The sequence below is a fragment of the Paenibacillus sp. FSL M7-1414 genome (genome assembly GCF_038003195.1).
GTDB lineage: Bacteria > Bacillota > Bacilli > Paenibacillales > Paenibacillaceae > Paenibacillus > Paenibacillus amylolyticus.
Genome location: NZ_JBBOOS010000001.1, coordinates 346,030 through 807,402 on the forward strand (window position 1 = coordinate 346,030; position 461,373 = coordinate 807,402).

The following is a 461,373-nucleotide window of genomic DNA, read 5'->3' on the forward strand; positions in this document are numbered from 1 at the left end:
TGGGTGGAAGACCCTGAAGGCCGCCGTTATATGGATATGTTAAGTGCATACTCTGCATTGAATCATGGTCATAGACATCCTGTGATCATACAGGCGCTCAAGGATCAGGCAGATCAGGTTACGCTGACATCACGGGCATTTCACAGCAGCTCAGCTTCTCTTTTTTATCAGAAACTCTCACAATTCACGGGGAAATCGAAGATTCTCGCCATGAATACAGGAGCGGAAGCGGTGGAGACTGCGGTGAAGGCGGTACGTAGATGGGCTTATCGTTGCAAAGGTGTACCGGAAAATCAAGCCGAGATTATCGTATGCTCTGGTAACTTTCATGGAAGAACTCTGACGGTTACCTCTTTTTCTTCTTCAGCGGAGTATAAAAAAGATTTTGGGCCGTTCACACCTGGATTCCGGATTATTCCCTATGGAGATATTGAAGCGCTGAAGCAGGCCATTACACCAAATACGGCTGGCTTTCTTGTAGAGCCTATTCAGGGCGAAGCTGGAATCGTTATCCCGCCTGATGGATATTTGGCAGAAGCTTTTGCTCTGTGTAAGAGCCAGCAGGTGTTGACTGTATCTGATGAGATCCAGACCGGATTTGGCAGAACAGGTCGCCGTTTTGCCTCCGACTGGGAAGGGGTTGAACCAGACATCTGGATTATGGGCAAAGCGCTGGGGGGAGGAGTCATGCCCATCTCAGCTATCGCTGCTGATGCGGAGATACTTGATTTGTTTGAGCCGGGGTCTCATGGTTCTACGTTTGGGGGTAACCCACTCGCTTGCGCCGTGGCTATAGCAGCTCTGGATGTTCTTGAAGATGAGAAGCTTGCTGAGCGATCGGAGCGTCTGGGGAACTATTTTATGAAAAGACTTCGAGATATTCGCAGTTCAGCCATACGGGATATTCGGGGGAAAGGTTTATTTATTGGTGTTGAACTGCATGAACCAGCCCGCCCTTATTGTGAGCGGTTGATGTCTACTGGACTGCTGTGTAAAGAAACCCATGAGACAACCATTCGATTTGCCCCACCACTGACGATTAAAGAGTCCGAGATTGACTGGGCACTGGAGAGAATTGAGCAGGTGTTGATCACCAATGAGGGAGCTGACCTACATGAAAAATGATGATGATGTCCATGGTGGAATAAAAGATACTTCTATTAATACAAGTCAAACATCTGTGCGGCGTAATATTGCTATCATTAAGGTTCCTTTTGGACTTGGTGGAGCAAGAGGTGGAGCAGAGTTGGGGCCTGATGAATTGATTACAGCTGGACTGAAGCGGGAGATTGCGAGTCTGGGGTTAGTGCTTTCCAAAGAAGTGCGGGTAGATTGTCCTTCTGAACCTGCTGTCCCTATTGAGCGAAATCGTGTAAAACACTTAAATGAGGTACGTCAGGTCAGTGAGAAGGTGTGTAGTGAAGTATCAGGTGCAGTAGAGGAGGGGGCTTTTCCACTTGTGCTTGGGGGAGATCATAGTGTAGCGATTGGTACTTTTGCCGGGCTAACAGCACATTATTCGAATTTGGGTGTGATCTGGTTTGATGCGCATGCAGACTTGAATACGGAAGAACGCAGCTTGTCCGGTAATATGCATGGGATGAGTGTGGCTGCATCCTTGGGGCATACTGCATTCAATCTGTCGCACATTGCTGGAGCAGGCGCGTTTATTGATCCGTCCAACTTGGTCTATATTGGTCTGCGTGATCTGGATGAGTATGAGAAAGAGCAGATTAAGGGACTGGGAATCCGAGCATTTACGATGCATGATATTGACCGTATGGGAATAAAGCAAGTTATTGAGGAAGCAATAGCTACAGCGGGAAAAGGGACAGATGGTATTCATGTCAGCTTCGACATGGATTGTCTGGATCCGCGGGAAGCTCCGGGTGTGGGAACCCCAGTACCTGGTGGTCTGAATTACCGAGAGGCACATTATGCATTGGAGATACTTGCTTCCACAAATCAAGTTACGTCGATGGAACTGGTTGAGGTGAATCCGTTGTTTGATCACAATAGACATACGGCACGACTTGGTGTGGAACTGATCGCTTCGTTACTTGGTAAGCGCATATTGTAATCACTGAGAAGTGAAGTGGAGTATGTAGGCTGAGCCTAAGGAATATACTTTCTTATCTATTATAGAAGGAAAGAAAACTGAGATCTCCGAAAACTAGGGCTAGTCACAATCAATTGTTCACTGCAACCGCAGTGGAAGTGGCTTCCCTGGTTATGTTTAATGGATATGTGTATTAGAAGCGCCGTAATAAGGATGCTGAGAGTTATTTCTATAATACAGGAGCGTCAGATTACATATTGTGCTGATGATGTGGGTTGATTATCATTTTTGAAAAAAGACTTGCAATTGAAATCTGTACATGGTATATTCTATTTCCGGCCAAAAAAACACGAGATACACGGTGCGGCAAGCGAATGAAATAAGCTTCGAAAGAAACTTAAAAAAAGAGCTTGCAAAGTTGGTTCGGACATGATATTATATAAGAGTTGCTGAAGAGAACAGCATTCGGTAACAAAGCAAGTTTGATCTTTGAAAACTGAACAACGAGTGAGTAAACATTCTGCTTGCAGAATGAACGCGAAAGTTTGAAACAAGCCTTGGCTTGAATTGACTGGAGCACAATTGAGATTTTTAATCTCGTCAGATTCAAAATGAGCTTATCGCTCTTTTCAATACTTTATTGGAGAGTTTGATCCTGGCTCAGGACGAACGCTGGCGGCATGCCTAATACATGCAAGTCGAGCGGACTTGAAGAGAAGCTTGCTTCTCGGATGGTTAGCGGCGGACGGGTGAGTAACACGTAGGCAACCTGCCCTCAAGTTTGGGACAACTACCGGAAACGGTAGCTAATACCGAATAATTGTTTTCTTCGCCTGAAGGAAACTGGAAAGACGGAGCAATCTGTCACTTGGGGATGGGCCTGCGGCGCATTAGCTAGTTGGTGAGGTAACGGCTCACCAAGGCGACGATGCGTAGCCGACCTGAGAGGGTGATCGGCCACACTGGGACTGAGACACGGCCCAGACTCCTACGGGAGGCAGCAGTAGGGAATCTTCCGCAATGGGCGAAAGCCTGACGGAGCAATGCCGCGTGAGTGATGAAGGTTTTCGGATCGTAAAGCTCTGTTGCCAGGGAAGAACGCTTGGGAGAGTAACTGCTCTCAAGGTGACGGTACCTGAGAAGAAAGCCCCGGCTAACTACGTGCCAGCAGCCGCGGTAATACGTAGGGGGCAAGCGTTGTCCGGAATTATTGGGCGTAAAGCGCGCGCAGGCGGTCATTTAAGTCTGGTGTTTAATCCCGGGGCTCAACCCCGGATCGCACTGGAAACTGGGTGACTTGAGTGCAGAAGAGGAGAGTGGAATTCCACGTGTAGCGGTGAAATGCGTAGATATGTGGAGGAACACCAGTGGCGAAGGCGACTCTCTGGGCTGTAACTGACGCTGAGGCGCGAAAGCGTGGGGAGCAAACAGGATTAGATACCCTGGTAGTCCACGCCGTAAACGATGAGTGCTAGGTGTTAGGGGTTTCGATACCCTTGGTGCCGAAGTTAACACATTAAGCACTCCGCCTGGGGAGTACGGTCGCAAGACTGAAACTCAAAGGAATTGACGGGGACCCGCACAAGCAGTGGAGTATGTGGTTTAATTCGAAGCAACGCGAAGAACCTTACCAGGTCTTGACATCCCTCTGATCGATGCAGAGATGTATCTTTCCTTCGGGACAGAGGAGACAGGTGGTGCATGGTTGTCGTCAGCTCGTGTCGTGAGATGTTGGGTTAAGTCCCGCAACGAGCGCAACCCTTATATTTAGTTGCCAGCACTTCGGGTGGGCACTCTAGATAGACTGCCGGTGACAAACCGGAGGAAGGTGGGGATGACGTCAAATCATCATGCCCCTTATGACCTGGGCTACACACGTACTACAATGGCCGGTACAACGGGCTGCGAAATCGCGAGATGGAGCCAATCCCAACAAAGCCGGTCTCAGTTCGGATTGCAGGCTGCAACTCGCCTGCATGAAGTCGGAATTGCTAGTAATCGCGGATCAGCATGCCGCGGTGAATACGTTCCCGGGTCTTGTACACACCGCCCGTCACACCACGAGAGTTTATAACACCCGAAGTCGGTGGGGTAACCGCAAGGAGCCAGCCGCCGAAGGTGGGATAGATGATTGGGGTGAAGTCGTAACAAGGTAGCCGTATCGGAAGGTGCGGCTGGATCACCTCCTTTCTATGGAGAATCGTTTCCTGCAACGGAAACATTCAAATATGCAGCTTAGCTGCAAAACACTCACTCGTTGTTCGGTTTTGAGAGCTCAAACTCTCAAACAGCTTGCTTTTGCATGGAGCTTGTTCTTTGAAAACTAGATATCGAAACGAAACAAACGCGAATTAGAACATTCCTTTAAGCTGATCTTGTGTAAACAAGTGAAGTGTTTTTATAAGGTAGATTGCACGTACGATGGTATCGAATGGGAGCGACTTTTGGCTTTGCGCAAGCAAAACAAGGGAAGCGAGCAGTCGAAACCGGAGCACGAGGTTAAGCTACTAAGAGCACACGGAGGATGCCTAGGCGCTAGGAGCCGATGAAGGACGTGGCGAACAACGAAACTGCCTCGGGGAGCTGTAAGCAAGCTTTGATCCGGGGGTGTCCGAATGGGGAAACCCAGCTGGGGTAATTTCCAGTTACTCACAACTGAATACATAGGTTGTGTAGAGGCATACCAGGGGAACTGAAACATCTAAGTACCCTGAGGAAGAGAAAACAATAGTGATTCCGTCAGTAGCGGCGAGCGAACGCGGAGAAGCCCAAACCAGAGAGCTTGCTCTTTGGGGTTGTGGGACGTCTCACATGGAGTTACAAAGGAACCGGTTAAGCGAAGAGGTCTGGAAAGGCCCGCCAAAGAAGGTAAAAGCCCTGTAGTTGAAAGTCTGTTCCCTCCGAGACGGATCCCGAGTAGTGCGGGGCACGTGAAACCCCGTATGAATCCGGCAGGACCATCTGCCAAGGCTAAATACTTCCTAGCGACCGATAGTGAAGCAGTACCGTGAGGGAAAGGTGAAAAGCACCCCGGAAGGGGAGTGAAATAGAACCTGAAACCGTGTGCTTACAAAAAGTCAGAGCCCGTTTTAGGGGTGATGGCGTGCCTTTTGTAGAATGAACCGGCGAGTTACGTTCCCGTGCAAGGTTAAGGTGAAGAGCCGGAGCCGCAGCGAAAGCGAGTCTGAATAGGGCGACTTAGTACGTGGACGTAGACCCGAAACCGGGTGATCTACCCCTGTCCAGGGTGAAGGTGCGGTAACACGCACTGGAGGCCCGAACCCACGCATGTTGAAAAATGCGGGGATGAGGTGGGGGTAGCGGAGAAATTCCAATCGAACTCGGAGATAGCTGGTTCTCCCCGAAATAGCTTTAGGGCTAGCCTCGGAAAACAGAGTCGTGGAGGTAGAGCACTGATTGGGTGCGGGGCCCGCAAGGGTTACCAAGCTCAGTCAAACTCCGAATGCCATAGACTTACTTCCGGGAGTCAGACAGTGAGTGCTAAGATCCATTGTCAAAAGGGAAACAGCCCAGACCATCAGCTAAGGTCCCCAAGTGTGTGTTAAGTGGGAAAGGATGTGGAGTTGCACAGACAACCAGGATGTTGGCTTAGAAGCAGCCACCATTGAAAGAGTGCGTAATAGCTCACTGGTCGAGTGACTCTGCGCCGAAAATGTAACGGGGCTAAACACACCACCGAAGCTATGGCTTGATGCTTTGCATCAGGGGTAGGGGAGCGTTGTATAAGGGTTGAAGGTGTACCGTAAGGAGCGCTGGACATTATACAAGTGAGAATGCCGGTATGAGTAACGAAAAGATCAGTGAGAATCTGATCCGCCGAAAGCCTAAGGGTTCCTGAGGAAGGCTCGTCCGCTCAGGGTAAGTCGGGACCTAAGGCGAGGCCGAAAGGCGTAGTCGAAGGACAACAGGTCGAAATTCCTGTACCACCGTAAGCCGTTATGAGCAATGGGGGGACGCAGTAGGGTAGTGACGCGGACTGATGGATGTCCGTCTAAGCAGTAAGGCTGATGTGTAGGCAAATCCGCACATTGTAAGGCTGAGCTGTGATGGGGAGCGAAAATTATAGTAGCGAAGGTCATGATCTCACACTGCCAAGAAAAGCCTCTAGCCAGGTGATGGTGCCCGTACCGCAAACCGACACAGGTAGGCGAGAAGAGTATTCTAAGGCGCGCGGAAGAACTCTCGTTAAGGAACTCGGCAAAATGACCCCGTAACTTCGGGAGAAGGGGTGCCCCGGTAGTGTGAATAGCACGAGGGGGCCGCAGTGAAAAGGCCCAAGCGACTGTTTAGCAAAAACACAGGTCTGTGCGAAGCCGTAAGGCGAAGTATACGGGCTGACGCCTGCCCGGTGCTGGAAGGTTAAGGGGAGTGGTTAGGGAGCAATCCCGAAGCTGTGAACCGAAGCCCCAGTAAACGGCGGCCGTAACTATAACGGTCCTAAGGTAGCGAAATTCCTTGTCAGGTAAATTCTGACCCGCACGAATGGCGTAACGACTTGGGCGCTGTCTCAACGAGAGATCCGGTGAAATTTTAATACCTGTGAAGATGCAGGTTACCCGCGACAAGACGGAAAGACCCCATGGAGCTTTACTGCAGCTTGATATTGAATTTGGGTACGATCTGTACAGGATAGGTGGGAGCCTTTGAAGCATGAGCGCCAGCTTGTGTGGAGGCAACGTTGGGATACCACCCTGATCGTATCTAGGTTCTAACCTGGTACCGTAATCCGGTGCGGGGACAGTGTCAGGTGGGCAGTTTGACTGGGGCGGTCGCCTCCTAAAGAGTAACGGAGGCGCCCAAAGGTTCCCTCAGAATGGTTGGAAATCATTCGAAGAGTGCAAAGGCATAAGGGAGCTTGACTGCGAGACCTACAAGTCGAGCAGGGACGAAAGTCGGGCTTAGTGATCCGGTGGTACCGCATGGAAGGGCCATCGCTCAACGGATAAAAGCTACCCTGGGGATAACAGGCTTATCTCCCCCAAGAGTCCACATCGACGGGGAGGTTTGGCACCTCGATGTCGGCTCATCGCATCCTGGGGCTGAAGTAGGTCCCAAGGGTTGGGCTGTTCGCCCATTAAAGCGGTACGCGAGCTGGGTTCAGAACGTCGTGAGACAGTTCGGTCCCTATCTGTCGTGGGCGTAGGAAATTTGAGAGGAGCTGTCCTTAGTACGAGAGGACCGGGATGGACGTACCGCTGGTGTACCAGTTGTTCCGCCAGGAGCACCGCTGGGTAGCTATGTACGGACGGGATAAACGCTGAAAGCATCTAAGCGTGAAGCCCCCCTCAAGATGAGATTTCCCAGTATGTAAGACCCCTTGAAGACGACGAGGTAGATAGGCTGGGGGTGGAAGTGCAGCAATGCATGGAGCTGACCAGTACTAATCGGTCGAGGGCTTATCCAATAGCAAGTGATAATTCGCATGTTTCGTTTCGAATCTAGTTTTCAGAGAACGATCTCTGAAATGTAAGCTATGCTATGCGTTTGGTGGCGATGGCGGAGGGGTTCCACACGTACCCATCCCGAACACGACCGTTAAGCCCTCTAGCGCCGATGGTACTTGGACCGCAGGGTCCTGGGAGAGTAGGACGCCGCCAAGCGAAACCCCATTGGGGTATTTTTTTTCGAAAATTGATAAGGGCCCTTAGCTCAGTTGGTTAGAGCGCACCTCTGATAAGGGTGAGGCCGGTGGTTCGAGTCCACCAGGGCCCATAGCAAGACCACAACAAGAAATACACCAGAGTATGGGGCCATAGCTCAGCTGGGAGAGCGCCTGCCTTGCAAGCAGGAGGTCAGCGGTTCGATCCCGCTTGGCTCCACCATTCCCTGATAGCTCAGTTGGTAGAGCACTCGACTGTTAATCGAGTTGTCACAGGTTCGAGCCCTGTTCGGGGAGCCATATGGAGAGGTGTCCGAGCTGGCCGAAGGAGCACGATTGGAAATCGTGTAGGCGTCACAAGCGTCTCGAGGGTTCGAATCCCTCTCTCTCCGCCAGATATTTTTAGCAAGGCCCGTTGGTCAAGGGGTTAAGACACCTCCCTTTCACGGAGGTAACAGGGGTTCGAATCCCCTACGGGTCATATTATGGAGGCTTAGCTCAGCTGGGAGAGCATCTGCCTTACAAGCAGAGGGTCGGGGGTTCGATCCCCTCAGCCTCCACCATATAACTTTATAATGACGCGGGGTGGAGCAGCCCGGTAGCTCGTCGGGCTCATAACCCGAAGGCCGCAGGTTCAAATCCTGCCCCCGCAATTAACTTTCCTTGAGAAAGTGATCTGGAACCGTGGTGTAGTTGGCCTAACATGCCTGCCTGTCACGCAGGAGATCGCGGGTTCGAATCCCGTCGGTTCCGCCATTTTTTAATTAAATATACACCGTGCCGGTGTAGCTCAACTGGTAGAGCAACTGACTTGTAATCAGTAGGTTGGGGGTTCAAGTCCTCTCGCCGGCACCATTTTTAGTATTTACATCTGAATTTGTGATAGAATGTATATTACAAGTAAAATTGTTAATACTAAGATACTCTTAGTGGATGAATGGCTTACTCTATGGCGGTCGTGGCGAAGTGGTTAACGCACCGGTTTGTGGATCCGGCATTCGGGGGTTCAATTCCCCTCGATCGCCCCATGATTTTTTAATGGGGATTAGCCAAGCGGTAAGGCAACGGACTTTGACTCCGTCATGCATAGGTTCAAATCCTATATCCCCAGCCATTTCATTACGAGTCATTAGCTCAGTTGGTAGAGCACCTGACTTTTAATCAGGGTGTCGAAGGTTCGAGCCCTTCATGACTCACCATTATATTTTGCGGTCGTGGCGGAATTGGCAGACGCGCACGGTTCAGGTCCGTGTGGGCTAACCCCCGTGGAGGTTCGAGTCCTCTCGACCGCACCATATGTTTTGCGGAAGTGGCTCAGCGGTAGAGCATCGCCTTGCCAAGGCGAGGGTCGCGGGTTCGATTCCCGTCTTCCGCTCCAATATTTGCGCCCTTAGCTCAGCTGGATAGAGCGTTTGACTACGAATCAAAAGGCCGGGAGTTCGAATCTCTCAGGGCGCGCCATTATTCTCATAAGTATCGGGATGTAGCTCAGCTTGGTAGAGCACCTGGTTTGGGACCAGGGGGTCGCATGTTCAAATCGTGTCATCCCGATTTTTTTTATTTGCGGGTGTAGTTCAATGGTAGAACTTTAGCCTTCCAAGCTAATAGCGTGGGTTCGATTCCCATCACCCGCTTCCGAGTAACATATAGAAGAGCCTTTGCTTATAGCAAAGGCTTTTTTTGTGTTAAAAAGAATAAGTGTAATCTATTTAAAATAGGGGCAATCGTCATTTGATTAAGGATGGAATCTTTGTTTAAATAAATATAACAATTCGTATCTGATTAACCGTATTTATTTATAAAGGAGGACAAACAGTAATGAAAAGAGCTCTGGTCATTGGTGGAAACGGAACATTAGGTAAAGCCGTTGTTGCGAAACTGAGAGATTATTCCGTTAAGGTTATTACAGCAGGTAGACAATCCGGGGATGTTCAGGTGGATATGACGTCGACAGAGAGTATTACAACCCTCTTCGAAACGGTGAGAAATATTGATTACGTCATTGTGGCGGCGGGCCAGACCCATTATGCGAAACTCGAAGAACTGACACCTGAGAACAATATGATTAGTGTGCAGGGTAAACTGCTTGGACAGGTCAATATCGTATTGATTGGACAGCACTATATTAACGACAAGGGGAGTTTCACGCTGGTCAGTGGCATTATACAAGACCACCCTATTGAGCAAGGTGCATCAAGTGCTATGGTCAATGGAGCTATTGATTCGTTTGCCAAAGCGGCAGCGTTTGAGTTACCAAGAGGCATTCGTTTGAATTCGGTTAGTCCTAATCTGTTTGTAGAGTCGGCGGAAAAATATAAGGATTTCTTTATTGGATTTAATCCTGTACCTGTAGAGAAAGTGGCTAATACGTTTATCCAGAGTGCACTTGGGATTGAAACAGCCCAAAATTTCAAAATATATTAAAAGCCGGAAAGTTATATATGATTTTGATGATTACCTATCCCTAATTAATTGCAGGAAGAGAAGGGTGTACATGAAGTGCATTTAAATGTTAAGCATGTAGAATGATTTTTCATGAAACAGGACTGAATGAGACCATTTGGAATATTAAATATAAAGGAGATCCACCGAAAATCCGGTGAATCTCCTTTTGTTTGTTGTGGATGAAACAGAGGTATATTGACTATTATGGAGCAGGTAGTCCAAGAACTTCGAGCATTTCATTACGTTTGAGCGATTCGGCAATGGGGCCGTCAATGAGCCATTTCTTAGCATTGAGGACATAGACATGACCATTTTGAACAGCGGGTAGGCTTTTCCATACTTGGAGTTGCTGGATTTCATTGAGTTCATCTTTTGTTTTTTGCAACGCTTCAGCTGACCCATCTGAGCTAATAGACACGATAAACAGATAGTCTGCTTTGATTTCAGGCAAAAGCTCAACCGAGATACTGGCATTCATCCGTTCCGGATTCTCTGCCTCGAGTTTGGTAACGAGAGCGTCGGGAGTGAATCCAATCTCATAACCCGCTCCTACATAACTGGAAGCTGGAAATGGCGTGGATGGAATGGAAGAGAAGAACAAACGCATATCCTTCTCTTCCAGGCGCAGGAATGCAGCTGTAGGTTTGGTCTTGGTGATATCGGCTGCGAGCTTCTGAGCTTCAGTTACTTGGTCTTTATTTTTTTGTAAAAGCTGTTCAGCCCGCTCTTCAATATCTAGCGCAGTAGCTACCTGCACGATAGATTCCTGCCAATTACGGCGATCATAAGTGATCGTAGGCGCGATCTTCTCGAGTTGTTCGAGAATTTTGGCATCCAAACTGGCATTGGCAATAATGAGGTCCGGATTGGCGCTAATTACAGCTTCAAAATTGACACTTTCATTAATGGGTTCGACAGCCACGCCTTGGGCTTCAAGTTGCTCATTCAGATAATCTTGCCGGCCAATAGGTGTAGCAAGTACCAGTGGTACCTCCAAGGAGAGGAGAATATCCTCCATATTAATGGACACAATCCGTTCAGGATGTGCCGGGATTTCTTTGCTGCCACTGGCGCTCTCCACGGTCTTAGTAGCTGATTCAGTGGATGAGTCGCCATCTGTACCCGCAGCTGATTTTACGCCATCTGCAGATGGCTGCGAAGTGCTTGCAGGTGTCTGCCCACACGCAACAAGTAACATGGCGAGTATGAACAGTATCCCCGTTATTTTGACATAATGCTGTTTGTACATCATAATCCCCCTGTGTTTCTAATGATATTGATTCTCAGTACACTATATATTGTAGCGGTCTCATGTTGGGGGAGACATAGCCTTCTGTGCTATCCGGTCATGGATTAATGTGCTGAGTTCCACCAAAAAGTTTCAGGGTTTCATCGATGATCTGATCATGAGCATATGGTGAATAATCCAACCACGGCATTTCATCTAGCAGATATACATGTTGGTTCTGCACAGGCATCAAATCTTGCCATAGTTGAGTATGTTGTAGTTTATGCCAACGTTGCTGGGATTCTGAGTCCTGATCCACAATCAGTAACATGCGATCTCCAACCATCTGAGGCAACTCCTGTTCATCCAATGCACGATAGACTTGCCCTGGAAGCAGATCGTGTGAAGGCGACACGCCCAGGTCGTTATATAGAACAGCGCCCCCATTGCGTCGCCCGTAGATTAACAGGTGACCCATCATGATATGAATGATGGAGATCGTATCCTTACCGATTAAATGAGTAAGCTGCTCTTTGGCATGGATTACCTTGTCATCATACTGCTCCAACCACTGCTGAGCATCTTGTTGCTGTCCCACAATGGAGGCAACTTGTACGAAGTGTTCCCGCCAGCTCAATCCTTTCCATGGGATAACGATGGTAGGAGCAATTCGCTGCAGCGTTCTTTTTAACGTATGGGCTTCGTACTCATTACAGAGTATGAGGTCCGGGCTCGCTTGCATCAACAACTCAACGTTGGTTTGCCAGATATGAGGATTCATTCGTTTGCTACGCCCCAGATGATAAGGGATATTGGAGAAAAAAAGATTCCTGTGTTGATCCCGTCGGTTATCGATCAATGCCGCATGGGGGATGATCTGTAATGCCAGCAGATGGCCAGTGGTTCCGAAGGAGAGAGCGGCAATTTTACTGCGTTTCTGTCGTTGATAGGTAGAGGGAGACACGCCAACATATTTTTTGAATTTGCGACTAAAGTAAAACTCGTCCTGAAAACCAACCTGTGAGGCGATACGTTTGATGGTTTGGCCGGGGACGAGCAGCATCTCTTTGGCCCGGTCCATGCGGATGTTATTCACGTATTCCATGGGACTGATGCCAGTGCTATTTTTGAATACCCGCGAATAGTGCCACACACTCATGCCTGCCACTCCGGCAAGAACTTCACGAGAAAGATGCTCAGCATATCCAAGCTCAATAAGTTCAAGCGTTTGATCCAAAGCAGAGGTGTGTTCGGAATCTCCTATTGCACTTTCTTTGGGGGGAGCATACACATGGGTTAACAATTCATGCATCAAAGTCTGAATGCGAAATGGACGATTTTCTTGAGGTACAGAGATACACTCATGGAGCTGGGAGGCAATTCTGGTACATTCCTGAAAAAGTTCATGCGGTAATTCATCAGCGTAAGATGAACGAAGTAACCCTTTTTGGTATACCTCCATTACAGTAGAGCCGGAAGTAGCTTTATTGATATTCGAGAGAGGCTTCAACATATCAAAATATATCGCGATGCCTTGTAAAGGATGAAACTCATCCGGTGTATATTCTATCGCTGTTCCTGGCAGGATTAGATACATCTTACCGATGGTGGCATGATTTTGCCTATGCCCAATACGGATATCGGCTTCACCGCCAGTACAGATGAGCAGAAGATGTGAGTCCGTTAATACGAATGGGGAAAGAAAAGACGCTTGATCGAGAACTTCGGATGTCTTGAATCTTGCATATAGGTCACGGGTATGGTCACCGTTAGATATCAGTGGAAAGACTTGCAAAGTCACCAGAATCCCTCCTTAACTTACGATAGTAACATTACATATGATGTATTTGAGAATAATTATCAATTATCGCATATTGTCATACAAATAAGTAGTCCATATGATAATATGAAAATGAAATAGCGAATTCTGATCATTGAACCGCGTAACTTTCCACTATAACTTGAATTGAAATAGGTTACCGAGTTGGAAAATAGCCAATACATAGTTCCCATCATCTAAACCGTTGAGCGAATAATTAGTGAAAATCTCAACTGATGTTAATCATAGAATTACTTAAATAACAGATCATTAAATTCACTACGCAAAAAAAAGACAAGCCCTTTCCTACGATATCCGCAGGAAGAGGAACTTGTCTTTTTAATTAGAGCTTGCGATTAATATCTTTCCAGAATCGTCTGTGTTTTCAAGCCATCAGCCGGAATCAGCCAGTTGTTGTTCTCCAGCAACTGCAGTAGTTGGGTACGCAGCCCGGATACGGCTACAGTATCATCGGTTTTGAAAGAAACCTCTACGATATTCTCAATACCTGTACCTGCTGCGTCACGGATCGGCCATACTTCGAGCGTAAGCTCTTGACCATTCCATGTACCTTCATAACGTTGGAATGTGATTGGACCATATGCACGGGATTGAGTCAGTTGTTGTTTACCCCAGTTGGAGGCAGACCAGTTTTTCAATTTGCCCGGAAGCTTGTCCAGTAACATGTTCAAGGCTTCTTGCTGCGAAGGAAGTTGGACTCCTGTCGCTTTGGTATCGACTTTTTTGGTATTGGAGAAGCTCAGGGTTTGTTTGCCATATCCCCAATCAATTTCAGCCTCGTAGTTATCATCTGATTTGTCGAATCCCTCTTGGTTAGCCAGAGTCAGCGCTGCGTTGATGTCGCCATTGATTACAGGGTAGCGTTTTTTATAAGTCAATTCGTAGTTATTCTTGTCATCCTTTTTGCGAAAACGAACGTTCCATCCTTGTTGATCCAATCCGAGAGCATTGGTGTCGAAGTACTCCACGTTAATGTTTCTTGGCGTGGAACTCAGGCCGAGTGTCTGGATCACTTCACTGCGTGGTGTCCCATCTGTATTCAATACAAGTTCCGGCTTGGCCAGAAACTTTACTTCATAAGCAGGAACGGCATTGGCAGCAGCTGAAGCCTGGGGTGCTCCCAGAAATGTCATTCCACTTCCCAATGTTACGATGCTCAGCATCAATGAGGCGGTTACCTTTTTCCACTTTTTCAAAACCAATCACTCTCCTAATCTGGATTAACGTACAGACTCACTTTATCGCCTGAATATATGAAAGCGATTAAAGGGAAGCGCACATTGCGTTAACCCTGTATAGATTTGATGAATGGCAAACGATAGTTTATAGCGGATCAAGGCAATCAGCCATGGAAAATAGGAGAGCCGTGACTCACCTCTCGTAGCACTTCTTTGAAGCGGTTTACCTGAACGGAAGGGTGGCGGTCCTTGTTATGTACCGTATAAATATGGCGCGGCGCTTGTTCTCCGGGAATGGGAAGAACCTGAATGAGCCCGTGCTGTTCCTCCCACTGTACTGCCATCCGAGACATGAATGAGACATGCCCCCCGATTAACACGAGCTGTTTGATCGCTTCCAGGGAATCCATCTCCACGGTACTCCGCAAACGAATATCATGTTGCGCAAGCCATTGATTGGTTAGCCGCCGTGTACTGGATTCATTGCCATGTAAGGCAAAAGGAATCTGCGCGATATGATCTGGTGTTAATGCATCCTTCTGGGCCAACCCATGCTGTGGGGAACAGATCAATACTAAGTCGTCTTCACACAGCGTCTCAGCTTGCAGGGCGGGTCCAACAAATGGCTCGGAAGAGATCACCCCCAGATCAATCTGATGCCGAATCAGCATCTCGCGAATAACAGGTGAGGGTTTGACGGATAAGACAATACGAATGCCCGGGAATTCCTGAGAAAAGGTGTTGAGTATGGTGGGCAGCAAATATGTAGCCGGTACATAGCTTGCTCCAATGTGCAGGGTGCCGCGATAGAGACTGTCATATTCCTTCACTACCCGCCTTGCCTCTTGGGTCAGAGCATTGATTTTGACAGAATAGTGGAGCAAAGCCTGTCCGGCTTCGGTTAAAAAGGTCTTTCCACTGCGCGATTCGAATAATCGCACGCCCATCTCTTCCTCCAATGACTTCATATGAAATGTAACGGTGGGTTGCTTGATCCCCAGTAACTCGGCCACGCTTGTCATGTGATGATGCTTGTCGATCAGTTCAACAATTTGCAATTTGATCAGATTCAATGTCCCGACACTCCTCTCACTTCTACTAGCCCCAATATATAAGATGATCTAATGTTTTTCATAAAGACGGAGAGTACAGAACCAATCTGAAGAAGCGAAGCGTTCGCCTTTATCCCCGGATTTCTCCCTTCATAAAGGGAATATAAGAAATCTGGGGATAACAGCGATCGGAAGATGGTGCTGTAATCGAAGCGACAACATGAAAATTAATTTAGTTCACCTACTATAGATTTAATCTATGAACATCAACAGAATTCATCTAAAAAGTTAATTCCAATTTTACATACAAGAGATACAACTCGCGAAAGCGGACGTTAGACTGAGAACAGTGCAAGAGATCAAGTAACAGAAGACAGGCAGGGATGCTTATGAAATTAGAGATGACAGGAATTCAAAAATCATTTAATCAAACACCCGCGCTGCTGCCGACAGATCTAACGCTTGAACATGGAAAGTTCACGACCCTGCTCGGCCCATCCGGCTGTGGCAAAACAACACTGCTCCGCATGTTGGCCGGGCTGGAACAGCCGGACGCGGGGGAGATTCGTGCAGATGGTCAGTGTATCTACTCTGCGGCGAAGCGGATTGATATACCAACACACAAGCGTAATCTGGGCATGGTGTTTCAGGATTTTGCATTATGGCCGCATATGACCGTATACGAAAATGTAGCGTTTGGCCTGAAGGCCGGAAAACAGAAATCTGATCTGCGGCAAAAGGTGAACGAAGCGCTTGGCATGGTTCGCCTGCAAGGCATGGAAGACCGATATCCTCATCAGCTGTCTGGTGGACAGCAGCAACGGGTTGCTTTTGCCAGAGCCGTAGCGGTTAGACCTGGTGTGATCCTGTTCGATGAGCCACTGAGTGCACTGGATGCTGTACTCCGGGAAGAGATGCGGATTGAGATGATGTCACTGGTTCGGGACATGGGATTGACTGCGCTGTACGTCACACATGATCAGATTGAAGCGATGTCGATGTCGGATGAGATTGTGGTGATGCAGAAGGGGCGGATATTGCAAAAGGGAAGCCCGGAAACGATCTACTCGGCGCCAAGTGATCCGTATGTCGCTTCGTTTATCGGAAAGTCCAACTGGCTCACGCCTAATCAATCGATGGTGCGTCCAGAGCATGTCACCTGGAACAAAACAGGTCATGACGATCTGTGTTATCCGGGGACGGTACTTAGTGTCAGCTATGTAGGTGAACGATATGAAGTACGAGTGCAGATGGAAGGGCTGGGCATATGGACAGCCTATATGAACCAAAGGGCGCGCGTAGGGGAGCGAGTGCAACTCTATGTAACCCCTGAGCGGATATGCCGAATGGACGGTTATGACCACCCGAGTGTGAAGCAGAACGAAGCGATCGCAGTGGCATATTAAATTGTTGAACGAGCACGCAGTTGGAAGCAGAAGTACACATTTTATAAGAAACCAGGGGAGATGGACGAATATGTTGGGTATGAACACACGAAAAAAGAGCGCAATGCTGTTATTGACAGCGGTAATGAGTATCAGTTTGTTCGGATGTAGTACAGGGAACTCGACCACAGGCAACGCAGCACAACCCGCAGGTGAAGGAAACACAGCAGCAGCGGCAGAAACAACGAAACCGGCTGGTGGCAAGTTGGTCTTGTACAGTGCTGGCCCACAGAAGCTGGCAGATAACATCGTGAGCGGATTTACAGACAAAACAGGGATCGAAGTTGAGATGTTTCAGGGAACGACAGGAAAAATTCTGGCTCGTATGGAAGCTGAGAAATCCAATCCGGTTGCAGACGTTGTGATCCTGGCCTCTTTACCTTCAGCACAGGCTCTGAAAGCCGATGGACTGACTATGCCATACCCTGAAGCAGCCAATGCAGACAAGTTGAACAAGGACTGGTCGGATGCAGAGGGCAACTATTTTAGCAGCAGTGCTTCCGCACTGGGCATTGTGTATAACACCAAACTGGTATCTACACCACCAACAAGTTGGGCAGAGCTGGCTACGCCTGCGTGGAAAGATGCAGTAAACATTCCCGACCCTACATTATCAGGTTCAGCACTCGACTTCATCACAGGTTACCTGAGTGCGAATGGTGAAAAAGGATGGGATCTGTTGAGCGCCTATAAAGCCAATGGTGTAGCGATGGCAGGCGCCAATCAGGAAGCACTTGATCCAGTCATTACGGGTGCCAAAAGCATCGTAGCAGCAGGTGTGGACTACATGGCGTATTCCTCCAAGGCAAAAGGCGAACCACTGGATATCGTATATCCTGAGGAAGGCACGGTAATCAGCCCAAGACCGGCAGCGATTCTGAAATCCAGCCCAAATGTAGAGAACGCCAAAGCGTTCATTGACTACCTGTTGTCCGATGAAGCACAGAAGCTTGTTGCAGATGCTTATCTGATTCCGGGCCGCGAAGACATTGAAGCGACTAACCGTACCAATGTGAAGGATATTCCACAGCTTAAAGTGGATTGGAACTGGATGAGCGAACATGGCGAAGAGACAGCAGCACGTTTTTCCGAGACTTTTAAGTAAGAAGAACAAGGATAGAGACAATTAGGCAAAAGGAATACCTGCTGTCTGTGGAAAGTCATGTGAGGTGAACGTAGTGAAACCTGTTGGAATAGACAACAACCGAATTTTTCGGAGAGTGGGCGTGATTCTGGCCCTCTTTCTGCTGACCATAAGCATTGGCGTACCGCTCTTGCTGATCTTCTGGCAAAGTGTGTATCCGGACGGGCAGTGGGATTGGATGACTCCAATTCGCACGATTACAGGTCATCATCTATCAGGTGTATTGCTGAATTCCGTCTGGCTTGGTATCTGCGTTGTAGCGGTAACTACGCTGCTGGCGCTACCGCTGGCTTGGATGATGGCGAAGACCCGAATGGGCGAGCATCGCTGGGTCGATGTAATCCTGATGATTCCGTTCATGACCCCGCCGTATATCGGTTCGATGGGCTGGATTCTGTTTATGCAAAAAGGGGGATATCTGCAGCAATGGGTGCCCTCATCTGCGGGCTGGAGTGAGCTGTTCTTCAGCTTCTGGGGCATGGTGCTCATCATGAGCTTGCACTTGTTCCCATTCCTGTATCTGCTGCTTCGAGATGCATTGATCCGCATCGGTGGCAATCTCGAAGAAGCGGGAGCTGTGCACGGTGCACATGCAGGGTACCGTTTCAGACGTATTATTTTACCCTTATTGTTGTCATCTTACGGCATGGGGATCATGCTGGTCTTTGTCAAAACGATTGCGGAATTCGGAACACCAGCGACCTTTGGGCGCAAGATTGGCTATTATGTCATGACCTCCGAAATTCATAAGTACATCTCCAGTTGGCCGATTGACTTCGGCAAGGCGACTTCACTGGCATCGGTGCTGCTGTCCGTCTGTCTGGTGATGTGGTATATGCAGTCTGCCATGAGCCGGAAGTTCACGTATCGTCTGGTTGGTGGCAAAGGGCAACGTTCGAAGCGATATTCTCTTCGTGGCGGAGCAGGATGGTTGTGTGGGGCGTATCTTGCAATCCTGTTGATCCTGTCGATAGGTATCCCATATTTCTCCATCATCGCCGCTTCGACCATGAAGTTACGGGGATCAGGAATTGCTTTTGATAATCTCACCTTGGATCATTACAAGGAGCTGTTATCTTGGGGATCAGTGAGTATGAAGGCCATCGGGAACAGTCTGGGATTATCCCTCGCGGCTTCAACGGTCGCTGTTATTATCGGAACTGGATTTGCGCTGGCGATCGGCAGATCATCTTCATTCATGCAGCGTGTGATTGACTTGTTCAGTCTGTTGCCTAATACGGTGCCGGGTATCGTGATGGTCGTGGGTCTGATTCTCTTCTGGAACTCACCCTGGATGCCAGTCACGTTGTATAACACCTATGGCATGGTTGTGCTAACGTACGTTGTGCTCTTCTTGCCTTACACCGTACAGTATGTAAAATCGAGCTTTACCCAGATTGACGGAACGTTGTTCCAGGCTGGGCAAGTCTTTGGCGGGAAGCCGCTGTATATTCTGCGGCGTATCCTGATCCCGCTGATCCTACCCGGCATGCTGGCCGGATGGATGATGACCTTTACGATTGCTACCCGGGAGTTGGTAGGTTCGTTATTGATTCTTCCGCCGTCGATGCAGACGTCCGCCACGTATATTTTTGCCCAGTTTGAACAAGGTCAGGTATCCCTCGGCATGGCGATGGCCGTCGTGACAGTAGGTATGACGGTGTTCATGCTGCTTGGAATCGAAATGCTGAATTCAAAGAGAAAGTGGAATGCATCATGATCAAACTGAACGTATGGGGCGGGGCAGGGGAACATGGACGTTCCGCCTATCTCCTGAGCGGCAGCAATGTTCGCCTTTTGCTGGATTGTGGTGTGAAAAAAGAAGGTACGGGCGAGTATCCGCTGATTGACCCGAAGATCGTCCCGCAACTGGATGCGGTCCTGTTGTCCCACGCCCATGAGGACCATTCGGTCGCCATCCCATTGCTGTATAAGATGGGCTACCAGGGTGAAGTGTGGACAACAAGAGAGACGAGGGCGCAGCTGCGTACGTATTTTGCCAACTGGCGTAGGTTCGTAGAGCGTGTAGGCGAAGAACTTCCTTATGATGAAGCAGATGAGCAAGCTATTCGTTATCGGTATCTGGAGGATGAGGTTGTATCCCAAACCTGGTTCGAACCCATTCCTGAAGTAAAAGTGATGTGGGGACGCAGTGGACATCTGGCTGGATCGGTGTGGTTTGGGGTTGAAATGGAAGGTAAGCGGATTTTTTATTCCGGGGACTACACGTCAGAATCGCTGCTTTTACAGGAGGATTGTCCAGCGGTGGCGTTCTGGCAGACAAGCATGCTTCGTGAGAATCCGGTGTTCGATGCTCCGAGCAGCGAGCGGTGGAGTACGGAGGAACTAATCGCTATAAACAGTGGGCAAAAGGCTGGAGAATTCATAACGTCACAAAATCAGACATCTGTTGCATCAGAAGCGTCGTCAAGAACACTCGTATCCACGGAGATACCCATGAAGCAGAGAAATTTCACATCCAACGGAGCAGATGGAGCAGTCAGAGCAGGCAGAGCAAACGTAGCAGACGCTGCGCCAATATCTTCCGTCGGGCTGGTAGATCTGGCGATCGTTGATGCGGCCTACGGTACGGACCAAGATGCACAGGCTGACAAACTGGAACAGCTGGAACAAGCCATTCGCCAGACGATTGCTCAAGGTGGAAAGGTGCTCTTACCTATGCCTGTCGTAGGGCGTGGACAGGAGATCATACTGTGGGCACAGCAACAATTCCCAGCTATCCCAATCGTAGTGGAACAAGGGCTGGTGGAAGGGATGAAGCAGCTTATGCATGTTCCGTATTGGTTGAGGGAGAAGGGAGAGCATGTCATCGGAAGTTCGTTGAAAGACAAAATTGATGGCTTTCTGATCGGACGAGGATGGGAGCTGCCTACAACCACCCAAGAGCGGGAACAACTGTTGGAACATCATGCTGCTTCGCTATGGTTTATTCCGGACGGTATGATGCAGTCCTCGCTTGCCCGTTGGTACTATAGTCAATTATCGGACAAGGAGGAGAATCTGATTCTGCTCACCGGGCATGTTGCTCATGGTACATTTGCTGATAAGTTGCTACGGGTTCCTGACAAGTATGGAGTGTGTGATGTGCGGAAAATACGTTATAAAGTACATCAGGGCTGGAAGGATGTTGAACGGATGCTGCATCAGGTTCCAGCAAGGCATACGGTCCTTGTGCATGCTGACCGGGCAGAGACGGACAGATTAAAAGAAGTATTGCTCAGAAATAGCCCGTCACCGAGAACAGTGATACATTCACTGTCTGCTGGTGACGAGCTATATGTGTGAATTGTGCATGAAACGAAGTGTTGCGTTCTTATCTGAGAGCGTCCCTGGGGACGTTCTTTTTCCATTGTTGTCTGATTAGTTAGGGTTCGCGATGAATGGGGTGCTCCAGTTCGGCATGACCCATCAAACTATCAACGGCTTCACCATCCACCAGTATATCCAGACTCTTCACTTCATCAAATTGAAACATCGTTGTTGTTAAAGCTTCCAATGCGAGCAATTCTCCACTGGTACCGAGGTTCGCTTCAGCGGGGATATGAACATCCAAAGTCACCGTACCCTCAGCATATTGGATAGAGAGCAATTCCACCTGCTCCCAGAGGGAAACAAGCTCTGAATCGGTGTTCGTTTGCAACGCTGCAAATGTTTTTTCATATTTTTCGGAATCATCCTTGTATTCAATTTCCTGTTCTGTTTTCTCCAGCTCAAGGACCTGAGAATCTGCCAAATATACATCGACAACTTGTGTATTCATTTTGCCCAGATCCACCTCCGTTTCGGATGGGTTTGGTGCCTGCACCTGTCCTCCCTGAACAGCAGGTTCATTCGAACCGGATTGGCTCACTGGCTTCTGGGCACATCCAACTCCGATAAGGATCAAGCATGTTAATATAAGTGCACAACCTAGCTTCTTATTCAAAGAAACACTTCCTTTATCTGATTTATTTGATGATTTATAGGCCCAAATACTCCTTGATTCCATCGGCTATCGCTTGAGCGGCTTTCATCTGAACAACTTCGGACGACATCAGTTCTTCATCGATTACATTACTCAAGAATCCTACTTCCAAAAGCACTGCAGGCATGGTCGTGTCTCGGATTACTTCCAAGTTGCCATTCTTCACACCACGATCTCTGAGACCCATGGCTTTCACCAAACGTTGATGAATGATAGTGGCTAATTCCTTGCTATTACTGCGTTGATAATAATATGTCTCTGTACCTGTGGCTTGGGGGGCGGACTTCACGCTATTGCCATGGATAGATACAAATACATCCGCATTTAATTGATTGGCGAGTTGAACACGCTCAGGGCGGGTCGGATAGGTATCACCTTCACGAGTCATCACCAATTCGATATTAGGTTCATTGAGCAGCAGGGCTTGTACTTTGTGAGCTAATGCCAGATTGTATTCCTTTTCGGGTTTGTTCGTGATGCTGATCGTCCCTGGATCACTGCCACCGTGTCCTGGATCGATGACCACAACCTTGCGTCCTGAGTCACCTACTGGAGTGACTGGAGCAGGTGAGACATTGTCACCCGCAACATTCAGATCAATAATCAGTTTGTCGGCAATCACATTGTGGCTGTACTGGACATTCTTCACATTATTCAATTCTACGACAATGCGAACTTGTGCCGGTTCTCGTTTGAACAGTGAATATCTCACTTCTGTCACATTGGGATAACCGCTCACATCCAACTTGCCATTGAGTCCTTGATCCAGCGGCTGGGAGATATCACCAAAGGTGGCTCCGGGCAAGTCCACAACCAGACGATCAGGGTACTTGAGGGTCGTTACTATCGGCTGAACGGCCCCATCGGTGGATAACACGAGCTGATTATTGGCAAATTGGATATCGGTAACCTGAGCGGTAGAGCTTGAATCCCCTTTTCCAGGACTATTTCCTGGTTCAATAGCAGGTTCCTTACTAGTGTTCGTTAAGTATACGATCTTGTCTTGATTGTTCCATCTCACCTTAAGCCCCATCTGTTCACTGACAAATCGAATGGGAACCACCAGCGTTTTATTCAAAATCTGCGGTGCTGTGTTCAAAGTGACTTGTTTGTCAGCAACCATGGCTTGCTTTTGATCGACGGTTAGGGAAATCGTCTGTTGATCTTGCTGAATTTTTACAGTGCGTGCTTGTTGGTTCCAATCGACTTTGAATTTCAAATTTTCGGCAACGACACGAATCGGGATCATCACGTTTTTATTGATAATCGTCACCTGTACATCACTTGGGAGGACTAATTCCTCTCCATCCATAAAGATTTTCGACGTGCTTGCAGCGGCATTTCCCTGATTAGGGAGCAAAACGAGTAAGAATAGACTCAAAAACAGTAGTAAAATGGTTTTCTTCATTATGCACCTCGACTAGTATTAGATCATTTTCTTAATTCCAAAATATCCCTTCATATTATAAACGGTAAAAATGTAAAAATGTTTCTCTTCTGATATCTAATTATCAATTGATGGAAGAAAACATGATGTGTGATCGCAAATGGGGTGAATATCTCTCTTTTTATTTTCAATGTTGTAATTAAATTTCATATAATGTTTGACTTGTGAAATTTAATATCATATACTGGGTGAAATTATGGCAGGATGGCGTGTTCATCGGGTCTTGCAGGAGGTTGGAAGTGGATGGATACAGGCAGCTATCCGATGTGGGAGAAGTATCGTTTGAAGCAGGAGCATCTGGTCATCGGACTAATGTCAGGAACGTCACTTGATGGAACTGACGCGGCACTGGTGCGTATTCAAACCGATATGAGCGGGGCATTACAGCAGATCGAGCTGGTTGATTTTGTCTGTGTGCCGTATTCGAATGGATTGAGAGACGTACTGATCCGGTTATGTTCACCGGGGACGGCGCGTGTCGACGAGCTGACAGCCGCGCATTTTGGTGTATCGGAGTGGTATGCGCATAGCGTTACGGAACTGATGAAGTCTGCCGGTATTTCAACACAGCAGGTGGATGTGATTAGCATGCATGGACAGACGGTATGGCATGCTCCTGTAGCATGTTCATTTCCAGGGCCAACGGGAGCAAGTATTGATGTGGTATCGACATTGCAGATCGGTGAATGTGCTGTCGTTCGAGAACGGACAGGACTGCCAGTGATTGGCAACCTGCGGGCAAGGGATATGGCCGCTGGTGGGGAAGGTGCCCCGCTTACGCCTTATGCGGATGCTCTGATGTTCCGCAGCCCGACGGAAGGACGGCTGGTGCAGAATATCGGTGGCATTGGCAATGTGACGGTGCTTCCCTCCGAGTCTTCTACCAAAGGTATTTCGGCATTTGATACAGGACCAGGGAATATGGTGATGGACGCCATTGTGCGGCAGGCAACGGATGGGCGGCAGCATTATGATCCGAATGGAAGTATTGCCGCACAGGGGAAGGTCGATCAGGGTCTGGTAGACCTGTGTTTGGAGGATGAGTATTTCAAAAGACTTCCACCGAAAAGTACCGGGCGAGAAGTATATGGAGCCGCGTATGCAGTGAGACTGATGGAGATGGCCGCAAAGCGTTCCTTATCCCTTGAAGATACGCTGGCTACTGCCACCTGTCTGACCGCGGAAACCATCGTGCGTGCAGTGAAGGATTTTATCCTGCCCAAGGTGCAAATATCGGCCATGGTCGCGTGCGGTGGTGGCACTTCCAATGCCACGTTAATGGAGATGATCCGTCAGAGACTACCGAAGGATATCCGTTTGGAGCGAACGGCAGATTATGGTATACCCGATGATGCTCGGGAAGCCATTGGATTTGCTCTACTTGGCCATGAGGCACTCATGGGAAGAACCAATACACTCCCGGCAGTAACCGGCGCGAAACACGCCGTAATCTCAGGCAATCTCACACTTTAGTGAGGTATGACTTTAATTGGAGTTCAGTTATGGAAGGGCGAGGAATTCGATTAGACGCGAGTGGAATTATAAGATAAAATGCTTGTACATGAATGTAGTACGGAAAGGAGGAGCGAATGGAAGGCATGAAAGGTGGACTTGTACGTTTACGCGCATTAATGGATGACTTGACCCCGTCCGAACGGAAGATCGGAGCTTATATTCTCGATCACCCGCAAGAAACTGTTCAATCCTCGGTGGCCCAGTTGTCTGAACGGAGTGGAGGCAGCCCAGCTGCCATTATCCGTCTCTGCAAATCACTGGGTGTAACGGGTTTTCAGGAGCTGAAGCTGAAGATCGCCGGAGATTTGCAGACGAGTGAGCCATATCAATATACGGAGATTCGTCCCCAGGACTCCATGGAGAGCATTATTCAGCATGTGTCCGCAAACAATATTCAGTCGGTGAAGGATACGGTTCATATTCTGGACCCACGTCTGGTGGAAAAAGCTGTGGACGTGCTTCATCAGGCAAACCGGATCTTTTTCTATGGAGTAGGGGCCTCCAACCTGATTGCGCTGGATGCACATTACAAGTTCATGCGAATCAATCGCACAAGCTTTTCGTTCGCCGATCCGCATATGCAGATTTCGTCTGCAACGACGCTTCGTGAGGATGATGCGGTGGTATGTATCTCGTATTCAGGGGAGACGTCGAACGTAATCTCCTGTCTCAAGCATGCTCACGATGGCGGCGCAGCGACAATCAGCATTACCAAGTGGGGCAGCAATACACTCAGTAGTATGGCAGATGTACCCCTGATGATTACTTCCACCGAAAGTGATATTCGAAGCGGAGCAACTTCGTCACGGATTGCACAGCTGAACGTGATCGACATTTTGTATCTGGCGATTGCCAGTCGGGATTACAACCAGTCGGTGGAGTATTTGGAGAAGAGCCGACAGGCTATTCTGGAGCACAAGTGAAGTAGAACCATATGAATCCCTTTCTGATTATGCAGGAGGGGATTTTTTTACGAATTATATCCGCTTTTAGTATAAAAAAATAAAAATAGAGCCCGGACTAATGTCGGGCTCCTCTCTTTCAACCTCTAATAATCCCCCTTGTACGGCTCAGGAAGGCCCCGCAATGGCGCTGCGGACAAATCCGTCAGCCAGATCAAGCCTGTGCTGGGCTTCTGTTACGTCCACGCCTGCCATCAGCATGACGATTGCCGTTTTTACATGACCGTCTGCACCGGTAAAAGCCTCTTCAATATCCGCTTCATTTGCTCCGGTTGCCAGATGGATCATGCGTTTGGCACGATGGACAAGCTTCTCATTCGAAGGGTTCAGATCAACCATGAAATTACGGTAAACCTTGCCCAGACGAATCATGGCGGTAGTGGTGAGCATATTCAGAATCATTTTCTGGGCGCTGCCTGCCTTCATACGTGTTGAACCCATGACAACCTCTGGGCCGACAACAGCCTCAATGCTCACATCAGCCAACAGGGTCATCGGCGTGCCTGCATTATTACTCAGGCTGATCACCGTAGCCCCGATCTCCTTGGCGTGCCTCATCGCACCCAGCACATACGGCGTTCGTCCACTGGCTGCAATGCCAACCACGACATCGTTTTTGTCTAAGCCATGTTCATCAAGGTCGGCAGCTCCCAACTCCTCACTATCTTCAGCACCTTCAACCGGGTCCTTCACTGCCCGGAATCCCCCTGCAATAATACCCTGCACCATGGATGGCGGGGTTCCGTAGGTAGGCGGGCATTCCGAAGCGTCAAGTATTCCTAATCGTCCACTGGTACCTGCGCCTACATAAAAAAGCCTGCCGCCAGACTGAAAGGCCTCCAAGATCCGATCTGCAGCCTGAGCAATGACCGGAATTAGGGGCTGAATGAGCTCCGCAATCCGTTGATCTTCCTTATTAATGAGTTCCATAATTTCTGCCGAAGGCAATTCATCTATATGATCCGTTAGTGGATTGGGTTGTTCTGTTAGTAGTGAATTCAGCATGTGATTCATCCGTATGGCCTCCTTCTCTCTTTTAAAATGATTCTTTCAGGGAACGGCGTTTTCTTGCCAGTTGTGCTGCACCAACCGCTGGAGCGGGGGCATCTTCACGATATACAAAGTCCAACTCTTCATAATATTCAGATAGTTTGTGAATAAATGTATTTCGGAAAAGTACAACGTATCGAAACAGTGATCCGGACAGGACAACCGGAGTGGTTGCAAATTCGGGATGACGGGCAATCAGCGCCTTGGCGGTATCCGCCAATTGTGAGGCTTCGTCAATGATCAGTGCCTGGGCGGCCTCATCTCCGAGTTCAGCTGCTTCCATAGCTAAGCGGGCGATGGATGCGGTCTCGGTTTTGCCCCAATCCGTCTGATACACTCGCGTCTTTAACTCCGATATATCCCGAAGGTTCAGATTCTTTAGAAGAAGCGGGGTTAAACAGGTTGGAGGAAGAACACCGTCATAACTCTGCATAACCACTTGGAGTGCACGTTGCCCAATACGATAGCCACTCCCCTCATCTCCGAGCAGATGACCCCAGCCTCCTGCACGGTATCGCGCGCCTTCCCGCGTAAATCCGTACACGATGGAACCTGTTCCAGAGATACACAATACACCGTGCGTATGTCCGAGAGAGGCCATCAGAGCAATCTCTCCTTCGGATACAACCCAGAGTGGACAACCTTCTGATGCCTGTTGATTACGACTCTTCATATAGTTATTTACTGCTTCGGCTATAAGTTGCCGTTCTTGGATCGTATCTACACCTGACATACCAAGGCATATACCCTCACAATTTGTCGATAAATCACTTATTAGATTAAATAGCTGTTCCAGCACTCGTTGCAGTTCGGAAATGGCCTGTTCATTTGATACGCTGTGAGGATTCGTGGGACCGCCGCTGAGTCGGGCAAGAATTTCACCAGATTCAGAAATGATTGCTGCGTCAGTATTGGTACCGCCTCCATCTACGCCTACATATACTCGCAAAGTGGCTCACCTCGCTTGCTTGGGTTTTCTTTTTACATAGTATAGTTGCATGAAAAGAAAAAGTAAAATTAAATTTTATAATAAAAAATAATGTTGAATTTTTATTTTACAACTCATATAATGAATTCAATCTACAATTTTGGAAGGAATTAATACTGTTAATGTCAATTAAGTTGACGTTAATATTGCATTTAAGAGATTTAGCTTGCGACTGGCAGGCCCAATCTACAGGGGAGGTGCTTTTCCTTACTGCCGCGTGTATAGGTGGACGGCGTTTGAAGGCTGAACGATCACAAAGGGGTAGCATGGTTAGGCAATGAAAGAATTGGATGATGACATGCAAAGGAGATGAAGGGATGAAAAAGAAGGGTCTGGTATGGGCAATGTTGTTGATGATGGTTTTGGTTACTGCCTGTGGGAATAGCGGAGGTGCTGCTTCGGATGACCCGAATGCCGATGATACGGTAACGGTATGGACCTATCCTGTACATGGCACATATGAAGATGAACTGAAGGATCTAATCTCTGATTTCAATAAAGAACACCCGAACATTACCGTGAAGACGGAAATGCTTTCTTGGGCGGAAGGGCCCAAAAAATTCGATGTCGCTCTGAACGCAGGTAACCCACCGGATCTTTACTTTCATAGCGTAGACGGCACATATGTGAATACGGGATTGGCACTTGAGCTGGACAGCTACCTGACACCTGAGATCAAGGACGACTACCTGCCGGGCACGCTGGATTTAGGCCAGATTCAGGGGAAACAGTATGGACTGCCGTTGTATCAATTCCAATGGGCTTGGGGTGGGAACAAACGCATTCTGGAGGAAGCAGGAATTGATTGGAAGTCCATTCAGCAAAATGGCTGGACCTGGTCCGAATTCAACGATGCTGCTGCCAAGCTGACCAAAACGCTGGATGGCGGGGCCAAGCAATATGCACTGGTTACCGACGGAACCTCGCTTGACTTCATTGAAATGCTGTCCCGGAATAACGGGATGATCGATGTTCTTGATAAAGACGGCACGTTCCAATGGAATGATGGTCGCATTCTGGATACCCTCTCTTTTATCAAAAACCTGATGGATCAAGGGTATATGCCGAAGGAAACGGCGGCTCTTGCTCCAGCAAAACGGACGGATATGTTCTACGCGGGGGAAACGGCGATTATCTCCAAAGCGATTCCTTATTATGATGTGATGATTCAGAATCGCAACAAGGACATCGATGATGGCAAGGTGCAGGGAGAGAAGATTGATTTTGTCCTGTTGCCTGTACCACATAATGATGATCAACCTGCGGCCACAACGCTGGGCGGCGAAGGGTATGTAGCCTTCAAACAGAAAAAGGACAAGGGCGAACAGCATGCCAAAAATACGTTCCTGGTGATGGAGGCGCTTAGTGGTGCCAAAGCAGGGAACTCGGCCAATGAACTGGCGCTTCCATTCGTAAGACAGTCCCAGGTGGATCTGTTTAAAGGAAAAGAGCTTGGTCAACCGGATAATCTGGCTGCTGCAAAAGTCATGGCAGAGAATATCGCGATGCCGGTTGTACTTGAACTGGATATCGACAAAGCATCTCAGCAAAAACAATTCAAGGAACAGGTGGTGAAGCCTAATATTCAGGCGCTGTTCTCGGGTGAGAAAACACCGGAGCAGATCGCAGAAGACTTCAAGAGCAAAGGCCAGCAGATGTTTGGACAGTAACTCAGACAATCAAACATAACGTAAAACCACACTGATTAGGAGAGGAGGATTCGCCATGCAGACCGCCCTTGCGCCAAAACCGTCAGTGCCTCGGACTTCCCGGGTTGCCCGGTTTTGGCGAGACTACGGGTGGGCGTATTTGTTTATTTTGGCGCCTGTCCTGCTGTTTCTCATTTTCACACTGTATCCTGTTCTGACGGCTCTTGTGATGAGCTTCCAGAAATACAACATTATGAACTCAACGTGGGTTGGATTGGATAACTACGAGCGTTTAGTGAAGGATGAGACGTTCTGGAAGTCGATTAAAAATACAGTGATCTTCACCGTGGGCACAGTCCCGGTCAATATTCTCATTACATTTGTACTGTCTTATTTCATCTATCAAATGAAAACTAAATGGCAGACTTTTTTCAAAGCTACCATGTATCTGCCTGCGGTAGCCTCCGGGGTAACCATCTCCATTGTATGGCTGGCAATCTTTGATCCTACCGATTCGGGGCTGCTCAACCGTTTTCTCGGCTTGTTTGGCCTTGATCCGGTGATCTGGTTGGGCCAGTCGGGAACGTCACTTTTTTCCCTCATTCTGATGAACTGGCTTGGATCGCACGGAGCGGGCATTATTCTGTATCTGGCAGCCATGGGTGGTATTCCGAAATCGCTGTACGAAGCGGCGGATATTGATCATGCCAGCGGCTGGACCCAGTTCAGCAAGATTACATGGCCGCTGCTCAAACCAACGACGCTGTATCTGCTCGTCACGGGTGTCATTACATCCTTCCAGGTGTTTATCTCGGTTTATCTCATGACACAGGGTGGACCAAACTTTGCGACAACAACAATCGCTTATCTGATCTATGAAACGGCATTTAAATTCTATGAGTTCGGATTGGCTTCGGCTCAGTCGTTTGTACTGGCGATTATCATCATTGTCATCTCCGTCATACAGTTCAAATATTTCTCCAGCGATATTGAGTATTAGAGGTAGTTCAAAACACGGACTATTAGAGCACGTTGCATTAAGCATCCGGGGGTGAATGAAATCCATGAAATCAACACAGAAAAAGATTCTGCTCGTTGTTGCATCCATTCTGCTGGTAGTCTGGGCGCTGGTGACGGTCATTCCGATGTATTGGATGCTCGTTGGTTCGGTGCAGGATAGCGCGATGTCGGCTTCGTTTAAACCACAGATGATTCCGGAGCAGTTGTCGTTATCACCATATGAGCGCTTTTTTGCCAAAACTGATGCCTGGCGCTGGCTGTACAATTCGCTGCTCATCTCGATCATTCTGACCGTCACAAATGTATTCTTCGCCTCCCTGGCGGGATATGCGTTTGCCAAACTGAAGTTTCCGGGTAGTCAGGCGGTATTCTGGACTTTGCTTGGGACCATGATGATCCCGGCGCAGGTGACACTAATTCCTTTGTACATTCTGATGGTTAACGTGTTTGACTTAGGGGATACGTATACGGCCATTATTCTGCCTGCTGCCGTTAGCGTAGGGAACATATTCCTAATGAAACAGTTCATGTCCACGTTGCCCACATCGCTGATTCATGCGGCACGTATCGATGCATGTAGTGAATTCGGTATCTTCTGGAAAGTCATTCTGCCGATGGCAAAGCCGGGAATTGCGGTGCTGGCGATATTCACGTTTGTAGCTTCGTGGAATGAATTCTTCTGGCCGTTCCTCATTACCAATTCCAACGAGATGCGTACTATTCAGGTGGGGCTGGCCTCGTTTGTATTTGCCGAATCAACGGATTTCGGCGCAATGATGGCTGGGGCTACAATAGGTGCGCTGCCCATGATCATTCTGTTTTTCTCACTGCAACGTTATTTCCTACAAGGCATTACGATCGGTGCAGTCAAAGGTTAATTCCAATATATGTTCAACTAAACATTTACACTATAACGGAGAGGACAGAAATAACCTGAAGAAGCGAAAGCGTTCGCCTTTATCACCGGATTTCCCCTTTTATAAAGGAATCAAAGAAATCTGGGGATAACAGCGATCGGAAGGTTGTTCTGTCATCGGAGTGCAAGTGTAAATATTCGTTAGTTGAACTTATATAGTTCAGGACAAGCGACAACGTAAAGGGGGATCTACCTATGGCACGCGTGGAGTTTCGCCAAGTGCGCAAAGAATTCAAAGACGATCATAAAGGAACGTTCACGGCTGTGGCCGGCTCGGACTTTGTTATAGAAGATAAGGAATTCGTAGTGTTTGTGGGTCCTTCGGGCTGTGGCAAGACAACGTCACTGCGGATGATTGCCGGACTTGAAAAGCAAACAAGCGGTGATATTGTGATCGGTGACCGGCTAGTTAACGATCTGCATCCGAAGGATCGCGATATCGCGATGGTGTTTCAGGATTATGCACTCTATCCGCATATGACCATCCGTGAGAATCTTTCCTTTGGCCTGAAAAACCTGAAAAAGCCAAAGTCCTATATTGATGAACAGGTGCAGAATGCGGCCTCCATTCTGGGACTGGAAGCGATGCTGGAGCGCAAACCACGCGAGCTGTCTGGTGGTCAGCGCCAGCGTGTTGCGGTGGGACGGGCGATCGTCCGTGATCCGCAGGTGTTTTTATTCGATGAACCACTGTCCAATCTGGATGCCAAGTTGCGGGTACAGATGCGGGTGGAGTTGGGTGAGCTGCATAAACGTCTCGGTGCCACGATTGTGTACGTGACGCATGATCAGGTAGAAGCCATGACACTTGGGGAACGCATCGTGGTCATGAATCATGGAGACATTCAGCAGGTGGCTTCACCAAAAGAACTGTATGCGAGTCCGCGGAATATGTTTGTTGCCGGATTTATCGGTTCTCCGGCGATGAACTTCATTGATGCCCGGATTGAAGGCACGCAGGTTGTCGTGGACGGTGCATCATTCACCTTGCCAGAAGATGTACTCGCTCGTCTTCAGAGTCATCAAGGCAAGCCGGTGATTATGGGTCTGCGTCCAGAGCATATTTTTGGTGATGATGTCGCTCCGAATATCCCAACAGACCATATGCTGCAGGCACGAGTTCAGGTTGTAGAACATCTGGGCTCCGAGAATTTGGTGTATTTCCATTCCGGTACCCGTACTGTTACGGCCAAGGTTCACCCAGAAACACATGCTTATGTAGGTATGGACAAAAATTTTGTGCTGGACCTGCGTAAGGCGCACTTTTTCGATCCAGAGACGGAGCTTGCGATAGGACGTGAGTAAGAGACGATGCCTGGTGAAGAAGGAACGGTGAGAAAGGGGAGAATAAAAATGCGTAAGCTGAGTGAAGTATTGATTAAGTCGGGCGCGGAAATCTATCGGGATATTATTTCGGTGGCCTTGTACAGTGTCGTTAGTTCCATCGTATTGGTTCCCATTCTGATGTTTGCTCCGCTGCCGATCGCTATACTGCTTCTGGCTTTGATGTATATGCCCATCCTGTTCGGTGTTTGTTATGCCGTACATCACAGATTGGAACGTAAGGAACGGCGCAATGGACTTAAGGATATCTGGGTCGGAACATTGAAGGGAATAATCCCGGGAGGCTCGGTGGGTGTGCTTTTCGCAGTGCTTGGCTTCATTCTATGGTCAACCTGGTGGTATTACGGTGGACAGGGTGGAATTACAGGTACAGCAGTGGGTGTATTCCAGACGTTCTTTGTTCTCATGGCGCTGATGTCACAGTTCTATACCTGGCAGCTTTTTTTACAAAAAAACATGGGCATCGTTCAGGCGATGGGGGAAAGTGTAAAGCTGTTCTTCCGTCACCCTGGGTACACGATGGGCGCTTGTTTTCAGGCCATGTGCCTGACGGCTCTGCTGATGCTGACTGTCGTTGGTTTCGGAGCGCTGTTTGGAGGTATGTTTGCCATCTATCAGCATAAGGTTGCTCTTAATGTGTTGGAGCCTGAAGAAGAGCCTGTCGTAACAGGTGGTAATGATCACCAGCATACAGGCTGGGTCAGCCAGGGGAATGTGTGATGGGTCAGTTGAATGGGACCGAGCAGATCCCGGCTGTAAAAGCGGGAGTTGATCTTCTGTCCAGAGGGTTATCGCATCCATGGATAACGGGTAATCGAATCGGTCTAATTACAAACCCGACTGGTATTACAGCGGATTTTGTATCGACAATAGATGTGTGCGCCGGACTGGCTAATACCGAGCTTACAGCGCTCTATGCCTGTGAGCACGGACTGTCTGGAGAGCTTCAGGCGGGTGTCAGATTCGGAGACATGTTTCATCCACGTCTGGACATTCCGGTGTTCAGCCTGTATGGAGATTACAAGAAACCTACACCTGCAATGCTGGCTGGAGTGGATACGGTGCTGTTCGACATTCAGGATGTGGGCATCCGTTATTACACGTATGCCTCAACCTTGTTCCATATGATGGATGCCTGTGCTGGAGCAGGCAAACGTATACTGATTCTGGACCGTCCCAATCCGCTCGGTGGAAACGTTGTGGAAGGCGGTGTGTTGAACGCGGGGTATGAATCACTCGTGGGCGCTTGGCGTGTACCTGTACGTACCGGATTGACGGTAGGTGAACTCGCCCTGATGGTCAACAGCGAGATGGATGTACCTTGCGAATTGGACGTGGTTGCCATGGAAGGATGGCAGCGCTCCATGGAGTTTGCGGATTGTGGGCTTCCCTGGATGTTACCCTCTCCCAATATGCCCACGCTGGATAGTGTGCGGGTATATGCGGGTACATGCCTGCTCGAAGGCACTAATGTATCGGAGGGCAGGGGCACGACCCGCCCATTCGAGTGGATTGGGGCACCCTGGGTTGACGGTGAACGTTTGGCGGAACGATTTCGGGAATACAAGCTGGAAGGTGTGCATGTGCATCCAGTGTACATGTCCCCAACATTCTCCAAACATGCAGGTGAGCTGTGTGGTGGTGTAAGGATTTTTGTAACGGACAGCAGGAAATTCCGAGCGGTAGAGACAGGGCTAGTGCTTTTGCATGAACTGGTGTCACTCTATCCGGAGCAATTCTGCTGGCTGGAGCCACCAGAGCCGGGTTCAAGGTACTTTATCGACCTGCTGGCAGGGGGGAAGGAAGTCAGGGAAACGATCTATGACCGGGCGGGCTTCGTTCGTTTAATCGAAGAGTGGAATGTACAAGCAGCGGAATGGAAGGAGCGGCGAAAGCCGTTTTTGTTATATGAATGAATGGATGTTTGTTATCGGGGGGAGGCATGAAATGAGTGGGCCAAAAGAGTTATACCATTCGAGGCTGAAACAGATGACCTTGCGTGAGAAAGTCGGGCAAATGCTGCTTTGTGGCTTTCATGGAACCGAAGCTGCTGGCGATGTGGAACCCTTTCTCCGAAAGTATCCCATCGGTGGCGTGATCTATTTTGCGCGCAACGTTGAGTCGCCAGAGCAGGTAGAGCGGTTATCGTTAGGGCTACAACAGATTGCCAAAAGCAGCGGTAATGTGCCGCTCTGGATATCCATTGATCAGGAGGGCGGCATGGTTGCACGAATTACCGAAGGAATCGCCTTGATGCCTGGACCAATGGCCATTGCCGCTGCCGGTTCCATTGACGATGCATATCAGGCGGCATATATCAGTGGGTTGGAGCTGAAGTCCATGGGCATTAACATGAACTTTGCTCCGGTATTGGATGTGAACAATAACGCGGCCAATCCGGTCATCGGTGTACGATCATTTGGCGAATCTCCACAATCGGTTGCAGAATATGGGGCCAGAACCATTGCGGGAATACAGGACGCTGGAATTGCAGCGACAGCCAAGCACTTCCCGGGGCATGGGGATACGGATACCGATTCTCATCTGGACCTCCCGATCATCACTCATGATCGTGAACGGGTAGAGCGCCTGGAGTTGATTCCATTCCGAGCCGCTATCGCCGAAGGTGTCGATGCCATGATGTCGGCGCATATTTATTTTCCTGTACTGGAGCCAGAGCGTCTGCCCGTAACGCTATCGAAAACCGTATTAAGCGGTCTGCTTCGCCAGGAACTGGGTTATGAGGGCATGATCGTGACAGATTGCATGGAGATGGATGCTATTGCCGTTAACTATGGCACTGTCGATGCAGCCGTAATGGCGGTAGAGGCCGGGGCAGATCTGGTGTTAATTAGCCATACGGCTAAGCTTCAGGCAGAGGCATTTGAAGCTTTGTTAGCAGCTGTGAGGAGCGGGCGGATTAGCGAGAGACGTGTTGATGAGTCGGTGAATCGCTTGCTGATGTACAAGGCGAAGCGTGGTTTACTGGAGAGTGAAACGGGCGGTGCAGGTGATGAGGAAGTGAATATTGCAGTATCGAACGCATCATTGCCAAAGGTATCAAACGCTCCTGCTCTATCCAGTGGGTCGGAGCGCAACAGTTCATTACACCAAGAGGTTGCCCGCCGTATTAGCGAGAACAGTATCACACTGGTGCGCGATCAGCTGAATATGTTGCCTTTGAAGCCGGAACGCACGCTGGTCATAACGGTTGCCACGTCCGTGACGACAATTGCCGACGAACAGTTGACTCAGACGTTCACCTTGGGTTCAGCCTTATCCATTTATGGTCTGGATGTTGTCGATCTGACGGTCACGCCCGAGGAAGTTGCCATTCGTTCCGCCCGTCTGCTTCAGGCAGCGGAAGCAGATGACATTCGGCAGATTGTGGTGGGAACCTACAATGCGGGAAGTCCCTCCGGCGATCCACAGTGCAGGCTGATTGGTTGGATACAGCAATTGGGCAAACCGCTGGCTGTTGTGGCATTGCGAAGCCCCTATGATCTGCTGGCGCTCCCGGATGCCGAGGTCTATGTAGCGGCTTACGAGAGCCGGCCACTTGCCATGGATAGCGTCGCTCAGGCGCTGATGGGGCGCATTCCTTTTGCGGGGAAACTTCCTGTAACATTAAAGCAAACAGATGATGAAGAGCGGATGTCTCCTAGGCATTAATAAGAATATGAGTAAATCTACCTTTTGCAGGATGAAGAAGAGATGGATTGTGGGTTGAGCGAAACGGAAGTGTGAGTCGTTAAAATGAGAACATATACAACACAAAGAGACGATCCTTTAAAGGACCGTCTCTTTGCTCATTATAAGCTATTAATTATAGATTATTGCAATTGCAGTGCTTTGGCTGTATGTGCCTCAACTTCATCCAAAAGTGAAGTCATGTCCATACCTGCGTGGTTGCCAAGCAGGATAATGGTGATATCATCGGACAGATTACGTGAAAAGGCTGTGGCAAACCCGCCACCACTACCGTTGTGGAAGACGGTACGGTTTGCGCCATTCTCTTTGAGAATCCAGGCGTAGCCATAGTTTTTATCAGAATAAGGCTCATACATCTGTTCAATCGTATCCTGGCTTAGAATCTTGTCCGTATACAGCGCACGATCCCATTTCAGCATATCGTCCACCGTGGAATAGATGGTTCCTGATCCGGATTGAGACACATAGTAAGGCGCAGTTACCCATGCGTTATCTTCTTGAACAAAACCACTAATCGTGTGCACTTTACGGGAGGCCTCTCCCGAATTTTTCATACCAAGTGGTTTCAGTATCGTTTGTTGCACGTAGTCGGCATAACTCATGCCAGAGACCTGTTCAACGACGTATGCAAGTAAAACATACCCGCTGTTGCTGTACAGATAGGCACTTCCTGGTTCAAACTTCAGCGTTTTGTGGCGAATCTCCTCTACAGTCTCTTCCATAGAAGTTCCTTCACCCCGACCAAATGCAGATGGCAGACCTGAAGTCTGGGATAACAGCATATGCAGCGTGATCTGATCTCCCTTTGGTATACCAGAGATATACTTGGAGATTGGATCTTGCACATTAATCTTACCATCCTCCACGAGACTCAGAATGGACGCGGCCGTGAAGGATTTGCTCAGCGATGCGATTCGGGTCTTTTGATCCGGTCGATTCAGCGTCTGTTCATCGGCAAGTCCGTAGCCTTGCTTTAGAAGTACTTCACCATCGCGGGCGATCAGAGCCATACCTGGATAGTTGATCTCGCGCAGATATGTATCCACGCTGGCAACCTCGCTGTTCAGCAGGCTGACTTGATCAGTGACCATACTTACACTCATCTGCCCCGTGGCTGTGCGTTGGACCTTGATGTCTGCCTTGATTGCATTAGCCATGGCCCGGACAGGTACCATCAACGTACCGTTAACGGTACGTGAATTCACACCTGTAGCCAGATCGACCTGGTTTACCCTAATGGAGTTGCTGCCAGCCTGAAGGATCAGCTTGTCTCTGCCAACGGTAATGGTAGCCGTCTTGGTGCGATTATCCCATTTCAACGTGCCTTTAACCGATGTGACCACATCCCGCAGTGGAACAAACGTTGAGCCTTTGATTATAAGTGGTGCGTTCTTCCAGGATTGTTGCTCACCATTCACTTCAATGTGAACTGCTTGCGTCGCCTGCGCTGCGGATACCGTAATACCAGCTTGTCCCAGAATCGGGCCTGCACACAGGATAAGCGCTAACAGAATGCGGAATATGGATGAATATACCGTGGAAATACGTTGTCTTTCATTTGACTTGCGTAAGATTTGAATCCTCTCCTTCCAATCGTTTCATGAATAGCCAGCTTATGAGCATTGTAAACGATCTCGCTAAGGGGGTCAAAACGAATAGAAGGATTAGGTGAATCCATCTAAACTGACCGAAAAGATTAAATTTGTACTAATTTAGTATCTATACATAATATTTTTACAGCAATTGTCCGATAAAAGGATGGGTGAAGATTATGATGGGGGATAGTTATATGAAGAAAAGGATTCGAAATTGGTTTACTTTAACCGTAAAAAAACGCCTGATCGCTGCATTGCTCCTGTTCCTGATTGTACCGAGCATTACTGTTGGTTGGTTGTCTTATCAAAAAGCTGCTGACCAGGTTAAAATGGAAATTATTCGTTCCGCACAAGCCAAAACAGAAATGCTTAGTCTGCAGATAAATCAAATGCTGGATATGGAGAAGGATAACGCAGCGCAGATGGCTGCGGGTATTACTTCAAACGATATTATTACTAAATCCCCTGCACTGCAAAGGCAGATGGATCGGATGTCTCAGAATCATAAGGAACTGGGTGTACTTACCGCAGGTTCCGAAGATGGCAGCTGGATGAAGTCCCCTGAATCCGAGGAACAGAATTATGATCCTCGAGAACGTTCATGGTATAAGATGGGCATGTCCCAGGATGAACCGGTAATCTCGGATACGTTCCAGTCGGCTTCGACGGGCGAATGGGTTGTGACCGCAGCGGTCAAGCTGGCTGACGGCAAAGGGGTATTCGGTGCCAATGTCAGTCTCAATCATCTGAAAGAATCCGTTGATCAGATACGTATTGGTAAAGAAGGCAAACTGTACATGCTGGATAACGGGGGCAAATTCCTGTTCCACTACAATATCGAATCCGGTACACAGTCGGATGAAAGCTACATTAATGAGATGTATACGAAGGAAAGTGGAACGGTGAAGTATACATATGATGGTCACGAAGTAGAAGCTGTGTATTTCACCAATCCGGTGACAGGTTGGAAAATTGTTGGCGAGATGGTTCCTTCCGAAGCAAGTGAAGCCGTAATGCCTATTTTGATCCGTGCAATTACAATTGTCGCATCTGCATTGGTTATCGGGTTGATTCTGCTTATATTCATTATCCGCAGCATTCACCGGCCATTGCTGCAATTAACGCAGGCAGCATCCAAAGTAAGCGCTGGGGATCTCACCGTTCGGGTAGGTTTGCAGCGCAAGGATGAGTTCGGACAGCTCGGGGAAAGCTTCGACACGATGACGACTTCACTTCGTAATGTGCTTGGAGAGGTACATGATACGTCCAGCCAGCTGGCAGCATCTTCTGAAGAACTGATGGCAAGTTCCGAACAGACATCCAAAGCCACAGAACAGGTGGCCGAACTGATGCAGGATGCAGCTGCGGGAACGACTTTGCAGAACAATAGTCTTGCTGCTACAGGTCAACTCGTGGGCGAAATGTCCATTGGAGTCAAAGAGATCTCATCAAGTGCTGAAGACACCGCTCGTATCGCTCTGGATGCATCCACGAAGTCGGAAGCGGGTATGTTTACAGTAGAAGAAGCGGTTACCCATATTCAGCAGGTGAATGATGAGAGCAAAGCCATGTCTGTGGTCATTGAGGATTTGCGCGCGAAAAATGAAGAGATTCTTGTGATCGTGGCCGAGATTACGGCCATTGCCAAGCAGACGAACATTCTCGCTTTGAATGCATCTATTGAAGCTTCAAGAGCTGGCGAGCAAGGGCGCGGATTCGCGGTTGTAGCCAACGAAGTGAAGACACTGGCTCACAGTTCAGGCGCTTCAGCTGAGCGGATTAATGAGCTTATGCATGAGATGCAGGAGAAAACCAATGCGGTGCAATCGACTTTTGCCCGTACAGGAGAAGGTATGGTGAAGAGTTCGCAGATGGTTACAGAAGCGGGCGAAGCATTCAATAACATTCGTACTGCAGTACAGTTGGTGGCTGCACAAGCTGGAGAAGTATCCGCGGCTTCCCGTCAGATTGATGGCGGCATGAGTCATATCAACAAGGCAGTAAGTGATACAATGGTTCTGTCGGACAGAATTGCCTCTGGAACGGAAGATGGATCAGCGGCGGCTCAAGAGCAGTTGGCTACAATGGAAGAGGTTGCAGCTTCTTCGGCAGCATTGTCACGTATGGCTGAAGATCTGCAAAGCATGATTGAACGGTTTAAGTTGTAACAGGGATTGAAATGAGACTGCAGGGTTGCGACCCTGCGGTCTTTTTTCTGTTGAACAAGGGGCATCCGTTATGTCTTTAAACACAGCATTCTTTTCCGTTATATTGACATATAATAAACAAAAATATATTATATCTATAAATAAACAAACATAATTATAAAATATTTGATTAATATACGGTTGGAATGACCATAACAATGATAAAAAGGAGCTTTTACATGAAATCATCGGAATCCTGGTTGCAAACAGCTTCATTGGAAGAGATCAAGCGTGGTTATATGGAGGACGGTCCCGCCTATATATGTGTCTGCTGCGGATACAGGACGGAAGCGGGGATTATCTATCCTGAAGATGGAGTGCTCTATGAGGCAGCCCGTTATATGCGAGTGCACATTGAGAATGTTCATGGATCGGTATTTGAATATTTGCTGGAGCTGGATAAAAGCGTAACCGGATTGTCTGATGTCCAGCGGGGCTTGTTGTCACAATTCTATGAAGGCAAGAAGGATGCTGAAGTACAGAAGACCCTTGGCATCGGGAGTGCTTCCACGATCCGGAATCATCGGTTTGTATTGAAGGAGAAGGAACGGCAGGCCAAAATATTCCTGGCATTAATGGAACTTCTCAAAAGTAAGGATACACAGGCTCCAGCCGAATGGGTGTCTCCGGTGACAAGGCATGAACATACGATCCATCCGAACTCATTTGATATTACAGAACAGGATCTGGAGAAGGTGTTAAACAAGTATTTTCCAGAGGGTACTGGCGGTCGGCTGACGACGTTTCATATGCAGCAAAAGCATAAATATATTGTGCTCATCGAAATTGCCAAACGATTCGAGACAGAGCGCAAATATTCCGAGAAACAGGTCAATGAGCTGCTGAAGGAAGTTCATGATGATTACGTGGAAATACGGAGGTATCTCGTCGACTATGGTTTGCTGGAACGTGAGCCAGACGGCAGTCAGTATTGGCTGGGAAGCCACACAGATCAACAGAGCGCCAAAGTTGGAAAACAGGAGCGCAAAGAAAAGGGGGAGCAGGAGAAGATGAATCGTCGCAAAGAATTGCAGGAACAGGCCAAAGAAGTTAAAACGGAAGCGGGCGTCTACCAGATTCGGAATGAACGTAACGGTAAAGTTTATATCGACAGCACACTGAACCTGAAAACCATTAACGGACAACGGTTTATGTTACAGATGGGTAGCCATCTGAATCGAAGATTGCAGGCTGAATGGAATGAATATGGAGAGAATGCTTTTGTGATCGAGGTGCTGGAGACATTGAAACAAGATGATAACCCGTATTACGATCCCAAAGATGCACTCGCCAAATGTCTGAACCGCTGGTTTGAACAGTTAGAGCCCTACGGAGATCAAGGGTACCACGGAGATAAAAAGCATTCTGCTGAATAGGAAAGTCATTTCCTTTCTGAAATGCCTGACCTTTTATAACCCAAAAGCCCCTTTGCCAATATGATGGCAAAGGGGCTTTTGGTATTACAGACTACTTGTTATATAAGTTGAACTAATCTTTTACACGATAACGGAGAGGACAGAAAAAACCTGAAAAAGCGAAGCGTTCGCCTGCAAGCTTTCTGAAAGAAAGCTACATCGGAAGCATACGCTATCCCCGGATTTTCCCCTTTGGAAAAGGGAATCAAAAAATCTGGGGATAACAGCGATTGGAAGGTTATTCTGTCATCGTAGTGTTAGTGTAAACAATCTTTAGTTCAACGACTACAGCTTGAATTGTTCAACCAGCTTCTGCAGCTTGTGAGCCAGATGGGCAAGGGAATCAGCAGAGGATGATATCTCCTGCATGGAAGCCACTTGCTCCTCCGTAGCAGCAGAGATGTTCTCCGTTCCATCGGCATTGGTTTCCGATATGGCGTGGATCTGATCAATGGATTGCACCACTTCGGCTGTACTTGCAGACATCTGTTGTGAGGCGGCTGCAATGTTCTCAAGCTGATGATTGACGACCCCAACAGCCTCACTAATCTGGGCAAAAGCTTCATCTGCAAACTGCACGGCACGAATGCCGTTGCTCACATCCTGTTGCCCGATCTGTACATTCTGGTTGGCCATTGAAATCTCCTGTTGAATTGCTCCAACCATCTCTACAATCTTCTGGCCGGACAGGCTCGATTGTTCCGCCAGCTTGCGGACTTCGCTGGCAACAACGGAGAAGCCACGTCCATGCTCACCTGCACGTGCTGCTTCAATAGAAGCATTGAGAGCAAGCAAATTGGTCTGTGCAGCGATATCTGTAATGACAGATACCATCTCACCAATGGATGTGGAATGCTGTTCAAGTCGTCCAGCAGTATCTGCCATACCTTGCACAAAGCGACTGACGGAACTCATCTCGGATACGGCCGTCTGCATGGTTGCATTCCCTTTATCCGCGAGCTCACTTGCTTGCATGGCAGCTTCGGATACTTGCTGTGTGCTGTTCGTTACCTGTCCCACACCTCCAGCAAGTTCATTCATCTGTAGTGCCGTATGTTTCAGGTTGCTTGTTTGTTTCTCAAGTCCAGCTGCGGATTCTTCCGTGATCAGGGCGACTTGCTCTGTTGCTTTGGTTGTCTCCGATGAGTTGACTGCCAATTGTGTGGATGAGGCGGTTAACTCGTCAGCTGTGTGTCGCACGTCCTGAATAACGGTTCGCAAGGATTCGCTCATCTTATTGAAGCTGGTGCTCAGCTTGCCGAATTCATCCTGTCCCAATACAGCAACCTCGATGGTCAGATTACCATTACTAATTTCGTCAGATGCCTTCACCAAGCGGTTCAGTGGTTTGGTGATTGATTGCACAATCCAGAAAATAATGATGGAGCTTACCGCAATTGCAATCGCGACAACAATAAGTGTGGTATATAGGATCGGACGGACAGAAGCCGTCACTTCCCCACTGTCAATGACACCAACCACGGTCCAGCCCGTCGTTTCATTGGTGGAGAAAAAGGCGTGTTCCTGGTTTCCATTTAGTGTATAGGTCAGACTTCCGTTTTTCTGTGCAAAAATATCTTTATAGGGTGCCATGGTTCCTTCGGTCCCCGGTTTTTCGGTAGGATGTACAATGATTTTATTGGCATTATCAATGATATAGATATAACCCTTCTCGCCAATCTTCGTGGAGTTAACCGTCTTCGAGAGGGCTTCAAGCGACAGGCTGACAGAGACGACACCATGGCCATCCGCTGAGGTCTGAGCTACTGAAGCAACAACATTGCCGGTATTGCTTGATAAGTAGGGGGTGATTACGGTAGGGACATCTTTGTTCTGCGTAGCAGCCTGATACCACGGGCGTTCGCGCGGGTCATAACCTTCTTTGTTCACCGCAGTTACAGGGGAGTTAATATACACGCCCTGATCGGTACCGATGGAGGCAAGTTCCACGTCATCATGCGTTTCCTTGTAAGCGTCGAGCAAGGTACGGATGGTATCTGTTTCGTCACCCTGATTGGGTCCGACATTGCCTGCATCCAGCTGACTTGCCAGGAAATCAACATTTTTGCGTGTTGCACCAATGATCTGGTCAATAGTTTGGTTGAGCACAGTAACACTGCTGATCGCGTTCTCATACATTTTCTCTTCAACCTTGGCATCAGCTGTTTGGAACGAGATAATGCCCAGACTAATGGTTGGAATGAGCAATACAATGGCAAATGACAAAATCAGTTTCTCTCTCATCTGCATTGTTCTTTTGACCCCTTGTTTACGAATTTTTTTCATACACATTCCCCCTCTGTGTAACCCATCCCCATGTCTAGTGGACAAGCCCATCTGGTAAAAGATATTTCATTCCATCCTTTCCAGAAGTTTCTGGTGCTATCGTATGACAAATTTCGCGTTTATTCAACATAATTTATGAGTTTCGCGAAAATATTTTTCGATTTTGTAGGTATTTAGGATTACATCTGTTCTATAAAAGTAATCTGTCTCTCCCTTAGTGCACATCTTGTGGTATATTTCTGAATTAATGTGAAGTGAATTCTGCAAAATCTGAAATCCATAGGGCATGTAACTGGTCATGTTGAATACACAAAGAAGTTGTTTTCATGAAGAATGGACCTGGATGGATCTACATCCATATATATCGGTTTATGGGGACCGAAATTGGAGAGGGGTTGTACGGCAGTTGGACCAAAGTACACTACAGATATCTGGACGGGAAAACATGGAAGAGGTCCGGGATCAAGCTACATTCATGCAAGGGGTCAAAGATTGTATCCCAACCCTGCTTGGTTATTTGAGTATTGGCTTTGCGGCGGGTGTCATTGAAATGACCGCAGGTCTGAGTCTGGCGGAAACGGCACTGCTCAGCCTGATTTTATATGCAGGATCGGCTCAGTTCATTGCAGCAGGCATGCTCGCATCGAATGGGTCAGCAGTAGCCATTATGTTCACCATATTTTTTGTGAATCTTCGCCATTTGCTGCTCAGTGCGGCTGTATCACCGTATTTTCGGCATCTGACCCCGCTTAAAAATATGTGGATTGGTTCACTGCTTACCGATGAGTCTTTCGGCGTTGCGATGACACGTGCAATTGGCAGAGAAAGGCTCAGTGAACGCTGGATGCACGGTCTGAATATTACCGCATATCTGAACTGGTTCGTGGCTAATATGGCGGGAGCGTACTTTGGACGCTGGATCACTAACCCGGAACGACTGGGTCTGGATTATGCCCTGCCAGCGATGTTTATTGGACTGGTTGTACTCCAGTTGGTGCATCGCAAAAACAAAAAAATACACATTAATGTGGCTATTATCGCCGTGGTCTGTGTAATCTTCGCCAGCATGGCTTCACTTGGCAGCATGAGTGTCATTGTGGCTGCGGTCATTGCGGCAACGATGGGAGTGTTCATGGAACGATGGAAGTAAGATGGGATGTATTCTGGATTATTATGGGTTCGGCGCTATTAACATTTATCCCGCGTGTACTGCCACTGATGCTGTTCAGCAAGATACAGATTCCGATGTGGTTGTTACGCTGGCTGGAGTATGTACCCGTAGCAGTCATGGCAGCGCTGATTGGTCAGGAACTATTCATGTCGGGCAACCAGTTGGTGCCGATTACGCAAAATGCAGCTCTGTGGGCATCCCTGCCTACGATTGCAGTAGCCATCTGGACACGCAGTTTGCTGGGAACCGTAATGGTCGGTATTGTGGCTATGATGATACTGCGATATTGGATCGGATAGTTGAACTAAGGAATATTTACACTAACCACTTCGATGACAGAACAACCTTCCGATCACTGTTATCCCCAGATTTTTTAATTTACTTTTTTAAAGGTGAAAATTTTGGGATAAGCGTATGCTTCCGATGCAGCTTTCTTTCAGAAAGCTTTTAGGCGAACGCTCCGCTTCTTCAGGTTCTTTCTGTCCTCTACGTTCTCGTGTAAATGGCTAGTTCAACTTATATAGGTTGTATTGTAATATCCGGTAATTCCTTCGCCTGATCGGTTAATACTGTTCTATAGAGGACAGATAGCCTATCTGAGCGAAGGGAGCTGGATTCATGAGTGAACTGAAGCGCAAGCTGTTAATTACGGGAGCTGCCGGAGTCATTGGTCGCAGTCTGCTGGAGGGGTTGAGAGCTAAGGGTGCGTATGACATCGTTGCGGCTGATCTGCGTGAAGACGAGGAAGCTGGCATTGTAGCCATGGATGTGACCGATGGGGAACGCCTGAAGGAACTGATGCAGGGGGTTCACACCGTTCTGCACATTGCCTGGGCCAAGGATGAGGAAGATTTTCTGGGCAAAGTTCTGCCAATCAACGTAACCGGAGCCTACCATGTGTATGAAGCTGCACGATTAAACGGTGTTCAGCGGGTGATCTTTGCAAGTTCCAACCATGCGACAGGCTTCTATCCTACAGGTGAAGATATTGAAGTGGATGACCCGTACCGGCCGGACAGCTTCTATGGACTTAGCAAATGTTATATTGAACTGCTGGGACGTTATTACGTCGACAAATATGACCTGTCCTCATTCAACATTCGAATTGGAAACTTCTCGGGTGATACATATCCGCACTCGGAGCGATCGGCTCATATTTGGATATCACCAAGGGACATGGTCCAGCTCGCCGAGTGTTGTATTGAGGCGGATTCGGATATAAAGTATCTGAATCTGTACGGGACTTCAGCGAATACAGACAATTACTATGATATTGGCTATCTGGCGCAGAAGATTGGATACCGCCCACAGGATGATGCGGCCGAGTTGTGGGAAGAGGCAAAGCTTAGAGGCGTACTCGACAAACAGGATGAGACAGCCTATCAGGGCGGAGGCCATGTGGAGAAAGAACCAAAAGATTTATAAGATTGGGTATCTATATAAGATGAATGAATCAATTACACGATAACGGAGAGGACAGAAAAAACCTGAAAAAGCGAAGCGTTCGCCTTTATCCTCGGATTTTCACCTTTATAAAAGGGAATCAAAAAAATTTGGGGATAACAGCGATTGGAAGGTTGTTCTGTCATCGTAGTGTCAGTGTAAATATATGTAGTCCAACTTATATAGTGATGAAAACGCTATTTTCTATTGTGGCCGAAAGGGATAAAATGGAGACTGAGGTGTTCAGTGTTTCCATTTTGCACAAGAGGAAGGAACGATTTCAATCATGAGTACAAGTCCATCCGTTATATTGTTTCAGGGAGACTCGATTACAGATGGGGGAAGATCACGTAATGATGATCCAAATCATTTTCTCGGACACGGGTATGCGTATCTGATCTCCAGCAAACTGGGTATGGAACTGGCGGGCAAGCAAAAGACCTTCTATAACAGAGGCATCAGCGGGGATCGGGCATCGGACCTGTACGCACGCTGGAATGAGGATACCATTAGTCTAAAACCGGACCTGATCAGCATCCTGATTGGGGTTAATGATGCCTGGCGCACGATGAATGGTGAACCTAGCGGGGTAACGGATCGTTTCGGACGGGCGTATCGCCATTTGCTCGAAGAAACTCGGGAAGTAATGCCGGATACGGGGCTGATTTTGATGGAGCCGTTTATTCTGAGAACCGGAGCGACTGCGGAGAAATGGGAAGCCTGGGAAGAGTATGTCGGTCAATATCAGAAACTGGCCCAAGGTCTTGCTGAAGAATTTGGAGCTGTGTGGGTACCATTGCAGCAGACGTTTAATGACGCTCTGAAACAGGCGGATGCAGCGTACTGGTTGTGGGATGGCGTACACCCAACCGCAGCAGGTCATGAGCTGATTGCACGCCAATGGTTGTCTGTTGTACAGAATTCTTCGCTTGCGATTGTGTGATAACAACAGCGGACAGCTAGGATATGGGCAACAGCATTATAGGTATTCAGGATTAATTGAGGATGAGGATATAAGATAGTTAAGAATATGAGATAACCATAAAAAGCCTGTGGTGACAGGCCGAATTCAACGGAGGACCTGACGAAGGTTCTTCGTTTTTTTTGGTTAGGAAGGAGAAGGGAGTACCGTCGTGGAAAGGGTTCTAATGGATAATTCTTCAAAAATGCTATCATATCCGGTAAAATGAAATCGATTACATTATAATATGGGCATGACAATCCATTAACGAAGAGTGGTGAATCCAGTGGAAGATTCCATTCACGAAGTCGAAAATGAAAATATAAACCAACGTGGTACTGAGAGCAGAGCATTGAGTTCCTTAAGTGCCGACAGACTCTTGGAGAAGTTATCCCGGCCTGAATTGGCTACGTTATACACAGACTTGAAGGCTTACGGTGAACGTGCCTTGAATGAACCCATGCCTTCCTTGTCGTTCCGTCTATATCGACAGTTCAGCGATACGGGTGAGCGGAAAGCCTATGAAGAGGCTTATTTCGATCGAAGGGGCAGACTTGCTGCTGTGGCGATGCTCGCCTTGGACACGGCTAGGACGGATGCCCTTCAAGCGCTGGAAGAAATGTTGTGGGACGTGTGTGGTGAGTATACGTGGTGTTTACCCGCGCATCTGGGTACGGGAGAGGTCAATCAGGTGGATGGGAACATCGATCTGTTCGCCGCAGAGACAGTACATATGCTGGCCGAGATTGTGACCATTCACGCCGAGCGGCTGGATCGCCTTGTCATAGAGCGGATCAGGTCTGAAGCAGAGCGGCGAATCTTCATCCCGCTTTACCAGGAGCAACGGAAGTTCCATTGGCAGACAGCGGATCACAACTGGTCGGCGGTCTGTGGTGGCTGCTGTGGCATGGCCGCATTGTTGCTGATCGAGGATGAGTCCACACTACAGGAATCGATCTCCCATACGGTCAGCTGTATGAACGCATTCTTGAGCGGATATGGCGAGGATGGCGGCTGTGCCGAAGGCATTGGATATTGGGTATATGGATTTGGTTATTTCACCTATTATGCCGAGATGCTTCGTGAGTACAGTGAGGGCGAACTAGATCTGCTGACGGGTTCCAAAATAACAGCCATCGCAGCCTTCCCGTTGCGAGTTCATCTGTCGGGCGGCACATATGTGAATTATTCGGACAGTGTCGAGCAGGAAGAGATCCCTTCTGGATTGCTTTCCCTGCTCGCGTCCCGGGTTGGGTTGCAGATAGATCTTCCGTTTCATATTCCACTGCTTACCGATGATCCCTGTCATCGCTGGGCTCATCTGTTGCGGAACGTGATGTGGAGCGATCCAGCAGTGTACGGTGATGAAGGTGCCTCTGGGCAGGCTGAACGAGGATTTATTTTTCAAAATCTGTGCTGGATGATTGCAAAAGGATCGTTCGATTCTCCGGATACAAAACATGCGAACGGCGCACCCCTTCAGGTGGCTATTTCCATTAAAGGTGGGCATAACGATGAACCTCACAACCATAATGATCTGGGGCAGTTCATTATCCATTGCGGTGGTGAGAATATTTTGTGTGATCCAGGAGCAGGGTTGTATACCCAAGCGTATTTTGCGCCAGGCAGAGAGCAACTGTTCCACATCTCGTCATCCGGGCATAACGTTCCGCTCATTGAAGGCCAGGAGCAAAGTTCGGGCCGACAAGCGCAAGCCCATGTGTTAGAGGCAAAGCTGGCAGAGGGTGGCGGTGAGCTGAATACAACATTGGATCTGACATCCGCATACTCTGGTGCTGCTTCATTGGCTCGGTATACGCGCCAATTTCATTGGGAGATGGCTGCTGACGGTAGTGGGAATGGAGCGGAATTGCGTCTCATTGACCGTTTTCAATGGAAGAGCAGGATGGTGTCTTCGGCAGAACGATTCTCTTCGGTGGACGATTCAGATTCACATGCAGAGTGCTCAAGTGTTGTGGAACGATGGATGAGTAGAGTACAGCCTGAAGTGGTGAAGAGCGGTAATCTTGGCTGGCAAGGTGTACATGGAACGGTCCATATGACGTATGATGCGAACCAGTGGAAAATTCTTACGGAGAAACTGGACACAGTTGATCATGATAATGTTCCAGTCACATTCTATCGGACGTCACTATCATGGACAGGTGCAATTGATGAGACGGATGTTCGGACAGAACGCCCTAATCCGCTTGAAACGGTATGTGAGGTACGCTTCATCATTGAACCGAAAATGGGAGAAACCGAGGTGAGCATGCGTGAGTAAATATACATCTGCGTCCACGTATCCATGGAAAGACGAACTCGAACATTACCGTACATTGGCAGAACAAGCGGGCCCCCCTCCGGCAGACGGCTGGAATAGGGAGCGCAAGTTGGCACTTGTTGAAAGTGTTGTTCGCGCTTACACACCATATCAGGACAGCCAGGGGGCAATTATCGACCCGTTCTCGGGTGTGGAGAGATATTATTCTACACCGGCCTATGCGATGGCTGCGGCAGTTCTGGTTGATGCAGGGCGTACAGATTTGCTCCAATCGGCAGCAATAGCCCTGTCACAGAGCATTGATACCGTGGTCAATGGTAGCGCACCAGACAATCACCCTGATTTTTTTCCGGTGCTCATGATGAGAGCCTATATGTTGTTGAAATCACACCTGCCTGAACATGCACAGATCTGGGCTGAGGCACTCAAGACAATCAGTCCTGAACAAGATTATGTATTTACGATGAGCAAGATGAACAATCCCAATCGCATGATTAACTGGAACGCCATTATGATCTCTGGCGAATATCTGCGGTGGCATGAACAGCTGGCGAATGAGGGTACTGCGTGGATGGATCGATATCTGGAAGCCTATCATCTACCCCGGTTTACGGCCCTTGGCTTGTATCAGGATGGACCGCTGGACCGTCCAAATTGTCCATTTTCCTATGATATTGCCACCCGTTATCACCTTGGGGTGATGCTTGAAGCTGGTTACGAGGGAACCACTGCCGATACGTTACGTGAGCAACTGCGCCATGGTGCCTTCAGCTCGTTACTGACGCTCTCGCCGCTAGGTGAGATTCCACCGCGTGGTCGCAGCTCCCAGCATCAGTGGAATGAAGCGGCGGCCGCTTATGTATGCTCCACACATGCAACGCAGGCTCTGAAGGCGGGAGATCGGGTGATGGCGGGTGCTTTTGCACGTGCGGCTAATCGGTGTTTTGCTGCTGTTGAGCGCTGGAAGATGGAAGATGGACGTTTGAAAATCGTACGCAATGAATACGCGCCAGAAGATCGGCACGGGTACGAGATATATACCAACCACACCTGTTACAACCTGTGGACGGCAGCAGCGCTTGCTCACGCTTGTCTCAGTGATCCGGGAGACGATGTGAGCGAAGTATACCTTCCTTCCGAGTTAGGCAGCAGGGTTTTGCAGACCGATGGGTGGTTTGAAACTGTGATTGCTTCCATACCTGGTCAGCAACTGGTATTACACACGGCGATGAATGATCCGTATACGATTCCTGGTTTGGTACGGATTCAACAGACGGGGTTACCTGGTCTGATTGGTCCGTCGGCTGCCAGCCATGTGCAGGCCGGGTTCACGGAATTTGCCGAAGGGGCGGTTCGTCCGCTCAGTTACTGTCCTGCCTGGAAGACACCAGATGGGGTATGGCACAGTCTTGCAGAGGGGATTCCATCCGGTGGTGCATATGATCGGGATGTTGGATTAGACCCTGCTCAGGGAGGTGGTTCCATTGTGTATGAGAAGGTGGACCCTGATACACGGAACCAAGTGGAGCAGCATCTGGAGGAAAGAGCGGCAGAAGATGGCGTGAACGCCTTGGAGAATGCTTTTGCCGTGACATGGGTCGGTCCATTACCCGGAATTGAAACATTGCGTACTCATTATGTACAACAGGCGGATGTGCTGACTATAACGTATGAATTCGAAGGAGAGATCGCGGCAGCAGGGGCACTCATTCCGTTGATGTTCCATGATGGTCGTGAACAGGCGGTAATTACCCATACGGATCATAGCGTACGAACGAAGTATCGGGGGGCGTATGTAGAATCCACTGCGCTGGATCAGGGAGCCATAATTCATCTGGAGGAACAGGCCGTGGCCTCCCGTAATGGTTTACTGAAGGAAGCCCGGATTGAAGTGAACGGAGCACGTAGGTTGTCATTTGCGATCCGATTGGGCGAGGTTAACTGAAGGTGTTCAGGTTGAGGATCATTAGATCTCCAAACATCTCAAAACAGCTCGAAGCATAGTTAAAAGTGTTATTCGTGGATGATTAGTGATATTTAACTGATAGCTATTGGACGCTATAGATAAGTTGAGGATGAGCTGGAGCATCAAGCATAGATGTCTGGTATTGAATCGAGGAGGGATTATGTTCATGAACACATCAACGTCGGTAAAATGGCTCGAGGAAGCGTGGCAACAGGGCGCTGCCAAGACAATTCGGAATGCAAAGCGGATCAAGGATACATTTCCACACATTGCCCCGCAGGGGACGTATGACCGGAATGATCCGGAATGGTGGACAGCAGGTTTCTGGCCTGGATTGTTATGGCTGGTCTATGGGGATGCGCCGGAAAGTGAAGCGGTCGCTCCGTTACATCGCATTGCCGAAAGCTGTGAGCGGCAACTGGAAGGTTGTCTGCGTGATCCCGAATCGGTGGATCACGATCTGGGGTTCATCTGGCTGCTTAGTGGCGTAGCCAACTACCGCCAGACGGGTAGCATGGATGGACGGCGGCGCGGAATGCTTGCCGCCAACCTGCTCGCTGCCCGGTTCCACGTGCGCGGTGAGTTCATCCGCGCCTGGAACTTCAGCTCGTCAGCAATGGATACGCGCGGCGTAGCCATCATTGACAGCATGATGAACCTGCCGCTGCTCTACTGGGCATCCGAGCAGAGCGGCGACCCTCGCTTCCGCTGGCTGGCGGAAGCGCATGCGGACACCGTGGCGCGCGAATTCATCCGCGCTGACGGGTCCATCTGCCACGTGGTGGAGTTCGATCCACACACGGGGCAGAAGCTGCGAGAGCATGGCGGACAGGGCCATGCTCCAGGTTCCGCTTGGGCGCGGGGCACCGCCTGGGCGTTGCACGGGTTTGCGCTGTCTTTCCGGTATACGGGCGAAGCCCGATATCTGGAGACAGCGGAGCGTGCGGCCGATTTCTTCCTCGCCATGCTTGGCGAAGAGATCGTGCCGGTGTGGGATTTCCGCGCACCTGCGGAGCATCAGGTGGCGTGGGACTCGTCCGCTGCGGCGATTGCCGCGAGCGGGTTGCTTGAGCTGGCGAAGCTGTCGCCACGCGGGGAAACCTATGCTGCCGCGGGAGAACGTATCGTCCGCGGCTTGCATGAGCACTATAGCTCCGGCGACTCGGCAGCGGAAGAAGGTCTAATCATGCAGGGAACGGTGCATTACCCGGAAGGGCGAGGGCTGAATGTGCCGATTATATACGGCGATTATTTCTATATGGAAGCGCTGGCGAAGCTGCGTGGACATGCGGGGTTATTTTAAAAGAAGAATTGAGAACTACGGGCTGGAAGAACTGAAGGGGAGAACGGATTAGTAAGGTATTAGTGTTGTGAGCCTTCGAATTATTTCATTAGATTCAAATAGTTAACCAGTTATATATTCAGTATTTAGTTGTCAGTAGCATCAGTAGCAAACCATCATCACCTGTCCACGTGAGGCTGTCTCCAGTATTAGGAACGATATCCCTTCTATTGGAGACGGAGTATACCTAAGCTTGAGCTTTGAATAGACAAATCAAGGTGAGTGGACAGGTGGATGGTGTACATAATCGAAAGAAGACAAAAGAAGTATCTGGCCTATGAATATCTCATTCTTACGGGTCCAGTTGGGGTGCAGAATTAGCTATGCTTTACTGAAAAAAATCGATTTTCACTTCGAAGGTGTACGTCTCAGGATGACAAAGTCGGCAGAAGATTGATCTGGATAGCGCTGCGGAATAATCTCATGAACTTTGAAATCAGGGTAGTCGAAGAGATACTCAAACAGATTACGGTCCTGGATTGTATCAATCCCTGGGTTGCCGTTTTCTTTCAAACGGGTGTAAAGCACCACCCATGCTGTTGAGGAGTGCAGAATATCATAGAGGGTATTACGAAAATCCGTTTCATCCGTGATGTGATATAACACATCGAGACAGACCGTCAGATCGGCTTGCAGGAAACCACGGTTAATCCATAGGCCTGGTGTATACAGCATGAAACTCTTGGACGAATCCTTGGCAAATTGGGAAGCACAACGCTTTACGGAAGAAGCCGCTACATCCACGCCCAGGTAGTCCTCATAATTCATGTATTGCAACTGGTTGCCATCCCCACATCCAAACTCAATGACACGATGAATCCCTTCACGTTGAATCAGTCCGTTCACGACCTCGGCCTTGAATTCAGCCAAAACCCCGTATGAACCCCTCCCAGAAGTTTCACCCGAACGATATGTTTCCTCCCAATACCCGATGTAATCAAAAGGCTGATGCATTATGTTTCCTCCAATCCTGTTAAAAGAAGTTCAAGACTGCCAATATACATAGGTATGCGCAATATTCGCAGGTATGATCGGTTGAAACAGGAATAGAAGATAAATTAATTTCCATAGAATTCCCTGAAAATTTCCTGAAAGTCTAAACATCTGGAAAGGACTTGCCGACATAAAACATAAGGAAAAAAATGATGATAATCGGGGGGAAATGATGTTAAAGCCAAGATTGACCAAGTACATGGTGATGATGCTGGTGTTGATGCTGAGTATTTCCAACGTAGGCTTGGCCGCTGCGGCAGATAAAGAACTGTCCAAAATTGTGGTTTCCAAGAATGAGATGTCGCTCGAAGTTGGTGATTCTGGGTCTGTTACGGTGACAGGGGTATATTCAGATAATACCTCGGCTAATGTAACGATTAGTACAACCTGGAGTAGCGAAGATACTTCGATAGCAACTGTATATAATGGTGCAATCACGGCCAAAAAAGAAGGTAAAGCGACGATTACCGCAGCTTACCAGGGCCAGAGTCAGACCGTTCAAGTGAAAGTAACGAAGAAGGTCAAAGCTCTTTCGAAAAACGTGCAAAGTCTGGATTTGCGCACGGGAGATACAAAAGAAGTTATTTTGACAGCAACGTATAGTGACAATGAAACAAATAATGAAGCAGCAAGTACTGCAGAATGGTCTACCAGTGATGAGAAGGTTGCTACCGTTGTGAATGGTAAAGTAACTGGACAAAGCGCGGGTACAGCTGTGATCACAGCCAAAGTTGGCAGCCAAAGCGTGACGGTGGATGTTAACGTTGAAGTGGTTAAACGTGTAGATGTAGATAAACAGCAAGTTAACTTGCTGTTGAACAAAAGTGAAAGTGTGAAAGTGACGGCTACGTATCCAGATGGTACAACCAAAGATGTAACCGATCTGGCGGAGTGGACATCCAGCAATGAGAAGGTCGCAGACGTTCTCAAAGGCGAAATTACAGGATACTCGGCAGGTTCTGCCAAGATCACAGCCAAATACGGTACGAAATCTGTATCCGTTGACGTGGATGTGGATCTGACCAGCAAGCTGAGTGTGGAGAAACAAAGTATTTTCTTCCGTTTGGGTGGGGACAAGAATACAGCCAATATCGTATTAACGGCTTCTTATCCAACCAGCAGCGATGTGAATGTAACGGATCAGGCGACATGGACATCCAGCAACGAGAAAGTTGCAACGGTATTCAAGGGGCAGATTACAGCCATTAGCGCAGGTTCAACAACGATCAAAGCAACCTATAGTGGAAAAACTGTAGAAATTGCTGTAGATGTAGATACGGCAAGATATCTGGATATCAAAGATGTAAATGACAAGCTCGCCATGAGTGTTACCGGTGATAACAAGTCTAAGACATTGGTAGCCAATGCCGAATATATTGATGCCAGTACAGAAAATGTAACTTCCAAAGCAACATGGACTTCAAGCAATCCAGATGTCGTATATGTATCAAACGGCGATCTAATTGCATACAAATCCGGTACGGCTACGATCACTGTAGCTTATGGCGGTAAAACGGTTAAATTCACAGTGAATGTAGACGTAGCAGACAAGTATGAGATGGACAAGAAAAAAGCATCGGTAGCCGTTGGTGGAACGACTTCTGCCAAAGTACTGGCGTTGTATGGTGAAACATCCAAAGATATATCTGAAGATGCAACTTGGAGCAGCAGCAGCGACAAAATCGCTGAGGTAGATAGCAAAGGGGTTATCACAGGTGTTGCTACAGGTAAAGTAACCATTACCGCGAAGATTGAAGGCAAAACACTGACTCTGCCTGTTGAAGTAGGTATGGCTAGTGGACTGGAAGCAGATGTGAACTTCGTTGTTCTGTCTGCCAAAGAAACTCAGACGATTCTTCTAACAGGTACGGATGAGGACGGCAACACGTTGGATGTTACATCCGAAGCAACCTGGAAATCCAGCAATGCACGTGTAGCAGATGTGAAAAAAGGCGTGATCACAGGTAACAGCAGTGGTAAAGCCAACATCACAGCAGAATACGGCTCCAAAAAAGTGACGATCCAAGTTGAAGTGGATGTCATCACACGTATTGAAGCTTCCGAGCCGGTTCTTTCCCTGAAATCAGGCGATACAGCTGATCTGACGGTAACTGCCTTCTTGAGCGACGGTAGCGAGCGTGATGTTTCTGACAAAGCTGAATGGAAAACGAACAGCTACAAAGTAGCTCAAGTGACCAAAGGTAAAGTCAAAGCTACAGGTTCAGGTAAAGCCAAAATCACAGCAAAATACGGCAGCAAGTCTGTAACGATTGCTCTAGATGTGGATACACTGAAATATTTGCAGACGGATAAAGTAACGTTGACCCTGAAACCTGGTGAAAAGGTAACCGTGGCTGCAACTGCAACGTATGCCGATGGCAGTGAAGCTGATGTATCCAAACCGGCTCTCTGGAAATCTTCCCGTATTGCAACAGCATCGGTGAAAGATGGAATCATTCAGGCGAACGGCAAAGGTAAAGCAACGATTACAGTAACATTTGCAGGTGTGAAAACCAAAGTAACGGTAGTGGTTGAAGCGAAGTAATTGCTTTTCCAAATGTGAGTGTGAAACGCGCAAATAAAACGGTGATGCCAGCTAATAGCTGGCATCACCGTTTTTTGTTTATAAACTAGGCATGTCTTCAAGCGCTAACGAATCTGAAACGTCTTATTCAGGGGTCTGGAGCGTTTGCAGAAATCTAAGGAATCTGAGACACGTTATATCGGAAAGTACAGTCTTTTATAGTGCTTTTGTCAGGTTATTTTGGTATATAACGTGTCTGAGATTCCTTACAATTTATAAAGAGGACCTAAAGACCAAATAAGACGTCCTGAGTTCCTTAGAAAATGAAAATAATCTAGCCATTCGCCAACGTCCAGAACCCTTGCATACACCACCCTATTACAGATGTATAACCAAGTGATTCTGTGACGTTCCCTGTATGTTCTACTACTACATCGTGTGAGACAGTACCAGCGCACCATAGGCAAAAGCGATCACGATCAGAATGGCCGGATGCAGCTTGGTTTTGGTCATGACCCAGAGCGAGATGCCTGCAATGATCAACGTCTGCCAGATGCCGATGGAATCGGTGGATAGCTGACCGAATTCCCATGTGAGCAGAATCATGAGTACGGCGATAACAGGCTGTACGAGGAGAGTCATACCTTTGACTTTTGGTGAAGTGCGATGTTTGTTCAACAGACGAAGTAATATAATTAGTGCGGTTGCGGAAGGCACGATTGTGGCAAAACTTGCGATAAATGCCCCAAACCAGCCTGCTACGTGGTACCCGACAAATGCAGCAATTTTGGTTGCAATCGGGCCGGGAAGGGCGTTACCAATCGCCAGTACATCACCGAATTGCTCGGTGGTCATCCATTGGTAGTGGTTCACAATCTCTTCCTGCATAAGCGGGATGGAAGCTGGACCGCCCCCATATCCCAAGATGTTTGCTACGAAAAATCCCCAAAATAATTCCCACCAGGTCTGGAGCATCCTTAGGACACCCCCTTATCGGACTCGCCTTTGGACTTGAAGCGCTGAACCAAATCCAGATGGAAGACACCATATCCAAGGAAAACTGCGATCACAATCCCTGGATGGATATCCAGTAGCTGCAATAGTACAAAGGCAATTACGCCGAATAGGGCGGCAAAAACTTTACCAAGTCCCTTCCAGGCTTTCATGGCAAATTCATAAGCCATCATGCCTAGCATGACAAAAATGACCGGCCGCACGGCGGCTACCATGCCTGCTACCACTTTCGACTCGCGTAGCGCGTACATGGAACCGAGCAGCGCGATAATGGCAATGCTTGTCGGTAAAATGTGAGCGAGTACGGACACGATCGCGCCCAGCACACCTTTGGTTTTATAACCGAGATATGCGGCCATTTTGGTCGCGATGGGACCCGGCAAGGCGTTGGCGATAGCCAAAATCTCGCCGAACTCCTCATCACTGACCCATTTGTAACGCGTAACGGCTTCGTAACGGATTAACGGGATCACCGAAGGGCCGCCGCCATATCCGAGAATTCCGGTTCGTACCATTCCGATGACGAGACCGTTGTAATCTTTCCAACCCATGCTGATTTCCTCCTAGAGTCTCATGCCCATCCGGCTTTTATAACGTTTCAACAATAGCTGTGATTCCACTTTGACGATACCCGGCATCTTATAGAGCTTCTCCAGCAAAAACTGCTCCATCTCTTCCATATCCGCAAAAATACCGTGCATGTGCAGTGTACTCGGGCCTGTCATATGATAAAGGCTGGTGACGGCTGGCTCTTCATCCAGTTTCTCAGCGACTTCATCCAGGAAGGGCGGTTCAACATCGACATTAAAAAAGGCCGAGACCTGAAGCCCAACTTTGCCAGGGTTGATTACAACGGTAAAGCGTTCGATGATTCCTTTTTCGGATAACGCATTAATGCGGGCCTGAACAGCTACACGTGACAACCCGATCTGTGTACCCAGATCCGTATAGGATATTCGGCTGTTTTGGTGAAGCGCGGCGATGATTTTGCGATCCATCTCGTCCAGATTGTACATTTGTGGAATTTCTCCTCCTTTGGAGGAGCGTTTCTCTGACATGTTGACCATCCTTTTCTCTCGCTATATGAAATGAACAATGAAATTTTACTAATCATACAATGTGTATGTGGCATTCATAGTTTAATGACGAATCGTAACTGGAGTCAATCTATTTATCATGATTATTGAATTTAACCGATTTTGAGCCTTCATTTTGTCATTTCGACCAATCGGAAATAAAAAGACCACTCGCACAGTCCAATAGCGAGCAGCCGTTAAATAATAGATAAGCTGGAGTAAAGCACAAAGTGTGATACGAAGCATGTACGGTTATCCCTGTGCTGTCTTGGGCAGTAAAAGGGTAACGGTGGTCCCTTCGCCAGGCTCGGAAGAAACTCTCAACGTTCCTCCTGCACCACGGGCACGCTCTTCCATACTGAACAATCCAACGCCATTGCCTGCGGTTGCTTCGCTGAATCCAGCACCTTGGTCTTCAATAATAACCATCGTCATGTTCTCAGCGTCTTCTATAGTAACACGTGCCTCGGCAACATCGGCATACTTCGCGACATTGGTTAAGGCTTCCTGAATAATCCGATAGATAGCTATCTCCCGGTTCATCTCCAGTCGTTTGCGCAAATTACATTCCAGATCAACTTCGATCCCGTAGTGACGGGTGTAATTCTCGATATACGTACGAATCGCCGGAACAACACCCAGGTCATCCAGAACGGATGGTCTCAGCTCCCATGCCATACCGCGTACATCTTCCATGATACCCGTGACCTGTTTACGAAGTGCTTCAACCCCGGGGTGAGGCTGGTCTGCCAGCAGGCGATCCATCTGAATCACCAGAGAGAAGAGACTCTGTCCAATCCCGTCATGCAGTTCACGCGAGATCCGGCGTCGTTCCTCTTCCTGAATATTCATCACTTGGGACATCATCTTTTGCAATTCGGCTTCGACGGATTTCAGCTTGGTGACCTCGCTGCGTACAGCCAGGTATTGATAGGGCTCCCCGTCGTTATCAAGGAAAGGCACGATGGTGGTGTTGACCCAATAATGACTGCCATCTCTGGCACGATTGAGAATTTCCCCGTTCCATACCTTACCTGAGGATATCGTGTCCCACAGGTTTTTCATAAAGCTTTTGCCATGGTATCCGGAATTAATGATTCGATGATCCTTACCGATCAGTTCCTCGCGCTCATACTGCGAGATTTCACAGAATTTATCATTCACATACTGGATTTTACCCTTGCGGTCTGTCAGGGCTACAATAGAGGATTCATCCAAGGCAAATTTCAGATCACTCAGTTGATGCAGGGAACCCTTCAACCTGCTGCGAAATTCATTATCCGTAATGTGATTATCGATTTCGTTCAGCAGGAGGCGTACGGGCTGGTCTGCGAGTCCACTTAGTCTGTTCTTGCGTGCACTACTCAAAGTTCAGCAACCCCTTTTTCATGGCAAACTTCACCAGTTCCGGTCGTGTGCGCAGGCCAAGCTTCTCCATCAGATTGCTTTTGTGGGATTCGACCGTTTTGACACTGATGATCAGATGTTCGGCGATTTCTTTGTTGGCATATCCTTTGGCAATCCAGGACAAAATCTCTTTCTCCCGCTCGGATAACGTGTCATACGGTCCGGCGTTTTCCTGTTTGGCTTTGTCCAGGTATTCACTCATCAGCCGCTTGGTTGCACTTGGGTACAGATAGGCGCTACCCTCTGCTACGGAACGAATCGCAGCAAGCAATTCTTCATGCGGCGCACTTTTGAGTATATATCCGGATGCTCCCGCATGGATGGCGCGGAACAGATATTCTTCATCGTCATGCATGGTTAGTATCAAAATGGAGACATCTGGCATCAATTTCTTCAATTCAGCCGTAGCGGTCAGACCGTCTTTTCCTGGTGGCATGCTGAAATCCATCAAGACGACATCTGGCATCAACTCTTGAGCCTTGGCAATGGCTTCATCGCCATCTGCGGCATCTCCAACGATATGTATATCATTCTTTCCTTCAAGTAAGGCGATCAGCCCGGAACGCACGACAACATGGTCGTCTACAACTAATAGTTGAATCACATGATTTCCCCCTGTCCGCTTCCTTAGTTCTATCTATATCATAACAAAAAAAGAAGCCATTCAGAGCTTTAATCTCCGAATAGCTTCTCTCACGCTCTAGTTCAAACTTTATCCAAACACCTTCGGCTGAAGATGTAGAGCGACTTGCTCCGTCTGCCGGATCATATCCGGGGAGAAGGTGCAAGGCAATCTGCTGCCAACGAGCAGCACGGCGCCAGGCACGCTTCCTTCCTGGAACACAGGTACCGCTATGGCACATACCAGCCGCTCAGCAAGCATTAACGGGCAACGACCGGGTGTATGCTCCCCGGTGGATTGTGCATCAGATCGGGCTGTGCGTCCAGTCCGAAGGGCTGTGCCCACCAGATCTTGTCCGGGGCGCATTTCCATGCGTTTCACCCGTTCATTACTAGCCCCAGAGGTATACTTCCAGCGTAGCATCGTCCCGTTCAGACAGGCAAGTCCACAGAAGTCGCTGGATGTGTTCAGGCGCAGGCCGTCGATCATCTCCTGAATGCCAGATGGCAGTTCATCATGCATGAGAGGACACTTCCTTTTTCGAAATTATAACGTACGTAACCTGTAATTATTATCATTAACCTTTGAACAGGATCATCTTAAAGTAAGGGTATTACAATGTTAATTCTATTGTAGACCCTTTCCCGTACGTTGTAATTCAGGGAAAACCCCTATTTCCGTTCTATAATCTACTGAACTTAGGCAGTGGAGGGCTCCTGAGTCAGGTGCACCAAGGGATTGAAGAAATGCGAAGGATGAGGCATATCGGTGAAATGTGACTTTTCTCACAGCAAACTCAGGGAGTTTCTCGTTAATGATCAGGTAATCCCCCGATAACCCTCGCGCTACTTTCACGGTATGATAGATACATAAGGAATCACCGAGGGGGACGAAGGTTATGGGTACAGTATTTGTAGAAAGAACAACCCAGAGAGCAGAGCAGAAACAAACGGAGGCGGGCAAAATGACACGAGAAACAGGCGGAATCCTTTCGTTTGTTACATCTGAGCAATGGGGCCTGATTGAAGCAAAAATGCAGCCCAAACGGGTGAAGTCGGGGTATAGTCTCTTTCTCGAAGGCGATGAAGCCGGATATCTGTACTACATTCGTTCGGGACGAGTGAAAATGACCAAGTCGACGGAGGATGGCAAGGAAATTATTTTATCCATTCAGCAAAGCGGCGATCTCATCGGTGAATTCGGCGGCATCGGAGGATTGAATCATAGCTACAGTGCAGAGATGGCGGAAAAAGGGGAACTGGCCATTATCTCGCTTAGCGATCTGGAAAGTATACTCAGCAAACATGGCGACCTTGCCTTGAAATTCTTGCAATGGATGGCACTGTCGCAGCGGATCACCCAGTCGAGATTCCGTGATTTGCTGCTCTATGGCAAGGCGGGTGCGCTCGCTTCGACACTGATCCGTGCCAGCAATTCGTATGGCAGGGTTACACCGGATGGCATTGTGCTGGACATGAAGCTGAACCATACCGATCTTGCCGAGATGATTGGAGCGACCCGGGAGAGTGTAACAAGGATGCTGGGGGCATGGAAGGAACAAGGTACGCTGGATATGATGGACGGCAAACTGATGATTCGAGACCTGGCAGCCCTGCGCTGTATGTGCGGATGTCCGACGTTCCCGAGCTGTCCGGTAGAGCTGTGCCGACTGTAACATAGATTGTTCCGGTGTTCCGAGTTGAGGGAAGCACAACGGTTGCATCCCTGAGGGACAAATTTGATTTGGATTGCAAATGAGGCTTCAAGGCTTCACCTCCATTGGCGATTGGGATCGTTACGGAGTAAAAGAAAAAAAGCTGGCGTCCCATATATGGGAGTCAGCTTTTTGTGTTTCTTTGAAATTGTTCATGTTCATATTCCGTTGCAAGAATCGAATAGATCACAGAGTCATGAAAGGAACCTTTGTAGAACCAGTGCTCACGTAATAGCCCTTCTCGCTGCATGCCAATCTTCTTCATGACATTCTCCGAAGCTGTATTATGCGGACGACATTTGGCGTAAATCCGGTGAACGTCCAGTTCGTTGAAACCGAAACCTAGTAAAGCGCGGGCTGCTTCGGCGGCGTAACCTTTCCCTTGGTAAGCGGGGTTAAGGACATAACCGATCTCTGCATTGGTTTTCTCCATCACGTGAATACCCACTCCGCCGAGGAGAGTTCCATCACTTTTCAAACATATCGCCAGTTCAAAGCCCTCTCTTGGATGTGCCTGCTGTGTGTCCAACACAAACTGCACGTATGCTCGTGTATCTTCTTCCGTATTCGGGCCCCATGCCGTATGCTGAGTAACTTCTGTCATGGATGTATAGCTATGTATACTTTTCCAGTCTGTCTCCCGAATCTCCCGGATGATCAGTCTGTCAGTCTCCAATTGCAACGTTGTTCACTCCTTCACTTTTGAATAACTTTACTGTACATTGTACAACAAAAATAACCCATAACAGATTCAACGAATGAATCGGTCATGAGCCATAATGTAGATCTATGATGTATGTGGCATGCTATTGTGGTTGTTTACATTGAACTGCGGGATAAGTATACGCCAGCTTACGGATAATTTCCTTTTGCCATCTCGTATCACCCAGAGTGGTTGCCAGGTTCAGAAGATCCAAATAATCGTCAAGCTGCAGATCAGCCTTTTGCAGAGTTGTATTCATTCGATGTTCGTTCCCCTTTATCTATAAAATCGTAAAATCATATGCAGTAGAAAGTTACAAAGAGACAAGTTCAAGAATGATAATCATTATCATGTTTATATATTCATTATGCAATGAACGCTGGCAAAATGCAATCCCAAGTCCGCATCGAATTCAACTTTTTTCTGAAAATAGGCTCATCCACAGCACATAGGGAATGTATACACCGAGATATGCAGACGGATACAGGAACCAGCCATTCAACAGGAAATGGTGAATCTCGGTGGTGAATGTGGTCATATGAGCATTCGTCGCATACACATCACCAGCAATGACGGTTGCCGCACTATAGAAACAGAGTAGCGCAAGAATATGAAACAATCGTCTAACCATCCGGGAACGAAGAGCAACATAAGCCATAATCAGCGGAACAATCAACAAGAGTATTAAAAATACCAACTTCATCATCGTTTTACTCCTTCGGTAAATGGAATTCTAATGATAATCAGTATGGGCCAATAGACTCAACTTCTAAACTTTTTCATAAACTTTACAAAAAGAAAGAGGAATTCAGCATATGAACAATTAAATTAAAGGAGGATAACCCATTATCAGGTAATTTGGAGGAGGAGAAAGGGAATATGAAGAAGGCGTTATGGCAGCACTGGATCGGGGCATTCCTGGTCTTTATCATGATGGCAACCGCACTGCTGGGGCCGGGTTCGCAAAGTCCGGTACAAGCTGCAGCACCACTTACGGTATCTCAGGCCATCGCTGCCCAGAGCGGTGGAGGCACAGCAACGGTTGAAGGAATCATTGTTGGACATGCTACCGGGTCGCTTACCGCGAAGTTTACATCTCCCTATGCCAATGATTTTAATGTTCTGATTGCAGATTCAGCGTCAGAGCGGACCAACGCCAGATTATTGGATGTACAGATTCCCTCATCTTTCCGTTCGCAATATGGATTGGCGTCCAACCCCAGTCTTGTAGGCAAAAAGATCATCGTAACCGGAACCTTGGGTGCCTACAACAGCTATGCAGGAGTCAAAAACCCAACGTCCATCACACTTTCCTCCGGAACAACCAATCCTGATCCAGAACCAAACCCGGGCACAACACTGCCGGACGGTACCGGCAAGAAAGTATTGTTTGATAATACCCACGCCCAGACAGCAGGTGCTGCCGACTGGATTATTGACGGGGCATTTTCGGATTTTGCCAATGGTTTGCGAAACGCAGGCTTTGCCGTGGATCAGCTGGAACGCAGCATCCCGTATACATTCGGTGAGCAAGCTATCACCTATAATAAATTGAAAGATTACGACGTCTTTGTCATCGGCGAAGCCAACGTGCCGTTCAAAGCGACTGAGCAGGCAGCGCTGGTGCAGTACGTACAGAACGGAGGAAGTATCTTCTTCATCTCCGACCACTATAATGCAGACCGCAACAAAAACCGCTGGGATTCTTCCGAAGTATTCAATGGCTATCGCCGCGGTGCCTTCCTGAATCCGGCCAAAGGCATGTCTTCGGCTGAAGCCGAATCACCAGCCATGCAGAGTGTGACGAGTTCAGACTGGCTCGCGACGAACTTTGGTGTCCGTTTCCGCTACAATGCCCTTGGAGATGTGAACGCATCGGATATCGTTGCACCTGCACAATCCTTCGGCATTACGACTGGTGTAAATTCTGTAGCCATGCATGCGGGATCGACCATTGCGATTATAGACCCGAACAAAGCCAAAGGTTTGGTGTATGTACCAAGTGGTGTGTCCAAGTGGGGCAATGCCGTGGATCAGGGCGTATACAATGGTGGTGGACGAGCTGAAGGAGCCTATGCTGCCATTGCAAAGGTTGGTGCAGGCAAAGCCGCATTTATCGGTGACTCTTCACCTGTGGAAGACGCGACTCCGAAATATTTGCGTGAAGAGACCGGTGCTACCAAGAAGACCTATGATGGATTCAAAGAAGTGGATGATGCAACTTTCCTTGTGAATACTGTGAAATGGCTCGCGGTCAAAGAGAGCTACACCAGTCTGGCACAAGTGCCAGGACTGACATTGGATACGGCAACAAGCCTGCTTCCTATCGAAGCTCCGGCTGCGTCAACCGAGCCGCAACTTGAGCCATGGGCTGCACCCGCGGCAGGGTACAAATGGTATGATCCGACTACATTTAAGACAGGTTCATACGGCAAAGCGCAATAAGTGAAGTAGACATCAACTCAACATGCGAATAGGGTCTGACCGTGGAGTTTGCGGACAGGCTCTTTTTTTTGCTTGTTATATCAGTGACATTCACGAACATGATTAGCTCATACCACCCTGCCATTGCATAAATATCTGCTACGGAGGGGAAGGTATGGGTACTAATGATGCGGCGTGAAGCCCAACCCAACCAGAGGAGGCGGCGAATGATGACTCACCAAGCAGACTGTGACAGTTCCTCGATGAGACAGAAGCTCAAGGCAGATCTGCATCGTGTGGCGGATCGAATGAACACGACGTTATCCCGTTTTGACAATGACAGTGTCTGTCTGTTGGGGCAGTTTGCAGAGATTCGAGCGGAAATTAAGCAGATCGAGGTGCTCGCCTCTTCGTTTTATCTGGATTGTTATCTGTCACCCTTTACCGAGAAGTTTGCCGAATTAACATCGAGCGTACAGCATCTATCTGACCGGAGATATGGGGCGTTGATTGTGATTGAACGGGAGATTCCGTTGGAGTCGATCATTCACTCAGGCGTGACTGTGGATGCAAGACTTACCCATGCGCTGCTTGAATCGCTGTTTATTCCCGGTGCACCTCTGCATGACGGGGCTGTGTTGATACGTGGCAATCAGATTGTATCCGCTGGTAATGTGCTGCCGTTGTCGCAAGCGGAAGTGCATGAACGGAAAATAGGCACTCGTCATCGAGCAGCACTGGGGCTCAGTGAATTGACGGATGCGGTTGTGTTGGTTGTCTCCGAAGAGACGGGGCAGGCTTCATTTGCTGTGGATGGCGATTTGCATCCAATTAATGTGGTTGAAACGCTTCCTTAAATATGAACGATCAAGAGGCCTACTTGGGGCGATTAAGTTGATGCTGTTGAGGGAAGTATACCTTTCTCCTGTAAGGAGAGAGGTTTTTCTATTGATAGACGATAAAATTATAATCTGAAATTCGACAGCTTTGCTCCCGCCATATGAGAAACATCGATCGATGCTTCTCTGACATTGCGATGTGATTTTGCACAAACTGGGTATTCATGGGTACAATAGAGGATGGTCAATGAATAGAGAACAATGCGATTGGATCGCAAAAATGGTTGGAGGAGACGGTTAGCACATGAGTTGGTTTGAAGCAATGGAGCATCACGATTATGAGGAACTGGTTCTGTGCCAGGATCGAAATTCAGGGTTAAAAGCAATTATCGCCATACACGACACAACACTCGGCCCTGCGCTGGGAGGTACGCGGATGTGGACTTACGCTTCAGAAGAAGCCGCCATTGAAGATGCCCTGCGCCTTGCCCGTGGTATGACATATAAGAATGCGGTATCTGGCCTGAATCTGGGCGGTGGCAAAACCGTTATCATCGGAGATCCGCGGCGCGACAAAAACGAAGCGATGTTTCGGGCGTTTGGACGATATATTCAAGGGTTGAACGGACGTTATATCACGGCCGAAGATGTGGGAACAACGGAAGAGGACATGAACCTGATCTATCAGGAAACCGATTATGTGACAGGCATCTCGGCGAGTTATGGTTCATCGGGTAATCCATCGCCTGCAACTGCTTGGGGTGTATATCGGGGGATCAAGGCAGCAGCCAAAGAAGCATTTGGTACCGATCTGCTGGAGGGTAAAACGATAGCGGTCCAAGGTGTCGGCAATGTGGCGATGCATCTGTGCAAATATCTGTATGAGGAAGGTGCACATCTGATCGTTACGGATATCCATAAGGACTCGGTGAAACAGGCTGTGGACCGCTTCGGCGCGACAGCAGTTGATCCCGCAGACATCACTAGTGTGGAATGTGATATCTATGCACCATGTGCACTGGGCGGCACGATTAATGACGATACGCTCAAAACGCTCAAGGCAAAGGTTGTAGCGGGCTGTGCCAATAATCAGCTGCTGGAGACCCGTCATGGGGATCAGCTGTATGATATGGGCATCGTATATGCGCCTGACTATGTTATCAATGCAGGTGGCGTAATTAACATTGCGGATGAGTTGAACGGTTATAATGCGGATCGGGCGTGGAGCAAGATCGGAGAGATCTATTCCACTCTGGAGAAAATATTCGAAAGCTCACGTACCGAGGGCATCGCAACCTATGTTGCCGCAGATCGTTTGGCTGAGCGACGGATTGAACAGATGAAGAATACGCGCAGTACATTCTTGCAGAATGGTCACCACGCATTGAGTTCCCGAAGATTGCGCAAGTAAACTTAATAGAATCATAATCAAATTTAAAAGGGTCTGTTAGATAACGGCAACATCCATTCCCAAGATGGATAGTCGATCTGACAGGCCATTTTTTTATGTTGCTATCAGAATTTCAAAAAAAAGAAAAACAGTGGCAATATCTCCCTAATTGATCAATTTTACTATGGATTTTTCCGATAATGTATGTACATCGTTCAGATGCAGATGGTTCAGGGAAGTGGGGAGAAGGAAATGGGGAAAAGAAAAGGTGTAGGACATAAGCTCAAAAATATGTCGCTTAAAATCAAGCTGCCTTTCATGATCAGTGTATTGGTTGTGTTGGTTCTGCTTGGTGCAACAACCACAAGTTATATGATTTCATCTGATGTTGTGGTCAAGAAAAGCAAGGATGAAATGAATGTGATGGCTGACCGCCTTGGGGAAGGGCTTTGGACAGCTATGCAACTTCAACAACAATTGAGTCATGCGATATCCGTACATAGTACTTTTAAAGAACTCTTAAAGTTGCGTGATACGAACGAAATGCCAGATGATACCTTTTTCACAGATGAGAATCCATATTTCAACAGAGCAAATACGATTCTCACTGACAGTATATCCGATACGGAAGGCTCCAAGCCGGACCTGTTCGTATTTGACAAGGAAGGAACGATGGTGGCGGGGACCATGCCAGAAGTCATTGGTCAGTCACGGGGAGATCGGGAATATTTTAAGGAATCCATACAGGGGAAATCCTTCATCAGTGACGCGGTCGTCTCTAAGACTAGCAAGAAGCTCATTATTGTATTCTCGGAGCCTATCACCGATGAACAGGGGAATATACTAGGTGTGTTCGCCATGTCGGTGGACAGCAGCTTTTTCCTGGGGCAACTGGGAGACATTAAAATCAATGCCGAAGGCAGAGTTGAAGTGCTGAGCCGTAGCGGCATCATCATGTATGATTCACTGGACCCTTCCATTGTGGGACAAACGCTGGAAACGGACAAGGAAGCGATGGGAATCATCGAGGCCAGAGCCACTGAGAAAGTGAAAATCACTTCGATGGATCGAGATAACATCTATTATCGTATTAATCAGATTCCTGGTGCAGATCTATCTGTGGTCATCATTGACGATTATGACGATATCAAGCGCCCTATAGATGATATCCAACGTCAGATGGTTATCGTGACATTGATCGGAGTTGTTCTGGCTATTGGTGTGGGATTGCTGATTTCTCGCAGTATTACAAGACCTATCATTCGTCTGATTGGGCTGTTCCAACAGCTTGCTCAAGGCAATCTGACCGTTAAGGCCAATGGCAGATATAACAGTGAATTCAAGGATCTGGCGGAGAGCTTCAATGGCATGGTGGAGCAGAACAGAAACCTGATTACCGATATGAATAGTTCGATCCATGTTCTTCAAGCCAGCACTCAGGAATTGGAGGAGACATCCAGACAGACGGCAAGATCCATTGATGAGACGTCGGCGACGTCCATGGGCATCGCGAAGGCAATGGAGGCCCAATCCGAAGATACCGAGCAGATTGCAGGCAAATTCAACAGCTTTGGCGATAAAGTGGCTGCCATGAACAGCAGTGCACAGGATGTGAAGGCAAGAGCAGATGAGATCGAATCTGTATTCCACAATGGGAATGAAGTCGTGAATGAACTGATGCGTATCAACGAGGTGAACGAACGGGAAGTGGAGAAAATCTCGGAGATTACCGTCAAACTTCAAACGAGTTCGGGCAGTATTAGTCAGATCACGGAAGCCATCAGCCAGATTGCGAAGCAGACCAATCTGCTTGCATTGAATGCTTCCATTGAAGCATCACGGGCAGGTGAGCATGGCAGAGGATTTGCAGTTGTAGCTGAGGAGATCCGCAACCTGGCAGAGCAGAGTTCCCGCCAGTCCAAGGAAATCTCCAGCATTATCGAGCAGAATCTGGCCGATGTCGCCGAGAACAACCAAAGTGTTGCCGAAATTCACACCATCTCATCCAGACAGGATGAGCTTGTCTTGCAGACTCGTCAGGCATTTGATGTGATTTTGGAGAAGGTAACGGTCATTAATCAACAGATCGCTACGATGGCAGGACAGATGCAGGAGATGTTACAGAACAAGGATGACGTACTGGAGTCAGCCCATAGTTTGTCGGCTTCAGGAGAGCAGGTATCCGCTTCGGTTGAAGAGGTAACAGCAACCATGATGGAGCAATCTTCAACAGTACAGCAGTTGGCCAACATGGTGGATACGATCGATCAATTGACGCAAAAGCTGGCCGAATCGGCTGCGCGATTCAAGGTGGAGTAAGGGTTAATTGAATAGGTATAAAGGGAAGGAAGGCAAAAGGCACTCTGTATGAGTGCCTTTTGCTTTGTTTATTTAGGGTCTCGATCAATGTGCTCTAGTCCATTTAGTAATCAAGAAGATCAGCGGTTGAAAGAGGGGTACTAAGTTATCTATATCAAAACGTGATGCACTTCTGGTTCAGCAGCTTCATGAATTGATCCAGCGCACTACTGACATACCGATCCTCACCGCGGACAAAGGTTGTCGTGGTATGGGTAAAACGATCTGCCAGATCAAATACGGAGAAATCATCCGGTTTCTTGTGAATAACGTTGCACGGCATAATGGTAAAAGCAATTCCAGACTCCACACAGCTGAGCAGGTTTTCCATCGTACTCACTTCGATGATATTACGTGCGGACAGTCCCTCTTCCTGCAAAAATTCTTCGGTCATTTCACGATAAGGACAGCCCTCGGGGAAAACAACCCATGATACTTGGCACAGACTTTCAGGTGGTGTACCCATCTTCTTGGAGATGATATGAACCGTGTCCTGCATCTCATATTCCACCTTCAGACCCTCCTTCACACAAGCCCCGCTGATAAAAGCACCATCAATCTCATCGTCCTGTATTTTCTTGCGCAGTACTTTGGGTGAAGTGGCGTTGACGAGTGAGATGGACACCTTCGGGTAGGTTATCTGATATTCATTCAGAATCTCCATAAAGCGGCTGGATGCCGCCGTTTCCACAATGCCGATTTTCAGCGTGCCGGAAGGCTCACCGGGATCGGTCATATCCTGCTTCAGATCGTACAAAAGGTTGTGAATCTGTGTGGCGTACTGGACGAACTGTTCTCCTTTGGAGGTCAGTACAACACCTTTGGGAAATCGGTTGAACAACTGGATTTGATATTCCTGCTCCAGTTTTTTGATACGTGTAGTGACATTGGATTGTGCGTAATTCAGTTCTTTGGCGGCCTGTGAGATTTTGCCTGAACGTGCCACCGCGAGAACAATATCGATATCGGAAAGTTCCATGCTGTCCCCTCCTGAACGTGGATTAACTTCAATTAATTCGGCAAATGGTGATGTTAGGTATCTCTCTGAGAGATACAACTATATATTTCAATCATTTTACGATATATCGGAGCCGCCGTACAATATCCTTAATGACAAAGAGAGTAGGGATATGACATGGATAACACGAATACACGTTCAACATTATTAAGCCCGGTAACGATTCATCAGTGGCAATTAAGGAACCGAATTGTGATGGCACCGTTGACCCGGGGATTTGCTGATGATCGGGAGGGGACCGTGACGGATGAGATGGTGGCGTATTATGAGCAGCGTGCGCGAGATGGCGTGGGACTGATCATTACCGAGGGTATTAACCCGAATCTGGCAGGCAAAGGCACTTACGGCATCCCCGGCTTATATACAGATGAACAGACGACTTCTTGGAAAAGGGTAACGGATGCTGTTCACAGACATGGAGGCACCATTATTGCTCAACTGTGGCATGTCGGCAGATTGTCTCATTCCGATCTGATCGGAACCACTCCAGTGGCACCTTCCAGCCTTGCGGCAGAGGGAAGAGTGCATAAGCTGCATAAACCGTATCAGGTTCCTCAAGCGATGAGTGCACAGGATATAGCGGATACAATTCAGCATTTTCAGACGGCCGCCCGCAATGCGGTTCTGGCAGGGTTCGACGGGATCGAGCTGCATGCTGCGCATGGGTATCTGATCGACCAGTTTATCAATGAGAAGACCAACCACAGAACAGACAAATACGGAGGAGACACAGCGGGCAGATTGCGGTTCTTGCGGGATATTATTGTGGCTGTGAAAAAAGAGATCAGTGTAGATCGAATATCGGTACGATTCTCCGAGAAAAAGGATGATGATGCATCCTATGCATGGGCAGATAAAGCTGGAATGATCGATGCATATCTGAACTTGTTCCGCGAGACGGGAATTACAATCTTGCATCCCTCAACAGATCAATATACAAAAGCGTGGGAAGAGGAGCAGTCCTTTCACGAGCGGATTCGAAGTCAGTGGGATGGAATCATCATTGGTGTGGGGGATTTGGATGTTCAAACCGCAGAGCACGCGATTGGTGAGGGAAGCATAGATCTGGCAGCGTTCGGCAGACCGTTTATCGCCAATCCAGATCTGGTACAGAGACTGCATGCGGGTCAGCAATTGATTGAGTATGATGCGAATGCACATTTGCCTGTTTTGGTGTGAAAATAAAGTGGAAAAAAGGGCAGAATAGGCTGCCCTGAGGTTCAGATACTCTTTGAGTGATCCAGCGGTTTCATTTCGTTTCTTCTTGTTGAGCTTTTTTCGATATACCAGAGAATGATCATAGACAACGCATAGAACAGACTGACAGCCAGAATAATGATCCATACACTTTCCATGTCCATGCTTTTGATGAAAATGCCTGTCAAATATGGGCTAAGTGTATAACCCAGGCAACCTACGAATAACAGCAAGCCATTAAACCGGCCCTGATGTGTATCGGGTACACGCGAAGCAATATACAGATTGATATTGGTCTGCACGAGAATCTCTCCAATGGTCCACAGCACCGTGGATAAGGCGACGATGGAAAAATGGGGGAAGGTTCCGAGCAGGTTCAAGGCTCCAAATCCGATTCCATAGAAGAGTGCGCCTGTAGCTATGGAGTTTAGGGCAGTTAATTTGCGTGTAGCGGACAGGATCACGGTGGTAAGAATAATGACGCTAATGGCATTGATGGTCATGACAGAGCCGTAATATGCTGCCCCGTTCTCGCCAAATGAATGATTCATCTGGAGTGGGAGGCTGAATGAGTATTGCATATAGATAAAATAGTTAAGAAATGACACAACGATGAAAAAGGCAACGAGTGGATTTTTCAGCAGTAGTCTGAATAACGGCGAAGGCGGTTGGCTCAATCGTTGTTGTTCTTGTTGTCCAGCATGTTCGCTGTTTGTTGATGCCAATTCCTTGCGCGTGCCGATCTTAACCTGGTTGATGATGATAAAGGTAGATATCAGAAACACGGTGCCGATACTTATAAAGACAATGTTGACGTGATCCTTGATAAAAAAACCGGCGATCAGTGGTCCGATGGCTATACCCAGATTGGCCCCCAGATACATGAGGGAAAAGGCGGACTTTCGCTCTTTCTCCTCCGTACACAGTTGAATAATCAGTGCATTATAAGCAGGCCGGGTAATACTGATGAAAAACATGACTGCAATCAGAAGATAACCAACGGTAATGGTGCCTGACCAAAAAGAGCAGCTTATAATCATGATGGCAGACAACAGTTGCCCGATGACAATAATTGTTTTTTTGCCCATAAGATCGCTTAAATAGCCGCCGAGAAGTACACCGGGTCCGCTAATCAGGGCTGCCATGGACACAAAGATCCCTGCACTGACCACATTCATGCCCATCTGTAACGTAAGCACCAAGGTAATCAGGGAGAATACAAAATCTCCCGTGCTGTTAATCGTTCTGGCTAAACAGAGATAATAGATATCGCGGCTCAGACCCGCGTAGGTTTTGAATAAAGACAATAATTCCAGCCCTCCCCAAGATAACCGTCACTCCAGACCAAAAACAGTGAGGATGATCCGTACATCTTATACGGTTTCAGCAACCGTCACTTCAATCTTGAAGCGATCGTACATATCCAGCAGGGTTTGACGCAATTCCTCGAACGAATCACCCTCCACGATAGCATAGCCTGATCGGGTCATGGTATCGTTGACGTCCCCGGCCCGCTGCCCCACTTGATAGGATACATTGAACTCAATGATGCCAGGGATATCGGCATAATCCTCTATCCCGGATATGTGTTGAATTACCCCTGCGCGTGAAGGGAAGCAGATCATGCCTGTGAATTTATGGCGCGTCTCCTGTTGCTTAAATTCATATATTCCAACTTCCAGATCAGTGACGGCTTCGAAGAAATCAACGCCATGGGTGTTCTTGATACAAGGAGGCATAACATGTGATCCCCCGATTCTTGCACCAATTTCTCCAAACACCACTTCTCCTTCCGGAGTCAGAAAAAGTTCGGCATGTGTTACGGATTGATTGATACCCAAGGCAACAATGACCTGTTCATTGAGTTCTTTGATGTGATGGATAAAATCACCTTCCGTGCCTTCAGGGAACGTAATACTGGCTGGAGGTTTCTGCTTCGTCGCAATATCCAGGCAGTTATACAGGTATTGGGAAACAGATGCAAATACAACTTTGCCCTTAGACACAATGGAATCACAATGAAATTCCGTACCGTGGATGAATTCCTCCAGCAAATCCCGTTGCTGTGCTTGTCTTGTATGGTGAAGATAATGTACCAGTTCATCCATGCTGGACAATTTGAACGTATTGATACTTCCATATCCGCTGAGTGGCTTCACAATAATCGGGAAGCCGTGTACAGCAGTGAAACGAATATAGTCCTGTTCATGTAGAGCAATTGCAATTTTGGATGTCCGAATTCCACGTTGATGCAGCATTTGTTTCATGATCCATTTGTTGCGAACAGCCTCAGCCTGATTGCGCTGCATACCGGGGATCCCAAGCTCGGAACGGAGCTGACCACCGATCTCAATCGCATTCTCACCCGGCGTTAACAAAGCCGAGATGGAATGGGATTCTCGGATCTGCATCATATGCTCCCGGATGGCATCTACGGACTCCAGATGATCGACATATCTAATTTCATCAAAGAAGTCCCTGAGGACCTCATCATGATGCAAATTATGCCGTTCAATAATCAGAATTTTCTTATGATCCGCCAATTTCTGCAAAGGTTTAACGAAGTTTAATCCAGTTGGAAGCCTGAAATCAGATATGTATACAATGGTTTTCATACGTTCTCGTATATCCCCTTTCAACAAAATACTAAAAATAGTAAAAATTCATTTCATAACATTATAGCTCAATATTTTCCATTTTGAATACACCTTTTAGTTAAAAATATGAACCAAAATACATATTTATGTTGCGTTAAAGTGTTAATTGACAATAGAAAATTTTTGGTATACGATCTTTAGCGGATTAGAAATAAAAAGGAGGAAATAGAAATAAATGGAGATCGTTAAAGAGAAATATGCCATACTGGGAACGCTGGGAGACGATGAAGGATTCCTGACTTGTAGCATGCATATCGCGAAAAAGCTAGGCAACTCGGAACGTATCAAGCCATACCCTGAATTTGAAGCGGCTGCGGAAGACTTGAGATCAGGGATCATATCCTGCTTACTGGTCCCCGGGGCGTATCCCAAGCTCAACAGCTTTATCATGGATTCTGAACTAGCGGTGTCTGAGAGCTTTGTGGAGAAAATTCCTGCGCTGGTTCTATCCGGCTTCCATGCGGTATGTCCCGATCAGATCGATATTATCTATCATCATCCAGCAACCACATACTTGTTATCTGAACTTGATACAACCTATAGAGAGAACAGCACCGTATCGTCCAACCCTGAAGCTTGCAGGAAGGTCATGCACAACACGGAGAAGTCCATTGCGCTCACGAATCAGCTATGCGCTGATCATTACGGGCTTGTGACCTACAAAGTATTGCGTGAGGGAATCAATATGCCATGGGTATGTTTTACTCAAAATACACAGAGGGTGAATACAGTCATATGAAAAGAATTGCTATTATACTGGATAAAAATTTGGAACCTGGCGCCGCCGCCAATGTGGCTGCCCTGTTAATGGGACAAGCAGCCCTGAATGAGCCGGGGTTATATTCTGATCAACCTGTGCTGGATCATAGCGGCGTTCAGCATGCGGGCATCCGATATAGCACTGTTATTCTGAAGGCCGGGGAGAATCAACTGATCAATCTGGCCAAACTCTGCTCAGATGACAGCGGGGGACTGAGCCATGTTGTTTTTTCACAGACAGGCCAGTCGCTCAACAATGCCTTTGAACAATATGCAGTTGAGATTGCTTCGATGGAATTGGAAGCTACCAAAGTGGTAGGTGTCATCGTGTGGGGCGAGGATGATCAAGTTAGGGCAGCGACCAAAAAATTCAGTGTCATGAAATAAGGGAAAAGGGCAGAAGCGGATCTTTAGAGATCACTCTGCCCTTCTTTATATATGAAAGAATTGTTATAGAGGTTGTTCTCGGTACTGAAAACCGACCTTTTTGAACACGCACTTATAGATGTTTGCTGACAACGGCAGCTTTCTTTTCCGTAAAGTAATACACCAAAGCGAGCAGCGGCATAATCAGGCCAATCAGCGTTGTGAGACTCCAACCTCCGTTAGCATAAGACCAGCTTCCAAGAGATGAACCAATCGCACCGCCGACAAAAAAGATCGACATGAATATGCCATTCACACGTCCTCTCGCTTCACTTCCTAAGGAGTAGATAATGCGTTGACCCAGCACCAGATTTCCCGAGACAGCCATATCCAGTGTGATCGCGACGATCACAAGCAGTATCAGTGCTAACGTGGAGTGACTCTGGAACGCATAAGCAAGACCAAACGAAGCAGCAGCGATCACCATGGCAGCACCTGTCAGAATACGTGTTAGTCCGCGATCAGCCAGTCTCCCGGCAATGGGAGCGGCAATAGCACCACCGACACCAGCCAGTGCGAACCAGGCAATCCCTTGCTGTGACATATCAAAATCGTTAGCGAGCCTGAGCGGAACCGTAGTCCAGAACAAGCTGAAAGCACCAAACAGACTGGCCTGATAGAACGCCCGGCGGCGCAGCAGCGGCATCGTTCTGAACAGTGTGCCCAAGGACACGATTAATTGCCCGTATTTCAAGGTGGGTTCAGGCTGGCGAGCAGGAAGAGCGCGTGATAGGAGCAACATGAGAAGTGTTATGACAATGGCGGAGAATACAAAGACCGTCTGCCATCCGAAGAGGCTGGTGATAAAGCTTGCGACAGGACGAGCCAGCATGATGCCCAGCAGCAGACCACTCATTACATTGCCAACAACCCGTCCGCGCTGTTCCTCGGAAGTAAGATATGTCGCATAGGGCACCAGAATTTGAGCGACCACAGAACCTATACCAATGAACAGAGAGGCAGTCAGAAATACAACAGCAGTGGGCGAGAAAGCCGCAGCAATCAGGGCAACAACCAGTACGATTAGGAAAAGAACGACCAAGCGTCGATTCTCGGTAATGTCACTGAGCGGCACGATAAACAGCAAACCAATGACATAACCAATCTGAGTCAACGTTACGATCAATCCGGCAGCGGCAGAAGACAGACCCGTTGTCATGCTGATCGGACCGATAACGGTCTGAGCGTAATACAGGTTTGCCACGATCAATCCACAAGCGGATGCCAGCAAAAAAATAATCCAGGTGGGTACAGGTGCCTTCTTCACTTGTTGTCTCATATCCATCATAATCATCCTCCACAGTTCTAAATTGGTATTCCCAATAAACAGGTGATATTTAAAACGTTAATTACTAAACGTATCGTTCACTAATTACAAATATATAATAAACTAAACGTACAGTATTGTAAATAGGCTCTACATATTTTAATGAAAATATAAATGAGGATGAAAAGGTGAGCGTAGGATGGAATTGTGTGTACTCATGGCAGTTTAGTATAATGAACGTATCGTTTTCATGAAAAATACTGATGATTAAATATATTTTATACATCCAGGAGGGTTCAAGATGACTGCCAAAAGAGGACGTCCACGTAACATGGAAACCCAGAATGCCATTCTTACAGCATCGTATGATTTGTTGTTGGAGCACGGATTCGGGGCGGTTACAATCGAGAAGATTGCTGAACGTGCACAGGTGAGCAAAGCCACTATCTACAAATGGTGGCCGAATAAAGGCGCTGTCATCATGGACGGGTATATGTCTGCGGCAACGGCAAGATTGCCAGTGCCGGATACAGGGTCGGTATTGGAGGATATACGCATACATGCGAGTAACCTGGTTCGTTTTTTGACCAGTCGGGAAGGAAAAGTGATTACACAGATTATTGGGGAAGGGCAGTCGGATGCAGGGCTCGCCGAAGAATACCGTACAAGGTACATCCAACCACGTCGGCGTGAAGCTCGGGGAATTCTGGAGAAGGGTGTAGAGCGCGGCGAATTAAAGAGTGGGACGGACATTGGATTATACATTGATCTGATCTATGGGCCGGTGTTCTATCGTATGTTAGTGACGGGGGAAGCGATGGATGATGCGTTTGTAGATCTGATGCTTCGTTCATTGTTGGAAGGCATTCAGTCCAAGTAGATATAGGGATAGTCGCGATACAAGTGGGAGGAAGAGGGAAGAGGGCGATTCGTAGGAATCACCCTGGAAGGAGCCCATGTATATTGTACGTGGGAGATTGTTAGACCTGGAATATAGGTGAGATGGCTGTGGGCCATGAATTTGTAACATTAGAGGAAAGGAAGGATGAGTGCTGGGTTAACACCGGGGGTTCATTCCATACCGAACTGGGCAGTTCGCGGCGTAATACAGGGACAACTTCCTTGGCAAAACGCTCCACTTGCTCCAGTTGCTCGCTATGCGTCAGTCCATCTACGCTGATACTCAGCACCTGATGTCCGTAAGCGGCATGATAGTCCAGAATTTTCCCAATGATCTGCTCCGGACTGCCGATTAACGCAGGACCTCGTGCAATGTTATCCTCCAGATCGGTGAAGGGGGACTGGTTATGCTGTGCGGCGGCAGTGGCATGGAACGCTTCATAATATGGCTTATAGCGGCGAATGGCTTCTTCGCCCGTATCCGCAAGATAGAGGCTGCCGGCACCAGAGCCAATCACTGCTTGCTGCGGATCATGACCATAATAATCGAGGCGTTCCCGATAATGATCAATTAACGCTTTGTATTTGGCTTGCGGGTGAAAAGAGTTCGACGTGAAGAGCGGCTCGCCATATTTGGCAGCGAGTTCGGTCGAGACCGTGCTCGACGCGCTACCATGCCAGATTGGGATGGATTGCTGAAGCGGCCTTGGCCACGTGGTCACCCCCTCAAGCGGAGGGCGATACGTTCCCTGCCAGGTTACATTCTCTTCAGACCACAGCCGTCTTAGCAGATGATAGCGTTCATCGAGTGAGTCCCATTGTTCCTCTTCGCTTATGCCAAACAGCGGATAGTGCCGAGGGTCATTGCCTTTCCCGATGATCATCTCCAGCCGTCCGCCCGATAATTGATCCAACGTGGCATAATCCTCGGCAACCCGGACTGGATCAAGTATACTAAGAACAGTAACGGTGGTTAGTAACCGAATGCGTGTGGTTGCTGCGGCTATTGCCGTTAATACGACAGGTGGCGAGGAAGATAGAAACGGCGCACCGTGTCGTTCACCGATTCCATAGGCATCGAAACCCAGTCGTTCAGCCAGCTTTGCTTGCTCTAATATATTGTGGAATTTCTGCTGAGTTGTCAGAGCTTCCCCGGTTACGGCATTAGGCAGATTCATCATGAGACTAAACAAGGCAAATTTCATCTGACCTTCTCCTCGAACTGAATTGATAGAATCTGTGTCGTATAATCCTATTGAAATAGTAGGATATGTAAGTTGGATTAAATGTATCACGTTCTCACGGATTCTTCTAATGGATTTTTTCTATAAGCAGGAACAGCGAGGCCTCCTTGCATAAATGTGAAGGGAATTGCCACGATTTTTATTGACCGCTGTAAAATTTAGGATTAAAATTGTGCTTATCATATAAATTCAAAATTATGGATTTTCATTGTGGAGGTGGGATACATGGAACCTACAACTACGATACGCTCATATATTGAGGACTACATCAGGAAACAGGGGTACACCCTGCAGTATTTTGCCGATATATCGGGAGTTAACGCTGGAACGCTTAGCGCAATTATTAAGGGGACTCGGCCCATCGCTATGGCGCAACTGGATCTGATTACCCAAGGCATGAAGCTGGAAGAGGGGTATTTCTACGAGATTTATGGGGCTGAATGTTTCGTGGAATCGGCACCTCATTGGAGGAGACTGGAACCATTCCTGCAACGCTGTGCTGAATTGGACAAGCTGGAATGTATTCATAAGGTTATCCAGGAAGTGACGGATGACCGCTCGTATATCTCGGAATTGTTCGAGATGGCGGAAGGCATGCTTGAACGTGGACAGACGAAGGCTGCACGGATGTTGTACGAATGTGTGGCGGAGTGTGAGAAATACCAACATTCGGAACGTCTGGCTCTGTGCCAGTATCGCATCTTCACCCTCTCGCTTGGTCAGAATCAACATGATAACCTGCGGGCCGCTGTGCACTTTGAGCCATATATTAATCGGCTGGATGAGGAACGACAACTGGATGCGATAAAAGACCTGGCGAATACATACTTGGCTCTAAGATACTGGGACAAGTTATTTTCCCTTTCGGATGAGTTGGATCAGAAAACTAAAATTTTACAATTATATACAAAGAAAAAAATTGATAAAAGTGAACGGTTAACCGCATACCCCTTATTTGTATATAGAGCATACTCAAATCTACTTAAATCTGCTGCTTGTGAGGGGCTGGGAAAATATGAAGAAGCACTTTACTATACAGGGGTTTATACAGATGTAGTGAATATTCATAATTCTAATGAAGAAGATCGAATGTATATATCTAAGTTTAAGATTTGGGCAGAAGCGAACACATATGTCTATAAATTAATGATGGGTGATCTGAGTATTTTGCCAGCATACGTTGATTTTATCGAAATAAACGAATCAGAAGTGCTCCCTGCTATGACAAATATTTTGGAAGTGGCTAATAAATTCAACCAAGATATCAATGAAATACTTCATAAATTCAGTGTCCAAATCTATTCGGAAATTGATAAATTAAAAGGTTACACCGATCAGGTCAGGTCGGATATCTATATCACATTTTTACTTGGACAAAGTGTTTATCACCTTAATCGTGGTCAGTACCTTGAGGGTATGAATCAACTTTTATATTGTTTGAACGAAGCAGTTAAAATTAATAACCAAAAAGAGACTATACATTGTGCAGCGTTATATGAGAGATATAGACACATATCTACTCCAGATCATGCACAACAGTATAAAAAGATAATGATGGAGGTAGAGCGTAATTATGATAAAAAAGAAAATCGTTTATTTCATCTTGCTTAGTTTGTTAGTCGTTAATGTCAGCCAGTTGGGTTTATTTGATCATGGAATTTCTTTTGAAACATCCCTTACGACTACACATGGTGGTGGTAATTTATAGTCTTTAAGGGGAATTATCAGGTTTAAAAATGGTTTATTTCCGAGATTGGAAGTAAGCCTTTTTGTATTGATAACGTAGTTGAAAATTCTATTATACATAACGAAAAGAGGATTTATCATTGCAGATTGATATTCAGAAGCTTTACGACAAATATATAACGTTGGACCTTCCTAATCCATTCACTTTAGAGCAAATTCATGATCGACTAACCAAGAAATACTACGCTGAGAAGGTGGATTTAGAAGAGTTCTCCGACTTACGCAACGACCCATACACCGGATTTGATCAGGCGGTTGCAGCTTATGTATTTAAGGATGAGAGGGGAACCAAGCAATTAATTAGCTTGAACAAGGATGAAGATATCCATGAGCCACTGGAATTTGCATGGATAATCAGATCCACTGTGCGAGGATTTTCTCTTCTATTAACTCTTGAGATCGATGTATTTTATGGGATGGAAGAGAGTGAGATGACTCTTGGCAATCAATGTTTTGAGGAATATCTGATCCTGCTCTATTTAACAGGTTACATTGAGTTTGAGAATGACTCCTTCATTAATCCATTACGTGCTCGTTATCGAGAGGGCTACAGACTTCGTTATTTTGGTATGCAGAACGGTGATGAAAATTACCTATACAAATAGATTACTTTTCGATAAATTTATTAACTTCTCGTGAGAGAAAGGTGCGAGAGATACTTAGGGTAAAATGGATAATATGTCCATAACGCACTTTAACGGTAAAGGATTCGCGTATTCTCGAATACGATATGTAGACATGTTATAATTTTCTTTGCCCACATCTTGTAGAAAAGAAGAGACGTCAACTCTCTATGCAAATTGCTTGATGTTGAAAGTATCTCTATGTAAATAAATATTTTATTCTGCAAAGGAATAAAATATGAATTTTTTGGCAATGTATCCTAAAATGTTATACAAAGAGGGGGTGCATGCTGTGAGTGAACCGATACAGATCACAGATAAAATCGAACGGAACAGGCAAGAGTTGAGTCGTTTGGCGGAGAATCATGGCATGCAGGACAACAAAGTCCTCCGACAGTCCATGGTACTGGACGAGCTGATTAATGAATATAATCGATTCAAATATAAAAGCCATCTCAGGAACAGACAACCGATTGCATAATGCAGTCGGTATTTTTGTCTAATTAGTGTTCTATAGAAATAGCGTAGTCGACTGTAGCGATACAGTCGGCTTTTTGGCGTTCACCCTGAAACCTATGCGGATAACTTGAAATTCCGTACCAATTCCAGGATTGGCAGGATAGCGGATGATCATTAAAACTGGATATGATGACCCCAGTTATATCCAGATTGATCTGTGAAGGGGGCTCATACAATGATCGGGAGAGGGAGGGATGAACGGAAATGATGGACAAGGTACGCATTTTTTTCGGAAAAAACGTAAACCTGCGCACCAAGTTGCTCCTGTTGTTCCTGGCGCTGACGTTGCTGCCGCTAAGTTTGCAGGGAGTGATGAACTACAAGCATTTCTCGCAGACGATGGATCGCAAGACCGAGCAGTTCACCATTGATATGGTTCGCCAGATTAACGCCAATCTGAATCGTCTGCTGAAGGACTTTGAGCGGTTGTCGCTCTTGCCGCTTTACGATCAGATGGTGCTTGGCATTCTAGGGAAATACAACGCTCCAATGGGGTCGGGTACATGGGCGAGGTCTGAGGATTATCTGAAAATGAAGCTCTACACATCTGGTCAAGCTTATGACCGACCGGAGATTCGGGGAATTCATCTGATCAGCAACAGCGGCATTTTGTTCTCCAATCTCGATTCACTGGCGGTCAAGCCGGTATGGGACAGCAGGCAGGATGACTGGTTTGCAGAGCTTGAAGACTCGGAAGGGACATGGCGCCTACTTCCTCCGCATGAACCCGGCTATTACACGGGTGGTCAGCAAGAATCGTATATATCGGTGGGCAGAGTGCTTCGAGATCCGGGTACGCTCCAGCGACTGGGTTACATTCTGATTGATATCCGGCTGGAGGCCTTCGGTCAACTGTTATCCAATCTGAATTATGAGCAAGATGCAAGCCTGATGATTGTAGACAGCAAGCAGCGTCTGCTGTTCGAACGGACCTCAACCGGAGGAATGTCTGCGTACGACCAGTTGCTAATGCAGGGACAGCTTCAAAGCTATGCAGGAAACCAAAAAGTTATTCTGGATGGGCAGCCCTATCTCTATGTACAACACCATTCCAGCTATTCTGGGCTTTCGGTGATCAGTCTTACACCTATTGCTGTGATTCAAAAGGAGTCGGGTGAGATGCTCACCTTTACAATATGGTTCGCAGTGTTATGTATGGCGGGTATAGCAATTCTGGCGGTTCTGTTATCTTATCGTATCACCCGGCCACTGATTCGACTGAAGCACCACATGATTCGGGTGGAGCAGGGAGATTTTAGCCAGCGTGTAGCACACTTCAGCAGTGATGAATTCGGACAGATTAGCCGGGGCTTTAACCGAATGATGGAAGAGATTCATCGGCTGTTCAATGAGGTGTTTCTGCTGGGCATTCAAGAGCGGGAGGCAGAGTTGTCAGCGTTGCAAAGCCAGATGAATCCCCATTTTATATATAACACGCTGGAGTCCATTAACATGATGGCCATTCGCCAGAAGCATGCTGAGGTATCGGACATGGTGACGGCGCTTGGCAAGCTGCTGCGCTATACGATTGATAAGGTGGACCGGATGGTTCCACTTGGAGAAGAACTTGCTTTTGTACAATCCTATGTACGCATTCAGCAGGTACGTTACGACGGCAAGTTAGAGATTATCTATGATATCGAAGAAGGGATAGCCGAGTATTTGATTCCCAAGCTGGTATTGCAACCGCTGGTGGAAAATGCAGTCTACCATGGCATTGAAGGGCAGGAAAATGGAGGAGTAATCTGGGTATCTGCCTTGAAATTCGACCATGAGCTGCTGATTAGCGTGCGAGACAACGGTAAGGGTATGACTCAGGCAAAGATTGACGAGTTAAATGAATCCATATCAAAACAGCCTTCCAATGAGGCATTACGTTGCCATGCCGGGGACAGTCTGGGGCTTAACAATATCGCTCAGAGGCTTCGCCTCATGTATGGAGAAGGCGGCAGCCTAAGCATTGATGGGAGTCCCGGGCAGGGCCTGGTGGTCACGATATCCATTCAACTTCTACCGAAAGGGGATTGAAGCGCATGTATAAAGTATTGCTTGTAGAGGATGAGACGGTCATCCGTCAGGGACTGAGGGAACTGATCGTACAAGTGTCTTCTCAGTTTCAGGTAACGGGCGAAGCATCGAGCGGTACCGAGGCGCTGGATTTTCTGAGATGTGAGGTGCCGGACGTGTTAATCACGGATATCCGCATGCGTGAAATGGACGGTTTAACTTTGGTAAGCAAAGCCAGAGACATGTACCCTGAATTGTTAATGCTCATCATTAGCGGTTACGGTGAATTTGAATATGCACGCAAAGCGATGGAGTTCGGGGTGTTGAACTACCTGTTGAAGCCAATCGATCGTTATGAACTGGCATTATGCATACAAAAGATTCAATTGCTGCTGGATCGCAGATACGGTATTACAACTCTTTCTATCCCTGAGCCATCTGGCAAAACAGAACACGCTGGTGGAGATACACGGAAGATTATCCGAGATGTGAAGGAGCACATCAAGCAACATCCCGATGGAGATCTGCGACTTCAGACGATAGCCGATCTTGTTAACTTGAACCCTACTTATTTAAGCCAATTGTTCAAGAACGAAATAGGCATCAATTATTCCGAATACATCACGGAGGCACGTATGGAGCGGGCCAAGTGGTTGCTGATCAACACGGGTCTCAAAATCTATGATGTGGCACGGTTATCCGGGCATCAGAGCCCCAAACACTTCATGCTGGTGTTCAAGCAGCAGGTGGGATGGACCGCAGGAGAATATCGAGACCGATTCAGTATCTCTTGAAAAACCATACCATTTCTGTAGTTGACGTGATTTCAGGGGGAACGATGCTTTCGTTATACTTTGGTTGCACATGTATACCACGACGTCCATAAGGGGGATTTCCATGAAAAAAGCAGGACTGATACTGGTGTTTATATTCATGATGATGGCTTCAATCGCGTGCACAAGCTCCAATTCCGGCAGTGAATCTGGCAGTTCAAGCGGAGAGAATGGAGAGGTCGAGCTGAAGTTCATGATGTGGGGCAATCAGGCGCATATGGATGTGTACAACAAGTTGATTGATGACTTCACAAAGGAAAATCCAGGCATCAAAGTAACGATGGAATCCGTACCTTTCGCAGAATACCAGCAAAAAATTTCGGTGCTTGCCGCCGGAGGCTCTCTTCCCGATCTCGCCTGGGTATCGGAGCGAATGGTGCCGCAATTCAAGTCCAACCACATTCTGGCCGATGTATCGGAGTTCAAGGATGATGCACAGTTTAAGCTGGATGATTATATTCCAAGTACATTGGATTTGTTCCGTGATGGCGATCAACTGCTGGGATTACCTTTTTCTACACCTCCGGTGGTGATGTTTTATAATAAATCGCTGTTCGACCAAGCCGGCCTGACTGATCCAAACTCACTTGCCACCCAAGGAAAATGGACATGGGAACAGTTCGAAGAGTCCGCCAAAGCCATTACCAGCAAGGATGCGACTAACCGAATCTATGGCGCCAACTTTTTTCGCGACTGGAAGACCTGGGCGGTGCTTTCCTCCTACTCCTGGTCCAATGGAAGCAGTCCATTCGACGAAGGCATGACAACGTTCACCTGGAACGATGCCTATGGCGTACAGACCTTTGAATTACTGGCACGCATGATGTTCACCGATGAATCACATCCGAAGGCGGGCGAACAGGTCAGCTTTGATGCGGGTAATGTGGGCATGTTCTTTGATAATTACAGCTATGTTTCCAAAGCAAGAGAAATTACGGATTTTGAATGGAGCATCGCTCCTATGCCTTCCGGTTCTCAAGGCAGTGTGCCGATGCTGGGGCAGGCCGGATATGCCATGTTCAACGACAGCAAACATCCAGAGGAAACGAAGAAGCTGTTGAAGTATTTTGCCAGTGAGCAGGGGATTCAGGCGACAGCCACCTACTTTGTACCTCCGCGTACCTCTGTTCTGAACTCAGATGCATTCATTCTTCAGCCGAATAACCCGAGCAAAGAGCATATCGGGCAGGCGGTCATTGATGAAATGCCAAAAGCGCGCTTAATCCCCGGTCATATCCGTTGGCAGGATATCGACAATGCGGTATTGCAGGGATTTGACCGACTGTTTGCAAAGACAGCGACAGCTAAGGATAACCTGAAACAAATGCAGGAAGAGATCCAAAGCGTGTTGCAACCCTAAATCATTCGATCGGAACCGGAGGTGAGAACGATGGGCAAATTCAAAGAATTACTTGAACGGAAAGCGCTGTCGCTGGTGGTCAGCCTGCCTGAGAATGATATCGCTTTGGCTCGGGCAGCCATGGAAGAGGGTGCTGATGCACTGAAGGTGCATTATAATGTCGGTCATCGCGCCAGCGGGAATCATTTTGGTCCATTGGACATGTACGCCGAGGTGTTTCGGGCGATCCGCAGTGAGTTTGGTGGTCCGGTAGGGGTCGTACCTTCTGGCAGTATTGATGGAGCAAGGCGAGAGGATGTGGAGAGGCTTTCCGGGCTGGGTTTTGATTTCTATTCCATCTATGCACATCACTTGCCATCTTTCATGCTGAGTGACTTGGGGCTGGACCCAACGTTTGCGATCAATGAGGAATATGATGCTTCCCTCGTAACATCGGCAGCTCACTTCGGCTTCACCGCTCTGGAGGCATCCATTGTGCCTGGAAAAGAATATGGTACACCGCTAAGCTTCGCGGATGTACTCAAGTATCGCCGTCTGGTCTTGCAGGCCCAGGTACCGGTATTGGTCCCTTCCCAGCGAAAGCTGGTGCCGGAGGATGTTCGGGTGCTGCACGATACCGGGGTAAAGGCGATCATGCTTGGGGCGGTCGTGACAGGCAATACGGAGGAACAGCTGCGAAGGGCTGTGAACGGGTTCCGCAATGCGGTGGACAGTCTGAACCGTCCGGACTATATAAGTTGAACTAAAGAATATTTACACTTGCCACTCCGATACCAGAACAACCTTCCGATCGCTGTTATCCCCAGATTTTTTTGAATCCCATATATAAAGGGGAAATCCGGGGATAAAGGCGACCACTTCGCTTCTTCAGGTTTTTTCTGTCCTCTACGTTCTTGTGTAAATGTATAGTTCACCTTATATAGAATCGTCGCAGAGTTCAGCTTCGGAGGAAATTTGATTAAAAGGGGGAGGCCTGATTGACCCATTCACGCAAGCGCAAAAGAGGGGGGCCGCTCGCCAGAGAGGCCCAGATCGCGGGGTGGCTGTTTGTATCGCCGATGGTGCTTGGGTTTACCCTGCTGCTGTTATTTCCCATGGGTCTCGCGTTATACATGAGCCTGACCGATTGGCCGCTGCTGGGGGACCATCATTTTATTGGATTGGAGAATTACCGGAATATTATGACAGACGCGATGTTCTGGAAAGTGCTTGCCAATACGGTTTATTTCACAGCGGGGCTGGTGCCGCTTAATATTGTGCTCGCCTTGCTACTTGCGTTGCTGCTATCCAGAAATCTGCGGGGCATCGGAATTTTCCGAACCGCCATCTTTGTTCCGGTCATGACCTCGTTGATCGTATGGGCCATCGTGTGGAAGCTGATGTATGCGACAGAGTCTGGATTGATTAATCAGCTTCTGTTGATGCTGGGCATCAAGGGTCCGGCTTGGCTTTACAATCAGGATCTGGCAATGCCAGCGGTTATCGTGACAAGTGTGATGAAAAATGTAGGTCTGAACATGGTGCTGTTCATAGCAGCCATTCAGCAGGTACCGCGTTCGCTGTACGAAGCGGCAACATTAGACGGGGCGGGCAAGAGGGGAACTTTCTTTCACGTCACACTGCCCATGATCACGCCAACCGTGTTTTTGACCGTAGTCATGACTGTGATTGGTTCACTCAAAGTATTCGGGCAGATCTATGTGATGACACAGGGCGGGCCGAGCAACAGCACCAAGGTATTGGTTTATTATATCTGGGAAAAAGCATTCAAACTATTTCAGTTTGGCTACGCTTCTGCTCTCGCATATGTGCTGTTCTTTATCGTGCTAATTCTGACGCTGCTGCAATGGCAGCTCCGAAAGAGGTGGGTATTCAATGAAGGCGATGCCTAGTCCTTCGGGGCGGAAGATAGGAAGTACTCTGGGGACGTATTTGTTGCTGACTCTGATTTCGCTCATTATGATTGTGCCATTTATCTGGATGATATCGACATCATTCAAGGAACCCCAGAGCATATTCACCTATCCACCGCAGTGGATACCGGAAACATTCCGATTTCAGAACTATATCGATGTCTTTCAATTGATTCCGTTTCACCGTTTTTATTGGAACAGTATCTACATTTCTGCTTTGGTTGTGCTAGGAACTGTATTCTTTGCCTCCCTCGCAGGGTATGCATTTGCCAAAATTCCGTTCAAAGGACGTAATGTGGTATTTCTCATCCTGCTAAGTGCGATGATGATTCCCCATGAGGTCACGGCGATTCCGATGTTTCTATTCATGCGACAACTGGGGTGGATTGATACCCATCTTCCGTTGATTTTACTGCCGATCTTTGGGGCGGGTGGTGTGTTTGGCATCTTTGTGATGCGGCAGTTCTTCATTACGGTGCCAACGGAGCTGGAGGAAGCAGCGATGATGGACGGCTGCAACCGATTCCGGATATATGCGCAAATTATGCTGCCGATTGCCAAGCCGGGTATGGCTACGCTGACGATCTTCACGTTTGTGACCATCTGGAATGAGTTTTTTGATCCGTTGATCTTCATTAACTCGCGTGATCTAATGACGCTGCCGCTTGGATTATCCCTGTTCACAGATGAAGTGGGTACAGCCTGGCAATATCTGATGAGTGCCACCGTCATGGCAACCTTGCCACTGTTAATTGTTTTTTTCCTGGCACAACGGCGCTTCATTGAGGGGGTTGCCATGACAGGGCTGAAAGAGTGAGCAGTGCAACATGTGCAATAGAACGGAAGGAGGGACAACATTTGCGTGAACAGAAGAGCATGAAAAAAGAAGAAGCAGATGTCGTTATTGTGGGAGGGGGCCCTGCGGGTATAGCGGCAGCCATTGCGGCTGGACGGCAGGGTATACGAACAGTGCTGGTGGAGCGATATGGATTCGTGGGCGGGATGTCAACTGCCGCTATGGTCTATCCCTGGATGACTTTCCATACGGAGCGTGGTGAGCAGGTCATTAAAGGCATTGCGCAGGAGATTGTGGATCGTTTGCAGGCACGTGGTGGCTCTCCGGGGCATCTGCGCGATACAGTTGGATTTGTGCATACCGTTACGCCGTACCATCCAGCCATCTTTCAGGTGGTTGCGGCAGAGATGTTACAGGAGGCTGGTGTCCGGCTGCTGTTACACAGCTTTGTGGACGAGGTGGTCGTTGTAGGTGAACGGGTGGAAGCGGTGCGAGTGACCAACAAGTCTGGAAGAATGGAATTCCAGGCGAATGTATTTGTGGATTCAAGCGGGGATGCGGATCTGGCTTATCTTGCGGGTGCTTCTGTGGCAAAGGGACGAGACGGCGACCATCAGTCACAGCCGATGACCATGAAATTCCGCATGCGTGGTGTGGATCTTGGACGAGTGAAACAATACATGCTGGAGCACCCGGAGGATTTCTATGTGAAAACTCCTTTTGCTGAACTGGACAGCATTCCGTTAACCGGGGTGAGTGGATTCTATTCCCAGTGGAAAAAAGCAGGTGTGCCGATTAATCGCGACCAGGTATTGTTTTTTACCGGACCGGCAGAGGATGAAGTGCTGATTAATTGTACCCGAGTGCAGGGACTTGATGCGACGGATGCCGAGGATCTAACCTCTGCGGAACAGGAAGGCCGGAAGCAGGTGCTGATGATCGCTGAGTTTTTGCAGCGTGATGTGCCTGGATTCAAACGGGCTTCGATCTCGGCAGTAGCAACGCAGATTGGTATCCGTGAATCCAGGCGAATCATAGGTCATTACGCTTTGACCCAGGTGGATGTGGTTGCAGGACAAAAATTTGAAGATGTGATTGCCAGAAGTGGTTATCCGATTGATATTCATGACCCTTCGGGTCAAGGCGTTGTGGCTGCCTTTATAGAGGGAGATGGAGCATATGATATTCCGTATCGCTGTCTGATCTCTCGAAATATCCGCAATCTGCTGGCGGCAGGACGCTGCATCTCCACCACACATGAGGCGCATGCAACGACAAGGTTGACTCCAAGCTGTATGGCTACCGGGGAGGCCGCGGGAACAGCGGCTGCACTCACAGTGAAGATGAAGCTGGACCCGGTGGAACTGCCGATCGCGCTGTTACAGGCGGAATTACGTCGCAACGGAGCAGCGATCTAGCGGATGAGCTGATTGTGGACGAATTGGGCGAATCGGGTGAATCATTAATAGTGGGAGTGGGTGTTTATTTAATTCGCGGTGGTGGCGTAAGTTTTAACGAACCTGAGGCGTCTAATTTCGGGATATAAGCTGAAATGAAAAATGTAACGAATCTCAGTGAAGTTATTTTACACAAAACCCTGCAATAGGGGGTAAAAGTGGGGTGAATCGGAAGAATAGAGCGTCTACGATTCGTTAGATTAGAAACTATCCCCAAAATAGCTAAATAAGCTTCCCTCAGTTCGTTAGAAATTGGTGGGAAGCTTGTGAATTGATGAGCATAACTGTAGCCCCAAAGACTCCAAATCCACTGCATAGGTGGGTTTAGAGTCTTTGGGGCGCCTTCATGCCTTATTCTCTCCGATTATCAATTCATCCGTGCCTCAAGTCGCCTTGCGACAATGGACAGCGCGTAGTTGATGACAAAATACAATACGGCTGCGAGCAGCAGGGCCGGGATAATGTAATCAAAACTTTGACCGCCAAGGATCTGCACGTTGTGCATCAGCTCCGGCAGAGAGATGATGATCGCCAGTGAAGTATCCTTCAGGAGTGAGATGAACTGGCTGACCATCGGCGGGGACATGCGGCGTAGCGCCTGTGGCATGATGATGCCACCGAGAGTCTGCATGTAACTCAGGCCCGAGGAGCGGGCAGCTTCCACCTGACCGCGCTCAACAGACTTCAGACCGCTACGGACGATCTCAGCGATCATCGCGCCTTCAAACAGACTCAGTCCAACAACTGTGGACCAGAAGACGGCCATTTTAATCCCGAGCTGTGGAAGTACCATGTGGATGAAGAAAATGATGAGCAACAGCGGCAGATTTCGGATCGTGTCCACGATCACTGCCACGATCTGTGACAGAACAGGGATACGGGTAAACCGGATCGTACCCAGCACAGTGCCGAGCACAAAGCTGAATATAATGGATAGCCCTGCTACCTGCAGGGTAATCAGGAATCCTTGAAGCAGGAAACGAAGGTTGGGCCACGCATAGGCCCCGCTAAAGTCCATATTTTATTAGCCTCCTTCTGTATGCAGGAATGGAATATCGAAGATCAATAGATGGGGCATGGACAAGCCGATATATTTCCCTAAAAATCTACGCCAGGTACAAGTCGATCTGTTACATGGTGACCTGACCTGCCGGTTTGTTCTTTTTCGGTTTGCCTTTGGTGCTGCGCGCTTCTGCATCGCTCTGTCCAAACCTGCGCTCCATATAATGCACCAGGAAGCTGAGTGGTAGTGTCAGCACCAGATAGAACAGCGCAACAATGGTGTACACACTTAGCGGCTGGAATGTATCCGAGTTAACCAAGTCGGCAAAATACATAAGATCCATACCAGCGACAACGGCAAGAATGGATGAGTTTTTGACCAAATTGATGAACTGGTTGCCGATGGACGGCAGTACAATCTTGATGGCCTGGGGCAGAATGATCAGGTTCATGGCCTGTACATAGGACAAACCTGAAGACCTTGCTGCTTCCAGTTGTCCACGCGGCACGGTCTGAATGCCCGCTCGGATTGCTTCGGCAATGAAAGCGGCGGTGTAGATGGTCAGACCCAGAGTACCGGAGACAAATCCATCCAGCGAGATGCCTAGTGCAGGCAGTCCAAGATAGAAGAAAAACACAACCAGCAACAATGGGATGTTTCGGATAAATTCCACAAAAGCCGTGCCGATCCAGTTCAGGGGTTTCACAGGGGATATCCGAAAGATAGCCAGGATCGCGCCAAGGATAAAGCTGCCAATGAGAGCCATAATGCTCACTTGAATCGTATTCAGGAACCCTTCCAGAAAACGATCCGAGTGTCGCATCAGTACGCTGAAATCCAATGTGCCCATATAGGCGAAGCCTCCGTTCTCCAGATGTAGAAACGGCGATTACGTCTGCTCATGCTTCGCATCCAGCAGACGAATTCGCCGCTTACCTATCTTAATTCGGGTTACTCGGGCTTGGAGCCGAGCCATTTCTCATGTAATGTGTCATATTCCCCGCTGTCTTTCATGCTTTTGAGCAGCGTGTTGACTTCCTCCACGAAGGCAGTGTCGCCTTTGCGAATGGCCATACCATAAGGTTCGCTTGTGAAATTGCCACCAACCAATTGGAAGCTGTTATCCGTCTGTTGCATACCGATGAGGATGATGTTATCTGTGGTCAGCGCTTCGCCTTTACCTGCTTTGAGAGCAGTGAATGCATCCTGATAGTTATCGAATTCAAGCACCTCAGCATCCGGGGCTTTCTCGCGAATGTTCTGAGCGGATGTGGAGCCTTTCACCGCGAGTACTTTCACCCCGCTGAGGCTTTCCAGGCCGGTAATCGCACTGTCGTTTTTCACCAGCAGGGATTGGCCTGCCTCGAAATAAACATCACTGAAATCTACCTGTTCCTTACGCTCATCCGTAATTGTCATCGTGGCGATGATGATGTCGATGTCTCCATTTTGCAGCATCGGAATACGTGTCTTGGAAGTGACCTCTTTCAGTTCGATCTTGGTCTCATCTCCAAGGATTTGTTTGGCGAGTGCTTTGGCGATATCAATATCGAATCCTTCAACGTTGCCACTTGCAGGATCTTTCAAGCCAAACAGCTTCGTATCGTATTTCACACCGGCAATGAGCTTGCCGCGTTCCTTAATCCGCTCAATCGTGCCTTTCGCCTCGGCGTCAACACCGCCGCTCGTCGAAGGTGTATCTGTACCTGTACTACAACCTGACAATACAAGGGAGAGAATGAGGACAAGCATAAATGATGGCCATTTCAATAATTTCTTCATGAATAAAGACCCCTTTCAAAATGGAATAGTGGATTATTCTCAATGATGAATCAGACGGCTCAGGAATTGCTGTGCTCGTTCTTCTCTGGGGTTGTCAAAAAATTCAGTAGCGTTGGCCTCTTCTACAATTCGGCCTTCGTCCATGAAGATGACCCGGTCCGCAACTTCACGGGCGAATCCCATCTCATGGGTAACGACGACCATGGTCATGCCATTATGGGCAAGGGAACGCATAACATCGAGGACTTCCCCGATCATCTCGGGATCGAGAGCAGAGGTAGGTTCGTCAAAAAGCATGATTTTGGGCTCCATGGCGAGTCCTCTGGCGATGGCTACCCTTTGTTGCTGTCCACCGGACAACTGGGAGGGATAACTGTCTGCTTTGTCGGCAATGCCCACTCGGGTCAGATACTTCATTGCTGTTGCGGCTGCTTGTTCTTTGGGTTGTTTGCGCACCTTCATGGGTGCAAGGGTAATGTTATCGATGACTTTTTTGTGAGGATAAAGATTGAAGTGTTGAAATACCATGCCGATGTCACGGCGGAAGAGGTTAATGTCCACCTTTTTCTGATGTAGAGGAATCCCACTGACGACAAGTTCACCTTCGGTAATGGTCTCCAGGCGGTTAATACAGCGGAGTAACGTGCTTTTGCCGGAGCCGGAAGGTCCGATAATGACGACGACTTCTCCTTCTTCAATGTGAAGATGGATATCCTTGAGGACATGAAAATGACCGAAATGTTTCTGGACACCCCTAAATTCAATCAAGAGTACACCCCATCCTTTCTGCAACGTCTGTGTGTAAAAGGAATAATAAGGAATAAATTGAAACTAGTTATTTAATCATACATAGTCATCCTGCTTATGGCAATTAGTTTGTGATAAAACATGACATAAGTAATGGGTTCCCTAGGGCTATAGCCAGAAAATATGTTATATATCTGTCATGTTATTAAACTCCTTGTGACGAATCCTGACAGAAAAATGAATCTATTCTCCTAGTTGCTTTCCAACCTTTGGAATAGTTGTATAGAGTATACTGAAAGTGATGTTTGATTTATGACTCTGATTAACAAAACAAATAGCATCAAGTTCCACGTGTACATGGCAAGAAAGCTCAACCCTACACGTCATGCCATTGATATGATGGAGCGAGAGAGCGTCCGTTTGAACGTAAGTAAGGAAAGTAAAAGCGATGTATTGACCCTATAACAATTCCATTACATGTAGAGAGGATGATTCTGCACGATGAATACATATCACTCCCCAATGTCGACAGGAGCAAGTGCCCAGTCCGATGTTCGAGCTTATGAAGCCAATTTGCCTGTCATTCCTGTACAGGATTTTCAGCTTACAGACTATGGAGCTGTTGGAGACGGCGTAACAGATAATACGGAGATGTTCCGACTTGCCATCGCTTCATGTGCTGAAGCAGGAGGTGGGAGAATCGTAATTCCTGCCGGGGTATGGCTCACAGGTCCGATTGTAATGCGCAGCCGGATCGAACTACATGTGGAAGAAGGGGCACTGGTTACGTTTAGCCGAGATTTTGATCAATACCCATTAATTGCATCAAGCTTCGAAGGCTGGCAGGTGGTACGTTGCCAATCCCCGATCGATGGTGATCAACTGGAGGATATTGCGATTACTGGTGAGGGGATATGGGATGGGGGCGGGGAGGCATGGCGTCCGGTGAAACGCTCCAAAATGACCACTTCACAATGGAACCAATTGGTCGCTTCCGGTGGTGTTGTAGAGCAATCCGGCGGAGATGAAGAAATCTGGTGGCCTACCGCAGCTGCACTTGAGGGTGGCACCATCGCGAATCGATTGCATCAGGAGCAGGTGCGTGATGTCGCTGCCTATGAAGAAGTCAGAGACTTTTTACGTCCCAACATGGTCAGTTTACGGAGATGCAAACGGGTACTGCTGGACGGTCCAACGTTTCAGAACTCGCCTGCATGGAATCTGCACCCCTGGGCATCTGAGCATGTCACCATTCGTAACGTGAGTGTGCGGAATCCGTGGTTTTCTCAGAATGGAGATGGGCTGGACGTTGAATCCTGCCGTCATGTGGTGGTGGAGAATAGTGTATTCGATGTCGGTGATGATGCGATCTGTCTGAAATCAGGCAAGGATGCCGAAGGCCGTGAACTGGGTCTTCCATCGGAGTACATCACCATTCGGGATTGCACGGTGTATCACGGTCATGGCGGGTTTGTAATTGGCAGTGAAATGTCCGGTGGAGTGCGGCATGTGCGTGTGTCGGATTGTACGTTTATCGGAACGGACATTGGACTTCGCTTCAAAAGCGCACGTGGGCGCGGCGGAGTGGTTGAGGACATTCAGATTGAGCGCATATATATGAAAGATATCATTATGGAAGCGATCTCGTTTTCCTTTTTCTATGCAAATCAGGAAGGGTCTGCCCGGGGCAGTGATCTATCTCAGGAGATTAGCGAAGAGACGCCAGTGTTCCGAGATATTCGAATATCGGATGTGATCTGTGCGGGTGCCGACACTGCGTTGCTTGTGAGTGGATTGCCGGAACAGCCTTTGGATGGGGTGATCATCCAGCGTTACAACGTGCAAGCTCGCAGTGGTATCCAATGTGCTCATGCGAAACATCTGCATATCGCTGAATTGCAAGCGCAGATCACCGAAGGTCCATTGGTTCATTTGCACCAGTGCAAAGGGGCGGAGCTAGAGAGCATTCAGGGAAAAGGTGCGGATGGCCGACTTCTGATGGTGACCGGACACGAGTCCGCAGGCATTGTATGTCGTGAAGGCGATGCAGACACAGACGGTCGTCAGATATCTGTGGGTCCCGAGGTGCGAAGTGGCGTGATCATTCGTAGATAAAAAGTATGTAATAGGGTTATACAATTTGGTCCAATTCAGCCGTAGTGGTGCAGCCATGATCCAGTAATCGTGATGCCTTTTGATATAAGGAATGCGTAATCTCTGGAGCGAGGCTACCCACTCGGCTTTTATATGAAGTTATCTGATGATCTACCGGTGTTCCTTACGATAGCGCAGCGGTGTTGTACCGGTAACCTGTTTGAATGTTTTGTTAAAATGAGCCGTATGCTCAAATCCTACCTTCTCAGCGATCATCTGGACACGCTCTTGTGTGGACAGCAATCTTCGTTGTGCCTCCCGGACACGAACAACACGCAAATATTCGCTAAACCGAAACCCCGTAAATCGGCTGAACATTCGGCTCAGATAGGATGGACTGATATAAAAACGATTGGCTGCACCCTCCAATGTAAGTGGTTCGGTATAGTTTTTATTCACATAAGTGACAATTTCACTGATTTTGTCCTGCATCGGATGCAAGGGACCGGGGCATGACTGCCGGATGTCCTCCTCTACCCGATGGATACGGATCAAAAGTTGGGCAAGCAGACTTCTTACGGCGATCTCATAGTGAGGGCGTCGCTCTTTGCATTCTTGCAGCATCTGCCACAATATACGCTCCATCTCGGGCTGTTCCGCTTCAGGCAGGCGAAGGAGTCTTGAACAATTAAAAGGCAGCAGACCACATATGCCAAGTTCCATCCCCGTTGCAAAAGCAGGAGAAAAACCGATTAATATCCGTTCGAAGCCGGGAATACTTCCTTTGGAGGTGGTATGTACATCGTGTGGATTAATCAGAATAAAATCACCCTTGCGGGCGGACAGAATCTGACCATTCATGGAATACACTCGTTCACCTTCAAGTAAGTAATACAGTTCGTAGAATGGATGAGCGTGAGGTTGCGGCATACCATTCCCATCATGTCTGCGCATATGTTCAATGGTAAATGAATGTTCACCGATTCGGTATTTGGGTCCAATCCGGTCCTCTATGAGACTCATGGTACAGCTCCCCTCTGCTTCACGGATTAACAACGATATCCATATCATAACGGAACATCCATCTTTTTGTAAACGCTATCATTGGAAATGAAATATTTCTTTAATCCTATCGTTAAATACCGAGAGAATGAATTCGGCATGGCACTTATGTGCTGTCAAGGTGACAAAACTTGAATGATGTTTTAGAGTAGGGGGAGAGAGGCGAAACTCTGGTTAAGGAGTGCCTTCAATATGATTTGGAAGGAAGGAAACAGGTTATGACGACACATGAATTATCGCCATTGGTTGCTGCGCTCAATATGCAACCTCACGTTGAAGGCGGTTGGTATAAGGAAGAATGGAAGGCGTCTTATCAGATTCCACAGTCCGTTCTGCCGGATACATACTCCGGTCCACGATTCTCGGCAAGTTCCACGTATTTCCTGCTGCACGCACATGAAATCTCCGAGTGGCATACGGTTCTGTCCGATGAACTTTGGCTGTGGCACAGCGGCAGTCCAGTTGAACTGAAGCTGGGTGGCAATGGGGAGAACCCGGAGAACGAGGAAGTTCTTGTTCTGGGGATGGATATTGCTGCGGGGCAATCACCACAGGTGCTCGTTCCTGCCGGCGTATGGCAGACAGCGCGTCCGCTGGGCGATGAGCCTGTACTGGTAACTTGCGTAGTAGCGCCAGGTTTCCACTTTGATGATTTCAAGCTGGTATCCAAAAGCGAATAGGTTTTAATATGTGAAAATCCCGATCCGAGATGCTCAGGGCATCCGAATCGGGATTTTTTTGGATCGAGCGTATTAAATATGCTGAGGTCTATGCCCAGTTCAGGGATGTAGGATTCCCTTTTGGATCAGCATCACTTTTGGCAATAACTAATCACTTCGGATTCTCGTTACTCATCCAGCTGTCCACATAAAACTTCTCATGATAATCCGGTTGCTGAGCTAGTTCTTTGAGCTTCTGTTCAGCTTCTTCAGCGGTAAGATATTCTCCAATAACTGCTGTAAACTCACCAGTGGACGTTTTGAGGAAAGAGATGTCCTCATCCGGATAGGACTCTTTAATTATACCCATCGATTCTCCAAAAGGCATTGATTCTGTGCGGAGAGAGTATACCTTCCGAGGTGTGACCGGTTTGCCGTCGGAAGTCAATTTCACTTCCAGGTATCCAGGGTTCTTGAATTCCGTTACGGCATACTGTACCCCTTCTTTTAAAACAACTACGAATCCGACGGAAGAGTCGTCTAAAATCATGGAACCATAAACATCTTTCACTAAAGGCTGGGTCATGAAGTCGGCTTTGACATTCTTTATATCCATGTAACGTGCACCGCTAAAAGTGAAGAGGATACGATTCGGTGCTTCTTTGTGTACCACATTATAATGGGGTGCATCATTAGTCTGAGCATGCTCGTCGGTGCTAAAATTGATTTTTAGCGTATTTTCGGTTGCTTCCGATCCCACAGTTACTCCATCTGTAACTTTGCCTCCATCGCCAAATTGCAACACCTGAACAATAGAGCCGACCACAGGTATTTTGGACATGGCGTTTGCTACGGAAGGGATGTTCACCACGAAGAGAAAAGCAGCACATGCCGCTATGACTGAGGCATAACGAATCATTCGAGATGAATTCTTGCGAGCAGTGGCTCTTTTCTGTGCATGATGAATAACGTCAGTAAGTTGAGCAGGGATTTCAATATTTTCGTAACGATCTTTACCTGTCATAGATCTCCAACCTCTCCTTCAATTAAATCCATTTTTAATTTGTTGATAATCCGATAGAATTTTGACTTAACGGTATTCTCCGACAGGGAGAGCACTTCAGCGATCTCCCGGAAACGCATATTACCAAAGAATTTTAATATAATATAGGCTCTTTCCTCGGGGATAAGCCGGTCCAGTGCGTCATATAGATCCATTTTTTCTTCTAGGGATGCCCCTCGCTCTGGAGATACAAACTCCTGCACATGATCCTCCATATAGGTCACTCGCTGGTTGCGTCGAATATGATCTATCGCTGTGTTAATCACAATTCGTGACATCCAGGAATCAAAATAAGTCATGGACTCCATCTTTCCATAAGCGATGTACCCTTTATAGACCGCTTCGGATACGATATCCAGCGCTTCTTGTTCATTTTTAACATAGCAGTATGCCAGTCGATATAATTTATTTTGAATCTCTGTTATTTTTTCGCTGAACTGTTCTTCTTTTGTCTTTCTATGGTTCAGTCTAATCACTCCTGATCCCCCCTGATCAACCTAAATATTCAAGTCACCGCTCGTTCCAGGCCTGGATTCTATAGAAGTGCTTGAGTTCGCTTGACACTCGTTAGACTGGTGAGGAGAAGAAATAGTTCTAAACGGTCAAAAAATTTTTTTCTTTCGGCCCTGAATAGGATAACGAGCCTCGCCTCAATTCTTAACATAGAATAATTTGCCTATAACATCACATGCCAAAACACCCGCTCTTCTAAGATCGAAGGCGGGTGTAATCGAATTTATTTGCTTATATTAGAAGTTAAAGTTGTCTGGATCAGAACCAAATCGTTTATTCTCGTTCAGACTGTTAATCTGCTCTATTTCTTCCGAAGTTAACTCAAAATCATAGAGATCAGCATTCGCGTGAATACGCTCAGGCGTAACGGATTTCGGTATGGTCACGATGCCGTTCTGCAGATCCCAGCGCAGAATTACTTGTGCGGGGGACTTGCTGTATTTGGCGGCGATATCCTTCAGCAACGGATGATCCATCAGATGACCTTGTCCGAGTGGAGACCAGGCTTCGATCTGAATCTGATGTTTGTTGCAGTACTCACGAAGCTCTGACTGAATCAATAGTGGGTGAAGCTCCACCTGATTAACTGCTGGTTTGATCGTGGCATCGATCATCAAGTCTTCCAGATGGTGAATCTGGAAGTTGCTCACACCGATCGCGCGGATGCGTCCTTCTTTATGGAGTTTCTCCAGCGCTCGCCATGTGTCTTTGTACTTGCCCTTAACCGGCCAGTGGATAAGATAGAGATCCAGGTACTCCAGTTCGAGTCGTTCCATGCTTGCCTCGAAGGCTGCCAGCGTGGATTCATATCCCTGATCACTATTCCATACTTTAGTGGTAATGAACAGATCCTCACGAGCTACTCCAGATTCACGAATACCCTGAGCGACACCTGTTTCGTTGTTATACGCTTTGGCTGTGTCGATGCTGCGATAACCAGCTTGAATGGCTGTTTTGACAGCATGAACGACTTCGTCTCCGTCTTTAACTTTGAATACCCCAAAACCCAGCCATGGCATTTTGACTCCGTTATAGAGTGTGGTTGTGTCCTGCACGTGTTTCATGGTCCGAAATTCCTCCTCTTATTGATTCATTGTTCCACTATGTAATTACCCTGCTGTTCAGCAGCCAATCGATATCGAAGGGCCGTCTTGAATGATTATACTAAAATCTTCCTGGTCTTGGTAAAGGGAGTGATCCATTTTACGAAGTAAACGCCGCTATTATCCTTTTTCTTCAACCAGAGGTTTGGTTTTGACGCTTGTGGGTGATAAGATGAAGTATACGAAATATGGAAGCCAAGACTTTGTAATTGGAGAGTTTACATAAGAACAGACGAAGTACGGAATCGGGTATAGACCAGACCGTACGATTAACGATAAAGGAGCAAGAATACAATGGCTAAACCTAAACAAACCAAAAAAGCAGCTGCCTGGTCTCTCGTGGTCATGGGAGCAGGATTTGCTGCATCCTTGCCGTTCCAGGGCGTTCCTGTGGGCAAGTTGCTGGTAGGATCATTTGAAGCGGGACTCGTGGGTGGACTTGCGGACTGGTTCGCCGTTACCGCATTATTCCGTCACCCGCTCGGCATTCCAATTCCACACACGGCATTGCTGCCGAAAAATCGCGATAAAATGACGGAAGGTCTGGTCTCCGCAGTAGAGAATAACTTGCTCAACAAAGACAGCATTACCGAGAAAATTGCAGATTTCAAAGCAGCAGAGACGGTACTTGATACGTTGACACGTGAGCTTCACAGTGACGGGATCAAGACGATGATTGATACGCTCTGCAAGCGAATTCTGGCTGGTCTGCCGTTAGAGCAGATTGCTCCGCTCGTGGCACGTGAGATCAAGTCACAAGCGGGCGCCTTTGATCTGGGTCCGATTCTGGAACGGGCTGCCCACCAGATGACAGAGCGGGGTTACGACGCCAAAGCGCTGGACTATGGACTGAAGCAAGCCGAGGAGTGGCTGGTTAAACCCGAGACGATCATGTTTTTGGGTGAAAGCGGCATGAAAGCCATCAGCGGCATTCAGATGAACGGATTGATGCAGTTTGCGATGAATGCGTTCCTGGGTTATATGAACGAGGAGCGTTTGGGTGGCATTTTGCAAGGATATCTCTTCGATCGGGTAGAGGATATGAAACGTGAAGGCAGCGCTCTAAGGTACAAGGTGCTTGATATGGTACGTACCCAGACGGTGCGTTTGGCAATGAGTGAGGCTATGCAAGATGGAATCAACAGCTGGAAGAACAATATGTTGGAGGGCTGGAACGCAGAGGAAACGGTGCTGAACAAACTCACCGACCTGAGAGACAAGGCGCTCGCCGCGATGGAAGATGGACAGTATGTAGATACGTATGCACTGCCTGCCATTGAGCGGGTATTGGTTGATCTGCGGGCAGATGACGAGTTGATGACAGGCATGAATGCCAAGATCGTAAATGGCGTCACAACACTGCTGGAGAAAAATCATTCTAAAATCGGTAAACTGGTACGCGAAAATGTGGACAAAATGGACAATGCCACTTTGGTTTCGATGATTGAGGATAAGGTTGGACAGGATCTGCAATGGATTCGGATCAACGGAGCCGTTACCGGATTTGTTATCGGGATTGCGCTGACTGCGCTGCAGATGGCATTGGCATAACAGTAAATCATGCAAAAGGAGGGCCGCTCTTTCGAGGAGCAGGCTCTTTTTGTCGTGGATGGGAAAATTATGATGTACTTGATGCAAGAATTAGGAAAGTGGGTAATGTACACCAAAGTGTCCTATTTGAATCATATAGGAAGAAAGTTACATGAAAACGATCCTGTTAGCCGATATGGCTCATGTTGATTTTGTACTATGATGCAGGTAACAGATGAATAGGGTGTACTTCACATATAGTGAATGCCTCGATTCTACCATGAGGGGGGATCCGTATTAAACGTGCAGGATGGTTGAAGGGTTTATTCACACTAATGATGGTGTTTACTATATTTTTGGGAGGTTGTCAGAACATGAACGCAAGTGAGAAGGAAGCTTTATACCAAGAAGCTGAAGCAACCGTAATTCAGCACTTCAAGCAGAAGTTTGAACTGGATGTTGTGATTACAAGCAAAGAGTTGTTGCCGGAAATGGCAGTGTCCCAGATTGGGCTGAAAGGGCATGTGAAAGATCATGAAGATCAAAGCTTTGGCATTTCGTACGACTACAAAAAGAAGGTAACCAAGAACTTGGTCATTAGTCCTGAGATTGAGGAAGTGATGATAGCCAAGGGACATAATCCATACGACAAATAAAGGGAGGTGTAGTTATTGAGTAACGGGTCCAATATTGATGATGAAACGTATAAAACGATGTCTGATCTAGCCTACCAGGATCAAAAGGCTGGAGACAAATTAACGGAACTTCCCGGATGGGAGGTCCTTGAGGGGACGGAAAGCAATAAATTTTCCGGTTTTGATGCTGTAACATTTTATAATCCCGAGACCAAGGAAGCTGTCATTGCTTATCGTGGTACAGAAGGAAGTGCGTCCTTGGATCGCTCTGTACCTGACTTTGTCATGGATGGCCGCATTGGGGGCGGAGAGTTGATTCGTAAGGGTCAGCAGGAGGCCGGGAATTTTGTTAATAATCTTACGCCGGATTGGCTCGACAAAGGTGTCGAAGGTGTCAAAGACTTCACGGGCATATCCAAAGTGGAGGATTGGGCTGGTGACAGGGTAAGAGACGTGGAGAACTGGACGGGTGATCGCGTAAAGGATATTGAAAAAACTGTTTCCCCTACAGGCTGGGCCAATCAGATGTATCAATCCGAAGACTACGCAAATCACATGCAGAACAAGCATAAGGATCTGAATTTCTCGATGACCGGACATTCCTTGGGCGGGGGAAATGCACAATATGCGTCTGCTTATACAGGAATTCCAGCCGTGACGTTTAGTGCACCATCTGTAATGGGTAATCTGACGCCAGAAATGCGGCGCCGGGCTGAATCAGGTGCATTTGACGGGCAGGTTGTGAACTATGCAAATCCCAGTGATCTGGTAGCCAGCGGAACGCTGGGAGGATATGACCGGCATGTGGGATCGACCTATTACATCAACTCCGATTATGACTCGGCGAATGATGGCGTGAGTATTATCGATAAAGCCAAGAACTCATTTGGCGGGGAGAACTATCACAGTCTGGATCAATATGATTTCAAAAATGGTTACATATCCAATGACCTGTACGATCCGATTACTGGAGAGAGAATCCGCTATTCACCACGCCTTATGGATCACATGGGACCGTTCAGCAAGAACTTCGGTCCGTTACGTTCCAAGTCCGGCGGCGGTGGAGGTATGGCTTCGGCTGCTGCGGCTTCAGGTCTGATTCAGGTAACGCCGGAAGAACTGAAAAGTGTCGCTTCACGGTGGAAGCAAAATGCACAACAGTGCAATGCGGAGCTGAATCAGGTGCGAACCCGCATGGCCCAATATCTGCATACGAGCCGCAGTCGCAGGCTGGAGCCCATTGTCACCCAACTGGACGCGTCGATTCAAGAACTTAGCACATGGCATATGAAACATACCAGCCAGTTCCTGAACTTTATTGATGAGAAGGCGGATGCCTTCCGGCAGGCGGACGAGAGTCCGGTTCATTTTAATTAGGAACCAGGTTGGTTAATGTCGATATCACGTACATGGGGGAGGGGAACGCAAGTGGGTGGACAATTACTGGTGGAATTAAATGATCTTCGAATTGCGGAAAAAGAACTGACACAGCTGCTTGCTCGTCTGCAAGCCGATGAACAGGAAGCGAGGGCGCTATACAGTCGCCTGAACGATTGGAAAGGCCAGTCCGCAGATCATACAAGACAGCAGATTGAAGAGTTTTTTGCGGGCCTGTCCAGACGTATTCAATCCATTGAACAGCAGAAGAAAAGCTTGCTGCAATATATTGAGATCATGATCCAGACGGATCAGGAACGCTAAAGAGTGGTAAGGCTGATGCCATATTGCGGATGGCAATCAGCGTGGATAAGAGTGTGACCGTGGAGCGGCATGATTAGTTCTAAACCACGGATTGTAAAGAACATGGGTAGCCAATCAAAATGATGATAGCTAAAAAGCCTACGGCACACCGGGTTTGATCCCGTATGCCATAGGCTTTTTGTTATCTGAATTTTTCTCAGGTTTTCGTAAAACTGTAAGTTAGTTCTTAACGTTTTTTGCGACGTGTAGCCAACGCAATCCCCAAGAAGGACAAGATCAGGGCCAGAATGGATACGATCAATGTTGCTTGTTGAAGCTTCAGCGTACCCGGGTCTGTATCCGTGTTGTTTGGTTCACCTGTAACGGTGTCATTGAGTGCATCGCCCAGCGTGGTGTCATCGTTTGCTTTGCTATCGTCGGTAGCTGCATTATCTCCAGTGGCGCCTTCTGTACCTGCACTATCATGTCCATCGTTGGCATGACCTCCACCTGCCGCAGCATTACCAGCAGCAGCCGGATCTTCGCTAATCGTTGTGATACTGTGCGGGTTGGCATCACTTGGTTGGCCTGTCCATTCTACGATGCTGCCATCACTGTAGTATTGGAATGCATCCCAAGCTACTTCAGCTTCCGCCTTAGGGTTCTGTGCAACGAAGTTGAACTGCTGGAATTGTCCTGCTAGAATGCCTTCATTATCGCCGTCAATCTCCCACGTAATTGATGTTACTTCATTGGAATCGTTCTTCTCTGTGGTGATTTTCCAGCCTGCCAGTGGTTGATATTGCTTGAATGCAACACCTTCCGGAACTTTCATGGTGATTTTGGTTGTAGGCAGTTCTTTCTCGGATGGAATCTTAATGGTGTACGTCTGCCATGCACTTGTCTGTGCAACGGATGGGCTAACGGTAACGTGAGCGCTCGCGAATCCGGCGAATAACATGAATGCTGCGGTACCTGTTGCGATAGTGGATGTTAGTTTGGAAATCCATGATGTTTTCTTCAAAATAAATAACCCCTCTCAGTTCTTATCATATATGATGCGGCCCATTTTCTTAAATGAGTGTCTACGTTCTGCAAAGGCGCCGTTTCGGTTACGAATGGTCTTTCGATCACCGTTATTCTCGGATTTTTTAGGCAACTATATAAATTTAACTAAATACGGTTTACACATACACTCCGATGACAGAATAACCTTCCAATCGCTGTTATCCCCAGATTTTTTGATTCCCTTTTCTCAAAGGGAAAAATCCGGTGATAAAGGCGAACGCTACGCTTTTTCAGGTTTTTTCTGCCCTCTCCGTTTCAGTGTAAATAATAGTTCAATTTAAATAGTAATAAGTTGAAATCCGGGAATAAAGGCGAGTGCTTCGCTTCTCCAGAATCAATTTCGTTCCCTTCACTACATTTGCAGTTTGTAGAAACACTCATTTTAGATTGGGTCACTTTTCAATTTGATCTTTGTGTAACTATGGCTTGGTGGTGTTGATCTCAAATTCGGCATCCAGTGCATCCAACGTCTTGGTCAGGAGATGTACCTTGATATTCCAACGTCCAGGCATGGAGATGTAATCTTCAGCCTTGTACACACCGGTGTCGTTTTTCGGAATGGTAATCTCATAGATCCCCATATCCATGTCCAGATGTGTGAGTGACAGTGTGATCTGTTCCAGATCGTTAACGATACTTCCATCTGCCCGTTTCACATCAACTTCGAATTGGTTCTCTCCCGTTATATTGGGACTCACCTGAAGTGTGATCGCCGAGCCGTCTTCTGTAGTCTTTGTCTCCTGATACGGTCCGACCGCAGCGGGTTGTCCTGGAGACAGGTGTGTCAGTACGGCAGCCAGAGCGAGAATGACAGCACCGGTGGCAAGTTCGGCTTTCAGGCTGCCGGATAATCTGCTTCCCGCTGCTGCTCTTGCCAATCTGGCATGACGCCAGGCGAAGACAAGCATTACAATAAGCAGGACGATCTTGCCGATCAGGACAAGGCCATAAGCTGTAGTGAACAAGGAAGTCAGCACAGGTGCTGGTAGAATAATCAGACTGCTGTATATCCCTGTAGCAACCAGAGCGGCTACGGCGCCAATCCCCCAGGCGGTAAATCTGCGAATAGCAACCCAGTAGACTTCTCCTCGCACCTTCGATGGCAGCTTATCCGCCAGTGGAGGCAGACATATCGCCATGGCGGTTAGTGCACCAATCCAGAAAGCGGCACCAATCAGATGCACGAAGTCCATGGCAATCGCGAGCGCACGTTGATCCGCCGCAGCCGGATGTCCCGTCATGGCATGCGTGAACAGCCATCCAAGCACGAGCACAAGTGAGCCATAGGAAGACCAGATGCGAGCACGGATGGATCGATCGCGATCATATCCGGAGAGAATCGTGACGGCCAGCAGCATTACAATGAGTATTTGTAACATCCAGATCTGACCAAAGGATGTCAGCTTGAGCGCACTTCCGATCAGTGCCCAGCTTAGTTCGTTCAGAGCCACACCAGATTCATATAACGTATTCAGTGGCAGGCTGATCAGAGCGGCAAAGGAAGCAGCAGCGTAGCTGATCCATAACAATCTGTAGCTACCCGGAACGTCCATAGGTTCTCTTGTCATGGATGTCGGTGCGATTCGCAGCAGCAAGAATGCAAGTGTCCCCAGAATGACAGACAATCCGAGATACTGAATCCAGTCTGTCAGGGATACAATCCATTTCAGCGGCCCGCCTGTTGAACCGGAACCGGATGTAAGATCACTCAGTCCGGCAGGAGAACCGGATGGTTCACCGATATGGAAAACATACGCCCCTTGAATTGGATGTCCATCGGCAGATACAGCTTTCCAGTTAACGGCATAAGTCCCGTTCCCGAGTCCAGCCTGCAGGCCAGTCTCCAGAATATGAGGGCGATCCACATCGATCTTTACATTTCCATCGTCTGCCTGATTGCCGTCAGGTCCGGTAATTTTGATATCATAAAAGGCCGTCTGCAAGGATTCGTTGAACTCCAGCGTCAGCCGCTCCGGAGCAGCTACGAGGATCTCATTTTCTCCTGGCGAAGCCTTAACAATATAAGCATGGGCAGATGCCCACTGTGGCATAACAAGGCAACATACGAGCAACAGACAGGTGACCAATGCCCAGTGCCGTTTGCCCCATTTCAGGGTAAAGCGTGTAAAAATCAAAAAATCATCACCCTCAGGTTATAGATTTGTAGTCATTCATGGTCCTTTAAACACAATCTAACCCATTATAACTTTGTCCAAAATGACTGCGTATGACTACATTGGGCTATAAAAAAACGATTTGGTCTACATAATTGTGACAAAAGCATGAATGCTATGTCATTTCTCACCTATGTCGGACGCATCATTGACTCCGAATTAACAATGTTTATTTGCGAAGTTTACGTCCTGCAAGCCCGCTCTCTAGTGCGTAGCGGGTGAGTTGTACCCGGTTTTCAAGCTGGAGCTTCTGCAAAATGTTTTTGAGATGATTCTTCACCGTCTGGTCTGAAATACCGAGTTGATCGGCAATCTCCCGATTGGTATATCCCGCGGATACCCATTGCAGAATCTCAAGTTCCCGCGCCGTTAGCGGGTTATCTTGCACATCTTCACTGCGTGGTGCGGGAAACTCCTGCAAAATCCGATAGGCCAGTTCCTTACTGAGCGGTGCGTCATCACTGACGATGGCGCGCAGGTATTCAAGCCAGGTGGAAGGCGTTAGATTTTTGAGCAAATAGCCTTGAGCGCCTTGTTTCAATGCTTCGAACAGAAACGTCACATCATCCGATACCGTGACCATAACAACAATAACATAAGGGAATCGCAGCTTGATCTGACGGGTGGCTTCCAGCCCATCCATGCCCGGCATCTGCACGTCCATCAGGATCAGGTCGGGCATCCATTGTCCGGTGAGCTCCAGCGCTTCCTGTCCATTCGAAGCTGTACCAATCACTTCAAACAGGCTGTCCTCGGATAAAATGCTACAGATCGCTTCACGCGCATGCGCATGATCATCAACAACCAATACACGTACATGTTCCATATTAAGCATGCTCCTTTCCTATCGTCATTCGTGTATGCCCCGGTCTTGAATCGAGGGTGAAAGACCAACCCATCTCGGCAGCACGCTCCTTCGTAATTCGCAGTCCGTACCGATCCTTCAGATGAAGAGGATCTCCACTTAGTCCATTCCCATTATCCTGAATATAAATGAACCAGGCAATTGGGTTACCTTCCGCATGAACCTGAACGCGGGTAGCCTGCGCATGTTTGCGTACATTCAGTAGTCCCTCCCGGATACAGGCGAGCAGTTCCACTTGTTCCTTGGCAGAGAATGTTACACCCCTGAGGTCCCAATGAATCTGTGCACTAGGTACCGTTTCCTTGACGAGCACTTCGACCTGCGCATGCAGTGAAATAATTTCTGATGTTACCGTAGAGGAAGGAACAAAACGCAACTGGGCAATAGCTTGCCTTACATATGTATTGACTTCATGCACGGTTTTTTGAATCTCCTGGATCTCATGCTCATGTCCGCTTCCTGCTAGACTACGGCCTGCTTTATCGGTTTTCACGGAGAGCAGAAAAAGGGACTGAGATATGCCGTCGTGAAGTTCTCTTGCCAATTGGTCACGAGCTTCCAGCGCTGCTTTTGCTGCACGTTCCTGCTCCAGAGCAGCCCTGGCACCTTCAAGCATGTGGAACAATCGGCTGAGCAGTGTCACGCTGACGAGGTAAACGATGACGGGTGTTAACCAGTTTCCAGCATCCATCGAAAGGTACGGCATCAGAAACTGATGGCGAATGTATTCCCAGATGCCAACCGTGAATGTAGGGATCAGCAGAATCATCCATTTAATTTGTTTATAGGACATGAATGCAGAACTCCTTTGATCTAGGATTAGCTTAATTAGGTACTTTATTTATACAGGGATGGGATCATTATAACGCAAGCTTGTCCAAGACCCTAGTCTGTGTCTTTGGAGAAAGCTGGGGAGGATCAGGGAGTATTTAGAAGGATATCTAAGAACGACAAGGGGGGAAATGTTGTCACGCTAGGTGAGGGTTGGTGTGTCCAGCTGAGGAAGGCTGAGTCCGTTTTCCCTATCGGAGAAGGTCCTCTATACTTAATATAGAACGTGAATTCATTACAAAACATGTTAAGGAGTGACGCAACAACATGAGTCAAGAAGTATTGGAACGTCGCAGTGAATTGCTCAAAAAGAACATTCATCAGATGCTTGTTCAAGACAATCAGCACGGTATCAGTCGCCAAGACAACATGTTTTTGCAGCAGATGATTAAAGAGCTGCATCAGACCTCACATGAGCTGAATACCAAATCTTAATGTAGAATCTGCACGAGAATGAAGTTGTCTGGTGTACGATTCATTCCATGAAAATGAAAATGGCGCTATCTCCGATCAGACCGGGGATAGCGCTTTTACTTTTTCTGGGCTTATAGAAGCAGTTCTGTTTATTTTACTGCAACTGTTGCTGAGCGGTTCTTTTCTCAATATATTGAATGAACAACTCGGCAAGCTCCGGATCAAACTGTGAACCCGAACATGAGCGCAGCTCCCGAATCGCTTCTTCCATGTTCTTGGTTTCCTGATACGGCCGCTCTGTCGTCATGGCATCAAAGGAGTCAATCACGGTCAGCATCCGGCAGAGCCGGGGAATCTCGTTACCCTTCAGGCCGTAAGGATAGCCTTTGCCATCATAACGTTCGTGGTGAAGTTCAATATACGGAATCAGATCGGCGAAGCGATCGTTCGTGATCACCATTTTTTTGCCCCAGGTGACATGTCCTTTGATCGTTTCCCATTCTTCTGCGGTGAGCTTGTCCTTTTTGTTCAGAATAGACCAAGGAATCTCCAGTTTTCCGATGTCATGAATCAGTGCTCCCAGCACGAAGCGACGTTTTTCCGCATTATCCAGTGCGAGCAATTCACTGATATCCAGTGCATATTTGTAGACCCGTTTGGAATGTTTAAACGTATCCATATCTTTGTATCTGAACAGATTGAGCTGCTGCTCGATGTCACGAACGTCCTGTACCAGATCAATCTCGTGTTCCATGCCATCATTGCTGCCGTGGCGGTGCACGTTGTTCTTGCCCTGTTTCTTCGCATAATATAGTGCTTTATCCGCCTGATCCACAAGCTGGGATTTGTTATACATATCCACCTGATAGGGTGCGACGCCAGCAGAGAAGGAGAGACAACCGTGTGGAAACACTTCAACGCCTTCAAACGGCGTGTCGTTCAGTTGTTTACGCAGCTTGTTCATGAACCTGTAGGATTCGTCCAACTCCATGCCTGGCATGAGCAAAGTGAACTCTTCTCCTCCATAACGAAAGGCGGTAACAGGTGTGCCTTCCGTCTTTCGCATTAGAAAATCCCCCAGCAGGGCTAGCAGACTGTCACCTTGAAGGTGGCCAAACCGATCGTTATACTTTTTGAAATCATCGATATCAATAAGTCCCAGACAGAGCGGGGTTCCCTGCGTTCGAGCGTTAGTCAGTTCGCTTTCTAACATGCTTTCGAAATAGCTATGGTTGAACAGACCCGTACGTTGATCCGTGTTGGCCTTTTCCTCAATCGTCTGATACATCACGAACAACTGCCTGAATGCATGGGAGAGCAGAATGCTAAGACTTAGATACAACAACAGGCCAAGTACGCCATTGTGCACAACCAGAATTGTCAGGACCAGCGCCAGAATCAGCGTACACAGATAAACCAGCAGGGATTCGGTAACGAATGCCCGCTTCATCTGCTGTAATGCATCCTTTGTTGAGAAATGAAAGAATAAGCCAAGTGTGATTGTGTTGATGATGAAGTAGGCTGCGAGCGCTGCAAAATAAGGAATCAGGTTATAGCCGTCCAGAGTTCCCGATTGCCCGCCAGTCCACTCAAACACGGCAGCTGCTCCCGTAATCATGAGACTGTAGATGCTGAAATTAACAATGTGTTTCCACCAGGTTAGCTTGCGCTCTTTGATTAACAGGATGATGGAGACAGGAAGCAGTACGGATAAACTGAAAGCTCCGCCAAACATGAATATACAGGCAAGGTATACCGATGAATCCATGGATTGCTGATTGCCTTTGGGTGGAATCTGGAACGTGAAATAATCCAGAATTAACGCCGCACCCAGCATGGTGTAGACCATAACCCAATCCGCCGTGGTTAGATGAAGGTAAGACCACTTGTTCATGTATAGAAAAACACCGATCCCGGTACAACTAAGCAAAATAACATACATACTGCTTCGATCTGCCTTATGGATAAGGTTACGAATAAAGTTCATAAAAAATCTCCTGCTTGAGTTTAGTCTAATCTTGATGTGTATATAGTTGGTGTTCTTCTATAGGGATATACTATATAGATGTATAACATACCAAGTTGCCTGCCAAAAATCCAGACAGAAAAAACAGGCCGCTGGCAGCCTGTTTGTCTTGTTGGGTGGTATGGATACTAGCCGCCCAGCTTGTATCCCGAAGTTAACGCTACAACGACAGAAGCCACGATGATTGCGTTGATGACAATGCGGGAATATTTCACACCTTCAAATTTTTTCATGGAGAAGACCTCCCTTCCTTGGAGTCTACCTGTTTTCTTCAAGCCTGATGAGTTTTAGCAGGTTGCACAGCCTTTTTGTCCCGATTCACCATCATGTATTGAATAAAAAGGAATATACCAATATTCATGACCACATCACCGATGCTGATGACCTGAGTCCGTGGGTAAGGGCTGGAGAGTGGGATGATATCACCGAGAAAAGGCAGATTTGTAGATGCATCCATCATAAAATGCTTTGATACGGCGCCGCCTTCCCGGAGCATGTCTACATAGTAGGGTCCCAGTACAGCGGAGGCTTCCACAGAAACAGGCATGCGCCCACCGTTTACAGCCATAACGGCAAAATTGAGAAATACCCCAATCCAGATGAGCATGAAACCGGTATGGTGTCTGTTGAGCCACAGGAAAGCGAGCCCTGTAATGTAGACGGCAGCAAAGAGATATCCATTAATGGATGCCACCCATTCGAATCGTTCCTGGAGATAGAAAATAAAGAACTGGATTAGCAGCAATACAGGGAAAATCCAGCCACTTCGCAGCTTGAGTGCTGCAAACTGGTTGAGCCCATGCCGCAACCCGCCCCGAAAAAATCCAACGATCAAGCCTAGTAGAATACCGTCATATACCATGGAGTAACTCCTGTTCGTGCGGAGATATGCAATATGATTGCGTGTTTGTGTACATATAGGATTCGACCTTATATTGGTAATTCCTGCATGAGAAAAATGATTTTGTAGAAGAAATTTGCAAAATGCTGAACAAAAAACCGCCTTTACGAATCTAGGGGTCGAAACCCCTGTAAAATTCGGTAAGGACGGCTGCTTATGGTGCCAAAATACGAGCTTTAATTCGGTTGAAGACGGAATTTATTTTATTCAGATCCACCGTTCAGATAGTTGAAGAAAGGCTGGTCCACCCAGAAGTCATACGTCGTAATGTCCGCATCAGGTGCCAGTTTCAGGAAACCTTCCCGAATGGATTTGGCATTTTCTTTCAGAGAGAAGGACTGAGCATAGTAATTGCCAAGCGCGATCTTATTATTGGAAATGACAGGGTAGTTCGCCAATGCGGTTGGTGAATAATACAGCGGTTGCCACCAGGAGCTGAGAATCAGTGGAGATGTACTGTCACTATTCTTTTTGGCATATTTCAGCACAATGTCGTTGAAGCGGACTTTATCTGACACATTGTTGAACTCGAACTGAATATCATATTCCTTCGCAGAAGCAATATAGTTACCGTTATCGATCTGTGTCACTTTATAATCAGGCGTTTCCTTCGGCTCGCCCCATTCCTTCAAATAAATGAAGGCAGATGTCTTGGGTTGGAATTGCACATCAGCATCAATACCTTCGCTACGCAGCAAACCAACCAACTGTACAGCATGTTGAATATTATCGTGGCCGTAGGTAAGTGTCAGTTCATCGATAAAGTTGGAATCAAATCGGCTATCCTTCAGATTGTAACCTGTTACGAGATCATCTCGCAGGGCCTGATCCACAATTTTTCTCAGCTCAGGTGATTCGATCAGATCCGCTGTGCGATATGCAGCATACAGTTTGGAATAGATGTCCGCATCGCCGGAACGCCCAATCTCATGTTTGTATTTCCCTTGACTGACCAATACGCGTCCAAGCAAAGTATCAGCGAAATCTTTACTTGCTACGCCACCCTTAAGGAGAGCGGGGTATAGGCTTTCAGGAATCAGGCCTGTATCGATCGCCGCAGCCAGTTCCTGTGCGGCTTGTCCCTGAACACGGTTCGGGCTAATGCCAACTTTGGCAAGCGCTTTGGCTGTTTTCTCTGCAGGATAAGTATAAGCCAGTTCCTTGAATCCGGCTGCTTTCACCGCGATGAAGACCGCTGCATAAGTGCTCAGTTGATCCTTAGCACGTACTTCTGTACCCGTAAGAACCCCATTATTGTATAAGGATACGGCAGCATCATATGAAGAATCACCAGAAGACAGATCGGTAAAGACAGGAGCTTTGGCTTCACTGTCACTTGCTTGAGTTGCTTCCGTGATGGCTGCAATGGCTTGAATGAAATCACCTTTGGTAATCTGTTGCGGCAATTGAATGTTGTATTTCGCTTGCAAGAATTGAGCAAAATCCGCTGCGCTTTCCGTATAGGCAACTGGCGCCTGAGCTACCGGTCCTTTGACACTTTGTGAGGTGGCGGGTTTAGCCGGAGTTGCAGATGCTGCAGAAGCGGAAGCGGGCAAGCTAAGGCTGCCGAGTGTTACCGGAGCGGCGAGTAGGGCCGCCAACGTGATCTGGGTGATTTTTTTCAAATGAATAGCCTCCTTAAAATGGGTTGGAAAATAATCAGCTTTGGGTTATAATTCTGACAATTCCTATCAGAATAGAATAATTGGATTGACTTTAGCACGGAGACGCGCTGGATGTCAACGAAAAAAAGCTTGATACAGAACGGTTTCCAAAGCTTGGTAGAAAGCGAATTGTCAATTATATTCTATTTGAGTGTATACGCTCAAAGATTTATTGACAAGGATCGACAGTATCCGCTAGGATAAGAAAAAAGAATGTTGAAAAGGGGTATTTTCAAAATGAAAAGAGGTTTATCGTTCGTCTTATCGATCATCATGTTGGCTATTTTGTTGGCAGCTTGTGGGAATTCGGCTTCCAAAGACGAACAATCCGCCCAAGGCAGTGATTCGGAGAAATCTCTTCGGATGGCCCTCGTACTTCCCGAAAAAATAGGGGTTAACCCTTTCTTTGTACAGATGGATGAAGGTTTCAAAAAAGCAGGCGAAGAATTCAAAGTAGATACCAAGACGATTGAATCGACAGACCCGGCAGCATTTGAACAAAATCTGCGTGCTGCGGTTGCCGAGAATTATGATCTGATTATTACAGCAACTTTCCAGGCAGAAGATGCATTGAAGAAAGTTGCAGCAGAGAATCCGGACAAGTCCTTTGCGATTGTAGATACAACCGTTGATCTTCCAAACGTTCGTAGCGTTGGTTTCCGTGAATATGAAGGGGCGTACCTGCTCGGTGCAGCTGCTGGATTGTCCACCAAAACAGACAAAGTCGGCATGATCGCAGCAATGGATGTACCATTGATCAAGAAATATACGGAAGGTTTCAAAGCTGGATTGGAATCCGTGAATCCGGATGCAGAATTCCTCGTGAACTATGTAGGTGGATTTAACGACCCAGCCAAAGCAAAAGAATTGGCGTTGGTACAATTCGGCAAAGGCGCTGACTTCATCGCTGGCGCATCCGCTGTAGGTGATCTTGGTGTGTTCGAAGCAGCAAAAGAAAAAGGCTTCTATACTTCCGGTCAGGATACGGACCGTACTGTTGAAGACCCGGAACATATCGTATTGTCTCAATTGAAGTCAACCGATACGGTTGCTTATGAGACTGTGAAAGATTTTGTAGAAGGAAACTTCAAAGCAGGTGCAGTAAACTACGGTTTGAAAGAAGACGGTGTAGGCCTGACTTACGTTACACGTGACAGCGAATCTCCATTGAATGCTTTTGTCGGACAAGAAGTGATCGACAAGGTTAAAGCAATCAAGGATGATATCGTATCCGGCAAAATCGTAGTCAAAGATCCATTGCAACAATAGTTTCGAATGTTCTTTTCAATGAATGAGTGATGGAAATGATCAGCCGGCTGCCCGATCAGGCAGCCGGTTTTGCTGCTATTAAATGACCGAGACCGAGGGGAGCGAACGCAAGATATGCTGTTGGAGATGGAGCAGATTACGAAGAAATACGGCGGCTTCACCGCTAACCGGGACATCCGTTTTAATTTGCGTGAGGGAGAGATTCATGCCCTTGTCGGTGAGAACGGGGCTGGTAAAACAACCTTGATGCGTATGCTGTACGGTATGGAACAGCCCACGTCAGGCACAATCAAAGTCCGCGGACGTGAGGTGAGCTTTGCCACGCCGTCCCAGGCGATGGCAAGTGGCATCGGTATGGTGCATCAGCATTTCATGCTGTTCCCTTCCTTTACGGTGGCGGAGAACATCGTGATTGGACGTGAACCGGCTAAGGCAGGCGCATTTGATCGCAAAAAGGCAGCAGCCCAGGTAAATGAGTTGGGCAGACAATATGGCATGCCAGTTGACCCATGGAAAAAAGTGTCCGAGTGCCCGCTTGGCATGCAGCAGCGTGTTGAAATTCTCAAGGTGCTGCATCAGGGCGCAGACATCATTATATTGGACGAACCTTCAGCGGTACTGACACCGCTTGAAGTGAAGGAACTGCTGGCGAATATGAAATCTCTCGCCAAGTTGGGCAAAACCTTTGTACTGATCACGCACAAGCTGCAAGAAGTCATGGATGTAGCCGATCGGATCACGGTGCTTCGGGATGGTCAGGTGACAGGCACGTTGGAAGCCAAAGATACACATGTGGAGGAATTGTCTCGTCTGATGGTTGGTCGTGAACTTGTGCGTATGGACAAGCAGGCATCGGTTCCAGCGGAAGCCGTGCTTCAGGTGGAAGGGGTTAATCTGTCCGGAGCGAAGGATCGTTCGGCGCTCAAGGACATCCACATGGAGGTACGAAAAGGTGAGGTCGTGGGTATAGCAGGCATCTCGGGTAACGGCCAGTCGGAACTGATTCAAGTGATTGCGGGACTGCGTAAGGCGGATAGTGGTCGCGTTATACTCTCCGGGCAGGATACAACCAACTGGCCGGTACGGCGCATTCGGGAGCATGGACTTGCTCATATCCCGGAAGATCGTTACATGTGGGGAGCGGCCAAGGATGCGAGTGTTCGCGAGAACGGGCTGATGGGACACCATCATCGCTTGCAGTCACGCGGTATTATCAAAGCCAAAGCAGCAAGAACAATGGTAGAGAGTTGGATCCAACAGTTCAGCATCAAGACGGGTTCTGCGGAGACCAAGGCACAGTTTCTGTCTGGAGGAAACTTGCAGAAGCTGATTGCTGCCCGTGAATTTGCACAGGATACACCGTTTCTAATTGCAGCCGAACCAACACGTGGTGTGGATATCGGTGCTATGGAGACGATTCATGCCGAATTGCTGCGCAAACGCAGTGAGGGCGCTGGCATTCTGCTCATTTCATCGGAGTTGTCGGAGATATTGCAATTATCTGATCGGATTATTGTCATGTATGAAGGCGAAATTGCCGGAGAACTGAGAGCAGAGGAAGCAACTGAGGAACAGATCAGCTTGTTAATGGCAGGAGGGAAAGAGCGGATATGAATCGGGTAAAAGAAACACTTCGCGGACTCGTGCAGCCGCTGCTTGCCGTATTCATCGGTCTGATTGCAGGGGCTGTGGCGATTCTGATCGTTGGCGGTAATGTGGTGGATACGTATGCGGAGATGTGGAAAGGGGCCTTCGGCAACTTCTACTTCTTCACGAATACGTTGGCTCGTTCCACACCAATCATCTTGGCGGGGCTTGGCGTAGCATTGGCATTCCGTGCTGGATTCTTCAATATGGGAGCCGAAGGCCAGATGATTCTTGGCGGGCTTAGTGCCGCGCTCACGGCGCTCTATCTGCCAGGACCAGGCTGGTTTGTGTGTATTGCTGCGATTGTGGCAGGTATTCTTGCCGGGGGAATCTGGTCCCTGTTTGCAGGCTGGCTGGATGCACGTTTCGGTATGAACTTGTTGATCACAACTCTACTACTTAACTATATTGCCATTTATTTCGGGGGTTACATGGTCTCCTATCCATTTAAGGACCGCACAGGATCTGCAGCGATGGCACAGACTCCGATGATTGACCAGAGTATCTGGTTGCCGAAGTTGTTCCAGGGCATGGGACTGCATGCTGGCTTCATTATTGCCATTGTAGCGGCCATTCTGATCTACTGGTTCACGCATAAAACGGTGACTGGTTACGAGATCCGCATGCTCGGCAGCAACCCGTCCTTTGCAACCTACGGTGGTGTTCGCCGCATTCGCATGATGATGCTGTCCATGGTCATCAGTGGTGGACTTGCTGGACTCGCGGGTGCGGGGGAAGTGCTCGGTACACAGTACCGTTTCCTTGATGGCTCATTGTCATCGGCAAGTTACGCATGGAGCGGCATTATGGCAACGTTGCTTGCCCGCTCGCATCCACTCGGTACAGCTGTGGCAGCTATTTTGCTGGCTGCGTTACAGACAGGTGCCATGGGTATGGAACGGAACACGGATGTACCGCTGGAAGTTGGTAGTGTCATCCAAGCTGTATTGACGTTATTTGTATCAGCTCAGATCGGTTATTCATTCCTGAAGCGGAGAAAGGAGAAAAAGTCCAATGCAACAACTGTTTGATGCAGCCATGTTTGGCTCAACCTTGCGGATTATGACTCCAATCCTGCTTGCAGCGCTCGGTGGGGCTTTATGTTCTCGTGTCGGTCTGTTTAACGTGGGTCTTGAAGGACTAGTTTTGATCGGTGCATTCTCCGCTATTGTCGGCAATTATCTGTTTGGCAATGTACTGCTTGCTGTACTCTTTTCCATTATTATTGTGATGTTATTCTCAGCGCTCTTTGCCTTTATAAGCATTAATCTGAAGGCCAACGCCATCGTGGTCGGGATATCGCTCAACTTCCTGGCTGCGGGGGTGACGACCTTTGCATTGCGTGCGATTTTTGATGTAAAAGGTGCATACTACGACAAAGACATGGTGGGACTTCCCAAGTGGGATATTCCGCTGATTAAGGACATTCCGTGGGTCGGCGATGTAATATCGGGACATAGTCCTCTGGTTTACCTCGGTATTGTGCTCGTGATTGCACTACAATTTTATCTGTTCAAAAGTGTGTCCGGCTTCCGTCTGCGCTCGGTCGGTGAAAACCCGATTGCAGCACAGAGCATCGGGATCAAGGTACGCGGCATCCAGTATGGTGCCGTTCTGATGTGCGGCGTGTTGTGTGCTCTGGCTGGAGCACAGTTGTCACTCGGTCAGGTAACGATGTTTACCGAAGGCATGACTGCTGGTCGTGGTTTTATCGCGCTGGTAGCAACGATGCTGGGGCAAGCGAATCCGCTTGGCGTGATGGGCTCCAGTGTGCTGTTTGGCTTCATGGAAGCATTGAGTATTCGTCTGCAAGGATTCTCCTTGCCAACCCATTTCACGTTGATGCTGCCGTATATTGTAACGCTGGTCGCGATGTTCTTTTTCAAAGACCGTACCTATGCACAGGATGCACTGAAAGCGGGCGGAAGCTCGCGTTAATTCCTGAATGTCTATCTAGAGACAGTAAAAGAAGGGGGAATTCCACTTGCATAACAAGGCTGAACGTTTGAAAAAAAGTAAAACCCCGGCAACCAAAACAGGTAACGATCACGGAGATCGACTGCCGCCAGGACAGATGCTGACGGAGAAATTCCCGATTCTGCATGAAGGGGAAGTGCCGGAATATGACCTGTCCACTTGGGACTTGAAGGTATTCGGCGAAGTGGAGGAAGAGAAGGTGTTCTCCTTAGCTGAGTTGCAGGCGATGCCTCAGGTGAACACGGTGAGTGATATTCACTGTGTTACCCGTTGGTCGAAATTCGATACACCGTGGGAAGGTATACGCTTCTCCGATTTTGTGAAACTTCTGGGGGTTAAGCCAGAGGCAAAATACGTCATGATCCATGCAGATCATGATTATGAGACAAATGTACCGCTCGAAGAGTTGATGCATGATGATGTACTGCTTGCATTCAAATATAACGGTGAGCCACTAACACCCAAGCATGGTTTTCCACTGCGTATGGTTGTGCCACAACTTTACTTCTGGAAGAGTGCCAAGTGGATACGTGGTCTGGAGTTTATGACCGAAGACCGGAACGGATTCTGGGAAGTGAATGGCTTCCACCATTTTGCCGATCCGTTCAAGGAACAACGCTTCTCCGGTGAAGATCTGCCGATTCCGGAAGACGAGTGGACGAAGAAGGAGTTTGATTGATATGTTGATGCCTATTTTGCAGATTCATTCGGAAGACATGCCGGCATACGCCATCGTCTGCGGTGATCCGGCACGTGCGGAGAAGATTTCCCGTAAGCTAGAGCAGGCGAGAGAACTGGCGTTCAGTCGGGAGTATCGTACATTTGTTGGATTGTATGAAGGGGTACAGATCGCTGTGGTCAGCCATGGTGTAGGTTCACCTGGAGCGGCTGTCTGTTTCGAGGAATTGATTCGCGCGGGTGTAACAACTCTGATTCGTGTAGGTACAGCGGGATCGTATACAGCTGATTATCCGGCAGGCAGTGTGATTGTGAGTACAGCCGCTGTTCGTACAGACGGGTTGACTCGCCAACTTGTACCGGATGGTTTCCCTGCGGTAGCGGACATTGGGGTGACGCAAGCACTGATCGAAGCTGCTCGTGAGCAAGAAAGCGCGGATGCTGCAACCTTTGCAGGCAAAGTGGGCGTTGGTATTACCGTAACGCTGGATGCGTTCTTTGCAGGCGTGGAAGAGATTCCACACCGCAAGTATAAGCAGGCTGGAGCACTTGCGGCCGAGATGGAAATTGCGGCGCTCTACATCGTCAGCACCTTGCGTGGCGCTCGCGCCGGAGCCATTGTCGCGATCGATGGATTCGCGGACAGTGATCTGGCAGCCGAGTATGATCCGCATACGGATGCAGTTGGACAAGCGGTGGAGCGCGAGATTAATGCAGCGCTACGCGCACTAGCCGCGCTTGCTCGCCAAGATCAGGTATAGGTTGGTTAAGGCAATACATTTTTGCTCATTGTTACAAGCAAAACAGTAGATGATGTCCATTTGAGGTGGACAATATAAAAAGGGCGTCCCGTAAGGTCATGAATATGACCCAAGGGGCGTCCTTTCCTTTTTAAGAGGGGGATGCAGGTACAGTAGCGAATTGTATTTGCATGGCATGTCATTAAATTAGGAGAGTGATTAAATATGGGCTGGAGTGAATTACGTGAAATTCCTAATGAATACAGCGATGAGGTACAGCGGATTGATGAACAACTTCTGAAACTGGTTGCAGCCAGAAAGGACATAACCGGAGCAGTCCAATACCAACCCCCTCAAAATACCATCGATGAATGGGTGAGCTTACTGGATATGAAGGAGGAAGATATCCGATATGTTCTCCGTAGCGTGCAACCGATGCCGCAAAGACACTACTTTCCAAGTGAACCTCTTCAATTGACGAGTGTGGTGCCGATTATGAAAAAAATGATTAAAGATTCGTGTGAGTATATGATCACGCATTCGATGCAATATGAAGGTGAAAGCCTCGTTTATGTGGAGATTCAATATAAGGGAAATGAGGCTGAGCGTATACAAATGGTTCCACATTTGGCTCTGGAAATATTCAGCGAACAGAGATATATCACCATGAGACATGGCAGTCGTGGAGGAGGTGGGGAGACGCAAATTAGTTTCCGAGTGGTTCCTGCCCTTCCTTCTTCTCTGGAAAACGTTCGATTCTCCTTGATTCCCTCAATACCAGAGATGGAATACAAAGTAGAGGAAATCATTTTGGATAAACAGGTTGATTTCGATTAACGGGGAACAGGATATATCATGAAAAATGACGTATGGATGATGCGCATGTACTAAGGGCGCAAAATCTATACGTCATTATTTGTATCTGGGGAAATAACACCTTGTTCTTTCTCAAATTCTTCAATATGTTGTTCAATAAGATACTCAATCTGCATTGCGATAGATCGTTTGTTTTTGTCCGCAATCACTTTAATTTTCTCAAAATTCTTTTCTCGCAGCCTAAGTGTAAAGACTCTTTTATCTGTAGCCATGAAATAAAATCTCCTCAAAAAGTAATGTTCATATTGTATCATTACAAAATAATTCAATATACAATCATATTGACATCTAAGTGATGTCACTCTAATATTTATATTCATAGTGACGTCACTTTTTTTGGAGGGGAACATGGAGGACTTCGAAGAAATATTTAACCAGTTCAAAGCTCTTCGTATGGAGAGTATCGGAAATCTTGTGATTTATAATTCAAAAGAATATAAAAGATTGAGTCAAGAAAGTGATCGTTTGTTTATGGAGCTATGTGAATATGTTAAGCCAGAGGGGATGGCTTTATTTTTGGACTATTGTAATGTAATAACCCTTCTTCAGGGTACAGCAGAGTCAGTAATGTACGAGCAAGGGTTTAGAGATGGATTTAGCTTAATAAAGTTAATGTTTAATTCAAATAACACATAACTTGGGGGACGGCCTGATCCTCGAAGAGAATGATAATGCAGAAAGTGGGCACGTTATATAAAGGAACATCAACATGAATACGAAAAAAGGGAGGATTCTACGATGACACAGAACAATCAACCTCAGGACGAGGCGGAAATTCGCAACAAGCTGGATGAAGACGGGGATTCCTTGATGGAGAAAAAGAAGATTTTGAGCGGAGTAGACATTGAGCCGCAGGCGGACGAATGGGCAGCGAAGCCATCACCTGTTGCTTTTAATGAAGGAAATGCTTCTTCGAAAAAATAAACAACATGAGCATCATGTGGGCTTGATGGAATGAAGATAAATTTAGCGAAGCAGGTACCCTTATGGTATCTGCTTTTTGGTTGTATAATAATGTAAAATTCAGTAGACGAAAGAGTGATTGGGATGAGTACAGGTACGATTAACATCCGAAAGGCAGAAATGAGGGACTACTCTGGCGTGTCATTGTTGATGGATGAGCTGCACCAGATGCATGTCGAGACGCGGCCGGATCTATACAGAGCGTTAGAGACCAGAATGGAGAAAAAGGAGTTCATCGAACTGCTGGAAACGGACAAGCGTTACCTATATGTTGCCGAGTCTTCCGAAACGGGCTTGATTCTGGGTTACGGGAGCGCGCAGTTAAGTGTAATTCAGGATAACCCATTGATGGTGGATCGCAAGATGTTGTACATCCATGAACTTGTAGTGGATAACAAACATCGGGGCCAAGGAACAGGCAAACAGTTACTAGAAGCATTCATCGAGCTAGGGAGAGAGCTTCAGGCAGATAGCGTGGAATTGTCCGTTTCAACGTTTAACTCTGGGGCACAGACTTTCTATGAACAGATGGGTCTTGTTGTCCGTAGCAGCAGGATGGAGTATACCTTGTAAGGCACAACCAGTGGTGTGAAAGGAGCATTGGTATGGAGGGGAGGGGCGCGAAGGATATGGGAAGTATTAATGAAAAAGAACAAATTAGCGAGAATAGTATTCTGCAATCTTCTGAGGATGTGGAATATCTTGTTCACAGTGTGCAGAAACTGTTGGAAGAGCCAGACGCAGTAATACAATCTTGGGAAGTTGAACCCATAAATCCGGGACGTCTTAATTTTACCACATCAGGTATTTACCTAATCCGGGGAACGGCTACCGTAGTTGGAGCATTACTGTCATGGTCACTTATCTTGAAATGTATTAAACCGGACTCAGCAGAGAAGGAAGATGTTACATACCATAATTATTGGAAAAGAGAAGCTGAGATATTCTCATCAGGAATACTTGATCATTTGCCGGGACGTATCATAGCTCCGCGTTGTTTCGCTGTACAGCACAGATCGGACCACACCATTGGGTTGTGGATGGAAGATGTGTCTCGTCATTCAAAGTGTGATCATGTCTGGCCTCTGGATGATTGGGGATGGATTGCGGAACGCCTTGGTGAGTTTCACGGAGCCTATCTGACGGGAGCCCCATTACCTCAACAAGAATGGATCTGCCCGAGTTGGCTCAAATCATGGGTTAGGGGTTGTCGTCAGTATGCTCCTGCAATCCAAAAGCAAGCCCATTCAATCTGGCAGTGGTTCAACCAATATAGCGAGCAGATGGACAAGGTTTTAAATACACTGGACCAATTACCACGAGTATTGTCACATCAGGATTTGGGGCAAGGCAATATATTTATGCCAACAGAACGTCTGGAAGATAGCGTACTTACTCTTATTGATTGGCAATTCATGAGTATTTCTGGTGTTGGTGAAGAATTAGGAAAGCTATTTGGGGTTAACGCAAGTTTGGGTCATATTGCAGCAGAGGACATATTGACAGCTAAAGAAGAAATGTTCGATCGCTACATGCATGGACTTCGGACAGCGGGGTGGATGGGCGATGAAAGACTTGCAAGGTATGGCTACTGCGCCGCCTTTGCAGCTCGAAGTATGTGGGAAGTCCCTGAGTGGTTGAAATGGGTGGAACAGTCCCAGACTGCTTCAGATATTAATGATGAGTTTAATCGGTAAATGAGTGTCCGTAGTCAGATCATTACTCTTCAGATAGAGATGTCATTCGAGGCAGATGAACTATCTCATGCTCTATTTAATTAGGGAGCAATCATCCATTTTTATCAAAATATCAGAATACTCTTGAATACCCCCATGGGGTATGTTACTCTTAGAAAAGAACGAAAGAAAAGGGGTGTTCATGATGGATCATCAGAGCCATCCCGAGGAACCTTTGCAATCCTCCAAGTCCGATTCAACGGAAGCTTTGGCTACAGTCAAAGAAGCAGTATCCTGTCATGCCGAGGGCAGTGATGGGAAGCATGTGCGCAAGAGTCACCATTCGCAGGAGATGAAGAGTAATCTGGTTTCTCGTTTGAACCGTGTGGAAGGTCAGATTCGCGGGATCAAGGGATTGATCGAGAAGGATACGTACTGTGATGATGTGCTGACGCAGATTGCGGCGGCTCAGTCTGCTCTTAATTCAGTAGGCAAACTTTTACTTGAAGGTCATATGAAGAGCTGTATCGTTGAGCGTATTCAGGCTGGTGAACATGAGGTTGTGGATGAACTGCTGGTTACGATGCGGAAGTTAATGAAGTAAGTTATATCAATTCACCTATTTAATTTATCATTTTAATATACCCCAAGGAGGAATTTAGAATGTCTAATGTTACATTGAACGTTACTGGAATGTCTTGCAATCACTGTGTGAAGTCGGTTGAAGAAGCTGTGAAGAATGCCGGGGCGAGTGGTAAGGTTGATCTGGCAGCGGGAACGGTAGCGGTGGAATATGATGAGCAGACGGTGAACGTGGATCAGATCAAAGCTGCCATTGAAGATCAGGGATACGATGTAGTCTAAAGGGATCACAGGCTTAAACCGAACATGCTCATGGGCGAAAAAGAGGTCAGAGTACCTTTTCCCAAGAGTCAGGTTTAAGCCTAATTTTCTGTTTGATATATACCCCTTGGGGGTATAATTGGTGCAACATACAAAAATTGAATCGACATGAAAGGAGCTGACATGATGGATAACTCAACGAATAAACCAATGGATAGATCATCCGAACCAACCCCAATGCCACCTATGGCAGACGCACCAGGACTAAAGACAACACTGCACATCACGGGGATGACCTGTGCTGCATGTTCGACACGAGTGGAGAAGGGATTGTCCCGCATGGAAGGCGTGCAGCAGGCCAATGTGAATCTTGCCATTGAACAGGCGACCGTATCTTATGATCCAAAGACAACCAACGTGAATGCGTTGCGAGATAAGGTGGAAGCATTGGGCTACGGTACGGTGTCAGAATCGGTTGATCTGAACATCACAGGTATGACGTGTGCTGCTTGTTCTGCCCGGATTGAAAAAGGTCTTTCCCGACTACCGGGGGTATCTCAGGCGAATGTGAATCTGGCGCTGGAAACAGGGCATATCGAATATGCCGCTGGTGCATTGAAACCTTCGGATATTACCGCCAAGATCAAGCAGATGGGCTACGGTGCTGAACTACAATTGACGCAAGAAGAGACCACATCGGTTCGTGAACGTGAGCTGCAACGCAAAAAGTGGAAATGGATGATATCTGCGTTGTTATCGATTCCTTTGCTGTGGGCAATGGTGGGACATTTCTCGTTCACATCCGGAATCTATGTCCCAGATCTGTTCATGAACCCTTGGTTCCAGCTGATTCTGGCAACGCCAGTACAGTTCGTGATTGGATGGCAGTTCTATGTGGGGGCGTACAAAGCCCTACGTAACCGCAGTGCCAATATGGACGTCCTCGTCGCACTGGGTACCAGCGCAGCGTTTTTCTATAGTCTGTATCTGACGTTATCCAGTGGGTACTTACCTTCTACAACCATGGATCATGGGGCAATGGGAACGAGCACAGCCGCCGCCATGCCTTCGGTAGAACTCTATTATGAGACAAGTGCAATTCTGATTACGTTAATTTTGCTTGGAAAATGGTTCGAAGCTGTGGCGAAAGGTCGCTCTTCACAGGCGATTAAAAGCCTGATTGAACTGGCTCCACGTGAAGCCCGTGTCATCCGGGATGGACAGGAGTTGATGGTTCCTGCCGCATATGTCGCGGTGGGTGACTTGGTTCTGGTGAAGCCGGGTGATAGCATCCCGGTGGATGGTATCGTTGAAGAAGGGCAATCCTCAGTAGATGAATCCATGCTTAGTGGAGAGAGCCTTCCCGTGGATAAAAAACCAGGAGATCCCGTTACAGGTGCTACGCTGAACAAAAACGGGGTATTACGGCTACGTGCGACCCGAGTGGGCTCTGACACGGCTTTGTCCCAGATTATCAAAGTTGTTGAGCAAGCTCAGGGCTCCAAAGCACCGATCCAGCGGATTGCAGACGTCATATCAGGAATATTTGTTCCGATTGTCGTTGGTATTGCCGCGTTGACATTCTTGATCTGGTATCTGTTTGCAAGTCCGGGTGACTTCGCTGGTTCCCTTGAAAAAGCGATTGCCGTGCTCGTCATTGCTTGTCCATGTGCACTAGGGCTGGCAACGCCGACTTCTGTCATGGCTGGATCAGGACGTGCCGCTGAATATGGCATTCTGTTCAAGGGCGGCGAACATCTGGAGTCGGCACAACAGATTCAGACCGTGGTGCTCGACAAAACAGGTACAGTAACCCAAGGTAAACCGGTGCTTACGGATGTTGTCACGGCTCCGAATTGGACGGAATCTGATCTGCTTGAGCGAGTGGGAGCGGCCGAACAGAGTTCAGAGCATCCACTGGCAGAGGCGATTGTTGCTGGTATCCGTGCCAAGGGTCTGGAGTTAACCCCAACAGAGAAGTTCGAGAACATACCGGGATACGGCGTGCGAGCTTCAGCAAAAGGGCAGGAAATTCTGGTCGGCACGCGTCGTTTGCTTGCAGATGCACAGGTGAATGTCTCTGAGGAAACCGTTCAGCAGATGAACCGTCTGGAGGAACAAGGACGTACAGCGATGCTGGTAGCGGTGGATGGTCAGTGGGCAGGGATCGTGGCTGTGGCTGACACCATCAAGGATACTTCCCGTGAAGCCATTGGTCGTCTTCAGGCGATGGGGATCGATGTCATCATGATCACGGGAGACAATGAGCGGACTGCTCGCGCTGTAGCAGAACAAGCAGGGATCGGTAAAGTTCTGGCTGAGGTGCTGCCGGAAGGCAAGGCTGCGGAAGTGAAGAAACTTCAGGAGAGTGGTCTGAAAGTTGCCATGGTAGGTGATGGCATTAATGATGCTCCGGCACTTGCTACTGCTGATATTGGGATGGCCATCGGAACAGGAACGGATGTAGCGATGGAAGCGGCAGATATTACGTTGATGCGTGGTGATCTGAACAGCATTGCAGATGCGATTGAGATGAGCCGGCGCACAATGGGTAACATCAAACAAAACTTGTTCTGGGCGCTCGGATATAACGTTATTGGTATTCCTATTGCGGCAGTTGGCTTCTTGGCTCCATGGCTGGCAGGGGCGGCAATGGCGTTCAGCTCCGTATCGGTTGTACTGAATTCCCTACGTCTGCAACGCATGAAGCTGAAGAGAAATGACTGACCGAACTTTGTTTGGAGATATATTCAACACCTCATTGTAAATGAAGTAAGGATGAATAAATGTGCGGTTCGCTGCGGCGGACCGTGTTTTTTGTTGAGAAAAATACAGTTGAGTCGCCAGAAAGTAAGCCTGAATCGGTGGTATTAGATATTCTTTTCTACGGAGAAAGGAAAGCATAATGCACTTTTGTGAAAATGGATCAATTGTATTCATGAATAAAGCTTAAGTTTTCTGAATATTTCAAAAATGAGTTGACAATATGGACATATTCACATAAAATTTAAACGATCGTTTGATTCAAACAACTGTTTAAATCAAATTAGAACTATTTGAGTAATGGAGGACACCTTTTATGTTACAGGCTTTACGTACATTGTTTAAAAAACCGCCAGTGATTGTAGGGATCGTAACAGCACTTATGTTCCAAGTGATCTTTAGCGTGATCTGGATGACCGCATATTCTGGAGTAAATGACCGTGCGAAAGAATTGACGGTTGCGATTGTGAACGAGGACGGAGAAATGTCCAAAGGAATCGCGGATTCGCTCGCAGGAACACTGCCTTTCCATACCGTATTCATTCTAAGCGCGGCTGAAGCGTTGGACCAGCTGAATCATCACCAAGTACACATGGTGCTGGATATCCCGGCTGGGTTTAACGAATTGCTTCAGACGGCTGGCTCAACCGCCGAGATTAAATACACCATTAATGAAGCGAACCCGGTTACGATCAAAAGCATGATGCAAGGTGTATCACAAAGTGTGACAAACACGATTAACAAACAAGCTACAGCACAAGGAGTACAGACGGTGTTAACCGCTTCAGGTGCGCCTGCCGATCAGGCTGCTGAAGCCGCTACAAACCTGGCTACCCGAGTGGAAGGAACAACAACGTCCATCAACCCGGTTAACGGGATGAATAATCAGATGGTGCCAATGATGATGGTACTGGCTTCCTATGTAGGTGCCATGATCATGGGGATGAACCTCCAGACAGCCATGGGTATGCTGTCATCTACCTATTCCCGCTTGACTTTGTTTGGCGCGAGAGTAGTCATTAACGTGGGTTCTGCATTGGTTGTTTCCTTGCTGGGATCATCACTGATCGTGGCACTGGGAGGACAGATTGCACAAGGATTTGTTGCATTCTGGTTGTTCCAGGCGCTCTTCCTGTGCACGTTCATGTTCTTCTCCCAGTTCTTCCTGATCTGCTTCGGACCAGCAGGAAGTCTGTTCAACATCATCTCACTGTCCTTGCAACTGGTATCCTCCGGCGCAATGGTACCGCGTGAATTACTGAACAGCTTCTATAGCGGCATTGGGCAGTACCTGCCTGCAACATACGCCGTTCAGGGTATTCTGAGCGTACAGTTGGGAGGCCCAGGAGTTCAGTCTGCTGCGGGCTCTATCGTGATTGTACTGTTGGTTGCCGTTGCGTTGTCACTGGTCGTGACGTTGTTGAAAAAACAACGTATGCCAGCTATGGCTCCAAGCCCTGCTCAAGCAAACAACTAATACAGCAGATGTATACCATTGCTTTATAGGATAGGACAAGCACCCCGATGATTTTCATCGGGGTGCTTGGTGTAATATAATAGACAGATGATTCGCTGGCTGCAGTCCTTGAGCTGGAGCGAATGAGATGAACGGACAAGAGGGAGCGGGACGGAATGACTGAACCGGAGTTGGATATCAAAACGAGGATATTGCTTGCAGCCAAGAAGCTTTTTGCACAGCAGGGGTATGACGGGACGAGTGTTCGTCAAATATGTGATGAGGCAGGTGCCAATGTGTCGCTGGTGTCTTATCATTTTGGCGGCAAAGAAAAGGTGTTCGAAGCGTTATTTGAGCATTTTTTCCCTGGGCATATGATGAACTCGCTGGCGGAAGAGTCGATGTCCTCGCCTGTGGAAGGTATCCGACGAATTATTGGTGAAGTTGTGAAGTTCACGATGACGGATCGGGAGATGAGCGATATTGTGCAGCTTGAAATTACACTGCGGACACATCGTACAGCTACCGTATTTCGTTTTCTAGACCCTGTATGGACCCGAGTGAGGGAACTGCTGCAAGAAGGAAAAGACCAGGGATTGTTCCAGGTCGAGTCCGTATCTTATGCGATGCTTCAGGTTATGGGTGTGGCTTTGGCGCACAAACGGGCCAAGAATTCACGATTTGGCTTTGATTATCAGGATATGAATACAAACGAGCTTGCTGAGCAGACAATTGAGTTCGTACTTCGAGGATTGGGAGTGAACCACCATGAATGAAACCATTGATTTGATGATGAAACACCGCTCTGTACGCAAATTCAAGCCAGACCCGGTAAGTGATGAGCAGCTTGCAGCCATTGTATCTGCAGGACAGATGGCTTCCTCTTCAAGTAGTGTGCAAGCATATACCGTAATTGCTGTGACTGACTTAGAGCAAAAAGCCAAGCTGGCTGAATTGGCAGGCAACCAGGCCTATGTCAATGAATGTCCGGTGTTTCTCGTATGGTGTGCTGATCTGTATCGGCTGAGTGATGCCGCGAAACGTCATCTTCCTGAGAAGGAATCGTATGCCGATTCAACCGAGAATTTCATGGTAGCCACGATTGATGCTGCTCTGGCTTCCCAGAATGCCGCTCTTGCAGCAGAGTCGCTTGGTTTCGGAATTGTATATATCGGCGGGCTTCGTACCCGGATTGAGGAAGTAGCCGAGTTATTGGGATTACCGGAAGGGGTATATCCGGTGTATGGCATGTGTATTGGTGTTGCAGATCAGGAAACGGGAATTCGCCCGCGTCTGCCACTGGATGCAGTTCTGCATCGTAATCGTTATAATACCGAGCAGAGCATCAAAGGTGTTGAGCAGTATGATGAGACAACGACGGCGTACATGAAAGAACGGACTAACGGTGAACGAACAACTCCATGGTCCGAACTGATGGCGAAGCGCTTGACTGAGCCGACAAGGTTGCAAGTGAGACCGTTCCTGGAAGGCAAAGGATTCTTGAAGCGTTAAGTTGAACTGAAGGTAGTTACACTTGCCACTCCGATGACAGAACAACCTTCCGATCGCTGTTATCCCCAGATTTTTTGATCCAATTTTTGTGAAGGTGAAAATCTAGTGATAGCGTATGCTTCCGAAGCAGCTTTCTTTCAGAAAGCTTTTAGGCGAACGCGTTGCTTCCTCAGGTTATTTCTGTCCTCTACGTTCTTGTGTAAATGGTTAGTTCAACTGATATAAGTAAATTAGAAGTCAGTCGGGTAGCGAAACCGACTGGCTTCTTTGTGCTGTATTGGCAGGGCAAGCGAGAGTGGTTGCTACTACCAGATTGTAATCAAGTTAAGCCATAGAAACGCTTTGTGTTCTGATAAAAAAGACGGGCGGCCCGCTCGGTTCCCATGCCAGTGATTTCACTCCATGCCTGGATGACCTGTCTGGTCATGGCAGGGTGTGTCATTCGTCCCTGAAACGGTCCTTCGAAGGGCCAAGGTCCGTCGGTCTCGGCCATCACTTGTTCTGAAGGATATTGCCGGGCGAGTTCACGAATCTCTTCTTCATACCGAATATCCGGCGTGAAAGAGATGAAATAACCGTTGTCCGCCATGCGCCTTACGGTTTGGCGAGATCCTTTGAACCAGTGGAAATGAGCACGTCGGAACTGATATTGCTCCAGCAGATCACAGACAATATCCGCATCATCGTATACCGCATGAAGGACAAGTGGTTTGTTATGCTTTTTGGCAAGTTGGATGAAACGTTCAAGCAGTTCAATGTACCCGCTCTGATCGAAGCGTTGCCCTGCCTGCTCCGCTTCCTGACGATTGTAATAGGGAAGGCCAACTTCTCCTATGGCTGTGGCTTGTCCCATATGCTTCTCGATCCATTGGAAGAAGAGGTCCATTTCTGCAATGGACGGCAGTTCCTGTTCCGGATGGAAACCGAAGGCCGGATAGATGTTACGTGGATGTTGTTTTGCAAGCTCCAGATTGGTCTTGGCAGAAGCGAGATTCATGGACACGGCAATGACTGCTTCGACCTGCTGAGACGGAAACGATAGCAGCATCTCGCGTTGTTTGTCAGGGGTATACTGATCGAAGTGAATATGAGCATCAATTAATGGTGCAAAAGCTTGAGAATGCACGAGGGAATTCCTCCTTGTGTTCAGTTATATTCTAACTATGTTACGCAGAATTTCTTATGGCGGATCACCCATTAAAGGAAAATAATAACTTAAAAACCCGCACTATCAAGATAGGCGGGCTTTCTGCTGTTCTTCTCTCATCCACTGTGCAATCTGCCGTTTACGCTCAAGGAATGCGGATTCCTCCGTAATTTCTTCTCGTCTTGGGCGATCAAAAGGAACATGTACCTCGTGCAACACCGTTGCAGGTCGGTTGGATAATACATAGACCCGATCCGCTAGCAGCAATGCTTCTTCGATATTATGGGTGATGAACAGCACCGAGCGGCGGTTCTGTTCCCAGATATCGAGCAGCCAGCGCTGCATGTCGCTACGTGTCAGTGCATCCAGCGCGCTGAAAGGTTCGTCCAGCAGCATTAATTCCTGCGGACTGAGTAGGGCTCGCAGAAATGCAGCACGCTGCTGCATTCCGCCCGACAGCATATGAGGATAGGCCTGCTCGAATCCGGCAAGACCCACGCTGCTTAACCACTTACGAGCTTCTGCAAGTGCTTCGGCCCGAGGGGGAGCGCTTGAAGCTACTTCACCAGCAAGCAGTACATTGTCTTCAATGGTACGCCAAGGGAAAAGAGCAGGCTGTTGTGGCATATAACTAATCTTGCCACGCTGTCCCGTTACATTCTGACCGTTCATAAGCACTTGGCCTTCCTGTGGCTTCAGCAGACCGCCGATAATATGGAACAGGGTGCTTTTGCCACAGCCGGATGGACCAACGATAGCAACAAACTCGCCTTGCTCCACAGTCAGAGACAGGCCGTTCAGAACCGGTAGCTTGCTGCGCCGTTCACGGAATGATGCATGAACATCAACGACGTCCAGTGCAGGTGGAACCGGAGCAGGAGTCGTATTGGCAGGTCGATCAGACGTAGCTGGATGGAGTTTTTCACCATGCTTTGGCTCCATCGCGTGTGCTCCTCGTCCATGATGGACTTGTTCGTCCTGTTGCCGATTCATATGGTCATCACTTCCTAATATACAGATTACTTGCTTTACTACCGCTTTTGTGGCCGCCAGCGCACGAGCAGCTTCTCCAGCAGGGCAATGAACAGGAAGAGCAGCAAGCTGAGCGCGACAATAATCATGATCGCCACGAATAGGCGGTCCGTACGATAAGCCGACTTTTGCAGCATCATATAATAACCAATACCCTTGTCTGCACCAATCCATTCGGCGATGATGGCGCCCATCACGCTATAGGTAGCGGCGATTTTGACACCGGAGAACACGGATGGCAGCGCATGGGGAAGCTCCAGCTTCCAGAAGATATGATGACGTTTCGCACCAGCCATGCGCATATAGTTCATCATCGCTGCATCTGTACGGGTCAAGCCGTCCATTGCCGCCACTGCAACGGGGAAGAAACAGACCAAGATGATCGTAATCAGCTTGGGCAACAGCCCGAATCCAAACCAGATTAACAGGAGCGGCGCGAGCGCGATAGTTGGGATATTTTGACTAAGAATAAGTAAAGGATACAGGGCTGACTTGAGAAAAGGGACTAAATGTAGCACCATCGCAATCAGTAATCCAACCGCTGTTCCAGCGGCGAATCCAATCAGCGTTAACTGAATGGTTGCGGAAGCGTGCATACCAAGCCGTTCGGCCTGGGTTGCCGCTTCGCGGGCGATGTCGGACGGTGCAGGCAGCATCCATTTCTCAATATGGAAGAGGGAGACGGCTCCCTGCCATATCGCTATAAAGAGAATAACCGCCACAATGGGCGGCCATACACTTTTGAAATAGGCAGGCATTAGCGATACTTCTCCGTCAGGGTATCCATGCTGAAGCCAGTAGGGCTATGGGCGATTTTGATCTGGGAGATGATGCTTGGGCTGCCAGCCTCCACAAGTACCTCGTGCATTTTACGTACAACTTCCAGCAGTTCCTCCAGTTCCCCCTCCATTGTGGTGTCGAGCGCGTTCACCTGATATTTCAGGCCGGATTGCTGAATAACTTCAATGGCGCGATCAACGTAAGGATAAGAGTTCTCGCCATTTGGCGTTTTGGGAATAACTTGAATGCTAAGTAGTGTGCTTGCCATGAGAGATCACGGCTCCTTTCGTGATAAATAAAATGAACTAATGACTGTTACACTTGCCACTTCGATGACAGAATAACCTTCCAATCGCTGTTATCCCCAGATTTTTTTGATTCCCTTTCTCTAAAGGGAAAATCCGGTGATAAAGGCGACCGCTTCGCTTTTTCACGTTATTTCTGTCCTCTCCGTCATCGTGTAAATATTAAGTTCGTTTTATATGAGAAATTTTATTGGGGTAAAAAATCGTTCGTATATGCCTTGCTCACATCGATCTGTTCATCCAGCAGTTTTTTGCTAAACATCCAGTCGGTGTAGTTCTGCCATACTTCCTGCTTTTGCTCACCCCAGCGCGGGGCGTCATCTGTGTACTTTGGACTAAGCCATTTCTGGCTTGCCAGTACGAGGTCTTTATCCAAGTCCGGTACGGCCTTGATCAGAATGTTCGCTGCGTCTTCGGGATGATCAATTGCGTATTGATATCCTTCTGAAGTGGCTTTCAGGAATGCTTTCACCAACTCAGGGTCGTTTTGGATCGTCTGCTCGTTTGTTACTAGTACAGGCGTGTAGTAATCCAGTGCATCTGAATAATCCTTCACATATAACATGTCGATCGGTTCTCCGCGCAGTTCGGCTTCAATACCTGTCCAGGCGTAGAAAATCCATGCGAAATCGATATCCCGTTTCACTGCGGTGAAAAAGTCGGCATCACCCATGTTAATGTTTTTCACTTTGGATACATCGGCTCCGTCGCCTTCCATAATGGATTGCATCACGGCTTCTTCGACTGGGGAACCCCAACCGCCATAGGTTTTACCTTCAAAATCTTTCGGTGACTTGATATTCCGATCCGCCGGAGCAGCGAAACCAGATGTATTATGCTGAATAACTGCTGCGATGGAGACCAATGGAACACCCTGTGTGCGGGCTTGAGTTACACTCTCCTGATAACTTACGCCAAAAGGCACTTCATTCGAGGCAACCATTGTATCTGCGCCACCGGCACCTGGTTGTACAATCTCAACGTTCAAGCCTTCGGCCTTATAAAAACCTTGATCTACAGCTGCATACAGGCCTGTATGATTCGTATTTGGTGTCCAGTCGAGCACCACTTTAATATCTTTCAGGGCGGCAGTGTCACCTTCGTTGCTGCTTTCCGTATTTGTGTTGCCGTTCTGCCCAGCTGGGGCAGCTTCTTTGCCACCACATGCGGCTACAGTCACCATAAGCACGCATAAGAGCAACAATCCCATCGTTTTACGCCATTTCATCTGTGGTTCTCTCCTTCGGTATGTCCGGCCGATTGGCACGGGGTACTCCTTGGCTTCATATCCAATCATCTTGCATAAATCGACAGATTTATACCAGTTGAGATCTGGATAACGTCACTTTTTTTAGCTCTCTGGCTATATAAAAGAACATTAAAAAAGCGTCCCGTATTCCGGGACGCGTGCAGGCGTTAGAGAGGTGGCGTTCAGCCATAGGGCTGTGCCATTTCGATATACTCCGATTCCTACGCTGGCATGATCCAGATCAGGTCTAAGGGTTAGTATCTTGGTGGGATACACTCTCAGCCGGCCAATTCCGACTCCCCTGGGAAACTATGAAGTTACGGGCATTACTAGGTGTAATTATAGGCCAGAGGGTAGGACCTGTCCAGTCATGAACTGGATAGGGACACGTATAAGTTATAAACAGGCCGTTATACATATGTATAACAGCCTGTTTGGATGTGTTATTTTCAATAATTATCGTGGGGAATCATATAAGGCAATCTGACTGAGTGCAAAAGCATCGGATTTTGGGTCATAACCTACCTGTTTCTGAGTGGTTTCCAGATTTAATCGTTTAAACCGATTATTCGAGATCCCATGCAGTATGGTGAAGGGTTCCAGATCGGTAGTTGTAATTGCTTTGAACATCAAATCACACAAGTCAGCCGGACTAATATACGCGCTCATATCCCTTGCCTCCAGCACGGGTCCGTTCGGTTGAAAATCATCATATGCACCTATACGTATTGCTACACTTTGTAAACCTTCGGTATACGCAAAATAGGAAGCGAGCGATTCTCCAAAACATTTGCTAACCCCGTACAAATTCCGTGGGCGTGTCGGCATGTCCGGATAGACCTGAGCATCAATGGGATACCCCTCGATCGTCTGTGCACTGCTTGCCAGAATGACTCTTCGTACACCTTGGTCCTTGGCTGCACGGAATACATTAAATGTGCCTTTGATATTGATGTCCAACAACGATTCATAAAATCCGGCATGCGGGGAAGGATCTCCCGCCAGATGTACAACCACATCCATGCCTTCGCAAGCATGCTGACAGGCTTCGGGGTCTGTCACATCCAGTGTCATGATCTCATGGCCTGTCCCTTGATACGTATGCAGTCTGTCGATATTCAAATCCGTTAGTCGCAGGTGAAATGTCTCTGACAAGTGTTGGGACAAGTCACGTCCAATTTTTCCGGCTGCGCCGGTAATTAAAATGTTCATGAAATCAGCTCCAATTCTTAGCGCTGGAAGAACTCAATCCATTCCTTTTCAGGTCCATAGATGAAGAAATAGCGGTAACCGTTAGGCAATGTAATAATCTCTCCGTCGATAAATTCGGCTTCGGTGGCTTGGATGCGTTTGTACTCAGAATCAAGATCATCCACGTGGATCGCAAAATGGTGCACCGTACCTTCAGAAGGCAGCTTGTCGCTGTATCCTTGAATTAACTCAATCTCAGTCTCATTACTTCCATTGAAGCCAAGGAAGGCGAGCTGAATGATACCGTTGGTATGGGTCACCCGGTCTTTCAATTCAAGACCAACGATCTCCGTGTAGAAACGCAGCGTGGTCTCCAGATCACGAACGGCAATGCCGACGTGGTCAATGCGTTTTTGAAAACTCACAATCAAAAACCTCCTTATATATTGAAATTTGCTACCATTTTAAGGGATATCATAGAGCTGTACTACATGGTTGTCAAATCCAATTTTAAATTGGAAAAACCATAACTGTTCACAGAATGTTCACTTATGTGGAGGGTTTCCTCATCTCTATAATTACGAAGGTAAACAGAGAGGATGAGAGAATTGCCAACAAGCAAGAGGGAACAAATTATTTTCGGATTAATGATGTGTACAGGAATGGTCTTGGTCATGATGTTTTTCAATCTATGGCACAGTGGGTTACTCGGCAAGATGTCCCCGATTGAGATACTGCTTCAATTCATATTATGTTTTGTCATCGCGTTTCTGGTGGAGTCTTTCATTGTTGGCCCCGTGGCGAGAAAGATTGCAATCTCCTTGCCCTTTGACAAGTCCAACAAGATTTTGGGTGTGCTTGCTATGTCATTTTTTATGGTGATTGGCATGGTTCTGATCATGTCCTTGTATGGGATGGTTTCAGCATATCTTGCGAATCAGTTAAGTGGGGCGTCCTTACTCCGTATGTACCTTCATACAATCGCTCGTAACTTCATCCTGGCGCTTCCATATCAGTTGATTATTTTGGGACCACTCGTCCGATATGTATTCGGTAAATTCATCAAGGATAACGGGCCCGTATTGCCTGTCGTTAATAAAAGTGTGTGATTCGGCTGGCCCAGAGTATTTCCTGGGCAATCTTATGCAAATGAATAAATATTATTCTCACCTTTAATGAAAGGTGATGAGAGAGGCAAAGATAGGGCACTGCCGCCATATTACAGCGCTAACGAATCGAGGACACCTTATTAGGCCAGTTTCTAAGGGAATGAAAACCTAACGAATCTCAGCGGTGTTATTATGCAAAAAACCTCCAACGAGACATTTAATTGAAGCTAATTATCTATAATAACGTCTCTAGGATTCGTTAGATTTCAAACATGCGGAAATGGAGGGGGATAGCGTGTGCTAGGTTCGTTAGAACAGAGTAACGCTACAAAAAAATGCCCACTGTCAGGTCATGACAGTAGACATTTCAATATCTTTAATAGGTATTTCTAATTCTCAGGACTAGACCAACACAGAACTGTTAAGTCGCAGAATTCACTATATGTTTGTTCTGCCATTGATACGTGATTACGCTAATGACAAACAGGCCAACTGCAAAGATCGCAAGCATCCATGCAGACTGATTAACCGCCAGATGATCAAGACTCCATCCCGTAGTCAAAGGCAGAATGGCACCGCCAACCCCACCTGAGGCAATCAAAATGCTGGGTGTGGATTCTTCTGTTCCGGGCAGCAGTTTACTGGCAAAGACAAGGGCAATTGAGAATATCCCTGACATCGCAAGTCCAAGCAGTAAGATGATGAGAAATGCAGACCAGATTTGGTTTGTAAATGGAAATATCATTAACAAGAGAACAGATGCAAGACAACTGTACAGGACATATACGCGGTATTGGAATTCCTCTGCGATATACCCGGCGAAGAGCCGTCCCACGGACATGGCAATCCAGAAACAGGTGACACTAAGGGCTGCTCCGGCTTCCTTCATGTTCATTTTCTCAATCAGAATCGCTGGCATGAAGTTCGCAAGACTCATCTCTGTGCCAACATAGAGGAAGAAGAACAGAACGAATAATACCAGAAGAGTCCTGTTACGGCCACGATAGGTTGGACTTGATGTACTTGCAGATGCGGGATGCATCTCACCCGATGTCCCAGCAGAGTGCGTATTTACGGAAGCATGATTTGAACTCTGTCGCTCCAGAAACTTATCGAGTTCACCGAATGATCCTTTCGCCCAGAAAACAAAGGTCAGCGCTGCGCAGATCGCAACAACGAGAAAGGAGAGGCGCCAGTATCCGGCAGCAATCAGACCGCTGGCAATGAGCGGCATGACCATCGCCCCAATCCCGAATAACACTTCCAGTCGACTCATGGCAACGGCTGTATTGTCTTTGATTGCAGCGATGATAATGGTGCCAATAACAGCTTCAACCATTCCGAATCCAAAGCCGGCAGCGGGTGCAATGACGAACATCCAGCCCCATGGTGGCAGCAGCATGTAGGATAATTCTGCAATACAGAGCAACGCTGTGGCGATTAACAGGCCTCCCCGTTTACCAAAGCGTCTGTTCAGCCATGGAGATAACAATACACCACCCAGGAATCCGGCAAATTGAGCAAAGATCAGCGTTCCGCCTTGGCTATAATCTTTGCCGTAATGTTCAAGTGCAACCGGTAGAATGGAACCGAGCACAACGTGGGCAAGTCCAATCAGGAAATAGGACAGACATCCGATCCAAAGTAATTTTTTCATAAAGAACTCCTTCTACTTATATACATAAATTGAGGATCACAATAAAGCGCAATCTTGAAGACAAAGTCTATCATAACAGGACATGTTAAGTTGTGCCATGAATTCCTGATCGATACAGAAGGTTTGCAATTTGGTCCGGCGTTCGTATATACTGAGACCAACAATTACAGATCGGACCATGCCGTTGAAGAGCATCCAACTCGGAGGCGTTTTCGCCAGGGGAGCGATATTTCCCCAAGTTAACCGGAACCGCCCGTTATCGCGGACCAAGAGGCTGGAAGCAGGATATCCTGATTCAGCAAGTTGGGTGGCACCGCGAGCAGAGCGCTCCTCGTCCCAAGGGATGAGGGCGCTCTTTGTATTTTTACAGCCAAAGGAGACGGTGACCATGTTAGAAATGAAGTGGATTCGTGCACATGCTGAAGAGGTTCAGGCCGCAGCAGACGGAAAAAAAATCAAGATCAACATTCGCACATTGTTAGAGCGGGATGAGGAACGCAGGGCACTTTTGCAGGAATCGGAAGAAGGTCGCAGGTTGCGCAATACGTTATCCGCGGACATTGGCAGACTCATGCAAGCCGGGAATCGGGAACAGGCCGAGGGTTTGCGGGCTCAGGTGAAACAGATCAATGAACAGTTGGAACAGGTGGAAGCGAGGCTCGCCCCTGTGCAGGAGGAAGTAACCAAGCTGCAATGGCTGGTACCCAATATCGTATCCCCGGATACCCCCAATGGCTCGTCGGATGCGGATAATGTAGAGCTGCGACGTGTGGGAGAGGTGCCAACGTTCGAGTATAATACCAAAGATCACGTAGAACTTGGGGAGTTGCATGATCTGATCGATATTCCCCGTGGAGTTAAGATTGGTGGTACGCGAAGCTATGTATTAAAAGGCGCTGGCCTGTTATTACATCGGGCAGTACAGCAACTTGCGCTTGATCTGCTGCTGAAGCACGGCTTCACACCGATGGAGGTACCGCTGATGGTCAGGGAGGACGCACTGGTGAACACCGGATTCTTCCCAACAGGTCGAGATCAGGTCTATGAACTTGAAGGGGAGAACAAGTGGCTGGTGGGAACTTCTGAAGTGCCGCTGGTCTCGTATTATGCGGATGAGATTGTTGATGTTCAAGAGCCTGTGAAGTTGGCCGCGGTATCGACGTGTTTCCGCAGTGAGGTTGGCTCCGGCGGACGGGATGTGCGCGGATTGTATCGTGTGCACCAATTTGCCAAAGTTGAGCAGGTCATTCTCTGTGCCCCTGATGCAGAAGAATCGGAGCGCATGTTGCAAGAGATTACGGGACACGCCGAAGAATTGCTGCAATTACTGGAACTGCCGTATCGTGTTGTCGCTGTATGTACCGGAGATATGTCGCAGAAAACGTATAAACAGTATGACATCGAGACCTGGATGCCAAGCCGCGTTGCATATGGAGAAACGCATTCGTCGTCGAATCTGCATGATTTTCAGGCGCGCCGTTCGAATATTCGTTGCCTGGATGCCGAAGGCAAGTTGGCCTATTGTCACACGCTCAATAATACGGCGGTGGCATCGCCGCGTATCCTGATTCCGTTGCTTGAGAATCATCAGCAGGAGGATGGAAGCATTCGCATTCCGGTAGCCCTGCGGCCCTATATGGGCGGGGCCGAGAGCTTGATTTTGCCAGAGCAGGACGAAGTGAAGTAGAGAGGTTAGGTAACGCTTTAGTAATTCAAAAAGGGGATGTTCCAAACGGCATGTTGCATGTGACGATGGGCATCCCCTTTTAAACTGAAATAGTATTTACATAAACCAAGCTCCTACTATGTCGGGCTAAATTCAAAAGTTTTTATAACGATTACACGCTGATCTCATGAATTGTTCCAAGACTCTCACTTATGTTATTCAACTTTATGCAATTCGTATCCGATATAATATAATAGAAGTAAAATATTGGATTATGGGAGTTGGAAATTAAAAATGAATAGAATCAAACTGGCGCTTCGAGGCACACTTGCTCTAATGATTGCATTGACCGTACTGGTCCCTTCGTTGGCTTTGGCGGCTACCGGTGACGTGACATCGATTGAAATTACCAATAGCAGCCCGCAGAAGATGAGCGTTTCCGAGACAGCTAAGCTTCAGGTGATGGCAACCGTAGAAGGTTTTGATAACAAACAGGATGTTACCGAAGGTGTCACATGGTCCACCAGCAATGCAACAGTTGCGACAATGGTGAAAGGTAAAGTCAAGGCCGTGGCCGCGGGCGAAGCAACCATTTTTGCACAGGTAGACGGGGCTAAAGCTCAGTTGGTTGTCCAAGTTCAGGAGAAGATCAAAAGCATCAAAGCTTCACCGAAATCCTACAGTTTTGTTAAAGGCAGTGAAAGCACCCTTCCGAAAGTAAGCATTACCCGTGCGAATGGTAAGGAAGAGGATGTGACGTCTGAGATTGTGTGGTCCGTATCCACTTCTTCGGCTGTGCTGGAAAACGGTAAAATCAAAGGCGTTACACCTGGCAGAGTATTGCTGCAAGGCAAATATGGAACAACGATTGTGAAAGTCCCCGTTGCTGTGACGGATGAGATTACCAAAGTTGAAGTCACTCCTGCCACAATGCAGCTGAACATCAAGAAGTCCAAGGCGTTGAAGGTCATCGGGACCTACGCAAATGGCAAAACGATCAACCTTTCAAAACAAATCGTATGGACCTCTTCCAACACAAATGTAGCTATCGTGAAAAATGGAGCCGTCAAGACGCTGACAGAAGGACAAGCCACCTTGACAGGAACTTATCAAAATCAGACAATAAAGGCAGAGGTTACCGTTGTACCTTTGCTCAAAAAGCTGATTACAGGCCAGAAAAAACTGGTTTTGTCCCCACAGGGAAGCACAACACTGAGTGTGATGGCCCAGTATGATACGGGTAAAACCACTGTTGTGACGAACAGCGCGGTGTGGAGCAGCACAAAGCCGGGCGTAGCGACAGTGACAAATGGCAAGATCGTGGCTGTAGGCAAAGGTAAAACGTCCATAACGGCCAAGTGGGGCAACAAAAAAGTGACGATCCCCGTTACGGTAAAATAAATCTTCATATAATGAAGCATCTTGCATGATCCGAAAATTAGTTTCAGTACATGACATCGTTAAAATCATCAATGTAACAGACAACTAGGGGCGTAGACATACGCTCCTTTTTTGGATATATAGAAATATGTATCTGAAATGCCTTCTGTTTTCAACAACTATATAAGGGGATTGGATGGGATGAATATGAAAGCTTCGATTATAAGCTCAGACTCTAACTCTAGTGATCTGGCTTACCTGAAATATCTTCTTTTATCCCTAAGTTCCACACTTACATTTCAACGGAGTACTACGATTAAGCGCATGAAGCAACGCACCTATCAAAAATACAGAGAAGGTTACCATTTAAAATGTCATGGTGAAGAGGAGATACCTGAATGAAAGATCCAATGCAACCGGAAAATTGGCCTGCCTGGGCGACAGAGTCGGTAGAGATTGCTCCGGCCAACCCCAATTGGGTTGCGCAGGCTCAGGATGAAATCCGGCAACTCAAACGTCTTCTAGAGCAATTTAATATCCAGCAATTCGAACATATCGGAAGTACATCCATTCCAGGGTTACCCGCCAAGCCCATTATTGATCTGATGGCAGAGGTACAGTCATGGGATGACATGGATCTGATTGCGGATCAGCTGAATCCGTTGGGCTGGAACTACGTTCCGCCTGAACTGGATGGACGGGAGTACAGACGATTCTGGGTCAGGGTTAAGGATGGCAAGAGAGCTGTACACCTTCATCTGATGCGCCCGGGAGAAGAACGCTGGGATCGTCAAATTCGGTTTCGGGATGTGCTGAGAAAACGCCCAGATCTGGTGGAAGCTTACGCCGTCCTGAAGACAAAGCTTGCTGATGAGAACAAGGAAGATAGGGAATCGTATACCGCTGCCAAAACGCAATTTATTTTACAAGTGCTTGATGAAGGCGTGTGATTGATTTAAAAGCGTACTTATCAGAGACAGGCTGATCTATTTCTTCGCAGTCATGATGACCATGGCGGCAGGACTCGCATCCAGATACTTTGGTGAACGATTGCCGGGTTGGGTGCATGAACATTTCGGGGATGCATGTTGGGCGGGCATGATTTATTTCGGAGTACGCATGGTGTGGCCTCATCGCAGCTTGGTATGGGCGATGTGTTTGAGCTGTGTATTCAGCTGGATGATTGAGTTCTCACAGTTGATCCAGACGCCTTGGCTGATTGAGATACGCTCTACCGTATTAGGTGCTCTTATACTGGGACATGGGTTTCTGGTGATCGATCTGATTCGATATACGGTCGGTATTCTGTGCATGGTTATGATAGATCGTTATTTCCTGAGAAATAAGATAGCTGGATCATGAACTCAAGTGAATCATGGAGGTGTGTTGTATGAATGTAGAAAAACTTTTTGCCGAATCGCCCGAATTCGAAACACAGCGGTTAAAGCTGAGGCGGCTTGCGATGGATGATCTTGATGAATATTATGCGTTTGCCTCTGATCCGCGAGTGAGTCAGCAAAGCTTGTGGAACTACCATGAGACGGTGGAGGATTCAATTCAATATATTCAGCGGGTGCTGGATAATTATGAACGGAAAACGGTACATATCTGGGCTTTTGTTTTAAAGGAAACAGGGACCTTGATCGGGAGGGGTGGCATTTTTCATCTCAACGAACCCATGCAGAGTGCTGAACTAGGTTACGCGATAGCCAGCAGTCAATGGGGTAAGGGTCTCGCAGCAGAAGCGATGCAACCCATCGTGGATTATTGCTTTCAGGAATTGGACTGCAATCGGTTGGATGGGAAATGTAATGCAGGCAACATAGGCTCTGCACGTGTAATGGAGAAGCTGGGCATGTCGTACGAAGGTTTGTTACGCAAACAGTTGAAGATCAAAGGTGTATTTACGGATCAAAAATTGTACTCCCGTATCCGGGATGATCTATAATACTTCCAATGACACATAGGGTACATCGCAGAAATTGAAGGAGGCAGAACCATGATCTATAGTATTATTTCCCGTTCGTTGTGGGAGCAAGTGTCAAAGGGGACTGAGTATGCACCAGATAGCCTGGAGACAGACGGATTCATTCATTGTTCCACGAAGGAACAGATCCCATGGGTAGCCGGGCAATATTATGCAGGCCGCACGGATCTATTATTACTTAGTATTGATGAGAAGGCGTTAGAGCCAGAACTGGTATATGAGGATCTCTACGAATTAAATGAACTATATCCACATATCTATGGAGAGCTCAATCTGGATGCGGTTCGCAAAGTCATTCCATTTGAACCGAATGCAGACGGTACATTCTCATTTCCTGAATAAAATAACACGTGACGCTTCTGTTTGAACATGATCTGGGGACAACATACTTTTCCGAAGGGTGGTTAACGGATGGATATGAATCAGGTTTTTTTGGAGACAGCGGAGAAGCAATTCTTGTATTACAAGCAGCTCGGGGAAAAAGCCATGGCGCAACTGGAGTCCGAGCAATTGTTTCAATCTTGGAATGAAGACGCGAACAGCATTGCGGTAATCGTAAAACATCTATGGGGCAATATGCTGTCCCGTTGGACGGATGTACTGACAACAGATGGTGAGAAACCGTGGCGTGAACGGGACGCCGAATTCGTGAATGATATTTCTTCCCGGGAAGAGTTGCTCTCCAAATGGGAAGAAGGCTGGAATTGTCTACTCGAAGCCATTCGTTCGTTTACCCCGGAACAATTGTCTCATATCATATATATTCGGAATGAAGGTCATACCGTGATGGAGGCCATTATTCGGCAATTAGCACATTATCCGTATCATGTCGGGCAGATTGTATTTGCCGCGAAAATGCTTAAAGAAACAGCTTGGGACAGTCTCTCCATTCCGAGAAACGGGTCAGATCAATATAATGGCGGCAAATTTGCCAAGCCGAAGGCACGCAAACATTTTACAGAAGATGAACTTCATATAGAAAAAGGTGAGGAACAACAATGACTCAAATTGCATTGATTCGCCATGGAAGCACAGCGTGGAATAAGGAAAAACGTTCCCAGGGGCAGACGGATAATCCGCTGGATCAGGATGGCAGGGAACAGGCAGTATTACTTGCTGCGAGACTGGCCGAGGAATCCTGGGATGCCATCTATTCAAGTGACTTGGAACGTGCAAGTGAGACAGCTCGCATCATTGGTGATCGCTTGGGCATTCAAGAGATTCATCTGGACCCTAGACTTCGCGAGATGGGTGGAGGACAGGTCGAAGGAACAACGGAAGAGGAACGGTTAGCCAAGTGGGGAGCGGATTGGAGTACTCTGGATCTGGGACGGGAGCTTGCGGATGCAGGGACTGTTCGAGGCAGTGCGGTGCTTGAGGATATTGTACAGCAGCACCCCGATGGAAAAGTGATCGTTGTCAGTCACGGAGCCGTTCTGCGGAATACACTGCGAGGTCTGGTGCCTGAACTGGATATCAGCGTGAAGCTGTCCAACACATCCATTACCCGGATCGCCAAGAATGAGAATGCGTGGCAATGCGAACTGTACAATTGCAGCGTGCATTTGGATTCGTCCAGGGAGTCTTAATAGATGGATGCTTGGACTTTAAAACAAAAATTACAGCATATTCAGTCGTCTAATCATTTCATTGATTACGAGGAACAGCCTTACGAATTGGCACTGCATATGATGAAGCATATTGGTAGTACTGACCCTGTCCTGCGGGATGAATTGATCTATGTTACGTTTGCAACCTGGATTGGACAGGGTGTATTTTCGGAAGATCAGCTAAGGAATATGTTGCAGTTGGCGCTGGACGATCAGCACCTGTTCTATGGGATCGGAGAGCAGGGAACGGATAGTGTGTTTACGCGGACGTTCTCCGTATTGTTACTGCCTCCCATTCTGAATGTGGATCGTCAGCGACCTTTCCTGGACAAAGAGGATATCGCAGGGATTCATCATCGGTTGACTACATATCTGGAACTTGAAAAAGATGTTCGCGGCTACGCCGATAACAAGGGCTGGGCGCATGCCCCTGCACACGCGGCGGATGCGGTTGAAGATCTGGCACAGTCGCCATATCTGGAGCGAACGGATCTGCTGGAACTTCTGCATGCACTCGCTGTAAAAATAACGGAATCAAGTGTGGTTTACATCCATGATGAAGATCAGCGAATAGCACATGCTGTGATTACCATTCTGCGTCGCAATCTGCTGGAGCAAAAGGATATTACGCTGTGGATCGATTCCCTTCATCAAGGAGATCAGGCGGTGAACAGATCACTTCTGGAAATCAGTCATAGGAACCTGAATGTGCGTCTGTTTTTGCAGACACTGTATCTTGTGATACGTACAGAAGAAGATGAGCCGTTTCCGGCGGTTTGTTCATTGGTATTGCAGGCATTGGAGAGAGATAAATAACGATACGCAAAACGTTTGGACAAAGGGGGAGATGGCGCATGAGCAAACAGACGTATGCATGGACGGAGGAGATTTTATCTCCGCTGGGTGAGGCAGCGGTTATCATCCAGTGCGGGGATCAATTGTCTGACGCTGTGCAGCACAGAGTGATGTCTGTATGTGCTTTGCTGGAAAAAAGCACTTTGCCAGCCATGATCGAATGGGTGCCTTCTTACACGTCCGTTACATTATTTTATAATCCGTTCATCTCCTCTTACCCTCAGTTATGCAAGATTCTGCTTCAGCAGTTGAATCAAATGAAGGAATCCGTACAACTTAAACCCAGAACGGTCACGATTCCCGTATGTTATGGTGGCGAGTGGGGGCCTGATCTGGACTACGTTGCCAGTGAACATGGACTGACCCCAGAAGACGTTATTGCAATTCATACATCCGGGGAGTATCTCGTACATATGATTGGATTTGCACCGGGTTTTCCGTATCTCGGCGGGTTGTCTGAACAGATTGCTACGCCCAGACGGGCAACGCCAAGGCTTCGGGTTGAGGCGGGCACAGTAGGTATCGGTGGCAAACAGACGGGAATCTATCCGGTGGACACACCCGGAGGATGGCAATGTATTGGACGAACGCCACTCCGGTTGTTTCGGCCGGAAGAGAACGTACCGAGTTTGCTGGCAGCAGGTGATCGGGTTCGATTCAAACAGATTACGATGCAGGACTATCTGGCGTTGAAGCGGAAGGAGGGCGAACGATGAGTATCGAAGTGATTCGCCCTGGTCTGTTATCTACCGTTCAGGATGAAGGCAGAACCGGTTATCGCCGGTATGGTATTCATCCTGGCGGGGTCATGGACACCTTTGCAGCCAGAGCAGCCAATATGCTTGTGGGCAACTCCCGTCATGCGGCAGTGCTGGAGATGACGATGACGGGGCCGGAGCTTCGATTTCAGGAGAGCCAGCTAGTCTCATTATGTGGAGCCGATCTGACGGCAACGGTGGATCATCTGCCTGTACCTTTGTGGCGTCCTGTGCTGGTGCGGGCTGGAAGTGTACTGAAATTTGGCCCATGTCGTCATGGTTTGCGTGGATATCTGGCGATTGCGGGTGGAATAGCTGTGCCTGAAGTGATGGGCAGTCGAAGTACAGACCTCAAGACAGGTCTTGGCGGTATGGATGGGCGAGCCTTGCGCGTGGGGGATCTGTTGTCCAATGGTGAACTTTCTGTCGAAGCGCAAGGTTGGATGCAGCGTATGGAGCAGCAGGTAAAGGAGAGTGAGCGGGACCACCGAATATTGGCGCCTGCGTGGCTTTTATCTGAACGTGAAAGACCTGACTATTATGGGCAACCTGTTATTCGTGTGATGGAGAGCAAAGATAGTTCGCTGTTCAGCGAGAGGAGTCTGGGACAATTATATGCCGAAAAATACGTGATTTCTTCGCAATCCGATCGGATGGGCTATCGCTTGCAAGGCTCCAGACTGGAGCTGGATCAGCCTCTGGATCGGCTGTCTGAAGCCGTTACCTATGGCACGGTGCAGGTGCCACCGGATGGTCAGCCCATCATCTTGATGGCAGATCATCAGACGATTGGAGGTTATCCTGTCATTGCACAGGTAGCTGGGGTGGATATGCCAATCCTGGCTCAGGCTAGGCCAGGAACCCGAATTTCTTTTAAAAAGATTACGCATGATCAAGCCGGACAGTTGTATATGGAACAGGAAATCAGTATGCAACTCATAGATAAGCTGATACGCAGAAGAATGGCAGGAATGGGGGGCACTTAATGAATACCTCGAAAACCTTGGATATCAATTGTGATTTGGGCGAAAGTTATGGTATATATCGCACGCTATCCGATGAGTCCATTCTACCCTTGATTACATCAGCCAATATTGCCTGCGGGTTTCATGCAGGAGACACGGCTACAATGCGGCTGACGGTAGAGAGGGCATTGGAGCATCAGGTGGCAATTGGAGCCCACCCCGGGTTGCCGGATTTGCAAGGGTTTGGCAGAAGACGTATGGACATTACGCCACGGGAAGCATATGACATGGTGGTGTATCAGATTGGTGCGCTGGATGCCTTTGTCCGGGCAAGCGGAGGGCGAATGCATCACGTAAAACCACATGGTGCCTTATACAATATGGCCGCAGAAGATGCGAAGCTTGCTGAAGCCATCACCGAGGCGATCTATCAAGTACAGCCTGAACTGTATCTGTATGGTCTGGCGGGCAGTGAGCTGATTCATGCCGCGAATCGCATCGGTATGCGTAGTGTGAGCGAAGTGTTTGCGGATCGAACCTATGGGACGGACGGAAAGTTAACTCCTCGCAGCCAAGCTGGAGCCCTCATTGAAGAATCGGGACAAGCGATTGCTCAAGTGCTTCGGATGGTGAAAGACGAAGTCGTTGTATCCACGGATGGTACGTTGGTTCCCATTAAGGCAGAGACTGTCTGTATCCACGGTGACGGTTCGAACGCTCTCGCATTTGCGCAAGAGATTCGTCAGGTACTGGAATCGGAAGGCATTGAGTTATCCGCGCATACAACAGAATGATACGCCTGTTCAGCAGAACAATAGTAGTATCAGGTTGAACGGATTGAACTTTGAAATTTTGGAATGACAAGGAGTGAATGAACAGAATGAAACCCATACGCAACTCGGCGAAGGCTGTCATTGTGCAGGATGGACGATTGCTGGTCATCCGGCTGGAAGACCAATATGGTACCGCTTATGTGTTCCCAGGTGGAGGACAGGAGAAAGGTGAAGAACTCAAGGATGCGGTCGCGCGCGAATGTCTGGAGGAGATTGGTCAGGCCGTGAACGTGGGAGAGCTGTTACATATCCGGGAGTATATCGGAAAAAATCATGAATTCGCCGAGTGGGATGCAGACATCCACCAGGTTGAATTTTATTTTGCGTGCAGCCTGATAGATCCGGAGGCAACCGTTTTTGAAGGCTCCAATCCAGACGACCACCAAGTCGCTGTGGAATGGATTGCCCTTGAAGAGCTGTCCCAGATTCGTTTATATCCAAAAACCATTGGTGAGTTGCTGCTTAAATCGGATTCTTCATCAATCTATCTTGGAGATTTGAATTAAATCAGCCATGAAGAAATATCGTGCTAACCCCTTTATGTAAACATTTTTATAAAGAACTTTTCCAATTTTGTCACGTTAGCGTATCGGTTCATGGATTCACCATAGGTGAGGTGGGTACACTATAAGTACAGGCTTATTACAAAAGCATTTGCATTAAGCTGTCTCTAGTAATAAGGGATTAATGAACTGTCATTAAACACAAAGAGATAGTAACAACTACACTTCTCTTGTACTTTTTATTATTCACCCTTAATTGGGAGAACAGTAGACGTAGTGGAGGGGACGGAATCGATTCTGAGGAAGCAAAGCGTTCGCCTTTATCACCGGATTTTCCCTTTGAGAAAAGGGAATCAAAAAAATCCGGGGATAACAGCGATCCAAAGAACGATCCGTACCCGCAACGGCCGCCTACAAGAGTTCTTCCAACATCCCCCCAAACCGAAAGGAGCACTTCCCATGAACCAGACTGAATTGGAACAAAACATTGTAAAAGCATTGGAAAACAACCCTTTTTGCAGTTTCTCCACTGTGGAGAATGGTAAACCGAAATCCCGCTATATGGCGCTTTTCAACGATGGACTGAACATTCATCTGGCAACGAACCGCCGTACACACAAAGTAGAGGAACTGGAGAATAATCCGAATGTTAGCCTGCTACTTGGTTATGAAGCTGGTGGTTCCAAGGAAGTAGTTGAGATCGAAGGAACCTGTGAAGTGACGAAGAACGAAGGATTGCGTGAGCAAGTGTGGAACGATGAACTGAAGGCGTGGTTCGATGGACCTAATGATCCGAACTATGTCATTCTGGACATCACCCCGGCTCGTATCGAATATACAGGGAAAGATCATGAACATCATGTGTGGGAACAATAATCCGAATATGAACATAACCTCTGCAAAGTAGCGTCCTTATGCGAAAATACGCGCAGAGTTTAATCCAACCGTGAAAGCCATTAAGGTTTCACGGTTTTTGGTATGGATGAATAACGCTGAATTGGATATACATGTAAGGCACATGTAATATACGTATTTTAAAGATAATAAGCACTAAATACCTACTAAAATGTTGAAAAAAATGTCGAATTCACGCATGATAATGTAAACTCGCCTAGGTATGTGCGGGTAATGTAAAAAATAATGCTTTTCAATGACTGAACATTGCGTTATGATTTGGAATGTAAACGACAAGCACAGACATAAATAGATGTTCATGTGAGATAAACTTACCTGAAATTCCGATGCATGTCATCAGAGCGACAGTACGCACAACCCATGAAATCTATTTTTTTTCTGCGCTCTTCGTTTGCCCATTAATGCATGATTCAATGTACATAACCGGGAGGGGTTATTTTGAAAACGAGTAAAAAAGTATTATCAAGCCTGACTGCCGCTTTGGTTGCATTAAACGTGCTTGCGGTGTTTCCGGTACCTGTATCGGCTGCGGATGCTGCCAAGGTAAAACTGCGGATCATGGAAACCACAGACATTCATACCAACCTGGTTAACTATGACTACTATTCCGACAAAGAGACAGACCAGTATGGACTCGCCAAAACAGCTACACTGATTAAGAAAGCCCGTGACGAGGCGAAGAACAGCCTGCTGTTTGATAACGGGGATCTAATTCAGGGGAATCCGCTGGGAGACTACACTGCCAAAATTGATCCACTGAAAAAGGGTGAGACTCACCCTGTATATAAAGCGATGAATCTACTCGATTATGATGCAGGGAACATCGGTAACCATGAGTTTAACTATGGTCTGGATTTCCTGGACATGACGCTCGAGGGAGCGAACTTCCCTTACATTAATGCCAATGTCTATGTAGACGATGGTGATGATGATGAGACAAATGACAAGAACTATTTCACACCGTATGAGATTTTGGATAAAAAGGTAACGGATGAAACTGGCAAAGAACATACGATCAAAGTGGGTGTGATCGGATTTGTACCGCCACAAATTATGCAATGGGATAGTGCTAACCTTGAAGGCAAAGTAATCGCCAAGGATATTATTGCTACCGCGAAAAAATTCATCCCGAAAATGAAGGCCGAAGGTGCCGACATTATTGTAGCCATCCCTCACTCCGGATTTGAGGATATTCCTCAAACGGATCTGATGGAGAACTCCGTACTGTACCTGAGCCAGGTAGAAGGCATTAATGCCATTCTGTTTGGACATGCTCACAAAGTATTCCCAAGTGCTGATTTTGCCGGCAAAAAAGGGGTAGACCTTGAGAAAGGTACAATTAATGGCGTTCCTGCTGTAGAGCCAGGATTCTGGGGTGATCACCTGGGGATTATTGATCTGGATCTAGAACAAGTGGATGGCAAATGGAAAGTGGTCGATTCCAAAACGGAAGCACGCCCAATCTATGACACAGCCAACAAAAAACCATTGGTAGAGGCTGATCAGGACATCATTGATGCGGTTCATGAAGAGCATGAAGGTACATTGGAGTATGTTCGTGGTCCGGTGGGCGAAACGACTGCACCTATCAACAGCTTCTTCGCTCTGGTTCAGGATGATCCATCCATTCAGATCGTAACGAATGCACAGAAATGGTATGTCGAAAAACATATGCAAGGTACGGAATATGAGAAAATCCCTGTATTGTCCGCAGGTGCACCATTCAAAGCCGGTGGACGTTCAGGCGCTTCGTATTACACGAATATCCCTAAAGGCACCATTGCGATCAAAAACGTTGCTGACCTGTACGTATATCCAAATACGGTACATGCTGTAATGGTTAACGGCGCAGAACTGAAAGAATGGCTGGAATGGTCTGCAGGCCAGTTCAACCAGATCGACCCGGCTAAAGGTGGACAACAACAACTGATCAACAATGACTTCCCAACGTACAACTTCGATGTTATCGATGGTGTAACGTATCAGATCGATGTGACACAACCAGCCAAGTATGACGGCAAAGCAACCGTTGTAAATGCATCGGCAAGCCGGATCAAGGATCTGAGCTTTAACGGTAAACCGATTGACCCAGCACAAAAATTCATCGTAGCGACGAATAACTACCGTGCTTCTTCATCCAAGCTGGCTAACCCGGACGGTAAACGTATCGTTCTGGCTGCACCGGATGAGAACCGTCAAGTGATCATCGATTACATCCGTGAAAATAAAACGATTAATCCGGCAGCGGACGGCAACTGGTCGCTGGCATCAATTAAGCCATCTGCTGGGTTAACCGCAGCAGCGCTGAACGACCTTGAAGTGGTGTTCGCATCTTCCCCGGATGCAAAAGATCTGGTTGAAGCAAACCCGGCGATGTCTTTCATTGGTACAAATGATGATGGTTTTGCTGAATACGGCATGAAATTGACTGGAGAAGCAACAACAACTCCGAAACCAGGTATGGAGCCTGCTCCTACGCCTACAAAGCCAACTAAACCTACGGAGCCGACTACTCCAACCAAACCAACGACCAAGCCACAGCCTGAGAAACCAGCGGGCGGCAAAGTGGTATATGTAGTGAAAAAAGGGGATAATTTGTACCGCATCGGTTTGAAATATGGTGTGGACTGGCGCAAGCTTGCGACAGCTAACCAAATCTCAAATGTGCATAACTTGAAAGTTGGACAGAAAATTGTGATTCCCGCTTCTTAAAGTTTAATAAGCTGAGGAGGAGACCGACAGTCATCAGACTGTCGGTCTTTTTTTCTGCAAATTTGAATATATTTGTTCCAAGAACCGTCATACAGGAAGTCATCAAAACAGTAGAGATTAATTTTAAGACCCATGATATAATATTTACAAACTTTGGGTATATACAAGTGAACATTAATGGACATGGAATCTAAATTGGCAAGGGGGGTCCTACATGAATTGCAGTGGCTGCAGTCCAATCTATGCTATAGAGGGCCAAGGTACCTTGTACTTGCGTCCCATTTCCCCCGCTTTGCTGGAAGCGCTACAAACGCCGGGAAGACTTATCGAGACGTCGGATGACATGATGTGGATGGATTTTTCGAATCTTGAGACGGTTCAGAATTTAATAAAAGAGATCGGCGAAATTGATCCGACATTACGTGATTCCCTAACCGTGCAGATAATGCCTATTTACGAACAGGTTAATGAAGAAAGCTGGATTAGTCTAACCATGCAGGAGTCCCGTTTCAAACATGCGGAGCTTGTTTCCATTATTCTGGAGCATCAATTCAGCAGTCATATGCAACCCATCGTTGATGCATCGGAGCAGATTATCGGATATGAGTTTTTGCTTCGTCCTGCTGAGAATGGAAAATCCTTCAGTTCCTATGAATTATTTGAAGTTGCGCGCGAGACCGGACTACACTCTTTTCTAGATCGTACGGCGCGTATTACTGCTATTGAGACCAGTGCCCTTTTTTTGCCGCATGGTGTCAAACGCTTCGTAAATTTCCTGCCTTCCTCCATATACAATCCCGAATATTGTCTGACACATACGTTTGAAGCGATTGAACGTCTCGCGCTTGACCCTAAAGATTTTGTGTTTGAAGTCGTGGAAACAGAGCAGATTCAGCATATGCCCATCTTGCAGCAAATATTTGAGGTATATCGTTCCCGTGGAATGTCGGTTGCACTGGATGATGTGGGTGCCGGATATTCGACAATAGAGTTGATGAATCGGTTAGAACCGGATTTTGTCAAAATAGATCGAAGTCTCATTGACCGTTGTGATCAGGATTCGACCAAACAACAGCAAATTCTTCATATTGTTGAGATGTCGAGTCGATTTGGAGGGCAAGTCCTTGCCGAGGGGATCGAACGGATGGAAGAGTTTGAATTCTGTCGTTCCATAGGTATTGAGCTTGCACAGGGCTACTATTTTGGTAAACCCTCGGCACAACCCCCAGGCGGTCCGTACTCTAATACTTCATCTATTTCATGGAATAATTAGTAACCTGTACCTTGTACAAGTCGCTTCTGATCAGAGGTGGCTTGTTTGGCGTGCCTGCACATTTTTCTCTCAAATAAATACCCTCATTTAGCCGATATATAAGATAAGCCTTTAGATTGATCCATACATACAAAGAAAGAGGGCATTTTTACATTTTGAGGGGGAGAAAGACATGAGTGAAACTCAGGATAATAAACCAATGAAAGCAGCGAAACCTGCCAAACCAAAACATAGTCAAAATAAAAAGAAGAAAAAGAAAGGTTTCGTCTGGAATATAAGGAACAAACTATTGGTCTCCTTCCTGGCCGTTCTACTCCTGCCAAGCTTGGCAGTCGGCTTAATCACACTAACGATGGCTGAAGATGGCGTACAAGGACAATTAGTGGATAGTGCCATGCAAAGTGTGAGCACTGCCAATACCATTGTAGAAAGCCAAGTGAATTACAAGATTCATGACATTAACTATTTCGCGGATGCTCTTGATCCGAGCCTGATCAAAGGGGAGAACGATAGTCCCGAGCTTCAGTTGAAGCTGGAGCAATATCTGGGCTTGCATCCCGATGCCATGAACATTTTTGTAGGAACAACAGACGGAGTTATGGTTCGAGGTAAACCAACAGCGAGTAGCACACGGGGAGATGCTTATGATCCTAGGGAGCGGGAGTGGTACAAACTAGCGATGGAAAAACCAGGTACAGCTGTTGTATCAGTGGTGTCTGTTAATACCGATGGTGTTGCCGTTGTGTTTATCTCCAAAACATTAAAGGATCAATCCGGTGTCATCGGGTTATCTCTGGACCTGACAGACCTGCAAGAGCAGGCATCCATTAAGGTGGGTAAAGAAGGCTACGTCATTATTATGGATGCAAACAAAAACTATGTTGTATCCCCTGTAGCAGATGCAGGTACGCCGGAAACGAGTGGCTTGCTGGATGAGATGTATGAAGGTCCAGAAGGTCAATTCGATTACGTGTTCAACGATCAGCCGAAGATGATGATTTTTTCAACAAATGAAGCAACAGGCTGGAAAATTGCCGGCACGATGCTCAAGAGTGAAGTAACTAATGCAAGTAAGGATATTCGCATGGCAACATTTATTGTTATTCTGGCGGCTACGTTCCTTACACTCCTCTTTATTATATGGTTTACACGCTCCATGCTGCGTCCAATTAAACGACTGCAGGAATCTGCCAGAGCTGTGAGTAAAGGTGACTTGACCGTGAAAATGGAAACAGGGCGTAAAGATGAAGTCGGAGAACTGGCGAAGTATTTTGAACGTATGGTCGATAACCTGCGGATGATGATTCTGGGCGTACAGGAAACGACAGAGCAGGTATCTGCTTCTTCTCAAGAGTTGTCTGCCAGTGCAGAACAAACTACCAAAGCGATTGAACATTCAACACTGGCCATTCAGGAACTGGCTGAAGGTGCAGAGCAGCAGGTAAACAGCGTGAAAGACGGATCGGGACAGATGAGCCGAATGGCAGAAGATGTTCGAATGATGTCGGAGCGTGTACAGTCGATTACGGCGAATATGCGGCATACGTCCGGAGCGGCTTCGTCTGGGAATGAGGCAGCAGGACAGGCTGTGGAGCAGATGAACAGTATCCAGGAAACGGTGGAGCAGCTTGGGACGGTGGTTCAATCTCTGAATGCACGTTCCGTTGAGATTGGTAGCATGGTTGATGTCATTGCATCCATCTCCAAACAAACGAACTTGCTCGCATTAAATGCTTCTATTGAAGCGGCAAGAGCGGGGGATGCGGGGCGTGGGTTTGCAGTTGTAGCCGGTGAGGTACGCAAACTGGCAGAGGAATCCGGAAGTTCGGCAGCGCAGATCGGTGAGGTGGTTCATAATATCCGTCAGGACATGGATGCCGCTCTAATCGCTATGAATGCGGCTCAGACTCGGGTAGGAGAAGGAATTCAGGCCGTGAATACGTCAGGACAATCCTTTGCTCAGATTCGGGAGGCGGTGGAAGATGCTGTTCATACATTGGATGACTTGTCCGCAACAACGAAGCAACTGGAGAGCGGTGCATCCCACGTTGCCAAGGCGATGAGTGATATTTCGAATGTGACCCAGGAATCGGCTGCGAATACAGAATCCGTGTCTGCATCTTCGCAAGAACAACTGGCATCGGTAGAAGAGATTGCATCATCCTCGGCACACCTGAATAGCATGGCAGAACAATTACAAGGATTGCTTGGCATGTTCAAGATGGTGGAGGATACACCGAAGGATAAGGGTAAAGAATAATTCCTGGCATTGAACACCATAACTTACCACACATTTTATATTAAAAGAAAATAAAGATAGACAATATTCCTGTTGCCCTGTATAAATATATCGTCTGGTCATTCCGCGCATATAAATAATATATTGATACAGGGTACAGCAGGAGGCTCTATGGTATACGTAGCAATACTGATTTTTGTAGTAACGATCACCTTGGTGATCTGGCAACCTCGTGGATTGGGTATCGGTTGGACTGCCTCGGGTGGAGCATTGCTTGCTCTGTTATGTGGAGTTGTTAGCTTAAACGATGCCTCGGATGTAGCATCCATTGTATGGAATGCAACGCTAGCCTTTGTTGGCATTATTATGATTTCTCTCATTCTCGACGAGACGGGTTTCTTCGAATGGGCTGCCCTTCATATGGCAAGGCTGGCTGGAGGAGACGGTCGCAGACTGTTCTTCTACTCCATTCTGCTGGGAGCCGCGGTGTCTGCCTTGTTCGCGAATGACGGTGCCGCGCTCATTCTGACGCCAATTGTGCTGGCCATGGTGCGTGCATTGAAGTTTGATGAGCGCATGGTGTTGGCTTTTGTGATGGCGAGTGGGTTTATCGCGGATACCACGTCGTTACCGCTGGTCGTCAGCAATCTGGTTAACATTGTGTCGGCCGATTTCTTTGGCATTACATTTGTGGAGTATGCGGTGCGCATGGTTGTGCCCAATCTGTTCTCAATCGTAGCGAGTACGGGGATGTTGTTTTTGTTTTATCGCAAAAGCATACCCCTTCGCTACGACATCTCCGCGGCACGTGACCCGAAGGAAGCGATACGTGATCCACGGATGTTCCGAATCGCCTGGTTCATGCTTGGGCTGTTATTGGTTGCCTATGCATCCAGTGAGTTTCTGCCGATTCCCGTGTCGGTTATCGTTGGCTCCGTTGCGTTGCTGTTCGCTTTATTGGCACGCAAGAGCGAGGCTGTTGATCTGAAACGGGTAATCAAGGAAGCGCCATGGTCGATTGTGGTGTTCTCGGTGGGTATGTATATCGTCGTATATGGACTGCGTAATGCAGGGTTAACGGATCATCTGAGCCGCTGGCTGGATGCCATAGCAGAGCATGGTCTGCTGGCTGCTTCGCTTGGGATGGGCATCATCGCTGCTGTATTATCATCGGTGATGAACAACCTGCCGACCGTGTTGATTAACCTGCTAGCCATCCAGGGCGCACATACCGAAGGTATCATTCAGGAAGCATTGATCTATGCCAATGTCATTGGTTCCGACCTGGGTCCCAAAATGACCCCGATTGGATCACTTGCCACATTGCTGTGGCTGCATGTGTTGTCACGCAAGGGTGTAAAGATTACATGGGGTTATTATTTCAAAGCAGGCATCATCCTAACGATCCCGACACTATTGATCACGTTAGCCGGATTGGCGCTATGGCTATGGATTATAGGTTAGTACAATCGTAATTACATTTGGAACCAGAACAAACCGTTAAGTGTCTGGATAGGTAGTGTTGTAAGGATCGCGCTTATTGTCTTGGATGTAGTGGTACTATACACACAAACCAACCTTTTTAGAAGGTTGGTTTTTTTGTTTGTTCTGTTTTCCTTCCCAAACGGTTCTTAAATAGAATACTAACTTAGAATTTAAAAAAAGTGGGTATCATAAACGAATACACGATCACTTCCTAACTATTAGGAAAGAGTATAGGCTTGGTGGATATAAAGCGCTTGCATTAGTATGTGTGTAAGGAGGAAAGCCAAATGAGAAAACGTTACATTAAGCTATTAGAGCATTTAAAACAATCTGAGCATGATTTTGTGAGTGGAAGCGAATTAGCTAATCTATTTGATGTAACGACTAGAACGATCCGTAATGACATCAAAGAAATGAATGGAAATTATTTAGATAAAGCAATGATTATTGGCAATACTCGCAAAGGATACAAGTTAGTCGGGGATTTATCCAGCCTGTATAAAAATGAAGATGATGACGAAGAAAGAGCATTTCATATTATCAAAGCACTGTTATCGCAGACTGATTTTATTACGTATGAGGATCTGGCTAGAACGCTTTATTTTTCGACTCAAACGATCCGTAAAGAAGTGCAAAAATTAGTGCAAACGATTCAAGCAGAAAAGCAGAACATCGAAATTGAAGCGATTATTTTCCAAGGTATCCGGCTTAAAGGAAGCGAAGTTGAGAAACGGATTTTGCTCAAAAAACTAGTCACTACCGATTGTCTCAAACACATGCCGATAGACGAAGCGCTGCAATACTATTTTGGCGATTGGTTCAACGAATCTTATATTCATTTTATCTACACTTGTATTGAAGAAGAGGTTGCCAAGTATAATTTATTGCTAAGTTTTCAAGAATTATTCTCGATCTGTGTGAATGTTTTGATCAGTCTTAAACGAGTAAGTCTTGCACAAAAAATAACTGAACAGGATATGAGGTTGGATCATACAAGCTTTGAAGAATTAAAAATAGCCCAATCTATTCTGATCCGTCTGGCTCAAGAAATGGATATCCCTTTTGATGAATATGAGTATCAGTATTTAGGTTACCTGCTGATCGCATTGCAGATCTTACCTAAAAAGAATGAAGAAATCGGGCATGAACACGTGAATGAAATGGAACAAAAAATCAAATCAGTGATCCAAAAAGTTGGAGAGCAATATGGATTCATCAGCTACAAAAACCAAGAGTTACTTGATCGATTATTAGCTCATATTACCAAATCATTATACCCATTAAAGTATTATTTCCCTGTCGAAAATCCTTTTATTGCTCAAATAAAATCAGAATATACCAATGCTTATAATGTCGCAGTTGTATTGGCAAAAGAATTGCAATTTTGCTTAAATATCAAAATACCCGAAAATGAAATCGGTTACTTGACGTTACACATTATGGGCATTATTGAGAACTCTCAAGATAACAGAAAACGGATTGCAATTATTTATGGCAAAAATCTATTAGTCGGCAAGCTATTGGAGCGTAAGATTAATCTCTATTTTCCGAATATTAGAATCGATAGTCTATTAGCTAATCATGAAATACATCTTCTTCCCGAAGGAATTGAAACGATTATCACAACGAGCGAGATTGCGGAACAACAGCAGTTAAATGTACAAAATATCATTCTGGTAAGTGAAATGATTACAAGTGATGATATGAAGAATATTTCGATTCAGTTAAATCGTGGACTACTCAAATATTATTTATCACCAGATGATGTTTTTTTCCTAAAAGAAGACAATCCAATTGATTTGTTAAAAAAACTTACAGAACTAGGCGATATTCAGCATTTATATACCAGTATTGTGGAAAGAGAAAAAATGTCGAGTACCAACATTGGGAATTTGGTCGCGATGCCCCATCCATTTGATTGTGGAGATAACAAAAAACTACGTGTACTGGTAGCGATTAATAAGCAGAAAATGCTATGGGGTGATCAGATGGCGCAGATCATTTTTCTGTTTATTCCGCCGAAAAATCAGAAGGTGAATAACACCAAATTTTTCGAAGAAATTTACGATGTGTTTAAACAGACCAATATGACAGAAAAACTACTCCATATCACCAATTACGATGAATTTTTGGAAGTCTGGTCTTCCAAATAAATCTAGGAGGAATTCAAATGTTAATTAATATGAAAGATTTACTTAAAGTAGCGTATGAAAATAAATTTGCAGTCGGATCATTTAATGTAGCCAATAGCGAGTTCGTCAAAGTGGTCATTACAGCCGCAGAGGAGCAGAATTCGCCTGCAATTATGCAGATTCACCCGAATGAAATTGATCTAGTCACTGATGGGTTTATAGCCTATGTGCGAGAAGCGGCATCCAAGTCCAAAGTACCGTTTGTTATTCATCTGGATCATGGAGCGACGATCAAAGATATTACGCGTTCGATTCGCAATGGGTATACATCAGTCATGATGGATGCATCTCATTTACCTTTTGAGGAGAATATTGCGGCAACCAAGGAAGCGGTTGAACTGGCTCATCTGGTCGATGTATCTGTAGAAGGTGAACTAGGCACGATTGGGAGTAATGAAGGCAGCTCGGAAGGTGGGGCTGACGAGATTTTGTATACGAATCCAGAAGAAGCGGCGATTTTTGTAGAACAAACAGGTATCGATACACTTGCTGTCGCTGTAGGTACTTCACATGGTATTTATCCTCAATCCAAAGATCATTCGATCAAAATCGATCGTTTGAAACAAATTCATGAAAAAGTAAAAATTCCGTTAGTGCTGCATGGTGGATCAGATAATCCTGATGAAGAGATTAGAGAAGCAGTAAAGCATGGGATAGCGAAGATCAATTTATCAACCGATATGAAGCGAGCATTCTACAACCAATTAAGAGCGACACTCGATGCGAATCCGAATGCATATGAACCGGATCAGCTGATGCCTGAGGCGACCAAAGCGGCAACAGAACTGGTGAAGAAAAAAATGGATCTGTTCGGTTCTACGGGTAAAGCATCCCTTTATAAACTGGGAGAAATTTAAGAGGAGAGATCCATCATGAAGATTTCTAATGTCTTAAAACCAGAAAATATCATATTAGATGTCACCGCTACGACCAAAGCCGAATTAATAGATGAATTGTCGCAAAAGTTGAACGATAACGGCTATTTAAGCGATATTGAGCAATTTAAAAAAGATATCTGGGCACGTGAAGAACAGGTTCCTACAGAAGTGGGATTCGGAATAGCCATTCCACATGCCAAGTCTACTGGAGTACAGTCCCCTGCCATTATTATGGGCAGATCATTAAGCGGTATTGAATATAGTACCGAATCATGTAATTTATTTTTTATGATTGCAGTCGATCAAAGCTCTTCATCAGAACATTTGCAAACATTATCCAAAATTTCGACCTTTTTGATGGATGAACTATTTAGAGCAAAACTTATCCTTGCTCGAGATCAAGAAGAGATTGTCCGTTTATTTGAACAGGCAGAAGAGCAAGATGCGCAGGCGCTTCATAGTCCTAAAAAGTATGCTGGCAAAAAAGTGGTTGGAGTTACAGGCTGTCCTACAGGAATTGCCCATACGTTTATGGCCGCGGAAGCATTGAAAAATGCGGCCAAGGAACTCGGTGTACACATTAAAGTGCAAACCAATGGATCAACAGGTGTTGGAAATCAATTGACTCCTGAAGATATTGCTGAAGCTGATGGTATTATTGTGGCGGCAGATGTCAAAGTCGATATGGATGTTTTTGGCGATCGTCCAGTGATCAAAACCTCTGTCAAAAATGGAGTTCATCATGCACAAGAGTTAATTGAAGATGCGATTGCTGGAAAAGGTGTCGTTTTGAATCAAGGCAACAGTACTCTTAAAGAAGCAAAAGAAAAAACACGCTTAAAGCAGCCTAAAATATACAGCCATATTATGAATGGTGTATCCTTTATGATTCCTTTTGTAGTGGCAGGCGGTATATTGATTGCGCTTTCGTTTATGTTTGGTATTCATGCGGCTGACCCAAATAGCCCGGACTATAATGCTTTCGCCGCTTTTTTAAGTACAGCAGGGGGTAGTGCTGCTTTTGCATTGATGGTTCCTGTATTAGCAGGGTATATTGCGTATAGTATTGCTGACCGTCCAGGATTGGCACCTGGTATGATTGGTGGGATGCTGGCCACTATCGGAGGTTCAGGATTTTTGGGAGGTATGCTGGCTGGATTTATCGCCGGTTATACGGTCCTAGCTCTGAAAAAATTAGTCAAAGGCATTCCCGACTCACTGCAAAGCCTGTCACCTGTGCTGATCTTGCCATTAGCAGGTTCATTTATAACGGCCTTGATTATGTACTTTGTCATCAACAGTCCGATGGCTTGGATCAATGAGTCGTTACAAGGTTGGCTAAATGGTTTAACAGGTTCTAATGCTATTTTATTAGGAGCACTTCTGGCAGGAATGATGGCATCTGATATGGGAGGGCCGATTAACAAAACAGCATCTGCATTTGGACTGGCGATGTTCGCCAATCAAATCTTTGAACCTTCTGCTGCTCTGATGGTTGGAGGTATGGTTCCGCCACTGGGTATTGCATTAGCTACAACATTATTCAAGAATAAATTTTCAATCGAAGAACGTAATGCAGGTAAAGCCGCTTATATTATGGGTGCGTCGTTTATTACAGAAGCCGCGATTCCTTTTGCCGCAAATGATCCCTTGCGAGTTATTCCATCCAATATTGTAGGTGCAGCGATTGGTGGAGGAATGTGCATGGCTCTAGGTATTTCGTTACAAGCTCCTCACGGTGGGATCTTTGTTATTCCCATTGCGGCAAGTAATCCATTACTGTATATTGTCTGTATTTTAGTTGGTTCTATCATTACAGCTTGTATGATTGGATTGTTAAAGAAACCTGTATATCAACCAAAGAGTAATTCAAGCGACCCGTCAGATAAAAAAGCCTTAACAACTATGAAATCTGCATAAATTCTCTAACCAGCTGGTGCCATGCACTGACTGTGAGGCAGTTTTTGTTTGTTCTATATAACGGATTGATTCAATATCTACATTAAGTATTTACACAAGGCCAGCCTTTTATAGGGCTGGCCTTCTTTGCATACTTCCCAGGCAGGAGATTGAAATGCCTGAGATCCAACGAGCGCTGACACAGCGAAGGGAAACCGCGATCAGAAGAACGATCCGTAACCGGAACGGCCACTCAGGGTATCAGCTTACTTAATATATCTATCAGTAAATTTTTTTCATGGAAATCTGGACACAATACGGATTAAAACAACGTCCGTTCCCGAAACGACCTCTTCAGCGCCAGATTAAATCCCAGATATTTCAAAATGCTGCCGATATTTTTAACATTGCGTTTACAAAACACTGATTTTAAGATGACATACCGAAACTACAATGAATAAAGAGTTGATGGTGAACAAACAAATTCACAAAACGCCATCACTACATTGGGGGAGGAAAACAAAACATGTTTAAAAAGTTGCCGTTTATTTTGATGACCTTAACGTTCGTACTGGTTCTCGCAGCATGCGGATCGAAAAATGACGCTGGTACAGAGGGTGCCGCAAGCAATGGATCAGGAGAAGCTGCTACTGAGCTTAGCGGTAACATTCTGGCAGTCGGATCGACAGCATTGCTACCTCTGGTAGAACAAGCTGGACAGAAATTTATGGCAGTTGATGAATATAAGAACGTAACGGTTCAAGTTCAAGGTGGCGGTAGTGGTACTGGTTTGACACAAGTATCTGACGGACAAGCTACAATCGGTAACTCTGATGTATTTGCAGAAGAGAAACTGGAGGACGAAGCCAAAGTAAAAGAACTGGTTGACCATCAAGTAGCAGTAGTAGCTATGGCGCCAGTTAGCAACAAAGATGCAGGTGTAGAAGATTTGACGAAGCAACAACTGGTCGACATCTTCTCCGGTAAAGTAACAAACTGGAAAGACGTTGGCGGCGCGGATAAAGCAATCGTTATTGTAAACCGTCCGAGCAGTTCCGGTACTCGTGCAACTTTTGAGAAGTATGCATTGGGTGCAAAAATGGGTGATATCCAAGGTTCGATTCAAGAAGATTCTTCTGGTAACGTAAAAAAATTGGTATCTGAAACGCCAGGTGCTATTGGTTACCTCGCCTTGTCTTACTTGGATGACAGCTTGCAAGTGTTGAAATACGAAGGTGTAGAAGCAACAGTTGAGAACGTAGAAGCAGGAACTTATCCAGTGTGGGCTTACGAGCACATGTACACAAAAGGTAAGCCAGATGCAGCAACACAAGCATTCCTGGACTACATCTTGAGTGACGAAATTCAACAAAATGACGTGACAGAACTGGGATACATTCCAATGTCAGGTATGAAAGTAAAACGCGATGCAGCAGGTAATGTGGTTGAGTAATCTTTGAACTTGCGCATACAGCGAAAGAGGCGGACTTAGGTCCCGCCTCTTTACGCGGTTTGCTCTAAAATAATCCCATATTTTGCATTAATTCTACTATAGAAGGATGGTTGTTATGGAACAGACCGAAGGGGGAACGGTAATGAATAACAAGTTGAAACCGCGCCGGCCCTTAAAAGAGAAACATTATTGGGAAGAGTGGACGGGACGGATCTATACGTCGATTTGTGTCGTTTTCCTGATCGTTGTCATGTTTTCCATTGTTTATTTTGTAGCATCTAAGGGACTATCCACATTTTTCCAAAATGGAATAAGCATCAGCGAATTCCTTGGTGGAAAAACGTGGAATCCGACCGGAGAACCTGCGTTCTACGGGGCATTACCGTTCATCACAGGTTCTTTCATTACAACCTTGCTTGCAGCATTGATCGCAAGTCCGCTTGGCCTGTGTGCAGCGCTCTTCATGACAGAGATTGTCCCGGGTAAAGGCAAAAAGATCTTGCAGCCTGCGATTGAGCTCTTGTCCGGAATTCCATCCGTTGTGTACGGATTTATCGGTCTGAGTGTCATCGTACCTTTGCTTCGCAGTATCTTTGGTGGAACAGGCGTCGGGATTGCAGCCGGATGTCTTGTTCTCGCGGTAATGATTCTTCCTACGGTGACAAGTATTATGGCAGATGCATTGTCCGCATTGCCAAAAGGATTGCGTGAATCCTCCTACGCACTTGGTGCCACTCGCTGGCAAACCATCTACCGTGTCATTATCCCAACAACTTTGCCAGCTTTGTTGACAGGTGTCGTTTTGGGTATGGCCCGTGCTTTTGGTGAGGCACTTGCTGTGCAGATGGTTATTGGTAATGCACCGCATGTTCCAACATCCTTGCTCGAATCAGCTTCAACATTAACAAGTGTAATTACACTCAGCATGGGTAACACCACGATGGGTTCTGTTCATAACAATGCACTGTGGAGTATGGCGCTTGTCCTGTTGGTGATGACATTTGTCTTCGTCATTCTGGTTCGCCTGCTTGAAAGGAGAAACCGGGTATGAAAATGAAGGCAAAGACGGTAGATAAAATTGCAACATCCGTTATCGTTGTACTAGCCCTGTTCATTGTTATTCTATTGCTCGGTCTGCTTGGCTTCATCATGTATAGAGGCATTGGACATATTAGCTGGAACTTCCTTACAAGTGCACCACAGTTGCTTAAGGGTGGCGGCGGGATTGGTCCACAGCTCTTCAACTCCGTATTCTTGCTTGTTCTGACCCTGCTTGTTACCATTCCACTTGGATGGGGCGGCGGGATTTACATGGCGGAATACGCCAAACCAGGCAAGATTACCAGCTTCATTCGTCTGGTCGTTGAAGTATTGTCATCATTCCCATCCATCGTTATCGGTTTGTTTGGTCTCTTGCTGCTAGTAAATCAATTTGGTCTTGGTTTCTCCCTGATCTCGGGTGCCTTGGCTCTGGCGATCTTTAACTTGCCACTGATGGTGCGTACTACGGAGCAGGCCTTCCGTGCCGTTCCGAAGGAACAGAAAGAAGCAGGTCTGGCGCTTGGACTGTCCAAGTGGAAGATTATCACTTCGATTCTGCTACCTGTGGCATTGCCGAGTTTGATTACGGGTACGATCCTGGCTTCCGGCCGGATCTTCGGTGAAGCAGCAGCGCTGATGTTCACCGCAGGTATGAGTAGTCCACCATTGGACTTTACAGATTGGAATCCGACGAGTCCAAGATCACCGCTTAATCCTTTCCGTCCGGCAGAGACACTTGCTGTCCATATCTGGAAAGTGAATAGTGAAGGTATTGGGCCAGATTCCAAAGAAGTGGCAGCAGGGGCATCGGCCGTGCTTGTCATTCTCGTGCTGGCGTTCAATCTAAGTGCACGCTGGATCGGTCGGGTTGTATTCCGCCGCATGACAGCTTCGAAATAAGGAGGAACCAACATGGCCATACCTTTTGGTACGGAACAGTTAAGCATATATTATGGACATTTCCAGGCGGTCAAGCAGATTAGCCTGACGTTTCCTGAAGCAAGCGTAACGGCTCTTATTGGGCCGTCTGGTTGCGGTAAATCCACGTTCCTCCGGTCGCTGAATCGGATGAACGACGAGATTGCCGGTTCCCGTACAGAGGGACATATCTGGATGGACGGTAACGATCTGAATGAGCCTGGAACCGATGTAATCAAGCTTCGCCAGAAGATTGGCATGGTGTGGCAGAAGCCAAATCCTTTTCATAAGTCCATCTACAACAATATCGCGTTTGGCCCCCGCTACCGTGGTACGAAGAGTAAGAAGGCACTGGATGAAATTGTGGAAAAAAGCTTGCGCCGTGCTGCGCTCTGGGACGAAGTGAAAGACAGACTGCATGAGTCAGCTCTGTCTCTCTCTGGCGGACAACAGCAGCGCCTATGTATCGCTCGCGCTTTGTCTGTTGAACCACAGATTCTGCTGCTCGATGAGCCGGCATCTGCACTTGACCCGGTATCTACGGGTAAAGTTGAAGAGTTGATTACCGAGCTCAAGAAGGAGCTGCGTATTGTTATTGTTACCCATAACATGCAGCAGGCGGCACGCATCTCGGATTATACAGCTTATTTCTATCTGGGAAGCATGATTGAGCACGGGGATACAGAGCATATTTTCACGAACCCGGACAATCGTCTGACGCAAGAATACATTATGGGTCGTTTCGGTTAATTGGATCATGGAGTGTAACATAGAGTAATAGACAAAGAGATTAAGAAATAATAGAGACAAAAGAAAGCACAATGCCTGGACGGTTGTTCGGGGATTGTGCTTTTTTAATTTATAATTTTAGTGGGATTTTCTGTATGCGGGATAAACATTATGCTACGATATTTAGTGTGGAGAACGTTTACATGACTTCGAAGGAGATGTTGATAATCACTACGGATCAGATGTCTTACGACCATATGGCAGCTCAGATTATACAGAACTACACTATTGAGAAACCTGTCGTTTCATATATTCGTCATAATGAGAATCTGACATATCATGTCGTTGATGAAGCAAGCGGGCAGAAGTATCTGCTACGTATCCATCAAGCCGCATATGCAAGTATGACCGGCATTCAGCATACGCTTCCTGCGCTGGAGGCAGAGATGAACCTGCTTCATGAGTTAAACGCAACGACAGCATTGCGCGTGCAGCATCCGGTACGGAATGTATCGGGTGAATGGGTCACGGTATGGACAAGTGAGGCAGGTAAAGAAATCTGCTGTACAGTACTGGAGTGGATTGAGGGAAGGGACATCCAGCAGGGAGAACGCCTGACAACAGAGCAGATCTATGATCTGGGGGCACAGCTGCAGATGCTTCATCAATATGGGCGTGAGCAGAATCAGACAGATCGAACAAAGGTGCGGCCGGCATATGGCAATAGCCATGAGAACTTGGTCATGCTCGGGCAGCTAGAAGAAGGCGTCCGACTGGGGATTTTTACAACGGAAGACTTCGATCTGCTTCGTGAGACGTTTGAGAACATTAATGAGCAGTTAGAAACATACCCGCAGCACGCAGGGACATGGGGGATCATTCATGGGGATATTACTCGCAACAATCTGCTGATAACGGAGCAGGGGATTTCCATGATTGATTTCTGTCTACACGGTTATGGATATTATCTTTTTGATGCCGGAGGGGCAGCACTTATGTTCAATCGGGAGGAACGTGACATATTATTATCCGGTTATACCCAACAGATCGCACCACTGACGGATCGTGATATCCGGATAATGGAAGGATTCATGTTGATCTTTACACTGGGTTATTATGCCTTTCAGATGGCGAATGAGTCGAGGCACGAATGGATGAAAGATCGCATGCCAAAGCTGTGCAGCAAGTATTGCCGACCCTATGTACAGAACGAGAGCATCTTCTATGAGTTATGAGGTGTTTCCTTTTCTAGGAGCTATAACTTAGGATTAAGATTGTGAATATTACCTGAGCGTCCTGAACAATCGGGGTGCTCTTTTTGCATGCATTAGATAACGATCGTAATGGACATTTATGAAGAAAGTATAAACTCTGAGGAGAGTCAACTTTTCTTAGCTACAATATAGTCATGGGAGGATGAAGCAGCGATGAGAGACAGCGAGAATATATTGCTGGTGGAGGATGATCCGGAGATTGCCCGTATTTTGAGAGATCATCTACGTCATGAGGGTTATGGGGTAACTTGGGCATCAAGCGGTTTGGAGAGCTGGGAAGACTTTAGGGAGGGAACCTATCAATTAGTCTTGTTGGATCTGATGCTGCCGGAAATGGATGGGTTCACGGTATGCAAAAACATTAGACTGATCAGCGATGTTCCGCTGCTCATGATGAGTGCTCGAATCGAGGAAGAGAGCAAAGTCAGGGGGCTTGGGCTGGGAGCTGACGATTATATTACGAAGCCCTTCAGTCTAACGGAACTTACAGCTCGCATTAAATCTCATCTGAATAGGTACCGCAGATATCAGGGCGTAGAGCCGGATTCGACAGATAGACAGTATAACGATGGGTTATCGATTGATTATTTGAATCAGCGCGCACAGGTTCATGGAGAACATGTGGCACTAACCAACAAGGAATGGGCTTTGCTCATACTGCTTGCTTCTCATCCGGGCCGGGTGTTTACCAAGGCGGAACTGTATGAACATGTCTGGAGTCAGCCAGAGGCGGGGAACTCGAGTACAGTCACAGTTCATGTGAAGAGCCTTCGGGCCAAGCTTGGTGACGAGCCCCATCATCCACGCTGGATTCAGACGGTGTGGGGCAGTGGTTACCGGTTCATGGGGGAGCCTGAGGAATGAAGTTGAAGTACTGGTTAATGCTTGCCTTCCTCATTGTAATGCTGCTGCCTGTCGCTGCTGGGTGGGCGCTGTACTCCCTGTATAACTATTACAATGATCAGCGTGCCGTAACGGAATATGTAGAGTTGTCCGGACAATTGGCTCCTATTGAACTGGCTTTATCTGACCCGGGACTGTACCAGCTGCACTCGCCTGATGCTTTCGCTGCACTCTCCGAATTGGAGAATGGTCGGGTGAACTTTGCTCTGTATTTACCAACAGGGATTCGGGTGTACACATCAGAGGGGAGTACATGGTCTGCTGGAGCTTACACCGTTGGGGGGGCGGAGCTGTATCGTAATTTGTACAACTTACAGATTCGTCATCGTACATTCTCGTTGAAGAAACCTGTATGGGAAAAGGGTGAGTTGGTCGGCATTTACGAAATCGTCATGCTGCGTGGAGATTGGCTGGAAGGCATATCCTTGCGGACTACCTGGGTCATGGGTCTCGCTGCTACTTTCTTTATCCTGTTATACGGAACAGTGCTGTGGTTGCTATCCCGAAAGCTCTTTCGGCCGATGAAATATCTCATAGAACGAATGGATGCTTTTGCACGGGGAGAGGCTGCTACGGATGTGGTACCTGTTCGTCATGATGAAATGGGCATCTTGCTCCAACAGTTCGATGCAATGCAAGACAAGATCAGACATACTCAGGCCGATGTGGAGAGGGAGCAAAAAGAAAAAGAGCTCATGATCGCCTCGTTATCCCATGATCTGAAAACACCGTTGATGTCCATTAGTGCCTATACGGAAGTACTTAACGGTGATCGTCAACTGAAACGCCTTGAAAGGCAGGAATATCAGGATGTGCTGCTCGGAAATGTGGAGCGGATGAAACAGATGATTAGTGAACTTGAGATGTATACGGCGTTGGGTTCCAGTGAATCGGAGATGGCCATGGTTAAGGTGGAAGGTGAAGAGTTTTTTGATATGCTGCTTGGGAGCTATGAGGGACTTGCCGAGCGTGGTCAGATTGACGTGAAGATGGATGTCCGCACAGATCAACTGTACCGAGTTCATCCCGAACAACTGATGCGCCTGACAGATAATCTGATAAATAATGCACTACGCCACACAAGGACGAACGGTGTAATGGGACTAGGGGTTATTGCTTCAGATTGGGAGCTTCCTGAATGGATTATTCCTTCGCTTAGAGCTGAATTGGATAACTACAGGGCGGGAGCAACATTGATCTTAGTACAAAACGAAGGTCCTGCTATTCCTGAAGAACAGCTCATTCGTATCTTCGAACCCTATGTTCAACACCAGAATCAGGATGAGAAGACGTATGCAGGTGGTTCGGGATTGGGATTGAGTATAGCCAAACGGGTTGCAATAAAGCACGGAGGGGATATGCGCATGTGGTCATACGAAGGATATGGAACGCTGGCAGCATGCCGATTGCCTGAACATGGAGAATGTAAACGCAGAGAGGGTGGATAAGATGATGAAAAAAGGATGGATGATGCTGGGTACTGCTGTGTTGGCAGGCGCCCTGCTTGGAGGTTGCGCGGAGAAGGATATGCTGGCTATGTCAGGAGATGAGATGATTGAGAAGGTTGTCTCAGCAGAAACAGAACCCGCCTCGTATTATGCGGAAGGAGTGATGAAGATATGGGCGGATGACAAGCTGACTAACACGATGCAAATTAAGGAATGGGTAGATGGTGAAACCGGACGAAAGCGCACGGAAACATCAGAGAATGGCAATGTCAGTTACGCAGTTAATGATGGAAAGAAGATCATCATATATGAAAAAGAAACAGGGGCAGCATATTCCATGGATGCATCATCCGTGTCACAACAACCTAATCAAACCCAGAAGCAAATATTGCTCGATCAACTAGAGCGGTTACGTACTACGCATGATGTGAATATGATGGGACAGGAGAAACTTTATGGACAGGACGTCATTCATATTGAATTGACACCAAAAGAAGAAGGCGCATTCTCCATATCTTCAGAGTATTGGGTAGATCCCAAAACGTGGATGATTGTCAAAGTAAACAGCGCGTATGGGGATGGAAAATCAGAAATGGTCTATGATCCGATTCAGTATGACCCTGAATTCACAAAGGATACTTTCGTAATTGACATCCCTAAGGAGGTCGATGTGAAGGACTTGGACGATATGATGCAGAATTCCGAAGTGACCCTAGAGGAAGCGGAAAAAGCGTTGGAACAGCCGTTCCTACAGGACATGAGTGGAGAATTCGAACTATCACGGATCGAAATGTCTACATCGCGCGGTGAGCTGAGCAGAGATGAAGTAACCTTGTATTATGTAAGTAACGACAAGGTAGAAGTCAGCCTGACGGTATTCAAGATGCCGGAAGAAAATGTGGACGATACACTAATACCGGATGAAGCCGAGATTAAGGTTCGTAACACCGAGGGTTCATATATGAAGAGCATTCGGAACATATCATGGAGTGAGAATGGCTTGCGGTACTCCATCATGGGTGAAAACGAAGGATGGACAAAGGCAAAGCTGCAAGCTTGGGCGGAAGAACTGACCCTTACCAATCCGTCTAGATGAGCTAAAGAATAATAATAAGGTTGCCGCAGAAACGAAGCGGCAGCTTTTTTTGTATATTCTCCTTTTGGTGTGGTGGATATCTATTCGATCTCCGTTCAGTCCATTCCAAAAAGGCAAGAGGGCAACTTCACGTTTACAGTTCAATATGCATATTTATAGGAGACAATCTTGATTTGGTGATGGAGGCAGGAGAAGGGGGCATCGCAGGATGGCTGTTTTATCAACAGGGCCAATTGAAAATAATATAGTGGTGGGAAGCGGCGAGCGTCCTACACAGAGAATTACAGTGAAATTAGACAATCGGAGTCTCACTAGTTTCTCTACCGTTCTGGTTCAAGGCTATTATTTGAATGGTGTTCGCACACTATACGTTGAGGAATTGTTTAATGTTTTGCCTAACCAGGTTATAACAAAAGACTATTATGCAGATTTGGATGCATTTGAGTTTATATTTACCACAGGTGATGATGCGGAGGATGAAGTTCAGATTTCCGTATGGGGGAAAAACCAGAACGGTCAACTGGTAACGGCACATCGTTTGGTGTCTGAGGAATTGTTAGGAGCGGACCTCGGTCTAGTCGGGGTAACGGGTGCGACTGGAGCTACAGGGACAGCAGGGGTTGCGGGAACAACTGGTCCTACAGGGGCTACAGGTGTTACAGGACTGACAGGAGTTACTGGTCCTCCTGGAGGAACTACGGGATCGACGGGAGAGACCGGTGTCACTGGGACCACGGGGGAGACAGGATCTACCGGAGTGACAGGAGTCACGGGCGCTACTGGAAGTACGGGGACCACAGGAGAGACAGGGCTTACGGGAGTGACGGGTATTACTGGGAGTACAGGAATAACAGGAACGACTGGAGTCACCGGGAGCACAGGGGAGACAGGGTCTACTGGAGCCACAGGTGTCACCGGTAGTACGGGAATAACAGGAACGACTGGGGCTACAGGTGCGACAGGCGTAACGGGTGCGACCGGAGTTACTGGAGATACGGGAGAGACAGGCGTAACGGGTGCGACCGGAGTTACTGGAGATACGGGAGAGACAGGCGTAACGGGGACGACAGGAGTTACTGGAGATACGGGAGCGACAGGCGTAACGGGGACGACCGGAGTCACTGGTGTTACAGGCGCAACAGGCGTAACGGGGACGACCGGAGTTACTGGAGATACGGGAGTGACAGGCGTAACGGGGACGACCGGAGTTACTGGAGATACGGGCGCGACAGGACTTACAGGAACGACCGGAGTTACTGGGGCTACAGGTGCAACAGGCGTAACAGGGGCGACTGGAGATACTGGTGTTACAGGTGCAACCGGATTGACGGGAGCAACAGGAGTCACTGGAGATACAGGCGCAACGGGAGTAACAGGGACGACCGGAGTCACTGGTATTACAGGTGCGACAGGCGTAACGGGGACGACCGGAGTCACAGGGGTTACAGGTGCAACAGGAGCTACTGGATCGACAGCAGCTTCTGCCCCTGCGGATTCTTCCTTGTTTGCTGATAGCCAGACCACGGCGTTGGGTCTTTCATTAGTAGCTGAAACGACGATTCAGACACTTAATGTACCTGTAGTGGCAGGTCAACGCGTGAAAATCGATAATAGTACACAAATAGCAATAGTTGTAGGGGCTAACTGGAGTATTGCGTATAACATTAATCTGAGACGTAATGGAGTTTTAATTAATCAATTGCAGCTCTCACGAAGCGGTAATGCTTCGGGAACGTTGAGGTTTCTTTCCTCCAACACTTACGTGGATACATCCCCGGCTACAACGACTAATGCATACACGATAAGTATCCAATTTACGACAACTAGCAACGTCACGAGTGCCTCAGCGGAAGTGAGAAATATTAATGCTATTCGTTTCAGTTAAAATAGACATCGAACTTATGATAATTACACGTTACTTTTGTTGACATATATGATATTGTACATTACTCTATGGGTATACACGATCAAAAACTTAGAAATGTACCAATTCGAATCGAATTAAAATAATACAGCGGATGATAACGAGCGGGAGAGACCTGGGTTAGCCGAGCAATATGGCTAGTGTTCAGGCACCGAAGGAGCAAGCTGCTGCGCACCCGGCGCAGTGGTTAATCTCTCAGGTAAATGTACCATCGTTGGACGCAACTCTGGAGAGTGCGCGAACTGCGCCACCCAAGGGGTATATGATCAGTCAGCCCGGTGAACTTGTCTGTAATCGCAGGCAGTGCACCCTTGTCGTGAGACACTGCTGATCGTGAAACTCTCAGGTATCGAGGACAGAGAGAGGGCCTAAGGCCTTCTTCTGTCCTTTTTTGATGTCATCATATCTAAATAAGGGACATTGTGGATGAAACTCCTGGATCGAAATGACGAATACATTTTACAAATATGAATCATGATTAATAATGGAGGGTTACAAGTGCGATTTAAAGATGTTTTCTCAATTATTGGTCCATCGATGACGGGGCCTTCAAGTTCACATACAGCTGGTGCGGCAAGGTTAGGAAGAATTGCTCGGCAGTGGCTAGGATGTACGCCAGATCGTGCCCGGCTGACCCTGTACGGTTCATTTGCAGATACGTATCAGGGGCACGGAACAGATTTGGCACTGATCGGTGGTCTGCTGGATTATGTCACAGATGATCCGCGTATCCCGGATGCAGAGCAATACGCAGAGGAAGCGGGCATGGAGGTTGAGTTTTATACAAGTGGCCTACCTGCTCCTCATCCAAATACGGTCAAAATTGAGTTGTGGCATGGAGAACGTGCCTGCTCCTTAATCGGTGCATCCATTGGTGGTGGGAGCGTATCCGTGCATTCGATGAATGATTTTCGTGTTCAGATTAGTGGTGAGTTTCCAACACTCGTTCTGCGACATGCGGACAAAGCAGGGGTGCTTGCATCGGTAACGTCCACGATCAGTTCATCCGGGGTTAACATCGGGTATATGCAGGTGGACCGGAAAGCCCGTGATGGCGAAGCACTTACCGCGATGGAAATGGATGGCGTGCCTAATCCTGATATGCTCAAGCGTCTAAGGGAGCTGGACCATGTATTGGACATTCGTGTCATTGATTTGAAGAGAGGAGTTGATTCGGATGCGGTTTAAACATTTGCACGAACTGAATACGATCTGTACAGCAGAATCCAAAACCATTGCTCAGCTGATGATCGAGGAGCAAGTTCAGGAGACCAATACACCGGAAGCGGATGTTGTGAAACAGATGTGTGAATATTATCAGGTGATGAAGAAAGCGGTACGCAAAGGGTTAACGGAAGATACGACATCACGCAGTGGATTAACAGGTGGAGACGGGAAAAAAATGGCCGAGTACATTCGCAAAGGTGAGACTTGTTCAGGAGATGCTTCCGCACTTGCCATGGCGTATGCCCTGTGTGTATCTGAAGTGAATGCCTCCATGGGTCGGATCGTGGCAACACCAACAGCCGGTTCCTGCGGCATTATCCCGGGTGTGTTTATTAGCTCACAGGAGCGGTTTGGCTGGACGGACGAACATTTGGTGAACGGGTTGTTCTGTGCGGGAGCGATTGGTTATGTTATCGCCAACAATTCATTTATCTCCGGCGCCGAAGGTGGCTGTCAGGCGGAAGTGGGTTCCGCTATCGGCATGGCTGCGGGTGCCATGGTTGAACTGCGTGGAGGTACACCGGAACAGGTTGTTCATGCCGTTGGTTTGGCGTTAAAAAATACACTGGGCCTTATCTGCGATCCGGTCGCAGGCCTTGTTGAAATCCCATGCATCGTCCGTAATGGACTGGGTGCAGTTACGGCGCTGGCTGCGGCTGATATGGCCCTGGCCGGAGTGCGTAGTGCCATTCCTTCAGACGAAGTCATCGATGTCATGCTGGAAGTAGGCAGTGCAATGCCGAGCCGACATCGGGAGACAGCCCAAGGTGGACTGGCCCAGACACCAACAGGCCGCAAAATGATGCAAAAGCTGGCTAAACCAAAGGCAAAGCGTGCCGAGCCTGAGCCGGAGTCGAAGCCAGCGGATTCTGACACAACTACAAGTGGGGCGGACAATGCTCAAGTGGACAAGGGTACTCAGGTTTAAGCTGAACCGGGACCACCGATATATAAATCAGTGACATTATGATGTATAACGGCGAATACAAAAATACAAAAACAAGCGTCCGCGAACCCGAATCCGGGTTATGCAGGACGCTTGTTTTATGCTACCAGATGAAGCGAAGTTAGGATACTTATATTTGACTTCAGATGAATGTGTATTATGACTCTAGTTCTGGCTCACAGCCGTACTCAGTACGGCATATCCATACGCGGGCAATTCAATGGCGAGTACGCCATCTTCCTTGGCGGTACGATGGTTTCCGCCGAATAACTCGGTCCATTCCTCGTCACCGGCCTCCAGCTCGACAATAGCCGTCTCTTCTGATCGATTGAACAGAACCAGAATGCGTTCCTCTTCATTTTGTCGCTCAAATACCAGTTGGCTGCCATCGGGACGAGCCTGCAGGAAACGAACGGTGCCTTCTGCACGCAGGGCAGGATGCGCATGACGCAGGGAGATCAGTTTCTGATAAAAGTCGAACAGCTCTCGGTCTTGCTTCGCTTCATCCCATTCCATGCATTTACGGCAGCCCGGATCGTGTTCGCCGTCCATGCCAATCTCGTCTCCGTAATAGATGCACGGCGCGCCCATATAACTGAACTGGAATAACGCAGCCAGCTTCATCTTGCGCTGGTCGCCTTCACACAGCGTGAGCAGCCGCGGAGTATCGTGGCTGTCGAGCAAGTTAAACGCCACTTCGCTGGCCTGAAGCGGATAACGGGATAACTGTCGCCCGATGGAGTTTGCGAACTGTTCGGCGTGCATCGTATTTTTCACAAAGAATGCATTCACGGCATCGGTAAACGGATAGTTCATGGACGCATCGAACTGGTCGCCTTGCAGCCAGGAGGAAGACTCGTTCCATACTTCGCCCAGAATGTAGGCATCCGGATTAGCGGCTTTGACTACACGGCGGAAATCACGCCAGAATGCATCGTCCACTTCGTCTGCCACATCCAGCCGCCATCCGTCCGCGCCCACTTCCTTAATCCAGTACTCGGCAACCTCCAGCAGATAAGCCTTAACCTCGGAATTCTCCGTATTCAGCTTTGGCATGTGCGCTTCGAATCCGAAGGTCTCATACGTAGGAATGCCGTCCTTCACGTCCAGTGGGAATTCGTGTACATGGAACCAGTCCTTATATTTGGATTGTTCTCCGTTCTTCTGCACATCCGCAAACGGCGCAAATGTCTTCCCGGAATGGTTGAACACAGCATCCAGAAGTACGCGAATTCCACGTGCGTGGCACAGCTCGACCAGTCGTTTCACGGTATCTGCGTCACCAAAGTGCCGGTCTACCCGCAGGTAGTCTTCTGTATCGTATTTGTGATTGGTGGTGGCTTCAAAGATGGGGGTGAAGTAGATCGCATTAATGCCAAGATCGCTGATGTAATCCAGATGATCGATCACGCCCTGAAGGTCACCGCCGAAGAAATTGAAAGGTGTCGGCTCACCACCCCACGGCTCTACCTTTTCCGGACTAATATCCGGGTTGCCGTTGGCGAATCGTTCAGGGAAAATCTGATAGAACACTGCATCTTTAACCCATGCAGGGGGTGTGAATACAGCTCCGGCATGAATATAAGGGAACTGGAACATACGACCCGGATCGTCTGGTTCTTTTTCCTGGAAGTCCGTCTCGGTCATCCAGATCTGTTCGTCTCCGTTTTTGAGCAGAAAAGAGTACTTCAGTCGGTGGTAGGGAGGTTTCACCTCACCCTCGAAGTAATCGAACATGGAGTCAGAGGTGAACTTTGTTAAGGGAACCAGCGCTTTGGTTGCATCCCACGCATATTTATCCCCGGTCAGGGCATGTACCTCGGTCAGATCATTCTTTTTGGTACGCAGGCGCAGGTGGATTGTATTTTGGTCATAGGCATAGGCCCAGTTTCGTTTCGGTTGATGATAGATGGCTTCCAGCAGCATAATGAAATTCCTCCCGTCAGGTGTAGAACTGATATGTACTTGGTAGACTTGATTAATATGACATTCCCAACGTTAATGGATAAGCTATAATTAGCATGTGTGGTAACGTAAAGGACTTCAACATTTGCTCAACAAGACATGAATCCATATGTTATAGACAGCTTTTATCATGATGATGCTCAGATATATCATTAACCCAATGGGGGCAGAAAGGAAACGAATATTCGGATGAAAACCAAACTGTTATATATTGAAGACGATACGGAAATTGCGACTTGGGTCAGAGCCGATCTGGAGGAGCGCGGTTATGAGGTGGTATGGCTCGGCAGTGGTGAAGGCGCAGCGGAGGCTGCTGTCGGTTGCTCACTCATTATTCTGGATGTCATGCTGCCTGGGCTGGATGGATTTACGGTGGGCCAACGACTGAAAAAAGAACATCCCGCAGTGCCCATTGTCATGCTCTCGGCCAGAACGTCCATTGACGACAAGTTGCACGGTCTTGATTTTGCCGATGACTATGTGACCAAACCATTTCACCCCGATGAACTGGCTGCCCGGATTGAGGTTCAACTGCGTAAGGCGGGAACTGCGGTCTCATCGGATACAGCCCTGAAGCTGGATCATCTCTCCATCTATGAGAAGGACAATCGGATTGTCAATGAGGAGACGGGGGATGAGATTATTTTATCGGGAAAACAGTTCCACATCTTCGCCTACCTGCTACGACATATGGGCATGATTCGAACCAAAGAGCAGATCTATGAAGCCGTCTGGAACGAGCCCTATCTGGATGGGGACAAGACTTTAATGGTACATATTCGACATCTACGCGAAAAGCTGGAGCTTGATCCGGCCAATCCTGTAGTTATTCAGACGGTCCGTGGTGTGGGATATCGTGTGAAGAAGCCATGATTCGGTGGTTCAGGGAACGGAAGATCATGAAGGGTGAACGGAAGGGAGAACGAAGCATGGATCAAAAGCAATCCGGGCGGCGCAAGCTTCGCTTTGGGCGATCCTTGATGTCCAGATACATCCTACTGATCTTGGCGGCTGTATTATTTGTGCCCGTTGTGCTTCCGATCATATCCGTTATATATATTGTTGTAGTGAATAACACGGACACGAATATGAACCGTGCCGCTCCTTACGGTGATGTTACTAAGATCAGTAACCTCTGGTCACATGAAGCGAAGAACTTGGATGGTGCTTCGGATGAAGAGATTAAGGCCCGGTTGGAGCAATTACATGACTCGTATCCCAAATCTTCCATGTATCGTGTGAATGTGAGTGGTGAGACCCTCTTTATTCTTGGTGGTGAAGATGTAACGCTTCTGAAATCCACGTCGCCGGATGGCAGGACAGATACGACATTGAGATGGTCACTGGATTCCGGGCAAACGACAGAGACATATATTCCAGCCTTATGGAATGTAAACAATACGGTGCAATTCATGAAAGTAGCTTCCTTTCGCGATCCACTGACCGTAGTTGCATATATTGGCGGAGCTGAGCAGGACAAAGGACAGGGATTCATGATCATTGAAGTGCCGCGGTCACTTCTGCAAATGAATCAGAGTAACTGGCCGATGGAACTCTTGTATCTTGGTATCGTAATGACCCTTATCTTTCTGATCTTCATCGTTATGTCGATTCTCTTCTTCGCACGCATTCGCAAACGACTTATTCGTTTGCAGACGGCCATGATGACCACAGGCAAGGAAGGTCTCCCGCTTCCGGTAGATATCCGCCGGTCAGACGAGATTGGTCAACTGGAAGAATCCTTCAATCAGATGGTGCATCAACTGTCCGACAGCCGCCACCGTGAACGCGAGGAAGAACAATTGCGCAAACGTCTCATTGCAGGGCTTTCCCACGATCTGCGTACCCCGCTAACGGTGATTCGTGGACATATGCATGCTTTGCACAAGGAAGAGCTGAGCGAGCAAGGTGACCGTTCATTACATCGCATGGAAGCAAAGATGGAGGACCTCGGCGGGCTCATCGACAACATGTTATCCTACAATTTGCTCACGAGTGGGAAATATACACTGAAGCTGGAAGAGAAAGATATACTGCGGATCGTCAGGGAAACGGCGGCCGCCTGGTACCCGGTCTGGGAGAAAGAGCAATTTGAGATTGATATTGACCTGCCAGAGGAACCGTTGATCTGGCATATGGATGAACAGGGCATGCGCCGTATTCTTGATAATTTGTTCCAAAACGTGATCCGTCATGCCGCCAGCGGGAAATATATTGGTATATCTACTCAGGAGATTCAGGGTGAGACGGCCATCGTTATTCAGGATCGGGGTCCGGGAATGCAACCGAATTCCGACACAAAAGGCACAGGTCTAGGCTTATCCATTGTAGACCTGTTGATTCGTGAGATGGGTCTGCGCAAGCGGGTAGACAGTTCCGATACGGGTGTCCAGACATATATCTACAGTGGTAAGGGAAACAGGGGAACAACAAACCGCTGAAATAGCTTTTTTAAACTAAACTTAAACTAGAGACTACTTTGGCTTTAACCTTGGAAGGTTACGATAGTTCCGAGGTGATCATACAGTGAGTGAAAATATTATTCAAACGGCTAATCTATGGAAAACATACCGGGACCGTGCAGCGGTCCGTGAACTTGATCTGCATATTAAAAAGGGAGATATCTACGGCTTCCTCGGTCCCAACGGTGCCGGCAAAACAACAACGATTCGCATGCTTCTCGGCTTGATTAAACCAACCAAAGGTGTGATCCGTGTCTTCGACAAGGATATCCGCAAGGATCGCATGGATATTTTGCGCCGTGTGGGTTCCTTGGTCGAATACCCATCCTATTACGGACATCTGAACGCAGTAGAGAATCTGGAAACTTTGCGCCGCATCATCAATGTACCAAAATCAAGAATTGCTGAAGTGCTGTCCATTGTAGATCTGACCAAGGATGCTAAACGTTCAGTGAAGGGGTATTCCCTTGGGATGAAGCAACGTCTGGGTATTGCCAGCGCTTTGCTGGGTGAACCAGAGCTGCTGATTCTGGACGAACCAACGAATGGGCTTGATCCTGCCGGTATTCAGGAGATTCGGGAACTGATCAAACGCATGCCTCTGGAACATGGCATTACCGTTCTGGTTTCCAGCCACTTGCTGAGTGAAGTCGAACAGATGGCAAGTCGTGTTGGTATTATCCGTGAAGGCAAGATGGTGCTTCAGGATACTATCGCAAGTCTGCATAGTCAGACGGGTAGCTCTATCCGGTTAACGGTTTCCGAGCCGGAAGAGGCTATGAAGCTGGCGAGAGAACAGGGACAATTTGGTCAGCAACAAGGTGCTGCGTTAACTTTCCCTTATATGGATAACAGTTCAGTGGCACTGCTTGTGCGCCGATTAATTGAACAGGATCATGATGTGTATCGTGTAGAGGAACAGCGTCAGTCGCTGGAAGATCTGTTCATGCGGGTCATTGGCGAGGGGGCTTCCATATGACCGGGCGTGCATTATCGTCAGACTGGCTCAAGATTCGGGGGAAAGGGATCTGGTTTCTTGTCTTTCTGGCCCCTCTTGGATTGACAGCGATGCAGGCGCTTAATTTTGGCTTACGGCTGGACTATCTGAAAGAGCAGTATGCAGATAACCTGTGGGGCGGATTATTGGGCAATGTGGTTGTCTTTGTGCCCTTGTCTCTGATGCTGGGAGCAACCATTCTCAGCTCCATGATCGCTAATGTTGAGCATGAACAGGGATCGTGGAAACAGTTGCTCGCGATGCCCATTCCCAGACCAGCCGTGTATTTAGCCAAGTTCCTGCTTGCTTGTGTGCTGCTGGTGATCTCCTGCCTGCTGCTAACCGCAGGAATTGTAGGTCTGGGTCTGATCCTCGGATTCCATGCCAGCGAAATACCTTGGACACATGCGATCAAGCTGGGGCTATTGCCTTTGGCTGGTGCACTTCCGGTGTTGTCACTGGAGTTGTGGCTCACGATGGTTAACAAAAATCAGGCGCTTCCCGTCACCCTGGGCATCGTTCTCGCGATAACGGGTATGTTCTCACTCAGTATCTCACCGAGCTTTCCGCTCGCTTGGGCACAGATGGCCTGGAATGGGCCTAATCCATACCTGTATGCAGGCATGGGGGCAGGTCTAGGGTTATTAATCCTGTTGCTGGGTATGGTGCATTTTAGCCGGAAGGATGTGGCCTGATATGAGCTTTGCGACAACGTACTTCCGAATCTTGTCCGCTGAACGATTGAAAATGAGCAAATCGCCCATATGGCTCCTGATTCTGCTGAGTCCACTCATTGCGCTGCTCATCGGACTGTTGTCCACGCCATCGGGCAATTGGCAGGTATTGATGACCACGATGGTTTTCCTGCACGGATTGTTATTGTTACCGATGCTTACTGGTGTGTTTACGTCCTTTGTCTGCCGTTTCGAACATGCAGGTGGAGGGTGGAAGCAGATGCTGGTTTTACCGCTCACACGTTCAGGTGTATATGCAGGTAAACTGACGATTGTACTCATGCTTCTGGCGGGCACGCAAGTATTATTGCTGATGTCCATTCTGCTGGCAGGCATGATTCATGGCATTACGATGCCAGTACCTTGGGGATTCTTGGTAGGAAAACTGCTGCTTGGGTTGCTGGCCTGTGTACCCTTGGCTGCCCTGCAGATGTTCGTTTCATTGGTGTGGAGCAGCTTTGCCGCACCGCTCGCACTGAATTTTGCACTGACCATACCGAATATTCTCATTGTAAACTCGGCGACATATGGGCCGTATTATCCATGGGCACAACCGATGATTCTGATGACGCCCGTGGATGGCGCGGGTTTCGGAGCCTACAACGTGCCACTGATGACAATGCTGGCGGTTGTTGGAGGCAGTGCTGTTATTTTTATTGGAATCGGCATGATGTATTTTGCGAAAAAAGAAATATGAATAATCCGTTACACATTTGGTTATCGTAGATCAAAATCCTCTTTAAGCAAAACATGCAAAGCTCTATTGTATGTATGCTTCAGGAGGATTTTTTCTAATGTCTGACCCACCCATCATGAATGGTCAACTCCCGAATGATTTTAGCTGGTGCCCCGGCTACAAGTGTATTTTCGGGTACATCTTTGGTCACCGTGCTTCCTGCTGCCACAACTGCATTTCTGCCAATGGTCACTCCGGGCAAAATAAGCGCGCCTGTACCAATCCAGGCATTATCCTGAATCACAATCCGCTTGGCAGTCTGGCTCCCGTCATCCAGCGAGTCAATTCGGTGGTAGGCACTGTCGAATATGCTTGTTCGAGGACCAATCATGACGTTATTGCCGATGGTCACTTCAACGTTAGCGGCAATCCCCACACCTGCATTAATCATGACGTCATCGCCAATGGTTAATCGCGCACCTTTGACCACGGTTAACTGGGTTCCCCAAGGTTTGCCTATGATGTTAAGACGTTTTCCCACCTGCAAGTCACCCAATTTATTCAGATAAACCTTACCCCTGATTCGTGGCAGCAGGCCCATAGAGGGCTGGATTTTACCAAAGATGGCCAAACCTCTTAGTTTACCGTAAACAATTTTAACTCTGTTGGGCAGCATGATTCATCCGTCCTCTCCGTAATCAAAAAAACTTTTTTTAAAGATTATAGCCTTTTTGATACAAAATGTATCGTTAATTTTATATCGAGGCATCATAAGAGCAGATGATCTCTCTTTCTTTGAGAAAATTTGCTTCAGGCGGGGGTCGGGTTCATCCTCTCAACTCCCTAACGAATCTGAGGAGTCTTAATCATGGATTTGAAGTGATCTCAGCAATCTAAGGAACCTGAGACATGTTATATCCAATGAAACAACCGTTTGCAGCGTATATGACAGGAGATTATGGGGATTAACGTGTCTGACTTTCCTTAAAATTTACAAAGGGCGCATGGACGCCAAATAAGATGTCCTGAGTTCTTTAGAAAATCGTTTAGCCATCCGCCAGAATCAGCTGACTTGGAATTGAACTTCAAGCTTGTTAGAGGCTTACATTGATCCTTGTATAAATTGTCTGCCTTTGAAGGCGCCTCCTAAGTAAATCAAAATTCCAAGTATTACCTCACACATCATGTGAATTGAATCATAGATTGTAAGCAAAATGAGACGAGAATCTGGTAAAATAAAAAAAGCTGTTTCTAGGCAGGCTTACATGGTTATTCGAGGGTAGGCCCATTTTTGTAAGGGATAATTAATCCCTGCTGTTAGATGAAGATATTGGCTGAGAAAAGAGGGGTAAGCCTTGGATATTAATAAAACGGAAACCCTGAAGCGCATTATTTCTGAGGGAAGTTCTTACCAATCACTGTTTTTTAACCATCCGGATGCCATTTATGTAATGGACATCCATGGAAACTATATTGATGCTAATCCCTCGGTAGAGCGGATATCTGGGTATACACTGGATGACTTGATTCGTATGAATCAGAGTGAGATCTGTCCTCCGGACAGTGAAAATTCACGTAAACAATACATTAAAGAGGTACTGGCTGGACGTTCAGTCAGTAATCCCATTACTTTTTATCATAAAGATGGTTCCCTGAAACAGGCAGAGATAACGTATGTGCCTATAACGGAGGGAAAAGAAGTTGTAGGAATCTATGGCATTGCCAAAGATGTTACCGATATCCTGGAAGTGCAACGTGAGCTTAAGGAGGCACAGGAGAAATATCAGGTGCTGGCTGACCATGCACAAGATCTGATTACAACTTGTGCTATGGATGGCGAGTTGTTATACGTTTCCCCTTCCGTGTACACCTTACTGGGTTATAAGCCGGAGGAAGTCATAGGAAAGTCCTTCAAGGATTATTGTTATTCGGGAGATTATCCGGACCCTATGGATCTTTCCAAGATCGGCAATGGCTGCAAGATGCGTGTGTTGCACAAGAAGGGACATTATATCTGGATGGAGACATTGGCGAAACCTGTTGCTGGAGAGCGTGGCAAGAGTGTCCAGATTGTAAGCATCAGCAGGGATATCACCCAGCATAAGGATGCGGAAAGACGTCTTCGGGAAAGCCGTCAGCGATACAGATCGTTGTTCGAACATAACCCGGCAGCTGTGTATTCATTGAATCTGGAAGGTAAATACAGCGCAGTGAACAGCAAACTGGTGCAAATGTTGGATATTCCGCGCAATAAGCTTATTGGTCAATCTTTTTTATCCAATCTGGATAAATGCGAAGTGCAATATGGCAAACATTATTTTGACATGGTGAAGCAAGGCGAACCGCAATATTATGAGACCCGAGTCGTTAATTCAAGTGGTCGGAAGATTGAAGTATCTGTTACGAATGTGCCCATTATTGTGGATAAGGAAATGGTGGGCGTTTATGGAATCGTGTCCGATATTACCGAGCGCAAGGAATACACGGAACGGATTCAGGAGCTCAGCAAGCAACATGAGCTGATTCTCAACACGGTTACGGAAGGAATATTTGGTTTGGATGCGGATGGAATCACCATGTTTATGAATCCAGCAGCAGCTTCGATGTTCGGTTATGAGGCGAAAGAATTCATTGGCAAAAACTCACATCCCATCATCCATCACACCCGTGCAGACGGAAGTCATTTGCCACAAGAAGAATGCCCGATCCACATGACCGTGTTGGATGGACAGATACGTTCAATCAAGGAAGATGTGTTCTGGCGTAAAGATGGCAGCAGCTTTCTGGTGCAGTATCAGGTGACGCCGATTATTGAACAGGGACAGATTCAGGGCGCGGTGGTTGTATTTAATGATGTGACTGGCGAACGTGAAATTGTACGTGCCAAAGAGACAGCTGAGCTGGCAGCTCAGGCCAAGTCGGAATTTCTGTCGATGGTTAGCCATGAGATCCGGACACCGATGAACGGGATCGTGGGGATGACAGAATTGTTGATCGGTACCGATTTATCGGAAGAACAGCGTGAATACGCCGAGATTATTCGAGACAGCGGCGATGCTCTGCTGAACATCCTTAATGATATTTTGGACTTCAGTAAGCTGGAATCCGGGAAAATGGCACTGGCTTATGAACCATTTGCATTACGCAAGATGCTGGAACAGGTTGCCGAACTGTTTAAACCGCGTGCAGATGAGAAACATCTGGAGATCAGATATCGTCTCAATCCGAGCATCCCTGAGTTCATGGTCGGTGACGCCATACGTATTCGGCAGATTCTGGTGAACTTGGTTGGCAATGCGCTCAAGTTCACAGATCAGGGAAGCATTGAGGTTGCCGTGGATATTATCAAGGGCAGAAAGCCTGAAGACAGTGTTCTTGATTTTGCGGTGCAAGATACGGGAATTGGCATCCCGGCTGACAAGTTGGATCAGTTGTTTCAGTCCTTCTCTCAGCTACATCCGGTGATTAACCGGAAGTATGGTGGTACCGGACTGGGACTGGTAATCTCCAAGCGACTCGTGGAGATTATGGGAGGCAGTATCAGTGTCGAGAGTATAGAAGGGGAAGGCTCAACCTTCCGGTTTGCTGTTCCTGCGGCGAGTGTAGATGCTTCAGCAGAACAGACAGCAAGTCAGTTCCATCATGATCGTACACGTCAGAGTGATGAGGTCGCCATGCGTATTCTGGTGGCGGAGGATCATCCGGTGAACCGGAAGATTTTACGAGAATATCTGGAGAAGCTCGGATACCACGCAGATGTATGTACCAATGGTGTGGAAGCAATCGATGCCATCTCTCAGAATGCTTATGATATTGTCCTGATGGATATTCATATGCCTGTGATGGATGGACTGAAGGCGACAGACCTGTTACACCGCCTAATTCCACAGGATCGCATACCTCCAATCATCGCAGTTACAGGCAATGCCAAACGTGAAGATAAGGAAGCTTGTCTGGAGATTGGTATGCGTGATTTTATTAGCAAACCGGTTATGCTGAGTGAGTTGAAGCGAGTGTTACAGCAATGGGGACCAAGGGACGAACCTCAGCTTGCACCAAATTGAACAACTACTCAAATCAATTATGAAATTGATTCATCTGGCTGTGAAAAATAATAAACGCAAACATGCCAATAATCCTCCACTGATGGAGTGTTATTGGCATGTTTGCGTTGGCCGGCTTTTGAAGTTGAGCTGAAGCATACAGTGTGGAGTTGTACACGAATGGCTTATACCAGTGTCAGACGATTGATGTTACCTGATAGGATTTCACAGGAATTGTTGAATTTCTCACGTTCCGTTGCATCCAGATTCAATTCGATAATCTCTTGAATACCATTGCCACCGATGATTGCAGGAACACCAACGCAGACGTTATGTTGCTCGTACTCTCCGTCCAGAATAGCCGATACGGCGATGATCTTGTGTTCGTCATTGAGGATGGAACGAGTGATATGCGCGAGAGCATTGCCGATTCCGAATTGGGTAGAACCTTTACGGGTAAAGATTTCCCAGCCGGCATCCTTTGTTTTGCGTGCGATATCCTCCAGATCCAGATGTTTGAAGCGCTCCTTGTGTTGATCCATGATGTGCATAATCGGTTTGCCACCGATGGTCACATGGGACCAGGCCACGAACTGGGATTCTCCATGCTCCCCGAGAGCATAACCATGCACACTGCGTGGATCGATGGAGAAGACTTCAGATAGCAGCGTTTTGAGTCGTGAAGAGTCAATGGACGTGCCTGTACCGATGACGTGTTCGCGCGGGAGGCCGGATAATTTCCATACCATATAAGTTACTATGTCAACTGGATTAGCAGCGACGACAAAAATCCCGTTAAATCCACTGTTCATGATCGGGACCACGATGTCTTTGGCAATCGATTCCGCTTCCTCCAGAATATCCAGCCGTGTCTGTCCTGGCTTGGGATTCGCCCCGGCAGTTAAGATAATAACATCCATATTGCCACAATCGGCGTACGTGCCTGCATATACCTTGGTGCGGTTATGTGTGAAGTCCATACAATGGGAAAAATCCAGTGCCTGTGCTACAGCACGGTCATACGTCCGGTCCACCATCATAATTTCCCTGCATATCGATTGATTAATCATGGAATACGCACAACTCGAACCGACAAGACCCGCCCCGATCACCGCTACTTTGCCTGATTTGCCTAACACTGCCGTTCAGCCCCCATTTAGATTGATATTTATCCGTTACTAATGCGTCCTATGTTAAGTATAGTCCTTTATTTTATGCTGGAATCCACTTCTACGTTACATAAGATAACACATGGAAAAGCTGTGCAGCAATGATATCCGCTATCGCGGGAGCGTATTGGAGTAACGGAGTTAACAAAATTGACATGAATAATTCATAATCATAAGATTTGACGGCGTTTGCACCTGTGTCATTCGACATGACAGCATTCATGCTCGTTGTCGGATTGGGGGTTATTTGTGCGGATCATATACCTGACAAAACTTCTTAGGAATCCGCAGAAACAGAACAAAACCGCCAAAGGGATCTGCCGAGAAGCTGACGAATACATACGGACAAGCAAAAGATAAGCATACTTGATCCATGAGACAGGTTGCCCCGATCCGATGACGGTTCCAAAAAAAGGAACGCTGAAGCCATAATGTTTTTATCCAAGAATCAATTTCATAACTCACTAAAGATATTATGAAATTGATTCCCAAAAGACTTCATTCCGGGAGGGAATTAATGATGATTGAAGAAGCAGGAGCAACGACGGAAACGGCCAAGAGCCTGGGCATAGGTGCCAGTACTCTTCGTAAATATGCGGCAGCACTGGAAGAACAGGGATACCGGTTCGAACGGTCCGCCAACAAATCCAGACTATTCAAGTCCGACGACATCGAGTGCATTGAACGTCTGATGACTGAACTCAGAGAGCATAATCTACCCCTGGCTGATGCTGTGGTGACTGTATTGGCTCCAGAAGTACCTGTAGCTGTAGTAGAAGTAGATGTCCCGGTGGTGGGAATTGAAGGTCTGTCAGAGACGGAATGTGCAGCGACAGTCATGTCATCCGTATTCCCTGAAGAACCTGAAATAATGGGTAATCTGAGATCCTATGAAGGTCTGGGGCAACTGGTAAGTGAGGTGACTTATGGTGCTGTAGAACAACAGCAGGATGATCGGGTACAGCTGCTGCAACAGCGGGTCGATGAACTGGAGCTGACCCTTCAGCATCTGGCGGAGACACATATGGCGCTTCAGGAACAGATGGAGAAACAGCGTCTATGGATGAACGAGAAGCTGGAAGAGGAGCGGGATCGCGAACTCGTAACCAATCTGCGCAGTTTCCAGGGAAGAAAACGCAAACCCAAAGGAGTATCCCTGCGTATGTTGTTCGGGTTCCTGCCCAAGAAGCATAAGGAAGCTTGAATGACAGGCTCTTGCTCATCGTGATTTTGCATTATGGGCCTGATATAATAAGCTCCATACAACATGAAGACTGGCAACGAACTGCTCAGTATAGATAAAGACTGAGTGGATCAGGAAGCTGGCGTGGGAGGATCTGTGGAGCTGCGACGAAGTTGGCAAAGATTGCTCGGACTATGGACGGATCGTCCTCGGCGGGAAGGCAAGACCATTGCTGAGCGTTATACAATACAGGAATTGCTGGGTATGGGGAGTTATGGGCTGACATACCTGTGTACAGATGACCAGAACGGCAGGGAAGTGGCATTAAAGGAGTCCAAGCCTAGCAAGGGCAGACTCTCTGCGCACCTGTTGGAGCGGGAGGCGGACGTGATGAGACGTCTGCATCATCCGGCGATCCCTGATCTATTGGATGTGTTCACATCCGGGAGACGAAGTTATATCGTTACCGAGTATATTCGTGGACAGACGCTGGAAGATTGCATATTTGAGCAAGGTCTTCGATATACGGAGCGGGAATGTGTGGAATTGGCAGGTCAACTGCTGGCTCCGGTGGCTCATGTGCATGAGCAGGGATATATTCATGGAGATGTGCGGATTCCCAATGTTATTTTACGTGAAGGGACGGTGCATCTGATTGACTTTGGCCTGGCGAGACGCTTGGGGGAGCCGTTGTTGCCGGAGCTAAAGCGACGTATGCGTGAAGTCCCTGAGCCTGAAGATGAACCGGCTACACCGGATCATGATCTGCAGGATATCGGCCACTTTCTTCTCTTTATGCTGTATTCGGCTTATGAGCCAGAGAAGGGTCGTGAACCCGCCAGCTGGCAGGAGGAACTTAAGCTTACGCCGGAATTGCACCAGATGCTGGAGCGACTCCTTGGACTTCGTCCGGGTTATGTAGGCGGAGCGACGGAGTTACAGGCAGAGATTGAGAAAGTGTTGCTGAAATTACAATGAAATAAGCTCTGTAGGCGGGCTTATATTTGTTATCCGTGACCTCTTCGTATGATATCTGCAGGGGTCTTTTTCCTTTTTACTATATAGAAACAATAAAGGGGTGTTCTGTTAGCCGTGTGTATGGCTAGCGAACACCCCTTTATTACATATTCATTTATTGTAGGGTCCAATAAGCTGGTGTGATCATTACTCTTTAAAAGCAGTCGTGAAAGCCGCTTAGCTGGAGCTATATTTTCTGCTTTTGTAATACCCGGAGCCACTACGGCTATCCCGGTATTTCACATCTGAAGAAGAATAGCGCTTGTAGGAACGCTTGCCTGAGGAGCTGCTGTGACGTTTATATGAGCGCCTGTCGGAGGAGCTATGACGTTTGCGGTGAGATGAAGATTTGGAATCGATAAGTTTGCCAATAATCTTTTTGAACATGAGCTTTCACCCTTTCGACTTCAACTGTTTTAAGCATATACGTGGCCAGATATGGAGGGGTTTCGATTTTTTTCATGGATAATTGTATTCATTGGACAGGAGCTTGGCGTATAATAGGATGTTGCTGATCGCACGGAATTTTTTATTTTGAGTGTTTAGCGTTACAATAGAGGACAGGATAAGATTTTAACGGACAGGAGTAGTTGTTATGATTACAATAAAGACCAAAGAACAGATTGAATATATGAAAAAAGCCGGAGAAATTCTCGCCGCATGCCATAGAGAAATTGCAAAGATGATTCGTCCAGGCATTACGACACAGGAGATCGACCAGTTTGCAGAAGCTTTTATGAAGAAAAATGGCGCTACGCCGGAACAAAAGGGATATAACGGGTACCAATATGCGACATGTGCGTCGGTTAATGATGTGATCTGTCACGGGTTTCCGGGAAAATATGCACTGAAAGCCGGCGATATCGTTACAATCGACATGGTCGTTAATCTGAATGGCTGGCTGGCGGATTCGGCTTGGTCATATGCCGTAGGTGAAGTGACTCCGGAAGCACAACATCTGCTGGATGTAACGAAAAACTCTCTGTACAAAGGCATTGAACTTGCCGTGGTGGGCAACCGGATCGGAGATATCTCCAATGCGATTCAAGTGTATGCAGAAGGTGAAGGCCTATCGGTTGTGCGTGAGTTTATCGGACACGGCATTGGTGAGAAGATGCATGAGGAACCACAAGTCCCTCACTACGGTCCGCCTCATCGGGGTCCGCGTCTCAAGGAAGGCATGGTTATTACGATCGAACCGATGCTGAATATTGGTACGTTCCGAAGTAAGCTGGATTCAGATGGATGGACTGCTCGTACTTTGGATGGAAGTCTGTCTGCCCAGTATGAACATACGATTGCGATTACGGCGGATGGTCCAGTGATTTTGACAGCACAATAATAGCCAAAAGCAGCTACAATGTGACGATATTTGCATATTTCAAGGCGGCCCACGTTTGTGAACCGCCTGTTTCGGTTTAAACTATTAAGAAGTGATAACACAGAGCCAGTGGTAAGTGATCTCAGCTGACAAGGGTTAACCTTGCGTCCACTTGGCAACAAGGAGGTAATTTTGGTGTCTTTAAATAAACAGATCGTACTTGCTTCTCGTCCCGAAGGTGCCCCATCCAGAGAGAATTTCAAATTCATTGATGCACCTCTTCCTGAACCGGAAGCTGGGCAAGTCCTGGTACGTACATTATATTTGTCGGTTGATCCATACATGCGGGGCCGCATGAAAGATACAAAATCCTATGCTGCACCGTACGCGTTAAATGAAGTGATTAAGGGTGGAGCCATTGGACAGGTTGTGGAATCTTCGGAACCGAATCTGCGCAAAGGTGACCTCGTATCCGGTATGTGGGGCTGGCAGCAATATGCCGCAGTGAATACGGCTGATCTTTCGCTAATTGATACCGAAGAAGCACCAATCACGGCTTACCTGGGTGCGCTGGGCCTGACGGGTCTGACGGCTTATTTTGGTATGGAGGATATCGGCAAACCGAAGGACGGCGAAACGGTTGTTGTATCGGGAGCAGCCGGAGCGGTAGGCATGATTGCAGGTCAGATTGGTAAAATTGTGGGAGCACGCGTGGTTGGTATTGCAGGCTCTGATGAGAAATGCGCTTATTTGAAAGAAAAGCTGGGCTTCGACGTGGTGTTGAACTACAAGAAGGAGCAGGATATGTCAGCGGCCATTGAACGGGCTTGCCCGGATGGTGTAGATGTCTACTTTGACAATGTGGGCGGTGACATCTCGGATGCAGTCTTGCGTCACATCAATCGGAATGCACGTATTCCGTTATGCGGTCAGATCTCGTCTTATAATCTGGAGAAGCCGGATATCGGGATGCGGCCACAGACGTTGCTATTAACAAATACAGCATTAATGAAAGGTTTCCTGCTGGGTGACTATACGAAATCCTTCAAGGAAGGCCGTGCCAAGTTGGCGAAATGGATCAAGGAAGGTCATATCCAGTATGAAGAAAACATTGTGGACGGGTTCGAACAGACGCCGGAAGCATTCATGGGTCTCTTCTCGGGAGATAATCTGGGCAAGCAACTGGTTAAGGTTGCAGATCCTGAATAGATATTGAATGGTTTACATGTACAATTAGGTTGAAAACGAAAAGACACGTTCTGCACACCGAGGGTGCAGCAGAACGTGTCTTTTTTATCTGTAAATCTGTGCGTGGTCTATGTAGGGCGACTAGTGTTCGGCGACCAGCACTTCTTTGTAGTGTTTGTACATATATACACGCCAGCGTACAATCATGCCAAAAGCCAGCAGGAAGAACAATCCGCCTGTTTGCGGAATACTTACATATCGCTGAATGACTTCATGCAGGATCAGGCGTACGGCCAGCAATCCAAGCAAGATAAAAGCAAAGCTGCGAGAACGTGTGGCAAAAATTTCTTCACCTACTCGTTCAAACCGTGTACTGCGAATGAGGGGATAGGAGAAGAGGAACCAGCCCACCAGAAACGCAAAGAATGCCCAGAGTAGAGGAACATGTGTTGCCGGTACAACAAACATGAGAAATCCTGTGCTCATGCCGAGCGGAGGAATAAGGATTTTACGAATGGTCACCGGTCTGTGACTGGCTTTCATGCGGATGAAGATGGCAAGCAGTGCCATGACAAGCATGCCCACGGTTGCTCCGATTTGCAGGTAGTACGGACTGATTTGAGCCACGTAGAACTCCCTCTTTCTGGAATAATATGTTATCCGGAGATCCGGAACCCAATACGAATTGCCGGAATTTTCAGTTCCTATTATATCACAAACGCAGAAAGCCGATAGAAAGCTTAGTGTATCATATACCCGATATGTATTCACAGGGTGTATTTGAAAATTTTGTATTATTGTGCCCGTTGTAAGGCTGTTTATTCGATTAAGGGGAAATCATGCAATGATTGGACAACAATGGATGTATATCAAGCTTATCGGCTCACATCATAGAGGATGGCTTGCAGGTAATACAGATTGGTTAGTACATGTGGTCAGCCTCATATGTGCAAGTGTACTAGCTTTTTTGCTGGTTATCTACAGTTACATCTTATGGATGAAATATAGCAGTAGACGCAGGGAAAAGGTTAAGACGGTACTGATGCAGGAATTACTTTCCGAAGATTCAGTGTTACAGCAGTATCTGGGCCAAGGAGAAGTGAAAGCTGACTTACTGAACATGAGTGGAGATCAACAGAGTGTTTTGCAGCAGCTGTTATTGCAACGGCTTGCTCAAAGTCCGGAAGAGCACGAGACTCTGCGAATTCGTCTGTTATCCTGGCAAGTCTTTGGAAGTTCATACCGGTCGGTTCTGAAGACGGGAAAGTGGAGTGAACGGGTCAACACGTTGTTATATATTGAACAGTTTCATATGATAGAGCTTCTGCCCAGGTTAGAGGATATGCTGCGGGTTACTTCCTGTACGCCGCTTGAACGCTTCATCATATTGCGCATATATGCCAGAACCGGTTATTTCAGAATCGTGAAGGAATTGATGCGTGAGCAATATGTATGGTCCGATTCACAGTATCTGCAGATTCTGCTGTTGCTTACCGATTCATCCTGGACTCGTCTGAAGGATCATTTCAAGGATGTACCTTACCAGGTCCAGTCTAATATCGTCCATGCCATTCGTATTCGAGATGATCAGACGGAGGGTGCTGTTGTCCTACTGGAGAAGCTCATTCTTGGAGAGGATGCATTGCTCCGTACCCATGCGTATCAGGCATTGGCTCAAGTGAGCAGAGGTCGTGAAGATTTGCTGAAGGGGCTATTGCTGGTATGGAACGAATCTGGTGAGGAGAGGCAACGCTTTGAAAGACTAACAGTGACCCAGCTTATGGGTACTGTTCATGCGGATGCTTTTATTCCTAGACTGAAGGTAATGATGGGTGATCCTTCTTTTCAGATCCGACAGGAAGCGGCGAACTGTCTTGCCCGGTACGAGCAGGGACTTGAAGAACTCCGGGATACGGCTGTAAACCATCCGGATAGATATGCAAGGCAGATAGCGGAGGAAACGCTGGAAAGGATGCAGTATGGACGAAAGATGGATTGAGATGCTGCGGAGTTTTGTTTTGGCATGTTACGAGGGGATATTTATCTATCTGGTGTTAGCGATTGTGATGTGTAGTGTTCTGGTAGTTGCTGCCGCTCGCACAATGATCCGCCGGAGGGATCTGGACCCGCTGCAATATCATGAGATGCTGGATGAAGAACTGGCTCCTGCGGTATCCCTGCTTGTTCCGGTGCGGAATAGCGAGGATACGATCGTACAGCGAATCAGCTGTCTGCTGGATATTCAGTATGCACGTTATGAGGTTATTATCATTAATGATGGATCAGAGGACGAGACCATACGGCGTCTAAAAGAAACCTATGACCTGATGCCCATTCGGAGTAAAGTTCATTATTCGGGACTCGGCCAGAGGATAGCTCAGATTAAATGTGTCTACCAATCCAGATTACATCATCGTCTGGTTGTGATCGACAAGGCGTATGGGGGACGAATGGACTCCCTGAATGCAGGTTTGAATATCTCGCAATATCCTTATATCGCCTCTGTTGGACCCAGGACAGTTCTGGAACGAGATGCATTGGTGAAGATTATGAAACCCGTTATGGATGCTCTCCCAGGAGAAGAGGTCGTTGCTTGTAGTGGACGAGTAGATCTCATGGCCCCCAGAAATACGAATCAAACGGATTTAACCGACAACGGCGCAAGAAGGAGAGGCAGTACGTTGTATGTAATGCAGACCATTGAATACGTGCGTGCTTTTCTGATTAGCGGCGTGGGACTTGTTCGTTATAATATTAATGTGCTTTTATTTACGTCTGAAGTATTCGGTATATTCAAAAAGAACCGGGTGTTGGAAGTTGGAGGATACAAGCGCGATGACCAGGTCGCTCACATGGAACTGGTGATGCGGTTGCAGAAACATATGAAGCAGATTCGGAAACGTGGCCGTATTATATATATTCCCGATCCGATCTGCAGGGTAGAAGTACCCGGTACATGGCGTCAGCTGTGCAGACAGCGTATCGGTTGGCACATGCAGCTTGCAAGCAGTTTATGGACTCAGCGGAGCATGATCTTCAATCCGGCCTATGGCTGGATGGGGATGGTATCCATCCCTTATTTTATTTTGATCGAATTGTTGGGGCCTGTGTTGGAACTGGGAGCGATCGTGCTGTTCATTGCAGGCATAGGGCTACAGTGGGTGGATATTAACCTATGCATCATTCTCGTTCTGCTACTGACCCTCTATGGTTCCTTGTTGTCCGCAAGTGTGGTGATGTTCGAAATATGGTGTTCACGCAAGGCATATACGTCCCGAGAGGTGACACGTCTGCTGTTGTATGCATGTACGGAGACGTTCTGGTTCAGACCGCTGAATAACATATCCCGTATATATGGCATGTTGCAGGCTATGGGATTGCGGAAGGCAGAGGAAAAGGACAGCAGACATGGATTAGGGTAATCTAACGATCGATCCTGACAATACCTTGGAACAGAGCAAGGAGGAATACGCTTCATGAAAAAAAGTTACAGGCCAGCCACGATGTGGACGTTGGCTTGTTTTACAGTGGTATCGGTGGTGCTGGTTGTCCCATGGATTATGTGGCAATCCCAGGCCCCGGTTTCACTGAACATCATGATTATTGACAAGAGCAGACCGGACTTGTCCTATCAGGGGCACAAGGGGTTGGTTTGGCTTCTGAATCAACAGAAGATTGTACAGCACACAGGGGAATACTACTCGTATGAAGAGGATTATTACGGTTATGATCTTCAGAACGGGCTTCCACGGATGAAGCAACTGCTGCCTGATGAGGTGACAGATACAGATCTGATCTATCTGACGGCGAATCGGAGTAGTCTGTCTGCACAGAAGAGTGAAGGGAAACAAGGCGGAATCTATGAAGGATTAACGATATACGATGTGCAGAAAATCCGCGAGGCTGCGTATAAAGGGGTAACGATTGTTGCCGAATACAGTGCATTGGCAAATACGGCTTCCAAGATGACAAGAGAGCAACTATACCCCATCTTGGGTGTGGACAGCAGTGGATGGCAGGGGAAATCGGTATCTAATCTGCAAAGTATAGAAGAAGTACCCCGTTGGATTCGGACAAACTATGAGCAGCAAGAGAAGAAGAAATGGTCTTATCACGGAGCGGGTATGCTGCTGATCCATATGGATGGACAGGTCATGGTACTGGCGAAAGGTCCGGATGTGAAGACAGGCAATATACAGATTGCATTTACACCGGAAGGCAGTGATTGGAGCGGCATAACCCAGGATATACATTATAGTGGCTGGTTCGATATCATTGTGCCGCAACAGAAGAACTCCATACTGGCCTGGTATAAGACGGATCTGACGGAGACAGGTGAGCAGAAGCTGGTGGATGCAGGAATTCCTGCGGAATTTGCTGCACTGGTCCGGTACGACGACTATAATCGGTCGTATTACATGGCAGGGTCCTTTGGAGAGATGAAGCATTATTCCTTCTGGCGCCGAATCCGTGGATGGGAGGTCGTCCGGTCCAAGCTTACGCCAGATCAAAAAGATATTCCGGACATGTTCTACTGGAAGGTGTATGTGCCCGTGATGAAGCATATTTTGAATGAAGTGCAGGACGGACGGCAGCAATGGCCATAGATAGATTATCGAGAACCGTTTCGATGGAAAAAGGGAAGCCAAAGTCCATTCCACCTTTCGAGAGGAACGGGAGATGTACATAATAGAGAAGTGCGTGTTGTGAGTGGCAAAAGTGTGGTTGAGAGACAGGACGGATCAAGTAAAGATCAGATTGCCAGGTGAAATGGGACTGGGACTGGGTAGATTGAATACGTTTCAGACTGTTTCAGACTCTTACCGCCCTGAACAATGGGAGTTGTAGCTAGATCCTTAACAAGAATTATCCCGCTGCGGCGTACATGTAGTGAGATCTATTAAATGATTCGTATTAGGACACGTATTAAAACAGGTACTAAAGTGTGCATCACGAACAGGGTAAGCTCCGTATCTAGAATCGCCCCAATGTGTGTACTGAACTGTAGCGTGATATATACATGAATAGTAATAAAACATGTACTACTATGTGCATTACGAGCAAGGTAAGATCCTTATCTAGTCATGTACCCGCATCCGCTTGATCAATACAATTTGGAGCATGATCGCTTCGTATTTAGAGTCCATAACACAATGTATGTCTGGACTTATGCGCCAATATGATGAGTCGACGAGTGTCTATGACATCGTGATCTGAAGCACCGTACGTAGCGCGTTTTAACGAACTCAGCACATCTTATATGGCCTAATTTGGTACGTTGGTTAATGTAACGAATCACAGACACGTTAAATTACGGAATATACTCATTATTTCTGTCCCGCTACCAGTTTTCTGCGAAATAGGACGTATGGAGTTCGTTAGATGTTGTTATTCACTCTAATTGCCGCTATAGAGTGTCCTCGGTTCGTTAGATTTTGGTCAGAGGGCACCGATCATGGCATCACGCAACCGAGACGCCCTTTTTCTTCTGTATTAAAAAAAATTGTAAAGAAAGAAATTATAAAGAACACAAGCCGATGAAAGATGAATTCAAAGTGGATGTTAATTTGTTAAAAGTCATTGGCGCAACTATAACATTATTACTGCCAAATCTATGGGATGTACCAGTACAGGGCAATGTAAAAAGGACTGCAGATCCTCTGCAGTCCTTTTTCATGATGCAATGCGTGTCATACTAGTCCTGGTGAAGATGCCGGAGTCCGTGCAGGAAGGCGGATACGGTCAGACGCAGACTTTCGTCCGGATCAAAGTTCATGCCGAAGCCGCCCTGTGCCTCAATGGAGGCAAATCCATGGCAGAGGCTGCGCAAACCACGAACGGCGTGCAATGCTTCCGCTTCGGTTAGCGGGTAGGGCTGCAAGCTGTGCAGCAGCAACTCCAGCGTGGCTGTGCTGGCCGCGGCGAGCTGTGGCTCCTCGCGATCCGGGGCATGAAATGAGGCTTCGTAGAGCCCAGGGTGCTCGCGGACGAAGCCAATGTATGCCGCAGCGATGGCCTGAATGGCATCATCGCCAGTGCGGTCAGCGATAGCCGCGGTTAATGCGCGGCTGAGCTGTTGCACGGACATCAGCGCCATTTCCTGGCGAAGCCCGGGAAGTCCGCTGATGTGGTTGTAGAGCGACGGCGAGCGCACATCCAGCCGCTGTGCCAACGCGGCCAGTGTCAGCGCCTGAAAGCCGTCGCTGTCAGCAAGCTGGGTGGCGGCGCTGAGCAGAGCGCCGCGATCCAGCCCTTGCCGGGGGCTCATAGTTGCCCCCCGGCAAGATCAAACCGCTGCTGTGCATCAGCGGTTGCCGCGCGCATGGCGGCCGCGGGCTGGCGCAGCATCCGTCCGTGGCCTACAGCCAGCACGGACGGTTCCAGCTCCGCCAGGCGCTTCGCGCTGACCAGAGCCGCTTCGCGGTTCCACGTCGCCAGCGCGGGGAACGGGAAGCGCGGGCGCACGCGGCCGGATACGGCAAGGCCGCCTTGCAGTTGGTACGCGTCGCCAGCGATGAGCACGCGGCTGCGCGTATCCATGAAGGACATATGCCCCGGCGTATGTCCTGGTGAGGCAATGGCGACCAGTGAACCAATCTGGTCACCGTCATCCAGCAAGTGGTTTGGCTGGGTGCGCACCGTTTTGGGCTTGGGCACGCCGCCGCGTACAGGGGTTTGTGGCTCACCGGGAAGAAGGGAAGTATCACCCGCCAATAGCCGAGCATCCCGTCTGGAGATGAAAACCTCGGCTTGGGGCAGTGTCTCTTTGAGACGATCCAATGCACCAATATGGTCGCTATGCGCGTGAGTCAGAATGATCTTGGTAATGGGTTTTCCAAGGGACTGGGCAGTTGCCAAAATCCCCTTAAGACTGAACGGTATTCCGGCATCAATCAGGGTTAAACCATCTTCCTCTTCAACCAGGTATACGTTCACAGGGAAGAGTCTTGGGAAAAACGTAACTTGAACGACATCAAATTCTCGGGTAATACGCATCGTTAAACCCTCCTTAAAACTAATGGTATTAGTATAATAACTAATGGGATTAGTTTTAGCAATACCTGTTGTTCATTTTATTTAAATAAAAAAAATTTAAAATAATGATGCACTTTACAAAAAAAGCGTTTTCAAATTGAAGATTACCGATTATAATAATCACGTAAGCCCTTTCATATGTCTATCTTATTGGAGCCCTTCGCGTAGCGGAAGGCTCACTTTTTTGTTCTTTTTGGATTAAAATGAAGACAGGATGTTCATCCTAGCTTAATTATGTTGATGAGCTGTAAGTATTGGTATAACAGGAAAAATCACGTTTGATCTCCATGCTGGGTGAAAGTTGACAAACATAACTGTTATTCATATAATGACAGTTATACTTACCTTGAGTTGGAGTTCATCGGTGTTGTAAGCCGGGAAGGAGTAAGTTATGAACAGTGAATTTACCATAGCGGTGCATTGTCTTGTTTTTCTGTCGATGAGAGATGAGTGTATGGCCAATAGTGAAGATTTGTCCCAGAGTGTGGGTACACACCCGGCCAGAGTCCGTAAGGTACTTAGTGTTCTGCGCAAGCATGGTTACCTGACGACCAAGGAAGGTGCTCATGGTGGGTACTTGCTTAGCCGTCCGAGTGAAGAGATCAAGCTTGGAGAATTGTACAGACTGGTAGCTGGTGGTTCACTCGGTCCCAACTGGTGCTCAGGTGAGTCTGGTTCATCGTGCGTGGTATCTTCCAATATGCAGGATGTGATGGGGAACATATATAACGGAGGCGAAGAGGCACTTAGCGCTTATTTTGACCGTATATCCATTCAGGATGTGAAAGAGCGCATAGGTCATGGGGAAACGTTGAACTTATCGCTGAAGGGATTATCTGCAAAGGAGAAGTCCTGACGGAGTCCACAACGAATGGTCCTTCATGACATGGCCTTGGTTTAGTCAGGCATGGTGGACAAGTTATGGCATTGGCGTGTGCTCCGGTGAAAGATCCATTGATGTTCTTTGCGATTCCGGGCATAACGTGAACACAGATGGGAAGAGATCGTCTGCGCTGATGTTATTTTCGGAAGGAAATCCTTGGTAGAGTAAACTTCGAGATCACCTTGCGGAAGTAAAAGAAGTATAAACAAACTAGATTCTGGGGAGTGGAACACATGTCAGGCATTGAAAAAAATGAAACACTTCGCGTTATTAGCGAACGCCATGCTGTCAAAAAGTACGAAAAAGGGTTTGAATTGCCTGAAGCTGATCTCAATGCGATTCTGACAGCAGCTGCGGAAGCACCATCTTCATGGAACCTGCAACACTGGAGATTCCTCGTGATTGAATCCGAAGCAGACAAAGCGAAATTGCTGCCAGTTGCTTACGGTCAAAGTCAGATCGTGGAAAGTTCGGTTACGATTGCTGTTCTAGGAGATTTGGAAGCAAACCGTAACACCGTAATCTACGATCAAGCTGTTGAAGCAGGCGCACTGACTGCTGAGGTCCGTGACGCATTGGTTGGACAGATCAACGGTGCTTACCAAAGCCCGCAAATCGCTCGCGATGAAGCGATCCGCAATGCATCTTTTGCTTCCCAAAATATTATGCTTGCTGCACGCTCCCTGGGTTACGATACATGTCCAATCGGTGGATATAATCCACAAAAACTGATCGAAACATTTAACATTCCTGCACGATTTGTGCCAACGTTGTTGATTACTGTAGGTAAAGCTGCACAGCCAGCTCGCCCGTCAGGACGTTTGCCGTTGTCTGAAGTTGTTGTTAAAGGTTCTTTCTAAGTTAGAAAGTTAAATCTGATGATTGCATCAGTGATATAGGTATAATACAAACGGCCGCACTTTCCTGATGAGGGAAGGTGCGGCTGTTTGGCATATTGGATTTGGCATATTGGAGATTGTGAGGAAAAGGCCATTCATTGGGATTCCAATCGAGCGGATTCACCACTCAAGTGAGTTCTTAGCTTCCATCATGAAATGACTACTTCTCAGGTGTTTCCGGGATTTGTGGTGCATGGAACGATTCCATGTACTCGATTGCGTTATACATCATCACTGCTGCTTCGGCACGAGTAATCGTTTGTTTGGGATTGAAGTTTCCGTCGGTATCCAGTTCATTGATTTTGAGAACGAGTGAACGCTGAATGGCACCTTGATACTCTGGCGTAAGTTCCTGTTCGTCGGTAATGTCCACAGGTTTGATATTAATCATCGGCAGACCGCCTTTGGCCTCGATGCCTTGCATCAGGAACAGTGTGAATTGTTCACGAGTAAGCGGTTTGGACGGATCGATATCTTGTGACATCTGAATGCCATTATATTGAGCGCGGATAAATGCATCACTGTACCATACGCCATCTTTTACATGAGAGAAGTGGTCACTTGGCAGCGGCTGTTTGATAAAACGAATCGTGTCCAGATTCAGATTTAGTCCGTCCGCAATCAGTTGAATGCCCTGAGCGGTATTTAACTCCAGTTCAGGTTTGAACAAGCTGTCACTCACGCCTTTGATGAATCCATCTTTATGGAGAGATTCGATTTTGTCTGCTCCTGCGATACCTTGAATATCCGTGAATTGGGCCTGCGCAGCGTTGATCGGGCCTGCACTTAGAGACAGCGTGAGCAGAGCTCCCGCAGTTAATGTAGCAAGTATATTTTTTTTCATGATAGGTTCGCCTCACTTTTCTAGGGATGATCCCTTTATATAAAAGTTATTTGCCCCTATAGACGACCCTTCTGTTCAAAAGGTTGCTGCAATTTTCCAACTGAAATTCATAATCATTCAGAAAGGGCTAAGTGAAGGCATTGCCTCTAACCTTTGGATTTATTTCGATAATCCGTGGGTGAACGTCCCATCATTTTGCTGAACAGACGGGAGAAGTAGTACGGGTCTTTGAATCCAAGCTCGGAACTGATCTGCTTCACAGTCCAATCGGTAAAATCCAGATAGCGGCAGGAATGCTGAATCTTAAGCCGCAGGAAATAATCGATGGGCGAATGCCCCGTAGCTTGCTTGAATAACTGAGAGTAATGAGGGACAGACAGCCGTGCGTGAACCGCCAGTTCCTTGAGGGTGATTCCATTCTCCAGGTGCTCCAGCATATATTGAACGGATTGTTCGGCCGCACGTTTGCTGCTCACAATCCCACCATCTGTCCCTGTTGTCTCCGGTCCATAAGCGAGCATGCCAAGCATATAACCGATAATCTGGGAGGCATACGTCATCGCCTGCATGGAGTAACCCGTCTCAAGTGCGCCGTAACATTCATGGAACAGCTCAAGCCATTTTTGAGCCTTGGCCGGTGGCATGGTAGTAATATGATGAGTTAACAAGGGTTCTATGTAGGATAAAGCGTGTTCCCCACGCAGATGAATCCAGAAAATGCTCCATGGTTCAGTTGCGTTGGCTCCGTACACATGAGGGACATGTGCAGGTAATATAACGAGGTTTCCCGGGCTGACATCATATGTCTTGCTGCCATCCATCGTATACCAGCCTGTGCCTTGGACACAGTACATCAGAATGTGTGATTCACAACCATCGGGACGGTCACGGTAATGATGCTCTGCTTCGTGAAAGTAACCGATATCGGTAACATATAATCCGGACGTGACCGGATAAGCTGCGGTTTCTTGCAGCAGGGAGTCCGGAAGCACAATGAGTTTTTGCATACGAAATCCGTCAGATTTACGCTGTAGGGGTGGTCTGTTGTTAGGTCTCATACTTTGTATTATGGTGAGAGGCGATAAGGGAGTCAATGACAGATATGAGAGCGCTCACCGGAGGTGTTCTCGATTTAGAAAGCCACGTTACAGGAAGTGAAGCAGTTGCCCGTGAATTGGGTAAGTACATACCAGTGGGAAGAATCAGAACAGTGAATATACAGGAAAAGGGAGAGATTTAGATATGGAACCAGTCAAAACACAGGAAACGCTTTTCTATACAGGTACGTACGCTTCAGCGGATGAACCCGGAATATTCCTATGTGCGTTGAATGCGGATACAGGAGAGATGCGAACCGTCAATCACATGGATGGTGTGGATAATCCGTCTTATCTGGCGCTAAGCCCGGATGGAGACTGTCTGTATGTGGCGAGTGAGACGGACGAGGGAGAGGTGTTGGTCTATCGGAGAGATGCGGCAACGAGTGAGCTGCACCTGATGGATCGAAAACAGACCAGAGGGGCTTCTCCATGTTATGTGTCTGTCTCCACGGATGGTCAGTGGGTGTTCTCATCCAACTATAGCAGCGGCAGTGTAAATGTATACCCGGTTGGCGATCAGGGGACGCTTGGTGAGATGAGTGCATGGGTGGAGCACACGGGAAGTGGAATCAACGAAGAACGCCAGGAAGGGCCGCATGCACACTCCATTCAACCCGATCCGTCCGGGCAGTATGCTGTCGTATGTGACCTCGGTCTGGATCAGATCATTGTGTATCGCTTGGAAGAGGGACGTCTGGTTACCCATCGTGAGATGGATCAGCCACCGGGCGCAGGGCCAAGGCATCTTGTGTTCCATCCCAACTCGAAGTGGGCATATGTAATCAACGAATTGGACAACACGGTTACGGCATTCCTGTACGATGAGCGCAGAGGGGAGTTCACTACGGTACAGCACATTTCCACACTTCCAGAAGGGCATAAAGGAGAGGGTACGGCTGCAGACATCCGTGTATCTCCATGTGGACGTTTCCTGTATGCATCTAATCGGGGAGATGACAGCATCGTGCTCTATCATATTGATCAGGAGAGCGGTGAGTTGGAAGCCGTAGAGTGGACGTCCACAATTGGGCAGACACCGCGTAACTTTAATATTTTGCCAGGTGGGATTCTGGTCGTGGCGAATCAGGACAGCAATAACCTCGTAGGTTTCCAGATCAGTGAAGAAGACGGACGTCTGACTCATAACGGATTCAAGCTGGAACTGCCTCGTCCGGTATGTATTGCTCCTGTGGTATAAAAGTTGTCTATAAGCTGTGAAATCATGGAGAAACACATGGTTTTACAGCTTTTTTTAGTCTTTTTTGCGATTGACTTGAAAATAGTGGCAATTATCACATTTTTTTATTGACCATTGTTCGAACGTTCATTATGATCAGAATATATAGGGATTAAACCTAAAATCTGGATGTTGCACGAAGGGTGGTGCTTTCCTTGGAACCTGCAAATTCAATTCGGGAGCAATTAACCCAGTTTATCGATAAGAACAGCATGACGCTCTCCCGATTCTCGGAAGTATCGGGCATTAATACAGGCACAATTAGTCGTATTTTACATGGGAATCGTCCCATATCTGTGAGTCAGTTGATTGCGATATCATCAGGAATGGGCGTGGCAGCGGATCATTTTTTTACCGACTATGTGGAAGAATGTTTTTCTTATTCCGTATCCATGCGGCGGATCAGACCGTTTATTCTCCGAAGTGCGGAGTTGAATCGGCTGGACTGCATTGAACAGATTCTTTATCGGCTACTGGACGACCTGGATTATGCGACAGAACTATTTGAGATGGCTGAACAATTATTTGAACAAAATCAGCGGTCTGCGGCGGCATTGTTATATAAGAGTGTGAGTGAAGTTGAGAAATATCAGCATTCCGAACGGCTTGCGATGTGTCAGTATCGATTGTTTCTTATTGGACAAGGAGAGAACCTGGAGGAAAATCTAAGGTTGGCTATCTTGTTCGAGCCCTATGTTGACCGGTTGGATGAGGGGTACCAACTTGAAGCCTTCAAAGATCTAATCCATGCTTTTGGCTCGGTAAATAAATGGAGCGAAGTTAAAAATTTCGCTGACAAGATGCTACAGTTAGCCAAAATTCAATATAATACAATTAACATTTCGGAACGACAAAATCAGGAGTGGAAACTAACAGTACGGCCACTTTACTTTTATATACTATATGCTTGGTTGATTCAGTCGACGGTATTTGAGGAGCAGGGAGACTATGACAAAGCATTAGAACTTGTGGGGCTTTATGCAAGTGGACAGAGCTGGGTGCGGGAGGACGATGAGGAGTCTCGACGTGTGCTGAAGCAATTCGAAGAATGGGCAACGGCTAATAAGTATCTCTATCAGATGTTATCTGGGGATATAAATGTTGTTAAAAAATATGCAAATTACATCACACAATACCCGGATGAGATATTTTTGGCATTACGTTACATCATCCAGGCAGCGAATAAGTTTAACTGGAATATTGATGATATTTTAGAGCGTTTCTCGGATTACATTCCTTTACGTACATACAAGACAGAATTTGGACAATACAATTCTTCAATGATGGATCAAAATTATGCAAAACTTCTAGGGGAATTGGCGATATACTATTTAAACCACAATCGCGATGTTGCAATAAGTCGAATTTTAGAAGGATTGAACTTCTCTATCCAAAAAAATAATGATCTCAATTTTATTAAATATGTAATGGCTTTTCTTGAAAAAAGCTTTAGTAGTGAAAATTTTGAAGACAAGGAAAAGCTTAAATTACTAATTAATGAAATGCAGCGAATTAATGCTTAATAGAAGTACTTCAGTTCTGAATCTATTTAGCATATTTAGCATTATGATTAAACTGTAATATACTTAACGCAGTCGAAGGAAAAATCCTTTGGCTTTTTTCATGTACCACCATCCAATTACTAAATTAGACCTATAGATGGAATTATATGTTTAATTTAAAATGAATATATTAAAGCGCTTACATAAAAAGATGGCGCTACAAGGGCATCGGGCTTACCAAACCAATTGGGGAGGCAATTGTTTATGGGGAATCAATCATCATTGTGGAAGCGCACATTACGTACAGCCGGAGTATCACTGCTAAGTTCCGCGTTACTGGTCACTTCGCTTGGATTGGGCAACACGGCGGTAACACATGCAGCGGGAGCAAGGCAGATGGAATATCTGGATCGCGGTGTGGTGGCTGTGAAGACCGGGACAGGTGTGTTTGTCAGTTGGCGGCTTCTGGGAACGGAAGGGTCGAATGTATCGTTTAACGTCTATCGGGATGGAACCAAGGTGAACGCTACGCCCATAACAAACAGCACCAACCTTCAGGATGCAAGCGGGACAAGCAGTTCCAAATATACGGTTCGCGCTGTCGTCAGTGGAACGGAGCAGGCTGCTTCAGCGGCAGCAAGCGTATGGGGCAATAACTATCTATCTGTACCGCTCAGTGTACCCGCAGGTGGGACAACACCCGATGGAGTAGCCTACAGCTACAGTGCCAATGATGCCAGTGCAGGTGACCTGGATGGTGATGGTGAGTATGAATTGGTCGTGAAGTGGGACCCTTCCAACTCCAAGGATAACTCCCAGAGTGGTTATACCGGGGAAGTGTTTATCGATGCCTACAAATTAAACGGGACACGCCTGTGGCGAATTAGTCTGGGCAAAAATATCCGTGCGGGTGCTCACTACACCCAGTTCATGGTGTACGATCTCGACGGTGATGGCAAAGCCGAAGTTGCGATGAAAACAGCCGATGGCACCAAGGATGGCACTGGCGTGGTCATCGGGGATGCAAGCAAGGATTACCGTAATTCCAGCGGTTATGTGTTGTCTGGTCCCGAATTCCTGACGGTTTTCAATGGACAGACTGGCAAAGCGCTCTCCACGGTGAACTACGAACCGGCGCGTGGCAATGTATCCAGTTGGGGGGATAACTACGGCAATCGGGTGGACCGATTCCTTGCTGCCGTTGCTTATCTGGATGGAGAGCGCCCAAGTCTGGTCATGGCGCGTGGGTACTACACCCGCACAGTGCTCGTGGCTTATAACTGGCGTAACGGACAGCTGACCAAACAATGGACATTTGATTCCAATACCTCCGGTAACTCGGGTTATGCCGGGCAGGGCAATCATAATCTGAGTGTGGCGGACGTAGACGGAGATGGGAAAGACGAGATCGTTTATGGTGCCATGGCAGTGGATGATAACGGCAAAGGATTGTATACAACAGGACTTCATCATGGCGATGCCATGCATTTGAGTGACCTCGACCCGGACCGCCCTGGACTTGAGGTATTTCAGGTTCATGAGACGCCATCCAATGCCGGAGTGGAATTCCGTGATGCAGGTACAGGCCAGTTAATCTGGGGAGTCAAAACAACAAAGGATATTGGACGTGGCATGGCGGCAGATATCGATCCAAGATATAAAGGCGCTGAAGTATGGGCAGACGGCAGTCTGTACACAGCCAAAGGGCAGAAACTAGGGACAACCCTACCTTCCTCCACGAATTTTGGCATCTGGTGGGATGGGGATCTGCTCCGTGAACTGCTGGACAGCAACCGAATCGATAAGTGGAACTATGCTAACAGCACAACGATGAACCTGCTCACCGCTTCCGGCGTATCTTCCAATAACGGAACCAAGTCTACGCCGAATTTGCAGGCCGATCTGTTCGGGGACTGGAGAGAGGAAGTCGTGTGGCGGACGAATGACAGTTCAGCACTGCGGATCTATACCACAACAGCAGTTACGGACAAACGCATCTATACGCTGATGCATGATCCGGTGTACCGTCTTGGTGTCGCTTGGCAAAATGTAGCCTACAATCAACCGCCACACACCGGTTTTTATCTGGGAGAAGGCATGAGCACACCACCGGTACCCAATATCCGGTATGCAGGCAGATGAGGAGTGGATAAGGTGTGGCTGTCCAATTCCGTTCATGTTTTCAATAGCCAGCGAAGTATGGGATTCGCTGAAGGGAGCAACGGACGCTGGTTCGTTGTTCCTCTTTTTTTTACCAATAGGCCAGAAATCCGGTAAAAATCGGAAAAAACGTTTGACAGGTATATAGACTGCCTTTATTATACGTATATAACTTACTAAACAGGTAGGAATAATAAAAATGAATCTGTTTTCATTGTGAAAACGGTCATTTTACAGACAGATGCAACCATGCAACCTGAACAGAATAACGTTCTCACCGTATAGACGGAGGAACACCGCAGCGCATCCTTTTCAGATGGAGCATGCACGGCCTTAAGCCGGCATGACTTTATGGGGAGAAGTGCGCGGGGGTTCCTCCGTCTTCTTGTTACGTTTGATCCTGTTCAGCCGGCCTGAGGTAGTCATGCAGATCTATATCGGGGGAGTGTTATTTATGAAAAAGAGAATTCACAAGGGTATTTTGGTTGGTCTGGCACTGGTATTAACAGGAGTTCTGGCAGCATGCGGATCGGATAGCGGCGGGTCCAGTGCAGCAGGAACATCGGGGGGAGCGGAAGGCGGCACAGAAGGGGCCAAGGCCATTGAACTGCTGAATGTTTCTTACGATCCAACGCGGGAACTCTATGAACAATATAACAATGCGTTTGCGGCGCATTGGTTGAAAGAGAAGGGCCAGGAAGTAACCATCAAGCAATCCCATGGGGGATCGGGCAAACAGAGTCGTTCTGTTATTGACGGACTGGATGCAGACGTGGTGACGCTGGCATTGGGATACGATATTGATGCGATTGAAGATAAAGGTCTGATTAATGAAGGCTGGCAGGATAAATACGAGCATAACAGCTCTCCGTATACCTCTACGATTGTCTTCCTTGTACGTAAGGGTAATCCAAAGGGCATCAAGGACTGGGATGATCTGATCAAAGGGGATACGCAAGTCATCACCCCAAATCCTAAAACGTCCGGCGGGGCGCGTTGGAATTACTTGGCGGCATGGGGATATGCCCTTAAGCATAATAACAATGATGAAGAGAAGGCGAAGGAATTCGTTGGTGAATTGTTCAAACATGCGCCTGTGCTGGATTCGGGTGCTCGCGGATCTACAACGACGTTTGTTGAACGTGGCATTGGTGATGTGCTGCTTGCCTGGGAGAATGAAGCTTTTTTATCGGTAAAAGAGTTGGGTCCGGACAAATTCGATATTGTCGTGCCTTCGGTTAGTATCTTGGCTGAACCACCAGTTGCGATTGTGGACAAAAATGCAGACAAAAAAGGAAGCCGCGACGTGGCGGATGCCTATCTGAAATATTTGTACAGTGAAGAAGGACAGACGATTGCTGCTGAAAATTATTACCGCCCAACGCTGGACAGCGTGGAGGAAAAATTCAAGGATCAGTTCCCGGCGCTTGAACTGTTCACGTTGAAAGATGTATTCGGTACATGGCGGGATACTCAGGCCAAACATTTTAATGACGGCGGTATCTTCGACCAGATCTATGTTCCAGGCAGCTAAGGTTGCTCTGTTCAATGAACACCCGATCAATCGCGCTGTGAGCGGCCAACCAGCCTTACCGGCTGAAGGCAGAGAGGATGAACGTGCATGAGCAAGGTGATGGTGGCGCGGAGACGCACATTGCCGGGATTTGGATTAACGATGGGTTACAGTGTGTTCTACCTGAGCCTGGTTGTACTTATTCCACTGGCTGCGCTGTTATTTAACTCAACAGGACTGACGTGGGCAACCATGATTGAGGTTGCGACCAATCCCAGGGTGTTGGCTTCCTTCCAGGTCAGCTTCCTGACCGCAGGTGCAGCGGCGCTGATTGATCTCGTGCTGGGGTTACTCCTGGCATGGGTGCTTGTTCGGTATGAATTCCCGGGCAAAAGGCTGTTTGATGCAGTCATTGATCTGCCTTTTGCCTTGCCAACGGCAGTAGCAGGGGTTGCTCTTACAGCGATCTATGCCGGCAATGGCTGGATTGGGCAGTTTGTAGAGCCTTTGGGCATCAAGCTCGCTTATTCACAGGCCGGGATTACGCTGGCGCTGATGTTTATTGGAATTCCGTTTGTAGTTCGCACGGTGCAACCGGTGTTGGAAGAGCTGGAGGCAGAAGTGGAAGAGGCAGCTGCGACACTGGGGGCAGGAAGATGGCGGATATTCCGCACGATTCTGTTGCCAGATCTGATTCCACCGCTGCTGACGGGTTTTGCTCTGGCTTTTGCCCGGGGCATTGGCGAATATGGCTCGGTTGTATTTATCTCAGGTAATATGCCGATGAAAACGGAGATTGCCCCCTTGCTGATCATGGCCAAGCTGGAGCAGTTCGATTATGCAGGCGCTACAGCTGTAGCTTTGCTGCTGCTTCTGGTTTCTTTCATCCTGCTGCTGATCATTAATTCCTTGCAGCGTTGGAGCCGGAAGGCGGGCAGAGCATGACGATGAAGCATGATAGAGTATGGATACAATCAGATGTCACTCACCCAAACCAAAGGAGGTGCAGCATATGGCGGGTTCTATCCCACTGAGCCCTGTTCCACCCGTAAAGACCGGGCGTGGAACTAACCGTGCAACAACGGAGGCTCCATGGGTCAAATGGTTGTTAATCGGACTGGCAAGCCTGGTACTCATATGGCTGCTTATTTTGCCACTGGCCATTGTGCTCATGGAGGCGTTGAAGCAGGGTTGGGGTGTGTACATCGCGGCTCTTACCGAGCCGGATGCCATGTCTGCACTGAAACTCACGTTATTGGTTGCGGCGATTACAGTGCCGCTGAATACGATATTTGGTGTGGCCGCTGCATGGGTCATTACCAAGTTTCAGTTCAAGGGCAAGGGACTTATGATCACCCTGATTGATCTTCCCTTTTCCATCTCGCCTGTGGTGGGCGGGTTGATCTTTGTATTGGTCTTTGGTTCGAATGGGTGGTTAGGGCCGTGGCTGTCCGAACATGATATCAAAATCATTTTTGCGCTGCCAGGCATTGTCATTGCAACGCTGTTTATTACCTTCCCGTTCGTAGCGAGGGAGTTGATTCCACTAATGGAGGACCAGGGAACCCGGGAAGAGGAAGCGGCGGTTACGCTAGGTGCTTCCGGGTGGCGAATCTTCTGGAGTGTAACCTTGCCCAACATCAAATGGGGACTGCTGTACGGTATTATTCTGTGTAATGCCCGCGCTATGGGCGAGTTCGGAGCCGTATCTGTGGTGTCCGGGCATATCCGCGGGGAGACCAATACGTTACCACTTCATGTCGAGATTTTGTATAACGAATATCAATTCTCGGCTTCATTTGCCGTAGCTTCCCTGCTCCTGATTCTGGCTCTTGCCACGTTGCTGCTCAAGAGCTGGCTTGGACACAAAGCCGTTTCAGAAAAGTGATTATGAGAAGAAGAAAATACAGATTGACAGCTACTGGAAGCCCTGCTAATGTATAAACCAAGTATATAGGTTGGATAAGAATGATTTATAAATCCGTTGGATGACAGCGCACTTAGGAATATGGCGGGCAGTAGCCCGAGAAGAGGAGGCGGCTCTATGGCTAAGCCGTTAAAAGTGGATGAGGTATGGTTGGACCGAATTGCCGGACAGCTGAATGACATGGAGTTTGGTTCATTGCACATCGTGGTGCACGAAGGTCAGATTGTGCAGATGGAGCGGACCGAACGCAAGCGTTTTGAAAACACGCCCTCAGGCAGCGCCTCCAAATCCGGAAGCACGGCACGAAGCAGTTCAGCCCGTTCACTACGCGGATCAAATGCGAGTGCGAAGGGATAGAGAGTGACGTGAGGGAAGCGAAGATAGGTGCATAGGAACACAAATGTATACTTTCCAGAAACTCATGGGAAATGCATGTTCCAGATCTTCCTACCTATTGTGCACGACTTGTCTCCATATGCTCCGTATACCAATGATTCGCTTCAAGCAGTACCTGTTGCCCACCTGCATCCATGAATTCTTCCACAAAGTTATCGAAATACCCCACAGGCTGATCGCCAGTGATGATGGAGATGTACGCTCTGTCTCTCATGCGAATCAATTCAGATGAATATTGAATCAGGGCAGGGGTTGCAACCTCCAGGCGATTATAGATACCATTCTCCGTCAACCCTGCAGATGCAGCCCACTGTTCACGTTTGTCCGAGGGTGTACCTGGAACCGTCATGCCGATACTTGAGCCGATCATATTAATATAATTCTCCATTCTGTTGTATGGGTAAAGTAAATGGAACGAGTTTGAATCTTCAGCACTCCAATTCCAGTGTTTTCCTGGAAGGCCATACTCCATTTTGATTTGCTCCTCCGGATCGGGGTTGGCACTTACATAATCGAGTATCTCCAAAATTTTCTCCAGTTTTCCCGGCTCCTTCGCAGCCTCAGCACCTATAGCAATAAAATTCATCAGCAGATTGTTCCCTTTTGAACCGCTATGTCCTTCAGGACCAATAACAGGAGAACCAAATACAACCTCTGCAGTTGCGTTCTTCTGTAACAGCTCATTAACATTGAACGAGGCTCCCACAGGGGTTTCTTGGCCATTTTCATTAAGGACACTGTAGTCTCCCTCTTGATTCCAATGATAATAGTTGCCCATCGAGGTCATCCCAATTTTTCCATTAATAAAAGTATGGGATAGATGTTTATAGCCGCCTTTATTTTCGCCGGTTATGAACTCAGGGTCGATAATTCCGTCCCGATACCACTTTTGCATATAAGCCAATGCTTTTTTCATCTCCGGCTCCAGAGCACCGATCACAAGTTGGTTGTTTTTTTCATTAAAATACAGTTGCTCGGTGAAAACGGACTGTCCAAAGGCACCAAACACGACATTTAAGCCCTCTCTGGATAGGCCATACGTATCTTGTTTACCATTTCCGTCCGGATCATCTTTGGCAAAAGCATACATAACCGTTTCAAATTCATCTAATGTCTTTGGCACCTCCAGACCAAGCTGCTTAAGCCAGTCCTCTCGGTATACAACAGGGGTTCGATAGATGTTGGTCTGATTAATGGCCGGAATTCCATATAAGGAGCCGTTTATTTTTCCATACTCTAGGTAACGTGAATCATAATCGCGAATTCGCTGTACGATATTTGGCGCATATTGTTCAAGGACTTCCGGGGAGATTTCCGCTAAGACCCCTTGCATTTGATACTTAAGCAGATCATGCGGTTGTCTGATCCGGAACAGATCAGGTATTTTCCCTTGAGCAAGCTCCAGGTCCAGCAGTTCCTCGTACCGCTTGTTTTCAAGATTCCACACCTCCAGATCTACATCAAACCGATCCTCAATATATGCAATCATCTCAGCGTCCTCAGGAACAGGGATATTTTGATGCATGGTCCAAGATATCGTATACTGCGGTGCTGTATCTTTCTCAGCGCTTGCTAGATGGTCTTGCTGTTGCACTTGTGCAGTTTCTCTCCCTAAAAAGGTACACCCACTTGTAAATACGAGAAGGAGGAGCATTGCGGAATATAGCCATAGCTTTCTTGAAAGGTTAAGGTTCATAGCAGCTCCTTTACTAATTTTAAATTCTATATAGGTTCAATTAAACATTTACACAATAACGGAGAGGACAGAAAGAACCTGAAGAAGCGAAGCTACATGTTTTCTGTAAGAAAACTACTTCGAAAGCATACGCTACGCCTAAAAGCTTTCTGAAAAAAGCTGCTTCGGAAGCATACGCTATTCCCGGATTTCCCCTTTTAGAAAAGGGATCGAAGAAATCTGGGAATAACAGCGATCGGAAGGTTGTTCTGTCATCGGAGTGTCCGTGTAAATATTCCTAATTGAACCTATATAGATCCCTGTTCCATTAGACTGCGCATGAAATTTTTCGGTGTACAGCCGTGAATTTCTTTGAACTTTTTAATGAAATAGGCAGGGGTACGGTAACCGACCGTACTTGCGACCTGCTCAACCGTAATTTCGCGTTGTGTCATGAGTTCCCGTGCGCGTTCCATTCTCTGATTCGTAACATATTCGGAATAAACAATCCCGGTTTCTTCCTTGAAAAGTTTACTCAGATATTTAGGGCTGATGAATACTTGCTCTGAGACTTGATCCAGCGTAAGATCGCCCGATAAGTGCTCGTGAATATAGGCTTTGACAGCCGAGATCGTATCCACACTTCGTACCTCGCTGCGCTTCTCCATATGCATCACAAATTCGGTCACGAGATGAATCATCCACTCCGAATAGCGGTTGATATTGTAGAACAATGAAAATTGCTTGTACAAATTCAATGAATTCGCCTCGGCGGGCTGCCAACGAACCTGATTAATACACTCAGCGTAAATAGATACCGTTTTTAATAAGATGATCCGACTGTATTCGGCTGAATAGGAGCCTTCCTTTAATGTCGCGACCAATTCCTGAATGGCCTGAACTGTACCTTGCACATCCCGAGTCTGCAATTTCTTTTCAAAGTTTACGAGGTATGAATCCGGAATCTCCAGACTGCTGGCTTCCCTGTTCAGAAGATTAAGATCCTGAATGGCAGACTGCTCGGGGAAAAAGTAGCTGTATCGAATCAGGGTATTCGCCTGATGATAGCTTGTGTGAATCTTCGTGAAATGTTCTACCCATCCGCCTAACGATAGTACAAATTCCAGACCAAATCTGCTGCTCGCCTCAGCGTGAATAAAGTCTACAATGTGATCAGAGAGAGGTGCCTCCGGTTGATTGGTACAGATGATGACCGCGATTTTGTGATCCTGCAATTCCTCTGCCAGCAGTTGAGTTCCATCCATTTCTGCAATCTCAAGTTGCTGAATCATCGTGTACAACGTATGCTGCAACTGTCGTGGCTGCAGATCCTTCCACTTCTCATTGACGGGGTCAATGACAATGCAGCGAAAGCGAGAGTAGGCCATTGAAATGTGAACAGACTGGAGCTGTTCCGTAAGTTCCTCGGGTGTAAACCGATTATTTAACATATTGAGCACGATACTATGCTTAATCATTCTGTGATTGGCCTGTAAGGTTTCTTCAAGACTATCAACTTTATTGGACAGACTGTTAAACGTTGTATCGATGAACCGGTATTCGTCCTGCTTTAAGCTGGTTGGGCTATCCATCCGGCTCTTGATGTTATTCATGATTCGTTTAAGAGGACTATAGTTGGCCCTGGTAAAGATGGACGACATCGCTATCCCAACCGCAACAGCCAATAAACCGAGAAAAACCGAAATCTCCTTCAAGCTATCCAATTTAGAATAAAAGCTTTCATTAGGTGTGGTTGTGTAGATTCTCCATGCATTTCCTTTAAATTGATCTTGGGTAACGACATGAGAGTCATAGTTAAATACAGGTGTGAAGCTCGCATCTGAAGAATGAAAAGTTAGCAGCGACTGCGTCAGATTCTCCTCCGTGGAGCTGCCTATCAACGTTTTGTCCGCGGCAGATATGACAGTTCCATCCTGATCGATGATTAATGTATTCGCATAGTCAGCAGGGAGCATATTTTTAATGATCTGACTGATCGCTGATTCTTTGATATCAATCGCAATCATGGCCTTACTGTCTTGTCCAGACGATTGAAACGGGTAACTATGGACATAGGAAATTAGAGGACTCATCTTGCCTTGTTCCCGTGATTCGATATAAGCATCCTGAGGCACCATGCGAGTCTTCATCCATAAGGAGCTTTCTGGAGTCTCTTTCATCGCAGTAATCCAATCCGTCGTATGATCCACACTCGAAGGCGTGTCCTCATAGAGCAATAGCCCATATACAGATGAGACGATGAAGTGGTTCTTCGTATCGTACACATGAATAGCTTCAATGAGATCGGAATAATTTTGCACCATATTTTTGAGGGACTGTTCGATGTCCAGGATTTTGCTATGGTTTCCTTTTAAGCTATCTAGATCGATACTAGCGGCGTTACCGAGTGCCAGGGACAGATAGACCTGATTCACCTTCTGGATAACGGAGCTCTCAATAGTATTGACAGTGCTTTTCAGTGACAGCTGATTATTGATTCGAATCTCTTTGCTGTATTGATGGGAGAAGAAGAGGTATAGAATGGAGCCGAAAAGAAGCGCAATGACAAGAACGACAGCAAGGTAGGAAAGAACCATCTTGGATCTCACAGACTGAAATGGCTTATGCATTCTTTTTCCCCCTTCATTTCTCGTTTCTAAACAACTTCATCATTATATAGCAGGCCGAGGACTAGAAATCATGTTGATCGAAATTTAACAAACTCCCACTCCATAATTTACTTTCAGTTAATAAAGCGTTTACAAAAGTAGGTATTTTAATTGATAAATGTAGTATCTAACTCCATTTTTCTTGGCATATAAGCTCCGGAACGTACGATTTTGATATAAAACGGAATTTGTTCTATAGATGCGAAACGCTCCCTAATGCTACAGTAACGGCAGATCAGACATCTGTATAGAGTCTTTCTTACTCATTTGCAGATGCAGAAGCAAAAAAATAATTTACCATAACGGGAGCGTGTATTTGCAAGCCATGAGAAAACCACTTAAAAAGTCACTGGCATTACTTCTAATGTTGTCTATGGTAGGTCCGACATTTGCAGAGAAGAGTTTTGCAGCCGATCAGAAGATTCAGTTCTCTGATATTAAGGGACACTGGGCGGAAGCAAATATTCAAGCATGGGGTGATGAAGGATTAATTCGAGGTTACCTGGATCATTCATTTAAACCGAATACGTATATTACAAGAGCAGAATTTATGAATTTGGTAAACGGTGCCTTTGGATATTCCGGACAAGCTAAAATTACCTTTAATGATGTGTCTGAGAGTGCATGGTATTACGAAGCAATTTCTATTGCAAATGCGAATGGATATATAGATGGATACACCGATGGCACAATGAAGCCGCAAGATCCGATCACCCGTCAAGAAGCAGCTAAAGTGATCGCTGGCATTTTGAATCTGGAGTTAAATGAAACAGCAGCGAATGTATTTAGCGATTCATCGTCTATAGCGGCGTGGGGCAAGGGAGCTGTAGGTGGAGCGGTAGCAGCGAAAATTATCTCCGGATATGCAGATGGAACCTTCAAACCGCTTAATTCCATTACTCGTGCCGAAGCGGTGTCTGCGCTCGTTAAAGCTGTGGAAACAGATGCTACTACAGCTGCCAAACCAGCTAAGCCAAAAGGAACGGCAACCGTTCTGAATGTTAATCCCCCAGCAGATGAAGCTCGGTTATCCGCCGTGAAGCACGGAGCCAATGCCGGAGACGACACCTTGAAAAATATTGCGGAAACCAATCCGTTTATTGATATTTTGGACGGTTTTGATCAAGTATGGTCCATGAACCTAGCGGATTGGAGAGATGGAACAGCGGCAACTAAAATTGGAGCTGACGGGAAAAATGCAAAGTATGGAGATGGACCGACTCCATATTATGACGGCTTTAAGAATGATCCAACCGTAGCTGTTGCTGATCAGAAAACATATGCAAATGAAGAGATCCGAAACAAAGCAACTTGGGAAGCCAATATCAAATATGTAGAAAAGGTCACGCAAAATCGCACAGGTGAAGAGACATTGGCAGCCTATTATGATGACCAAAGAGATAAGATCTATAGCGTGATGGAGGGCTTTGGTCCTTTGGCTAACACGTATGTAGATATCATCAAGCCAAAGACAAACGTTGAACGAACGGTGGACGAGATGAATGTGGTATTGACCGAAGAAACAGTGGAAGATGAAAGCCAAGGCATTGGAGATTGGGAAGCAAAGACGGAACTTGCAGACTTGGTTCATTTAGTTGATCTGGTTCGATTTAAAATTCCTGCCTCATCTAATCCCTCTAAATATTTCTACTCTTCCCCTAGACCGTGGAGAATGAATTCCAATGGAGAAGTGAAAGAAGTTGTTGACAGCAAAGGACTGCCTGTATGGGAAACCTTGGGCGAAGGTGAGAAAAAAGAAGTACCTTTGGCTTCAGGCGGCACCAAATCAACAGGAGAAAAACATTACCAGCAATACGAAACTAACGTTAAGCTTATTCCTGCGTTAACTTATGTTAAACGAATCGCTGAGGATGGAAGAGGGAAAGATGGCGCATTTCCGAGCGGACATACCAGTGCAGCGTACTTATCCGTATTTCCTTTGGCATACGCTACACCAGAACGATTCACTGAATTGTTAACGAGAGCAGCTCAGTTGGGCGAGAATCGAATCGTAACGGGGATGCACTCACCGCTTGATGTTATCGGAGGAAGAATACAATCCACAGCCATGGCTGCATATGCACTTAATCAGGCTGAGAACAAAGATGTGTTAGAGAAAGGTTATGAGAATGCAGGAGAAGTATTTGGAGCTGCAGCCAAGGAAAAAAATATGAGTCTGTATGAGTATGCACACACCGTAACTGAGGATTACACGTTCAAGAGTGCTTACGATGAACACAAATGGGAAGATCATGATGCCAATAAAGCCTTCTATAGAGAAAAGATGACTTACGGTCTACCACAAACCGGAACCAAAGGTTTGGCTCCAGTTGTACCGCAAGGAGCAGAAGCCCTGTTAGAAACACGTCAACCGTATTTAACAGATGAGCAACGCAGACAAGTATTGTATACAACATCCATTGACTCTGGATATCCTGTACTGGATGAATCCAAGGGCTGGGGTAGAATTGATCTGGTCACGGCTGCGGATGGCTACGGCGCATTCTTGAACAATGTAACTGTGGATATGGACGCTTCCAAAGGGCGCTTCAATGCAGAAGATTGGTGGAGAAATGATATCACCGGTAGTGGAATGCTCACGAAAAAGGGAACAGGAACCCTTACATTGACAGGGGAAAATAGCTACACTGGCGGAACATTGCTGCAAGCAGGAACGCTGGTAGCCGAATCTGCAGCTGCTTTTGGTACAGGTGATCTGTATGTAGAAAATGGAACAGTTGTCGTTGATGTCGACGGAGCACTCAACTTAAATAGAAACTTTACCATGGATAACGGTACGTTGGAATTGGTAGTGGCTGACAACAACAGTCAGCTGAATGTTGGCAGAAAGCTCTATATTGATGGAGGAAGTCTCAAACTGGACTTGTCCAACTATAAGATCGAAGGTTCCAAAGATATTACGTTAATCACCGCTAATGGAATTACAGGTGAATTCGACAGTGTAACGGCAGATGGTTATGACGTGACTGTCACGTACGAAAAAGGCCGCGTCATTGCACATGTTGTAGCCAAATAAGTGAAGTAATTATCCATGATATAAAGTGAACTAAAGAATGTCACACATGCCACTTCAATGACAGAATAACCTTCCGATCATTCTTCGCAAGACAAAATTAGAATATAGAAAAGGGCTTAAACTACAATGTAGTTTAAGCCCTTTTGGCGTACAGTTACGTTGGGATATAGGGGATGTTTTCAACACGTCCTGAAAGCCGAGGCGCCCTGAACAGGTCCGGAGTAAGCAAGCGTGCTGCATACTGGATGTTTGAGCAGGCGATCAGGATGCCGCAAAGGCGGCTCCCTATTTTCCTCTACCAATGAAAATTTTCGCTTCGGTACGGGAGGGACATAAGGTTGTCCTCGCATTCGCGCTTGGAACAGAACATGAGCAGGGAGTGAGCGCTAACGAATCTGAGACACGTTATATCGAAATGTACGGCGTTTTAGAGCGTTTTTATCGAGCGATTTTGGGAAAAAACGTGTCTGAGGTTTTTTACAATTTTGAAAGAGGCTGTAGAGGCCAAATAAGACGTCCTGAGTTCCTTAGAAAATAGATTGGCTACTCAATAGGATCAGCCAGACGGGAGCTCGATAATTTTGGGACACTGACATCCATCATCGTATAACATGCCGAGTAAGGAGACACGACCTGATCTGTGAAAATCCAGCCGAGGGAGGGCCGAGTCTCGTATCATCGAGGTGGGTATCTAAGTTTAATCATATGGAAGCGGCTGGATGCGTAGGTTATTCGTCAGTGCTGGTACCAGATGTACGACGTGTATTTCCTTCCAGTTCCGTAGAGACTTGCTTCGTTGGTTCCAGATCCGTATGTCCTGCGTAGGGACGATCACTTCGAGAGCGTGTTCCAGTCAACCCGAAACCCGAAGTAAATATAATCAGCTGTAGCCCAAGGGCATAGGGTGCAGCAACAGGTCCAATCAGATGGAGCAAGGAGCATAGCGCGATCAGCAAGGAGAGCATTTTGGTTACTGTACTTGACCTATCCCGTCGTGGGCTGGCCCAGAGCAGGTAACCATATATTATGGTGATCATTATGGAAGTTGCGCGAATCCATGGCAAGATGCTGTCCCATGAGTCTACATGGACGTCCAACATCCGCTGACGAAATATCAGATCTGTAACCAGAAACCCTGTGGCAGCCAGTGCGGCTGGTTCGGCTACGGGCCGAAGGATGGTCCAGACCGCTGTGCCCCAATGATCTGTATGTGTCTCCCGGCTGAGTTCATCCGATAATACGGTGCATTCCCGTTCCAGTGCTCTGTGCATCAGGCCAAGTCGGGCAGGGTCATGATCCTTAATACAGTCACGGATCTGGTCCTGTAGCTGAGGAGATAGGTAAGATGCAGCTTTGCAGGCTAACATTGCTGTTATCAGATCGTCATGTTCGTGTTCCGATCGTTCATAATTCCGATTTTCCTGGATGGTAAGTTGTCCCAAGAGGGCTGTACTTATGTATAATGTATCTCGTATCCTTTGCATTCGCCTTTCGTGGCTGCGGCGAACTTCAGTGGCAGACCATATGTATATCCCCAGAAGCAAAGCCATGACTCCAAACAGCACAGCCACAGTGCCTGGGCGCGATGTTAGATCTTCAATCCAACGTTGAAACACACTTGTTCCTCCTTTGCACCAACTTCACGTATCATGAAACACGCTTCACGTAAGCTTTCTCTCACTATTACACAGGAAGTAGATGAATTCAAGCAGAAAGGGGCACAATTCATGGATCATGTGAGTATTGAACACACACCACCCGCAGCGGTGGAGTATCTTGCCTTACGGCAGATTGCCGGCCTTAGTGCAATGAGCAGGGAAGGGGCAGAGATTGGATTACGGAATAGCCTGTTTGCCGTATGTCTGCGTGAAGAGGATATGCTGATAGGCATGGGGCGAGTGATTGGAGATGGAGGTTGTTTCTTTCAGGTCGTCGATATTGCTGTACACCCGGATGTTCAGGGAATGGGGTATGGAAAACTGATCATGAGCGAGATTATGAATTATCTGCGTAAAGCAGTACCTGCCCGTGGTTTAGTCAGCCTGTTGGCGGATGTTCCGGCTGATCAACTTTATGCTCAATTTGGATTTGAATACACCAGCCCAAAATCGGAGGGCATGTGGTGGAGGCAGGGAGAAGAAGGACCGACTACCTAGCGGAACGGAAACTGAAATCTTGAGATAAGAATAGATTCTATGTCGTATGAAATTATCTTATTATAGCCGCATTTAGCGGCTTTTTTCATGATTCGTGTTGAGTGCTTGCGGAGAGAGGGGATACTTAAGAGTGTCGGTGCTTCTTCCGCTAGTTGAAGTAAAGATTATTTTTCTACATATAAGCTGTAAGAGATAGGTTTACAAGATGTCACATCCGGTTTAAGATGGCGTGAGCCGTTTAAGGTATATAACAATAGGATTAAGTATTAAAATAACGGTAAGTTGACAAGATGATATCTACAGAAAAGAGGGAATTCATATGAAAGTAGCCATTTTTGGAGCAACCGGAGCGATTGGCAAGATGATACTGTGGGAGCTGATGGATCGTGGGCATGAAGTGACAGCGGTGGTGCGTGACCCTTCGAAGGTTGAGATGGTTCATGAGCGTTTGCGTGTAGAACAGGGAGATCTGCTTAACCCGGATCAGGTGGCTGATTTTGCAGCGGGTCAAGAAGTGGTTGTGAGTGCGTATGGACCGAAGTTTGGTGGAGAAGAAGAGATGCTGGAAGTGACACGTTCGTTGATCGAGGGTGTGCGCCGGGCAAAAGCAGGACGTCTGGTTGTAGTTGGTGGAGCGGGAAGCTTGCTAACCGATTCCGGTGATATGCTGATGGATACGCCGGGATTCCCGGAAGAAGTCAAACCACTGGCAAAAGCACATGCAGAAGCATATGACCTGATTGAAGCATCAGGTATTCACTGGACCTACATGAGCCCTGCTGCGACAATCACAACAGGACGTCGTACCGGTCAGTTCCGGGTTGGCATGAACCGTGTGATTACGGATGATATCGGGGAAAGCTCGATTTCCGTTGGCGATTTTGCAGCGGCTTTGGTGGACGAACTGGACGATCCGCAATTTATCCAAGCTCGGTTTACGGTAGGTTATTAAGCGTAAACAGGCTTTGGAATGGATAATTTAATCTGAAGGTCTCGTACACGGAATCGATAGAGCTTCCAATGATGCATGGAGCGCATCATGGTAACTGGATGAGGTAAGAGGAAAGATAGCGATACACATACAGGATACAGCGTTTAGGTGCGAAGTTGTTGTTGCTTTTAGGTATGAGATGAGCTTGTCACGGGGAGGGATGAACGTTGTTTATCGTAACCGCTGAACAGATGAGAGCTGTGGACGAGTATACCATTCATAAGCTGGGTATTCCTGCTGCCAGTCTAATGGAGAATGCAGGCCGAGCCATTGCTGAGGAAGTGATCAAGCTGTGCCGGGAAGGGCAGGCAGAAGGCCGGCTTGTGGATTCAGGGCAGCTTGGCTATAGCAGCCAGACCGATGCGAGGCGGGCACACACCGGGCCCGGCGATCGGCAAGGTTATGGTGGCGACATCATCGCCGATCCGGCGCTGGTGATGGAGCGCCCGGGAGATCAGCTGTGGTACATGCTGATCGGCAAGGGCAACAATGGCGGCGATGGGCTGGTGGCCGCGCGCCATTTGGTTGAAGCAGGGCTTGGCGTGACATTGGTCTACGCCGATGCCCCTGATGCACTGCGGGGCGAAGCCGCAGTGCAACGGGATGCCGCCGCGAAGCTTGGCATCCCTGCTCTTGTACACGGGCGCGAAGCCGTGGACTTCAGCCGGTGCACAGGCATCGTGGATGCGCTGCTGGGCACCGGCTCGCGGGGAGCGCCGCGGGGAGATTACGCGGCGTTGATTGAGGCGGCGAACGACAGCGGCAAGCCGGTCGTGTCCGCCGATGTGCCAAGCGGGCTGGACGCCGACACCGGAGAGGTGTACGAGCCCTGCATTCAAGCCCGGGTGACCGTATGCCTCGCGCTGCTTAAGCGCGGGCTGGTGCAGTACCCGGGCGCTTCTGCCGCGGGGCGCATTGTGGTGCGCGCCATCGGCATTCCCGCGCGGCTTGCGCCAGAGCATGGCCCCTCGGTCCGTCTGCTGACGGACGAGGTGCTGCGCGGTGCTTTGCGCGTGGATACAGGCCGTCTCCGGGCACCGGACGGCCACAAGGGCACCTACGGCCACGTACTGTTGGCCGCAGGAAGTCTGCCGATGAGCGGCGCTGGCCTGCTCTCGGCCAAGGCCGCGCTGCGCGCAGGCTGCGGGCTCGCCACATGGGCGTTGCCCGCGGCACTGCTGCCGCATGTCATCGGCACCGTGCCCGAGCTTATGCTTGCTGCCGCCTCCGATGGCGACAGCGGCCAATGGAACGCGGCTTCCGCCGACGCCGTGCTGCGTCTCGCGGAGAGCCGCGACGTGCTTGCGACCGGCCCAGGCCTCGGCCGCTTCAAGGGCGACACAGACTGGCTGCGCCGTCTGTGGCAACATACGGATCGTCCGCTCGTCATCGACGCGGACGCCCTCAACATGCTGGCAGACGCTGGCCCACATGGGCCTCACGACTGGGGCCAGCGAAGTGCGGCGACAATCCTGACGCCGCACCCTGGCGAGATGGGCCGACTGCTGGGCATGTCGACCCCAGAGGTGCAGCGTGACCGCATTGGGCACGCTGCAAAATACGCCCGCGAGCAGGGCGTGACCCTTGTGCTCAAAGGAGCACGAACGGTCATCGCAACGCCGTCCGGCGAGGCGTACATCAACACCACCGGGCACGCCGGCATGGCGACTGGCGGTGCCGGAGACGTATTGACCGGCATCATCGCCGGTCTGCTTGCCCAAGGGCTCAGCGCGGAGCAAGCCGCCACGTTCGGCGTATATCTCCACGGACAGGCCGCTGAACGTGCAGCACTGCTGCGCGGTGACCCATCGTCCCTGCTGGCCGGAGACATTATTGATGCACTGTGAGGATGGGGCAGGTGTGGGATAAGCTCATGGTTTTGGGTTACTGTCTATGACTAATCATTTCTAAACTGCAAGTAATCCAACGAACCAGCGCACCAGCACATCAAAAGTAGATAAGTGCACGTTGTCCAATGCTCAATGCTAAATGCTCAATGCTAAATGCCCGATGCCCAGTGCCCAATGCTCAATACCAATGCCCAGTACTCAATGCCCCATTGCCCATTGCCCTAACGAACCTGATACACCTTATACCACGGTTTACATCGAGGAGCAAAAGCTAACGAATCTCATCCACGTTATCTCTGTGTATTTCAGAGAAAACACCTGAAAAACCGGACTAAATTAGGGAATAGAATGCCTGAGATTCGTTAGATTTTATAATCTGCAATTAATTGCCCAATAAGGTTTGCTCAGTTCGTTAAACGTTTGGATCTGAAATGTTGATGCCTTGTTATCTATATAAGTTGATCTAAAGAATATATACACTGGACACTCCGGTGACAGAACAACCTTCCGATCGCTATTATCCCCAGTTTTTTTTTATAAATTAGGAAATCCGGAATAGCGTATGCTTCCGAGGCGGCTTTCTTTCAGGTCGCTGTTAGCTCCACTTTTTCAGGTTCTTTCTGTCCTCTCTGTGTTGTGTAAATGTTTAGTTAAATTTATATACTTTCATATCTTTGAAACGAATTAATGGTTGGATGAACCAACGATTAGTTACTGAAAAGGGGAGCCCTGTCATGATTCATGACGGAGGCTCCCCTTTATTTGTTTGTTTGTATGTTCACGCTACCTGATCCTGGCTCGCCTATAACCTGTCCATAACTTGCCTATATAATCTGCATCTAACCTGCATCTCAACGACTTCCGACCTAAATCCAGCCCAAAATTCTCCCGACATCTGCTTACAGACGGAAACGCAGCAGTTCCTGATGCATCTCTGCGCTGATATCACGCAATGACTTCACCTTGATACTTGCATCAGCGAAGGAACGTTGTTGTTCCGACGTGGAGGCGGTGATTTCTTCACTGCTGGCAGCCGACTGCTCGGTGATGGCACTGATATTTTCGATGGCTTGTTGCACCTGCGTACTGAGTTCATTGGAGTGTTGCATGTCCTCAGCAAGCTGATGGATGCCGGTACTAATGCGCTCCACACTTTCACGAATAGCAGAGAAGGATTCGCGAGTCTGGCCAGTGGCTTGTTCCTGTTCGCCGAATAACTGCATGCTTTGTGCTACAGAGTTCTTCACCTTGTCCATGGAGGTTGTGATCTCGCCCACAGCCGCATAGATATGTTTGACCGATTGCGCAGATTGTTCGGCGAGTTTATTCACCTCGCCCGCAACAACAGCGAAGCCACGTCCAGCTTCTCCAGCGCGAGCAGCCTCTATGGAGGCATTTAACGAGAGCATGGTTGTTTGTTTGGCAATCTCCGATACATATGCCGTCATCGTAGTGATTCGAACCGCGCTTTCTTCCAGTTCCCGCACCGTTTGTTCCACCTCGGCCATCGCCATACGATTCACTTCGGCCAGGCGGAGTTGCTCTGCTACAGCCTTATTGCCTTCCTCAACGGTAGTTAATACTTCACGACCATCGATCACCGATTGGGAAGTGGCCTCCAGATTGCTATTGAAAGTAGACTGCATTTTGTCCACAACCATCACCGTTTCACTCAGATCCTCGGCAATCTTTTGACTGCCAATTGAGAGTTCCTCCGTGGTGCGGGATACTTGCTGTACAATCGCTTGGGCTGTATCATTACCGCGGTCAATATCTTGTGCCATCAGATCGACACGATGACCCGCTTCACCAATCGACTGAATAATGCCGCGGATATTATGAGTCATGGTACCGAAGGAACGACTCAGGTCATCGAGTTCATCTTTGCCCCGAGCTTCCGGTAATTGTCCGGTCAGGTCACCGTCCGCAATTTGTCCAGCGGCGTCTTTGAGTGTTCGAATACGCTTGGCAATCTGACGTGAAGTATACATATTAAACAGCATCACGGCGACGAGCAATACGATAGCTCCTGCCAGAGCGGCTTGCCACGTTTGCTGAATGTCACGTTCCAAATCGACGGTATATTGATCATAACGATCCCGAGTCATCTCATCTAACGAATAGATATCATTCTGTATGCCCCGAACCCGAGTGCTGTAACGTTTCGCTTCCGCACTGTTCATCGCACTCATCGCTTCGGTGGCTCCCTGGTTGAGAGCTTCTAATTTTGTCTCGATGGACTGAATAAGTTGTAACTGCTGATCTGTTTCGAGCAATCCGTCCGTAAGCTCCTGAATCATCGTTTGGCCTTCATCCAGCAAGCGAAGCACGGCGTCCTGGTTTCCTGCTGTCATGGAGAATGAGTAGACATCCAGCGCTTGCTGGGTCTGAATCTGATTGGCGTTCAGTTCACTCACCTTGAGCATGGCTGGTACCAGATTTTGATTTTTGGCATTCATGTTGAGCAATTGCATGATGATATAAGCGACTAACACAAGGCATAGAAGTAGTGAAATTAGAGCATTAAGTATCAGTTTTCCCTGTAGTTTCATGTGCGTACCTCCTTATATCCGATGGGTTATTGATCAAGCTTAATTTTGATTTGACCGGAAGAGATCTTTGCCTTCAGATCTTCGAAGGTTTGCTGTTGTTCATCACTGAGCGTGATATTATGTAGAGCAGTCAGACCCACGGCGTTCTCCGCCAGCCCCTCCACGATTTCCTTTTGAGGGAAGGTATGATTGTTTTGGACAAACGTGTTAACGGCATTATAGATAGAGACATCCACATTTTTCAGCATGGACGTAAGAATGGATTTTTCCGCCAAAAAGAATTGATCGGTATCTACACCGATGGCGTATTTCCCTAATTTCTGAATCTCCGTCAGTGCGCCTACGCCTGTGAGACCGGCAGCAACGTAGATCACGTCAGCGCCCTTTTCCTGAATCATCTCTGTAGCCAGTTGTTCACCCAGCTCGGCATTGCCGAAGTCCCCTGCGTAGACGACATCAACGGTTGCATTCGGCTTGACAGCCAGAACACCTTGTTTAAAACCCTGCTCGAAATTACGAAGGACCGGTATCTCTATTCCACCAAGGAAGCCAACATGATCTTCCGTTGAAGCCATAGCGGCAATAACACCTGCCAGATAACTTCCTTCTTCCGCCCGGAATGAAATGGAGGCAATGTTAGGCAGTTCGGACTGACTGTCAATCATGAGGAACTGCTGGTCAGGATATTTGGCTGCAACTTTCTCCATATCCGCTTGGACAGCATCACTCAGGCCGATAACCAGATCGAATTTGGCTTGCGCAAACTCTTCAAATGCAGCTTCGGCATTGTCGCCCGGTTCACGATAGTCAAAGACAATGCTTTTCTCATTTCTGGCCTGAACCAGTCCATCAAAAGCAGCATCATTAAAAGAACGGTCACCCAGACCCACTTCCGTAAGCACGATCCCAACCTTTGTTCTTGTGTCTGTTGCCGTTGTTGTATTGTTGGCTGAACATGCCCCCAGGATCAGTACCGTCAGGATCATCATTATGGTGAGACCTAGACCTGCGCGTCTGTTCTTGTTTGTTTTCATGTGTTGGTACCCTCATTTCTGTAGTCGCATTTTTCTGTTTTGCGTGATTCCTTAGCTCCAGGGAAGTACGTGTGCATGATGACACGTATGGTGAGGATTTCCCTTTATCTATATCGGTCAGAAAGGCACTGTGATTTATGGTATGTAGTGAAAATTTACGAAAAAATAAGTATTTTTCATGAATTACACATTATTTTTACATTTCTCTGGTTAAAAGGGTACATAAATATCTACAGTATGTTGTTTACTGATGTTAGAAGTCGAAAAAAGGCACAACAGAGATGACATGAATCATCTCTGTTGTGCCTTAAAATTTCACCCTATACGGATGATAAGGTGATCATCCTATTATAAAAATGACGCGAGTTTTACCAAGCCGCAATCGAGCCATCCGCTCGGGTTTCCGTACCCCCGCATAATACGCCATTGTCCGGGTTGCGCCAGATGATCTGACCGCGTCCAAACTGGGATGGATCGAGTGCCACTTGAATATCATGTCCTTTGCGGGCGAGTGCCTGAGCGATATGCTGCGGGAAACCCGGTTCCACGAGAATTGTTTTGCCCTTCGTCCACTGCCAGCGCGGAGAATCCAAGGCGGCCTGTGGGTTCAGATGATAATCGATCGTATTCATAACCACCTGCACATGACCTTGCGGTTGCATGAAACCACCCATGACACCGAATGGCCCCACCGCTTCGCTGCCGCGGGTGAGGAACCCCGGAATGATCGTGTGATACGTTCGTTTGCCTGGCACCAGGGCGTTGGCATGATTAGGGTCCAGTGAGAAGTTGTGTCCACGATTCTGCAAAGCAATGCCTGTCCCCGGAACAACCAATCCAGAGCCGAAGCCCATATAGTTACTCTGGATAAAGGAAACCATATTGCCTTCACCGTCCGCCGTAGCCAGATAGACTGTTCCACTTGCACGTGGATCACCTGCCTCAGGTGCTCGTGCGGTATCACCAATGAGTTTGCGCCGTTCTTCCGCGTATGCCTCGGACAGCAGTTCCTCCACCGTCACACCCATTTTGCGTTCTTCAGTAATATATTTCTCCCCATCGGCAAATGCCAGCTTCATGGCTTCAAGTTGCTGATGATATGCCTGAACAGATTCTTTCTCGTCGAACTCGTAACCTTTCAACAGATTAAGCGCCGCGAGAGCAATCAATCCTTGTCCATTCGGCGGAATCTCCCATACATCGTAACCACGATAGGAGACGGAGATGGGATCAACCCACTCCGGCTGAAAAGCCTTCAGATCTTCGCGAGTCAGATAACCACCGTGCTCTGCCATAAAGGAATGAATGCGCTCTGCCAGTTCTCCTTCGTAAAAGTCTCGCGCTTCGCTCTCGCCAATCTGGCGCAAAGTCGCCGCGTGATCCGGCGAGCGCCACATCTCTCCAGCTGCGGGAACACGCCCGCCTGGAGCAAATGTCTCAAACCACGCACGCCCTGCTTCCGCATCACTCTGGCGTGCATAGATCTCGGCTGCCCTTGCCCAGTGGCGGGCCAGCCCAGGCGCAAGCGGATAACCTTCCTCCGCATAGCGGATGGCCGGTTCCAGCGCTTCCGCCAGCGTGAGCCGTCCAAAACGGCGGCTCAGCTCAGCCCAACCCGCCGGTGCGCCAGGCACCGTCACCGGAACAACCCCGAGCTTCGGCATCTCCGTATGGCCTGCCGCTTGAAGCGCCTCAATGGATATGCCCTGAGGCGCAGGGCCGCTGGCATTCAGGCCATGCAGTTTGCCCTCGGTCCAGACGAGGGCAAAAGCATCGCCTCCAATGCCATTGGACGTTGGCTCCAGCACCGTGAGTGCTGCCGCAGTTGCAATGGCGGCATCGATGGCATTGCCGCCTTTTTTCAATACATCCAGACCAGCTTGTGCAGCCAGTGGCTGTGACGTGGCGACCATGCCTTGTTTCGCATACACAGGCACGCGGTAAGAGGGGTACGGTTGGTAGAGTGGATCGAAGTTCATCAGGTTGTTCAGCTCCTTGTCGCTAGATGTCAGGCTCCGGCATAACCGGATCATACTCCTAACCCTCTTCGCAACTGGACAACCGATATCCTGCCACACCTGCCAAATCCAACCTGACATCAGCCTATGTCGTTACCATATCGCCGCCATTTACATGAATGCATTCACCTGTGACGTAGGATGAATCGCGGGAAGCGAGATAAACGTAGGCTGCCGCCAGTTCGTAAGGCTGACCAGCTCGACCCATGGGTGTATCTGTTCCAAATACCTGTACATCCTCAGCGGAGAAACTGGCAGGGATGAGCGGTGTCCAGATGGGTCCCGGGGCGACGGAATTCACACGGATTCCCTGTGCAGCGAGCGATTGGGCGAGTACACGAGTCAGCGATACGACGGCTCCTTTGGTAGAAGAGTAGTCGATCAGTTGAGTGTTACCTTTATATGCTGTAATGGAAGCCGTATTGATAATGGAGGCACCTCTGCACAGATGGGGGAGAGCGGCCTGAATCAGAAAGAAATAAGCGAACACATTGGTCTGAAAGGTGTGATACAGCTGTTCTTCTGTAATATCAACGATGCTTGGCTGCACATACTGTACGCCATGATTGTTGACCAGAATATCGATCTTCCCGTAGGTTTCCATGGTTGTGCGAATGACGGCTTCACAGTTTTTCTTTAAGCGGAGATCAATCTCGATTAAGAGACAGCGCTGTCCCAGTTCTTCGATCCGTTCACGAGTCCTTTCGGCATCTGTCCGTTCATATAGATAAGCAATGACGATATCCGCACCTTCCTTGGCAAAAGCGATGGCGGCCGCCCGGCCGATTCCACTGTCACCACCCGTAATAATGGCAACTTTACCTTGGAGTTTGCAGCTACCGATATAGGCAGGATCTTCACTGATCGGTTCAGGCACCATCAGAGTTTCCAGACCGGGTTGCTGGTCCTGATGCTGGGGTGGGAATGCCAGCCTTTGCTCCTTGCATACCGTTTTCTCACCATAAAAAGGATAGACAGGATTCATTCGCTTTACATCCTCCTCGAACGTTCATTGATACGGATAACCTATGCATTCGCCCAGAAGAAGGTGCGGGGGAAAACAGCAGAGCGGTTGTTTTTTGCGCAGAATATACCATAATAAGGATAGATCCTTAAATCGATGGAGGTGTCAGGAGCCACATGAATATTCAAGGAATTAATCATTTGTGCTTTTCCGTATCCAATCTGGAGCGGGCCATTACCTTTTATGAGCAGGCTCTCGGTGCCCAAATTCAGGTGAAAGGACGCAAACTGGCTTATTTTAAGCTTGCCGGTCTTTGGATTGCCCTGAATCAGGAGGATGTTATTCGCAACTATACGGAACGAACCTATACCCATATTGCATTTACCGTTACAGAAGAGGAGTTCGACGCGTCTGTGCAGCAGCTGCGAGCAGCGGGTGCTGACATTCTTCCCGGAAGGCTAAGAGATCCGCGGGATGCATTATCCGTTTATTTTACCGATCCGGATGGTCATTTGTTTGAACTGCATACAGGTACGATGAAGCAAAGGCTGGATTATTATCGCGAAGACAAAGATCATATGACCTTTTATACGTGAGTTTCATGTGCAAGTAGAGGTAAATGGTAATTAACGTATTTAAAGTCATTGCAATTATCCGTACAATACATCTTAGGTTCGCTGAAGTGTACACGGTATGTTCGGCTGCCAAACCATATGCACAAGGAGAGATGGACGTGGATAATAAAATATTCAAGCTTCGGATTGTTGCGAGCGGGTTGTCTATGGCCATTGTCATGTTGTTTTCATTGTACAATGGACATCTTCAAAATTCAGGGGAAGCTCTTCAGTCCCGTGTATCATTGGGCTACTCGTCAGATAAACAAATAACGGTTCACCCGCTTGATCTGAATGATCCTGTTCCTGAATAGTTGTTAGGAGAAGATGGGGGCCGTATTTATTTGATATAGGATTTATAGTCATCATAATTCATTTTCTGTTCTTGTCCGCTAAGAATTAAAAGTTTGTGGCTAATATCAGCCTCACGATCTGCATGGATGCGTTTAAGCAGATCGTAACTCATTCGAAGGAAGTAATAGCCTTCATTGGTGTTGTCTTTCTCATGAAATACAATGCCGAGAAGACGATATAGTTTTGCACGGAGCATGCCTTCATCTCGTTGATCCAGCAGTTTAAGAGCTTCCTTGATGGCTGTTTCGGCCAGTAAAGGTTGCCGTTCTTCGAGATAAATTTTACTGATTTCCTCTAATATAGAAGCCTTCTTGTGAGGCAGATTGCGTTTGTCGTAGATATCGGCGCATTCTGACAGCAAGGGAAGGGCTTCTTTTTTTTGTCCCATATGAAGTTGAATGACAGCCAGATTGTGAAGAGCAAGTACATAGGATTTACTATTTGCCTGTTTATATGAATCTACCGATTTCTTGGTCCAGTCATAACTTAAGAGCAAGTGTCCGTCCTGTTCGGACATATAATAGGCCTTGCCCAAACCCAGCGTAATTTCGCCATATAACTCCGGTTGCCCGGTCATTTGGGCTTCTTTTTCGGCTTTGAGATAATAATCCAGTCCCTTATCCACGTTACCGAGCCGCAAATGGGTTGTTCCGAGAAAGGTTAACGAACGGATATGTTTATCTTGCAGATGTTTGAGTTTGCTGCTGTACGTATAGGACTGTTCGTAGTATTTACGGGCAGCGTGAAACAGTTCTGCATGGAATGCAGCTCTTCCCATTTCCAGGTAATAGTCGACAATGCGCTCCCGATCTCCTGTTCGGGTGACTGTAAAAGCCGCAGTTTCCCCATCATCCAGAGCTTGGCGGTAATCGCCAAGCCTATTGTGGCTTCGCATGATGAGCAGATAGGCTTCCGTTTGATCCAGTGTATCTTCCGTCAGAGTCAGAACTTTGTGAGCCATACGGATACAGGCAGGATCATTCTGCTCAGCATAGTAGGCTTTGGCTTTGTCCAGGACAGCTTCACCAATATCGGTGTCCGTTGTTGCACTTCCTCCCAAGAAGTACTCCATTGGTGTATTGAGTCTGCGAGCAATGATTTTCAACATACGCTGAGAGGGAACGGCTCTACCTTTTTCGATGAGGCTGATGTATGAGCGTGTCATATCCTCACCTGCCAGTTGTTTCTGAGACAGTCCAAGTTGCTCCCGGATTTCCCGAATTTTGGGTCCGATCATGATCATTCACCGTCCCTTGAATTAGTTTGTGATTACGTTGTGAAATGTGAGTTGTATATTGAATGCTTGGAATTGGTATTAACAAGGGGTAAGGCGTGCGAGAAATCCATTTACCTCCTTTTACAGTTTAAATCCAAATTGGGAGATTATAGAATGATAGTATCCAAGACGAAAGGAGGAATAAATCAATGGTCATTAAAGCGACTCCCATTACATTGGAACAATTGAAGAACAAAGAGTTGGAAGCAGTACAATCGGAAGTGAACGTGCTGGGCGAAACACGTGAAGTTAGTGCTCGTGCAGTCTCTGCTCGTGCAGTCTCTGCTCGTGCAGTATCGGCTCGCGCAGTAGCAGCTCGTGCGGTATCTGCTCGTGCAGTAGCGGCTCGTGCATAATCCCTTGTATCTACTATGGCATTATGGTTAGTCCAATAGATGAGAGCTTCGGATGAAGCTCTCTCCCTATATTGAGAGTGCTCCGTATGATGGGTATAACGAGGTGTCCTAAACCGATGCATATCAAGCAAATATGGTCATACATTCCCAAGTTCGTCGTTCCTGTCCGGGAGTTGAGCGAACATCTGGGACTCAAACAAGCCCAGACCAAAGTGTTGGAGAAAATTCACGGTCTGAAACAGGTTCCGCAAGACAAAGACGGTGATCTGACTAAGCTGTTAGGACGTGTGCTCGCCCAGGTGGTAAACAGTCCGACAGTTGTTCCATCTTCTATCAAGTATATCATTTATTGCCACACAATTCAGGAAAATTTCCCCTTTCCAATGAAGGTATTGCAAGGTTTGAAGCAGGCTTACGGTATGCATCATGCCATTGCGTTTTCACTGACACAGCAGAACTGTGCCTCAGGTCTGATTGCGTTGGATGTTGCTGCAACATTGCTGCCCTCTTTGGAAGAGGATGATCATATTTTAATCGTAACAGGTGAAAAAACGTTCAGTCCCATTGTACAGCTCATCCCCAATACAACCGTTATGGGCGAAGCTGCGGCCGCCATACTGGTTGGTAAAACCGGCCCGGGAAGCAGGATGATGGGGCTTACGAACGTAACCCTTGGACAATTCTGCAACGTGCTGACAGGTGATCCCGAGACGCTCAAGGAATTTCAGGAAATCTATACACCCCAGCTCTGTGATGTCATTCACGAGGCAATAGATGGGGCGGGCCTGACGTTGGAGGATATCCGTTATATTGTCCCGCACAATGTGAATCTGTCTTCATGGAAAAAGGTTGCTGCACGATTGTCCTATCCATTGGAGCGGGTGTACACATCCAATGTGGGAGAAATCGGGCACTGCTTCTGTTCCGATCCCTATATTAATCTGAAAGAGATTTCAGATCAGGGGCTTTTGCAGAAGGACGACTACTATTTGCTTGTCACGGTTGGGCTGGGAGCAACATTCAGCGTGGCGGTGATGCAGTTCGCAGAAGAACGAGGTGATGAGATTGACCACACTGTTGACCGGATTTTCGAGAAAGCTGAAGCAGGCGCTTACAGGTCATGATGAAGCTGTTTTTATTTATATAAACAATTTTGAAGTCGAAGAATACTGGAATGAGCAGGGGGTACTGAAGTTGCCTTCCCTGAGTGTTGGTTCGGCTGCTGACGTTGTAAACCGGATGGAGGAGCTGGGGATTTTCCTGGCAGGTGAACAGGATGTCGTATTGCTCAAGGAACTGCCGGATTCCGGGTTTATAGCAGATGCACAGGCCATCGGTTTTGGTCGATCACGTTTAATTGCTACTGAATATAATGAACCGGGATTGAACATTACGGCTAACATCCTGCATTGTCAGCGTACGCTGGACAGGCTGCGTGAACTTGCAGATAGACAGGATATACAGGCTTATCTGGTTCCCTTCGGAGCCTCGGATCAGGAAGAAGAACTATCCCAACGCACAGGTATTCCCCTTGCCGTACCACCGGCTGACATTTTCCGCAAAGTCAATGATAAGGGCTACTCCCGAAGGCTTAATACCGAACTGGGTGTCCGTCAGATTCCTGGCTGTGAGTGTTACTCCCTGGAGGAACTTACGTCCGGATTTGAAGATATGAAATCCGTGTTGGAACAGGGCGGGCGTATTGTTATGAAGGATTCGATGGGCGTCTCGGGCAAGGGAATCACCGTTATTGCAGATGAAGCCCGTTTCCACAAATGCATGAAATTGCTGGAGAAACAGGCAAGCAAGAATGGGATAAGAGCTGTGAATTATGTGCTGGAGCAGTGGATCAACAAAACATGTGATCTGAATTACCAGATTTTAATTCATCGGAGTGGTGAGGTTGAATTTCTTGGTGTAAAGGAATCATTGGTCGAACAAGGCGTTCATCAGGGGCATCTCATGCCACCACATCTTGGTGATTCGCAGATCGCGGTAATCCGGGACGCTGCGTTGCAAATAGGTGCTGCGCTCCATCGGGATGGATACTACGGTATAGCCGGTATCGATGCCATTCTGGATGAGGACGGAAGTGTGTGGCCTAATCTGGAGATCAATGCAAGGTTTAACATGTCGACGTATCAGACTGAGATCCAGAACCAGTGGATTCCTGAGGGGATGTTAGCTTTGGCCAAAAAATATACACTTCGTTTGAATCACCGCCTGGATTATGAAAAGTTAAGGTCAACACTTGGTCCTCTGTTATTTGATCCGCTGAAGGGCGAGGGGATACTTATCAACAATTTTGCAACGGTCAATGCGGCCTTCAAAGGTGAAGATCGTGTGTTCTCTGGTCGTCTCTATGGTGTCATTATTGCTCATTCGGCAGAGCAGCTACGGTCGACGGATGCTGCTGTTGAAGCCAAGTTATCATTCATAAACGAGGTGAAGTAGATGTCTGGAGATTATCAGATTCAAGGGCTTGCGATTTCGGCCATCGCTGCAAGATTCGGTACACCATTATACGTCTATGACGCTGAGGTATTAGAGCGAGTATATGAAGAACTTCGCAGCCTGCTGACTCCAAAGGTGGAATTATTCTACTCATTAAAGGCTAATCCCAATATTTCAATTGTTCACCTGCTTCAGGAGCTTGGAGCCCAGGCAGAGGTCTGTTCCATGGCCGAATTACATACCGCACTACAGGCGGGTACAAATCCGGAGCGTATAATCTTCCTCGGACCAGGCAAGACCGACGCGGAGATAACCGCATGCATTCGTCATGGCATCTACGCAATCGTCTGTGAATCGTTTCAGGAGCTTAACCGCATTGAAGCCATTGCAGCTGAAGAGGGACGGATTGTCCCCGTGGCACTGAGAATCAATCCTTCTTTTACCGTGAAGGGCTCACGGCTCACGATGGGTGGCAAACCACGCCAGTTTGGCATGGATGAGGATACTGTGATGCAGGGACGACAGCAATTGGAACGATGCTCACATGTGGATATTATCGGTCTGCATGTATACATGGGGACCCGTATGCTTGACGTGGAACCTATTGTGGAGAACACACGTCACATTCTGGAGCTTGCCGAACGGCTGGAGGAGCAACTGGGTATTCGGCTGCAGATGGTAGATGTGGGCGGTGGTCTTGGAGTTCCGTATTACGAGGGAGAACAGCCGCTGTCTGTGAGTGCCCTGTCTGCACAATTGAACCCTTTGTTCGAACAATTCAAGGAAAAACATCCTGACATCAGACTGTTCATGGAACTGGGAAGGTATCTGGTGGGAACCAGTGGGATGCTGGTTAGCCGAGCCTTATATGTCAAGGAGTCGTATGGAGAGACGTTTGTTGTGACCGATGGTGGTACCAATTGTCATATGGCTGCGGTCGGAATCGGTTCGTATGTGAAGCGCAATTTCCCGATTGCATCTTTGTCACGTTACGGAGAATCCCCGGTTGCAGAGTTTAATATAACTGGCCCTTTGTGTACCCCGAATGATGTTATTGGCAAAAAAGTAAACCTGCCTCCCGTTGAACAAGGGGATTTAATTGGTGTATTTCATTCCGGTGCCTACGGTCCTACTGCTTCACCGACCCATTTTCTCAGTCATGGAAGTCCGGCTGAAGTGATGATTAGTGGTGGAGAAGCCCATCTGATTCGGGAAAGGGATACTCCCGAAGATCTACTGGGCAAACAGCGTTTGATCCCTGTTTCACATTCCGCAGTAACCAACAGATGAGGAGAGATGATGATCATGACAACCGCAGTATTGCTTGAAGAAATCAAAGGTGCCCTTGCCGAAGTGCTGAATATGGAAGAGAACCACGCTGTTACATGGGACACATCTTTATTTGATGAACTTCATCTGGATTCAACGTCTGTTCTGGAACTATTGATGACGTTGGAAGACCGTATTGAGGGGCTGGAGATCGACCCGGATGAACTGGAACCAGATGTATTTAACACAGTGGGTTCACTAGCTGTATATATCGAAAAGCAACTCGTTGCTGCCTGATGGCGGCGCCTGTTACCATCCGGGACATGAAGGTCAGGCTGTTTACGGACAAGCAGCCTCCGTTCGAACATCCGGAGTTGTTAAGATTTCACAGTGATTTGTTGGCGGGGTCCCCCGTGGTCCCCCGGTTTCATCTGCTGGAGGGTCGTTATAACAATGCCTATCATGATATGAGTGTACTACTGCTCGAAGAGTCGGGGCTGGATCAGATCATGGGAGACGTGGATGTTCTCCTGCTGGCCTATCATTTTCCCAATATTCGTCCAGATATCTCCATTGTCAACTACCTGATGGACCGTTATCAGGCACGGTTCCTGAGTTTTGCCGTGAACGATATGGGGTTCGGTGCACCGTTCGCGGCACTTCATATGCTCCAGCATTATCTGAACAGCGGCAACTACGATCGAGGAATGCTGCTTGTGCTTGATCAGACGTCTCTTCCCTACGAGACGGAAGGAGTGGGCGAGATTGTAGAACCCGACACGGGAGCTGTTCTGGTTCTGGATCGGTTGGCAGAAGGCGGTTCATCCCTTGTTGGTGTGGAAATACAATATGCCGAGAGTTCGATTGCCGAGACAGCAGAATTGTTGCTGGACAGGCTTTGCGCTCAGGTATCCGTTAATCTGGCTCAGATCAGGCTTCTTGTCCATCCGCTGTTGGAGCAGGAAGTGTCCGGTACCGAATGGTTTCATGCTACAGGCTGGCAAGGGAGTTACGATCCTGCCCACTGGAGCGCTGCACCATTCTTTGGTCTGAAGCAACTTCTTGAAGATCGGTGCACAGATGAATACATATGTCTGATGCACCTGGAGCCAGATGACAAGTTTATCTATGCACTTCTCATTCATGCAGGTGGATACGAAGAGCTGTAATCAGGAGGAGGGAAACGTGATGGGGCTGGGTATAGTGGATATCGGTGTGTATTTGCCTGATCAGATCGAAGAGCCTGAGGTTATCCTCGAATCCTTGGGACTGGGTAAAGGAGAGCTTCAATTACTGCGCAAATATCATCGTCTGAACGGTGTTCCCGTTACCCCTCCGGGTCAGCATCTGGATACTTCTATCGTTCGCGCGATTGGACAGCTTGTTGACAGACAACCTTTGCCTGCCATTGACCTTGTGCTCTATGCCCATTCTGCACATGTACAAGCACCAGGGGATTATAGGCCCTTGCAACGGGCTCTGAGTGAATATGGGCTCGAGCATATCCCCTTTTATAGTATTTCACAGATGAATTGTGCGTCCTCGATAGCCGCTCTTCAATGGCTTGAACGAATCTCCCGTACACAGCCTGATATTCGTAATGTTTTATTGGTATGTGCCGATCAGTTTAATTTCATGCCACCCGACTGGAGATATATTCGAAAGTCTACGATTCTGGGTGACTCGGCTGTTGCCATGCTTCTATCCAGAAACCATGGTCAGCACATCTTACAGGCTGCTCATGTTCTTCGGGATACGAGGTTCCATACCGGATATTATGCCGAAGTGGAAGAGATGACGTCATTTAACAAGCTGTATGTGGATCATATCATTCGAGGTATGGAAGAGCTGCTGTCAGCAGAGGGCCTGACATTTCATGATGTAGATCATATCTTTCCCCACAACGTCAATTGGACTACATGGAAGGAGTTTTCAAAGCGTACAGGCGTGGATCAAAAACAAATTTACCTGGATAATATCCCGCGGATTGGACATACCTTCTCCACGGATGCGTTCATCAATCTAAGCTCCGGGCTAGAGAATGAATGGGTGCATAAGGGGGAGAGGTCCGTACTGGTCAGCATTGGGCTGGGCAGTTTTTTTGGTTTTGCGTTAATTGAGCATGGAGATTGTTGATCATGAGTCAATAGGAGGAGTGCATATGTCAGTCTTGAATTCTGATGAGGTAGGTACTGTGCCGGTTGGTACAGAGGCCGCAGGTCGTCCGGTACCCACTGTAACAGATCTGCTGGAAGCAGCAATGTTGCGTTTGGATACACGTCCCGTGTTGTTATGCCAAGGGGGGATAATACTGGCGACACCTGAACTCGTGAAAAGTGGGCCATGGATATGTCATGCAGAGACAGGCCATATCTACGAATGGAAACAGGTACGTGCGGATCGGGTGGAAGATCGGATGTTGGAGCCTTCAGGTCTTTTACTCTACCGAATATCGGAACTTCGGAATGAAGATGTGGCATTTTTTGAAAGACAAGATGATGTCACAGGTGATATAACTGATCTCCGAAAACGGTTGCTTTATTTCCGTACTGAACTGTGCAGCGCAGGATTGGAGCAAGTGCGTAATCATCTAACCAGTCGCAACTCAGGGGGGCAATCCACACTTCAGCATCAACTGGTCAAGGGCATGATTGCTGATGTTTTGACTGTACTATATATGGCTGAGACTATTCAGTCGGATGAATTCGTATTAGAGCAGTCAGGCATTTCGGAGGCTCGTACAAGCGCATGGGTCCATCAAGAACTGGACGAGGCCTTCCGTCTATTGCAGCGTCTTGGAGGAGGATTTGGCTATTTGCGACATGCAATCTCGGCTTACGTGTATGCAGGTCAAATGGTCAAAAATATGCTGCTCATTCCGAAGGAGGCCTTCTGATGATTACACGATCTACCATTGCTGTTTTTGAGCAGGAAATGAAACAATATGCCACGGAATTACGTGATATTGGCCTGGTCATTGACCGTGAACCTGAGCGTATAGCTGAGTTCACACATCTGGCATCTCTGCAAACCATCAATCGCATGATGATCCCGCCGGAATATGGCGGTGAACCGATCGTCACTGTAGGTCAGGAACGATATTATGGTCTTTCCTGTCTGGAAAGAGTTATCGCGATTGAGGAACTGTCAGCAGGTGACGCCGGTGTATTTCTCGGGAGTCCGGGTCCATCGATGTCCAGTGTAATCATATCAGCTCTGGCTGACTCACAACAGAAGGAGCGGTACTATTCTCATTTTCTCAAGGGACCCGCGTGGTCATTCTTCGCTCTTACTGAACCGGAAAAGGGCTCGGATGCTACGGGTATTGGCACACGAATTTCGCGGAACAAGGAAGGCACACTGAACCTTGATGGACAGAAGTTCTATATCGGTAATGGTAGTCGTGCCAGCATCGGACTGGTATTTGCTCAGACCAATCGTACGCCTCTCGGCATCCAGATTGCGCTGGTAGACACGTCTGTGCAGGGATTCAGCGCCATACCTCTGGATACGATGGGGGTTAGAGGTGTGCAATTGAGTCACCTCACGTTGGATGGTTTTCCGCTGGCAGAGGAAGATATCATCGGGCGTCATCTCAGTCCAACCAAGCGTGGATTATGGGGCGCGCTTCAGACCTTTCATCGTATGCGGCCTGGTGTCGCTGCACTTGCGCTTGGAGTCGCACGGGCAGCATATGATTATGTGAAGGAGCAGAGGTCTGTTTTCTCGGAGAGGGAGAAGGTGGAGTTAGAGCGACTGGAGATGCGCCTGCATTCACTCCGTAGCATGATTCGCAGCGCAGCGGCGGAGATTGATGCGGATGTGCAGAAAGGGTATCTGGCTTCCCTGAGCAAAATTCGTGCTGGAGCACTGGCTGAGGAGGCCACGGAACTGGCGCTTGACCTGATGGGACCTGGTTCCATGATTGACCATCCTTTATTGAATAAATGGTATCGGGATGCACGTGCCTTCGAATTCATGGAAGGAACTACCTCCATTCAGAAGATCAACGTTTTCCAAGCCTATGCCAATGGAAAAATGAAGCATGCCTGATACGCTGAATAACCCTCGTGCGATGTCTGTCTATGTTAATCATATCTGTTGGGTTACGGCCGAAGATCACTTGTATACCACGGACATGCTCGATGTGGAAGATTACTATTACTTATCCCCACACATATATATGGAAGAGAACTATTATGACAGGTCTACTGTGCGAACCCGCTCTTTGCGATCCGATGATCAACGGGTAACTGCCGGTGATCTTGCGCTAGTTGTCATGGAACCTTTGGCTTCTGGTACAAGTGAGCGCTGGGATCTGCTGATTCTGGCCCAGACCTATCCTGAACGTTACGCCATGAATCCACCTTTGGCCCGAATTCTGGAGTCTACCTCCTGGAAGGTGGACTATCCACTGGCACTTTCCCATATGGGACCACTCGCTGCTACGGAAGGAATGCAGGCTGCAGCATGGACACTAGGGAGAGAGGAACGGGGGATGTTTGTTCTGGCGGAACAACGTGTGATTGAAGAGCACGATTCTCCCGGAGATCTGTCTGATATGGCTGTTGCCTTGGAGTTAAACAGACAGTCCGGTGCTCTTGCCGTGAATTATATAGGAAAGAGAACGGTTGACGATATCGAAGGGAGTGTTATGGCTTCAGAGATTATATCCATTATAGATGAGTTCATGGATGCTGGTCAGACGGAAAATATTCTTCTTCAATCCCGTTTACGTAGACACATAATCTCTTATTCGAAGCCAGGCATGTCCTTGATCAAGTCAGTATACCACGTACCTGAAACCATCGATTACCAAAGTGGCGACGTGTGGATACAGCTCGCTGAACAATTACAGAACGGAAACATAAAGGTAGATGATCGTGTTCTATTGATATCCTGGGATGGCGAACGGCTGTTATCAGCCTGCTGTGTACATGTAATACATATGCCTGTCCTGAGTCGTCTCACACTACATCAGGAAGTGAAGACATCATGAATGGAGGAGGGGATTGAATTTGAAAGGTCTGGATTACACTTCGGGATCGGTGAACCGGCTGTTAATCCGCACTGCAATACCAATGCTGCTTGCTTCTTTGGTTAACGTAACAACGCAGCTGGTCAATGTTTTTTTTATGGGTCATACCAGTCAGACCGTGTTATATGTGCTATCACTGTATATTCCCATTTCCTTTATCATGATTGCACTTGTGGAAGCCATGCAATTGTCGGTTCAGGTTGCTGTCTCACGGAGCAGAGCGGAGGGTTCGCGGGCTTTTACATCGCTACTTGGGCATATGCTTGGCAGCGCAGCTATTTTTTCAATTGTTGCTGGCGGTGTGGTTATGCTGGTGTCGCCACTTCTCTCCTGGTTTTATGCCGTCCCTATGGATGTAAGGCCCATGTTTACCATTTATGTGGCGGGCATGATGGCAGCAGGTGTGCCCGCTGTGCTCGCAGCGGTGGGTGGTGCCGCATTGCGTGGGTTGGGCCGGGCTCAAGCGGCAGCGTGGAATTCCGTAGGTACGGCATCGCTCAACATTATGCTGGTGTACTGGTTCGTTTCGGTGGCTGGAATGGAATTGAAGGGAATTGTATACGCCAATCTTATTTCTTCAACACTCTCTTTGCTTATAAGCCTCCTGATTCTGATATTGAGGAAGGAATTTGTGTATGAACGGATAACATTTGTGTGGAAACATCTCCTTGCACTTCAGCAGGTAGGCATTCCCGTATTTATTTCGTACTGTCTTATCTTTTTGAGTACTTTCTTTTTCAACAAAATCGTCAGTCGATTTGGGGAAGGGGTAGTTGCTGGATTCGGAGTTGGATACCGAATTCAGACGATGGCTATACTGCCCGGAATCGTTATTGGATCGGCTATCGGGATCATGATTAATCATAACCTCAAAGAGGCTCATCGACCACGTGCATACGAGAGCTATCGCAGAGGCCTGGTACAGTCATTCATTCTTTATGCCGTAATTGCCGTATCCATCTGGGTATGGAGGGAACCGTTGACAGCTTTTCTGATTGCGGATCCCGTATCCCGTGCAGAAGCGGCCCGATATCTGGCAGTGGTTTCCCTTTCCTATCTCACCATGGGTCCTATGATGACAACGCTGCTTACCATGGAACAGAGCGGACGCGGCTATCAGGCCCTGCTTATGAATGCTGCATATTTTCTGCTTATTATTGTTGCAGGGTGGGGGCTGACACGAATCTTTGATCATGTGGGATACTTCTATGGCGTCATTGCTTTTGTTAATGCAGCGAGTTTATTATGCATCTTACCCGTGATCAGGCTGTTCAAAAAGGACTATACAGATTCATCCGGGCATAAACCAACTGACGCGGATGAGCAGGAGGGTCTAGCTGCTCAGAGTTATTCGACCTAGATATAACCAATATCAAATAGAGGAGGTCTCATTATGAAAGCTCCGGAACCTGTATACCTAGTACGCCGCATCGGCGATACGTTGATTGCAGCCGATGAGACGTTCAGCCAGTTCTATCAGATTGAACCCGCTGAAGAATTGGAGACACGTCCGATCCCCCAGCTAGATGGCATTGACCCTCCAGATGAGCCTTATTTTTCACTGGAACCTCTCGTAGGTCAAGATTCACCGCATCTCTATATGCTGGGTATTCCCTATTCGGGAGGTTCAGGTATGGAGGGATCAAAAGTCGCGGGATTTGAGCAATCTCTTCGGGCCGAATCATGGAAAAAGGTAATGTATCCAGCTCTGACGCAATCCCGCATATCAGGACTATATGACATTGGCAGTGGCCAGAGATTGCTTGAATCAGTAATGATGCAGGATTTGGGTACTTGCCAAACAGATGATACGGATTCCTACTCGAAGGGTCTTAACTCAGCTCTGGTATATACGGAAAGGGAAGAGGCGCTACTGTGCTGCATTGGTGGGGATCATTCCATTACGTATTCCATCCTGAAATCCATATTGAGTCGATCCGAAGCAAGAATCATACTCGTCCAGTTTGATGCCCACCATGATTGCGGGGTGGATGCTATTCATCAGAGTGAGATGCATCATGCCAATTTTGTGAGGCATCTACTGACGGAGGACGGTATCGCCGCAGTCGTGCAGATTGGTCTGCGCGGCCTTCGTTCTGTAGATCAGATGTACAAACATCCCAAATTGGTTCAGATTCCTGCAGAACAGATGACCCCGGAACGAGTGCGAACAACCCTGCTTGATATACAGCACAAGTTTCAGGCGGAAGCAGCCTATTTATCGTTTGACTTAGATTGTCTTGATCCTGGGAGTTTTCCTTATGTTGATTTTCCTATCAGTGGAGGCCCGTCATGGTTTAACACCCGAAACTGTGTGGTCGCAGCACTGGAATCCTCCTTGCCCTATGTGGGCTTTGATATGGTGGAAGGGCAGGAAGCAGAATCGGATGAACGCATTCCGGGGCAATATGAGATGGCCCTCAGAATGCTTACGTATATGATGGATGGCATGCATCGAAATTACCTGCGACATGGAAAGGATGCTCTTAGAGTTTCTCAAGCCTTGGAGGGGACACGTAGATGATGAACTTTAGATCTTTATATGATATGCACCGTGAACAGGTCAGAGATGAACTTCATAAGGAGCGACAGGATGGCATTCATTTGGGGTCCTTTTATGCACTGATGAACATTATCAAGGAGATGGCTCCGCTTAAGCCGAAGCAGTCTGCTGAGTCCATCTGGATGGACTATCTCGCATTTCTTCGTACAATTAATGAGCACAAGAAAAGCCCCTATTCGTTTATGGAGTGGGATGAGGTAGAGGGGCGGGAACATCTGCAGGCAACATTGCGTGAAGGTGGGGCATTATTAACCTGGCATTATGGTTTTGTGAGGCACAATATGATTACGATTGGACAGGAAATACGTGCAGGCCATATGTCTGCCAAGCTTCCATTCTATCTGATCGCCGAGCAGGAAACAGTGGAACAGGAGAAGAAGCTATCCGGTTGGGAGGCCATCCGCAAGTATGCAGGTGCGGAACTGCTCAATGCGGAGGATGAGATGATTGGCATCAGGCTGTATTCCCATTTGCGGAAAGGTGGATCATTCAGTCTTTTTGTAGATGGACAGACCGGATTCAATACGGATAACCATGCTGTTGAACTACCTTTTCTAAGTTCGAAAATTCGCACTCGAAGTGGTATTTTTCGCATTTTGGCCAAAACACAAAAGCCAGTATGTGTATACTTTATGACCCTTACAGAGGACTTTCGTTCCAAGATCGTTTTTCTGCCACCGGTTGTATTGGATCAGGATATTCAGGCTTCTGCTGATAGGATATACGAGCCATTTCGCGAGCAACTGTTAAGCCAACCAGCATTGTGGCGTTTCTGGGACAGGCATCACCAGCAGGTCATCCACTGGAGAGATGATGAAACGTCAATTACTGATGAAGCAGTCAGCCGTGTGGACTGGATTTCCAAGCCACTTGATGGTTTTGGACAGCTCGGTCTGAACACGGACAGTGGAGCAATCTATAATATCAGTTCGTAGATGGAAGTGAGGAGGGGCGGAAAGATGCAGTCTTTTACTACTGAGAGGCGTAACAATCTGTCGGTGCACGTGCTGCCAACACACCAATATGCCAATGATTACGTGCAGATTAACCTGATCAATGCTCAGCAAACTATACCCTCAGCAATATTTGTCATGATAGTCCGTTTGTTAATGAACAGCTGTCGTCGCTTTCCATCGAACAGGCTACTCCAGCAACAATTATGGTCCCTGTATGGTGCAGACCTGACCTGTCGTTTTGATTACAAAGGCGATACTCAGATTGCGTCGATCACGATGCGCATACCTCGTATAACAGACGATAAGTTAATAACTGGAACGCAGATGGAAGCCATACATAGCGCTGTGCAATTACTCGCAGGCTTGTTATATGACCCAGCGATTGATGATCATGGCATGTTCGATGAGATGCAAGTACAGGATGAAATGGCTTGGACTGAACATCATATCGCGTATGATGGAACGGATTGGGACAAGGTGGTGCAGAGCCGTTGTCTGGAATGGATGGGATATGAAGGGCAGAACCGTCAATTGGCTCTGGATGAACTACGGCATTGTGTCATATCTCATGAGTTGTGTCAGCACTATCAGGCATTGATCCAAATTCCGATCCATGTTCATGTTCTTGGCGATATCCATCCTGAGCGAATTATGGATCTGATCTGGGAACAATTTGAATGTGGGAACAGGGAAGTGTTCAAACGCTGTTGTTCGGAGAGGGAATCAGAACTACACCCAATCAACACACAATATCCACGAGAGGAAGAAGTAGAGGGGCGACAAGGTAATCCTGCCGAGCAGCGGGAGGTTGAAGCCATGATGATGGAACTGTTGGACATTCAACAGTGCAAGATCAATGTTACTTATAGTACAGGTATTCGATATGGCTCTGCTTTATATCCGGCTTTGTTTGTATTCCATACCTTATTTGGAGCGACACCCGCGTCCCGGCTGCAGGTCGAATTACGTGAACGTTCCCAGTTGGTATATCAAGTTATCAGCACATTGGATGATTTTCGGGAAACGCTTCACATTACAACGGGCACCAGCAGTGCTAACGTGACGGCTGTTCTCGAAGGAATCGATATGGAATGGAAGAGAATCTGTGACGGAGATGTATCCGAGAGGGAGTTATATACCGCTGTGCAGAATGTGATGCATTATGTTCAGGTCGGATTCGATCTGCCACATCAGGTCATTACAAATCATATGGATCAGGTGTTGAGCGAAAGTCAGATGACGACTGTACAATTCCTTGAAGAAATAGCAGAAGTAACTCCTGAAAGGGTGGCTTCCGTTGCTACCGAGTTGAGGAAAGAAGTCACATGGATTCTGTACCCTGAGAGTGAATATTCCGCATAGTACAGGAGGGAAATCATGAGTACTACTATATTAAATTCATGTGTCTGCAAGCGTTTATCCAACGGCCTGAACGTGAGTATACTGCCACAACCCAAATATAGTCATACATTTGTATCCTGTTCTGTACCCTATGGGTCCATTCACGATATTGCCCTTGCGGGTACGGCACATTTCCTTGAACACATGATGTTTTATAATCCCGATGGTCAGTCCGTCAAATCACTTCTTCATGCCGAAGGGGCCTCAACGTCGGCGCTGACGCGTTATGATGTAACGACGTACCAACTTGCTTGTACAGGCAATCTAAGGAACAGCCTTCAACTTTTTATGAATATGATTGCAACTCCCTATTTCACGAAAGGAAACATTGAGCGTGAGCGGGCGGCGATTCATCAGGAACTGGAAATGTACAAGGATCAACCCTCCTGGCTGGCTCTTCAGCAATTGTTGCAGATGATGTATGGTAACGACCATCCAATCACACAGGATGTTGCGGGCACACCGGAGAGTATTGCCGACATTACCGTAGAATTGCTGAGCAATGCCTATACAAGTCATTATGCGGCTTCTAGAATGTCTGTGGCAGTAGTGGGACCTGTTGAACCGGCGGAGATATTCGAATGGTTAGAGAACTTTTCGATGGATCAACCCAAGATCATGTCCCCTACTCCATTCATTCAGCCGTTGCAGGAACAGGACGAGACTTATAAGGAAATGAATGGTGGATCTTCGATACCTCTTGTCCGGTTTGGCTTTCAGGAAGAGAGGCCGGTTACGCAATTGGAGACTCAGGTTGCAACCATGATTGGTATCGAAGCTCTTCTAGGAGAGACTTCAACATTCTTCACAGAGAGTGTGAAGTCAGGTTTGCTCGGGAAGGGGAGTCATTGGGATCACTATTACAGGCAGGAATTTGCTTTCTCCAATGTCTGTGGGTATTCCGTTGATCCCATTGAATTACATCAACGAGTTAAGGAAGAATGCAGTCGCATTCAGGACCGTACGCTCTCTTCCGAAGATATACACTTTGCTCGGATGAAGTGGATCAGTAACCACTATGCAGATATGGATTCATTGAAAAAACGTTGCATGAACATCTCTGAATATGGCGTTATCGGGCTGGATTACATGCAAATGAGCGAATGTGCTATGAAACTGACGGATGAGGAGATCGGAATCCACCTAAAACGTATAGCGAAACCGAGTCATCTGAGGATGTCCGTTGTTCGTTGAGCAAGAAGAGTAGGGAGAGGGGGTGACCTTGTGAAACCTACAGTTACAGAATGGAAGGAATCCGCTGCGGTTCATTTTGTGGCAAATGAAGTACATATCTGGACGCAGCCTCTTCCGCACAAGGGAGAGGATTTTTTGTCAAGGTTGGATATAGACACCTGTGTACTGAGCCAGGATGAAATTGAACGTGTACAGAGAAAACAGAAACAATCCATGCATGATGCTCAGAATCTGGTTATGTCGCGTACATTTCTGAGAGAAGTACTGGCAATGTACACGGGTCAATCAGCGTCAGATATTTATATTGAATATGGAGCTTCAGGCAAACCTTATGTTCGGTGTGGACCGCAGTTTAACCTTTCTCATACCGAAGGATGTTGTGTACTGGCATTAGCGGCTCATACAGAGCTGGGAATTGATCTTGAGTATGTACGTCCGTTGCTGCGGATGAGCGCGGTGATCAGGCGATTTTTGACGGAAGATGAGAAGTGTTATGTACTGAATCACAGGGAGGAAGAACAGGTAACGATCCGGCGTGTTTGGCAAGTCCTCACACAAAAAGAGGCTTGGATTAAGGCGTGTGGTCAATCTCTGTCCGGACAGTGGCGAAAACTGAATACGATGGGAGAAGGGTTAGATGGGCATCACGTTGTGGAACGGGAAGGGCAACATTATAATTTGCAGTCTTTGAACGTAGGTCCGAATTACTCCGCTACCTTATGCACTACAGGGAAGACAAGACCGCTTGTACGCTGGATGAATGTTGCTGATGATAAACAAAGCTAAGGATAATTTTAAATTATAACTCACATATCTATTGTCTAAACATTGGCATTACCTATAATATGGACAAATGGTACCTTAATTTACCAATGTTAAATTCGTTGGTTCAATTCCAAGGAGGTTTGTCATGATTCAGTTCCCTAAACCGGATGTCGAGCAATATTTTCAGACGTACCGTATTTCACATTTTGCCGTATCGGCAGACGAGAAACGTTTGTTCATGGACAGCAATCTGAACGGTCAGCCGAATATTTGGGCGATGGATTTGCCTGGAGGATACCCGTATCCTTTAACGTACTTGAATCAGAGCAGTCAATTTATCAAAGCAGACCCGCAGGGGCGTCATCTTCTTACCGCGTTTGATCGGGATGGAGATGAGAACTATCATCTATATGCACTCCCACCCGAGGGTGGTGTTCCACTGCCTGTGGTTCCGGCGGAACCGAATGATCGCTGTTATTTCGCTGAGTTGTCCGAGGATGGACAGCGTCTCTATTATGTTACCAGCGCGGGTAATCCGAATTATCTGAATTCACGCCGCATCGATCTGGAGACAGGGGAAGATGAACTGTTATACAGTGGAGAAGAGGTTACGAGCAGCCTGGTTGCTGTAAGTCCTGACGAGATGAGTTATGTCATTTTAAAAATGTACTCCAATACGTATCAGACGGCACATTTGCATCGTAACAATGAAGAAATGGTGATTCTGCCAGCTTCAGAACGTCATAGTCAGGTTTCCGATCTGATTTTTGCAGATGATAATCGCCTTCTGTTCATTACCAATGATGACTCCGCATACGCCTACGTGGCTGAGTATCGTATCGATACTCGCGAATTCCGTTTATTGTGCAAAATCGAAGGGGAAGATGTGGAGTTTATCCGCTGGCATCAGGCTTCCGAGACGTTATATTTCTGGACACTTACAGGGCCAGAGAATCGTATGTACGTATTGGGCAAAAATGCCGATGAGCCTCGGCGCATAGATATGCCGCTGGATACGATAGAGCAGGTGAACGTTACGAAGGCTGGCAATGTGTATATCCTCGGACGTGGAGCGATCCAACCGCATAACATTTATCGCAAAATAGCAGGTGCTGAGTCCTGGGAGCCGCTGACTGCCAATCGGGTAACCGGACTGGACCCAAGTGATCTCGTGTACCCTGACGTTATTCATTATAACTCCTACGACGGACTGGAGATTGAAGCTCTCTTGTTCAAAGCAAAACCAGAGCAGGCCAATGGCTACACCGTATTTTGGCCTCATGGTGGGCCGCAATCTTCCGAAGCAAAGTTTTTTCGGCCGATGTTCCAGATGATGCTCGCTCAGGGCTATCATGTCTTTGCACCTAACTTCCGGGGCAGTACCGGGTATGGTGCGGAATTCGTCAAATTGGTTGAGCGGGATTGGGGAGAAGGCCCAAGACTGGACTGTGTTGCCGGCATCAACTGGCTGTTCGATCAGGGAATTACCTCACCAGAGCGGTTGTTTGTGGTAGGGGGTAGTTATGGGGGATATATGACCCTGTTATTGGCAGGTCGCCATCCGGAACTGTTCCGGGCTGCGGTCGATATTTTTGGGCCAAGTAACCTGTTTACATTCCTGGAATCCGTACCGGAAGACTGGAAACCGATGATGGATAACTGGCTGGGTGATCCGGTCCGTGACCGCGAACGTTTAACGAAGGATTCACCGATTACGTATCTCGATCAGATGGTGAACCCAATGTTGGTCATTCAGGGTGCTAATGATCCAAGGGTCGTGAAGGCCGAATCCGATCAGATCGTGGCTGCGCTCCAGTCGAAGGGACTTGATGTGGAATACATCGTTTTGGATGATGAGGGCCATGGCTTCTCCAGAAAGACAAACGAGATCCTTGTGTACCGCCGGATGCTGGAGTTTTTGCAGAAACATCAGGAGTCACCCGTCGCACAAGCTTAAGTTGAGAGATTCCATCGTTGACTGAAATATAGTGAGATGAGGAAAACCGCCAAAGATCAAGATGATCTCTGGCGGTTTTATGCGTGCGCCCGCATGTTGGGCGATATATATGGAACGATACATTCTACTAATCTAACAATGCGACAATCGAATTGATGGACTGCTGCGCCCACTGTGCAAAAGGCAGATCGGCTGCCCACGTCACTTGTCCTGTGGCGTTGGCTTCCCCCCACCACAAGATACGTTGATAGAGCAGATGCATGCTGAGACGTGTGCGGAAGTGTTGGCATTTCTTACCATCTGCTGCACAGACCAGATCCCGGTAGCAGCGAAGGAACTGTGCGGCCAGTTCTGGTTGACCCTCACGAACATACCTGGTGGATATTTTGGTAAGGTCGGCTGTGCCGTCTCCGAAATAGGCCGTTGTAAAATCGAACAAACCACTAATCTGCCACCCTGAAGAACGGTCGTCCAGATTTTGAATCAGAATATTCTCGACCTTGAAGTCTCCCATGACAAAACCCGGAACAGCTCTGGACCGAAATGCCGGTTCAGCATTTTTGAATTGCTCGTCCACCCACTGAACATCTTCATCTGTAATCACCGAGTACTGTTCAGCATCATGTAACCAGTGACGAATGGTTCCGTACAACCAGTCCAGATAATCGCCTGCAAAGGAAACAATCTGCTGCGCTACAGGATCATATTCCCCGGCATCAGGCACCTTCCAGCGGTGCAGTTCAGCCAAAGTATGGGCAAACATACAGGCGATCTCTTCCTGATCTTGCTGTGACAGGGAAGCCTGGAATGCTGGATCATACAGGTGATTCCCGGGCAGGCGTGGCATTATGGCATAACTCCAGCCTAGCAGATGGGTATCTTCATGTAACAAATATGGATCAGGGACAGGGATGGACGTATGTTTTGCCAGTTGTTCTACAAAGAACTTTTCTTCCTGTAACTGTCCTGCATATAAAGGATTGCCTTTCAGAATATACTCTCCACGGGAAGAGCGAATGAGCAGTGTCTGACCCATAACCCCTTTATCTGTTCGTTGATAATCTTCAAGGGTTCCCAGGTCAAGCTCATTCAGCGCATCCTGCAATGGAACTGCGGCCACTTCGCCAAGTTGATTGGAACCAAAATATATACGGGTTGTCATATGGCCGGACCCTCCTGGGTTTTAGTCCTCATTCTCTTCGTCAGACAGGTCATACGTATCCTCATCGACCAATCCACGGATGAAAGCTTCAAAATTGGGCGCAAGATATGTAATCTCATAATCATTTTCCTGATCGACATGAACTACACAGGGTTCACCTTCAGGGCCACAGAAGCGATAATCCAGCATAACGACATCATGACCAGCGGATGGACAATCACAGATCACAATCCCCAGGTCGGGGTATCCCCAATCCTCGATCATGAACCGACTTCCCAGCTCACCAGCGAGTGCGTATATTTTATCGTGTCCAATTCCCATAATGCTTGAAATGGCAATGTGATCCTCAGCCCAGGAAGTCGCTTCTTTTGTGGGAAATACAGTGAGCGCAGGGATACCGCCGTTTTGCGTATTCATCAGTTGAATATAGGAAGCGGGCAGCTTGTAACCCAATTCTTTCTCAATAGTCAAAATCTCTTCTTCATCAAAAGGTTCTGATACATGATTGTCCTGCGCATAATCACTCTGTACCCAGAACGTTGCGGGATCATAAGTCCCTGAAGCGGCTCTTAGATGGTTCTGTGTACCGCTCTGCTCCAATGCTGCGATATTCTCTTCATGGCGTTGACGATCCATCCGCATCTTCTCCGCTTGGGGACGAATCTGGCGAAGGAATTCAAGGGTAGATTCATCATGGGGCAGAAGTTCATCAGCTCTCTCAAAAGCCAGTAGTGCCTGTTCATAACTCGCTATATGACAGTATGCATAACCCAAGCGGTATTGCCAGAGCGGGTCGCTTACCCCTTGCTCCTGGACAGACAACAAATGTTGAATGGCTTCGCGGTAACTTGCGTCATTGTTATAGGCTCTGGCGAGTTGACCAATCAGATCATAATCCCGCTCTGAGACGGGGATGCGTTCAATATGTTCAATAATGAGACTGAATTGGTCCTGCTCATGCCACAAGTTGATTTGTTCCATCAGTTCTCTTTCCATGAATAGGCCTCACTTCCGTAGGAGGGGTATGAATCTCTTTCATTATATAATAAGTATGTGTTGGTTGGAGAATGTATAAATCAAGCTCTTCGTAGCATACTGTTTAAGTATAATTTAAGTTTAATCTATAAAGTTTAAGTTATGTTTAACTTTGTTTAAGTATGATGTTGAAAGTTAAACTTTACTATCCTATACTAGGAGTGTGAGGTGAGATGGATATGGGAATCACAAGAGTTGAAAAGAATATATTTAGTCAGAACACGGATGAGATTGCTTCTGAGTTAGTTCAGAGCTTAAGTAATTCGGATAATAGCATTTTACTGTTCAAAGTGCTGGCATTTGCAGTCAAAAATAATGCTGAATTTGTTCGTAACCTGGATGAATCTATCTTTGAAGATGCTGATATTTTTAGAGAAAAGTATGTTACGCTTCTCAAACATGCGTTAAGTCAAGCAGTGGATGTACCGACAGGAATTACAGACAGTGGTATTCCTTCTATTGAAGCTGTACGTTCTTATACTCCTAAAGAATTATCTGTATTTTTTGGAGTAAGTATTACGACGATTTTTAACTGGATTGATCAAGGCCGTTTTATGGGAATTCAAAGAGCCGGGTCCAACAAACATAATCTCATCCCAGACAATACTACATATGTGTATGGATCAGGTAAGAGAACGACGATTAAAGAGATTGTGACTATGTGGAAAAAGGAAGAGGCAGAACACCAATCTACAATAGGAGTCAGTGACCTGGATTACCACACAGGGCAAATTGCCTTATATGAAGATAAATACAAAGGGGAATTCGAACGGACACTCGGAACTAAATTGAACTTAACACCTGAAGAAGAAACCGATGCACAAGTTTGGAAACACCATTTGGGGAGGCAGCGTCTTGGCTTTAAAGATACCGAAAAGTAATTTTCGTTTTATTGAGAATGATTTTTCAGATATTATTATGGAGATTCGAGATGGTGCCCAGGGTCTTCCAAGCAGTGCTAGAACTATTCGTAAAACAATTGTCTTTAATGATTTATCGAAGATGTACTGTGTAGAGGAGATAGATCGAAACGGGGGATTCATCGAGTTATATTGGTATGATTGGTATGATGATCAAAAAGAGTTGGTTATGAAATTCCATGCTCATTATCATCCTGATGAAACACCCGCTAATATTACGATGTATGACCCGTTTCATATTCATACGGCAAATGAGAGAAGATTGAATAATGAAAAATTTCAAGAATTATATACGATTCTTGAATTTATTAGATTAAGAAATATCTCTATTAAATTATAATAGTTCAACGCTGATATGATGTTTGTACATACGAATTAAACAACACTCCCTGAACTTAGGCATGATAGCCACCATTCAGGGAGTGTTGTTTTTATTTATAATCTATTCTTTATTACAAATCGTCAAATCCGTTATCGTCGCCAACTTTACCGTAGTTACGGGATTTAGCTTCAAAGAAGTCGGTTTTGGTTGCATTTAGTGCTTCATCGGAGAATGGTTTAATCCAAGGCATGCAGTTTACATCCACACCTTCATATGCTTTTTCCATACCCATCAGACGCAGACGTTTGTTGGCGATATACTTGATGTAATCTTCCAACTCGTTCAGGTCAATACCACGTACGTTGCTGAGTGTGTAATGTGCCCAGTTGGTTTCAAGCTCAACAGCACGATGGATGGTTGTGTATACGTAGTCCATGTTCTCAGGTGTGTTCAGTTCAGGGAAGTCTACCAGCAACTGTTTGTACACTTCGGCGAAGAAGTAACAGTGTTGGTTTTCATCCCGCTGGATATACGAGATCATCTGGCTGGTTGCCATCATTTTCTGGTCACGGGCCAGGTTGTAGAAGAAGGCAAACGTACTATAGAAGAAGATACCTTCGAGTACCAGATCGGCGACCATAGCCTGGAAGAACGTCTGTGGAGACGGCTCGTCCCGGAATGTTTGGTAAATGTCTGCGATGAAACGGTTACGGTCAAGCAGGACTGGATCATGTTTCCAGTATTCAAAAATTTCCTTTTGCTCCCGATCAGATACGATCGAAGACAGGACGTAGGAGTAGGATTGGTTATGAACGACTTCCTGTTGTCCGATAATGGCCGAGATTGCTTCGAGTGAAGAATCGGTAAAGTAACGTTTTACGTCACCAACAAACATCGTCTGCATGGAATCAAGTACCGCGAGCAGGGAGATGTTGATTTTGAATGTACGTTGCTCTTCTTCATCCAGTTGAGCAAACTGGGAAGCATCTTTGGACATTGGAATCTCGTCTGCGATCCAGTGGTTAAGTAGCAGTACTTTGTACAATTTGTACATATGAGGCATACGAATGTCGTTCCAGTTCAGGATACCGGAGCATTCACCTTCAATAATACGGGTTGATTGGTTAGGGGCTTCGGTGTTAAAAATTTTCTGTACTTGCATTGTTCCGTTCACTCCTTGAATGAATTTACACTGTATAACTACGATGACAGAACAACCTTCCGATCGCTGTTATCCCCTGATTTTTTTGATTCCCTCTTTTAAAGAGGAAAATCCGGTGATAAAGGCGAGCGCTCCGCTTCTTCAGCTTTGTTCTGTCCTCTCTTCGTTATCGTGTAATCATTAATTCTTTTATATATATTAGGGTTGTATAATGTGGCATCTATATCAACATCTTGCGATGCTGTGATCGTTTTTTTAGGCAAAAAAGAACCAGGGCAACGCCATTTTTGCAATCAAAACAGGATGCCCTGGTGGTCACCTCGAATCTAGTAAATCTTCTCTATCATGGATAAAGCGTAAATTGCGCAAAAATCAAGATTCTTCAATTGTTAATGCCCGGCTACGAACATAATAGGTTGATTTCATGCCGGCTCTCCAGGCGTGCAGATGCAATTCCAGGAATTCTGTTGCTTTGATATCTGGTCGAACGTAGAAGTTGAAACTTTGTCCCTGATCGACGTGGCGCTGACGGGCAGCCGCCATATTAATGGAAGCATGTTGATCCACCTGGAACGCTGTTTGGTAATAAGGGCTTGTTTTTTCGGACAGATCCGGAGCCGGATTGGCAATTTTGTAAGTTGTTTTCTCTTCATAAGATAACAGCTCATAGAGCGGATCAATACTAGCCGTTGAACCGGCAATAATGGACGTGGAACCGTTAGGTGCAATGGCGAACAACCAAGCATTACGTACACCGTTTTGTCGTACTTCGGCTTGCAGTTCTTTCCACTGTTCGGTTGTCACGAACTCGCCTACGCGCTCACCTGATGTGTACTCGCGTTGGTCGAAGTAATGACCACTTTCCCAATCGGAACCTTTGAATTTCGGATAATGTCCTTTTTCTTTGGACAGCTCCATACTGGATTTCACGAGCAGGTAGTTAATTTTTTCATACAGATTATCGTTATACGTTACAGCTTCTTCAGACTCCCAATGAATGCCTTCGAGAGCAAGCAGGTGGTGAAGTCCAAACGTTCCCAGACCGACTGCGCGATATTGGCTGTTGGTATATTGGGCTTGCAACACTTCAATGTTGTTAATGTCGATAACGTTGTCCAGCATGCGCACCTGAATTGGAACAAGACGCTCCAATACATTATGAGGTATAGCACGTGCCAGATGGATGGAGTTCAGGTTGCAGACAACAAAGTCGCCAGGCACTTTGGAAATCACGATGCGAGTTTGTCCATCCTTGGTTACGAGTTCTTCCTTTTCAATTACAGTGGCAGACTGGTTCTGCATAATTTCGGTACACAGGTTGGAGGAGTATACCATACCGTGTGCACGGTTAGGATTGGAGCGGTTAACCGTATCGCGGTAGAACATGTATGGCGTACCTGTCTCCAGTTGGGACTTAAGTACACGCTTCATGATGTCAATCGCCTGTACTGTAATCCGGGACAGCAGTGGGTGATTCACCGCTTCTTCGTATTTATCACGGAACGCACCTTCGCCAAAGGACTCATCATAGAAATCTTCCAGTCCGAGTGCACGACCATTCTCGTCCTTCCAGCCCATCACTTTCTTCGTTTCGTGCGGACAGAACAGGCTCCATTCGCCACGGGTGGATACCCGCTCCATGAACAAGTCAGGCAGACAGATGCCGTGGAATACGTCATGCGCACGCATACGCTCGTCACCGTTGTTCAGCTTCAGATCGAGGAAGGCCAGAATGTCTTTGTGGAAAACATCCAGGTAGACGGCAATGGCCCCTTTACGCGTACCGAGCTGGTCTACGCTGACCGCTGTATTGTTTAGTTGGCGAATCCAAGGGATTACACCGGAACTTGTATTTTGGTGACCACGGATATCTGAACCACGAGCTCTGACTTTGCCGAGGTAAACGCCGATGCCGCCACCCATTTTGCTCAGACGAGCTACATCCGTGTTGGAATCGAAGATACCTTCGAGTGAGTCGTCCACCGTATCAATGAAGCAGCTGGAGAGTTGACCGGCTACTTTTTTACCTGCATTGGACATCGTAGGAGTAGCTGCAGTCATGTACATGTTGCTCATGGCCCAGTATGCTTCCTTGACGAGATCCATGCGTCTCTCGGCAGGCTCTTGGTGCATTAGGAACATGGCGATAACCATGTAACGCTCTTGCGGCAATTCCATTACTTTTCCGTCAAAATCGTGAGCGAGGTAACGTTCTGCCAGTGTGAGCAAGCCGATGTAATCGAAGAGCAGATCGTTGCGGTAGTCAATGCACTCAGCAAGTTCGTCGATCTGTTCTTTGGTGTAACATTCCAGTAATTCTTCGCGGTAGATACCTTTCTTCACGAGATCTACAAGAAGAGGGTGAAATGCGCCATAAGGCTCGTCCGGGTAAGACTTGTATCTGCGGTTGGTAGCCGCTTTTTTGTAAAGGGAAGTGAGCAGGGAGCGCGCCGCTGCAAATTTCCAATTAGGCTCCTCTTTAGTTACCAGTTCCAGTGCGCTCATGATAAAAGCGTTGCTGATTTCGTCTCCGGTAACTTCATCACGGCGGAGCTTGCTGTTTACCCCACGTACCAGACGTTCCTTGTCCAGCATTTCCAGTCCTTCCAGAGTACGGTCGGCATATACCGAGATGCGCATATCATCAAAGGCAAGCTGGCGGTTGTTCGGCTTGGTCACAACTTGTGGCATGAATATTCCTCGCTTTCGCATGTTAAAGATATAAATTGGAGAAATTCTTTATATAAAGAATTGAGTGTTGTCTTACGGTGAGAAAAAGGTAAAGGTTGCTTTTGGCAGACTGAAACGGCGGTGACAAGTTCATGTCTTAAATCGCTCAACTTGCGGAGCACAAAACAGCACAATGCAGAACATGCTCATATAAAAAGCATTCTCCCGCCTCGCGGCTGAAAATGCCCATGGATGCTCTGGCTTCCTTACTGTCTTAGAGGTTCAGGATATCGACAGAAAAGGGTGCTTATGTAAGCTTTGGTCTATTGCAGATGTGCCTGTAGTTTGAGGATACCGGATGCAGTCCAAACAGCCCCGTTAACCTCCATGTCAACTCTGTTTCGAGAAAGCGATTTACACCTACAGGGACGTGCCTTTGGAGGTGATTTCATCCTGTTTTTCGCGAGAATGCAGAAGGTGACTAATAGAAGCGGAGAAATCTAGTGTTACTACATTTTGTAGCTGTCAACATACTGTAACCCAACATATTGTGTTTGTAAAGTGGGCCGATACAGTAAAACGTAATTCCGAGTATACCATTTAAGCCAGGAATCCGCAAAGGAAAAGGACTGGAAGATTTGAAGATTTATCAAAAAAAATTTTTGACCAATTTGAATGACGTCTTCACGTCAGTTTGAATTGTAACGCATTCAACTGGTAGAATAAAAATAGTCAAAAATCGACTAAAATTAGCGGCAGCGGTTGTTCACGGGGCCCAGAGGAGGCGGAGCAAAATGGCAATAGCAGAAGTGACTGTAATTCCAATCGGAACGGGTACAACCAGTCTAAGCAGTTATGTGGCGGACATGCAAAAGGTATTGGAACATCAACGGGGCATTACATATCAGTTAACTTCCATGAGCACCATTATTGAGGGACCACTTAACGAGATCTTTACAGCAATTGCGGCTCTGCATGAAGCGCCGTTTCTGTCAGGAGCTCAGCGTGTTTCCACATCCGTCAAAATTGACGACCGTCGTGATAAACCGGATGCCTCCAGTATACAGAAGTTACAATCGGTTCAGGATAAACTGACGTCACTTCAGGCAAGACCTAATTAATGGTTTAGTGTAAACATCCGTATATTCGGTTATTCAGTATGTTATAAGTCATTAATTAAAGCTTAGATTGTGTATATTGTGTAGCTAGCTTAGATTGTGTATATTGTGTAGCTAACGTGAATTTCTGACATTTATAAACTGAAAGACAAAAAAGGACCAGCTTAGCGTTCATAAGCTGGTCCTTTGTGTACACACATTTATCATCAATTAATCTGCAACTACCAATGAGGCTCCAATCAAAGTGGCGTTGGTGTAACCACCGCCAACATTTTCAAAAGAGAAGTTGGTAATTGGTGCACCGATAACCGTGGCGTAATCACCATCAAGCAAATCTCCGGTCGTTGCAGGATATAACGCTATAATATCGTTTCCGTTCTCATCCATGACATGAACGATAGAGAAGGTTGCTCCGAGCGAGCTATCTTCCTCAACTGAAATGACTTCACCGCTAACTTGCACGAATTGATCATAATAGTTAGCCACATTTTTATTCAGATGGCGGGTCGTCACATTGGTGTCAACGAGATCCTTCGCCTTTTTGCGGAGTTCTGCTGTGCTGGCAGGGAATACATCGCTATGCTTGCCAAAGAAATCATAGGAAGCCTGCTCCATGAAGGCTGTATCTTCCGTAATGTACGGAGTTAACTCATTAAAGAAATCGGCAGCTGATGCTGTGGCAGATGAATTTCCAGTCGTTGCAGTTGGTGCTGTTTGCTCCAGAGAAGCAGTAATGCTTAGGGAATCAAGAATATCTTTGATCTCATCCTGATTATAAGTTTCCTTGGCGTAGGTTAACGTCATGGTATAGAGTTCTGTATTGGTCGGAATCAGATACTGCACAAGGATAACATCTGTACCCGAGGAATGCTTATAGGATCCTTCCAAGACACCAGCGCTATATTCTTTATAAGGTTTGTTTGTGTAGTTGGTTTTTTTATAATCGGAAATGCCGATGCTTGAACCGCTTTGTGTGTAATAATCCACTATATTATTGGCGTATTCTTCAGGATTAATTGAACCGGTTGAGCTGGCCTCAATCGTCAGATTCATATTATCTGCAAATGTGACTGATGAAGATTGGTCTGAAAAAGCAGCTTTAATGGATGGAGCATTCATTTGACTTGTATCTACGCTTTTCCAGGATTCAGGATATGCAAAAGAAAATCCTTCTCCACTATATGTAGTGTATTTCGTAGCTTTAGCTTCTGTTGAGACAGTTTCAGTTGCCTTGGATGCTTCGGTCGTTTGGCTATTGGTTGTTGTATTTGTTTCTGAATTACCACAAGCACTAAGCAATGTGGCTAATGCCAAAATCGTAATAAGTTTCTTCATTATGTCTAATTTCTCCTAATGTGCTTCCCATCGGTTGGGATTTTTTCTAAGGTCATCATTTCGTTTGGGATAATCTGGTTTAGGTGGTGGGCATGGAAACTCCTTTCTATTTTATTAGTAAAATAATAACATAAATAAAGATTTCAGTATTCATAATTACTAAAAAGATAATTTATCTGTATTTAACAAGTTAAAAGCTAATAATATACCGTATGGGTATCCATTTTGAGTGATAGTACATACATTTGGTTGATATAACCGTGGGATTTATTTATGAATTAAACATATATGAACATAACATTCCGGCTTAAGAACTAACCCTTTATGTAGGTGCAATTAGCGAATAGTCGGTGGAAAAAAAACAGCCCATTTTCGACCTGAGCCCGGTCCCATGTGTGATTGGTGCATATAGTGAACTGTACCTCAAATCAAAGGAGGGGTTTACATGAGTGGAGTAGTAGGTGGATACGGCGGCTGGACATCGACTGGAGCAATCCTGGTTCTGTTCATTCTTCTCGTAATCATCACTAAATCTTTCTGGGTATAATATGGCGAGCTCTGCCGGGCAACCGGTGGGGTTTTTTTTCTAGAGGACAAGCATGGTGGAGAACCAGGGAGATAAGATAGCTTGTGGTTAAACGGAAGAATTGGTGGAATTCAAGAAATGGAAAGATGGCGTATGTTTCGAAAATGGGGAAGGTACCTCATGGCTAAACGCCCATTTTGTCAAAATGAGGGCGATAGCCCGGTCCAGAGGTAGGCTGAATACATAGCTTAGGGGTGTAGGCAAATGTTAAGGAGGAATGAACAATGAGCGAAGTAAAACCGAATTCACCGAACGGACAGGGACACGTATACGGACATATGGGAGGTTATGAGCATATGCAAGGATACCAATACACAGGTCATGAAATGCATGGGTATGGATATGGTTGTGGAACAATGCCAATGGGATATGGCTATGGATACGGACACCATGCCAATCAGGCTCCAATGATGCACGGTTATCAACAGGGTTGTGGAGTATCCTATGGTCATGGCGGCGGAAGCTGGGGTTCCATGGGTACGATCCTTGTACTGTTCATCTTGCTGGTCATCATCTCCAAAACGATGTTTATCTAAGTATTTGTGAGTGCAAGGAGACTTTGCTGATCGTGGATCGTTGTGATAGATGCTCTAAATAAACTCCGAAATCTGAGTTCCATGTTGGGGCATAACGTACCTATGATTCAGAAAGGGACAGCGTAGGATTCCATCCTGCGGTGTCCCTTTTTTATTAGAAGTGAAGGAGCGTTGGGATTACTTTCTTTAACGAACTCCACAGACGCTATTCCATGTATTTTTGCCATTTCACAAGTTTAACGAATCGTAGACGTCTTATTTCCTCAATTTGGGCATGTTTGGAGCTTATATTCATGAAGTGACATGGATTAACGTGGCTGAGATTCGTTAGGTTTTACATAGCACAGAAATCCTCGATATAAGGTGTGCAGGATTCGTTAGCGTCTGGTGAGCGTAAACAGTTGCTTTAGAGGCCGGCGTTATTTGCACAATTGGAGAAGTAAGGAAGTAAGGAAGTAAGGAAGTAAGGAAGTAAGGAAGTAAGGAAGTAAGGAAGTAAGGAAGTAAGGAAGTAAGGAAGTAAGGAAGTAAGGAAGTAAGGAAGTAAGGAAGTATCCAGGAGTGCAGTCAGTGGGAGAATGGAAAAGTTTTTAAAGCATATCCGAATTTATCTGATTATCTGATAAGTGGAAGGAAGACTTTTCTCAATGAAGAGGGGAGCAATTGCCTGTAGATGGTGCTAAATTGGATATGTAGACATGGATAAACACCCGGAACCCAATTCCGGGTGCTTTGTGTATGTTTTCAATCTTCTCAAGAATAAGTGATATCCAAAACAACAAAAGCCCTACCTCTCTTTTGTCCTTGCGGCTCCGATGACCGCGCCAGTGTGAATGGGAACATCTTGTGAAACTCTGTACTACCGGGTTATTGTGATTCAGGTTCTTCAATCTTCATAGGTTAATTGTGCTTAGAGTTCGCTGCGGTCGCAGCATGAAGAAAATATTCCGGGGTTTAAAGAAGACAGAAATCATATGAGGTTGTTTAATACAACTCTTATAGTATACCACAGGTTGTAATTATCTGCAATAAAAAGGAAAGCGTGACCAGAGCAGCATGTTTTCGGACTGCTTTTAAGTTGGAAAGTGAAAGGTTAGTTTGAAAAGATACAGAAAATTTTTCAAACTATTTCTTCATAGGGGTAATCCTCTTCAAAAGATTCTGCGTAGGTTATAATAAGAGGGAAGAAACAGAAAGGGGCCCTCGCATGACTGAATCGATGGAGGACAGCAGGTTAATGCGGCAGATCGCGGAACGTGATGCCTCCGCACTTGAGCTTTTATATGACCGTTATGAGCGAGCGGTGTATTCTTTTGCCTATCGGATCGTTGGTGATCCCATGACGGCAGAAGAGACCGTTCAGGAGCTTTTTATGCGGGTCTGGAATAATGCTGAACGATACGATGCCTCACAGGGGAAGCTGACCACATGGATGTTTGCGATCACGCGTAACATAGCAGTGGACATGCTGAGGCGGAAATCGAAAGGGGCAGCGACTACTTCAGTTGAACACGAGACACTGGCGGCCTATGCCGATGAACATACGAATACGGAAGAAGAAGTGCAGCGTAAATGGGAAGGCACCCGGATTAAAGAGGCGTTGTCCCAACTAAACGGTGATCAGCAACAAGTTATAGAATCGATTTATTATGCGGGATTAACCCAGCAGGAAGTATCCAGCCGATTCGGGATTCCGCTGGGTACAGTAAAGAGCCGTGTCAGGCTTGCCATGCGACAGCTCCAAAAGTTGCTGGCCGATGCTGAATTGCATCCGGACGCGGGAAGGGAGGGCATACATCCATGATAGAACGACATGAGGAGTGGTCTGATCTGGCACCGATGTATGTGCTGGGCGGACTGGAAGCAGAGGAAGTGGCGGCGTTTGAAGCGCATATGGCAACTTGCGAACCTTGCCGCCAGGAGGTAAGGGAATTGCAGGAAGTGACTGGCTTCCTGCCACTTGCGGCGGAACCTGTAGCACCGCCGCAAGGCATGCGAGCACGTGTGCTGGGCAACGTGCTCGGACATGCGCAGGAGAGCGCCGAGGCGAAGCCAGCGGCTGCTCCTGCACAGCCTGAAGCACCCGTGGTGCTTCAGGCGGATCTTGCGCCGCAGCACAAACGTGCGGCCCGGGTGGAAGAGGCTGCCCAGGCACAGCCATGGCAGCCACAAGCGCGCGCGCGTGCGCGCAGCAGCAGCGCCTGGCGCATAGCCAGTGCCGGCCTTGCGGCCGCGGCACTGTTGCTGGGCGTGTACACGGCGCAGCTGCGGAGCCAGATCGACTCGCTGACGCAGCAAGCGGCGGGCTCGTCGGCTACGCAAGAGCAACTGGTGCAGGCACAGGCGCAGAATGCACAGCTGCAAGAGCAGCTGGCATCAGCTCTGAAGCCCGCACAGGGCATGCAGACTGGCGAGGCAGTGAAGCTGAATCCTGCAACGCAGGACATTGTAGCTCAGGGTCTCGCAACCATCGTTATTGACAGCAAAGGCACTCACCTGGTTGTGCAGGCTGAGAACCTGCCGAACCTGGAAGGCAACGAGGCTTTTCAGGTCTGGTTGATCAAAGGAGATACCCCTCAGAATGCGGGTACTTTCCTTAGTCATGACGGAACGGGAGCAGTATACTACACATTGGATTCGGCCAACGACTATGATACGGTTGCCATTACGCTTGAACCGGATGCAATGGGAGATGAGCCACGCGGTACAATGATTCTGGCTGCCAAGATTAAAGGATAAATATAGGATATATCACCAAAGGCTGCTCCGTCGTGGAGCAGCCTTTTTGTGTTTTCCAGTTCTGATGCCCATCCATTGGATTTTATTAATTTTTTTAGTCGGAGCAACCGATAAACAAATAGAAGGCAATACCCTTAATCTCCCTGTATCTCAAGGGAGAACTGGTTGCACATAGAGAGTGAGGGGTTCAGTTGGAAGCATACCGTTCATTTATCTTTCGCCTGATACGCAATTATCTGATCGGTTCACTGGCAGCTGTTTTTGTTGTCGGTACAGTAGTTATGGTATCTACTCTGCAAATACCCAATATTCAATTTGTCCGGCTCATCTTCATTGTACTGATTTCACTCTTGTTCATGCTGGTTGCAGAATTAATTACGCTGTGGATACAGCTTGGCCCCATAAGACAATTTTTCACTTCCGAGCACCACGAGAGAGACGAATTGAACCACATGTATGAGAAAATTCATCGTTTCCCGGGACAGACCATATATCGGATCATGGGTCCGCACATGCTTGGTTTCTCACTTCCGGCAGCCGGATTAACATTATGGATGATATCCACAGGGTGGCTTGAATTTCCTTACTTCTATACTGTCGTGGCCGCTGCGTGTGCCTTTCTGATTGCCATCATGCATGCGCTGATTGAGTATTACTTAACGGTACGGGCGATTAGACCCCTGTTACTTGAGATTCGACATCGAGGCAAAGTCCAATACGGGATGGAACCTTCACTGGGAGGGCGCATCCTGGTATCGATCCAGCGTAAATTTCAGTTAAGTACGGCACTGATTGGCTTATTTCCTCTATTTCTATTTTTCCTGGCTACATATATCCGACTTCAGTATATGGACAGTGAATTTGCGAAAGAGTACATACTGTGGGGAATTCTCATCGTTGTTCTGGGCGCGGGGTTTGCGCTCGTGGGAAGCTGGCTGTTGATTCGTGATGTTCGTGATCCAGTTGCTGAACTGACGCATGAGATGAACCGAATTCAGGGGGGAGATCTTGGCAGACGAGCTCCGGATCTATATGCGGATGAGTTTTCGGCACTGATCTCCGGTTTTAATATGATGATTAATCGGCTGGAGATGAGACAGGAACGCAATCGACAGCTGTTGCAAAGTTATTTTTCTACACTGGCTGCTGCTTTAGACGCCCGAGATAAGTACACGGCAGGACATTCCATGCGTGTGGCAGAGTATTCGCTGATGATTGGTAAGCTGAGCGGAATGAGTGAGGAACAGGCGGATTTATTGTACAAATCAGCCCTGCTTCATGATATCGGGAAAATCGGCATACCTGATGAGGTGCTGCTGAAGGATGGAAAACTAAGCGATGAGGAATTCGCAATTATTCGGACACATCCCGTGCAGGGAGAGAGTATTTTGTTACAGATAGAACCCATTGATGCCATGGCTGACTTTCTGCCTGGTGTACGATCTCACCATGAGAGATATGATGGCAAAGGATACCCGGATGGGATGGCTGGTGATGATATTCCGCTATTTGGCCGCATCATTGCGGTAGCGGATGCCTTTGATGCCATGACGTCTGATCGACCCTATCGGAATGGGATGAGTCACGAGAAAGCGCTAACGATTTTGGAAGAAGGAAAAGGGACCCAATGGGACCCCTATTTTGCAGGTTTGTTTATTGATGAATGGAGACGACAACAGCATCTTCAGAAACCATCGAAGTGAGGGATCAGTTGATCCCCTCTGTCCACTTCGATTCTTTTCTGCGTCTCCGGTGTAGAGCGAGGCCTGTTATGATGGTGAGAACACATTCGCCGAGTATGACCGCACCCAAGGCGTCATAGATTACATGTTGTTTGATCATTAGCGTGGATACTATAATAGTTGCTGCCCCGGCGGCCACCAAAATCTTGATGGGTTTGCGGATGCTTGGAACCGAGAGAACAGCACGCATAACCAGATAAGAGTGAAGAGAATGAATACTTGGAAAACAATTATAAGGACGATCCTGACTATAGAGCCATCCGAGGACAGATGCTCCCAGGCCTGTACCCGTCAGTTCCGGGCGCGGTACCATGGTCTGAAAGTTGAAGTAGATCAGATAACATATCCAGACACAGATATTCATGGATAACAAGACACGGTAATACGTCAGGCGATCTTTGGCACACAGGTAAGCGAGCACACCGAATACAAACGGGTACCAGCCCAAATATGGAATGGACATGCCAGGCACGTAGGGAATGATCCGGTCGAGCGGCGAATCAAGCACTACGAACCCGCGTTCTGGACTATTAAGAATATCATAGAAGAGCCCCATGACGGCCAAAGACAGCATTAAACTCAATGACAGCCAATAGGATTTGCTTTTTAACAATTGCACAACATCTTTCTCCTTTCATTCATGTTCCGACGAACATGACCCCAGCAAATAACTAATTCAAATTTAAACAACAATATATTCTACTACGACCAGCGCACAAATTGAATCCTGATTTGTGTATTTTTGTGTATTTTTTTGACGAAGAAGGAATGCGGAAGTTTCAATGGGCATGATATGATAGAGACACATACGGACGAAGGCAATTTGGCCAGTAAAGTCGGTACAACAGGAGTGAGTGAATGCAATTTTCAAAAATGTTCGTATTGAATATGGGGATGCTTATTACCATTGCATATCTTGCTAGTGTGTTCTATAAATATGTCGTAATACGTACCTCTTCCCGAGTGAAGCAGATCAGCTCCGTGCTTGTCCTTATATTTGCAGGTTGGATCAGTACGGTTTTTGGGTTTCAACTCACCGATGAAGTGGTCTTTGATCTTCGATATGTTCCTTTAATTGTAGCCGTTCTAACGTATAGACAACCCTATAGCGTAATTATCGTGGGTATTGGAATTGGGCTGTCGAGGCTGACTTTTGGCATCACGGATGCTACATTGGCGGCAGTACTTAACATGTCTATTTTGGGCGTGATATGTGCAGGTCTGAATATATGGATGAGACGCAGCAACTACAGGCTGATTATTAAAGGAATCCTTGTTACAGTTATCGTCAATGTGGTCAATAGTGTAAACATTGCTATCGTTGGTGTGATCCCGGCTACATACTTCTTTTCACATATTATGCCTTATACACTCCCTACAGGCATTTTGCTGAGCCTTATTTTTGCATTTATTTTACGTGATTTTCAGAATGAACAGAATCGAATTTTGCTGATCCAGAGTACAAACCGGCTTTTATCTGTGCAAAAGGAAGAGTTACAGAAAGCCCAGATTGTACTGGAGGATCGAGCGAAACAATTGATGATTGCCTCACAGTACAAATCCGAATTTCTCGCCAATATGTCCCATGAACTGCGTACACCACTGAACAGTGTCATTAACTTTGCCCAGATGATCAGCGAGAATGCCGACACGATGGATCAGGAGGATATTGTACGTTTTGCCAATATGATCGACCACTCCGGGCAGGAACTGCTCACGCTCATTAACGATATTCTGGATCTTTCCAAAGTAGAAGCGGGGCGGCTGGATATTGTACTGGAGGATATCAGTGTCGCACAACTTACAGAAGATGCCATGAGCCACTTTCAGCTTGTTGCCGAGAAAAAAGGTATTCAGTTGGTTCTGGACAAAAAACCGGGACTGCCCGAGACGCTCTGGTCTGATCCCCAGCGGGTTCAACAGATTTTGCGGAATCTGATGTCCAATGCCATCAAGTTCACTCACCGAGGGAAGGTCACGCTGACCGTAAGCACCAAGCAGACTAAGAATGCAGGTATTCAGAATCGATGGCTTATTTTCTCCGTTCAGGACACAGGTATTGGCATTTCGGAGGACAAGCATCATTCCATATTTGAAGCATTTCAGCAGGCTGACGGGTCGATTAGTCGAAAATTTGGCGGTACCGGACTAGGCCTGTCGATCAGTCGGGATTTAGCGAGATTACTGGGGGGATCGATTGAACTTGAGAGCGCTGAAGGTAAAGGAAGCACCTTCCATCTCTATCTCCCGTTGGACCGTGAAAAAATGAGTTGACAACCTTCGCGCCGTGAGTAGAATTTGGGATGACAACTAGCATCGACCGGCTTTTGAGACCCGGTCTAAGGAGTGTATCCCCATACAGAAGACGGTCAACGTTAACCCTCCCCCGTTAGCAAGCAAACCACGGCGCAAGGGTTCGACACAACGCACGAATTTATCGATTGCAACATGGGAGGGTGTACCGGCAATTATTTTACAGACCTTGCTGGGAGGCCCATTTTTAACCGGATTTCTGCTGTACCTTGGGGCCGGGTCGAGACATATCGGCTTTGTGCTCGCGATTACGACGTTTGTGAACATTGCCCAGATCGGAGCAGCTTACTGGATGCAGCGTATTCGCAGCCGAAAACGCATGCTGCTGTTATTTGTGGGCACACATCGTATCTTGTGGAGTGCGACGGGACTGATCCCGTTTATATTCCCCAAAGAGTGGTGGGTAAGTGTATATATTGGCGTGTATACGGTTGCTTTTATATCAAATACCATCGGCGGTATGATCTGGACTTCACTAATTGGCGATATCGTACCTGCCAAGGTGAGAGGGCGTTATTTTGGAATTCGAAATACGATTCTGAATGCTCTTGGAAGCGTATGCTTATTTGCAGGCGGTATTGTTTTGGACCGTTACCCTGGAGAAATGGGCTTTCTGATCCTGTTTATTCCGGTGTGGATCTGTGCTATTGCCAATACAGTCATCTATTTTTTCTATCCGGACGTTCCCTTTGAACGTTCTACCGAAAAGGTTTTCTGGCGAATGTTCATCAAGCCTTTCCAGGATCGTTCTTTCCTGAAAGCAACGCTGTTCCTGGCTTCATGGTTATTGATCCAGACCTTGATTGTTCCGCTTTATTCCTATGTGATGTTGGATCTATTGAACATCAATTATCAGACGGTATCCCTGATCACGGTAGTCCAGACGCTGGTTATGATGGCCGGTTTCTATGTTTGGGGCAATCTGAATGCCAGATTCAGCAACAAAACCCTCCTATTTTGGACATTGCCAGTCATTGCACTCTCCTGTTTGTCGTGGGGTTTAATGTCGTTCATGCCCGTATTGATCGCACTATTTCTATCTCATATTTTCCTTGGGATCGGTGTAGGTGGATTCAATCAGCTGGCATTTAACTTTACGATCGGAGATACACCCAAAAGTGAAAGACCGATGTTTGTCGCGGTGTATTCGGCTCTGACCGGAGTCACTTCGTTTCTCGGGCCGTTGTTGGGTGGCTGGTTGTATGAAAAGATGGAAACCTGGTCCGATGCGCTGGCCTGGATCTCAGCCTATGGATTTCAAATGGGGGTTGGTGTCGTGATGCTGATTATGACATTTACCCTTGGACGTCGTGTACTGTTAAAATAGATATTGAATATTTACACGGGTACTTCGATGACAGAACAACCTTCCGATCGCTGTTATCCCCAGATTTTTTTGATTCCTTTTAGAAAAGGGAAAATCCGGGGATAAAGGCGAACACTTCGCTTCTTCAGGTTATTTCTGTCCTCTCCGTGTTATCGTGTAAATGATTAGGTTGATCATATCTATCTGGTATGACTTCAAAAAAGATGGCGAAGTGGAGGGATGTAATTGAATCGTCTCGAACGGAAAGCCATGGTGATTGGAGCCACGGGGCTTGTAGGTGAATTACTGGTTCATAATCTGCTGGAGCACCCCGCATACAGCCTGGTTCGCATTCTGGTTAGACGTCCGCTTGAGCTGCAACATCCCAAACTGGAACAGCATGTGGTGGATTGGGAACAGCTGGAGAGCCAAGATCACTTATTCGATGGAATCGATGACCTGTATTGTTGTTTGGGTACAACGATCAAAAAAGCAGGCAGTCAGGACAATTTCCGTCAGGTGGATTATCAGTACCCGGTTCGTGCAGCTACGATTGCGAAGCAACATGGTGTAGTACAGATGCTGGTGATCTCCTCCATGGGAGCGAGTGCAGGTTCTCGGGTCTTTTACAGTCGGACCAAAGGGGAAATGGAGGATGCATTGTCCGATATCGGTTTTCCGTCATTGCATATCTTCCGCCCTTCCTTAATTCTGGGAGATCGAAACGAGAAGCGGTTTGGTGAGCAGATGGCTGCCTATGCCATGAAGTTTCTGGATCGCTGGATGAAAGGCAGAGCGGACAAATACCGGGCGGTCCACGCCGCAACCATTGCACAGGCCATGACCAATATTGCGCTGGTGCAAGCCAAGGGAAACCATGTGTATTCAAATGAAGTCATTCATGTCCTTGGTGTGGACGGGGGCTAAGAAACCTTAGAATGAGCTGTTTGCTTCATGTGGCTAGTGAGGAGCGTTTCTCGCTTGAGGTAGATCGTGGTATAATAGGCAACAAAAATGAGTTCGAACCCTGACTCCATGCGGCAGCAGGATAACGAACACAAAGGAGAACTCGTCCATGAAAAAACCAATCTCTACCGATCAGGCGCCAGGCGCCATTGGTCCATACAGTCAAGCCGTTGATGCAGGCGATTTCATCTACACTTCCGGACAGCTTGGTCTGAATCCCCAAACAGGAGAGTTCGGCGCAGATGTACAGGAGCAGACACGTCTGTCTTTGAGCAATGTGAAGGCTATCCTTGAAGCAGCAGGTACAAGTATGGATAAAATTGTGAAAACGACGGTGTTCCTGAAAGACATGAACGACTTCGTTCCTGTGAATGAAGTGTATAGCACGTTCTTCGAACAGCCTTATCCTGCACGTAGTGCTGTGGAAGTTGCTCGTTTACCAAAAGATGCACTGGTGGAGATTGAAGTTATTGCCCTGAAATAGGACAACCTTATTCGTTCTTTTATACATAAACAGCCGATTTCAGGTCGAAGACCAGAATCGGCTGTTTGCGTTACGTGTTTTCGTTATATTTAAGCGTTATATTTGAAGTAAACTACTCAATCGCGATCTTGATTCCGGGCGAAGAACAGCCATACCGCATAGATGGCCAGGACGATCGCAATGATGATTGCCGTATAATATACGGAAGTGACATCCTTCTGTTTAAGTGCAATGGCGATATATGCCCATGTGAATACAAGTGGGTATATGCTATCGCGATAACGGAAGCTAACGAGAACAGCCAGCACCATACCGACAATCAGCATAATGATCGTCCAGGTTGGTTCGCTGATACCAAAACCATCCCAGCCAATTTTATATAACAGTACAGCTGCATTGACAATCGTTGCCACGCTAATCCATCCAAGATAGATGCTGAATGGCAGCTTCACAAGCCAGATCTCAGCAGTGGTTGGAACCGTAATGGTACGTGTTTTTACATACAGCATGATCAGGCACAACAGAAGAAGTACAATAATCAGTAAAGCGAGACCGGTCTGCAAGTTTTGAAAAGCAAAAATCCAGGCTACGTTGAAAGCACAGCTTGCCAGGAACCAATACCCGAGACGGGTAATCGAATCCCTTTTCCAGGAAGCGGGCACGAACTGATAGATCACAAACCCTGCTAATAGCAGGTAGATCAAACCCCATATAGAGAAGGCATAGCCAGAAGGTGTGAGTAGCACAGGATACATATCCGATACTTCTTTATTGGTCTTGCCCCCGATCGGCAGAGCGTTGGAGAGGTAGTTCACGATAATTACAGCGATAAAACCAATGGCGTTTAACCACTTGTACGGATTGTTACGTGACATTGTGTTTCCTCCTTGGTTTAACGAATGAATGAACCACGGGTCAGTCTACAATGAATATACCCAGTTCTTGCACATTCTAATAACAGCCGCAAAAAATTCACAAGTTGATCCTTCAGATCCTTGTGCTCTGCCGCTTATGTTGGAACGGCACTCTGTCCCAATGTACGCGAAACGAAGCAGAAATATGTCCATGCCCACGATGTCCCACTAGAAGAGGGGGGAAGAGAATGCTCACAAGAGAAACGATGGAGCAACAGCAAACCTGGTTCTATGTAGTTGCACTGTTCGTAGGGGCAGCGATAGGGCTGAGTAATCCGGTATGGGGGAATGTTTTACACTACACCGTGTCCCCGGTTCTTGCCGTTCTGTTATATAGCATGTTCGTACAGATTCCCTTTTTACAGTTAAAAGAATCCTGGTCCAACCTGCGATTTATGGGCGCGTTACTGGTAGCTAATTTTATCGTTGTACCTGTAGTTGTTTGGGTGCTTACACTGGTCTTTCCACAATCACCAGGCGTTCTGATCGGAGTCTATCTGGTGCTATTAACACCCTGTATTGATTATGTCATCGTGTTCACGCAGCTGGGCAGGGGCAATGAGAAACTGATGCTCGCCGCAACACCCCTTTTATTTGTTATACAAATGATCCTGTTGCCGTTTTATTTATGGCTATTGATGGGTACCGAGGTGGCGCAGATCATGCAGGTAGGGCCGTTTGTGGAGGCTTTTCTGTTCCTGATCGTTATTCCACTGCTGCTCGCTGTTGTTACACAGGTTCTCTCAAGAGGTAAAGCGAGCGGGCAGCGGGTCATGAATGCGACGGCATGGCTCCCGGTTCCGATGATGGCACTAGCGCTGATCGTGGTTGTCGCTTCCCAGATTGGCAAAGTCTACAATGATATGGCGATTATCGTAAACGTGATCCCGATCTACGTTGCTTTTCTGATCCTTATGCCTTGGATATCTCGGATCATTGCTAATTGGTTTCGATTGAATACAGGCGCAGGGCGGGCCTTGATTTTCAGTTCAGCCACACGGAATTCGTTGGTTGTTCTGCCACTGGCGCTGGCACTCCCGCCAGAATGGGCAACTATCGCTGCGGCTGTTATTGTTACACAGACGATGGTGGAGCTTGCAGGGGAGATAGTCTACATTCGACTTGTACCTGCGGTGATTTTGCGGGATCGGTGAGCGTACTAGGGTGTATCTATGTTATGATCTAATATAATGAATAAAACCATTTTTGGTAAATAAAAGGGGGTTATGAGTATCCTTACTTACCGGAAGATCATGTTCTATCTGGATATTATACTTGTACCGTTCATCATTATCTTCTTTTCCATAGCAGCTCATACAACGGGAAATAAAGTTTATTATCTCTACTTTGGTGTAGCTGTAGCCGCAATCTTTCGGAGCGTATCCTATCTTAGAAAAGAAAGAGCCAACAAATTGTCATGATATAGGCTATTTTCTGTAAAAGTAAAATTAAAAAGAGCACTTCCGATGGGTTATGCCGGGAGTACTCTTTTTAATTCGGATCAAATACTCGTTACGTACCAGCCTGCAATAATGTTTTACGATATTCTGCTGGCGTGATGCCTTCCATTTTTTTGAACACTTTGCTGAAATACTTTTCATCTTGGAATCCAACCATCTCCGAGATTTTGGCGACACGCAGGGAAGGATTTTGCAGTAACAGCTTGGCGTTGTTGATACGCAGTTTGCCCAGATATTCCGACCAATTCAGACCAAATTGCTGTTTGAATTTACGGGAGATATACTCCCGGCTCAGATAAAAACGCGCGGCAATCTGCTGTAAGGACAGGTCCTCCTGATAATGGGCGTCCATATAACGTGCAATCTCACTCATGGGATCGGGATTGGCGTGGTGATGAGCGGTGAGCGCCTTACCGGCCGCAAGCAGTCGTTGTTCCAATGATGAACGAAGCAGGGGGAAGGATAACAGTCCTTCAGCGTCCAAAGGTAACTCGGCAAAGGGAATAGACTGTTCCTCCGTCACTTCTTCCTCATGGAATGACGAACCTGCCGTATCATCAAGCCAGCGGCTCAGCATCCATTCCAGCTCATCGATCCATTGCTGGATCTGCTCAGCACTGACAACCTCAAGATCAGTAATCGGGTCAAGCCACTCGGCGACCGCAACAGATACACTGGAAGCCCGGCAACTCATGGCTGCCATACGCAGGGGTTCTTCATGGGCGGTTAAACGTCTAGTTTTATTCCCATTTGATGATTCCACTGAGGCATGGATTCGCTGTTTAATTTGCACAGCATTACGTCGCCACAACCTTGAACTTGCTTCCAGATAGGCCGCTGAGATTCCGCCAGGGTAGGACTCACAGATGGAGATGCCAAAATGAAGCCGGCGCTGAACCGTCTGCTCCAATCCCTGATTGACCTTGTCCAGAATATGTTCCAATGAAGTGGATGGACCCCAATGCAGCAGAACAATCTCGTCCGGTTGATCCAACTGGCGAAACATTACGCCTTCGTCTGGTGTGGATAACATCTCGGCACAGATATTGAGTACTGAGAACACAAGCAGGTCCGGTTGACTGCGGTATTTTGCCAGACAATCTGCATCCAGATGGGACAGGCTGGTGACAGCGACACTACAGACAGGGATTAGACAGGGGAGATTTAACTCATCCTGCAATCGCTGCATGTGTGAAGGGCTGCTGCCTCTTCCGACGGCAAGTTCGGTGAGTAGACGATCCTGGTAGTGGGGGCGCATTCGATTAACGACAATGGATTGCCTGGTGGATTGTATCCGAATGGTGTCTTCCTCTTCCCAAGCTGTAACGGCCTTTAATAGAGATGCATTCAGCTCATCTGCTTCCACAGGTTTCAGGAGGTAGTCCATGCCACCATGCCTGATTGCATGCCTCACGAGTTCAAAATCATCATATCCGCTGATAACCAGCACCTTGCTGTGTGGGGCATGAGCCGATATCCATTCAAGCAATGCCATACCGTCCTTGCCCGGCATCCGCATGTCACTGAGTATGATTTGAGGTTGATGTGCCGTGATGGCGGCGATGGCTTCATCCCCGTCTGCTGCTTCAAGTAATGTATCAATGCCAAACTCTTCCCAATGACCAAGCAACCTTATGGCATCGCGGACATGTTTTTCATCATCTACAAGCAGTGCCTTCATGTTGTTCACTCTCCCGCGTATAGTTTAACCGTAATCTTCACACCATTGGGTTCCTGATTGTTGATCTCAAGCCTGGCTGAGTGACCGGGATGTGAGTTCAATTGAAGTCGGCGTATTACATTTCGTAGACCGATGGATTCAGACTCGTCGGATTCTTGTGTGGATAACCCGGTTGTTGTATGACTTGGATGCAGCCATCTGCGGATCTCCAGTAATTTATCTTCAGGTATGGAGGGGCCGTTATTATTCAGTTCTATTTCAATCCAATGATCGTTGATCCGGCGGCTGGATAGGGATATGTGACCTTTGCCAGGCTGAATATCTGCTCCATGTTTGAAATAGTTTTCAATTAAAGGTTGTAACGTCATTCTTGGCATTTCGACAGATAGAGTATCTTCGGCAAAATCCAAATCCACCTCAAGGCGGTCACCAAACCGCTCCTGCTGTAGTTCCAGATATAATCGGGCATGCTCCGCCTCTTCGCGTAAGGTCACGCAGGTCTGATCCCGCATGCTGTAGCGCAGCATTTTGGACAGGCTAGAGAGTAGTATATACGCCCGTTGTCCCTGCTGTTGAAGGGCAAGTGTACCGATCGATTGCAGTGTATTATACAGAAAATGCGGATGAATCTGCGCTTGCAATGCTTTGAGTTGATTCGTTTTATTGGCGATTTCGAGTCGATATTCCCGCAAAATAAGATTGTTTACCGTATCCATCATATCTCGGAAATGACGAGCGAGTACCCCGAATTCATCTCGGCTGGATAGATGGATATCCACATGCAGACGCCCGGCTTGAATCTGGTTCATATACCGCATGAGTTGCTTGAGTGGACCGGTGATTCGGATGGAGATGAACAAGGTTGCAACAATGACCAATACAAGTGCCGCAATGGCAATCATCGCGTTATTCCACGTAAGTGTGGTGGCTCTGGCATATAACGTCTCATTCGGGATCTGTTTGACGATGGTCCAATCGGCGTACGTGCTGCCAAGTTGCTGGTATACATACATGGAACGATCCTGTTCAAAATGCCCTGCAACATTCTGGGCTGTACCTGCGCTAGATCGCGCGATATTCAGTTCACTAGCCGTTTCCTCTCGTAGTGCATCTGTATGATTGACCTCGGAACGTCCTTGGTAAATGATCTGATTCTGACCATCCACCACATAGATCTGTTCCTTAGCCGGATCATACAGCCTGCTACAGATTGCTGCAATGGTATTCATATTCAGATCAATGGCGAGTACACCCAGACGCTCAGTGGACGGAATATCCTTGATCACCCGATGCAGGGTAATGACCGTTCTGGCAGGGTCATCGGGGGAGGCAGCCTTGAATCCGTACGTGTGACTCATATGGGCCGATTCCACCCAGATATCCGGGCTGTCACCGCTTGTTTTTCCATGAAGCGAGCCGGAATAGGCCTGTTTGCGTTCCTCCCGCTTCGGAAAGGGATTTGTAATTAAGGTGGATTGATTGGCGGCAAAAGAGTGCAAATACAGCTGGAATACATCCGGCACAGCCGCGCGTATTGTCTGCAAAGTGGTATACACTTCGGCCACCGCACGATAATCACCAGGAATTTTTGCCAAGTTACGCAGAAAGTTCGGGTCGTTATACACAGCGAGCGACGCTCTGGCCACGTTATCCACATAGTTATTGAGATTGGTGGACGCTTGGTAGATCAGGCGTTTGTTCTCTTCCACAGCCTGTTCCCGTAGGGCCGTTTTGGTCTGGATAAACGTCATGCTGATCGATGCGAGCAGCGGAAGGGTGGTAGCGATGAGCATAAAGGCAATCAATTTGGTGCGTATACTGTAGTATTTGGACATCGGAACACCCCTTCTGGTTGCAGGTTTAGAGAGGACAATATTTTACCCCCAACTGTTCACAAGGGTCGGTGTTTCCCTCGGCGATAATGGGGTTTAATAGAAAAAGAGACCAATTTCATCCATCTATAGAAGGGGAGAACGATATGAAGCATCGCAAATCTTCACAGCTGTTACAGCAGCTTGTGTTCGTGGGTCCCTCCATCGTGTTTTTTATTCTCATCATCGTGGTCCCTTTCCTGCTTGGCATGGTGTATTCCTTCACGGATTGGAACGGGGTATCCGAGAACATTAATTGGGTAGGGTTTGATAACTTCGTGCATGTGTTTGCGAATGATCCCAAGTTCCAAACGGCGTTTTGGTTTACGGTGCGCTTCACCGTGGTTGGTGTGGTACTGACCAATGTGATTGGCTTTTTCCTGGCGTATTTTCTGACCAAACCGCTCAAGACGAGAAACATTCTGCGTACGATCTTTTTTATGCCTAACGTGATCGGTGGGTTGTTGCTCGGTTTTATCTGGCAGTTCATATTTGTGAAAGGGTTTTCAGCAGTAGGCGATGTAACCGGCTGGTCATTCTTCAACCTTCCTTGGCTGGGAGACGAACCAACCGCCTTCTGGGGAATCGTGATTGTGTTTGTATGGCAGACCGCAGGATATCTGATGGTCATCTACATCTCATCTCTGACAAATGTATCCCCTGATCTGCTGGAAGCCGCCGAGATTGATGGCGCAAGTCGCTGGCAGGTACTGCGGAGCATCATTCTTCCGCTCATTATGCCGGGTGTGACAATCTGTTTGTTCCTAGCGATCTCCTGGTCGTTCAAAATGTTCGATCTCAATCTGTCACTGACCAAAGGTGGACCGTTCGGATCGACAGAGTCGGTTGCACTTAATATTTACAATGAAGCCTTTGTAAATAACAGATATGGCATCGGAACCGCCAAAGCGCTCGTGTTCTTCGTAATTGTTGCCATCATCACCATGATTCAGGTACGTCTGACGAAGAGCAAGGAGGTAGAAGCCTAATGGAGACGACAAAAAATTACCGCTTCAGTACCATTGTAACCGAGATTGTCATGGTACTCCTTGGACTTTTATTCCTGGTTCCGTTTTACTTCCTGTTCGTGAATTCGGTCAAAACCTTCGGTGATCTGCTCACCAATTCGGCTGCATGGCCGGAAGTATTTCAATGGGGCAACTATGCGAACGCCTGGGAGAAAATTAACTTCCCGTCCGCGCTGATGAACTCGCTTATCGTTACTGTGGTCAGCAATCTGTTGCTTGTGCTGATCAGTTCCATGGCCGCGTACCGAATGGTCCGCAGCGATACCCGGTTCAACCGTATTTTGTTCGGCATGTTCATTGCCGCGATGGTGATTCCGTTCCAGTCTATCATGATTCCACTTGTTACTGTAACCAGTAATCTGGGATTGATCGACAGCCTTGGCGGCCTCATTATCTGTTATCTTGGTTTCGGGGCACCGATGTCTGTCTTCCTGTTCCACGGATTCGTAAAATCCGTCCCACTGGAGATTGAGGAAGCAGCCCGGGTGGATGGAAGCTCGGTCTACGGAGTATTCTTCCGGATCGTATTTCCACTCATGAAGCCGATGTATGTAACCGTCATCATTCTGAACACACTCTGGATCTGGAATGATTATCTGCTTCCATCCCTGATCCTGCAAAGCTCCAACCTGCGTACGATCCCGATTGCTACCTTTGCACTCTTCGGACAATATACGAAGCAATGGGATCTGGCCTTGCCAGCACTTGTGCTCGGCATCATGCCGATCATTATCTTCTTCCTGCTGATGCAGAAGTACATCATTCAGGGGATTACGGCTGGATCAGTTAAAGGGTAAGGGGTGCGAGTATAGGGTCGCTGCCGGGATCAAGTTGCGCTTTCGGTCGCTGTTGCTCCTCGGTGGCCTGAATGTATTAGGGCAAGGAAGCCACCGAGTATCAAAGGCGAACGCTCCGCTCCTCCATCGCATCCTGATCCCTTTGCTCCCACCTCGCACGGAGGTGTGCAAAGGGAGTCATGCCCGCATAGCTTGGGCATGACTCCTAGGGAAGGGATAGCGTCGATAAAGAGAAAAGATCAATAAAGACGCTTGTATAGCCAGGAACTTCTTCTGCAGAGTGAGGGTATGCTCCTTTTTCAAAGCGCTAACGAATCCACCGCATCTTAATAGGTGGATAATCAAGGAATACAAATTGTAACGAACCTCAGTAACGTTATTCTGGTGTAAAACGGCGTCAGAGCCCTAAAAATTGATTAAATCGACGAAATAACGTCGCTGTGATTCGTTAAAATTGGAACCTGTGCAAATAGGTGCGAATAACGTGCGCTCGGTTCGTTAGAATGAAAACACGCTTCAAGGGAAGGTTATTCTGTCATCGGAGTGCCAGTGTAAATATTCATTAGTGGAACGGTTATACTGAAACTACTATAGGGAGAGTGTATGTATGAAAAGAATGACAAAGTTGACGTTGCTTATGCTGATTGCTTTTTCGGTAATGCTCGCGGGTTGTGGCAATGGGGACAAGAGTGGCAGTCCGGTCAACACGGATGCTCAAGGTGGTGGCGAGGCTGCTGCTGGAGATAAAACCATTAAGATCTTCCAATTCAAAGTCGAAATCGCGGAAGCGCTCAACCGTCTCAAAGCGGAATATGAATCCTCCCATCCAGGCGTCAAACTGGACATTCAAACTGTAGGTGGCGGCAGTGACTACGGTGCTGCATTAAAAGCCAAGTTTGCGGCTGGCGAGCAACCGGACATTTTCAACGTAGGTGGTTATCGTGAATTGGATACATGGCTTGAATATCTGGAAGATCTGTCTGGAGAATCATGGGCCAAGGATGCACTCGAAGTAGCCAAAGAGCCAATGACCAAAGACGGCAAACTCTACGGACAGCCGCTCGCGCTGGAGGGTTATGGTTTCATTTATAACAAAGACCTCTTCCAAAAAGCAGGTATTACCGAAATTCCAACGACACTGGAACAATTGGATCAAGCGGCACAGAAGCTTCAAGCCGCAGGCATTACCCCATTCTCTAACGGGTATCAGGAGTGGTGGGTGCTGGGCAATCATAACGTAAACGTCGCATTTGCAAATCAGGCAGATCCGGTGAAATTCATCCAAGGACTCAACGAAAGTACGGAGAAGATTCCTGGCAACCAAGTGTTCGCCGACTGGATCAACTTGCTCGACTTAACGCTGAAATACAGCAACAAAAACCCGCTGACAACCGACTACAATACGCAAGTTACGTTGTTTGCGAGTGGAGAAGCGGCGATGATGCAACAAGGAAACTGGACTCAAGTACAGATCGATGGAATCGATCCAGATCTGAATCTGGGTATCCTCCCAATGCCAATTAACAATGAACCCAATGACAAATTGTTTGTCGGCGTGCCGAACTATTGGGTTGTGAACAAGAATTCCCAAGTGAAACCGGAAGCAAAAGAGTTTTTGGAATGGCTCGTAACTTCGGATATCGGGAAACAATACATGACAAAAGAATTCAAATTCATTCCGGCGTTCAGTTCCATCACGGCATCCGAAGAGGATCTGGGTGACCTCGCCACAGAGATCATGAAGTATAGCCAGGAAAATAAAACACTCAGCTGGAACTTCAACCGTTTCCCTGAAGGGGTTCCACAAGAGTATGGCAGCACAATTCAGGCTTACGTTGCAGGCAAATCGGATAAAGCCGGATTGCTCGACGCATTGCAACAGAACTGGGATAGTCTGAAAAAATAATCCGGATCATGGACGGTATACTATCTGGTCATATTGATTAAAAAGGATGATCCGACCGAAGCTTCAATTTAGGGTAGTTATCCAAATTAACTAGTATCCACAGGTTACCAAAGAAAAAGTTAGCCAATTGAAACAGGTTAGCCAGAAATCTTATTCTGGTTGGCCTGTTTTTGTTTTTCCGAGGAGCCAATGACGCTCTCTGAAAAGTTCAAAGTCAGCTATATTCCTGAAATGTGGATAACCTCAAAGCGGTTTAACGATCTAATGACTTATTTAACACAGAGTTAACACAGAGTTAATACTATATGTGGATATCCTGTGTGTATAACACTCTAAATGTGGACAAGTATGGAGTAGCTGGAGTGGGAGGTCCTCTTTTGTTAACAGAAATACTTGTTTTCAACTAATTAGTACTGTATAGTTCTAAATATGACAAATCCAAAAATGAACACGGGACCCGCCAAATCCAAAAGTTCCAATCCGGTGAACCGGACCAAGGCAGTTGAAGTGGCGGCACAATTATTTCTGCGTCAGGGGTACAGCTACGTCAGCATGGATGAAGTCGTGCGAGTGAGTGGGGTATCCAAGTCGAATATTTATTATCATTTTAAAAACAAGGAGGAGCTGCTCCAGGCCGTGGTACAATACTGGATTGCCCAGTATGAGTCGGAGCTGTATCTGCTGCTCAGTCAGCGTGAGCGAGGAGTGGAGGAGCGTATCTACTCATTCATGGCATTGTTGTCGGCAGGCATTGAGGGCCGAAATTACGAAGGGAGCTGTCCTTTTGTTACGTTATATATGCAGACACCGGACAGTGCACCCCAAGTGAAGGAAAGCATATCCAGATTCTTTCGTGAGCTTAGACCGATGGTGGAGAAGTTGTATCAGCAAGGTTTGGATCGCGGTGAATTTCGCAAAGAGATCGAGCCGGGACCGGCTGCGTTGTTGTTTATTGCAGCACTGGAAGGTTCGCTAATCCTAGCGGGAACTGCCCGTGATGTTGGGATTATAGAACAATCGGCACGTACGTTTTGTCAGATGCTTCGTTAATCGAAGCTCTTTTTTTGAATATAACTAGTACTGTATGGTACTAAAAGGAGCCGAGACAGAATGGTTGTACATACTAACCGTGTATCCAATGAAGAAAACACAGCAGCAAATTCAACAAACATGAATCAGGTAATAAGCAAGTCTGATATTGCAGCCAAGACCATTTTTATGACAGGTAGTACAGGTTTTATTGGCAAAGAAACGGTCAAACAACTCACGCAGGGAGACGCACAATTGCTCTTGCTGGTTCGTTCGGAACAGCGAGCCAGAACTGTGCTGAAGGCTTATGGAGTGAAGGATTTCGAACGGATTACCTTTATTACAGGTGATTTGTCCATTTCGGGTCTTGGCCTTACCGCAGCGGGTCGGGAGCGTGCTCTTGAAGCAAATGTGATCATTCATGCGGGAGGAACGATGGACGTCACTTTGGAACGAAAAGTAGCCGAGCAGATATTCATGAACGGGGCCAGAGAACTGGCACAGCTAGCACAGGAAATCCATCGTACTCATGGATTGAGACACTTTATCCACGTTGTTGGTTATATGAGTCCTTATGGAGAGCGGAATGAACAGGGGAATTATCTACAGGTTGAGCATGTGGATAACAATGAAAGTGCATATGAAGAGATGAAGTTCCATGCCGATCTGCATATTCGCGAGCATGCAGAACAGCATCGCTATCCCTTATCCGTTGTAAATCCGAGTACAGTGGTTGGGCCACGTCCCACAGGTGAAACCGAGCAAACGGGTGGGATTGGACTGCTCATTCATGCGATTCAGAAAGGACTTATGCCGGTAGTGCCGGGAGGTTCATCCTATTGGTTACCGCTTGTGGAGAATGACATTGTTGCAGAGACACTAGTTTTTCTATCCAGGGAAGCTGCTCCAGTCGGAGGAACTTATCCGCTATTGGCGCGGAGGGAAGACAGTCCCAATATGAAGGAACTGCTGCAACTCTTGGCGCAGCAATTGGACGTACCCAAGCCCAAAGGGGCTGTGCCATTACCGTGGATTCAATGGATCATGAAATCAGGTGGTTCACGCATCAGTGGTGTTCCAGCGGAGTCGGTTGCTTTTATTACCAACAGGTCATTCCCGGTTGAAGAGACGGAGGCTCTGTTCACACGTATGGGGCAATCCTGGCCGGACATCCGGGAACAGCTTCCGCTGGTTACAGCCGATCTGGACTATCGTTTTCGGTATACGCCGTTACCTGAGGGTTTTCCGACAGATTATATTCGGTCTCGAAGTGGAAATATGGCTATGCTTGGTTGGGAGGGTGAGGGAGAGCCTTGGATTATTGTACATGGTTTGCTTCAATCTGCGGATGAGATGTTACCTTTAGGAAAACAGCTTAGGGACCGGACCGGGAACCCGGTATGGTTAATCGATCTCGCTGGATTCGGACGGTCCCCGGTACATCAGGGGGATGAAGCGTTTGAAGGTCAGGTGGATGCACTGCTTACGGCTCTTGGTGAGTTTGAAGGTCCGGTGAAGCTGGTTGGTCATTCGATCGGGGCTGCTATTGTAGCTGCGGCACAGATGCGTAGCGGGCGGACAGACATTCGACTGGGGTTGCTCCAGCCAGTTGCCAACAACTCAAATCCGAATGTCCTAAGATGGGTTTCCCGTTTACCAAGAGGGGTGATACGCTCCCTGCTGCGTGGCAGATCGGAGAAAAGTTGGAATCAAATGTTCAGTTCACATAGCGGCGTAGGCGACAGCAGTGTTATGGCCGAGGCCATGGGCAAGAGAATACGCTCCAGTCTCCAGTCCCCTCGTATTGCAGGAGCACATGCAGACTTGTTGCGCTGGATCCACTCGGGTCAGAGGAAAGGCGCCAGATCAACGTTGTGGGCGAAAATGGAAAGTCAGCATTATGCCAAGAATGTATTAGTTGTGTGGGCCAATCAAGATCAGGAATATCACTATCCCCAGGATATGAACTCACAGGTCAAACGGATAGATGTCCCCTATGGACATTACTTTCCGACGTTTCGGTGTAAGGAAACAGCTGCAATCCTCGCCCAATGGGCCGATACCTTGAGGTGAGTTCAGGTTTGGACATGCAGGAATCCCGTGCTAATTGTCGAAAGGGTCAAGTCGACTTTTGAGAGCTGAACCAAAGACAGGAGAGATGAATGTATGAGCAAGCAACGTGTGGAAATCAGTAAAAATGTGCTAACGGAATGTCTCGGACTGCGCAGTGGAGAGAATCTGGTGGTTGTCGCAGACGATATGAAGCGGGATCTGGCTGAATCCATCTATGAGGCAGGCAAAGCACTTGGTGCAGAGTCGGTCCTGTTAATCATGGAGGAACGCAGCAGATCTGGAGAAGAGCCACCGGCGCCGATTGCAGAGGCCATGATTCGAGCAGATGTAGCCGTGTGTGTAACGCGATATTCATTAACACATACCCAAGCACGCAAAAAAGCCGCTGCTTCAGGGACCCGAGTGGCAACCATGCCTGGCATGACAGAGGATATGTTTATGAACGGAGCCATTACAGCTGAATATTCGCAAGTAAAGGCGTTGACCGAGAAGGTAACGGCTCTATTAACCGCAGGTCGCCATGTGCGAATAGAGAAGCAGGGCCATAGTCTTTCCTTTTCCATTGAAGATCGTAACGGTGTACCAAGCACAGGTATGTATTTGAACCCTGGTGAATCGGGCAACTTGCCGTCAGGAGAAGCTTATATTGCTCCCGTTGAGGGCAAGGGTGAGGGCAGTATTGTTGTAGATGGTTCCGTTGCTGGAATTGGGGCACTCCGTGAACCGATGTTATTGACCGTTAGTGAAGGACGGTTGGTGTCAGCTGAAGGACCTGATGGGGCTCAATTACTGGAAACGCTGGGTGAGGGGGATGGTCGTTTTCTCGGCGAATTCGGGATCGGTACCAATAACAAGGCACGAATCACGGGTGTGGTGCTGGAAGATGAGAAGGTGTACGGCACAATTCATGTGGCCTTTGGCAGCAATAACACTTTTGGTGGAACGATTGCTGCAGGTGTTCATATTGATGCAGTTGTACAAAAGCCGGACGTGTACATCGATGACAAGCTGATCATGAGTCAGGGTGAATTGGTAGAATAACTACAGCGAAGGAAATTGGGCATGTCCACAACGTGTCCCCAGTAATGGATAACTGAAGCGGAAATTCGGATTTTACGTCAGATTTACAAACAAATACACAACATGTCCACATTAAATTAATGAATATCCACATGAAACGCTAAAGATATCCACAGCATGTGTGCAATATGTGCACAACTTATCCACAAATCAGGTATAACTCGTGTTTTCATCCGATAAAACAGTCGTTTTGGAGTAATTAAACAAGTTATCCACAGGAATATCGCTTTTTTGTTCCAAGTATTTGAAAACATAGAAACAGATCCATAATATATGGGGATAAAAAAGACCAAAAATCGGCATAAAGCTGATCTTTGGTCTTTTTTTGAATATAATTTTTCAATCCGATGTCAGGTTACTTACGCTCAATATTAAAACGACTGATTTCCACCACCCTCCACAGCAGGGCAAATGAGCAGAGCGGAGACAGCAACCGTAATGCAACGTCTGTTGAAGTTGGCAAAATTGATCTGAAGCCTAAACATTTGGTCAAAAATAACCGATACACCAAAGTAACATCTAGTGGGACGAAAGTACCTGTGGTGACTTGGTGAATGCGAACCACAAGCAGGTCACTTAGCCAAATAAAGTGCTCTTCATGTGGTTTTGTTTTTATATTTTATAATGATCTGATTATACGGAATGAGAGGATATGGGGATAACTATGGACGAGGGAATGCAATATATTAATTTTTCGGTAGGAGACCAGATCTTTGCACTACGAATTGATGAAGTTCATGAGATCATCAGAATGGTGCAGGTGACAACAGTTCCATTTGGAAGCCCGGAGATCCGAGGTTTTGCTTCGCTGTACGGTAAGGTCGTTTCGGTGGTGAGTCTTCGTGTATTGTTAGGCATGCCAGACCAGGAGGATACCTCTTCTACACGTATTATTGTGGTGCCTTACAAAGGTGGATTTGTACCGCTGATCGTAGATATGGTCGATTCTGTCGTAAGTTACGATCGTTTCGAGGAACCAGCTGAGGAACACCGTCGTTTCATGCTTGGCGTTTTTGACAAAATCGGGTTCTGTGAAGATCATCGTGCAGGTATTTTGAACCTCGATGTATTACTGGGCAGCTTGATCAGATCATAGGAGTAAAAGATCCGTAATTCTTTCAATATTCAGTATTATCCTTCGGTTTACCCAAATGTTCCTCATCCGCTTTTCGGGAGAAGGGACATTTTTTTGTGCCGCTAAGGCGTTTTCAGACACGCCCTAACCATCGAAATAGCCACTTTTTATGGGCAAAGGTTTTTAAATCCGGTCATTTTCGTATATGATGGAGAGTAACAATGCGAAGGGATGACGGGAGACTTTAATGATGCAATCGCTGTATGGAGTATGGCTTGGTGACGTATTTTTTTGTTTTTCCGGTGAAACATCGGAACCACGTGTGGATGCATGGAGCCACGTGGTAAGAAGGTTGAATTTTGGCGACGGAGGTCGTCTGTTTCAGCCTGCCGCTCTGCGTCTTGCGGAGCTGCGCTGGCCGAATCCGCTAAGGAACACGGCTGAAGCGAAGAACACGAAGCGGCGTCAACTGCTGGGACGCACATTGGAAGGATTGGCAGTCTCGCCTAAGGATGCCTTCAGGCTGCTGCTGCAATGGGATGACCGTTTGTTAAATGCAGCCGGAATTCAGGTTGGAGAAGAGATGCGTTACTGGATCAAGGCGGCGCAGTTCACACAGGAGCTGCTGTTGCGGGGAGCAATTGCTCCATCGGCTGAATTCGCAGCAAAGACCGGAGCACGGCGACGGACCGGACAAGAGACATTAACAGGTGTATGGCGGCCACGCTTGCAGCAGGAGGAGGACATCGAACGCTTCCGCGATCTTGCTGAAGCGATGCCTCCGATTGGATTGGCTGCTCCTGGAGCTTATGCTTCATTGGAACCGGAAACGCGTGAAGAAGCAGGGGCTGCGGTATTATTTTCATTCATGAGTGGCATGATTCATGCTGTGGTGACAAGTGAACTGGAGGGCATGGACAGTGAACTGTCCCGTTACCGCACCCCATATCGACGCGGATCTTCGCCAGTAGCCGAACTCTGGTGGAACAGTCTGATCTCGATGTTCCGTCCTGTGACGGTGCAAGGGCCGACGGACGATATGACAGCGTTTATTCATACGTTGCAAGAAGTTGGTGGAACGTCAATGCCAATCGTGGGAGCAGAAGAGATGGCACCTGCTAAAGGCCAATTGAAGCTGGTGCTCCGCTTGGAGCCACCGCTGGGCGAACAAGAAACGATCTGGGGAATCAGCTTTTGGGCGGACAGTGAGCAGGAACCAAGCTTGAGGTTGCCTGCACGGACTATCTGGGCACATCCAGAGCGAGATCTGGACCGGGGGAAGGTGTTATATACCTCGGCGGCAGAGCAATTATTGATGGCACTCGGGCAAGCAGCAGAAATGGCACCTGAACTGGAGACGGCGCTGCTTACCGCTCGTCCGGAGGAAATTAAGCTGGAGCAGCAGGGTTTCTTTGAGTTTCTCACGCATGCGGTTCCACGTTTGCAGAAGGCCGGGATAACCGTTCTCATGCCTTCAAGGTGGAGTCGAGCCGGGAAACGTCGTGCGGGACTGCGTCTGCAGATGTTGAATCGGGGAACAGAGCGGTTGCCTGGAGCCACATCGGCACTGGGCATGGAACAATTGGTTGCTTTCAAAGCGGAGCCTATGCTGGATGGTAAACCGGTCACAGCGGAGGAACTGGCAGCATTGGCTGAATCCACAGTTCCGTATGTCATGTTCCGTGGTGAATGGATTGAAGTGGATACAAAAGAGATTCGCCAAGTCCTGCGTTATATGAAAAAAGAAGAAGAACAATATATGCCTCTCTCCGAATGGCTGCATCTGGCAGCGGATGAAGGGGAGGATTCCGCATGGAAGGGCCTCTCCGTCTTTGGTGCCGAATCTGATGGGATGCTTGCTTTCCTGCTCGATGGACAGGTGCTTCGCAGTATTGAGCCTCGTCAGGTTCCGGCAGAATTGCATGGTGAACTAAGACCTTATCAGGAACGAGGTTACCAATGGTTATCCGCGATGCGTGAGCTGGGCTTTGGCGTATGTCTCGCGGACGATATGGGACTTGGGAAGACGATTCAAGTAATTACCTGTCTGCTAGACCGCAAACACGAGGAACGCCAGGCAGCTGAAGAGGAAGCCCGTGAGAATGAGCTGTTGAATGGATCAGATCATTCTTTCCCGGCGGATCAGCACACGCATGAGCAGCCTGTTCATCTGCCTGCACTTATTGTGTGTCCTACCTCGCTGCTTGGAAACTGGCAGCGTGAGCTGAAGCGGTTTGCCCCGGATCTGTCGCTATATATTCATCATGGCGGACAACGGCTGCACGGGAACGAATTCCAGGCAGAAGCGCAGACGCATGACATTGTACTGACGACCTATCATCTGGCAGGCAGAGATGGCCCGGATCTGGCTTCGTTGCACTGGTCCACCATTGTGCTGGATGAGGCACAATATATTAAGAACTACCGTACCAAACAAGCGCAAAGCGTAATGCGCCTGTCTACACTTCATCGTATTGCGATGACGGGAACGCCTGTAGAGAACCGGCTCAGCGAACTTTGGTCGATTTTCCAGTTTCTCAATCCGGGGTATCTGGGCACAGCTTCATCGTTCCGCCAGCGGTATACAGGACTGGGGCCATCCGAAGAAAATGCAGCATCCTTGCGTGAGCTTCATCGACTGGTATCTCCATTCATGCTGCGCAGGCTGAAAAGTGATCCGGATATTCGCAAGGATCTGCCAGAGAAGCTTGAACTGAAATCCTATTGTTCTCTGACGCCGGAGCAGACGGTGTTGTATCAGCGTGTGGTGGATGATCTGATGGGTGGTCTGGATGGCAGAAATGGCATCGCCCGCAAGGGAATTGTGCTGTCCTCTCTGACCAAGCTCAAGCAGATCTGCGATCATCCGGTGCTGGCGGACAGCAATCGGAAAGACCACGGCAAGGCTGAGGCATCCGGTAAGATGGAACGATTGCTTGAACTGCTGGACGCCATCCGTGATAACGGGGAATCGGCTCTGATCTTCACGCAGTATGTTGCTATGGGAGATCTGCTGGTATCGAGGTTGAAACAGCGATATGAGGAAGAACCTTATTTCCTGCATGGTGGTGTGTCGAAGGCGCAAAGAGATGATATGGTGGAGACTTTCCAAAAAGGAGAGGGGCCGTCCATGTTTGTTCTATCTCTTCGTGCCGGAGGTGTAGGTCTGAATCTGACACGCGCGAGTCATGTTGTTCACTATGATCGGTGGTGGAATCCTGCGGTTGAGAATCAGGCGACGGACCGTGTATTCCGAATTGGACAGAATCGCAACGTGCAGGTGCATAAGTTGATCTGTCAGGGAACACTGGAAGAACGGATTGATGAGCTGATTGAGAGCAAGAAGGCACTCTCCGAGCAGGTCGTTGGTTCGGGTGAGAACTGGCTGACCGAGATGTCGGATGATGAGCTGCGTGGTCTGATCTCTCTTCAGGGTGAGACGTGGCTGTGACCTTGAACTTTCAGAGGAATATAGATGTGGAGAAAGGGGGATTATTGTGAGCGAAAAATGGAAGATCGAGCTGCATATGTCCCCCGGTGGATGGACAGCAGAAGTAAATACAGCAGCGGAAGCGGACCAGGAAGTTTCGGTTTCCGCTTCCGCTGCTGAGGGCAAGACCGGATCGGCCGCAGGCATGTTCACGGTCACGGGAACGCCCGCGCGACTGAGCGAAGCCCAGCGCGAGGCTGTACTGGCTCAGCTGCGCAAGCGCCCGCTGACGCTGTACGCCCTGCTGCGCGGCGGCCCGGCGCCCGAGGAACTCGCCGGGCTGCTGCCGGCTACGCAAGCGTCCGAGGGCTCGCCAGGCGCAGCAACGGCCAGCGCGGCCGTGGCGTGCACCTGCGGCCGCCCGAGCTGCGCGCATGCCGCGGCCGCTGAGCGCGCCGTAGCTGCGCGCCTCGCGGCCGAGCCGCTGATGCAGCTGGCGCACGCCGGCCTGCCGCGCGAAGCGCTGCTCGCCGGCGTGCTGGGGGCATGGGCGGATGAACTCGCCCATGATCCCAGCTGCCCCGGCCGCGCAGCGGAAACGGCTGGCCGCCCGCAAGTGCGGGGCGGCGAAGGCGGCGCTGCCGTCGGCGAGTGGATCGCCGAGGCCGCCGCGGACGGCGCCATGCACCAGCCGGGGCCGGGCTTTGGCGCCGTTGAGGTGCGCCTCGCGCAGCCGGGCAAGCCGCCGGCCTTGCCGGAGCTGACGGCGCTGATGCCGGGCGTGCCGGCCACCGCAGGGCTGGATTTGATCCGCGAGCGTGTAGCCGCGCGGATGTGGCAGGCTGTCCAGAAGAAGACAGACAGTCCGGCAACCAAATGATGCACCCATCAGAGCGGGGGAGATCTCAGATCACCCCTGCTTGTTTTTATTGCAGCATGTTGCATTATTTGATTTAATTCATTTCCCGGTACAAGATGAATTTTGTCTTTATCCAACAATGCTAATGCTCATTAATAAAGTGCATCTCGGTATAATCAATTTTTTGCATATTGGATATATGAAGGTATATTCCCATTTCAATTCAATTGTGTACAGCACGGGGATGTTGCTCTAAAAGTCCAAAAAACGATCATACAGGCTGTACAGCCCGTATAAGTTCATTCGGATCTCTTCTAAAGGAGGTCTTTACCGGTGGAGCTTCGCTCCCAATTAAGGTATACTGTCGCAGGGAACATTGCACGCAGAGAACTATATAACATTTATATTATTGTGATAGGAGTTTTTACATGAAATCAACTACAGGAAGACAGCGCCGCATGGTGGTTATGCTGTCCTCATTGATGATATGCGGAGCATTGCTTGCCGCGTGCCAGAACGGTTCAGGCACAGAGGAGAGCCAGAATCCGAATGGAACAGGTAACACACAACAGGAGACGGACGGCACTACGGTTCATTTTACGGAGGATAAAGGAACGGATGGCGACAATGCTGGCGGGGATGACACATCATCTTCTGGCAACAGCGGTGAAGGCACGGATAGCGAGTCTGGGAATGCTTCAGCGGGCGAAGGGCAGGGCTCTTCGGACAATGGTAATGGAGCGACAGGGGAAGATCCATTGCTGGAGAAACGCAGTATCAGCGCACTGCAAACGACGATTGATGCACAATCTGTGGTGACCAATGCCGAGTCTATGACCGTCATTGTGAACAAACAACGGAGTCTGCCTGACGGTTACGAGCCGGACGATCTGGTAGAGCCGAATGTACCGTTCTCCTTCGACGAACCACACGAGAAGCGGCATATGCGCAAGGAAGCTGCGGAGGCACTGGAGAAGTTGTTTGCAGGTGCAAAAGCGGATGGCATTGAGCTTCGTGCGGTGTCCGGTTATCGTTCATATCAGCGTCAGGTATCCATCTATAACAATAATGTCAAAACCAAAGGTCAAGAATACACAGATCGTGTGAGCTCTGTGCCAGGCCGAAGCGAACATCAGACGGGTCTTGCCATTGATGTATCCAGCCCGAGTGTGGGCAATGTGCTGGAAGAGGTATTTGGCACATCGAAGGAAGGCCAGTGGTTGGCTGAACATGCTGCAGAATACGGATATGTCATCCGTTATCTGCAAGGTGAAGAAGATACCACAGGTTACGTCTATGAGCCTTGGCATATCCGGTACATCGGTACAGATTTGGCACCGGATGTGGCGAAGAGCGGGTTAACTCTAGAAGAATACTTCGATGAGGCTAATATCAAGTTGTAATTTGGATGTTTCATCCTTAAAGAAAAAGACAAGATACTATTTCTCATAAATCCCCGAATGAACCGTCCTTGATCTAACCAATGGGCAGTCATTCAGGGGATTTTTTTCTGTGCAAAAATGTTAATGGATTTAAGATAGAATTAAACTTGATTCCATTGTCCGAGATGATGGGGGACTGATATAATTCATGTTTAATCTGAAGAGACAAATACAACCAAAGCGAGGGACGAGAGAATGAGCAGACAGCAGGTTTTTACGGGCTCCCCATGGGAACCGTTGGTGGGATATTGCCGTGCAATCCGTGTAGGGAACCGAATCGAAGTGGCGGGTACAACCGCGATGCAAGATGGTGTAGTTGTTGGAGCAGGTGATCCGTATGCACAGACAAGGTTCGTTTTGCAGACGATCGAGAATGCACTGAAAGAACTGGGGGCTGACATGTCGCATGTGGTGAGAACCCGGATGTTTGTGACCGATATCTCCAGATGGGAGGAAGTTGGCAAGGCACACGGTGAATTTTTTGGACAGATCCAGCCTGTAGCCACCATGGTTGAAGTTAGCGCACTCATTGATCCCTTGTTGATGGTTGAGATTGAAGTGGAAGCGATTGTTGAAGATGAAACCCAAGCCGGTTGATTCTGACCGTTATCCGGAAGATATCTAAGGAACCCAGGACGTCTTATTTGGCGATAAGGTCCTCTTTCTAAAATGTAAGGAACATCAGACACGTTATTTCCCAAATTACTCTGATAAAAATGCTAAAAACAGCTATTAATTCAAATTAACGTGCCTGAGATTCCTTAGATTTCTGCGGGTACTTCAAATCCTTGAATAAGATGCCTCAGATTCGTTAGCGTTAACTCCGCTTGCTCTTACATTCGGTAAGCAATGTATTTCGTATGCAGTGCACATCGCACGTGTCTGCTCCGGACAAGTTTCAGATAACCTTCGGTTTGAAGCAGTTTGTAGACACACTCTAAAAACCAGAACCAAAACAAAAACCAAAAAAAACCAAAAAATAACCTTATCCATGCCTGTCAAAAGACAAGCGGATAAGGTTATTTTGAATTGACTTCGCCGCCTGGCCGCACGGCTGAGTTCTTGATGCGCCAAACTCATGACACCGCGCGTCAGGAGCTACATGCGGATGGCTGGTCATTATGATGCTCCACACTCATGACCCCGCGCTAAGCGATGTACACGGTCGTCTGCAACAACATATAACATGTGTTTCAGCCAGACGTTTTTCCAATCGTATTATTTCGCTTCCAGTTCTGCTGCAGGTGTTTCAACAACCACTTTCCAAGCTGTTCCGATTGGAGGCAGGCTACGCGTCAACACAGGGCTGTAGAACCCAATGACTTTAGCGCCTTTGGTCAGTTCTTCAGCTTTCACCGTCTCACCTTCGTGGTTCACGAGCAACGTGTCTTTAGCAATGTTCAGCACGACATGGTCAGGAGCGGTTTCTGTTAACCGTGTACCTGTAATCTCAATCTGTGAGATGCTGCCTTCAGCTGATGTTACATTTTCAATTGTACCCGCTGTACCCAGAAGCTCTTTAGGTTGTGCCTCAGATGCTGTAGCCGCATCCAACACAGTGACTGTATAGGTCGGCGTTTGTGGTGGCAGACTGCGGGTGGTGATCAGGGAATGCTCAGCTTCCACGTTCATGCCAATGGCCAGATCAGTCAGTGCAATCTCTTTTCCCTCAACTGAGATGAATTTTGTCTCATCGCTCAGATTGAGCACAATACCATCCGTACCTGCACCGCCAATCTGGATGGACTGATATTTATCTTGGTTCGAGATTCTGGTAATGACACCACGTTCAGTAACCGTCTTCACGTCCTCTTCACTCGAGATAGTCACCTGATTTCCTGTTGTGTTCACTTGTCCATGCAGTGCTTTCTCAGCAAAAGAAACCGGTACATACAATTTGCCGCCTGTGATTTCGGGCGCTGTACCCAGCGTGAGCAGCATTTTATTCACGGAATATTGATCCTTGCCTGTGATTACCTGTGTCCAGAGAGCACCACGAGTCAGCTCTGCAGTTTTAGTTTCTTTATTCCATTCCAGTTCAATACCCAGTGCGTCGGTAAGATCACGCAGCGGGATCATGGCTACTTTGCCATCTTTGTTCCAATAACCATCAGAGATGGTTGCACCATTCACGGATACGTTTACTACACTCGCTGCGTTACTATCTGCTGAAACGGATGTTTGATGGACTGGTTTTGTGTTGTCCAGTGTTGCTGCATAAGCGGCTCCACCACCCAATGCCATGGATAGGGCCATCAGTGCACTTACTTTTTTCATGTTGTTGTTCATCAATATTCATCCCTTCTAATCTGTGTACTGACGCGGTAAAATCTTCCTTAGGGCCGCGCTTCAAGTTAATAGACGGGACAAATCGTCTAAGTGTTGCAGTTGAAATGCAATGAATGTAAGCGGTAGGTTAGTTTAAATTAGAAATATCGCTTGTATTGCAGGTTATCCGCAGCAGGATCAGGTTAATTTCAGGTAAGTGGCCAAACCTTTGTCCTATTTCACATTCAAGTACGAGGAGGAACGGATTAGATGAGTGATATGTTGGTAGCGCTCTATCGTTTACCGGAGCAAGAGAGTGGACTGAGAATGCTGGAGGAATCCTCCATTGTGATTCGAAGAGCCATTGCCCCAGAGAAACAGCTTGTACTGGATTGGGTGAGGTCACATTTTAGTCAGGCTTGGGTAGATGAATGTGATGTCGCTTTTGCGCGTCAGCCGGTGTCCTGTTATATTGCGGTTGAGCATGGGAAAATGATTGGATTTGCCTGTTACGAAGCGACATGTCGCAACTTCTTCGGACCGACCGGTGTGAGCCAGGATGCACGAGGCAAAGGTGTAGGCACAGCCTTGTTACTGGCCTGTATGCATGCGATGAAGGCGGACGGTTACGGGTATGCGATTATCGGATCAGCGGGACCTGTGGATTTCTATGCCCGGACGCTGGGTGCAGTGAAGATTGAAAATTCAACGCCGGGTATTTACGAAGGTATGCTGCGGGCAGACTAGACAATAATGATGTTGTGGAAGCTGTGGAAAAGGAAGGGAGGACGATGATGAGCACGAAACAAATGTTGCACATCGGAATGATCGGTACAGGATCAATCTCGGATCTTCATATGAGGTGTTATGCCAAAAACGAGGATGCCGTCATCTATGCGATCTGCGATCTGAACGAAGAGCGGGCTAAAGCTGCGGCACAGAAGTATGATGCTCAATCCGTGTACACCGATTATCGGGAGATGCTGGAGGACCCGCATGTGGATGCTGTCAGTATCTGTACCTGGAATAATACACATGCGGAATTTGCCATTGCTGCATTGGAGGCAGGCAAGCATGTGTTGCTGGAGAAACCGGTCGCAACCAATGTGGAAGATGCACTGCGGATTGAAGAAGCGGTGAAGAAGAGTGGACGTACGTTTATCGTTGGTTTTGTGCGGCGTTATGATAACAATATGCAGATGATGCGCAGATTCATTGATGCCGGGGAGTTTGGTGAACTGTATTATGCCAAAGCTTCCATTCTACGGCGACACGGCAATCCGGGCGGTTGGTTTGCTGACAAAAGCCGTTCCGGCGGCGGCCCTCTGATTGACCTGGGCGTACATATTATCGACCAATGTTGGTACCTCATGGGCAGGCCGAAACCTGTTACGGTCAGTGGTAATACGTATCGGAAGTTGGGCAATCGTGCCCATATTGAACATCTTTCTTTTTACAAAGCAGCCGACTACAGCGCAGCTGTGAATGACGTAGAAGATATGGCGAATGCGCTCATTCGGTTTGAAAACGGGGCTTCGCTGGCGGTGGATGTGAGCTTTACCCTGCATTCACGCGGAGATGAATCTTCGGTGAAATTATACGGCGAACGTGGTGGGTTCGAACTGGAGCCGGAGACACTGATCGTCACGGAGAAAAATAACACCATCTTGAATATTGAACCCCAGACGGACAATACGGGTCTCCATATTCATAGTGCATTCCAGAACCAGATTGACCACTTTGTGGATTGTTGCCTGAACGGTACAGAGCCGATCAGCCCAATTGCGGATGGTGTGGCTTCCACGCGCATGTTGTGCGGAATCTACGAATCCGCTGAGAAAGGGCAGGAGATCAGACTTGATTAATTAGACATGTTAAAAAGCAATTGAAAAATAGTTAAATTCGATATATTCTAATTCGATTAAGAAAATGTTATTAACAAAAGAGCTCTGGTGGGTGCGTGTTCCCTCAGAACTCTTTTTTAGTGGCTATTATTTGTTTTTAATTATGAGATCGACAATGAATAGAACTGATCCTAAAAAAGCGAAAATTGGAACGAAGAGATTATCAAAAAATCCAGGATAGAGCACTGTTAAATCGACGGATATCCCAATTTTTCCAATGGTTTTGACGTAAGTAGAGAAATAGGCAACAGTACGCTCCAAAGTATAGAGGAATCCTGCCATGGTTAGAAGAATTATACCTGTTGTTCGTAAATTCATCATTATCTCCTTTTTATTCAATATTTGACATTTTATTATTTTCCTTTATTATGGATTATGTACCAAATTATACAGGAAAAGAGGTAATTTGTGTTGAATATTACAAAAAAAATTTTAGTCCCCGCTGTTGTGGCTTCTATGCTCGTGGGAGGAACGTTTTCTTCAGTTGCTATGGCTCAACAAAATCATGATGTAATCGTTCCGTCTACTAATAATTCAGAAAAAGTAATTGATGGACAAAGCTTTATAATTTCACCTGAAGCAGCTGGTAAAATAACCGATGAAGAACTGAAAGCGATCTCACAACAAGCAGGCGGTAATGGAGATATTATTATTTCTAATGTCATTGAAGGTAGCAATCAAACCACATCATCTCAACAAAATATAGTAACGCCCAATGCTTGGTATGACCTGTATATTATCTGGGATATCACTAAGCAAGTCACCCAGAGAGATACCCCATTAGCAGCTCAGCAGGTAACAAGTGTTGGGCAGTCCCAAGAAAGAACGATTAACACTACATTTAAACTAAGTGCAAATGTCTCGGCTAGTGTCACGATTCCAGCTAGTTTAAAAACTTCGATAGAAGCAGGGCTGGCCAGTGAAATAAACCAAAGCATAAATACAACATATTCAGGGCCTAAAGTCGGAAGTGGTATTTCCTCCTATGTTTTCTGGATAACCCCTTTTGTAAACCGTGGAACATGGAGTGCAACTGGTAAGGGGAATTTGTCGGGAGACCCTCACGGACCATACTCTGGATCTTGGCAGGAACCATATAAATTTGTAGAATGGACTCAAGCCATCAAGTAAAAATACTCAAAGAAATAACCTCTTTCCTAACAAGGAGCATGTTCAGGAAAGAGGTTATTTATCATTAAATATGTTGTTGTATCTGTCTTTATAAAGAGGGAGCTTACGTCCAAAGCAGATGCGCATATTTTTGGCATCAGGTCATTTATTCAGTGGTGAATTCTCGTATCCAGGGTCATCATAATCCGTATCCTGTAGCCTTGGAAGCACGTTCATGGTTTCAATTGCCTGCCGGGTATCCGGCGTGCCGTGGTCATACAGAAAGGTGTACAGCAAGGTCATGCCATCCGAAAACTGCTCCGTTGCCTCATCATGGTCTGCCGATTTGTAGGGTACTGGCGCCCGTTGCAATGTATAGGCATCGTCATCCTCCAGCACCTTCATCAGATCTTTCAATCGGCCCAACTGTTCGTCATCCACCAACACCTCAAAGGGTGTAGATTCGTTCTTTGTTTGCTCAATAAGATTATGTGTTACCGATACATACAGATGTTGTTTGCCGTCCTGCATATTCCAACCCCCATTCTGAAATGGAAAAAAGACGCTTCTACTGTTAATAAACAGCAAAAAGCGCCCTGAAACGAGCTACTGTGCTCGTGTGTTATTTACTCATCCACATGTTCAGTCACATATGACCAGCCATTACCTTTTCCTTCTAATCGACTTTGTTCAAAAAAGTCAATTCCATCTACTGTAATACTGACTGACACGAGTGATGGTTCATCTTTAACGGGATTAACGACGATGAACCCTTTATCCAATAGATAAGTAATGGTTCTAAGTTTCTCAATATGTGATTGTGGAAAAAGTTTTTCTTTGGGAGCGATATAAGCCGGATTTTCGGTAAACCACATATCGTACAATTCCTGTAGGGTGTCGAATCTTTCTTGAATCCGCTCTTTAATAATCATCTCTAACTCCATAAGGGACCTCTTCCTTTGAGTTATTTCCCAAATCTCCCCGTTACGGGCACCTGGCGGGTGCCGGCCTCCATCGATCCTGAACACAGGGGACAGGCGGGAGGGCCCGAGGATGCCTTCTTGGTTGCTTTTGAAGGCACAGCCGGCTTCTGTCTTAGCCACGCTTTACAGGTGGATGAACTACACTTCCAGACCGCAACGGTCTCCGTACGCTCAGCATTCCCTGAACCTGAAGTGTGCGAATGTGAACTGGAGGAACTTGCAACTGTTGGACTCAGACCTGTGGTGCTGAATGCCTTATGGTTGCGAATCTCTCCACTACCACGCCGTTCACTGAGGCGATCCTCATCACGTTCGTTGTGGACCTCGTAGTCACGACGGTCACTGTGGCTGATGGCACGACGCTGTGCCGCATCCCGACCTTCTGAACGGGCACCTGAGCCGGACGAGCGGGCATACTGTCCGTTGCCTTTACCATATGAAGCCTGACTGCTCGTCCGGCTCTCCTCACGAGGTTTGCGTTTGTCCGGTACTTCCATGCCGAAGGCTTCAAGCAGGAAGCGGGACACATCCGCTGGTTTTCCATGATGGCTCGCCGGTGAGGTGACATACAAGTACTGCTTGGCCCGTGTGATGGCAACGTAGGCGAGCCTGCGTTCTTCCTCCAGCGCCATGTCCAGTTCGGCATCTGTCTGCTGCACAGCAAGCGCAGCTTTCTGATCCTCGGGAATATCCTGGCGAAGTGCTGTACTGTGAGGCACAATGCCTTCACTGGCTCCAATCCAGTACACACAAGGGAACTCCAATCCTTTGGCCCGGTGGATCGTCATCAGCTGTACCGCGTCACTATCCTGCGCACGACGCAAAGATTCCATCTCACGGTGTCTGCGGGACAGCTCATCCGCGAATTGGATGAACTCTTCTACCGTTTCGAATTTTTTGACAGCAGCTTCGAATTCATCCAGAGTTTCCAGCATCGTTTCCTTATAGTGGGTGAAGATGCTGGGATCACCACTTTCCATATACTTGTCGTAGAACTGCCTGCGCATCTCCTGAATGGCGATGATGGGTTTTAGTTTGTGCAGTGATTTGATCAGTTTGATGCGTTCTTTGACCTGTTCCTGCTGAAATGGTTTCAGCTTTTCCCATTTCACCAGATGGATGAGCGGATATTTCTTCGCCTGTTGTTGTTCACAACGCTGTATCCATTCCAGACCCGCATCGCGTGAGACGTAGAGCGGACCCAGTGCACTTGGAAGAGCATCCATGGCTCGTGGGTCAAGGGACAGACGCAGATGATCCATCAGGGGTCTGATGAGAGACTGGTCATAGAACACCGGAGAAGCACCATGCTGTACAAAAGGCACATCTTTCAACACAAGCTGCTCAAATACAGCCCGGCTGCTGCTGGCTGTCCGGTGAAGAATCGCAATATCGCGATAGGTGTGTTGTCCTTCTTCAACCTGCTGGCACAGCTGGTTTACAACCCACGCCGCTTCTTCCTCTGCATTGGAAGGTGTAGCGAAGCGAGGCGCATCTCCGCGGTTTCCAGCGGCACGTAGCCGTTTGTCACGTCTGCGTTTATTGCGGGCGACCAGTTCACTTCCGAGTCCCAGAATGCGTGCATCACTACGATAATTGATATCCAGCGTCACAATGCGTGCGCCGGGGTATACTTTATCGAATTCCAAAATTGATTCCTGGCGTGCGCCATTAAAGGTATAGATCGTCTGGTCATCGTCTCCCACAACCATCAGATTGCGGTGAGCGGAAGCCAGTTTTTGCACAATTTCATACTGCAGATGGTTGGTATCCTGGAACTCATCCACCATAATGTACTGGAAACGCTTCTGAAGCGGCCCCAGAACAGCAGGATCACGAAGCAGCGCGGCTGCCCGTAGTAAAATATCATCAAAATCCATTTTGCCGCGATCCTGCTTCCAGGCTTCGTAACCAAGCAGAACACGCTTGGCATCGCGTTCTTCCTGTGATTTTTCAGGCAGATCGGTTGTTTCCGATCCTTGCATCTTCCATGCGGACAGCATAGCCAGCAGACTTTCAGGTTGGAAGGCTTCACTCATGCCATTTTGGCGAAGAAGCATCTTCAGCACCGTATGCTGGGCTCGCGACTCGCCAAAGATCTCTTCCTGCACACCGTAATGACGCAATAATGTCAGCGCAAAAGAGTGGAAGGTGCGAGCCTGTACGGCTCTCGCGGCTGCCGGGCGTATGCCTGGCAATGCGGCGATCCGGTCTTTCATCTCGGTGGCGGCTTTGTTCGTGAACGTCACCAGCAGGATACTGCCTGCATGTACGCCGCTGACCTCTATGAGGTAGCCGGCTCTTGCAGCCAGTACAGTTGTTTTGCCACAACCGGCTCCGGCGAGCGTCAGAATCGGTCCTCTGCCGTGACGGACTGCCGAGATTTGTGGTGCGTTTAACTTGATGCCGGCCTCTTCCAGAGAGCGAAAATAAAAGGCATCCTTTTGCTCATTACCCACGAGTTGCCGACTGGTCTCCAGCGGAGCAGACGGGGACTGGGGCAGGGACGCCGCCGGGGTAACCCCGAGCGGACGGGGGTAGAACGTTGAGTTCGGACTTAACATGTTTCATCCACCTCTGTATGCATTCAGGGATAGGACTATCCCGGCTAAAAGTAAACCATTTGCCCTTTTCACAATCGCATTGTAAATTGGTATGATAGAGTTAGTCGCCTAATCAGGCGGTTAAGTAGGGCCAAAGCTTCATTATACCCGAACATATGGTCTTGACGAAAGCCCCCGATTTCATCCAGTATCGGTATAAAACGGGCACCTGCACGAGATTACGCAACTTTTTGGCATGATATCGTATAAGTTATATGCCTGAGCATTTTGCATGAAAGATGTAATATGCTAATTTACTACTAAATAGAAATGATAATATTGGTTTTGACGGGACAGAGGAGGAATGGTCATGAAACTGCTTCAGCGCATCAAAGACGGAGCGAACAAAGCAACAGAGCGTGCCCAACACGCCGTTGAGATTGGGAAACTGAACAACCAGATTGTGGGCTTGCAACAGGAACAGGAAGTCCATTTTACAGATATGGGTCGCATCTTCTATGAGGGTTATCGGGCACAGGATATGACGCGTGCAGAAAAAGAGATGGTGGATCTGTCGCAGCTCTGCGACGAATTGCAGGACGAGATTGATAGTCTGCGCAACAAGATTGCACAACTTAAGAACGAACGGTTGTGCGAGTGTGGACACGTCGCTTCCCTGGATGCCAACTTCTGCCCTAAATGCGGACGCAAGTTGGGTGAACTCAAGACAGCAGCGCCTAAAGTAGGAGCAACAGGAGTCGCAGGAGCCACCACAGCCGCAAGACAGGAGGCAGCTGTAGCTCAGACCCCAACTGAAGAGCCGGACTTCTACGATGCGCCACCTGAGTTGGAACTGGAGGAAGACGAGCCGTACCATACGGTCATTCCGTCCATAGCAGATCTGGAAACGGAATCGGAATATAACAGTACGGAATTTACCCAGGAAGAAAAGGAAGCGTTTGATGCGGAGTGGGAACGTCGCAGAGATGAAGAGATGCAACGGGAACGTGAGCGTCAGCAGGAACTGGATGAACGCATCCGCTACTGGAAAGAAAACAACCCGATCGTGAACACGGTGGACGTACAGACCGAAGTATCACGTGAAATGGTGAATTGTCAGATTTGTGCAGCCGAGCTACCCAAAGGGTCGAAGTGGTGCCCGCGCTGTGGTGCCGAACAGATCTGATCTGATGCAGTAGAAGCACTGCCGCATCAGTGTGAGGCAGTGCGGGTTGCTGACAGCATGGGGGGACGGGAATATGGACCAACTGCTGCATCATTTGCGTCATCTCGGATTTACTGAGATGGAATCTAAAATTATGGTGGAACTCGCTCGTCAGGGATCAGCCTCAGGATATGAGGTTGCGAAGCGGCTGGGCGTGTCCCGTTCCAATGTATATGCGACCCTGCAACGGCTGGAGCAGCGTGGGTTCTTGCGGTGTAGTCCGGGGGAACCAGCGAAGTATAGTGTGCTGAAGCCAGAGGAGATGACACGTATGATCTCCGATCAAATGCGTACCTCGCTGGATTATGTCCAGAGCAGCATGCCTAAGAGTGAACCGGAGAAGCCTGTCTTCTATAACGTCGAAGGGGACAAAAATGTGTTTGAGAATCTGAGCCGTGAATTGGCTGAGGCTCAGCATGAGATTGTCGTAGACGTTTGGCGTGAAGAGGCAGAGTTGCTACGTAATGACTTACAGCAGGCTGAAGCTCGGGGTGTGCGGCTGTTATGGTCGTGTGATGGTGGCGAAGGCATGCTTGATCAGCCTGTCCCTTGGCCGGGTTTGCCTATGTATGGTACAGGTAATGGTCGGAAATTTTCCCTGGTGGTCGATCGCCGCTGGTGCATGTTAGGCATGCGCGGTGAATCATGCGCCACACAGGCACTAGTTACGGAGCATCCGGTAATGACCGGACTGCTGCTGAATCATTTTGCTCAAGAGCTGGTGTTGTACGAATTGGAACAGGATATGGGGGAGGAACTGGAGTCCCGCTATGGGCACCGGTACGAAGAACTCTCTGCGCGTTATTGGTCTTCTCCTTCAGGAGAGGTTGACCAGAGCTAGACAGATCGGCGACTAATCACCTCTGATGGAGTGAATATGCCAGCACATAGGTACCTATCTTGACGAAACGAATACGTGTGTACATAAAGCAGGCGTTGCCCGAAGGCAGACGCCTGTTTGTGCTGGTTTGAGATATGACAGTGATGTTCGTCACAGCATCTGTTCCCAGTCAAGTCGATAGTAAAGGTATGAAGTTATGCTATTTTTGAGAAAATGAAGCTATGAACATTCGATTGAACTAGATCGGGTTGAACAGGATACTACATGATCACTCTTTTGGCACGTGATATAGAGCTTCGAGCACATCCGTATAATAAGCTGTACCATGGGGTACAAATTCCGTTGCCCGAATCTCGCGAACGATACGTTCCTGCTCATAAGCTACATGATCACTTAATGGGTCCTTATGACCGATGGAATGTGGCGGTGATGTCAACGGCTGAGTCTGAACTCCGGTAGCTTGAATGACGTCGATCTCATTACGAAACAAAGCGAGTAGGTCATCCAGCGGCACTTCATACAGGCTATCCACCTCGCTGGGCTGCAGAACGTAGGCTTGGAGCGGCTGGTTCAGACATAATCCATAGACCGCGCTGAATTCCCGATCTATGAATGGGACACCACGCACCTCTCCTTGGAGCTGCTGTGTAGCCGTGAGTAGATAGGTTAGTGCCTCGAATGGAGTATAAACACCCAGTTCTTCCTCCAGCTCACGACTGGCGTCTTGCAGTTGTTCACCTGCGGTAAGATGACCTGCTGCTGTAATGTCGTAACATCCGGGGAAGGTATCCTTAATATCACGCCGCCGCTGAAAAAGAACCCGTCGTTGCTCGCCTTCGTCACGCACGATCCAGCAGTGGAATGAACGGTGCCAATATCCTTTGGCATGGACCTCGCTGCGTAGTGAAGTGCCGATCCAATTTTGCTGATCGTCATAAATGTCGAAACGTTCTGGGGTCATGAAACGTATCTCCTTATATAGCAGATTTTAAAGTTCGAAATTTCACAAAGTATGTTTTAAACGAAAGGGGAACCATCGTATGGAATGCATTGTACACTTTCAGGTGATTTATCCGCAACCTCAGGAACGTAAAAGTCTTAGAGGACTTATATTTGTAGGGCAAGGTCAGGAACCGGCTAACAGTCAGTTAAGCAGCATGTTTAAGGATATGGGATTTAATGTACGTTTGGAAGATGAGGCCCAATTGTTGTTCAAGCCAGTGGATGCTTCGGCAAACTTTGAATATATTCGTGTGACAGAGCTTGATACTGGGGAAGAAGTTTACAAAGAAGATAAAGATCTGAAGTCGATCCTGGAGCATTTGTTGCCACGCCGCTTCTAATTCATGAGATGGCCGCCAATGAAATTCATGGGGGAGCATATGTAATACATGTATGTTAGGCACAAAAAAAGGCCCCACCTTTACGGTGGAACCTTCAAACCTTTAAGCTACGCAACCCATAGTTAATGAAGCCCATATGGCTAGCTTTTCATACATAAACCCTAGCACGTAAGAGGTTGTCCCCCGCATCAGGATTTATATCCGTAATTCAACTCGGTGCGTCTTTAAACGTTCATCGTGATTATGCTAGAGCACCGGTGCCTTCAGCTTCGAGCTCTGAAGTACAGTGCGAGCAGCGGGTGGCCGCGGCTGGAATTTCTGATAGGCAATACTTGCAAGCCTTGGTCGTTTTTTGCGGCTCGGGCTTTTTGTGTTCTTTGCTTTTGATGTAGTTGATGCCCTTCACAAGCATGAAGATACAGAACGCAACGATAAGAAAATCAATCATGACGTTGATGAACTGACCATAAGCAATCACGGTAGCCCCAGCTTCGTTGGCTTGAGCGAGGGTGGTGATGTCCTGTCCGTTTGCTGTTTTAATATCCCGGTCCAGGTTGATGATTTTCTGACTGAAGTCGATTCCACCCATCAGTTTTCCAACCGGGGGCATGATGATATCATTCACAAGGGATGTGACGATTTTACCAAAAGCAGCCCCAATAATGACACCGACCGCCAGATCGATGACGTTGCCGCGGACGGCAAATTCCTTGAATTCGTTAAGTACGCCTTTCATGTTTACATATCTCCTTTGATCATTCGATTCAAAATCTAGGCCGCGTTTCCATCCATTCTCCGTTCAGATCCGCGCTTCCGTTCTCATATTGTACATAAAAAATAGATTCCAATCACCCCCTGTTTGCAAATTAAGACAAGTTTCCGCAACTTCCATGAAAATACTTCTTTATTTCACGGCGTCGATTCGGTATACTTCTAACATTGTCAGTTATGTTTAACCTTTTACATTCAGGTTCGCGATCATACATTGTAACGAATCATGGAGCCAAAAAATTAAATATGCCGTTACTCGTATATGTGCAGGAATAGGCCTGCATGTCTCTACCTGATCACCGGAATGATCGGACTACGGGAAAGATGTTGCAATGTTTTGTAGGGTTGGCATGAGATCATTCTCAGACAGTTTGACTGAAGAGCAGGTTCAAGTGGCTTTTATCTGTTTCTGACTACACTGTTTGAGGTTTCTCACAGCAGGAATGAACTCCTGTCATTCTGTCCATCCAGTACACTTGCAGCATCCATACGGCTTGTCCATATACGTACAAGTCCGTCTTTCCCGTCTCCGGTTATTCCGCAGCGTGTGAAAAGGCGGGCTTTTTGCTTTTTTACCATGCGATTGGAAGAGCATGTGGGATTCTGTGCGGAGGGCATTCAGGGGGAAGAATTACAATGCAATTGTTAAAAGACAAGGTGAGACAGGAAGGTATTGTCCTGTCCGAGCAAGTACTCAAAGTGGATTCATTCTTGAACCACCAGATGGACCCGGTTTTGATGAAGGAAGTAGGTAAAGAATTCATTCGCCGCTTTGAAGGTGAGAATATCACACGTGTGCTGACAATTGAGTCGTCAGGGATCGCACCGGGCATCATGACTGCGTTGGAGCTGAACGTGCCGCTGATCTTTGCACGGAAGCAGAAGTCGCTCACACTGACGGAAGACATTCTGGTGGAGAAGGTCTACTCCTTCACGAAGCAAGAGACCAATGAAATTACCGTTGCCAAGAAGTTCATGAAGCCTGGTGATCGCGTACTGATCATTGATGATTTTCTGGCGAATGGTGAAGCAGCATTTGGTCTGGCTCGCATTGTGGAGCAGGTTGGAGCAGAAGTGGTGGGTATCGGTATTGTTATTGAAAAAGCATTCCAGCCGGGAGGTCGCTTGCTGAAAGAAGCAGGATACCGTGTGGAATCGCTGGTTCGCATCGGGGCACTGTCGGATGGACAGGTTACATTTGCGGACGAGGAGGGCACGAACTAATATGGCACGCGAACGTATCTTTCAACGGCATCGGCATCCAATCAAAACGTTCTCCCTCGGACTACAGCATGTGCTTGCGATGTATGCAGGAGCTGTTGTCGTTCCATTGATCGTCAGTAACGCATTGGGTTTTACACAGGAACAACTAACCTATCTCATTGCCATTGACTTGCTCGCATGTGGTGTGGCTACACTGCTTCAGGTATGGGGAAATAAATATTTCGGCGTAGGGCTGCCTGTCATGCTCGGCTGTGCATTTCAGGCTGTGTCTCCGATGATCCTAATCGGGATGAACAGTGGGGTATCTGCCATTTACGGAGCAATTATTGCCTCAGGGCTGTTCGTATTGATCTTCTCTGGAATCTTTGGGAAGCTTATTCGGCTCTTTCCACCAGTGGTTACGGGTTCGGTGGTTACGATCATCGGTTTAACCTTGATTCCCGTTGCTTTCCACGATCTGGGCGGCGGTCAGGGATCAGAAGATTTTGGCAGTGGAGTTAATCTCATGCTCGGCTTCGGCGTGCTGCTCTTTATCATTCTAATGACTCGTTTTACAACCGGTTTTATCCGTTCCATCTCAGTATTGATTGGTCTGCTTGTAGGTACGATTGCAGCAGGGTTTATGGGCGAGGTTAATTTTGCTCCTATCCGCGATGCAAGTTGGTTCCACGTTGTTCAGCCGTTTTACTTCGGTACACCGACATTTGAGATTGTACCGATCCTGACGATGATTCTGGTGGCGATTGTCAGCGTGGCCGAGTCCACAGGTGTATTTATGGCTCTGGGCAAAATCCTGGACAAGGACCTGTCGTCCAAGGATCTGGCGCGCGGTTATCGCGCAGAGGGTCTAGCCATTGTGTTAGGCGGGATTTTCAACTCGTTCCCGTATACAACGTATTCGCAAAATGTAGGACTTGTACAGATGACACGTGTGAAGACACGTGATGTCATTGTGGTGGCTGGTGGAATCCTGGTGGTCATTGGATTTGTACCAAAAATTGCAGCCCTCGCACAGCTCGTTCCAGGGGCAGTACTTGGCGGAGCCATGGTGGCCTTGTTTGGCATGGTGGTATCATCAGGCATTCGGATTATCGGCAGTCAGGTTGATCTGAACCGACATGAGAATCTGTTTGTCATCGCTTGTTCTGTAGGTATGGGGCTTGGGGTTACCGTTGTACCTGAGTTGTTCGCAGGAGCACCGGCCTGGGCTCAGATTATGCTCGGTAATGGTATCATTGCAGGCAGCTTCACGGCGATCTTCATGAACCTGCTGTTTAATGGTCTGGGTACCAAGGAAACAGCCGCCAAAATGGCTGAACAACAGGCAGATGCCATCCTTGGAGAGACGGGCAAGTCAGCTTAATTAGCCGAATTAGACCAGGCTTATCATCCAGCAGGATTGTTATGTTAACTGTTATAAATAGACGATTCACAAGATGGATAATGAATCAGGTTAATCATGAAGATATACAGCATGAATGGTTTATGACATACATCATTTATGCTATGAATATTCAATCGCATGAACAAATGAAAGAGACACTTTTAGATGCGAAACACCGAAGATACAGACTCAGCAGAGTCGTGTTTTCGGTGTTTTTTTGCTTTGTTTATCATCAGCATAGCGTCCAATGTGCTGCTGTACAGGAACAATACAGGAACAAGACCTTATGCCGGATGTAAGAAGTTATTCACCTAATTCGATGGCAAGCCATGTTGTATGAAGGATAGACTGTTATCATGCATGGGGATATACACCAAAGAGATAAGCGATCCAATCGCTTTTTGATTACATAACAATAATTTCACTGGGAGGAACGATGAATTATCAACCTGTATCAAAACAAGATCGAATGAAGTTTCTGGATTTGTTTCGAGGGTTTTCCTTGATAGGCCTACCATTCGTAAATATATTGGCATTGTGGGTTATGTTGAAGCCGGATACTCGTGTAGATTTTTGGATCCAACGAGCATTATATTTTTTGGTGGAGGCACGTTTTTACGATATCTTCTGTTTTTTATTTGGCCTTGGATTTTATCTTTTTCTAAGCCGGTCAGCTCCCAAAGGTCAAACCAAGCTGTTTCTCTATATCCGCAGGATGCTTATTTTATTAGCGCTGGGATATATTCATCAACAGTATCAGTCTGGAGAAGCTTTATTTCTTTATGCCATCATAGGGTTGGTTGTCATTCCGTTATATTGGGCACCTCGAACTGTGAATTTGGTGCTCGGTGTGGTGGGATTCAGTGCGGCCGCCGCGATAGGTGTCAAAATGCTAACGATTCCTTTTTTAATTATACTGGGATTGTCAGCAGGCCAATATCAACTGATGGAGAAGATCCAGAAAGGACTCCCGCATCTTGGCAGAATCTGGTTCATTTCATTCATCGCTTCTACGGTGGGGATCGGTATCATGTGGTGGGTTGCTCCTCCGGATGCGATGAGTCCGTTTCTATACGAAGTGATAGGTGCGAGCCTGCCTGTTGCTGAGCAAGCCAATATGGATGCTGCTTTTCAATTAGAACATATCGGTGTGGCAATTGGTCCGGTGGTATCCATCTTTTATCTAAGTACATTACTGAGATTGAACCAGAACATGACCTTTGCCAAAATGTTAAGTCCCCTGCATGCATTCGGACGAATGGCCCTGACCAATTATATTGCACAGACCATCATTTTGTTGGTGGTATACCAACTCATATTTGCAGATGCTGCTGTATCGTATACGGTGTCTACCCTTGTGTGCATTGGCATGGTTATTGTACAAGTCATCGCGAGTAATCTGTGGATGCGCTGGTTCCAGTATGGGCCGCTGGAATGGGTATGGAGATGTGGTACTTATCTAAGTTTCATTCCGATCCGTAAAAAGCATTCTAAGCCACGTGTTCATGACACAAGGGTGAGAGGTTGACTCTTTTTCCTCGTTATAATCAAAGACGATCCACATCCGGTTGAACGGAAATGGATCGTCTTTTCTTTTTGGAACACGTCTACCTTCTGCCTGAAGTTACAGATGACGCAGCTGTTTTTCTGCAAAATCGCCAACCCACGGCAGTTTTAGCCATTTCCCCTGTAAGCTGGTAACGACCATAATAAGCCAGACCACTACACCAAGCAGGGATAACAGCGATGCCACCAGTGGTCCGAACAACGGAAGGAAAGCCGATAATACATGCCCGACCATAATGATGCCAAAGACCGTTACAGATTGCAGCGCATGAAATAACACGAACCGGCTCCTCTTCTCCACAGCGAGAAAGACAATCCCACCTACAAAGGTAAACAGATAACAAAGCATACCGGCAATATTTTCATCCAGACCGCTAGACGATTTCATGGGGGACATCCGGTCCAGCCTCCTTTGACCTTTTTAACTAGGTTATGAGAGAGATGGACAGAACTGAACCGATGAATTTATTTGCCTGTGAACGGGTTGGGGATGCAACACATAGGAAATAGCAAACAGGGGCAGAGCAAGCCATTGTACAGCCTACTCTGCCCCTGTTGTCGTGGCGATTAAACTTTGCTTTAAACGAAATCGTTATCCGCCCTCGATCTGTCTGCGAGGGTTTGTGATCTTGCCCATTTTATCGGTGTCGTTTTCTTTGGGAACCAACCGCTCATCGGTTCGTCCTTCGTGATGATTATCATATGCATATTCAGTCAGTTTCCATTCCGACTTGCCAAGAACGGGATCGGCCGGGAAATGTTGCCCCCTGTGCAGATGTTCCTCACGTCCGGCTTCATTGATGTAAACTCCGTCTACTTCCACCTTTTCATGCGAAAGGGGCAGCATATCTTGTTCTTTGCGGTCCATGAGACGACGCCTCCTTTGGATACCAGTAATTTAACTGTATGGGTTGTCCGTGATAATATCCCCCGAATAGTTCAGTGTTATGCTGGATATATTAATTCCGTATAGAATGGTGGCAATCTTAACATATGATTCGGAATTAAACTTTTTGGGCATGAAAACCGTTATATTTATTAGAGGAAATCGTCAAGTCGTAAGATACTTCCGAATATGCTACAATAAGATTATGATTCATTCCGAATCATATCGGGTATTTATAGTGTCAGGTACTTGCTTTCTAGCGAGGTTCCCGACCTAAAGCTTGCTTTAAGCCGCGCACACAACTTCATGGATGGCATTTAAGACTTATTCGGCATTCTCTAAACGGAGCATTCACTTTCAACGTTTTGGGAGGGAATTACAATGGCAACGAAAGGTCACAATGAGGTCAAAGAAAGTTTGAGGGAAATGACTCGGATTTTCCGTCCTAAAGATCCAAAAAAATTCGTGAAGGAGTACGTGAGAAAATACCGGATTACGGGTGGATACGAGGAAGAATTGACTTCTGTGGTTGAGCATGAGCTTGTCAAGATGGATTCTTCCGTGTCCTGAAACAACACACAACTCTGATTATACTGTTCCGATAATGAATAGAACCGTCTCCCGGGCGATAAGCTCCGGCAGGCGGTTTTTTTTGCGTTCCTGCTGCATATATATGGGAGTACACCTACAGCGGGAAGGATGAATGCATGTGGACCCTATTTTGAAAACCAAAGAAGAGATTGGCTACATGCGGGAAGCTGGACGAATTTTGCGAAGTTGTCACCAGCATATTGAGCAGTGGATGGTCCCTGGTATCACGACAGCAGCGATTAATGAGCGGGTGGAAGAGTTTCTGGCAGCACGAGGAGCCACACCGGAGCAAAAAGGGTATAAAGGATATCCTTACGCGACGTGTGCCTCTGTTAATGAAGTGGTCTGCCACGGATTTCCTGGGGAAGAGGAGTTGGCGAGCGGGGATGTAGTGACCATCGATATGGTGGTGAACAAAGACGGCTGGCTTGCTGACTCGGCCTGGACATATGGAATTGGTGAAACAAGCAGATCCATTCGCAAGCTGATGAGGCGCACGGAGAAGGCACTTGAGCGGGCGATTGCCCAGGCAGTTCCAGGGAATACACTAGGAGATATTGGAAGTGCCATTGAACGAACAGCCAGACTGTATCGGTACGGGATTGTGAAGCCTCTCATCGGTCATGGGATTGGTCAATATATTCATGAACCCCCAAATGTTCTGCCTTATGGCAAACGCAGAACGGGCACGATGCTCACCGAGGGCATGGTTATTACGATTGAACCAATCTTTACAAAAGGCAGTTCCGGGGCCGTTGTGTGGGATGAAGATGGATGGACGGTAAGGACGGTAGATGGCAGCTGGGGGGTCCAGTATGAGCATACGGTTGCGATTACTGGGAATGGCCCCTTGATTCTGACCGATGGCACGTGAGATGAACTCAGTGAAGAAGAGGGCTTGAGTTGAACTTTCTCCGAAATGCTCCATGCTGTTTTGAGCTTGAAGATAGCGGTATGGAGCGATAGGCATGTCTTCTGAATGGATATGGAAGAGGTTTTCCATAAATCCTGATCTTTCTTTTGCATAATAGCACATGTTTTCAATGTGATAAAAATCACCAATAAATCGAGTTTTATCACCGAAATTTGGCAAAAATTTTCAAATGTAGAGTGTAATACTTTTAACTGAAATCGTTTGCAAATCAAGTTGTAGAGCGGTTTTTTACATAAAGTGAACAATTTGTGAACATGTGTCCAAAGATTGACAAAATCATACCCTCAACTTATATTTAATAAGTGATTGAAGCATATAGAATGAATTGGAAGAATGCGCAGACATGCCCTGAGCAGGAAATCACGGGAGTACTGGAAGCGTTATTTTTCTAAGCGTTCTGTATGATGAAGAGGATTATGCGTATCGTGCTGAAACGTACCTTTTGTTGCCTTTCTACCGAACGACAACGGTAATCTACGAAAACGTAAAAAAGTGGGGTAGATCAATGATGAAACAGTGGCAGGTTGCAAAGCGAATTCTCCCCTTGCTGGCGGTGTTCTCTTTGCTGCTATCCGCATGCGGGCGGGAAGACTTGTCGGTAATGAAACCTCAGGGTCCTGTAGCGCAAGGCCAATATGATCTGATGAAGTTATCCATCGCGATTATGATCGTGGTGCTCATCATTGTATTTGCCATAGCTGCCTATGTTCTGATCCGGTTTCGTAGACGAGCCGGGCAGACTGAGATGCCCGAACAGGTTGAAGGTAATTTCAAGCTGGAAGTAATCTGGACAGCCATTCCGTTATTGCTGGTTATTGTTCTGGCAGTACCGACGGTCCAAACGATTTTTGCCCAAGGCGAAGATCTGTCCAATGACAAAAATGCACTTAAGGTCCAAGTCACCTCACATCAGTACTGGTGGGAATTCACTTATCCTCAATATGACGTAACCACCGCTCAAGATCTCATCATCCCGACCGGAACCAAAATCGCATTCGAATTAAAAACCGCTGACGTGCTTCACTCCTTCTGGGTGCCGTCACTTGCGGGCAAAATGGACACAAACCCGGATGGAACACTTAACAAGTTCAGCTTCTCTGCACCGAATGAAGGCGTTTACCGCGGTAAATGTGCCGAATTATGTGGCAGATCGCATGCTTTCATGGAGTTTAAGGTAAAAGCAGTGAGTCAGGAATCCTTTGACAGATGGGTGAACCAGATGAAAGCACCTGCAGTCCTTCCTGAAGACACTCAATTGGCCGAAAAGTTCAAAACAAACTGCCTTTCTTGCCACGCTGTTGGTGATCAAGGTGGACCGGTTGCACCTAACCTGACGGGAATCGGCGGCAAGGAATCTGTCGCAGGCATTTTGCTGAATTCTCGCGAGGGACAGGAAGAAGGTAGTCCGGTACTGGATAACATGAAAGAATGGCTCCATGATCCACAATCCGTGAAGCCGGGCAATACCATGCCGAATCCCAAAGATCTTGGGTTGACGGATGAAGAAATCGACGGAATTGCCGAATATCTGGCCAACTACAAATTGGACTATGAATAGAACAGCAAGGACGAAGAAGGGGGTACACAACCTTGGCTCATGCGCATAGCGTCAAGAGGTACAGGGGCTTGATGGATTGGATCACCACCGTCGATCACAAAAAAATTGCCATTCTCTATTTGGTTGCGGGTGGATTTTTCTTTGGAATCGGCGGCATTGAAGCCATTTTGATTCGGATTCAACTGATGAAGCCTATGAATGATTTTGTATCGGCACAGGTCTTCAACGAATTGATTACAATGCATGGAACAACGATGATTTTCCTTGGTGTCATGCCACTTATTTTTGCCATTATGAATGCTGTCGTGCCTTTGCAGATCGGGGCACGGGACGTTGCTTTCCCGTTTCTTAACGCGTTGGGTTTCTGGACATTCCTGTTTGGTGGATTGTTGCTGAACCTGAGCTGGGTTATGGGCGGAGCACCGGATGCGGGCTGGACCTCATATACGCCGCTTTCGGGCAGTGAGTATAGTGGAACGCATGGTGTGGATTTCTACACCATCGGCCTTCAGATCGCGGGTCTGGGAACGCTCATCGGGGGCATTAACTTTCTCGCAACAATTATTACAATGCGTGCTCCAGGCATGTCCTACATGCGGATGCCGATGTTTACATGGACGACATTTATTACATCTGCCATTATCCTTTTTGCTTTTCCTGCCATCACGGTAGGGCTTGTACTTTTGACGTTTGACCGTATACTGGGAGCGAATTTCTTCGATGTCGCAGGTGGCGGTAACCCCGTACTCTGGCAGCACATCTTCTGGATCTTCGGGCACCCGGAAGTATACATTCTGATTTTGCCGGCATTTGGTATTATCTCGGAGGTTATCCCGACCTTCTCGCGTAAACGGTTGTTCGGATACAGCTCCATGGTATTTGCCACCATCCTGATTGCCTTTCTGGGCTTCATGGTATGGGCGCATCACATGTTTACAACAGGTCTGGGTAATGTAGCCAACGCGCTTTTCTCCATCTCCACGATGTTGATTGCCGTACCTACCGGGATCAAAATCTTTAACTGGCTCTTTACGATGTGGGGTGGACAGATCCGTTTTACCGCGGCAAACCTGTTTGCTGTTGGATTTGTCCCAACCTTCGTTATGGGTGGTGTTACAGGCGTTATGCTGGCATCTGCTCCGGCAGACTTCCAGTTCCATGATACGTACTTTGTTGTAGCCCACTTCCACTACGTTATTGTAGGGGGACTCGTACTTGGATTGTTCTCGGGACTGCATTACTGGTGGCCGAAGATGTTCGGACGTATTCTCAGCGAAACACTGGGCAAATGGACGTTCTGGACATTTATGATCGGTTTCCAATTAACGTTCTTTGTACAACATTTCCTCGGTCTGATGGGGATGCAGCGCCGGATCGTTACATACTTGCCGAATCAGGACTTTGACCTGCTCAATCTGGTCAGCTCCGTCGGTGCGTTTCTAATGGGTGTTGGGGTTATCATGTTCCTCGTGAACATCGTGATCACAATGAAAAAACCGGCTGGCGCGCCAAACGATCCGTGGGAAGACGGCCGTACACTGGAATGGTCTATTCCATCTCCGCCGCCGGAATATAATTTCAAGCAGACGCCGCTGGTACGCGGAATTGATGCATATTGGAAGGAAAAAATGGCAGGACATACGGAGATGACACCGGCAGAACCTGTAGGTTCGATTCATATGCCTTCAGCAACGCCGTTGCCGTTTGTAATGTCAGTAGGTATCTTTATCGCCGGACTTGGCTTGATGTTCAGCAATGATGAATTTGGTAATGCATTTATGAATGTCATTTTCAACAATTATATTGTAGTTATTATTGGTCTCGTAATCACATTTGGTGCAATGGCACTTCGTTCACTTTATGATGATCATGGCTGGCATATTGAACCGGAGGATCAGGATGAGAAGGGGGCTAGAACATGACAACCTCACATGCCGAACCGGTGAACGACAAATTGCCGCATGAACCGGAGAAAGCAACGCTGGAAGGCCGTAACAAGCTTATCGCCTTCTGGTTGTTCCTTGGCGGCGAGACGGTACTGTTCGGTACACTCTTTGCTACCTTCCTGGCTCTTCGTGGCCAAACCAATGATGGACCTACGGCGAATGAACTGTTCCACCTGCCACTTGTGGCCGCTGCAACGTTCATTCTCCTGGTCAGTAGTTTGACAAGTGTATTTGCGATTCAGGCCATGCATAAGGGCAAGCGAGATGCACTGGCGCTGTGGCTTGGCATCACGGTAGTACTGGGTTTGGGATTTCTCGCACTGGAAATTTACGAGTTCTACGAGTATGTGAAACATAAAGAGTTTGGCATGACCACGAGTGCATTCAGTTCAGCATTCTATACACTGGTCGGGTTCCACGGAGCCCACGTTGCTTTTGGTATTGTGTGGATCGGAATCATTATCGGTCAGCTGTTCAAAAAAGGATTGACGGTCGTAACCGCACCTAAAGTATACGTCTCCGCAATGTACTGGCACTTTATTGACGTGGTATGGGTGTTCATCTTTACGGTCGTGTACCTGCTCGGAAAGGTGGGGTAGCACATGTCGGCACAGGATAAGACAGATCAACAGCCTGTGAAACACCGTCACCGGACGGAAGGGCCACAGAAACACGTCGTGGTGTTTATCTTCTCCATTATTCTTACGCTGATTGCGTTTGCGGCTGCTTCTGCCGGAGGGGTCAACACAACCTTTATCATTATTATTTTGCTCGTCATGGCTATTCTTCAAGTATTCGTTCAATTGGGTTATTGGATGCACTTGAAGGACAAAGGGCACTTGATGCCGATTCTGTTCATGGCCTTTGGCTTTTTCGTAGCCTTTACGTGCATCATTATGGCACTCTATTGGGTCTGGTGGTAAAAGAGATGGCGGCGGCGCAATGCCGCCGTCTTTTCCCCTTTTTGGCGAATGAATCTTCACAAAGTAATGAAGGCAACAACCAAATCAGGTCACGGGGAGGTTTCCCGTATGCTCGGGTTGCAATATTTTAGCTTCAACGATTTATGGAGTCCGCTTATATTGGCTGTATTTCTGATCATTGCTGCGGCTTATCTGGTGCTTGTGGGACCGTTAAGCGAGCAAATAAAGGATGCAGAACCTGCGACTGCTGCACAGAAAATCATGTTTATTACAGGACTGTTTGTCCTGTATCTGGCTCAGGCTGGACCCTTTAATTTGCTCGGTCACGTAATGTTTAGCTTCCACATGGTGAGCATGGCGTTCTCCTATCTGGTAGCTCCGCCGCTGATGATGAAAGGTTTGCCGATCTGGGTATGGCGCAGAATCGTGCGCTGGTTGCCTACACGCCAGCTATCGTTCCTGGCTCATCCGATCGTTGCGGCAGTACTCTTTAACGGGCTGTTCTCGCTGTATCACCTACCGATTGTACATGATTACGTCATGCTGAATTTTACCGTTCACCGGTTGTATTATATTGCGCTGTTCATCACCTCGATGCTCATGTGGTGGACATTGCTGAATCCGTTGCCAGAAGGCAGACAAGCATCGGGGTTATCCAAGATCGGTTTTATTTTTCTGAATATGGTACTGCTCACGCCTGCGTGTGGATTGATTATTTTTGCGGCCGAGCCGTTGTATCAGACGTACAGCAACCCGGCCGTATGGGCTGAAGCAATGCGGTATTGTGTGTCTGGAGATTCTACGGCATTACTTCGCTCATTCGGTGGGCCTGCGTTCTTCAACTTCCTGTCTTCTGCGAAAGAAGATCAGCAGGTCGGTGGCATTGTCATGAAGTTTATTCAGGAAGGAATCTTTGCCTCGATGCTGGCTTATGTCTTTTTCCAATGGTATCGGAAAGAGAAGCAGGAAGATGATGATGATTCGTATCCTGCAGGGGGCGCAGGAGGGCCGCTCAATCCGGCTGCCAAATAATGAAGTAATGTTCTGACAAGAGGGGGAACACACGATGGATATGTATTTTTGGCTACCAACGATCAGTACTTCTTTCATTGTGATTAGTGCAGTACTGGTGGGGATTGGATGGGTACTGATTATTCGGGGTAAACGTGAGGCTCATCAGTCCGCCATGGTAGCAGGTGCGATTGCAGCTCTAATCTTCTTTGTGATCTATATGTCTCGTACAGTGTTCGTGGGCAATACGGCTTGGGGCGGGGACCCGGATCTGGAGATCTTTTATCGGATATTTCTGATATTTCATATTATCCTGGCTACCGTGGCAGCGATATTTGGCATCTCCACACTGGTGCTGGGGTTCAAAAAGAAGTTCGGAACACATCGCCGCTGGGGTAAGTTCACGTCCATGATCTGGTTCGGGTCAGCGCTAACAGGTGTTGTCGTGTATGTTCTTTTATATCTCTTATATCCTGGTGGTCATACACGTCCGGTATGGGAAGTTATCCTCGGCGTATAAAAGTAGAGATATAACCTCCTGTTACTTGGGCGGCGTCACTACTCTCTTCTGAAAATATGAAAATGGACGAATCTAGCAGATCATTCGTCCACGCTTCCTCTCTCATTCATTCATAGAATGAGTTCGAGAGGGGGAAACAAAATGAAAAAAACAGTCAACGTCAGTCAAACGTATCCACGTCTTACCGTGTATTCAGAAGAGAACTACAGAGGGAGAAGCCGCATCTATCGTGGCAACACGGGTCTTCGTAACCTGGACAATATTTTGGATGGGGTGGAGAGCCTGCGCTTTTTCTCAACAAGTTCCAATGCAACACTAGTTGTGTTTACACGTCCTAACTTCCAAGGTGGATTCCGAGTCTTCCGAGGCAACACCAACTTGAGAGATTTGGATGATCTGATCCGTGGCAATGACGTGGAATCCCTGATCTCCACCAATCAACGGTTAACGCTGGCTCAGATTCGCGCAATCCGCAGGGATCGCAGTCTGCCTAGTGGTTATAACCTCGTTTAATCGTAAGGCCTCTTCTTCTAACAGGTGCTAGAGAGCGGCAAAGGGCTGTACCCGAATTGTGTTTACACAATAACGGGTACAGCCTTTCTTTTGTGATTGGGAAATGATGTTTAATCCCCGCCACCCCCACTGTCTCCGCCGCCACTATCCCCACTGCTGTCATTGCTGCTACCACTATCGCTGTTGTGATGAGAATGTGTGCCTCCTGAAGAATCCGAATCATGATGTTTGTGATCCGGTGTGTGTCTAGCATGTCGATCGTAGGAGTCATCTCCCATAATGACCGGATATCCCGAAGCAGAGTCGGTATAACCGTTGTTACGGCGGATGCGGTGTCTGCCTTTTTTGGCAGAATGACGATGAGGCTCATCCCGGAGGACCAACCAGATTACGACGATAAGGAAAAGGAGGACAAATCCTATCTCTATCAGCCAATCCATAGCTGTAACCTTCCTTTCTATGATTCGTTACTATAATTTATTTTAACGTAAATTCGTACTGTGTCCCATCCCGTCTTCCTGATTCAGGAAAATTAGGGGTTGACGGGATGAGAAATAGGTCTGTATACTGTGTATATTGATATATACAGTAATCACAGTAAGCAACATGAGTGAATGACAGGTGAAAGGCAGGCATGCATATGAACGAATGGAAGCAGGCGTGGTGGTTGACCCGCAGCCAGATGAGTAAGGATAGGCTCCAATGGCTATGGTCTGCATTATTCATGATATACACTGGCGGTATGAGCGGTGTGATGTTTTTAGGACAACAACAGACAGATATTATTAATCCAGTAGTGGATTCCTTCTTTTTAATCATGTTGCCATTTCAAGGGTTTATGTTCTGCAGGCGCTCCTTCCGTTACATACAGGAAGATTCTTATACGCAGATGCTGGCCTACTATCGTAGAATTCCCATTCCTGAACAAGTGGTGATGTGGTCCAGGCTACAGCAGTCTCTGATGGCGTTTACGTACAATGGAATCTTTTTCTACGGATCGTTATACGTGGTTAACCTTCATGCCGAAGGATTCCGATGGGATCAGTATCTGGCCTTTAGCCTTACCTGTACAGGTTATGGCCTTTTGGTAACAGGGTTCTATATTTACGGAGAGTTTCTGAACAGTGGCAAGAAATACTTGCTTCTCAGTATGCTTTTTATACCATTCGCCATTGGCATATCCATACTGATTCGAATATCAGGCAGTTACGGATTGCGGATTGTAATGGATGGAAGTAAATCATGGGGGCTGCTTTCCCCGATCATGTGGATTTCTCTGGTGGCTGGCGTAGCGGGATTATGGCTGTCTAGTCGTTTTACGCTGAAGAAGCTGGTTCATCGGGATTTGAATTAAAATGAGAATTGAGCTTATGTACGAATACAGGATGAAACCGGCACGGTCAGGTAACAGACTGGAGTGTACCGGAGGGCGAGGTGCAAGATGTGAAAATACCCATTCAAATTAATGAAAATAGCGCTGAACCTTTATACCACCAAATTGAAAATCAGTTAAGATCGTTAATTATTACGGGTCAGTTGGGGGAGGGAACACATTTGCCGTCCATTCGTGAGTTCGCCGGAGCACTGAATTGCAGTGTTATTACGGTTAGACGGGTCTATCAGGATCTGGAGAATGAAGGCTTGCTTCGTACGAAGCAGGGGACAGGTACATTTGTGGCCCAGGTAGAAGCCGGTGACAGAGAAAATTATAGATTAAAGGCCGCACAGGAAGCGATGCAGGCAGCGGTGCAGTCCGGGAAATCGGTAGGCTGTACGGAAGAAGAGATGGAGAGCCTATTCCGGGAAGTCCTGAAGGCTATTTACGTGAAGTAAGGGAGTGATTCATACGTGGAACCCATAGCAATCCAGTTGAACGGCGTATCCAAAATGCGAAAACGCAGAGTTATTGGCCCAATTGATCTGACCATCCCGGAAGGGTATATAGTGGCTATTCTCGGTCACAACGGTTCAGGCAAAAGCACCCTTCTTAACATGTTACAGCAAGTGGTGCTGCCAGATGCTGGACAGATTATATGGTTTGGTCAGGAACATGATGGGCCACTTCCCATTGAACTGAGACAACAGATTGGTTTTGTGGCAGATAATGCTGGTTCAGAAGAGAACCGGATAACAGCACAAGAAGCGGCCCATTTCCGGGCGTACTGGTACCCACGTTGGGATATGAAGTTGTTCGACCAACTGATTCAGGATATGGAAGTACCTGTTGATGTGAAGCTGAACAAGATGTCCAAGGGAGAAAGGCGAAAATTTGAGATTGCAGCTGCAATTGCAGCTCGCCCAAGACTATTGCTTTTGGATGAGCCTTCATCAGGATTGGACCCCTTTGCCTGGAAAGTGATGGTTGAGCAGTTCCGTACCTTCATGGCGGGGGGAGACACCACGATTCTGATTGCCACACATATTGCAGACGAAGTCAAAAGGCTTGCAGATTACATCGTATTGATGCACCGTGGTCAGTCACTGGGGATGGCCGAGAAAGATATGGTGCTCGATCAGTGGAAAGAAGTCTGGTATGAAGGAGATTTAAGGCCAGAAAGTATTCCTGGTGTTGTGGAATCTTCTATAGAAGAGGGAGGTCTGGTTCGCGTAATTACAACCCGGGTCAGCGAGGCGCAGGAGAGGCTGGAGCTGTCCAATAACCGAGTATTGAAAATCCGTAACTTGGAATTGGATGAAGTGCTGGCATTCTGGATTGCCGGGTATGCACCCGTACAGTGGAAATAACCGAAGGGAGACGATAAATGATGAACCGATTGGAATTGAAGCAAGTCGTCAAGCAATATGCAGACAAAACAGCCGTTAATGGAGTCACGCTCAATGTAAAAGAGGGGGAGATTTACGGACTGCTCGGAGCCAATGGTGCAGGTAAAACAACAACAATGCGTATGGTGCTTGGACTGATTCACCCTGACGGAGGGAATATCCTGTACAACGGCAAGCCCTATAATACGGAGCTGCAACAGATTATGGGTTATCTTCCGGAAGAGCGCGGATTGTATCCGAAGGTGAAAGTCAGCGAACAGATTAATTACCTGGCACGACTTCGTGGCATGAATGGTAAGGACGCAGATCAGAGCCTCAAGTACTGGCTGAATCGGTTTGAGGTACCTGAGTATTACGATAAGAAGATCGAGGAGTTATCCAAAGGTAATCAGCAGAAAATGGGCTTTATCGCGGCTGTAGTGCATAGACCGCAGATTCTCATTCTGGATGAAGCGTTCAGTGGACTGGATCCTGTGAACGTGGAATTACTCAAGTCCACCGTCAAGGAATTGCGTGATGAAGGCACGGCCATTCTGTTCTCAACACACCGTATGGAGCACGTTGAAGAGTTGTGTCGTCAGATCACCATTCTGCATCGTTCCAACACGGTGGTACAAGGAGAGATCAAGGAGATCAAGAGCCGGTATCCGCGTGAACAGGTATTCCTGGGTACGATTGGTAGTGTGGAAGGACTTGAACAGTTGCCTGGTGTGAAGAAAGTCGAGCGAAATGAGCGTGGTTACCTGATACATATTAGTCAGGTGGAAGCGGCTCAAGAGATTCTGAGAACAGCCATGACTCAGACGACAGTGGAACACTTTGAACTGAAGGAACCAACGCTTAACCAAATCTTTATTCGTGAGGTGGGTGAGTCGAATGAATAAAATGGGAACGATTACGGGTTTTACATTCAAAAACAAAGTTAAAACGAAATCATTCATGGTAACGACCATTGTACTTGCACTTTTAATTTCAATTGGACTCAATGTCCCGTATTTCATTACCTTATTTAATGGGGGTTCCATTGGTGGAGCTTCAAGCAGTAATCCTGTAAATATTGGTCTTTTGAGTACAGGGCAGCCTGAAGTTTCCGAGAAACTGGAGAGCTTCTCTGCGGCTCAAGGAGATCAGGCCTATCGATTCATTGCCAGTGGTGACAAAGATGAGGCTGCTCTTGCGGCGGATGTGGAAGCAGGGCTTACCGATGGTTATCTGAAGTTTGAAGCTGTTTCCGGGCAAGAGTTCCCACAGCCCATTCTATATTCAGCAGAAGACGTATCACCTCAGATCATTGCATCCATTGAAGCAGCGTTGCAGAGTGTGAAGCTGGATGTGGTTGTGAAGGATGTACTCACAGCGGAGCAGAAGGAACTGATTACAACACCTGTGAAGCTCACTGAGCAAAGTTTGAGTACAGATGAGAGCGGAGCAGGTACTGAGTCTGAAGGTAAAATGAGCCCAATTAACTATATTGTGGTGTACTTGCTGATCATTCTGCTGTTTACCTCAACGATGATGACAGGTAACATGATTGCCTCTGAGATCACAGCTGAGAAGAGCTCACGTATTATGGAGATTCTGATTACGAGTGTATCACCGCTCAGTCAGATGTTTGGTAAAATCATCGGGATTTTCATGGTGGGGATGCTGCAAATCGGGATCTTCGGAGCGGTGGTTGCCGGAAATATCTTGCTGCCGCATAACCGTGCAGTATTAGGTGATTTCAATATGAGTGTAAGTGATGTGAATATTGCGGTTATTGTGTACGGACTCATATTCTACATTCTGGGTTACTTCCTGTATGCCGTGTTGTTTGCTGCCATTGGTTCAATGGTAAGCCGTACTGAAGAACTCGGTCAGGCTGTTCTGCCGATTACGATGTTGTCGCTTGTTTCCTTCTATATTGCGATCTTCAGTATTTCTACACCGAACATTCTGTTGTTGAAAATTGCAAGCTTCATTCCATTCACGTCGCCGACCGCGATTCTGGTACGAATCGGCGCAGGAGTTGCGCCAACTTGGGAGATTCTAACGTCCTTAGCGATTCTCATTGTATCCATTATCATCTTCGGATGGCTTGCAGCCAAAATCTATCGCACAGGTGTGTTGATGTACGGTAAACGTCCAACCTTTAAGGAATTGTTTAAAGCCATGAAGGCATATAAGATCTAGGTTGAGTGTTTGAAGGTGTGTGTGTTGTCATAATTAGCGAGATATGCATATTTATCCATAAATATGCATATCTCTTTTTGAAATTAGCTTGCAGCCATTGGTGGCCAATTTAATGTTGAACGCGCTACATGTTGTTTAATGGTGTTCGATACAAACAGTCAAGAACGAATAATTACTTAGAAGTTATATTTAATTTGGGATGGTTGATTTTTGTATAAACAAGCTAAATTACATTCCGTAGGTCGAATTGACAATAAGTTAAGTAAATTACCTTTGTTTGTTACTAAATTTATTGAAAGTAAGAAGCATAGGCTTTTAATTGGCTGATTACAGAGAAATTTACCACAGTTCAACAAAGAACAGAAATTGAATTATCCATGCTAGAAATATTAACGATATGTGAAAAAGAAAGCTTCCTTTGGAACGATAATCTAAGAAAAATTAAAAGGACATAAGAGGGCTATAATCTATAAAGCTTTATTTTAGGGTTGACAATATATAAAATTTCAAACAAAATACATGCTATAGCATATATTAAATTCATATGCATAACTTTATGAAAGAGGGGTAGATATGTTCATTTTTATTACAGTTTTACAGGTTCTATTAGGTGGTTTTTTCCTTTTTACAGGAAGCAAAATTATTTCCGGTAAAATGGCCAATGAGTTTAAACGTTTTGGACTGCCATCGTTCTTTAATGTTTTGACTGGTTCGTTCGAGATTGTGGGGGCAGCTGGTATGATCGTTGGCATCTGGATGCCTGTCGCAGCAATTTTAGCTGGTTTGCTTCTAGCCGGAACAATGCTTGCTGGAGCGTTTACTTTAATAGTCTTAGCTAAAGATCCGATTCAGAAGGCCATTCCAGCACTCATTTTGTTCATACTTAGCTTGATTGTATCCATGTATCATTTTTTCTAAACGAAATTAACGAATTTTTGACGGATTTCATGTGTAACCTTTGAGAGATCGACTATATTTGATTTAAGAAAATGATAAATGAGGGTACTGCAATGGAATTATATAATATTACCGGCTTCTTGATCCATCGTACAGATGTCAAGCTTACAAACTATTTTACGAAACAATTAAAGCCCTACAAGGTGACACCGGAGCAGTGGAGCATTATCTCCTGTCTTGATATAGATAAAGCTATGACTCAAAAAGAGCTGGCGGAGGCCATCGATCGGGATCAAACAACGGTAGTGAGAATGATACATTCTTTAGAACGCAAGGGCATGGTTCGACGTATTGTTCATGATCAAGATAAGCGCTCACATTATTTATATTTGTCCTCTAAAGGTCAAGAAGTTAAAGGAAAGCTGTTGTTAACAGTTAAAAACGCGCATGACTATGTTACACGAGGTTTGGAACACGATGAATTAAATCAGTTAAAAACGATATTAGATAAACTGTACCGAAATGTGCAAGAAGATTAGTTAGACTCTATACCAGAGGATGAATCATGACAACTACATGCCGAAGCACAAAATTTGTGAGATTCTTTCCGAATGAAGCAGCAAGAATAAGGATCCAGCTTCTACTTACTTTAGAAGGAGCTATCAGAAATATATGGTCGAATATCATCGTTCACTGAATATTTAATTCCATCAATTCGATTATCCCAGCAATATTTTTAGTTGTACTCAAGCTGATAGGAGCTGCTTGATGTTTTCCTGAACATATTACTAGAGAAAGAAGGGAAGGAAAGATCACTGGATTATGATTCTAACTGGTTTTGAGATAGCAGCAATTCGCATACGATTAAGTATTTATGTTTCTGTAGAAGAATAGAAGACGGAATGATTTTAATTTAAATGAATAAAGTATTCTAAAATGAGACTGTTATCTAATACTAGATAGTGGTCTTTTTGCTATGTATAATTAAGATAAAATATCGAAAAAATCCGTATACATTATCATATATGAAGATGCAAAATGAGTTTTGCGCTTTTCCTACTTATCATGAAAATATGTCCTGATAGATAAGCTTTATTGATGACTTTTTCTCACTAATTATGACAAGTGGTGTGCTGTGTCGGTGGTCATATTAAATCGAGTTCAGAAGAGGGTCGATGATCATGCAGCAGTTAAAAGGGTTCTATATACAGTTTTTGAGGGAACCTCTGTGGTTTAAAGCATTGATCGATCCTGACTACACTACTACTTTCAATTGTATTTAGCAGTTCAGCCTTTTCAGAGCAGGGCAACTACCAAAGCATCTCTAAATTAGCTATCGCTATTTTCTTCGTCGCATATGGAGTGAAGCTGTGGGGCAATCCGAAGGTTTCTATAGCATTCTTTTTCCTGGCTCTGATCAGTATCTATTTATCTTGGCATAGCTTGGATTTTGCGAATATCTAGCATTAAACCTATACGATGGTTTCGTTTTTATTGTTTCTTATCTAATGAGAGTAATGAAGGGAGAAAGTGCTGCTCCGTTTTGGAGTGGCACCAATTCCCATCTTTAACCGTAGTATCTAAGTATGTCTATTCTATTAAAAATTGGATTGGCAACTATATTCAATAAAGGAGATTACATAATATGAAGAATTGGAAACGCATGCTCTTATCTCTAACCATCTCAGTAGGTTTGCTTGCATCTGCAGTGCCAGCTATGGCTGCTCCACAAGGAACTTCCGTCAAGGTTAATGATCAAGCTGTGAAATATGCTACAGGAGCACCAATCCTGGAGAAAGGTACAACATTGGTTCCACTGCGGACTACGCTGGATGCTATGGATGTGAAGCTAACAACTGCGACAGATGATACGATCACAGCAGTGGTAGATGGCAAAACGATTACACTTAAAAGCAAGCTTACGCGCATCAACGGTGTAACGTATGCTCCAATCCGCATCGTCGGTGATGCAACGGGTTATGAAGTTCGCTGGGATGCTGCAACGCGCACCGTGCTGCTGGTATCCAAAGGTGGAGCAACTGAAACTGCTCAAACCGGTGGACGTGGCTTCATGTGGGAAGTTGAGAGCAATGGCAACACGATCTATCTGGTAGGGTCCATGCATATTGCGGATGAGAGCTTCTATCCACTGCGTCCGGAGTTTGAAGAAGCCTTTGCGGAAGCTGACTATCTCGGGGTAGAGATTGATATTAGCAAAGCCGCTGATGAAGAGCAGCAAAAGCTGGTTCTAAGTCTGGGTTCGTATCAAGATGGAACAACACTGAAAGACCACATTTCCAGTGAAACGTATACTAAGCTGGGTGATGTATTGAAGAAAAATGGTCTGGAGTCTAACGCCTTGGATGCATTTAAGCCTTGGGTAGTAGAGAGTACACTTGCAAGTTTGAAGTCCACAACGGCAGGATACGAAGCGTCAGCAGGAGTGGATCTGTATTTCATCCAGAAAGCGATCGAGCGCAAACTTCCAGTTATCGAGTTGGAGAGTTATCAATCTCAACTTGGCATGTTTAACGACTTTTCCAAAGAAACACAAGAGGAAACACTGAAAGCGACAATCGAAAACTTCGACGTGTTGGATAACAGTGTGAAAGAAATGGCTGAGATGTGGAAAACGGGTAATGACGAGCAACTGCTTGAACTGACAAACAGCTTCTCCACTAACGAGGAATATAACAAAGCAATGCTGGTTGATCGTAACATTGGTATGGCGGACAGAATCGATGGTTACTTGAAAAACGGCAAAGGTGAGGAGTATTTCATTGTTGTTGGTGCGGCACACTACTTGGGCGATCACGGCATCGTGAAACTGCTTGAGGATAAAGGATATAAAGTAGAACGGAAATAAATATAGATTACTATAGAAGGTAACCCTTTCGTCTCGAATATAAGAGTTGAGAAGGTTGCCTTCTTATATATAGAAAAAAGACAGATTTAAATAAAGAAGATGAAGCTGCAGGATAATAAAATTGAACCTAAGAGTTCATGGTAGATTGAAGGTCCTTAATATGGTTAGATCGTGGATTTGATAAGTTTTGAAATTAACTCTTTACAAGTGTATGTTCTACATGATATATTCTAATTCCGGCCAAGAAAACACGGTTTACACGGTGCGGCAAGCGAATGAAATAAGCTTCGAAAGAAACTTAAAAAAAAGAGCTTGCAAAGTTGGTTCGGACATGATATTATATAAGAGTTGCTGAAGAGAACGACATTCGGTAACGAAACAAGTTTGATCTTTGAAAACTGAACAACGAGTGAGTAAACATTCTGCTTGCAGAATGAAACGCGAAAGTTTGAGACAAGCCTTGGCTTGGATCGGCTGGAGCACAAATGAGATTTTAATCTCGTCAGATTCAAAATGAGCTTATCGCTCTTTTCAATACTTTATTGGAGAGTTTGATCCTGGCTCAGGACGAACGCTGGCGGCATGCCTAATACATGCAAGTCGAGCGGACTTGATGAGAAGCTTGCTTCTCTGATGGTTAGCGGCGGACGGGTGAGTAACACGTAGGCAACCTGCCCTCAAGTTTGGGACAACTACCGGAAACGGTAGCTAATACCGAATAATTGTTTTCTTCGCCTGAAGGAAACTGGAAAGACGGAGCAATCTGTCACTTGGGGATGGGCCTGCGGCGCATTAGCTAGTTGGTGAGGTAACGGCTCACCAAGGCGACGATGCGTAGCCGACCTGAGAGGGTGATCGGCCACACTGGGACTGAGACACGGCCCAGACTCCTACGGGAGGCAGCAGTAGGGAATCTTCCGCAATGGGCGAAAGCCTGACGGAGCAATGCCGCGTGAGTGATGAAGGTTTTCGGATCGTAAAGCTCTGTTGCCAGGGAAGAACGCTTGGGAGAGTAACTGCTCTCAAGGTGACGGTACCTGAGAAGAAAGCCCCGGCTAACTACGTGCCAGCAGCCGCGGTAATACGTAGGGGGCAAGCGTTGTCCGGAATTATTGGGCGTAAAGCGCGCGCAGGCGGTCATTTAAGTCTGGTGTTTAATCCCGGGGCTCAACCCCGGATCGCACTGGAAACTGGGTGACTTGAGTGCAGAAGAGGAGAGTGGAATTCCACGTGTAGCGGTGAAATGCGTAGATATGTGGAGGAACACCAGTGGCGAAGGCGACTCTCTGGGCTGTAACTGACGCTGAGGCGCGAAAGCGTGGGGAGCAAACAGGATTAGATACCCTGGTAGTCCACGCCGTAAACGATGAGTGCTAGGTGTTAGGGGTTTCGATACCCTTGGTGCCGAAGTTAACACATTAAGCACTCCGCCTGGGGAGTACGGTCGCAAGACTGAAACTCAAAGGAATTGACGGGGACCCGCACAAGCAGTGGAGTATGTGGTTTAATTCGAAGCAACGCGAAGAACCTTACCAGGTCTTGACATCCCTCTGATCGATGCAGAGATGTATCTTTCCTTCGGGACAGAGGAGACAGGTGGTGCATGGTTGTCGTCAGCTCGTGTCGTGAGATGTTGGGTTAAGTCCCGCAACGAGCGCAACCCTTATATTTAGTTGCCAGCACTTCGGGTGGGCACTCTAGATAGACTGCCGGTGACAAACCGGAGGAAGGTGGGGATGACGTCAAATCATCATGCCCCTTATGACCTGGGCTACACACGTACTACAATGGCCGGTACAACGGGCTGCGAAATCGCGAGATGGAGCCAATCCCAACAAAGCCGGTCTCAGTTCGGATTGCAGGCTGCAACTCGCCTGCATGAAGTCGGAATTGCTAGTAATCGCGGATCAGCATGCCGCGGTGAATACGTTCCCGGGTCTTGTACACACCGCCCGTCACACCACGAGAGTTTATAACACCCGAAGTCGGTGGGGTAACCGCAAGGAGCCAGCCGCCGAAGGTGGGATAGATGATTGGGGTGAAGTCGTAACAAGGTAGCCGTATCGGAAGGTGCGGCTGGATCACCTCCTTTCTATGGAGAATCGTTTCCTGCAACGGAAACATTCAAATACGCAGCTTAGCTGCAAAACACTCACTCGTTGCTCAGTTTTGAGAGCTCAAACTCTCAAACAGCTTGCTTTTGCATGGAGCTTGTTCTTTGAAAACTAGATATCGAAACGAAACAAACGCGAATTAGAACATTCCTTTAAGCTGATCTTGTGCAAACAAGTCAAGTGTATAAAGGTAGTTAAATTGCTTTTGTGATGGTATCGGGTGAGAGCGACTTTTGGCTTTGCGCAAGCAAAACAAGGGAAGCGAGCGACCGAAACCGGAACAAAATGGTTAAGCTACTAAGAGCACACGGAGGATGCCTAGGCGCTAGGAGCCGATGAAGGACGTGGCGAACAACGAAACTGCCTCGGGGAGCTGTAAGCAAGCTTTGATCCGGGGGTGTCCGAATGGGGAAACCCAGCTGGGGTAATTTCCAGTTACTCATAACTGAATACATAGGTTGTGTAGAGGCATACCAGGGGAACTGAAACATCTAAGTACCCTGAGGAAGAGAAAACAATAGTGATTCCGTCAGTAGCGGCGAGCGAACGCGGAGAAGCCCAAACCAAAGAGCTTGCTCTTTGGGGTTGTGGGACGTCTCACATGGAGTTACAAAGGAACCGGTTAAGCGAAGAGGTCTGGAAAGGCCCGCCAAAGAAGGTAAAAGCCCTGTAGTTGAAAGTCTGTTCCCTCCGAGACGGATCCCGAGTAGTGCGGGGCACGTGAAACCCCGTATGAATCCGGCAGGACCATCTGCCAAGGCTAAATACTTCCTAGCGACCGATAGTGAAGCAGTACCGTGAGGGAAAGGTGAAAAGCACCCCGGAAGGGGAGTGAAATAGAACCTGAAACCGTGTGCTTACAAAAAGTCAGAGCCCGTTTTAGGGGTGATGGCGTGCCTTTTGTAGAATGAACCGGCGAGTTACGTTCCCGTGCAAGGTTAAGGTGAAGAGCCGGAGCCGCAGCGAAAGCGAGTCTGAATAGGGCGATTGAGTACGTGGACGTAGACCCGAAACCGGGTGATCTACCCCTGTCCAGGGTGAAGGTGCGGTAACACGCACTGGAGGCCCGAACCCACGCATGTTGAAAAATGCGGGGATGAGGTGGGGGTAGCGGAGAAATTCCAATCGAACTCGGAGATAGCTGGTTCTCCCCGAAATAGCTTTAGGGCTAGCCTCGGAAACTAGAGTCGTGGAGGTAGAGCACTGATTGGGTGCGGGGCCCGCAAGGGTTACCAAGCTCAGTCAAACTCCGAATGCCATAGACTTACTTCCGGGAGTCAGACAGTGAGTGCTAAGATCCATTGTCAAAAGGGAAACAGCCCAGACCATCAGCTAAGGTCCCCAAGTGTGTGTTAAGTGGGAAAGGATGTGGAGTTGCACAGACAACCAGGATGTTGGCTTAGAAGCAGCCACCATTGAAAGAGTGCGTAATAGCTCACTGGTCGAGTGACTCTGCGCCGAAAATGTAACGGGGCTAAACACACCACCGAAGCTATGGCTTGATGCTTTGCATCAGGGGTAGGGGAGCGTTGTATAAGGGTTGAAGGTGTACCGTAAGGAGCGCTGGACATTATACAAGTGAGAATGCCGGTATGAGTAACGAAAAGATCAGTGAGAATCTGATCCGCCGAAAGCCTAAGGGTTCCTGAGGAAGGCTCGTCCGCTCAGGGTAAGTCGGGACCTAAGGCGAGGCCGAAAGGCGTAGTCGAAGGACAACAGGTCGAAATTCCTGTACCACCGTAAGCCGTTATGAGCAATGGGGGGACGCAGTAGGGTAGTGACGCGGACTGATGGATGTCCGTCTAAGCAGTAAGGCTGATGTGTAGGCAAATCCGCACATTGTAAGGCTGAGCTGTGATGGGGAGCGAAAATTATAGTAGCGAAGGTCATGATCTCACACTGCCAAGAAAAGCCTCTAGCCAGGTGATGGTGCCCGTACCGCAAACCGACACAGGTAGGCGAGAAGAGTATTCTAAGGCGCGCGGAAGAACTCTCGTTAAGGAACTCGGCAAAATGACCCCGTAACTTCGGGAGAAGGGGTGCCCCGGTAGTGTGAATAGCACGAGGGGGCCGCAGTGAAAAGGCCCAAGCGACTGTTTAGCAAAAACACAGGTCTGTGCGAAGCCGTAAGGCGAAGTATACGGGCTGACGCCTGCCCGGTGCTGGAAGGTTAAGGGGAGTGGTTAGGGAGCAATCCCGAAGCTGTGAACCGAAGCCCCAGTAAACGGCGGCCGTAACTATAACGGTCCTAAGGTAGCGAAATTCCTTGTCAGGTAAATTCTGACCCGCACGAATGGCGTAACGACTTGGGCGCTGTCTCAACGAGAGATCCGGTGAAATTTTAATACCTGTGAAGATGCAGGTTACCCGCGACAAGACGGAAAGACCCCATGGAGCTTTACTGCAGCTTGATATTGAATTTGGGTACGATCTGTACAGGATAGGTGGGAGCCTTTGAAACGTGAGCGCCAGCTTGCGTGGAGGCAACGTTGGGATACCACCCTGATCGTATCTAGGTTCTAACCTGGTACCGTAATCCGGTGCGGGGACAGTGTCAGGTGGGCAGTTTGACTGGGGCGGTCGCCTCCTAAAGAGTAACGGAGGCGCCCAAAGGTTCCCTCAGAATGGTTGGAAATCATTCGAAGAGTGCAAAGGCATAAGGGAGCTTGACTGCGAGACCTACAAGTCGAGCAGGGACGAAAGTCGGGCTTAGTGATCCGGTGGTACCGCATGGAAGGGCCATCGCTCAACGGATAAAAGCTACCCTGGGGATAACAGGCTTATCTCCCCCAAGAGTCCACATCGACGGGGAGGTTTGGCACCTCGATGTCGGCTCATCGCATCCTGGGGCTGAAGTAGGTCCCAAGGGTTGGGCTGTTCGCCCATTAAAGCGGTACGCGAGCTGGGTTCAGAACGTCGTGAGACAGTTCGGTCCCTATCTGTCGTGGGCGTAGGAAATTTGAGAGGAGCTGTCCTTAGTACGAGAGGACCGGGATGGACGTACCGCTGGTGTACCAGTTGTTCCGCCAGGAGCACCGCTGGGTAGCTATGTACGGACGGGATAAACGCTGAAAGCATCTAAGCGTGAAGCCCCCCTCAAGATGAGATTTCCCAGTATGTAAGACCCCTTGAAGACGACGAGGTAGATAGGCTGGGGGTGGAAGTGCAGCAATGCATGGAGCTGACCAGTACTAATCGGTCGAGGGCTTATCCAATAGCAAGTTGTAATTCGCATGTTTCGTTTCGAATCTAGTTTTCAGAGAACGATCTCTGAAATGAAAATTGGTACATCACAGAACGTGTGTATGATTTTCAGTTCCATATCTGATTTTAAGAAGCTATGCTTCGACAAATCGCGTTTGGTGGCGATGGCGGAGGGGTTCCACACGTACCCATCCCGAACACGACCGTTAAGCCCTCTAGCGCCGATGGTACTTGGACCGCAGGGTCCTGGGAGAGTAGGACGCCGCCAAGCAATCTAAAGACACACTTGATGATATCGAGTGTGTCTTTTTGTTTTACTATTTTACACTGGCAAACAACTAACTTACAGATGAGACGAAATTAAGATTCTTCACTTATATGAAGACTTTCAATATTATTGATCAGACTAATAATGCTGGTAGGTATATTTCCATCTGTTCGACTTCTTATTCTTAGCTCCTTCAGCAACCTTTCAGTTGAATTTAACGTACGTTTCAGTGGGATAGGGTATAGTGAAGCTAAGTAAAGAGGGGGGAAATCATAATGAATATATCTTCTACAGCCAGCTCCACTACATCATACATATCGACATCTTCGAGTTCGGACAATTCAAGCAGCTTGGAGAAACAAAAGACGAAGCTTGAGGCTCAGCTGGAGAAAGTGCAATCCAGCAAGGACGATGAACAGACTAAGGAGACAAAGACCAAACAGCTTGAACAGCAAATCAAGCAGATTGAGGCAGAGATTGCACAGCAAAGCTCTCAAGGAGCCGGTACAACTGCTACGAAGGAGGTTCCACCTGCCCAACCACCATCCAATGGAATGGGAGTAGCTACCCCTAAGGAGATTGCAAACGCAACGACAGACAGCAATGGTCGATTTGATATACGCATCTAATGACATCTGATTAGGATAAAACAAAGCCCTGACCGATCTATATTGATTGTGCAGGGCTTTATTAATTTATTTATTAGATTATTTATGAGGTCTACCTACAGTTTATCTACGTTCCATTGATCTTCTATCTGTTGCTGTTATTATCTGTTAACATTACTCAGGACGCAACGCGTTTAATCGATCCGTAAGGGATCGTTTTCTATAGTACAGGGCTATGGTTGCGAGAACCAGCATTTCGGACAGCGGTACGGCAAGCCACACACCCGTGACACCAAAGAATGAAGGCAGGACTGCAATCAACGCAATCATGATGATCATTTCACGCGCAGTTGTAATCCAGATGGCCATTTTGGCATTACCTACAGATTGGAAATAGGTGCTCATGACAAAGTTAACACCCATAAACACATAGGCAAATGTAAATATACGTAATCCGTAAACGGCATTATCCGTTACACCACTACTGAAGTTTCCAAAGATTTGCACGAAATAAGGTGCACCGATCTGAACAACAACCAGTAACAATAGACCGCATGCCAGAGCCGTTTTGGTAGCTAAAAGTATCGTTTGTTGTACCCGTTTTATCTGATTGGCACCGTGATAATAGCTGATCAGAGGTTGGGCAGCAGACGCCAGACCCAGGAACGCTAACAGTACCACACCATGAATATAGTTCAATACGGTAAAGGATGCTACACCATCCGTGCCCGCAATGCGGTCCATGGAGATATTGTGAGATACAGAGAAGACCGACATGCCAAGTTCAGCCAGAAAGCTGGGGAAACCAATGAGTAGAAGGGAAGCCAGCAGTTTGTTTTTCCATTTGAACCGGGTGAACGTGAGATTATTTGTTTTTTTGAAAAAGTGAGTGAACAGAACAAGTAGCGCAAGAGACGCCGATACAATTGTACCGAGGGCCACACCGCGTACCCCCCATTCAAGTACATATAATGTTATATAATTGATGATGATATTGGCTACAGCAAACGTAATCTGAGCGTACATCGACGTGTTGGGGTTCCCATCGTTTCGTACAAAGATAGAGAGTGCATTCTCAATGGTGAAAACGAACCCGAACAATAACATGATATTCATATAGTCTGAAGCAAACGGGAAGGTCTCGGCGTTCGCACCGAGAGAGTATACCAGTTTGTCTTTGAATGTAAATGCAACATATCCAATGGCTACCGTAACTAACATAATGAGCATAATGGATTTGGTGAAAATTTGTTTGGCTGAAGTGATATCTTTTCTACCCATAGCGTTGGAGTACAACGTTGCCCCGCCCATACCAATCCACAGCGACATGGCAACAAAGAGCGTGTAGACAGGTGAGGCAATGCCGATCCCGGCCATTGCGGTAGAACCCAGTTTGTGTCCAACCATAATGCCGTCGATAATAAAATTAAAAGCAACTACCAGCATCCCTAATACAGAAGGCACGAGGTAACTTATAAAAGCTTTACCTACAGATTGCCCTTCCAAGGGATGCGTCCAATTCGTATTCATAATGACCTCCGTTAGTAAACTGAATGTTCATTCTGTATATAATAATACTGAACGTTCGTTCTGTATGATAACACGCCATGAATTCTCTTGGCAACTTTTGCGTTTAAATATCGTTTATGTGATAGAGTAGGTGGATATTTATAAGGCGGGAGGAATCTCTTGATGAAACAAAATAAATACGATGAAGCTGAGTTTTTCGACAACTATAGTAAGATGGCTCGTTCCGTTCAAGGGCTGGATGCAGCCGGGGAGTGGCATGAATTGCAGACTCTTTTGCCTGATTTGAAGGACAAGCATGTGCTGGATTTGGGATGTGGTTTTGGTTGGCACTGCCGGTATGCGCGAGAGCAGCAAGCGAGTTCAGTGATCGGTGTAGATCTGTCTGAAAATATGCTTCAGCGTGCTCGTGAAATGACGGACGACCCGCAGATCCAGTACAAGCAGCTGGCAATTGAGGATATTGATTTTGCACCGGGACAATTCGACGTTGTGATCAGTTCACTTGCTTTGCATTATATTGAACGGTTAGACACGGTGTATGCTAAGATCAATGATTGTCTCGCAGAAGGGGGCACATTTGTACTATCTTCCGAACATCCCATCTTCACCGCTCGTGCTGCCCAGGATTGGCATTACGGACCCACAGGTGAGATCCTACACTGGCCCGTGGATGATTACCACGATGAAGGCAGGCGTGTGGCGAACTTTTTGAATCAGGATGTGGTCAAATATCATCGCACACTGGCAACACATCTTAATGAACTGATTAAGGCGGGGTTTGCTATTCAAAAGGTGGCTGAATCCAAACCATCACCAGAGATGATTGAACAAGTCCCAGGCATGAGAGACGAGAATCGAAGACCGATGTTTCTGATGATTGCTGCGGTGAAAGTATAACGATGAAAATGATACGTTAGACCAGAAGGCAGAAAGAAACTGAGGAAGTGGAGCGTTCGCTTAAAAGCTTTCTGTTAGAGATTACTAACTAAGCAAACTTGAAGGAATCAGCGTGTTCAGCGATGTTGAACATGCTGTTTTTTATTTTGCTACAATAATAAGAAATAATGTCCAAAACAGGGAACTAAACCACATTAGACTCAGTCATATTAAGTGAGGTGAACAACAGTTGGATGATCAATTACTTGCACAGGCTCAGACTATAGACAATTACACACTTAGCAGCATAATGGATGACTACGGAAATGACGTCTGGAATTACGCTTATTTTCTGACCAAAAGTGCCGAACAGGCAGATGAATTGTCACAGGAGGTATTTATTCGGGCGTACTCGGGGATCGCTCATTATCGTGGAGATTGCTCACTGAAAACCTGGCTGTTGACGATTACTAGAAACACCACTTTTACATATCGAAAATCCAGATTTTTTCGTAACAGTCTGTGGGGAGAGACGTTACCCATTGAGACAGAGCATGGGGGTTCGAACCAAAGAGTCATGATTGCAGAGCAGCCTGCACATCCTTCGGCCGAGATGGAAGTGATGCGGAAGGAGCATATCCATGAAATCTGGGATATTGTTCTGGCGTTGCCGAAGAAGTTCCGGGAGATTCTTTTGCTGAATCTGAAGTATGAGCTTACGACGAGTGAGATTGCTGAGATGTTGAAAATCAGCTCAGGCACAGTAAAATCCAGACTTTCCCGAGGTAAGGATAAGGTACGGAAACAATGGGAGGAGCGAAGCAAATGACACACAAGGATGAGCAATGGGAGAAGGAAATCCGGAAGGGACCGTTTGCTTTGTCTCCTTTTACAGAGGATCACAAGCGAAAGGTGCTTCAACAGGTGGAGTGGATGAAGAAGTTGGAAGAGGGAAGCAAGGGAGATAGGCCAGAGAGCAGATCCAGGTCATCCAGGCCGTTTAGACCGCAAGTGAAAAATGCGTCACACAAGCGTCGCCTTAGAAGAGGGCCTCTTGTTGCCGGCACGGGTGCGTTGGTTATTGCTGCTGGATTGTTCCTATGGATCTGGGATGATGGACAGCTGGTGAAACCCGTGATCGAGCAGGTCTATCCGACAGCAACGTTACAGTTATCCGATGGTTTGAACACAAATCTGCTAACCGACAAAATGAAAAGAAATGTTGCGATTACGATGCGAGATGATCTGGGTAAACAGCTGAAGATTAAGAAAGTGGAAGACTTGCCTGTGTCCGGCAGAGTATATGTAGAGGCTGGAAATGAAAGCGAGAAGGAGTATGCACAGATATGGCTCGATGCGACAACAGGAAATCTGCGTGAATTAGGAATGAGACGTGAGATGCAGCCAAGCGAGTTGGAGCACCGTTATCTGCGTCAAGTTCCATCGCTTTTGCAAAGTATAGGCAGCACTCCAACGCTTAAACCTGCATCAGTCCAACGTTTTGTGAGTATGAAGCAAGGGGAGTCGGGGCCAATATCACATACGACATTAGCGTTAGAGAATGAGACTGGCGATGGTTATGGGGAGATTGTATGGCAGCAGGACAAGGCTGTCTCGATCACAGGTGACCTTAGACCTGATCAAGTATCCCAGGCGGCGCTGGCGGAGGCCAGAAAAGCAATTGAGGCTCTGTCTGGTAAAGCCAATCTTGATCTGGTAAGAGTAAGCCGAAGCAAAGATGATGAACTCGGCAAGGATACAGTCTTTTTTTCCTTTAAAGATAACTACTTTGTACAGATGACCGAAGGAAAAGCGGGCATGGGTTATACGGTTGGGGATGCTAATCACTATGAGCAAGACTTTGCAGACTGGGAAGAAATAGAGGCTTATTATCAGGAACTATATAACATACAGGAGTCTCTTCTTAGAGGAGAGGTAGAACCTATAATTAAAAAAATATTTAAAATGGATCTTCAAGCGTATAAACTTCACCGTAATCCTGACCATCCAGGCATGGTCACATTTGAACTGGAGTCGAGCAAGGATGTTTTTCAGGTTGAATATGGGGAAGATGGACGGATCAAGATGATCACCAGAGGCGAGTTATAGAGCTTGATCTTATATGTTACAATTTACTTCATAGATGGAATGAGTATAAGGAGATAACGATGAAATATTTGGTGAGTTCATGTCTGGCAGGGGTAGCTTGCCGTTACAATGGAACAGCGAGTCTGGATGAGAAGATTCAGCAGCTGGTGGAGCAGGAGCAGGCTAAGATGGTATGTCCGGAGCTGCTTGGCGGATTTTCCACTCCACGGGAACCGGCTGAAATTATCGGTGGCACGGGCAAGGACGTACTGGCAGGCACAGCAAAAGTGATCGAGAAAAGTGGCAAGGACGTCACAGAGCTGTATATCAAGGGAGCCTATCAGACACTCGAATGGGCGCGAGAATTGAATGTATCGTGTGTGGTACTGAAGGAGTTTAGTCCGTCCTGTGGTACACAGATGATCTATGATGGGAATTTTGCCAATCACAAGGTAACTGGTGAAGGTGTCACATCAGCATTGCTGCGACAAGAAGGATATACCGTCATTTCTGAAAATGAATGGATGGAGCAACTATAGGTCGAATAGATATCGTTTCATATTCACAGAAAAGCCGCTGGATTATATCCTGGCGGCTTTTTTGTTGTCTCCCATTACTTTTCTCATCAAATGAATAAAGTCAATTTTCCTGAAATGCTAACAAACAATATGGATACATACGATATAGATATAAGATATATAAGGCTATCTACTATTTAAAGTGGGGGAATAATCATGTCAATTCAGTCTAAGCCAAAAAATAAGAAAGGAAATAAACTCAAAAATATGAAATTAACAACAACGATGGTCATCATGACTGTAATTAGTCTAATCGGCTTGTTTACTGTTTTTCTGATTGGGATTTTCGGAATGAACGAAGCAAAAACGGGACAAGGCATCCTCTATAATGACCGCTTCCAGCATCAAACCAATGTTCTTGAACTGAAAAGTAATTTCTATAATATGCGCGCCAATTATACAAAGGTTCTTGATAATGCAGAGTATACCGACAAACAGTACGATCAGGTTCAGAAAGGTAAGAAGAGTATCACGGATGGTTTGAATGAATTTTCAGCAAGAACATTGGATACCAAAGAAAAAGAGATATTTGCAGATTTGGTAGCAAAGATGGATACATATTATCAGGATATTGAGCAAATCATGGATACCAAAAAGATGTCGGGCACCTACGATAGTGATGAGAGAGGAAGAATTAACAAAAGCAGTACAGCGATTGTGGAGACGATCACCCTTTTGAGTGCGCATAACGAAGAAGAGTCAGCCAAGCTCTATGCGGATACACAGGAAGTAATTCAGCAGCGAGCATTGGTGCTCGGTTCGGTTCTTTTGTTTTCACTTGCAGCACTTATTCTTATTTCATTTGTAGTGATTCGCAGTATACGTCAACGAATGAAAGCTATCACCCGTTATTGTGAAGAAATAACACAAGGCAACTTAACGGCATCCTTAGATCCGCATCTAACACAGGGAAATAATGAGATAAGTGTCATCGCACGAGCTATTCGTACAATGAGCGATTCCACAACAAATGTCATTCGTGGTGTAGTTCAGGAATCTCATCATATCAACCAGGTTAGCGATCTTACCAACCAGAACATGGCTGGTCTGAATGAACGAATTCGTGAAGTATCAGCTACAGTTGAAGAGCTCTCTGCTGCAATGGAAGAGGCTTCAGCCCATACGGAAAATATGAATCATTCGGCTAATGAGATGCAACAGGGAGCTGAATATATATCGGAACAGACATCTAAACAAGCAGAGTCCGCCTATGTGACCAGCACGAAGGCTGAAAAGTTGAAGCAGGAAGCACGCGAATCGAGCCGAGCAGCCATAGACATGGTTGATCATACGAGTAAGAAGATGTCAGAAGCGCTGGAACGTGCAACTGCTGTAGATCAGATTGGTATATTATCTCAATCTATTTTGGATGTTACAGCGCAGACTAATCTGCTTGCACTCAATGCATCCATTGAAGCTGCAAGGGCTGGGGAAGCAGGCAGGGGTTTTGCGGTTGTTGCAAGCGAGATTAGAAAGTTGGCTGATGATTCCAGACAGGCTGCCGATCAAATTCAGCAGGTCACGGAGGAAGTTATGCAGTCTGTAACCAATCTGTCCTCGAATGCCAAAGAGTTGCTATCCTTTATGTTCAATCAGGTTGGCAAAGATTATAAATTATTGGAGGATACAGCTGAACAGTATTATGTCGATTCTCTTGATCATGCCAATGCCGTTAAAGATCTCAATGCAACCTCACAACAAGTGACTGCGAATATCAAAATACTAGTGGGCTCCATTCACGAGATTGCATCAGCAAGTGAACAATCAGCCGCATCCAGTCAGGAAATTGCAGGACATATGGTTGCCTCTGCTGCGCAATCTGTGGAAGTAGTTAAACAATCTGATCAAGTCAAGGATAGTGCATTAAATTTGAATAAGCTGGTTCAAGATTTCAAGATTTAAAAGAAAAGAGTCATAGATAATCCACTAGGGCCATGTATGCCCAGTGGATTATTGCTGTCTTTCATCCAATACTTACTTTTATAAACCAAGAAACAATAATCTGCGTACTTTTAATTTATACATATAGAGCCTAAAATAATACTTGAGATGAAACCACTTAAACATTATTGTTCAACATAAAAAAGTTATAAAAAGGACGTGGAGCTCCATGGAAGTTACAGCAAAGTCAAAGACAAAGGAAGACATCTTAAAGGCGTATCATTTCCGGCATGCAACAAAGATATTTGATGATACCCGCAAAATCTCGGATGAGGATTTCCAATTTATATTGGAAACAGGCAGATTATCTCCAAGTTCCATTGGCCTTGAACCGTGGAAGTTTCTGATTGTACAAAATCCGAACCTGCGTAAGCGTCTGTCCGAAGTCTCTTCCGGCGCTCAAAAGCAATTGGCTACAGCAAGCCATTTTGTTGTTATTTTGGCCCGGTTAGATGCCAGTTATAATTCTCCCTATGCGGAGTACATGCTGAAGGAAACAAAGGGAATGCCAGATGACATATTTAAGCTAACAAGTGAGGCTTATGGAAAGTTCCAAAATAACCAGAAGATTCTGGATAATCCACGATCATTATTCGACTGGGCATCTAAACAAACTTATATTGCACTTGGCAACATGATGACGGCGGCAGCTCAGATCGAGATTGATTCTTGTCCAATCGAAGGTTTCAGCCGTGAGGGCGTCCACCGTGTTATGGAAGAAGAGGGCTTGCTTGAAAATGGCGCATGGGGCGTCTCCATGATGGCAGCCTTCGGTTATCGGGCAGAGGAGCCCCAGCGTGAGAAGTCCCGACAATCCGTTGAGAAAATCACGCAATGGATTAACTGAATTCAGCATGAATCCAACATGAATTCAAAAAACGATTAGCTAAGATCTAACATTATAGATCAGGATCAAAGTAGAATCGAAACAGCCCGATATTTTCCACATGTTAGCAGGATGGAAAGGGCTGTTTTTCTTTTTTATAAAAAGAACTTGAAAATACATAGATGTCTATGTATAATGAGGTCATGCCTAAATACAACGCAATTGCACTGATTGCAAGAATCAGAGACCATGTCAACAAACGGATTGTACACGAATTGGAACAGCATGAGGTAACAGGGATTGTTCCTTCTCATGGAGATGTATTGATGTTCTTGTACCGGGAAGAGACGCTGTCGATCAAGATGTTGGCTGAACGTGTTCAACGCACGCAACCAACGGTAACGGTACTGGTCAACAAGCTGGAGAAGCTTGGCTATGTTGAACGCAGCAAGAGTGCCGAAGATAGCCGAGTGACGATGATTCGCCTAACCGAACAGGGGAAGCGACTCGAACCGATCTTTCATCAGGTATCAGAACAGATTAATGACATCATCTATAGTGGTTTGTCTGATGAACAGTCGGAGCAATTGGAGAGCTTGTTATCCATTATTGTCCGAAAGTTATAATGAATGAACTCTTCTGTCTGCAACCCTTTCAGATTTGACTGGGCTGGAGGCAGAGGAGCCCAAATATTTTTTTGCCCATATACATAGATATCTATGTATGCGGGAGCGTATCAATGTAATCCCATTTTCGCAACCTAACTCAAACCAAACCTGGAGGGATTCACACCATGAAACATCTTATCGTATATGCTCACCCACACACAGACAGCTTGAATAACGCAATCCTCAATACTGCTGTAGAAGCTCTCGAAGCTCAAGGCCATGAAGTGGTTGTCCGTGACTTGTACAAACTTGGATTCCAACCCGTACTGACTGAAGCTGACACAGCTTCCATGCGTGCAGGACAGACACCACAGGATATCGCAACAGAGCAACAGTTTGTTACGGATGCAGAAGTTATCACATTCATCTATCCGATCTGGTGGACAGGTCTTCCTGCCATTATGAAAGGATATGTTGACCGTGTATTCGCCTATGGTTTTGCATATGCAGCAGGTGAAGCGGGAATCGAGAAATTGCTGACAGGCAAAAAAGGACTCATCATTAACACACATGGTACACCAAGTGAAATTTATGATCAGATTGGCATGACTGCTGGACTGAAATTAACTTCAGATGTAGGTATCTTCGATTTTGTAGGTATTGAAGCCGTAGATCATCTGCTCTTCGGTAGTATTGGATACCTGGATGCACCCGCATATCAAGCCATGTTGGATCAGGTTAAACAGACGATTACAACCAATTTCTAATATAGATGTTGGTACCCTATAGGGATTCCATATGATACCAGACCGACTCGATCATGAGTCGGTTTGTTTGTTCATGTGTTTGCAAAATGGATGAAAGGGGGTATAATCGTACCCATGGAACCTATACTTATATTTAAAGCATTATCGAACGAGACACGTAGACAAATCCTGTTGTGGCTCAAAAACCCGGATCAACACTTCCCACCGCTGGAACTATCTCAGCATCCGGATGGTGGCAAGAACGGAATCTGTGTTGGCACGATTCAACTGAAGGCTGGACTGGCTCAGTCGGTTATATCCAGTTATCTGCTGACTATGCTCAAGGCAGGGTTGCTGCTCTCCGAGCGCAGAGGACAATGGACGTATTATCGGCGCAACGAGGAGACGATACGTCAGTTTGCCGAGTACGTACAGAACGAGTTATAAGCCGGATGCCGGAACGGAAGCTAGGATGCATATGCAGGCAGGGATTCCGTCCGGATGTAAACGGCTAGTTTATGAACACATCACCATATCCAGTTGTGATTTAATTAATCTATATATCTGGATATACAAAAATATAATCATCGAGGAGATTAAACGATAATGACTACAGAAAATACGGCTTCATCCCATAAAGAACATATTAATGACGTTAAGCTTTCCATCCTGGATCTGGCTCCCGTCGTTGTGGGTGCAACACCTGCTGATGCTTTGCGCAACAGTCTCGATCTGGCACAGCATGCAGAGCGTTGGGGATATCACCGTTACTGGGTAGCTGAACATCACAACATGCCGGGTATTGCTTCTTCCGCAACTTCGGTTGTTATTGGATATCTGGCTGGTGGAACCAAAACGATTCGTCTGGGTTCAGGAGGCATCATGTTGCCTAACCATGCACCGCTTGTCATCGCTGAGCAGTTTGGTACTCTGGAATCCCTTTATCCTGGCAGAATTGATCTGGGACTGGGTCGAGCACCAGGTAGTGACCGCCGTACATCGCTTGCACTACGCAAAGATCTGAACAGTGGGGAAGATTTCCCTGAGCTTTTGGCAGAACTCAGAGCATACTTTGATGCTTCGGCGACATCTTATCATGCGCCTGTTCGCGCAGTTCCTGGAGAAGGATTAAATATTCCAATTTACCTCTTGGGGTCCAGTGATTTCAGTGCACGTCTGGCAGGTCAGCTGGGATTGCCGTTTGCTTTTGCCAGCCACTTCTCGCCCGATTACACCCGGATTGCACTGGAAACGTATCGAAACAACTTCCAACCATCTGATAGCTTGAAGGAGCCACATGTGATTGTTGGTGTTAACGCCGTTGTTGCGGATACAGACGAGGAAGCAGCATGGCTGGGTACAACGATGCAACAGCAGTTCCTGAACATTATTCGCGGCACAACGGGATTGGTACAGCCTCCGGCAGAGATGGAAGGCAAATGGACAGATCGTGAGAAAGCAGGTGTGGAGCAGACGCTGAAGGCAGCTGTTAATGGTTCACCAGAAACGGTACGTGGACAGCTGGAATCCTTCATTCGGCAGACGCAGGCAGATGAGCTGATTATTACGTCGATGATCTATGATCATAAAGCACGTCTGCACTCCTATGAGTTAATCGCACAATTGGCGGGAAAAGCTTAATCTTTATTTTCAGCGTTAAAGCTGGCTTAATGGTAGGGTATAGCTATAAATTTACGGTTCGTCTCCCAGTGAGGTGGGCCGTTTTTGAATAGGGAGAATTTGCAAATGGTTCGTGTGGGGCAGAAGACTCATTTTGGGGTAAAATGACTTTACCGGTTTAATTTGAAACGGTTAATCAGCACCATACGTATAAATCCAGAGTGTTATACATATGTTGGCTTGTACAAGGTATTTTTTTTCGTGTGTGGGCATTTATTTAGCTTTATAGTTTAGTTTTGATCAAGGGTCATAAGAGAGGACGACACGCCTATGGAGCAACCTGAGCAACCCCGCGTTTGGCCGGAGCGGTTCAAGCGATTTTTTCTTAACAACAAATTTGTCCTATTTCTGCTGATTCTGCTGTTGGTGGGACTGAACGTGATGGTTCTGACCAAAGTATCCTTTGTTCTTCATCCGCTCGCAGTACTCATCAAGACGATTGTGCTACCTATTATTCTGTCAGGCATACTCTATTATCTGCTGAATCCGATTGTGGATGTGATGGAAAGGTGGAAAATCAAGCGCGGCTGGTCCATTCTGATCCTGTATCTTGCGATTGGAGGCATTCTGACCGTCGTAGTGCTGGCGGTCATTCCGGTTGTGCGTAACCAGATTGTGGGGCTGATTGAAAATTTCCCAACCTACAGTGAGACGGTAAAACAGCAGTTTGAGGAGCTTACGGGCAGTAAATTGTTCGGTCAGTTCCAGGAGACGGTGAATCTGAATTCGCAGGACTGGTGGGGAACAATCTCCCAAAAGGCTACTGAAATTCTAAACTCGACCTGGACCAAATTGGGCGGATTCCTCGGAGCTTTTACTGAGACTGTGCTGTCTATCGTAACGGTTCCGTTCATTCTGTTCTATCTGCTGAAAGACGGCAAGAAGTTGCCAGCGAAAATTCTGTCTTTCCTGCCGATCAAGAGCCGTACGGGCGCAATGCATGTGCTGGAAGACATCAATCACCAGATCAGTTCATTCATTCGTGGACAGATTATCGTCAGCTTCTGCATCGGTATTCTGCTCTACATCGGTTATATGGTCATTGGTCTGGATTATGCATTGATTCTTGCAATTATCGCATCGTTCACAAGTGTTGTTCCGTATCTGGGACCTGCAATTGCGATTACACCTGCGTTGATCGTGGCCCTGGTTACTTCGCCGGTGATGCTGCTGAAGATGGTTGCTGTATGGACAATCGTGCAGTTAATCGAGGGTAAATTCATCTCACCGCAGATCATGGGCAAAACGCTGAAGATTCATCCCATCACGATTATCTTTGTCATTCTGACTTCGGGTAATCTGTTTGGAGTCGTGGGCATTCTGCTCGCTGTTCCAGGATACGCGGTGCTGAAAGTATGTGTATCACATATCTTTAACTGGTTTAAGGATAGATCGGGCCTGTACGACCCGAACAAGAACAATCTTTTATAACCGAAGTGGCAAGCTCCAAGAGATAGTTAACCAGAAGATTTAGTCACTTTGTATCCTGTATAAAACGGTACTCTTACCAAGAAGAACCCCCGTCCATCGGCATACAGCCGAGAGGCGGGGGTTCTTCTTCATGAACAAGCTTGGCTGCTGCCTAGCTGTGTTTAATATGTTGGAGCGTTTGCAGGAAAATCTGCTCAATATGAGCATCATCCAGAGAGTAGTACACGGTCTTGCCTTCCTTGCGCCGCTTGACAATCCGCATGTTGCGGAGTGAACGCAGCTGGTGTGAAATGGCCGACTGTCCCATGTCGAGCAGAACCGTCAGGTCATGAACACATAATTCCTTCTGTAACAGCGCATCAATAATACGTAGACGTGTGGGGTCGCTGAATGCCTTGAACCAATCTGCCATCTCGGAAGAGGTCTCCCGATCTATGAGTGAAGTACGAATCGTCTGCACGTCGGCTTCAGTACCTGAGCAGGCTGCATCACATTCGCTTGGTGCTTTAACCGGTTGTTCCATTTCCTATCACCGCCTATGTTAACAACTATAGCTCTATTATATCCAAAACCCGCCTAAAGCGAAATGATTACTATTAGCATAATCTGTATGAAAAATCAACAACGATTGTTGACACTCATGTTTAGGCGTGCATATAATAGGGGTAACCAAACATATGAATGAGTGCTCATATATTGAATACAATTGAAATATAACATCGTTTTTGTACTGCAAAGGGGAGAATTCACATGGGAACCGGACAGGAACAGGTGAAAAGGGAACTGCTGCTTGATGGACTGGATTGTGCGAACTGCGCATTGAAGATTGAAAATGGCGTCAAAAAAATTAAGGGCATTAACGAATGCTCTGTCAATTTTGTTACCAAAACACTATCGCTGCACACCACTTCCGATATGGATGAACAGGTAGTGGAAGAAGCAAAGCGCAAAGTGCTTCGGCTGGAGCCGCATATTCGCATTTCGGAAAAAGGAAAACACGTGAACGGACATGGGCACACCCATACAGGGAGTGCAGCTGGTGCGCATAACCACAGTCATGACCATGCCGGACATAATCATGGACATTCACATTCACATGGCAAACACTCGCATAGTCATGATCATACCCATGAGCACGGGAGTCATGCGGGACATGATCACAGCCATACGCATGATGATGCCCATGCAGGCCACTCACATGAACATGGTGCAGGCCAGACAAAAGTGTTGCTTGCTCGTCTTGCTGCAGGTTCTGTGCTGCTTGCAGCCGCAATCTGGTCGCCGCTGGAGGGCTGGGCACAGTTTACTCTATATGCGCTCGCATATCTGATTGCCGGGGGAGATATCGTGCTCCAGGCGTCCAAAAACATCATCCGCGGTCAGGTGTTCGATGAATACTTCCTGATGTCCGTCGCTACCTTGGGTGCCTTTGCTATTGGAGAGTATCCGGAAGGGGTAGCGGTCATGCTCTTTTATCAGCTCGGGGAGCTGTTTCAGGGCATGGCGGTTAATCGGTCACGCAAGTCGATTCAAGCGCTCATGGACATTCGCCCGGACTACGCGAATATCCTGACGGGTTCGGGTGACGAGACCCGTCGTTTATCTCCAGAAGACGTACGAATTGGTGATCGTATTGTCGTGAAAGCAGGAGAGCGAGTACCGCTGGATGGTATCGTTAGAGCTGGGCGTTCCATGGTGGACACTTCTGCTCTGACAGGGGAATCCGTACCTCGTGAGCTGGAGTCCGGAAGTGATGTACTGAGTGGATTTGTGAACAAAAATGGTATGTTGACGATTGAAGTAACCAAAACGTTTGGTGAATCAACGGTATCCAAGATTTTGGACCTGGTGCAGAACGCGAGCAGTCGGAAAGCGAAAACAGAACATTTTATTAGTAAATTCGCCCGATATTACACACCGGTTGTTGTTATCCTTGCAGCCGTGATTGCATTTGTTCCGCCGTTGATACTTAGTGGTGCAACATTTGCTGACTGGATCTATCGTGCATTGGTCTTCCTGGTTATCTCATGTCCTTGTGCGCTGGTGGTCTCTATTCCACTTGGATTCTTTGGTGGTATCGGAGCAGCTTCACGTAACGGGATTCTTGTCAAAGGTAGTAACTACCTTGAAGCGTTGAACGATGTAAAAGTTGTTGTTTTTGATAAAACGGGTACACTAACCAAAGGTGTATTCAAAGTAACAGCCATTCGTCCCGAAGGTGGACATACGGAAGAAGAACTGATGGAGCTTGCAGCCATTGCCGAAGCCAATTCCAATCATCCGATTGCCGAATCCATTCGCGCAGCTTGGGCCAAAGCCATTCCCACGCAAGGTGTGGAAGGTTATGACGAAGTTGCCGGACATGGGATTAAGGTGAGCGTCGATGGTCGGGAAGTGCTGGCAGGCAACGCCAAATTAATGAAGCAGGCGGGTATATCCTATACCACACCAGAGACGGCTGGAACGATAGTCCACGTGGCTGAAGCTGGCACGTATGTTGGTCATCTGATCATTGCCGATGAAGTGAAGGATGACGCAGCCGCGGCCATTCAGGCGCTGAAGAAACTCGGCATCCGCAAAACGGTCATGCTGACAGGTGATGCCAAAGCCGTAGGTGAAGCGGTAGGACGTGAGCTGGGTGTGGATGAGGTCTACGCTGAATTGTTGCCACAGGATAAAGTCGAGCGACTGGAACAACTGGAAGCTGCCAAATCTCCGAAGGAGAAAATGGTGTTTGTCGGTGACGGTATCAACGATACACCTGTGCTGGCACGCGCCGATGTGGGTGTGGCCATGGGTGGACTTGGTTCAGATGCCGCGATTGAAGCAGCAGATGTGGTCATCATGACAGATGAACCGTCGAAACTAGCGAGTGCAATCCGCATTGCTAAGCGTACACGAATGATTGTGTGGCAAAATATCGCGTTTGCTCTGGGAGTTAAAGCGATCTTCCTGTTACTCGGTGTGTTTGGCATAGCTACCATGTGGGAAGCGGTATTCTCGGATGTCGGTGTCACGGTGCTGGCTGTCCTGAACGCCATGCGTGTACTTCGTGTGAAGAATATCTAAGTTTACGAAACGATCCAGGCGGCTCTTCGTATATACGTAGAGCCGTTTTTATATTTTTATGTAGATAAGTCTAACTAGACATTTACACGAGAACGGAGAGGACAGAAATAACCTGAAGAAGCGAAGCTACATCGGAAGGTTATTCTGTCATCGGAGTGTCAGTGTGAGCAGGTCTATAGAAGACAACAGTGAAGGGGAGAACGTTTTGGCAGGAGCAGTAGTAGGGATCATCATCGGAGTGTGTTATTTCATTCTGGGGTTCATGGTGTTCAAAAAACCACCGAAAATGATTAACGGAATATATGGTTATCGGACCCCGCGTGCAATGAGTAATCCCGAGTTATGGGACGAAGCGCAAAGTTATAGCGCCAATCTGATGATGCAATTTGGTGTGATTATCACGATATTCGGCATTATCGGTTTCTGGCTTACAGATGTACGAGCTTTGGTTCTGAGTCTGGTTGCTACAGGATTCTATACGTTCAGATTGTTTACCAGAGTTGAAGGCCGGTTGAAGCAAATGCAGCGTGCTCAACAGCAACAGAATGAGCAGAACGTTTAAGGTAAGATTAGTGAATAGGTTTAGAGAAGAGGACTCGCGTGTGAAGCGGGTCTTTTTTTGTTGAAATAGAAAACTGTAGAGGATGTTAAACTCGCTAAGACTTCATACACAAAATCTAACGTTGACGTTAACGTTAATATTATATATAATTATGTACATAACATTATAGACATATGGAAGAGGTGAGGGAAATGAGTTTATATAAAATCGACGACGTAGCCAAGGAATGTGGTTTGACCAAGCGAACCATTCGGTATTATGAAGAGATTGGTGTCATGCCTTCACCTCAGCGGACAGATGGCGGTACGCGGTTGTACACTCGGGAGGATATCGATTATCTGAAAAAGGTGGTTCGCGCCAAAGAGGTACTTGGATTCTCCCTTCAGGAGTTACATACCTATGTGGCAACAGCAGATGCCTTGAACGAACAACGTTTTGACTACCAGCAGACGACCGAAGTAAGAGAACGGATCGAGAAGCTTACCGCGATGGAAACAACGCTGGATGGTCAGCTGCAACTGATTGAGCAGAAACTTCAGAGCATACTTGCCGTACAGACTGAACTGGAAGAGCTGCGTGAACGCGTTCGGAGCGGTATTCAGAAGTTACAGGCACATGATCCGCAGGGTGATGAAGACGGCTAACCGAATTAGTATCTATTTTCAAATAAACAAAACTGTATACACATAATCGCTACATGGAGTGAGCACCATAGTACCTGTGGCGATCCTGTACAAACACCGGATGTTTCGGTGTCATTTGTGCCGTTTTGTTACCTCTATTCATGAAAATGAACGCAATGTTTTCATTTTTTTCACGGTTATTTTCAAATGAAAAGTTTCACCACATAAATTATTCACAGGAGGAATTACGTATGAAAAGAGAGCCATCATTACCGGACGAATTGCCGTCATCACGTGGGGGCCTGTTATCCCAGCCGCGAGCGGTATGGGCGGTTGCTTTTGCATGTATCATATCTTTTATGGGTCTGGGTCTGGTTGACCCGATCCTGCCCGCGATTGCAGATCAGCTGCATGCTTCGAAAAGCCAGGTGTCACTACTATTTACCAGTTATAACGCTGTAACCGGGGTAGCGATGCTGATTACAGGTGTCGTATCCAGCCGGATTGGTGTGAAGTGGACGCTACTCAGCGGTATATTGCTGATTATTATCTTCTCGTTCCTCGGAGGTACCTCAGACACGGTAGGTGCACTGGTTGGTTACCGTGGCGGTTGGGGACTGGGTAATGCCTTGTTCATCGCAACGGCGTTATCTGCCATTGTGGGACTGTCCACGTCGGGGACAGCCAAAGCGATTATTTTGTACGAAGCAGCGCTTGGTCTCGGGATTGCGGTTGGTCCACTGCTTGGTGGTGAACTAGGTTCCATCTCTTGGCGCGGCCCGTTCTATGGGGTGGCTGTTCTGATGGCGATTGCCTTTATAAGCATTACATTTATGTTGCCCAAGATGGCCAAACCGAAAACACGCAGTTCTTTGTCCGATCCATTCAAAGCATTAAGTTATCCTTCATTGAAAACATTGGCGATTACCGCCTTCCTGTATAACTTTGGTTTCTTTACCTTGATGGCTTATTCACCATATGTCATGAATCTGGATGAGCACGGCCTGGGTTATGTATTCTTTGGCTGGGGACTGATGCTGGCGATTACGTCGGTATTTGTAGCTCCAAGATTACAACGCCGATTCGGATCGGTTCCGTCCATGAGTGTCATGCTTACATTGTTCGCGATTGATCTGGTTGTTATGGCAGTAGGTACGGTGATGGGTTCACCAACTACCGTTATTGTGGCAGTCATTGTAGCGGGGATTTTCCTTGGCATTAACAACACGTTAATTACAACGGCTGTTATGGAAGCTGCACCTGTAGAGCGTTCTGTTGCTTCTGCTGCATACAGCTTCGTTCGTTTCCTGGGTGGTGCACTTGCTCCATGGCTTGCGGGTAAATTGTCCGAGTGGTTCCTGCCGGAAACGCCGTTTTATTTTGGTGCATTAATGGTTCTGGTTGGAGTCGTGGTACTGCTGGTGCGCCGTCATCATCTGCGGGATATCGATTCCGCCATTACATCTCATTAATTCACAGGAGGAATTGCAATGTTGAAACGTATATTAGTTGCTGTTGATGGTTCGGATCATGCGCATAAAGCTTTGGAGCAAGCATTGATTCTGGCTGAAGATATGAAGCATCCCGCAAGTCTGTTGATCGTGCATGTGAATCCGGCTATCTCTATCAATGAACCTGCATTGGGTGTTGATCTGGAAGCTCGTATTGCCGAAGAAGGGCAACATATTATAGAACCGGTGACTAATCAGTTGTCTGGACGGGACGTTGCGTATGAAACACTGCTGATTGCAGGTGATCCCGTTAATGAGATCTGCCGTGTGGCGCGTGAACGAGATTGTGGAATGATTGTGATGGGTACAGGCGGGAAAGGCATGCTCGCAGAGATGATTGTGGGCAGTGTCAGTCATGGCGTGTTAAAACATGCAGAATGCCCCGTCCTGACGGTTAAATAGGTTGTGAAATCCCTTTATAATGCAATAGCTCAAGATCGCCACAATGGCTCATCAGGCACGTTACAAGCTATGATTGCCGAACACCGTAGTGGGTTGACGGCACGGAAATAGTGTATAAATAGATTAAGTTCAATAGGTTCTAAAAGGATGGAGGATGTAGCATATGAAAAAACAACATCTGTTTATCGGTGGCAAACCGACCGAATCTGTAGATTATAAAACACTTCAAGCACCATACTCCGGGGAAACGCTGGCAGAAGTCTCTTCGGCTTCAGCCGAGGAAGCGGAGGCTGCTGTTGCAGCTGCGGTTCAAGCTGGGAAGGCAATGCGCCAGATGCCTGCACATCAGCGTGCAGATATTCTGTACAAGTTGTCCTCCATGCTTGAAGAACGCAAGGAAGAAGCAGCGCGAATCATTGCGCTTGAAGCGGCGAAGCCAATTACGGCAGCACTGGCCGAGGTTGACCGGACGGTGGAAACATATCGTTTTGCCGCTGAGGAAGCCAAGCGGCTGACCGGAGAGACGGTCCCGATGGATGCAGCCAAAGGTGGAGAAGGACGTATCGGTTATACGATGCGGCAACCTCTAGGTGTCATCGGTGCGATTACGCCGTTTAATTTTCCAATGAATCTGGTAGCCCACAAAGTAGGTCCAGCGCTGGCAGCGGGCAATACGATCGTACTCAAACCTGCGGAACAGACGCCTCTGTCTTCCTATTACATCGCTAATCTGCTTCAGGAAGCCGGACTGCCGGATGGTGCACTGAACGTGGTGAGCGGTGATGGCAAAACGATTGGTGATGTGCTTGTGGAGCACCCCCGTGTTGCTCATATTACGTTTACAGGCAGTCCAGCGGTAGGGACGAGCATTCGTAGCAAAGCAGGACTAAAACGCGTGACATTGGAGCTAGGGTCGAATGCAGCGGTGATTGTGGATAAGGACGCAGATCTGGACAAAGTGGTTCCTCGCTGTGTGACGGGAGCTTTCACGTATCAGGGACAGGTATGTATCTCGCTACAGCGGATTTACGTACATCGTGATATTTCGGATGAATTCATTCGGCGTTTCGCTGAAGCGGCTAAACAAGTGGTGGTCGGAGACCCACTGAGCCCGGATACGGTGGTTTCTGCGCTGATTACCTCCAAGGATGTACAGCGTACACTCGACTGGATAGAAGAAGCCAAACAGGCAGGGGCTGAAGTGGCAGCAGGCGGTCAAGCTGAAGGAGGCGTTCTGCGTCCAACGGTACTGATTAACGTTCCGCGTGATGCGAAGGTATCCTGTCAGGAAGTGTTTGCACCCATCGTTGTGATCAATACGGTAGATTCCGTTGAAGAGGGTATTGAACATGTTAACGATTCGATATACGGGCTTCAGGCAGGCGTATTTACAAACGATATCCATACCGCCCTCCATGCTGTCGATCAGATTGAAGCAGGCGGAGTTATGATTAATGATATTCCGACGTTCCGAGTGGATCACATGCCCTATGGTGGGGTGAAACAGAGTGGTATCGGACGTGAAGGTGTAAAATATGCTGTAGAGGAAATGACGGAATTGAAATTTGTTATGTTTAACAAAGGGTGATTATCTTCCATTATTTTACTCAATATACCGTATGCCAATGAAAACATAACCACACACGCCTGTGCCAGAATAATGGCACAGGTTTTTTTATATGAAGATCATGGAAAAAGTTTTCAAAAATACATGCGGATTCTTCGCCGACTGCGGGTTCACATCTGATGAGACGGGTATAACATAGTTAACATACCGCAACATAACTGACTAAACGCCGCTCATATCACCGAAGCATGATGTACCCATCCAGAGCACGAGCGGAATGAAGCGGTACAGCATTGCCGAAAGTCTTATATTCTCTCATTATTCAAATACAATGCAGTATGAATTAAGCCTGAACTCTGGAGTTGCAGGACAGGCAGGAGGTGTATTCAAATGGCATATTCCATGGTTGACGTATCGGGAATGTCAGGCGTAAGTCTGAACGAGCTGAGCCAGTATGCGGAGACAGGTCTTCTGAATCCGGCTTTTGGGGATGTAGATGAGGACATCTATTATGAAAAGCAGGAATTGTTGAGACTCCAGCAAATCCTTTTCTGTAAGGAAGTAGGTATGAAGGAGAATGAGATTGCCCCGATGCTCCGGGATAATCCTCAGGATGTCATACGCATCATGAAGCAGCATCGCATTGATATTCTGGAGAAGGCACTCCGTCTGCATGGATTGATTCAGACACTGGACAAAACGATCTCTCATTTGCAAGGTGAACAGGAAATTGATGAACATGATCTTTATATCGGTTTTGTAAATAAGGGGCGTCACCAGTTGCTGAATGAATCGGGTTCTGACCCTGTAGTCACTAATGATATGAACCATGTGCAGACAGACGATGCTCAGAGGTCCGACATCCAATCTTCCAATTCATCCACATTGCCTGAAAATCAGGAGATGAAGTCAAAAGAAGATTATCTGGATTCCCAGGCGAAAATTGATCAAGTTCATCTGGACTTGCAACAGGCCATTGAGGATGGATTGGAGCCCGGTAGTGCAAAAGTACAACAGATTATTGGCAGGCATCTTGAATGGATCAAAGGTTATTATACACCCACCGCTGAGATCTATCGGGATTTGGCCAATCTGTATGTAGAGCATAAAAATTTCCGTCAGATGTATGATGGTTACCACCCGAGGCTGGCTGAATTCCTGCGGGATGGGATGATGATTAAAGCGGAACATGATTTATCCTAAATGCATAAAGTAACATGGGCGAGCAAGAACATGGGTGTGAATCATAATGGATAACAAAGAGCGCAGACCTCTGAGAGGACTGCGCTCTTTGTTATTACGGGTTCTTCATCATCGTGTGTGATGAGACTCCGATCACCTTATTCATCATTTCCTAAAGGGGTATGGTTGCCTCCAACTGCTCTGTGAGCAGGCTTACGGCTTTCTCCAGGAAGACGCGGTCTTCGTCGTCAAAACGGTTTTTGATCGGGCTGTCGATATCCAGCACCCCGTAAAGTTCGCCGTTTTTGATAATCGGTACAACGATCTCACTGTTCGATGCTGCATCACAGGCAATGTGGCCTGGGAAGGCATGAACATCATCAACGACCAGGGTACGTTTTTCCGCAGCAGATGTGCCGCATACACCACGTCCCAATGGAATTCGGATACAGGCAGGCAGTCCTTGGAATGGCCCGAGGACCAGTTCTTTTCCATCATACAGATAGAAGCCGACCCAATTGGTGTCGGTCATAAATACATTGAGCAGCGCAGCAGCGTTGGCCAGATTGGCAATCGCACTAGGTTCATCGCGGATCAGAGCACTTAACTGTCCCAGGACGGCGGTGTGCTGCTCACTTCGTGTTCCTTCATAGGAAACAGCTTGAAACATGGTAAATCACCCTCCCGAGCAAAATGGTACTTATTTTCAAGATAGTGCAGAGGATGCGGTTAGTCAAGCGGAGGATTTCGGAAAGGGAAGGGAATACCTGAAGAATCCTCCTGTTTCTCAGCTTCTTACGTGGGGTAATTACTTAGCAACCACGGAGGGCTATAACCCGGGAAGGAGCTTGGCTTATGCATGCAGAGGTACAGAATCTTTTTGTACGGATTCATCTACTATATTTCGCGCAAAATCAGGATTTGAACGTTAGCGAGGCACTGCCCCTACTGGAAGAACGGGGATATCGCGTTGGAGAGCGGGAGATCAAGCAGGAGCTTGAACACCTGACACAGGAGAATTTCCTGACCGCCCACGGGGACCAATGGAGCCTGACCGGGACTGGCATCGAAGAATTCAAGGAAATCACGGCTGTGTTTGGCCGGGTTAGCGATGAATTACTGGGGAAGGGCAAGAAAACGTCCAAAGCTTAAAATCATTAGGACAAGCCATGATTCCGTAATTCACTCAAACTTGAATTGTTCCATACGTACAAAAAGACCGGGAGCGACATTGGCCCGGTTTTTTGACGTGTGTGCATGACTGAACAGTTGCCATTCGGCGCAGGTTATGATTAGATGACTAGTGAATATTATGGTCTGCGGAGATAGATCGGATCGGAGTGTCTTTATATGTATAAATGCAAAGGAAGAATTCCCGAAATGGAGACTGCGCGGCTTCGTCTGCGTAAAATGCGTCGCCGGGATGCGGCCCAGATGTTCGCATGCTGGTCAGATCGCGAGGTAACCCGTTACATGAATCTTGCACCCATGATTGGGACAAGCGAAGCGGCGGACATGATTGGACTGCTCAACCAAATGGCAGGAGAAGAGGATGCGATCCGGTGGGGGATCGAACTCAAAGAAACAGGCAAGCTCATCGGCAGCTGTGGATTCAATACATGGCAGCTTGAAGGCGCATTCCGGGGTGAGATCGGTTATGAGCTGGGACGTGATTATTGGCGCCACGGTTATATGACGGAGGCTTTCTCCGCATTGCTGCCCTTTGGATATGAGACCATGGGTCTTAATCGAATTGAAGCGCTGGTTGATCCGCGTAATCTGGCGTCCGGCGATTTCCTGACAAACCGCGGTTTCACACGAGAAGGGTTGCTGCGACAGGTGCAACATACGTCCACCGGATACAAGGATATGGTGATGTATTCAATGCTGTATGATGAGTTTCTTCGTAAGAAAGGTAAATAAAAGAGACAATATATAATTGCTTTTAAATTTACACGTAAACGAAGAAACAGAACAAAGCTGGAGAAGCGAAGCGATCGCCTTTAAAGCTTTCTGAAAGAAAGCTACATCGGAAGCATACGCTATCACCGGATTTCTCCTTTAGAGAGGAGAAGAAAAAATCTGGGGATAACAGCGATTGGAAGCTTGTGCTGGTTCGTAGTAGAGGTGTAAATTAACCGTACCAATTATATAGAGAATGAAGAGAGAAGGGTTTGTGTGAATGCAACTGGAGGTTTGAAGCGCAGTTTCATCTTGACGGGGCTGTTGCTCGCGACATTTCTGTCAGCGATTGAAGGCACCGTAATTGGTCCGGCAGGGCCGACCATTGTCAGTGAGCTGGGGAGTGTACAGCTGCTGAGCTGGATTTTCACCGCATACCTGTTGACGATGGCTGTGAGTACGCCCATTTTCGGTAAAATCAGTGACCTGTATGGACGAAAGCCTGTATTTCTGATTGGCTGTGCCTTATTTTTACTGGGTTCACTCTTGTGCTGTCTGTCGCAGAACATGGAGCAATTAATTATTTTCCGTGCAATACAGGGGATTGGTGCGGGTGCGGTAGTTCCTGTTACATTTACGATTATTGGGGACATCTACGCCATTGAAGAACGTGGCAAAATCCAAGGCTGGATTAGCTCCGTGTGGGGTATTTCCTCTCTGGCTGGACCGCTGCTTGGTGGTTATTTTGTAGATAATCTCGGCTGGCAGTGGATCTTTGGTTTTAATGTGCCATTTGGTCTGCTTGCGATGTGGTTTGTATTTCGTTATCTGAAGGAAGATATCTCGCCGCGTACAGCCAAAATTGACTATGTTGGTGCGCTGACCTTTACGGTGGGCATTACCGCATTGTTGTTTGTCCTGTCGGCGGGTGGGCAATATTATGCCTGGAGTTCTCCGTTGATTGTTGTGCTGAGTGTGGTCGCCGCTCTGTTTATTATTTTATTTTTCGTGGTGGAAAAAAGAGCTCAGGCCCCTATGGTTCCACTACATTTGTTCCGAATTCGGGACATCCGTGTGGCGAATATCGCCGGACTGCTGACCAGTACTTTGATGATCGGCCTGACCAGTTATTTGCCGCTCTGGGTGCAGGGGGTTCGGGGAGGTAATGCGACGGAATCCGGGCTGTTGCTCGCACCGATGTCGGTGGGTTGGCTCATTGGTAGTGTGATGGCAGGCCGTCTGTTAATGAAAATTGGATCACGTATGACCGCATTGATTGGGTTAACCGGTATTGCGATTGGATCGGGTGGACTCTTTCTGGTGGGCGGGACATCTCCGCAGGCTGTGCTATTTGTATTGACCTTTATTTATGGTCTTGGTTTCGGATTTGCGTTTACGATCTTCACCATTATTGCGCAGTCTTCTGTAGGATATAAGGAGCGTGGCTCATCTACGGCATTGCACACGTTCATGCGTACGTTGGGACAGACGATTGGTGCAGCGGCTTTTGGCACTTGGTTAAACTATCGGATCTCCACGTTATCCAGTGAACAGAATCTGGCGGAGGCGGGAATTTCGGAGAGTGATCTGAACGAACTGCTCGCACCACATACGGATGCTGCCCTATCAGATGACAAATGGGCGCTACTGCGTAACGTGCTGGAAGGAAGCTTGCATTCCCTGTTTGTCATTATGTTTGTCATTGCACTGGTCTCGTGGGTAACGACGCTTGCTCTACGCAAACGTTTAATCGTACCCGAAGATGCAGATGCTCCCCCGCAGCCACAAGGCTCAAAGTAAAAAGAAGATATATATACAAAAAACATATGAAAAACCGGATTCGCCGATGTCAGGCAAATCCGGTTATTTTTGTTGATGGCACATGTGCAGTGGATTAGAGTATATTTTCAAACTCAGGCAAGTGATACGTTGGGGGATGTCCGGATCTAAAGTATTTTGAATTACAGGCTGGCTGATCCTGGTGAATTGTCCAGACGAATTTCTAAGGAACTGAGGACGTCTTATTTGACCTTCTGCTCCTCTTTCTAAATTGTAAGGAACATGAGACACGTTATTTCCCGAAATCACCTGAAAAAGACGTTGTTAACGGCTGTTTATTCAAAGATAGCGTGTGTCAGATTCCTTAAAATGCTGCGAGCGCTTCAAACCCCTGAATAAGACGTCACAGGTTCGTTAGCGTTAGCGCTCCCGCTTTCGACAGGTTTAAAGATACGCTCTAGCTGCTCGCTGATAAACGGTCTGCGGAATGTGCAAGCCTTCCCAAGAGTTCAGACAGCAATTCCTTGTCTTCCTCGCTCAATCCACTTACAGCCCGATCAATCTTCAACGCATAACCTGGATAGATGTCATCCATGGTGCGCTGTCCTTCTTCGGTCAGTTCCACAAAGATGATACGTCTGTCTTGCGGACAATGTTTGCGGTGTAACAATCCTTTTTGCTCCAGCTTATCGATCACATAGGTCACATTACCACTTTGCAGCAGAAGTTGTGCGCCAACCTGTTGAATCGGCTGAGCTCCTTTCATATATAACACTTCGAGCACCCCGTATGCGGTGGGGTTGAAGCCATGCACTTTGCTTCCGGATACAGCGTGTTCATTCACGCTCTTGAATGTCTGGGCCAAGGTGCGGTACAGATGAAGTGAACGTTCGGTTCCGATTTCTTGTAATTCCAGCATGCTGATCCCGCCTTTTCAGATTAGTTTATAAGTTGAAATGATAAAGTTACAACCTACCACTACGAGGACAGAACAACCTTCCAATCACTGTTATCCCCAGATTTTTTGAAATATTCTTCAAAGGTAAAATCCGGTGATAGCGTATGCTTCCGATGGGGCTTTCTTTCAGAAAGCTTTTAGGTGAACGCTTCGCTTTTTCAGGTTATTTCTGTCCTCTCCGTTATGCTGTTCATGTAAAAGAGTATTTCAACTTATATGAGTTGGTTAGTTATGTTTGACGATACAGGTTGTCGCCATAGTTTAATTGTAAACTTCTATTTCTACGAAAAACATGCGATATGTCACAAGATTTGCATTTTTAGCATTTAAAATTTGATCATTCATCATGCTGAAAAATCATCCTTCAGATGTCGCTTTTTCTCCGCCTCTGGCAGGAGGTCGAGTCAAGGGCTGCTCTATATAATTAGTTCATACTATGAATTGGAAGATAATGGAGGAGAAGAAGGATGACAAGTGATTTAACGTTTGAAGGACAACGACCGCTGAAGAATAACCGATCTTTTGTAACATTGATGGTGGCACAGGCTATTTCCAATCTGGGTGATTGGCTGCATCTGCTCGCAATTCTGACCCTCGTGGGTATCCGCTGGAATGCAACGCCATGGGAGATTACATTTGTCACACTTTCCGCAGCACTACCCATTCTGTTGACAGGGCCATTCGCAGGCACGCTTGCAGATCGCCTGAACCGAAAATGGCTGATGATTGTAGCCGATGGTGCACGGATCATCATCGTGGGTGCGTTAATTTTTGCTGACCAGATCTGGCACGTCTACATACTGCTTGTCCTCAAATCCCTGTTTGATGTAATCTTCTCTCCGGCCAAAAACGGAAAGCTGAAGGAAATTGTACCTCGCGAACAGCTTGCCCAAGCTGTATCCATCAGCTCGGTGATCGAACAGATGTCCAAAATTATTGGTCCAGCGCTTGGTGGACTGCTGGTAGCCGCTTTTGGCATTACCTGGTGTTTTGTTCTCGATTCAGCTTCTTTTCTGATCTCCGGCATCATTTTATTGTGGATTCCTGGAACTCGGGTGATCCAAACCGCAATTCATAACGTAACAGAAGTAGAGGAAGAGCCAGCTGGGGATGTTCGCAACCGCTCAAAAGGCTCTTTTTGGAAAGAAACACTGGAGGGTATCCGCATGCTCGCATCTCTCCCTCATGTAGGAACGTCTCTGATCTTGCTTGCTTCAGCCATACTTTTTCTGCAATTTGCCGATTCACAGACTGTGGTGTTATTCAGACAACTTCCCGGAATTTCAAGTGATCTGCTGGGATGGTGCGTGGCAGCAAGTGGCGTAGGTACATTAATTGCAGCGATGAGTGTACGGAAGTGGAAGCATGCAGGGCATGTTTTGAAAATGGGTCTGGGCACCATACTCATGGGTCTGGTTATCGGCGGAGCCGGAGTTATTGTTGGGATTTGGCCGCACGCCGGGCTAGGTGCCAATCTGTTGTTAGTATCCCTCTTTGCCCTGGCAGGTGTTGGAATTGGGTTTGCAATTGTCCCCTTTCAGATCCTGTTGCAGGAACAGACACCTGAGGCGATGACAGGCAGGGTGTTTGGAACGGTAGGCAGCGTGATGACAGCCAGTAATATTATGGGCCCGGTGGTAGGCGGATTTATGGTCACCTCATTTGGTGTAGTGCCGGCTTTTGTCTGTTCAGGCATTTTGATGACCCTGCTTGGTTTGATTTATTTGATGAAACGTAGCGGGGAAAAAGCCGATTTGACTGGCTCCATTGAAGCCAAGACGATGATTGCAGGCGACTGAAAACAGGCCGGATCTGCTCAGGTTAGAACAGTTGAAATGAAGGTTTGAATTTACTTCAAATTTTAAGTTTATGATTATAAAGCGTTTGAGTAAACGCCTTCACGTTTAATGAGGAACAGGCAGAAATCCCTGTATTCTAATTATTCCTAGGGGAAAACTCATATGCCTTGTCCCACCAACGCATTAGCGGAAAGGGGGTGAAGCAACTTGAATGTAAAGTTACCAAAATCGATTATGCGTCTTGGAAGCATACCACTGGCTATACTCGCCGGGACTTTGATGCTGGGGTTTGGATCGTCACATGTATACGCAGACGAGGCTCAGGTATCTTCTGAAAAACCTTCCAGCGGCTTGTCGCTAAATTTGTTTTCACGTGATTCGTATGGCGGGTTGAACCTGACTCCGTCAGTATCGGTATCCACACCACTGCTGGATGCTGAAGTTCCTTCGATCATAGCGAACGAATCGACAGGTAAGCTGAGTGTATCTGAGCTGAAAGTAGATACACCGCTTGGATCGGCCGGAACATCAGAGATGGGTATTGATGCGAAGAAGGGAACCGTCGAACTGCCGTCTGTACAGGCGGATACACCGGTGATCAAAGCCGAAGTATCAAGCAGTCAGGTGAACCTCAACGAAGGTACAGCTTCCTTGCCTGGTGTTACCGCAGAGGTACCCGATGTGATCAAGGCAGAGACGTCTGCTGTAAAAACAGACCTTCGGCAGGGTAAGGTTGAATTGCCTTCCGTGAAGGTGGATGTACCTGAAGTTACTTCGGTCAATATCTCTTCATCCCGTGTGGATCTGAGTAAGGGAAATGTACAGTTGCCTTCTGTGAAAGCAGAAGTTCCAGTTGTAGACGTATCCGCTGAACTCAATCCTGATCAGGAAAAGGTGGAGATTCCAAGTGTGAAGCCGGAACCGCCTGTAGTCACTCCGGAAAAGCCGACGCTCGTCAAAACACCGAATGTTGAAATTTCCAATTCGAGTGCACTCGCAGATCCTGTTTCATCACAGAACAACGAGGAAGGACAGGACGCAATACAGGTTACGGGTAAAGTGATGGAGGTCACCCCGGAACCAGTAGTACGTCCAGAACAACCTATTGTCCCGCAGGCATTGCCTATGGAAGGAACCGATTTGACGCAGGATTCCGATGTTAATGCAGGTTTGCCCGATAACGAGTTATTCCTCGTAGATCAGACAACTGCTAAACCAGCTGTCACTGAACAAGTGCAGAGTAACCAGGAAGCCAATCTGAAACCAGATGATGATGATGCAACATCTCCATTGCAACCTCGCACAGAACGACCAACAAGTTGGTCTGTTGCAGCAACTTCTCCCGGAGCAGCTAATGCTTCCGCCGGGACAAGCTCCGGTTCGTCCGGTGTAACTGGAGGTGGAGCAACCGCTCCAGCCGCTGCACTTCCGGGAGCAACAACGGGTCTAGTTACGCCAGATTACGATTTTGCCTTCCGAATGGAACGGCTCGATGGGTTCAGTCAATGGTCACAGGCACCGCCGGGGCGGCCGCCGCAATATACCTCTTTCTCTTAGGCAACAATGGCGTTAATTCAACCAAAATTGAGAAGGAGTGTATATAATCATGAAAAAAGTGAATCGTTGGGTAAAATTGTCGGTATTGTCGGGTACGTTGGTGGCTGGATTGCTGGGAGCTTCGCAGGCAACTTACGCAGATAGCTATAGCAATAACAGCAGTGGTAATCTGGATCTGAATGCAGGTTTGCGTCTGGAGTTGGGATCTCTTCTGTCAGGACATCGTGACACAGGTCACGGGAACAATGGTAGCTACGGAGGTTCATCCAGTGCAACTGGAGCATTGAATTTGGATCTTGGCCTTAATGCCGGCTTATCCTCAGAGAGCATAAACCGATACAATGATCGTTCTTCCAATCACACAGTTGAGCGTAGTAGTTCTGGCAAGCTGGGCCTTGGCCTGAATGCCAATGTGTCGGGAGAAGGTACAACGATGAGCGACTATTCACGAGGCGGCGATGATCGGAACGTAAACAGCAGCTATGCGAGTGAAAGTCGTGGAGCGCTGGATCTCGGTCTGAACGTGAATGCCGAAGGTGAGAGTGCAACATGGACTCAATCTGAACGCAATAACAGCGTGAAAGACGGCGAGCGTAATGTGAACAGCAGCTATGCGAGCGAAAGCCGTGGAGCACTGGATCTGGGTCTGAACGCGAAAGCGGAAGGTGAGAGTGCGACATGGACTCAATCCGAACGCAACAATAGCGTGAATGACCGTGAGCGTAACGTAAACAGTAGCACTGCGAGCGAAAGCCGTGGAGCACTGGATCTAGGTCTTAACGCAAAAGCAGAAGGAGAGAGTGCAACGATGGCTCAATCTGAACGCACTAACAGCGTGAAAGACGGCGATCGTAACACGAACAGTAGCTATGCGAGCGAAAGCCGTAGCGCACTGGATCTAGGTCTGAACGTGAATGCAGAAGGAGAGAGTGCAACAATGGCTCAATCTGAACGCAATAACAGCGTGAAAGACGGCGAGCGTAACACGAACAGTAGCTATGCGAGCGAAAGCCGCGGCGCATTGGATCTGGGTCTGAACGCAAAAGCTGAAGGGGAGAGTGCGACATGGACTCAATCCGAACGCACTAACAGCGTAAAAGACAGTGAACGCAACGTGAACAGCAGCTATGCAAGCGAAAGCCGTGGAGCACTGGATCTGGGTCTGAACGCGAATGCAGAAGGAGAGAGTGCGACTTGGACTCAATCTGAACGCAACAACAGCGTGAAAGACAGCGAGCGTAACGTAAACAGCAGCTACGCGAGCGAAAGCCGCGGAGCCTTGGATCTCGGTCTGAACGTGGATGCGGATGCAGAGAGTGAAACTACTTCCATGGTGGAGACAAATCGGTAATATGAGATTTTCACTGTAATAAAAAGAAGCAGGGGCTCCGGAACCCCTGCTTCTTTTTATTATAAAATTTGAAATAATATGCAAAAAGACAAAAGTTTCAGTGTTATTGTTATAACAGTTGAATGGTACAACTAGTGGGGATTAATGAATGAATAGGGTGAGTAAGATGGAACGAAAAGTAACTAAATTCGGTAATAGTCTTGGATTAACAATGACGGATGCCTTCAAACAAATTGGTCTTGAGCAAGGCAATATGGTTCAAATCGAAGTAAATCAGTCCAATGGGGAGATTATTATTAAAAAGTCTGCAAAAGTTAATTTGCCTAACGGAATCAGTAGTGATTTTATGGATACATTGGCTGATGTGATGGGTGATTATGATCAAACCTTGAAAGGTCTCAAGGATAGGTGAGTATGACCCGGTATTTGGGTATTCAAGAGGTTATTGCGATCAACGACGCTATGATTAAGCGTTACAGTCCTGGAGAGCAGATTGGAGTTAAAGATTCTGGTCTGCTTGAATCTGCTGTTGTAAGAGCACAATCATCAGCTTTTGGTAACGAAGCCTACCCATCTATATAGAAATGCTCAAAATGATCAAACATACAACCCGCAACTCGATTACAATAAAACATAAAGAATGAAATAAACACCTGATCAGAACAGGGAGTGAATGATATGGGAACGGAATATAAAAGCACGGAAGTACAGGAGTCCATATTGGACGTACATATTACAGAGGCAGGATACGAGCCGGGACAATCGACCATACACAATATTCGAATGAATGTGGCGCGAGGAGAGCTGGTAGGTATTATCGGACCAAATGGTGCGGGCAAAAGTACCACAATCAAAACGCTTCTTGGTCTGCTGGAACATGCGAACTATGAAGTTACGATTGGCGGAGATGGTCGTTATGCTTATATTCCGGAGCAACCGGTTTTTTATGAATATATGACACTATGGGAACATCTTGATCTGGCCGCAGCGGCGTATGAAATGGAGGAAGAAGCTTTTGTTGCCCGAGCGGAGGAGCTGTTGGTTCGTTTCGGTATGGACCACGTTCGAAATGATCTTCCAGCCAGTTTCTCAAAGGGAATGCGGCAGAAAATGATGTTGATGATCGGATTTCTGTCTTCGCCGGATATCTATATTGTGGACGAGCCTTTCATCGGACTGGACCCTCGTGCAACCAAGGATTTTCTAAAATTACTTGATGATGAACGTCGCCGCGGCGCGGGTGTGCTTATGTCTACGCATGTACTGGATACCGCTGAACGAATCTGCGACCGGTTTATTCTGATTGCTTCGGGCAGATCTGCTGCCGAGGGAACATTGGATGAGATCCGTGAAGCGGCAGAATTGCCGGAAGCCTCTTTGTTTGACTGTTTCGATGTACTGACGTCTTAGATAGAGAGAGGGTGAGAGAGAATGGAAACTTCCCAGCGTTATACCCCACTTCGTTTATACAGACGAAGACGCAAAGAGCACTTCAAGGAACAGATGAAAAATCTCAGACTCGTCGTGGATTGGACGGTGTGGGTATACCTGCTTGTTCCGGGTCTGCTCTATCTGATTGGATGGTACACGAGTCTGTGGACCAAACCATTGCCTGCATGGGCGACAGGATTACCGCTCCCCGTACTGACCGGGTTGATTGACGTCGTTATGCTTACCGGTGGTGTGTTGATATTTGTGGAGGAAGCGGATGTATTGTTTCTGAAATCAAGGCCGTTGTGGATGCGCACGTTAATGAGGCAAGGGCTCTACCGGTCCTGTCTGCAACATCTGGGCAAAATGATCCTGATTACAGTGCTGACCGCTCCCCTGTGGTCCCGTGTCTATGAGATGTCGAATCTCCAGATTGCACTTATGGCTGTCTGGTTTGGTGCAGTAGCTTCATTCCAAGCCATAACATTCCATATGACGAAGGTTCGACATACAGGATGGCGGCGCTGGATTCAGATGATCCCTCTCGTCATTGGCATAGGTTACATGACCATTAATGCGACATCATGGATGCATGGACAGACGTGGAAAATCAGTTTTGGAATCGTAATTATCATGCTTCTTCTAATTACAGTTGGACAGATGAGGCTATTGATGAAGGGAACGTTTGAAGGGGATGTGCGAGAGGATCTGCGGAGCAGGCTGCAGCTTACAGCTCTAATGTTAAGCCGGGCGGTGAGCAAGCCGAAAGCCCCACGAACACGGTCCATCATCTTCCGTAAACCGCGTAAACTGTTACGTAATCGTTCCATCGCGAATCGGACAGCGGAGATTGCATTCAAGGCATTTTTCAGGAACTCGGCCACGATGAAATTGTATCTGCAGCTTGGCGGACTATCCATCGCAGCAGTTGCCTTACCACCTTTTCCGGTCAATATCATTGTGTGTGCGTTATTGATTATCATGTTAACGGTGATGTTTTATCGTTCTTGGGATGTTTTTGCCACGTCCGACTATGTTCAGCTCATAACGTATGACTCGGAGGCGCTGCATCTTGCAGGTTCAATGATGGTTCGGATGTTGTTTGTCCCGATTGGTATTCTTATGGGATTCACGCTGGGATTGGCTTGGCTCGGCTGGATCGTCGGTATTCTGACAGCTGCAGGTGCGGTGGCCTTCGGACTCTGCGTCTTATCTATTGCCGGATGGGTCCGGCTGACCCGGGCCTAAAGAATTCCTTTCTAAGTCAGAGCATATCGTGCGCTATATCTGCCCATGCTATAGAAGAAGAATCTCATCTATGGATGATGAGAGTTTAGCTGTAGCAAGGAGGAAGAGACGATGATGGATAATAGCGAACTACAGGTGCACTTTTCAGACGATTCAGCGTTGAATGCCGCCAGGGCAACCTTGGAGGAATTGGGATATAAGCCGTATCAGTCCGGCCCGCTGGAACTGTACATCCCCACAGATCGCCAAGATCCTCAGTCTGCCGTAGAGATTGTACAATCTCATGGAGGAAGTGCCGTATTTGCCTCACAGACGGAAGAGCTGGATCAGTTTCAGAATATATCAATTCCGGCTCATCTCGTGAATGAAGACTGGCATGAGGGTTATGCGAGCCAAAACCAGGGAAGCCAGACGGAGCAAGGCAGACATAACTATAGCGATGACCCGGCATACGATGATTCGGCTGATGGATTCTCAGGCAGTGTGAAAGCATAGAAGCATTACAATCTAAGAGCAGTTGGAGCCAATTTTTCTAAAATGGAACAATGCCCAAAAACCCCGATCGTCCACAATAGTGGATATCGGGGTTTTTGGCATCTGAGCTAATTCATTATCGGGTTAAAAGGTGTAATACCTAGTAGTGAGAGTTCAAAAAGTTCGGTTTTCAGTACCGAGAAGATGGAATGAAGCTAGAAATGGAGTAGCGGAGCGTAGGGAAACTACGTGAGCAACTACAATGTTTCTGAAGGAAACATACTTCGTAAGCATCAACCTATTTCGGCTGAATTTCATATTCGATGCTGATGATGCCATTAGGCATGATTCGTAATCAAAAGCGGACTTTTTGAACAACCTCTATTATGATGTAACGTGTTTATATTCAGCCGCATGCATGCCAGCCGTGTACCCTGTGGAGAAAGCAGCAGTGATATTATACCCTCCGGTGTAGCCGTGAATATCCAAAACTTCACCGCAAAAGAATAGTCCAGGCAGCAGCTTGGATTCCATTGTTTTTGGGTATATCTCCTTTAAGTGGATTCCCCCCCCAGTAACGAAGGCTTCTTTGAGCGATCTCGTTCCGTCAGCACGGAAGGTAAAAGCTTTCATTAGCCCACACAAGTTGCTTAACATACCTTTGGGAAAATGGTGGAACGTGAGGTCATCGCTGATCTCTGCCCGTTTCATCATTAAGGGAATCATACGTTCAGGAACCCATGTTTTTAAAATGTTTTTGACAGCCTTGCGGGATTCTTGTTCCAATACTTGTTGCACCTGTGCTTCCAGTGCACCTGGGGACAGCTCCGGGAACAGATCAATGCTCATAATGACCTGTGGGTTTCCAGACTTCATCTGAACCTTGCGGATAAATTGGCTGCAGCGCAGTGCGACGGGTCCGGACACTCCAAAATGCGTGAAGATCATATCCCCGCGATGGGAGATGACTGTTTTTCCTTTGGCATCCACTACGGATAGAGCGATATCCCTCAAAGACAAACCTTGCAGTTCTTTGGACTGAATCCAACTCTCTCCAGACACAATGGGCACTTCGGTCGGATATAACTCCGTTATCGTGTGACCCGCAGCCTCAGCCCAAGGATAACCATCTCCGGTAGATCCCGTTTGGGGTACGGACTTGCCGCCGGTAGCGATGATGACAGAGCGCCCAAGAATGGTTTTACCTGATATCAATTTAACACCCTGTACCTGCTGACCGTTCTGAATAATTTCCTTGACCGGTTCTTTGGTGCGAATCTCAACGCCGAGGGAAACAATCTTTCCTACCAGCGCATCCACGACTGTTTTCGCTTTATCGGTTACAGGGAACATTCTGCCGTTGTCTTCTTCTTTCAGGGCAATTCCGAGATTTTCGAAGAAACGCATGATTCCCTGGTTGTCCAGATTTTGAAACGAACTATATAAAAAGCGTCCATTACCCGGAATATGTCGGATGAGTTCATCCGTTTCCTTGGCATTGGTTACATTGCATCGACCTCCGCCAGAGATACCGAGTTTACGACCCAGTTGATCTCCTTTATCCAGCAGAAGCACGGAGGCTCCGTGCTCGGCAGCAGCAACGCAAGCCATCAGGCCCGCAGATCCACCACCAATTACAATGACATCATACATATGTTATTACCCTCTTTTTTCATTGATTTTGTCTGTTTTACGTAAACCGTGTCTACTTCTGGCTTTTTCTGAAATATAATGGAGTTATGAGTAGTTCTATTATGGAGTCTCAAGGGATATATTGTAATATACTGTCGCCTATGTTTTAATCAGAAATACATGAGGGAATGTGCAGGTAGAGGAGGAGATGGCATTGTGGTTGCGTTAAAGGACATTCTTTTACAAGTACTGCTGGCGGGGGCGGCGGTATACCTGATTCCCTTATTCCATCTGGGGCTCTCCAAGCGGGCTGTGGCCAAGCTGGAACAGGCCGGAATGATGCAGACCGTTTTTGCTGTGACGAGTGTCGCGAGCATGCTATTGTGTTTGCTGTTCGCGCTTCACGGGAGTCCAGTGACTGTACCCATATCACTAAGCATCGTACCTGTAATACTTGTTATTTTATATTGTAAGTCCGTTATAGGCTTAACGCTGTCCATACTACATATTCTCTTCTATTTCCTTTTTGCGCATTCCTATGATCTGTACGGATTTCTCCTTCATACGGGCATTCTTCTCTATCCTATTGTATGGTTGTCTGCCAAACGATTCAAGCATAATACACCTTCGCGCAAAATGACGATCCTCATCATCCTGATTACAATGGAACTGGTTGTAACGAGTTTGTTATGGATCGCATCCCTCCAGAATGAATCCACGTACTCTGCGACCTACATAATACTTACAGCACTTGGGTATACCACTGGAGCCATTGTTGCGGGTAGTCTGAGTCTGCTATGGCTGGAACGGATGAAGCACTATCGCGGGCTGGAGCAGCATCTCTCGGAAGTCCACCACCGATACATAGCCGAAACGGAGAAACTTCATCAGATTCTGAACGCAGTGCCTCTCTCCATTGCCACCGTAGATAAACAAGGCACAGTGATATTTGTCAATGAGATGATGGAGCAAACCGCAAGGGAGCAGCTACCTTGTACCTCCACGCCTGATCTCATTGGACAGCCTGCCAGTCAATTTGTTGAACAAGGTCAGGCGGATAAGATGGATAAAAGCATTCGCAGAGCCGTCGTTCATGGTGAGATTAGTGGGTTGACCGTTCGTTACGGTGCACACGTATTTCAGTCCCGAACCGTACCGATTTATGCCTTTTCAACAGAGTCTGCGAGAGAAGTTACAGGAGCCATGCTGATTATTCAGGATATCACGGAGCTTGAGATGTTGCGAAGTGAACTGGATAATGTGGATCGTCTCAGTCTGGTGGGGCAGATGGCTGCAAGCATTACGCATGAGGTGCGTAATCCAATGGCGGTTGTACGTGGTTTTCTTCAACTCATGCAGGAAAAGAGTCCGGATTCCCTTGATCATTACTACCGGATCGTCCTGGAAGAATTGGATCGGGCGAATAGTATCATTAATGATTTTCTATCGCTGGCCCAGGATCGGATTGCGGAAAAAGAGGAATCCCAGCTGCATGATATCATTCATGAACTCAGTCCATTGTTGTGGGCCGATGCGAACCTGCGTGGTCAGAGTATTGAACTTATGCTGGACCATAATGTACCGAAGTTGCACCTCAATCCAAAGGAAATCAAACAGGTGGTACTCAATCTGGCCCGTAACGGGATGGAAGCCATGAATGAGAAGGGCGTGCTTACGCTGGAGACGCGGATAGTCGATGACAAAGTGGAACTGTGTGTACGTGACACAGGGCCTGGTCTACCCAGAGTGAAGAAGGAAAAGCTGTTTGAACCTTTCTATACCACAAAAGCCAAGGGAACCGGACTTGGATTGTCCATGTGCCTAAGTATTGTGGAACGACATAATGGAACCATTACTGTGGAATCGGAGGAAGGCCAGGGCACGACCTTCAAAGTGGCATTTGAACGTTAGTCATTCAGCATATTTTGCCAGACATTGAGACATAATATTATGGAAGAAGCCTTTCCGCAGGCGGTTTCTGAATCTTGCTTTCATTGCTTATGGATGTATAATAGGAATAGCACATCATTACATCCATAATGTTCGATATGAATGTAACGTTGTTTTGGAGAGTTTATTGGCCTTTAATTTTATCGAGATCATAGAACAACCATTTATAAGGAGTGAAACCGAATGTCGATGTCATTTGATCAATACATGAAAGATATGGTTCAACCGATGCGGGATGATTTAACTCGTCTAGGAATCCAGGAGTTGCGTACTCCTGAAGAAGTGGAAGCAAGTCTTCCGGATGCAAAAGGAACAGCGCTGGTTGTCATTAACTCTGTATGCGGATGTGCCGCAGGTCAATGTCGCCCAGGTGTGTCCCAAGCACTGCAGCACGATATTACACCGGACCACCTGTACACTGTATTTGCTGGTCAGGACAAAGAAGCAACTGCAAAAGCACGTGAATTCTTTGCACCGTATCCTCCATCTTCACCGTCCATCGCTCTGATGAAAGACGGAGAACTCGTTCACTTTATCGAGCGTCATCAAGTGGAAGACCGTTCTGCAGAGGATATTGCGGCTGATCTCAAAAGTGCATTTGACCGTTACTGCCGTTAATTCGCTCCAATAGAACGCCCCGCCCTTCGGATCACCGATGCCGGGGCGTTTCATTTTGGATAGATAAGGTTATTGAACCATTCGGACCTTTCAAGCTGGACATCAAATTTCATTCATTTAGAAACGGGGTGTGTGAACGATGAGTTTGCAACAACAGATCATCGCTGAATTGAAGGTTAAACCAAGCATTAATGAAGAAGAGGAAGTACGCAAGCGTGTTGATTTTCTGAAGACGTATGTGAAAAATGCGGGTGCCAAGGGTTTGCTGATTGCGATCAGCGGCGGTATTGACAGTGCAGTGGCTACGGCGCTTTGCAAAAAAGCGACGGACGAGCTTACGCAAGAGAACAACCAAGAGTACAAAACGCTTGGTGTGTTCCAACCTTATGGTGAACAATCCGATATTGACCACAGCTACGCTGTAGCCAAAGCATACGATCTGAAGCATGTTGTGGAAACCAATATCGAAGATGCAGTTAACGAGATTGCGCTGGAAGTGGAGCAAGGTTTCAAATCCTTGGGTAGCCCACGTCATATGACTCACCAAGGCAAAGGTAATGTCAAAGCGAGAACTCGTATGGTTATGCAATATGCGCTTTCGTTTGAAGAAAACCTGCTCGTTGTAGGTACGGATCATGCGTCAGAAGCCATTACAGGCTTCTATACCAAATGGGGCGATGGCGCTGTGGATATCACACCACTGAGCACCCTGAACAAACGTCAGGTACGCCAGTTGGCAGCATATCTGAATGTGCCACAGGCTATTTTGGACAAAGCACCATCGGCAGGGCTATGGGAAGGTCAGACGGACGAAGATGAGCTGGGAATTTCGTATGAAGCGAACAGCGACTATCTCGAAGGCAAACAGATCGATCCGGCTGCACAAGAGCGCCTTGAAGCGTTCTATACGCGCACACATCACAAACGCAATGCCATTCCTGGTATCTAATACGGGTGGAAAAGCATGCTGGTTATAAGCTGTTAACACCAACATTGAAATAACATCCCTCTTAGGGAATGCAAAAAGAGTCACTGCTCACGCAGTGACTCTTTTTGTTATATGGAACGAGAAACCGCAAAAATCCAGGTGATTACCATATTAAAGGTGAGTTAGCTATTCCAGTCTTTGATCTGTTGCAGGGTTAGGGTGATGGCTTTCTCCAGTTGCGGAGTGGTTTCTTTAAATGGATGTACCGTATTAAAGGTGTGGTTCCCATCAGGAATCTGGTGCCATGGGATATCAGGGCGCGCTTGCACAAGTGCGGCAGAACCGTCCCTCAGACGCTGTGGATCTTCTGTTCCCTGAATGAGTGCAACTCGCACATGTGAAGAAGCCAAGCGGTCAATGATAGCGTAACGTTCGCTATGCTTGTCCAGGTCTTCCAGAATAGCCACGTCCAGTGGCATCTGCTGGCCTGTTCGTCCGTTAACGACATGGCTGCGACCATGCGTACGCATCTCTTCTTTTTGCTCCGCTGTGAAGAGATCCAGATTGGTTACGCCATTCCAGGAGATGACACCTGCCACCTGCTCGGGATGATCCAGTGCATAGACGAGACTTACACCCGCACCGCGGCTATGGCCAACCAGGTATACAGGAAGTCCAGTGAGTTCAGGTTGTGTAGCCACATGTTTCAGTACCAGGGCCAGATCGGCAAGCTCCCGGCTGTAGGTATTCACTGCGAACTTTTCAAGTTCAGAGAATTGCTCCAGATATTCGCCGATACCGTTGTGAGAGAAATTAAAGGTCAGCACATGATGAGTCTGGCTTAGCTGTGAAGCTGCATAGGGGAACATGCCCCAGTCTTTGAAGCCTTTGTATCCGTGAGACACAACGATGACACCTTGAGCGGGTTGTTGTGCAGGGAAAAAGTCTCCGCGAATGATCGCATCTACGTCAGTGGGCAATTCAAAAGTTATGGGCATTATTCAGACCTCCTAAGAATTTCAGACGATTCCTGATTCATATTTTAGCATATATGGTAATGCGGATAGGTACTCGCTTCTGATCGCCCCTCCTGCTACAATAGAATACGTGTTCGGAGAGTTACGGATCATGTGATTGAATGGAGATCTTTTACAATGAAGGTTCAAAAAGAGCGGTTTTCAGTACCGAGAAGATGGGACTTTTTGAATAACCTCTTACAGTATAAAAGATTAAGCGGGTGAAGCGTTGATGATATATGGCATAGGTAATGATGTGTTGGAGATTGGACGTATGCGGAAGCTGCTGTCCGGTCGCCATGCGGAAGCTTTCATAAAACGAATTTTAACGCCAGCAGAGCGGGAGATCGCGGTTCGTCGGGGGAAGCGGATGACGGAGTTTGTATCCGGTCGATTTGCAGCGAAAGAAGCGGTGTCCAAGGCATTTGGCTGCGGTATTGGTGGCGTCATGGGCTTCACTGACATTGAAGTGCTGCCTGATGGGACAGGACGTCCCGTGGCCTCGCTGTCCAGTCAAGCCTGGGAACGTCTGCAGCTGCCATATGATAAGCAATATGACATTCATTTGAGTATTACACATCAGACGGAATTGGCAGCGGCCTTTGCGATCGTGGAACAGATGGAAAAGTAGTTAGCTTGGCAATAGGAGAGGACGGAAATATGGGTTTACAGGAACAGAAACAACATTTCAGCGTGAATTTGCTGGACTGGTATATGATCAACAGACGGGATTTGCCGTGGCGTCGCCACAACAATCCGTATTTTACATGGGTATCGGAGATTATGCTTCAGCAGACTCGAGTCGATACGGTAATTCCGTATTTCAATCGTTTTATCGGGAATTTCCCGACCGTACAGGCGTTGGCGGAAGCACCCGAAGAGGATGTCTTGAAAAATTGGGAGGGACTCGGTTATTACTCCCGTGCACGTAATCTTCAGGCAGCCGCGAGACAAGTCATGGAGCTGCACGGAGGCGAGATGCCGCAGGACAAGCCGGCTGTCTTTGCATTAAAAGGGGTGGGCCCGTATACTGCCGGGGCCATTCTCAGCATTGCCTTCAATCAGCCGCAACCTGCGGTAGATGGCAATGTCATGCGGGTACTGTCCCGATACTTCCTCATCGATGAGGACATTATGAAGGGCAGCACCCGGGTGTTGATGGAAGAGCTCGCAGGAGAGCTCATTCCGGAAGGGCGTGCGCGTGATTTCAATCAGGCGCTGATGGAGCTTGGCGCGCTGGTATGTACACCCAAAGCGCCGCACTGCCTGACTTGCCCGGTCATGGAGCAATGTTCCGGCCGTATTGCCGGAAGAGAGCTTACACTGCCGGTCAAGACCAAGGCGAAGCCGCCGCGCCCTGAGCAGCGGCTGGTCGCGATTGTGGAGGGCCGCGGTGCTCATCGCGGCCAAGTGCTTGTGCGCCAGCGCCCAGACACGGGCCTATTGGCCCGCATGTGGGAGCTGCCGCATGTGCTCGCGGCGCCCGCCGCAGCCAGCAAGAAGGCGGCGCCGCTGGCGGATGAGCCGGCCATGGCATTGCTGGCCGGCAGTCTGTGGGCGGAAGGCTTCGCTGCCCGCCCGGAAGGGCTGGCTACCCATGCGGAGCATGTGTTCAGCCACATTGTCTGGAGCCTGCAGGTGTACAAGTGTACCGAGCAGGACCAGAGCAGTGAGCTTCCGCTGATCGCAGCGGAAGCCAGAGCCGCCTACGATGCACAGGCGGAAACAAGGGAGGGCACAGCCTCATCGTCAACTGTGTCACCTGAGTCAGACACGACGCATTCATCGGAGCCAGGCACGCCTAATGCGCAGAACATCTCAACATCGCTTAACGATGGAGAGATGTTGATGTCATCATCTGATGTTAGTGACCTAGCGCTGAGTACTACGACACTGACAGGTAAAGGCGATGGCTTGACCTACCGCTGGATCGGTCCGGAAGATATGGATAAGATGGCATTCCCGAATATCTTCCTGAAGCTGATCAGCAGTTATTTTGCTGGTGCGTATGATCAAGTGAATGATTAAATGGGGGAGCTAGCGAACTCCAGAGGTCTTATCATGTGGATATACCACAATTATAAATTCTAACGAACCTGAGTGACGTTATCATAGACAAATCAACCCAAAAGTGCGTATCAAAGCCCGTATCTGGGGAAATAGCTACTCTGAGATTCGTTAGGTTCGCGATACGATGAAATATCGAGCAATAACGTGTCCTGGGTTCGTTAGAAACAAAACACCCATTAACTATAGCGGTAGCAAAAAGAGAGCCTGATCACGGTCACGACGACCGAATCAGGCTCTCTTTTATGTTAACTGTTGCATGCTAACAGTCTTATTTTGCAGAAGCGTAACGTTTGTTCACTTCATCCCAGTTGATTACATTCCAGAAAGCGGCGATGTAGTCAGGACGTTTGTTTTGGTAGTTCAGGTAGTAAGCGTGCTCCCATACATCCAGACCCAGAACCGGAGTCAGACCTTCGAAGAGAGGGCTGTCTTGGTTAGGTGTGCTAGTGATGGACAACTTACCATCTTTACCAACTACGAGCCAAGCCCAGCCGGAACCGAAGCGAGTTGTAGCTGCTTTAGCGAAATCTTCTTTGAATTTATCAAAGCCACCCAGTTCGCTATCGATAGCTGCTGCGATATCGCCTGTAGGAGCGCCGCCGCCGTTAGGTCCGATGATTTCCCAGAACAAGCTGTGGTTAGCATGTCCACCACCATTGTTGCGAACCGCTGTGCGGATGCCTTCTGGTACGCTGTCAAGGTTAGCAATCAGATCTTCCAAGCTTTTTTCTTGCAGTTCAGGAGCGCTTTCCAGAGCTGCGTTCAAGTTAGTTACATAAGTATTGTGATGGCGATCGTGGTGGATTTCCATCGTTTTTGCATCGATATGTGGTTCCAGTGCGTCGTTAGCGTAAGGAAGTGCTGGTAATTGAAAAGTCATAATGAAATACCTCCTGAGATTTTTGGTTTTTTTGAAAACAGGTACATATGTAATAATACCCTTGCCACTAATATTAAACCGCATTCGAGCTAATTAAGCAACATTTTTGTTTATTAAGTCCCCCGAGGCGTTGATCTAATGATGGGCCAGAGATAACAAACATATTTTACCCTTTATGCAACTATTTATGTGTTTTCAGGCATTAAAATGGATGAAAAGTTTAATATTCGTATGTAAACGGTTACAATTAAGCGCTTTCAAAAGAAAATGCGTGTTTTATGGAGAAAAGTATGGTTTAATTGACGAAGAAGCGGTATTTTCTCGTTTTTTGTCATTATATGAACATTGGGTTTTTGGTAAAAAGGGATTCCCTTTTTGTAAAAAACCTCATCTAAGCTAACGAAAAGGGAGATTTAAGACATGCACGTTCGTTCCTTTCAGTTGAGTGATGCAAGCCAGATGACGGAGCTTCTCCAGGTTGCACTATCGGAAGAGTGTTATGAGAACACGATGGGCCCGTTTGCCCGTCAATTGTCATGGGATTCTGACCTGATCATGGTTGCGGAAGAAGAGGGAGACCTCGTAGGCGCTTTGATCGGTACGATTGATCACAACCAGGGTTGTATCTACCGTATTGCGGTACATCCAGACTATCGTCGCCGTGGAGTCGGCAAAACACTTGTCGAGGCTATGGAACAGCGGTTCCAGCAGCGTAAAGTCAGCCAAGTATGGGTGGCGGGTGATGAGCACAACAAAGTAGCCATGCCTCTATATGAAGCAATGGGTTACGGTGCCAATCAGATTATGAGCGCTTTCCAGACTCTTAGTATTTTGTCCAAAGCTTAGTTTGCATGTTTAAAAAGAAATAAAAAAAAGATTTTCATTTCATATTAGGCATATCTCTTTAACGTGTAAGAACGTGAGGGATGTGCCTTTCTATTTATATGAGTGTTCTTCACGTCATATTCCTCTGGTTTCCTCATTTTCTGAACATGCTTCGGAGTGCCTGAATTCTATTTAAATCACCCTGACTATCCCGGCTGTATTCACGATAACCAAGGTATTGGTGCTCATAACCAATTGTTTCACTCTCCCAAATGGAGTAGACTGAAAGGGAGTATGGTTACCATGTTACAAGTTTAATTCAACTATTTAATAAATGAGGTGTCCCTTTGAATTCCAATAATCATTCAATGGAACATGTGACTTCCGAGCAACGAAATGAACCGTCAAAGCCTGAACAACCGGGGAAATCCTGGGTTGTCGAGCTGTGGGATTGGGTCAAAACGATTGTTGTTGCTTTTGTAATTATGATGCTGCTGAACCTGTTTGTGTTTAATCTGTCAATGGTCAAGGGACAGTCCATGCAGCCGACACTGGTTGAGCGAGATCGCCTTTTCGTCAACAAAATCGTATACCATCTGGGTAATCCTTCCCGATCAGATGTGATCGTACTTCGTGATCCAAGTGAAGGTGTAGAGAAGAAGGATTTTCTGGTGAAACGGATCGTTGGACTTCCGGGAGATACAATTGAAGTTAGGGATCACCATCTATATGTGAACGGCGAGCAACAAGCGGAAACGTACACCGATATTGAGGTGCAGGACCCTGATTTTGGACCAATCACCTTGGAGCCGGATCATTTCTTCGTGATGGGGGATAATCGTCATGAAGGCAAAAGTAAGGATAGCCGAGTGTTTGGCAGTATTACATCCGACCAGATTGTAGGCAAGGCTGAATTTATTTTCTGGCCGTTTTCTGAATTGAATAAATTGTAAAATGCTTACAGGACAACAACTTCAGACTGCATTTTGCGTTAAACCATATAGACTCGTTCCGTTTGAATTCAAGTATGTAAGGCATATATAGAAATTAACGCCTGTCCTCTTACCGTGAGGCGGGCGTTCACTATTTACGGAATAAGTGTCGGGAGAAGAGAGGGAAGAGAAATGACGAGCGTACAGACCGGGGCAGCACAGGATGCCTCCGTATGGGAGAAGTTAAAACAGGAGATCAAGGCAGCTGGCCCCGGACTGGGCATTGATGATATCGGTTTTGCTTCGGCTGATCCCTTTGTTTCCCTGAAGTCGCTGCTGGAGCAGTCGCGGGATAAAGGGTATGCTTCAGGTTTTGAAGAGCCGGATATTGAAAAAAGGGTGCACCCCGCCTTAAAAGATGGCGAGCCCGCTTCACTTATTGCAATAGCCGTGGCATACCCATCCAAAATGGTGAATCCGCCGAAATCGGAGCCTGGTGCGTATCGAGGCATTTTTGCCCGTTCGGCTTGGGGTCAGGATTATCATCAGGTCCTGCGTGCAGCGATGGACAAGTTGGTCAATTTTATAAAGGAACGCGTACCTGAGGCCATGATCGAAAGCATGGTAGACACCGGAGCATTGGTGGATCGTGCGGTGTCCCAGCGTGCGGGGATTGGTTTTAGCGCCAAAAACTGTGCCATTATATCACCCAAATTTGGTTCATGGATTTTTCTCGGAGAACTGGTAACAAATATTCCTTTTCAACCAGACACACCTGTGACCGAAGACTGCGGTGAATGTACAAAATGTATCGATGCCTGTCCTACAGGAGCATTAGTGGGGCCGGGGCAGTTGAATGCACAGCGCTGTATTTCTTTTGTAACCCAGACAAAAGGGTTCGTGGATGAAGAATTTATGCTGAAAATAGGCAACCGTCTGTACGGTTGTGACACGTGTCAGATTGTCTGTCCGAAGAACCGGGGCAAGAACTGGGATCACCATCCCGAGTTTCACCCCGATCCGGAGATTGTGAAGCCACTCCTGCTGCCGCTGCTGGACATCGGTAACCGGGAATTCAAGGAACGTTTCGGTCAGAGTTCCGCCGCTTGGCGGGGCAAAAAGCCGATTCAACGCAACGCTGTTATTGCCCTGGGCAATTTCAAAGACAAAAGTGCTGTACCCAAACTTACAGAAGTACTAAAACGTGATCCGCGCCCCGAGTTGCGGGGAACCGCAGCCTGGGCGTTAAGCAGAATTGGAGGAGAAGACGCCATGAGAGCAATTGGGGAAGCTGCCGCTAACGAACAAGATGGGAACGTACTAAGCATGCTGCAGAAGGCCGAGGAGCGACTGAGTTCGTCCGAGACCTTACCCAAACAGCCACAGGCTGGACAAGTGAGTGAGAAGCAGCCAGAGGAACAGAACAACGAGAACAATACCTTACGTGCGTTACAACAGGATTTGAAAATGGAAGCTGGGATTGAACCGGGTAGTGAGCAGTCTGCACAGCCTGCCAAACCGGAAGCCGCAGCGTGGAAACCTTCAGCCGTTACAGGTCTTCATGGCAAGCCCGTATACTACGATGAGGTACTGACACCGATTGGTACTCTTACGTTATGCGCGACGGATGAAGGGCTGTGTCACATCGATTTTGGCGCCTTTCACGTACGCGAAGCTCATCTGCAACAATGGGCCCGCATCTGGATTGGCGAGTATCGATATGAGAAGAATGAAGAGAAGCTCAGCGAAGCTGCAAAGCAGTTAAAGGAGTATTTTGCAGGGGAGAGAAAAACGTTCGACTTGCAGCTTGATCGGCTTGGAACACCATTCCAGCTACAAGTATGGCAAGTTCTGTCCGATATATCTTATGGAGAGGCCTCATCACACCAACAGGTTGCGGAAATCATCGGCAGACCCAAGGCTGTTCGTGCAGTTCTGGACGCCATTAGCAAGAATCCGATTCCGATTATTATTCCCTGTCACCGTATCAGTGGTAAAGACGGTACCCTGGTGGGTTATGTAGGCGGTCTGCAAACCAAGGAGCAATTGCTCGCATTGGAGCAGCTATCGTAAGAGCGGGGGACGTTCATGAAGTATGTAAACGTGGAGAGCGTGGAAGCGGGGGAGCTTCTGGGCAAGACGGTATATTCCAGTAACGGCACGGTACTGCTGTCTGCCGGAGTCCAGCTCACCGTATACATGGTCAATACGCTGAAGCGTATTGGCGTGACCATGTTATACATCCAGGATGAAGCGTATAAAGATGTGGATGCAGAAGACATTCTGGATGAAACCACGAAACGGGCAATAATTAACGAAATGAGTGTCACACTCGAATCCATTCGATCCGGGAAAGACTGGAGTCCGAGAAAAGTTGCCCTCAGTATAGAGAAGTTGCTGAATGATGTACTGAATGGGCGTGAAATGCTTGTGCAGCTCACCGATATTCGTACCAAAGACAATGCACAGTATGTTCATGCGATGAATGTATGTTTGTTGTCTTCGGTCATCGGACTGAATATGGGACTCAATTATAATCAACTAAAGGACCTTGCTGTGGGGGCATTATTGCATGATATTGGCAAAGTGGGGGAACCTCCTGGCAGTGGCTCTGCTGCAAATTCTTCGCTGCATCATACATGGCGTGGATTCGAAGTGATTAAGAACAAACGGGAGTTCAGTCTGTTGGTCGCCCATACGGCCTTGCAACATCATGAGCATGTAGATGGTACAGGCATGCCGAGAGGGATCAAGGGGAGTGACATTCATCTGTTTGCGAGAATCGTTAGTGTGGCTAATATCTATGATAATCTCATTAATGGTTTATCCAAGGACAGTTTGATGCCACATGAGGCCTGTGAAGAGATGATGGCGTTATCTGGTACAAAGCTGGATCGGGACATTCTGATTGAGTTCAATAAGAGTGTATCCGTGTATCCCAATGGTACAGCGGTACGACTGTCCACCAAAGAGACTGGAGTCATTGTGCGTCAACATCGGGGATTGCCCGGCAGACCTGTAATCAGGGTGGCGCGCGGAAGTACGCGTTATTCTCTGGATGTGGTTGAAATCGATCTGGCTCAGCATACAACCGTTTTCATTGAAGCTGTCATGACGTAGCTTGTGTGCGGTTCAACTGGAAAATCCGTTTGCTCAAGGCGTGCGGAAATGCTATGATACTTTCAGGAAATCCGCTCTGTGTCAGGTTTGCAACTTATGTGTCGAACATCATGAAGTGACACGGATTATCAGGCTTTTTAGAATGCATACAGAGGTGTCTAAGAGATGGATATTGTTATACCGATTATTACATTGATTGTTGGTCTGGTCGGGGGATTTTTCATCGGGGTGTTCTACTTGCGTAAACAACTTGAGAAAATGCAAAGCAATCCGGACATGCTTCAGAAAATGGCGAAGCAAATGGGCTACAACCTGAATGGCAAGCAAATGCAGCGTGCCCAGCAGATGATGAAGAATCAGCAGCCAGGAGCGAAAATGCCTCAGCCGCAACAGCATCCTGCGCGTAAAAGTTCGGGCCGCCGAAAATAATAGCAGTGAAGTGAATAACTGCTTAAAGTGCGTGTTCAAAAAGTTGGGTCGTACTTTTTGAACAACCTCTTAAAGTATTGTGGTTCGAAAGGAGGCGTTTGGCAGTGGCTGGCGTTAAAGATTATTTGAATTCAAAAGTATCCGACAACCGGGAGAAGATCGAGTATCATGTAGAGCAGATCCTGAAATTGATCGGAGAAGATAGTACACGTGAAGGGCTGCTTGAAACGCCTGCACGTGTGACCCGAATGTATGAAGAAATTTTTGGCGGATATGAAGTAGACCCGCGCGATGTGCTCGGTGTCACGTTTGACGAGAATCATGAAGAACTGGTTATCGTCAAGGATATTGTCTACTACAGTCAGTGTGAGCACCACATGGCGCCGTTCTTCGGCAAGGTACACATTGGGTATGTACCAAGTGGCAAGATCGTTGGTCTGAGCAAAATGGCTCGTCTGGTCGAAGCAGTAACACGTCGCCTGCAAGTTCAGGAACGTATTACTTCACAGATCGCTGACATTCTGACAGAGGCCGTTGAACCTCATGGAGTTATGGTCGTTGTGGAAGGCGAGCACTTGTGCATGTGTTCCCGCGGCGTGAAGAAACCGGGAAGCAAGACGGTAACGTCTGCTGTACGTGGTTCTTTCCGTGAGAATCCGGCACAACGTGCGGAGTTCTTGTCTTTGGTAAAAGATTAAGATCAGGTATGTCCACTCGCTGGACAAGCCGGATGAGTAAGTTCCTTTGGTTTTGGAAGCAGCAGTTTCTAGCCATAGGATGTGATATAAATAAGCCGTGTTCCCTGGGAACCGGCTTATTTATATATGCGTTGTCATTCCTATATACTGGATACATATGAATTCGTTAAGCCGGAGGTAATGGAACGATGAGTGTACCTTCCCATTCAGATCAACCGGTTCAGCCGGAAAAGGGACTACAGGCAGATCAACAGGCTTCATTGCGTCTGCAAATCTGGGAGACACCACTCATGCGACAAGGTAGTAGTGTACTCGAAGCTTTTGCGTGGGAAGAAGTTATGTGCAGGCGGGTTGGAGCAGGGCATCTACCTGTTGCACATATATGGAGACACCCAGATGCCTTTGTAGCGGGTCTGCGTGACCGCAGGTTGCCACAGGCTGTAGAAGCGATGGAGCAGATTAGAAGCCAAGGGACAGCGGTCTGTGTTCGGCCTTCCGGTGGAGCGGCAGTACCCTTGAACCCAGGGGTAGTTAATGTGTCGCTGATTCTGCCTAATCCCGGACATGCTATCAATATTCATGATGATTTCCGGGAGATGGCTTCGATTATTGCCGAGTCGTTAACGCCGTGGTCGAATCAGGCGCAGACAGGCGAGGTCCAGGGTGCTTTTTGCCCGGGAGATTATGATGTCAGTGTAGGTGGATTGAAATTCTGTGGTATTGCCCAGCGCAGGCAGGCAAAGGCGTATATCATTACGGCTTTTATCATCGTGGAAGGTCAGGGAGATCAACTGGCAGCGGACGTGCGACAATTCTATCAGCATGCAGCAGGTGGGGCGAGTGAAGGATATCCTGATGTTCAGCCTGGCACGATGGCAAGTCTGAAAGAATTGGCAGGTGTACCTTCAGCCGCGGCATATACTGCGGCTTTGGTTCGAACACTACGAGATCGCTATCCACAGGCGGAGACCAGCAGGGTGCTTAGCGTTGGCTCTGAAGAAGTACGCCTGACAGCTGAGCAGATGAAGCTGCGATACGATTAACACTTTTTACTAGGGCTTGGAATTGGTTAATAGAGATGATATGATGTGATTTCGGAAGGAGAGTGTTAGGATGGACACATTGAGATATACGTATTTATATGAGGTTGTATCAACAGGCGAAAAATCCGAGTTCAGCCAAATGGCAACAAGCAAGGAAGAGGCTGCTGCACTGATCGTTGCACGTATAGCCGATCTGGAGTTTACAGACGAGTCTGATATCAAGCTGGGCGATCTGATCTCCATTAGCAAACAGGTTGGCGACAACTATGTGGCGTGCGAGGGCTGTGCTTCTTAAGTGAACATTTAGAAATAGGAAGTCTCTCAAAATACAAGCAAGTCTCTTTTTACAAGAGGCTTGCTTTTTTGTATACACCATAAGAGATATCTTTCAGTCATTCGGCTGGAGATATCTCTTTTTTCTCTAATTCATCTAACCCCAAGCTTAATAAGGCGGCCACAACAACTTGCGTGCCGTTTCGTAACGCTCGGCAACAGCGGGCCAGTAGACAACGTTCCACCAATCCTCGATATACTTTTTGCGTTCATTCTGATGTTTCAGATAGTAGGCATGTTCCCACACATCCAGTGGCAGGAGCGGTACGATATCGGACTGGGACAGGTTCTGGTGTTTCTCCGCCTGCAAAATCTCCAAACGATGTGCTCTCGGGCTCCAGACAAGCATCGCCCAGCCACTGCCTTCCACCTTGTTCGCGGCTTCTGTGAATTGATTCTTAAACGCTTCATAACTTCCGAAATCCCGCTTGATCTGCTCTGCCAGCATACCGGAAGGTTTGCCGCCACCAGCAGGATTCATAATTGTCCAGAAGATCGTATGCAGGTAGTGGCCTGCCCCGTTGAAGGCAAGTTCACGTTCCCAATGTTTGATGAGTTCAAAGTTATTCTTTTTTCGCGATTCCGCCAGCTTTTTCTCTGCTACATTTAGTCCGTCCACATAAGATTGATGGTGTTTGTCATGATGGATACGCATCGTCAGCTCATCAATATGTGGCTCCAGCGCATTGTACGCATAGGGGAGAGGCGGCAGTGTGTGTCCTCCGATGGGAACCGGCTTCTCTTTTACGGGAGGTGCTGTAGAGCTGGGTGTGGCTTGTGTTGTTCCCGTAGAAGGCGGTTGAATGGTTGCGGATTGAATCTGAGCTGAAGCGGCAGGTGCATTTACATTCCCCTCTGGAGAAGTTGGAGCTTCTGAAGCTTGGCGATGGATGCTTTCTGACTCTGACGTATGCAACGCATTTTCCAGAAAAAGTGATGGCTCCGAATCCGTTTCGCGCAAGATGCCAGGTTGGCCAAGCGTATCCAATACGCCCAGAAAATACTCCGACTCGCGGATAAAATGCAGAATGAGTACTTTGGCAAGCGGAACAGCTTGCACAGCAGCACTTTGCTCCAGAAGAACATACAGCTGTTTGATGAACTCTCTCGATTGCTGCCGAGCTGCCAACACAAGTTGATCGATACAACGAACGATGTAGGGAGCAGGCAGATGGGTTCCGGGCAATATTTGTTTTAAAAGCTGATTGGCTACTCGCTCACTGTTTGCAAAGGTAACCTCCCATTCCTCCAGTAGCTTGACGTAGGGGGGCTCCAGATCAGGAACCAGGGCACGAATGACGAGTGTATGTTCTTTCTCCTGTTCTTTCCAGAAACGGATTTCCTCCAATGTCCGCAGAGGCAGCAGGTGACCATATCCATACCAGTTCATCTATGTTGAACCTCCTTCAGATGAAATTCATTGCATGCAGACCATCTGTTCATGCGTCCCAAGAGTATATTCTCCGAGCTTGTTGTCCTATGAGTGCAAAAAAAAGAGCCCCTGAGGGCTCTGGAAAAAATTCGATGATTGAAATTTGGTTATTCTCCATTATTCGTGTTCTGCACATCGTCACTGCTTGTTTTCGTTACATGACTGAGGAAAGTTGAGACACGGCGCAGATATTCTTTCGGATGCTCCCGGAAAATAAGTTCATGATGCGCGTCCTGGACAATCCATACATCCGAATACGGATTAGTCTGGTTGGCGGCGAGTTGCTCCGCAATTGGATAAGGCGCCTTCTCGTCCTCTGTACCATGGATGAAGAAAATCGGGAACGGATAATCTTCCTTTTTCACTTCCTGGTATGGAATCTGTTGTAATCCGGTACCATTCAGAACAGGGAACAACAGTTTCATGATCTCCAGTGTAGGCTGACGTGGCAGATCGATCTGGTTGTGAATGTTGTGGTACAGCGTATCTGGCTCCAGCAGGAACGCACTGTCCAGAATCATTGCATCTACTTCCTTCGTAATAAGTCCGGTTTGTAACGCTGTACCGGCACCCATCGAGAAGCCCCAGACAACCAGTTCCTGTGCACCGCGTTGCTTGGCGAACTGGATGGCACCCAGCAATTGCTGTGACTCAGCTTTGCCACCTGTGGCCACAGCTTTGTTCACCTGGGAGGCGAAGCCATAATCGAACATGACCACGTTGAACCCAAGTTGATGGGCATAGTGTGCCAGGTCATACATGGGTACCCATGTTTCTTCACGATTAGCACCATAGCCGTGACTGAAAATAATCGTTTTGCTTGCAGCATTGTCAGCAGGTATATACCATCCCTGCATCGTGCGGCTGCCATCTGCTGCCGGGAACGTGATGTCTTCATACTTCATGTTCTTGGCTTGCATCGGATTGGAGAAGACAGGCGCTACCGTTGGATTGGATAATACCCATGCGATATAACCATGCAGTGCAATAAAACAAAACAGTAGAAAAAATACAACGGAGAGCAGCAACGCTACGATAATATGTTTGAACCGAATCAGCCTCGGTGATAGGGAAGAGGGCAGATCGGACACTTTTGTTTGCAGCGGGGCTTCGCTCTGGGATGATTGATACATGAATGCCCCTCCTTTGAAGTTCAGTTGAAGATAACAACGACATGAAAAGAGAATTGCGTCGATTTCAGAGCCTGCTTCAGAGCGATATCTTAATGTAATATATCTTTATCGTATGTTCCAATATAGTCAAAGTCAATTGATTGAGGGCATTTGTTACGCAATTGTTATATAGTTCTTAAGATATATGGGTAACATTACCTTAGTGTGTAAATTACAGGGGATTAAGTCTTATAAAAAGGAAAAATTTACACGTTGGCCTATTTTGATTTTGGCTCTTTTTGGTTTACAGATGAGACCGTTTCTCATATAATTTATGTAACCAAGTTTCATGTGATGAAACATGAGGAGGGCATTATGCCATGGAAGATCGCAAGTTAACCGTCCGGGCTGTGGAACGGGCGCTGGATATATTATTATGTTTTACCACACGCAGTGATCTGGGACTCACCGAAATTGCCAGCCAGATTGGCCTGCACAAAAGTACAGTGCACCGTTTGATGGCTACGCTGGAGGATCGAGGGTTCGTGATCCGCGATGCAGCAACAGAGAAGTACCGACTTGGCATCCGAATCTGGGAACTGTCGGCTCATATGTCCCGCAGTGATGATCCCGCTATTCTGCTGCTGCCTGCGATGGAGCGACTGAGAGATCGATTGGGGGAGACCGTGAGTCTGTACCTGCGTGATGGCAGTGAACGGATACGGATTCAGGCGGTGCAAAGTGATCAGGCGATCCGCCGAGTCGCTCCAGTGGGTGTTAGACTCCCGCTGTCTGTGGGCGCTTCCAGCAAAGTTTTGATGGCGTTTGCCACGGACGAGGATCGTGAAGAACTGATGAACGGGCCGGAATGGCCGGTGTTTATTGATCCGGCGGTGTATTTGGCGCAGATGGGAGATATCCGGGATAACGGATATGCGACGAGTTATGAGGAACGTGAGCCGGGAGCCGCCGCGGTATCTGTTCCGATTATGGATCGCAGAGGCAATATTGCAGCTGCCCTCTCGGTCTCAGGGCCTGTCAGCCGACTCTCGCAGGAGACATTGCATGAATACGCACCTGTGTTGAAGGATGCTGCTACGCAGATGGGGCTCATGTTATCCTGATGTTGAGGTAAGGTTTTTCTCCAATTGAGTTGGTGTTCTGGAATATAAAGGTTGTTTTTATGTTCCGGTTACGCTACTCTGTAATGGACGGCCCAACGGGGCCAGCTTCATTGAATATGAACGGCGGCATCTGTAAGCCGCAACTTGTTAACGTTACTGGGGGAGTCCGAATTGTCCGGACTGAGACGGAATCGCATGAGATTCCGGACCCTTTGCACCTGATCTGGATCATACCAGCGTAGGGAAGTAATCGGCGATATGACCACAACCACCACATGATGTGACCCTTGTAGGGCTCCGTTAAGGAGCTGCATAAAGGTGCATTATTGGTGATGGACATAAAAGTCGGTTCCTTCGGGGACCGGCTTTTTTATATACAGGGAACGGGCGATATAGCGCGGATTTTATGGGCTTCTTTTTCGATAACCTGCGGAAGTGGGCTTGGATGAATAGAGAACGCACCATAGATCATCCAAGATCTGTGGCAGCCTCCGTCTGTTGTTAACTGTACATGAAAAGTGTCTTCCCTGGTCTGGTGTAGGATCGCTCTTTCTTCTCTGCATTGCGCATGATTTGGGACAGGTACGTAAGTGAGCTAATGACGAAACCAACCAAACAAGCGACGAACACTGAGGAGGAGACAAGCGAACATGAGTACAGGAAATCAAACGGGACAACAAGCGATTGAACAGGAACATAACGATCGGCAGGTGGAAAAAGAAACAGGAGCGGCCGGACGGGTCCAGCCCTTTCCGGGCAGCCGCAAAGTCTACATTCAGGGCTCACGGCCGGACATTGCTGTACCGGAGCGTGAGATAGTCCTTCATGACACAAATACTCCCCAAGGGGTGGAGCATAACGAACCGCTGCGTGTCTACGATACGAGCGGCCCCATGACCGATCCCGCATTCCATGCGGATATCCGTGCAGGTCTGCCATCCCTGCGCACACGTTGGATCACAGAGCGCGGCGATGTTGAAGCTTATCAGGGCCGTACAGTTAAACCGGAGGATAACGGACTGAAGCCCGGAGGAAAGAGAGCTGGAGCCGAAGAGTACCCTGGATTGCGTGGCAAACCGCTGCGGGCACAGCCAGAACGCTGCGTGACTCAGATGCACTACGCGAGACAGGGAGTCATTACGGCTGAGATGGAATTCGCCGCCATTCGTGAAGGCGTGGAGCCGGAATTTGTGAGACAGGAGCTGGCGAGTGGACGGGCCATTCTGCCATCCAACATCAATCACCCGGAGAGTGAGCCGATGTTGATCGGTCGTCATTTTCACGTGAAGATCAATGCCAACATAGGTAACTCGGCCGTATCTTCCTCCATCGAGGAAGAGGTGGAGAAGATGACTTGGGCGGTACGCTGGGGATCGGATACGGTGATGGATCTGTCCACAGGCAAAAACATTCATACCACCCGGGAATGGATCATCCGTAATTCACCTGTGCCGATTGGTACGGTGCCGCTGTATCAGGCGCTGGAGAAGGTGAATGGCGAAGCGGAAGCGCTGACCTGGGAGTTGTACCGTGACACACTCATTGAGCAGGCAGAGCAGGGCGTGGACTACTTTACGATTCATGCAGGTGTACTGCTGCGTTATATCCCCATGACCGCCAAGCGAATGACAGGCATTGTATCTCGCGGTGGGTCCATTATGGCAGCATGGTGTCTGGCGCATCATCAGGAGAATTTTTTGTACACCCATTTTGAAGAAATCTGCGAGATTATGAAAAGGTATGATGTGGCGTTCTCACTGGGAGATGGACTTCGTCCAGGCAGTATCTACGATGCGAATGACGAAGCTCAGATGGCGGAACTGGCCACGCTTGGGGAACTGACGCAGATCGCATGGAAGCATGATGTGCAGGTGATGATCGAAGGCCCGGGTCATGTGCCGATGCATAAGATCAAGGAGAATGTGGACTTGCAGATGGAGATCTGTAAAGAAGCACCGTTCTACACACTTGGGCCGCTAACGACCGACATTGCGCCAGGATATGATCACATCACATCCGCCATTGGGGCAGCCATGATTGGCTGGTTCGGCACGTCCATGCTCTGTTATGTTACGCCAAAAGAACATCTGGGCCTGCCCAACAAGGATGATGTGCGGGAAGGGGTCATCGCCTACAAGATCGCAGCTCATGCCGCCGATCTGGCGAAAGGCCATCCGCGTGCTCAACGCCGCGATGACGCATTGTCCAAGGCACGCTTTGAGTTCCGCTGGCGTGACCAGTTTAACCTGTCACTGGACCCGGAACGTGCGCTGTCCTACCATGATGAGACGCTGCCAGCAGAAGGGGCCAAAGAAGCTCATTTCTGCTCCATGTGCGGACCGAAGTTCTGTAGCATGCGCATCACGCAGGACATTCGTGCCTTTGCCGCTGATAAAGGATTGTCTGAGAATGAGGCTGTAGCTGCCGGGATGCAGGAAAAGGCCGAGGAATATCGGACACGCTCCTAGGCGCCGATACAGCGCAAGCTGGGCAGTCTGACATCGTTTGAAGGTGAGAATACTGCTATCATGTCGTCTTCTTCATCTTATTGATCAGCTTCCTGATACTTTTTATCAGCATTATGGTTGATTGTCTAGCTGATGTTTAATAAAATGAATGTAAGTAAACACCAATAAGAGTAGCCAGGCCAATGGCTACTCCTGCACAGCATTTGCGGTGGGTATTCCTCCGAGTGCAGCAAGTTCAGATGAAGTGACCCGTCAGGCCGTCAACCTGTGGCGGGTCACTTCTTTTTACGATCGATGTATGTCAGGAGCGCAATAATTAACATCGCGAACACGATTACGTCGTTAAAAGAGAAGTTCATAGGATCACCTCCCACTGGAGGCAAGCCTATTTCCCACCACAAATTGGCTGTACAAAGTGATTATACCATTTGAAATGCTCTTGTTCGAGAGCATTTTTATTTTGCAGAAGGAGTCGATATAGTAGTTTTCACATGTTTTTAGTGATTGTAATATTTCACTCCAAATCAGCAGCTACTGTCGAGCCAAGCCCAAATCCTTCTCCAAATAAGCCGCAAGCAATGCCAGCGGGGTATGGATTGGAATACCGCGATCTATTGTAACCTGTGCAGCAGCGGGAGCCATAGATAGTTGGGCTGCCACTACTGTTTTACCCGGATACTGCTCAGCAATCTGCTGTAATCCTTCACGTACCGCTTCGAGATATCCTTGCTGATCTCCACGCATAATCAACTCAAATGTCCCAGGGATGCACACCGCTTCCGTCTGAGATGTCTTGGCAACGTGTAGTTGCTCATTCTCATCCTCTTGCTGTAATGCCTGATTCAACCGTGCCATCGTTCCTTCAACGGTTGCCGGGTTGGTGAATGCTATTATGTAATCTCCTGGTACTCGCCGCATCTCCTGCAATAACGGATCATCTATGCCGATCACAGGCACAGGGACCTGTGTGGCTTCCTGCTCCAGTACTGTCGCAAACAGGGTGCAGGTGACCAGAATGGCATCGGCATGACACTCAGCGATCCATTGGAGCGTCTGGGCTACCTTCTTGTGAATGACGACCTCTGAAAAGTCAGCGTCATGTTTAAGACGATCCAGACCTGGATCGACGTAATGGACCAATTCAACTTCATAAGGAGCAAGCGTCTCCTCAACTAAGGCGATGTTGGAATAATGAGCGTGAAAACAACCAATGGTGATCATGTGCTAAGTCCCCTTTTACAGTTCGTATATGTCATGGATTTCGTAGATATTTAAACCATTATAGAAACATGACTGAGAACTGTACAGTCGTTTATTGCTCAACGCCAATAACCGTCTTTCCGCCAAGCTGCGGAAAGACGGTTGATAACCTGACTCGACTAGGGTCGGTCCGGTGTCCATTTTTATCTAAGGGAAGGAGAAGTATTTTTCTTAGCCATTTTTTGCTGTAGAATTTCATGAAAGGATAGACCTTGAGTGTTCTCATTCTCCTTTTTAGGAGCAGTGGTCGCCGTGTTGCGCGGATATTGGTGATGGTACGGGATCATTTGCTGAATAGGCATGCGGATCATCTTGGTTCCTCCTTTGATGCGTTTTTTATGAATTATGTATTTCGACTGGTTACCATGCCAGGTGCGCATATAGGTACATGTGACTTGTTAGACGAAATAAAAGAGTTTAAAGCGTAATTCCAATTGGATTGTAGTGATTTTACCCGGTTTTAAGGAGATGTAAACGTTTTTAGGGAAATTCAGGAGTAAAGGACCTAATATGAAAGGTTTGATATGGGAGGATCGAATCGGTTGTTATGTGAATAGTCCCAATTTTAAGGAAGTCAATGGTACCCGTATATGAGGCATATTATCTGGTTAAATGATGCAAAGCATGCTAACTAACTTGGTACCATGGTCGGGTTGTTTAGGGGGTAATGTAGTTCCGGATATAAAAAAACTGCCGAGCGAACCCGGCAGCTTACGTGATATGAAGAAGGATGCGATGAAACTTTGATTCTGTCTGAGGTGGTATCGTGTTGGTTTTATCTACTTTGGCGAACAGCGATGTATATATCCACTTGTACACTTTCGGGATTCAGGCTGCGTTCATCATACAATTCAAAATCCCCAGTGAACGTACGATCGCTTTGTTTATCCCATGCCCACACGGCTCCCCAAGCTTCGCCAACAACCTCTGCCATCGGTCCTTTTCTGGAAGTGAATATGGCGTAAGTTGCAGGAGGGAGTAAAATGTCGTCCAATCCCTCAGGCAACGATTCGTTCGGACTGACCTCATGCCCTACCAGTATGGTGTATTCTCCGGTTATGCCATCGGTGTAATCCGTGTAACAGCCATAGCGAACAACTTCAGGTGCAGGTAGGTGCTCTGAGGCAAAATAATTGTTCCAGAGTCCCTGAATACAGCCTTTGCCACTGATTTCAATGGCGTTGGTTGTGCGGGCGGATACGCCGGCAAGACGTTTGCCGGGGAGCGTGACATAACGAACGGGCTGGGCAGAGAACGAATGATCCGTTGTTACCTGACCAGGATTAGCAGAAGCAGTAGAGGTTTCAGTGAGAGATTCTGCATGCTGATCCGTTGTATTCGTGCGCCAACGTTTCAAAAAAGGAAGCTGGTTACGTAGCATCGAACGAGCGGATTCCTCATCTATGCCTTCGTCCTTCAGAATGGCAGTGCACATCTCCGTCATGCCTTCAAGTGACATACCGGGCTGCTCAAACTTGCCCTCTTTGTAACAATAGATACAGTACTCACGGGTTGTGCTTCCATCTGCTTCCGTTCCGAATTGGGCAGGGGTTGTGAGCGGCATGCCGCAGCTTTGACATACAGTGACGTTCATGATTAGTTCCTCCTCATATATGTACAGATTGAATATATCTGAAGTATACGGGGAGGAACTGGACAGCTGTCTGTCAGGTTTGAGTCGGAGGTATATAATTTTGTACAATTTGCTCCGCGATACGGCAGATTTCATCCCGAATATGCTGAGGTTCCAATACTTCAACGTCCGCGCCGAAGCCCAGGATGAATCCATATAACCAGCCATCCTCTGGAAAAGCAACCTGGCTGATGTAATACCCAGTCCCATCAGGCATGACGTTCTCGATCCCAAACCATTCTTCCGCAATATGACGGACGCGAGCATGGAATTTCAAGGTTAACCTAGCTTGATTGTCCGGACGGCTCCATTCCTGTTGCCAGGGTCTGTGCTGTGGGTTGATGACTTTACGCTCGAAGTGCTCATTAGCAAGCGTGACATCTTGCATGCGCACAAGCTTGAACATGCGAAATTGATTCCGCTCATGACAAAAAGCATACAGGTACCAGGAATGCTTCTTGAGTACGATGGTATGAGGGTCGGCAGTTCGGTGAGTATGGATACCTTCCGCACTGCAGTAGGTAAAGGTTACGGGGCGTAATTGATCCATACCCTGTTCGATAAGTTCAAGCTTGATTTTCAGTGCTTCGGGATGCGTCCAGGTTGAATAATCAACGATGAATCGATTGGTATTGGCCTGAAAATCGTCATTTTTGGATTCAGGTACGATACTGCTGAGTTTTTCGACCAGAAGCTCTCGCGCAGCATTAGCATGGGAAGTGGATACACTGCGCAGTGCAGTGACGATGGAGGCGAGGTCCTTGTCTGTTAATACGTTTCGATCCAGACGGTAACCCTCTGCCAGACCAATCCCACCGCTTGCCCCCTGATATGTCACCACGGGGATGCCTGCTTGACCCAATGTATCGATGTCCCGATAGATGGTCCGGATTGATACTTCGAACATATCTGCCAAGTCTTTGGCTTGTACCCGTCCACGATTGATTAGCAACACCACGATGGCTAATAAACGCTCCAGTTTCATATGTATGGATTCCTTTCATTGGTTTATCTGTTGGATTCAAATATGTTATATTGTTGAGCATCACACATAGGAGTGGAATAAGCAATGAAGCGAATTACGATTCTGATCGCAGACGATGAAGTTGAGATCGCTGATCTGGTTGCTTTACATTTACAAAAAGAAGGATATCACACCATTAAGGCCTTTGATGGGAAGGCGGCGGTTCAAGCTGTTCAGACCCAAGCGATAGATTTGGCGATTCTGGACATTATGATGCCTGGCATGGATGGGTATGAGGTGACCCGCAAAATTCGGGAGCAGCATCATTTACCGATCATTTTCCTGAGTGCCAAAACATCAGATATGGACAAAATTACGGGACTTGTGATGGGCGCGGACGATTATATGACCAAACCGTTTAATCCGATGGAGCTTGTTGCCCGGGTTAACTCCCAGTTGCGTCGTTCTCTGCAATTCAGCCAGTCTGTGCCTGTTCAGAGGTCCATTCTGGAGAAGGGTGGGCTCATCATCACGCCAGATCAACATCGCGTTACACTCTACGGCAAACCAGTGGAACTAACACCGAAGGAATTCGACATTTTGTATCTGCTCGCGAGCCACCCCAAGCAGGTGTTCAGTGCAGAAAATATTTTTGAACAGGTCTGGGGAGAAGCCTATTACGAGAGCGGGAATACCGTGATGGTCCACATTCGGACCCTGCGCAAAAAGCTGGGGGAAGATGTGAACAAGAACAAGTTTATCAAAACGATCTGGGGTGTGGGGTACACGTTTAATGACTAAACGTAGAAGTTTTCGCACAACCATGATTATGTTGTTAGGGTTAAGCATGCTTGCCTCTGGCGCAATTACCTATGGGATTTATAAGCTTATGCAAGCCTATTATTCGGGTGTCCGTGCAGAAGATCAGCTCGCTGAATATCGTCATTTTATGAAAAGTATCGGGGATATCTATTTCTTCCTGATTTTATTTATTCCACTGGCCATTCTGTTTTTCTTCTGGTTTACCAAGCCTTACGCGACGTATTTCAAGGACATTTCTACAGGGATCAGACATTTGGCCAATGGAGACTTTCAGCACCGTGTGCAGATCTCCTCGAAGGACGAGTTAGGTACGATTGCAGAGGATGTGAACCTGGCAAGTGAGAAGTTAAGGGAAGCGGTGGAACGAGGGGATTTTGCTGAAAATAGTAAGGACCAGCTTGTTGTCAATCTGGCGCATGACCTGCGAACCCCGCTGACGTCTGTGCTTGGATATTTGGATCTGCTCATGAAGGATGATCAGCTAACGGAGGAGCAGGTACGGCACTTTACGTCGATTGCATTCACCAAATCACAGCGTCTGGAGAAGCTGATTGATGATTTGTTCGAAATAACCCGCATGAATTATGGCATGCTGCCTATAAACAAGACACGGCTGGATCTTAGCGAACTGCTGAAGCAGATGAACGAAGAGCTCTATCCTGTATTTGAAAAGAACCAACTAGTCGCCCGTCTAAAAATAGACACTGACCTTACGGTCTCCGGTGATGGCGAGCTGCTGGCTCGTGTGTTCGAGAATCTGCTAATTAACGCTGCACGGCATGGCAAGGATGGCATGTATGTAGATATTAATGGATATCGGGATGCAGAACAGGTCATCATTCAGGTAATTAACTATGGTGGACATATTCGTCCGGAGGAATTGCCGCATATCTTCGATATGTATTACACCGGAGATCGTGCCCGGACTCCTCAGGAGGGTGGGACTGGCCTCGGCCTATTTATCGCTCGCAATATTGTGGAGCAGCATGACGGTATAATTTCGGCCCAGAGCGACGTGGTACGGACGCAGTTCGAAGTTCGTTTGCCCATATTTCAATGAGGTCTGATATCAAATTTAAGAAAAACTTTAAAATTGCCCTGCTTTTTCTTTAACTTGTGTTGTCTATCCTTGATGTATGAGGTAAAAGGAGGAACAAGCATGAAAAAGTGGGGCTTTTTGATATGTATCATTGTGATCGGATATATCGTTACACAATCACCGGGATGGATTCAGCAGAAGGATGAGTTACCCATCGAGATTCAGAATACGCGTGAGAATCCCGCAGGTTACACCGTATCCGTCACCGGAAACATTCAGGATCAGGTACATAAGGGCAAGTTGTTACTGGTGGATAAGCAATACCCCGTTCACCCGGAAGGGGTTAAATCCGATATTGTATATGTGGCACATGAGGATGATCTGCTTCGTGGATATGGAATACTGGATCAGAAAATCATGTTATCACGGCAGGTGGCGCAGGAGTTTCAGAAGATGGTTGAAGCAGCAGGCGAAGAGGGAGTCAGATATTTTCTCGTCAGCAGCGGTTACAGGGACTTTGCGAAGCAGGACGAGTTATATCGGGAAAAGGGTTCAGACTATGCGCTTCCTGCGGGACACAGTGAGCACAATCTTGGGTTATCCCTGGATATCGGCTCGAGCTTGGCTGCGATGAATGAAGCACCAGAGGGTGCCTGGCTGGAAAAGAATGCATGGAAATACGGATTTATTTTACGTTACCCAAAGGATAAAGTGCGCATCACCGGTATTCAGTATGAACCATGGCACTTTCGATATGTAGGGCTGCCGCATAGTGCTGTCATGTATAAGAATAATCTGGTACTGGAAGAGTATCTCGATATGCTTAAAGAGAAAGAGAACATTACTGTGGAAGTAGAGGGTGAGGAGTATCATATCCGCTATTATCGAGCCACCCGAGACACAACCGTTTACATACCTGAGCAAGGACAAACTGAAATATCGGGTGATAACATGGATGGCGTCATCGTCACCGTAAAGAAATAACAGGGCAACACAAAGGAGGAGAAGCAGCATGAAGCACAACAACCAGAAGAAAAGCAAACATTACATCCTTTGGATTGCCGTTTTCATTATCTATGTATATCTACTTACGAAGCTGATCCTGTTTAAAGGAAGCCCGGTCGATTTTGGCATCGTGAAGGATCGACTGATGGCGTTCTTGCAACAACCGGATCTGGTCCATAACCGAACCGTCAACCTGACACCATTTCAGGAAATCTCACGAGACTGGAACAGCCTGTCATTGCATCGTCCGGGTACCGCAATCCATCTGGTAGGCAATATATTGGCCTTTATTCCACTGGGCATCTTCATCCCTGTGTTGACGAGCAACAAGTTATTCTCTGGAGTAAAGGTGCTCCTGCTGTCCCTGCTGCTCAGTCTGGGCTATGAAGTGACACAGTTAGTGACTGGCATGGGCATATTCGATGTGGATGATCTGATGCTTAATACACTCGGCGGCTTGATTGGATATATTGTTTTCACTATGGCTATGGGTCTGAAAAAGGTGTTGGTGGGAGGAGAATCCCACGTGACGACGAAAAAGTTAAATTCTAAGGAAAGTCACGTGTAAGGAGGAGAAGAACTTGATTATAATGGCTGTACTGTTCATTAGCGCAGGGCTAATATTTCTCGTGTATCCACACAAGGTAACGGATGCTTCGGAAAAACAGATTGCGGAGCGAGTGATCATGTCTAGATGGGTTGGAGGCTCGTTAATTGCTCTGTCGTGTTTATTTCTGATCATGGGCACGATTCAACTGTTAGATCAAGCCTCACATCACATTGGGCATTAAAAGGTAGTTGGCCTTGAAGCAACGGAGGACACACATACTGAAACCACAGCTCCCCGTAACGTGCAGAGTGCACTTTACGAGGAGTTTTTTAGTGTTTCATAAGGTCTCAAATTCAGGAGAGGATCAGTGAACTTTGCGAGTAACATCGTAAATGAGGTAGAGTAGAGATGATGCGTTAGTACCTATTCCTTACAAAAAAAGGAGGACATACATTGTATTCATTAGCTAAAGAACTAGCAGGAACCATGAAAGCTATTATGCAAATTGAAACCGAAATTGCTGAAGCTACGAATAATCACTACGATGAAGAAGTAGTGCGTGATTTAGAACAGAAAAGAACTGATCTGATAAGAGCTTGTACACGTGATGAGTTGCTGGTGATAAAAACAGTCATGAAAGTGGGACAATCGGAGAGAGGATATCGTCATTATTTCGATTCGAATGATGTTGAGATTATTTATCTCCCTGTTGAGTTAAACGAGCATGAGTTGATGAAGAAATATTCCTATTATCTTATACATAAGACTGAACGCGAACTTGCGGATAGCATTGAGTACTATACCGCTGTGTCGGAACAACTGAGAGAAGGTATGGAGATCTTAAAACTCTAAACTGTGATCTGTAAGTTCTAGGAGGCTTGTAAATGTTAATGAAAATTGTTGTATATCACTTTGATGTGTTCTACTATTACGTTCCCAATCAATATGCAGGAAAAATTGGCGAGTGGAGAGGAGAATTTATCGATTTTTTGCAGAGCTTAGAGTATAAGCACCCATTCACCCTGTATATCGAGTCTATTGATCATGAGGGAAATACGGAATATGCTCACTTTATTCGTAGTTACGGGGCGGATGATTTTGTGGACTGGATCAACGTGGAGAAATTAAATTGCAGAGGTGTATATCGTATTCCTGAACCACCTGATGATTCAGAAGTTGGATTAAATTTTGAGTTTTAAGTGATAAGAACCTACTCATAATTAAATTGATGATGCATATCGACAGTTAAATAAAAAGCTCCCCGCCACGTGCTGATTGCACGTAATGGGGAGCTTTTCTGTATAACTTCATCACATTAATGATTCATGTAATTAAGCTTTTTTCATCATTTGACGCAATACAGTTTGCAGGATACCGCCGTTATGGTAGTAATCCACATCAACCATGCTGTCCAGACGAGCGATAACAGGGAAGTCGAACTGTGTACCGTCTTCACGAGTTACGGTTACTTTCAACTCTTGTCCTGGCTTCACATCATTGCTGAGGCCAGTAATGTCATACGTTTCACGTCCGTTCAGACCAAGGCTGGACCAGCCGTGACCTTCCTGGAATTGCAATGGCATTACGCCCATGCCGACCAGGTTACTACGGTGAATACGCTCGAAGCTTTCTGCGATAACGGCTTTGACGCCGAGCAGGAATGTTCCTTTTGCCGCCCAGTCACGGGAGCTTCCTGTACCATACTCCTTACCAGCAATAACGATCAGGTTCTGTCCTTCATCCTGATACTTCATGGAAGCATCGTAGATGGACATTTCTTCGTCCGTTGGCAGGTACTTCGTGATACCGCCTTCTGTACCAGGAGCTACCTGGTTACGAATACGAATGTTGGCAAACGTACCACGCATCATCACTTCATGGTTACCACGACGTGAACCGTAGGAGTTGAAGTCTTTGCGCTCTACGCCATGTTCTTTCAGGTACAGTCCAGCCGGGCTGGATGGTGCAATATTACCTGCTGGCGAGATGTGATCCGTTGTTACGGAATCTGCAAGCAATGCCATAACACGCGCAGAACGGATATCTGCGATATCGTTCAACTTGTCGCCAAGCTCTTGGAAGAACGGAGGGTTCTGAATGTACGTGGAGTTCGGGTCCCACTCGTACAATTCACCTTCCGGTACAGAAATTGAATTCCAACGCTCATTGGCTGTAAATACATTCTCGTACTTGTTGCGGAACATCTGAGCGTTCAGGGAACTTGCGATGGTATCCTTGATTTCCTCGGAGGTAGGCCAGAGGTCTTTCAGGAATACAGGCTCATTGTTCGTATCATAACCGATTGGATCGGTTTCAAAGTCAATATTCACTGTACCCGCAAGTGCATATGCCACAACGAGTGGTGGTGATGCCAGGTAGTTGGCTTTAACCTGTGCATGCACACGGCCTTCGAAGTTACGGTTACCAGACAATACAGCCGCTACGGTCATATCGTTCTCAGCAATAGCTTCGCTCACTTCGTCCGGCAGTGGACCGGAGTTACCGATACATGTTGCACAACCGTAGCCCGCAACATTGAATCCGAGTTTGTCGAGATACGTGATCAGACCTGCTTTTTCCAGGTACTCGGTAACCACAAGGGAACCTGGTGTCAGACTGCTTTTCACATATCCTGGTTTGGTCAGGCCGCGTTCAACTGCTTTTTTCGCCAGTAGTCCCGCTCCAACCATAACACTTGGATTCGAAGTGTTCGTACAACTTGTGATCGCCGCGATCACAACAGCGCCTGCCTTCAGTTCACTGTTGGAACCGTCCGGATGCTTCACAGGTACGGATTGTTCGATTTTCTCATCGCTCAGACCGTAGCCGCCTTTATCTACAGGTGTGCGAATGATGCTGTTGAAGCTTTCTTTCATTTGTGTCAGCTCGATGCGATCCTGTGGACGTTTTGGTCCTGCAAGACTTGGTACAACAGAGCCGAGATCCAGTTCAATCACATCTGTGAATTCAGGATCAACGGTGCTTGAAGTACGGAACATGCCTTGAGCTTTGTAATAAGCTTCAACCAATTCTACCTGCTCGTCAGGACGGCCAGTGTTACGCAAATAGTTCAATGTTTCACTATCAACAGGGAAGAAACCGATCGTTGCGCCATATTCTGGTGCCATGTTGGCTACTGTTGCACGGTCAGCCAGACCGATGTTGGCAAGACCTGGTCCGTAGAACTCAACGAATTTACCAACAACGCCTTTTTTACGAAGCAATTGGGTAACGGTTAGTGCCAGATCCGTTGCTGTTGCGCCTTCGCTCAGGCTGCCTGTCAGTTTGAAACCGATAACGTCTGGTGTTACAAAATAAAGCGGTTGGCCCAGCATACCTGCTTCAGCCTCAATACCACCAACACCCCAACCAACAACACCAAGTCCGTTGATCATGGTGGTGTGGGAGTCTGTACCTACGAGGGAATCCGGGAATACAACGGTCTCGCCGTCCACGGTTTTGGTTGCTGCCACGGAAGCCAGATACTCCAGGTTAACCTGGTGAACGATCCCTGTGGATGGTGGAACTGCACGGAAGTTGTTGAATGCCGTTTGCGCCCAACGCAAGAAGCGGTAACGCTCTTCATTACGCTCAAACTCAACTTTGATATTGTAATCAAGTGCATCGTTGGTACCAAAAGCATCAACCATAACGGAGTGGTCGATAACGAGATCGACGGGTACGAGCGGGTTGATCTGTTTTGGATCGCCACCTGCTTTTTTCACAGTATCACGCATTGCAGCGAGGTCAACGACAACCGGTACACCGGTGAAATCCTGCAGAACGATACGTGCAGGGATGAATGGAATTTCCTTGTTATTGTCACGGCCATCTGCCCAGCCGGTCAGTTGTTTTACATGTTCTTCGGTGATAGCACGTCCGTCGAATTGACGAATTGCTGCTTCAAGCAACACTTTAATGGAGAAAGGGAGCCTGGAAAGATCGCCGTGGCCGTTTTCCTGAAGAGCATCGAGACTGTAGTAGCGGTAAGACTTGCCTCCAACCTCAAGACTGCGAGCGGCGGAGAAATGATTCTTTGCTGACATACATGTACCTCCTTGGGATGTGTCGGTGAGATGAAGAAAACGTTCATTTAGGTGAAGAACAGGCCTTCATCGTTCCGTGTTCTTGTTCGTTAGTTTCATCAGATGAAACGTAATTTCATAATCATAACTTTAGTTTTAAGTATACCGTTTTCACCTCCGTACGTAAAGGTCTTTTTGCCTGATCAAGCAAGCTTTTGGACCGATGAAGGCGTTTTCGTGAAGCGAGCAGGAATAAGATATCTCATGTACCTGTATTTGCCGAATTTTGGATCTCCCCCCTGAGCCGTGTACATACAACCGAAGCCCCTTTCATATGAATAGTAGGAGTTTATATATGCAATGAAATATTCCAGACAGAACTCATGCCAAAGGGGGACACAGGCTTGGAACGGGAATGGAAGAGTGCCTTATATACTTACGTGAACCAGTACAATCGCTGTGAGATCGACTACCGTCCACAGACCAGCGAACGGATCGTTACCGATCCTGACTTCGTGGTGGAACGGGGAGAGCGTATGGCAAGGCTGGACGAATGGTATCGTAAGCGGCGCGCCGTGCCTCTTCGCAGCGAGACCAGCGCCAAGCTTGTGCGCACGCTTATGGATGGCCAGGAAGAAGCGGTGGTGGATGTACAATTGTACAGCAGACTGTTCTACGAGAAGAGCGGGATCACCCACCGGGAGGACCGGATTGAGCGGGAGCGGTTAACCTTTCTGCGGCAGAGTGGTGGATGGACCATTGGGCGGGTCGAGCGAGAAGTGCCGGAGCGTCGCCCTGCTGGGGAAGGGCGTCCGTTTCAACAAGCTGATTTTGTACAGGCGATGAATCGGCCGCTGCTGAATCGGGAAGTGTTGGGTCAAGGAAGAAGCTCACGGCAACAGTCATATCGCAGAGATCTGGCGGTTGCCTATGCAGATCGATGGTGGAATGCGGGGAATCCGGCATTTGAGGAATTTGATGTGGATTGTACCAATTACGTGTCCCAATGTCTCTTTGCAGGGGGCGCACCCATCCACTATACTGGTAGAAGAGAAGCTGGCTGGTGGTATAAAGGGTATGTGAACGGCTCCGAAATGTGGAGTTACAGTTGGGCAGTTTCCAACAGTCTGGAGCGTTATTTGTCAGGCAGCAGCTGGGGTCTGACCGCGACAGAAGTGGAGCGTCCTGAGCAGCTGATGCTCGGCGATGTTATTCTCTACGATTGGGATGGAGATGGACGATTTCAGCACAGCACCGTTGTGACCGCGTTTGATGCGGGCGGTATGCCGCTTGTTAACGCACATACGGTTAGCAGCCGTCACCGCTTTTGGGATTACCGGGATTCTTACGCTTGGACGGAGCGGACGGTATACCGGCTTTTTCATATTGCAGATGAGTTTTGATGACGAAAGATTTTCGGGATGCGGTGACGCAGACATCCAGTTCCGTGTAAAATAAGACTAGATAATGCAAGCAGAATAACAAGGGTGCTGAGCATGCAAACATGACAGCATCAGGCACAGATAATCGGAGGGTACACATGAGTATGGATAAATTAAAAGTAGGCGTCGTGTACGGCGGAAAATCGGGCGAGCATGAGGTGTCGCTGCAAACGGCGTTTGCTGTAACAAACGCATTTGATTATGAAAAGTATGAACTGGTTCCTTTTTATATCTCCAAGCAGGGGACGTGGAAAAAAGGACCTGTCATGCATGCGCCGTTCGCGCAGATTGAAGATCTGAAGCTGGAGCAATCGGCGGGTGGAACGCAGGATGCGCTGAACGCCCTGTTTGGCCGTTTGTATGGCGGAGCAGAAGCGCTGGACGTGATGTTCCCTCTGCTGCATGGTACGTTTGGAGAGGATGGCACCATTCAGGGCATGTTTGAGATGGCGGATATGCCATATGTAGGTGCAGGTGTACTCGCTTCGGCTGGCGGCATGGACAAAGTGGTCATGAAAAAGCTGTTTGCACAGGCTGGCATTGACCAATGTGCCTTTACGTATTTTAACGCGACACAATGGAAGCAGACAGAGCACGAAATGATCGTACAGGTCGAAGACCAGCTGGGGTATCCTTGTTTTATCAAACCGGCGAATCTGGGCTCCAGTGTAGGCATCTCCAAAGCACGTAACCGCGATGAGCTGAAGACAGCTGTCGAGTTTGCACTTCGGTATGATACGAAGGTTGTCATTGAGGAGTTCGTTGAAGCCCGCGAAGTTGAGGTCAGCGTCCTCGGTAATGACGAACCCATGGCTTCCGTTCCAGGTGAGATCGTATCCTCCGGTGAGTATTATGACTATGCAGCCAAGTATATTGATGGTCAATCACAGATGCTGATTCCAGCTCCACTGGACCCAGAGGCCGCAGATCGCATTCGCGAGGCAGCTTTGCAGGCGTTCCGTGCGATTGAAGGTAACGGCATTTCACGTGCGGACTTCTTCATTCGGAAAAATGACGGCGCCTTGCTTATTAATGAAGTCAACACCATGCCTGGTTTCACACCATACAGCATGTATCCACTTCTTTGGCGTGAGACAGGTGTATCGTATGCCGAACTGCTGGATCGCATGATTGAGCTGGCACTGGAGCGTTACAACCGCAAGCAGGCACTGAATTACGAGAACGGCGTACAGGCGTAGCCTGCGACCACAAGATCAGGAGGGATATGCATGGGATTTCAGACTGAATTCAATTCCGTATGCAAGTTCAAGAATGAGCAGGAGCTGTTCGAACTGCTTGAATACGGACGCGGCAAAATGGTCAAACAGGGCTTCCGGGTATTTCCTACCGGCCAGAAAGTGATTGCATACACACCGGATAACGTGGCTGTAGCCATCGTCAAGATCGTGGTTTCCATTGCGGAGATCAACTTCCAGGGGCAAGAGGTAACTGAGGTGGAGATGCAACTCATCCGCAAATTGACTGAGGAAGAATCACGCATTCAGACTACCCTTGCAGATGAGATGTTCTTTGGGGAGCAAGCACAGGAGTAGTTGTTGACTGTAAGTGCGGGTCGGAAGGACGGATTTGCCAGAATACGATTATGGTCACTCTTTTAGGGTAAAACTTGGTTATATACAGTGACGGTACATCCTGACGGCTGAATATGCCGTGCAGGTTCTCCGCCCTAATAGAGAGGAAGAGATTCATGCTCGTACGCTTTGGTTACGTGGCAATGTCCGTGCTTATAGAGAACGCCTCGCCTTCCCGGACCATGACCATGTCGAGTTTTAACAAAATCGATGACAGGGAAGCAGCGATCCGCAAGCTCGAACGGATTGCAGCCGAGAACCTGCACAATACATTACGTTTGCTCAGGCACAACAAGGGTAGCCATATTCATGTTTATCGCTTCTCTTCCAAATTGATTCCACTGGCAACACACGAAGACCTGAATGACTGGGACCCGTTCCCGGCACTGAAGCAGGACTTTGCGGCCATTGGTGATTTTGTGAAGGAAAATCATATGCGTGTGTCCTTTCATCCGGATCATTTTACCGTACTTAGTACCCCCCGCGAGCAAGTTCTGCGCAACTCGATTCGCGACCTTCGTCATCATGTTCGGATGCTGGATGCCATGGGGCTGAATGCCACTGCCAAGAACAATATACATATTGGTGGTGCATACGGGGACAAGCCTTCGGCGGCGCTTCGTTTTGAAGAAAACTTTTTGAAGCTGGATCGGGACATTCAGGAGCGGCTCACACTCGAAAATGATGACAAAACGTTCAATGCGCCTGAGACACTTGCCGTGTGCCAGCGCTTGGGATTGCCCATGGTACTGGATATCCATCACCATTGGGTGAACAACGAAGGAGAACAGGCATGGGATCTGTGGCCTGATATTCTAAAGACCTGGCAGTCACCGCTTGCCCAGGCAGATTCACCGGCTGATCAGCCATTGCCACCCAAAATCCATGTCTCCAGTCCAAAGAGCGAGAAGGATCTGCGAGGTCATGCTGATGGTGTAGAGGTAGAGCCTGTGCTCGATTTCTTGCGTCATATCGCAGCAGACACCCCAAGACTTGACGTGATGATTGAGGCTAAACGCAAGGATGAGGCTCTTGTGCAACTGATGCAGAAGCTGGCATTCTATCACAAAGAGGGTGTGGAGTGGGTGGACGAGTCTACCGTCATCATTCATCCGTAGTGCCAAAAGGGGCCTGGGCAACGAGAAACTTTATGACCTGTGGGGCGTATACTTTTAACAAGTATTTCAACTTTTCGTAGATTGATATAGAAAGTAGAGTGAACGCTTTGAATGAGAAGGAAAAGACACCTTATGTCGTGACAAGCAAAAGCTATACTGCCGTTGCCATTAATGCAGCTTCCAAAGCTGGCGAATGGATCAAAAGCCGTCTTGGGACGGTAGCTGAACTTGGCACCAAATATTCACCCCAAGATCTGGTGACCGAAGTGGATAAAGGAGCGGAGCAGATGATCCGCCGCCTGATTCTCACGCATTTTCCCCACCATGCCATTCTGGGTGAAGAGGGCGTTGAACCGGGACAGGAAGCTTCGGCAAAAGCACTGAAAGAGGCTGAGGAAGAAGAGTTCCTGTGGATTGTTGATCCTGTGGATGGAACGACGAACTTTGTACACGGATTCCCGTTTTATTCGGTGTCCATCGCATTGGCTCACAATGGTGAAGTCATTGTCGGCGTGATCTACGACCCTTCCCGTGATGAAATGTTTGTTGCGGAAAAAGGGAAAGGAGCATATGTTCACGGAAACCGGATGCTTGTATCTGGTGAACAGGAACTGGCTCAGAGCCTGATTGCGGTTGGATTCCCGGCAGACACAACCTTTGCGTTGCCACTGAATATGGCCGCTGTGCAGGCGCTTGCTCCGCAAGTTCGTAACTTGCGTGCAGGTGGATCTGCCGCCCTCCATCTGGCGTATGTTGCCGCAGGACGTCTCAGCGCCTACACCGAAGTTGGATTGAAACCTTGGGATATTGCCGCAGGTGCGCTGCTGGTTGAAGAATCAGGTGGCAAGGTGACCGATACCATCGGAACGCCTTACCAACTGTCTGTAAACCATGTTGTTGCTAGCAATGGCAAAATCCATGATGCACTGACGGATGTACTGAAGGAAGCGAAGGCTACCGGCTTGGAATGAAATTCATTATAAGGAGCGAAAACAATGGATGAATCCAAAGAACTGGAACGACGGCTCAGTGATATGCTGACGGAAGGGGACATGGAAGAGTCCGGCGACACCGATCAGCGTGAACGCCAGCTGATTCCTCCCAAATATGAAGTGCGAATCCAGACAGAACGTGATCCAATTGTCGAGGAAACGTTAAAGTACCGGAAGATGGCACGTGAATTGGATGATCGTTATGATCGATATCTGGAGCGAGCTACCGGGAACAAACCGGAGAGCGACAAGGGTCATTCGATTGCTGAAGACTCGGATAAGCCGCAATCTTAATTAAACACTGAACGTTATAGCTGTGCTTCACCAATAACAGGCTCCCCTTTAGGGAGTCTGTTATTTCATGTGTGCTCTCAGCAGAGAGGACAACACCTACTTTAAAATGATAGAATAGAGTAACACCAACCTATGTCATTGGAATGACCAATGTACTATATATTAGTGTAAATTATTATAGATTTGCGAGAAGGAGTGTTACCTGAATGAAGCGTAAACGTATATGGGAAAATACAGCTGCCGGTTTAACGGTAAGCATGTTGGCAGGAATGCTGCTCTTTACATCATCTGCATTGCCTGCACACGCGGCTGACACCAAAACCGGTGTATTGCCAGCGGGTACAAACGAGACTTCGCTGACAGCGAAGAAAGATGCAGTAGCCGTAACTAAGGAGTTCCGCATCGTCACATTGGGAGATTCCATAACGGTAGGTTATGAGCCCAACACAAAAGAATTGCCTTATGGTTATGTAGAACGTTTGCATGAGCAAGGTTTGCTGCATGGACGTACACAGGTGGACAACTACGGGATTGCCGGATTGAAAACCAGTGGCCTGAAAAACTTCACTACTGCAATTAAGGATGGCAAAACGCTGACTTCTGAAGCCATTCAACCAAGTCTTCCTGATCCAAGAGCGGGACAGATCGGAGCCAATACTGCTGCAATTCGTGAGAGTGTAGCACAGGCCAATCTGGTTGCAATTACCATTGGGGGAAATGATGTATCTGAGCTTCTCGGTACAGCAGACAAACTGAGTGATCAGGATCTGCAAGCGAAGGTAAAAGAATTACTCGCAACATATACAGCCAACGTTAGTGCAACGATTAATGATATCCATGAAATTAATCCGACAGCTACAATTGTCATCGCCGACCAGTATCAACCGATGCCAGAAGTAGCAGGCAAGGCACTTTATGCCAAACTGATGGAGGCATCTCAAGGTTTCACACAGACCATTGATGGCATTGCAGCACAATTCACTGCTCAGGGTACCGATGTCAAAGTCGCACACGTGGCCAAGGAGTTTGTTGGTGGTGAAGGCACGATGACACATATGATCAAAGATCGTGATTTCCACCCGAACCAATTTGGATATGCGGCCATTGCCGAAGTATTTGCCAAAACGATCTGGAGCGACTACACCAAGCTGACTACACCTGCGACAGGTGAGCCGATGAACATTATTGTGAGTGGCAAAACATTAAATACACCGTACAAACCGATTATCCGTAACGGCAAAAACTTTGTGGCGATTCAAGACATCGTAAACGCTGTCGGGGCTACTACGGTGTGGGATAACAAAACTTCAACCGCAACCATTACATATGGAGACCGGAAAGTTGCTGTGAAGATTGGTGCCAATGCTGTGAAGGTAAATGGAGCATCGGTTACTGTGGATACACCTGCATTCCTGAATAAGGTAGGCAAAGAGTCCAAAACATATGTACCACTTGCCATGGTGGCTGAAGGTCTTGGCTTTGATGTGCAGTATGTAGCGAAGCTGAAAACTGTTTTTGTTAACCCGTAAATTGTATTTCATACTTTAACATGATGTTATTCAACAGCCAGAATACCTTGATCTGTTCAAGGTATTCTGGCTGTTTTGTGTTCTTTTTGAGTTGCTGACACAGATGTATACCTTCTCTAATGACCTAAAATGTTGCATAAATATATCTTGTCAGATGACCAATGGATGTGTAAATATGAAAATAACTTACAATAAAACCACTAATGCATAGTATGACAGGCACCCCTCGCAAGCCAAAGGAGCGCTTAGGATGAACAAAATTAAGAACGCTTTCACAACACTGCCGATTCATCACAAAACGATTCTTCTCATCGGACTTTTGATGTTGATCAGCTTTACGTTTTATGCGTCCGTACTCCGATATGTGTTCAGCATCTATGACCGCCAGATTTATGAGAAATCCTCGCAGGTCCTCAATATGTCTTCGGTAGGTATTGAGAATCAACTTCGTGAAATTTCTAATCTCTCCTTCAAGGTGATGTCGGACGAGCCGCTTCAGCAATATCTGCTCCAACTAAAAAAGGCCGAAACGGGTTACGAGAAAAATGGATTGCGTAAAAAAATTACCAACAGGTTAGTCGCATATGCCGGTTCCGAAAAATACGTCTATTCCATGTTATTTATCGATAATGATAATAACGTTATGGCTGCAGGCAATCGAGAGGGAATTTCGGAGTCGAAGCAAAAGGAACTGGTTGCACTGGGACAGCAATACTCGGGCTCCAATGCCTGGCATACCAGTGGGGATAAACAGTCCCGACTCTTGTCGGTCCGACAGGTGAAATCCTTTATTGGCGGAGCATTTACATTGGAGGACCTCGGCACACTGATCATCCGCGTCCGGCTGGACCGAATTGTACAGGACCAGATGCAAGAACCGGCTGAGGACTCCCAATTACTCATTACGGATGGAAAAGAAGTGATCTATCCAACAGAATCGTCGGTTAGTGAAGCCGAGATTGAGTCTGAACTGAAGCGCACCCAGCCCTATGGAATTGCCATGTTGGAACAGGGGAGACACTTTGTAGCTCGTGCTCATTCTTCCTATACGGATTGGACCTATTTGTACACAACCCCGTTTGACCAGATGTTTAAAAAGATCCAGTTTGTCAAACAGTTGGTCACGGTGATCTTCATCATGATCTTTCTGGCGGCGCTTATCATTGGAGCGAGATTCTCTCGCAGTATTACCCATCCGATTGCACAGTTGATCAAAAAGATGCGTAATATCGAAAAAGGTGATCTGGATAAGCTGGAGGAGGCAGCCCTTGGCAATGTTCCGATATCTCCACAGAATGAGGTTGGACTGTTGCATCGCACATTCAAGATGATGCTTCAACGGATACGTGAATTGATTGATGAGAATTATGCGAAGCAACTGGTGATTCGTGAGACAGAGTTGAAAGCGCTTCAGGCGCAGATTAATCCACATTTTCTATACAACACGTTGGAATCGATTAACTGGCTGGCTAAAGTACAGAAGCAACGACAGATCTCGGAAATGGTTGAGGCCCTCGGATTTCTGCTGCGTAGCTCTGTGAACATGTCCGAGAAGTGGATTACGCTGGAAAGAGAGCTGGACATTGTCCGCAGTTACGTGACGATTCAGCGCACGCGTTTTGAGGAAAGACTGGATTTCGACATGGAAATTGCCCCGGAGGTAGGAACGGCACGGATACCGAAGTTAACATTACAGCCGTTGGTGGAGAACGCGATACATTATGCACTCGAACCAAGCATTGACCCTTGCCGGATTCGTATCCGGGCGAGAGCAGATGGAGATAAGGTGATTATTGAAGTTGAGGACGACGGTCCGGGGATGACACCGGAATTCCTGGAACAGCTACACGAAGGACGTATTCAGACAAGAGGACAGGGCATTGGGTTATCTAACATCCAGGAACGAATCAGACTGACCTTCGGTGATGAAGGTGGAATGGTGATGAGCAGCAAGCCCGGATCAGGAACTGTAGTATCGATCAGCATACCTTGGATCAGAGAGGACGATGACGATGTACAAAGTGATGCTCGTAGATGATGAACGTGTCATTCTGGAGGGGATTTCCCAAGTGGTCGATTGGGCCGCGGCAGGTACGGAATTGGTGGGTACAGCGAGGAACGGGATCGAAGCATTGGACAAAATTGGGCAGTCGAGACCGGATATTATCATTACGGATATTTCCATGCCGGGTCTGGATGGTCTCGGACTCATAGAGAAGGCATCTGAAGCATACCCGGGAGTACGTTTCATTATGTTATCCGGCTACAAGGAGTTCGAATATGCTCGCAGAGCGATGCAATATGGTGTGAAGCATTATTTGCTCAAACCCTGCAACGAGAATCAGATCCATGATGCATTAACTGAACTGTTGCAGGAACATCAGGATGCCCAGGTGAAGGAGCATGTTGCAGGTGAGATGAAACAGCGATTGCAGCGTGTCCTTCCACATGTGAAGGAGCAATTTCTGCTGGAGTTCATGACCAACCGCACCTATGGGCCGGTTGATCTGGAGTATTATCAGGAGCTGTTTGATCTGGAGCTTGAAGAGAACGCAGTTCGGTTACTGCTGTTCCGAATTGTAGATGAACATGATTACAGTCACTTATTTGCGATCAAAAACATTGCCAGTGACCTGCTCCCATATGTCCTGTTAAGCACAACCATTGAAGGCAAACTCCTCATTCTGCTCGCGGATTCAGCTGATCCAGCCGGACTGAAAGAAAGTATTGAAGAGGTTAGGGCTGCATTCACCAGACTATATAAATTGGAAGTGACCGCTGCGCTGAGTGAAGCAGATCGAATGATTCAGTCGCGGCGGTTGTTTCGTGAGGCGTTGCAGTATCTGAACCATCGCTTTTTTATCGGTGAAGGCAAGCTGATTACGAAGAATGATCTGGTACTGGCCGGAGAATGCGACGGATTGCATGTAGAACAGGATGCCGAGCAACTGTGTCAGTTGATCAAATCGGGCAATACCGAGGAAACAGCGGTAGAGGTGGAGCGTCTGTTTGATCTATTATCACGTCAGCAGCTGGAAATCGAGGTGACTCGCTCTTATGTAGTGCAGCTCTACTCGGCGATGGTGCATGTCTGTCCACCTGAGGAGGCAACGGAATTCACCCAGCGTATGGCAGAACTGCCGCATATCGATACGTTATCTGGTTTGAAGTCTTTTGTTGCAAGCAGTACAGCCCGATTAACTTCAGGGTATTACAAAAACCATATCAGCCGCCAGTCTTCAGCCGTGGAGAAGATGATGGATATTGTGGATCGTCATTTTGGAGAGGCAGATCTCTCGCTCAATGGAGTAGCTCATCAGATGCTCTATATGAATCCAGATTACCTGGGCAAGATTTTCAAAAAAGTCACAGGAGAGAATTTCTCCAACTACGTGAATCGCCTGCGCATTGAACGCGCATGTGACCATATTCGCAGAGGCGGAGATGTGAAAGTATTTGAGCTTGCTGAATTGTTCGGATTTGGCGGGAATTCACAATATTTCAGTCAGGTGTTCAAAAAGTGGACTGGTATGACACCTACGGAATTCCGCAGAATCGGCATATAACAATGGACTGCCAATCATGTGATTCATGTCTGGGGAGGACGAACAGCGCCGAGAGGGGGACTGTTGTCCTCCTCTGTTTTTTGAACCAACAAGACGGTTTTGTGTATTCAACTATGGTCGTACATTTGCGAAAATGACATTAACAAGTTTGTGAAAGCGTTATCAGAAACGAGAAGATAACTCTTTCATACAACCATATCAACATAAAAGGGGAGATTGGCATGGTGAAAAAGGCAATATTCCTGATGATGGCTGCTTTGCTCGTGTTTACAGCGGCATGTAGCTCAGGTGGAGGAACTGAAGGAGCATCTGGAGATGACTCAGTTACCCTGCGGATCGCTTGGTGGGGCTCGGATGCAAGGCATGAATATACACAGAAGGTCATCGACCTGTACAAATCGAAAAACCCGAATGTCAAAATCGACGTGGAATATGCTTCATTTGATGACTACTGGAAAAAGCTCGCACCACAAGCAGCTGCAAATCAGTTGCCTGACATCGTTCAGATGGATATTTCCTACATCAGCCAATATGCACAGAATGGTCAGCTTGAGGATCTAGCGCCTTATCTGGGCAACCAGATCAAAGTGGACGATGTGTCCGAGAATGTTATCAGCACAGGTGTAATTAACGGTAAACAATACGGTGTACCTGCCGGTGTTAACGTTTTGGGCTTCCAATATGATCCGGCTTTGCTTAAAAAAGCAGGCGTGGATGCAATCCCTGACAACATGACTTGGGAATCGTACGAAGCACTGGGTAAACAAACCGCGGATAAAGGTCTGTATTTGGATGGAGGGATAGCTCCGGATATTTTCTTCCACTACTTCCTGCGTACCAAAGGATTGTCGCTTTATAATGCGGAAGGAACAGGTCTTGGTTATGATGATGATCAATTGTTTGTGGAGTTCTTCGGACTCATGCGCCGCATGATCGAGCAAGGTGCAGCACCTACGCCGGATGTAGCTAACCAAACCAAAGGCATTATTGAGGAATCGGATCTCGTGAAGGAAAAAGGAATTGGCGTATGGCAATGGTCCAACCAGTTCGTAGCCTTGCAACAGGTAGCGAACCGTCCACTCGAAATCGCTCCAATGCCAGGACCAGATATGGAAAAAGGACTATATATGCAACCAAGTATGTATTGGGGTGTAACGTCCAACTCCAAAGTGAAGGAAGAAGCAGCTAAATTCATTGATTTCTGGGTGAATGACGTGGAAGCCAACAAACTGATCAAAGGTGAGCGCGGTGTGCCAATTTCAGGAGCAATCAAAGAAGCTATCGCACCTGAGCTGAGTGACGCAACAAAACAGGTCTTTGAATTCGTAGCAGCCATGGAGCCTAAGGCTTCACCAATGAGTTCTCCGCCACCGGTTGGTTCACCTGAAGTAATCTCTTCCCTGGCAGATGTGGTTGAAGAGTTGAACTTTGGCAAAATTACACCTGAACAAGCAGCAGAGACATTCCGCAAGAACGCCGAATCTGTACTTGCGAACAATAAATAACAGTTGAATGATGGCTTGCTCGTCCCACTTCAGGGATGGTCGGGAATGGGGCTACTCGCAAATGCGAGGGCCTTTCCCCGTCCAGATGACCGAAGCCAGGATGAGGGAGCAAGCTGATCCATGAAGGAGGTTCGTTCCATTGAGGCAGTATTCGTCGTTACGTAGAAACTTAACTGGATATGCGTTCATAAGCCCGTTTATTATTGGATTCCTGGGCTTCACACTCATCCCCATGTTTGTGTCCTTATATATGTCGTTCACGAGTTATAACTTGTTCACTTCTCCACGGTGGATTGGGCTTGATAACTACACCAAAATGTTTTTTGATGACCCGAAATATTGGAACTCGGTCAAAGTGACGTTTCTGTATGTATTCATTGGGGTACCGTTAAGGTTGATCTTTGCCCTCTTCGTAGCGATGGTCCTAAACACTGGCTCTCGTATGATTGGAACGTACCGGACGCTGTATTACCTGCCATCCATTATCGGTGGTAGTGTGGCCGTATCCATTATGTGGCGTAACCTCTTCAGTAATGAGGGTGTTATCAACAGTGCTCTAACGGCAATCGGGATCGGGCCTATAAGCTGGTTTGGTGACCCTAATGCGTCCCTGGTTATGCTCATCTCACTGTCTGTGTGGCAGTTTGGTTCGTCCATGCTGATCTTCCTGGCTGGTCTCAAAAATATCCCTACTGAGATGTACGAGGCAGCAGGTGTGGATGGCGCGAACCCTATACGGAAATTTTTCAGCATTACCTTGCCACTGCTTAGCCCGATCGTCCTGTTCAATATGATTATGCAGACGATTGGAGCATTCATGACGTTTGTACCTGCCTATATAATCTCCAAAGGCGAAGGTGGTCCAATGGACGGTACGATGCTGTACTCTCTGTATCTGTTCCGTCAGGCGTTTATGTTTAACAACATGGGTTATGCTTCGGCAATGGCCTGGATCATGCTCATCATGATCGGTATACTCACGGTAGCTGTGTTCCTGACATCCAAGTACTGGGTGTTCTACGAATCTGAAGGAGGGAAGTAACGATGGTTTGGAGAAATGTGAAATGGCCCATTTATCACCTGTTCGTTGCAGCTCTTGCCCTCCTAATGTTGTATCCCGTACTTTGGATGCTCTTCAGTTCATTCAAGGAAAGCCGTACGATATTCGTCACAGCGGATACCCTGTTTCCTGCGGAGTGGATCTGGAGCAACTATGTAGATGGCTGGAAAGGCACAGCGGGAAGACCGTTCATGGATTACATCACGAACTCACTTGTAATCGTAGTGATATCTACCATCGGTGCTGTGATATCGTCATCGCTGATCGCTTTTGGTTTTGCCAGACTTAACTTCAAGGGACGTACATTCTGGTTCTCCTTGATGATGTTAACGCTGATGCTGCCACATGACGTGGTATTGGTTCCTCAGTACATCATTTTCACGAAGCTCGGCTGGTTGAACACTATCTTGCCAATCGTTGTACCTACATTCTTCGGAATGCCATTCTTCATCTTCCTGATGGTACAGTTCATTCGAACGATTCCGAAGGAGCTGGATGAGGCTGCAACCATCGATGGGTGTAACAAGTTCAGACTGTATATCCAGATTATTATGCCGCTGATCAAGTCTTCTCTGGCGACTGCAGCCATCTTCTCCTTCTACTGGAGATGGGAGGATCTGCTTGGTCCGGTATTGTACCTGAACTCGCCTGATAAATACACCGTGTCGATGGCGCTGAAAATGTTCCTCGATAGCGAATCTGCTTCCAACTGGGGCGCAATGTTCGCCATGTCCATCGTCAGTCTGGTTCCGGTTGTAGCTGTGTTCTTCATCTTCCAAAAACAAATTGTTCAAGGGATGAGCACCAGCGGATTGAAAGGATAAGCCAGATTTCTGTGTCTTCGTATCTTCGCCCGAATGAACGTTTACGAAAGTTAACCAAGGAGGTTATCGCTTTTGAATAAAGCTCAGGGTAGTCAGGCCGTTGCCATGGAGGCAGCGGCAGAGGGCCAGGTAGTGTCCGTGACCAGCTGGAAGTTTAACTTTGGACCGGACTTGGGAAGAGCAGATGAGACAGGGGATTATCTGAAAGTAACTGCAACAACCGCATATGAGGAACACGGAGGGTATGGATTCGAGGCAGGATCTCTGGTGTATGAGAAACAACGCATTCGTGATGACGATGTATCGGATCCCACGAAACAACATCATAACAATCCGGGGCAGACAACCATGTCTGCCCGATTGCGTTCAGGCTTCTGTATTCCGCTCAAAGCATCGTTCATCGTGGATGTTCCCGACGGAACCTACCAAGTATTACTTGTTGCAGGGGATGAATTGGCTGAGACAGTGACACGCGTGAAAGCTGGTGAAGGCAGGCTTGTACTGCCAACCATTCGCACACTTCCCGGACAATACGCAGAGGTTAGGTTCTCGGTTGTTGTTCGCGGCGGCAGACTTCGTCTGTTATTTTCCGGTCCTGCACCTAGAATTAATGCTTTGGAGGTTACTCTTGCGAATCAGACCATGACCGTATTTCTTGCTGGGGATTCAACTGTAACGGATCAGCCGGAAAGTGGATATCCATATTGTGGTTGGGGCCAGCTGTTGCCTGCACAGTTCAAACATGATGTTGCAGTGGATAATCACGCCCATTCAGGGCGAAGTTCCCGTAGCTTTATTAATGAAGGCAGATTAAGCGCCATTCTGGAGCGAATCAAGCCTGAAGATTTTCTGTTTATTCAATTTGGACATAACGATGAGAAGCCGGACCCTGAACGTGGGACGGACCCATTCACAACATATAAGGAATATTTGAAAAAGTATATCGATGCTGCACGCGAAGCCAAGGCTCGTCCGGTGCTCATCACCCCGGTGCATCGTCGCTATTTTGCGGATGATGGCACATTGACCGATACGCACGGCGATTATATCATCGCTGTGCGTGAGCTGGCGGAAGAGGAAGATGTTCCGCTGATCGATCTGGCTGAGCGCAGCCGTCTTCTGTTCGAGCAGGCGGGCGTTGAAGGAACTAAGGACGACTTTATGTGGGTACTGCCAGGCGAGTATGTGAACTTCCCCTCAGGGGTTGAGGATAACACGCATTTTCAGGAACGAGGCGCCCGCCGCCTTGCCCAGCAGGTGGCAAAAGCCATCCGCGAGTTGCAATTGCAACCGCTACAGATGTATCTGCGGTAGGTTCATGCCCTTAATAATTAAGCGAGTTAATTAAATAGCGAGCTAGCAAAAGTTGCCCAGCGAATAGCGAAGGCAATAAACTTTTAAAAAACAGCGAGCGTAGCAGCGGAGGAGGGCGGAATCGGGTAGAGGGAGCGAAGCGTCCGCCTTTGGAGCGGGATTTCCCCTGCTGAGGGGGAATTGAATAGAAATCCCGAGCCAACAGCGGCCCACAGCCTGATCCGCCCTTCGAAGCGACTGCCCCGCGAGCTATTCAGGGTTTAAAAGCTGTAGCGAGTTAAACGAAGTAACGAGCCAGCAAAAGTTGCCCAGCGAATAGCGTAGGCAATAAACTTTTAAAAAACAGGCGAGCGTAGCAGCGGAGGAGGGCGGAATCGGGTAGAGGGAGCGAAGCGTCCGCCTTTGGAGCGGGATTTCCCCTGCTGAGGGGGAATGAATAGAAATCCCGAGCCAACAGCGGCCTGTAGCCCGATCCGTCCGCCGAAGCGGCTGCCCCGCGAGCCCTCGGGTTTTAAGAGTTGCCCCCGCGAATGAGCCGAAGAAATCCCGAGCCAACAGCGGCCCACAGCCCGATCCGTCCGCCAAAGCGGCTGCCCCGCGAGCCCACGCATTTTTAACCTATATTGCACTCGCAAAAAAAAGGAGGAGGTATTTCAATGACACCTGACCAGACAGAATCAGGCACATCTGCCCGTAAGAATGTTACAGCAGCTACAGGTCACACCTACTGGGTCATTCCGGATGGTTACATTCCCCCGGAGAGCCGGGGCACATTGGAGAGTCATGAGAGCATCTGTGTACTGAACACCAGTGCCACGGATGTGGATCTGCATATCACGATTTATTTTGAAGACAGAGAACCACTCGAGGGTATTGTCGCCGAAGTGCCAGCGAGAAGGACGAAGCACATTCGCACTGCATCGCTACGATCCGGGGAGCAGTCTATTCCGCCGGGCGTGCCTTATGCGATTACCGTTTCGAGCAATATCCCCGTTATCGTCCAGTACAGTCGTTTGGACACGACCCAGCCTGAATTGGCTTTGATGAGTGTCATGGCGTATCCATTAGGATAACTTCCCCAATCGACCGCATAGCTGGAGATGGTAAGAAGCCCCGTAACCTTGCATCCAATGCAGGTAAGGGGCTTCTATTTTTTCGTTTTATTCACTGTATTTATACGTGCTCGCATTCAGGATATCCACGTGAACCTCCACTTTTCCAAGCTTAAAACGTTGGAGTGGGTCCGCCCGGTTGTAGACTTCCTGTTTCCATAAGGGAAGGTTGTGGCGATATAAGTGTTCCACAAGACCATAGGAATCAATCATGCGTGACTTGGTTTTTTCGAACGTATCTCGGATTTGGGATTCGATCTGTTTCTCCGCTTCTTGTTCCATGGCATGAGGCGTACGCGGGGCTCCATGGTCCTCAATGATGGCACTTTTAACCGTAGTCGCCAGATCAAATGTTACGCCATCACCTTGCTTCCTCGCCGTGATTCTCGTCTTAGGATGATGAAGCATCAAAGTTAAGTCAGGAATTTTCCCACCATTCGCATATACATATAGTGGGTACTGATGTACACGCTCATAATTTACGTATCGTGTACCATCTGCGTCTGCTCCTGCAACTCTACCCTGACTTGTGCCTTTGGATATCACATAAAATCCATCCATTCTAACAAGGGGGGGCGTTTTATCGCCGTTGAACCAAGTCTCGTTCCTCGTTGACACCGAGGGTAAAAGAACGACAGAAGCGGGTTCCCGTAGTCCATCGAGTAGCTGATGGAGCCGGATAGGTTCGTAAGCGGAATGCTGTTTGTATAGTCTCATAGGCTCAAATAATTCAATGGTCTGGGCGGATTGGTTCAACAATGCAGAGGGAGAGAGTATATCCGGAATGTTATGCTCTGTAGCGTAGATCCAGGGAGTATATCTCAATTGGCCTGAATGAAGAAGTGTATTAAAGATATCCTCCAGTCGACCATCCAAGGCTCTTTTGGATAGAACAATAGCTTTCACATGAGTCCAGAGCGTTAGCTGCTGTGACGTTTCATACAAGTCGTTAATAGCCATGTTCAGTGTTGTACCCTCGCCCCGTCCAGTCCAGATATCCCTTGTCTCCCGGGAAGTTGGTGTTTCCTGTTTTGCAATACTGGAGAAGTCAATCAGTTGGGCATACGCAATATACTGGTTATCTACATAATCAATTCCTATCGCCGTAATGAAGTTTATACTTTGCACCTCTTTGGAATCCCAGCACCCGGTTAGCAGGATTAAGCAGCTTATAAGAAGGCCGCTTATGGATACCCATCGTTTCACGGACGTTTCCTCCGACGGGTAGAATCCTGTGTATGAAGTGCTTCTGGGCGCTTGGTTCTTTTCATGGAAGGTGGCATGGATACGGCCTGAGTGAAGTCTCCGGGAATGTAGGGAGATATAGGTGACAGATAGGATACGCCATAACACTCCAACGATACGAGGTGCACCAACAGGGCCAATAGTCCGATCATAAAACCGAATAACCCAAGAATGGAAGAGATGAGTAACATCCCGATCCGAACATGGGCAGTAGCCCCGCTTAACACAGTATTCACGAGAATATAACTAGAGATGACCGAGATCGCAACCGTGACAATAATCGTAGGGGACGTAATCCCCGCTCTAATGGCAGCATCCCCAATAATAAGCCCGCCGACAACGCTGACCGTTTGCCCCAACGCACGTGGCAACCTACGCCCTGCTTCGTTGAATAGCTCGAACATAAAAATCATCAGGAACGCTTCCAACGTCACCGGCATGGGCAGGCCCATTCGAGTGCCAGCAATCGTTGCCAGAAGAGGCAGGGGAATCTGTTCCACATTGAAGCTGGTCAGGCCAATATAAAAACCTGGGAAGAAACAGGCGATCAGCAGTCCTGAAATACGTAATATCCGTTCAAAAGTAACGATAAAAAAAGGTGTACTTTCGTCCTCCGGAGATTTCAACTGATTGAAAAGTGTAGTTGGTGCGATGACCGCTACAGGAGAACCTTCGATCAAAACGGCAAAACGACCGTTTAACAGGGAATCAACGACAAAATCAGGACGCTCGGTATTATCTGTAAGTGGAAAGATACTCCGAATCCCTCCCATGACAGCTCGTTCCATGATTGAGGTGCCCAGGATGCCGTCAATCTCAATCTGATCCAGATTGTGCCGAGCTTCTTTCAGAATGTCTGGATTGATAATATCTTTTACATATAGAAGTCCAATGGCCGTCTGGGTACGACCGCCTTTGACATATTTCTCATAACACATCGAAGATGTTTTCATTCGTTTGCGTATAAGGGCCACGTTGGTAGTGAGTTCTTCGGTGAATCCATCGCGCGGGCCTTTAACTGATGTTTCAATGGCTGATTCTTCTGGACTGCGTCCCGGGATATCAGCGATATCCACACTGCAGGACTGCACACCATTACCGAAAATGATCACTAGTTGTCCACTAAATATCAACATATTGAGCTTGTTAGTATCTGTGAGGTCATCCAACGGGTTCAAGGTTAATCCCAGTTCTTTAGGGTGTGATTCCTCAATGATCAGGGAGTGCTGTTCCAGACGGGGAATAATAAATTGGTTAATTTGTTTACCGTCGACGAGACCGTCGCAATAGAGCAAAATTACGGGCTGATCAGATTCGTGTTTAACAGGAAAGGTCTGAATAACGACATCTGCACATGGATTGAACTGCTCTTTCAAAGAGGCAAGCAGTGTCTCATGGGACGTGGTGTCAATCGCTTGATGCTCCATGATGTTTCCTCCTCTGATGGCGTGAATGGATAAAGGCAACCGTCGTTGCGATAATCGCAAGTCCGCTCAGATATACGAGATTGAACGGAAATATGTATTCGACCAGAAGCTTTTCGAAGGTCATATCATCCAGAGGATACAACATGATTAGAATAAAGAAGACACCTAACGAGATACAACTGATAAGCCTTCTGGTAGAGCTCTTAATATTCCATATTTCTACTACAATATACATGGCGAGACTAATCCGGGTGAACGAGCCTGCGAGCCACTGGTAGATGGAAAAGAAGTCAGTCTGGGCGATGTATTTGCCCAAGGAGGCGATTCGCCATTCTTCGAAGGCGGGATATCGCATTTTGGCAGCCTCAAAAGGATCGAATTCCACAATCGCCCCGATGAGTGGGCCGACTGTTAGTCCCACAAGAATGAGTGCGAGCATCAGATACTGCCATACACGTATACGTTTGGTGAGATGAGGCTGGATATACCAGATGAACAGCAGTTCAAACATGCCTGCAAGACTGTAAATCATGCCATTCAGCACTGGATGCCAGCCATGTTCTAATACAGGCAGGAGACGACTGTAATCCTTGTATTGAGTGTTCACAATGGCAACATAGAAGCCCAGCAGTACCACCAGTGGAAGGATCAATCCTGCCGTAAATGCCAGTGAGCGGATGCCTTTATATGCCCCATAGGCGCAGAGAGACATGAGGGCAATACTGGTTACCAGAATTGGCGTTTCTGTCAGGTAATTTGTTTTGGCCCAAGTTGTGGTATCGTGCAGGGTGAAATAGATTGCGCTCAGAAAAAAGAGACTGTTACCCACTCGAAAGAACAGGCCGATAGGCTTGCCGAGACGGGATGTTAACCATTCATGCAGGGTCTGATGCTGGAGGAAACGAGAGACATAGGCGAGCATTAGCGCAAATATCAGAAATGGTCCGGCTGATAACAGGACGGAAATCCAAGAATCCCTTTTGGCCGCAGCCAAAAGGGCAGGAATAATCAGAACATGGCTGATCAAGCCAACGGACAACATGATCAACATCATAGCTTGTAAAAAAGAAGGTTGTGTTCGTTTCATGCTGAGGGGTCCCCTTTTCCCAATAGACTGTCCTCAGCAGTGTTAACGTGATTGGAGCGCTTCATACCGTCAGTCGAAATAACGAATACCCATGGCTTCTCTTACCTCTAACATCGTTTCCCGGGCCGCTTTCCGATCAAAATGCGGGGTTTGGGGAGGATGGGAGCGTATAACTCGTTGAACCAGCGAACCAACTTCCGCGCTGTCTCAATATGGGGAATCATGCTTTTATCCCACTGACCAGCTTATGTTTGCGACCGCTCATATTGGTGCCAAGCACACCGGCGATAATCAACAATGCACCAATATAGTGATAGCTACCCACTGGTTCATGTAATATCCATGCACCTCCTACGATGGAGATGAGCGTGGACAGATTGCTGAATACACTCATTTGCGAAGCCTCCAGATGAGTAAGGGCATAGCTCGCAAGCAGGGTAGAGATCATGGTGGAGAGAATTGCCAGATAAGCGAGTGCACCCAGATAGGATGTATCTCCAAGCGGTTTGATATAGTCCATCATGGAGCCGTTGGACGCATGTCGGATCAGGGAAGCGGCGTTAAATACAATACAGCCAACCATCAGTGTGACCCAGGTTAATTCCATTGGTTTATACTTCTGGGTTAATGGTCTTGCAAGCACACCATATCCTGCAAAACAGACCGTGGAGAGTAGCAATAATGCAATACCCTTCAGGTTACTCATAGATACGCCGCTTCCTTGCATCATGAAAATAAAGACCACTCCAGCAACAGATAGAAGCAGGAATAGCTTCTGCATCGTGGATGTACGTTCCTTCAGGAAAACTGAAGCGAGAACGAGTGTGAATACAGGGGCCATGGCCTGAATAATTCCGGCTTCCGATGAGTTGGAAGAGACAAGTCCAAAGGCTTGAAAGGCAAAAAATAAGACGGGAGATAAAAACCCCAGTGGAATGATTCGCCACAGATCACGAAGGCTCAGTCGGATTTTGATCCAGCCAAAAATGACAGGAATGCTGACAACGATCAACGACAGGGCGAATCGGTGGGCAAGCACATCGATTGGATGTGCAACCGTGACGGTCATTTTAACAAATAAAAAAGATAGACCGATAATAGCTGCGTACAATATAGCTGCGATATAAGCGTATCCCCGAGTGTGTGTTGTGTTCATGAATTCTCCTCCAATACAGTAGTCATAGCTTTTTATCTTTCATTATCCTGAATTATGTCAGGTTCGAGGCATGTGCTGGCCTTATTCAATATACTGCCAGGTGCATCGTGCTACAATAGATAAAAGGTTAAACTGTATCGGTACAGTTGTTGGAGAGGGATGGGTGCATTGAGAAAATACGAAGTGATTGCCGAAGCGTTACAGCAATGGATTCAGGAACAGATGCAGCAGCAGGATCGTCGCCAGTGGGCAGATAAGGGTATTCGACTGCCAGCCGTTCGAGTAGTAGCAGAACAATATCAATGCAGTGTAAGCACGGCTATTCGTGCATATGAGTGGCTGGAACAGCGGCATTTGGTGTATGCCATACCTCAATCCGGTTATTATGCCGTACAGAACGGGATAGGTGCTCAGGACATGGACTGGCAGGGAGCGTTGGACTTTGCTTCAGCTGCACCCGATCCAAGGGTGTTCCCTTATGCAGACTTTCGTCACTGTGTGGATCAGGCGATGGAGAAGAAGCAGGCAGAGTTATTCATGTATGGCACGGATCAGGGATTACCTTCGCTTATTCTGTTGTTGCAGAAGCAGTTTGCGGATTATCAGGTGTTTGCGAGAACAGAGCAGTTCTTTATCACGTCAGGTGTGCAACAGGCACTGGCTGTACTTGCATTGATGCCTCTCCCCAATGGAAAGAGAAAAGTACTGCTTGAACTACCGACCTATCATAATATGCCCTCGCTACTGAGTGGATTAAATGTGCCGATTGCCGGTGTGAGACGTGCCCTGGACGGGCTGGATTGGGCATCACTTGAACGTCAGTTCGCTGAGGAAGATATCAAGTTTTTCTATGTCATGCCGCGCTTTCACAATCCGATTGGCACATCTTTGACTGTTGCTGACAAGAAGAGACTGATCCGGCTTGCACAGCGGTACGATGTCTATCTGGTGGAGGACGATTATCTGGCTGATCTAGAGGACAATACGAAACAGGACCCGCTATGGTCCTATGATACCGAAGGCAGGGTCATCTATCTGAAGAGTTACTCCAAAATTTTGTTTCCAGGTCTGCGCATTGGTGTAGCTGTTCTGCCCTCACCACTAATTCAATCTTTTGGGGCTTACAAAAAAATGCTCGATATCGACACTTCTGTTCTGTCTCAAGCTGCTCTGGAGATCTATGTCCACAGCGGAATGTTTGCTCATCACAGGAAAGTGATTCGTAACCGCTATGCTGCCCGGATGCACACGGTGCATGAGCAACTGGACTCATATCCAGACTTTGCTCCATTTATGGAAGCTCCTCGAACAGGAGGGGAGCATACCGTATTGCCCTTGGCGGGTGATATGCCGCTTCGTGTTCTACTGTCCCGGCTTCAAAAGCGCGGAGTCATCGTTGATACGACAGAACGGTATTATCCGGAGGGAACATATCAGGCGCATCAGGATCAGATGCTGCGCTTGAACATCTCCAATGTGCCGAAGCAGCGAATCGAGGAAGGGATGCAGGTGATCCGCGAGGAAATTTTGATACTTCAGATCAGGCAGAAATAACGTGAAGACTCGGAGTGTTGTCCGTAAATAACAAAAGGCGTCCACACAAGTTGATCACTTGTTGGACGCCTTTTCCTTGAGTTGCTATCTATCAACGATGCAGCTTGTACGCTACATGGTAGATGGAAATAATCTGATTTATTCCTGAGCCATCGCTTTGAAGGAAGCTTCTGCGGCTTCCAATGTAGCCTGAACATCCTCGTCTGTATGAGCCGTGGTCAGGAACCAGGCCTCATATTTGGATGGAGCCAGGTTAATGCCACGGTTCAGCATGTGACGGAAGAAGGAAGCAAACAACTCACCATCCGTGTCTTGAGCATGATCATAATTCGTAACCGGATGGTCACAGAAATGGGTGGAGAACGCACCGCGGATCCGGTTGATCGTCAGCGCAATGCCATGACGGTCAGCAGAAGCTTGCAGACCTGCCGTCAGGTCGATAGCAAGACGTTCCATCTCTTCGTATACACCCTCGCCTTGCAGGACCTCCAGACATGCGATACCAGCCGAGATGGATGCAGGGTTACCAGCCATCGTTCCCGCCTGATAAGCCGGTCCAAGCGGAGCAACCTGCTCCATAACGTGTTTGCGTCCGCCGTAAGCACCGATTGGCAGGCCGCCACCAATAATTTTACCAAGAGCCGTCAGATCCGGTTCAATCTCCGCATGGTTATCGAGTCCGGCATATGTCTGTGTAGAACCGTAATGGAAACGGAAAGCCGTAATGACCTCGTCATAGATAACCAGGGAGCCGTTGGCCCGTGTCATGGCACAGAGACCTTCCAGGAAGCCAGGTTCCGGCATAACCATACCGAAGTTACCAACGATCGGTTCAACCATGACTGCGGCGACATCATCACCCCAGCGTTCCAAAGCATCCTTCAGGGCTTCCAGATCATTGTACGGCACAGTAATGACTTCTTGTGCAATACTGGCTGGAACTCCCGCACTGTCAGGAATTCCGAGCGTGGACGGGCCTGAACCGGCAGCTACAAGCACCAGATCGGAATGACCATGGTAACATCCGGCGAATTTTACGATCTTGTTGCGTTTGGTGTAGGCACGAGCGACCCGAATCGTAGTCATGACTGCTTCCGTACCGGAGTTTACAAAACGCACTTTATCCATGGAAGGAATGGCTTCCTTGAGCATTTTGGCGAGCTTGATCTCAAGCTCTGTCGGGGTACCGTACAGCACACCATTTGCTGCTGCTTCCGTAATGGCCTGTGTAATATGCGGGTGGGCATGCCCTGTAACAATCGGACCGTAAGCGGCCAGATAATCAATATAACGGTTGTCATCGACATCCCAGAAGTGGGCACCTTGGGCTTTTTTCATAAATACAGGTGCACCACCACCAACGGCTTTGAACGAGCGTGAAGGGCTGTTAACACCCCCAACAATATGTTCAAGTGCTTCTGCGTATAGAAGTTCGGAACGGGAACGTGATGTATTCATAAGATAACTTCCTTTCGTAATTCAAAATATGATAAAGAAACAAGCCACAGAAAGATATGATGATTTTCTCATAATAGTATAGCCGGGCACAACGAGAGGGCAGCGTAATGGCTGCCCTCTGCATGTGTAGATTACTGAGCCGGTTGCTCTGACTTCTGATCGTCACCACTGGCTGTTTTATCTTCGGTGCTGGTTGTACTATCATCCGTTGTAGCAGGCGGGTGAATTATATCCTGAATATGCTGCTTCAATTTTTCTTCATTGGTAACCGTCAACACTTGCGCACCGCCTGCTGTACGTTCTTCTTTCAGCAGGTTCATTGGCGGAATCTGCTCACTGCCGTTCATGCTGCTCTGGTATCCGAGTCCACCCAGCTTCCACATATCGGAAAGCGTGAGATTTGTATCTACGTAAGGATTAACCTGTTCCAGAATGGCAGGCAGTTTGGCAATGGTAGTTGTTGACTGCATTTTCGCTGTTACAGCTTTCAGCAATTCACGCTGACGTTCGGACCGAGCGAAATCCGACATCGCATCATGACGGAAACGAACGTACATGAGCGCTGTCTCGCCATCCAGATGCTGATATCCTTTTTTGAGATCAATATCGTATTCGTTATTGTCTGCTTTACTTGTATAGTGCATGTCTTTCTCCACATCAAAATCAACACCGCCAACGGCATCCACCAATTTGATGAATCCCTGGAAATCCGTATACACATAATACTGTACAGGAATGCCGAGCAGGTCGCCGGCAGCTTGCATCGCTGCATTAGGGCCATGGGTGATAGCGGTGTTGATCCGCTCCTTGCCATATCCGTCAATATTGACGTAAGTGTCGCGCAGAATGGAGAACAGATTGATTTTTTTGGTCAGTGGGTCGAGCGATACAACCATCATGCTGTCGGAGCGAGGAACTTCACCTTTTTTCAATCCACGTGCATCGACACCCATAACGAGAATATTTACCGTTTCTGTGCCTTCCCATTTGGGTGGGTCAGGAGTATTTACTTTCTCCACATTTTCGATGCCTGCAAATGGTGAATCGTCGCCGTCTTTTGCCAAACCGTCCAACTGATTGAGAATAGAACCGAAGTAATATGCCGCTGCTCCTCCAATAATTAACACGAAGGCGGCAAGAGAAATCCATATGGTTCTCTTCGTCTTTCTGGTCATGCTAGCTCTCCTTTGTATTTGAGATGAAATAAAAAAACGAGTTCGAGTATTAAAGTAAGATCTAGTCGGAGCTTTCCGTACACATCTTTTCCCAACATAAGGGCAGGACGCGGCTCCAGACTATTTTAAAGCTTGCTGAATTTTGACTGATACCATTATAATTTCTTTTTGGGCTACAAGCAATTTCAACAAAATCCAAGTGAGGTATAATCATGCTGGCGATTGATGTCAAAGATTTGCGCAAGTCGTTTAGCGTCCAGAAAAGCCGAGGTGGGCTGAAGGGCGCGTTCCAGGACCTGTTTGCACGTCAATACCAAGAGGTATTGGCTGTAAATGATATTTCGTTTCAGATTCCGCAGGGTGAAATATGCGGATATATTGGGGAGAACGGTGCCGGTAAATCAACAACGATCAAGATGTTGACCGGCATTTTGGTGCCTACTTCAGGGCAAATATCGGTTGGTGGATATGTTCCGTATCAGGAACGGGAGAAGTTTGTACAGAATATTGGTGTTGTTTTTGGTCAGCGCAGTCAATTGTGGTGGGATATTGGCGTTATCGAATCCTTCCATTTATTGCGCAAAGTATATCGTGTCGGAGAGGTCGATTTCCGCAAACGGCTGGATGAACTGGTTGAGCGGTTGCAGCTACAAGACCTGCTAAGTCGTCCGGTACGGAAGCTCAGTCTTGGTCAGCGCATGCGCTGTGAGTTAGTTGCAGCGTTATTGCATAACCCGAGTATTGTTTTTCTGGACGAGCCAACTATTGGTTTGGATATTGTGGTGAAGTCGGAAATTCGGGATTTCTTGAAAGACATGAACAAGGAGCATGGAACGACCATTCTGCTCACAACCCACGATTTACAGGACATTGAGGCACTGTGTTCCCGGGTCATCATGCTTGATGCAGGCAACATCATTTATGATGGAGGTCTGGATCATCTCAAGTCCCAGTGGGGTAAGGAGCGTGAGATCCGCTTCAAGTTTGGTTCAGCTCACAACATCAGTCAGATGCAGGAATGGACTGCTGCGTTGCCTGTGCGTTGGACGGTTGAGAATGAATTGTCCGCATCCGTATGGATTCCGCTGGAACTGAATGTTTCGGATGTACTCGGACGTGTCGTTGGACAAGCCGATATTACCGATATTCAGATTATTGAGATCAACACGGATGAGATTGTGCGCAGTATTTACCAATCCGGTTCCGCCGAGCGTCCCGAGATTGTGGGAGCAGGGAAAGAAGCGGTGGGTGTATCCTGAGATGAATAGTGCATTTATTGATTTTATGCGCATCCGTTTTCTAACGATGCTGGCATACCGGGTGAATTATTACTCCGGCATTTTGATATATACGCTGAATATTGGCGTGTATTACTTTACCTGGCAAGCTATTTACGGTAGCAGTGGTGAACTCGGCGGCTTCACGGCAGCGCAGATGACCACTTACATCGCTGTATCCTGGATGGCACGTGCCTTTTACTTTAACAACCTGGACCGGGAGATTGCCGCAGATATACGGGATGGCTCCATTGCGATTCAATTCATCAGGCCGATCAATTACGTTATGGTCAAAATGATGCAGGGTCTTGGCGAAGGTATTTTCCGCTTCCTGCTGCTCATGATTCCGGGGATGCTCATTGCCATTCTGCTGTTCCCGGTTGAATTGCCTACGGCGCCATCGGCGTGGATTGGCTTTCTCGTCATGCTGTTCTTCAGTTTTCTCATTAATTCCCAGATTAATGTGATAACGGGACTGGCGGCATTCTTTGTGGAAAACAATGAAGGCATGATGCGTATGAAACGCGTCGTGGTTGATTTGTTCTCCGGTCTAATCATCCCGATCAGCCTGTATCCAGGCTGGATGTCTGCGGTGATGAAAGTATTGCCTTTTCAGGCCATTACGTATCTGCCCGGTTCCGTCTTCACTGGAAGAGTGGAAGGTACCGCCATCTGGAGTGTACTCGGTATTCAGGTGTTCTGGTTTGCCGTACTGCTGCTTCCGATGGTATTGATCTGGCGTAAGGCGCGCAAGCGTCTGTTCGTGCAAGGGGGATAACAGATATGTACTATATGGGTCTGATCTGGGAATATTTGAAAAATTACATGAAAACACGACTCACGTACCGTGCTGATTTCTGGGTGGAGATCCTATCGGATCTGCTGTTTCAGGCAACTAACCTGATCTTTATCTTTGTGGTCTTTCGCCATACGGATAACCTGGGCGGCTGGAGTGAGAGTGAAGTGCTCTTTGTTTATGGATATTTTATGGTGCCCTATGGCATCTTCAGTTGTTTTATCAATCTGTGGGGATTCAGTGAGCGGTACATCGTCAAAGGTGAGATGGATCGGATCCTGACACGTCCTGCACATAACCTGTTCCAGATCTTGCTTGAAAATGTGGACCCGCCTGCACTCGTGGGCTCGTTTATCGGCCTGATCATCATGATCTTCAGCGGAGCAGAGATGGGTCTGATGCTGGAGTGGTGGCATATCCCTGCCTTAATTATATTGGCACTCAGCTCAGTCATGATCTATGCCGGCATCTATACCACCCTGACTTCGTTGTCCTTTTATTCGGACGCGCCAACAGGTATCCTGCCGTTGATGTATAACATTCAAGGATATGGACGCTACCCGGTAACGATCTATAACCGTGCTATTCAGGTGCTGTTAACCTGGATCATTCCGTTTGCCTTTGTGGGGATCTATCCCGCAGCGTTGTTCCTGGAGAGGTCCGAGATGCATCGCATGGCGTTGCTTACACCTGTGATGGGATTGGTGTTTGGCTCGATGGGCTTGCTGTTGTGGAATTTTGGCGTGAAGCGGTATCGCGGAGCAGGTTCATAATAACGCCCTATAGCATTTCATGGGGGAGATTAGGGAGGAACTGACATGACGTTAAATGTAGGCGAATTGGCACCGGATTTTGAGCTTCCGTCCAGTACGGGAGAATCAGTAAAGCTTTCGGATTACCGCGGACAGCGGGTACTGCTTTATTTTTATCCCAAGGATATGACTTCGTCCTGTACGCAACAGGCTTGTGATTTTCGGGATCGACATGCTGAATTTGAAGGGCTGAACACAGTCATTCTCGGAATCAGCACCGATCCGATGAAACAACATGACAAGTTTATCGCCAAATATGGACTTCCGTTCACTTTGTTATCGGATGAAGAGCACGTTGTAGCCGAGCAATACGGGGTATGGCAGCTGAAGAAAATGTATGGCAAGGAGTACATGGGTATGGTTCGCTCCACTTTTCTGATTGATGAAGAGGGGAATTTGATCAAGGACTGGTCCAAGGTTCGGGTCAAGGGACATATCGAGGCTGCACTCGATACGATAAAAACGTTATAAGATATATCTATACAATGACAGGCTGCATCTGTGGAGGGTTCTCCATAATGCAGCCTGTTTATTTGTTCAAAGGAGTATTCTTGGTGCGCCGCTTTTTGAACAAAGCTCTCGCTTGGTGAACCAGTAACAGGAATATTGGGAGGGCTATGCTTACGGTCACGTCCCAGTCAAACCATGCGTACATGATTGTAGTGGTATAGAAGACAATATTCGGGGAGATCAGGATGGACATTGCAAAAAACAACATCATGGAAGGCAAGGTGAGCGGTTTATAGTCTTTCAGGCGAAATAGCTGTGCGGTTCCGACGACAAACCCGAAGACATACAACAAACTTTTGAAATAGGTCGACAACAGCCAGGCGATCGCTGTGAGCGCCTCTATTCGTTGGAAAAAGTTACCTACATTAATCTTCTGGGCAAGAATATACGATATGTATACATTGTGTTGTGTCAGCGTCGGTCCAAGAACAAGCAGGGCGATCAGAACGAGCGAAGTCAGCAGGGCACTTCCGAGTAATGCGGAGAACATCATGTCTCTTCTCAAATGGGAGCTGTGCGTGACATATGGCATAATCATGGAAAGAATGATCAGTTCTCCGAATGAAGCGGCTGCAGCGCGAAAGCTTCCATTGAACATCGATAAAACGGGAGTATTGAAAAATGGCTTCAATCGAGATACCTCGGCCTGAGGAAGCAGAAATATGATCAGGAAGAGCAAGCTAAAAACGACAATCGGTGCCAGCAATTCGGAGCTTCTGCCGATCGTACCCAGTCCCTTCAACATCCCCCAGGTGAGTGTTACAACAAAAAGGATGATGATCGCGCGAATCGGCGTGTTTAGATAAATCTGGGTTGTCATGAAATCCCCTACTTCTCGGATGCATATAGAGGCTCCCATGAGAAAGTAAAACAGGTAGGCTGCGGACAAGACTGATCCCAGCCATTTGCCGAGAACTTTGGGACAGATCTCAATTAGGGACATGTGAGGGTAGGTCCGATGGAGCTTGTACATAAGCCACAAAATAAATAATCCAATAGGTAGCGATAACAGGGAACAGATCCAGGCATCCTGTTTAGCTGAATAGGCGACCATTGTAGGATATAACAGAATCATGTCTCCAATTATAGTAATAAAGGTAAGAACCGCGAACTGTCGAATGGTGAGCTTTTCCTGGATCAGCATGTAACATGCACTCCTTTTGTAAATAAGATTCCAGATGACAAGGCGTGTCCGTATTACTAGTCAAGCTATGTCATACCCCACATCCACGAGCTCTTCCTCTTGATCCGGTTCCATTAACTACGAAGCTTGATATGGTTGACACGAGCTTTGAATACATGAATCAGCAGGAGAATACCCGGTAATAGAATACCAACGGTTGTATCCCAATCGACCCAGTAAGGAACGACGGTGATAATAATGAAGGTAACGCCTGGTGCAACCAGATTAGCAAAAGCAAAGACAAGCATAGATGAAGGCAAAATCAAAAAAATATAGCGTTTTAACTTAAATAATTCTGCAATGCCGATCGTAAATGCATACAGATATACCATAGCTTTGAAATAAGTAGAGATCAGCCAGACTGACGCCATAAGTGCCTCGATTCGTTGAAAAAAATCTCCAATACTAATTTTTTGCATCAGAATGAAGGAGGCATAGATGTTATGTTGCGTCAGAAAGGCCCCCAGAACAAGTATGGCGATGGTTACCAGAGAGGCCAATAACAGGTTGCCCAGCCCAGCGGCCATAATTAAATCCCGATTGCGATGCCCTTGACTGGAGGTATAGGGCAAAAGCATCAAGATGGGGATGGTTTCGCCGACAGGATAGATGACACTAACGAGAATCCCTTGAGCGATGGATACCACATCCGTGTCCATGAACGGTTTTATGTTGCTCGTGTCAATTTTGGGTACTAAACAGAAACAGAGTACAAGAATGAACACAACTCCAACAGGCATTAATAACTCGCTGCTTCGGCCCATACTCTCAATCCCGTTGTAAACTCCCCAGGAGACAGCGATCACAAACAGCAGAATGATGACACGAATCGGTGTGTATTGGAAAAGCTGGGTCGTCATAAAATCACCGACCTCCCGGGTATGGGTGGAAGCACCAATGACAAAAAAGTACAAGTAAAAGCAACCGACCAGCGTGCCAGGCCAGAATCCCAGGATGCTTCGGGATATGGCAATCAGGTTCTTGTCTGGATAAGCTTTACCAAGCTTGAGGAACATGGCCATCAGAAGCATGCCGATCGGGACACCAATCAGGGCGCAGATCCAGGCATTTTGCTTGGCATATGACGTGATGACGGAAGGATAGATCATCATCATATCCCCAACAACCATCATAAATGTCAGGGTAGCCAGTGCTCGGGTACCCAGTCGCCCTTTTTCAAGCATCTCTCTCACTCCTTTTAGCTAAGTTCCGGTAAGGTAAGCCAGGAATTGATTCACAGGTTCATAGATCCAAATGATGATATAAAGCGGACTCGGGAATTCCCATAGATTCACCGCGATGACGCTGAATACGGTGGCTGAAAGTAACATCCCGCTGTATACAGCTGTTTCTTTCCATTGTTTGCCTCGGACGAGCTTGGGTAGATCGATCCAACCGATTAGGCATCCAACCACAACAACAGTGATGGAGAGTAGCATGATCTCAATCCTTTATTTGATTTTTGAATGAGTTGTCCAGTGCACCTACACGTCTAATTTGTATATTGGTTTCGTATTTGATCTCCAGATTGTCGAAATACTTGTCCCAATCGTTCTCAATTTTATTGAAAAATTTGGGGTCGACTTGATAGATCTCCTGGCCGAATCCGAAGATGTCCACATGATATTTACGGCGGACAGAATTGACGGTGCTTTGCATGAGTTCCTTAAGTCGTTCTTGGGATAGTTGTTCCAACTCGCGAATGGCTGTCATGGAGCCAATCTGCATGTCGCAATCTACCGAACCGATTGAGTTTACGGTATTAACCTTAATCTTGACTTGAGGTTCTCCTCCTACAACTTTACCTTTACGATCCGTGGATGCTCGAAGTATTTTTACCGTTACGACGCCTTTGCTCTTTGGACAGTCAATATGTCCTACGGTAGATTTGACATTGCCTCGGATGTAATTGTATCCCTTCGATTCTGCTTCCGATAACCAGCCGATCAACTTATCCTTTTTGAAGACACCTAAACCCGTTGTGTTCAGTCTGGCAGAGGTGCGTATCGTAGATATATTTTCGGTGCTGCTTTTTTTGTTGAGATCCCCAAGAATTTGAACCCCTGTAATAACAGGCTGAATTCCTGGGGATAACATGTAATCGATAAGTTGGTCTCCCGTTACCGTCGTTGTTGGAGCCCAGGTTTTGGAGGAAACGTCAAGGGAACTAAACAGCTTCTCTGCCGGAATGTTATCCAGAGGTGTCAGCAAATCAAGCACTTCCGATGCTTTCGTATTTCGCGCCACCATCACATAATAGTCGGGACGAACGGTTGGTTCACGCAGTAGAGCTTCCATGACATCATAGATACCCTCTTCGCGGGCGAACTTTTCTCCAAACACAAGAATTCGGATATGAGACATGAAGATTTTTCTAGGGCTGGTTTCGGTGAGTTGTTGTATGGCTTCCAGCAGGGATTTGGCGGTGGCCTGGTATTGAGTTACAGACGTTCCCTTGGAACCAGATGACTTGGCTGATATTTCATTTGGAACCACAACTTGTGCGCTAACCCGAATCTGATCCCCATCCTTGTCAACACCTAGACCGAGCATGATGCCGAGTTCATTCATTTCTTGGCGATCCCAGCATCCTGTAAGCAAAGGAAGCATGACTGCAAAGCACATCAATAAACGTAAGCTTTTATTCATAATAGGGTCTCCTGACTAAGTCAACGCTTGGTTTTCCTAGATGTTTGTCTTGTGACATTCGGCGATCCTGTGGATAACGGGCGGGTCTTCATGCGTGACCATGGCACACGAAAGATGGTGTCTTTCATATCTTTTTGAATATAAGGTGCAAAAGGAGACATGTAGGGCACACCGAAAGAACGCAAGCTGCAGAGGTGGGTTACCGTAATGAGTAATACAATCAGAATGCCGTAGAAACCGAATGCTGCCGCCATCATCATCAGTACAAAGCGCAAGATCCGTACCGAGATGGACAGACCATTCTCCGGGACGACGTAGCTGGATATCGCAGTAATGGATACGATAATAACCATAGCTGCCGATACAACCCCTGCATCAACTGCAGCTTGACCAATAACAAGCGTACCGACAATGGATACGGCTTGGCCGACCGTCTTGGGTATCCGAATACCTGCTTCTCGTAAGATCTCATAGGTCAATTCCATCAACAGGGCTTCAATGAAAGCGGGAAAAGGGACACCTTCCCTCTGGGCTGCCAAACTGATAAGCAGATTGGTGGGCAACATCTCCTGATGGAACGTTGAAATGGCAATATAGAATGATGGGGATAGCAGGGCGATGAAGAAGGACAGATAGCGAATCATCCGGATCAATGTACTGATATCTGCTCGCTGATAGTAGTCTTCTGGAGACTGAAAAAAGTGTACAAACAAGGCAGGCACAATTAATACAAAGGGTGTTCCGTCCACAATGATCGCAACCCGTCCCTCCAGCAGGGCAGCAGATACGGTATCTGGTCTTTCACTGTTATAGACGGTCGGGAAAACCGTCATCGTTTTATCTTGCACCAGTTCTTCGATATATCCACTTTCCAGAATGCTGTCTATATCTATCTTATCCAGCCTTTGCCGGAGCTCCATCACGATCTCCTGATCCACGATATTCTCCAGATAGAGCACGGCAACTCGGGTCTTGGTAACCCGGCCAATCTCTCTCTCTTCAATCCAGAGATGAGGGTCACGGATTCGTTTGCGAATTAAGGAGGTATTTGTACGCAGATTCTCATTAAAGCCCTCCATCGGCCCACGAACAACGGTTTGGGAGATGGGCTCTCCAACGGAGCGATCTTCCCAGCCTGCCGCGCCAATCTTCAATCCTCGAACTGAACCTTCAATCAGCAAGACGGCTGATCCAGCAAGCATTGCATTTAGGATCTCATGCATATCCTCGACTAGCATGACATCACTGGCGGTCAGAATATCATTCTGAAGGTAACTCAGATGTTCATCATCTGATGAAAAGTCGGGTAGATCATGTCTTTGCAATAAAGATTCCATGATGGAGTGATTCAGAATCTGAACATCCACCAGTCCGTCGATGTACAGCATGACGGCAGGCCACTTATGTAAACATTGCAGGGGACGGATCATCAAGTCGGTACTATTCCCCATCATTTGCTTGCAATATTCCGTATTGTCGTTCAGATTTGGAGAAATTTCCTTATGATCTTTACGGTCTTGCACCGATGTACTCATCCCATTGCCCCCTATACATCCTATAATTGCAAGTTAGTATGACCTGAATGAATCGGGATTATCACATAAAAAGAGAATGGTTGCATATGAGTGGTATACAGAAGGAAGTTTGAGGTGAATCACAGTAGCGGAGGTGTTTTATTTCAAACAAAAAAAAGAGCCGCGCGGTTACGCAACTCCTTGCTTATTCTTATTATTTTTACTTTTGTCTTTGTCGAACTGGGGTTGGCTTGGATACGGTGGATCTTGCTGTCCATGCTTTGCGGTAACGATAGAGCACGGCTGCGATGAGCAATAGGCCGATTCCTCCCACGATATATGCAGCATATTGATGAGCCAGATGGAATACGGCGTTCCACTGGGGGCCAAATATTTTGCCAATGCCCAGAAACAGTACAACCCAGAACAGTGCACCTGAATAGGCGTAGAGAGCGAATTTGCGAAAGGGAACAGCGGCTATGCCCGCAAAATATCCGGTGAAATGCCTTACACCCGGAATGAAATAACCGATGAAGATTAAGGCATTACCATACTTGGCGAACCACTTTTGCGTTTTATCGAGCTTGTCCTGCTTCAGTAGAAACCATTTTCCGTATCGTGTTATAAAGGGCAGTCCTGCTTTGGCTCCAATAAAATAAGTGATGGTCATGCCAATCGTTGTCCCCAGAAAAGCCAGTATGGTGAGGATTCCAAAGTCGAGATGCCCCTTGTAGGAGAGAAACCCTGCGTAAGCCATCGTTGTTTCACCAGGAAAGGGAAGTGCGATGAATTCAAGCAACAAGCCAAAAAACAAAACGCTGTATCCGTAGGACCCAAACAGATGTTGGATCTTCTCAAGCAATTCCAATAGATTTCACTCTCCTGAATACGGGGTGGGAGCATGAATACTCTCCAAGGTGTTTTAATGTGTTCTGCCTGTTCATTATGCTACCTAATCTGAAGCGAAGAATCAATCAGGCTACATAGCAAATTGTGAAAAAATATTAAACAAAATCACGTCTTTTTTCAATGTAGCCTCCATATAATTCTAACAAATCTGCTGAAATCTATCAGCAAATTACTAGAGACGGTGGAGGTCGATTCGTAAATGGTACAGAGACCGGAATTCAGAATCAAGGAAATAGGGGGAAACTCTGCAACAACCATACATATGTTTTTAGCTGGACAGTGGTCTGTCATTCTCATGCGTATTACGATATTGTTATGTGCATTTGCTGTATATGCAGGCACGGCTTATGCATCTTCTGCTTCCGGCTCAGGTGATCCAATCCCGGAAGATAAGAATACTCAAGACAAGGTAGTTTATCTGAGTTTTGACGATGGACCGGGTAACCATACCCGTGAAGTATTGGATATTTTGCGCAAGGAGAAGGTTTTGGCTACATTTTTTGTGCTGGGTGAGCAGGCAGAACGTTATCCCGAGTTAATCCGGGGGCTTGTGGAGGATGGACATGCTTTGGGCAATCATACGTTTAATCATCAATATGAACAGCTGTACAGTGATTTCAAAGTGTTCTGGAAACAGATCAAGCAGACAGAGGAAGTGCTGGAGCGTATAACCGGTTTCCGTCCGAATCTGGTGCGAGCACCAGGCGGTACCTATGGACATTTTGACCAGAGTTATTTTGATTTGCTCCAACTGGGTGGATACACCGTCATGGACTGGAACGTCGATAGTGGAGATTCCAAGCGTAAAGGTGTTCCGGCCAAAGAGATCCTCAGCAATTCGACCAAAGTACCTGCGGGAGCACGTTCGGTCGTTGTCCTGATGCATGACGGTGGTGCACATGCTGAAACGGTAAAAGCACTTCCGGGTATTATCAAATATTATCGTGATCATGGATATCGTTTTGACACCATAAAGAGTACGGATCAACCCGTTCAATTCCGTGTACATCCAGATGGTAAGTATAAGGCCCGCAAGGCGCCAGGAAAGGCCTGGATCGCAGAGCATGTAGAAGCGAACGCGACGTTATGGCTTGCAAGCAAGAAGCTGAAGGTAGAGGTGGGCTTGGCTGCAGCTACCTTGCAACCGGGCGAGTTCCGCATGGAGGGGCCGCGAATCATGGTGCCATTGCGTACTTTCATGAAAAAATTCGGGGGCAGCACTCGCTGGGACTCTGAAACAAGGACGGCCATAGCAGTATGGAAGGAAAGAACGATTTATGCAGACAGTGTGAGCGGAACACTGACAACAACAGGGGCAATTGAAACGGGGGCAGTACAGAGTCAGGGTGGAACCATCTGGGTTCCGTTACGTGAGCTACTGGAGCAGATGGGGTTGAGGGTGAATTCCTTAACCAGTAATGAAGCAGAGTGGACGGTAAAGGCGGGCACTTCCAGATCCATTTCGGCAATGAATAACATATTTAAGTATAAAATGATCTGAAGAAAGTCATTCTTGCAGGACTATTCTCTCTACTTCCGGGCAACACTGAATCATAGATTACTATGGTTCAGGAATGCTGATGAACGGAAGGAGATCAGAGAAATGTCTTATATCCGAATGGAACATGAACATGCTGTTGAATTGTTAAACCGGGTCATGAAGCGTGTTGAGAGTGTGATTATTGGCAAAAAAACAGAGATTCGTTATGTCCTCACTGCAATGCTCAGTGGGGGGCATGTACTTCTGGAAGATGTGCCGGGTACCGGGAAAACGATGCTGGTTCGTGCCGTTGCTTCTGCACTGGACTGCTCCATGGGCCGGATTCAATTCACGTCCGATGTCATGCCGGCAGATGTTACGGGCACTTCAATCTATCATCCACATACAGCTGAATTCAAGTTTCGGCCCGGACCCGTCATGTCCAACGTTGTCCTGGCTGATGAAATAAATCGCGCTTCACCACGCACTCAGTCTGCCCTGCTGGAGGCAATGGAGGAACGACGTATTACGGTTGATGGCACAACCTATGCCTTGCCACGCCCGTTCTTTCTGCTGGCGACACAGAACCCGTTACAGTTCGAAGGTACGTACCGTCTGCCTGAAGCGCAGCTGGATCGATTTATCATGAGAATTGGACTGGGGTATCCCGATCCGGAACAGGAATTGGAATTGTTAACCCGCATGCAAGGTAGAGAAGCGATTGATGAACTTCGCCCTGTCCTGCTTGCTGAAGAGGTCGTAGCCATGCAGCGTGAAGTCAAACAGGTACATGTTGATCCGGTCGTTAAACAGTATCTGGTGGCTGTTGCTGTAGCCTCTCGCAGCCTTCCGGCGGTCAGACTGGGCATCAGTCCGCGTGGAACACTGGCCTGGATGGCTGCGGCGCAGTCATTTGCCTATCTTCAAGGGCGCAGTTATGTCATTCCGGATGATGTGAAAGAGGTAGCTGTGCCTGTCCTTTCCCACCGTATTCAATTGAAGGCCCAGAACAGAGCGGAGGTTTGGGGGCAAGTACAGGTCATTGAAGAAGCATTGTCAACGGTCCCGGTACCTGTACAGATGGCATCACAGGGAAGGGGACGGAGGCAATGACTGCGCTGGGACAACGGATTGTGAGTGCTGTCTTGGTGGTGGCTTTTGCTTCCTTGTATCAGTGGCATGGGGGCAAAGCGGCGTTGTTTCTATCCGTTATAGCTTTCTTGATGTTCACAGGAGGTCTGCTTCTCCATTGGTTCAGACCACGGCGTATTCACATCCGTCGGAAAATACACACGAACCGGATTGAGGCAGGCGAGCAGGTACGGGTTCTGGTGGAGCTGGAATTCAATTGCCGTATTCCACTGTTATGGATCGTTCTGTGTGAGAACACACCTGCTGGTGTTCATCGCAAATTGATTTTCCCGGGAACACGGCGACAATTTTCCTATCAATATGAATGTTCCGGGTTACGCAGAGGAGTCTACAGATGGGATACGGGCAGATTGTACTGGGGTGATATGTTTGGCTGGAATACCCTCTCCGCAGAGACCGCAGGAGGTACCCCCCTAATCGTTGTTCCTCAAGCAACGGCTTGGGGGAAGGGTGATTCGGTAGAATTCGCAGCGATGATTGAAGGGACTCTGTCGGAGCGAAGTAATAGTCAGGGAAACCGTAGCCCTGAGTTCCGTGAATATCAGCAGGGTGACCCACTGGGACGTGTTCATTGGAAAAGTACAGCCAAAACGGGACAACTTCAGACCTTTCTGCCCGATACCACGGATCTTGCCTCGCTCGGCATCCTTGTGTATGAAGCCGAGTCGGGTTATGACGTAAAACAACGGGAGAACATGGATGTACCTGCCTTTGAACGAGTGGTTCGTGCAGCTGCCCGCTGGATTCATACCGCTGAACGGGATGACATTCCTTATCATCTGTGGATGGAAGGCGGCGATAAGAACTATGATGCACAAGATCAATGGCAACATGGGCCGTTCCATGCAGATGATGAGAATCATGGACTGGACAAGTTAGCGGGGGCACAAATATCCAAAGCACAATCAGGCTCTGTTTCGCTTCGAACGGAGATGCTGGATGGACTGGCGAGCGGGTCGCGAATTGTGGTTCTCACAGGCAAGATGGATCAGGTTCTGGCCGAATGGATCATAACTGCAATCGGGTCGGGTTATCGTGTAGAGGTGCAATTGACTGAAGCAAACCAGAACCAAAACCAATTAGGATCAACGGATAGATTGATGAATGGATTGGGATATGACAGCTTAAGCTTGGAGCGGCTTCGTCACAGCGGGGTGCCGATCCATGCGGTTACAGACGTTGCGTTATCTTCATTGGGAAAGGTGGAGGTAACGGATGTGGGAGCGTAATGGTAACCAGCAACCCGATTCCACTATGGCCGACTTAGAGTCAACGGCCCGTACGAGAATGGAATTGGCCTATTCTGTACATCAAACTGTGAACCAGAATTCTGTGACGGACATAAAGGATGAGGGAGATGTTAGCGTACCTGTCCTGTACAAAATTGTTATTTCGGTCATTTTACTTATACTGTCTCTGGAGTGGATATATCCTGTTACATCATCAGATCAGCAGGGCAGTGAACGGTTCTTGTCCGTAATGGCGGGATTAACGGGAGCGTTATTGCTCGCGGGGTTAATTCGTACAGGATGGATCACCGGAGTACTGATCCGATTATTCATAGCACTTGCTGCTTTATGTCTGATGTACGGAGGAAGTGATCCTGTTCGTTGGGCGGCCGCTTATCCGGGAATATTTTCAGCGGATATGGACACGTTTATAAATAACTGGCGATTTCACTCGATTAGTACAGAAACGAGAGGGTTGTTCATGATGTGCGGCTGGAGCATGCTCATGGCTTCTGTGCAATCCCTCGTATTGTTACGTCGAAGCGTTATGCTGTTTGGCAGTGCAACGCTGCTTTATTTGCTTTTGCTTGAATCCTTTGCGGGGCTGGATGTGTATGCTTCTTTAATACGGTCTGTCCTATGGATTTTTCTTATTCAGGCTCTGCTCCAGCTATTACGTCTCAATGGAGGAGTCACGACTCCGAGTTATCGCGGCAGCCCCTACGGCCGTTGGAGTGCAGTAACTATCGCTGTTTCCGCAGGTATGGTGTTTCTCTCGGCGTTACCTGGCCAGTTTGCTTCCATTCCTCAACCGGAACGCATATCTTTGGAGCAGATGGGTGAACGCCTAGCTCGCTGGGCAGGTTATACACAGCACAGTAGTATCCCTGCTGCAACGGCAGTCACGGGATATAGCACAGCGGACGCGCCTATGGGAGCACCGTTGGTGCAGGGGAATTCCCTCTTTTTTATAGCGAAGAGTCCAAAAGTGACGTATTGGCGAGGGGAGACCCGTTCATATTATAACGGTAGTACTTGGAGTGACCCGGGTCAAAGCTTCGAAACGGCAAGTCCATCCGGAATGCTGCGTGCTGATGGTTGGGAGAATTCAACCTATTGGAGTCGCATTCGCCAAACTGTCATGATGCAGCGAGAGTGGAAAGGACCAAATCCTCTCTTTACCGGGGGCATACCGGTTAACGTATCGTTCCAGGATAAGAACAAGGATAATCAGGAAAACATGTTTTCTTTGCTGTCTAATCGCGATTCGGCAACATTGTGGCTCGCGAGCTCCGGAAACGATAAGATAGTTAAACATTATTCGGCAGACGTCATGGTCCCTGTCGCAACACCTGAACAGTTACGTCTACTTGAGGAAACGAATAAAGGGAAAGATCCGGCAGCCATCCGGAGGGATTATCTGCAATTGCCTACATCACTACCTGGTCGAGTGCAGACGCTTGCCAAGGAAATCATTCAAGGCAGTGAGACCCGGTATGACGCTGTGCAGGCCGTCAAGACTTATCTGGCTGCTCATGCCGAGTATACGTTGGATACCCGTATGCCACCGCGAGGAACAGATTTTGTGGATGATTTTCTATTCGTCACCCGGCAGGGGTATTGCAATCATTTCTCCACAGCCATGATTGTGTTGCTGCGTGCAGAGGGCATCCCAGCACGCTGGGTTAAAGGTTTTGGCCCCGGAGTTGCTGACCCGGATGTGCCCAGTCAGTATGTGATTTCACAGGGAGATGCACATTCCTGGGTAGAGGTATATTTTCCGGGTGCAGGCTGGATGCCGTTTGAGGCCACGCCAGGCTTCGCCATGGCGCAAGGCGCGGGCGAAAGTGTCGCAGCACTCGCCGGGCCGCAGCCTGTTGCGGAGAATCCGCCGTATATGAGCGGCGGATTGGGTTACGCGGGCGCGTGGCTGCTCGCCCGCGCACGGGCCATTGCCGCGGAGCCATGGCTCGCGGCAGCCCTTGTGGCAGCGGCCCTGATGGGCGCCGCTGCTCTGGTCCGCATGCGGCGGCTACGCCCCGCGCTGCGGTTAGGGCTGCTGCTGGCGTGGCCACGCAGCAGCTTTCCAGACCGCGAGCGGCTGCTGGGTGCCGCCGCTCCGGTCTGGGCCGCGCTCGCGCGCCGGTACGGCCCGCGGCCGCCGGGTATGACGCTGCGTGAATATGCAGCGTCACCGGCTTTAGCCGCAGGCGCGGACGGCGCGGACATCGCGCGGTTTGCAGCCGACTGGGAACGGCTGCTGTACGGTCCAGACCGTCCGCTGCGCGCGGACAGTCTGAACTTCCTGCGCCGGGCACTTCGTCTGGCCCGGCGGTTGCAGGCGTTGTAACACAAGGATGTTACAACGTTACACCAAAGATGCGAAGCAGCTGCCATACAATCGCTATCGCTTTCCAATAGAGCTTGGCCACTTGTGGGCAGATGAAGATCGCCATTGCTGGCGCACTGTTATCTAAATGCAGCGTTTGGTTCATCGCTGAATGCCATACATAAGACGCCTTTCGCGCTGCGCTGCGAATGAGGCGTCTTTCCACGAGCATACACTTGAACCAGTATCTTGCTACCAAGCTTTTCTATTCGAAATTTCATATTTAGAGGCATTTGGTAATCCTGTTTTGATATGTCGAAAAAAGGAGTTTCGCCTTTCCTTGACGGTATGTTTTGTCGTTGCGTATAATTAGTTTCATTGAATTGAGGGAGGCACGGTTATGAATAAACAGAATGAAATTGTAGTTGTCCTTGACTTCGGGGGTCAATACAATCAGTTAATCGCCAGAAGAATCCGGGATCTTGGCGTATACAGCGAGCTTTTGCCGTATAATACACCGGCGGAAAAGATCGCAGAAATAGCACCAAAAGGAATCGTATTTTCAGGTGGTCCGTCCAGCGTATACGCTGAGAATGCTCCACACGTGGACCCGGGTGTCTATGACCTGGGCTTGCCAATCTTCGGTATCTGCTACGGAATGCAGCTTATGGCCCAGCAACTCGAAGGTAAAGTAGAGCGTTCCGAGAAGCGAGAGTACGGTAAAGCAGACCTTGAGTTTGCCGCTGGATCTACATTGGCAAAAGGCATTGAAGGCGAACATACGGTATGGATGAGTCACGGTGACCACGTGGTTACACTTCCTCCAGGTTTCAAACTGGATGCAGGCACGGAAAGTGCGCCAATCGCTGCCATGAGCGACGATGAGCGTAAATTGTATGCTGTTCAGTTCCATCCGGAAGTACGTCACTCTGTTCGCGGTAACGACATGATTCGTAACTTCCTGTTCGAAGTTTGTGGTTGCGAAGGCAACTGGACGATGGAGACATTCATCGATGACACGATCAAAGACATTCGTGAAAAAGTTGGCGACAGTAAAGTACTGTGTGCGCTTAGCGGCGGTGTAGATTCTTCCGTTGTAGCTGCATTGCTTCACAAAGCCATTGGTGATCAACTGACATGTATGTTTATCGACCACGGTCTGTTGCGTAAAGGCGAAGCAGAAAGTGTAATGGAGACGTTTGTCGGCAAATTCGACATGAAAGTTGTCAAAATTGATGCTCAGGAGCGCTTTATGTCCAAGCTGGCTGGAGTGGATGATCCAGAACAAAAACGTAAAATCATCGGTAACGAGTTTATTTACGTATTTGACGAAGAGTCCAAGCAGTTCGATGACTTTGCATTCCTGGCACAAGGTACACTTTACACGGACATCGTAGAAAGTGGTACAGCGACTGCACAGACCATCAAATCCCACCACAACGTGGGCGGTCTGCCTGAGGACATGAACTTCAAACTGATCGAGCCACTGAGCACGTTGTTCAAGGATGAAGTACGTAAAGTCGGTACCGAGTGTGGCTTGCCGGACGAAATTGTACACCGTCAGCCGTTCCCTGGTCCGGGTCTTGCAATTCGTGTGCTTGGTGAGGTTACCGAAGAGAAACTTACCATCGTTCGTGATTCAGACTACATCCTGCGTGAAGAGATTGCCAAAGCCGGTCTCGACCGCGAAATCTGGCAGTACTTCACAGCCCTGCCGAACATGAAGAGTGTCGGCGTTATGGGTGATGCGCGTACGTATTCCTACACTGTAGGTATCCGTGCTGTTACATCCATCGACGGTATGACTGCGGACTGGGCACGTATCCCTTGGGATGTGCTGGAGAAAATCTCCGTACGGATCGTTAACGAAGTTGATAACGTAAACCGTATCGTCTATGACGTAACTTCCAAACCACCTGCAACAATCGAGTGGGAATAGGGTATAGACTCTTAACGATAGATTATAAAAAATGCTCTTTTATCTGCGGTATTTCGCAAATAAAAGGGCGTTTTTTTATTAAGAAGAATATTGTGATCAAATTTTTGTAGGGCTACTTTTTTTACAAGTAATAAACTTTCAAAATTAATCCCATTTTAAAGTTGACTTCATGATCCTTTCAGGTCGGGCCTGTACAATAAGTACATACTAAGAGCTATATGGCTACTGAAAGGAGAATTGAATGTATGCGTAAAACCGACTATATGAGCAAATGGAAGATGGGCATTGGAAGTGCGTTTCTGATGGTGATGCTGGCAGGATGCGGTTCGGGTATGCAAGATCTGGCTTCCGGTTCGGGGGACTTTCCATTTGTGAATTTAGAGGCAGCGGATGCTTCTTCCGATCAGACCAGAAACCAGGAGTTATCCTCTGACTCAACAACAAACACAAATCAGGAACAACAAGAGATACAGGATACTCCGCAGACAGAGATTTAATTAACATAGGACTGATCCGGTAAAAAGTAGTTCCGGCGTATGTCGCAAGTTGCTCCATATACCTAATGAGTTTAAGTCTTCGGAATACGAGATATCGTTATTCCTTGATCATCATTCACCTGATTGCTAAAACGCATCAGAAATATAAGCTAGCCTGATTAGAGCGCTTCTGCTCTTTGATCAGGCTAGCTTTTTATGTTATCCTGCTGAACTTTCAGTCTGAAAGAATGGACATATCCCATTGAGTTTACACCGAAAAAAGCGTATTCAATTGGGTTGTAAACCGCTGAACTGGTTCAATCTGTTAAATAATACGAACGATATTCTAAAAGCGTGATATTAATATTCGTTTTTCTCATTGACAAAAACATACTGCCCTCCTAAAATAGTGATGGGAAACAAACAAATAGCGCATACTTATTCGTATAATCCTGGGGATTGGCCCGGGAGTCTCTACGAGATCACCCTAATGATCTGGCTACGAAGAGGAGAAGGCTAAGCACATGAATTCTACATGATTGCGGGGACATCACGCACATTAGAATTTTTTTTGTTCTTAGTAAAGGCATCATGCCACTCCTTGTCAGCTGAACCCTGGGTGAAGAATCTTCATCAGGGTCATTTGTCGTTTTTCAATATGGCTTCAACATCTCTAAGGGGGAGTTAGTAATTATGGATCGTTTCTTTAAATTAAAAGAAAACGGAACAAACGTTAGAACGGAGATTGTTGCGGGTCTCACTACGTTTATGACAATGGCTTACATTCTTTTTGTAAATACGTTGTTCTTGGGACAAGCCGGTGCGGGGATGTCGGATAATGCAGTATTCTTTGCAACAGCCGTCGGCGCCGGATTAATGACTATTATTATGGGATTGTTCGTGAATATTCCGATCGCACTTGCACCAGGTATGGGGCTGAATGCGTACTTCATGACTGTCGTTCTAAGTTCGAATGGAGCGATTACTTGGCAAGTAGCTCTCGGAGCGGTATTCCTTTCCGGTATCGTGTTCATTATTTTGACCGTGACGAAGATTCGTCAAATGTTGCTGGTTGCAGTTCCGCAGTCAATCAAAATGGCCATTACGGTTGGTATCGGTCTTTTTATTACCATTATTGGTTTCAAACTTGCTAATCTCGTGGCTGTAACAGTTAATGTTGCACCAGACGCAGATCTGAGTCAGCCGATTCCAGGTAGTAGTTTTAATCTGTCATTGGGTAACTTTATAACACATCATGATGCATTGCTGGCCCTGATTGGTTTGCTCCTTATTGCTATTCTGATGGTTATGCGCGTCAAAGGCGCTCTGCTGATCGGGATCGTAGCAACAACGCTGATTGGTATTCCGATGGGCGTTACGAATCTGAGTGGTCTTTCAGGCGCAAGCTGGTTGCCTAACTTCAGTGATCTGGCGGTTGGACAGCTGGATTTGAAAGGTGCCATCAGTCTCGGATTGTTCGAGATCATCTTCATCTTTACCTTCGTTGAATTGTTCGACACGTTTGGTACGATGGTAGGTACTGCAACGCGTATGGGGATTATGAAGGATAAGAAAAAAGGCGAGAAAACGATCGGTAAAGCGATGCTCGTCGATGCAGTTGGTGTCAGCGCAGGTGCTGCACTAGGTACAAGTACCATTACGGCATACGTTGAAAGTGCTTCAGGTGTTGAGGCAGGTGGACGTACAGGACTGACTTCGGTAACGACAGGTTTGTTGTTCATTTTAGCCCTGTTTATCGCACCGCTTGCGCTGGTTGTTCCATCCGCTGCGACGGCTCCGGCATTGATCATCGTGGGTGTACTTATGATGAGTCAAGTGCGCAGCATTGAGTGGGATGATTTCCTGCAAGCTTTCCCTGCATTCCTTACCATTGTATTGATGCCTTTCACAGGTGGAATCGCAAACGGGATCTCCGCAGGTATCGTATCTTATGTGATTCTGGCGGTGTTCAGTAACTTGGTTACAGAGCGTAAAGTGAAAATTCACTGGCTTATGTGGATCTTGGCGCTCATTGTAGTTTGCCGATACGTATTTATTGGCGGGGAGTAAGCGTACATTAGGTTTAATGAAGAATACGGAGATAAGTTTGATACCTTATATATGAAAGAAGCGGAAGCCACGGGATTAGACCCGGAGCTTTCGCTTTTTTTTGTATTCTTTTCTTGAGCAAAATGAATTTCAAAAATGTTTTCCTTCTATATAGAAGGAATGAGTATAATGTTCTATGATCTGTTGGTTGTTTAACCGATGAAATCATCGGTTAATAGGTTCTATAACGCGATGAGTCTGTACTGTATACAACTTGATTTCTCTATAATTGGATTAGGAATCATATGAAAAACTTTTTTGGGTATGTGAGTTAATTACTTCGATCATTAAAGTTAATGCGCAGATGTATCATTTAGCTGGTTATAAGGAGATACTTGTTAAAAGGTCTACAGGGTACTCATTTCATAAGAATTTAATGTTTATCGAAAAAAGACTTGCGTTCCACAACTGTACATGGTATATTCTATTTCCGGCCAAAAAAACACGAGATACACGGTGCGGCAAGCGATTGAAATAAGCTTCGAAAGAAACTTAAAAAAAGAGCTTGCAAAGTTGGTTCGGACATGATATTATATAAGAGTTGCTGAAGAGAACAACATTCGGTAACGAAATAAGTTTGATCTTTGAAAACTGAACAATGAGTGAGTAAACATTCTGCTTGCAGAATGAACGCGAAAGTTTGAGACAAGCCTTGGTTTGAATCGACTGGAGCACAAATGAGATTTTTAATCTCGTCAGATTCAAAATGAGCTTATCGCTCTTTTCAATACTTTATTGGAGAGTTTGATCCTGGCTCAGGACGAACGCTGGCGGCATGCCTAATACATGCAAGTCGAGCGGAGTTGATAGGAAGCTTGCTTCCTTGATACTTAGCGGCGGACGGGTGAGTAACACGTAGGCAACCTGCCCTCAAGTTTGGGACAACTACCGGAAACGGTAGCTAATACCGAATAATTGTTTTCTTCGCCTGAAGGAAACTGGAAAGACGGAGCAATCTGTCACTTGGGGATGGGCCTGCGGCGCATTAGCTAGTTGGTGAGGTAACGGCTCACCAAGGCGACGATGCGTAGCCGACCTGAGAGGGTGATCGGCCACACTGGGACTGAGACACGGCCCAGACTCCTACGGGAGGCAGCAGTAGGGAATCTTCCGCAATGGGCGAAAGCCTGACGGAGCAATGCCGCGTGAGTGATGAAGGTTTTCGGATCGTAAAGCTCTGTTGCCAGGGAAGAACGCTTGGGAGAGTAACTGCTCTCAAGGTGACGGTACCTGAGAAGAAAGCCCCGGCTAACTACGTGCCAGCAGCCGCGGTAATACGTAGGGGGCAAGCGTTGTCCGGAATTATTGGGCGTAAAGCGCGCGCAGGCGGTCATTTAAGTCTGGTGTTTAATCCCGGGGCTCAACCCCGGATCGCACTGGAAACTGGGTGACTTGAGTGCAGAAGAGGAGAGTGGAATTCCACGTGTAGCGGTGAAATGCGTAGATATGTGGAGGAACACCAGTGGCGAAGGCGACTCTCTGGGCTGTAACTGACGCTGAGGCGCGAAAGCGTGGGGAGCAAACAGGATTAGATACCCTGGTAGTCCACGCCGTAAACGATGAGTGCTAGGTGTTAGGGGTTTCGATACCCTTGGTGCCGAAGTTAACACATTAAGCACTCCGCCTGGGGAGTACGGTCGCAAGACTGAAACTCAAAGGAATTGACGGGGACCCGCACAAGCAGTGGAGTATGTGGTTTAATTCGAAGCAACGCGAAGAACCTTACCAGGTCTTGACATCCCTCTGATCGATGCAGAGATGTATCTTTCCTTCGGGACAGAGGAGACAGGTGGTGCATGGTTGTCGTCAGCTCGTGTCGTGAGATGTTGGGTTAAGTCCCGCAACGAGCGCAACCCTTATATTTAGTTGCCAGCACTTCGGGTGGGCACTCTAGATAGACTGCCGGTGACAAACCGGAGGAAGGTGGGGATGACGTCAAATCATCATGCCCCTTATGACCTGGGCTACACACGTACTACAATGGCCGGTACAACGGGCTGCGAAATCGCGAGATGGAGCCAATCCCAACAAAGCCGGTCTCAGTTCGGATTGCAGGCTGCAACTCGCCTGCATGAAGTCGGAATTGCTAGTAATCGCGGATCAGCATGCCGCGGTGAATACGTTCCCGGGTCTTGTACACACCGCCCGTCACACCACGAGAGTTTATAACACCCGAAGTCGGTGGGGTAACCGCAAGGAGCCAGCCGCCGAAGGTGGGATAGATGATTGGGGTGAAGTCGTAACAAGGTAGCCGTATCGGAAGGTGCGGCTGGATCACCTCCTTTCTATGGAGAATCGTTTCCTGCAACGGAAACATTCAAATATGCAGCTTAGCTGCAAAACACTCACTCGTTGTTCGGTTTTGAGAGCTCAAACTCTCAAACAGCTTGCTTTTGCATGGAGCTTGTTCTTTGAAAACTAGATATCGAAACGAAACAAACGCGAATTAGAACATTCCTTTAAGCTGAACTTGTGCAAACAAGTCAAGTGTATAAAGGTAGTTAAATTGCTTTTGTGATGGTATCGGGTGAGAGCGACTTTTGGCTTTGCGCAAGCAAAACAAGGGAAGCGAGCGACCGAAACCGGAACAAAATGGTTAAGCTACTAAGAGCACACGGAGGATGCCTAGGCGCTAGGAGCCGATGAAGGACGTGGCGAACAACGAAACTGCCTCGGGGAGCTGTAAGCAAGCTTTGATCCGGGGGTGTCCGAATGGGGAAACCCAGCTGGGGTAATTTCCAGTTACTCACAACTGAATACATAGGTTGTGTAGAGGCATACCAGGGGAACTGAAACATCTAAGTACCCTGAGGAAGAGAAAACAATAGTGATTCCGTCAGTAGCGGCGAGCGAACGCGGAGAAGCCCAAACCAGAGAGCTTGCTCTTTGGGGTTGTGGGACGTCTCACATGGAGTTACAAAGGAACCGGTTAAGCGAAGAGGTCTGGAAAGGCCCGCCAAAGAAGGTAAAAGCCCTGTAGTTGAAAGTCTGTTCCCTCCGAGACGGATCCCGAGTAGTGCGGGGCACGTGAAACCCCGTATGAATCCGGCAGGACCATCTGCCAAGGCTAAATACTTCCTAGCGACCGATAGTGAAGCAGTACCGTGAGGGAAAGGTGAAAAGCACCCCGGAAGGGGAGTGAAATAGAACCTGAAACCGTGTGCTTACAAAAAGTCAGAGCCCGTTTTAGGGGTGATGGCGTGCCTTTTGTAGAATGAACCGGCGAGTTACGTTCCCGTGCAAGGTTAAGGTGAAGAGCCGGAGCCGCAGCGAAAGCGAGTCTGAATAGGGCGACTTAGTACGTGGACGTAGACCCGAAACCGGGTGATCTACCCCTGTCCAGGGTGAAGGTGCGGTAACACGCACTGGAGGCCCGAACCCACGCATGTTGAAAAATGCGGGGATGAGGTGGGGGTAGCGGAGAAATTCCAATCGAACTCGGAGATAGCTGGTTCTCCCCGAAATAGCTTTAGGGCTAGCCTCGGAAAACAGAGTCGTGGAGGTAGAGCACTGATTGGGTGCGGGGCCCGCAAGGGTTACCAAGCTCAGTCAAACTCCGAATGCCATAGACTTACTTCCGGGAGTCAGACAGTGAGTGCTAAGATCCATTGTCAAAAGGGAAACAGCCCAGACCATCAGCTAAGGTCCCCAAGTGTGTGTTAAGTGGGAAAGGATGTGGAGTTGCACAGACAACCAGGATGTTGGCTTAGAAGCAGCCATCATTGAAAGAGTGCGTAATAGCTCACTGGTCGAGTGACTCTGCGCCGAAAATGTAACGGGGCTAAACACACCACCGAAGCTATGGCTTGATGCTTTGCATCAGGGGTAGGGGAGCGTTGTATAAGGGTTGAAGGTGTACCGTAAGGAGCGCTGGACATTATACAAGTGAGAATGCCGGTATGAGTAACGAAAAGATCAGTGAGAATCTGATCCGCCGAAAGCCTAAGGGTTCCTGAGGAAGGCTCGTCCGCTCAGGGTAAGTCGGGACCTAAGGCGAGGCCGAAAGGCGTAGTCGAAGGACAACAGGTCGAAATTCCTGTACCACCGTAAGCCGTTATGAGCAATGGGGGGACGCAGTAGGGTAGTGACGCGGACTGATGGATGTCCGTCTAAGCAGTAAGGCTGATGTGTAGGCAAATCCGCACATTGTAAGGCTGAGCTGTGATGGGGAGCGAAAATTATAGTAGCGAAGGTCATGATCTCACACTGCCAAGAAAAGCCTCTAGCCAGGTGAAGGTGCCCGTACCGCAAACCGACACAGGTAGGCGAGAAGAGTATTCTAAGGCGCGCGGAAGAACTCTCGTTAAGGAACTCGGCAAAATGACCCCGTAACTTCGGGAGAAGGGGTGCCCCGGTAGTGTGAATAGCACGAGGGGGCCGCAGTGAAAAGGCCCAAGCGACTGTTTAGCAAAAACACAGGTCTGTGCGAAGCCGTAAGGCGAAGTATACGGGCTGACGCCTGCCCGGTGCTGGAAGGTTAAGGGGAGTGGTTAGGGAGCAATCCCGAAGCTGTGAACCGAAGCCCCAGTAAACGGCGGCCGTAACTATAACGGTCCTAAGGTAGCGAAATTCCTTGTCAGGTAAATTCTGACCCGCACGAATGGCGTAACGACTTGGGCGCTGTCTCAACGAGAGATCCGGTGAAATTTTAATACCTGTGAAGATGCAGGTTACCCGCGACAAGACGGAAAGACCCCATGGAGCTTTACTGCAGCTTGATATTGAATTTGGGTACGATCTGTACAGGATAGGTGGGAGCCTTTGAAGTGTGAGCGCCAGCTTGCATGGAGGCAACGTTGGGATACCACCCTGATCGTATCTAGGTTCTAACCTGGTACCGTAATCCGGTGCGGGGACAGTGTCAGGTGGGCAGTTTGACTGGGGCGGTCGCCTCCTAAAGAGTAACGGAGGCGCCCAAAGGTTCCCTCAGAATGGTTGGAAATCATTCGAAGAGTGCAAAGGCATAAGGGAGCTTGACTGCGAGACCTACAAGTCGAGCAGGGACGAAAGTCGGGCTTAGTGATCCGGTGGTACCGCATGGAAGGGCCATCGCTCAACGGATAAAAGCTACCCTGGGGATAACAGGCTTATCTCCCCCAAGAGTCCACATCGACGGGGAGGTTTGGCACCTCGATGTCGGCTCATCGCATCCTGGGGCTGAAGTAGGTCCCAAGGGTTGGGCTGTTCGCCCATTAAAGCGGTACGCGAGCTGGGTTCAGAACGTCGTGAGACAGTTCGGTCCCTATCTGTCGTGGGCGTAGGAAATTTGAGAGGAGCTGTCCTTAGTACGAGAGGACCGGGATGGACGTACCGCTGGTGTACCAGTTGTTCCGCCAGGAGCACCGCTGGGTAGCTATGTACGGACGGGATAAACGCTGAAAGCATCTAAGCGTGAAGCCCCCCTCAAGATGAGATTTCCCAGTATGTAAGACCCCTTGAAGACGACGAGGTAGATAGGCTGGGGGTGGAAGTGCAGCAATGCATGGAGCTGACCAGTACTAATCGGTCGAGGGCTTATCCAATAGCAAGTTGTAATTCGCATGTTTCGTTTCGAATCTAGTTTTCAGAGAACGATCTCTGAAATGAAAATTGGTACATCACAGAACGTGTGTATGATTTTCAGTTCCATATCTGATTTTAAGAAGCTATGCTTCGACAAATCGCGTTTGGTGGCGATGGCGGAGGGGTTCCACACGTACCCATCCCGAACACGACCGTTAAGCCCTCTAGCGCCGATGGTACTTGGACCGCAGGGTCCTGGGAGAGTAGGACGCCGCCAAGCAATCTAAAGACACACTTGATGATATCGAGTGTGTCTTTTTTATTTTAATCCTAAATACTTATATAAATTTTAACAGCCCTGGTAAATAACCAAGGCTGTTTACTATTTCAATTTTTATGAGAATGTTAAATAACTTTAAAAGGATCATTTCTTCTCTATCATCGATTTAAGTACAACATCTGTCTATACTTTCATTTGGTTGCAAGCCTCCCCAAGGATTGTAAGGGAGTTCTGCAATGCATGCTGGGTTTCTGAATCAATGATGACGCCTTGTTTGTTCATTTTCAATGTAATATGAGGAATGGTTAAACAGCCCTCCTGTAGAACTTGTGCATTAATCATGTTTAGTGTGAGCAATAAGGAAGCATGGGCTTTGTCACCTCCCATGGGGCTTGGGGAAGCAGCAATGACAATGGTGGGTTTATTGAGCCATTCTCCAGAAGATACAACCCAATCTAGTGCGTTTTTTAAGACCCCAGGAACGCCGTTTCCATACTCTGGCGTGCAGATAAGGACACCGTCCGAATGCTTAAGTTGGGCTCTCAAGTTCTGTACGGACACTGGACCCTCCTCGACATCGAGGTCAGGGTTAAAATGTGGCAGATCATTTAATCCATCATATACTTCAAACTTAAGGTTAGTGTGAGCCAGTTTAATCATGGCGTGCATTAGTAACGTATTGGAGGACTGATTGCGCAGACTTCCGGAAATGGCAAGGATATTTAATTCTTTTTTCATGGATATAGATCAACTCTATTCTTTAGTAATGTAGGGCAATTTGTTTATTTTCCTCCTGTTTGAATGAGCTGTCTATAAAAAACGCATATAATTAAGGCATTCTTCATGTTAGTCAGGGAATATCCACAATTCTTCATCGAAAATGCATGCCATCGTTTGTATTGCTCTGGGTAATAGAATGAAGAGATCACTTTAAAATAAACAACTAACGAAAGAATCATAATAAATATTTTATAAAATTAGTACCAAGTACTAAGACTTAGTGCTATAATGGTAAAAAACAAGTGAGGTGACTACCGGTATGAAGCATCAATCAAAGGCAACCATCACGGCAATGGGGACGTATGTACCGGATCGAATATTAACGAATGCTGATCTGGAGAAATTGGTCGAGACAAGTGACGAATGGATTGTACAGCGTACTGGTATGAGAGAACGGCGAATTGCAGCTGAAGATCAATTTGTATCTGACCTGGCTACGAAGGCTGTAGAAGATATGATACGTCGTTATGATGTAAGTGTAGAAGATGTGGATATGATCCTTGTGGCTACAAGTACACCTGAATATGCTTTCCCAAGTACGGCATCCAGAGTACAGGCTAATCTTAAGATCCCACACACGGGTGTACTGGATTTAAATGCTGCATGCGCAGGTTTTACCTACGGATTACAGCTAGCCGACAGTCTGGTGACCAGTGGAATGTACCGCAAAGTACTGGTAATTGGAGCAGAGACATTATCCAAAATTACGGATTACACAGACCGCACGACTTGTGTACTGTTTGGTGATGGAGCGGGGGCCTTCTTGGTGGAGAGATCATCGGGTGCTGAAGGTGACTTTATGGTAGCCATATCAGGTACACATGGAGAAGGCGGTGTACATCTCTATAAGAGTGGTCTGTCTTCGGAGATGAATGGTGTGCCTTTACAGGGCGAAGGTTGTTTAGTTCAGAATGGGCGAGAGATTTATAAGTGGGCTGTACGGACGATTCCAGAGCAATTGGGTAAACTTATAACGAAAGCTGAATTAAGCCCTGACCAGATTGACTGGTTTGTCCCGCATAGTGCCAACATGAGAATGATTGAAGCTGTTTGCGAACGTGGTCCGGTTCCTTTGGAACGTACTTTAACCAGTGTCGAGTATCGGGGGAACACATCTGCTGCTTCCATTCCGCTTGCTTTACAGCTTGCAGTGGATGAAGGGAAATTGAAAGAAGGACAGAACGTAGCTCTCTTTGGCTTTGGCGGTGGTCTGACGTACGCAGGTCTGGTGCTGAAATGGGGCGTGCCAGACAACGTTCAGGAATGAGTAACATCCGACGGTATGCAACACAAAAATAAATAGAGAACCTAAAAGAGACCACCCAAACTTCATGCTGTCATGAAGAAGGTGGTCTCTTTAGTGGGTTAACTCGTTTCAAAAAAGTGATATGATTGCATCTATTTTTTGTGTTAACCGGAATTGCTTAATCCCATAAATATTTTACGGCGTAAGCTTAGGCGCTTGGCGGTGATGAGTTCCTTGTTCGTAGCTGTAAGCCAGCTTGATCAAGGTTCCTTCATCAAAGGCACGACCAAGGAATTCCATGCCTACTGGCAAACCATCAGTTGTGAAACCAGCAGGGACCGTAATCGCCGGGAAGCCGGAGAAAGGACTCAATCGGTTGTTACCACCGGAGTTTTGTCCTTCGCCAATAACACCAGCGGCTTGTGTGGACGTAGGATAGATGATGGCATCCAGGTTGTTGTCTGCCATAACTTTCAGCAGGGACTCACGTGTAACTTGGGTGCGTTTCAGGACGATGTCCTTGTATTCGGTAGTCTCCAACGTTTGGCGTGCATCCCGAGTCTTCATGGATTGCTCCTGAGATTTGTCGAACTCTCCGGAAGCGATGATCTCGGACAGACTGTGATATGGAGCGTCTGCACCCAATGAGTCCAGATAGTCATTCAGTTGGAACTTGAACTCATATCCGCTGAGACTTGGGTATTTGTTGATCTCAGTCAAGTTCGGGATGGAAATGGGAACTGCGGTAGCTCCCAATGACTTCATTTCTTCCACAGCGGTGTTGATCACGTCGGCAACGGCTTTTTCTTCAGCTTTGGTACTTGGGATGAGTTCTGTGGCCACACCGATGCGTGCACCTTTCAGTCCGTTTACATCCAAGAAGTCTGTATAGCTGGAAGGGATTTTTCCAACCGCGTAAGCTGTAGCGACATCTTTTTTATCATATCCGGCTGTAGCATCCAACATGATTGCAGCGTCACTAACCGTACGAGCCATAGGTCCACCAACATCCTGTGTCAGAGCCAATGGGATAATGCCTTCACGACTGGACAGTCCGATGGTTGGACGGATACCCACAAGGCTGTTGAAGCTGGATGGGATACGGATCGAACCGCCAGTGTCTGTACCCATACCGGCTGCGGCAAAGTTAGATGCAATGGCTGCACCTGTTCCACCGCTTGAGCCACCTGGATAATGGTCCAGGGCGTAAGGGTTCAGTGTTTGTCCACCCAATGAGCTGGATGTCGTTATGCCAAATGCGAATTCATGCAGGTTTGTTTTGCCCAAAATAATGGCGCCAGCTGCTTTGAGTTTCTTCACTTGTTCAGCATCATGAGCAGGGACGGAATCTTTCAGACAGATACAGCCTGCGGTTGTAGGCATGTCATTGGTATCGAAATTGTCTTTTACCAAAACCGGAACGCCATGCAGAGGCCCGCGGGCACCTTGTGCTGCACGTTCTTCATCCAATTGCTCCGCAATTTGGAGTGCATCCGGGTTCAGGGTTAATACGGCGTTGATGCTTACACCTTGATCATCGTATTTTTCAATGCGGTCCAGATATTTTTGAACCAGTTCTTTTGATGTCAGTTTTCCTTGCGTCATTGCAGTCTGGAGATCCATGATGGTTGCTTCCTCCAGGACAAACGGTTTTATGTAGTTATAAATGCGGTCTTTCAGTATGGAGAGGTCATTCTCGGTAAGTACAGCGTTTGGAAGGAAGAGGGAATCGGTATAACCTTTCATTAGCCCAGCAGTATTCAATGCACCAACAGCACCTGCGAAAGTGGCTTCATCCGGGACATCTTTGAATGATACGGTAGTCGAATCCAGCTTGAGCCATTGTTGCAAGGCGACCGCAGCATCTTTACGTTGTACGGTTGTGCCAGAGAGCTTGTCCATGGTAAAAGGAACACCTGCAAGTGTAGCCGCTTCTTCCATAGCCTGAACAAATGCTACCGGAGTTGCTGGCGCTTTTCCTTTGGATACAGCTGCTACTGTTGTTTTACTCGTAGGCGTTGCCGTTGCAGCTGATGCCGAAGGTACCGTTCCTCCCCATGTTGTGGCAACAACAGCACCTGCCAGTAACAAAGCCCCACTTTTTTTCAATACAGATCCATGATAAGTCATGCATCCACGCTCCCTTCCTGTGTCTCATTGATGTGTGTAGCAGCGATTCTGTTTCTATGCTTTTGACACATTGTATAGTTATGTCAGGTAATCTTACAAGGTTTATATTTATCCAAAAAAACGTATACATCAATACTTTACAGTGTTAATACTTATTCATACTGCTGTTTACATGTACTCAGAAAAACTATTACACACTTCGATGTTAATAAATATGACATGTAATCGATATATTGATTAAACATGAGGTTACAGGATGCGAGTAGGTTAGGAAGTAGAGATGACAGAGCATAGCTTTAGTGTGAAATGATATAATGAAAAGATAGGGATAAAAGAGACATAACGTTCTACCAGAGAGGAAGAGATATGAAGTGAAGACATTGGTACTCGCAGAAAAACCATCTGTAGCTCGCGAAATAGCCAGAGTTATGGGTGCGCGTGATAAACATAAAAGTTATATGGAGGGCCCGAAATATATCGTTACCTGGGCGCTTGGACATCTGGTGGGATTAGCTGAACCCGAGGATTACGACAAAAAGTATGCCACATGGAATCTGGAGGACCTGCCTATTCTGCCAGAGCGTACGAAACTGAAGGTACTTAAAGAGACCAACCATCAATATAAAGCCGTGCAGCAGCTGATGAAGCGTCAGGATGTGGGTGAGCTTGTCATTGCGACGGATGCAGCACGTGAGGGAGAATTGCTGGCTCGTTGGATCATGCAGATGGCAGGGTGGAAAAAACCTTTTAAACGCCTGTGGATTTCATCCCAGACAGATAAGGCGATCAAAGACGGATTTGCTTCGCTGAAACCAGGTAGTCAGTTCGACCGTCTTTATGAATCTGCACGCTGCCGGGCGGAAGCCGACTGGATGATCGGACTTAACGTGACCCGTGCATTAACCGTTCGTTTCAATGCCCAGTTGTCTGCTGGACGTGTACAAACTCCGACCTTGGGCATGATTATGGACAGGGAAAATGAAATTAACGGTTTCCGCTCGCAGGAGTATGAGACGTTAACGGCAGATTTGGGAGGTTTTCAGGCTGTGTGGCGGGCAGCTGGGGGAGATTCACGAATTTTCGACCCTCAAGAAACGCAGGAATTGAAGAAACGGGTAGACGGGCGCAAGGGCACGATTGCCCAGGTGAAGAAAAGCGAGAAAGTTGAGCCGCATCCACTGGCATATGACCTGACGGAGCTGCAAAGGGATGCCAACCGGAAATATGGTTTCTCTGCAAAGCAAACATCAAATGTCCTGCAACGTCTGTACGAACAGCACAAGCTCGTAACGTACCCACGTACGGACAGCCGGTACCTGACTTCGGACATGACAGCTACATTGAAAGAACGGCTGGATAGTGTAGCCATTGGACCTTATGCGTCTTTGGCACGTCCTTTGTTGCGCAAAAATCTGAATATCACCAAACGTATTGTGGATGACAGCAAAGTTACGGATCACCATGCGATTATCCCAACGGAGCAGACGGTGCTTTTGAATCAATTGAATCCAGAGGAACGCAAACTGTACGATCTGATCGTACGTCGTTTTATCAGCCTATTCTATCCGGCAGCGAAGTACGATTCGGTTGCGATCACGGTTCAGGTGGGGAATGACTCCTTCCATGTTAAAGGTACAACGGTGAAAGAAAGTGGATGGCGTGAAGTATACGGCGGCGATTACAGCGATGATGACGATGACCGTACTGATGATGCAGCAGACCATGAGCGTGCGCTTATGCCAGATGTGCAGCAAGGGCAGTCCGTGACGGTTCAGCGTTGCCATATTAAAAGTGGACGGACGATGCCGCCCAAACGGTATACCGAAGCTGCTTTGCTTTCCCAGATGGAAAAGCATGGACTCGGCACTCCAGCTACACGTGCGGATATTATCGAGAAGCTGGTCAGTTCCGATACAATAGATCGTCAAGGCAACAGCATGCATCCAACCGGTAAAGGGAAACAGTTGATTGAACTGGCTGCCCCGCAGCTTCGTTCACCGGATCTGACTGCCCGCTGGGAAGCTGAACTGGAACGCATCGCTCGTGGGCAAGGGAAACCGGGGCCGTTTCTGGATAGTATCCGATCCATGGCAAAAGAGTTGGTGTCTACGGTAAAAGGCAGCAAAGCAGAGTACAAGCCGCATAATGTGTCCAATAGCCATTGTCCGGACTGTAATGCACGTTTGCTGGAGAAGAAGGGCAAGCGCGGCAAGTTTCTTGTATGTCCTACCGAGGACTGCGGGTATCGTCGTTCGGCAGAAAAGAGACTCTCCAATCGTCGTTGTGCGCAGTGCCACAAAAAGATGGAAATCAAAGAAGGTAAGGCGGGGTTATACGTACAATGTCTACCTTGTGGTATTACAGAAACGTTGGATAAGGACAAACAGCATGTGAACAAACGCGATCAGCAAAAGCTGGTGAAACAATATGCGAAGCAGGAGTCCATTGGGTCTAACCTTGGAGATCTGCTGAAGGCGGCTATGGAGAAAAAGGGAGAGTAACACGCTTGAGGGTAGTTGAAGTCGTATCTCGTGCGATACGAGCCATGCGAATGATGTACTCATTTACTCCAAAGGGACTGATTATAACTTTTCTCTACTCATCTATGTGAAGTCGTATAAGATCCTCCGTTTTCAGGCAACGTAAGCCAAGGAGGTGATACCTACATGCCGCATAACAAACCAGAGAAAATTCATAACCAGCAAAACAAAGACAGTATTCGGGAAGAGAGTATCGCTGTGCGCCCGGACAAAGCAGCCAAAAGAGCACCAAGCCTGAACGGTATTCCAAAGCAGGAGTCCTAGGTTAGAGCGAGGTTAGCGTTATTACACAAAATTGCGGTTCCCTATCCGGTGCGTTGAACATGTCTCTGATGAGGACTATAATGGAGACAGGGAGATGTCCCGGGACAGGGGGATCGCTAGAATTATATGCAAACCGGACTTATATTGTGGTTTTTATTTATTAATGTAGTTGGTTATCTGGTGATGTCGGATGATAAGAGGCGTGCACAACAGCGTCGTGACCGTACACCCGAACGGACGTTATTCTTATTAGCATTTATAGGCGGTGCTTTGGGAGTCTGGATCGCGATGTATCGGAAAAGGCATAAGACTAAACATCCCAGCTTCACCATTGGCATTCCGTTGTTGTTGTTCTTAAATGCGGTAATCTATGGTTACTTTATTCAATGAACACATGGAACAAATGCGTAACCATTCAAACAAGACTTACGCTGAAGTGAAAGGTGTATCATTAATTCGTCTGATATGTAAATTCATTCGTATAAATGGTTCATTGTGGTTCCGGAACGTTTAAGGAGTTATATGGTTCTGTTAGTTTATTACATGTCAGACCGAAGCTTGCTTCGCGTGCTCTACATATAAAGGAAGGGACGGGATTCACATGTTATTTTCCAAAATATTAGTGGCTTATGATGGTTCCAAAGCTTCAAATAAAGCACTTGATCGTGCCATTGAGCTAGCTAAAGTGTCCCCAAATGCAGTACTGGATGTCATTCATGCTTTTGATTTCCCACGTGTATTTATTGGTGAGGGACTGGCTCCATTGCCACCTTCACTTAATAATGACTATTACAATCTGGCCGTGCAGACGACGGATGAAGCGAAAGAACGAATTCAGGCTGCGGGTGTAACGGCCAATGTGGACCTGATTCAAGGAGCAGCTGCGGAAGTATTGCTTGATTTTGCCAAAGAAAATGATTCTGATATCATTATTATTGGTAGCCGCGGACT

Annotated in this window: 392 protein-coding genes, 17 tRNA genes, 9 rRNA genes and 6 riboswitches (2 of these 424 cut by a window edge); of the genes, 306 read left to right on the forward strand and 112 right to left on the reverse strand. The window is 47.4% G+C overall.

Translation table 11 applies throughout. From position 1 onward, the window contains the following. From MHH92_RS01640 to MHH92_RS01750, 23 genes are all read left to right on the forward strand, one after another. A protein-coding gene (locus tag MHH92_RS01640; protein ID WP_253505057.1) for an ornithine--oxo-acid transaminase crosses the window boundary here: on the forward strand, positions 1-1,125 show its 3' portion. It extends 96 nt beyond the left edge of the window; only the last 1,125 of its 1,221 coding nucleotides appear in the window; its start codon lies beyond the left edge, outside the window; its stop codon occupies positions 1,123-1,125. After that, positions 1,115-2,080, forward strand: a complete 966-nt coding sequence (gene rocF, locus MHH92_RS01645; RefSeq protein WP_253505060.1) for an arginase — start codon at positions 1,115-1,117, stop codon at positions 2,078-2,080. The genes MHH92_RS01640 and rocF overlap by 11 nt, the downstream gene beginning before the upstream one ends. Positions 2,081-2,696: 616 nt before the next feature. After that, positions 2,697-4,249, forward strand: a 16S ribosomal RNA gene (locus tag MHH92_RS01650). A gap of 307 nt (positions 4,250-4,556) precedes the next feature. Then, positions 4,557-7,484 (forward strand): 23S ribosomal RNA (locus tag MHH92_RS01655). 79 nt (positions 7,485-7,563) lie between these two features. Further along, positions 7,564-7,680: ribosomal RNA gene (rrf, locus tag MHH92_RS01660) — 5S ribosomal RNA — on the forward strand. The 16S, 23S and 5S rRNA genes sit together here with 17 tRNA genes alongside, the layout of an rRNA operon. A 38-nt stretch (positions 7,681-7,718) precedes the next feature. After that, positions 7,719-7,792 (forward strand) — tRNA-Ile (locus MHH92_RS01665). A 34-nt stretch (positions 7,793-7,826) separates the two neighbouring features. Beyond that, a tRNA-Ala gene (locus MHH92_RS01670) sits at positions 7,827-7,902 on the forward strand. A gap of 1 nt (position 7,903) precedes the next feature. Further along, a tRNA-Asn gene (locus MHH92_RS01675) sits at positions 7,904-7,979 on the forward strand. Between the two features lie 3 nt (positions 7,980-7,982). Beyond that, positions 7,983-8,074 (forward strand) — tRNA-Ser (locus tag MHH92_RS01680). 14 nt (positions 8,075-8,088) lie between these two features. Further along, a tRNA-Glu gene (locus MHH92_RS01685) sits at positions 8,089-8,160 on the forward strand. Positions 8,161-8,166: 6 nt separating this feature from the next. Continuing rightward, a tRNA-Val gene (locus MHH92_RS01690) sits at positions 8,167-8,242 on the forward strand. 16 nt (positions 8,243-8,258) lie between these two features. After that, positions 8,259-8,332, forward strand: a tRNA-Met gene (locus MHH92_RS01695). 25 nt (positions 8,333-8,357) lie between these two features. Further along, positions 8,358-8,435, forward strand: a tRNA-Asp gene (locus MHH92_RS01700). A gap of 23 nt (positions 8,436-8,458) precedes the next feature. Continuing rightward, a tRNA-Thr gene (locus MHH92_RS01705) sits at positions 8,459-8,534 on the forward strand. 97 nt (positions 8,535-8,631) lie between these two features. Then, positions 8,632-8,707, forward strand: a tRNA-His gene (locus MHH92_RS01710). Between the two features lie 11 nt (positions 8,708-8,718). Continuing rightward, a tRNA-Gln gene (locus MHH92_RS01715) sits at positions 8,719-8,793 on the forward strand. Between the two features lie 9 nt (positions 8,794-8,802). Continuing rightward, positions 8,803-8,878 (forward strand) — tRNA-Lys (locus MHH92_RS01720). Between the two features lie 9 nt (positions 8,879-8,887). Next, positions 8,888-8,974, forward strand: a tRNA-Leu gene (locus MHH92_RS01725). Positions 8,975-8,982: 8 nt separating this feature from the next. Beyond that, positions 8,983-9,057, forward strand: a tRNA-Gly gene (locus tag MHH92_RS01730). A gap of 6 nt (positions 9,058-9,063) precedes the next feature. Next, positions 9,064-9,140: transfer RNA gene (locus tag MHH92_RS01735), tRNA-Arg, on the forward strand. 16 nt (positions 9,141-9,156) lie between these two features. Then, positions 9,157-9,230: transfer RNA gene (locus MHH92_RS01740), tRNA-Pro, on the forward strand. 12 nt (positions 9,231-9,242) lie between these two features. Next, positions 9,243-9,313 (forward strand) — tRNA-Gly (locus MHH92_RS01745). A gap of 184 nt (positions 9,314-9,497) precedes the next feature. Beyond that, a complete protein-coding gene (locus MHH92_RS01750) occupies positions 9,498-10,103 on the forward strand; it encodes a short chain dehydrogenase (RefSeq protein WP_076319609.1) in 606 nt (201 codons plus the stop codon). Positions 10,104-10,326: 223 nt separating this feature from the next. Here the strand turns inward: MHH92_RS01750 and MHH92_RS01755 are convergent, their stop codons facing one another. The 4 genes from MHH92_RS01755 to MHH92_RS01770 all read right to left on the reverse strand — a co-directional run bounded on the left by MHH92_RS01755 (position 10,327) and on the right by MHH92_RS01770 (position 15,443). Further along, on the reverse strand, positions 10,327-11,376 hold the full coding sequence (locus MHH92_RS01755) for an ABC transporter substrate-binding protein (RefSeq protein WP_340901640.1): 1,050 nt from the start codon (positions 11,374-11,376) through the stop codon (positions 10,327-10,329). A 94-nt stretch (positions 11,377-11,470) separates the two neighbouring features. Beyond that, entirely contained in the window at positions 11,471-13,153 is a 1,683-nt protein-coding gene (locus MHH92_RS01760; protein WP_340901641.1) for an AraC family transcriptional regulator, read from the reverse strand. A 374-nt stretch (positions 13,154-13,527) separates the two neighbouring features. Continuing rightward, positions 13,528-14,388 carry a hypothetical protein gene (locus tag MHH92_RS01765; RefSeq protein ID WP_253505069.1) on the reverse strand — a complete coding sequence of 287 codons (861 nt, stop codon included), beginning with the start codon at positions 14,386-14,388 and terminating at the stop codon, positions 13,528-13,530. 146 nt (positions 14,389-14,534) lie between these two features. Then, a complete protein-coding gene (locus MHH92_RS01770) occupies positions 14,535-15,443 on the reverse strand; it encodes a LysR family transcriptional regulator (RefSeq protein ID WP_253505073.1) in 909 nt (302 codons plus the stop codon). A gap of 368 nt (positions 15,444-15,811) precedes the next feature. On the opposite strand from MHH92_RS01770, the gene MHH92_RS01775 reads away from it, so the two are divergent. The 4 genes from MHH92_RS01775 (at position 15,812) to MHH92_RS01790 (ending at position 21,317) form a co-directional block, all read left to right on the forward strand. After that, positions 15,812-16,828: an ABC transporter ATP-binding protein gene (locus MHH92_RS01775; RefSeq protein ID WP_076254002.1), complete on the forward strand. Its 1,017-nt coding sequence runs from the start codon at positions 15,812-15,814 to the stop codon at positions 16,826-16,828. Between the two features lie 70 nt (positions 16,829-16,898). Next, entirely contained in the window at positions 16,899-17,972 is a 1,074-nt protein-coding gene (locus MHH92_RS01780) for an ABC transporter substrate-binding protein (protein ID WP_340901642.1), read from the forward strand. A gap of 73 nt (positions 17,973-18,045) precedes the next feature. Further along, positions 18,046-19,731 (forward strand): ABC transporter permease, encoded by a 1,686-nt coding sequence (locus MHH92_RS01785; protein WP_340901643.1) that lies wholly within the window; start codon positions 18,046-18,048, stop codon positions 19,729-19,731. Further along, positions 19,728-21,317 carry an MBL fold metallo-hydrolase gene (locus tag MHH92_RS01790; protein WP_340901644.1) on the forward strand — a complete coding sequence of 530 codons (1,590 nt, stop codon included), beginning with the start codon at positions 19,728-19,730 and terminating at the stop codon, positions 21,315-21,317. Before MHH92_RS01785 ends, MHH92_RS01790 begins: the two co-directional genes overlap by 4 nt. A gap of 79 nt (positions 21,318-21,396) precedes the next feature. Here the strand turns inward: MHH92_RS01790 and MHH92_RS01795 are convergent, their stop codons facing one another. Beyond that, complete coding sequence (locus MHH92_RS01795) at positions 21,397-21,957, reverse strand: GerMN domain-containing protein (RefSeq protein WP_340901645.1); 561 nt, start codon at positions 21,955-21,957, stop codon at positions 21,397-21,399. Between the two features lie 34 nt (positions 21,958-21,991). Beyond that, positions 21,992-23,404, reverse strand: coding sequence for an N-acetylmuramoyl-L-alanine amidase family protein (locus MHH92_RS01800; RefSeq protein WP_340901646.1), 1,413 nt, complete (start codon positions 23,402-23,404; stop codon positions 21,992-21,994). A 282-nt stretch (positions 23,405-23,686) separates the two neighbouring features. On the opposite strand from MHH92_RS01800, the gene MHH92_RS01805 reads away from it, so the two are divergent. Together MHH92_RS01805 and MHH92_RS01810 are read left to right on the forward strand one after the other, a co-directional pair. Further along, complete coding sequence (locus tag MHH92_RS01805; protein WP_340901647.1) at positions 23,687-24,916, forward strand: anhydro-N-acetylmuramic acid kinase; 1,230 nt, start codon at positions 23,687-23,689, stop codon at positions 24,914-24,916. A gap of 125 nt (positions 24,917-25,041) precedes the next feature. Then, the gene (locus MHH92_RS01810; RefSeq protein ID WP_036616797.1) at positions 25,042-25,881 is read left to right on the forward strand and encodes a MurR/RpiR family transcriptional regulator; all 840 of its coding nucleotides are present in this window, start codon (positions 25,042-25,044) and stop codon (positions 25,879-25,881) included. Positions 25,882-26,028: 147 nt separating this feature from the next. Here the strand turns inward: MHH92_RS01810 and murQ are convergent, their stop codons facing one another. Both murQ and MHH92_RS01820 read right to left on the reverse strand, forming a co-directional pair. Next, positions 26,029-26,934, reverse strand: a complete 906-nt coding sequence (gene murQ, locus MHH92_RS01815) for an N-acetylmuramic acid 6-phosphate etherase (protein ID WP_340901648.1) — start codon at positions 26,932-26,934, stop codon at positions 26,029-26,031. A 22-nt stretch (positions 26,935-26,956) separates the two neighbouring features. After that, positions 26,957-27,919 (reverse strand): N-acetylglucosamine kinase, encoded by a 963-nt coding sequence (locus MHH92_RS01820; RefSeq protein WP_340901649.1) that lies wholly within the window; start codon positions 27,917-27,919, stop codon positions 26,957-26,959. 356 nt (positions 27,920-28,275) lie between these two features. Between MHH92_RS01820 and MHH92_RS01825 the strand changes: the two genes are divergently transcribed. The 7 genes from MHH92_RS01825 to nagZ all read left to right on the forward strand — a co-directional run bounded on the left by MHH92_RS01825 (position 28,276) and on the right by nagZ (position 36,559). Continuing rightward, on the forward strand, positions 28,276-29,628 hold the full coding sequence (locus tag MHH92_RS01825) for an ABC transporter substrate-binding protein (RefSeq protein ID WP_340901650.1): 1,353 nt from the start codon (positions 28,276-28,278) through the stop codon (positions 29,626-29,628). 55 nt (positions 29,629-29,683) lie between these two features. Further along, positions 29,684-30,607: a carbohydrate ABC transporter permease gene (locus MHH92_RS01830; RefSeq protein WP_340901651.1), complete on the forward strand. Its 924-nt coding sequence runs from the start codon at positions 29,684-29,686 to the stop codon at positions 30,605-30,607. A 64-nt stretch (positions 30,608-30,671) separates the two neighbouring features. Beyond that, positions 30,672-31,505 carry a carbohydrate ABC transporter permease gene (locus MHH92_RS01835; protein WP_017691096.1) on the forward strand — a complete coding sequence of 278 codons (834 nt, stop codon included), beginning with the start codon at positions 30,672-30,674 and terminating at the stop codon, positions 31,503-31,505. Between the two features lie 233 nt (positions 31,506-31,738). Next, on the forward strand, positions 31,739-32,848 hold the full coding sequence (locus MHH92_RS01840; RefSeq protein WP_340901652.1) for an ABC transporter ATP-binding protein: 1,110 nt from the start codon (positions 31,739-31,741) through the stop codon (positions 32,846-32,848). 48 nt (positions 32,849-32,896) lie between these two features. Next, positions 32,897-33,607 (forward strand): hypothetical protein, encoded by a 711-nt coding sequence (locus tag MHH92_RS01845; RefSeq protein WP_340018966.1) that lies wholly within the window; start codon positions 32,897-32,899, stop codon positions 33,605-33,607. Beyond that, on the forward strand, positions 33,607-34,803 hold the full coding sequence (locus tag MHH92_RS01850) for a DUF1343 domain-containing protein (protein WP_340901653.1): 1,197 nt from the start codon (positions 33,607-33,609) through the stop codon (positions 34,801-34,803). Before MHH92_RS01845 ends, MHH92_RS01850 begins: the two co-directional genes overlap by 1 nt. Before the next feature lie 31 nt (positions 34,804-34,834). After that, positions 34,835-36,559, forward strand: coding sequence for a beta-N-acetylhexosaminidase (gene nagZ, locus MHH92_RS01855; RefSeq protein WP_340901654.1), 1,725 nt, complete (start codon positions 34,835-34,837; stop codon positions 36,557-36,559). 161 nt (positions 36,560-36,720) lie between these two features. Here the strand turns inward: nagZ and MHH92_RS01860 are convergent, their stop codons facing one another. Next, a complete protein-coding gene (locus tag MHH92_RS01860; protein WP_340901655.1) occupies positions 36,721-38,016 on the reverse strand; it encodes a serine hydrolase in 1,296 nt (431 codons plus the stop codon). 371 nt (positions 38,017-38,387) lie between these two features. On the opposite strand from MHH92_RS01860, the gene MHH92_RS01865 reads away from it, so the two are divergent. Next, positions 38,388-40,361: a methyl-accepting chemotaxis protein gene (locus MHH92_RS01865; RefSeq protein ID WP_340901656.1), complete on the forward strand. Its 1,974-nt coding sequence runs from the start codon at positions 38,388-38,390 to the stop codon at positions 40,359-40,361. Between the two features lie 218 nt (positions 40,362-40,579). Beyond that, positions 40,580-41,776 carry a DUF2087 domain-containing protein gene (locus MHH92_RS01870; protein WP_340901657.1) on the forward strand — a complete coding sequence of 399 codons (1,197 nt, stop codon included), beginning with the start codon at positions 40,580-40,582 and terminating at the stop codon, positions 41,774-41,776. A gap of 324 nt (positions 41,777-42,100) precedes the next feature. On the opposite strand, the gene MHH92_RS01875 is transcribed toward MHH92_RS01870, so the two are convergent. Further along, entirely contained in the window at positions 42,101-44,101 is a 2,001-nt protein-coding gene (locus tag MHH92_RS01875) for a methyl-accepting chemotaxis protein (protein WP_340901658.1), read from the reverse strand. 445 nt (positions 44,102-44,546) lie between these two features. Here MHH92_RS01875 and MHH92_RS01880 point away from each other — a divergent pair, with 445 nt between their 5' ends. From MHH92_RS01880 to MHH92_RS01910, 7 genes are all read left to right on the forward strand, one after another. Next, positions 44,547-45,251, forward strand: coding sequence for an AzlC family ABC transporter permease (locus tag MHH92_RS01880; RefSeq protein WP_223199960.1), 705 nt, complete (start codon positions 44,547-44,549; stop codon positions 45,249-45,251). Continuing rightward, positions 45,242-45,571, forward strand: coding sequence for an AzlD domain-containing protein (locus tag MHH92_RS01885; protein ID WP_076253932.1), 330 nt, complete (start codon positions 45,242-45,244; stop codon positions 45,569-45,571). Before MHH92_RS01880 ends, MHH92_RS01885 begins: the two co-directional genes overlap by 10 nt. Before the next feature lie 328 nt (positions 45,572-45,899). Beyond that, complete coding sequence (locus tag MHH92_RS01890) at positions 45,900-46,697, forward strand: NAD-dependent epimerase/dehydratase family protein (protein WP_340907609.1); 798 nt, start codon at positions 45,900-45,902, stop codon at positions 46,695-46,697. A gap of 304 nt (positions 46,698-47,001) precedes the next feature. Then, a complete protein-coding gene (locus MHH92_RS01895; protein WP_047840427.1) occupies positions 47,002-47,658 on the forward strand; it encodes an SGNH/GDSL hydrolase family protein in 657 nt (218 codons plus the stop codon). Between the two features lie 304 nt (positions 47,659-47,962). Beyond that, positions 47,963-49,960: a heparinase II/III domain-containing protein gene (locus MHH92_RS01900; protein WP_340901659.1), complete on the forward strand. Its 1,998-nt coding sequence runs from the start codon at positions 47,963-47,965 to the stop codon at positions 49,958-49,960. Continuing rightward, positions 49,953-51,905, forward strand: coding sequence for a glycosyl hydrolase (locus MHH92_RS01905; RefSeq protein WP_340901660.1), 1,953 nt, complete (start codon positions 49,953-49,955; stop codon positions 51,903-51,905). The genes MHH92_RS01900 and MHH92_RS01905 overlap by 8 nt, the downstream gene beginning before the upstream one ends. A gap of 187 nt (positions 51,906-52,092) precedes the next feature. After that, positions 52,093-53,229: a glycosyl hydrolase gene (locus tag MHH92_RS01910; protein WP_340901661.1), complete on the forward strand. Its 1,137-nt coding sequence runs from the start codon at positions 52,093-52,095 to the stop codon at positions 53,227-53,229. 387 nt (positions 53,230-53,616) lie between these two features. Here MHH92_RS01910 and MHH92_RS01915 read toward each other — a convergent pair whose 3' ends face one another. Further along, on the reverse strand, positions 53,617-54,222 hold the full coding sequence (locus MHH92_RS01915) for a methyltransferase domain-containing protein (RefSeq protein ID WP_036616541.1): 606 nt from the start codon (positions 54,220-54,222) through the stop codon (positions 53,617-53,619). 211 nt (positions 54,223-54,433) lie between these two features. On the opposite strand from MHH92_RS01915, the gene MHH92_RS01920 reads away from it, so the two are divergent. Beyond that, complete coding sequence (locus MHH92_RS01920; RefSeq protein WP_340901662.1) at positions 54,434-56,806, forward strand: Ig-like domain-containing protein; 2,373 nt, start codon at positions 54,434-54,436, stop codon at positions 56,804-56,806. 408 nt (positions 56,807-57,214) lie between these two features. On the opposite strand, the gene MHH92_RS01925 is transcribed toward MHH92_RS01920, so the two are convergent. The 6 genes from MHH92_RS01925 to MHH92_RS01950 form a co-directional block, all read right to left on the reverse strand. Continuing rightward, a complete protein-coding gene (locus MHH92_RS01925; protein ID WP_017691072.1) occupies positions 57,215-57,760 on the reverse strand; it encodes a chromate transporter in 546 nt (181 codons plus the stop codon). 2 nt (positions 57,761-57,762) lie between these two features. Continuing rightward, the gene (locus MHH92_RS01930; protein ID WP_017691071.1) at positions 57,763-58,350 is read right to left on the reverse strand and encodes a chromate transporter; all 588 of its coding nucleotides are present in this window, start codon (positions 58,348-58,350) and stop codon (positions 57,763-57,765) included. Between the two features lie 12 nt (positions 58,351-58,362). Next, positions 58,363-58,857, reverse strand: a complete 495-nt coding sequence (locus MHH92_RS01935; RefSeq protein WP_105406131.1) for an Lrp/AsnC family transcriptional regulator — start codon at positions 58,855-58,857, stop codon at positions 58,363-58,365. A 270-nt stretch (positions 58,858-59,127) separates the two neighbouring features. Next, positions 59,128-60,243, reverse strand: coding sequence for a PAS domain-containing sensor histidine kinase (locus MHH92_RS01940; RefSeq protein WP_036616552.1), 1,116 nt, complete (start codon positions 60,241-60,243; stop codon positions 59,128-59,130). Further along, positions 60,236-60,886 (reverse strand): response regulator transcription factor, encoded by a 651-nt coding sequence (locus MHH92_RS01945; RefSeq protein ID WP_340901663.1) that lies wholly within the window; start codon positions 60,884-60,886, stop codon positions 60,236-60,238. The genes MHH92_RS01940 and MHH92_RS01945 overlap by 8 nt, the downstream gene beginning before the upstream one ends. 108 nt (positions 60,887-60,994) lie before the next feature. Continuing rightward, entirely contained in the window at positions 60,995-61,426 is a 432-nt protein-coding gene (locus MHH92_RS01950) for a GAF domain-containing protein (RefSeq protein ID WP_053061344.1), read from the reverse strand. 376 nt (positions 61,427-61,802) lie between these two features. Between MHH92_RS01950 and MHH92_RS01955 the strand changes: the two genes are divergently transcribed. Then, on the forward strand, positions 61,803-62,579 hold the full coding sequence (locus MHH92_RS01955; protein ID WP_235193905.1) for a Crp/Fnr family transcriptional regulator: 777 nt from the start codon (positions 61,803-61,805) through the stop codon (positions 62,577-62,579). A 163-nt stretch (positions 62,580-62,742) separates the two neighbouring features. Here the strand turns inward: MHH92_RS01955 and MHH92_RS01960 are convergent, their stop codons facing one another. From MHH92_RS01960 to MHH92_RS01970, 3 genes are all read right to left on the reverse strand, one after another. After that, positions 62,743-63,300, reverse strand: a complete 558-nt coding sequence (locus tag MHH92_RS01960) for a GNAT family N-acetyltransferase (protein ID WP_340901664.1) — start codon at positions 63,298-63,300, stop codon at positions 62,743-62,745. A 124-nt stretch (positions 63,301-63,424) separates the two neighbouring features. Further along, on the reverse strand, positions 63,425-63,580 hold the full coding sequence (locus tag MHH92_RS01965; protein ID WP_340901665.1) for a hypothetical protein: 156 nt from the start codon (positions 63,578-63,580) through the stop codon (positions 63,425-63,427). A gap of 153 nt (positions 63,581-63,733) precedes the next feature. Beyond that, positions 63,734-64,027, reverse strand: a complete 294-nt coding sequence (locus MHH92_RS01970; RefSeq protein WP_339786951.1) for a hypothetical protein — start codon at positions 64,025-64,027, stop codon at positions 63,734-63,736. A 224-nt stretch (positions 64,028-64,251) separates the two neighbouring features. On the opposite strand from MHH92_RS01970, the gene MHH92_RS01975 reads away from it, so the two are divergent. The 4 genes from MHH92_RS01975 to MHH92_RS01990 all read left to right on the forward strand — a co-directional run bounded on the left by MHH92_RS01975 (position 64,252) and on the right by MHH92_RS01990 (position 70,293). Continuing rightward, the gene (locus tag MHH92_RS01975) at positions 64,252-65,766 is read left to right on the forward strand and encodes a DUF6359 domain-containing protein (RefSeq protein WP_340907610.1); all 1,515 of its coding nucleotides are present in this window, start codon (positions 64,252-64,254) and stop codon (positions 65,764-65,766) included. A gap of 206 nt (positions 65,767-65,972) precedes the next feature. Further along, complete coding sequence (cdaS, locus tag MHH92_RS01980) at positions 65,973-66,602, forward strand: sporulation-specific diadenylate cyclase CdaS (RefSeq protein ID WP_340901666.1); 630 nt, start codon at positions 65,973-65,975, stop codon at positions 66,600-66,602. Between the two features lie 286 nt (positions 66,603-66,888). Continuing rightward, the gene (locus MHH92_RS01985) at positions 66,889-67,995 is read left to right on the forward strand and encodes a Leu/Phe/Val dehydrogenase (protein WP_076319578.1); all 1,107 of its coding nucleotides are present in this window, start codon (positions 66,889-66,891) and stop codon (positions 67,993-67,995) included. Positions 67,996-68,226: 231 nt separating this feature from the next. Then, the gene (locus MHH92_RS01990; protein ID WP_340901667.1) at positions 68,227-70,293 is read left to right on the forward strand and encodes a methyl-accepting chemotaxis protein; all 2,067 of its coding nucleotides are present in this window, start codon (positions 68,227-68,229) and stop codon (positions 70,291-70,293) included. 154 nt (positions 70,294-70,447) lie between these two features. Here MHH92_RS01990 and MHH92_RS01995 read toward each other — a convergent pair whose 3' ends face one another. Beyond that, entirely contained in the window at positions 70,448-71,311 is an 864-nt protein-coding gene (locus MHH92_RS01995; RefSeq protein WP_340901668.1) for a LysR family transcriptional regulator, read from the reverse strand. 156 nt (positions 71,312-71,467) lie between these two features. Between MHH92_RS01995 and MHH92_RS02000 the strand changes: the two genes are divergently transcribed. After that, positions 71,468-72,529 carry an oxidoreductase gene (locus MHH92_RS02000; RefSeq protein ID WP_340901669.1) on the forward strand — a complete coding sequence of 354 codons (1,062 nt, stop codon included), beginning with the start codon at positions 71,468-71,470 and terminating at the stop codon, positions 72,527-72,529. A gap of 41 nt (positions 72,530-72,570) precedes the next feature. On the opposite strand, the gene MHH92_RS02005 is transcribed toward MHH92_RS02000, so the two are convergent. Next, a complete protein-coding gene (locus tag MHH92_RS02005; protein ID WP_338707591.1) occupies positions 72,571-73,854 on the reverse strand; it encodes an MFS transporter in 1,284 nt (427 codons plus the stop codon). Between the two features lie 66 nt (positions 73,855-73,920). Beyond that, positions 73,921-75,162, reverse strand: a complete 1,242-nt coding sequence (locus MHH92_RS02010) for an ATP-grasp domain-containing protein (RefSeq protein ID WP_340901670.1) — start codon at positions 75,160-75,162, stop codon at positions 73,921-73,923. A gap of 217 nt (positions 75,163-75,379) precedes the next feature. Here MHH92_RS02010 and MHH92_RS02015 point away from each other — a divergent pair, with 217 nt between their 5' ends. Next, positions 75,380-75,943, forward strand: a complete 564-nt coding sequence (locus tag MHH92_RS02015) for a hypothetical protein (protein ID WP_036673091.1) — start codon at positions 75,380-75,382, stop codon at positions 75,941-75,943. Next, on the forward strand, positions 75,940-76,350 hold the full coding sequence (locus MHH92_RS02020) for a DUF2000 family protein (RefSeq protein ID WP_047840412.1): 411 nt from the start codon (positions 75,940-75,942) through the stop codon (positions 76,348-76,350). The genes MHH92_RS02015 and MHH92_RS02020 overlap by 4 nt, the downstream gene beginning before the upstream one ends. 112 nt (positions 76,351-76,462) lie before the next feature. Here the strand turns inward: MHH92_RS02020 and MHH92_RS02025 are convergent, their stop codons facing one another. Further along, positions 76,463-77,677 (reverse strand): MFS transporter, encoded by a 1,215-nt coding sequence (locus MHH92_RS02025; protein WP_036616595.1) that lies wholly within the window; start codon positions 77,675-77,677, stop codon positions 76,463-76,465. Positions 77,678-77,957: 280 nt separating this feature from the next. On the opposite strand from MHH92_RS02025, the gene MHH92_RS02030 reads away from it, so the two are divergent. Then, positions 77,958-78,536, forward strand: a complete 579-nt coding sequence (locus MHH92_RS02030; RefSeq protein WP_340901673.1) for a TetR/AcrR family transcriptional regulator — start codon at positions 77,958-77,960, stop codon at positions 78,534-78,536. 100 nt (positions 78,537-78,636) lie between these two features. On the opposite strand, the gene MHH92_RS02035 is transcribed toward MHH92_RS02030, so the two are convergent. Continuing rightward, positions 78,637-79,761 carry an LLM class flavin-dependent oxidoreductase gene (locus tag MHH92_RS02035; RefSeq protein ID WP_340901674.1) on the reverse strand — a complete coding sequence of 375 codons (1,125 nt, stop codon included), beginning with the start codon at positions 79,759-79,761 and terminating at the stop codon, positions 78,637-78,639. A gap of 405 nt (positions 79,762-80,166) precedes the next feature. Between MHH92_RS02035 and MHH92_RS02040 the strand changes: the two genes are divergently transcribed. The 10 genes from MHH92_RS02040 to MHH92_RS02085 all read left to right on the forward strand — a co-directional run bounded on the left by MHH92_RS02040 (position 80,167) and on the right by MHH92_RS02085 (position 91,015). Continuing rightward, complete coding sequence (locus MHH92_RS02040) at positions 80,167-81,411, forward strand: transcriptional regulator (protein ID WP_340901675.1); 1,245 nt, start codon at positions 80,167-80,169, stop codon at positions 81,409-81,411. 215 nt (positions 81,412-81,626) lie between these two features. Continuing rightward, entirely contained in the window at positions 81,627-82,151 is a 525-nt protein-coding gene (locus tag MHH92_RS02045) for a pyruvate kinase (protein WP_340901676.1), read from the forward strand. 310 nt (positions 82,152-82,461) lie between these two features. Beyond that, on the forward strand, positions 82,462-82,650 hold the full coding sequence (locus MHH92_RS02050) for an aspartyl-phosphate phosphatase Spo0E family protein (RefSeq protein WP_315372307.1): 189 nt from the start codon (positions 82,462-82,464) through the stop codon (positions 82,648-82,650). Between the two features lie 242 nt (positions 82,651-82,892). Continuing rightward, a complete protein-coding gene (locus tag MHH92_RS02055; RefSeq protein WP_340901677.1) occupies positions 82,893-84,716 on the forward strand; it encodes a sensor histidine kinase in 1,824 nt (607 codons plus the stop codon). Between the two features lie 5 nt (positions 84,717-84,721). After that, positions 84,722-85,489, forward strand: coding sequence for a response regulator transcription factor (locus MHH92_RS02060; protein WP_340388623.1), 768 nt, complete (start codon positions 84,722-84,724; stop codon positions 85,487-85,489). Between the two features lie 103 nt (positions 85,490-85,592). Next, positions 85,593-86,888 carry an ABC transporter substrate-binding protein gene (locus tag MHH92_RS02065; RefSeq protein ID WP_340901678.1) on the forward strand — a complete coding sequence of 432 codons (1,296 nt, stop codon included), beginning with the start codon at positions 85,593-85,595 and terminating at the stop codon, positions 86,886-86,888. A 30-nt stretch (positions 86,889-86,918) separates the two neighbouring features. After that, the gene (locus MHH92_RS02070) at positions 86,919-87,629 is read left to right on the forward strand and encodes a hypothetical protein (protein WP_340901679.1); all 711 of its coding nucleotides are present in this window, start codon (positions 86,919-86,921) and stop codon (positions 87,627-87,629) included. A gap of 236 nt (positions 87,630-87,865) precedes the next feature. Next, on the forward strand, positions 87,866-88,780 hold the full coding sequence (locus MHH92_RS02075; protein WP_340901680.1) for a carbohydrate ABC transporter permease: 915 nt from the start codon (positions 87,866-87,868) through the stop codon (positions 88,778-88,780). Then, on the forward strand, positions 88,764-89,618 hold the full coding sequence (locus MHH92_RS02080) for a carbohydrate ABC transporter permease (protein ID WP_340901681.1): 855 nt from the start codon (positions 88,764-88,766) through the stop codon (positions 89,616-89,618). The genes MHH92_RS02075 and MHH92_RS02080 overlap by 17 nt, the downstream gene beginning before the upstream one ends. A 59-nt stretch (positions 89,619-89,677) precedes the next feature. Then, positions 89,678-91,015, forward strand: coding sequence for an FAD-dependent oxidoreductase (locus MHH92_RS02085; RefSeq protein WP_340907611.1), 1,338 nt, complete (start codon positions 89,678-89,680; stop codon positions 91,013-91,015). 406 nt (positions 91,016-91,421) lie between these two features. Here MHH92_RS02085 and MHH92_RS02090 read toward each other — a convergent pair whose 3' ends face one another. From MHH92_RS02090 to MHH92_RS02105, 4 genes are all read right to left on the reverse strand, one after another. Further along, entirely contained in the window at positions 91,422-92,072 is a 651-nt protein-coding gene (locus MHH92_RS02090; protein ID WP_340901682.1) for an amino acid ABC transporter permease, read from the reverse strand. A 112-nt stretch (positions 92,073-92,184) separates the two neighbouring features. After that, positions 92,185-92,907, reverse strand: a complete 723-nt coding sequence (locus MHH92_RS02095) for an amino acid ABC transporter permease (protein WP_036616642.1) — start codon at positions 92,905-92,907, stop codon at positions 92,185-92,187. A gap of 101 nt (positions 92,908-93,008) precedes the next feature. Then, on the reverse strand, positions 93,009-93,839 hold the full coding sequence (locus tag MHH92_RS02100; protein ID WP_127548003.1) for a transporter substrate-binding domain-containing protein: 831 nt from the start codon (positions 93,837-93,839) through the stop codon (positions 93,009-93,011). 39 nt (positions 93,840-93,878) lie between these two features. Further along, entirely contained in the window at positions 93,879-94,607 is a 729-nt protein-coding gene (locus MHH92_RS02105; protein ID WP_211084485.1) for an amino acid ABC transporter ATP-binding protein, read from the reverse strand. Between the two features lie 480 nt (positions 94,608-95,087). Here MHH92_RS02105 and MHH92_RS02110 point away from each other — a divergent pair, with 480 nt between their 5' ends. Continuing rightward, positions 95,088-96,701 carry a glycoside hydrolase family 28 protein gene (locus MHH92_RS02110; protein WP_282319599.1) on the forward strand — a complete coding sequence of 538 codons (1,614 nt, stop codon included), beginning with the start codon at positions 95,088-95,090 and terminating at the stop codon, positions 96,699-96,701. A gap of 150 nt (positions 96,702-96,851) precedes the next feature. Here the strand turns inward: MHH92_RS02110 and MHH92_RS02115 are convergent, their stop codons facing one another. Continuing rightward, positions 96,852-97,703 carry an AraC family transcriptional regulator gene (locus MHH92_RS02115; protein WP_036616653.1) on the reverse strand — a complete coding sequence of 284 codons (852 nt, stop codon included), beginning with the start codon at positions 97,701-97,703 and terminating at the stop codon, positions 96,852-96,854. Between the two features lie 257 nt (positions 97,704-97,960). Between MHH92_RS02115 and MHH92_RS02120 the strand changes: the two genes are divergently transcribed. Continuing rightward, the gene (locus tag MHH92_RS02120; RefSeq protein WP_017691032.1) at positions 97,961-98,422 is read left to right on the forward strand and encodes a cupin domain-containing protein; all 462 of its coding nucleotides are present in this window, start codon (positions 97,961-97,963) and stop codon (positions 98,420-98,422) included. A gap of 151 nt (positions 98,423-98,573) precedes the next feature. Here MHH92_RS02120 and MHH92_RS02125 read toward each other — a convergent pair whose 3' ends face one another. From MHH92_RS02125 to MHH92_RS02135, 3 genes are all read right to left on the reverse strand, one after another. After that, the gene (locus MHH92_RS02125) at positions 98,574-99,425 is read right to left on the reverse strand and encodes a hypothetical protein (RefSeq protein ID WP_340901683.1); all 852 of its coding nucleotides are present in this window, start codon (positions 99,423-99,425) and stop codon (positions 98,574-98,576) included. Next, entirely contained in the window at positions 99,422-99,940 is a 519-nt protein-coding gene (locus tag MHH92_RS02130; protein ID WP_101314859.1) for a sigma-70 family RNA polymerase sigma factor, read from the reverse strand. The genes MHH92_RS02125 and MHH92_RS02130 overlap by 4 nt, the downstream gene beginning before the upstream one ends. A 273-nt stretch (positions 99,941-100,213) precedes the next feature. Then, positions 100,214-101,041, reverse strand: coding sequence for an aldo/keto reductase (locus MHH92_RS02135; protein WP_036616658.1), 828 nt, complete (start codon positions 101,039-101,041; stop codon positions 100,214-100,216). A 333-nt stretch (positions 101,042-101,374) separates the two neighbouring features. Here MHH92_RS02135 and MHH92_RS02140 point away from each other — a divergent pair, with 333 nt between their 5' ends. The 4 genes from MHH92_RS02140 to MHH92_RS02155 all read left to right on the forward strand — a co-directional run bounded on the left by MHH92_RS02140 (position 101,375) and on the right by MHH92_RS02155 (position 104,946). Further along, on the forward strand, positions 101,375-102,631 hold the full coding sequence (locus tag MHH92_RS02140; protein WP_036673132.1) for a DUF445 domain-containing protein: 1,257 nt from the start codon (positions 101,375-101,377) through the stop codon (positions 102,629-102,631). Between the two features lie 353 nt (positions 102,632-102,984). Beyond that, a complete protein-coding gene (locus MHH92_RS02145; protein WP_047840388.1) occupies positions 102,985-103,266 on the forward strand; it encodes a hypothetical protein in 282 nt (93 codons plus the stop codon). Positions 103,267-103,281: 15 nt separating this feature from the next. Beyond that, on the forward strand, positions 103,282-104,622 hold the full coding sequence (locus MHH92_RS02150) for a hypothetical protein (RefSeq protein ID WP_253505205.1): 1,341 nt from the start codon (positions 103,282-103,284) through the stop codon (positions 104,620-104,622). A 51-nt stretch (positions 104,623-104,673) separates the two neighbouring features. Further along, positions 104,674-104,946 carry a hypothetical protein gene (locus MHH92_RS02155; RefSeq protein ID WP_017691024.1) on the forward strand — a complete coding sequence of 91 codons (273 nt, stop codon included), beginning with the start codon at positions 104,674-104,676 and terminating at the stop codon, positions 104,944-104,946. A 226-nt stretch (positions 104,947-105,172) separates the two neighbouring features. Here the strand turns inward: MHH92_RS02155 and MHH92_RS02160 are convergent, their stop codons facing one another. From MHH92_RS02160 to MHH92_RS02175, 4 genes are all read right to left on the reverse strand, one after another. Continuing rightward, positions 105,173-105,949 (reverse strand): YcnI family copper-binding membrane protein, encoded by a 777-nt coding sequence (locus MHH92_RS02160; RefSeq protein ID WP_076329729.1) that lies wholly within the window; start codon positions 105,947-105,949, stop codon positions 105,173-105,175. A gap of 463 nt (positions 105,950-106,412) precedes the next feature. Further along, positions 106,413-108,128: a copper resistance CopC/CopD family protein gene (locus tag MHH92_RS02165; RefSeq protein ID WP_340901684.1), complete on the reverse strand. Its 1,716-nt coding sequence runs from the start codon at positions 108,126-108,128 to the stop codon at positions 106,413-106,415. 208 nt (positions 108,129-108,336) lie between these two features. Beyond that, the gene (locus MHH92_RS02170) at positions 108,337-108,993 is read right to left on the reverse strand and encodes a response regulator (RefSeq protein WP_036616682.1); all 657 of its coding nucleotides are present in this window, start codon (positions 108,991-108,993) and stop codon (positions 108,337-108,339) included. Position 108,994: 1 nt separating this feature from the next. Next, positions 108,995-109,825, reverse strand: coding sequence for a sensor histidine kinase (locus tag MHH92_RS02175; RefSeq protein WP_340901685.1), 831 nt, complete (start codon positions 109,823-109,825; stop codon positions 108,995-108,997). Positions 109,826-110,130: 305 nt separating this feature from the next. Between MHH92_RS02175 and MHH92_RS02180 the strand changes: the two genes are divergently transcribed. Next, a complete protein-coding gene (locus tag MHH92_RS02180; protein WP_017691019.1) occupies positions 110,131-110,298 on the forward strand; it encodes a hypothetical protein in 168 nt (55 codons plus the stop codon). A gap of 133 nt (positions 110,299-110,431) precedes the next feature. Here the strand turns inward: MHH92_RS02180 and MHH92_RS02185 are convergent, their stop codons facing one another. From MHH92_RS02185 to MHH92_RS02195, 3 genes are all read right to left on the reverse strand, one after another. Then, positions 110,432-112,264: a bifunctional diguanylate cyclase/phosphohydrolase gene (locus tag MHH92_RS02185; protein ID WP_047840385.1), complete on the reverse strand. Its 1,833-nt coding sequence runs from the start codon at positions 112,262-112,264 to the stop codon at positions 110,432-110,434. 310 nt (positions 112,265-112,574) lie between these two features. Next, on the reverse strand, positions 112,575-113,165 hold the full coding sequence (locus MHH92_RS02190; protein ID WP_036616686.1) for a DUF5317 domain-containing protein: 591 nt from the start codon (positions 113,163-113,165) through the stop codon (positions 112,575-112,577). Between the two features lie 242 nt (positions 113,166-113,407). Next, positions 113,408-114,829 (reverse strand): hypothetical protein, encoded by a 1,422-nt coding sequence (locus MHH92_RS02195; RefSeq protein WP_340901686.1) that lies wholly within the window; start codon positions 114,827-114,829, stop codon positions 113,408-113,410. A 276-nt stretch (positions 114,830-115,105) separates the two neighbouring features. On the opposite strand from MHH92_RS02195, the gene MHH92_RS02200 reads away from it, so the two are divergent. The 7 genes from MHH92_RS02200 to MHH92_RS02230 all read left to right on the forward strand — a co-directional run bounded on the left by MHH92_RS02200 (position 115,106) and on the right by MHH92_RS02230 (position 122,016). Then, positions 115,106-116,137: a BMP family lipoprotein gene (locus MHH92_RS02200; RefSeq protein ID WP_017691014.1), complete on the forward strand. Its 1,032-nt coding sequence runs from the start codon at positions 115,106-115,108 to the stop codon at positions 116,135-116,137. Positions 116,138-116,251: 114 nt separating this feature from the next. Beyond that, positions 116,252-117,751 carry an ABC transporter ATP-binding protein gene (locus MHH92_RS02205; RefSeq protein WP_340901687.1) on the forward strand — a complete coding sequence of 500 codons (1,500 nt, stop codon included), beginning with the start codon at positions 116,252-116,254 and terminating at the stop codon, positions 117,749-117,751. Then, the gene (locus MHH92_RS02210; RefSeq protein WP_100528174.1) at positions 117,748-118,815 is read left to right on the forward strand and encodes an ABC transporter permease; all 1,068 of its coding nucleotides are present in this window, start codon (positions 117,748-117,750) and stop codon (positions 118,813-118,815) included. Before MHH92_RS02205 ends, MHH92_RS02210 begins: the two co-directional genes overlap by 4 nt. Continuing rightward, positions 118,799-119,722, forward strand: coding sequence for an ABC transporter permease (locus MHH92_RS02215; RefSeq protein WP_017691011.1), 924 nt, complete (start codon positions 118,799-118,801; stop codon positions 119,720-119,722). Before MHH92_RS02210 ends, MHH92_RS02215 begins: the two co-directional genes overlap by 17 nt. 46 nt (positions 119,723-119,768) lie before the next feature. Continuing rightward, complete coding sequence (locus tag MHH92_RS02220) at positions 119,769-120,440, forward strand: sulfite oxidase-like oxidoreductase (protein WP_340901688.1); 672 nt, start codon at positions 119,769-119,771, stop codon at positions 120,438-120,440. Between the two features lies 1 nt (position 120,441). Continuing rightward, positions 120,442-121,200, forward strand: a complete 759-nt coding sequence (locus tag MHH92_RS02225; RefSeq protein WP_076319541.1) for a nucleoside phosphorylase — start codon at positions 120,442-120,444, stop codon at positions 121,198-121,200. 204 nt (positions 121,201-121,404) lie between these two features. Beyond that, entirely contained in the window at positions 121,405-122,016 is a 612-nt protein-coding gene (locus MHH92_RS02230) for a hypothetical protein (protein ID WP_339196663.1), read from the forward strand. Between the two features lie 65 nt (positions 122,017-122,081). Here the strand turns inward: MHH92_RS02230 and MHH92_RS02235 are convergent, their stop codons facing one another. Beyond that, entirely contained in the window at positions 122,082-122,267 is a 186-nt protein-coding gene (locus tag MHH92_RS02235; RefSeq protein ID WP_338707617.1) for an Arc family DNA-binding protein, read from the reverse strand. A gap of 136 nt (positions 122,268-122,403) precedes the next feature. Between MHH92_RS02235 and MHH92_RS02240 the strand changes: the two genes are divergently transcribed. The 10 genes from MHH92_RS02240 (at position 122,404) to nfsA (ending at position 131,268) form a co-directional block, all read left to right on the forward strand. Then, positions 122,404-122,691, forward strand: coding sequence for a hypothetical protein (locus tag MHH92_RS02240; protein ID WP_101314873.1), 288 nt, complete (start codon positions 122,404-122,406; stop codon positions 122,689-122,691). A gap of 102 nt (positions 122,692-122,793) precedes the next feature. Further along, positions 122,794-122,979, forward strand: coding sequence for a hypothetical protein (locus tag MHH92_RS02245; protein WP_017691007.1), 186 nt, complete (start codon positions 122,794-122,796; stop codon positions 122,977-122,979). Between the two features lie 123 nt (positions 122,980-123,102). Then, positions 123,103-123,591, forward strand: coding sequence for a GNAT family N-acetyltransferase (locus MHH92_RS02250; protein ID WP_340901689.1), 489 nt, complete (start codon positions 123,103-123,105; stop codon positions 123,589-123,591). Positions 123,592-123,647: 56 nt separating this feature from the next. After that, complete coding sequence (locus MHH92_RS02255) at positions 123,648-124,715, forward strand: phosphotransferase (RefSeq protein WP_340901690.1); 1,068 nt, start codon at positions 123,648-123,650, stop codon at positions 124,713-124,715. 184 nt (positions 124,716-124,899) lie between these two features. Beyond that, positions 124,900-125,298 (forward strand): metal-sensitive transcriptional regulator, encoded by a 399-nt coding sequence (locus MHH92_RS02260; RefSeq protein WP_340907612.1) that lies wholly within the window; start codon positions 124,900-124,902, stop codon positions 125,296-125,298. Positions 125,299-125,357: 59 nt separating this feature from the next. Continuing rightward, positions 125,358-125,558: a copper ion binding protein gene (locus MHH92_RS02265; RefSeq protein WP_215074663.1), complete on the forward strand. Its 201-nt coding sequence runs from the start codon at positions 125,358-125,360 to the stop codon at positions 125,556-125,558. A gap of 216 nt (positions 125,559-125,774) precedes the next feature. After that, positions 125,775-128,264 (forward strand): heavy metal translocating P-type ATPase, encoded by a 2,490-nt coding sequence (locus MHH92_RS02270; protein ID WP_445744695.1) that lies wholly within the window; start codon positions 125,775-125,777, stop codon positions 128,262-128,264. Positions 128,265-128,616: 352 nt separating this feature from the next. Then, entirely contained in the window at positions 128,617-129,777 is a 1,161-nt protein-coding gene (locus MHH92_RS02275; RefSeq protein WP_340901691.1) for a YhgE/Pip domain-containing protein, read from the forward strand. A gap of 155 nt (positions 129,778-129,932) precedes the next feature. Next, positions 129,933-130,532 carry a TetR family transcriptional regulator gene (locus MHH92_RS02280; protein ID WP_340901692.1) on the forward strand — a complete coding sequence of 200 codons (600 nt, stop codon included), beginning with the start codon at positions 129,933-129,935 and terminating at the stop codon, positions 130,530-130,532. Beyond that, complete coding sequence (gene nfsA, locus MHH92_RS02285; protein WP_340901694.1) at positions 130,525-131,268, forward strand: oxygen-insensitive NADPH nitroreductase; 744 nt, start codon at positions 130,525-130,527, stop codon at positions 131,266-131,268. The genes MHH92_RS02280 and nfsA overlap by 8 nt, the downstream gene beginning before the upstream one ends. A gap of 319 nt (positions 131,269-131,587) precedes the next feature. On the opposite strand, the gene MHH92_RS02290 is transcribed toward nfsA, so the two are convergent. From MHH92_RS02290 to MHH92_RS02320, 7 genes are all read right to left on the reverse strand, one after another. Then, on the reverse strand, positions 131,588-132,394 hold the full coding sequence (locus tag MHH92_RS02290) for a TatD family hydrolase (protein WP_082218787.1): 807 nt from the start codon (positions 132,392-132,394) through the stop codon (positions 131,588-131,590). Positions 132,395-132,499: 105 nt separating this feature from the next. Beyond that, positions 132,500-133,408, reverse strand: a complete 909-nt coding sequence (locus MHH92_RS02295; RefSeq protein ID WP_340901696.1) for an ABC transporter ATP-binding protein — start codon at positions 133,406-133,408, stop codon at positions 132,500-132,502. 38 nt (positions 133,409-133,446) lie between these two features. Then, positions 133,447-134,205, reverse strand: coding sequence for an ABC transporter permease (locus MHH92_RS02300; protein ID WP_017690997.1), 759 nt, complete (start codon positions 134,203-134,205; stop codon positions 133,447-133,449). Continuing rightward, on the reverse strand, positions 134,205-134,495 hold the full coding sequence (locus MHH92_RS02305) for a thiamine-binding protein (protein WP_017690996.1): 291 nt from the start codon (positions 134,493-134,495) through the stop codon (positions 134,205-134,207). The genes MHH92_RS02300 and MHH92_RS02305 overlap by 1 nt, the downstream gene beginning before the upstream one ends. Before the next feature lie 224 nt (positions 134,496-134,719). Then, on the reverse strand, positions 134,720-135,760 hold the full coding sequence (locus MHH92_RS02310) for an ABC transporter substrate-binding protein (RefSeq protein ID WP_340901702.1): 1,041 nt from the start codon (positions 135,758-135,760) through the stop codon (positions 134,720-134,722). A gap of 221 nt (positions 135,761-135,981) precedes the next feature. After that, a riboswitch (TPP riboswitch) is annotated at positions 135,982-136,094 on the reverse strand. A 143-nt stretch (positions 136,095-136,237) separates the two neighbouring features. Further along, positions 136,238-136,993: an NAD-dependent epimerase/dehydratase family protein gene (locus tag MHH92_RS02315; RefSeq protein ID WP_340901704.1), complete on the reverse strand. Its 756-nt coding sequence runs from the start codon at positions 136,991-136,993 to the stop codon at positions 136,238-136,240. A 17-nt stretch (positions 136,994-137,010) separates the two neighbouring features. After that, entirely contained in the window at positions 137,011-137,397 is a 387-nt protein-coding gene (locus MHH92_RS02320; RefSeq protein ID WP_076329743.1) for a VOC family protein, read from the reverse strand. Between the two features lie 183 nt (positions 137,398-137,580). Here MHH92_RS02320 and MHH92_RS02325 point away from each other — a divergent pair, with 183 nt between their 5' ends. Next, on the forward strand, positions 137,581-138,081 hold the full coding sequence (locus MHH92_RS02325; RefSeq protein ID WP_340901705.1) for a hypothetical protein: 501 nt from the start codon (positions 137,581-137,583) through the stop codon (positions 138,079-138,081). 421 nt (positions 138,082-138,502) lie between these two features. Here MHH92_RS02325 and MHH92_RS02330 read toward each other — a convergent pair whose 3' ends face one another. Further along, positions 138,503-139,738, reverse strand: a complete 1,236-nt coding sequence (locus tag MHH92_RS02330) for an MFS transporter (RefSeq protein WP_253505262.1) — start codon at positions 139,736-139,738, stop codon at positions 138,503-138,505. A gap of 388 nt (positions 139,739-140,126) precedes the next feature. Here MHH92_RS02330 and serS point away from each other — a divergent pair, with 388 nt between their 5' ends. The 32 genes from serS to sdaAA all read left to right on the forward strand — a co-directional run bounded on the left by serS (position 140,127) and on the right by sdaAA (position 176,829). Then, the gene (gene serS / locus MHH92_RS02335) at positions 140,127-141,425 is read left to right on the forward strand and encodes a serine--tRNA ligase (protein ID WP_047840368.1); all 1,299 of its coding nucleotides are present in this window, start codon (positions 140,127-140,129) and stop codon (positions 141,423-141,425) included. Between the two features lie 273 nt (positions 141,426-141,698). Next, positions 141,699-142,805 (forward strand): Ig-like domain-containing protein, encoded by a 1,107-nt coding sequence (locus MHH92_RS02340; protein WP_340901708.1) that lies wholly within the window; start codon positions 141,699-141,701, stop codon positions 142,803-142,805. A 377-nt stretch (positions 142,806-143,182) separates the two neighbouring features. Further along, entirely contained in the window at positions 143,183-143,734 is a 552-nt protein-coding gene (locus tag MHH92_RS02345) for a GrpB family protein (protein WP_340901709.1), read from the forward strand. Between the two features lie 61 nt (positions 143,735-143,795). Beyond that, positions 143,796-144,146: a ribosomal maturation YjgA family protein gene (locus MHH92_RS02350; RefSeq protein WP_340901711.1), complete on the forward strand. Its 351-nt coding sequence runs from the start codon at positions 143,796-143,798 to the stop codon at positions 144,144-144,146. Between the two features lie 28 nt (positions 144,147-144,174). Further along, a complete protein-coding gene (locus MHH92_RS02355; RefSeq protein WP_340901713.1) occupies positions 144,175-144,732 on the forward strand; it encodes a GNAT family N-acetyltransferase in 558 nt (185 codons plus the stop codon). A 51-nt stretch (positions 144,733-144,783) separates the two neighbouring features. After that, on the forward strand, positions 144,784-145,113 hold the full coding sequence (locus MHH92_RS02360) for a DUF952 domain-containing protein (RefSeq protein WP_101314894.1): 330 nt from the start codon (positions 144,784-144,786) through the stop codon (positions 145,111-145,113). Between the two features lie 69 nt (positions 145,114-145,182). Continuing rightward, positions 145,183-145,773: a DUF1572 family protein gene (locus MHH92_RS02365; RefSeq protein ID WP_340901714.1), complete on the forward strand. Its 591-nt coding sequence runs from the start codon at positions 145,183-145,185 to the stop codon at positions 145,771-145,773. Next, positions 145,770-146,360: a histidine phosphatase family protein gene (locus tag MHH92_RS02370; protein ID WP_340901716.1), complete on the forward strand. Its 591-nt coding sequence runs from the start codon at positions 145,770-145,772 to the stop codon at positions 146,358-146,360. The genes MHH92_RS02365 and MHH92_RS02370 overlap by 4 nt, the downstream gene beginning before the upstream one ends. Before the next feature lie 3 nt (positions 146,361-146,363). Further along, complete coding sequence (locus MHH92_RS02375; RefSeq protein ID WP_340901718.1) at positions 146,364-147,197, forward strand: DUF2785 domain-containing protein; 834 nt, start codon at positions 146,364-146,366, stop codon at positions 147,195-147,197. Between the two features lie 38 nt (positions 147,198-147,235). Beyond that, positions 147,236-147,952 carry a 5-oxoprolinase subunit PxpB gene (gene pxpB, locus MHH92_RS02380; protein ID WP_340901720.1) on the forward strand — a complete coding sequence of 239 codons (717 nt, stop codon included), beginning with the start codon at positions 147,236-147,238 and terminating at the stop codon, positions 147,950-147,952. After that, positions 147,949-148,980 (forward strand): 5-oxoprolinase subunit C family protein, encoded by a 1,032-nt coding sequence (locus MHH92_RS02385; protein ID WP_340901721.1) that lies wholly within the window; start codon positions 147,949-147,951, stop codon positions 148,978-148,980. The genes pxpB and MHH92_RS02385 overlap by 4 nt, the downstream gene beginning before the upstream one ends. After that, the gene (locus MHH92_RS02390; protein WP_340901722.1) at positions 148,980-149,753 is read left to right on the forward strand and encodes a LamB/YcsF family protein; all 774 of its coding nucleotides are present in this window, start codon (positions 148,980-148,982) and stop codon (positions 149,751-149,753) included. The genes MHH92_RS02385 and MHH92_RS02390 overlap by 1 nt, the downstream gene beginning before the upstream one ends. An 86-nt stretch (positions 149,754-149,839) precedes the next feature. Next, positions 149,840-150,298: an NUDIX domain-containing protein gene (locus MHH92_RS02395; protein ID WP_253505289.1), complete on the forward strand. Its 459-nt coding sequence runs from the start codon at positions 149,840-149,842 to the stop codon at positions 150,296-150,298. A 456-nt stretch (positions 150,299-150,754) separates the two neighbouring features. Next, positions 150,755-151,171, forward strand: a complete 417-nt coding sequence (locus tag MHH92_RS02400; protein ID WP_017690978.1) for a pyridoxamine 5'-phosphate oxidase family protein — start codon at positions 150,755-150,757, stop codon at positions 151,169-151,171. Positions 151,172-151,648: 477 nt separating this feature from the next. Beyond that, positions 151,649-153,922, forward strand: a complete 2,274-nt coding sequence (locus MHH92_RS02405; RefSeq protein WP_253505291.1) for a bifunctional 2',3'-cyclic-nucleotide 2'-phosphodiesterase/3'-nucleotidase — start codon at positions 151,649-151,651, stop codon at positions 153,920-153,922. Positions 153,923-154,136: 214 nt separating this feature from the next. Beyond that, positions 154,137-155,195: an EAL domain-containing protein gene (locus MHH92_RS02410; RefSeq protein WP_253505294.1), complete on the forward strand. Its 1,059-nt coding sequence runs from the start codon at positions 154,137-154,139 to the stop codon at positions 155,193-155,195. A gap of 172 nt (positions 155,196-155,367) precedes the next feature. Further along, on the forward strand, positions 155,368-157,455 hold the full coding sequence (locus tag MHH92_RS02415) for a methyl-accepting chemotaxis protein (RefSeq protein WP_253505298.1): 2,088 nt from the start codon (positions 155,368-155,370) through the stop codon (positions 157,453-157,455). A gap of 150 nt (positions 157,456-157,605) precedes the next feature. Further along, entirely contained in the window at positions 157,606-158,898 is a 1,293-nt protein-coding gene (locus tag MHH92_RS02420) for an arsenic transporter (RefSeq protein ID WP_076253862.1), read from the forward strand. Positions 158,899-159,206: 308 nt separating this feature from the next. After that, positions 159,207-161,072, forward strand: a complete 1,866-nt coding sequence (locus tag MHH92_RS02425) for a BglG family transcription antiterminator (protein ID WP_340901726.1) — start codon at positions 159,207-159,209, stop codon at positions 161,070-161,072. A gap of 17 nt (positions 161,073-161,089) precedes the next feature. Further along, a complete protein-coding gene (locus MHH92_RS02430; protein ID WP_036673204.1) occupies positions 161,090-161,968 on the forward strand; it encodes a ketose-bisphosphate aldolase in 879 nt (292 codons plus the stop codon). 15 nt (positions 161,969-161,983) lie between these two features. Next, entirely contained in the window at positions 161,984-163,909 is a 1,926-nt protein-coding gene (locus tag MHH92_RS02435) for a PTS fructose transporter subunit IIABC (protein WP_340901727.1), read from the forward strand. 505 nt (positions 163,910-164,414) lie between these two features. Beyond that, positions 164,415-165,341 carry a phosphate ABC transporter substrate-binding protein PstS family protein gene (locus MHH92_RS02440; protein WP_047840352.1) on the forward strand — a complete coding sequence of 309 codons (927 nt, stop codon included), beginning with the start codon at positions 164,415-164,417 and terminating at the stop codon, positions 165,339-165,341. A gap of 115 nt (positions 165,342-165,456) precedes the next feature. Further along, positions 165,457-166,392 carry a phosphate ABC transporter permease subunit PstC gene (gene pstC, locus MHH92_RS02445; RefSeq protein WP_017690972.1) on the forward strand — a complete coding sequence of 312 codons (936 nt, stop codon included), beginning with the start codon at positions 165,457-165,459 and terminating at the stop codon, positions 166,390-166,392. Positions 166,393-166,394: 2 nt separating this feature from the next. After that, the gene (pstA, locus tag MHH92_RS02450) at positions 166,395-167,282 is read left to right on the forward strand and encodes a phosphate ABC transporter permease PstA (RefSeq protein WP_036616846.1); all 888 of its coding nucleotides are present in this window, start codon (positions 166,395-166,397) and stop codon (positions 167,280-167,282) included. Between the two features lie 12 nt (positions 167,283-167,294). Then, the gene (gene pstB, locus MHH92_RS02455) at positions 167,295-168,050 is read left to right on the forward strand and encodes a phosphate ABC transporter ATP-binding protein PstB (RefSeq protein WP_036616781.1); all 756 of its coding nucleotides are present in this window, start codon (positions 167,295-167,297) and stop codon (positions 168,048-168,050) included. A gap of 182 nt (positions 168,051-168,232) precedes the next feature. Beyond that, positions 168,233-169,264: a phosphotransferase enzyme family protein gene (locus MHH92_RS02460; protein WP_340901730.1), complete on the forward strand. Its 1,032-nt coding sequence runs from the start codon at positions 168,233-168,235 to the stop codon at positions 169,262-169,264. Positions 169,265-169,456: 192 nt separating this feature from the next. Further along, the gene (locus MHH92_RS02465; RefSeq protein ID WP_340901731.1) at positions 169,457-170,167 is read left to right on the forward strand and encodes a response regulator transcription factor; all 711 of its coding nucleotides are present in this window, start codon (positions 169,457-169,459) and stop codon (positions 170,165-170,167) included. Continuing rightward, complete coding sequence (locus tag MHH92_RS02470) at positions 170,164-171,654, forward strand: sensor histidine kinase (RefSeq protein WP_340901732.1); 1,491 nt, start codon at positions 170,164-170,166, stop codon at positions 171,652-171,654. Before MHH92_RS02465 ends, MHH92_RS02470 begins: the two co-directional genes overlap by 4 nt. A gap of 1 nt (position 171,655) precedes the next feature. Then, complete coding sequence (locus MHH92_RS02475; RefSeq protein WP_340901733.1) at positions 171,656-172,750, forward strand: LolA family protein; 1,095 nt, start codon at positions 171,656-171,658, stop codon at positions 172,748-172,750. Between the two features lie 208 nt (positions 172,751-172,958). Further along, positions 172,959-174,635: a hypothetical protein gene (locus MHH92_RS02480; protein ID WP_340901734.1), complete on the forward strand. Its 1,677-nt coding sequence runs from the start codon at positions 172,959-172,961 to the stop codon at positions 174,633-174,635. A 134-nt stretch (positions 174,636-174,769) separates the two neighbouring features. Continuing rightward, a riboswitch (glycine riboswitch) is annotated at positions 174,770-174,894 on the forward strand. Between the two features lie 4 nt (positions 174,895-174,898). Further along, positions 174,899-175,035, forward strand: a riboswitch (glycine riboswitch). A 137-nt stretch (positions 175,036-175,172) separates the two neighbouring features. Beyond that, positions 175,173-175,862 carry an L-serine ammonia-lyase, iron-sulfur-dependent subunit beta gene (gene sdaAB, locus MHH92_RS02485; protein WP_074093257.1) on the forward strand — a complete coding sequence of 230 codons (690 nt, stop codon included), beginning with the start codon at positions 175,173-175,175 and terminating at the stop codon, positions 175,860-175,862. Then, on the forward strand, positions 175,852-176,829 hold the full coding sequence (gene sdaAA / locus MHH92_RS02490) for an L-serine ammonia-lyase, iron-sulfur-dependent, subunit alpha (protein ID WP_340901735.1): 978 nt from the start codon (positions 175,852-175,854) through the stop codon (positions 176,827-176,829). Before sdaAB ends, sdaAA begins: the two co-directional genes overlap by 11 nt. Before the next feature lie 183 nt (positions 176,830-177,012). Here the strand turns inward: sdaAA and MHH92_RS02495 are convergent, their stop codons facing one another. Then, entirely contained in the window at positions 177,013-178,773 is a 1,761-nt protein-coding gene (locus MHH92_RS02495; protein WP_340901736.1) for an alpha-glycosidase, read from the reverse strand. 228 nt (positions 178,774-179,001) lie between these two features. Here MHH92_RS02495 and MHH92_RS02500 point away from each other — a divergent pair, with 228 nt between their 5' ends. From MHH92_RS02500 to MHH92_RS02520, 5 genes are all read left to right on the forward strand, one after another. Next, positions 179,002-179,685, forward strand: coding sequence for a response regulator transcription factor (locus tag MHH92_RS02500; protein ID WP_017690959.1), 684 nt, complete (start codon positions 179,002-179,004; stop codon positions 179,683-179,685). A gap of 56 nt (positions 179,686-179,741) precedes the next feature. Continuing rightward, positions 179,742-181,253 carry a HAMP domain-containing sensor histidine kinase gene (locus MHH92_RS02505; RefSeq protein ID WP_340901737.1) on the forward strand — a complete coding sequence of 504 codons (1,512 nt, stop codon included), beginning with the start codon at positions 179,742-179,744 and terminating at the stop codon, positions 181,251-181,253. Between the two features lie 85 nt (positions 181,254-181,338). After that, on the forward strand, positions 181,339-182,253 hold the full coding sequence (locus MHH92_RS02510; protein WP_047840345.1) for an ABC transporter ATP-binding protein: 915 nt from the start codon (positions 181,339-181,341) through the stop codon (positions 182,251-182,253). Continuing rightward, positions 182,250-182,966: an ABC transporter permease gene (locus MHH92_RS02515; protein WP_047840344.1), complete on the forward strand. Its 717-nt coding sequence runs from the start codon at positions 182,250-182,252 to the stop codon at positions 182,964-182,966. The genes MHH92_RS02510 and MHH92_RS02515 overlap by 4 nt, the downstream gene beginning before the upstream one ends. Before the next feature lies 1 nt (position 182,967). Then, on the forward strand, positions 182,968-183,702 hold the full coding sequence (locus MHH92_RS02520; RefSeq protein WP_307415213.1) for an ABC transporter permease: 735 nt from the start codon (positions 182,968-182,970) through the stop codon (positions 183,700-183,702). Positions 183,703-183,796: 94 nt separating this feature from the next. Here MHH92_RS02520 and MHH92_RS02525 read toward each other — a convergent pair whose 3' ends face one another. Further along, a complete protein-coding gene (locus tag MHH92_RS02525; protein ID WP_152682940.1) occupies positions 183,797-184,357 on the reverse strand; it encodes an acyltransferase in 561 nt (186 codons plus the stop codon). 679 nt (positions 184,358-185,036) lie between these two features. Between MHH92_RS02525 and MHH92_RS02530 the strand changes: the two genes are divergently transcribed. Next, positions 185,037-187,745, forward strand: coding sequence for a PAS domain S-box protein (locus tag MHH92_RS02530; protein ID WP_340901740.1), 2,709 nt, complete (start codon positions 185,037-185,039; stop codon positions 187,743-187,745). A gap of 164 nt (positions 187,746-187,909) precedes the next feature. Here the strand turns inward: MHH92_RS02530 and MHH92_RS02535 are convergent, their stop codons facing one another. Beyond that, the gene (locus tag MHH92_RS02535; RefSeq protein ID WP_036607494.1) at positions 187,910-188,863 is read right to left on the reverse strand and encodes an L-lactate dehydrogenase; all 954 of its coding nucleotides are present in this window, start codon (positions 188,861-188,863) and stop codon (positions 187,910-187,912) included. A gap of 547 nt (positions 188,864-189,410) precedes the next feature. Between MHH92_RS02535 and MHH92_RS02540 the strand changes: the two genes are divergently transcribed. From MHH92_RS02540 to MHH92_RS02555, 4 genes are all read left to right on the forward strand, one after another. Continuing rightward, a complete protein-coding gene (locus MHH92_RS02540) occupies positions 189,411-190,097 on the forward strand; it encodes a hypothetical protein (RefSeq protein WP_211084252.1) in 687 nt (228 codons plus the stop codon). Between the two features lie 135 nt (positions 190,098-190,232). Further along, positions 190,233-191,054, forward strand: coding sequence for a serine/threonine protein kinase (locus MHH92_RS02545; RefSeq protein ID WP_340901741.1), 822 nt, complete (start codon positions 190,233-190,235; stop codon positions 191,052-191,054). 634 nt (positions 191,055-191,688) lie between these two features. Further along, positions 191,689-192,435: a type I methionyl aminopeptidase gene (gene map / locus MHH92_RS02550; protein ID WP_340901742.1), complete on the forward strand. Its 747-nt coding sequence runs from the start codon at positions 191,689-191,691 to the stop codon at positions 192,433-192,435. Positions 192,436-192,609: 174 nt separating this feature from the next. Then, positions 192,610-193,623 carry an NADP-dependent oxidoreductase gene (locus MHH92_RS02555; protein ID WP_036607487.1) on the forward strand — a complete coding sequence of 338 codons (1,014 nt, stop codon included), beginning with the start codon at positions 192,610-192,612 and terminating at the stop codon, positions 193,621-193,623. Between the two features lie 120 nt (positions 193,624-193,743). Here MHH92_RS02555 and MHH92_RS02560 read toward each other — a convergent pair whose 3' ends face one another. Further along, complete coding sequence (locus MHH92_RS02560; protein WP_036607484.1) at positions 193,744-194,229, reverse strand: CcdC family protein; 486 nt, start codon at positions 194,227-194,229, stop codon at positions 193,744-193,746. Between the two features lie 217 nt (positions 194,230-194,446). Here MHH92_RS02560 and MHH92_RS02565 point away from each other — a divergent pair, with 217 nt between their 5' ends. Genes MHH92_RS02565 through MHH92_RS02575 form a run of 3 tightly spaced genes read left to right on the forward strand, consistent with a single transcriptional unit; the run spans position 194,447 to position 198,209 of the window. Next, positions 194,447-195,601 (forward strand): HEAT repeat domain-containing protein, encoded by a 1,155-nt coding sequence (locus tag MHH92_RS02565; protein ID WP_340901743.1) that lies wholly within the window; start codon positions 194,447-194,449, stop codon positions 195,599-195,601. After that, positions 195,582-197,024 (forward strand): glycosyltransferase family 2 protein, encoded by a 1,443-nt coding sequence (locus MHH92_RS02570; protein ID WP_339190075.1) that lies wholly within the window; start codon positions 195,582-195,584, stop codon positions 197,022-197,024. Before MHH92_RS02565 ends, MHH92_RS02570 begins: the two co-directional genes overlap by 20 nt. 54 nt (positions 197,025-197,078) lie before the next feature. Next, on the forward strand, positions 197,079-198,209 hold the full coding sequence (locus MHH92_RS02575; protein WP_340901744.1) for a hypothetical protein: 1,131 nt from the start codon (positions 197,079-197,081) through the stop codon (positions 198,207-198,209). A 1,088-nt stretch (positions 198,210-199,297) separates the two neighbouring features. On the opposite strand, the gene MHH92_RS02580 is transcribed toward MHH92_RS02575, so the two are convergent. Then, complete coding sequence (locus MHH92_RS02580; protein WP_076254454.1) at positions 199,298-199,870, reverse strand: TetR/AcrR family transcriptional regulator; 573 nt, start codon at positions 199,868-199,870, stop codon at positions 199,298-199,300. Then, on the reverse strand, positions 199,867-200,598 hold the full coding sequence (locus MHH92_RS02585; protein ID WP_340901745.1) for an MBL fold metallo-hydrolase: 732 nt from the start codon (positions 200,596-200,598) through the stop codon (positions 199,867-199,869). Before MHH92_RS02585 ends, MHH92_RS02580 begins: the two co-directional genes overlap by 4 nt. A gap of 430 nt (positions 200,599-201,028) precedes the next feature. On the opposite strand from MHH92_RS02585, the gene MHH92_RS02590 reads away from it, so the two are divergent. Together MHH92_RS02590 and MHH92_RS02595 are read left to right on the forward strand one after the other, a co-directional pair. After that, positions 201,029-201,493: an RrF2 family transcriptional regulator gene (locus MHH92_RS02590; protein WP_047840338.1), complete on the forward strand. Its 465-nt coding sequence runs from the start codon at positions 201,029-201,031 to the stop codon at positions 201,491-201,493. A gap of 260 nt (positions 201,494-201,753) precedes the next feature. Next, positions 201,754-202,380 carry a nitroreductase family protein gene (locus tag MHH92_RS02595; RefSeq protein ID WP_076215923.1) on the forward strand — a complete coding sequence of 209 codons (627 nt, stop codon included), beginning with the start codon at positions 201,754-201,756 and terminating at the stop codon, positions 202,378-202,380. A 199-nt stretch (positions 202,381-202,579) separates the two neighbouring features. On the opposite strand, the gene MHH92_RS02600 is transcribed toward MHH92_RS02595, so the two are convergent. Further along, on the reverse strand, positions 202,580-203,263 hold the full coding sequence (locus tag MHH92_RS02600) for an S-layer homology domain-containing protein (protein ID WP_076319504.1): 684 nt from the start codon (positions 203,261-203,263) through the stop codon (positions 202,580-202,582). A gap of 146 nt (positions 203,264-203,409) precedes the next feature. Continuing rightward, a complete protein-coding gene (locus tag MHH92_RS02605) occupies positions 203,410-204,270 on the reverse strand; it encodes an AraC family transcriptional regulator (RefSeq protein ID WP_340901747.1) in 861 nt (286 codons plus the stop codon). Positions 204,271-204,505: 235 nt separating this feature from the next. Between MHH92_RS02605 and MHH92_RS02610 the strand changes: the two genes are divergently transcribed. The 7 genes from MHH92_RS02610 (at position 204,506) to MHH92_RS02640 (ending at position 213,059) form a co-directional block, all read left to right on the forward strand. Beyond that, positions 204,506-205,561, forward strand: coding sequence for a lactonase family protein (locus tag MHH92_RS02610; protein WP_340901748.1), 1,056 nt, complete (start codon positions 204,506-204,508; stop codon positions 205,559-205,561). A 194-nt stretch (positions 205,562-205,755) separates the two neighbouring features. Further along, positions 205,756-207,123 carry a helix-turn-helix domain-containing protein gene (locus MHH92_RS02615; RefSeq protein ID WP_340901749.1) on the forward strand — a complete coding sequence of 456 codons (1,368 nt, stop codon included), beginning with the start codon at positions 205,756-205,758 and terminating at the stop codon, positions 207,121-207,123. A gap of 243 nt (positions 207,124-207,366) precedes the next feature. Next, the gene (locus MHH92_RS02620) at positions 207,367-209,244 is read left to right on the forward strand and encodes a rhamnogalacturonan lyase (protein WP_340901750.1); all 1,878 of its coding nucleotides are present in this window, start codon (positions 207,367-207,369) and stop codon (positions 209,242-209,244) included. 472 nt (positions 209,245-209,716) lie between these two features. After that, positions 209,717-210,796 (forward strand): sulfate ABC transporter substrate-binding protein, encoded by a 1,080-nt coding sequence (locus MHH92_RS02625; RefSeq protein WP_340901752.1) that lies wholly within the window; start codon positions 209,717-209,719, stop codon positions 210,794-210,796. 87 nt (positions 210,797-210,883) lie between these two features. Continuing rightward, entirely contained in the window at positions 210,884-211,720 is an 837-nt protein-coding gene (cysT, locus tag MHH92_RS02630) for a sulfate ABC transporter permease subunit CysT (protein WP_017690928.1), read from the forward strand. 67 nt (positions 211,721-211,787) lie between these two features. Next, positions 211,788-212,663, forward strand: coding sequence for a sulfate ABC transporter permease subunit CysW (gene cysW / locus MHH92_RS02635; protein ID WP_340901753.1), 876 nt, complete (start codon positions 211,788-211,790; stop codon positions 212,661-212,663). 156 nt (positions 212,664-212,819) lie between these two features. Next, entirely contained in the window at positions 212,820-213,059 is a 240-nt protein-coding gene (locus tag MHH92_RS02640) for a YezD family protein (protein ID WP_036607453.1), read from the forward strand. Positions 213,060-213,153: 94 nt separating this feature from the next. Here MHH92_RS02640 and MHH92_RS02645 read toward each other — a convergent pair whose 3' ends face one another. After that, entirely contained in the window at positions 213,154-214,692 is a 1,539-nt protein-coding gene (locus MHH92_RS02645) for an extracellular solute-binding protein (protein WP_445744659.1), read from the reverse strand. 389 nt (positions 214,693-215,081) lie between these two features. Beyond that, the gene (locus MHH92_RS02650) at positions 215,082-217,403 is read right to left on the reverse strand and encodes a helix-turn-helix domain-containing protein (RefSeq protein ID WP_340901756.1); all 2,322 of its coding nucleotides are present in this window, start codon (positions 217,401-217,403) and stop codon (positions 215,082-215,084) included. A 364-nt stretch (positions 217,404-217,767) separates the two neighbouring features. Here MHH92_RS02650 and MHH92_RS02655 point away from each other — a divergent pair, with 364 nt between their 5' ends. Continuing rightward, positions 217,768-220,479 carry an S-layer homology domain-containing protein gene (locus MHH92_RS02655; protein ID WP_340907615.1) on the forward strand — a complete coding sequence of 904 codons (2,712 nt, stop codon included), beginning with the start codon at positions 217,768-217,770 and terminating at the stop codon, positions 220,477-220,479. 728 nt (positions 220,480-221,207) lie between these two features. On the opposite strand, the gene MHH92_RS02660 is transcribed toward MHH92_RS02655, so the two are convergent. After that, positions 221,208-222,095, reverse strand: a complete 888-nt coding sequence (locus tag MHH92_RS02660) for a hypothetical protein (RefSeq protein WP_340901757.1) — start codon at positions 222,093-222,095, stop codon at positions 221,208-221,210. Between the two features lie 111 nt (positions 222,096-222,206). On the opposite strand from MHH92_RS02660, the gene MHH92_RS02665 reads away from it, so the two are divergent. From MHH92_RS02665 to MHH92_RS02675, 3 genes are all read left to right on the forward strand, one after another. Beyond that, complete coding sequence (locus MHH92_RS02665; protein ID WP_340901759.1) at positions 222,207-222,635, forward strand: GNAT family N-acetyltransferase; 429 nt, start codon at positions 222,207-222,209, stop codon at positions 222,633-222,635. 319 nt (positions 222,636-222,954) lie between these two features. Beyond that, positions 222,955-223,587 (forward strand): NAD(P)-dependent oxidoreductase, encoded by a 633-nt coding sequence (locus MHH92_RS02670; RefSeq protein ID WP_036607440.1) that lies wholly within the window; start codon positions 222,955-222,957, stop codon positions 223,585-223,587. A gap of 206 nt (positions 223,588-223,793) precedes the next feature. Next, the gene (locus MHH92_RS02675) at positions 223,794-225,473 is read left to right on the forward strand and encodes an NAD(P)H-hydrate dehydratase (protein ID WP_340901761.1); all 1,680 of its coding nucleotides are present in this window, start codon (positions 223,794-223,796) and stop codon (positions 225,471-225,473) included. 902 nt (positions 225,474-226,375) lie between these two features. Here MHH92_RS02675 and MHH92_RS02680 read toward each other — a convergent pair. From MHH92_RS02680 to MHH92_RS02695, 4 genes are all read right to left on the reverse strand, one after another. Continuing rightward, entirely contained in the window at positions 226,376-228,028 is a 1,653-nt protein-coding gene (locus MHH92_RS02680) for a methyl-accepting chemotaxis protein (RefSeq protein ID WP_036672162.1), read from the reverse strand. Between the two features lie 26 nt (positions 228,029-228,054). Further along, complete coding sequence (locus MHH92_RS02685; protein WP_082218776.1) at positions 228,055-229,062, reverse strand: BMP family lipoprotein; 1,008 nt, start codon at positions 229,060-229,062, stop codon at positions 228,055-228,057. Positions 229,063-229,430: 368 nt separating this feature from the next. Then, a complete protein-coding gene (locus MHH92_RS02690; protein ID WP_340907617.1) occupies positions 229,431-231,041 on the reverse strand; it encodes a gamma-glutamyltransferase family protein in 1,611 nt (536 codons plus the stop codon). Between the two features lie 124 nt (positions 231,042-231,165). Then, the gene (locus MHH92_RS02695) at positions 231,166-232,065 is read right to left on the reverse strand and encodes a glucose 1-dehydrogenase (RefSeq protein ID WP_340901763.1); all 900 of its coding nucleotides are present in this window, start codon (positions 232,063-232,065) and stop codon (positions 231,166-231,168) included. 155 nt (positions 232,066-232,220) lie between these two features. Between MHH92_RS02695 and fosB the strand changes: the two genes are divergently transcribed. Then, positions 232,221-232,640: a metallothiol transferase FosB gene (fosB, locus tag MHH92_RS02700; RefSeq protein WP_076254484.1), complete on the forward strand. Its 420-nt coding sequence runs from the start codon at positions 232,221-232,223 to the stop codon at positions 232,638-232,640. 137 nt (positions 232,641-232,777) lie between these two features. Further along, entirely contained in the window at positions 232,778-232,972 is a 195-nt protein-coding gene (locus MHH92_RS02705) for a hypothetical protein (protein WP_143781120.1), read from the forward strand. Between the two features lie 26 nt (positions 232,973-232,998). On the opposite strand, the gene MHH92_RS02710 is transcribed toward MHH92_RS02705, so the two are convergent. Continuing rightward, positions 232,999-234,249 carry a helix-turn-helix domain-containing protein gene (locus MHH92_RS02710; RefSeq protein ID WP_340901765.1) on the reverse strand — a complete coding sequence of 417 codons (1,251 nt, stop codon included), beginning with the start codon at positions 234,247-234,249 and terminating at the stop codon, positions 232,999-233,001. A 188-nt stretch (positions 234,250-234,437) separates the two neighbouring features. Between MHH92_RS02710 and MHH92_RS02715 the strand changes: the two genes are divergently transcribed. The 17 genes from MHH92_RS02715 to MHH92_RS02795 all read left to right on the forward strand — a co-directional run bounded on the left by MHH92_RS02715 (position 234,438) and on the right by MHH92_RS02795 (position 252,241). Beyond that, positions 234,438-234,644, forward strand: coding sequence for a hypothetical protein (locus MHH92_RS02715; protein WP_340901766.1), 207 nt, complete (start codon positions 234,438-234,440; stop codon positions 234,642-234,644). 116 nt (positions 234,645-234,760) lie between these two features. Continuing rightward, complete coding sequence (locus MHH92_RS02720; RefSeq protein WP_340901767.1) at positions 234,761-235,768, forward strand: ketoacyl-ACP synthase III family protein; 1,008 nt, start codon at positions 234,761-234,763, stop codon at positions 235,766-235,768. Next, entirely contained in the window at positions 235,704-237,098 is a 1,395-nt protein-coding gene (locus MHH92_RS02725; protein WP_340901769.1) for a preATP grasp domain-containing protein, read from the forward strand. The genes MHH92_RS02720 and MHH92_RS02725 overlap by 65 nt, the downstream gene beginning before the upstream one ends. Then, positions 237,099-238,388 (forward strand): diaminopimelate decarboxylase, encoded by a 1,290-nt coding sequence (lysA, locus tag MHH92_RS02730; RefSeq protein ID WP_076319492.1) that lies wholly within the window; start codon positions 237,099-237,101, stop codon positions 238,386-238,388. It begins immediately after the preceding gene. A 15-nt stretch (positions 238,389-238,403) separates the two neighbouring features. Continuing rightward, positions 238,404-238,664, forward strand: coding sequence for an acyl carrier protein (locus MHH92_RS02735; RefSeq protein ID WP_253505386.1), 261 nt, complete (start codon positions 238,404-238,406; stop codon positions 238,662-238,664). Between the two features lie 116 nt (positions 238,665-238,780). Next, positions 238,781-239,536 (forward strand): hypothetical protein, encoded by a 756-nt coding sequence (locus MHH92_RS02740; RefSeq protein WP_340901770.1) that lies wholly within the window; start codon positions 238,781-238,783, stop codon positions 239,534-239,536. A 19-nt stretch (positions 239,537-239,555) separates the two neighbouring features. Further along, positions 239,556-240,503 carry a ketoacyl-ACP synthase III family protein gene (locus tag MHH92_RS02745; protein ID WP_340901771.1) on the forward strand — a complete coding sequence of 316 codons (948 nt, stop codon included), beginning with the start codon at positions 239,556-239,558 and terminating at the stop codon, positions 240,501-240,503. A gap of 25 nt (positions 240,504-240,528) precedes the next feature. Further along, positions 240,529-241,263 carry a hypothetical protein gene (locus tag MHH92_RS02750; protein WP_253505391.1) on the forward strand — a complete coding sequence of 245 codons (735 nt, stop codon included), beginning with the start codon at positions 240,529-240,531 and terminating at the stop codon, positions 241,261-241,263. Continuing rightward, entirely contained in the window at positions 241,263-242,420 is a 1,158-nt protein-coding gene (locus MHH92_RS02755; RefSeq protein WP_340901772.1) for an acyl-CoA dehydrogenase family protein, read from the forward strand. The genes MHH92_RS02750 and MHH92_RS02755 overlap by 1 nt, the downstream gene beginning before the upstream one ends. Beyond that, positions 242,413-243,366 (forward strand): hypothetical protein, encoded by a 954-nt coding sequence (locus MHH92_RS02760; RefSeq protein ID WP_340901773.1) that lies wholly within the window; start codon positions 242,413-242,415, stop codon positions 243,364-243,366. Before MHH92_RS02755 ends, MHH92_RS02760 begins: the two co-directional genes overlap by 8 nt. Positions 243,367-243,379: 13 nt before the next feature. Continuing rightward, entirely contained in the window at positions 243,380-244,765 is a 1,386-nt protein-coding gene (locus tag MHH92_RS02765; RefSeq protein WP_340901774.1) for an MATE family efflux transporter, read from the forward strand. A gap of 33 nt (positions 244,766-244,798) precedes the next feature. Further along, positions 244,799-245,929, forward strand: a complete 1,131-nt coding sequence (locus MHH92_RS02770) for an arginase family protein (protein WP_340901775.1) — start codon at positions 244,799-244,801, stop codon at positions 245,927-245,929. After that, complete coding sequence (locus tag MHH92_RS02775) at positions 245,926-246,903, forward strand: LpxL/LpxP family acyltransferase (protein WP_340901776.1); 978 nt, start codon at positions 245,926-245,928, stop codon at positions 246,901-246,903. Before MHH92_RS02770 ends, MHH92_RS02775 begins: the two co-directional genes overlap by 4 nt. Positions 246,904-246,927: 24 nt before the next feature. Further along, positions 246,928-248,286, forward strand: a complete 1,359-nt coding sequence (locus MHH92_RS02780; RefSeq protein WP_340901778.1) for an insulinase family protein — start codon at positions 246,928-246,930, stop codon at positions 248,284-248,286. A gap of 15 nt (positions 248,287-248,301) precedes the next feature. After that, entirely contained in the window at positions 248,302-249,519 is a 1,218-nt protein-coding gene (locus MHH92_RS02785) for a M16 family metallopeptidase (RefSeq protein WP_340901779.1), read from the forward strand. Positions 249,520-249,549: 30 nt separating this feature from the next. Further along, entirely contained in the window at positions 249,550-250,305 is a 756-nt protein-coding gene (locus tag MHH92_RS02790) for a 4'-phosphopantetheinyl transferase family protein (protein WP_340901780.1), read from the forward strand. Between the two features lie 124 nt (positions 250,306-250,429). Then, complete coding sequence (locus MHH92_RS02795) at positions 250,430-252,241, forward strand: S9 family peptidase (RefSeq protein WP_340901782.1); 1,812 nt, start codon at positions 250,430-250,432, stop codon at positions 252,239-252,241. Positions 252,242-252,368: 127 nt separating this feature from the next. Here the strand turns inward: MHH92_RS02795 and MHH92_RS02800 are convergent, their stop codons facing one another. Together MHH92_RS02800 and MHH92_RS02805 are read right to left on the reverse strand one after the other, a co-directional pair. Next, complete coding sequence (locus MHH92_RS02800) at positions 252,369-253,403, reverse strand: phosphotransferase family protein (RefSeq protein WP_340901784.1); 1,035 nt, start codon at positions 253,401-253,403, stop codon at positions 252,369-252,371. Positions 253,404-253,424: 21 nt separating this feature from the next. Next, positions 253,425-254,399, reverse strand: coding sequence for an SMI1/KNR4 family protein (locus tag MHH92_RS02805; RefSeq protein ID WP_340901785.1), 975 nt, complete (start codon positions 254,397-254,399; stop codon positions 253,425-253,427). A 212-nt stretch (positions 254,400-254,611) separates the two neighbouring features. Between MHH92_RS02805 and MHH92_RS02810 the strand changes: the two genes are divergently transcribed. Next, entirely contained in the window at positions 254,612-255,319 is a 708-nt protein-coding gene (locus MHH92_RS02810) for a helix-turn-helix domain-containing protein (RefSeq protein WP_100526959.1), read from the forward strand. Continuing rightward, positions 255,294-255,698 (forward strand): toxin-antitoxin system TumE family protein, encoded by a 405-nt coding sequence (locus MHH92_RS02815; RefSeq protein WP_340901786.1) that lies wholly within the window; start codon positions 255,294-255,296, stop codon positions 255,696-255,698. The genes MHH92_RS02810 and MHH92_RS02815 overlap by 26 nt, the downstream gene beginning before the upstream one ends. A 112-nt stretch (positions 255,699-255,810) precedes the next feature. Here the strand turns inward: MHH92_RS02815 and MHH92_RS02820 are convergent, their stop codons facing one another. Both MHH92_RS02820 and MHH92_RS02825 read right to left on the reverse strand, forming a co-directional pair. Then, on the reverse strand, positions 255,811-256,842 hold the full coding sequence (locus tag MHH92_RS02820; RefSeq protein ID WP_036607380.1) for a ribonucleotide-diphosphate reductase subunit beta: 1,032 nt from the start codon (positions 256,840-256,842) through the stop codon (positions 255,811-255,813). A gap of 372 nt (positions 256,843-257,214) precedes the next feature. Next, positions 257,215-259,533 carry a ribonucleoside-diphosphate reductase subunit alpha gene (locus MHH92_RS02825; protein ID WP_036607378.1) on the reverse strand — a complete coding sequence of 773 codons (2,319 nt, stop codon included), beginning with the start codon at positions 259,531-259,533 and terminating at the stop codon, positions 257,215-257,217. A gap of 773 nt (positions 259,534-260,306) precedes the next feature. Here MHH92_RS02825 and MHH92_RS02830 point away from each other — a divergent pair. Beyond that, positions 260,307-260,633, forward strand: a complete 327-nt coding sequence (locus tag MHH92_RS02830) for an MTH1187 family thiamine-binding protein (protein ID WP_017690882.1) — start codon at positions 260,307-260,309, stop codon at positions 260,631-260,633. A 207-nt stretch (positions 260,634-260,840) separates the two neighbouring features. Here the strand turns inward: MHH92_RS02830 and MHH92_RS02835 are convergent, their stop codons facing one another. Further along, positions 260,841-261,965, reverse strand: a complete 1,125-nt coding sequence (locus tag MHH92_RS02835; protein WP_340901788.1) for a PsbP-related protein — start codon at positions 261,963-261,965, stop codon at positions 260,841-260,843. Positions 261,966-262,410: 445 nt separating this feature from the next. On the opposite strand from MHH92_RS02835, the gene MHH92_RS02840 reads away from it, so the two are divergent. The 5 genes from MHH92_RS02840 to MHH92_RS02860 all read left to right on the forward strand — a co-directional run bounded on the left by MHH92_RS02840 (position 262,411) and on the right by MHH92_RS02860 (position 267,529). Beyond that, positions 262,411-262,512 (forward strand): YjcZ family sporulation protein, encoded by a 102-nt coding sequence (locus MHH92_RS02840; RefSeq protein WP_340901789.1) that lies wholly within the window; start codon positions 262,411-262,413, stop codon positions 262,510-262,512. A gap of 263 nt (positions 262,513-262,775) precedes the next feature. After that, the gene (locus MHH92_RS02845) at positions 262,776-263,087 is read left to right on the forward strand and encodes a hypothetical protein (RefSeq protein ID WP_017690878.1); all 312 of its coding nucleotides are present in this window, start codon (positions 262,776-262,778) and stop codon (positions 263,085-263,087) included. Positions 263,088-264,294: 1,207 nt separating this feature from the next. Continuing rightward, positions 264,295-264,891 carry an RNA polymerase sigma factor gene (locus MHH92_RS02850; protein ID WP_036607374.1) on the forward strand — a complete coding sequence of 199 codons (597 nt, stop codon included), beginning with the start codon at positions 264,295-264,297 and terminating at the stop codon, positions 264,889-264,891. Then, entirely contained in the window at positions 264,888-265,826 is a 939-nt protein-coding gene (locus MHH92_RS02855; protein ID WP_340901790.1) for an anti-sigma factor, read from the forward strand. Before MHH92_RS02850 ends, MHH92_RS02855 begins: the two co-directional genes overlap by 4 nt. Positions 265,827-266,017: 191 nt before the next feature. Next, on the forward strand, positions 266,018-267,529 hold the full coding sequence (locus MHH92_RS02860) for an HD domain-containing phosphohydrolase (protein WP_338707670.1): 1,512 nt from the start codon (positions 266,018-266,020) through the stop codon (positions 267,527-267,529). A gap of 4 nt (positions 267,530-267,533) precedes the next feature. Here the strand turns inward: MHH92_RS02860 and MHH92_RS02865 are convergent, their stop codons facing one another. Continuing rightward, positions 267,534-268,187: a phosphatase PAP2 family protein gene (locus tag MHH92_RS02865; RefSeq protein ID WP_083657323.1), complete on the reverse strand. Its 654-nt coding sequence runs from the start codon at positions 268,185-268,187 to the stop codon at positions 267,534-267,536. 239 nt (positions 268,188-268,426) lie between these two features. Here MHH92_RS02865 and MHH92_RS02870 point away from each other — a divergent pair, with 239 nt between their 5' ends. The 4 genes from MHH92_RS02870 (at position 268,427) to MHH92_RS02885 (ending at position 272,637) form a co-directional block, all read left to right on the forward strand. Continuing rightward, a complete protein-coding gene (locus MHH92_RS02870; RefSeq protein WP_340901791.1) occupies positions 268,427-269,842 on the forward strand; it encodes a sensor histidine kinase in 1,416 nt (471 codons plus the stop codon). Between the two features lie 208 nt (positions 269,843-270,050). Beyond that, positions 270,051-271,208 (forward strand): MFS transporter, encoded by a 1,158-nt coding sequence (locus MHH92_RS02875; RefSeq protein WP_340901792.1) that lies wholly within the window; start codon positions 270,051-270,053, stop codon positions 271,206-271,208. Positions 271,209-271,457: 249 nt separating this feature from the next. Continuing rightward, complete coding sequence (locus tag MHH92_RS02880; RefSeq protein WP_340907618.1) at positions 271,458-272,114, forward strand: oxidoreductase; 657 nt, start codon at positions 271,458-271,460, stop codon at positions 272,112-272,114. A 148-nt stretch (positions 272,115-272,262) separates the two neighbouring features. Further along, positions 272,263-272,637: a RidA family protein gene (locus tag MHH92_RS02885; RefSeq protein WP_017690870.1), complete on the forward strand. Its 375-nt coding sequence runs from the start codon at positions 272,263-272,265 to the stop codon at positions 272,635-272,637. Positions 272,638-272,753: 116 nt separating this feature from the next. Here MHH92_RS02885 and MHH92_RS02890 read toward each other — a convergent pair whose 3' ends face one another. Beyond that, the gene (locus MHH92_RS02890; RefSeq protein ID WP_017690869.1) at positions 272,754-273,512 is read right to left on the reverse strand and encodes a tryptophan-rich sensory protein; all 759 of its coding nucleotides are present in this window, start codon (positions 273,510-273,512) and stop codon (positions 272,754-272,756) included. A gap of 227 nt (positions 273,513-273,739) precedes the next feature. Here MHH92_RS02890 and MHH92_RS02895 point away from each other — a divergent pair, with 227 nt between their 5' ends. Continuing rightward, the gene (locus tag MHH92_RS02895; RefSeq protein WP_340901793.1) at positions 273,740-274,705 is read left to right on the forward strand and encodes an arsenic resistance protein; all 966 of its coding nucleotides are present in this window, start codon (positions 273,740-273,742) and stop codon (positions 274,703-274,705) included. A 358-nt stretch (positions 274,706-275,063) separates the two neighbouring features. Here MHH92_RS02895 and MHH92_RS02900 read toward each other — a convergent pair whose 3' ends face one another. Continuing rightward, positions 275,064-276,692, reverse strand: coding sequence for a response regulator (locus MHH92_RS02900; RefSeq protein WP_340901794.1), 1,629 nt, complete (start codon positions 276,690-276,692; stop codon positions 275,064-275,066). Positions 276,693-276,697: 5 nt separating this feature from the next. After that, on the reverse strand, positions 276,698-278,527 hold the full coding sequence (locus MHH92_RS02905) for a cache domain-containing sensor histidine kinase (RefSeq protein ID WP_340901795.1): 1,830 nt from the start codon (positions 278,525-278,527) through the stop codon (positions 276,698-276,700). 143 nt (positions 278,528-278,670) lie between these two features. On the opposite strand from MHH92_RS02905, the gene MHH92_RS02910 reads away from it, so the two are divergent. The 11 genes from MHH92_RS02910 (at position 278,671) to MHH92_RS02960 (ending at position 293,879) form a co-directional block, all read left to right on the forward strand. Then, the gene (locus tag MHH92_RS02910) at positions 278,671-279,552 is read left to right on the forward strand and encodes a carbohydrate ABC transporter permease (RefSeq protein WP_036607341.1); all 882 of its coding nucleotides are present in this window, start codon (positions 278,671-278,673) and stop codon (positions 279,550-279,552) included. Next, complete coding sequence (locus MHH92_RS02915) at positions 279,552-280,388, forward strand: carbohydrate ABC transporter permease (RefSeq protein ID WP_036607337.1); 837 nt, start codon at positions 279,552-279,554, stop codon at positions 280,386-280,388. Before MHH92_RS02910 ends, MHH92_RS02915 begins: the two co-directional genes overlap by 1 nt. A 607-nt stretch (positions 280,389-280,995) precedes the next feature. Continuing rightward, positions 280,996-282,294, forward strand: a complete 1,299-nt coding sequence (locus MHH92_RS02920) for an ABC transporter substrate-binding protein (RefSeq protein WP_036607334.1) — start codon at positions 280,996-280,998, stop codon at positions 282,292-282,294. Between the two features lie 483 nt (positions 282,295-282,777). Continuing rightward, the gene (locus tag MHH92_RS02925; protein ID WP_340907619.1) at positions 282,778-283,344 is read left to right on the forward strand and encodes a TetR/AcrR family transcriptional regulator; all 567 of its coding nucleotides are present in this window, start codon (positions 282,778-282,780) and stop codon (positions 283,342-283,344) included. 60 nt (positions 283,345-283,404) lie between these two features. Beyond that, positions 283,405-285,396, forward strand: coding sequence for an alpha/beta fold hydrolase (locus tag MHH92_RS02930; RefSeq protein WP_340901796.1), 1,992 nt, complete (start codon positions 283,405-283,407; stop codon positions 285,394-285,396). Positions 285,397-285,489: 93 nt separating this feature from the next. Next, positions 285,490-286,437: an aminopeptidase gene (locus MHH92_RS02935; protein WP_340901797.1), complete on the forward strand. Its 948-nt coding sequence runs from the start codon at positions 285,490-285,492 to the stop codon at positions 286,435-286,437. Between the two features lie 703 nt (positions 286,438-287,140). Beyond that, a complete protein-coding gene (locus tag MHH92_RS02940) occupies positions 287,141-287,572 on the forward strand; it encodes a chemotaxis protein CheW (RefSeq protein ID WP_017690859.1) in 432 nt (143 codons plus the stop codon). A gap of 226 nt (positions 287,573-287,798) precedes the next feature. Continuing rightward, a complete protein-coding gene (locus MHH92_RS02945) occupies positions 287,799-291,002 on the forward strand; it encodes a DEAD/DEAH box helicase (protein ID WP_340901798.1) in 3,204 nt (1,067 codons plus the stop codon). A gap of 46 nt (positions 291,003-291,048) precedes the next feature. Continuing rightward, positions 291,049-291,861, forward strand: coding sequence for a hypothetical protein (locus tag MHH92_RS02950; RefSeq protein WP_340901800.1), 813 nt, complete (start codon positions 291,049-291,051; stop codon positions 291,859-291,861). Between the two features lie 407 nt (positions 291,862-292,268). Then, entirely contained in the window at positions 292,269-293,243 is a 975-nt protein-coding gene (locus MHH92_RS02955) for a M15 family metallopeptidase (protein WP_036668590.1), read from the forward strand. Between the two features lie 234 nt (positions 293,244-293,477). Next, positions 293,478-293,879: a RidA family protein gene (locus MHH92_RS02960; RefSeq protein WP_076332718.1), complete on the forward strand. Its 402-nt coding sequence runs from the start codon at positions 293,478-293,480 to the stop codon at positions 293,877-293,879. A gap of 621 nt (positions 293,880-294,500) precedes the next feature. Here MHH92_RS02960 and MHH92_RS02965 read toward each other — a convergent pair. After that, complete coding sequence (locus MHH92_RS02965; protein ID WP_340901803.1) at positions 294,501-295,571, reverse strand: copper amine oxidase N-terminal domain-containing protein; 1,071 nt, start codon at positions 295,569-295,571, stop codon at positions 294,501-294,503. 249 nt (positions 295,572-295,820) lie between these two features. Here MHH92_RS02965 and MHH92_RS02970 point away from each other — a divergent pair, with 249 nt between their 5' ends. The 3 genes from MHH92_RS02970 (at position 295,821) to MHH92_RS02980 (ending at position 298,585) form a co-directional block, all read left to right on the forward strand. Next, positions 295,821-296,297, forward strand: coding sequence for a GNAT family N-acetyltransferase (locus MHH92_RS02970; protein ID WP_036668593.1), 477 nt, complete (start codon positions 295,821-295,823; stop codon positions 296,295-296,297). Positions 296,298-296,344: 47 nt separating this feature from the next. After that, positions 296,345-297,415, forward strand: coding sequence for a Gfo/Idh/MocA family protein (locus MHH92_RS02975; RefSeq protein WP_253505440.1), 1,071 nt, complete (start codon positions 296,345-296,347; stop codon positions 297,413-297,415). A 450-nt stretch (positions 297,416-297,865) separates the two neighbouring features. Next, positions 297,866-298,585, forward strand: coding sequence for a hypothetical protein (locus MHH92_RS02980; RefSeq protein WP_340901804.1), 720 nt, complete (start codon positions 297,866-297,868; stop codon positions 298,583-298,585). Positions 298,586-298,726: 141 nt separating this feature from the next. Here the strand turns inward: MHH92_RS02980 and MHH92_RS02985 are convergent, their stop codons facing one another. The 3 genes from MHH92_RS02985 to MHH92_RS02995 form a co-directional block, all read right to left on the reverse strand. Continuing rightward, complete coding sequence (locus MHH92_RS02985; RefSeq protein WP_036668594.1) at positions 298,727-299,095, reverse strand: hypothetical protein; 369 nt, start codon at positions 299,093-299,095, stop codon at positions 298,727-298,729. A gap of 95 nt (positions 299,096-299,190) precedes the next feature. After that, positions 299,191-299,508: a hypothetical protein gene (locus tag MHH92_RS02990; RefSeq protein ID WP_282319531.1), complete on the reverse strand. Its 318-nt coding sequence runs from the start codon at positions 299,506-299,508 to the stop codon at positions 299,191-299,193. 20 nt (positions 299,509-299,528) lie between these two features. Next, positions 299,529-302,111 (reverse strand): UvrD-helicase domain-containing protein, encoded by a 2,583-nt coding sequence (locus MHH92_RS02995; protein ID WP_340901805.1) that lies wholly within the window; start codon positions 302,109-302,111, stop codon positions 299,529-299,531. Positions 302,112-302,460: 349 nt separating this feature from the next. Here MHH92_RS02995 and MHH92_RS03000 point away from each other — a divergent pair, with 349 nt between their 5' ends. Together MHH92_RS03000 and MHH92_RS03005 are read left to right on the forward strand one after the other, a co-directional pair. Then, a complete protein-coding gene (locus MHH92_RS03000) occupies positions 302,461-303,276 on the forward strand; it encodes a zinc ribbon domain-containing protein (RefSeq protein ID WP_340901807.1) in 816 nt (271 codons plus the stop codon). A 73-nt stretch (positions 303,277-303,349) separates the two neighbouring features. Then, a complete protein-coding gene (locus MHH92_RS03005) occupies positions 303,350-304,156 on the forward strand; it encodes a TrmB family transcriptional regulator (protein WP_036613206.1) in 807 nt (268 codons plus the stop codon). A 268-nt stretch (positions 304,157-304,424) separates the two neighbouring features. On the opposite strand, the gene MHH92_RS03010 is transcribed toward MHH92_RS03005, so the two are convergent. Next, on the reverse strand, positions 304,425-305,117 hold the full coding sequence (locus MHH92_RS03010) for an NUDIX hydrolase (protein ID WP_047840272.1): 693 nt from the start codon (positions 305,115-305,117) through the stop codon (positions 304,425-304,427). A 79-nt stretch (positions 305,118-305,196) separates the two neighbouring features. On the opposite strand from MHH92_RS03010, the gene MHH92_RS03015 reads away from it, so the two are divergent. Beyond that, positions 305,197-305,499: a hypothetical protein gene (locus MHH92_RS03015; RefSeq protein ID WP_017690846.1), complete on the forward strand. Its 303-nt coding sequence runs from the start codon at positions 305,197-305,199 to the stop codon at positions 305,497-305,499. A gap of 241 nt (positions 305,500-305,740) precedes the next feature. Here the strand turns inward: MHH92_RS03015 and mscL are convergent, their stop codons facing one another. Further along, positions 305,741-306,235 (reverse strand): large conductance mechanosensitive channel protein MscL, encoded by a 495-nt coding sequence (gene mscL, locus MHH92_RS03020; protein ID WP_340901810.1) that lies wholly within the window; start codon positions 306,233-306,235, stop codon positions 305,741-305,743. A gap of 271 nt (positions 306,236-306,506) precedes the next feature. Next, positions 306,507-306,606: riboswitch (purine riboswitch) on the forward strand. 300 nt (positions 306,607-306,906) lie between these two features. On the opposite strand from mscL, the gene MHH92_RS03025 reads away from it, so the two are divergent. The 3 genes from MHH92_RS03025 (at position 306,907) to MHH92_RS03035 (ending at position 310,406) form a co-directional block, all read left to right on the forward strand. Further along, positions 306,907-307,494, forward strand: coding sequence for a xanthine phosphoribosyltransferase (locus MHH92_RS03025; RefSeq protein WP_036613196.1), 588 nt, complete (start codon positions 306,907-306,909; stop codon positions 307,492-307,494). A gap of 1 nt (position 307,495) precedes the next feature. Beyond that, positions 307,496-308,857, forward strand: coding sequence for a nucleobase:cation symporter-2 family protein (locus MHH92_RS03030; RefSeq protein ID WP_076329702.1), 1,362 nt, complete (start codon positions 307,496-307,498; stop codon positions 308,855-308,857). A gap of 736 nt (positions 308,858-309,593) precedes the next feature. Continuing rightward, the gene (locus tag MHH92_RS03035; RefSeq protein WP_340901813.1) at positions 309,594-310,406 is read left to right on the forward strand and encodes a DUF418 domain-containing protein; all 813 of its coding nucleotides are present in this window, start codon (positions 309,594-309,596) and stop codon (positions 310,404-310,406) included. A 96-nt stretch (positions 310,407-310,502) separates the two neighbouring features. Here the strand turns inward: MHH92_RS03035 and MHH92_RS03040 are convergent, their stop codons facing one another. Both MHH92_RS03040 and MHH92_RS03045 read right to left on the reverse strand, forming a co-directional pair. Next, complete coding sequence (locus tag MHH92_RS03040; protein WP_047840268.1) at positions 310,503-310,841, reverse strand: DUF4870 domain-containing protein; 339 nt, start codon at positions 310,839-310,841, stop codon at positions 310,503-310,505. 195 nt (positions 310,842-311,036) lie between these two features. Then, the gene (locus tag MHH92_RS03045; protein WP_036613189.1) at positions 311,037-311,312 is read right to left on the reverse strand and encodes a hypothetical protein; all 276 of its coding nucleotides are present in this window, start codon (positions 311,310-311,312) and stop codon (positions 311,037-311,039) included. A 399-nt stretch (positions 311,313-311,711) separates the two neighbouring features. Here MHH92_RS03045 and MHH92_RS03050 point away from each other — a divergent pair, with 399 nt between their 5' ends. The 9 genes from MHH92_RS03050 (at position 311,712) to MHH92_RS03090 (ending at position 319,326) form a co-directional block, all read left to right on the forward strand. Continuing rightward, positions 311,712-311,900: a hypothetical protein gene (locus tag MHH92_RS03050; RefSeq protein ID WP_017690840.1), complete on the forward strand. Its 189-nt coding sequence runs from the start codon at positions 311,712-311,714 to the stop codon at positions 311,898-311,900. Between the two features lie 133 nt (positions 311,901-312,033). After that, a complete protein-coding gene (map, locus tag MHH92_RS03055) occupies positions 312,034-312,795 on the forward strand; it encodes a type I methionyl aminopeptidase (RefSeq protein ID WP_047840267.1) in 762 nt (253 codons plus the stop codon). 565 nt (positions 312,796-313,360) lie between these two features. Next, positions 313,361-314,413, forward strand: coding sequence for a cytochrome c oxidase subunit II (gene coxB / locus MHH92_RS03060; RefSeq protein WP_047840266.1), 1,053 nt, complete (start codon positions 313,361-313,363; stop codon positions 314,411-314,413). Positions 314,414-314,484: 71 nt separating this feature from the next. Next, the gene (gene ctaD / locus MHH92_RS03065) at positions 314,485-316,335 is read left to right on the forward strand and encodes a cytochrome c oxidase subunit I (RefSeq protein ID WP_370511460.1); all 1,851 of its coding nucleotides are present in this window, start codon (positions 314,485-314,487) and stop codon (positions 316,333-316,335) included. Further along, positions 316,332-316,958, forward strand: coding sequence for a cytochrome c oxidase subunit 3 (locus MHH92_RS03070; RefSeq protein ID WP_340901841.1), 627 nt, complete (start codon positions 316,332-316,334; stop codon positions 316,956-316,958). The genes ctaD and MHH92_RS03070 overlap by 4 nt, the downstream gene beginning before the upstream one ends. Before the next feature lie 3 nt (positions 316,959-316,961). Then, positions 316,962-317,282, forward strand: a complete 321-nt coding sequence (locus MHH92_RS03075) for a cytochrome C oxidase subunit IV family protein (protein WP_036613178.1) — start codon at positions 316,962-316,964, stop codon at positions 317,280-317,282. 108 nt (positions 317,283-317,390) lie between these two features. Further along, a complete protein-coding gene (ctaG, locus tag MHH92_RS03080) occupies positions 317,391-318,314 on the forward strand; it encodes a cytochrome c oxidase assembly factor CtaG (RefSeq protein ID WP_340901843.1) in 924 nt (307 codons plus the stop codon). A gap of 34 nt (positions 318,315-318,348) precedes the next feature. Then, on the forward strand, positions 318,349-318,813 hold the full coding sequence (locus MHH92_RS03085) for a DUF420 domain-containing protein (RefSeq protein WP_036613174.1): 465 nt from the start codon (positions 318,349-318,351) through the stop codon (positions 318,811-318,813). Positions 318,814-318,954: 141 nt separating this feature from the next. Next, positions 318,955-319,326 carry a hypothetical protein gene (locus MHH92_RS03090; RefSeq protein WP_036613171.1) on the forward strand — a complete coding sequence of 124 codons (372 nt, stop codon included), beginning with the start codon at positions 318,955-318,957 and terminating at the stop codon, positions 319,324-319,326. A 110-nt stretch (positions 319,327-319,436) separates the two neighbouring features. Here the strand turns inward: MHH92_RS03090 and MHH92_RS03095 are convergent, their stop codons facing one another. Beyond that, a complete protein-coding gene (locus MHH92_RS03095; protein ID WP_339285323.1) occupies positions 319,437-319,766 on the reverse strand; it encodes a hypothetical protein in 330 nt (109 codons plus the stop codon). Between the two features lie 200 nt (positions 319,767-319,966). Here MHH92_RS03095 and MHH92_RS03100 point away from each other — a divergent pair, with 200 nt between their 5' ends. From MHH92_RS03100 to MHH92_RS03155, 12 genes are all read left to right on the forward strand, one after another. After that, a complete protein-coding gene (locus MHH92_RS03100) occupies positions 319,967-320,680 on the forward strand; it encodes a hypothetical protein (protein WP_047840453.1) in 714 nt (237 codons plus the stop codon). 89 nt (positions 320,681-320,769) lie between these two features. Next, entirely contained in the window at positions 320,770-321,159 is a 390-nt protein-coding gene (locus MHH92_RS03105; RefSeq protein ID WP_036613231.1) for a GntR family transcriptional regulator, read from the forward strand. A 15-nt stretch (positions 321,160-321,174) separates the two neighbouring features. Beyond that, positions 321,175-322,071, forward strand: coding sequence for an ATP-binding cassette domain-containing protein (locus MHH92_RS03110; RefSeq protein ID WP_211084178.1), 897 nt, complete (start codon positions 321,175-321,177; stop codon positions 322,069-322,071). Between the two features lie 20 nt (positions 322,072-322,091). Further along, positions 322,092-322,994, forward strand: a complete 903-nt coding sequence (locus MHH92_RS03115) for an ABC transporter ATP-binding protein (protein WP_036613228.1) — start codon at positions 322,092-322,094, stop codon at positions 322,992-322,994. Then, the gene (locus MHH92_RS03120) at positions 322,987-324,282 is read left to right on the forward strand and encodes an ABC transporter permease (protein ID WP_076329709.1); all 1,296 of its coding nucleotides are present in this window, start codon (positions 322,987-322,989) and stop codon (positions 324,280-324,282) included. The genes MHH92_RS03115 and MHH92_RS03120 overlap by 8 nt, the downstream gene beginning before the upstream one ends. Before the next feature lie 573 nt (positions 324,283-324,855). Then, a complete protein-coding gene (locus MHH92_RS03125) occupies positions 324,856-325,200 on the forward strand; it encodes a DoxX family protein (protein ID WP_036668601.1) in 345 nt (114 codons plus the stop codon). A 92-nt stretch (positions 325,201-325,292) separates the two neighbouring features. Next, entirely contained in the window at positions 325,293-325,718 is a 426-nt protein-coding gene (locus MHH92_RS03130; RefSeq protein WP_340901849.1) for a MarR family winged helix-turn-helix transcriptional regulator, read from the forward strand. A 1,106-nt stretch (positions 325,719-326,824) separates the two neighbouring features. Next, the gene (locus MHH92_RS03135; protein WP_340901851.1) at positions 326,825-328,045 is read left to right on the forward strand and encodes a TraB/GumN family protein; all 1,221 of its coding nucleotides are present in this window, start codon (positions 326,825-326,827) and stop codon (positions 328,043-328,045) included. A 539-nt stretch (positions 328,046-328,584) separates the two neighbouring features. Next, positions 328,585-330,137, forward strand: a 16S ribosomal RNA gene (locus MHH92_RS03140). A gap of 309 nt (positions 330,138-330,446) precedes the next feature. Beyond that, positions 330,447-333,374: ribosomal RNA gene (locus MHH92_RS03145) — 23S ribosomal RNA — on the forward strand. A gap of 143 nt (positions 333,375-333,517) precedes the next feature. Continuing rightward, a 5S ribosomal RNA gene (rrf, locus tag MHH92_RS03150) occupies positions 333,518-333,634 on the forward strand. A gap of 272 nt (positions 333,635-333,906) precedes the next feature. Continuing rightward, the gene (locus MHH92_RS03155) at positions 333,907-334,260 is read left to right on the forward strand and encodes a FlxA-like family protein (protein ID WP_340901853.1); all 354 of its coding nucleotides are present in this window, start codon (positions 333,907-333,909) and stop codon (positions 334,258-334,260) included. A gap of 153 nt (positions 334,261-334,413) precedes the next feature. Here the strand turns inward: MHH92_RS03155 and MHH92_RS03160 are convergent, their stop codons facing one another. Further along, a complete protein-coding gene (locus MHH92_RS03160; protein WP_340901855.1) occupies positions 334,414-335,769 on the reverse strand; it encodes an MATE family efflux transporter in 1,356 nt (451 codons plus the stop codon). A 162-nt stretch (positions 335,770-335,931) separates the two neighbouring features. On the opposite strand from MHH92_RS03160, the gene MHH92_RS03165 reads away from it, so the two are divergent. The 11 genes from MHH92_RS03165 to MHH92_RS03215 all read left to right on the forward strand — a co-directional run bounded on the left by MHH92_RS03165 (position 335,932) and on the right by MHH92_RS03215 (position 346,543). Continuing rightward, positions 335,932-336,666, forward strand: a complete 735-nt coding sequence (locus MHH92_RS03165; protein WP_340901858.1) for a class I SAM-dependent methyltransferase — start codon at positions 335,932-335,934, stop codon at positions 336,664-336,666. A gap of 229 nt (positions 336,667-336,895) precedes the next feature. After that, entirely contained in the window at positions 336,896-337,474 is a 579-nt protein-coding gene (locus MHH92_RS03170) for an RNA polymerase sigma factor (protein WP_100526816.1), read from the forward strand. Further along, the gene (locus tag MHH92_RS03175) at positions 337,471-338,754 is read left to right on the forward strand and encodes a hypothetical protein (protein WP_340901859.1); all 1,284 of its coding nucleotides are present in this window, start codon (positions 337,471-337,473) and stop codon (positions 338,752-338,754) included. Before MHH92_RS03170 ends, MHH92_RS03175 begins: the two co-directional genes overlap by 4 nt. Before the next feature lie 59 nt (positions 338,755-338,813). Beyond that, positions 338,814-339,272 (forward strand): DUF523 domain-containing protein, encoded by a 459-nt coding sequence (locus MHH92_RS03180; protein WP_338707691.1) that lies wholly within the window; start codon positions 338,814-338,816, stop codon positions 339,270-339,272. 195 nt (positions 339,273-339,467) lie between these two features. Further along, positions 339,468-341,213 carry a methyl-accepting chemotaxis protein gene (locus MHH92_RS03185; RefSeq protein ID WP_340901860.1) on the forward strand — a complete coding sequence of 582 codons (1,746 nt, stop codon included), beginning with the start codon at positions 339,468-339,470 and terminating at the stop codon, positions 341,211-341,213. Between the two features lie 208 nt (positions 341,214-341,421). Next, positions 341,422-342,099 carry an NAD(P)H-dependent oxidoreductase gene (locus tag MHH92_RS03190; RefSeq protein WP_340901862.1) on the forward strand — a complete coding sequence of 226 codons (678 nt, stop codon included), beginning with the start codon at positions 341,422-341,424 and terminating at the stop codon, positions 342,097-342,099. A gap of 182 nt (positions 342,100-342,281) precedes the next feature. After that, positions 342,282-342,704, forward strand: coding sequence for a MarR family winged helix-turn-helix transcriptional regulator (locus MHH92_RS03195; RefSeq protein WP_091018819.1), 423 nt, complete (start codon positions 342,282-342,284; stop codon positions 342,702-342,704). 167 nt (positions 342,705-342,871) lie between these two features. After that, positions 342,872-343,453, forward strand: coding sequence for an NAD(P)H-dependent oxidoreductase (locus tag MHH92_RS03200; RefSeq protein WP_036668256.1), 582 nt, complete (start codon positions 342,872-342,874; stop codon positions 343,451-343,453). Between the two features lie 114 nt (positions 343,454-343,567). After that, entirely contained in the window at positions 343,568-343,879 is a 312-nt protein-coding gene (locus MHH92_RS03205; RefSeq protein ID WP_340901866.1) for an ArsR/SmtB family transcription factor, read from the forward strand. A 159-nt stretch (positions 343,880-344,038) separates the two neighbouring features. Further along, on the forward strand, positions 344,039-345,073 hold the full coding sequence (locus MHH92_RS03210; RefSeq protein WP_051449565.1) for an LLM class flavin-dependent oxidoreductase: 1,035 nt from the start codon (positions 344,039-344,041) through the stop codon (positions 345,071-345,073). Positions 345,074-345,382: 309 nt separating this feature from the next. Further along, the gene (locus MHH92_RS03215) at positions 345,383-346,543 is read left to right on the forward strand and encodes an AI-2E family transporter (RefSeq protein WP_036614215.1); all 1,161 of its coding nucleotides are present in this window, start codon (positions 345,383-345,385) and stop codon (positions 346,541-346,543) included. A 151-nt stretch (positions 346,544-346,694) separates the two neighbouring features. Here MHH92_RS03215 and MHH92_RS03220 read toward each other — a convergent pair whose 3' ends face one another. Beyond that, positions 346,695-347,066, reverse strand: coding sequence for an ArsR/SmtB family transcription factor (locus MHH92_RS03220; RefSeq protein ID WP_036614212.1), 372 nt, complete (start codon positions 347,064-347,066; stop codon positions 346,695-346,697). Positions 347,067-347,293: 227 nt separating this feature from the next. On the opposite strand from MHH92_RS03220, the gene MHH92_RS03225 reads away from it, so the two are divergent. The 7 genes from MHH92_RS03225 to MHH92_RS03255 all read left to right on the forward strand — a co-directional run bounded on the left by MHH92_RS03225 (position 347,294) and on the right by MHH92_RS03255 (position 355,480). After that, positions 347,294-349,612: a heavy metal translocating P-type ATPase gene (locus MHH92_RS03225; RefSeq protein WP_340901874.1), complete on the forward strand. Its 2,319-nt coding sequence runs from the start codon at positions 347,294-347,296 to the stop codon at positions 349,610-349,612. A 205-nt stretch (positions 349,613-349,817) separates the two neighbouring features. Next, a complete protein-coding gene (locus MHH92_RS03230; protein WP_161799411.1) occupies positions 349,818-350,174 on the forward strand; it encodes an SdpI family protein in 357 nt (118 codons plus the stop codon). 191 nt (positions 350,175-350,365) lie between these two features. Then, positions 350,366-350,818: a helix-turn-helix domain-containing protein gene (locus MHH92_RS03235; RefSeq protein ID WP_047841388.1), complete on the forward strand. Its 453-nt coding sequence runs from the start codon at positions 350,366-350,368 to the stop codon at positions 350,816-350,818. A 230-nt stretch (positions 350,819-351,048) separates the two neighbouring features. After that, positions 351,049-352,269, forward strand: coding sequence for an MFS transporter (locus MHH92_RS03240; protein WP_036614180.1), 1,221 nt, complete (start codon positions 351,049-351,051; stop codon positions 352,267-352,269). An 18-nt stretch (positions 352,270-352,287) separates the two neighbouring features. Continuing rightward, positions 352,288-352,710 (forward strand): universal stress protein, encoded by a 423-nt coding sequence (locus MHH92_RS03245; RefSeq protein WP_282319500.1) that lies wholly within the window; start codon positions 352,288-352,290, stop codon positions 352,708-352,710. A gap of 163 nt (positions 352,711-352,873) precedes the next feature. After that, entirely contained in the window at positions 352,874-354,298 is a 1,425-nt protein-coding gene (locus MHH92_RS03250) for an aldehyde dehydrogenase family protein (RefSeq protein WP_340901883.1), read from the forward strand. A 369-nt stretch (positions 354,299-354,667) separates the two neighbouring features. After that, the gene (locus tag MHH92_RS03255) at positions 354,668-355,480 is read left to right on the forward strand and encodes a MerR family transcriptional regulator (protein ID WP_340901885.1); all 813 of its coding nucleotides are present in this window, start codon (positions 354,668-354,670) and stop codon (positions 355,478-355,480) included. A 151-nt stretch (positions 355,481-355,631) separates the two neighbouring features. On the opposite strand, the gene MHH92_RS03260 is transcribed toward MHH92_RS03255, so the two are convergent. Further along, positions 355,632-356,129: a GAF domain-containing protein gene (locus MHH92_RS03260; RefSeq protein ID WP_036614172.1), complete on the reverse strand. Its 498-nt coding sequence runs from the start codon at positions 356,127-356,129 to the stop codon at positions 355,632-355,634. Between the two features lie 185 nt (positions 356,130-356,314). Here MHH92_RS03260 and MHH92_RS03265 point away from each other — a divergent pair, with 185 nt between their 5' ends. From MHH92_RS03265 to MHH92_RS03275, 3 genes are all read left to right on the forward strand, one after another. Beyond that, complete coding sequence (locus MHH92_RS03265) at positions 356,315-356,611, forward strand: hypothetical protein (RefSeq protein ID WP_036614170.1); 297 nt, start codon at positions 356,315-356,317, stop codon at positions 356,609-356,611. Positions 356,612-356,809: 198 nt separating this feature from the next. Next, a complete protein-coding gene (locus MHH92_RS03270) occupies positions 356,810-357,382 on the forward strand; it encodes a GNAT family N-acetyltransferase (RefSeq protein ID WP_036668244.1) in 573 nt (190 codons plus the stop codon). 273 nt (positions 357,383-357,655) lie between these two features. Continuing rightward, complete coding sequence (locus MHH92_RS03275) at positions 357,656-359,161, forward strand: MDR family MFS transporter (protein WP_036668268.1); 1,506 nt, start codon at positions 357,656-357,658, stop codon at positions 359,159-359,161. Positions 359,162-359,597: 436 nt separating this feature from the next. On the opposite strand, the gene MHH92_RS03280 is transcribed toward MHH92_RS03275, so the two are convergent. After that, positions 359,598-360,059, reverse strand: a complete 462-nt coding sequence (locus MHH92_RS03280) for a MarR family winged helix-turn-helix transcriptional regulator (RefSeq protein WP_017690799.1) — start codon at positions 360,057-360,059, stop codon at positions 359,598-359,600. A 506-nt stretch (positions 360,060-360,565) separates the two neighbouring features. Between MHH92_RS03280 and MHH92_RS03285 the strand changes: the two genes are divergently transcribed. From MHH92_RS03285 to MHH92_RS03320, 8 genes are all read left to right on the forward strand, one after another. Beyond that, positions 360,566-361,897, forward strand: coding sequence for an MFS transporter (locus MHH92_RS03285; protein WP_340901891.1), 1,332 nt, complete (start codon positions 360,566-360,568; stop codon positions 361,895-361,897). Positions 361,898-362,104: 207 nt separating this feature from the next. Beyond that, on the forward strand, positions 362,105-363,454 hold the full coding sequence (locus tag MHH92_RS03290) for a hypothetical protein (protein WP_340901893.1): 1,350 nt from the start codon (positions 362,105-362,107) through the stop codon (positions 363,452-363,454). A gap of 49 nt (positions 363,455-363,503) precedes the next feature. Next, positions 363,504-364,805: a hypothetical protein gene (locus MHH92_RS03295; RefSeq protein ID WP_340901894.1), complete on the forward strand. Its 1,302-nt coding sequence runs from the start codon at positions 363,504-363,506 to the stop codon at positions 364,803-364,805. Between the two features lie 166 nt (positions 364,806-364,971). After that, entirely contained in the window at positions 364,972-365,217 is a 246-nt protein-coding gene (locus tag MHH92_RS03300) for an AbrB/MazE/SpoVT family DNA-binding domain-containing protein (RefSeq protein WP_445744660.1), read from the forward strand. A gap of 2 nt (positions 365,218-365,219) precedes the next feature. Further along, positions 365,220-365,387 (forward strand): hypothetical protein, encoded by a 168-nt coding sequence (locus MHH92_RS03305; RefSeq protein ID WP_340901898.1) that lies wholly within the window; start codon positions 365,220-365,222, stop codon positions 365,385-365,387. A 96-nt stretch (positions 365,388-365,483) separates the two neighbouring features. Beyond that, entirely contained in the window at positions 365,484-366,215 is a 732-nt protein-coding gene (locus MHH92_RS03310) for an ABC transporter ATP-binding protein (RefSeq protein ID WP_340901899.1), read from the forward strand. A 21-nt stretch (positions 366,216-366,236) separates the two neighbouring features. Then, a complete protein-coding gene (locus MHH92_RS03315; RefSeq protein WP_340901902.1) occupies positions 366,237-367,484 on the forward strand; it encodes an ABC transporter permease in 1,248 nt (415 codons plus the stop codon). Between the two features lie 111 nt (positions 367,485-367,595). Then, the gene (locus tag MHH92_RS03320) at positions 367,596-367,979 is read left to right on the forward strand and encodes a hypothetical protein (protein WP_340901905.1); all 384 of its coding nucleotides are present in this window, start codon (positions 367,596-367,598) and stop codon (positions 367,977-367,979) included. Between the two features lie 363 nt (positions 367,980-368,342). Here MHH92_RS03320 and MHH92_RS03325 read toward each other — a convergent pair whose 3' ends face one another. Beyond that, positions 368,343-369,611: a BaiN/RdsA family NAD(P)/FAD-dependent oxidoreductase gene (locus MHH92_RS03325; protein ID WP_340901907.1), complete on the reverse strand. Its 1,269-nt coding sequence runs from the start codon at positions 369,609-369,611 to the stop codon at positions 368,343-368,345. A gap of 195 nt (positions 369,612-369,806) precedes the next feature. On the opposite strand from MHH92_RS03325, the gene MHH92_RS03330 reads away from it, so the two are divergent. The 3 genes from MHH92_RS03330 (at position 369,807) to nadE (ending at position 373,107) form a co-directional block, all read left to right on the forward strand. Next, the gene (locus tag MHH92_RS03330) at positions 369,807-371,501 is read left to right on the forward strand and encodes a two-component system sensor histidine kinase NtrB (protein WP_340901909.1); all 1,695 of its coding nucleotides are present in this window, start codon (positions 369,807-369,809) and stop codon (positions 371,499-371,501) included. A 222-nt stretch (positions 371,502-371,723) separates the two neighbouring features. Continuing rightward, positions 371,724-372,158 (forward strand): BrxA/BrxB family bacilliredoxin, encoded by a 435-nt coding sequence (locus MHH92_RS03335; RefSeq protein ID WP_017690788.1) that lies wholly within the window; start codon positions 371,724-371,726, stop codon positions 372,156-372,158. Positions 372,159-372,297: 139 nt separating this feature from the next. Next, on the forward strand, positions 372,298-373,107 hold the full coding sequence (gene nadE, locus MHH92_RS03340; RefSeq protein WP_047841401.1) for an ammonia-dependent NAD(+) synthetase: 810 nt from the start codon (positions 372,298-372,300) through the stop codon (positions 373,105-373,107). 161 nt (positions 373,108-373,268) lie between these two features. On the opposite strand, the gene MHH92_RS03345 is transcribed toward nadE, so the two are convergent. Then, positions 373,269-374,084, reverse strand: a complete 816-nt coding sequence (locus tag MHH92_RS03345) for an alpha/beta hydrolase family protein (protein WP_340901918.1) — start codon at positions 374,082-374,084, stop codon at positions 373,269-373,271. Positions 374,085-374,334: 250 nt separating this feature from the next. Here MHH92_RS03345 and acpS point away from each other — a divergent pair, with 250 nt between their 5' ends. Continuing rightward, positions 374,335-374,733: a holo-ACP synthase gene (gene acpS, locus MHH92_RS03350; RefSeq protein ID WP_036614140.1), complete on the forward strand. Its 399-nt coding sequence runs from the start codon at positions 374,335-374,337 to the stop codon at positions 374,731-374,733. Positions 374,734-374,762: 29 nt separating this feature from the next. Then, positions 374,763-376,130, forward strand: a complete 1,368-nt coding sequence (gene mutY, locus MHH92_RS03355; protein ID WP_340901922.1) for an A/G-specific adenine glycosylase — start codon at positions 374,763-374,765, stop codon at positions 376,128-376,130. A 310-nt stretch (positions 376,131-376,440) separates the two neighbouring features. Here the strand turns inward: mutY and MHH92_RS03360 are convergent, their stop codons facing one another. Next, positions 376,441-377,052: a superoxide dismutase gene (locus MHH92_RS03360; protein WP_036614138.1), complete on the reverse strand. Its 612-nt coding sequence runs from the start codon at positions 377,050-377,052 to the stop codon at positions 376,441-376,443. A 420-nt stretch (positions 377,053-377,472) separates the two neighbouring features. Between MHH92_RS03360 and MHH92_RS03365 the strand changes: the two genes are divergently transcribed. From MHH92_RS03365 to MHH92_RS03400, 8 genes are all read left to right on the forward strand, one after another. Then, positions 377,473-377,898, forward strand: coding sequence for a GNAT family N-acetyltransferase (locus MHH92_RS03365; RefSeq protein WP_017690782.1), 426 nt, complete (start codon positions 377,473-377,475; stop codon positions 377,896-377,898). A gap of 347 nt (positions 377,899-378,245) precedes the next feature. Then, positions 378,246-378,830 (forward strand): signal peptidase I, encoded by a 585-nt coding sequence (gene lepB, locus MHH92_RS03370; protein ID WP_445744696.1) that lies wholly within the window; start codon positions 378,246-378,248, stop codon positions 378,828-378,830. A gap of 171 nt (positions 378,831-379,001) precedes the next feature. After that, complete coding sequence (gene queG / locus MHH92_RS03375; RefSeq protein WP_340901928.1) at positions 379,002-380,882, forward strand: tRNA epoxyqueuosine(34) reductase QueG; 1,881 nt, start codon at positions 379,002-379,004, stop codon at positions 380,880-380,882. A 15-nt stretch (positions 380,883-380,897) separates the two neighbouring features. Beyond that, positions 380,898-381,929 carry an HD-GYP domain-containing protein gene (locus MHH92_RS03380; RefSeq protein WP_017690779.1) on the forward strand — a complete coding sequence of 344 codons (1,032 nt, stop codon included), beginning with the start codon at positions 380,898-380,900 and terminating at the stop codon, positions 381,927-381,929. A 165-nt stretch (positions 381,930-382,094) separates the two neighbouring features. Next, positions 382,095-382,358, forward strand: a complete 264-nt coding sequence (locus tag MHH92_RS03385) for a YneF family protein (RefSeq protein WP_017690778.1) — start codon at positions 382,095-382,097, stop codon at positions 382,356-382,358. 104 nt (positions 382,359-382,462) lie between these two features. Further along, positions 382,463-383,056: a GTP cyclohydrolase I FolE gene (folE, locus tag MHH92_RS03390; RefSeq protein ID WP_036668229.1), complete on the forward strand. Its 594-nt coding sequence runs from the start codon at positions 382,463-382,465 to the stop codon at positions 383,054-383,056. Positions 383,057-383,244: 188 nt separating this feature from the next. Further along, positions 383,245-384,099, forward strand: a complete 855-nt coding sequence (locus tag MHH92_RS03395; RefSeq protein WP_127550871.1) for a lipoate--protein ligase family protein — start codon at positions 383,245-383,247, stop codon at positions 384,097-384,099. 70 nt (positions 384,100-384,169) lie between these two features. Then, on the forward strand, positions 384,170-384,394 hold the full coding sequence (locus MHH92_RS03400; RefSeq protein ID WP_036614132.1) for a hypothetical protein: 225 nt from the start codon (positions 384,170-384,172) through the stop codon (positions 384,392-384,394). A gap of 147 nt (positions 384,395-384,541) precedes the next feature. Here the strand turns inward: MHH92_RS03400 and MHH92_RS03405 are convergent, their stop codons facing one another. After that, on the reverse strand, positions 384,542-385,822 hold the full coding sequence (locus MHH92_RS03405) for a Fe-Mn family superoxide dismutase (protein WP_340901934.1): 1,281 nt from the start codon (positions 385,820-385,822) through the stop codon (positions 384,542-384,544). 149 nt (positions 385,823-385,971) lie between these two features. After that, positions 385,972-386,997, reverse strand: a complete 1,026-nt coding sequence (locus tag MHH92_RS03410) for an alpha/beta hydrolase (RefSeq protein WP_036614129.1) — start codon at positions 386,995-386,997, stop codon at positions 385,972-385,974. A gap of 359 nt (positions 386,998-387,356) precedes the next feature. Here MHH92_RS03410 and MHH92_RS03415 point away from each other — a divergent pair, with 359 nt between their 5' ends. Together MHH92_RS03415 and thiC are read left to right on the forward strand one after the other, a co-directional pair. Continuing rightward, positions 387,357-388,100: an IclR family transcriptional regulator gene (locus MHH92_RS03415; RefSeq protein ID WP_017690772.1), complete on the forward strand. Its 744-nt coding sequence runs from the start codon at positions 387,357-387,359 to the stop codon at positions 388,098-388,100. Between the two features lie 148 nt (positions 388,101-388,248). Then, positions 388,249-388,362, forward strand: a riboswitch (TPP riboswitch). A 388-nt stretch (positions 388,363-388,750) separates the two neighbouring features. Then, positions 388,751-390,568 (forward strand): phosphomethylpyrimidine synthase ThiC, encoded by a 1,818-nt coding sequence (gene thiC / locus MHH92_RS03420; RefSeq protein WP_340901937.1) that lies wholly within the window; start codon positions 388,751-388,753, stop codon positions 390,566-390,568. Positions 390,569-391,099: 531 nt separating this feature from the next. On the opposite strand, the gene MHH92_RS03425 is transcribed toward thiC, so the two are convergent. The 4 genes from MHH92_RS03425 to MHH92_RS03440 all read right to left on the reverse strand — a co-directional run bounded on the left by MHH92_RS03425 (position 391,100) and on the right by MHH92_RS03440 (position 394,446). Further along, positions 391,100-391,789, reverse strand: a complete 690-nt coding sequence (locus MHH92_RS03425; RefSeq protein ID WP_340901938.1) for a hypothetical protein — start codon at positions 391,787-391,789, stop codon at positions 391,100-391,102. A gap of 182 nt (positions 391,790-391,971) precedes the next feature. Beyond that, on the reverse strand, positions 391,972-392,139 hold the full coding sequence (locus MHH92_RS03430) for a hypothetical protein (protein WP_155985120.1): 168 nt from the start codon (positions 392,137-392,139) through the stop codon (positions 391,972-391,974). A gap of 464 nt (positions 392,140-392,603) precedes the next feature. Then, entirely contained in the window at positions 392,604-393,422 is an 819-nt protein-coding gene (locus MHH92_RS03435; RefSeq protein WP_340901941.1) for a zinc ribbon domain-containing protein, read from the reverse strand. 73 nt (positions 393,423-393,495) lie between these two features. Beyond that, positions 393,496-394,446 (reverse strand): helix-turn-helix transcriptional regulator, encoded by a 951-nt coding sequence (locus MHH92_RS03440; protein WP_340019179.1) that lies wholly within the window; start codon positions 394,444-394,446, stop codon positions 393,496-393,498. An 84-nt stretch (positions 394,447-394,530) separates the two neighbouring features. On the opposite strand from MHH92_RS03440, the gene MHH92_RS03445 reads away from it, so the two are divergent. The 7 genes from MHH92_RS03445 to MHH92_RS03475 all read left to right on the forward strand — a co-directional run bounded on the left by MHH92_RS03445 (position 394,531) and on the right by MHH92_RS03475 (position 399,040). Continuing rightward, on the forward strand, positions 394,531-395,226 hold the full coding sequence (locus MHH92_RS03445; protein ID WP_211085189.1) for a response regulator transcription factor: 696 nt from the start codon (positions 394,531-394,533) through the stop codon (positions 395,224-395,226). After that, positions 395,219-396,307 carry a HAMP domain-containing sensor histidine kinase gene (locus tag MHH92_RS03450; protein ID WP_340901948.1) on the forward strand — a complete coding sequence of 363 codons (1,089 nt, stop codon included), beginning with the start codon at positions 395,219-395,221 and terminating at the stop codon, positions 396,305-396,307. Before MHH92_RS03445 ends, MHH92_RS03450 begins: the two co-directional genes overlap by 8 nt. A 99-nt stretch (positions 396,308-396,406) precedes the next feature. Then, entirely contained in the window at positions 396,407-397,270 is an 864-nt protein-coding gene (locus tag MHH92_RS03455) for a M15 family metallopeptidase (RefSeq protein ID WP_340901951.1), read from the forward strand. Positions 397,271-397,298: 28 nt separating this feature from the next. Beyond that, positions 397,299-397,859: a VanZ family protein gene (locus MHH92_RS03460; RefSeq protein ID WP_340901953.1), complete on the forward strand. Its 561-nt coding sequence runs from the start codon at positions 397,299-397,301 to the stop codon at positions 397,857-397,859. Positions 397,860-397,872: 13 nt separating this feature from the next. Beyond that, positions 397,873-398,082, forward strand: coding sequence for a hypothetical protein (locus MHH92_RS03465; protein WP_036614116.1), 210 nt, complete (start codon positions 397,873-397,875; stop codon positions 398,080-398,082). Between the two features lie 212 nt (positions 398,083-398,294). After that, positions 398,295-398,693 (forward strand): hypothetical protein, encoded by a 399-nt coding sequence (locus MHH92_RS03470; RefSeq protein ID WP_340901956.1) that lies wholly within the window; start codon positions 398,295-398,297, stop codon positions 398,691-398,693. 32 nt (positions 398,694-398,725) lie between these two features. Next, positions 398,726-399,040, forward strand: coding sequence for a hypothetical protein (locus MHH92_RS03475; protein ID WP_047841416.1), 315 nt, complete (start codon positions 398,726-398,728; stop codon positions 399,038-399,040). A gap of 132 nt (positions 399,041-399,172) precedes the next feature. Here MHH92_RS03475 and acnA read toward each other — a convergent pair whose 3' ends face one another. Continuing rightward, a complete protein-coding gene (gene acnA, locus MHH92_RS03480; RefSeq protein ID WP_076216727.1) occupies positions 399,173-401,887 on the reverse strand; it encodes an aconitate hydratase AcnA in 2,715 nt (904 codons plus the stop codon). A gap of 362 nt (positions 401,888-402,249) precedes the next feature. Here acnA and MHH92_RS03485 point away from each other — a divergent pair, with 362 nt between their 5' ends. The 14 genes from MHH92_RS03485 to MHH92_RS03550 all read left to right on the forward strand — a co-directional run bounded on the left by MHH92_RS03485 (position 402,250) and on the right by MHH92_RS03550 (position 418,175). Then, on the forward strand, positions 402,250-403,269 hold the full coding sequence (locus tag MHH92_RS03485) for an amidase domain-containing protein (RefSeq protein WP_340901962.1): 1,020 nt from the start codon (positions 402,250-402,252) through the stop codon (positions 403,267-403,269). 137 nt (positions 403,270-403,406) lie between these two features. Further along, positions 403,407-404,507 carry a D-alanine--D-alanine ligase gene (locus tag MHH92_RS03490; protein ID WP_036614110.1) on the forward strand — a complete coding sequence of 367 codons (1,101 nt, stop codon included), beginning with the start codon at positions 403,407-403,409 and terminating at the stop codon, positions 404,505-404,507. 30 nt (positions 404,508-404,537) lie between these two features. Continuing rightward, a complete protein-coding gene (locus MHH92_RS03495; RefSeq protein ID WP_340901965.1) occupies positions 404,538-404,861 on the forward strand; it encodes a hypothetical protein in 324 nt (107 codons plus the stop codon). A gap of 155 nt (positions 404,862-405,016) precedes the next feature. Beyond that, positions 405,017-406,018 carry a UV DNA damage repair endonuclease UvsE gene (gene uvsE / locus MHH92_RS03500; protein ID WP_340901967.1) on the forward strand — a complete coding sequence of 334 codons (1,002 nt, stop codon included), beginning with the start codon at positions 405,017-405,019 and terminating at the stop codon, positions 406,016-406,018. A 107-nt stretch (positions 406,019-406,125) separates the two neighbouring features. Continuing rightward, positions 406,126-406,989 (forward strand): inositol monophosphatase family protein, encoded by an 864-nt coding sequence (locus MHH92_RS03505; RefSeq protein ID WP_445744661.1) that lies wholly within the window; start codon positions 406,126-406,128, stop codon positions 406,987-406,989. A 24-nt stretch (positions 406,990-407,013) separates the two neighbouring features. Next, the gene (locus tag MHH92_RS03510) at positions 407,014-407,304 is read left to right on the forward strand and encodes a hypothetical protein (RefSeq protein WP_340901971.1); all 291 of its coding nucleotides are present in this window, start codon (positions 407,014-407,016) and stop codon (positions 407,302-407,304) included. Positions 407,305-407,510: 206 nt separating this feature from the next. Then, positions 407,511-408,833 (forward strand): stalk domain-containing protein, encoded by a 1,323-nt coding sequence (locus MHH92_RS03515; RefSeq protein ID WP_340901972.1) that lies wholly within the window; start codon positions 407,511-407,513, stop codon positions 408,831-408,833. Between the two features lie 250 nt (positions 408,834-409,083). Then, positions 409,084-410,871 (forward strand): sensor histidine kinase, encoded by a 1,788-nt coding sequence (locus MHH92_RS03520; protein ID WP_339189917.1) that lies wholly within the window; start codon positions 409,084-409,086, stop codon positions 410,869-410,871. Further along, positions 410,846-412,399 carry a response regulator transcription factor gene (locus MHH92_RS03525; RefSeq protein ID WP_340901975.1) on the forward strand — a complete coding sequence of 518 codons (1,554 nt, stop codon included), beginning with the start codon at positions 410,846-410,848 and terminating at the stop codon, positions 412,397-412,399. The genes MHH92_RS03520 and MHH92_RS03525 overlap by 26 nt, the downstream gene beginning before the upstream one ends. Before the next feature lie 221 nt (positions 412,400-412,620). Beyond that, positions 412,621-413,904, forward strand: coding sequence for an ABC transporter substrate-binding protein (locus MHH92_RS03530; protein ID WP_036614095.1), 1,284 nt, complete (start codon positions 412,621-412,623; stop codon positions 413,902-413,904). Positions 413,905-414,043: 139 nt separating this feature from the next. Then, a complete protein-coding gene (locus MHH92_RS03535; RefSeq protein ID WP_047841423.1) occupies positions 414,044-414,946 on the forward strand; it encodes a carbohydrate ABC transporter permease in 903 nt (300 codons plus the stop codon). Positions 414,947-414,948: 2 nt separating this feature from the next. Then, the gene (locus tag MHH92_RS03540) at positions 414,949-415,788 is read left to right on the forward strand and encodes a carbohydrate ABC transporter permease (RefSeq protein ID WP_017690747.1); all 840 of its coding nucleotides are present in this window, start codon (positions 414,949-414,951) and stop codon (positions 415,786-415,788) included. Positions 415,789-415,893: 105 nt separating this feature from the next. Continuing rightward, complete coding sequence (locus MHH92_RS03545) at positions 415,894-417,102, forward strand: rhamnogalacturonan acetylesterase (protein WP_445744697.1); 1,209 nt, start codon at positions 415,894-415,896, stop codon at positions 417,100-417,102. 656 nt (positions 417,103-417,758) lie between these two features. Beyond that, positions 417,759-418,175, forward strand: coding sequence for a sensory rhodopsin transducer (locus MHH92_RS03550; RefSeq protein WP_340901980.1), 417 nt, complete (start codon positions 417,759-417,761; stop codon positions 418,173-418,175). 87 nt (positions 418,176-418,262) lie between these two features. On the opposite strand, the gene MHH92_RS03555 is transcribed toward MHH92_RS03550, so the two are convergent. The 4 genes from MHH92_RS03555 to MHH92_RS03570 form a co-directional block, all read right to left on the reverse strand. After that, positions 418,263-419,420 carry a Ger(x)C family spore germination protein gene (locus tag MHH92_RS03555; RefSeq protein WP_340901982.1) on the reverse strand — a complete coding sequence of 386 codons (1,158 nt, stop codon included), beginning with the start codon at positions 419,418-419,420 and terminating at the stop codon, positions 418,263-418,265. Further along, positions 419,417-420,886 (reverse strand): spore germination protein, encoded by a 1,470-nt coding sequence (locus MHH92_RS03560; RefSeq protein ID WP_340901983.1) that lies wholly within the window; start codon positions 420,884-420,886, stop codon positions 419,417-419,419. Before MHH92_RS03560 ends, MHH92_RS03555 begins: the two co-directional genes overlap by 4 nt. Continuing rightward, entirely contained in the window at positions 420,867-421,973 is a 1,107-nt protein-coding gene (locus tag MHH92_RS03565; protein ID WP_340901984.1) for a GerAB/ArcD/ProY family transporter, read from the reverse strand. Before MHH92_RS03565 ends, MHH92_RS03560 begins: the two co-directional genes overlap by 20 nt. 220 nt (positions 421,974-422,193) lie before the next feature. After that, positions 422,194-423,129, reverse strand: a complete 936-nt coding sequence (locus MHH92_RS03570) for a DMT family transporter (RefSeq protein WP_340901985.1) — start codon at positions 423,127-423,129, stop codon at positions 422,194-422,196. Between the two features lie 159 nt (positions 423,130-423,288). Between MHH92_RS03570 and MHH92_RS03575 the strand changes: the two genes are divergently transcribed. Then, positions 423,289-424,683 (forward strand): aminotransferase-like domain-containing protein, encoded by a 1,395-nt coding sequence (locus MHH92_RS03575; RefSeq protein WP_101315094.1) that lies wholly within the window; start codon positions 423,289-423,291, stop codon positions 424,681-424,683. Positions 424,684-424,821: 138 nt separating this feature from the next. On the opposite strand, the gene MHH92_RS03580 is transcribed toward MHH92_RS03575, so the two are convergent. Both MHH92_RS03580 and MHH92_RS03585 read right to left on the reverse strand, forming a co-directional pair. Then, the gene (locus tag MHH92_RS03580) at positions 424,822-426,141 is read right to left on the reverse strand and encodes a glutamate-1-semialdehyde 2,1-aminomutase (protein ID WP_340901986.1); all 1,320 of its coding nucleotides are present in this window, start codon (positions 426,139-426,141) and stop codon (positions 424,822-424,824) included. Between the two features lie 131 nt (positions 426,142-426,272). Continuing rightward, positions 426,273-427,316 (reverse strand): LCP family protein, encoded by a 1,044-nt coding sequence (locus MHH92_RS03585; protein WP_047841428.1) that lies wholly within the window; start codon positions 427,314-427,316, stop codon positions 426,273-426,275. A gap of 212 nt (positions 427,317-427,528) precedes the next feature. Here MHH92_RS03585 and MHH92_RS03590 point away from each other — a divergent pair, with 212 nt between their 5' ends. The 4 genes from MHH92_RS03590 to bcp are packed head-to-tail and all read left to right on the forward strand — an operon-like array spanning position 427,529 to position 430,672. Next, the gene (locus MHH92_RS03590) at positions 427,529-428,575 is read left to right on the forward strand and encodes an ABC transporter ATP-binding protein (RefSeq protein ID WP_036614079.1); all 1,047 of its coding nucleotides are present in this window, start codon (positions 427,529-427,531) and stop codon (positions 428,573-428,575) included. Position 428,576: 1 nt separating this feature from the next. Further along, positions 428,577-429,371: an ABC transporter permease gene (locus MHH92_RS03595; protein WP_036614077.1), complete on the forward strand. Its 795-nt coding sequence runs from the start codon at positions 428,577-428,579 to the stop codon at positions 429,369-429,371. Positions 429,372-429,376: 5 nt separating this feature from the next. Continuing rightward, positions 429,377-430,162: an ABC transporter permease gene (locus MHH92_RS03600; RefSeq protein WP_036614076.1), complete on the forward strand. Its 786-nt coding sequence runs from the start codon at positions 429,377-429,379 to the stop codon at positions 430,160-430,162. Between the two features lie 45 nt (positions 430,163-430,207). Further along, positions 430,208-430,672: a thioredoxin-dependent thiol peroxidase gene (gene bcp / locus MHH92_RS03605; protein ID WP_076254870.1), complete on the forward strand. Its 465-nt coding sequence runs from the start codon at positions 430,208-430,210 to the stop codon at positions 430,670-430,672. A gap of 58 nt (positions 430,673-430,730) precedes the next feature. Here the strand turns inward: bcp and MHH92_RS03610 are convergent, their stop codons facing one another. From MHH92_RS03610 to MHH92_RS03635, 6 genes are all read right to left on the reverse strand, one after another. Continuing rightward, complete coding sequence (locus MHH92_RS03610; protein ID WP_083677601.1) at positions 430,731-431,855, reverse strand: GerAB/ArcD/ProY family transporter; 1,125 nt, start codon at positions 431,853-431,855, stop codon at positions 430,731-430,733. Between the two features lie 113 nt (positions 431,856-431,968). After that, the gene (locus MHH92_RS03615; RefSeq protein ID WP_076254868.1) at positions 431,969-433,078 is read right to left on the reverse strand and encodes a GerAB/ArcD/ProY family transporter; all 1,110 of its coding nucleotides are present in this window, start codon (positions 433,076-433,078) and stop codon (positions 431,969-431,971) included. A gap of 18 nt (positions 433,079-433,096) precedes the next feature. Then, positions 433,097-433,333: a hypothetical protein gene (locus MHH92_RS03620; RefSeq protein WP_076254867.1), complete on the reverse strand. Its 237-nt coding sequence runs from the start codon at positions 433,331-433,333 to the stop codon at positions 433,097-433,099. A 4-nt stretch (positions 433,334-433,337) separates the two neighbouring features. Then, entirely contained in the window at positions 433,338-434,543 is a 1,206-nt protein-coding gene (locus tag MHH92_RS03625; protein ID WP_076254865.1) for a Ger(x)C family spore germination protein, read from the reverse strand. 20 nt (positions 434,544-434,563) lie between these two features. Beyond that, the gene (locus MHH92_RS03630) at positions 434,564-436,078 is read right to left on the reverse strand and encodes a spore germination protein (protein ID WP_340901995.1); all 1,515 of its coding nucleotides are present in this window, start codon (positions 436,076-436,078) and stop codon (positions 434,564-434,566) included. 199 nt (positions 436,079-436,277) lie between these two features. Beyond that, a complete protein-coding gene (locus MHH92_RS03635) occupies positions 436,278-436,925 on the reverse strand; it encodes a DedA family protein (protein ID WP_076254861.1) in 648 nt (215 codons plus the stop codon). Between the two features lie 240 nt (positions 436,926-437,165). Between MHH92_RS03635 and MHH92_RS03640 the strand changes: the two genes are divergently transcribed. From MHH92_RS03640 to MHH92_RS03655, 4 genes are all read left to right on the forward strand, one after another. Then, on the forward strand, positions 437,166-438,467 hold the full coding sequence (locus MHH92_RS03640) for a polysaccharide deacetylase (RefSeq protein WP_340901998.1): 1,302 nt from the start codon (positions 437,166-437,168) through the stop codon (positions 438,465-438,467). 102 nt (positions 438,468-438,569) lie between these two features. Then, on the forward strand, positions 438,570-439,559 hold the full coding sequence (locus MHH92_RS03645) for an AAA family ATPase (RefSeq protein WP_076254857.1): 990 nt from the start codon (positions 438,570-438,572) through the stop codon (positions 439,557-439,559). Then, positions 439,556-440,827 carry a DUF58 domain-containing protein gene (locus MHH92_RS03650; protein WP_340902000.1) on the forward strand — a complete coding sequence of 424 codons (1,272 nt, stop codon included), beginning with the start codon at positions 439,556-439,558 and terminating at the stop codon, positions 440,825-440,827. Before MHH92_RS03645 ends, MHH92_RS03650 begins: the two co-directional genes overlap by 4 nt. After that, positions 440,814-443,177 (forward strand): transglutaminase-like domain-containing protein, encoded by a 2,364-nt coding sequence (locus MHH92_RS03655; protein WP_340902002.1) that lies wholly within the window; start codon positions 440,814-440,816, stop codon positions 443,175-443,177. The genes MHH92_RS03650 and MHH92_RS03655 overlap by 14 nt, the downstream gene beginning before the upstream one ends. 10 nt (positions 443,178-443,187) lie before the next feature. Here MHH92_RS03655 and MHH92_RS03660 read toward each other — a convergent pair whose 3' ends face one another. Continuing rightward, positions 443,188-443,382 carry a hypothetical protein gene (locus tag MHH92_RS03660; RefSeq protein ID WP_339285417.1) on the reverse strand — a complete coding sequence of 65 codons (195 nt, stop codon included), beginning with the start codon at positions 443,380-443,382 and terminating at the stop codon, positions 443,188-443,190. Positions 443,383-443,556: 174 nt separating this feature from the next. Here MHH92_RS03660 and guaA point away from each other — a divergent pair, with 174 nt between their 5' ends. The 6 genes from guaA (at position 443,557) to rrf (MHH92_RS03690) (ending at position 453,462) form a co-directional block, all read left to right on the forward strand. After that, positions 443,557-445,095, forward strand: a complete 1,539-nt coding sequence (gene guaA / locus MHH92_RS03665; RefSeq protein ID WP_036668199.1) for a glutamine-hydrolyzing GMP synthase — start codon at positions 443,557-443,559, stop codon at positions 445,093-445,095. Between the two features lie 245 nt (positions 445,096-445,340). Then, a complete protein-coding gene (locus MHH92_RS03670; protein ID WP_340902005.1) occupies positions 445,341-445,592 on the forward strand; it encodes a hypothetical protein in 252 nt (83 codons plus the stop codon). 401 nt (positions 445,593-445,993) lie between these two features. Further along, a riboswitch (purine riboswitch) is annotated at positions 445,994-446,093 on the forward strand. A gap of 171 nt (positions 446,094-446,264) precedes the next feature. Further along, a complete protein-coding gene (locus MHH92_RS03675; RefSeq protein ID WP_340902006.1) occupies positions 446,265-447,641 on the forward strand; it encodes an NCS2 family permease in 1,377 nt (458 codons plus the stop codon). 771 nt (positions 447,642-448,412) lie between these two features. Beyond that, positions 448,413-449,965, forward strand: a 16S ribosomal RNA gene (locus MHH92_RS03680). 309 nt (positions 449,966-450,274) lie between these two features. After that, positions 450,275-453,202 (forward strand): 23S ribosomal RNA (locus MHH92_RS03685). 143 nt (positions 453,203-453,345) lie between these two features. Continuing rightward, a 5S ribosomal RNA gene (gene rrf, locus MHH92_RS03690) occupies positions 453,346-453,462 on the forward strand. 183 nt (positions 453,463-453,645) lie between these two features. On the opposite strand, the gene MHH92_RS03695 is transcribed toward rrf (MHH92_RS03690), so the two are convergent. Beyond that, entirely contained in the window at positions 453,646-454,200 is a 555-nt protein-coding gene (locus MHH92_RS03695) for an NADPH-dependent FMN reductase (protein ID WP_036668406.1), read from the reverse strand. Positions 454,201-454,501: 301 nt separating this feature from the next. On the opposite strand from MHH92_RS03695, the gene MHH92_RS03700 reads away from it, so the two are divergent. Continuing rightward, entirely contained in the window at positions 454,502-455,509 is a 1,008-nt protein-coding gene (locus MHH92_RS03700; protein ID WP_340902009.1) for a ketoacyl-ACP synthase III, read from the forward strand. 174 nt (positions 455,510-455,683) lie between these two features. Here the strand turns inward: MHH92_RS03700 and MHH92_RS03705 are convergent, their stop codons facing one another. Next, positions 455,684-457,618: an amidase family protein gene (locus tag MHH92_RS03705; protein WP_340902010.1), complete on the reverse strand. Its 1,935-nt coding sequence runs from the start codon at positions 457,616-457,618 to the stop codon at positions 455,684-455,686. Positions 457,619-457,989: 371 nt separating this feature from the next. On the opposite strand from MHH92_RS03705, the gene MHH92_RS03710 reads away from it, so the two are divergent. From MHH92_RS03710 to MHH92_RS03725, 4 genes are all read left to right on the forward strand, one after another. After that, positions 457,990-460,119 carry a DNA topoisomerase III gene (locus MHH92_RS03710; RefSeq protein ID WP_340902011.1) on the forward strand — a complete coding sequence of 710 codons (2,130 nt, stop codon included), beginning with the start codon at positions 457,990-457,992 and terminating at the stop codon, positions 460,117-460,119. A 165-nt stretch (positions 460,120-460,284) separates the two neighbouring features. Continuing rightward, complete coding sequence (locus MHH92_RS03715) at positions 460,285-460,422, forward strand: hypothetical protein (RefSeq protein ID WP_017690703.1); 138 nt, start codon at positions 460,285-460,287, stop codon at positions 460,420-460,422. 126 nt (positions 460,423-460,548) lie between these two features. After that, complete coding sequence (locus MHH92_RS03720; RefSeq protein WP_017690702.1) at positions 460,549-460,812, forward strand: DUF1294 domain-containing protein; 264 nt, start codon at positions 460,549-460,551, stop codon at positions 460,810-460,812. 211 nt (positions 460,813-461,023) lie between these two features. Further along, positions 461,024-461,373: the 5' portion of a universal stress protein gene (locus tag MHH92_RS03725; protein ID WP_047840488.1), read on the forward strand. 85 nt of this gene lie beyond the right edge of the window; the window shows 350 of its 435 coding nt (coding positions 1-350); it begins with the start codon at positions 461,024-461,026; the stop codon falls past the right edge of the window.

What these genes read in the sequence shown, in the direction of transcription:
- rocF (WP_253505060.1), top strand. Translation starts at nt 1,115, where the DNA reads ATGAAAAATGATGATGATGTCCATGGTGGAATAAAAGATACTTCTATT.
- MHH92_RS01750 (WP_076319609.1), top strand. Translation starts at nt 9,498, where the DNA reads ATGAAAAGAGCTCTGGTCATTGGTGGAAACGGAACATTAGGTAAAGCC.
- MHH92_RS01755 (WP_340901640.1), bottom strand. Translation starts at nt 11,376, where the DNA reads ATGATGTACAAACAGCATTATGTCAAAATAACGGGGATACTGTTCATA.
- MHH92_RS01775 (WP_076254002.1), top strand. Translation starts at nt 15,812, where the DNA reads ATGAAATTAGAGATGACAGGAATTCAAAAATCATTTAATCAAACACCC.
- MHH92_RS01780 (WP_340901642.1), top strand. Translation starts at nt 16,899, where the DNA reads ATGTTGGGTATGAACACACGAAAAAAGAGCGCAATGCTGTTATTGACA.
- MHH92_RS01790 (WP_340901644.1), top strand. Translation starts at nt 19,728, where the DNA reads ATGATCAAACTGAACGTATGGGGCGGGGCAGGGGAACATGGACGTTCC.
- MHH92_RS01800 (WP_340901646.1), bottom strand. Translation starts at nt 23,404, where the DNA reads ATGAAGAAAACCATTTTACTACTGTTTTTGAGTCTATTCTTACTCGTT.
- MHH92_RS01805 (WP_340901647.1), top strand. Translation starts at nt 23,687, where the DNA reads ATGGATACAGGCAGCTATCCGATGTGGGAGAAGTATCGTTTGAAGCAG.
- MHH92_RS01810 (WP_036616797.1), top strand. Translation starts at nt 25,042, where the DNA reads ATGAAAGGTGGACTTGTACGTTTACGCGCATTAATGGATGACTTGACC.
- murQ (WP_340901648.1), bottom strand. Translation starts at nt 26,934, where the DNA reads ATGAATCACATGCTGAATTCACTACTAACAGAACAACCCAATCCACTA.
- MHH92_RS01825 (WP_340901650.1), top strand. Translation starts at nt 28,276, where the DNA reads ATGAAAAAGAAGGGTCTGGTATGGGCAATGTTGTTGATGATGGTTTTG.
- MHH92_RS01830 (WP_340901651.1), top strand. Translation starts at nt 29,684, where the DNA reads ATGCAGACCGCCCTTGCGCCAAAACCGTCAGTGCCTCGGACTTCCCGG.
- MHH92_RS01835 (WP_017691096.1), top strand. Translation starts at nt 30,672, where the DNA reads ATGAAATCAACACAGAAAAAGATTCTGCTCGTTGTTGCATCCATTCTG.
- MHH92_RS01840 (WP_340901652.1), top strand. Translation starts at nt 31,739, where the DNA reads ATGGCACGCGTGGAGTTTCGCCAAGTGCGCAAAGAATTCAAAGACGAT.
- MHH92_RS01845 (WP_340018966.1), top strand. Translation starts at nt 32,897, where the DNA reads ATGCGTAAGCTGAGTGAAGTATTGATTAAGTCGGGCGCGGAAATCTAT.
- MHH92_RS01850 (WP_340901653.1), top strand. Translation starts at nt 33,607, where the DNA reads ATGGGTCAGTTGAATGGGACCGAGCAGATCCCGGCTGTAAAAGCGGGA.
- nagZ (WP_340901654.1), top strand. Translation starts at nt 34,835, where the DNA reads ATGAGTGGGCCAAAAGAGTTATACCATTCGAGGCTGAAACAGATGACC.
- MHH92_RS01865 (WP_340901656.1), top strand. Translation starts at nt 38,388, where the DNA reads ATGAAGAAAAGGATTCGAAATTGGTTTACTTTAACCGTAAAAAAACGC.
- MHH92_RS01870 (WP_340901657.1), top strand. Translation starts at nt 40,580, where the DNA reads ATGAAATCATCGGAATCCTGGTTGCAAACAGCTTCATTGGAAGAGATC.
- MHH92_RS01875 (WP_340901658.1), bottom strand. Translation starts at nt 44,101, where the DNA reads ATGAAAAAAATTCGTAAACAAGGGGTCAAAAGAACAATGCAGATGAGA.
- MHH92_RS01880 (WP_223199960.1), top strand. Translation starts at nt 44,547, where the DNA reads ATGGAAGAGGTCCGGGATCAAGCTACATTCATGCAAGGGGTCAAAGAT.
- MHH92_RS01885 (WP_076253932.1), top strand. Translation starts at nt 45,242, where the DNA reads ATGGAAGTAAGATGGGATGTATTCTGGATTATTATGGGTTCGGCGCTA.
- MHH92_RS01895 (WP_047840427.1), top strand. Translation starts at nt 47,002, where the DNA reads ATGAGTACAAGTCCATCCGTTATATTGTTTCAGGGAGACTCGATTACA.
- MHH92_RS01910 (WP_340901661.1), top strand. Translation starts at nt 52,093, where the DNA reads ATGAACACATCAACGTCGGTAAAATGGCTCGAGGAAGCGTGGCAACAG.
- MHH92_RS01915 (WP_036616541.1), bottom strand. Translation starts at nt 54,222, where the DNA reads ATGCATCAGCCTTTTGATTACATCGGGTATTGGGAGGAAACATATCGT.
- MHH92_RS01920 (WP_340901662.1), top strand. Translation starts at nt 54,434, where the DNA reads ATGTTAAAGCCAAGATTGACCAAGTACATGGTGATGATGCTGGTGTTG.
- MHH92_RS01925 (WP_017691072.1), bottom strand. Translation starts at nt 57,760, where the DNA reads ATGCTCCAGACCTGGTGGGAATTATTTTGGGGATTTTTCGTAGCAAAC.
- MHH92_RS01930 (WP_017691071.1), bottom strand. Translation starts at nt 58,350, where the DNA reads ATGGGTTGGAAAGATTACAACGGTCTCGTCATCGGAATGGTACGAACC.
- MHH92_RS01935 (WP_105406131.1), bottom strand. Translation starts at nt 58,857, where the DNA reads ATGTCAGAGAAACGCTCCTCCAAAGGAGGAGAAATTCCACAAATGTAC.
- MHH92_RS01950 (WP_053061344.1), bottom strand. Translation starts at nt 61,426, where the DNA reads ATGCATGATGAACTGCCATCTGGCATTCAGGAGATGATCGACGGCCTG.
- MHH92_RS01955 (WP_235193905.1), top strand. Translation starts at nt 61,803, where the DNA reads ATGGGTACAGTATTTGTAGAAAGAACAACCCAGAGAGCAGAGCAGAAA.
- MHH92_RS01965 (WP_340901665.1), bottom strand. Translation starts at nt 63,580, where the DNA reads ATGAATACAACTCTGCAAAAGGCTGATCTGCAGCTTGACGATTATTTG.
- MHH92_RS01970 (WP_339786951.1), bottom strand. Translation starts at nt 64,027, where the DNA reads ATGATGAAGTTGGTATTTTTAATACTCTTGTTGATTGTTCCGCTGATT.
- MHH92_RS01975 (WP_340907610.1), top strand. Translation starts at nt 64,252, where the DNA reads ATGATGGCAACCGCACTGCTGGGGCCGGGTTCGCAAAGTCCGGTACAA.
- cdaS (WP_340901666.1), top strand. Translation starts at nt 65,973, where the DNA reads ATGATGACTCACCAAGCAGACTGTGACAGTTCCTCGATGAGACAGAAG.
- MHH92_RS01985 (WP_076319578.1), top strand. Translation starts at nt 66,889, where the DNA reads ATGAGTTGGTTTGAAGCAATGGAGCATCACGATTATGAGGAACTGGTT.
- MHH92_RS01990 (WP_340901667.1), top strand. Translation starts at nt 68,227, where the DNA reads ATGGGGAAAAGAAAAGGTGTAGGACATAAGCTCAAAAATATGTCGCTT.
- MHH92_RS01995 (WP_340901668.1), bottom strand. Translation starts at nt 71,311, where the DNA reads ATGGAACTTTCCGATATCGATATTGTTCTCGCGGTGGCACGTTCAGGC.
- MHH92_RS02000 (WP_340901669.1), top strand. Translation starts at nt 71,468, where the DNA reads ATGGATAACACGAATACACGTTCAACATTATTAAGCCCGGTAACGATT.
- MHH92_RS02010 (WP_340901670.1), bottom strand. Translation starts at nt 75,162, where the DNA reads ATGAAAACCATTGTATACATATCTGATTTCAGGCTTCCAACTGGATTA.
- MHH92_RS02015 (WP_036673091.1), top strand. Translation starts at nt 75,380, where the DNA reads ATGGAGATCGTTAAAGAGAAATATGCCATACTGGGAACGCTGGGAGAC.
- MHH92_RS02020 (WP_047840412.1), top strand. Translation starts at nt 75,940, where the DNA reads ATGAAAAGAATTGCTATTATACTGGATAAAAATTTGGAACCTGGCGCC.
- MHH92_RS02025 (WP_036616595.1), bottom strand. Translation starts at nt 77,677, where the DNA reads ATGATGGATATGAGACAACAAGTGAAGAAGGCACCTGTACCCACCTGG.
- MHH92_RS02030 (WP_340901673.1), top strand. Translation starts at nt 77,958, where the DNA reads ATGACTGCCAAAAGAGGACGTCCACGTAACATGGAAACCCAGAATGCC.
- MHH92_RS02035 (WP_340901674.1), bottom strand. Translation starts at nt 79,761, where the DNA reads ATGAAATTTGCCTTGTTTAGTCTCATGATGAATCTGCCTAATGCCGTA.
- MHH92_RS02040 (WP_340901675.1), top strand. Translation starts at nt 80,167, where the DNA reads ATGGCGCAACTGGATCTGATTACCCAAGGCATGAAGCTGGAAGAGGGG.
- MHH92_RS02055 (WP_340901677.1), top strand. Translation starts at nt 82,893, where the DNA reads ATGATGGACAAGGTACGCATTTTTTTCGGAAAAAACGTAAACCTGCGC.
- MHH92_RS02060 (WP_340388623.1), top strand. Translation starts at nt 84,722, where the DNA reads ATGTATAAAGTATTGCTTGTAGAGGATGAGACGGTCATCCGTCAGGGA.
- MHH92_RS02065 (WP_340901678.1), top strand. Translation starts at nt 85,593, where the DNA reads ATGAAAAAAGCAGGACTGATACTGGTGTTTATATTCATGATGATGGCT.
- MHH92_RS02070 (WP_340901679.1), top strand. Translation starts at nt 86,919, where the DNA reads ATGGGCAAATTCAAAGAATTACTTGAACGGAAAGCGCTGTCGCTGGTG.
- MHH92_RS02080 (WP_340901681.1), top strand. Translation starts at nt 88,764, where the DNA reads ATGAAGGCGATGCCTAGTCCTTCGGGGCGGAAGATAGGAAGTACTCTG.
- MHH92_RS02085 (WP_340907611.1), top strand. Translation starts at nt 89,678, where the DNA reads ATGAAAAAAGAAGAAGCAGATGTCGTTATTGTGGGAGGGGGCCCTGCG.
- MHH92_RS02090 (WP_340901682.1), bottom strand. Translation starts at nt 92,072, where the DNA reads ATGGACTTTAGCGGGGCCTATGCGTGGCCCAACCTTCGTTTCCTGCTT.
- MHH92_RS02095 (WP_036616642.1), bottom strand. Translation starts at nt 92,907, where the DNA reads ATGGGCACATTGGATTTCAGCGTACTGATGCGACACTCGGATCGTTTT.
- MHH92_RS02100 (WP_127548003.1), bottom strand. Translation starts at nt 93,839, where the DNA reads ATGAAGAAATTATTGAAATGGCCATCATTTATGCTTGTCCTCATTCTC.
- MHH92_RS02110 (WP_282319599.1), top strand. Translation starts at nt 95,088, where the DNA reads ATGAATACATATCACTCCCCAATGTCGACAGGAGCAAGTGCCCAGTCC.
- MHH92_RS02115 (WP_036616653.1), bottom strand. Translation starts at nt 97,703, where the DNA reads ATGAGTCTCATAGAGGACCGGATTGGACCCAAATACCGAATCGGTGAA.
- MHH92_RS02120 (WP_017691032.1), top strand. Translation starts at nt 97,961, where the DNA reads ATGACGACACATGAATTATCGCCATTGGTTGCTGCGCTCAATATGCAA.
- MHH92_RS02125 (WP_340901683.1), bottom strand. Translation starts at nt 99,425, where the DNA reads ATGACAGGTAAAGATCGTTACGAAAATATTGAAATCCCTGCTCAACTT.
- MHH92_RS02135 (WP_036616658.1), bottom strand. Translation starts at nt 101,041, where the DNA reads ATGAAACACGTGCAGGACACAACCACACTCTATAACGGAGTCAAAATG.
- MHH92_RS02140 (WP_036673132.1), top strand. Translation starts at nt 101,375, where the DNA reads ATGGCTAAACCTAAACAAACCAAAAAAGCAGCTGCCTGGTCTCTCGTG.
- MHH92_RS02145 (WP_047840388.1), top strand. Translation starts at nt 102,985, where the DNA reads ATGAACGCAAGTGAGAAGGAAGCTTTATACCAAGAAGCTGAAGCAACC.
- MHH92_RS02170 (WP_036616682.1), bottom strand. Translation starts at nt 108,993, where the DNA reads ATGGAACATGTACGTGTATTGGTTGTTGATGATCATGCGCATGCGCGT.
- MHH92_RS02175 (WP_340901685.1), bottom strand. Translation starts at nt 109,825, where the DNA reads ATGTCCTATAAACAAATTAAATGGATGATTCTGCTGATCCCTACATTC.
- MHH92_RS02180 (WP_017691019.1), top strand. Translation starts at nt 110,131, where the DNA reads ATGAGTCAAGAAGTATTGGAACGTCGCAGTGAATTGCTCAAAAAGAAC.
- MHH92_RS02185 (WP_047840385.1), bottom strand. Translation starts at nt 112,264, where the DNA reads ATGAACTTTATTCGTAACCTTATCCATAAGGCAGATCGAAGCAGTATG.
- MHH92_RS02190 (WP_036616686.1), bottom strand. Translation starts at nt 113,165, where the DNA reads ATGGTATATGACGGTATTCTACTAGGCTTGATCGTTGGATTTTTTCGG.
- MHH92_RS02200 (WP_017691014.1), top strand. Translation starts at nt 115,106, where the DNA reads ATGAAAAGAGGTTTATCGTTCGTCTTATCGATCATCATGTTGGCTATT.
- MHH92_RS02205 (WP_340901687.1), top strand. Translation starts at nt 116,252, where the DNA reads ATGCTGTTGGAGATGGAGCAGATTACGAAGAAATACGGCGGCTTCACC.
- MHH92_RS02210 (WP_100528174.1), top strand. Translation starts at nt 117,748, where the DNA reads ATGAATCGGGTAAAAGAAACACTTCGCGGACTCGTGCAGCCGCTGCTT.
- MHH92_RS02215 (WP_017691011.1), top strand. Translation starts at nt 118,799, where the DNA reads ATGCAACAACTGTTTGATGCAGCCATGTTTGGCTCAACCTTGCGGATT.
- MHH92_RS02225 (WP_076319541.1), top strand. Translation starts at nt 120,442, where the DNA reads ATGTTGATGCCTATTTTGCAGATTCATTCGGAAGACATGCCGGCATAC.
- MHH92_RS02230 (WP_339196663.1), top strand. Translation starts at nt 121,405, where the DNA reads ATGGGCTGGAGTGAATTACGTGAAATTCCTAATGAATACAGCGATGAG.
- MHH92_RS02235 (WP_338707617.1), bottom strand. Translation starts at nt 122,267, where the DNA reads ATGGCTACAGATAAAAGAGTCTTTACACTTAGGCTGCGAGAAAAGAAT.
- MHH92_RS02240 (WP_101314873.1), top strand. Translation starts at nt 122,404, where the DNA reads ATGGAGGACTTCGAAGAAATATTTAACCAGTTCAAAGCTCTTCGTATG.
- MHH92_RS02245 (WP_017691007.1), top strand. Translation starts at nt 122,794, where the DNA reads ATGACACAGAACAATCAACCTCAGGACGAGGCGGAAATTCGCAACAAG.
- MHH92_RS02250 (WP_340901689.1), top strand. Translation starts at nt 123,103, where the DNA reads ATGAGTACAGGTACGATTAACATCCGAAAGGCAGAAATGAGGGACTAC.
- MHH92_RS02255 (WP_340901690.1), top strand. Translation starts at nt 123,648, where the DNA reads ATGGGAAGTATTAATGAAAAAGAACAAATTAGCGAGAATAGTATTCTG.
- MHH92_RS02260 (WP_340907612.1), top strand. Translation starts at nt 124,900, where the DNA reads ATGGATCATCAGAGCCATCCCGAGGAACCTTTGCAATCCTCCAAGTCC.
- MHH92_RS02265 (WP_215074663.1), top strand. Translation starts at nt 125,358, where the DNA reads ATGTCTAATGTTACATTGAACGTTACTGGAATGTCTTGCAATCACTGT.
- MHH92_RS02270 (WP_445744695.1), top strand. Translation starts at nt 125,775, where the DNA reads ATGCCACCTATGGCAGACGCACCAGGACTAAAGACAACACTGCACATC.
- MHH92_RS02275 (WP_340901691.1), top strand. Translation starts at nt 128,617, where the DNA reads ATGTTACAGGCTTTACGTACATTGTTTAAAAAACCGCCAGTGATTGTA.
- MHH92_RS02280 (WP_340901692.1), top strand. Translation starts at nt 129,933, where the DNA reads ATGACTGAACCGGAGTTGGATATCAAAACGAGGATATTGCTTGCAGCC.
- nfsA (WP_340901694.1), top strand. Translation starts at nt 130,525, where the DNA reads ATGAATGAAACCATTGATTTGATGATGAAACACCGCTCTGTACGCAAA.
- MHH92_RS02295 (WP_340901696.1), bottom strand. Translation starts at nt 133,408, where the DNA reads ATGAATCGGCAACAGGACGAACAAGTCCATCATGGACGAGGAGCACAC.
- MHH92_RS02300 (WP_017690997.1), bottom strand. Translation starts at nt 134,205, where the DNA reads ATGCCTGCCTATTTCAAAAGTGTATGGCCGCCCATTGTGGCGGTTATT.
- MHH92_RS02305 (WP_017690996.1), bottom strand. Translation starts at nt 134,495, where the DNA reads ATGGCAAGCACACTACTTAGCATTCAAGTTATTCCCAAAACGCCAAAT.
- MHH92_RS02310 (WP_340901702.1), bottom strand. Translation starts at nt 135,760, where the DNA reads ATGAAATGGCGTAAAACGATGGGATTGTTGCTCTTATGCGTGCTTATG.
- MHH92_RS02315 (WP_340901704.1), bottom strand. Translation starts at nt 136,993, where the DNA reads ATGAACATTTTAATTACCGGCGCAGCCGGAAAAATTGGACGTGACTTG.
- MHH92_RS02330 (WP_253505262.1), bottom strand. Translation starts at nt 139,738, where the DNA reads ATGAAAAAATTACTTTGGATCGGATGTCTGTCCTATTTCCTGATTGGA.
- serS (WP_047840368.1), top strand. Translation starts at nt 140,127, where the DNA reads ATGTTAGAAATGAAGTGGATTCGTGCACATGCTGAAGAGGTTCAGGCC.
- MHH92_RS02340 (WP_340901708.1), top strand. Translation starts at nt 141,699, where the DNA reads ATGAATAGAATCAAACTGGCGCTTCGAGGCACACTTGCTCTAATGATT.
- MHH92_RS02345 (WP_340901709.1), top strand. Translation starts at nt 143,183, where the DNA reads ATGAAAGATCCAATGCAACCGGAAAATTGGCCTGCCTGGGCGACAGAG.
- MHH92_RS02350 (WP_340901711.1), top strand. Translation starts at nt 143,796, where the DNA reads ATGGCGGCAGGACTCGCATCCAGATACTTTGGTGAACGATTGCCGGGT.
- MHH92_RS02355 (WP_340901713.1), top strand. Translation starts at nt 144,175, where the DNA reads ATGAATGTAGAAAAACTTTTTGCCGAATCGCCCGAATTCGAAACACAG.
- MHH92_RS02360 (WP_101314894.1), top strand. Translation starts at nt 144,784, where the DNA reads ATGATCTATAGTATTATTTCCCGTTCGTTGTGGGAGCAAGTGTCAAAG.
- MHH92_RS02365 (WP_340901714.1), top strand. Translation starts at nt 145,183, where the DNA reads ATGGATATGAATCAGGTTTTTTTGGAGACAGCGGAGAAGCAATTCTTG.
- MHH92_RS02370 (WP_340901716.1), top strand. Translation starts at nt 145,770, where the DNA reads ATGACTCAAATTGCATTGATTCGCCATGGAAGCACAGCGTGGAATAAG.
- MHH92_RS02375 (WP_340901718.1), top strand. Translation starts at nt 146,364, where the DNA reads ATGGATGCTTGGACTTTAAAACAAAAATTACAGCATATTCAGTCGTCT.
- pxpB (WP_340901720.1), top strand. Translation starts at nt 147,236, where the DNA reads ATGAGCAAACAGACGTATGCATGGACGGAGGAGATTTTATCTCCGCTG.
- MHH92_RS02385 (WP_340901721.1), top strand. Translation starts at nt 147,949, where the DNA reads ATGAGTATCGAAGTGATTCGCCCTGGTCTGTTATCTACCGTTCAGGAT.
- MHH92_RS02390 (WP_340901722.1), top strand. Translation starts at nt 148,980, where the DNA reads ATGAATACCTCGAAAACCTTGGATATCAATTGTGATTTGGGCGAAAGT.
- MHH92_RS02395 (WP_253505289.1), top strand. Translation starts at nt 149,840, where the DNA reads ATGAAACCCATACGCAACTCGGCGAAGGCTGTCATTGTGCAGGATGGA.
- MHH92_RS02400 (WP_017690978.1), top strand. Translation starts at nt 150,755, where the DNA reads ATGAACCAGACTGAATTGGAACAAAACATTGTAAAAGCATTGGAAAAC.
- MHH92_RS02410 (WP_253505294.1), top strand. Translation starts at nt 154,137, where the DNA reads ATGAATTGCAGTGGCTGCAGTCCAATCTATGCTATAGAGGGCCAAGGT.
- MHH92_RS02415 (WP_253505298.1), top strand. Translation starts at nt 155,368, where the DNA reads ATGAGTGAAACTCAGGATAATAAACCAATGAAAGCAGCGAAACCTGCC.
- MHH92_RS02420 (WP_076253862.1), top strand. Translation starts at nt 157,606, where the DNA reads ATGGTATACGTAGCAATACTGATTTTTGTAGTAACGATCACCTTGGTG.
- MHH92_RS02425 (WP_340901726.1), top strand. Translation starts at nt 159,207, where the DNA reads ATGAGAAAACGTTACATTAAGCTATTAGAGCATTTAAAACAATCTGAG.
- MHH92_RS02430 (WP_036673204.1), top strand. Translation starts at nt 161,090, where the DNA reads ATGTTAATTAATATGAAAGATTTACTTAAAGTAGCGTATGAAAATAAA.
- MHH92_RS02435 (WP_340901727.1), top strand. Translation starts at nt 161,984, where the DNA reads ATGAAGATTTCTAATGTCTTAAAACCAGAAAATATCATATTAGATGTC.
- MHH92_RS02440 (WP_047840352.1), top strand. Translation starts at nt 164,415, where the DNA reads ATGTTTAAAAAGTTGCCGTTTATTTTGATGACCTTAACGTTCGTACTG.
- pstC (WP_017690972.1), top strand. Translation starts at nt 165,457, where the DNA reads ATGGAACAGACCGAAGGGGGAACGGTAATGAATAACAAGTTGAAACCG.
- pstA (WP_036616846.1), top strand. Translation starts at nt 166,395, where the DNA reads ATGAAGGCAAAGACGGTAGATAAAATTGCAACATCCGTTATCGTTGTA.
- pstB (WP_036616781.1), top strand. Translation starts at nt 167,295, where the DNA reads ATGGCCATACCTTTTGGTACGGAACAGTTAAGCATATATTATGGACAT.
- MHH92_RS02460 (WP_340901730.1), top strand. Translation starts at nt 168,233, where the DNA reads ATGACTTCGAAGGAGATGTTGATAATCACTACGGATCAGATGTCTTAC.
- MHH92_RS02465 (WP_340901731.1), top strand. Translation starts at nt 169,457, where the DNA reads ATGAGAGACAGCGAGAATATATTGCTGGTGGAGGATGATCCGGAGATT.
- MHH92_RS02470 (WP_340901732.1), top strand. Translation starts at nt 170,164, where the DNA reads ATGAAGTTGAAGTACTGGTTAATGCTTGCCTTCCTCATTGTAATGCTG.
- MHH92_RS02475 (WP_340901733.1), top strand. Translation starts at nt 171,656, where the DNA reads ATGATGAAAAAAGGATGGATGATGCTGGGTACTGCTGTGTTGGCAGGC.
- MHH92_RS02480 (WP_340901734.1), top strand. Translation starts at nt 172,959, where the DNA reads ATGGCTGTTTTATCAACAGGGCCAATTGAAAATAATATAGTGGTGGGA.
- sdaAA (WP_340901735.1), top strand. Translation starts at nt 175,852, where the DNA reads ATGCGGTTTAAACATTTGCACGAACTGAATACGATCTGTACAGCAGAA.
- MHH92_RS02495 (WP_340901736.1), bottom strand. Translation starts at nt 178,773, where the DNA reads ATGCTGCTGGAAGCCATCTATCATCAACCGAAACGAAACTGGGCCTAT.
- MHH92_RS02500 (WP_017690959.1), top strand. Translation starts at nt 179,002, where the DNA reads ATGAAAACCAAACTGTTATATATTGAAGACGATACGGAAATTGCGACT.
- MHH92_RS02505 (WP_340901737.1), top strand. Translation starts at nt 179,742, where the DNA reads ATGGATCAAAAGCAATCCGGGCGGCGCAAGCTTCGCTTTGGGCGATCC.
- MHH92_RS02515 (WP_047840344.1), top strand. Translation starts at nt 182,250, where the DNA reads ATGACCGGGCGTGCATTATCGTCAGACTGGCTCAAGATTCGGGGGAAA.
- MHH92_RS02520 (WP_307415213.1), top strand. Translation starts at nt 182,968, where the DNA reads ATGAGCTTTGCGACAACGTACTTCCGAATCTTGTCCGCTGAACGATTG.
- MHH92_RS02525 (WP_152682940.1), bottom strand. Translation starts at nt 184,357, where the DNA reads ATGCTGCCCAACAGAGTTAAAATTGTTTACGGTAAACTAAGAGGTTTG.
- MHH92_RS02540 (WP_211084252.1), top strand. Translation starts at nt 189,411, where the DNA reads ATGATGATTGAAGAAGCAGGAGCAACGACGGAAACGGCCAAGAGCCTG.
- map (WP_340901742.1), top strand. Translation starts at nt 191,689, where the DNA reads ATGATTACAATAAAGACCAAAGAACAGATTGAATATATGAAAAAAGCC.
- MHH92_RS02565 (WP_340901743.1), top strand. Translation starts at nt 194,447, where the DNA reads ATGATTGGACAACAATGGATGTATATCAAGCTTATCGGCTCACATCAT.
- MHH92_RS02570 (WP_339190075.1), top strand. Translation starts at nt 195,582, where the DNA reads ATGGACGAAAGATGGATTGAGATGCTGCGGAGTTTTGTTTTGGCATGT.
- MHH92_RS02575 (WP_340901744.1), top strand. Translation starts at nt 197,079, where the DNA reads ATGAAAAAAAGTTACAGGCCAGCCACGATGTGGACGTTGGCTTGTTTT.
- MHH92_RS02580 (WP_076254454.1), bottom strand. Translation starts at nt 199,870, where the DNA reads ATGAGCCCCCGGCAAGGGCTGGATCGCGGCGCTCTGCTCAGCGCCGCC.
- MHH92_RS02585 (WP_340901745.1), bottom strand. Translation starts at nt 200,598, where the DNA reads ATGCGTATTACCCGAGAATTTGATGTCGTTCAAGTTACGTTTTTCCCA.
- MHH92_RS02590 (WP_047840338.1), top strand. Translation starts at nt 201,029, where the DNA reads ATGAACAGTGAATTTACCATAGCGGTGCATTGTCTTGTTTTTCTGTCG.
- MHH92_RS02595 (WP_076215923.1), top strand. Translation starts at nt 201,754, where the DNA reads ATGTCAGGCATTGAAAAAAATGAAACACTTCGCGTTATTAGCGAACGC.
- MHH92_RS02600 (WP_076319504.1), bottom strand. Translation starts at nt 203,263, where the DNA reads ATGAAAAAAAATATACTTGCTACATTAACTGCGGGAGCTCTGCTCACG.
- MHH92_RS02605 (WP_340901747.1), bottom strand. Translation starts at nt 204,270, where the DNA reads ATGCAAAAACTCATTGTGCTTCCGGACTCCCTGCTGCAAGAAACCGCA.
- MHH92_RS02610 (WP_340901748.1), top strand. Translation starts at nt 204,506, where the DNA reads ATGGAACCAGTCAAAACACAGGAAACGCTTTTCTATACAGGTACGTAC.
- MHH92_RS02620 (WP_340901750.1), top strand. Translation starts at nt 207,367, where the DNA reads ATGGGGAATCAATCATCATTGTGGAAGCGCACATTACGTACAGCCGGA.
- MHH92_RS02625 (WP_340901752.1), top strand. Translation starts at nt 209,717, where the DNA reads ATGAAAAAGAGAATTCACAAGGGTATTTTGGTTGGTCTGGCACTGGTA.
- cysT (WP_017690928.1), top strand. Translation starts at nt 210,884, where the DNA reads ATGAGCAAGGTGATGGTGGCGCGGAGACGCACATTGCCGGGATTTGGA.
- cysW (WP_340901753.1), top strand. Translation starts at nt 211,788, where the DNA reads ATGGCGGGTTCTATCCCACTGAGCCCTGTTCCACCCGTAAAGACCGGG.
- MHH92_RS02640 (WP_036607453.1), top strand. Translation starts at nt 212,820, where the DNA reads ATGGCTAAGCCGTTAAAAGTGGATGAGGTATGGTTGGACCGAATTGCC.
- MHH92_RS02650 (WP_340901756.1), bottom strand. Translation starts at nt 217,403, where the DNA reads ATGCATAAGCCATTTCAGTCTGTGAGATCCAAGATGGTTCTTTCCTAC.
- MHH92_RS02655 (WP_340907615.1), top strand. Translation starts at nt 217,768, where the DNA reads ATGAGAAAACCACTTAAAAAGTCACTGGCATTACTTCTAATGTTGTCT.
- MHH92_RS02665 (WP_340901759.1), top strand. Translation starts at nt 222,207, where the DNA reads ATGGATCATGTGAGTATTGAACACACACCACCCGCAGCGGTGGAGTAT.
- MHH92_RS02670 (WP_036607440.1), top strand. Translation starts at nt 222,955, where the DNA reads ATGAAAGTAGCCATTTTTGGAGCAACCGGAGCGATTGGCAAGATGATA.
- MHH92_RS02680 (WP_036672162.1), bottom strand. Translation starts at nt 228,028, where the DNA reads ATGAAACTACAGGGAAAACTGATACTTAATGCTCTAATTTCACTACTT.
- MHH92_RS02685 (WP_082218776.1), bottom strand. Translation starts at nt 229,062, where the DNA reads ATGAAAACAAACAAGAACAGACGCGCAGGTCTAGGTCTCACCATAATG.
- MHH92_RS02690 (WP_340907617.1), bottom strand. Translation starts at nt 231,041, where the DNA reads ATGAACTTCGATCCACTCTACCAACCGTACCCCTCTTACCGCGTGCCT.
- MHH92_RS02695 (WP_340901763.1), bottom strand. Translation starts at nt 232,065, where the DNA reads ATGAATCCTGTCTATCCTTTTTATGGTGAGAAAACGGTATGCAAGGAG.
- fosB (WP_076254484.1), top strand. Translation starts at nt 232,221, where the DNA reads ATGAATATTCAAGGAATTAATCATTTGTGCTTTTCCGTATCCAATCTG.
- MHH92_RS02710 (WP_340901765.1), bottom strand. Translation starts at nt 234,249, where the DNA reads ATGATCGGACCCAAAATTCGGGAAATCCGGGAGCAACTTGGACTGTCT.
- MHH92_RS02715 (WP_340901766.1), top strand. Translation starts at nt 234,438, where the DNA reads ATGGTCATTAAAGCGACTCCCATTACATTGGAACAATTGAAGAACAAA.
- MHH92_RS02720 (WP_340901767.1), top strand. Translation starts at nt 234,761, where the DNA reads ATGCATATCAAGCAAATATGGTCATACATTCCCAAGTTCGTCGTTCCT.
- MHH92_RS02725 (WP_340901769.1), top strand. Translation starts at nt 235,704, where the DNA reads ATGAGATTGACCACACTGTTGACCGGATTTTCGAGAAAGCTGAAGCAG.
- lysA (WP_076319492.1), top strand. Translation starts at nt 237,099, where the DNA reads ATGTCTGGAGATTATCAGATTCAAGGGCTTGCGATTTCGGCCATCGCT.
- MHH92_RS02735 (WP_253505386.1), top strand. Translation starts at nt 238,404, where the DNA reads ATGACAACCGCAGTATTGCTTGAAGAAATCAAAGGTGCCCTTGCCGAA.
- MHH92_RS02745 (WP_340901771.1), top strand. Translation starts at nt 239,556, where the DNA reads ATGGGGCTGGGTATAGTGGATATCGGTGTGTATTTGCCTGATCAGATC.
- MHH92_RS02750 (WP_253505391.1), top strand. Translation starts at nt 240,529, where the DNA reads ATGTCAGTCTTGAATTCTGATGAGGTAGGTACTGTGCCGGTTGGTACA.
- MHH92_RS02755 (WP_340901772.1), top strand. Translation starts at nt 241,263, where the DNA reads ATGATTACACGATCTACCATTGCTGTTTTTGAGCAGGAAATGAAACAA.
- MHH92_RS02760 (WP_340901773.1), top strand. Translation starts at nt 242,413, where the DNA reads ATGCCTGATACGCTGAATAACCCTCGTGCGATGTCTGTCTATGTTAAT.
- MHH92_RS02770 (WP_340901775.1), top strand. Translation starts at nt 244,799, where the DNA reads ATGAAAGCTCCGGAACCTGTATACCTAGTACGCCGCATCGGCGATACG.
- MHH92_RS02775 (WP_340901776.1), top strand. Translation starts at nt 245,926, where the DNA reads ATGATGAACTTTAGATCTTTATATGATATGCACCGTGAACAGGTCAGA.
- MHH92_RS02780 (WP_340901778.1), top strand. Translation starts at nt 246,928, where the DNA reads ATGCAGTCTTTTACTACTGAGAGGCGTAACAATCTGTCGGTGCACGTG.
- MHH92_RS02785 (WP_340901779.1), top strand. Translation starts at nt 248,302, where the DNA reads ATGAGTACTACTATATTAAATTCATGTGTCTGCAAGCGTTTATCCAAC.
- MHH92_RS02795 (WP_340901782.1), top strand. Translation starts at nt 250,430, where the DNA reads ATGATTCAGTTCCCTAAACCGGATGTCGAGCAATATTTTCAGACGTAC.
- MHH92_RS02800 (WP_340901784.1), bottom strand. Translation starts at nt 253,403, where the DNA reads ATGACAACCCGTATATATTTTGGTTCCAATCAACTTGGCGAAGTGGCC.
- MHH92_RS02805 (WP_340901785.1), bottom strand. Translation starts at nt 254,399, where the DNA reads ATGGAAAGAGAACTGATGGAACAAATCAACTTGTGGCATGAGCAGGAC.
- MHH92_RS02810 (WP_100526959.1), top strand. Translation starts at nt 254,612, where the DNA reads ATGGATATGGGAATCACAAGAGTTGAAAAGAATATATTTAGTCAGAAC.
- MHH92_RS02820 (WP_036607380.1), bottom strand. Translation starts at nt 256,842, where the DNA reads ATGCAAGTACAGAAAATTTTTAACACCGAAGCCCCTAACCAATCAACC.
- MHH92_RS02825 (WP_036607378.1), bottom strand. Translation starts at nt 259,533, where the DNA reads ATGCCACAAGTTGTGACCAAGCCGAACAACCGCCAGCTTGCCTTTGAT.
- MHH92_RS02830 (WP_017690882.1), top strand. Translation starts at nt 260,307, where the DNA reads ATGGCAATAGCAGAAGTGACTGTAATTCCAATCGGAACGGGTACAACC.
- MHH92_RS02835 (WP_340901788.1), bottom strand. Translation starts at nt 261,965, where the DNA reads ATGAAGAAACTTATTACGATTTTGGCATTAGCCACATTGCTTAGTGCT.
- MHH92_RS02840 (WP_340901789.1), top strand. Translation starts at nt 262,411, where the DNA reads ATGAGTGGAGTAGTAGGTGGATACGGCGGCTGGACATCGACTGGAGCA.
- MHH92_RS02845 (WP_017690878.1), top strand. Translation starts at nt 262,776, where the DNA reads ATGAGCGAAGTAAAACCGAATTCACCGAACGGACAGGGACACGTATAC.
- MHH92_RS02850 (WP_036607374.1), top strand. Translation starts at nt 264,295, where the DNA reads ATGACTGAATCGATGGAGGACAGCAGGTTAATGCGGCAGATCGCGGAA.
- MHH92_RS02855 (WP_340901790.1), top strand. Translation starts at nt 264,888, where the DNA reads ATGATAGAACGACATGAGGAGTGGTCTGATCTGGCACCGATGTATGTG.
- MHH92_RS02870 (WP_340901791.1), top strand. Translation starts at nt 268,427, where the DNA reads ATGCAATTTTCAAAAATGTTCGTATTGAATATGGGGATGCTTATTACC.
- MHH92_RS02880 (WP_340907618.1), top strand. Translation starts at nt 271,458, where the DNA reads ATGGTGATTGGAGCCACGGGGCTTGTAGGTGAATTACTGGTTCATAAT.
- MHH92_RS02885 (WP_017690870.1), top strand. Translation starts at nt 272,263, where the DNA reads ATGAAAAAACCAATCTCTACCGATCAGGCGCCAGGCGCCATTGGTCCA.
- MHH92_RS02890 (WP_017690869.1), bottom strand. Translation starts at nt 273,512, where the DNA reads ATGTCACGTAACAATCCGTACAAGTGGTTAAACGCCATTGGTTTTATC.
- MHH92_RS02895 (WP_340901793.1), top strand. Translation starts at nt 273,740, where the DNA reads ATGCTCACAAGAGAAACGATGGAGCAACAGCAAACCTGGTTCTATGTA.
- MHH92_RS02900 (WP_340901794.1), bottom strand. Translation starts at nt 276,692, where the DNA reads ATGAAGGCACTGCTTGTAGATGATGAAAAACATGTCCGCGATGCCATA.
- MHH92_RS02905 (WP_340901795.1), bottom strand. Translation starts at nt 278,527, where the DNA reads ATGTCCAAATACTACAGTATACGCACCAAATTGATTGCCTTTATGCTC.
- MHH92_RS02910 (WP_036607341.1), top strand. Translation starts at nt 278,671, where the DNA reads ATGAAGCATCGCAAATCTTCACAGCTGTTACAGCAGCTTGTGTTCGTG.
- MHH92_RS02915 (WP_036607337.1), top strand. Translation starts at nt 279,552, where the DNA reads ATGGAGACGACAAAAAATTACCGCTTCAGTACCATTGTAACCGAGATT.
- MHH92_RS02920 (WP_036607334.1), top strand. Translation starts at nt 280,996, where the DNA reads ATGAAAAGAATGACAAAGTTGACGTTGCTTATGCTGATTGCTTTTTCG.
- MHH92_RS02930 (WP_340901796.1), top strand. Translation starts at nt 283,405, where the DNA reads ATGGTTGTACATACTAACCGTGTATCCAATGAAGAAAACACAGCAGCA.
- MHH92_RS02935 (WP_340901797.1), top strand. Translation starts at nt 285,490, where the DNA reads ATGAGCAAGCAACGTGTGGAAATCAGTAAAAATGTGCTAACGGAATGT.
- MHH92_RS02940 (WP_017690859.1), top strand. Translation starts at nt 287,141, where the DNA reads ATGGACGAGGGAATGCAATATATTAATTTTTCGGTAGGAGACCAGATC.
- MHH92_RS02945 (WP_340901798.1), top strand. Translation starts at nt 287,799, where the DNA reads ATGATGCAATCGCTGTATGGAGTATGGCTTGGTGACGTATTTTTTTGT.
- MHH92_RS02955 (WP_036668590.1), top strand. Translation starts at nt 292,269, where the DNA reads ATGAAATCAACTACAGGAAGACAGCGCCGCATGGTGGTTATGCTGTCC.
- MHH92_RS02960 (WP_076332718.1), top strand. Translation starts at nt 293,478, where the DNA reads ATGAGCAGACAGCAGGTTTTTACGGGCTCCCCATGGGAACCGTTGGTG.
- MHH92_RS02965 (WP_340901803.1), bottom strand. Translation starts at nt 295,571, where the DNA reads ATGAACAACAACATGAAAAAAGTAAGTGCACTGATGGCCCTATCCATG.
- MHH92_RS02970 (WP_036668593.1), top strand. Translation starts at nt 295,821, where the DNA reads ATGAGTGATATGTTGGTAGCGCTCTATCGTTTACCGGAGCAAGAGAGT.
- MHH92_RS02975 (WP_253505440.1), top strand. Translation starts at nt 296,345, where the DNA reads ATGAGCACGAAACAAATGTTGCACATCGGAATGATCGGTACAGGATCA.
- MHH92_RS02985 (WP_036668594.1), bottom strand. Translation starts at nt 299,095, where the DNA reads ATGCAGGACGGCAAACAACATCTGTATGTATCGGTAACACATAATCTT.
- MHH92_RS02990 (WP_282319531.1), bottom strand. Translation starts at nt 299,508, where the DNA reads ATGGAGTTAGAGATGATTATTAAAGAGCGGATTCAAGAAAGATTCGAC.
- MHH92_RS02995 (WP_340901805.1), bottom strand. Translation starts at nt 302,111, where the DNA reads ATGTTAAGTCCGAACTCAACGTTCTACCCCCGTCCGCTCGGGGTTACC.
- MHH92_RS03000 (WP_340901807.1), top strand. Translation starts at nt 302,461, where the DNA reads ATGAAACTGCTTCAGCGCATCAAAGACGGAGCGAACAAAGCAACAGAG.
- MHH92_RS03005 (WP_036613206.1), top strand. Translation starts at nt 303,350, where the DNA reads ATGGACCAACTGCTGCATCATTTGCGTCATCTCGGATTTACTGAGATG.
- MHH92_RS03010 (WP_047840272.1), bottom strand. Translation starts at nt 305,117, where the DNA reads ATGACCCCAGAACGTTTCGACATTTATGACGATCAGCAAAATTGGATC.
- MHH92_RS03015 (WP_017690846.1), top strand. Translation starts at nt 305,197, where the DNA reads ATGGAATGCATTGTACACTTTCAGGTGATTTATCCGCAACCTCAGGAA.
- mscL (WP_340901810.1), bottom strand. Translation starts at nt 306,235, where the DNA reads ATGAAAGGCGTACTTAACGAATTCAAGGAATTTGCCGTCCGCGGCAAC.
- MHH92_RS03025 (WP_036613196.1), top strand. Translation starts at nt 306,907, where the DNA reads ATGCAATTGTTAAAAGACAAGGTGAGACAGGAAGGTATTGTCCTGTCC.
- MHH92_RS03030 (WP_076329702.1), top strand. Translation starts at nt 307,496, where the DNA reads ATGGCACGCGAACGTATCTTTCAACGGCATCGGCATCCAATCAAAACG.
- MHH92_RS03035 (WP_340901813.1), top strand. Translation starts at nt 309,594, where the DNA reads ATGCTTATTTTATTAGCGCTGGGATATATTCATCAACAGTATCAGTCT.
- MHH92_RS03040 (WP_047840268.1), bottom strand. Translation starts at nt 310,841, where the DNA reads ATGTCCCCCATGAAATCGTCTAGCGGTCTGGATGAAAATATTGCCGGT.
- MHH92_RS03045 (WP_036613189.1), bottom strand. Translation starts at nt 311,312, where the DNA reads ATGGACCGCAAAGAACAAGATATGCTGCCCCTTTCGCATGAAAAGGTG.
- MHH92_RS03050 (WP_017690840.1), top strand. Translation starts at nt 311,712, where the DNA reads ATGGCAACGAAAGGTCACAATGAGGTCAAAGAAAGTTTGAGGGAAATG.
- map (WP_047840267.1), top strand. Translation starts at nt 312,034, where the DNA reads ATGCATGTGGACCCTATTTTGAAAACCAAAGAAGAGATTGGCTACATG.
- coxB (WP_047840266.1), top strand. Translation starts at nt 313,361, where the DNA reads ATGATGAAACAGTGGCAGGTTGCAAAGCGAATTCTCCCCTTGCTGGCG.
- ctaD (WP_370511460.1), top strand. Translation starts at nt 314,485, where the DNA reads ATGGATTGGATCACCACCGTCGATCACAAAAAAATTGCCATTCTCTAT.
- MHH92_RS03070 (WP_340901841.1), top strand. Translation starts at nt 316,332, where the DNA reads ATGACAACCTCACATGCCGAACCGGTGAACGACAAATTGCCGCATGAA.
- MHH92_RS03075 (WP_036613178.1), top strand. Translation starts at nt 316,962, where the DNA reads ATGTCGGCACAGGATAAGACAGATCAACAGCCTGTGAAACACCGTCAC.
- ctaG (WP_340901843.1), top strand. Translation starts at nt 317,391, where the DNA reads ATGCTCGGGTTGCAATATTTTAGCTTCAACGATTTATGGAGTCCGCTT.
- MHH92_RS03085 (WP_036613174.1), top strand. Translation starts at nt 318,349, where the DNA reads ATGGATATGTATTTTTGGCTACCAACGATCAGTACTTCTTTCATTGTG.
- MHH92_RS03090 (WP_036613171.1), top strand. Translation starts at nt 318,955, where the DNA reads ATGAAAAAAACAGTCAACGTCAGTCAAACGTATCCACGTCTTACCGTG.
- MHH92_RS03095 (WP_339285323.1), bottom strand. Translation starts at nt 319,766, where the DNA reads ATGGATTGGCTGATAGAGATAGGATTTGTCCTCCTTTTCCTTATCGTC.
- MHH92_RS03100 (WP_047840453.1), top strand. Translation starts at nt 319,967, where the DNA reads ATGAACGAATGGAAGCAGGCGTGGTGGTTGACCCGCAGCCAGATGAGT.
- MHH92_RS03115 (WP_036613228.1), top strand. Translation starts at nt 322,092, where the DNA reads ATGAACCGATTGGAATTGAAGCAAGTCGTCAAGCAATATGCAGACAAA.
- MHH92_RS03120 (WP_076329709.1), top strand. Translation starts at nt 322,987, where the DNA reads ATGAATAAAATGGGAACGATTACGGGTTTTACATTCAAAAACAAAGTT.
- MHH92_RS03125 (WP_036668601.1), top strand. Translation starts at nt 324,856, where the DNA reads ATGTTCATTTTTATTACAGTTTTACAGGTTCTATTAGGTGGTTTTTTC.
- MHH92_RS03130 (WP_340901849.1), top strand. Translation starts at nt 325,293, where the DNA reads ATGGAATTATATAATATTACCGGCTTCTTGATCCATCGTACAGATGTC.
- MHH92_RS03135 (WP_340901851.1), top strand. Translation starts at nt 326,825, where the DNA reads ATGAAGAATTGGAAACGCATGCTCTTATCTCTAACCATCTCAGTAGGT.
- MHH92_RS03155 (WP_340901853.1), top strand. Translation starts at nt 333,907, where the DNA reads ATGAATATATCTTCTACAGCCAGCTCCACTACATCATACATATCGACA.
- MHH92_RS03160 (WP_340901855.1), bottom strand. Translation starts at nt 335,769, where the DNA reads ATGAATACGAATTGGACGCATCCCTTGGAAGGGCAATCTGTAGGTAAA.
- MHH92_RS03165 (WP_340901858.1), top strand. Translation starts at nt 335,932, where the DNA reads ATGAAACAAAATAAATACGATGAAGCTGAGTTTTTCGACAACTATAGT.
- MHH92_RS03175 (WP_340901859.1), top strand. Translation starts at nt 337,471, where the DNA reads ATGACACACAAGGATGAGCAATGGGAGAAGGAAATCCGGAAGGGACCG.
- MHH92_RS03180 (WP_338707691.1), top strand. Translation starts at nt 338,814, where the DNA reads ATGAAATATTTGGTGAGTTCATGTCTGGCAGGGGTAGCTTGCCGTTAC.
- MHH92_RS03185 (WP_340901860.1), top strand. Translation starts at nt 339,468, where the DNA reads ATGTCAATTCAGTCTAAGCCAAAAAATAAGAAAGGAAATAAACTCAAA.
- MHH92_RS03190 (WP_340901862.1), top strand. Translation starts at nt 341,422, where the DNA reads ATGGAAGTTACAGCAAAGTCAAAGACAAAGGAAGACATCTTAAAGGCG.
- MHH92_RS03195 (WP_091018819.1), top strand. Translation starts at nt 342,282, where the DNA reads ATGCCTAAATACAACGCAATTGCACTGATTGCAAGAATCAGAGACCAT.
- MHH92_RS03200 (WP_036668256.1), top strand. Translation starts at nt 342,872, where the DNA reads ATGAAACATCTTATCGTATATGCTCACCCACACACAGACAGCTTGAAT.
- MHH92_RS03205 (WP_340901866.1), top strand. Translation starts at nt 343,568, where the DNA reads ATGGAACCTATACTTATATTTAAAGCATTATCGAACGAGACACGTAGA.
- MHH92_RS03210 (WP_051449565.1), top strand. Translation starts at nt 344,039, where the DNA reads ATGACTACAGAAAATACGGCTTCATCCCATAAAGAACATATTAATGAC.
- MHH92_RS03215 (WP_036614215.1), top strand. Translation starts at nt 345,383, where the DNA reads ATGGAGCAACCTGAGCAACCCCGCGTTTGGCCGGAGCGGTTCAAGCGA.
- MHH92_RS03220 (WP_036614212.1), bottom strand. Translation starts at nt 347,066, where the DNA reads ATGGAACAACCGGTTAAAGCACCAAGCGAATGTGATGCAGCCTGCTCA.
- MHH92_RS03225 (WP_340901874.1), top strand. Translation starts at nt 347,294, where the DNA reads ATGGGAACCGGACAGGAACAGGTGAAAAGGGAACTGCTGCTTGATGGA.
- MHH92_RS03235 (WP_047841388.1), top strand. Translation starts at nt 350,366, where the DNA reads ATGAGTTTATATAAAATCGACGACGTAGCCAAGGAATGTGGTTTGACC.
- MHH92_RS03240 (WP_036614180.1), top strand. Translation starts at nt 351,049, where the DNA reads ATGAAAAGAGAGCCATCATTACCGGACGAATTGCCGTCATCACGTGGG.
- MHH92_RS03245 (WP_282319500.1), top strand. Translation starts at nt 352,288, where the DNA reads ATGTTGAAACGTATATTAGTTGCTGTTGATGGTTCGGATCATGCGCAT.
- MHH92_RS03250 (WP_340901883.1), top strand. Translation starts at nt 352,874, where the DNA reads ATGAAAAAACAACATCTGTTTATCGGTGGCAAACCGACCGAATCTGTA.
- MHH92_RS03255 (WP_340901885.1), top strand. Translation starts at nt 354,668, where the DNA reads ATGGCATATTCCATGGTTGACGTATCGGGAATGTCAGGCGTAAGTCTG.
- MHH92_RS03260 (WP_036614172.1), bottom strand. Translation starts at nt 356,129, where the DNA reads ATGTTTCAAGCTGTTTCCTATGAAGGAACACGAAGTGAGCAGCACACC.
- MHH92_RS03265 (WP_036614170.1), top strand. Translation starts at nt 356,315, where the DNA reads ATGCATGCAGAGGTACAGAATCTTTTTGTACGGATTCATCTACTATAT.
- MHH92_RS03270 (WP_036668244.1), top strand. Translation starts at nt 356,810, where the DNA reads ATGTATAAATGCAAAGGAAGAATTCCCGAAATGGAGACTGCGCGGCTT.
- MHH92_RS03280 (WP_017690799.1), bottom strand. Translation starts at nt 360,059, where the DNA reads ATGCTGGAATTACAAGAAATCGGAACCGAACGTTCACTTCATCTGTAC.
- MHH92_RS03285 (WP_340901891.1), top strand. Translation starts at nt 360,566, where the DNA reads ATGACAAGTGATTTAACGTTTGAAGGACAACGACCGCTGAAGAATAAC.
- MHH92_RS03295 (WP_340901894.1), top strand. Translation starts at nt 363,504, where the DNA reads ATGAAAAAAGTGAATCGTTGGGTAAAATTGTCGGTATTGTCGGGTACG.
- MHH92_RS03300 (WP_445744660.1), top strand. Translation starts at nt 364,972, where the DNA reads ATGGAACGAAAAGTAACTAAATTCGGTAATAGTCTTGGATTAACAATG.
- MHH92_RS03305 (WP_340901898.1), top strand. Translation starts at nt 365,220, where the DNA reads ATGACCCGGTATTTGGGTATTCAAGAGGTTATTGCGATCAACGACGCT.
- MHH92_RS03310 (WP_340901899.1), top strand. Translation starts at nt 365,484, where the DNA reads ATGGGAACGGAATATAAAAGCACGGAAGTACAGGAGTCCATATTGGAC.
- MHH92_RS03315 (WP_340901902.1), top strand. Translation starts at nt 366,237, where the DNA reads ATGGAAACTTCCCAGCGTTATACCCCACTTCGTTTATACAGACGAAGA.
- MHH92_RS03320 (WP_340901905.1), top strand. Translation starts at nt 367,596, where the DNA reads ATGATGGATAATAGCGAACTACAGGTGCACTTTTCAGACGATTCAGCG.
- MHH92_RS03325 (WP_340901907.1), bottom strand. Translation starts at nt 369,611, where the DNA reads ATGTATGATGTCATTGTAATTGGTGGTGGATCTGCGGGCCTGATGGCT.
- MHH92_RS03335 (WP_017690788.1), top strand. Translation starts at nt 371,724, where the DNA reads ATGTCGATGTCATTTGATCAATACATGAAAGATATGGTTCAACCGATG.
- nadE (WP_047841401.1), top strand. Translation starts at nt 372,298, where the DNA reads ATGAGTTTGCAACAACAGATCATCGCTGAATTGAAGGTTAAACCAAGC.
- MHH92_RS03345 (WP_340901918.1), bottom strand. Translation starts at nt 374,084, where the DNA reads ATGCCCATAACTTTTGAATTGCCCACTGACGTAGATGCGATCATTCGC.
- acpS (WP_036614140.1), top strand. Translation starts at nt 374,335, where the DNA reads ATGATATATGGCATAGGTAATGATGTGTTGGAGATTGGACGTATGCGG.
- mutY (WP_340901922.1), top strand. Translation starts at nt 374,763, where the DNA reads ATGGGTTTACAGGAACAGAAACAACATTTCAGCGTGAATTTGCTGGAC.
- MHH92_RS03360 (WP_036614138.1), bottom strand. Translation starts at nt 377,052, where the DNA reads ATGACTTTTCAATTACCAGCACTTCCTTACGCTAACGACGCACTGGAA.
- MHH92_RS03365 (WP_017690782.1), top strand. Translation starts at nt 377,473, where the DNA reads ATGCACGTTCGTTCCTTTCAGTTGAGTGATGCAAGCCAGATGACGGAG.
- lepB (WP_445744696.1), top strand. Translation starts at nt 378,246, where the DNA reads ATGGAACATGTGACTTCCGAGCAACGAAATGAACCGTCAAAGCCTGAA.
- queG (WP_340901928.1), top strand. Translation starts at nt 379,002, where the DNA reads ATGACGAGCGTACAGACCGGGGCAGCACAGGATGCCTCCGTATGGGAG.
- MHH92_RS03380 (WP_017690779.1), top strand. Translation starts at nt 380,898, where the DNA reads ATGAAGTATGTAAACGTGGAGAGCGTGGAAGCGGGGGAGCTTCTGGGC.
- MHH92_RS03385 (WP_017690778.1), top strand. Translation starts at nt 382,095, where the DNA reads ATGGATATTGTTATACCGATTATTACATTGATTGTTGGTCTGGTCGGG.
- MHH92_RS03395 (WP_127550871.1), top strand. Translation starts at nt 383,245, where the DNA reads ATGAGTGTACCTTCCCATTCAGATCAACCGGTTCAGCCGGAAAAGGGA.
- MHH92_RS03400 (WP_036614132.1), top strand. Translation starts at nt 384,170, where the DNA reads ATGGACACATTGAGATATACGTATTTATATGAGGTTGTATCAACAGGC.
- MHH92_RS03405 (WP_340901934.1), bottom strand. Translation starts at nt 385,822, where the DNA reads ATGAACTGGTATGGATATGGTCACCTGCTGCCTCTGCGGACATTGGAG.
- MHH92_RS03410 (WP_036614129.1), bottom strand. Translation starts at nt 386,997, where the DNA reads ATGTATCAATCATCCCAGAGCGAAGCCCCGCTGCAAACAAAAGTGTCC.
- MHH92_RS03415 (WP_017690772.1), top strand. Translation starts at nt 387,357, where the DNA reads ATGGAAGATCGCAAGTTAACCGTCCGGGCTGTGGAACGGGCGCTGGAT.
- thiC (WP_340901937.1), top strand. Translation starts at nt 388,751, where the DNA reads ATGAGTACAGGAAATCAAACGGGACAACAAGCGATTGAACAGGAACAT.
- MHH92_RS03425 (WP_340901938.1), bottom strand. Translation starts at nt 391,789, where the DNA reads ATGATCACCATTGGTTGTTTTCACGCTCATTATTCCAACATCGCCTTA.
- MHH92_RS03430 (WP_155985120.1), bottom strand. Translation starts at nt 392,139, where the DNA reads ATGATCCGCATGCCTATTCAGCAAATGATCCCGTACCATCACCAATAT.
- MHH92_RS03435 (WP_340901941.1), bottom strand. Translation starts at nt 393,422, where the DNA reads ATGAACGTCACTGTATGTCAAAGCTGCGGCATGCCGCTCACAACCCCT.
- MHH92_RS03440 (WP_340019179.1), bottom strand. Translation starts at nt 394,446, where the DNA reads ATGAAACTGGAGCGTTTATTAGCCATCGTGGTGTTGCTAATCAATCGT.
- MHH92_RS03445 (WP_211085189.1), top strand. Translation starts at nt 394,531, where the DNA reads ATGAAGCGAATTACGATTCTGATCGCAGACGATGAAGTTGAGATCGCT.
- MHH92_RS03450 (WP_340901948.1), top strand. Translation starts at nt 395,219, where the DNA reads ATGACTAAACGTAGAAGTTTTCGCACAACCATGATTATGTTGTTAGGG.
- MHH92_RS03455 (WP_340901951.1), top strand. Translation starts at nt 396,407, where the DNA reads ATGAAAAAGTGGGGCTTTTTGATATGTATCATTGTGATCGGATATATC.
- MHH92_RS03460 (WP_340901953.1), top strand. Translation starts at nt 397,299, where the DNA reads ATGAAGCACAACAACCAGAAGAAAAGCAAACATTACATCCTTTGGATT.
- MHH92_RS03475 (WP_047841416.1), top strand. Translation starts at nt 398,726, where the DNA reads ATGTTAATGAAAATTGTTGTATATCACTTTGATGTGTTCTACTATTAC.
- acnA (WP_076216727.1), bottom strand. Translation starts at nt 401,887, where the DNA reads ATGTCAGCAAAGAATCATTTCTCCGCCGCTCGCAGTCTTGAGGTTGGA.
- MHH92_RS03485 (WP_340901962.1), top strand. Translation starts at nt 402,250, where the DNA reads ATGCCAAAGGGGGACACAGGCTTGGAACGGGAATGGAAGAGTGCCTTA.
- MHH92_RS03490 (WP_036614110.1), top strand. Translation starts at nt 403,407, where the DNA reads ATGAGTATGGATAAATTAAAAGTAGGCGTCGTGTACGGCGGAAAATCG.
- MHH92_RS03495 (WP_340901965.1), top strand. Translation starts at nt 404,538, where the DNA reads ATGGGATTTCAGACTGAATTCAATTCCGTATGCAAGTTCAAGAATGAG.
- uvsE (WP_340901967.1), top strand. Translation starts at nt 405,017, where the DNA reads ATGCTCGTACGCTTTGGTTACGTGGCAATGTCCGTGCTTATAGAGAAC.
- MHH92_RS03510 (WP_340901971.1), top strand. Translation starts at nt 407,014, where the DNA reads ATGGATGAATCCAAAGAACTGGAACGACGGCTCAGTGATATGCTGACG.
- MHH92_RS03515 (WP_340901972.1), top strand. Translation starts at nt 407,511, where the DNA reads ATGAAGCGTAAACGTATATGGGAAAATACAGCTGCCGGTTTAACGGTA.
- MHH92_RS03520 (WP_339189917.1), top strand. Translation starts at nt 409,084, where the DNA reads ATGAACAAAATTAAGAACGCTTTCACAACACTGCCGATTCATCACAAA.
- MHH92_RS03525 (WP_340901975.1), top strand. Translation starts at nt 410,846, where the DNA reads ATGTACAAAGTGATGCTCGTAGATGATGAACGTGTCATTCTGGAGGGG.
- MHH92_RS03530 (WP_036614095.1), top strand. Translation starts at nt 412,621, where the DNA reads ATGGTGAAAAAGGCAATATTCCTGATGATGGCTGCTTTGCTCGTGTTT.
- MHH92_RS03540 (WP_017690747.1), top strand. Translation starts at nt 414,949, where the DNA reads ATGGTTTGGAGAAATGTGAAATGGCCCATTTATCACCTGTTCGTTGCA.
- MHH92_RS03545 (WP_445744697.1), top strand. Translation starts at nt 415,894, where the DNA reads ATGGAGGCAGCGGCAGAGGGCCAGGTAGTGTCCGTGACCAGCTGGAAG.
- MHH92_RS03550 (WP_340901980.1), top strand. Translation starts at nt 417,759, where the DNA reads ATGACACCTGACCAGACAGAATCAGGCACATCTGCCCGTAAGAATGTT.
- MHH92_RS03560 (WP_340901983.1), bottom strand. Translation starts at nt 420,886, where the DNA reads ATGGAGCATCAAGCGATTGACACCACGTCCCATGAGACACTGCTTGCC.
- MHH92_RS03565 (WP_340901984.1), bottom strand. Translation starts at nt 421,973, where the DNA reads ATGAAACGAACACAACCTTCTTTTTTACAAGCTATGATGTTGATCATG.
- MHH92_RS03570 (WP_340901985.1), bottom strand. Translation starts at nt 423,129, where the DNA reads ATGAACACAACACACACTCGGGGATACGCTTATATCGCAGCTATATTG.
- MHH92_RS03575 (WP_101315094.1), top strand. Translation starts at nt 423,289, where the DNA reads ATGGGTGCATTGAGAAAATACGAAGTGATTGCCGAAGCGTTACAGCAA.
- MHH92_RS03580 (WP_340901986.1), bottom strand. Translation starts at nt 426,141, where the DNA reads ATGAATACATCACGTTCCCGTTCCGAACTTCTATACGCAGAAGCACTT.
- MHH92_RS03585 (WP_047841428.1), bottom strand. Translation starts at nt 427,316, where the DNA reads ATGACCAGAAAGACGAAGAGAACCATATGGATTTCTCTTGCCGCCTTC.
- MHH92_RS03590 (WP_036614079.1), top strand. Translation starts at nt 427,529, where the DNA reads ATGCTGGCGATTGATGTCAAAGATTTGCGCAAGTCGTTTAGCGTCCAG.
- MHH92_RS03595 (WP_036614077.1), top strand. Translation starts at nt 428,577, where the DNA reads ATGAATAGTGCATTTATTGATTTTATGCGCATCCGTTTTCTAACGATG.
- MHH92_RS03600 (WP_036614076.1), top strand. Translation starts at nt 429,377, where the DNA reads ATGTACTATATGGGTCTGATCTGGGAATATTTGAAAAATTACATGAAA.
- bcp (WP_076254870.1), top strand. Translation starts at nt 430,208, where the DNA reads ATGACGTTAAATGTAGGCGAATTGGCACCGGATTTTGAGCTTCCGTCC.
- MHH92_RS03610 (WP_083677601.1), bottom strand. Translation starts at nt 431,855, where the DNA reads ATGCTGATCCAGGAAAAGCTCACCATTCGACAGTTCGCGGTTCTTACC.
- MHH92_RS03615 (WP_076254868.1), bottom strand. Translation starts at nt 433,078, where the DNA reads ATGCTTGAAAAAGGGCGACTGGGTACCCGAGCACTGGCTACCCTGACA.
- MHH92_RS03620 (WP_076254867.1), bottom strand. Translation starts at nt 433,333, where the DNA reads ATGCTACTCTCCATCACTGTTGTTGTGGTTGGATGCCTAATCGGTTGG.
- MHH92_RS03625 (WP_076254865.1), bottom strand. Translation starts at nt 434,543, where the DNA reads ATGAATAAAAGCTTACGTTTATTGATGTGCTTTGCAGTCATGCTTCCT.
- MHH92_RS03630 (WP_340901995.1), bottom strand. Translation starts at nt 436,078, where the DNA reads ATGAGTACATCGGTGCAAGACCGTAAAGATCATAAGGAAATTTCTCCA.
- MHH92_RS03640 (WP_340901998.1), top strand. Translation starts at nt 437,166, where the DNA reads ATGGTACAGAGACCGGAATTCAGAATCAAGGAAATAGGGGGAAACTCT.
- MHH92_RS03645 (WP_076254857.1), top strand. Translation starts at nt 438,570, where the DNA reads ATGTCTTATATCCGAATGGAACATGAACATGCTGTTGAATTGTTAAAC.
- MHH92_RS03650 (WP_340902000.1), top strand. Translation starts at nt 439,556, where the DNA reads ATGACTGCGCTGGGACAACGGATTGTGAGTGCTGTCTTGGTGGTGGCT.
- MHH92_RS03655 (WP_340902002.1), top strand. Translation starts at nt 440,814, where the DNA reads ATGTGGGAGCGTAATGGTAACCAGCAACCCGATTCCACTATGGCCGAC.
- guaA (WP_036668199.1), top strand. Translation starts at nt 443,557, where the DNA reads ATGAATAAACAGAATGAAATTGTAGTTGTCCTTGACTTCGGGGGTCAA.
- MHH92_RS03670 (WP_340902005.1), top strand. Translation starts at nt 445,341, where the DNA reads ATGCGTAAAACCGACTATATGAGCAAATGGAAGATGGGCATTGGAAGT.
- MHH92_RS03675 (WP_340902006.1), top strand. Translation starts at nt 446,265, where the DNA reads ATGGATCGTTTCTTTAAATTAAAAGAAAACGGAACAAACGTTAGAACG.
- MHH92_RS03695 (WP_036668406.1), bottom strand. Translation starts at nt 454,200, where the DNA reads ATGAAAAAAGAATTAAATATCCTTGCCATTTCCGGAAGTCTGCGCAAT.
- MHH92_RS03700 (WP_340902009.1), top strand. Translation starts at nt 454,502, where the DNA reads ATGAAGCATCAATCAAAGGCAACCATCACGGCAATGGGGACGTATGTA.
- MHH92_RS03705 (WP_340902010.1), bottom strand. Translation starts at nt 457,618, where the DNA reads ATGACTTATCATGGATCTGTATTGAAAAAAAGTGGGGCTTTGTTACTG.
- MHH92_RS03715 (WP_017690703.1), top strand. Translation starts at nt 460,285, where the DNA reads ATGCCGCATAACAAACCAGAGAAAATTCATAACCAGCAAAACAAAGAC.
- MHH92_RS03720 (WP_017690702.1), top strand. Translation starts at nt 460,549, where the DNA reads ATGCAAACCGGACTTATATTGTGGTTTTTATTTATTAATGTAGTTGGT.